The following is a 461373-nucleotide window of genomic DNA, read 5'->3' as shown; positions in this document are numbered from 1 at the left end:
GCAGATGGGCGGTACGGATGGCGACGGAGAATCGTGCGCGAAATGGCGCGTTCAGCGGAGCGACGATGCCGATCGCGCCGCAATAGAGACCCCTCGGCCGACCCTCAAGTTCGCGGATTAGCCGCATCGTTGACGCCTTGGGCGCTCCGGTCACAGATCCACTGGGAAATAAGGCTCTAAACAAGTCGACCAGCTCTAGATCCGCCGGCACCGTCGCGACTACATCGGAGGTCATCTGCCAGACAGTCTGATAGCGTTGTGTTACAAGTAATTTAGGTACTGTCACCGCTTCTGCGATTGTGCCAAGGTCGTTACGCATCAGATCAACAACTATGATGTTCTCCGCACGCTCTTTGGGATCCGAGACCAACTCCGCGGCATAGTTGCGGTCTTCCTCGGGCGTTTGGCCCCGAGGTCGTGTACCTTTCATCGGCCTGGTGAGCACTTGGTCTCCGACCCATTCGAAAAACAGTTCTGGACTGGCGCTGACCACAGCGAAGTCACCGCAGTTCAGATAAGCGCCGTACGGGCAGCGTTGAGCGAGCAGCAGCCGCTTGTAGAACGAGTGCGGACTGCTTCTGACGTGGCCGGAAATTGTCGTGCTGAGGTTGCACTGATAGGTTTCGCCGGCGGCGATCGCCTCCTTTACCCGGTTGAAGGCGAGCAGATATTCATCAACCGACCAATCCAAGCTCCAGTGCGTGGACGCCGAAACGTTGGTTCCGGTGCCGATGCTGACGCCGGCAGGCGGCTGGCCCAGCACGGGATGGCGCGTCAAGCCGAACCACGCCAGCGGCACATCAGCAGGCTGCCGCGAGTTTCCCGTCGATATTGCCGCCGCCAGAACCGGATTCAGGCCTGCGGCGGCTTCATAGGCGAGGAAGCCAAACGCCCACCATCCACGTTGTGTGGCCTCGGTAAGCTGCGCCAGGACATCCGGCACTTGATCGGCGGTAGTGGCCAACAGTTCAGCATCATGCTCTGGAAAGACGATGGATGTTCCGGTGGTGAGATCGTCGAACCGTGCGATGCCGCCAGCCATACCCTGTTCTGAACTGTTGGCGTTCAGAACAGGGTGCTGAGGTTGCGCGAGAGCAAAACGGTCTGGTCGAGCAAGATATGGCGCCGAGCGATCAGAAACGAATCGCCGTGTCGGCGCAGTGTATCCAGGCGGCGCCCAACCCACGAGTCGACCTCTGACCTCAGCCGTGTCCGGTAGACGTGAAAGCAGGACTCTACGTCCAACTCCGCGTCGCGGTCGTCGGTGACGCGGACATTGGTGATCAGGTGCCGTGTACGCGAAGGCGGGTCCTCTGCCCATGCCGACCCGCTGTCGAACTTTCGCTGCCTAAGAACCAGTGTCGCTTTGTCATCGTCGAAGTAGGCGGCCTCTCCGGGCTTGGTGAACTCCTTGTCCAGTTCGCGGCGCAGCCGGGTACGGCGGATCGGCATGAAATAGTGTGTGTCGTCGGTGAACAACGCAACCCACTTCTCAAGCTCGTAGTTGTCCAGCAAGGCAGCTTCGTCGTAGTAGAACTGCTCAATCTGATACTGGCGCAGAGCGACGGTAAGAAGGCCGGCTTGGGCGCTGTCTGCCAGATCAGCGGTCATAGTTGTCACCTGTCGGGTTTATCGTGGGTTTTCTTGCACGCATTGGGGTTGTGGGCTAGGGCTGGCGCACCGAACTAGAGCGAATCAGGCGGCGTGGTCGCCGTTTTCAACGCAGCCCAGTCGAGGCCTTTCATCCATTGAACCCAGCACTGGTAGGTCCAGAGTTGGGCGTGCTCGTTTGAGGTGCCTTCGATCCGGCACAGATCGTGTTCCCTGATCACCTTGCCCTGGCCGAGGTTCATGTTGAGAAGCTGAGGAATTTGTGCGCTACGTTGGCCGCGCACCTGCATCGTTGACTGCGCCCAATTTTCGCCGTCCTCCTGCTCGAACAGACCCGCCGGCCCGAATCCGTGGTTGGTGAACCACAGGCTCATTGCTTGCTGTTGCGGAGAGGCGTCCACGTCTTTGAACGTGTACCACCAGATTTCGGTTTTGTTCGGACTCAGCGGAATTCGCAGCGCGACCTGTGGGCCGCTGGAGGAAATCCACAGATTGGGGAAGATGTTAGGGTGTCCCCCGATCCGCAGGCCTACCGGGCCCAAAAGCTGCTGTGCGCGGGCGCGTTCCCGCCAGGACTGGTCAACAAATGGCGAAACGATGGAGTCGGCGGTTGGTCCGCCGATCCCGTGCCCGTATTCGCCTATGACGGCGATTTCATCGAGGCCGGACGCTGCCGCCGCGGGGATGTCGAGCTGCTCGCCGGCGCTGTCGGTGGCACCGCCGGCTTCTACCCCTTCTGATTGTGCTCCGGTGATAATGCTCATAGCTGACATGTGCGTCACCTGAGCGTGGTAGAAGTCAAAGGTGTTGTCGACGGCGAACTTCCAATTGCAATCGATAACGAACTTCTGGACGCCGGGAACGATCTCCAGATTCCTTGCGGCGATTAAGTCGATTCCGAGACGACCCGTGGGGCCGAGGTAATCCTCCAGCGGGGGCGCGGATTCGTCCATCGTCGCGAAGATGAAGCCGTGGTAGTTCGCCAGTTGGGCCACCCGCCGCAGACCGTGCTTCGACTTGTCGAGATCACCCTTGTAGAAGAGATCCGCGTTGGGCACGCCGACGAGGCTTCCCTCCAGATCGTAAGTCCAGCCGTGATAGGTGCACATGAAAGCCCTGGTGTTGCCTTCCTCGGCGCGGCAGACGGCATTGCCTCGGTGGCTGCAGGTGTTCAGTACCGCCTTGATGCTGCCGTCACGTTGGCGAACCGTCAGCACGTGGTCGCGCCCGACCGGGGTGGCGAAGAAGTCGCCGCGCTTCGGGATTTGGCTCTCGTGGCACAAAAAATTCCACGCGCGCCCGAAGATCAGGTCAAGCTCGCGCTCGAAAATGTCGGCATCGGCAAATATTCGGCGGTTGATGCGGCCCGTTTCCAGGGAGACGAATTCGTCGAGCCCGGGCGGCGCAATCTGTGGGGTCATGGCTCCTCCTTGGCGGCAACAGTGCCACGCAGAAGAAAAAGGCCCCAGGTGTTTGTTCCGCGCCATGGAACTCTCGCTTGGCCAGCGCGCTGGCCGCTACATGTCTGTCAGGGTGTCGTACGGGCGGGCGCCCCGAGCATTCCGTGCATTTCGAAGATCGCGCCAGTAGTGGTGCGAGACTCGTTCGATGCGAGCAGAACATAGGCGGCAACGTAGTCTTCGGGCAGCGGCACATACGGGCGCCCGATCATTTTCGCAAAGCCTGCTTCACCTCCCAGCGAATCGATCACGTTGTGCAGCTTGAGGTCTTGCTGGCCGAGGGCGGCAACACCGCCGAGATCGGTCGACATCGCTCCGGGCGCCACACCATTGACCCGCACTTGACCTTGTAATTCCCATGCCAGTTGGGCAATCAGTCCCCGGATGGCGTGCTTTGATGCGATGTAGAGTGCGCCGCCCCCACCGGCAAAGTACGCGCCGTTCGACAGGGTGAAAATCATGCTGCCCGCTGATTCCAGCAGGGCGTCCACACTGGCCCGTGCGCCCAGCACGAGGCCCTTGACGTTGACCCGAAATAGCTGATCAAAGGCTTCGGACCAGCTTTCCAACTGCACGTCGAGAAACGAGGTGGCGAAATCCCAGACGCCGGCGTTACCGATAAACGTGTCCAGATGTCCGAACGCCGAGATCGTGGCCGCTACGGCTTTGGCGTTGTCGGCGGCTGAACCGACATCGCCGACTGTGACGGCGACGCGGTCACCGAATTCCGCCTCGAGCTGTGCGGCCTTTCCGGGACTTCGCTCGAGCACCCCGACACGGGCGCCCTCGGCGATGAAACGGACCAGCACCGCGCGGCCGAGCCCAGATCCCGCGCCAGTGATTAAGGTGACGTTGTCGGTGAGCTTCGTCATGACCACTAGGATCACACTGCGGAAAGCTCAGCTGTGGTGTGTCGTGCCGCCCGTCGAAACGCTATCTGCCGGCCGAGGCCGCAAGCCGACGTAGGTCGATCGTTTCGTCGGTGAGTTCGGCGGGATTGACGACACGACCTTGTTCGATGAGCTTCATCGCCGCCCGTACGTCGCGAGGGCGGTTGACCGCCACGATGCAGCTGATTCGGCCGTCTCGCAAATAAATTACGCTGAATGACGAGTCGCTCATGTCGCCACGCAGCAGGCGAGTGTCGCTGGCTTTCGGGTGCCCGGCCAACTGAAGATTGAGATGATACTGGTCCGACCAAAACCAGGGCACTTCCTCGTAGCGGGCAGTCCGGCCCAACATCGACCGTGCGGCTGTGAGCGCTTGGTTCTGTGCGGTCTGGAAGTGCTCGAGCCGCACCCGCGATGCTAGCCAGGGGTTGGGATGACGCGCGACTTCGCCGGCGGCGAAGACATTCGGTGCCGAAGTCCGGCAGTAAGCATCGACCACAATTCCGTGATCGGTTTCGATGCCAGCGTCGTCGGCGAGTTCGCTTGCCGCAATGGTGCCAACACCAATTACCACCAAATCGGTATCGAACGCGGTTCCATCGACGGCGATGACCTTTCGCACGTGGCCGTGCTCGCCGCGGATCTCGGCGACCGCGGTTCCGGTTCGCAGGTCGACGCCACAGCTGCGATGGACAGCGGCGTAGAACTGGCCGATGTCGTGGCCGAGCGCGCGCCCGAGCGGCACCTCCGCTGCTTCGAGCATCGTCACCGAACATCCTGCGCTGATGGCCGACGAGGCAAATTCAGCGCCGATGAAGCCGGCCCCGATGATGGTGATGCGCGGTTGCTCGTGGAGTCGCTCGCGGATTGCGAGCGCGTCGTCAAGGGTCCGCAAATAATGCACTCCTTCCAGCCCCGCGCCGGCGACCGGCAAGCGGCGCAGTCGTGAGCCGGTAGTGAGCAAGATGCGGTCTGCGATCAGCGTGGACCCGTCAGCGAACTCCACCCCGCTCCATCGGGGCAGAAGCCGGGAAACTGTTGTGCCCAACCGTAATTCGATGTTCTGATCAGCGTAGTGATCTATCGGATGCAGGTAGGTGGATTCGACCGATCGAACTCCCGCGAGAAGTTCTTTAGACAGCGGTGGTCGTTCATACGGCGGGTGTGGCTCCGTGCCGATCAAAACGATGTTGCCGTCGAACCCCTCATCGCGCAGTGCAAGTGCAGCCCGTCCTCCGGCTAAGTTTGCACCAACGATTGCGTACGTTGTTTTGGGCACCGCGACAGCGTGAAAGCACGACTCCATTCGCGTCGATGCGAGTGTGCCACCGTCCGGAACCAGTGCGCATCTAACCCCTTGGCACAGCGGGTTCACGCCCGTGTTCCTTCTGGCTGAACAGGTGCGTTTGTCATCGCGACACCCACCGATAGTTTCAATCCCGCGACAGGCGGCGTCAATGGTCGCATAACGATGCCGAATGAATCGCGCAAACGCGGGGAAAGGATGCGAACGGCAGTGAGTGATCACACGAGTTCGGTGACGCAAGGGACCGCGCCGAAGCCCCTTGACGGTATACGGGTCGTAGAGTTCGCCACGCTGATCGCAGGCCCATCTGCCGCATCGATGCTGGCCGCGCTCGGGGCTGACGTCATCAAAGTGGAGCCCATCGCGGGGGATCCTGCCCGGGGCCTGGTGGCCACCGCTGCGCCGGACCGTGTGGCGCCGGCCTTTGTTGCCAACAACGTTGGCAAGCGATCGGTGGCGATCGACTTGAAGAGCAGCCAGGGAGCACAGATCGGTCGACGGCTGATCGAGTCGGCTGACGTCGTCATCGACAACTACCGGCGTGGGGTCATGTCGCGGCTGGGCTTGGATCCGGATGAACTTGTGGCACAGAACAACCGCTTGGTGTGGATCACCATCGCGGGGTTCGGCCCGGAGGGCTCCTGGGCGGACCGCCCGGCGGTGGATCAGATCGTGCAGGCAGAGAGCGGCATGATCGGCACAACCGGCACCCAAGATGTCGCAGGCTACAAAACCGGCTATCCGGCAGTCGATCACACTGCTGCCCATATCGTCGTTCAGGCCGTGCTCGCACTGCTGCTGAACCGGCACAAGACCGGCCAGGGACGGCGGCACGTAGTTTCGCTCTACGGGGTCGCCCTAAGCATTCAAACCACACCCATGACTGACTATCTCATCGCCGGAACGATTCCTCAGCGGGCGGGAAACGCCGGTCCGCTCAGTGCTCCTGCGGACTCGTTCCGTGCCGCCGACGGCGAGGTCATGATTGTCGCCTATCAAGAGGCGCACTGGCAGCGTCTCTGTCGCTGTCTCGACATCACGAACCTGCTCGATGACCCGCGCTTCAATACGCCGCTGAGCCGCTTGAGAAATCGGGACGAGCTTCGCGTGGAGATTGAGCGGTCAACGGCTAATCGCAAATCTGACGAACTGGCGGAGCTACTGGACAGCGCGGGAGTGATGGCTTCGCGCATACGTAGCTATCCCGAAGTCGTTGAATCCGAACAGACCCGGATGAACAAACTTGTCGTCGACGTCATCGGTGGTGGTGGCAATCACTATCGGACGATTCGCCAGCCCAATGATGTGTTTGGTAACGATACCCAACGTTATCTGCCGACGCTTGGTCAACACACCCTGGCGGTGTTGAACGAGTTGGGGTTTGACGCCGAGGAGGTCGACCAGCTGCAGCACGCAGGTGTTGTGGGTTGTAAAGAGTCAAGTGCCTCAGCGCCGCCTAACGGGCGTTAGATGGCGCTGGCGAACCGCGACCGACCTCATATGCCTTGCGCGGCAACCAAACTAACGTCAGGACCCGATCATCAGAACACGGATTTGGAGGTAGGAAAATGGTGGTCGGCACCGCGCCGCGGGTAGCAGATGTACTTGACGTTACCTCGTCCGAGGACTACGCGCGATATGGTCATCCCTGGGCATCTTTTGACCTGCTGAGACGGCAGGCTCCGGTGTTCTGGTACGAGAGGCCCGGGTTCGAACCGTTTTGGGCTATCACCCGTCATGACGACATCACGATGATCTCGAAGTCGCCGGAGATTTTTTCCAGCGCCCAGCGCATTCGCATCGAGGACGTCGACGCCGTCGACGCCGAAAACGACTTCCGCGAGGCGCGATCCAAGCAGACCGGGTGCTCGTTCGGGGCCCCGATGAACATGATGTCGATGGATCCGCCGGTGCACCGCAGCGTACGTCGAGTCGCCTCCCAGCACTTCACGCCGCGCGCGGTGGCCCGGCACGGATCGGTGTTTCGGGCATTGGCCGAGCGGTACGCAGAAGATCTGCTGCGCACATTGGTCGACGCCGACGGTCAGCCTCGCAACTTCGTTCGGGAGTTCGCCCAACGTTTGCCGTTGTTCGCAATCTGCTCGCTGGCCGGGGTGCCCGAAGCCGATTGGCCCAGAGTGCTGCACTGGATTGGGGCGCGGGTGGATCCGGCCGAACGTGCCTACGCGATCGGGGATTTGCAGCCCGAGGAAGTTCGGCAGGTCAATCTGCGTGAGTTCGATGAATACTTCCTCGACCTGGTGGCCAGCCGGCGTCGTGAGCCACGAGACGATCTGATCACGGAGCTGGTCAGCGGCCAGATCAATGGCGAGCAGCTCAGCGACCGCGAGCTTCTCGACTATCTTTTATTCTTGATCAGCGCCGGCAATGAGACGACCCGGTCGGCAACCACCATGGGCGTCGAGGCACTCCTGCAGAATCCTGATCAGCTGAACCGGTTCCTCGAGGGCCCCGCCGAGTTGTCGGCTTCCATGGTTGACGAGATCATCCGATGGTCGTCTGTGTTCATCCACTTCAAGCGAACGTGCCTCGAAAAGGTGGAGATTCGCGGCCGCGAAATCCTTCCCGGCGAGACCGTAGCGATGTTTTACCCGTCAGCCAATCGCGACGAGGACGTGTTCGCGGACCCATATACCTTCGACATCACTCGTGCGCCTAACCCGCACTTGGGGTTTGGCCGAGGTGAACACCATTGCCTCGGGGTAAATCTCGCACGCGCCGAGATGCGAGCACTTTTTGAAGCGCTCGCTCCGATCCTTCCCAGTCTTGAGTTGGCTGGACCGCTCGAGCGGGTTCCTAACCGGCTTGACGTCCTGATGGCACGCGACTTGCCCGTTCGACTCAGACAGTCCGCGGGAAGGGGCCTTGATGCATAACGCGGACCAAGAGGTACGTGACGCGTCGGGCCGTCGCCTGGTCGTCGACCGAACGCTGTGCGAGGGACACGCGATCTGCGAGGTCGTCGCACCCCAGCTGTTTGAGGTTGGTGATGACGATCAGACGCACCTCCTGGTGAGCAATCTTGAAAACGATGTCGTCGCCGCCGCCGAAAGTGCGGTTAGCGAATGTCCACGGGGTGCATTGTCCTGGCTGCAGGACACGGAGGCCGTCTCAGAAACCGGATGGTGTTTTGACACCGAGCCATCTGGAGAGGCGCTATGAGTTCGGTTGTGCTTCGCCCTGACGGGACGTCGATTCACTACGAGGTCTTCGGCACCGGAACGCCACTGCTTGCCCTCGCGCCAGGAATCGCGAACAGCAGCATTATGTCTTGGAAAACTGCCTTCTTGGATCCAGTGACAGCGTTCGCCGACGACTACATGGTCGTCGCTATGGATCAACGGTGTGCGGGGCAGAGCACTGGCGGGCTGGCGCCGTTCTCCTATACACAGGCTGCTGCCGACCAAGTCGCGGTGCTCGACGCACTCGGCGTAGACGCTTGCGCAGTTCTCGGTGAATCCTTCGGCTGCACATACGCTTTGCGGTTGGCTACACAATGTCCCGATCGCGTCAAGGCGGTTACATGCGTACGCCCAACGGGGCTTTCCCCAAGCAATTCGATTGGGTCATTCCTGGGCCTGTTTTCTGAGACGATTCGTTACGCAAGAGCGTTCGGTATGGACGCGGTTGTTGACGCCGCAACGGCAGCGGCCCCGTTGGAAGACAATCGTGCCGCCGGGCCGTTCGGGCACCGCGTAGCGACCGATCCAATTCTGCGCGATCAGCTCGCGCAACTACCTGTAGAGCGTTACATCGCGCTGATTGTCCGCTTCGCACAAGCTCTTTGGCCCGAGGGCAACCCATTTTTCAGCGTCAGCACCCAGATGCTGGGCAAATGCGGGGCATCGGTTCTGATTATCCCGGGCCCAGTGGACGAGCGGCACCCCTCGGACCTCACTGACGAGTTATGGCGACTGGTGCCGAATGGCACGCGGCTTCCACCCGGCTGGACGGCCGGTATCGACTCCGCACGCGCCGCCGAGGCGGTCAGGGATTTCTTAAGACTGAACATGGTTCGTTAACACACTCCGCACCACGCGGATGCACTTGACAAGACCTAAGACAAGATGGGCGGAAGATGACAACTACCAATGGTTCGATCGACCAGGGCGTCGAAGATGTGGACGTGGTCGTGATAGGCGCCGGGTTCGCTGGCATGTACATGGCTTACCGGCTACGGGAGTCGGGATTCCGTGTTCACGGATACGAGGCAGGCAGCGACGTCGGCGGAGTGTGGTACTGGAACCGGTACCCGGGCGCGCGTTGTGACTCCGAATCGCTGTACTACTCCTATTCATTCCTCGAAGACATCGAACAGAGCTGGCCGATCCAAGAGAGGTATCCCAAGCAACCGGAGATTCTGAGGTATCTCAACCACGTTGCCGACCGGATCGAGATCCGAAAGCACTTCAGCTTCAATACGCGTGTTGTGTCATTGGTGTTCGACGACGCTGCGAACCAATGGATCGTGACGACTGAATCGGGTGATGTTCAGCGCTGCCGCTGGGTGGTGACCGCAATAGGCTGCCTGTCCAAGCCTATCGAACCCACCTACGTCGGCGAAGAGACATTCGCTGGTCGACTCCTCTACACCAGCCGCTGGCCACACGAACCGGTGGACTTCGGCGGTCAGCGAGTCGGTGTGGTGGGCACCGGTTCGTCGGGAATCCAGATCATCCCTGTGGTCGCCCAGGATGCGGCTCATCTCACAGTTTTCCAAAGAACAGCGCAGTTCACCCTCCCTGCCGCAAATGCTGTCCTACCACCAGATTTCGTATCGATGTGGAAGAAGAATTACAGGGAATGGCGCCGGCGTGGCAGAGAATCGGTTGCCGGTGCACCATCGCCATCGCCCTGCGTGTCAGCCCTCGATGTTTCCGATGAACAGCGAGTGGCTGCCTACGAAGCTTCATGGGAACAGGGCGGATACGTTTTCGCGTCGGGAACGTTCAATGACGTGTTGACCAACGAAGCCGCCAATGAAACAGCTGCGGACTTCGTGCGCTCGAAAATCGATGAAATCGTGCGCGATCGGCAGGTGGCAGATCGTCTCAAGCCCTACGGGTATCCGATTGCGACCAAACGTATTCCACTCGACACCAACTACTATGCGACGTTCAACCGCCCCAACGTCGAACTCGTCGACATCCGGCAGACTCCGATCGAGCGCATCGTTCCGACCGGCGTGCAGACGACCGAGGCATTGCACGAACTCGACATGTTGATCTATGCCACCGGATTTGACGCGATCACCGGGCCGCTATTGGCGATCGACATTCGCGGCCGTGATGGGATCAGACTCGCCGACGACTGGAAGAATGGGCCGCAGACGTATATGGGTCTGTCAATCCCCGGCTTTCCCAACCTTTTCACCATCACCGGCCCCGGCAGCCCTTCGGTGCTGGGGTGCGTACCGGTGACCATCGAGCAAAACGTGGAGTGGATCAGTGACTTCTTGGTCTGGGCTGGCGATCGCGGAGTAACGCGTATCGAGCCATCTCGATCGGCCGCGCAGCAATGGACGGCGCACGTCCAAGACCTCGCCGACAAGACGCTCTATCCCAACACCGCCTCCTGGTACACCGGTGGAAATATCGAGGGGAAGCCGCGGGTCTTTCTGCCATACGTCGGTGGTTACAACGGCTTCCGCAACAAATGCGATGACATTGCCAACCGCGACTATGACGGTTTCGATCTGCGCTCGGACGTTGCCGCACTGTAGTCAGCAGGCCCGGCCGGCAGCTGCTGACCAGCCCACCAGCAAGGAGAACATCATCTATGCCACTTGACGCCGATACTGTAGAGCTGCTATCCCAAATGAAAGCGGCTGGTATAAAGCCTCTTTCGGAGCTTACCGTGACTCAAGCCCGCAACCAGTCCCCAAAGCCACAGCCTGGAGCGGGTCCGGCGATGGAGCAGGTGTACGACCGACGAGTCTTGGTGACCGGAGGATCGGTGCCGCTTCGGATCGTGGTGCCCAACGATGCTCCTTCGGCGGTAATCGTCTTCTACCACGGCGGTGGATGGGTGCTGGGCAGCGTGGACAACTCCGAACTCATCGCGCGCCATCTCGCCGAACGCACCGGCGCCGCGGTGGTCGTCGTTGGCTACCGTCTGGCACCGGAATATCGTTTCCCGACCGCGATCGACGATTCCTACGCCGCGCTATGTTGGGTTGACGACAACATCGACAAGATCGCCGGAAAACGAGTCCCGCTGGTTGTGATGGGCGATAGCTCGGGAGGCAATCTCGCAGCGGTCATGGCACTGAAATCGCGCGACCGAGGCCATCCCCGGCTGGATGCCCAGATCCTGGTTTACCCCATCACCGACTGCGACTTCGAGACAACCTCATACAAAGCCGCCGAAAACCAGCTGCTGGTCAACCGGGATGTGATGATGTGGTTCTGGGATCACTACGCTCCTGACCCCGCTAGCAGGATGCACCCCGATGCATCTCCGGTGCGCGTGGTTAACATGGCCAACTTGCCTCCGGCCGTGGTGATTACGGCCGAATACGATGTGCTGCGTGACGAGGGTGAGGTGTATGCAACCCGTTTGATCAAGGCTGGTATACCCGTCGAGCACATGCGTTTTGAAGGCCAAATGCACAGCTTCGTCACTATGATCGGCCTCCTTCCAGCGAGCACAGCCGCGCTGGACTACATCGCGGCGGCCTTGGAGCGTCAGCTGCCCAATGTGTCTCGGCCCCTGCTGGGCAGCGCGACGTCGACGACATGAATCTTCACTCAGACTGGCGTTCATCCAGCGACGGGAATACTGCGAGGTGCCTATCATGACCGCTACGCTCGGCGACATCTCAGCACGTTTGCCCACGGGACTGCTCATCGGCGACGAATGGGTGACCAATAGCTCCGGCGGAACAATGGACCACGTCAGTCCGGCGACCGGCCTGCTCCAGCGGAAATTTCCCGTCGCCGGGGTCGCTGAGATCGACGACGCCGTAACGGCTGCACAAGTCGGCCTGCAAGCGTTCCGACGGTGGACCGCCACGCAGCGACGAGACGCCTTACATCGCCTATCGGGTCTGGTCGGCGCGCATGCCAACGACTTCACAACCATTGCAGCCCTGGAATGCGGCATGATTCAGCCGATGGCCGCGGCAATGGCTCCTGGACTAAGGGGCTGGTTGGACTATTACGCGGGTTGGGCCGACAAGCTAGACGGTGACGTCGTTGCTGCCGCCGGCGGGTTCGACTACACCCGGTGCGAACCGATTGGCGTGGTCGCATCGATTCTCACCTGGAATGGTCCAATATTATCGCTGGGCTACAAGGTCGCACCGGCGCTGGCCGCTGGATGCGCGATCGTGATCAAGCCACCCGAACTGGCGCCCTTCGGGGCAGCCCTGTTTGGTCGGCTCTGTTTAGAGGCCGGGTTTCCACCCGGAGTGGTGAACGTGGTGCCTGGCGGCCCCGATGCCGGCGACAAGCTGGTACGTGACCCTCGTCTCGACAAAATCAGCTTCACTGGGGGACCCGAGACCGCGCGCAAAATCCAGGCGGCCTGTGCAGAAAGCCTTACGCCCTTGGTTTTAGAACTCGGGGGCAAATCAGCCAACATCGTCTTTGCAGACGCCGACCTTCAACGCGCCGCGACCATCGCGGCAGCCGGCATCGTGCGATTGTCCGGGCAAGTGTGCGTCGCACCCACCCGGTTGTTGGTCCAATCGTCCGTTTACGAGTCCGTCGTCGAACAGGTCAGCGCTATTCTGAATAACACTCAAGTGGGCGATCCTTTCGACCCGGCGACACAGATGGGGCCGGTCATCAGCGAGGGTGCCCGCGACAGGATCATGGGAGTTATTCAACGCACCAAACTCGGCGGCGAAGGTGAGCTTGTTGCCGGCGGGGAACAGGTGCGCGAAGACCTCGGTGGATTCTATGTTTCGCCAACGGCTTTCGCGAATGTCTCAAATAGTAGCCAGCTGGCACAACAGGAAATCTTCGGGCCGGTCTTAGCGATCACGCCGTTTGACTCCGAAGAAGAAGCGGTCGCGTTGGCCAACGACACTGCCTTCGGATTAGCCGCCTATTTGCACACCAACGATGTCTCCCGAGTTCTGCGGGTGGCCGAAGGCCTAGACGTCGGCAACGTCGCAGTAAACGGTGGGGCGGCCATCGCAGCACCCATCGCACCCTTCGGCGGATTCAAGGACAGCGGTTATGGGAAGGAAGGAGGCCGTGCCGGGATAGAGGAATTCCTGCGCGTCAAGAACGTCAACATCAACATCAACAGAGCCGACGTGCCGTGAAGAGTGTTGCGCGGCTGTGCCTTCCAGAGGGGCGGATCGGGATGCCGTGGCGTTTGTGGCGTCGCCGCAGCGGTGTTTGAATCCTTTCCCGTGCGCCAAAGGCATTGCAGCCCCTCATGATTGGCGGCCCGCCGTTCGGCTTGGGCGTCATGATACGCACGGGGCCAGAAGCCACGCCGCGGCTGCTCCTTGACTTACTGGCGAAGTCGGTCCCGCGACAACGACCCGGTCGCTGATCCGGCACGCGCCGCAGACCGCCGCCGGCGCCCTCCGGCGTTATAAGCCCAAAAGTTTCCCTTTGCGACCTCCTTGGGAGCAACCTCCTCGAACTCCGCGTCCTCGGACTCCAAGCCGCCGGACTGGCTCTGCCACCAGCATGATAGGTCGCTTTGTCGGCTCTGCTCGAGGCTTTGTCACGTGGCCGATTTTGATTGCGCGAACTACTAACGCGTCGCCTCGGAGACTTCCCGATCGCCGGCGTCACCGCGTCCGATTTCCCACGGCCAACAGCGAATTGCTTAGCAAGGCGCAATGAGTTCCGCCTGCCGGAATCAGTAGCTAACCCCCTGGCGGGGGTGTCCAACATACTTCTTTCATGGCGGGCTTCGTCGAAACGCATACCCGGCGTGAGCCGGGCGCCGCTCGATGGTCGCTCGTCGACCAGGCGACGGCGGCCGACGATTGGCGACTCGCGAGTGTCCCGAGGCCGAAAGCGATCTTCGCTGCATCACGGCGTACGGTTCAGAAAGTGCTGCGGCCATGTCGGTGACAGAGTCTGCCGTCAACGATCTTGTCGGGCTTCGCAACGCTGTCCGTGACTTTCTTGACCTGCAGCTGGCAGAGAAGGTTTTTGCTCCGCAATGCGATTCGTGGCTGAGCGGCTGGAACGAATCCTTCACCCGTAACCTGGCCGACCAGGGCTGGGTCGGAATGATAATCCCCGCCGGACGCTACGGTGGTGCGGGCCGCAGCTTCATCGAACGCTATGTCGTCACCGAAGAGGTCCTTGCCGTTGGCGCCCCTGTTGCCGCGCACTGGATCGCAGATCGCCAAATCGCGCCGGCGTTGCTGCGCTATGGAACTGAGCGGCAACGGGAAACCCTGCTGCCCAAGATCGCTCGTGGGGAGTTTTTCTTCGCTCTCGGTATGAGTGAGCCCGATGCAGGCTCGGACCTTGCGTCCGTCCAACTGCGGGCTACCCAAGCCGACGGCGGCTGGGTACTGCGTGGAGCAAAGACCTGGACCAGCGGAGCCCACCGGGCTCACGCAATCATGACGCTCGCGCGGACCTCCACGTTGTCTGACGATCGGCGCCAAGGGTTATCACAATTTATCGTGCCGACATCCGCGCCAGGCCTCACCATCCGGCCGATACCCCTTCTCACCGGAGAACACCACTTCAACGAGGTGTTCTTTGATGATGTCTTTGTCCCACAAGAGAACATCCTTGGCGCGCCGGGTGATGGCTGGAAACAAGTCACTTCCGAGCTTGCCTACGAGCGAAGCGGGCCCGAACGGTTCCTATCCACCTATCCGCTGCTAGCGCAGGTGATCGACCACATCGATTGTGCCAACACGGAATCCCACGCGGCAGTGGGCAACGTAATCGCACGACTGGCCGCGCTGCGTGAACTGTCTCAACGGGTCGCCTCAAGGCTTAATGATGGTCAGGATGTGGGAGAGCACGCCGCATTGGTCAAAGACATCGGGACACGATTCGAGCGGGACGTCATCGATTTAGCACGCGCTACGCTTGGTATCGAGCCGGATCTCACCTCGCCGGATGAACGAACACACCTGTTGGCCCAAGCGATCCTGCATGCTCCCGGCTTCAGTATTCGAGGCGGCACCAACGAAATCCTGCGCGGTGTCATCGCACGGAGCTTGGGGCTGCGATGAGCGTGGATATCCAGGACCTTCAGGCTTTATGCCACGACGTATTCGGCACTCACGCCAAGCGCGACCAGGATTCATTGGACTCCAGGATGTTCGACGCTGCACTCTGGGAGGTTCTTACCAACCTGGGGTTGACGTCAGTGGGAATAGCCGAGGCAATGGGCGGAACGGGCGGGAGCCTCGTCGAGGCGGCCGCGATCGTCACCGCGGCGTCGCGGCACGCCGCCCGAATTCCACTGGCCGAGGCTTCGATGCTGGCCGCGTGGCTGTTGAGCAGCAACGGCATTGAGATTCCCAACGGCGTCTTAACCATTGGCGCCGACCAACTTGACGCCACCCGAGTACAACGGGGCTGGTGGCTGCGGGGAAGACTACGACGTGTCGCCTTCGGTCGTGACGCGGACTGGATTTCTGGCTTGGCCAAAACCGCCAGCGGTCCCGCCGTTTTCGTCATTGACGCCCACGGCCTGACCATTACCAGTGGCGCGAACCTGGCCGGAGAGCCCCGTGACGACATCTCCATCGACACGGTCGTTCCCGAGTCGGCGGTAGTAGACGTCGTCGCATCCGTGCACGACGAACTTTTGTATCGTGCGGCCTTGGCGCGAGCGCTGATGATCGCAGGCGCGATGGAGACCGCATTGTCGATGTCAATCGATTACGCCAAGACTCGTAAGCAATTCGGCCGGCCTATCGGCAACTTTCAGTCTGTGCAGAATCATGTGGCGCAGATGGCCGGCGAGACCGCCACTGTCAGTGCGATCACTCATGCGGCTCTGAATGCGTACGACAGCGACGGTATGACACCCCGTGTACGCACGTTGGTGGCTGCCGCCAAGGTACTCACCGTGGCGGCCGGCAGCACCGTGGCCGCCATCGCTCACCAGATCCACGGCGCTATCGGTATGACCTACGAATTCGCCTTGCATGAATACACCTCACGCATCTGGTCATGGTGCGACGAATGGGGAAGCCAGACGATGTGGGCCGGCGAGCTCGGCTCGGCCGCCGCCGCTACTGGCGGGAAGAAACTGTGGGCGTGGCTGGAGGGATCTGCGTGAGTCTTAATGTCAGTCACGGCCAGACGACCCCTGACGGTGTCGTGCGAGACGGCATGCGTATCCAGTGGGACGTGCCGATCGAGATGGATGACGGTGTCGTTTTGCGAGCAGATGTCTTTCGTCCACTGGGCGAGGCGCCGGTGCCGGCACTGCTGACCTACGGGCCCTACGGCAAGGGAATGCGATTCTCCGCGCATCATCCCGAACAGTGGGAACGCCTAGTCGACAAGCGACCCGAAGTGCTGACCGGGTCAACGAACAAATATCAGGCGTGGGAGACCCCGGATCCCGAGCGATGGATACCACAGGGGTATGCATACGTGCGGGTCGATTCGCGTGGTGCGGGCCGCTCGCCTGGTTTTCTCGCACCGCACTCGTTTCGTGAAACCCTCGATGCCGCAGCGTGTGTGGACTGGGCAGGCAGTCAGGCGTGGTGCAGTGGCGAGGTTGGGATGCTCGGCATCTCGTACTACGCGTGCATCAGTTGGCGGGTTGCGGCCCTAGAATCGCCGCCGCGCCACCTTGCTGCCGTCTGCGCGTGGGAGGGGAACGCCGACCCCTACCGCGACGCGTCCAGGCATGGCGGGATTCTGACAACTTGGTCTATGCAGTGGTGGAAGTCGCGGATTCTCACCATGCAGCATGGACTCGGAGAGCGCGGGCCGCGCAACCCCAACAACGGTGAACTGGTCACCGGCGACGAAACGTTGTCGGAAGACGAACTACGCGCGAACCGAATGGTATGGGCCCCGCATAAGAATCCACATGTCCTCGCCGACGCATGGTGGCAATCCAGGGCCATACGGTGGGAGAACGTCCATGTGCCCATTCTGTCGGCCGGCAACTGGGGTGGGGCCGCGTTGCACCTGCGCGGTAATACCGAAGCCTTCATGCGTGCCGCAACGAAGCAGAAGTGGCTAGAGATCCACGGCCATGAACACTGGACCGAGTTCTACAGCGAGTACGGACTCGACATCCAGCGACGGTTCATGGACCACTTCCTCAAGGGGGAATCCGCGGGCTGGAAGGATCAGGCTCCCGTCCTCCTCAATGTGCGCCATGTGGGTGAAAAGTACACGCTGCGTGGGGAATCCGACTGGCCGATTCCCGACACGCAGTGGGCGCGCTCCTATCTGCACGCGTCATCCGGCCGAATAGAGCCGACCCCGCCCCGGACGCAGAGCAATTCGTCATTCGACGCGATGGGGGATGGGATCAGGTTTCTTTCAAGCCCATTGCCGCAGGACACCGAAGTAACGGGACCGATCGCGGTGCGTTTGTACATCAGTTCCACCACGACCGATGCCGACTTGTTCGTCGTGGTGCACGTCTATGACACTGCTGGTGAAGAAATCACGTTCCAAGGTGCAATGGACCCGTACACCTCAATCGGGAAGGGTTGGCTACGCGCCTCACAACGCAAACTTGATGCGACGCTGACCCGTGAGTTCCGGCCGTATCACGCCCACGATGAAAGCCAACCCCTCACGCCAGGAGAAATCTACGGCGTCGATATCGAGGTATGGCCGACAAGCATCGTGATCCCCGCGGGATATCGAATCGGCCTGAGCGTCCTCGGTCGTGATTATCTTCGTCCGGCGGCTGGTTCGGTCGACAGCTACGAGAGCTTCGGTGAGCAAGTCGACAAGTTCGGTTCCGGCGGCATGCTTCATGACGATCCGGACGACCGACCCACGGCGACCTACGCCGGCAAGACCACTGTGCATACGGGGCCCGACCATCCCAGCAGCATTTTGCTGCCCATAATTCCTGCCCGCGACACCGCTGAAAACGTGTGACGCAGCGACCAAAGCCCAATACCACGTCCGCAACAATCCGAGGAGTCGAAATGACCACTGCTGAAGCAGAAAACGCCGCGCCGTCCGTGGCCCCCACCGACCACGTCATCGCGGTGACGTCGGATGCTCATGTCGGTCCGCTGCTCAAAGAACAGTTGCGGGACTACTGTCCGAAAAAGTACTTGGAGCAGTTCGACGAGTTCACCAAGGTCAACGACCAGTTGCCGCACAAAATGGGCGGTCCGGAAAACAAAGAGAACCCGCATTTGTCGCACTTCCGCAATGCGCTGACCACCGGCGGCTGGGATGCGCACGAACGGTTGCGTGACATGAATCGTGACGGTGTGGCCGGCGAGATCGTCTTCCACGGACTTAACGCGGGTCGACAGGATCTCATCCCCTTCAACAGCGCGTTCGGCGCCTACGGCTTTAAGGGCTACGACAATGAACTCGTCGCAGTGGGTAGGCACATCTACAACCGGTGGCTTGCCGACTTCTGCTCGGTCGAGCCGGAAAGACATGCGGGGCTGGCACATGTGCCGATCTGGGACCCCGAAGCCGCGGCCGAGGAGATTGAATGGGCCGCCGAGGCTGGGCTGAAGGGCGTCAACTGGCCGCGTCCGCAAGTAGTCAACCCTGCCTACAACGACCGCGCCTGGGACCGCTTCTATGCCGCAGCCGCCGCGAACGACATGCCCTTGACCACCCACGCCCAAGCGCCGGGCGCCCCGCCTCCCGGGAAGAAACCGAACCAAGGCGACTGGGAGGTGTACATGTTGGAGATTATGGGGGAGGGGACACGATCGGCCCTGCCGCTGTTGCTGTTTGGTGGCGTATTCGACCGCTACCCAAATCTCAAGCTGGTTTACACCGAGGTGGTGGATGACTGGTGGCAGATCTTGATGGCGCGACTGGACGACTTCTACGTGAATTACACGGCGAAGATGGACAGCCTGCCTGAGGTCCTCCGCGTCAACACCGGCCCCTTCGGACCAACAAAGTTAAGCGGGTTGCCAAGCGAGTTGTGCAAGCAGCACGTCTTTATCGGATGGTCCTGCATCGCACCTTTCGAAGCCGAACGTGCGGTCGAGGCTGGGTTCGACACCCAGATCCTTTGGGGCAGTGACTATCCCCATCCCGAAGGATCCTGGCAGTATCCGCGCAGTGATGATGAAGTACCGATGACCCATCTGCACCTGCGGGATTCATTTGCTGGGGTTCCCGCCGAGCGGGCGGCCGGCATGATTGGGCTCAATGCAGCGAAGGCCTACGGGATGGACATCGCCAAACTGCAAAATGTGGCCAACCGCATCAATTCGCTGACATATGAGGAACTCGCCAAGCCATACGAAGGCCCCGTCGAAGATGTTGTAACGCGCTCGGCAAAGTTCTGCTTCCGCAGAAGCGGCCCGTTCGGATAAGTCGGCCGGGCCGACACCGGCCGAATCAGATTTGCTGACCGGAGAAGTCATACCCAACAGCAGCCGCGCGTTACCGAAAGCGGAATTCGAACGGGGAGTTTGTTGATGCCTGAAGGCACATCAGTAGGACCGCCCAAGCCGACACCGACCACGGGCAACACCAATGGCGACCAGCGCACCGCTCTGAGCGCGGCGCTGCAAAACGTCAGCTACGAAGTGCTCCCTTTCACTGGAACCGGCGAACTGGTATCAACTCACCTGCCAACCACAAGTGCAATCACCATCACGACGACTGAGTCGCGACCCGGCGCCACCCTGGAGCTTGCCGAAACCCTACGCGCTGCAGGCTATTCCGTCGCACCACACATTGCTGCGCGGTCTATTCGTGATCACAAACACCTGGCTGACGTCGTGGACCGAATTCACGCCGCCGGCATTGACCGAATCTTTGTCGTGGGTGGGGACCTGCACGAACCGGCAGGCTGCTTTGCCGATGCATTGCAACTCCTGGTTGGGTTGGAAGAGCATAGTCATCAGTTTGTTTCCATCGGTATCGCGGGCTACCCCGAGGGACACGGCTCGATCAGCGATGGGTTGATTGAAAGTGCGCTGATGGATAAGGCGCCCTACGCCAGCGAGATCATCACCCAAATCTGCTTTCATCCCGACACCACAGCGCGGTGGGCTTGCGGTGTGAAACGGAGGGGGATCGGACTGCCAATCCGGGTCGGCATTCCTGGCGCAGTCCCGCGGCGCAAGCTGGCTCGCATCTCGGGCAAACTAGGACTGGGTGCCTCCGCGCGATTTATCAGCAAGCAGCACGGCATGCTTGCGCAGTTCTTTCTACCCGGCGGATACCACCCCAGGCGGTTGGTTGAAGGCCTGACACCAACATTGGCCTCGCCTGCCGCCAACGTCACCGGGTTTCACCTGTTCACCTTCAACGAACTTCAACGCACCGAAGCGTGGCGCAGGGCGTGGCTTGAACGGCTCGCTGTGCCGCAACCGAACAAGGCAAGGGCCGCGAAATGACGGCCGATGGCGCTACTCGTCGGGTGCTAAGCCTGTCGTGTGCCGACGTTCCGGGCATTGTCCACGCAGTCACAGGACTGCTGCTCGACCACGACGCGAACATTGTGGAAAGCCAACAGTTTGGCGATCCCGATAGCGGCCGCTTCTTCATGCGTGTGCAGTTCGCCCGGACAATCCCGGGCGTCTTCGACGACGCAGTGCTGCGTGGAGACCTTGAGGCCGTGGCAGAACGATTTTCCATGAGCTGGCGTCTGGTCGACCCCGACCTAAGGCTTCGCGTCGTTATTATGGCCAGCAAGCTGGCACATTGTCTCAATGATCTGTTGTTCCGGATATCGTTGGGAGAACTGCCTATCGAGGTCGCCGCGGTGGTCTCCAACCATCCGGATCTGCAGCCCCTAGCTGCCCGCCACGGTTTACCGTTCCGCCACATCCCCGTGTCGCACGAGACCAAGCGAGCAGCCGAGGCGGAGCTCCTCACGGTGATCGAGGGGCTGCGCGTCGACACCGTCATACTTGCCCGCTACATGCAAGTGCTCACCGACGACTTGTGCAAGCAACTGGAAGGGCGGGCGATCAACATTCACCACTCGATGCTGCCGAGTTTCAAGGGAGCGCGACCGTACCGCCAAGCACACGACCGCGGGGTCAAGTTGATCGGGGCCACTGCTCATTACGTGACAGCTGATCTCGATGAGGGTCCCATCATCGAGCAGGATGTCGCGAGAGTCGATCATTCGATGTCCGAAGGTGAGTTGATTGCGATCGGTCGCGATCTCGAGTGCCGTGCACTGGCACGAGCCGTCCGATGGCACAGCGAAAACCGCGTTGTGCTCAATGGAACAAGAACAGTCGTCTTCCAATGAACCCTCGGGCATCGTCGTAAGCGAGCCATGAGACCGAAGTGGTCGGAACCGAGCCCCCCAAAAATCCCACAGAGCGGAGAAAACTCAGATGGCCGCCGCCAACCTGCAGCAGCTTCTTGATGAAAACCCTGATATCGTTGGTCTGCTGCGGAACTCGCAAATCGGACGTTTCATCTTCCCCGTCGTCCCATCCGAGTTCACCAACTGGGTGCGCGAGTCGCAGGCCGCTCGGAAGTCCGCTGTTCTCTTCGATCAATCCCATCACATGGTCAATCTCTTCATATCCGGGATAGATGCGTTCAAACTGCTCAACGAGACTGGCGTCAACAGCATGAGTAACTTCGCGGTGGATTCTGCGAAGCAATTCGTCTGCGTTGCCCCCACCGGGGGTGTGGTCGGCGACGGCATCGTATTTCGACTAGCGGAGGACGAGTTTATCTTTGTGGGCCGTGCTCCGGTTGCCAATTGGCTCAACTTTCGAGCGCAGACCGGCGGCTACCACGTCGAAGTTAGGTACGATGAACGCTCGCCCTCACGTCCCTACGGCCAAGCAATACAACGTGATCTGTGGCGCTATCAGATCCAAGGGCCGAACGCGTGGCAGATCATAGAAAAGCTCAACGGGGCCCCTGTCGAACAACAGAAGTTCTTCCGGCTGGGATACCTAAACGTGAACGGCGAACGTGTGCGGTCGCTCCGGCACGGGATGGCCGGGGCACCGGGACTGGAACTGTGGGGCCCCTACGAGTCCCGGGACCGGGTACGTGATGCGATCATGGAAGCTGGCCGTGAATTCGGCCTAGAACCCTGTGGCGCGCGCGCCTATCCGTACGCAACGCTCGAATCAGGCTGGATTCCTTCGCCTTTGCCCGCAATCTACACCGACAGTGAACTGCGCTCCTACCGAGAGTGGCTCCCGGCCACGGGCTATGAGGCGACAGCTTCTCTGGCCGGCAGTTACATTTCGCCCAGCATTGACGCCTACTACCTCAACCCGTGGGAACTCGGGTACGGCAACTTCGTCAAATTCGACCACGAATTCATCGGCCGCGACGCGCTGCAAGCCATCGACCCAAGCGAGCAACGTCGTAAATCGACTCTGGCGTGGAATGCCGATGACGTCGCCGACCTACTCGCTGCCCCTGTTCGCCAAGAGGGGGCCCGCACGCAGTATTTCGACCTTCCGTTGGCGACAACTGGCACGTCCAGCTTCGACTCAGTCCTCGACGCCGATGGCGCGATAGTCGGTGTATCAATGTTCACTGGATACAGCGCCAACGAGCGGCAGGTCTTATCCCTGGCAGTCCTCGATTCCGCGGTCCCTGTGGGCGCCGAAGTGCACGTGGTCTGGGGCGAGCCCGACGACACACGCAAGGTGACGATCGAACCCCACGAGCAGGTGCGTATCCGCGCGGTCGTGAGCCCAACACCTTATTCGCCGGTGGCTCGCGCAACGTACCGATCAGGATGGCGGACTGCTGCTGTGGGCCAACAAGGCTCGAGCCAGCTGGGTGCGAACCGATGAACAGCGCTGTCCGCGATGGCGAGGCCCGGTGATGGGCACCGATAACTCGACGGGCGTCCACCAGACCCAAGCTGCAGCCGCGTTGCGCGTTGTCAAACAAGGGACGGGACAAGAGCTTGGGCTCATTGACGGCGTGGGATCTGCGCGGGCCATCGTGTGGCCAGGAATGGGCGCCCAATATCGCACTATGCATCACATCACGCTGGGCCCGCATGCCAGCACCGTGGACCAGGAACACCCCGGAGAAGCCGTCTACGCCATCCTGGATGGCACCGCGGCGATACGTGATCTTGTGGCCGGCGAGACAGAAACGCTGACCACTGGAGCGATGGTTCACCTAGATGCACACACTCGCTATAGCTTCAGCGCCGGTGAGCACGGAGCAGTCATTCTTGGCGGTCCCTGCCCACCAGACGCGGCCCTGTATTGACCTGACTAACTCGAAATCTTCCGATCAGCCCGAAAAAGGTGGAGTGTCATGGGGTTTAGGATTTTTCATCGCGATCAGCCCAGCCTGTACGCGCCCTTCATCTCCAGCGATGCACGAATGGTGGTGTGGCCCGGCGTTGGCGCAGGCACGGCCAATATGAACTACGTGCGCATGCAGCCTGGAGAGCAAAACGTCCCACATGCCCATAGCGACTCCGAAGACACCATTTACATTTTGGAGGGCTGCGGCACGGTGGAAGACATCAGCAACTCTGCAACCCACTCGTTCGAAGCCGGAGACGTTATCCACGTTCCGGCCGGTGTCCGTCACGCAGTACGCGCCGACCGAGGTCAACAGGTCGTCAGCATCGGAGGTCCGTGTCCACCGGACTGGGAGATGCTGCGCATGCTTGGCGTCAAACGCGACGACTAACCAGTACGACAACTGAGGCTGACGACGCCAGGTGTGGACCACAGGTGGTGCAATGAGAGGAATTTCGGGTGTTTTTCGAATTTGACGAACGGCAGCAACGTCTGCGCAAAGCTAGCCGAAAGTTTCTGGAAGGCTCCAGCCCGATCACACGAGTGCGTGAGTTGTTCGATCATCCCTCCGGTTTCGACCGAGACTCGTGGAACAAGGCGGCATCCCTGGGGTGGTTCGGGATGCTCGTGCCAGAACAGTATGGTGGGTTTACGTTGACGTCCCAACCGCTCGTCGACCTGGTCGTCGTCAGCGAGGAATTGGGTCGTGTGGTTCAACCCGGCCCCTTTGGCCCAACCAATGTCGTGGCCCACGCGATCGCACAATTCGGCACCGACGAGCAAAAAGAGCGATACCTACTCTCGATCGCATCGGGACAAGTCATCGCCACATGGTGCATCGCCGAACCCGGAAGTCGTTGGAGGGCTGAAGATTCAGCCGTCACGGTCGAGGCCACCGGTGACGGGTTCGTTTTGAACGGCACCAAAATTCTCGTGCAAGACGCCGAAGCTGCCGATCTTCTTCTCGTGACCGCGCGGACCACCGCCGGAGCGGTGCAGCTTCTTGTTCCCGCTCGACCTCGGGGCGCCTCCATCTGGCCGCGTAACGGCATCGACCTCACCCGACGTTTGTACGACGTTCATTTCGACAACGTCGTCGTCCCTCAATCGGCCAGGCTGGGCGCACATGTGGGCGCGGCGGATGAACAAGTTGAAGAGCAATTGCGGGTTGCCAAGGTGTTGCAGTGCGCCGAGAGCGTCGGCGGAGCCACACGCCTGGTCGAGTTATGTGTCGCCTACGCCAAGGATCGAGTCCAATTCGGGCGTCCCATCGGATCGTTTCAGGCCATGAAGCACAAGATCGCCGACCTACACGTGGCCGCGGAGTCAGCGGCGGCCGCGACGCACTATGCCGCGCTGGCGGTGGCCGACAAACGGGCGGATGCCGCCGTTGCCGTTGATGTCGCCGAGATCTTCGTCAACGACGCTTATGCCCGGATCGCAAGTGAAGCGATTCAGGTACATGGATGCACCGGCTTCACCTGGGACAGCGACATCCATTTGTACTTGCGGCGCGCGAAATCGAACCAAGCACTCCTCGGTGACGCTGACGCGCACCGTGAACATCTCTGCCACGCCGTCGCTGCTGGCCTCAGTTAACCAATGGAGCTCGTCATCAACGACGTGAAATCGCCTGTTCGCACTACCACAAGGAATCGGAGGATTCACAGTGGATGTTGATGTCGTCGGCGTACCGGCCGAATACGACGAATACCGGGAACAACTCCGGAGTTTCATCGCGGCCAACGCGCCGCAGCTCAAGACGAAACGCCGCAACGGCCACCGCGCCCCGGAATACGCGGAGGATATCGACGCGCTCAAACGCTGGATCGCCGCACTGCACGCTGCCGGCTACCAGCCCGCAGCAAATCGAGACCTAGACGCGTTCAAGCTACGCATTCTGCGCGAGGAGATTGCGGCCAGTGGTTTCCCGAGCGTGCTGGGCAATTCTGCGTTGCTCACGGCGATTGAGCGGTTTGGAACCGCCGACCAACAACGGCGATATCTGCCGCAAATCCACTCTGGTCAGCACGTGCTGTGCCAGCTGTTCAGCGAACCCGAGGCTGGCAGCGACTTGGCTTCGCTTCGCACCCGTGCGGTGAAAAAAGGCGACGTCTACGTGGTGCACGGAACCAAGACGTGGACCAGTTTCGGCCACTGGGCCGACTATGGCCTCCTCTTGGCCAGAACCGACCCCGACGCCGAAAGGCACAGCGGAATAAGCGCTTTCATCATGTCCATGCGGGATCCGGGAGTCCATGTACGGCCGATGCGGATGTGCGTTGGCACGTCTGACTTCAGTGAGGTCGTGATCGACGGCGCAGAAGTGCCGGCCGAGAACCTCATCGGCCCTGAAAACGATGGATGGCGCATAGCGCTTGGCACCCTGTTCGGAGAGCGCACCGCAATCTTCGCCGGCGGTTCCGACCATGCTGCGGGCAAGGCAAATACCGAATCGGGACCACGGGCCACAGTGAGGGAGCTCTTCGAATTAGCCGCGACGACCCTCAGCGGCGGCAAGCCCAAACTCGAGGAATCCGCGTGGCGCTACCGATTAGCAGACCTTTACGCTCAGGCGTCCCTCCAGGTCTACAACAGCTACCGCGTCATGACCCGCGCAGCGCTAAACACGACCACTCCCGCCGATGCGCCAGTCAGCAAGATCATCGGCAGCGAACTGAACCTCAAAATCGCTGAAACGGCGCTGGGTCTGCTCGGCGCCGAATCGCTGCTAGTCGAGGGCGATCCGCTCGCCCACCGCGACGGACACTGGCAAGACTGGTTCCTCTACGCGCGAGCCCTCATGATCGGCGGCGGCACCCTGGAAGTCATGCGCAACATCATTGCCGAGCGCGCCCTCGGGCTACCCAAGTGAGACCCCGCGTCCCGTGGAATCGCGCGACCGCGGTCGTCGTCCCGAACGAGCGTGCCGCAGGTCGAAACCGCGAAGAACAAAACCAGACGCTGGGGATATAAGTTCGCCGTCACACGGATGCTTTGCACTGCCCGCCGTTTGAATACCCCACAGCGAATGATTGGAGGTTGCGCTGATGGCGCTCACGGAAGAGGGACTTATCCACGTCCCAGGATTACTGAGCCGTTGGGTTCGGCTGGGCAGCGGTGCCGCTGCCCATTACATGACAGCAGGTGAGACGGGTCCCGCGGTGGTGTTGTTGCACGGCGGAATGTGGGGGGCATCGGGAACGGCGGCCTGGCCACAGATAGCCCCGTTCCTGGGGGCCAACGGATTTCGCGTCTACTGTCCGGACCTTCCGGGCTTCGGGCTTACCGAACACTACGAAGATGCCTATCTTCCCGACCTCAGCGGCCACGTCGACTTTCTCCATGACTTTGTCACGGCGCTGCGGTTGGAGCGGTTTCACATCGCCGGCAACTCCATGGGCTCCCAGAACACAGTGAATTACGTGACGGCGCATCCCAAGAAGATCCTGAGCTTCGTGCTGATCTCAGGGGGACTAGAGGATCTTGTCTCATTTGAGGAGATCATGCGGAAGCTGCCCCAACCCAAGGACGTCGACCGCAGCATCATCTTTCAGTTCGACGGCACCAACGAGTCGATGCGCAAGATCATGGCCTGGCTGGTCAACGACCCATCCAAGATCTCCGACGATGTCGTGGAAATGCGCACGCTGGCGGCGGCCAAACACATGGACTACTACCGGGAGATGAACAAGCAGTCGGTCTTCAAAAGCCCTGATCCCGACACACAAGCGCGAATGAGCATCAAAGGTCGCTTCGATCGCCTTTCGCTGCCCGGCATCTATCTGTACGGGGCCAGTGACCACGCGATGCCACCGGAGATCGGTGGGCATCCGCAAGAGGATGTGTTGCCGAACGTCCAGTTCTTTTATCCCGAAAACACGGGACATCAAGGCCAGACGGATTCGCCCGAACTGTTCAATCAGATCTTCCTGGAGTTCTTCCGCGACGGCAAAGTCTCGTGGGAGACCGCCCAGGCCGCCGGTATCTCCACTCGCCGACCACCTTTGACTCACCTTGTTTCTGTTCCGGCACCCGACGATGCCTGAGCGGCCCGCTGCCCCGAGGTGGAGCGATCATTGTCAGCCGCGGGCGCGGCGCGGCGCCAGTGAATCGCGGTACTTGCTTTGCCGGAGACCTGGGAAGGGTCTCAGCCGCTCGGCTGGCGCCGAGAATTGCGCCTCCTTCGCAATAGTCGCCGAGGAGGCTGAGGTCACGTGACCGGCTCGGCCGATCCGCTTGTCGTCAAGGTGGCGTTGGAACAGCTTGATGTCGTCGCCGGAAAGTCCGCGGAAAACTTGGGACTTGCGAAGCACCGGACGCAGCGGGCGTTCAACCTCGGTGCCGATATCGTGGTCCTTCCCGAGCTGGCGATCAGCGGCTATGTGGTGGACGCCGAGCTTGCCGCACGTGTCGCCGAGCCGGTGAATGGCCCCAGCATCACGGAGCTCACCCAGATCGCGGCGACACACGGTGGGTTCGTGGTTGTGGGCTTCTGCGAACGAGCCGGTGACGACTTGTTCAATTCGGTTGTGGTGCTTGGAGCCCAGGGCCCGGTCCTGCATTACCGAAAGTTGCATCTCTTCGATCAAGAAAAGGACGTCTTCGCTCCGGGCGACCTGGGACTGCCCATGGCTGAGACACGCTACGGCGTGCTCGCGGTGTGCATCTGTTATGACCTGCGTTTCGTTGAGGTGATGCGCATCCTCGCGCTGCGCGGTGTCGACCTGTTGATCGCACCAGCCGCCTGGGTGGGCGGCTTCGACAAATCCGTACCTGCTGGCGGCGCGACACGCCACGCCGACACACTGTTGGTGCAAGCGAATCTGAACCAGATCGCGGCGGTGGCTGTCTCGCAAGTGGCTGGTGCCTCACACGACGGTCCGGCCACCCTCGGCGGCTCGGTAGCCTGCGACGCCTATGGCGAATTGCTAGCTGGACCACTATCGCGCTCGACGGCGGATTCGGCGATTGCTTCGATTGACCTTGACGCGGTTCGGTCCGCACGAATACGCAGTGACAGGATCCGGCCGCGAGAAGATCGGCGCACCGACGTCTACGGGCTGAGTTACCTTGGGTCGGCGAGATGAAGCCGGCGCCCTTCGAGATGCTGCGACCCACCGAGCTCGACGAGGCGCTGGCGATGCTGGACGACGACCCCGACGAGAGCAAAGTCCTGGCAGGCGGTCAAAGCCTGATCCCGATGATGAACTTTCGCCTGGCACGCCCGGCCCGGCTGATCGACATCAACCGCATCTCATGCCTCAGTGGTGTTGCAACACAGCAAGATTCAGTGGTTATCAAGTCGTGCACTCGCCACGCCGAACTCGAACAAAATGACCTCGGCGGCCCACTCGGGCGACTGCTGGGACAGGCGGCGGCCAAGGTGGGCCATTTCCCGATCCGAACTCGCGGAACGTTCGGCGGATCCATCGCACACTGCGACGCGGCGTCCGAGTGGTGCGTCGTTGCCACACTTCTCGACGCGCAAATGACAGCGCAAAGCGCCCGGCACGGGATTCGTACGATAGCGAGCTCAGACTTCTTCCAAGCGACGTTGACCACGGCGTTACGACCCGACGAGATCCTTACCGACATCGCGTTGCCCGCGCTGGACAACACATACCGCTCCGGGTTTGCGGAATACGCCAAGCGCAAAGGTGATTTCGGCATCATTCTTGCCGCCGGCGCTGTGCAAATCCTCGATGGTGTGGTGACCGACGCCAAATTCTGCATCGGCGGGGTCGGCCCCATTCCGGTGCGTAGCCCAGCCGCCGAGCAGACTTGCATCGGACATCGGTGGTGCGACGATCTTTTGACCGCTGCCGCTGACGCAGCGGCCGCCGAGGTGGACCCCCCAAGCGATACGCACGCGGACGCAGACTATCGGCGGGCACTCGTGCGCGCATTGCTTCCGCGCGCCTTCTCCGACCGCCAGAGTTCGCCGTGACCCATCAGCATCCGCTTCAGCTGTCCGTCAACGGGGATAGCTACCACATCACGGTGGAGGCTCGCACCACCCTGGCCGACGCGCTACGCGACGAATGCCAGTTAACCGGAACGCATCTCGGTTGCGAGCATGGAGTATGCGGAGCTTGCACAATCCTCGTCAACGGCCAGCCGGTGCGTTCTTGCCTGATGTTTGCCGTGCAAGCCGACGGTGCCTCGATCCGGACGGTGGAAGGGCTCGCGGCCGATGAACACACACTTCATCCCGCACAGCTGGCATTCTGGGACGCACATGCGTTGCAATGCGGATTCTGCACGCCCGGATTCCTCTGTCTGTTAGTGGGTTTCCTCGAACAAAACCCCGAAGCCGACGTCGAGCAAATCCGAGATGTCTTGTCGTCGAACCTCTGCCGCTGCACGGGATATCAGAACATCGTCGCGGCCGCATTGACGACCCAGCGGCGGTTGCAAGCCCTCGGTGAGGAGCCCGGCTCGTGATCGGCGATCGTGTCCGCAGGATCGAAGATCCGGTGCTCTTACGCGGCGCGGCGCGATTCGTCGCCGACACGTCGCACGACGGCGAACTACACATGCGAATTGTTCGCTCCCCAATCGCTCATGGCCGGATCCTTAGTATCGATTGCCGCAGAGCACTGCTGCTCGACGGTGTGGTGGCTGCCTGGTCCTATCGGGACATCGCGGACTTGCCGCCGATTCCGTTTCGTCTCACCGCGCTCGATGATCTGATGCCGTATCGCCAGCCGATGCTGGCCCGTAAGATTGTGCGCTACGTCGGGGAGCCGGTCGTGGCAGTTTTCGCGCGTTCACCCTATCTCGCCGAAGATGCAGCCGAACTCGTCGAGCTTGATATCGATCCGCTGCCCGCGCATATCGATGCGGCACTAGGGCCGGTCCCGTGGCTGGACAGCGAACAGGCAACCTGGGCGGCCGACCTTGACCGGGAACTTCCGGCCCAAGACTCAGAGGCCGCCAGCTTCGTCATCGAATACGGTGATGTCGACGCCGCGTTCGCGCGCGCGGCAGACGACCCGGACTACCGCGTATTCGAGCTCACCGCGCGAATCGGCCGGCACACCGGGGTACCACTGGAATGCCGCGGCCTGACCGCGGTCTACGACGCGACCGATCAGAGACTGATCATCGACGGAGCGGCCAAAGTGCCGTATTGGAACCGCGACGTGGTCGCGGCAGTCACCGGATTGTCCCCGTCAGCGGTCGTCATGCGTGAGGGTCACGTCGGTGGCGGGTTCGGTCCCCGTGGCGAGCTGTATCCCGAGGACCTTCTCATCGCCCTCGCTGCGATGCGGCTGCGCGCCCCGATCAAATGGATCGAAGACCGTCAAGAGCACCTGATGGCCACGAACCATTCACGCGGACAACAACATACCCTGCGGGCCCTCGTCCGAACGCGCGATGGCTGGCTCGAGGCCCTCGATGACCGTTTCCTCCTCGACCAGGGAGCCTACGTCCGCACCCACGGCGCCACAGTGGCCTCGCTAACAGCATCGATGCTGCCCGGGCCATATGTCATCCCCAACTTCCGCTCTCGCGCACACGTAAGACTCACCCATAAAACACCAGCGGGAACCTACCGCTCGCCCGGGCGCTACGAGGGCACCTTCGCTCGGGAGCGGCTGATCGACACCGTCGCAGCGGCTTTGGGCATCGATGGCTGCGAAATTCGGCGCCGCAACTTCATTCCCGCACAATCGATGCCGTACCAGCGGCCCATCCAGGCAATGGGCACCGACCTGGTGCACGACTCAGGTGATTATGAATTGCTTCTCCAAAAAGCAACGTCACACTTCGATTTCGAAAGCATCCGAGCCGCTGCCAAAACGCGCCGCGCGGCGGGCGAGGCCGTCGGCTTTGGTCTGGCGTGCTTTGTCGAGAAGAGCGGTATCGGACCAGTCGAGGGTGCGCGAGTCTCGGTCGATACCGCCGGCGGCGTGACGTTATTCTCCGGGGCATCGTCGGTTGGCCAGGGCGTTGACACTGTGTTGGCCCAAATCGTCGGCGACGCTTTGGACATCCCACACCATCAAGTACGGGTCGTCCGAGGACAAACCGATCAATTCGACTACGGCCGAGGTGCTTTCGCTACTCGCCTAGCCGTGATGGCTGGCTCCGCGACCAAGATCGCCAGCGACAACCTGGTGGCAAAGGCCAAGCGGGTTGCCGCGCAGCAGTTCAACGTGAGCGTGGAAGAGGTCGAGCTGGAGGGGGCCCAGGTCAGGGTTACCGCAAAACCCGAACAGGCAATGTCTCTGGCTGCCATAGCCGCCTGCCTGGAGCCAGTCGGCGCCAGCGTCATGAAGGAGACTCCCGGGCTCAGCGCGGACGGCTGGTTCCAAACCGACCATATGACGTACCCGTACGGGTTGCACGCCGCCGTGGTGCAGCTCGACCAGGGCACAGGTGGTGTCGAGGTAGAACGGTTCTTCGTCGCTTACGACGTCGGGCGTGCGCTCAACCCCACCCTCGTCGAGGGCCAAATCGCCGGAGGCGTCGCGCAAGGAATCGGCGGCGCCCTCTACGAGGAGTTTCTCTACACACCCGACGGCACGCCGTTGTGCACCAGCTTTATGGACTATTTGATCCCAACCCTCGAGGTGGTCCCTCCCGTGGAGATCTTGGTGACTGAGGACGCGCCGAGCCCGTTGAACCCGTTGGGGGTCAAGGGTGCGGGGGAGGGCGGTACCACGGCGGTTGCGGCAGCGATCGCCTCTGCTGTTGATGACGCGTTGCAACATGGGGGCGCAATCACATCGGTGCCTATCCAGCCGGCCCTAGTGCTCAAGCATCTCAGCGAACGGCACGTCAGCCCGATCGTCTCGGTCGGTGCATCCAAAACACCCTGAGGTACCGAGCATCAACGATGCGAAACCAACTACGAAACACACAGGAATGGAGCAAAGATGAAAGTCGTTGACCTAACGCATCCGTGGGGCCTGCACACTCCGGGCTGGGTGGGCTATCCCGGCGGGAAGCTGTATTACACCCAGAACTTGCAAACCAACCAGATCGTCTCGCAATTCATCGAGACATCGTTGCATTCCGGCACGCACCTCGATGGTCCGATGCACGGCACCGACGGCGGCCTGGACATGGCGTCGCTACCATTGACTAAACTCATCCACCCGGGCGCCATCGTCGATGTATCGGACCAGGTTAGTGACTGGGAACTCATTGAGCCAGAGCATATTACGTCGAAGGTCGAGGTGAAAAAGGGCGATATTCTGATCATCCACACCGGGTTCATCGACTACTACCAGGGTCGCCCCAAGCAAGACCTTGTACGCTACTTCACGATGCATCCAGGGGGCAGCGCCCGGCTCGCCGCATGGATGGCCGAGATGGAAATTGCATGGTGGGGCATAGACGCCGGCTCCGGCGACCACCCGATGAACACCACCATCCGAAACATGCGCCCCGATTTGCTGCGCAAGTTTGAGGAAAAAGTCGGCATGTCCTACAAAGAGTTCTTGGGGGAATACACCTACCACCACCACATGTCGGGGCGCGAGATCACCTCTGACATCTTCCCCATGCACCACTTGGCGTTTCAGGACGGCTGCATCCACGCCGAAAACGTGGGAGGCGACCTTAAGACGGTCCTTGACCGTCGAGCGATCATTGGAGCGTTCCCGTGGAAGATCGAGGGCGGCGAAGCCTGCCCGTGTCGGATCATGGCCTTCTTCGACTGCGGCGAGGACGAAGTGATCGAAGGCCTCGGTGGCGTGCCGAGCTGAAATCAGCACCTCACCAATAAGATACGGCAAACTATGCAACTAACGAATGAATTCGTGGTCGATACCGGCATCAGCCACGCCTGGGAGATCCTCACTGATATCCAACGGATTGCACCATGTCTACCTGGTGCAACGTTGGAAGGCCGGGACGGTGAGGACTACTTCGCAACCGTAAAAGTCAAGGTGGGCCCGGTCAGTGCCCAATTCCAAGGATCGGCCCGCTTCACGCACAGCGACAGCGCTGCCCATTGCGCCGTGGTCTCGGCCTCAGGTAAAGATCCACGCGGCGCCGCTACGGCGGCTGCTGAGATTCAGTTCCGACTTGAGTCGATCCACCCTCAGCAGACCCGCGTGGTGGTCAACACAGAGTTAGACATCACGGGTCGCATTGCTCAATTCGGCCGCGGAGCGATTGCCGATGTCAGCAACCGTCTACTCGGCCAGTTCGTCGACAACCTCAGCGTCCAAGTCTTGGGGCACAACGACGGTGAGACAGACGGGCTCGGCATTCGAACGGGGGAGCTGTCTGCGGCAACGGCTGGCCGTCGGCGCTCACCGCGAACACCACAGCCTGCATCGCAGGAATCTGCAGCCGCCGAACTAGACGTGATGGCACTGATTTTGCCCGAGATCAAAAAGCGGTACGGCCGGGCAATTCTTGGTGCAGTAGCGGGGTTTGCATTGAGCTGGTTGGTATTCGGACGGCGGGTTAACCGATGAGCGCTCGTCTGCCGCATACTCCGCTCGACCAACTCACCGAGCAGCAACGCGCGATCTACGTACGGATCACTGGGGGCTCCAGATCCACCGGTACTCCCCACTTTCCGCTGACTGCTGAGGACGGCACACTCAATGGACCCTTCGGGATCATGCTGCATGAACCAGAATTGGGTTCCAACCTTGAACGACTCGGCGCGGCAATTCGTTACCGCACGAATCTAAGTCCTCGGGTGCGCGAGATCGCCATACTGCAGGTGGCGCACGCCATGGACAGCGAATTTGAATGGTGGGCTCACGCCAAAGTGGCTAAAGCCGCCGGGCTGACAGAGGCGGAGCTGGACGCGCTGGCAAGCGGTACTCTTGTCGGTGAAGACGATCTGGAGCGCGCATCTGCTGCCTTCTGTCAGATATTGCTCAGGGATCAACACCAGCTAACCAACGACGAATTCGCGACAATGAGCGCGCAACTCAGTCCTGCCTCGATGATCGAACTGACCGTGCTCGTCGGCTACTATCGGACCCTTGCCCAGTTGATGGCTGTGTTTGACATCGGAGTACCACCCATGGCGCCGCCATCTGACATTGGAACAGCTGAACCACCCGCTGAATCTCGGGGGGTCTGATGTGGGGGTTCATCTGGTTGTCCGCGCGGCCCGAACGTGGCGGACGAGTGTGGGCGCCCGGAGGGGGACGTGTGCCACTACCGGGTAGCGGACTCAAGCCTGCTACGTCGTTGTGAGACAACGACTTAGAGCCGCTTTGGGCGGTTCGTTGCGATCTACGACGGAAAGTCCTGCGGTGATTCGTAATTGGGGGCTATAGCCGGCTAACGCCGCTTCGTCATACGCCCGGCACGTGGTACCTCCTCGACGAACCACCCGAGATGCTTCCGTTAACGCCAAGAGGCTGGCATGGCGAGGCGGTTCACGACGAACTAATCAACTACAGCTGGTCGACGTAGGTATGCTCAAAATGTTCTGACATCTCCGCGGCCGTGCGCGTCGCCTGATTGCGTTCGACTTGCTGCGCGAAAAATACGTTGGCGCCCAACATCGCTGCGTCGGCCAGCGAATGCTGCGCGGGGTCCCAGAGTTGGGATCGAATCAACGCCTTGCCGCAATGGAAGTAGACCTGCTCGACGTTGATGACTAATGCCAGTTTCGCGGGACGCGCGTCGACCGCAAAAATCTCAAGCAACTCGGCCTCGTCAGTGACGAACGCCGTGCCGTTGACCCGCAGGGTCTCTCGCAGGCCAGGGACGAAGAAGAGCATCCCGATTGCCGGACGTTCCATAATGTTTCGAAACGAGTCGGCGAGATTATTGCCCGTCCGGTCCGGCAGGGCCATCGTGGCATCGTCGAGAACGCGCACGAACCCCGGCCCGTCCCCGCGAGGGCTGCAATCGGCCCCCAACGAAGACGCCGTGGCGATACAGGCAAAAGGTGAGTGTGCGATGAATCGGCGTGCAGTCAGAGTGAGTTGTGGTGAAATTTTGGTTTGCACGGGTGGTGCCACTGGCCCAAGAGTATCGTGCACCTCCGCCAGGCTGAGCCGTCTGAATCTGTCCGCCGCGCTCGGCACATCACACCTCCAAGTCCAGCTGATCGGATAGTCCGCGCGACACACAAACCAGCATGCGATCGCCCGCTTCGCGTTGAACTGGAGTCAAGACGTCGTCACGATGGTCGGGTTGGCCCGCCAGCACCCGTACCTCGCACGTGCCGCACAGTCCGCTCATACAGCTGCTGGGGACCTTGATGCCGGCCCTGGTCAAACCATTAAGAATTGTCTCATCAGAAGCGATCTCGACGCTTTTACCACTGCGAGTTGCTCGCACGACCAACGGTCGGTCGGCTGATGCACGAGGCCGGGGAGATGCCTTGAAACGTTCAAAATGGATGTCTCGGTCGTGCCATTGCGCTTTACGTGCCGAGGCTTGAATGGCTTCGATCAGGCGACTGGGTCCGCAGCTGTAGAGGACCAGGCCGGTCCGCGCCTGCGGTATCACCCGCTCGAGATCCAGCCGGCGGCCAGCAGTGCTGTCCCAGCATGTGACACGGTCTTCGTAAAGCGCGAGGCGGTCCACAAAAGCCATCGCTGCTCGGCTGCGCCCGGCATAGTGCAGATGCCATGTCGCACCATCGGCGTCAAGCGCGTCGATCATGGGTATGAGCGGCGTGATCCCAATCCCGCCCGCGATCAAGAGATACTCCTGCGCAGTTGCCAGTTGAAAGTGGTTGAGCGGAGGACGAATCGCGACCTGTTGGCCGGGCCGCAAAAAGAGGTGCACATATTCCGAACCCCCGCGGCTCGCCGGATCGCGAAGCACGGCGATCCGATACCACCGCTGGAAGGGATCTGACTCGACGATCGAGTACTGGCGCACTAAACCAATCGGCAGAACAAGATCGAGATGCGCGCCGGGCGACCAATCGGGCAGCGGCGAGCCATCCAGCGCGCCAAGCCGAACAGACACCACCGAGTCCGCCTCGTACCGGAGCTCCAGAACTCGAGCAGCGATCTCAACCACCGATTTCTCCGCCAGGGAGAATTTGCGGTAGTCCACAACGGTGAAGCCGGCATAAGACTGACTTCATTGACTCACTATCGCGGGTTTGCGAGCCAACAGGCCACGCTTGGGTTTCGATCCGCGGAACGCGCGGCTGCGGGCGTCCCGAGGCCTCCTCTACGCTCCCGTGAAGGTCAGTGATGAGCGGCTCAAGGTAGTCCGCTATGTCCAAATCGGTTGCCGCAGACAAATGACAGCCGATTGAGCGCCGATGGGCGCGCGAGTGTGCGCTAAAGAAAGTGATGGAAACGATTCTGTGATGAGGAGCCCTCAGCATTACTTCGATTTGACGGGTCGTTCTGCACTGGTGACGGGCGCCGGCGGTGGGATCGGATCCGCGGTGGCCGTCGCGCTCGCCAGCGCAGGCGCTGCAGTCCTGATCACCGACCTAGATCGAGACGCAGCAGACCAGGTGGCAGAACGGATTTCCTCAGCCGGTGGCATAGCTGATTCGGCGGTTCTCGACGTCGCGGATCGTGAATCCGCGGATGCGGCCGCGGCGAAGGCGGCCAACCTGGCCGGTGGTGACCTGCACATCGTGATTAACAACGCAGGAATCACACGTCCGGCTATGTTCTCTGACCTGACGTCTGAGTCCCTCCGACTCATTCTGAACGTCCATGTGATGGGCGCGTTCAACTGCACTCAGGCGGCGCTGCCCTACATCCCCACTGACGGAAGCGGGCGCATTGTCAATGTCACGTCTGCTGCCGGGCTTGTCGGTAGTCTCGGCCAGGTCAATTACTCGGCGGCCAAGGCTGCCATCATCGGATTCACAAAGTCGCTCGCGCGTGAGCTCGCGGCTCAAAGCATAACGGTCAACGCGATAGCACCGTTGGCTTCAACACCGATGACCGAAACCATTCGCACCAACCCGAAATTTGCGCCGAAAATGGCGTCCCGAATTCCCATGGGACGTTGGGCGGAGCCCTTGGAGATCGCTGGAGCATTTCTATTTATGGCGTCCCCCGCAGCCTCCTACATAACCGGCCAGATCCTGCCTGTCGACGGCGGACTGGTGATGTGACGATGCACCCGCACACGTCACGAAAGCTCTGAACATGCGACGTCTCAGACTTCTTACCTGCAACGCGATCCCAAGAGTAACCACTCCGTTGGTTGGCTTGTGCAAATGCGATCGCGGTGCCGCGGTTGCCAGGCTATTCGAACTCTTCGAGTAGCCGGAAGGACCATCAGATGAAGCGGAATCTTTTCAGCGAAGACCACGGCGCATTCCGTCAGTTGGCTCGCTCGTTCATCGAAAAGGAAGTCGTACCAGCATATCCCGACTGGGAGAAGGCCGGACGCATGCCGCGTGAGGTATTCGAAACGATGGGCTCGCTCGGCATCCTCGGCATGGCTATCCCCGAGGAGTACGGCGGCGCCGGCACGCCCGACTACCGCTACTATGTGGTGCTTCAGGAAGAGGCGGCACGGGCGCTGGTCACGCTGTCCACGGTGCGCACCCAGCTCGAAGTGATTCTGCCGTACTTCCTGCACTACGCAACCGACGAGCAGCGTCAAAGATGGTTCCCGGGACTGGCGAAAGGCACACTGCTGACCGCCATCGCAATGACTGAACCAGGCGCCGGATCCGACCTCGCCGGCTTGCGTACCATCGCGGTCCGCGACGGTAGCGACTGGATTATCAACGGCGCCAAGACGTTCATTACCGGAGGTCTGCAAGCGGATCTTGTGATAGTGGTCGCCCGTACCTCGACCGATCCGGAAAACCGGCGCAAAGGCCTCACCCTATTCGTGGTGGAGGACGGAATGCCGGGCTTCAGCCGCGGCCGGGAGCTCGAGAAGATGGGCTGCAAGGTTCAAGACACCGCCGAACTATCTTTCGTCGACGTCCGGGTCGCAGCGACCAATGTGTTGGGCGAAGAGGGCCAGGCTTTCAGTTACCTCGGGCACAACCTCCCGCAAGAACGGCTTGCGGTCGCCGTGGGTTCCGTAGCGCAGGCCCGCTCGGCGATCGTCGCGGCCATTGACTACACCAAGACCCGCAAAGTCTTTGGCACGCCCGTAGCATCATTCCAAAACACCAAGTTCGAACTCGCCGCGTGCTCGGCTGAGGTCGAGGCCGCCCAGGCAATGCTTGACCAGGCGGTCACGCTGCATGTCGACCGGCAGCTGTCGAGCGCCGACGCTGCGCGAGTCAAGCTGTTCTGCACCGAGATGCAGGCTCGGGTGATCGACCGTTGTCTTCAACTTTTCGGCGGCTACGGGTACATGATGGAATACCCGATCGCCCGGCTCTATACCGATGCCCGAGTGGCTCGCATTTATGCGGGCACCAGCGAGGTTATGAAGTCCATCATTGCTAAGTCGCTCGGCCTGTAGGTGGGCTGGCGCCAATGAGAATGAGAGTTTCGGCGGCGGCCTTGGCAGGCGATCCCGCGTATGGCAGCGGTCAGGGGCCGATAGTCATCGGGTCACGGCCAGGCTCAATAGATCGTAGAGCTCATTACAATCGGTGGCCCTACCATCCGTCCGGGATGGCGTCCACCCCATGACTCACCTCGACGGTCGACGCGAGGCGTGTACCGGCCGAATCGCCGCAGACGAATGGGACTATCCAGACAATCTGGACGCCCGACTGCTGCGAATCGCCGGCGTGTGCCTGCTGGCTGTGATGATGACGATTGTGGACACCACCGTCGTCGCTGTGGCCCAGCACACCTTCATCACCGCGTTCGGCTCCACTCAGGCGGTCGTCGCCTGGACGATGACGGGCTACACCCTTGCGATGGCCACCGTGATCCCTGCGGCCGGCTGGGCGGCCGACCGGTTCGGTACCAAGCGCCTGTTCTTGGCCTCGGTTTTGTCGTTTACTGGGGGCTCGTTGCTGTGCGTGGTGGCGCCAAACATGATGTTGCTCATCGGATTCCGGGTGTTTCAGGGCTTCGGAGGCGGCATGCTGACGCCGCTGGCGTACACCGTCTTGACTCGGGAGGCAGGGGCGAACCGGCTCGGTCGCCTGATCGCGGTGCTGGGTATCCCCATGCTTCTCGGCCCGATCGCCGGGCCCGTGTTGAGCGGCTGGCTGATCGACAACTACGGGTGGCAGTGGATCTTCGTGCTCAACCTGCCGCTCGGCGTGACCGCATTCGTCCTAGCGGCGCTGTTGTTTCCGAAGGACCGTGCGACACGGTCGGAAGCCTTCGACATCATCGGCATGTTGTTGTTGTCGCCTGGCCTGGCGACATTCCTCTATGGCATTTCGACGATCCCGAAGCGAGGTACGGTTACCGACCTCCAGGTGTGGGTGCCGGGCGCAATCGGCCTGGCATTGATCGGTGGGTTCGTTCTGCATGCCCTGTACCGCACGGACCATCCGCTGATCGATCTGCGACTGTTCAAGAATCGAGAAGTCACCGCCGCCAATTCTGCGATTCTGCTTTCTGCGGCTGCGTTTTTTGGCGTTGGGCTGCTCTTGCCCAGCTGTTTGCAACAACTGCTCCACCAAACCCCGCTGCAGTCCGGGGTGCACATCGTGCCTGAGCGGCTCGGCGCTCTGGTCACGATGCCAATTGCCGGAGTCTTCATGGATAAGCGCGGTCCGCGCAGCGTCGTGATGGTCGGCATCACGCTGATCGCCGCCGGGATGAGCATCTTCGGGTACGGAATCGCCACACATGGGGACTACCTGCCAGCCCTGCTGGCAGGGCTGACGATCATGGGTATGGGAATGGGTTGCTCCACAATGCTGCTGTCCGCAGCGGCCGTGCAGGCCCTGGCTCCCGAGCAGATCGCGCGTGGTTCGGCGCTGGTCAACGTCAACCAGCAGGTCGCCATCTCGCTGGGCAGCGCATTGATGTCGGTGATCCTGACCAGCCAGATTAATTACGATGAAAAGCTAGACGCCGCAGGAAAAATTGTGAATCTGCATGAGAATGCCGGCTTCACAAGTGCTTTGACGCACGATCTGTCACATGCGTACACCATGGTGCTCGTCGCGGGGGTCATCTTGCTGGCGTTGACGTACATCCCCGCGGCGTTTCTCCCGAGGAAGGCCGCCGTGGTCGGTACCGGTCTAACGTCCGATATCCGCGATGCCGTTCGGTGATGCAGAACAGTGCTTTGGACCCGATCAGCGCGATGGTGATGCTTATCGACAGTGTGGATCAGCCGGGATGGCTCTTCACGACGACCAACCGGGTAGCTGTTGAACTTGGTAGTGGAACACTATCGCAGGCAACGCCATCCTTGCGTCGTGGCTGACAGTATCGCGATGTCAGTTCGGCGCCGGCCCACTCACATTTCCTAATGTTCCAGCGTTGCCTCGAGTTCCGGAGATTTCCGACGAAAACGGGCGATTGCTCTCCAACGGTTCTCCTGACCGTCGATGAACGAGAATCCGTTCGGTTCAGCAAGAGCCCGCAGTTCTGCCACGCTTAGCCGGTCGGGATCAGGGAACGCCTCCCGGAACACCAATATTCCGTGTGGTTTTACAATGCGAGCAAGAGCTCGTAGGCACCCGGGCTGGTCAGGCACCTCACCGATCACTTCGGCGAGGAACGCAACATCGAACGCATTGTCGGGGAATGGAAAGTCTGCTTCTGCTGTGCCTACATGGAACCCCACGTTCCGGTACCCGGCAGACTCAAGCTTGTCTCGAGCCTTGGCGAGCATTTGGCGTTGGATGTCAAAGAGATCGAGGTGGCCTGTTGTAAGGCGACTGGCTAACTCGACACTAAAGAACCCAGGGCCCGGTCCCACCTCTAGGACGTTCTCTTCTCCGCTGAGTCCGATCGCGTCAATTGTTACTGCGGGGTTTTCCAATGCCCGCCGGATAGGGTTGTCCAACAGGACTGAGGCCCAGTGCGGGTAGGGGAATGCGCCGATCTTCTGGCGCACCCACCGCGGCGCGGCGAGCATCCAGTTGTCTGGCAACGAACTTGCCTCCTTCGTGTCTGGCAGCGTTCAGAAGCGAACGTGTCACGGCGTACTCTCGAAAGTCCGGTCCAGCGCTGTTGTGAGCCTGAACTGGACCTTGGGCATGACATCGGCATGAGCATCCTCTAACGGATGAATACGATTGCGCTGCACCGCTTCCAAAAATGCATACCAACGGTCTAGTTCCAGCCGGAACGGCCTTGTGGTCAGAGTCTTTACCAAATTGCACACGATGTCGAGTTGGCGTTCCGCTCGGCGGCACAGGCTAGGCCAAAGGGCGTCTTACCGTGATCGGTCAATGTCTGTGACGGTTACACGATGTCAAGCAGGTGCGAAGACGCCATCGGCGTAGTCGTGACCTCCACGGGCGACAAGTACATCATCCTGCGCGAGCACATGACGGCCATGAAGGACGATGCCATCCAGGGCAACATCGGTCACTTCGACAACGAGATCGAAATGGCGGTGCTGGAGCGGTCCGGCGCGACCCTGCTCAGCATCAAGCCGCGGGTCGAGCGGTGGACCTTCGGGGTTCCAGCAAGTCGATCATCGTGCTCATCGAAGTATTGCGGTAAAGCTTGTCCCGGCTGACCTTTGCTTAAGACTGTCCGCCTGGGCGACCGGAGTGAACGACTTGACGGTCAGTACTACTGTCGCTCAACAGGTTTCGATATCCGAGATGCAGCGAACGGAGTGCGAGATGCTCAACGTAGCCAGGGGAGGGATGATTCCCTGCGCCCACAGGCCGACGATCGAAGTTGGCACGACATGTTGTACCGCTCTGCGGCACGACTTGCTTGGGGCTCACCGCGGGTCGCTGCAAGGGTGAGCCGTGGGGTTTCCTCAAGCGAAGCCCAGGGATTGCGGGGCCCACGAAATCGTCGGGCCGCATGCCCAGACGGGCCAGCGGTCGCGGAAGAACTCGTTCACAGGGCATTGCTCCTGCAACGGACCGGCAGTGACAAGCCGACCCCAGGCGAAACACAGGCGCACAACCCAAGGTAGGAGACTGGCGATGGGACTACGCACCGACGACGACACATGGGACCTGGCAAGTAGTGTGGGAGCAACGGCAACGATGGTGGCCGCGGGGCGCGCCCGGGCTTCCCGCGCTCAAAGTCCGGTCATCGACGACCCGTTCGCCGAGCCACTGGTGCGTGCAGTGGGAATAGATTTTCTAACCCGTTGGGCCACCGGTGAACTCGAGTCCGCCGACATCGATCTACCTGGACTGCCTTGGGGCTTTGGGCCCATGACTGACATGCTCGCCGCTCGCACTCGATATTTCGATATATTCTGCCGCGATGCGATCGCAGCAGGGATCCGTCAAACTGTGATCTTGGCGTCCGGCCTTGATGCTCGCGCGTACAGATTGTCGTGGCCAGACGGAATGGCGCTATTCGAGATTGATCAACCCGATGTTCTGCAGTTCAAGACAGCCACACTTGCCAAGCTGGGTGCCGTGACACGTGCGAACCTCCGAACAGTCGGTATCGATCTGCGGCAAGATTGGCCGGCGGCGCTTCGGAATGCAGGTTTCGACAGCAGTCGAGCGACGGCGTGGATTGTCGAGGGGTTGCTGGCGTTCATACCGCCGGAAGGTCAAGACAAACTACTCGCCGACATCACGACACTTAGTTCCAAAGGCAGCAGGCTGGCCGCCGAGATCTTCCTAAACTCAGACGACGGCTCAGCGGCTACTACGGCTCTAAAAGCGTTGGGTGCGCGGTGGCGCGAGCGCGGCTTTGAGTTCGAGTTCAGCGGCCTTCACTATCCAGGCCCGCGTAACGACGTCGCCACGTACCTGGGCCAACGAGGCTGGGTTTCAGAGCGCACATCCCCGGCCGAGCTTTTGGCCGACAGCGGGTTTGCAGGACCCGTGGGCGACGACGCCTTTCTCGCTCAGGACTACTACTGCACGTCGGTACTGCCCGTGTAGCTCGGAACTGCCATTCTTCCGGCACCTATGCCTCCCTGGCACCGACCGGCGGTCGCGAGGCCTGCAGAAACTTTTGCGGCTGTTCCGTACGTCGAAACTCATTCCTCGTTAGGCCAGGACCAAGCCTGCGATCGTCAATCGGCAAGCGCACAAGCTGTCGGGCGCGGCCGGTGATTACGGTGCGGGGTATCACCAGCCAGCACGGACATGCCATCGGCGGAAACGTTGTCGCGTGCCCAGCGCCGAAATGCAATGTTGCAGCGGAGAGGTTGAGGATGGTTTCAGTCGATTCGCAGTCCGACTGCAACGAACCACCGCACCTGTCGGCGGGAGCTACAGCAGACGTTCCGAAGTCATCAAGACGCCGATCCGTTGGCCCATGGATCTGTTCGACTAACCACCGGGTTGTCTGAGCGATGATGACACTCGCCAGGCTCGGTTTAGCGACTGAAGGTCGCGTTCGATTCTTTTTGCGGCATCGAACCAAGGCCACCTGAATCTGATGGTCATCTCATCGGGGCCTATGTGTGCGCGGTGTCATACCGAGCTCAGGACCGATGCGCGGTTCTGCGATAGGTGCGGGGCACCGGTTACGTCTGTCGCGGCAGCCGAATTCAAGCAATTGACGGTGCTTTTGGCCGACGTGGTTCATTCAATGGATGTTGCGACCGCTCTCGGAGCGGAACGCCTGCGCGAGATTCTAAGTGAACTATTCGAACGGTGGACTGAAATCATCCGTCGCTATGGCGGGACCGTCGATAAATTCACCGGTGACGGCGTCATGGCCCTGTTCGGAGCGCCGGATGCTCTAGAAGACCACGCTTTTCGGGCTTGCTTGACTGCATTGGCGATACAACGGGCGACAAAATATGTGGCTGCCGAGATCGCGAGTCGTGACGGCGTCGCGCTGCATGTTCGCGTCGGCGTGAACTCAGGGCGGGTGATCGCCGGCGATATAGGTTCCGGCCCACACAATTACACAGCAATCGGTGACCAAGTCGGCCTGGCGCAACGTATGGAGACTGCGGCGCCTCCGGCCGGAGTGATGCTTAGTGCCTCAACAGCGCGACTTGTCGAGCATCGTGTGGTCCTTGGACCCACGGAAATGGTGCTCGTCAAAGGAGCTGTGGATCCGCTACCGGCTCGGCTCTTGATCGGCATTGGTCCTCGTCCTCGGATTGGTCGTCCCGAATCGGCCCTTGTCGGACGCGATTCCGAAGTCGGTGAGCTAACAGCGATGTTGGATGCAGCCATCTGCGGCAGTGGATGTATCGCCGAAGTCGTTGGTGTTGCCGGAATAGGAAAAAGCCGCCTAGTACGAGAGACCGCGAGAATCGCCATGTCTCGCGGAGCCGAAGTATTTGCCACTGTCTGTGAAGCACATACGCGCGAGATCGCATTCCACGCTGCGTCCGTGCTCCTGCGCGCAATTTTTCGCGTCGGCGGTCTCGACGAGGTCTCAGCACGAGCCAAGATTCGCGCCGAATTGCCCACGGAGGAAGCGCAAGACGTCCTTCTGTTGGATGATTTGCTAGGGATACGTGGCGCCGTCGATGAACCAACCGATATCGACCCAGATGCTCGTCGCCGTCGACTGTTACGTCTGTTGACCACGTATACGCTGCAGCGCCAGGAGCCAGCGATGTACGTCATCGAAGATGCCCAATGGATCGACGATGTCAGCGAAGCGATCCTCGCCGACTTGATCGCCGTTCTACGCAGTACCCGGTCGCTCGTGGTGATCACCCATCGGCGGGAATACGTCGGTGCACTGGCGACGATCGCTGGCCTCAGGTCGATCAGCCTACCGCCGCTGGACAATGGGCAATCTTCTGCCCTGATGACCGAGTTGCTTGGTTCGCACGACTCGACCGCCGAACTAGCCGTGCAAATCGCTGAGCGGGCGGCCGGGAACCCCTTTTTCGCCGAGGAGATTGTGCAGGACTTTGCCGAACGCGGTGTCCTCTCAGGCGATTACGGAAACTACGTATGCCTTGTCGACGCCGCGGAAATAAATGTACCCGTCACGGTCGAGGCCACCATTTCGGCCCGTATCGATCGTCTTAGTGCGCCCGCCAAGCGGACATTGAATGCAGCTGCGGTCATAGGTTCCCGGTTTGAAGTCGATCTGCTCGAGAAGGTGCTTGATGACCCTCGCCTAGCGGAGCTGGTGGATGCGGGACTGGTCGAGCGTGTGACGTCAACCGCATCGGACGAATACATGCTCCGCTACCCCCTTATCCGAACGGTGGTCTACGAATCTCAACTGCAATCGCGACGTTCGCAGCTTCATCGTCAAGTGGCCGTGGCTCTTCAAGATCGCGCACCGTCGGTGGCCAATGAGCACGCCGCGCTCATCGCCATGCATTTGGAAGCGGCGAATGATCTGCGCGGCGCTTTCGAATGGTATATGCGCGCGGCGGAGCTGTTGATCTACCGCGATATTCGCGCGGCCAGGCGCAGCTGGCAACATGCGCACGAACTAGCCAACCAATTGCCCACCACTGATGCCGAGCGGACGCGACTGCGGGTACTTCCCTTGACGCTGCTGTGCGCGACTGCGTGGCGCGTTGGCGCCAGCTTCGAAGACGCTGCGTTCGACGAACTTAAGGCGCTGACAGCTGTGACGCACGACTCACGATCATTGGTCACCGCTATGTCTGGCCACCTGATCGCGATGACCTTCCAGACCCGGGTGCCTGAGGCCTCTAGGCTGGCCTCCGACTACGTGAACCTTCTCGAGTCGATAGGCGACGACGTACTCACGGTAGCGTTGTTGCATGGTGCAGTGTTCGCCAAGTGGCAGGCCGGCGAGGCGCTCGAAGCCGAGCGGTTGGCTCAGCGGGTCATCGACTTAGCAAGCGGAAGCCCGGCCATGGGCAACATGCTTGTCGGATCGCCACTGGCCCTGGCGATCGCCGCGCGAGGTGCGGCGCGGTCGAGCTTGGGGCAGCCCGGTTGGAAGGGCGACTTCGACGCCGCTATCGATATGGCACGTGCATTCGACCCGACGTCCCGTGTGCTTACGGTCATGTATAAGACCGTAAGCATCGGCAATGGGCTGCTCCTGCCCGACGAGGCCATCCTGCGTGAGACCGCCGAAATCTTGGAGCTTGCCGAGCGCTCCGGAGACGATCTGACTTTGGCCAACGCGTGCATGGCTCGCGGAATTGTGCTCGTTCATCTCGACGATCCGGCCGAACGACAGCGCGGCTTCAACTTGTTTAACCTTGTGCGCCAGGCGGCTTCACGTGAAAAGGTCACGGTTATGGCAGTGTGGTTTTTCGACATCCTTGCGGCGAGGGAGCAGATCCGCCTCGGCAACCCCGACGAAGCTATCGCGCTCATCTGCCGTGCGGTTGAAGATGAGCTTCGATCGGGAGAGATGGTGTATTTGGGTTTGGCGACAACGGTTTTGGTTGAGGCGCTGCTTTCGCGCAATGCCCCCGGCGATTTGACGGCAGCGAAGGCTGCCGCTGCCAGGCTGGCGGCGGTGCCCACAGACCCTGGCTTCGTGCTGAACGACATCGCACTACTTCGCGCGCGCACGCTTCTAGTGCGGGCCTACGGCACGCCATCGAGGTTCGTTGAAGACGTGTCGCGCTACCACGCCGCCGCCATTGCGTACGGATTCGACGGACACGCCGCGGCCGCGAGCGCAATGATCTAGTGATTGACCGTACTCGCCGCCACAACGAGTAGGCGTCGCGAGCGACGTGAAAGCAAGGGCAGCGGGGCCCGGTCGACAAGCGTGGTCAGTGGGTTATCCGTTTGCGGCTAGCGGGAATGCGTACAGCTGATCCGCCAGGCCTCTGGAGGACGCCAATGATTAATGATCAGAGTTGGAAGGCGCAGCCGGGCGCATTTTTAGGCCACCTTCCTGAGTTAGAACGCATCGATGGGGCGAGGTAGCGGTGTATGCGTGCCAAATTCCCGCTGGTAGTACGTCAATGGCCGTCCAGCCATAGATTCGGCTCGGACCACCGAGCCCATCACGACCACGTGGTCGCCGCCGTCAACTAGGAGTGCGCCGCTGCAGGCAACCCAACCGGCTGCAGCAGAAAGACGGGGCAAATCCCGGTCGAGCGACCACTCGACACCGTCAAACTTGTGCTCGCCCTTGGTGGCAAATGCGAGCGCCGAGCGCGCGGCATCGCTGCTCAAAACGTTGACGCCGAAACACCCTGTAGCACGGATGATTTCCAACAACGTCGATCTCCGGTCCAAACACACAACGATCATCGGTGGCTTCAGCGACAGGGAGCAGAATGCGCTAACCGTGGTCCCATGCGGTCGGCCATCGTCGAGCGCAGTTACCACACTGACCGGCGTGCAGACTGAGGCCATAACCTCCCGTAGACACTGCGCAATTGCGAGTTCGGCCGGAGACGACTCATAGCAATCTTGGGACAGCGGAACGAATCCCGCTGTATCGGTGCGTTCGCTGGTGTCAGCTTCTTTCATGAATACGCCCGATCTGGAACTTCTGCAGTCAATCTGCTTGCAGATCGGCGATTACTCGACATTGCAGACCGCTGTATCCACGAAAACCCGTCCAGCCCGTGAAGATTGAGAAGTCTCTGTCACCGGCAAGGCGAACCAACTCACCTACGTTATTGATGTTCTCGATAATGTATGTACCCCGCTCCTCCGCCTTCTGGTCGGCGATCTTGTGCTCACCCGGTCGGCGGACGCCCGCGGCGTCCAAGCCGATTAAGCTGACCTTAAGTTCGAGCAGCAGATCGATGAGGCCCCAACTCAATTGAGGATGATCTTTGAAGTAGTCTTTCGTGCCATAGCCCGATTTTTCCAGCGCGCCCGTATAGAAGATGACGAAGTCACCTGATCTGATGTCGCGATGGCGCAACACATCTGGGCTGATCTCGACATCTCGTTGGGCGTACGCTGTTGCATCCGCTACCACCCCACGACGGCGATGGAATTCTGCGGGTATCGGTGTTTGCAAGTAGGTGTCGAGGTGGGTTCCGATGTGTCCGTTGGACATGAAGCTGTTCTGATCGGTCGTGGCCTTACCGATGATCGGGTCATCCATGTCGATAGCCAAGGTAAGATCCAGTAGCATCGCGATGCTCCTCTATTGTGTCTCCACGTCCCACTAGATATGGGGGTAGCGGCGCTGTACCAGTGACTTTTCGTACGTGTCCAATTTAGGGTAAGCATCTCGACAGTTGCGGCGGTATCGATCTTGCGAACCGTTGTGTCGACTGCGGGACATGGGATTGATACGCAACGTGCCCCCAGCCGTCAGAGTCACCGTACGAAATGAAACCACGGATACATGAATCGTCTCAGGCGAGGTCCGGGGTAAACCGAAGGGGACTTGGCTCGTGACGTCGAGTGTGATTGTTGGCCGATCTTGTTTCTGCCGAAGGCCCTAGAGATCACCTAAGACGGCTGGGTCGCAAACTGTCCCGGGGTGAGGCCGGTTGCCGATTTGAATGCGTGGATGAAGGCCGAGGAGTTTTCATAGCCCAGGCTGTGAGCGACCCGGGCCACAGCGTGCCCATCACTGAGCAGCCCAATTGCAGTTTGCAATTGGGCCTGGCGCCGATATTCACGGAAGCTCATTCCTGTTTCGGATTCGAAGATTCTGGACAGTGTCCGTCGGCTAGCACCGACATGATGACCCCACGACTCCAGGGTCCGCCTGTCGCCGTCGGTACTGAACAACGCGTCGGCAACGCGTTGCGCGCGAGGGTCTTGCGGCCGCGGCAGCGTGAGAGAACGTCGAGGGGCCGATTCGATCTGGTCGAGCAGTACATCCGTCAGCCGCGACCCGGGCCCGCTGAGCGCATGATCATCCGACAGCTTGGCTACCTCGTCGACAAGCGCCGCAAGGAACTGCCCCAATGCGATGACCAGGCATGATCCGACACCGCTAAGGCGCTCCGGGCTGATGTTCACCGCTCGAAAATGCACGCTGTCTGAAGCGAGGACTTCGTGTGGGACGGTAGCGGGGATAAGCACGCCCGTCCCTGATGGCACCAGCCACATCGTTGTCACCGAACGAACACGCAACATCCCGCGAGTCACACAAATCAGCTGCAGGCGGTCGCTATGGCGGTGCAGCGGAAGTGTCACGGATGCGAGATGTCTTTCGGCTAAGACGATCACGGGTCGCGCAGGCGCGGGAGCGTCCGCCCGCGCCACATGCGTTCCGGCGGTTCTAGTGTTGGCGGCGAAATTCTCCATCATCGATTCGCGGTTCCTTCGGCATCTGACGCTCCCTGGTATTTTATTGCGTTTTCGCGCCGCCGTCCTAACTACGCGTGGCCGGTCAGGCCCGAATGGCGGGTGCGGCCTTGGCTGGCCGTTGGGGTAACCGCCCAATCCCGGCCTGTCGGCGGGTAAGCTAACGGCCGAGATGACCGATCCTCGACTCGCGGCGATTGCGGACGCCCGTTTTCTCACACGTCGGGTCTTCCGTATCGTGGACGACGAGGCTCGCCGACATGGCGTAGACCCGCTTGAGAATCAGTTGTTGGTGCAACTGTTGGGCGCCGCCGCGAGGACGCGAACGGTCTCTGAACTGGCTACTCGGCTCGACGTGCCGCTAAACTTGGTATCGCGGCTTAGCCGGAATCTCGAGGACCGTGGACTCGTCGAGCGCGCCGAGTCACCCAAAGATGCACGTGTGACGCTCGTGCGAGTAACCACGGTCGGCGCGCGGCTTACTCGCAAGATCAGCAACCGGGCACGAATCCGGTTTGCAAGTCTGCATGACGAGATGTCCGAGGAGCGGCGGCTTGCTGCGTTGCTGATCTGGGCCGGCAATTTCGGTGTCGAACTTTCCGTGACGCCAACACCGGGGCAGTTCTCGTCCGCCTAGCTTCTCGTTGCTCCAACGCGCGATGTTTGCTGGGTCTGAATTCATGTCGCGTCCAAACCCGTGTTCAGCAACGGCACTCCGAGGTTCTCTCGGAGCGTCGCTGCCTCGTAGTCGGTGTGAAACATCCCTCGCTGCTGCAATTCCGGGACCAAGAGATCCCGGATCTGTTCCAGCCCAGACGGAAGCATGTCGATCATTAAATTGAAACCGTCAGCGGCACCCGCCCTGTGCCATTCGTCCATGATGTCCGCGATATCTGCGGGCGAGCCGACGACGCGATGATGGCCTCCGCCGTAGCGAAGCAGCAGCTCTCGAACGGTAAGATCTTCTCGCACAGCAAGATTGACTAGAGTGTTCCTAAAGCCCATCGATCCCTTGAACTGATCGTTGGGTATTAGCCTCTGAACGGGGAATTTCTCGTCAAGCACCAACGCTTCGACTGGCGTACCAGTCCTTTGTGCGAGCCTGACGAGTTCTGGGCCGGTACCGACAGCGTCGTCGAGGAGTTTCCGTCGCGCCTCGGCTTCCTGGCGGGTCTCGCCAACATGACAGAGCATGCCCGGCAACACCTTTACCGTTCGTCCGTACTTCGCTGCGCGACGGAGCATATCGGCGCGGAATTCCACCGCATCTTCAAGCAGATGCTGGGCCGTGAAGACCACATCGGCGTACTTGGCTGCTTGCTCACGACCAGGTTCGGAAGAGCCAGCCTGGAAGATTACCGGCCGTCCCTGCGGGGACCGAGGGAATGGCGCAGGGCCTTTTACGCTGAAATGTTCACCGGCGTGGTCGATGGTGTGTGCGCTTTCCGCACGAGCGAAAACGCCCTTGATCTTGTCGCCGACGAGCGCATCGGGATCCCAGCTGTTCCACAATTTGAATGTCACATCGAGGAACTCTTCGGCCCGAGAGTATCGTTCGGCGTGGCTTGGCAATTCCGCCGCGCCGAATTGTTCGGCCGCGGCGGAGTTAAACGTAGCAACCGAGTTCCAACCCGCACGACCGCCGCTGAGATGATCAAGCGTGCCGAACCACCTAGCGAGCAGATACGGATCGCTGAACGTGGTTGACGCTGTGGCCACGAGTCCGATGTGAGATGTCACGCCAGACATTAGGGCTAGCAGCATGATTGGCTCAAGAGCGCTCACCGGACGATCGGTGCCGCTCTCTGCGATCCCAAGGGCATCGGCATAAAACACTGCATGAAGCTTGGCATCCTCTGCGATGCGCGCCATCTCCAGTGGCAATTGCTGCGATACATAGTCTGAAGCAGGTCCGCTACGAGCGGTCCACGCTCCCATGTGCATTCCAAGTCCGTGCATAAGGGCCGCGCACAAGATTAGCCCATTTTCCGATGTCAACATGCATCCTTCCGTCCGTAACGTCAGCGTGAAAATAGTGTACTCAAGTGCACTATGCAGTCAAGTGCTGTAGATGCCCCTTCGCCAGGGTCTGTCGGACGATCACGCGCATTGCGCCATTAGGGCAGTGTGGGCGTGCATCATTGTCAACGCAGATGCTCCGCGCGTGGCACGGCCAGCGTCGCCGACCCGTGCGAAGCCCGCTGCGACATAATGATGTTCGGCGTGCCCCCAGGCTTTTACTGGGCCATTCGACAGGCTGGGGACGAGCGGCCTGGGGCCGTAAACTGATGCCTATCAAGCGTTATGTGGGCTCTTGGCGGCGGACGCCTGGCGCCCGTCACTAGGCTCCGTACCGGCGAACGAATAGCACTAAAACCGCTGAGCAAGTATTTCGCAAAAGTAAGCACCAGCGCTGCGCTTCCACGGATTCGGCGGTCGGCTTCGATTCCGATGGACCATTCTTTCAGGCGGCAGGCGCTGACGTTCTGTACAGCGGAACATCAGCGTTGTTTGGGCACTGGACGACTGCTTGCATTGCCCAAACCAGCCAGCACCCACGGTCTCGGTAAGCCCTTCGAGCTATCGGGTGAGCCATGAAAATCGAGGTAGCGACGTATGCCAGACGATCCTAGACTTCCTCGACCGCGATGTAAGGATTCCGCGACGCAGACGAGATCACGATGACGGGCGTATCGCTGGCGCGGCTGCAGCGCATCGCGGTTCGTCGGCCGTGGGTGTCCAGCACCCGGTCTGCCCAAAAACTGGCCACACCCCTACGGGAATTCGGCCAGTTCTGGGCGATGTCGCTCGATGCGTTGGTTCTAATGTTCCGGCCGCCGTTCGCCTGGCGAGAATTCATCCTGCAGTCCTGGTTCGTCGCACGGGTATCGCTTGTGCCGACTATCATGCTGGCAATCCCATTCACCGTGTTGTCCGTATTCACTTTGAATATCTTGTTTGTGGAATTTGGTGCCGCAGACTTTTCCGGAACCGCGGTCGCGCTGGGCACCGTTACTCAAATCGGACCGCTGGTAACGGTGCTTGTGGTGGCCGGCGTCGGCGCCACCGCCATGTGTGCGGATCTGGGCGCCCGCGCGATCCGGGAGGAACTGGACGCGCTGCGCGTCCTCGGTATCGATCCTGTTCGATCCCTGGTGGTACCACGAGTGCTCGCCGCAGCCCTTGTCGCAATGATGTTGTCCAGCCTGGTGATCCTGACCGGAATCATTGGCGGCTACATCTTTTCGGTGTTCGTCCAACACGTCACCCCAGGCCCATTTGCGGCAGGTCTGACATTGCTCACTGGGTTACCCGAACTCGTCATCGCCACCATTAAGGCGGTGTTTTTCGGCGTATCGGCGGCGCTAATCGCCTGCTACAAAGGTCTATACGTGGGTGGGGGACCGGCGGGCGTGGGCAACGCGGTCAACGAGACCGTCGTCTATTCGTTCATGGCGTTGTTCGTAATCAACGTGATCATCACGGCCGTCGGCGTCAAGGCGACAATGTGAGTACACCCAGCCGGCTTCACCCGCGTGTCCAACGCTTCACAACAGAGGTCGGGCGCGACTGGACCAGAGTGGGCATACAGACCCAGTTCTACGTCAAGACGCTCGCATCGATCGGCGATGCCGTCGCGAACTACCGCACGGAAACAGCCCGGCTCATCGCTCAGATGAGTCTCGGTAGTGGTGCTCTCGCGCTTATCGGGGGCACGACAGTGATCGTCGGCTTCCTAACGATGTCGGCCGGGGCCCTGATTGCTGTCCAAGGCTACAACTCGCTCGCCGGTATCGGTGTCGAAGCCCTCACCGGCTTCACCTCGGCCTACCTCAACGTCCGGGTGATTGCACCGCTGACGGCGGGGATCGGCTTAGCGGCAACCATCGGCGCTGGCACGACAGCACAGCTGGGTGCAATGCGTATCAGCGAAGAGATCGATGCGTTGGAAGTGATGGGGGTCCGGGCGATTGCGTTTCTCGCCTCAAGCCGCGTCGTTGCCGGCATGATTGTGACCATCCCGCTCTATTGCGTCGCGGTAGTCATGTCGTTTGTAGCTGCCCGCGTGGGAACCACGTTGGCCTACGGTCAATCGGTTGGGGTCTACGACCATTATTTCCGAACCTTCCTAAACCCCACCGACCTTGCCTGGTCCTTTCTCGAGGCGCTCGTCATGTCCATCGTGATCATGTTGGTTCACACTTACTACGGCTATGCCGCCTCAGGCGGCCCGGCCGGCGTCGGAGAGGCCGTAGGCCGGGCTGTACGCACGTCGCTGATTGCGGCGGTTTTGGTAATCGTGTTGGTGTCGCTGTCCGTCTATGGCCAGCCCGGCAACTTTCACTTCTCGGGTTAGCCATGGAAGGCACCTCGGGCGGCGGCCGATTTCACCCGGCCTGGTGGACGGCAATCCTTCTCGCGGCACTCGTTCTTGCCCTCCTGCTTACCGCGGCAATGTTCGCCGGATCGTTTCGCTCCTTCGTCCCCGTGTCGGTCACCGCAGACCGCTCCGGGCTGGTGATGGAATCTGGGGCGAAGGTCAGAATGCGCGGCATTGAGGTGGGCCGGGTCAGCCACGTCAATGTCGACCAGCCAGTGCGTCTGCAGCTGGAGATCTATCCCGATCAGATCAAGTACATTCCTAGCAACGTTCAGGCTCAGATCAGAGCGTCTACTGCATTTGGCTCCAAGTACGTCGATCTGGTCTACCCGAGCGAGCCGACTGCGCGGCGCCTGACCACTGGTGCGGTACTACACGCCGAAAACGTCAGCACCGAAGTTAACACAGTGTTCCAGAATCTTGTCGGTGTACTGAAACAGGTTGACCCGCCCAAACTTAATGCCGTGCTCACCGCCTTAGCTGAGGCCGTCCGTGGGAAGGGCGCAGTAATGGGCGAAGCGACTTCCGATGCCGCCCAGGTGATATCGCAGCTCAATGCTCGAAGTGAGATGATCGGCCAAGATTTTCGGTCCACGAGAGGCTTCGCTGACGCCTACGGTGCGGCCGCCAAAGACCTCGTCGCGATAATGCACGACGCGAGCACCACCAGCACCACCATCAGCAACCAGGCCAAAGCGTTGGATGCGTTGCTACTCAGCGCAATTGGCTTTTCCAACGCCGGCATTAACCTATTAGGGCCCAACCGCTCCAACTTAATAGATTCAATCAATCTATTAAAGCCGACAACAAATCTGTTGATGAAGTACAACCCCGAATTCACATGCTTGCTGGTGGGCGCCAAGTGGTACGGCGACCACGCCGTAGCGACCGGCACCAACGGCTATAGCTCCGTCATCGACGCCGGTCTTGGGACGACCGACGAAATGTACAAGTACCCGGACAATTTGCCGATCATCGGGGCCAAAGGCGGCCCGGACGGAAAACCCGGATGCGGCTCACTGCCCGATGCCAGCAAGGACTACCCGGTGCGTTACCTCGTCACGAATACGGGCTGGGGCACTGGGCTCGACCTGCGGCCGAATGTGGGCATCGGACATCCTTGGTGGCTCAATTTCTTCCCGCTGACGCGCGGAACACCCGAACCGCTCAGCGTGCACGGGTTGCGTCCACCTTCAATCGGCCCCAACACCTATCCGGGAGCACCCCCTTACGGCGCGCCACTGTTCAACCCGGACGGGACACCGATATGGGCACCACCGCCGCCAGGAGTGCCCCCGCCACCGGTACCCGGGATCCCGCTTGCACCGCCTCCGTACGGCCCACCGGCACCCGCCCCTGGGCCGCCCACACCCTGAAACATCAGCCACCTGACCGGAATTGAGGAAGATGAGGAACAAAGTGAGCGGGGCGCTCTTGCGCCTCGGCATCTTCGTCCTGGCCTGTTCACTTGGCACGTTCGCACTGCTTGCAGTGTTCGCTCAACTGCGGTTTCAGAATGACGTCTCCTACAACGCCGAGTTCAGCAACATTGGCGGCCTCAAGAAGGGCAACTTCGTTCGCGTCGCCGGCGTTGAAGTCGGCAAGGTCAAAAACATCACACTCAAGCCCAACGCCACTGTGGTGGTGGAGTTCACCACAGACCGCTCCGTCCAACTCACGTTGGGAACTAGGGCCGCTATCCGTTATCAAGACCTGGTGGGTGGGCGATTCCTGCAACTAGAAGAGGGCGCGGGGCCCGCCACCCGCGTCAATCCGGGCCAAACCATTCCGCTCGCCCGGACTAGCCCGCCCCTGGATCTTGACGCACTCATCGGCGGATTTCGGCCGCTATTCCGGGCGCTTAACCCCGATCAGGTCAATGTACTGTCCGGCCAGCTGATCACCGCGCTTCAGGGGCAAGGCAACACCGTCGGCTCATTCTTGGCCGAGGCGGCCACCCTCACGGGCACCTTGGCAAACCGCGACGAATTGATCGGCCAAGTCATCACCAATCTCAGCACGGTTCTGGGTTCACTGAGCAGTCAGAGTAAACAGCTTGATACGGCGGTCGATTCAGTTTCACAACTGATTAGTGCACTTGCGAGTCGAAAAGTCGACATCACCAACGGGGTGGCCTACGGCAACGCCGCCGCGGCGACGACGGCGGATCTACTGGCGCGCGGCCGTCCGGCGTTGCAAGACACTGTGCACCAAACCGGTCGCACGGCTGAAACGGTGATGGCTGACCAGGACTACTTCGACAATCTGCTCGCCACATTGCCCGATGCCTACAAACTCCTTGGGCGCCAAGGTATCTACGGAGATTTCTACAGCTTCTATTCGTGCGAGATCCTGCTCAAGGTCAACGGCAAGGGCGGACAACCGGTATACGTCCAAGTCTCGCGGCAATCGTCGGGGCGGTGCGCACCCAAATGAAATCCTTCTCTGAGCGAAACCCGATTGTTGTCGGCTCTGCAGGTGTGATCGTCCTTGCTACGGCCACGCTGCTAGCGCTGCAATATCGAAATCTGCCGTTCATTAATGCGGGCAAGCAATACTCGGCCTATTTCACCGAAGTCGGCGGGTTGACCACAGACTCATCAGTGCAGGTATCTGGCTTTGACGTTGGCAAGGTATCGAGCATCGAAATCGACGGTGCACAGGTTCTTGTCAAATTCCGCATCGATGACGATGTTGCGCTCGGGGACCGCACGGAAGCAGCGATCAAAGCCAAAACGGCGCTGGGATCAAAGATTCTGGCGGTCAATCCACGCGGGACGGGTCAGCTTTCCGCGCCCATACCAGCCGACAGAACCACACCGCCTTACCAGCTCCCTGACGCTCTAGGTGATCTTGCGCAGACCATCAGCGGCATTGATACCAGCCAGCTTTCGGACTCCTTTGCAACGCTGGCCCAGACGTTTTCTGACACACCACAAAGTTTGAAGACAGCGATGACTGAGGTAGGTCGAATCTCGGACACTATCGACAAGCGCGACAACGAATTACGCGCGCTACTGGCTAACGCCAACAAGGCTACGGCGGTACTCAGCGATCGTAGCAGCCAGATCGTCGAGCTGATTGGCAACACCAACGCGCTGCTTGCTCAACTACGCACCGAAAGTGCCTCGCTAGAGAACATCTCTCGAAACCTTTCGGCCCTTTCGAAGCAGCTGTCAGGTTTCGTGGCCGACAACCGGGGACAGCTGCACGAGGCCCTCGACAAACTCAGCAGTGTGATCGCCATCGTGCAGAAAAACAAGCAGCAGGTGCAGAAGTCGCTGGTGATGATCAACGCTTATGAGATGTCGCTGGGGGAGGCCGCCTCTGCGGGCCCCTTCTTCAAGGCGTACATCGCCAACCTTCCCCCGGGCCAATTTGCTCAGCCATTCATCGATGCCGCCTTCTCCGACTTAGGGCTGGACCCGAACGTGCTGCTCCCGTCACAACGAACCGATCCCCAGATCGGTCAACGTGGTACGCCCCCGCTGCCGTTGCCCTACCCGCGCACAGGACAGGGCGGCGAGCCGAATTTGAAACTGCCCGACGCCATCACCGGCAACCCGGGCGATCATCCTTGTCCGCTGCCCGGCCCAGGGTGTTACCCCTACCGCGAACCCTTACCTGCTCCGCCGCCGGGCGGGCCGCCGCCCGGACCGCCGGCGAGCGTCCCACCGGCCGCGACACCGACGCCAGTTTATCAGCCTGCGCCCGGCGAGGTACCGCCGAGCACCGCTGGACTCAACGGGTCGGGGCAACCGTGACATCGCGCAAGGTCAAGATGGCGCTGGGCACCGTGCTGGTACTGGTCCTGGTGGGGGGTGCCGTAACTATTGTGCGGTCCGTCAGCCAAATGGGTCGGGCCCATATCGTCGGGTACTTCGATAACAGCAACGGGGTCTTCGCCGGCGACGACGTCCGAATCATGGGAGTAGCGGTCGGCAAGATCGAAAAAATTGAACCACAACCACTTCGGGCAAAAATCAGCTTCTGGATCGACGGTAAGTACCGCGTCCCCGCCGACGCCAAAGCCGTCATTTTGTCCCCGTCACTGGTTACAGCACGTGCGATTCAACTGACACCCGCATATGCCGGCGGGCCGGCACTAGGCGATAACGCAGTCATCCCGCAGTCCCGCACTGCTGTTCCCATCGAGTGGGACGACTTCCGTAAACAATTGGAAAAGCTCGCGACCACCCTGCAGCCCACCCAGCCGGGCGGAGCGAGCACACTCGGTTCCCTCATCAACACCGCGGCAGACAACCTGCGCGGTCAGGGACCGACGGTTCGCCAGACGGTGACAAAACTGGCCGAATCACTGTCGATACTGGGAGACCACAGCACCGACATCTTCGCCTCGACCAAACATGTGGCGGCGTTGGTCTCCGCGCTGCAGTCCAGCACCGACTTAATGCGACAGCTCAACACCAATCTGGCCGCTGTCACAACGCTATTGGCGAACGACCCCAACGAGGTCGGCAAGGCGGTCGCCGACCTCAACACCGCACTGACCGACGTACGGGGCTTCATTGCCGACAACAAAGACGCGATTCCCAATGCATCGCAACAACTTAACGCGTTGTCGCGGACGTTGGTGGAAAGCCTTGACGACATCAAGCAGGCTCTGCACGTAACGCCCAATACGTTCAGCAACTTCAGCAACATCTACAAGCCCGACACCGGCGAAGGCGTCGGCGTGCTTGCCGTCAACAACTTCGCCGACCCGATCTCAATGATCTGTGGCGCGATCGAAGCCACGTCGCAGCTCGACGCCCAGCAATCGGCCAAGCTGTGTGTGCAGTATCTGGCTCCCATCATCAAAAACCGCCAGTACAACTTTCCCCCGATCGGAACCACCTTGTATCCATTCCTGGGAATGGCCGGCCCTCGAGCAAGGCCCAACGAATTGACCTACAGCGAGGACTGGATGAAGCCCGACCACGTTCCCAGCGCTCCGCCGGGGCCGGCGGCCGAGGTGGCGGCAACGCCGCCGCCACCAGGCCCCTCCTCACCACCCGGTAACCCCGCGCCCCTCGAGAGCCCCGCACCGGCAAGTGCACCGACGCCAGCTGCGAACCTGTCATCATCTGTCGGGGAGGTAAGAGTCTCGACCGATCCCAACGCTGGCTTGAGCGGCATGATGGCGCAACCGCCAGCTGGAGGTGGGTCATGACCTTTCAGCACCGCCACATCCCGCTGATCATCGGGCTGGCTGTCGTAGTCGCGCTCACCGTTGGCGGCTGCGGCTGGCATGGCGTGAACTCGTTGAGCCTGCCCGGCACCGCCGGCGGCGGACCGGGATCTTACGAAGTGCAGGCCCAGCTGCCCGATGTGACCAATCTCGAACAGAATTCGAGGGTCCGCGTTGGCGACGTTACCGTCGGCAACGTCATCAAAGTCGAAAGGCAAGGCTGGCACGCACTTATCACCATGCGACTCGGCGGAGACGTGCAGCTGCCGGCCAACGCGACAGCCAAAATCGGTCAGACCAGCCTGCTTGGCTCGTTACACGTCGAACTCGCGCCCCCCACTGGCGTACCCGCACAAGGCAAACTTCACAATGGCTCGCTGATCCCATTGTCGGCGGGAAGTAGCTACCCCACCACCGAGCAAACCCTTGCTGCTGTCTCGATGCTGCTCAACGGCGGCGGGATCAGCCAACTTCAAGACATCACCACAGCATTCAGCACCGCATTCGCCGGTCGCGGTCAAGACCTGCGTGTACTCATCGAGCAACTCGAACAGTTCGTTGGTCACCTCAACCACCAGGTTGACGACATCATCGCGGCGACCGAAAGCCTCAACAGCCTGGTGGGTCAGCTCGCCGACCAGAAACCGGTGCTCGACAAGGCGCTGACCACGATCCCACGCGCGCTGACAGTGCTGAAAGACGAACGCAACCCCCTCGGTGACGCCTTTGACCAGCTGGGCAAGTTCAGCGCATTGGCAGCCGATTCCGTGAATAACACCAAGGAAGCGCTGATCGAGGAATTCAAAGATCTGGGGCCAGTGCTGTCTTCCTTGGCCAATGCTGGGCCGGCATTGACCCGCTCGCTCGGTGTCATAGCCACCTATCCCTATCCCAAAGACACGCTGAAAAATTTCCAGCGCGGCGACTCGGCCAATGGCACGTTCATCTTCGATCTGACGTTGAGCCGCTTGGACTCCAGCATCTTCACCGGAACCCGCTTCGAGGGGGCGCTGACGCGGCTGGAGCTGCAGTGGGGCCGCACGCTTGGCCAGACACCCAGCCCTTACACCGCAGCTAATCCAATCGTCGCGCCTTACCACATGAACCAGGTTCGCTGATGCGGCTCAACAGACAGATCCTCATCCAACTCGGGGTGTTCGTGGCAATCGCGATCGCTGGCGCGGCTGTCATGTTGTTCGGTTATGTCGATTTGCCCAGCCGGTATCTGGGCATTGGCCAGTACCGGGTCACCGTCAATCTCCCTGTGTCAGCAGGCCTTTACGTCAACGGCAACGTCACCTACCGCGGAACCGAAGTGGGCCGCATCGAAAGTCTGCACCTGACCTCCGACGGAGTCGCCGCCGTTCTGGCGCTTGACTCGAACGTAGCCATCCCATCGGATCTGGACGCCCACGTCGACAGCCAGTCTGCGTTGGGCGAGCAATACGTCGCGCTGCTTCCCCGCAACGCGACATCGCCCCCCCTGCGCAACGGAGACGTCATTGCCCGTGATCGAACCTCCGTCCCCGTACCCATCGATACCTTGCTCGACACCACTAACCGCGGGTTGCAGGCAATACCAAGAGACCAACTCAAAACAGTCATTGACGAATCCTTTACCGCTCTCGGCGGACTCGGCCCTGAGCTGTCCCGCATCGTCAACGGATCCACCAAATTGGCTATCGATTCTCATGCCAACCTCGACCCGCTGACACAGCTCATCGACAGATCGCCAGCGGTGCTCAATTCGCAGACTGACACCGCTGATTCGATCTCCGAATGGGCCAGCCGCCTTGCCACGGTCACCAAACAACTACACGACAATGACGGCGCCGTTGCACGAATCATCTCGACAGGCGGACCGGCCGCCGACGAGGCCAGAGCGCTAGTGGAACATCTGCAACCGACCCTGCCGGTACTGCTGGCCAATCTAGTCAGCGTGGACCAGGTCGGTATCACCTTCCAACCCAACATCGAACAGATGCTTGTTCTAGCGCCTCTAGGTGTCGCCGAGGGCCAGGGCGAGGTCGTCCCTAACCTCAACGTGCCCGGCTCCTACAACGCGGCGCACAGTTTGGCCGTTGATCTCAACCTCAACCTGCCGCCGCCATGTACCACGGGATTCCTTCCGGCCCAACAACGTCTATCGGTTTCGGTCGAGGACACCCCGGAACGACCCACCGGACAACTCTATTGCCGGATCCCTCAGGATTCCATGTTCGACGTGCGCGGCGTCCGCAACATCCCCTGCGAAACGAAGCCAGGCAAGCGAGCACCCACCGTCAAGATGTGCGAAAGCGATGAGAACTACGTACCGCTTAACGACGGGTTGAACTGGAAGGGCGACCCCAACGCGACCCTATCCGGCCAGGATATCCCGCAACTGCCTCCCGGCTCCCCGCCAGCAGGCGCGCCGGGCACGCCGGCGCCCACGGTGATCCCCTACGATCCGGCAACTGGCACTTATGTCGGCCCAGACGGAAAGGTCTACACCCAATCCGATTTGGCCCATGGCGCGGCGAAACCTAAAACGTGGCAATCCATGCTGACACCAGGGGGAACGTAATGGCCACATGCACCGTCCGCAGCGCCTGTGCGCGTATCAAAAAAGAGCACAAGGCTTTTGACGATCCGAAGACCGCAGCTCGGCTCGACCTGGTGCCAGTCCGTTCGCCGTCGGCAAAAGCCAAGCTGTCGGGAAGCCCGTTGAGTGCCGAAGCGATCCGTCCAGGGCACGAACCGGTCAGTCCCAGGCCCTGGTGAAGGAGCAGACATGTCCATCGACTTGGAAATAGCCGACGACTCGGCGACCGAGATCCCTGACCCCATCGATGATCAGCCGAAGTCCCGTATCGGTGACGACCATCAGGACGACACGGGAGACGATCACGGCGACGCTACCAGTGCCGCACGGGCCTCTCGTGGCGGCAACTATCTCCACGTCGTGCTGGTCATCTGCTTGGCCGCTTTCATCGCTATCGCAGCGCTGTGTGGGTGGCTCGGATTCCAGCTCTACCAATCTCAGCGCGACCAGCAGCAGGTCGAACGCTTCTTGCAGGCGGGGCGACAGGCGGCGCTGAACCTGACCACGATCAGCTTCACCGAGGTTGACGTGGACGTCCAGCGCGTCCTGGACTCGGCCACCGGTGAGTTCCACGACGACTTCCAGAAGCGCTCCCAGCCATTCATCGACCTAGTGAAGCAGACCCGAACGGAGACCAAGGGCAAGGTCACCGCCGCTGGCCTTGAGTCTCAACACGGAAACCAAGCCCGCGTGCTGGTGGCTGTGTCAGTGGACACATCGACGGGCGGTACCCACGAGGAACAAGTGCGGATGTGGCGCATGCACATCGATCTAATGCAAGTCGGCAACGACGTGTTGGTATCCAACGTTGGATTCGAGCCGTGAGGACCTGGGTCATGTTGATGTCGAAGATACGCAAGCTGACCGGTGACGACCCGACCGCGGTCGGCGATGATCCTGACAGCGAGGCGCCAGCGGGTTCGAACGACGTAGTTGATCGCGCAACGGAAAACACTGGTGCACAGGATGGTTCACCTGAAACACAGATGAGCGCCGTAGCGACGCGAGAGGGCAACGATCACCCGGCCGATGAAGCCCCGGTCGCGAGCCAAGGCAGAAAGTGGGCGCGGATCACCGTCTTTGGCGTCTTGCCCGCGCTCGTGCTACTGGCTGCATTGGGAGCAGGATATTTGAAGTGGCATGTAGGTATCGCCCGCGAAGCCCTGCTAGCACGAACACAATCCGTGCAGGCGGCCACTGACGGCACCATCGCCATGCTGTCGTATCGTGCCGACGCCGTCGAAGCCCAACTCCACGCGGCGCGCGAGCGGCTCACCGGGAAATTCCGCGACTCCTACACCTCACTCACCAACGATGTCGTGATCCCCGGCGCCAAACAGAAAGTAATCTCGGTTCAGGCCAAAGTCCCTGCCGCAGCACCAATGTCGACGACGGCCGATCACGCGATCGTGCTGGTCTTCGTCAACCAGACGACCACGGTCGGAGCCGACGCGCCAACGGACACAGCCTCCAGTGTGCGGGTGACACTCGACAAGGTGGGTGCGCGATGGTTGATCAGTGATTTCACTCCGGTATGACCAGAAAGGGGCCTTGATCTCCATGCGAACCCGCAGAACTCTGCTCGGAGTGTCGACCTCAAGCGGTCTCGTAAGCATCCCACGACTCTTAATTGGGTTGCTGGCCTTGGAAATTACGGGCGCAATGCTCAGTTCGCCGGCCAACGCCGACAACAAACGTTTCAACTTTGGTGTCTTCGCCAACGTCTACACTTTGCAGCACCAGGCAGGCTGCACCTCCAACATCAAGGTCAACCCGAAATTACAGTTGGCTGCGCAATGGCACACCGACGACATGATGAACAACCGCACACTCGACGGCGACGGCGGCTCGGATGGCTCAACTCCGCAAGACCGTGCCAATGCGGCAGGCTATCGCGGAACAGCCAGCGAGACCGTCGCAATAAATCCATCGCTGGCGATGAACAACCTCGAAGTCCTCAACAGGTGGTACTACGATCCAGCTGCGTACGCGATCATGTCCAACTGCGCTAACACCGATATGGGCGTGTGGTCAGCAAACAGCCTCGATCGCACTGTAGTGGTAGCGGTGTATGGTCAGCCCGCGGGAAATTGACCGCCGGTATGGTGCGTCACCGACCGAACCGCGCATGAGGACACCCGTATGTGGCGTGAGGCGAACCAATTTGGTGCTGCGTGCCGCATGGCCCACCCCGGTCACCGCCCGAGGTCGGCCGGCCTGTACGCCGATCCGAGCGGCTGTCCGCCCATGGCCGGCAGACGATTTCGCCGCAAGCCGTGTCACAGGCGCCCACCGGCCACACCTGAAGGACGGGCCGTGTCACATCGAATCAGCCTGCGCGCGTGACGATATTGCGCAGACGCCACTGGTAAACGGAAACCCGGATCGATTGGAGGACTATCGTATGGATCCCAACCCCGACTATGACGCTAGCGACGAAATTCAGTATTTCGTCAACGCTTTCGCCTGGATTCTGCGGGGGGTATACCCCCCGCCTGCTTACTCGCCCAGTGAGCCATAGGGACCGTTTGATCCCGCCGGAACAACCGACGAATCATGGAAGGTGATCGCTGCCATGTCGGATCACATTGTTGTCGACATCCGTGATCGCATCGCCACTTTGATGCTCAACGATCCCGACCGTCGCAACTGCGTCACTGCGGAGATCTCGGCCGCCTTACGAAGCACCATTGCGACGGTGGAGACTGATCCCAGCGTGCACGTGGTGATCATTACCGGGGCAGGAAACGCTTTCTGCGCGGGTGCAGATCTCAGCGCGTTAGGGTCAGCGACCGAAACCGGTCTGCGGGCACTGTATGACGGATTTCTCGCGGTCAGCAATTGCCTTCTACCGACGATCGCGGCGGTCAACGGCGCGGCCGTTGGCGCGGGGCTGAATCTAGCGTTGGCGGCCGATGTGAGGATCGCTGGCCCCGCGGCAATGTTCGATCCCCGGTTTCAAGCACTGGGCATCCATCCAGGCGGCGGTATGAGCTGGATGCTTCACCGGGCGGTGGGGCCGCAACTGGCGCGCGCATCTCTGTTGTTCGGCTTGCGTTTTGACGCCGAGGCCGCCGTTCGCCACGGTCTCGCGCTGAGCGTTTCCGATGACCCGGTCGACGCTGCGCGCCAGTTGGCGCGAGGACCGGCGGGGGCCCCACGCGACGTCGTCATTGCCACCAAGGCGTCAATGCGCGCGACCGCCAGCCCGGGGGTCTTGGACACCGACCAACACCGCATCGCCGTCGACACCGAGCTAATTCCGCAAGCCACATCCATAACCTCACCGGAGTTCGCGGAGCGGCTGGCGGCTGCGCGCCGCCGATGACCGTCTGCTCTAACCCCGGCCAAGCTTTCGACGTCGGCTATATGGTGGTCGCCGGCATCAACGGCAGCCCCGGTGAGCTATCGCAAGCCCCTGCCGAGTGCCACTTTGGTGGCACTTTTGCCGTATGGCAACGCTGGTTGCGTCCGGCGGCCACAAATTCCGTGCGGGTTCCGGACAACGGAACCGGAATATCGCGCGGGCGCATCGATATCGACAGTGTCGACAGATGAAGTTTCGTCTCGCGTTGCTTTGTACCGTACTGGTTGCTGTTCTGACGCTGTGCATCTGGAATGCGGCGAGCAGCAAGGCCGATACAACGGAGTACTTTATGGTTCCCTCGGCGGCGATGGGGCGTGACATCCCGGTCGCATTCAAGTCCGGCGGCCCGCATGCGGTATTCCTGCTCGATGCGTTCAATGCTGCCCCAGATGTCAGTAACTGGGTAACGGCCGGCAACGCGGTGAACAGCCTTGCTGGCAAAGGCATCTCAGTCGCCGCTCCCGCCGGGGGCGCTTACAGTCTGTACACCAACTGGGAGCAGGACCCAAGCAAGCAGTGGGAGACTTTTTTGTCCAGTGAACTGCCCGATTGGTTAGCCGCCAATAAGGGCCTCGCACCCACCGGGCACGGCATCGTCGGCGCCGCCCAGGGAGGAACCGCGGCGATGACATTGGCGGAGTTTTACCCCGACCGGTTCCGTTTTGCGGGCTCGTTGTCTGGCTTCCTGTATCCGTCGGAGACTACCTTGAACGGTGCGATCACGGCGGGCATGCAACAGTTCGGCGGCGCGAATACACAGGCAATGTGGGGTGCAGCGCAGCTGGGTCGATGGAAGTGGCACGACCCCATGGTCCACACACAACTTCTGGTAGACAACAACACTCGGCTGTGGGTCTTCAGTCCTGCAACCCTGACATGTAGCGATCCGCCCGCGATGATCGGGTACTGCGACCAGGCACAGGGAAGCAACAGAACCTTCTACCAGCACTACCGTCTACTCGGCGGTAAAAACGGCCACATCGACTTCCCGGCCGGCGGAAACCACGACTGGTCCACGTGGGGCCCACAGCTTGCTGCGATGTCAGATGACATCAGCGCCACAATCAAATAAATGCGCACCGTGTTACACCTACTGCAATCCGAAACCGCATAGGAAGTAAGTAATGAAGTGTTGCAAATCGCTGGTCGCTCTGATCGTTACCGGCGGTGTCATCGGTGCAACCGCGCTAACCCCAGCTCCACGAGCACACGCAGTTCCGGCGCCCGAGGTGGAATATTTGTACAACGTGATGGTGCGGCGCCACTACGGGTTTCCGAGCAATGCCGACGCGCTTAGCTATGGTCACGGGATCTGCGACAAAGTCAGCCGCGACGACAGCTACGGCCAGCTGATGGGCGATGTTAAAGGTGATGTCACTCCCAGCGACGAGTTCGCGGCTAATTACCTTGTGTCCTATGCGGTTAACCTGCTATGTCCCGATCTGATTTGGCAGCTGCGGAACTCCGCGGCGGGCTACCGACCGCCCGGACAGTGACTGCCGGCGCAGTAGCTGTGCCTAGCCCGAATTTTTCACAGCTGTTGCTTGCGGCGGTGTGTAGATAAGCGAAAGCGCCTGTCCTGCAGAGACAGCGCCGCATCCCAATCGTGATCCGGGGTCGGATGATGGACCTCAGCAGGGTCAGGATAATTCCAATCCCTTAGCTGCATAATTCGCCCGTTCGGTCAGGCACAGCCGTCGTGAAGGCATGTTCGGTGTCTTGGAGCCGAATTAGGTATCTTATCCGGATGACAGGGCACCGTCAGCCGGCTCTGATCGTTAACGACGCCCAGCGGGACTACGACACAACCCGGGTGCTGCCTGAAGTGCTCACGTGCGCGACCGCTGCCCCAACCGCGCGCCGCACCCTGAAACGCCCCACATGAACGCCGAAGGGGACTAACGCGAAGGCCGAATCGTGGCCAGTGAGAGCCGTGTGGGTGGCATTTTCGCTGCAGCATGCGTGTTTCAAACGGCTCCAAGCGAACCCGCTAGGGCCAGGCGTGGCGTGCTATCCGGTGTAGCTTCCGGTGATCTATTGAGGTGCTTATGTGGTAGCGTCTCGGGTAGATCAAAATGGAGGTGCGATATGCCGGTCTTGACTGTCTCTGCGGCGCAGCGGCTCGATGATGAGGCAGCGACGCTCTCGATCCGCGAGATCGCCGCACATCTGCAAGAGGCCGTCGGCCAGCGGGTCGCGGCGGCGATGGCGGGCTTGGCTGACGCGAAGCAAATCGGTCGCTACGCGCGCAAGGGCGGCCCGGAACCTCACGGCGCAACCGAGCGCCGGTTACGTGAGGGCTACAAGGTCGTCAGGATGCTCGTCGATGCCTACGACGACAAGACGGCGCGGGCGTGGCTGTTTGGCACCAACACGCGCTTGGACGATCGCGCGCCGATCGAGGTGCTCGGTGCGGCGATCGACACCGCGGAGTTCGCGATGGTCGTACGGGCCGCACGGCAGGTCGCCAGCTTCCAGTCGTGATCGCGGCGCCCGAGCAGGGGCGAACCCTGTGGCGGGTCGGCTATTACGCTGACCCGCTTGGCTTCACTCCGCTGGAGCTGTACCAGTTCAGTCACCGTTTCGACGACGTCTACCGCCGTTTCCGCACGCTCTATTGCGCTGACTCGGCCGAAACGTGTCTCCGCGAGGTGCTAGCCGACTTCCGGCCCAACCTCGGCGCGCTGCGCCGCCATGTCGAGCGTTACGGACCCGAGGCCGCCCAAGACTTCACTGAGAAGCCGGTCACTGCGCAGTGGCGCATACAACACGTCCTCGTTCCCACCGTCCTGAAGCTCGATGGCCCCTTGATCGATCTCATTGACGTGCCCGCACGCCAGGAGATCGAGCATCGCCACGTCGAGCTGCTGCTCGAGCACGACCTGCAGCACCTCGATCTACACGAGATCACCACCGGTCGCCGCGCCATCACGCAGACGATCGCCGCGGACCTTTTTGACCGAGGCGCCGGCGCCGTCCGGTTCCCGTCCCGCCTGGACGGCAATGCTTGCGTCGCACTCTTCGAGGGCCGCGGCACCGCGAGCTTGGCGGGAGACCCCATCGCGCTCACCGACCCGCCGCCCGAACCGCTCCTCAGCGTCACAACGCCGTGGGGCCTAATACTTGAGCCAGCGCCATGAAACTGCTCTCAGATTGGATGCGCGCGCCCATCGGACCGCACGCAAGAAAGTTGCACTGTATCCAGCGGGTCAGTTGCTGCCGATTTGGGTCATCTCATGGGGCCAATATGGGGCCGGCGAGCCAGACCGACTGATCCAACACGCCCGAATGCCGGTCGTGCGTCCGGTCTGACCAGCTGAAACACATTGGTGTTGGCCGCACCACCGCCTGAAAAGCGGAAGGTCGGCGGTTCGATCCCGCCCCTGGCCACCACGATTGACGCTTAGTTCGTTGGGCATTTCAGCTCGGTTGGTGATGGCGCTATCGATGCTGATCCTCAGTCGCGCGGCCGCTTCATTTTCGGCGTCGCCAGGGGCTCCGCCGCTGCCGGCCCGGGCGCTGATCAGGACCCGGCCGCTACAGTGAGCTGAATGTGATCTCGGCCTCGATGTCAACACGCCACCCTGCGATCGCGGTGCCGGACATCGAGCAGAAAACCGCTCAACAGGAGTGCTCGTGGGCGTCCGGACCGGCACAGTGTTGTCAGCCGACGGGACGGTGGTCTCCCACCGAGTGGTCGGCGAAGGCGATACACCGGTCGTTCTGGTGCATGGTGGAATACAAGCCGCACAGAGCTTTCGGCGGCTGGCAGAGATGCTGAGTTCCCGTTACACGGTTTATATTCCCGACCGGCGCGGTCGCCGGCCCGACGTTCCCGCCGGACAGAATTACGGGCTAGCGCGCGAAGGTGAAGACCTCGAAGCGCTAGTGCGCACAGTCGAGGCTCGCCGTGTTTTCGGCTTGAGTTCGGGCGCAGTCATCGCGCTCTACACGGCCATCGAGTACGGGGGGATCGACAGGCTCGCGCTCTACGAGCCGCCGCTGACCATCGACGGCGCCACGCCCGCGGCCTGGTTGCCAACGTTCGAACATGCTCTGGCCACTTCGGGTCCCGCAGCGGCGGTGGCCGCGGTGTTGGAAGGGACGGGAGACCGGTCGCCGCTGAGCTTGTTGCCGACTTGGGCGCTGACCGGCCTGGCGCGAATAGCTCTTACGATGGACGCGAAAACACATGCTCCGGAGGATATTTCGCTTCGTGACCTCGTCCCTACCATGCGACTCGACGGCATCGTCACGAAAGAGTCAGAGGAGCTGGTAAATCCGCGGATCGCGGAGTTGCGTGCGCAGGTGCTCTTGATCGGAGGGTCCAAAAGCGCCTATCAGCTCCATCTCGGGCTTGATGCGCTTTCCAAGCGTTTGCCCGACGCTAAGCGGGTCGAACTTCACGGTGTCGGGCACATTGCGGCTGATAATCGCGGTGCGCCGAAGAAAGTTGCGAAGCTACTAGCCGACTTCTGGTCGAATTAAGCACCTTTCAAGCACTCAGGCGTATTCCGCCAACGCAGGAGATGAAACCCCGACGCGGGCCATCTGGTGTGAGCGGTGCCCCACCGGACGATGAAAGTGGCGATTTCGTTGGCGGGGATGTCGAAGACGTTGATGAACGCGACCGATCGCGGGCGGCATGGCAGCGGCGAACCCTACTGGTCCATCACCCGAGAGCACGTGCACTTAAGGCTGCGGTGCGTACGTCGTCACATCACAAGAACATGCTTTGGCACGCTACTCACGAGTTTCCGGGTGCCTTGAGGGGGAGCTGCAGATACGACGCGCGCTTCCCGCCGGCATGGATGATGTGTGTTCCGTTATTCTCCGGAATATATTCGCGCAGGCCGGGCATCCACGAGCCAAACAGGTTTTGCGCGCTGATGACGAACCGAAGCTGCTCGCCGGGTCGAAACACCAACCCTATTGGCAATAGGTCTATTTCGACATCGACAACTTGGCCGGGGTTCAGTTTCTGCACCCGATCGAAACTGTGGGCAGGGACTTCGTCGGTCGACATCGTCTCGTCTAGATGCCGCATCGACACGCGCAGCCTACCGCTAGAACCCTTGTACCGCAGTATCGATGCTCCCCGCTCGGTGACGTCATGGATCATCGCGCCATGGTTGGGAACAGTGAATTCCTGAAGGGGCGTACCGTGCTCATTCAGCTTCTGGACAAAGACGAAGAGATCCATGTCGTCGGCACCTTTCGCCTCGACCCATAGGCGCGCCTTGGGATAGCCCACCATCGTGGTCTGCTCGTCGAAGCGGACGATGAAAGAGACCAGAGCTGGGCTGGCTTCCGCGTCGTACGCCGCCGTGGTCTCCTGCGAGGGCGCCGCAGTTTTCAGGGTACGTGAGTTTCCGTCGAGGTAGTACTTCGGGTATTCGACACCGTGCGGGGGAAACTGGTCCGCGGGCAGATTGACTTGATCGCCCCCTTCGAGATCGAGGAGGGCGTAGCGGACTCGCGGGGTCTTTTCCCAGCCGTTGTCCTCGCCCATGAGGAAGTGATCGAAGAACCGGCGCAAGTCTTCTCTGTTTGAATGGTCGTAGTAGTCGGGCCACTCCTGACTGTTGTGGATGCGCAACCACTTGTCTTTCGATCCAATCCGCCGCCAGGCACGGAAAGTGCCGGGTGTGTGCAGCGTGTTGGAGTAGCTGGCCACCACGTAGGCCGGCACGGTAATCCGGTCGAATTGCGCGACCTTGTTGAGCCACAGGTCATTGATAAGCGGGTAGCGCTCCGCTTCGGCGAGGATGTCCTCCTTGCGGCCCTTGCCCCAGTAGCTGTTGTCTTGCAGTTGTCTGGCGAACGCGGTATCGGGCATGCCGCCGCGCATCACGAGATCGCGATAAACGTCGCTCACGCCCTCCCATGGGTTGATCGCCGTCAGATGCGGCGGCTGCTCGGCGGCTGTAAACCATTGCGCCACTGCAAGATAGGAAGTCCCGCTCATGGCGACCTTGCCGGTGCACCATTCTTGGGTGGCCAACCACTCGATCAGATCATGGCAGTCCTCGCCTTCTTGGCGATCCCACAGGACGCTGTCACCTTCGGAGTCAGTGACGCCTCGCGGATCAGGGTTGCAAATTGCATAGCCATGAGCGCACCAATACGCCGGGTCGGGCCCTTCGAACTTGTGCAGACCCGACACGGTGCCGTTATCCAACCCAACTAGGCCGAAAACTCCCATCGCCGCGGGCGCGCTGCCCTCGCCCTTGCCGTAGGGGCTCCACGCCACAATGACCGGCACCGTCTCGGTACCCACCGGGCGCAAAACATCGACGTAGATCGTCACACCGTCACGCATGGTGACCGGGATGTCCTTCTCGAGCACGATGTCGACCGGCAAGGTGCCGAACGCAGGCGCGAGCCGAAAGCCAGCCGGTAACGTCCTCGTGCCGGGATCGAACCCGCTGAGCACTCCGTACCGCTCACCCGGCTCCAAAGGATGGGACGGCACGAACACCTTCTCCGCCTTGGCCATATCCATTCCCCCCGCCCTGAAGCATCCGGCTTCTCAAGCATAAAGCTGTTCGGGCATAAAAATCAACGCGTGTTGATATCCCACCGCGGGCGCGGTAGGTTGTGGGTCGTGACGCTGAATAAGAAGCAGGCGCCGACGGCGCGCCGCGGGCGTCGCCCAGGGATCAGTACGACCCGCCAGGCCATCCTCGATGCGGCGCGGACCCGGTTTGCCAGCGACGGCTTCGCCGCGACGACCATTCGGCAAATCGCGGCCGACGCCGAGGTCGACGCCTCGCTGGTGATGCAGTTCTTCGGGTCGAAAAGCCAACTGTTCGCCGAGGTGATGTCGATCTCGCCGAATGCGTTGGCGCGCTTGAGTACCGCCTTCGAAGGGCCCGACGCACAGCTGGGAGAACAAGTGGTCCGCGCGTTCCTTGACGTCTGGGAGGGGTCGCCGCAGGAATCCGAGCCGCTCATAGCGATGTTGCGCGGTGCCATCGTCAACGAGCAGGCGCGTACACAGTTGCGCGAGTTCATCCAGGCAAGGCTGATCGATGGTGCCCGGTCGCGAGCTATCGACGACGCGGTGCTTCGGGCAGGACTTGCATCGTCAATGCTGGTCGGACTCATCATGGGACGGCGCATCGTCGGTGTTCCGGTACTTGCCGGCACCGCCCGCGAAAAGCTCGTCGCGCTCGCCGCGCCCGCGATTCAGAGCGTGCTGACGTCGGAATCGATTCTCGACGCACCGACGGGGGTCGGGAGTGATTGACCGGGACCGCTTGCCCTCTGTCGCCAGCACCTACGCAGAGTCACGCCTGCCATTGATCACCGGCGACGCTGCGCACGAGCCGTCAAATGTGTAACAGCGCTTCGACGTTGTGGTGCGCGATAGCATGCATCTGATTGTCGGAAAGCCCCGCGCCGGTGAGGAATTCGGTGACATTGTCACGTTTGACGTAGGGAAAGTCCTCGGAATAGATGATCCGGTCCGCGCCAAGTTCGGCGACGACGTGGTCGAGCTGATGCTGATTGAACATTCCCGATGGGGTCACCCAGATTTGTTGCCGGTAGTAGTCGCTGATGTTGCGGTCACGGCCGTTGCGTACCAGTGAGAATGTTTCGTCGAGTCGTTCGAGCCAAAACGCCATCACTTCTCCCCAGTGCCCGCTTAGCAGTTTCAGGCCCGGGTGGCGGTCCAACGCGCCGGACAAAATCAGCCGCAGGATGTGGACACCGGCCTCGGCGTGCCAGCCGAATGCGGGCCCGGAGAACATGAGTCCGATGGCGGCGGACCAGTCGCCGGAGTAGTAGGGCCGAGAAATCTGGGGGTGGGGCAGTCCGGGATGCACGTAGATCGGCAGGTCCGCCGCCTCGGCCGCTGCAAGTATTGGATCGAAACGGGTGTCGTCGAGGAAAAGTCCTTCGAATGTCCCGGCGATCAACGCGCCGACGAACCCGAGATCACCGATGCATCGGCGCAATTCCTCGGCTGCCGCAGTGGGATCGTAAAGTGGGAGAGTCGCAAAGCCCCGGAATCGGTCAGAGTGTTGAGAAATTTGTTGTGCCAGATCGTTGTTCACCTGCCGGCACAACTCTACTGACTCTGGGGCGGCCAATGAGCCCGGGCTGCCGTTGCCGTGCGAGACGACTTGAACATCGACGCCGACCGCGTCCATATGCGCCAACCGATGCCCACCGAGCCGAGATGCCGCGTCGCGGTCGTCATTGAACACCGAACCGAACTCGGCGAGGTCTTCGGGCGGCAAGCCGACGGGTGGCCCACTCAACTGTAGGACCCGTTGGGTAACCTCCGGGTGCTCAAAGTGTTCCTCAACGGTGATTATGCGCATCCCGCTAATCCCTTCGACGTTCTAGCGACCGTGCAGCGCTTCCCCCCACTGTCGCGGAATTCCCTCAACGACAAAATCCAATCCGATCGAATCGCAGTGAGTTGTCCATTTGGGGCGGGCCGGACCACGGCAGCTTTGTCGATGCCCGCGACGCCGTTTATCACCTCACCGGACCGGCCGCGCTGCCCGTGGTGTACGTTGCCGCCGCGCCGACCGCAGGGTTGGCATACTCGGTCACCCATCCGCAACCCGGGTGGTGCGTGTTGCCAACCGGCTACGTCGCCCCCGCATGGACTGGAACGTGCCTGGCGGTGGCAGCAGCGCGCGGTAGACCTAGATCCGCCCCCAGATACTCATGCGCGACGGGCCCGGGTTGGGATCCGCGGTTGAAGTGCTGGTACCGGACGAAAAACCCTTACTTGAGCATGCTCCCGGCGTCGACGGTCACCGGAAGACCTGTGATGTAACGGGATTCGTCGGACGCCAGGAACAGCACCGCGTTGCTGATGTCCACCGCCTCGACCCAACCGATCGGCAGCACGTGCATGAACTGCGCGGCGACCTTGAGATCATCCGGGCCGGGATTCTTCAGGTCGGGCCGGAACAGCTTCATCGTTCCTTCGTTCATGAACATCGGCGTGTTCACGTTGGTGGGGTGGACTGAATTCACCCGAATGAAGTGCTCGCCGAGTTCGACGGCGAAGGTGCGCATCAAACCGACCACGCCGTGTTTGGCTGCGATGTAGTGACCGGTGTGCGGGTAGGCCTTGAGCCCGCCGACCGAGCTGGTCAGGATGATCGAGCCGCCTTGGCCCTGGGAAATCAAGTGCGGTACACCGGCTTTGACGGTCTTCCAGACGCCGGAAAGGTTGACGTCGATCATGTCGCGCCAGTCGTCATCACTGGTTTTGTCCAGGGTCTGCCCGCCATTGCCGATTCCGGCGTTGGCGCAGATGATGTCGAGCCGGCCGAGCTGTTCGACGCCGCTGTCCACCGCCGCTTTCAGCGCGTCGTAATCGCGGACGTCGACTTCGGCGGTCACGATGCGGCGGTTGAGGCCCTTGATGAGGTCGGCCGTCTCGGCCAGGTCATCGGGAGTCGACGGCGGGATCTCGCTGCTGCTGCTGCTGATCGGTGTGCAGATGTCGACCGCGATGATGTCGGCACCTTCCTGTGCGAGGCGCACCGCGTGGCTGCGGCCCTGGCCTCGGGCCGCCCCGGTGATGAACGCGACCTTCCCCTCGACTCTTCCGCCCATGATGCACCTCGCCTATACGTTGATTGCCTTTGTTTGTCGATCGATCAGGAAGGGTGGCACCGTTTTGCCGCAGTGTCAACAGACGTGTGTCTGGCCGCGCGGTCGGAGCCCGGGGCGCGGAAGCGGTTCTGCCGCCGTTGCGGCAGCGCCGGCCAGTGCTAGCGGCCGCGCGGGGACGCGGTTGCGGGCGCCGCCAGCAGGCTCAGTTGGCGCTCGACGAACGCGCGCAACTCGTCGTGTCCCTGGGTGACGCCGACGGCACTCTCGTTGCACAGGCTGCGCGCCACCTGCGCGATCAGCATCGAGATCGCCACCGGAGGATATTCCTCGAGATCGACGTCGTTCGCGCGCAGCACCATGGTGACCGCCGCCGTCTCGATGTCACGTACCCGTTCGGCGTAGGCCTTGAGTTCGATGCCAATTGCCTTGCGGTGGTTGGCCAATGCCATGAACTCGGCATTCAGAGCGGTTACCGCCGAGTCGCTGTTCATCGCCCACAGGGCTCGCAGAGGGTCGTCCTCGGCCAGCAGGGCGCGCATGCGTGTGAGCGCGGTCTCGGCACCGGCCCGCAGCACCTCGACGAACAGGTCGTCCATCGTCGGGAAGTAGTAATAGACCAGCGCCTGCTTGACGCCGGCCTCGGCGGCGACCCGCCGCGAGGTGGCCGCGGCATAGCCTTCCTCGCGCATGATGCGGGCGGTGGCTTCGATCAGCTTGCCGCGCGCGCCGGCTTCGGGATTCCTCTTCGTTCGGCGCGCCGCCGCGCGGTTGGGCGCGCTGGATTTGCTTGACCGGTCCGCGCGATCCGTGGTAGGCATACCGCATCCTAGCAATTTGGTCGATCGATCAGTTATCGAGTCGCAAAGAGGGGAAGGGAGGGTGCCGTATGCGTGTCCGGGTGGAACCGCGCCTGTGTGAGGCGCACGCCCTCTGCGTGGAGATCGCCCCCGAGGTTTTCGACCTGGGCGATGACATCGCGACCTGCGATGAAGAACGGGCTGAAGCGTTGCGCCCCAGCGTGGAAGCCGCGGTGGCCGCCTGTCCGCGCCAAGCCATCAGCGTCGTCACAGGCGACGCATCAGCGTGATGCACCGCGCTTTTCGGTGCCAAGAAAAGGGATTGGACTCATGACCGAGCTCGCCAACGTCGACTACTTCACCGACACCGACGTCGCGCAAGACCCCTATGACTACTGGGAGTACCTGCGCAACCAGGGACCAGTGTGCCGCGAACCCCACTACGGGGTCGTGGCCGTGACCGGCTACCAGGAAGTGCAGGCGGCCTTCAAAGACGTCGAGTCCTTTTCCGCGGTCAACGCGATCGGCGGCCCGTTCCCGCCGCTACCGTTCACCCCGGAAGGCGACGACATCAGTGAGCAGATCGAAGCGCATCGCCACGAATTCCCGATCTTCGAGCACATGGTGGTCATGGACCCGCCCGAGCACGAAAAGGCGCGTTCCCTACTCGGGCGGCTCCTGACCCCACGCCGGCTGCAGGAAAACAAGGACTACATCTGGCAATTGTCCGACCGGCAGTTCGACGAGTTCATCGCCAACGGCCACTGCGAATTCCTCAGCGAGTACGCAAAGCCGTTCGCGACGCTGGCGATCGCCGACCTGCTCGGGGTTCCCGAGGAGGACCGCCCGGAGATCCGCCGCAATCTCGGGGCCGGCAATGCGCCGGGCGCCCGGGTGGGCGCGCTGGATCACGAACCGGTGGGCAGCAACCCGTTGCAGTACCTCGACGAGCTGTTCAGCGCCTACATCGACGACCGGCGACAACGGCCCCGCGAAGACGTGCTGACCGGTCTCGCGACCGCAACGTACCCCGATGGCTCGATCCCGCCATTGTTGGAGGTCGTCCGGCCGGCGACATTCTTGTTCGCGGCCGGGCAGGAGACCGTGACCAAACTGCTGAGCTCGTCGGTGCAGATCCTCGGCGATGATCCCGAGCTGCAGGAGCGGCTGCGTTCAGATCGAAGCTTGATCGGCACGTTCATCGAAGAGGCGCTGCGCATGCAGAGCCCGACCAAGGTCGACTTCCGGCTGGCGCGTAAATCCACCACTCTGGGCGGGGTACGCATCCCGGCCGGCACGGTCCTCATGCTCTGTCTGGGCGCGGCCAACCGTGACCCGCGAAAGTTCGACAGTCCCAACGAGTTTCGTGCCGACCGGAAGAACGTCCGCGAACACATCGCCTTCGGTCGGGGCATTCACACCTGCGCGGGCGCGCCGCTGGCGCGGGTGGAAGGACAGATCACCATCAACCGGATCCTCGACCGCACCCGCGATTTCACCATCAGCGATGCCAAGCACGGATCGCCTGGGAACCGTCAGTACCACTACGAGCCGACGTTCCTGCTGCGCGGCCTGACGGAGTTGCACATCGACTTCACGTCGGCCGGCTGACCGCATCAATCCTCCGCCACAAGGCCTTTCACCTGCTGGTAGTAGATGACATTGCCGCCGCCGGCCCAATTCCCTTCAGGGATCTCGTGGATCAACGTCCACACATGAAAGGCCATCGGGCCTTGCGGCTCGATTCCCGCCGCGGCGCAGATAGCGGTGTGCACGTCGGCGGCCGGCTGTTCCTTGCGGTCCCGCGACAGTGCGCCGTCGAACACCGTGAGATCGACCCTGAACCGGGGCGCGCCCGGACCCCGACCGTCCACCGAGAGCGCCTCCGGGTCTAGCGCGTGTAGATACACCCACGTGTTGTCACGCAAAAACGGTGTGTCCGGGGCGCGTTCGGCCCGCAGCAACACGGTGACCAACTCGTCGGCCAGTCGATTCAGCGCGTCCTGGTCCACCGAGCCACGCACGAACGTCACGTCGATCATCGGCATTGCCGCACCTCCTCGTGACTTCCTGCGGTATCGATGGCCCAGCATCGAGGCTAGCCGCTACGGCCGGCCACGGTCGACAGGAACTGCTCGAGATGCGCGAGTGCCGTGGTGTATTCGTGCTCGGGCGGTGTCCCGTATCCGATGACGATTCCGTCCGTGTGGCGGCTTGTGCCGTGCCAGAAGGGGTTCAGCCCGGTGAGGGCGATGTCGCGTCCGTGCGCGACCTTCAACACGTCGGCCTCCGAAATGCGCTCGGGGAGCGCGACAACGGCGTGAAGGCCGGCCGAGATGCCCAACACCGGCATCCCGGGGGCGCAGCGGCCGAGGGCTGCGACGAGGGCATCGCGGCGGTTGCGGTAGCGCCGCCGCATCCGTCTGATGTGCCGGTCGAGCGCACCGGATTCGATCAACTCCGCGAACGTCAGCTGCGCGAGGACGTCGGTTCCACGGTCGGCGCGGCGCTTGGCTTCGACCACCCCGTCGACCAATGCGGCGGGCAGCGCGAGCCAGCCAAGGCGCAGGCCGGGCGCCAGGCTCTTGCTGGCGCTGCCCGCGTAGACGACGTGCTCGGGCGCCAGGCCCTGCAGCGCGCCGACGGGGTGGCGGTCGTAGCGAAATTCCCCGTCGTAGTCGTCCTCGATCAGATACGCGCCTCGGGCGGCGGCGATGTGCGCAAACTCGGTGCGTCGGTCGGCAACGAGCGTTGCACCGAGCGGAGCCTGGTGTGCCGGGGTGAGCACCGCCGCGGCGACGCGTTTGTTGAATCCCTCGGGCCGCGCACCCCCGTGGTCGACGTCGAGGGGCTCGACGGTGAGGCCGCTCGCCACCGCCGTCGCGCGATGGTCGGGCAGGCAGGGATTTTCGAGGGCGACCGATCGGGCCCCGCTCGCGGCCAGCGCGTCACACACCAGACGCAGCCCCTGCGTGAACCCGCTGCAGACGACGATGTGCTCCCCGGTAGTGAGCACGCCGCGCACTCGACCCAGATAGTTGGCCAGCGCCGCGCGCAAGCGCGGTGACCCCCGCGGATCCGCCGGCCCGAGCTCGGCGTGGGGAGTGACCTCGAGGACCCGGCGCAGCGCGCGTAGCCATTCGGCGCGAGGGAACATGCTGAGGTCCGGACGGCCGAGGCGAAAATCGGCCGCGTAGCGGTGGATAACCGGCGCGGGATGGGTCGGCGCCTGAAGGTGCGGGCCGCCCGCCACCTGGGTCGCCGCACCTGGACGGGTGCGGAGGTATCCCTCGGCTCCCAGTTGCGCATAGACCTCGACGACCGTTCCGCGGGCAAGCCCGAGTTGTGTGGCGAGGGCACGCGAGGACGGCAGCACTTCGTCCGCGGCGAGGCGTCCACCCCGGATAGCTTGTCGCAGAGCATCTTCGAGCGCTGCGCGCCGGCCCCGCCCCGGGGGAAGGTCAAGGTGCAGGTCGACTCCGGTATCGCGACTGGTCCAAGAATTCGCCATCGAATTGGACCTTACCGATGGGCCGGTCTGCTGGATAGCGTCGAATAGCGGGCAGTTCGTTGCAAAGGGGAGTCGATGGTTGATGTGGGCACTCGGCGCCTAGATCGCGCAGCGAGTTGGACCGCCGAAGTCAATGCGTTCCAGCGCGCAGCGGAAACGCTGCGGCCATCGGGGCGCCGCCTGGTGGACGACACGTACTCCCGGCGTTTCGTCAGGCACCGCGCGCTGCGCGCCCTGCTGACGCACTGGCGCTCAGCCGACGCCGCGCTTCGGATCTTCGACCGGCTGTGGGGAGGGCTGCACGCCCACATCGCGCTTCGGGTGCGCTACGTCGACGACGCATGTGAGACCGCGATCAGCGCAGGAATCAGCCAACTCGTGCTGCTGGGTGCGGGCTTCGACACCACCAGCCTTCGCCGGGCCGACACCGCGGTGACAATCTTCGAGGTCGACGCGCCGGCCACTCAAGCGGAGAAGCGACCGGTCGTCGAACGGTTGTTGCCACCGCAGCACCACTGCCGAATGCACTGGGTTGCTTGTGATTTGGAACAGAACGCGCTCCGTGAAACGCTGCTCGCCGCCGGCTTCGACCCCACCGCGGCGGCCCTCGTGGTCTGGCTTGGAGTTACTCCCTACCTGACGCGCGGGGCCATCGACGCGACGCTCGCCGACCTCGCCGGACTCTGCGCCCCGGGGAGTCGACTGGTTTTGGACCATATCGCGGCGGGCGTCGTCAGCGCCAGCACGCCGTGGAAAAGCGCGGGCCGGATCACCCGGATGGTAGCCAGGCGCGGCGAACCGTATCGCACCGACTTCACCGAGGCCGACCTGACCGTGACATTGGCAGAGCACGGATTTGAACTACGCGAGCACGTGAGTGTGCCTGCGCTCTTGCGGCGCTACGACCCGTCGCGCGCAAGCCGGCTGTCGGCCGACGACTGGCTCGCCGTCGCGACCGCAGAACGCGGATGAGGCGCGACCCGGCCACGCCCTTACGGCCCAGACAACCTGCAAGGGCCTTTCCACCTGCTGGCAGCAGATGACGTTTCCGCCGCCGGCACTGCCGTTGGCTACCCGAGCACCGGAATGAATAACCTCGAAGACGAGCGCACCGTGTTCAAGCTGGACGTGCCGACGCTGGCATGGCGGAAGTTCATGATCGCCGGTGTCGCTGGGTCCTGGTCGTCGCTGGTGAGCGTCAGGCGGATGCGCTGGCCTTTCTTGAACCGGCGAGCATTGGGCACCAACGGGATTCGATACTCGACATCCTCGCCCAGCGGCACCGCTTGCGGGTTTTTGCAGGGCAACACCGGCGCACCCGGGCGGCTGGCCGCTTCGTCGACCTCGCGCAAGCTGGCGCGCAACCAGCCTGCGGTCACGTCGGTCGCTTCCCCATCAGGCGCCACGTCGTGCAGCGTGGCCATCCACGCGGTATCGATCGCCGTCGCCGAGGCAACCAGCCGCAGCGCGACATCGCCGACCACATCGACATCCTGGCTCAGCGGCGCGCTGGTCCATGCCAACATCGACGGCGGATCGATCTCGCTGGCTTTGATGCGGCCCAGGCCTGATCCCAACACCATGAATTCGCGACCGCCCGGCTCCCCTTCGTCGGCATCCAAAACGCCGTCAGTGCGCAGGGCCAGCTCGCGATGCGGGGCTTGCGAGGGCGGCCAGGAGTCGGCAGTTCGCCACTCGTCGGCGCCCGGCAGGAAGTAGCGGATCGGTGGCCCCTCGGTGATCCCGGTGTCGCGCCCCTTCAGCCAATGGTCGTACCAGGCCAGCGCCTCGGTGTGCATGCTTTCCCATGGCCACGTCAGCCCGAACTCGCCGAGCATGCCCATCCGCACACACCCGTTGCCCGACAGCCGCTTCCAGGTTGCGAACGTCGAAGGCAGGTGTAACGGCACATTCTGCCAATCACACCCCAGGTAGACCGGGATGTCGATTTCCTTGAGCAGTGGCAACAGGTTTCGCTCATCCCACCACTCGTCGCGCGTCGGGTGCTTGACCACCGCCTCCTGCCATAGTTCGTCCCACGGATGGGGATTGTGCGGCAGCCTGAGCAGTTGGCGCAGCATGGTGACCGCCGCCTCGCCGTTCATGGTCTCGAATTTCTTGTGCACCCTCGGGCTCTTGAGCACGCGTCGCGCCAGCCCGATTGGCTTGCTGCGCCACAGCTTGTCGCTGCGGTCGGCAGTCAGGCCCATCATGGCGAGAAACGGTGTGATGAAAGACGAACTCAACAGCCCGTGATGGTTGGCGCCCTCGTACAGGTCGCTGGTCACGGCCAGGGGAAAGATCGCTTTGAGGTGAGGCGGCCGCTCGACAGCCGCCTCGAGTTGGGTCATCGCGAAGTAGCTGATGCCGATCATTCCGACGTTCCCGTCGCACCACGGCTGAGCCGCGATCCACTCCACTAAGTCGTGCACATCCCGGCGCTCCTGCGCGTCGAAGAAGTTGAAGGAACCCTCGGAGCCGCAGGTGCCGCGGAGGTTGGCGATGACGTGCACGTAGCCGCGTGGCACCCAGAAGTCGGTCCTGCCGGCCTCGATGAACCCCGCGGGCGCGCCGAGATCCTGCATCTGCCGCGGATATGGCGAGGCTGCCAGCAGCGCCGGGAAGCGGCCGTCGGCATCGGGCCGGTGAATGTCGGCCAAAAGTGTTGTGCCGTCGCGCATTGCAATCGCGGTGTTGATGTCGGTGCGCGACGCGTACTGCGGCTCGCTGAGATTCCGGTATTCGCGGCCCGTGGTCTGCGGACCGTTGAGCGGTGTCATAGTTTCACGCTACGTTGAGATTAGTCTCAACGCAAGATGAAACTTCGGGTATGGTGAGGCGGTGCCGACACGATCGATCGTCCCGGGTCCGCGCGACGAGCGCGGTGTGCTGGCGGCGCGCATCCTGGCCGCCGCTCGCGACGAATTCGCCGAAAATGGCTGGGCCGGAACGGCAATTCGGGCCGTCGCCCGGACCGCGGACGTCGACCCGGCGCTCATCTACCACTACTTCGGCTCGAAGGAGGGCCTGCTTGATGCCGCCACCACGCCGCCGCAGAAATGGCTCGACTCGGTGGCCGCGACATGGGCGACGCCCAAGGCCGACCTCGGCCGGCAATTGATCCGCACCGTGCTGGACACCTGGACCGATGACGAGGTCGGTCCGATCCTGCGCGCGGTGGTGCTGACCGCCGCCCATGAAGACAAGACCCGGGAGAAGCTGCGGCTGATCGTGGAGCGAGGTCTGATCGGCGGGTCCACCCTGGGGGCCGACGAGGACGAACGACTGCGGCGCAGCGGGCTGATCGCCACCCAGCTGATCGGCTTCGCGCTGTTGCGCTACGTCTGGAAGATGGAGCCGATCGCGTCCATGTCCGAGGACCAGGTGGTGGCGGCGATGGCGCCGAACCTGCAGCGCTATGTCGAGGGCGACATCTCGTAGGAGATAACGCAACTCGGGGTGACCAACTGCGACAATGGCCGAATGCGTTTTTTGCGCCGGGTCCGTGCGCTCGCGATCGTCGCGGGTCTGGTCGCGGTCTCCGGCGTGGGGACCGCCCAGGCCGGCCCCGACGTGCCGCCGGTCAGCGACGCCGCCCGAGCGGCCGGCTTCGTCGACATCCGCACCGTCGTGCCCGACGCGGTGCTCGATCTGCGCTACGCGACGACCAACAATTTCACTCACACGCAGCTGTATCCATCCGATGCCAGATGCCTTGTGCACCAATCGATGGCCCCCGGCCTCGCCGCCGCGGCCGGCGCCCTGCGCCCGCAGGGGCACCTCCTGGTCTTCTGGGACTGCTATCGGCCGCACGACGTCCAGGTCAAGATGTTCAGCCTCGTCCCCAACCCCGCCTGGGTGGCACGTCCGGGCCAGTATGCGCGCAGCCATGAGTCGGGACGCTCGGTCGATGTGACGTTCACGACGACGCAACAGCCATGTTCGTCGGGACAGCACGCGGGTGGGCTTTGTCTCGCCGATATGGGCACCGACTTCGACGACTTCACCCCGCGGGCAACGGCTTTCAACACCCAGGGCATCAGCGCCGACGCGAAGGCGAATCGGTCCGCGCTGCGCAACGCCATGAACTACGGCGGCCTGAAAGTGTATTCGGGCGAATGGTGGCATTTCGACGGTCCGGGAGCCGGTTCCGACCTTCCGATCCTCAACGTCCCCGTCGACTAGCTGTCTCAAATAGCGAGACACATATTTCATCATGTGGCTCGTCGCCGTAAGCTGGCGCCATGAATGACGGGGCCAGTTATACGCACGGGCACCACGAGTCGGTGCTGCGCAGCCACCGGCACCGCACCGCCGAGGATTCGGCGGCGTACCTGCTGGCACACCTGAAGCCGGGCCTGTCGGTGCTGGACGTCGGATGCGGGCCCGGCACCATCACCGCTGACCTCGCCGCGCGCGTCGCACCCGGATCCGTCACCGCCGTCGACCAAGTCGCGGACGTCCTGGGCGCGGCCCGCGCCGAAGCCCAACAACGCAATCTGTCCAACGTCTCGTTCGGCACCGCCGACGTGCACAACCTCGACTTTGCCGACGACACATTCGATGTCGTCCACGCCCACCAGGTGCTGCAGCACGTCGCCGACCCGGTGCGGGCCCTGCGCGAGATGCGGCGAGTGTGCGCGCCGGACGGCATCGTGGCCGTCCGCGACGCCGACTATGCGGGTTTCATCTGGTACCCGCAGCTGCCCGCCCTCGAGTTGTGGCGAGAGCTCTACCAGCGGGTCGCGCGCGCCAACCGCGGCGAACCGGACGCGGGCCGGCGCCTGCTGTCCTGGGCACAGCAGGCGGGATTCGAGGACATCACGCCGTCCGGCAGCCTGTGGTGCTACGCCACAGCCGAGACGCGCGAATGGTGGGGTGGGATGTGGGCCGACCGAATCCTGCATTCCACCGTGGCCCGCGACCTGGTGAGCCTCGACTTGGCCACCCCCGCGCAGCTCGAGGAGATCTCCGCCGCGTGGCGGGAATGGGCCGCCGCCGACGACGGCTGGATCGCCATCCCGCACGGCGAAATCCTTTGCCGCACCTAGGGATCAGTCCAAGAACAGGTCCGGGATGGGCTGCTCGCCGCCGCCGTACCGGGACAGGTCCGCGACCCCGGCGGATCGCAGCAGCGTCGCGTCGATGTGGCACTCGCCGGTGGCTTCCCGGGCCGGTCGGGAGACGATCTCGACGGCGGCGTCGCCCATGATCTCGGGGCTGCGCGACGACGCGGCCAACCGGTCGCCATCGGCCATGTTGGTGACCGCCGCGGTGGCGATGTAGGTCTCCGGCCACAGACAGTTCACGCCGATCCCGTCGTCCGCGAACTCGGCCGCCCAGCCCAGTGACAGCAGCGTCATCCCGTACTTGGACAGCGTGTAGGCCGGGTGGGCGCCCAGCCAACGGGGGTTCATATTGATCGGTGGCGAGATGGTCAGCACGTGCGGGTTGGCCGATTTCTGGAGATGGGGCACGCACGCCTTGGTCAGCAGGAAGGTGCCGCGCAGGTTGATCTCCTGCATCAGGTCGTATTTCTTGGCCGACAGCACGGCCGTCGGGTCGGTCGCGATGGCGCTAGGAGGCTGCTGAATTAGTGGTCTTTGGGGGCGGGGTGCCTCGCGGCGCTTTTTGGCGCTGATGTGACCCTGAGGTCGACACAAGAGATCACCCCGCCGCGGTAAGGGTTGCAGGGCAGTGGCGTGTCGCGCAAGTCTCTGAGTTTAGGTTTAGGCGATGGCCCAGTTGGTTCCAGTGTGGTTGAGGCCCAACGTGATTAACCTGCGCAGGTTGATTGCGGCGACTCGGTGGTGCAGCCAGTGGTCGTTTTTGATGGTTCCGCGGTAGCGCAATCTGCGGTTGCCGCGGGTGAGCCAAGCGATGCTGCGTTCGACCATAGGCCGGTGCTGGTGGTATTCACTGAGCCAGTCGGGGTCGCGGGCGGCTTGGCGGGCAGCGCGCAGCGCGGCGTCGTAGCGGCCGACGAGCAGATTTTTGCCGGCGCGGCTACGGGTGCACCGCGCCCGCAACGGGCAGTCGGTGCAGGCCTTGCCGAAGAAAGCGCGACCGGAACGGCTGATCGGTCGGGTGAGCCCGTTGGGGCAGGTTGCGGTGCGGGCGTCGTGGTCGACAGTGAAATCATCGACGGTGAACCCCCCGGCCAACGCGCGGCGCGCCAGTGGGGGTTTGACCCGGTCGGTGTGGCCGCGTTGGGCCAGTTGGGCGCGGAATTCACCGGAGCCATAAGCCGCATCAGCCAGCACAGTCATCGGCCCAGATTCGTTGGCCAGCAGGGCCAGCCCGACGGCCACTTCGTGGTTGCCCACCCCGGCGGCCTTGGTCAGCGCACAGCCGGTGATGATGCCGGTATCGGGCTCCACCACCACATGCGCCTTGAATCCATCCTGCTGGCGGTGCGGTGATTTGTGCACGTGGCGCGATTCCGGGTCGACCGTGGAGACCACCCGGTCCGGCGCCACGCTCTGGGCGATGCGCCACTGCCCGTCAGTGCCATCCGAGCCCTCGGCCGGTTCGACGTCTTGGCCGGCGATCAGAGCCAGCAGCGCCACCGCGTCGGCGGCGCGTGGCTCCAACGGCTGTCCCGACAACTGGGTGAGCAGCCGCCGCGCGTCGGCGACCAGGGCATCGACCAATGCCTCTCGGGCTGCGGCGTCGTCCCAGATGATGGCCGGTTTACCCGGGTCGCTGTAGTCATGGGCCAAACAGTGGGCTGCGATGACCTCGGTGGCGCTTGGCACCTCACGGCCCACACGACGGATCGCACCGATGAGCTGAGTCACCGTGTCCTGGGTGGCCACCGCGTCATCGAGGACCGTGGAGTCCAAGGCCCGGCGCGTCTTTCCCGACAACGCCCCCGATTGAGCGACCACCGCCTTAACCACCTCGAATATCCGGTTCGGGCGATCTGATTCGGCCAGCCGGCGCCGCCAATAAGTCAGTGTCGTGGAATGAAACGCCGCAGCGGTAACCGGCAGACCGCACGCGGCTTTCCAGCGCAGATCAAACGTGACCGCATCGACGGTCTCGTTATCGGAAAGACCGTGCAGAGCCTGCAACGTGATCACACTGGCCATCACCTCAGCGGGCACACTCGGGCGGCCCCGCCGCGACGGGAAAAGATCGGCGAACAATTCCTCAGGGAACAACTGGCGGCGATGAGCCGCCAGGAAACCAAACACGCTGCCGCCCTTCAGAAGATGACCGGCAACCGACTCCGCATCCAACAACTCACGTTGATCATCAGACCGACCCTGCACCCACCAATCATCCCCAAATACCCCACCACAACCACGCCCGCCACGCGGATTAATTCAGCAGCCTCCTAGCGTTGTTGACGCAGACGTCGATGCCGCCGAACCGCTGCACGGCCGCGTCGACCACGCGCTGCACGTCCTCTTCGCGGCGCACGTCGCCCACGACGGCCAGCGCCTTCCCGCCGGCGGCCTCGACGTCAGCCGCCGCGGTGTGCACCGTCCCGGGCAGGCGCGGATGGGGTGTGTCGGTCTTGGCCAGCAGCACCACGTTGGCGCCTCGGCGAGCCGCGGCGATTCCAATCGCGAGTCCGATGCCGCGGCTCCCGCCGGAGATCACCACCGTGCGATCGGCGAGCTCGTTGTTAGCCATTCGTCTCCTTTGACCTGGTCAAGCGTGTGGTATTGGCATTCTCTTTTTTTGCAAGTACGTTATTCACCGATGGATAATACGGCCCACACTCCCTCCGGCATCCCGCTGCAGCCCGTATATGGGCCGGCGGATAGAGGCGCGGAGCCTCCCCAGCCCGGGGAGTTCCCCTTCACTCGCGGCAACTTCGCGTCGGGCTACCGCGGCAAGCTGTGGACGTTCCGCCAGTATTCGGGGTTCGGCACCGCCGAGGAATCCAATCGTCGTTACCGCTACCTGCTGGATCAGGGCGGGACCGGGCTGTCGGTCGCGCTCGACCTGCCGACGCAGTGCGGCTACGACTCCGACGATCCCGAGTTCGGCGAGGAGGTCGGCCGGGTCGGCGTCGCCGTGGACACCCTGGCCGATTTCGAGATCCTGTTCGACGGCATCCCGCTGGACAAGCTCAGCACCAGCATGACCATCAACGGCACGGCGGCGATCCTGCTGGCGTTCTACGTCGCCGCCGCCGAGAAAAAAGGTATCCCGCGCGCCAAGCTCACCGGGACCATCCAGAACGACATCCTCAAGGAGTACGCCTCGCGCGGCACGTGGATCTGGCCGCCGGAGCCGTCCCTGCGGTTGATCGCGGACACCATCGAGTTCTGCGCCGCCGAGGTGCCCAGGTTCAACGCGATTTCGGTTGCCGGTGCGCATTTCCGCGACGCCGGGGCCAACGCGGTGCAGGAGATGGCGTTCACCCTCGCCGACGGCGTCACCTACTGCGACACCGTGGTGGAGCGCGGCCGCATGACGATCGACCAGTTCGCGCCGCAGATTTCGTTCTTCTTCTATACCCACGGGGACTTCTTCGAAGAAATCGCCAAGTACCGTGCGGGACGGCGGCGTTGGGCGACGATCGTGCGGGAGCGCTACGGGGCGACGAAGGACAAGGCGGCGATGTTCCGCTTCGGCTGCGTCTGTGGCGGGGCGTCGCTGTATGCCCCGCAGGCCCACAACAACATCGTCCGCGTGGCCTATGAGGCCATGGCCGCTGTGTTGGGCGGGGTCCAGTCGATGTTCACGGCGGCCTGGGACGAGCCGTTCGCGCTGCCCACCGAGGAGACCACGACCCTGGCGTTGCGCACCCAGCAGATCCTCGCGCACGAAACCGGCGTGGCCAGTGTGGCCGACCCGCTGGGCGGCTCGTATTTCGTGGAGGCGCTGACCGACGCGACCGAGGAGCGCATCATCGAGATCATGTCCGACCTCGAGCGGCACGGCGGCATGGTCCATGCCATCGAGGACGGTTACCTGCAGGGCCTGATCGCCGACGAGGCGTTCAAGATGCATCAGGACGTCGAAGCGGGCACCCGCCCGGTGGTGGGGGTCAACCGCTTCGTGACCGAGGAACCCGAACACGACGTCGTCACTTACGAGCTCGACGCCGAAGGGCGTGACCTTCAGCTCAAGCGGCTCTCCAAGGTAAAGTCCGAAAGGGATTCGGCCGCAGTACAATCCACCCTTGCCGCCCTGTCGCGTTCCGCGGAAGGAGACGACAACCTGATGCACAAATTGATCGACTGCGCCAACGCCTACTGCACGGTCGGTGAGATGGTCTCCGCGCTCAAAGCGGTGTGGGGCGAGTTCCAGCAGCCGGTGGTGTTCTAAGTGGCCGTTCGCGTTCTGGTTGCCAAACCCGGCTTGGACGGGCACGACCGCGGCGCCAAGATCGTCGCCCGCACCCTGCGCGACGCCGGATTCGAGGTCATCTACACGGGTATCCGTCAGCGCATCGAGGACATCGCCTCGATCGCGGTGCAGGAAGACGTCGCCGTGGTCGGCTTGAGCATCCTCTCCGGCGCGCACCTGGCGCTCACCGCGCGCACCGTCGAGGCGCTGCGCGCCGCCGACGCCGCCGACATCTCCGTCGTCGTCGGCGGAACCATCCCGCACGCCGACGTCCCCAAACTGCTCTCCGCCGGGGCCGCGGCCGTATTCCCCACCGGGACACCGCTGGACAACCTGGTGCGCGATATCCGCGCGCTGACCGGCACGGCGGAATCCACCGAGAACGAACCCGCTTCAGAAAAAGAGGAACAGTGCGCGTCGGAGTAATGATCGGTGCCGAGCGTGGCGACATGGCCCGCAAGGTGCACAAGCTGGCCTCCGATATCGAATGGGCCGAATCCGCAGGGCTGGACACGGCGTGGATGCCGCAGGTGCCCAACGACTTCGACTGCCTGACCATGGTGTCGCTGATGGCCGCGCACAGCTCGCGCATCGAGCTGGGTACCGCGGTGGTGCCCCTGCAGGCCCAGCATCCGATCGCGCTTGCCCGCCAAGCGCTTTCGACACACGCGGTGGCAGGCGGGCGGCTGGCCCTCGGTGTCGGACCGTCGCACCACTGGATCATCCGGGACATGCTCGGCCTGCCGTACGAGAAGCCGGCCGCCTACACCCGCAATTACCTGCAGGTGCTCAACACCGCCGTCGCCGGGCCGGGCCCGGTGGATGTCGAGAACGATTCGTTCACCGTGCACAACCCGCTGGCGATCGGGGCGGATACCCCGATGCCGGTGTTGGTCGCCGCGCTGGGGCCGGTGATGCTGCAGCTCGCCGGTGAACTCGCCGACGGCACCGTGTTGTGGATGGCCGACGAGCGCGCGATCGGTGATCACATCGCGCCGAAGATCACCAAGGCCGCCGCCGACGCCGGGCGGCCCGCCCCGCGGATCGTCGCGGGCATCCCGGTATGCCTATGTGCGCCTTCGCAAGTCGAGGAGGCCAAGGAGCGGGCCAACCGTATCCTGGGTGAGGCCGAGGTGTCACCCAACTACCAGCGCCTGCTCGATCGCGGCGATGCGCGCGACGTCGGCGACCTGTGCGCGGCGGGTGACTCCGAACAGATCCTGGCCCGGATGCGTCGTTTCGCCGATGCCGGCGTGACCGATCTGTCGGTGCGGCTGCTGCCCATCGGCGACAACCGGGACGAGCTGGTCGCGTCCAAGCGTCGTACCCGCGAAATGATCGCCTCGCTCGCCGCGGAATTGCGTTGACTCCCAGCAACACCGGGCCACTGGCGGGGATCCGTATCCTCGAGGTCGGCACCATGCTGGCCGGCCCGTATGCCACCATGTTGCTCGCCGACCTCGGGGCCGAGGTCACCAAGATCGAGCCCGCCGGCGGCGAGATCTCCCGCAGCGTCGGCGCCACGTACTTCGCCAGCCTCAATCGGAACAAGTCCAGCATCTGCCTGGATTTGAATTCGGATGCGGGACAACAGCGCCTGGGCGACCTGGTCGGCGAATCCCACGCGCTGCTGGTGAACTTGAAGCCGTCGGCCATCCGCCGGTTGGGGCTCACCTACGAGCAGCTGCGAGGGCACAACGAGCGGATCGTCTGCGTGGCGATCACCGGCTTCGGCCTGTACGGCGGCGACGACCCCGCGTTCGACTACGTGGTGCAGGCCGGCGTCGGCACCGCGGCGCTGACCGGTGACCCCGACGGTCCGCCGGCGCTGCCCGGCTACTCGTCGGCCGACAACTCCACCGGAATGTCGGCGGCGTTGGGGCTGTTGGCCAAGATCATCTCCGGCACCGGCGGGCAGGTGGACGTGTCGCTGCGCGACGTCATGCTGTCGCAGCTCAACTACCACGCCTCCGCCTACCTCAACAGTGGGGTGGAGCCGCAGCGGCGCCCCCACGGGGCGCACTCGTATTACGTTCCGGCTCAGCTGTTTCCGACCGCGGATGGCCATCTGGCGCTGTTCATCACCCATGACGGGTTCTGGAAGTCGTTCGCCGCGGAGGCAGGCATCGGTGGTTTCGAGACGATGGCCGAGCGGGTAGCCCGCCGCGACGAAGTGCTCGCCGTCGTCACGGCGATGCTGGCGACCGACAGCGCGGCCGGGTGGGAACGCCGGCTGCGCCCGCTCGGGGTTCCGGCCGCGGCCGTCAGGACCCTCCCCGAGGCCCTCGAGGCCACCCCGGAAGTGATTGTGACAGCGGGTGATTTCCGTCTGGTGGGCAGCCCGATTCACGTCTCCGGCTACGAACCCGAGTACCGTCCACCGCCGGAACTGCCGAGCGTCGAGTAGTTGCGCCAGGATCGGCCATTTTCGCGCAACAAGTCGACGTTGGACGCAAAGGCGCTGGCTACGTCTCGCTGGTGAAAGGGGAATTCTCATGGGGCGCATCGGGATCCTGCGACGTTACCTGCGAAAGGCCGGGGTGCGGGCGTGAATGCCTTGCCAACGGTCGAGGATGTTATCGACTCGTACACCGGCCGATCGCACGTGGTGCTGCAATACGGCGCCACCACGAAGCGCCTCGTCGACCAAGCGAAGAAACCGGGCTTCTCGGCGGACAGTTGGAGACCGCTGGCCGAGCTGGTCGCCGTGGGCGAATTCGAGCGGATCGGTGCGTTCAAAGAGGTGATGAAGTGGCCGGACTATGTCGAATTCCTCACCAATTGGGCGACATCGTCGGAGTGGGAGTGTTCTTTCAAGCACATCACCGAGTCCGGCGGCCGCGTGTTTCTCGAACTCGAGGAACGGAGCGAGGTGGGCGAATTCCGTAGCGTGGTCAATTCGCTGACCGTCTATGAGTTCACCGATGATGACCGGATCCGGCACATAGACGTTTATCTCCAGATGACGCCGCCGCCGGCCGAGATGCTCAAAAGTTTTGAGGGAGTGGAACTGCCGCAAGGCTAGTCCGTCCGCCGAACGTCGAGTTATGGCGCCAGAATCGCCGATTTCGCGCAACAAGTCGACGTTCGACGCCAAGGGATATGAGGTGCAACGATGGATCTGCAGCGGGTCGCCGACGAACTCGAAATCACCGCGCTACTCAACAGATACGCCCGGGCCGTTGATGCCAAGGATTGGCAGCTGTACCGCTCGGTCTTCACCGACGACGCGCATATCGACTACTCGTCGGCGGGCGCGGCGGCGGGCCCTCGCGACGAGGTGGCCGCATGGCTGGAGCAGGGCTTCGGCGCGATCCCGATGTCGATGCACTACATCACCAACGTGGAAATCCTGGCGCTGCACGGCGATTCCGCGACGGTGCGCGCCATGTTCTACAACCCCATGCAGTTGCCGGGCATGGCGGAGTTGAGTTACTGCGGCGGCTACTACCACCACGAGCTGACGCGCACCGACGACGGTTGGCGCAGCCGCAGCCTGCGCGAGGAGAACGTGTGGTTCGTCAACCCGCCAACGGGCTGACGATGCCCCGAGCGTCGAGTTGTGGCGCAAAAATCGCCGATTTCGCCCAACAACTCGACGTTCGGCGTCAGGACGTGGCCAGCTGCTTTTCCTGATAACGCCGCGCCCACTCGGCGCGCGACCGGATCGACACATCCACGTCGGTTGCCTTGGCGCGCAGGGCCTTAACGGTCGCCTGCTCTCGGGGCGTGCGGGCGAACGGGTCCCAGCCGAAGAACCGGCAGGCGTTGGCCCAGGTGATCTTGTTGATGTCGGAGTCGTCGGCGCCGGCGGCGTTCAGTTCGGCCAGCACCTGTTCGGGCGCGTCGGGCCAGAAGCAGTCCGAGTGCGGGTAGTCGCACTCCCAGGCGATGATGTCGATGCCGATTTCGTGGCGCAGCTTCAGCGACGTCTTGTCGGTGACATAGCAGGCCAGCGAATGCTCGCGGAAGACGTCGCTGGGCAGCTTGTCGCCGAAGTCGCGGCGTAGCCACTTCTGGTTGGTGTAGTGGCGGTCGCTGCGGTCGAGGTAGAAGGGGATCCAGCCGATACCGCCTTCGGAGAAGGCGAATTTCAGGTCGGGGTAGTTGCGCATCGCCGGGCCCCACAGCAGGTCCTGGGCGCACATCGCCGAGACCTGGGTGGCCAGGATGATCATGTTGTCGATCGGGGCGTCGGGCGCCATGCTGATCGCCCCGAAGCCGGTGCCGATGTGCAGACACATCACCACGTTCTCCTCGGACAACGTGCGAAACACCGGCCCCCAGTAGTCCTCATCGTGGTAGCTCGGAAGTCCTTCCAGATGCGGCAATTCCGGCATGGTGACCGCTCGGCAGCCCTTCGCGGCGACCCTACGGATCTCGGCGCACATGCCCTCTGGAGTCCAGGTCGGCAGGATCGCGATGGGGATGAACCGGTCCGGGTAGGAGCCGGCCCATTCGTCGATGTGCCAGTCGTTGTAGGCCGACACCATCACTAAGGTGACGTCCTCGCGCGTCATGTTGAGGTGCCGGGCCGAAAAGCCGGTGAACGTCGGGAAGCACATCGACGCGAGGATGCCGTTGCGGTTCATGTCACGGACGCGCTCGTGGACGTCGTAGACGCCCGGACGCATCTCGGCGAAGCCGGCGGGGTCGCGGCCCCACTCCTCGGCAGGCCACGACACCACGGCGTTGAGTCCGCTCACGCCCTGTGGCCGGCCCTGGTACATCCACTGGTCGACGCCCTTGTCATCGGTCACGACGATCGGTGCCTCGTCCCGGTACTTGGCGGGCACGTGGCGCAGGAACATGTCCGGCGGTTCGACCACGTGGTCGTCAATGCTCACCAGGATCAGGTCATCGGCCTTCATCAATGGGCTCCTCATGTGTGCGCGACGCGAGCTCGGTCAGCCGCTGCACTCGGTGGTGGTTTCGAGCAGTCGTGGAATCGGCGGCGGGTCCAGCTGCAGGGCGTCGGACATGTGCAGCTGCGGCCCGTTGGCGATCATGTTGTCCAGGATTGCCTGCAGATCGTCGCCTTCGATCTCGTAGATGGCCATGTAGGGGCCGTCGCCGTCGACGGGTCGCAGTCGACGTGCCGAGACGAATCCGTCCAGCGCCACCAGCTCACCCAGGTGCACCTCGTCGTACCAGGTGTTGTACTCGTCTTCCCGGTCGGGCGAGCTGGGCCGACTTTCCACGAGGATGATGCCCTTGGCCATCGCAATCTCTCCTGGCTGCTACTCGTAGCGCACCGTGATCGAGTCCGTATCCGGAACGCCCTGGCACGTCAGAATGTAGCCCTCTTCGACCTCGTCGGGTTCGAGAGCGTCGTTGACCCGCATGGTGGCGTGCCCCTCTTCGAGCTTGGCCATGCACGTCCCGCAGTTGCCGGCCTCGCAACTGAATGGCGGCTCCAGCCCGGCGCGCCGCGCGGTCTCCAGGAGCGTCTCGCCCGGCACCCTGGGCACCGAGACCTTTTTGCGGTCGAGATGAATCGTCACGGTTCCGGCGCCGGAGCCGTTTGTGGCCGGATCTGTCACCCGTGGGGTCTCCTCGATGATCCGGGTGACCGTCACGTAGACCGCCCCCTTCCGTACTTGCATTCTTCAGTATAGAGAATACTATTCTCACGAAGCGATAGCATCTTCTCAAGACTTGTATGGATGTCGGGTCAGCCCGGTCTGTCAGGGAAGGACGGGACGTGATCGAGCCGGCGGCGCTCGTGTTCGAGGAACGGCGATTCAGCGCGCCCGAACTCCACGCGTTGGCCGACGGATGGGCCGCGGCCCTGGCGAAAGACGGCGTCACAGCAGGTCAGCGGGTCGCGGTCATGGCGTCCAACCGGCCGGAGTTCCTCGCCGTGGTGCTCGCGATCTGGCGGCTGGCCGCCACGGCCGTCCTCATCAGCCCGGCCTGGAAACGCGACGAGGTCGACCACGCGCTCGCGCTGACGGGTCCCGCGCACGCCGTCGGCGACCACCCCGTGCTGGGCGGCCTGATGCCGATGCTGCACCTGGACGAGCCCGTCCCACCGGCCGACCTGGCCACCGGTCCTGCGCCGCCGGCTGAGGCCGACGCGGCGCTGGTGTTCAGCTCCGGCACCACCGGCCTGCCCAAGGCCGTCCGCCACACCCACGCCTCGCTGGACGAGGCCGTGCGGCACTGGCGCCACGCGCTGCAACTGACGCACCATGACCGGATCCAAGTTGCCACGCCACCGTCACACATCCTCGGGCTGCTGAACCTGCTGACCGCGTGGGAGACGGGCGCCTGCGTGCGGCTGCACCGCCGGTTCGACATCGACCGGGTGCTGCACCACATCGAAAGTGACCGCATCACAGTGGAAATGGCGGTCGCACCCATCGCGCTCGCCATCGCCTCGCACCCTGGCCTGGAATCCTATGACCTGTCGTCGCTGCGCTACATCATGTGGGGAGCCACACCGGTCAACGCTAACGTCGCGCAGACCGTGACCCGGCGCACCGGCGTGAGCTGGCTTCCGGCCTACGGGACCACGGAATTGCCTGTCATCGCCTGTAATCCGATCGAGGACGCGCGACTCGACACCGTCGGTCGCGCGGTACCCGGTGTGGACCTGCGGGTCGTCTCGCTGGAGACGGGCGAGCCGGTCGGCCCCGGTGAGGTCGGTGAGATTCAGGCCCGGTCGGCGTCGCTCATGGCCGGCTACCTGCCGGCCGAAGCGACCGGCGAGGCGATCCGGGATGGCTGGTATCGGACCGGAGACGTCGGGTGGCTGGACACCGGCGGCTGGCTGCGGATCACCGACCGCCTCAAGGAGATGATCAAAGTCCGCGGCTTCCAGGTCGCCCCCGCCGAGATCGAGACGGTGTTGCACGATCATCCGGCGGTGAAAGACTGTGCGGTGTTCGGGATTCCCGACGGAACCAACGGCGAGGCGATCGTCGCCGCGGTCGCGACGTCCGCGCCCATCGACGCGTCCCAGCTGACCGCCCTGGTGGACGAGAAGTTGGCGTCCTATAAACATCTGGGCCGAGTGGTGTTTGTGCCTGAAATTCCCCGCCTGCCCTCGGGCAAGGTGCTGCGCCGAGTGCTGAAGGAGCGCCATGGATGTACGTCTGACAACTGAACAACAGCAATTGCGCGACGCCGCCGCCAAGCTGGCCGACGATCTGGGACCGGCAACGGTCCAGGATCTCGACGACCAGAACCGAATCACGCGCCTGGACAAGCAGATCGAGTCCACGGGCTGGCGCTCGTTGCGCTCCGATGGGGCCTCGGGCGTCGAAGTGGCCATCGTGGCAGAGGAATTGGGGCGTCGTCTGGTTGACACGCCGTTTCTCGGCCCGGTGCTTGCCGACGATCTCGGCCGTCACATCGGCGAAGACGCCTCGGGGACAACGGTCGCTGTCGACGATCGGGTGATCGACGCTCGCGGCGCGCGGCGTGCGTTAGCGCTCTCGGGCGGCGCGGTCTCGGCCGTCGATGTGCAGGCGTTGACCGATGGCGTCGACCTCACGCGGGCCGAGGCGACGATCGTGGGTTCGCCGGTGGCGCTGGGCGAGGTGTCCCCTGAGGTTGCCGAGCAGTGGCGGGCACTGGCTCTGGTCACGACGACGGCGGACCTGGTCGGCGTCGCGCGCGGCGCGCACGCCGTCGCCTGCGACTACGCCAAGATCCGCGAACAATACGGCAAGCAGATCGGGTCGTACCAGGCCATCGCACATCTGCTGGCCGAAAGCCTTGCGCTGATTGAAGGTTCGGTCAGCGTGTTGCGCCACGCCGCGTGGGCCGTCGACGAGTTGGCACGCCCCGAAGCCATTCGGGCCGCCCAAATCGCCAAGGTCTATTGCGCGCGCGCCACCCGAACCGTCTGTGAGACGGCCATTCAGGTGCACGGCGGCATCGGCAACACCTGGGAATGCGTGGCGCACGTCTACCTGCGCCGCGCCCTGACCTCGACCGAGCTGTGGCCGGTCGCGTTGAAGGAGATCGATCTTGGACTTTCGTGACTCACCCGACGAGGCCGCCTTCCGAGAGCGGCTGCGCACCTGGCTTTCCGCGCACGCCAAGGAGTTCTCCGGCACCGGGGACGAGTATTGGGCGCGCATGGCCGACTGGCATCGCGCCCTGTACGACAACGGCTTTTTCGGCCTGTCCTGGCCCCGCGAGTGGGGCGGGCAGGACCTGGCGCCGGTCTACGACGTCATCGTCGACGAGGAGCTGGTGCGTGCGGGCGCACCGCCGCGGCCCAGCGTCGGCTATCTGGTGTACGGCATCGGCGAGCACGCCAACGACGAGGTGCGCAAGCGCTTCCTGCCCGGCATCATCAACGGCAGCGAGCGGTGGTGCCAGGGCTTCAGCGAGCCGGGCGCCGGTTCGGATCTGGCCTCGCTGACCACCACCGCCCGCCTCGAGGGCGACAAGTACGTGGTGAACGGGCACAAGATCTGGACCAGCTATTCCGACGTGGCCGACTGGTGCCTGCTGCTCGCGCGCACCGATCCCGCGGCCAAGCGTCACCGCGGCCTGTCGGCGTTCGTCCTGGAGATGAAACAGCCTGGCGTGCAACAGCGCCCGCTGCAGATGATCAACGGCGTGACCAACGAATTCGGCCAGGTGTTCTTCGACGATGCCACGGTCCCGGCGGATCGGATGGTCGGTGCTCCCGGGGACGGTTGGGCGGTGGCCATGACCGTCGTCGGGCACGAACGCGAGCCCTCCACACTGGGATACGCCGCCCGCTACGGCAAGCTCGTCCGAGAGTTGTTGTCGCGGAACGACGGTGACGTGCCCGAGGAGCTGGCGTGGGCCGCGGTCCAGTCGGACATGCTGACCCATCACGTGCGGCGGCGGTTGTCCGAACAGCTCGACGGGGTTTCGCACGGCTCGGAAGGCTCGCTGGACAAGCTGCTGATGACCTGGGTGGAACAATCCGTCGGGCACGCCGCCCTGGCCGTCGCGGGCACGCGTGATCCCGATCTGCTCAGCGCCTACCTGTACAGCCGGGCGCAGAGCGTCATGGGCGGGACATCACAAATACAGAAGAACATCATCGCCTCACGAATCTTGGGATTGTAGGAGTGATCGCGAACGCGGGCGAAGCCCGGGTGAAGCGGGTCACGACCATTGAAGGAGGAGTGATCGCGAACGCGGGCGAAGCCCGGGTGAAGCGGGTCACGACCGTTGAAGTAGGAGTGATCGCGAACGCGGGCGAAGCCCGGGTGAAGCGGGTCACGACCATCGAAGGAGTCTGACGTGTACGACATGCCTACCGAAATCGATGTCCAGGCCGACGGCGCGCTGCGCATCATCACCCTCAACCGGCCGGAGTCGCTCAACTCGGTCAACGACAACCTGCACGTCGGGCTCGCGCGGCTGTGGCAGCGGTTGACCGACGACCCCACCGCCCGCGCCGCGGTCATCACCGGCGCCGGCAGGGCATTCTCGGCCGGCGGCGATTTCACCTACCTGGAAGAGCTGGCGAACGACGCCGAGCTGCGCGCGAAGACCATCCGGGACGGGCGCGAGATCGTGCTGGGCATGGCACGGTGCCGAATTCCCGTGGTGGCGGCCGTCAATGGCCCCGCCGTCGGGCTGGGCTGCAGCCTGGTCGCGCTCAGCGACATCGTGTACATCGCCGAGGACGCCTATCTGGCCGACCCGCACGTGCAGGTGGGGCTGGTGGCCGCCGACGGCGGCCCGCTGACCTGGCCGCTGCACATCAGCCTGCTGCTGGCCAAGGAGTTCGCGCTGACCGGAACCCGCATCAAGGCGCCGCGCGCCGTCGAACTCGGACTGGCCAACCACGTGGTGGCCGACCCGGTCTCGGAGGCGATCGCCTGTGCGAAAAAGATTCTGGAACTGCCCCAGCAGGCGGTGGAGAGCACCAAGCGGGTGCTCAACATCCACCTGGAGCGCGCCGTGCTGGCCAGCCTGGACTACGCGCTGTCGGCCGAGAGCCAGTCCTTTGTCACCGAGGACTTCCGGGCCAACGTCGCGAAATTCAACGCGGCCAAGAAAAACTGAGGCTGTCGGCCCGCGGTGGCCTCAGGCGTCGTGGCGGCGCAGGAAGTCACGCATCACCGCGTCGAACTTGTCCGGCTCTTCGATGAACGGCATGTGGGCGCTGGACTCGAACAGCTCGAACCGGGAGCCCGCTATGCGCTGGTGCATCGCAAACATGTGTTCCGGCACGCATTCGTCGTAGCGGCCCGCGAGCAGCATTGTGGGCGAGGAGATTTCGGGCAGGCGCTCGAACACGTCCCAATCCCGGATCGTCCCGACGATGTGAAAATCGCTGGGGCCGAACATCGTCTCGAAGATTTCCGCACCCATGCCTCTGAACGCGTCCTCGAGCTCACGTGGCCAGGGTCGCACCCGGCACAGGTAGGTTTCGTTCCAGGTGCGTATCGCGGCCTGGTATTCGGGCGCATAGGTGGTGCCGGCGGCTTCATGCCGGTCGATGGCCGCCTGGGTGGCCGGATCCAGCTCGGACTTCAAGCGCGCCACCATCTTCGCGAACTCCGGAATGGACGCGATGCTGTTCGAGACGGTGAGGCTGGCGACGCCCGAGGGGGTCGCGTCGAGCATGTACTGCTGGGCCAACATCCCACCCCAGGAATTGCCGAAAAGATGGAAACGGTCCAGCCCCAGGGCCCGCACCACGGCGTCCACCTCGGCCACCGAGCGATCCATCGTCCAAAGCTTGTGGTTTGGCGGGCATTTGGATTTCCCGCAACCCAGCTGATCCCAGAAGATGACTTCGCGTTGCGTGGCCAAGCGCCCCAGCGACCGCAGGTAGCCGTGCGGTAGGCCGGGGCCGCCGTGTATGACGAGCAGCGGCAGACCCGCGCCGCCTCCGGTCCGTTCGAACCACACTTCGCCGCCCGGGACCGCGATCCTTCCCTCAGCCATTTATCCACCATCGCAGACCTGCGCGCTTTCCGCAGGGCCACCGCTCACGCCGGCGGGCGCATCGGTGTAAGCCTGCTGTGCTGTATGAGCGGCGCGGCGTCCCTGGCAGGATCATCACCGTGGCAGCCAGCACGGCCGAGACCCACAGGAGGAACGGCAATGACCAGCGTCGCAAACCCGATTCCACCGCAAGACTTTTCGGGAATCGTCGGGCACCGCTTTATCTACACCTACGCCAACGGATGGCAGTACGAGATGTACGTCAAGAACGCCACCACAATCGACTACCGCATCCACTCCGGGCATGTCGGTGGCCGCTGGGTCAAGGGCCAGGAGGTCAACCTCGTCCAGCTCGACGACGACAGTTTCAAGATCTCCTGGACCGAACCCACCGGAACCTGTGTGGCGGTCAACGTTCTGCCGTCCAAGCGGCGCATCCACGGCGTCATCTTCTTCCCCCAGTGGATCCGCGTGCACGGCGAGCGCACTGTCTGTTACCAGAACGAACACCTTGATGAGATGCGGGCCTACCGAGACCAAGGCCCGACCTACCCGATCTACGAAGTCCCCGAATTCGCCTACATCACCCTGTTCGAATACGTCGGAACCGACGACGAGACCGTCATCGACACCGGCCCCGACCGCCTCCCGCCGGGATGGTCCGACCGCACCAACTGACCGGACTTCGGCCGCTTGTTGCAACGCGTACTCTCGTGTTGAGAGAATAGTATTCTCGTGATTGCGCGGGTGGCTTTCACCGCCGCGCACCCACCGGCCGAACTGGAGAAGACCCGTGCCTGAAGCCGTCATCGTGTCCGCCCTGCGCACCCCCATCGGCACGGCCCGCAAGGGGACCCTGCGCGACACCAGCGCGTTCGATCTGGCGCACCACGTCGTCACCGAAGCGGCAGCGGATCTCGACCCGGCGCAGGTCGACGACGTGATCCTGGGCGAAGGCCTCTACGGCGGCGGTGTGCTGGCGCGCCACGCGGCCCTCACCGCGGGCCTGACCCAGGTGCCCGGCTTGGCCAACAATCGCCACTGCGCGGCGGGCCAGGCGGCCGTGCAGAGCGCGGCGGCGAGCGTGCGCGCGGGAATGGACCAACTCGTCATCGCCGGCGGCGTGAACTCGGCATCCACGTCGCCGCGGTCCCGGATGCAGGTGGACGGCGACTGGGTCGACTGGTTCCCGCCGACCCACCCGGACCGCCCCGACGCGCCCAACATGGACATGTCGATCACCGTCGGCTGGAACGCCGCCGTCAAGGCCGGCGTGACCCGCGAGGAGATGGACGCCTGGGCGCTGCGCTCGCACCGCAACGCCATCGCCGCCATCGACGAAGGCCGCTTCAAAGAGGAGATCGTCCCCATCGACACCCCACACGGGTTGTTCTCGGTCGACGAACACCCGCGACGCGACACCAGCATGGAGAAGCTGGCCGCGCTCAAGCCGCTGCACCCCGAAATCGAGGGCTTTTCCATCACCGCGGGCAACGCCTGCGGCGCCAACGACGGAGCCGCGGCGTTGACGATCGCCAGCGACCGACTCGGGCTGCCGGCGCTGGCCACCATCCGGTCCTGGGCGTCGGTCGGCGTCGACCCGGCGATCACCGGTTTGGCGCCGGTCGAGGCGATCCCGAAAGCTCTTGGCCGCGCTGGCCTTTCGGTCGCAGACGTGAACCTGTTTGAAATCAACGAGGCCTTCGCGGCGATGTGCGTGGCCACCATCAAGCTCCCCGACCTTGACCCCGAAAAGGTCAACGTCAGCGGCAGCGGCTGCTCGCTGGGGCATCCCGTCGCGGCGACCGGAGCCCGGATGCTCGTCACCCTGGTGCACGAATTGCGCCGCCGCGGCGGCGGGATCGGCGTCGCGGCGATGTGCGCGGGCGGCGGGATGGGCTCGGCGACGGTGATCGAGGTCGCGGCTCCATAATGCGTACATGATCATCGCTGAGCTGATCGACCGCGCGCGCAACGGATCTCCCCGCGCGGCGGGACGGCTGCTCAGCCTCGTCGAGGGGGAGCAGCGCGACGAGGTCCTGGCGGCGATCGGGCCCGCGCCCGAGCGCATGGGGCCCGTCATCGGCATCACCGGGCCGCCGGGCGCGGGCAAGTCGACGACGGTCGCCGCCCTGGTCGGCGCCTACCGCGCGCGGGGTTGCCGGGTGGCGGTGCTGGCCGTGGACCCGTCGTCCCCGTTCAGCGGCGGCGCGCTCCTGGGGGATCGCATTCGAATGGCCGCGCATATCAACGACTCCGACGTCCTTATCCGCTCGGTGGCGACCCGGGGCCATCTCGGCGGGCTGGCGGCCGCGGTTCCGGCGGCCATCCGCCTGGTGGGGGCGATCGGCTACGACGTCGTCCTGCTCGAGACCGTCGGGGTGGGGCAGTCCGAGATCGAGATCGCCGCCGTCGCCGACCCGACCGTCGTCATTCTCAATCCCGGTGCGGGCGACGCCGTCCAGGCCGCCAAGGCCGGGGTGCTGGAGGTCGCCGACATCGTGGCGGTCAACAAGGCGGACCGGGACGGCGCCAAGCAGACGGTCCGAGACCTTCGGGCCGAGACCAGCGCCCCGATCGTGTCGTTGATCGCCGCCAAGGGCGAGGGCATCGACGAGCTCATGGGCGTCATCGAGGACCACCGCCGCACCGACAGCCGCGCCCGCCGGCTGGCCCGCGCCCGTGCACAGATCCTGTCGCTGGCCCAGACCCGGCTGCGGACCCAACCTGACCTCGACCGGCTCGCCGAGGCCGTCGTCGACGGCGATCAGGACCCCTACACGGCGGCCGACCGGCTGCTCGCGCCGCGCACACCTCAGGCGGACTGACGACCCGTTTGTCCCCCAATCGGGGGAACGGGCATTCATCACCTTTGCGGACCGATCGGCGGAGGTATGCCGCGCGCGACCGTCCTACGTTGAGCGTCGAGCAGATCGCTTGAGACGGAGGAGGTCCGGCACATGACTCACACAGCTGCGCTGCCGACAGTGTCTGGGCACGACGACCGGCTGGAGCCGTATCGCCGGATGTGGGTCTTGCGGCTGCTCGACATGGCGCTGGAAGAGGCACGCGGCGACGGCCTGGTCGACGAGGCCGTGCGGATGGAATTCGGGCAAGAGGCGGTGGCCGTCGGCACGGCTGCGGCGCTTCGCCCCGGTGACATCGTCAATGCCACCGCGCCGCATATCCGGCACGCCCAGCACGTCGGCCTGGCCCTGCCACTGGGTCCGGTCATCGCCGAGACGATCGGCAAAGCCCGCGGCGCGTCGCGCAAAACCGGCGCTGCCGATTGGAAGCAAGCGCTGGCCAACGAAAGCGTTCTGGGGCAGTCGACCCTGTTCGCCCTCGGCGACGCCAACGCGCAGCGGATGACCGGCGAAGGCAAGGTCACGCTGTGTGTCGTCGGCGGTCGTGACGCGCACTCCGTCGAATTCACCACGGCCGCAAAGATCGCCGTGACCTGGCGGCTGCCGGTGGTGTTCGTCGTGGAGAACATCCGTGGCGGGCCCGATGCGCGCCGCCGCGCTTATGAGACCGACGGGATGCCCATGCTGTCGGTCGACGGGAGGGACGTCGCCGCCGTGAGCGCCTCGGTCGCCGAAGCGGTGCAACGGGCGAGTGCCGGCGGTGGGCCCACCCTCGTCGAGGCGATCACCTACCGGACCAATCACCCCGTGGCGATGGATCCGCTGGTGTTTGCGCGACGGCAGCTGATTGCCGAGGGCGTCGACGCCGACCGGCTCTACGAGGTGGAACGCGGCGCCCGCCACCTGGTGGCCGAGGCGATCGCGTCCGCAAAAGCGTTGGTGGGGGCCGAGGCTGAGCGGGCGCCAAACCCCTGGTCGGCGGCTAGTTGAGCAGACCTTGTCGCATCGCCTCGGCGACCGCGGCCGCGCGATCGCTGACGCCGAGCTTCTCGTAGAGGCGCTGCACATGCGTTTTGACCGTCGACGGGGCCACGTAGAGCTCGCCCGCGATCGTCGGGATGCTTTGACCGCGCGCGATTCGGTTGAGCACCTCGCGCTCTCGCGCACTCAGCACGGGCGCCGACGGTTCCGCGCGCTGGCGGATTTCTGCGGCGAGGCCGCCGACGAGTGCGGGGGCCACGACGTCGCGGCCCTGCGCGCAGTCGAGGACGGCTTTGACGATCTCGCCGCGCGTCGAGTCCTTCAGCACGAACCCGGCGGCCCCCTGCTGCAGCGCCTGATACACGATCGCCGACTCGTCGTGCGCCGAGATCAGCAACACTCGGGTGGCCAAACCCTGGGTTCGCACTGCCGCCGCCACTTGCGCGCCGTCCATGCCCGGCATCCGGTAGTCGAGCAGCGCGACGTCGGGTTCGTGCACCTTGATCAATTCCAGTGCCGCAGAGCCGTCTTCCGCCTCGGCGACGACGTTGACCGAGCCGCTCGACGACAGTGCGCGCACCACGCCCTCACGAAAGAGCGGATGGTCATCGGCGACGACCACCCGCACCGTTTCGGGGGCAGTCGCGCCAACCATGGCCGACAGTGTAGCGGTTTGCCAAGCAACGGCGTTCGCCTTTTCTGTGTCGGCCGATGAGTCATTTTTCAGTTTGCCCCGAGGCGGCGTGCCTCGATGAGTACGGTGATCGGGTGGCAGGGGCCGGTGACGCGGAACTGGAACGGGTGCGCACGATTCATCAATTGCGCTCGTATCGAATCGGCTCGGTGCTTCGGATCGGTGTCGTGGGACTGATGGTCGCGGCCATGATCATCGGCACCGACCGGCACGAGTGGCCGCAAGAAAGCGTGCTGATCGTCCTGTACGCCTGCGTCGCGGCCTGCGCCGCGGCGTTGGCCTTCGCGCCTTTCCGGCGATGGATCGGGATGGGCCGATTGGTCGCGATTGGGCGACTGGAGCCGTTCGCGTTCACCGTCATCGACATCGTCGCACTGACGGTCTTTCAGCTGCTGTCCACCGACGGGGTCTACCCGCTGCTGATCATGGCCATGTTGCCGGTCCTGCTGGGGCTCGATGTCTCTTCGCGCCGCGCGGCGGTGGTGCTCATCTTCTCCATGCTCGGGTTCGCGATCGCCGTGCTGCAAGACCCGGTGATGACGAGCGCGGTCCGATTGCCGGAGGCGGGATTTCGGTTCCTGCTCTATGCGTTCCTGTGCTGCGCGGCCTTCCTGGTGGTGCGGATCGAGGAGCGGCATACGCGCTCGGTGGCCGGGCTGAGCGCCTTACGGGAGGAACTGCTTGCCCAGACGATGACCGCCTCGGACGAGGCGGCGCGCCGGATCTCGGAGTTCATTCACGACGGACCGCTGCAAGACATCCTGGCGGTGCGCCAAGAGCTGGACGAACTGGATACCGCATTCCCGGGCGATGAGCGCATCGTGCGGGCATCGGCCGGACTGCAGCAGGCCTCGGAACGACTGCGGCAGGCCACGTTTGAGCTCCATCCGGCGGTTCTCGAGCAGGTCGGGCTCGGCGCCGCGGTCCAGCAGCTTGCGGAGTTCACCGCCGAGCGCTCGGGCATCGAGATCGCCACGGACATCGACTATTCGGCGCGCAATGCCATCGATCCCGTGGTGTTCGCGATGGTGCGTGAGTTGCTGTCCAACGTCGTGCGACATTCCGCGGCGCGCAACGCGTCGGTCAGGCTCGGGATCACCGATGGGACCTGCGTTTTGCATGTGGTCGACGACGGCGTCGGGTTCAGCCCCGAGACCGTCACGCATCGCCTGGGGGAGGGGCACATCGGCCTGGCGTCACACCGCGCCAGGGTGGAGGCCGCCGGGGGAGCAACGGTCTTTTTCGATGTCCCGGTGGGCACGCACGTCTGCGTCGAAGTGCCGCTGAAGGACTGACGGCGCTCGCACCGTCCGGTGGACCCGCTTCGTCGGTCACACCAGTCACCCGGGCACCAGTTTGGTTGGCATGAAGTGTGTTTGGCTTGCGCTATCGCCGGCGCTAGCACCGACGAGGCTCCCCTATTGATCCTTAGCCGCAATCGCTGATGAGCAGGCGGTAGCCGGCGTCGAGCTGTTGTTGTTCAAGGAGTTCCGCGTGTCGTCGTTGCCATCGTCTCGAGCGCAGGTCGGCTGCGAGCCGGCCCAGCCCGTCGGCCAAGGCGCCTTCATCGGCGTAGGCCAGCATCGAGATGCCGGCGCGGACGGTGGCGTCGAGGTAGGCCTCGGGCCGGCGCCAAAAGGCGGCGCCGAATCCGTCGGTGCAGTCATGCGGTATCGGTACGGTGTGCACCTGCGCGCCGCCCAGCAGCTCCACCAGTCGTTCAATCGGTACGTACAGCGCCTTATTGATGCGAGCGGCGTCGGGCAGATACTCACGCAGCAACCAGAAGTCGTCGATCACTGCTTGATCCCAGGTGAATATCACGATTCGGTGGCGGCTGACCCGGCGCAGCTCGGCGATCCCGGCGGAGAGATCGCCCCAATGATGCACGGTCAACAACGCCATTGCGGCGTCAACGCACTTGTCCCGCAGGGGCAATGCCTCCGCCACGGCCTGGACACACTGCGCCGAGCCGGGAGGGCGCTGGGCGATCATCACCATGCTGGGCTCGATCGCGGCGACGGTCTGGCCCGGCTCGTATGAACCGGTTCCCGCCCCGACGTTGACGACGGTGCCCATCGTGGCGAGCGCGTCGCGCACCTGCGAAGCGATCCGCGGGTCGGGCCGGCGGGTGCTGCGATAGGTAGCACCGATCCGGTCGTAGGCCACCATCAGCTCAGAATGACGCAGGTCGGACCAATTGTGCCAGCATCATTGTGAGTTACGTTCGAATCTCGTACCAAAAAGGATTGGTGTGTAGCGAGGCAAGCTGCCACGCTGGGAGGGCCTTCGAACGAAAGAGCCCCAATGACCGAGCCGTTAAGCATTACGGTGGTTGGCGACTTCGACAGTTCCTATGGTCCTCATATCGCGACCAACAGGGCGATAAGCCACTCAGCGACATTGCTGGGTCTGCACGCCTCGATTACATGGCTGGCAACCGAATCGCTGGAAGCCGACCTCCGGCCGATCGTTGCCGCCGATGCGCTGTGGTGTGCTCCCGGTAGTCCATACCGCAGTTTGCGCGGAGCCCTTGCTGCTTTACGTTTTGGGCGCGAAAACCATGTGCCAACGTTGGGTACCTGTGGCGGATACCAGCACATCGTTCTTGAATTTGCCCGCAATGTCCTCGGCTTCAAAGATGCGGAGCACGCCGAATACGATCCGTACGGATCGGTGTTGTTCATCTCTTCATTGACGTGTTCCCTGGCGGGCCGAACCATGCCGGTCAACCTCCAGCCTGGATCACTGGCTGCGCAGTGCTATGGGAAGCGACGGATTTATGAAAATTACTATTGCAACTTCGGATTGAATGAAACCTATCGACCAGCGCTGGAAGCAGCCGGATTGCGCGTCACCGGAGTCGACGACCACGAGGAAGCTCGCGTCCTGGAGTTAGCGGACCACCCGTACTACATCGCCACGTTGTTCGTTCCGCAGAGTCGCTCCACCGTCGAGGAACCTCATCCGCTCGTGACACAACTGTTGTCCGCGGCCGCCCGTAAACGCGCCGCGCAGCATGGTCAGCGACGAGCTGGGCTACGACGAGCGATCCCCCAGTAACGCCGAGCGTGGGGCTTGTGAACGAACCCGCGGCGGCTTTCGTACCTAGAGCCCACTTTCGGCGCCAAAACGCTATTTAAGGTCGACGGACTTTCCGGTCGCGGCCGCGTGACCCGCACGGTAGCCGAAAACCATTGCCGGACCCAGTGTTCCGCCCGCGCCCCCGTAGGCTCGCCCGGTCACTCCGCCCATCGCGTTGCCGGCGGCGAAAAGCCCCGGTATCGGCTCGCCACCGACGTGCAGGACGCGGGCGTCGTGATCGGTGCGCGGGCCACCCTTGGTGCCCATCGCACCGATGCTCACCGGCACCGCGTAGTACGGGGCGGTGTCGATCGGTCCCAGCGTCTTGCCGGCCTGCGTCGTCGCGCTGTCGTCACCCCAGTAGCCGTCGTAGGCGCTGGAACCACGCCCGAAGTCGGGGTCTTCCCCGTCGGCCACGTGACGGTTCCAGCTCTCGACGGTGCGGGCCAGGCCGCCCGGATCGATACCGGTCTTGGCGGCCAGCTCGGCGAGGTCCGCCGACTCGCAGAACCATTCCGGGACGGACTGTCCCGGCTCGACGCCGAGAAATCCGTAGCGCTGTAGGTGAACCGAATCGAACACCATCCATCCGCGATCGTTGACGTACCCGCCGCGAGGATCCAGGTAATGGAAGGCGCCGGCCATCGAGTTGTAGTCGCAGGCCTCGTTGACGAAGCGCTGCCCCGCGGAGTTGACGATGATGCTGCGCGGTCGCGTTCGTTCCAGACGCACGCTGCGGCTGCGTGGCTTGCCCTCGATGGTGTCGCCCGGGATCTGGACGATCGGCACCCACCACGCCTCGCCCATGTTGGCCAGGTCGGCGCCGTGGGCCATCGCCATGCGCAGCCCGTCGCCGGTGTTGTTGGGTGGCGAGACCGCCCCGTGCATGGGGCCGCGCAGAAAGGCTTGTGCCAGAGCGGGATCCCACTCGAAGCCGCCGGTGCCCAGGATGACACCGCGCCGGGCGCGGACGCTGATCGTGCGCTCCGGCAGGGCGACGCGCACGCCGGTCACCTCTGACCCCTCGGTGATGAGTTCCTCGGCCCTCGCGTTGGTGTGGGGGGTCACCCCGGCGTCCAGCAGACCCTTCAGCAGCCCCGCGATCAGCGCGGTGCCCGCGACGCACAGGTGGCCAGTGCGTTCGTCGATCGCCGCGTGCAGGCGTGCCCTGGTCTCGGCATCGAAACCCACGTTGGACCAGTCGGCCGGGAAAGACGTGATCTGCGTTGCCCATTCGCCCAGTTGGGCCAGATCGAACGGGGCGGCGCTCAGCGATCGGCCGCCTGTCGGTTGTCCGCCCGGCAACTCCGGCCGATAGTCGGGGAAGCCCGTCGCGATCTCGAACTGCAAGCCGCTGTGCGCCTCGATGAAGTCGAGCATCGCCGGGCCAGTGCGCACAAACGTCTCGACCAGCTCGTCGTCCATCGAGCCGAGCGACTGGGCGCGCAGATATTTGAGCGCGTCGGCGGGCGTCAATTCGCCGTCGGGAGAACGGTTATGGGCGGGGATCCACACGATGCCGCCCGACACGGCGGTGGTCCCGCCGACCGTCGCGGCCTTTTCGTAAACCTCCACCGATGCGCCCGCCACGACCGCGGTCAGCGCGGCGGTGAGCCCCGCGCCGCCACTGCCGAGCACGACGACATCGACTTCGTGATCCCATGGCATGGACTGCTATCCCTTCAGTTCAGTGGCTAGCTCAGTAGCTCCGACAGTTGCTTGGCGGCCTTGACGACCGCGTCTTTTCCGCGCATCACCACGTCTTCTCGGTGCGAGATGAGGTTGATGCACGTCGGTGGGGACGGCGCCGGGCGGCGCACCCCCACGGCCAGGCCGTAGGTATTCGGTTCGATCTCTCCGTAGGTCGTCACCCAGCCGCGCTCGCGCGCCCGCGAGACCAGCTCCCGTTCCCCCGGACGCGGAGGCATGCACGCGAGCAAGGCGATCCCAGCGGCGCCGCGGTCGAGCGCGTATCGGCTGCCCTCGTGAAAGGAGAGCTGGTAGGCGACGTGGCTGGGCACGATGACCGCGATCGCCACCTGCTGGTCGCCCTCGGCGATGAGCAGCGAGACCGTCGTGCCGAGATCGTCGGCCAGCGCGCGCAAGGTCGGCAGACTCAGTTGACGCACGTTGCGGTCGAACGACGCGCCGAGCACGGCGAGGCCGGCCGCGGGGCGGTAGCGCCCGTCTTCACCCTTGGCCACCAGCCGAAACTCGGCCAGGGTCGTCAGCAACCGGTAGGCGATCGTGCGGTGTACCCCGACCTGATCGGCGAGCTGCTGCACCGTGAGCCCGGTGGGGGAGTCGGCCACCATCTGCAGCGCGGTGAGACCCCTGGCCAGGGTTTGCGACCCGGTACCGGAACCCGTCACAGCCTTGACAGACCTTCCCGCGAGAGCGAAGCTCTATATATAACGCACATCAGTGTGCGATATTAGCACACGATGTACGTCGAAAACGAGAGATTTCCCCGATCTGGAGGCCGGACAGGACCGTGGCGGAGTTCGAGAGCATATGGAGCGATCTCCAGGGCGTCGCGTTTGAGCAGGGCTACCTCGACGCCGGAGGAATAAGAACCCGCTACCTACGGGCCGGGGACCCGGGCAAGCCGGTGCTGGTGCTGTTGCACGGATCCGGCGGTCACGCCGAGGCTTACGTGCGCAACCTGGCCGCCCACGCGGATCATTTCTGGACCTGGTCGATCGACATGCTGGGCCACGGCTACACCGACAAGCCGGGCCACCCGCTGGAGGTCCACCACTATGTCGAGCACCTGATGGCCGTGCTGCGCACCATCGGTGTGGATCGCGCGTGCATCAGCGGCGAATCCCTCGGCGGGTGGGTGGCCGCGCGCGCCGCCGTCGACCACCCCGACGTGGTCGATCGCCTTGTGCTCAACACCGCCGGCGGCTCGCAGGCCGACCCAGCCGTGATGCAGCGGATCATCACCCTGTCCATGGCGGCCGCCGAGGATCCCACCTGGGAAACGGTGCAGGCGCGAATCAAATGGTTGATGGCCGACAAGTCCCAGGACTATGACGACCTGGTCGCCAGCCGCCAACGCGTCTATCGCCAACCGGGATTCGTCTCCGCCATGCGCGACATCATGGCGTTGCAGGATCCCGAGATTCGGGCACGCAACATCCTCGGGCCGGCCGAGTACGGCTCGATCATCGCCCCGACGCTGGTGCTCTGGACCAGTGACGATCCGACCGCCGATGTCACCGAAGGCCGGCGCATCGCGACGATGATCCCGGGCGCGCGCTTCGAGGTGATGCCCGGCTGCGGTCACTGGCCGCAGTATGAGGACGCCAAGACCTTCAACCGCCTGCATCTCGATTTCCTGCTGGGTCGCTGATGTCGGCTCCGGGGCAAGAGACACCTGACACCGAGACCGACGTCCTCGTCGTCGGCGCGGGCCCGGTCGGTCTGACTCTGGCCAATATCCTTGGCCTGCAAGGGATCCGCACGATGGTGGTCGAAGAGCGGGACACCCTCATCGACTACCCGCGGGGGGTGGGACTCGACGACGAGGCGTTGCGCACGTTCCAGTCGATCGGGCTTGCCGACCGGGTGCTGCCGCATACGGTGCCCAACCAGATCCTGCGCTTCATGGATGCCAAGCGCCGCGTACTCGCCGAAATGGCCCCGCCCGACGCGCGTTTCGGTTGGCCGAAGAGAAATGGGTTCGTACAACCGCTCGTCGATGCCGAGCTGCTGGCCGGCCTGGACCGATTCGAACACGTCGAGGTTCGGTGGGGCAGCCCGATGGCCGGCTGCCAGGAAGACGCTGACGGCGTCACCGTCGAGCTCGGCGGCGGAGCCGAAAACAACGGCGACACAATGCGACTGCGGGCGCGGTACGTCGTCGGCTGCGACGGCGGCCGCAGTATGACCCGCCGCGTGATGGGGGTGTCGTTCGACGGGACGACGTCCTCGACGCGGTGGCTGGTGGTCGACATCGCCAACGACCCGCTCGGGCATCCGAACAGCGAGGTCGGCGCCGACCCCGAGCGCCCCTACGCCTCGATCTCGATCGCCCACGGTATTCGCCGCTTCGAGTTCATGATTCACGCCGACGAGACCGACGAACAGGCCGAAGACCCGGCCTTCCTGCAGCAGATGTTGGCCCGGATGGTGCCCCACCCCGACCGGGTCGACGTGATCCGGCGCCGGGTCTACACGCACCACTCGCGGATCGCCGGCGCGTTCCGCCAGGGTCGGCTGCTGCTGGCCGGCGACGCCGCGCACCTGATGCCGGTGTGGCAGGGGCAGGGCTACAACAGCGGGATTCGCGACGCGGCGAACCTGGGTTGGAAGCTGGCCGCGGTGGTGAGCGGCCGCGCCGACGATAAGCTGCTGGACACCTACGACGTGGAGCGCCGCAAGCACGCGCGCGCGATGATCGACCTGTCCACCATGGTGGGCCGCGTGATCTCACCGACCAACCGGCGGGTGGCCGGCGCGCGTGACCTGCTCGTGCGGTCGGCGTCAATCGTTCCGTCGCTCAAGCGATATGTATTGGAAATGCGCTTCAAGCCGATGCCGCGCTATGAACACGGGGCGGTCGTACACGCCGCGCCCGGCCGCGCCGATTCGCCGGTCGGGACGCTGTTCATCCAGCCCCGGGTCGACACCCGAGACCGACAAGATGTGCTGCTCGACGACGTGCTCGGCACTTGGTTCGCCGTGGTGTGCTGGAACAACAACCCCCGCAAACTCCTCGGCGAGGCCGCATTCGCAAGCTGGAAAGCCTTGGGCGCGCGCTTCTTTGCCCTGCGGCCGGTGACGCAGTTGCACTGGACCGGCCACGACGATCCCGACGTCGTGGTCGTCGGTGATCGGCGCGGTGACCTCAAAGCGTGGTTCGACACCCACTCGGATTCGGTGCTGTTCCTGCGGCCCGACCGATGCATCGCGGGCGCGTGCATCGCTCAGCGCACACCCGACCTGAGCGCCGCGCTCCTTGACGTGCTGACCCTGACGCCGCAAGGGGGTGATTTGCAAAGTGGCACTGGCTCTGTGCTGTATGTCGCACAGCCCGCTCCTGAGTCTTCCGGGGCCGTCGCGGGACCTGCTTGACGATATCGAGGGCGCGATCGCCCAAGCGCGAGGGTTCGTCGAGGATTTCGATCCCGAACTCGTCGTCACCTTTTCCCCGGATCACTACAACGGGTTCTTCTACAAGGTGATGCCGCCGTTCTGTATCGGCATGAGCGCCACCGGAGTCGGGGACTACGGCACCCACGCGGGCCCGCTGGACGTCCCGGAGGACCTCGCCGGCGACTGCGCGAAGGCCATCCTTGACGCTGGTGTCGACATCGCCGTATCGGCCAGCATGGACGTGGATCACGGCACGGTCCAGCCACTCGAAAAGCTGTTCGGCGAGGCCACTTCTCGTCCTGTGATCCCGATCTTCGTGAACGCGATCGGAGTGCCGCTGGGCCCGATGCACCGTTGCCGAGCGCTCGGAGCCGCCGTCGGCGCCTATCTCGCCACCCTGGACAAGCGCGTCCTGGTCCTGGGCTCCGGCGGGCTCTCCCACAGTCCGCCCGTGCCGACGCTGGCGACCGCGGGCCCGCCCGTGCTGGAGCGCATCGTGCACGGGCGGCCGATGACCTCCGAGCAGCGCCAGGCGCGGCAGGCGGCGGTCATCGACGCGGCCAAGAGCTTCGCCGCCGGCGGCAGTGACCTGCAGCCCCTCAACCCCACGTGGGATCACCGATTCCTGGAGATCATCGACGGCGGATGGCTCAGTGAACTCGATCAGTGGTCGAACTCGTTCGTGGCCCACGAGGGCGGCAGCTCCGCGCAAGAGATCCGCACGTGGGTAGCGGCGTTCGCGGCGCTGGAGGCCGCGGGACCCTACGAAACCACGGGACGCTACTACAAACCCGCCCCCGAGCTGATCGCCGGTTTCGCCATCAGAACGGCACTTCCGAAATGACGGACGCAGTGGACGATTTCGATCACGTTGTCGACGTACTCATCGTCGGGTCAGGCGGGGGAGGCATGACGGCCGCCCTGACCGCCCAGGCCGCCGGGCTCGACGCCTTGGTGGTCGAAAAGTCCTCCCATTTCGGGGGTTCGACGGCGTTGTCCGGCGGCGGTATCTGGGTTCCTGGAGCGCCCGCGCAGCGCCGCGAGGGCTACGCCCCCGAAGCCGAGGGCGTGGTCGGGTACCTCAAGCAGATCACCGACGGCCTGGTCAGCGAGGCGCGGATACGGCAATACGTCGAGACTGCGCCGCAGATGCTCCAATTCCTGGAACAACTGTCCGAGTGGTTCGAATTCGTCTGGAAGCCCGGGTATGCCGACTATTACCCGGAGCTGCCCGGGGGCTCCGAACTCGGTAGCACCATCAACGTGCCGCCCATCGACCTGCGCAAGTTGGGCGAGGACGAGCAGCAGCTGCTCCAGCCGCTGGCGCTGGCGCCCAAGGGGATCTGGTTGGGCCCCAAGGAATTGCGCACCTTCTACCGCATCCGTCAGTCCTGGGCCGGCAAGGGCGTGTTGCTCAAGCTGATCGCGCGGATGGTCAGGGCCAGGGTGTTCGGCGAACGGATGGCCGCGATCGGGCAGTCGCTGGCGGCCCGCCTCAGGCTGGCGCTGCGGGAGCGCGGTATCCCGCTGTGGTTGAACTCCCCGATGGTCGAGTTGCTCACCGACGCCGACGGAGCGGTGACCGGGGCGGTGGTGGAAACCGGCGGCAAGTCCCGGCGGATCGGGGCGCGGCTGGGTGTGATCCTGGCGTCCGGCGGGTTCGACCACGATCTCGCCTGGCGCAAGGAGCTGCTACCCGAGGTGGACCAGGACTGGAGTTTCGGCAACCCGGCGGCGATGGGCGACGGTATCCGCGCAGCGCAAAAGGTCGGCGCGGCCACGGACCTGCTCGACGAAGCCTGGTGGTTCCCGGCGATCCAATGGCCGGACGGCCGCATGCAATTCATGCTCAACGAACGGATGATGCCCGCGCAGTTCATCGTCAACGGCGCCGGCAAACGGTTCATCAACGAAGCGGCCCCGTACATGGATTTCGGCCACGCCATGATCGAGGGCCAGAGATCCGGCGTCACGCACATCCCGTGCTGGCTGATCACCGACCACCGGTCGTTCAACCGCTACGTCGTCGGGGGACACCTGCCGATACCGAAGATCCCGTTCGCGCCCGTGCCGACCGGCCGCAAGGTTCCGCCGGCCTGGCTGGAATCGGGCGTGGTGAAGGAGGCGATGACGTGGGAGGAAATGGCGACCAAGATCGGCGTGCCCGCGGGCCAGCTGGCCGAAACCGCCAGCCGCTTCAACGAACTGGCCCGCAACGGCCACGACGACGACTTCAACCGCGGCGACAGCGTGTACGACAACTACTACGGCGATCACACGTTGCCCAACCCGAACTTGTATCCGCTGGGCGATCCGCCGTACTACGCGTTCCGGATCGTCCTCGGGGACCTCGGGACGTCGGGCGGGCTGCGCACCGACGAGCACGCCCGCGTCCTGCGAACCGACGACACCGTGGTACCGGGCCTCTACGCGGTGGGCAACGCCTCCGCACCGGTGATGGGCCGCAGCTATGCCGGTGCCGGTGCGACCATCGGCCCAGCAATGACCTTCGGCTTTGTCGCGGCGAAACACGTTGCGGCACAGGCAGCCAATCAAGCCGTTAATACTCATAGGAGGTAACAATGAAAATCTCGCTGTTCTACGAATTCGCCCTGCCGCGGCCCTGGGCGCCCGACGACGAGCACATCATGATGCAGGACTGCCTCGACGAGGTCGAGGCCGCCGACAAGGCGGGCTTCTCCACCGTGTGGCTGACCGAGCATCACTTCCTCGAGGAGTACTGCCATTCGACGGCGCCGGAGATCTTCCTGGCCGCGGCCAGCCAGCGCACCAAGAACATTCGCCTCGGCTTCGGCATCATGCACCTGCCGCCCGTGGTCAACCACCCCGCCCGCGTCGCCGAACGCATCGCCACGCTCGACCTGCTCTCCAACGGCCGCGTCGAGTTCGGCACCGGCGAATCGTCGTCGGTCGGTGAGCTGGGCGGATTCAACATCGACCCCGCCGACAAACGGGCCCAGTGGGAGGAGGCCCTCGAGGTCTCGATCCGCTGCATGATCGAGGAGCCGTTCACCGGTTTCAACGGCGAGCACGTCCAGATGCCGGCCCGCAACGTCGTGCCCAAGCCGCTGCAAAAGCCGCATCCGCCGGTCTGGGTCGCCTGCACACGGCCTGCCAGCGTGCAGATGGCGGCCCAAAAGGCCATCGGCGCTTTGAGTTTCGCCTACACCGGCCCCGGGCCGCTGACCGAGCGAGTCAATGGCTACTACAAGGAATTCGAAGAGAACGGCGTCCCCGTGACTCCGCGCATCAACCCGAACATCCTCGCGATCGGCGGCGACCTGTCGATGATGGTGGCCAAGACCGACGAGCAGGCGCTGCAGCGACTCGGTCAGGGCGGCGGGTTCTTCTCGTTCGGCATCATGCACTACTACATGACCGGAGTGCACACGCCCGGGCGGACCGGAGTGTGGCAGCGGTATCTCGAAGAGGTCGAAAAGGATCCGACGCTGGCCTACGGGCCGGGCCGGGGCGCAATCGGGTCGCCCGCCACGGTGCGCGAATTCCTGCGCGGCTACGAAGAGAGCGGCGTCGACGAGATCATCCTGCTGCTCAACCCGCGCAGCCACGAGGGCACCATGGAATCCATCGAGCTGATGGGCAAAGAGGTGCTCCCCGAATTCATCGAGCGCGACGCGAAAGCCGTGGCGGAAAAGGCGAAGCGGCTCGAGCCTGTCATCGAGAAGGTGGAGGCGCGCCGGCCGAAATCGACCGCACCACAGTTCGATGAGGATTACTCGTTTGGTGGACTGCCCACCGGCCGCGGCGGTAAGTTCACCGCCAGCGAGATCCCCGAAGCCATGGCGGAGATCAACGAAGGCCGTGTGCAGGCGGCGCAACGGGCGAAGGACCAGCAGAAGTAGAGCCGGAGTTCTACCAGGATTTCGAGGCGAGCCTTGGGAGAGATCGACGAGCTGTGGCGCTACGACGGCCGCCGCGCGGTGGTGACCGGATGCGCCTCGGGTATCGGGGAATACGTGGTGCGTCAGCTCACCGATCTGGGGGCCGACGTCGTCGGGCTGGATAAGCGCCGGCCCGACTTCGGGATCGGCGGTTTCCACGAGATCGACCTGGCCGATCCCGCGTCGATCGATCGCGCGGTGGCATCCATCGACGGGCCAGTCGACGCGCTGTTCAACATCGCCGGGGTCTCCTCGGGTGTGGGCAACCCGCCGTTGATCGTCACGATCAACTTCTTGGGGTTACGCCATCTCACCGAGGCGCTCGTCCCGAAGATGACCGCGGGATCGTCCATCGTCAGCGTGTCCTCGCTCGCGGCGGCCGCCTATCGTGAGCACCTGCGCGAGGTGGCGCCGTTGCTCGACACGGCGACCATGCAGGAGGGGATCGACTGGTGCGATCGACATCGCGAAGCGCTGGGCAACGGCTACCAACTGTCCAAGGAAGCCATCATCCTGTACACCATGCGCAGCGCCACGCCGCTGGGCGGCAGGGGGATCCGTATCAACTGCACCGGGCCGGGGGTCACCGAGACACCGATCCTGGACCAGCTTCGTACGGCATACGGGCAGGGCTTCCTCGACGACATCCCCAAGCCGCTGGGACGCGTGTCCGAACCGGCGGAGCAGGCGGCGGTGCTGCTCTTCCTGAATAGCCGTGCGGCCAGTTATATTTCGGGTGAGGTTGTGTGGGTAGACGGCGGAAACGTGGGCGCCGCGATAGCTCGTGAACTCGAGGAAGGGCGTGCTTCGTGGCCAGTGTGACCGACTTTCGCCGGGCTGCGCGCGATGTCAGCAACTGGGGCCGCTGGGGTGACGACGACGAGGTCGGCACGCTGAACTTCATCACCGAGGAAAAGATCGCCCAGGCCGCAAGCCTGGTCCGGCGCGGCAGGGTCTTTCCACTCGGCGTGGACTTCGGTGCGTCAGGACCGCAGGGCGCCTTCGAATATCGGCACAACCCGGTCCATATCATGACCATCGATGGCGGAGACGCGAAGACGCTGGCCCGGTACGGACCGGGGTGGGCGAGCAACCCAATAGCCCAACAGCTCAGCAGTTACCTGGGTGATGACAATCCGTTCCGCTTCAACGACGACCTGATCATCATGCCGCTACAGGCGGCAAGTCAGTGGGACGCGCTGTCGCACGTCTACTACGACGAGCAGCTCTACAACGGCTTCCGAGCGGATTCGGTGACCAGCATGGGCGCCGTGCATTGCGGAATCGACAAGGTCGACGGCAAGGGCATTACTTCGCGAGGCGTGCTGCTGGATATGGTCCGCCACCGGAATGCGGAAGTCTTTCTCGAGCAGGGGAATCCGATCACACCCGAAGAATTAGACGATGCCGCTCGCGCGCAGGGCGTGCGGATCGAACGCGGTGACATCGTGCTGATCCGGACCGGCTGGTGGACGAGGTTCGCGCAGACCGGGGACAAGACCGAACCCTTCTCCGGACTGGACTGGAGTTGCGCCTCGTGGCTGCACGACCACGAAATCGCCGCGGTCGCGGCGGACAACCTCCAGGTCGAGGACCTGGTCTCGGGAGTAGAGGGAGTGTTCCTGCCCCTGCATCTGCTCTGCCTGCGCGACATGGGAATGATGTTCGGCGAGTACTGGGATCTCACCGCGCTGGCCGAGGACTGCGCCGCCGACGGCGTCTACGAATTCCAGCTCATCGCCCCGCCGCTGAGAGTCGTTGGGGCAGTGGGATCACCGGTCAACCCGATCGCGATCAAATGATGGAATTTCAGCGCAAAACCATGGCGGTGGACGGCCTTTCCACCGGTTACCTGGAAGCCGGCGAGGGCGAGCCGGTGGTGCTCCTGCACGGCGGTGAGTTCGGCGCGAGTGCCGAACTCGGTTGGGAACGCAACATTTCCGCGCTCGCCGCACGCTACCGGGTGCTGGCCCCGGACATCTTGGGGTACGGAAGTTCGGCCAAGGTGATCGACTTCGTCGACGGGCGCGGCATGCGGATCCGGCACGTCGCCCGGTTTTGCGAATTGCTCGGCGTCGGCTCGGCGCACTTCGTCGGCAATTCGATGGGCGCCATCAACCTGCTCACCGACAGCACGTCGGAGACGCCGCTGCTGCCGGTCCGGAGCCTGGTGATCATCTGCGGCGGCGGCGAAATCCAGCAGAACCAGCATTTCGAGGCGCTGCAGAACTATGACGCCACGTTGCCGGCCATGCGCCGCATCGTCGAAGCCCTGTTTTCCGACCCCGCCTATGCCGACGACGAGGACTACGTGCGGCGCCGTCACGAGTCGAGCACCGCGCCGGGGGCATGGGAGGCCATCGCCGCGGCCAGGTTCCGCCGCCCCGGCGCCACGCCGTCCTCCGCCCCGTCCAGCGCGCGGGCCTACGAACGCATCGGCGTGCCAACGCTTGTCGTCGAGGGCGGCGACGACAAGCTCCTGCCCAGCGGCTGGGCGGCCCAGATCGCCAAGCAGATCGACGGAGCCCGTTCGGTGGTGGTCGACGACGCCGGGCACTGCCCGCAGATCGAGCAATCGTCGGTGGTCAACCGGTTGCTGACCGAATTCTTGGGCAGCCTCTGAATCGTCAGAAGACGTAGTCCAGGCGCGTCTCCATCCCGGCGACCTGGTGATAGGTGTTGTGGCAGTGCATCAGCCACGTGCCGGGGTTATCGGCAACGAGAACGGCGGCGAGCTTCTGTTTGGGCAGCACGATGACGGTGTCCTTGCGGGCGCCCGGGCTGCCGTCGGGCTTGATCACCTGGAACGTGTGCCCGTGCAGGTGAATCGGGTGATACATCGTCGTGGTGTTGTCGAAGGTGATGGTGGGCCGCTGGCCCTGTTGCACGCGCAGCGGGCTCGTCTTGCCGAAGGGCTGCCCGTTGATCGTCCAGTTGTACTGCATCATGTTGCCGCCCAGCACGACCGGGAGATTGAGGTTCGGGTCGGGGCGCCCAAGGTTGACCGGTGTTGTGGCGGTGAACATTTCGACGGTGCCCACGCGCTTGGTGAGTTCGCCGGGCTGCAGTTGCGGGTCGGGCGCGCTGCCCGCCCCCGTGGCCAGCAATGCCCGCGCCAGAGCGTTTTTGCCCTCCGCGACGGCGACCAGTGGGAAGACACCGTCCGCGGCGCTCACCAGGACGTCGTAGCGTTCGGCCATGCCGATGAGCAGGGCGTCGACCGCAGCGGGCACCACGGGGTAGCCGTCGGTGTGGGTCACCGTCATCGAATGGCCGGCCAGCGCGACCCGGAAGGTGGTGTCGGAGGCGGCGTTGATGAAGCGGATCCGAATCCGCTGGCCAGGCTTCGCGTTGAACGTCATGGGGGAGGCGGGAATTCGGCCGTTGATCAGGTAGTGGGGGTAGGTGATGTCTCCGGCGTCGCCACCGAGGAGGTCGCTGCTGCCGGCACTTCCCGCCGTGGGCCCGGGCCCGCCGGGCGCCGGGCTCGTCGAAGTCGTCGGGCTGGTCTCGCTCGTACTCGCTTCGCTCGCCGGCGTGGTGGTCGGGGTCGTCTCGGATGTGGCGGGCATGGGCGACTTGTTCGGGTTGCTCAGATCGCCGTAGAGCTGCTGGGGGCTCTTGCCGACGCCGTCGGTCCAATCGTCGAGGACGACAATCCATTCGGCGTCGTAATTGCCCTCGGTCGGGTCGTCGACGATGACCGGCAGGTACAGCCCGGTGTCCTCGTCCAGGCCGGTGTGCGGATGTGCCCAGTAGGTGCCCGAGTTGGGCACGGAGAACCGGTAAGTGAAGTCGTGGCCGGCCGCGATGTTGGGCGTGGCGGGCTCGGCGCCGTCCATGTCGTTGCGCACGGCGATACCGTGCCAATGCACCGACGTCGGATGATCGAGCCGGTTTTTCACCGTCACCACGACTTGGTCACCGATGCTGGCGCGGAGCACCGGACCGGGGATGGAATCGCCGAAGGCCAGCGTGCGGACGACCGGTCCGCCCAGGTCGATCTGCACCTGCTGGGACGTGAGGGTGGCGGTGACGGTCCGGCCGCTGTGCGGCCGGGCGGCCTCGGCCGCATCGACGGCGGCGGCCATCCGGGCACTGCCCGACGGCTCGGGTTTGGTTTGGCTGCACGCCGTCAGCGCCAACCCGCCGGCGATGCCCGCGGCCATGAAACCGCGCCTGGTGAGCCGGGTTCGGTCGAAGGTTACGTCGCTGGTGGGTTGCCCGGGCAATGAATGCTCCTCGTCGTTGCGCAACTACCCACCGTAGAGCGAACGCCGGCGAAAAGTCCGCAACAACTCGACGTTGACCGCCGCGGCGGTCAAACCGCGGCGCCGCCGCCGTCGACGTGCAGGGTCGAGCCGGTGATGAAGCTGGAGCGAGGGGAGCTCAGGAAGAGCACCGCTTCGGCGATCTCGGACGGGAAGGCGGTGCGCCCCAGTGGCAGGGCCCGCCCGAGCTCCTCGTTGACGTCGCCCCATTCCGCCGCCACCCCGGGGGTGCGGGTGGGCCCCGGCGCCACGCTGTTCACCCGCACCCCGGCCCCTCCGAATTCGGCGGCCCAGGTGCGGGTGAGCGATTCCACCGCGGCCTTGGAGGCGCTGTAGCCCGACGCACCGGGAATTCCCTTGAAGGCGGCCATGGTCGTGATGTTGACGATGCTGCCGCGGCCGCGGTTGAGCATTCCCGGGACCAGGCCGGCAACCAGGAAGTACGCGCCGCGCACGTTGGTGTCGAACATCGTCTCGAACGCCGACATCCCCTGCTCCACCGTCAATGCCGACGGAAAGCTGCCGGCGTTGTTGACGATGATGTCGACCTCACCGCACTGCTGCACAAGCGAATTCACCGAATCGATATCGGCCATGTCGGTCTGGATGAACCGTGCCTTCGGGCCGATGACCTCCACCGCGTGCGCTCCCCTGGCCGGATCGCGGCCCGAGACGATGACGGTGGCGCCTTCGCTGGCGAACAGCCGAGCCGATTCCAGTCCAATGCCCGCCGTCCCGCCGGTGATCACCGCGGTGTGGTCCATCAGCTCCATCGGACCGCCTCCTCCAGCCGTTACTCGGCGTTGCTGGGCGCCTGCGAGGCCAGCCAGTCGCCGAACCGGGTGGGGTAGATGGTCACTTCTTCGCCCTCGACGGGAACGATCATGCGCTCGTCGAGGACCGCGCCGTAATACTGCGCATCCGGGTCGGTCACCACGCGGCGGGCATCGCCGGTCGCGGCGAACCGGGTCCGGATGAAGTCGTCCATGCCCTGCTTTTCGGGTCCGGCGATGTTGATCACCCCGTTGACCGGCTCACCGATCGCGGCGCGGGCGACGGCCGTGGCCACATCCGCGGCGGCGATCGGCTGGAACGCCCCATGCGGCGCCCGGACCGTGTCACCCTCGGTCATCGAATCCGCAATGCCCGCAACGAATTCGAAGAACTGAGTGGCCCGCACGATGGTGTAGGGGGCTCCGGATTCCACGATCACCTTTTCCTGAGCGATCTTGGCCCGCATGTAGCCGCTTGCGGCCGCGCGGTCGGCTCCCACGATCGAGAGCGCGACGTGGTGCTGCACGCCCGCGGCCCGCTCCGCCTCGAGGAGGTTGCGGGTGGAGGTGGTGAAGAAGTTCAGCACGTCGTCATCTGCCCACGACGGCGAGTTGGAGACGTCCACCACCGCCTGGACACCGGCGACGGCCTCGGCGACCCCCTCACCGGTCACGGTGTTGACGCCCGTGCTCGGTGACGCCGGGACGGCTTCGTGTCCCTGCTCGGTGAGCAGGGTGACAACCTGTGATCCGATCAACCCACTGCCACCGATTACCAAAACCTTCATGACTACGCCTTTCACGCTTCCCGACGAACTGGCCTCTTCAGCATGGCCCGCGCGCTGGTCCGGGGGAACCCTGGAAAGTCCGTAGTCATGCCGAACTCAGGGGGCCGAACTCCTTGGCCAAGCCGCGCAGTTGCCGGCGGGAGGTGATGCCGAGCTTGGCGAACACCTTGCGCAGGTGCCATTCGACGGTGTGGCTGCTGATGAACAACTGCGCGGCGATCTCGGGGTTGGTCAGGCCCTCACCGGCCAGCCGGGCGATCTGGGCCTCCTGCGCCGTCAGCTCGCCGCCGGAGGCGTTTCCCGTTTTCCCGGACCGCTTGTTCACTTTCTCGCCGGTGGCCAGCAGCTCGCGGTGGGCTCGCGCGGCGAACGCGTCGGCACCCATCCGGGTGAACATCTCGTGGGCGGTACCCAACTGGGAGCGCGCGTCGATCCGGCGGTTGCAACGGCGCAGCCACTCCCCGTAGGACAGGTGCGCGCGGGCCAGCTGGACGGCGATGCGCGTCCGCGCGAGCTTGTCGATCGCCTCGAGGTGGCAGGCCTCCGCGTCGCGGTCGGAGGCCAGCAGCGCCTTGGACCGAAGGTAAACGCCGTCGGCCCAATCTGTTCGGGCGCTGAGCGCCCGGACTTCCAGTTGGCGCAGGGCGTCGCGGGCCGCGTCCTTTTGGCCGCTTCGCGCGGCGGCTTCGACGAGTTCGATCAGGCACCATCCGAACAGGCCCAGGTCCTCGTATTCGCATGCCCTGCGGGCCGCCGCGAAGGCGTCGTCATAGCGGCACAGGCCGTTGTAGAGGACGGCGCCGCAATACCCGGTCAATCCGACGACTCGCCCTTCGCCCCTTGCCATCCCGTCCGCGGCGGCCTGCTCGATCAGGGCGGTCGCGACGTCCTCGTTGCCGCGCCACGCGGCCAACAGGACCGAGTGGTATTTGACCGGGACATAACCGGTGGCGGCCGAGATCGCCTTGGCCTCCTCGATGAGTTGAGACGCCGTCGCGAATTCGCCCGCCTGCACGTGCACTCCGGCGCGGTAGACCAGGGCGTGCGGTAACACGGCGAGTGCGCCCGCGCCGCGCGCGAGCCGAACGGCGTGGGTGGCCAGACGGTGCCATACCTCGTCGTCCCACAGCTCGTGGACGGCGGATTCCTGGACGACGGGGAAGGCTTGCCAGAACCAGTGCAGCACATCGTCGCCCCGCTCGGCTTCGTCCTGGATGCGGGCTAGCGCGTCGCGCAGCGCCGTCACGCTCGGGACTTGCCCGGCCGTGGCCCGCAACGCGATGCCGTCCAGCAGAAGGTCGACCGGACGCGCGGGTTGCGGTCCGGGCGGCGCGGCGCGGGCCGCTTCGGCGACCAGGTGAATGCCGCCGTGCGGGCAGAGCCGGCCGCCGAACATCGCCGCCCCCAAGGCTTCTAGGTACGTTTCGCGGGAATGCGCGTCGTCAAGTCTCTCCAGCCCGCGGGCGGCATCGAGCAAACCGATGGCGGCGTCGGAGACCGTTGGCGCGTCGGCGGCACCGCTGCGGCTTCGGGCGAAGACGATCTGCGCGCGCAACCGGGCGGCACGGGCCTGCTGCAACTCGTCCAGCGACGCGCCCTCGGCGACCGTGATCAGCTCGTCCGCCGCGTCGAAGGCGGCCGCGTCGCGTTTGGCCTGAGCGGCCGCGAGCGCCCGCGTTCCCCGGCGGGACGGCTCGGCGCTCAATTGGGTCGCCCGTTCCAAGAAGGCGGCCGCGGCGGCGACGCCGCCCCGGGCCTGGGCGCGGTCGGCGGAGCGCTCCAGCGCGGCGGCAACGGATTCGTCCGGGCCGTGGGCCGCGATGGCCAGATGCCATGCGCGGCGGTCGGGATCACTTCGCCTGTCGGTCGCCTCGGCCAGCGCGCGATGGATCCGTCGGCGCTCGATCAGGTCCGCCGTGCGGTATGCGGCCGAGCGCACCAGGGGATGCCGGAACCGCACCCGGGTCCCCACGTCGATCAACCCGGCCGCTTCCGCATCGGCCGCCGCGTCCGGCGGAAGGCCCAAATGCTCGGCGGCGCGCAGCAATAGCGCGGCGTCGCCCACCGGTTCCGCGGCGGCGGTCGTCAACAGACGCTGGGTGTGGTCGGGAAGCGAGCGGATCCGCCGCAGGAATGTCTGCTCGATCTGTCCCGTCAGCGGTCGCACGTCCGGGCGCTGGAAGCCGCCCGCCAGCTCCGCGCCGGTCAGGCCCCGGGGCAGCTCCAGCAGAGCCAACGGATTGCCCCGCGTTTCCGCCACGATGCGATCGCGCACCTGGTCGTCCAGCCGGCCGAGGATGACCGAATCCAGCAACGCGCGGGCGTCGCCCGGTTCGAGCCCGCCGAGCGTCAATTCGGGCAGCCCGCTCAGCTCATCGGTGTCCAACGCCACGGCACCGTCGCGCATCGCGAAGACCATCGCCGCCGGCTCGGCGATCAGGCGGCGGGCGACAAACGCCAACGTCTGGGCCGAGATACGGTCAATCCACTGCGCATCGTCGACCAGGACGATCAAGGGCTGCGATTCCGTCGCCGCGCCGATCAAACTGAGCACCGCCAACCCGACCAGGAAGCGCTCCGGTGCCCGTCCGGCGCTTCGCCCGAAGGCGATCTCCAGGGCGTCGCGTTGCGGAGCCGGTAAGCGGTCGGAGAATTCGAGCAGCGGCACGCAGAGTTGCTGCAGCGCGGCGAACGGGAGCTCCATCTCGGACTCCACGCCCGCCACCCGCGCCACGCGAAATCCCGAAGCACGCTCGGAAACGAAGTCCAACAATGCGGTCTTGCCGATGCCCGCTTCCCCCCGCAACACCAGGACCCGGCTTTGGCCGGCGCGGGCGTCCGACACCAGGCGTTCGAGCGCCGCGCATTCCGCGCTCCGGCCGCGCAAAGGTTGCGCCTGCTGAACTTTCACCCACACCGCCGCGTCCGAAGGATTTGCTGTACGACCTTACCGATGGCGCGCGTCGCCGGGGCGACGAGCACCCGGCCCGCGCAGTCTTAAATCAACTGCTTGACTTAACGCTGAGGGCCCCGATTAACTCGTCAGGTGGTTAACGAACTTGATGGCAAGGTCGCCATCGTCACCGGCGGCGCGTCCGGCATTGGCCGGGGCCTCGTGGAGCGGTTTGTGGCCGAGGGCGCACGCGTCGTCATCGCCGACGTCGAGACCGACCGGGGCAAGGCGCTGGCGGCATCGCTGGGCGACAATGCGCTCTTCCAGCCGACGGATGTCTCCGACCTCGAGCAGGTCGGCGCGCTGGTCTCCGCTGCCGTCGCGAAGTTCGGCGGCCTGCACGTGATGGTCAACAACGCCGGAATCTCGAGCCCCCTGCGGAAGTTGCTCGACGACGACCTGACCGATTTCCACAGGGTGATGGGGGTCAACGTGCTGGGCGTCATGGCGGGCACCCGAGATGCCGCGCGGCACATGGCCGAACATGGCGGCGGATCCATTATCAACATCACCTCGATCGGCGGGATCCAGGCCGGCGGCGGCGTGATGATCTACCGCGCGTCCAAGGCGGCGGTCATCCAGTTCACCAAGTCCGCCGCAATCGAGTTGGCGTATCACGAGATTCGGGTCAACGCCATCGCGCCGGGCAGCATCCCCACGCCGATCTTGGGGAAGTCGGCGGCCGGCATGGACCCCGAACAGCTCGAGCGGTTCGAGGCGCGGATTCGCCAGGGGATGCGCGATGACCGCCCGCTGAAGCGCGACGGCACGCCCGATGACGTCGCCGAGGCCGCGCTGTATTTCGCCACCGACCGGTCGCGATACGTCACCGGGACCGTGCTGCCCGTCGACGGCGGAACGGTGGCGGGCAAGGTCATTCGGCCCAAGAAGGGTGGGGGATAGGGCGGGGACGCCCGTCGGCGTCGCGACGGATCAGGCCTTGGTCCGCGAAGGAGGACAGCCAGCCCTCCATCGGCCACCAACCCCAACGCCCATAGAAGATCTCGGCGTTGCGCAGTATGTCCTCGAGGTGGTCGACGGGGGGATCGGCGACCGCATGGTGCTGGTGGAATGCGTGGGCCCCGCCGACCCAGCGCATCGGAACTTGGCGTGCCGCCGCGCATTGCGCGAAGTCCGTGTCCTCTCCGCCGTAGCCGCGGTACCGCTCGCAGAATCCCCCGATCCGCTGCCACGTAGGGACTTTCACCGCGAAAGACAGCGACCAGAACAGCGCATAGTCCGTCGTGGACAGGACAGCGCCGTCCCGCGGCGCGGGCCGAGCACGATGCGGATCGGGATTCGGCCGCACCTCGGAGATCACGTAGCCGCCCGGCCCGGGTGGTGGCAGATACGTGACCGGGCCGTTCAGGATCGCGTCCGCGTGCTCGGATCTGCCTGCGACCCCGTGGTAGCGGTCGAGCAACTCCGCGCCGGGAATGCAATCGACGTCGAGAAAAACCAAGAGCTCGGCGGCATTTCGTATCGCCGCGGCGGCTCCCACGTTGCGTCCCATCGCCACCGGCAGCGGGCGGGCGGCCTCGCACTCAACCACCAGCGCCGGCGCCTTCAGCTCGCTTACCAGGGCGGCGACGGTGGGGTCACCGAGCGCGACCACGATGTGCAGGTCCGGCCGCAGTGTGCTGGTGGCGAGGCCTTCGAGCTGCCGCCGCAGGTGGGCGCCCCTGCCGTGCACGATGGTGATGACGGCGGTGCGCACTACGTGCCTTGCCTGCAACGGCGGGCCGTCGACTCGATGGCTTCGGCGGCACGGTCGGCCGCCCCATCCACTTCCCACCGTCGCCACCGTCGCGGGTCGGTCGCCGCGGTGGCGGTCAGCAGCGCCGGCCACGCCCGTGGGTCGGGCATGCCGTGCGCGACCACCGCAAGCTGGTGGCGCTTGAGCATCCGGGCCGTCGCGTGTTGCTCATCGAAGGGCCGCGGCTGCGGGAGGACCAACGCGGGGCGCCTCGCCGCGGCGACATCAGCAATACAGCTCTGACCCGCGTGGGTGACGACGACATCCGCCCCGCGGATCTCGGGCCACGGATCATCTCTCCACGCACCGACCTTGCCGCCGAGCGTCGTCCATGACCGGACCGAATCCGCTGCGGCACAATCCTGTAGCGAGGTTCCGAAGGCGTCGCCGGCCCCGCCCAATACGACGACGCGCGTCTCCTTCAACGGTCGTGCCGATGACTCGGGCTCGTCGCCGCGACGGTCACGGCCCTCGAAGCGGCTGATGCCACCGACGTAGCTGGTCTTGTCCTCCCATTGCCGCAGCCATGACGGCACACACAACGCGCGCGGCCAGGCCGCCACGATGTGATCGGCGAGGCGATGCACCAGCACATGCGGGGCGTCCACGCGGGTGCCGGGCAACGCCACGACGATCACCGGTACGCCGAGCAACCGGATGAACAGCGCCACTTCCACCGATACGTCGACAACGACGGCCTCGGGCCGCGCGTCGGACACCCACTCCGCGATCTGATTCATTCGGGCGCTCAGCCCGGCGTCGTGGTGGGGCGCCCAGTGCAGCGCGCCGTGTGCGGTGGCCTCGCGTGGCCGCGGTCCCTCGTCGTCACACGGTAGCCTCATGACCGCCGAAAACGGCTGGGGCTCCGGCACATCCAGCGATGTCATGGCGGTCACCGGGCGGCGCATCCGTGCGCAGACGCTCATGGCCCGAGCCAGATGCCCGAACCCGTGGTGGTGAATGTAGTACCCGATCATGTTGCCTGCCCGCGAAGTCGTCGATCATTTCTCGGTACACATTGGTGTAGGCGGTCACCATCGCTTCGGCCGAACACTGGCGAATGGCGTGCTCGCGCACCCGCTTTCGCGGTAGCGCGAGCACCGTGCCTATGGCGTCCGCCATGGCGGCGACGTCACCGGCGACGATGAGTCGCCCCGACGCCGCGCTGATGAGTTCGGGGATGCCACCGAGGGCGAACGCAACGACGGGGGTGCCGCACGACATCGCTTCGGCGACGACAAGCCCGTACGGCTCGTCCCAGCTCGGGGTGACAAGCGCCGCTGCGGCGTGGCTGACCACGTGGGCCAGACGCCGGTGGTCCAGATGGCCCGCATACCGGATGTCGCCCCGAAGGTGGGGCTCGACGTGGCGAACAAAGTACTGCTGGTCGGAGATCGGACCGGCGAGGACCAGCGGTCGGCGCGCCCGTTGGGCCGCGGCGATCGCCAGATGGGGTGCCTTTTCCGGTGTGATCCGACCAAACCACACCAGGGACGGCCCACCCGGGCCGAGGGGCCACTGGCCCGTATGGATGCCGTTGGGAACCACGGTGATATCTCCGGTGAGGCTTCGCCACGCCGCAGCGGTGTGCCGGGAGACCGCCGCAAAGCGGGTGCCCTTCCCGGTGGCGGCACCGATCGCCGACTCGAGCCAGGGCGTCGGCGGCGTGTGCACCGTGGTGAGCATCCGAGTGGACAACGCCGAGGCCATCGCCACCGGAAGGTAATGCAGGCTGTGGTTGTGGATGACGTCGAACTGTTGGCTCCCGGGCCCCGCCAGCCACAACATCAACGACAGGTACGCGTGGTGATCGGCCATGAAATCTGCCGGCGGCATCGACACGTCGTGGCGCGCCGCCTCCGACAGATCCAACGGGCGCACGTCGAGCGTCTGACAGTTCAAACCGGGATCCGAACCCGCCGCGGCGAACAGCGACACCCGATAGCCGCGGGATGCGAGCGCGCCGGTCAGGTGGCAGACGTGCGCTTCGAGCCCCCCGGCGAACGGTTGCCGGATCGGATGGCGGGTCGAGGCGATCAGCGCCACGCGCAGTGGCTCCGTCATCGCAGGACGCTCGCGTAGATGGCACGATGCGCCGCGGCGAGCTCTCGCCTTTCGGCGAGCCGCGCCACCCAGTCGGCCCGGGGGGCGGGGCAGCCGGCGGCCCAACGCGCGTGTGCCCGGTGGATCGCACCGCACAGCGACACGGGATCGAAGCCCCGGTCGCCGAAACCGAAAACGCCGCACGGGCGTTGCTGGCGATAGAAGCCGCAGCTGGGGGCCACCACGGCGGTTCCGAGATCGTAGCTCGCCTCGAGCCAGCCCGAATGGGTGCCGAACCGGTAGGGCAGTACGGAAACCGTCAGCGAAGCGAGGTAGTCCCAGAATTCGTCGTCCGAGAAGTACGGGTGCACCCGGACCTGCACATGCTCGTGGGAGTCGTAGGCCAGCAGCGCCGCGCCGGTCGACGGTGCGAACCAGTGATTGTCGGGATCGAAGATCTCGTCGTGGACGTCGACCTGCAGGATCGCGTCGGGTAGGGACGACACGATCGCCGCGAGCGCGTCCACGACGGGCAACGGGTCCATGTTGGCGCGCAGACTCTTGGCGTGCAGACCGACGACGAATCGCTCGCCGCGGCCGCGGGGCCTCTCGATCCACTCCTTTTCGAGCACGTGGGGGTGCGGCAGCACGCGAGCCCGCCGCCCCCAGTTTCGCCAAATCAGCTGTGCGGCACCGGGCGTCAGCGTTATCAGCTCGTCGGCGGCGGAAATCAGGACGTCCTGTTGCGCGGCGTGGGCCGCGGGTTCCGGGTGATGCGGATTGCGCAGATCATGCACCGTGTACACCAGCGGCTTGTTGTGCTTTTTGAGTTCCTGGACGACGCCGGCCAAATCCTCCGGCGTGATGGCGTCGAACCCGAAGTGGATGTGGAACACGTCGAATCGCGAGTGGTTGTCGCTGACCCAGCCCGGCTCCAACATCAGCGGCGGCCACCAGCCGCCCGGCACGGTGCGGCCATCCGCCGGCACCGGATCATCCAGGAGCACAACGCAATCCGAGTACGGATTGCCAAGGTGGCGGACGTAAACGTGTGACGCCGGCACCGAAGCTACGCGCAACAAATCAGAAGCCCCTTCTCAGAATCTGTAGGGGCAGCCGCGCGTCCTGGCGGCACCGTCCCGTCTGTCGAGAAGCAGAACCGTCCCTGTTGACTGAAGGACGCTGCGAAGCTGCAATACCCGCAACCCGCGGGGCCAAACTCGGGATCCGCGACCGGGCGCCCGCGGCGGGCGCCCGACTGCACGGCCGCCTGTCGATTAAATCAAGCGCTTGACTTAACGGCTTCCGGCGGGTTGACTGGGCCGATGACCACCGTCGGCCGGACCGTGCGCACGGAGCGGGCCAGCTCCACCCAAGAGGCGATCTTGGTGGCGGCCGAGCGGCTCTACGCCGAGCACGGCATGTTCGCGGTGTCCAACCGACAAGTCAGCGAGGCCGCCGGCCAGGGCAACAACGCCGCGGTCGGCTACCACTTCGGCACCAAGGCCGACCTGGTGCGCGCCATCGAGCACAAGCACCGCGGACCCGTCGAGCAGCTCCGCGAGCGGATGGTCGACGAGTTGTTGGCCTCCGCCACCGCCGACGGCCGGGACGCCGAACTGCGCAACTGGGTGGCCTGCCTGGTGCGCCCGCTCACCGATCACCTCGAGGAGCTCGGAAATCCGACGTGGTACGCGCGGTTCGCGGCGCAGGCGATGACCGACCCCGCCTACTACAACATCATCGTCAAGGGCGCGCTCAGCTCGCCCTCGCTGGTTCAGGTCGTGGAGGGCATCAACCGGTGTCTGCCCGAGCTGCCGGCCGAGGTGCACTTCGAACGCAACATCATGGCCCGAAACCTGTTGATGCACACCTGCGCCGACCGTGAACGCGCGCTTGTCGCGGGAACGTTGACGTCCCATCGTTCCTGGCGCGCTGCGGCGTCCGGGCTCATCGACGCGATCGTGGGCCTGTGGCTGGCGCCCGTGACGGCGTACGAGTGAGGGGGTTTGAAGATGAAAGTGACTGTTGACCAAGATGTTTGCGCCTCGTCCGGGAACTGCGTCATGAATGCGCCCGAAGTGTTCGACCAGCGCGATGACGACGGCGTGGTCGTCCTACTCAATCCCAGTCCTACGGCCGACCAGGCCGAAGGTGCGAGGCGGGCGGCGGCCGCCTGTCCCGCCCTGGCCATCCACATCGAGGAATAGAGATGTCAGACATTCTGACGAGTGCCACCACAGAGCAGACCGCCGACATTCCGGACTATCCGATGGCCAGGGAGCCGCGCTGCCCGTTCGCCCCGCCGCCGGACGTCATGGCGCTGGCCGAGTCCCGGCCGCTGTCTCGGGTGCGGATCTGGGATGGCAGTACGCCGTGGCTCATCACCGGCTACGAGCAAGTGCGCGAGCTGTTCTCGGATTCGCGGGTCAGCGTCGACGACCGGGTGCCCGGCTTCCCGCACTGGAACGAAGGCATGTTGTCGACCGTGCACAAGCGGCCCCGGTCGGTGTTCACCTCCGATGGTGAGGAGCACACCCGGTTCCGGCGGATGCTGTCCAAGCCCTTCACGTTCCGGCGGGTGGAGGGTCTGCGCCCGACGATCCAGCAGATCACCGACGACCACATCGACACGATGCTGGCCGGCCCACAGCCCGCGGATGTCGTTGCCGCCATTGCGCTTCCGGTTCCGTCGCTGGTGATCAGCCAATTGCTGGGCGTGCCTTACGAGGACGCCGAGATGTTCCAGCACCACGCCAACGTCGGCCTCGCGCGCTTTGCCGCCGCCGAGGACACCATGAAGGGCGCGATGAGCCTGCACAAGTACCTGGCTCAGCTGGTGGAAGCCAAGATGGAAAACCCTGCGGAAGACGCGGTTTCCGACCTCGCCGAGCGGGTCAAGGCCGGCGAGCTCAGTGTCAAGGAAGCCGCGCAGCTGGGCACCGGATTGCTGATCGCCGGGCACGAGACGACCGCGAACATGATCGGGCTCGGAGTGCTTGCGCTGCTGGAGAATCCGGACCAGGCCGCCGTCATCCGCGATGCCGAGGACCCGAAGATTCTCGCCAACGCGGTGGAGGAATTGCTGCGCTACCTCAGCATCATCCAAAACGGACAGCGCCGCGTCGCCGTGGAAGACATTCATATCGGTGGCGAGACCATTCGTGCCAACGAGGGCATCATCATCGACCTGGCACCGGCCAACTGGGATGCGCAGGCCTTCGCCGAACCCGATCGCCTGTACCTGCATCGCTCGGGAGCCGATCGCAATGTGGCCTTCGGATACGGCCGCCACCAGTGCGTGGGCCAGCAGTTGGCGCGGGCGGAACTGCAGATCGTGTTCCAGACCCTGCTGCGCCGCGTCCCGACGATGGAACTGGCCGTGCCGATCGAAGAAGTCCCGTTCAAGCACGACCGCCTCGCCTACGGCGTCTACGAACTGCCGGTGACCTGGTAGCCCAGCTCGCTGCCTTTGAAAAACTGCCGACAACAGCGGATCCGAATGGAGGGTCAACGATGACGACTCAAGCAAGCACGCTCTACCCGCCCGGAGGCTATGGCGCTCCGAAGGACCGGCGCGGCCACGCCGCCGGCAGCGACGTGGGCCTGCCCGCGGGGACCGTGGTCTTCTCGGCGGACAACCACATCTCGCTCGCCGATGACATCTTCTACCAACGCTTCCCGGAAGACCTGAAGGACAAGGCACCGCGGATCTGGTACGAGGAGGGCGCCTACCAGGTCGGCCGCAAGGGACAGTCGTTCCTGCCGGGTGATTTCAGCGCGGTCCTGATGCAGTACGACGACCTGCCCGGCGCCGCCAGCACCAACATCGAGGCCCGGATTCAGGAATTGCATGACGACGGGGTCGAGAAGGAACTGGCGTTTCCCAACGCGGTGCTGGCGCTGTTCCACTACCCGGACAAGCAACTTCGCGAGCTTGCCTTCCGCATCTACAACGAATACATCGCTGAGTTGCAGGAGCGCTCCGGCGGCCACTTCTACGGTGCGGGCCTGATCAACTGGTGGGACCCTCGGGGGACCCGCAAGACCCTCGAAGAGCTGAAGTCCCTGGGACTCAAGACGTTCCTACTGCCGCTCAACCCGGGCAAGGACGACGAGGGCAACATCATCGACTACGGCAGTACCGCGATGAAACCGGTCTGGGACGAGATCGAGGCCGCCGGCCTGCCGGTGACCCACCACATCGGCGAGACCCCGCCGAAGACCCCGTGTCAGTTCAACAGCGTGGTGGTCGGCATGATGATCAACGTCGACGGCTTCCGCGAGCAGTTCGCCAAGTATCTCTTCACCGGAATTCTCGACGATCATCCCGGGCTGCGGATCGGCTGGTTCGAGGGCGGAATCGCCTGGGTGCCATGGGCTTTGCAGGACGCCGAGCACCTGGTCGCGTCCTATCAGCACATGTTCAACCGGCCGCTGCAGCACGATGTGCGCTACTACTGGGACACCCACATGAGCGCGTCGTTCATGGTCGACCCCCTGGGCCTGCAGCTGATCGACCAGATCGGGGTGGACAGGGTGATGTGGTCCAGCGACTACCCGCACAACGAAAGCACCTATGGCTACTCGGAGAAGTCGTTGAAGGCCGTTGTTGACGCCGTCGGTCCGGCGAACGCGAAGAAGATCGTCAGCGACAACATCACAACGTTCTTGGGCCTGTAGTGAAGACGCTCGCGGACCTGGGCACCAGCAGAGGCAACGGACTGGTGATTCCCGAAACACCCGACCTGGCGCGCCTGCGCCGCGAGACGGGAGCGCGGCTGCGGTCGGCGATGACCGAACGCGGCGTCGACGCGATGATCCTGCTCGGCAACAACGCCGTCGTCTACGCCACCGGCGCCAGTTGGCCGCTGGGCGACGCCGGACTGTCCTATGTCGAGCGCCCGGTGGCCGTGGTGCTCGCCGACGACGAGTGGCCGCACCTGTTCCTCCCGTTCCGGGAGGGGGCCGCACAGGAGTCGGATCTGCCCGCCGACCACCTGCACGGGCCGGTCTATCTCGAATTCGACGAGGGCGTGGCCCATTTCGCGCGGACACTCGCCGAGCTGATCCCGGCCAAATCGGTGGTCGCTGTCGACGAATGCACGGGGGCGATGTCACGCGCCGCGAACGTCCTGTTCCCGAACGGGGCCCCGGTCGACGCCGCGGCCGTCGTCAGCGCGGCCAAGTCGGTCAAGACCCCGGACGAATTGTCGTGCATGCGCACCGCCATCCGGATCACCGACGAGGCCATGGTCGAGGTGCAGAAGCGGCTGGCGCCCGGGATACGCCAGATCGATTTGTCGGCAAGCTTTTTGCGACGCGCCTTCGAGCTGGGCGCCACGGCCAGCATGCTCGAACCGATCTGGCAGGTGATGCCGCCCAGCAAGGCCGAGGGCGTGTGGACCACGCACGGCGACCTGGCGTTGCCGCTGCTGAGCACCGAGCGCGAGCTGGCCGAGGGCGATGTGCTGTGGACCGACGTCAGCATCACCTACCAGGGCTACTGCTCCGACTTCGGACGCACCTGGATCGTCGGGCGGGACCCCTCCCCGCGCCAACAGGCGCAGTTCGACACCTGGTTCGAGATCATGACCGCCGTCCTGGGTGTCGCCAAGGCCGGCGCCACCGCGGCGGACCTCGGCCGGGCCGCGATCAAGGCCAACGGCGGCACCAAGCCCTGGCTGCCGCACTTCTACCTGGGCCACGGCATCGGCGTCAATGCCGCCGAAATGCCGATGATCGGAACGGATCTCGGCCAGGAGTTCGACGAGAATTTCGTCCTCCAATCCGGGATGGTGCTGGTTTTGGAGCCCGTGGTGTGGGAGGACGGCACCGGCGGCTACCGCAGCGAAGAGGTCCTGGTGATCACCGAGGAAGGCTGGATCCGTTTGACCGACTACCCCTATGACCCCTATGGGAACTGAAGTCCTGCCCGACGAGCGCGCGCTGCGCTCGGGGCGTCGCCAGCGGGCGCTCGACCAGATGGCCGCGCACGACCTCGATGTCCTGGTCCTCGGCCGGCAAGCCAATGTCCGTTACGTCACCGGTGCGCCGCAGCTTTGGGTCGCCGGCACCCGGCCGTTCGGTCCGACCTGTGTGGTGGTGCGGGAGACCGGTGCCGTGCACCTTCTCAGCACGTGGGACGAGGGCGTGCCCGACGACATCCCCCACGAGAACCTCTACGGCATCTCGTGGAACCCGGTGAACACCATGTCGGCGCTGCAGCGCATCGACGGCGCGGCCGATGCACAGCGGGTCGGAACCGACGCGCTATCACCGGTTTTCGCGCAGCTGCTGCCGACCGCATTCCCCAACGCCCAGCTGATCGACGGCGAGCTCGCGATGCGGGCCGCACGCCGCGTCAAGACGGCGGAAGAGATCGCCGCGGTGCGGGAGTCCATCGCGGTGGCCGAATCGGCCCTGGCGGCCGCGGTCGCGGAATTGCGGCCCGGGGTGAGCGAACAAGCGCTGGCCGGCGTCGTGTTGGAGGCCTCGGCGGCCGGCGGCGTGAGCACGCCGTCGAATCAAGACGTCGCGTGGGCGACCTCGCGCACGCACCCGTGGCGGCGCGCCGACGGCGGTGACCGTGTTCAAGGCCGCATCCGGGACGGCGATCTGGTGGCGTTCTCCGCGGGAGTCCTGGCCGGCGGGTACGTCGGCGAGGTGGGACGCACCTGGCCGGCCGGCAAGAAGCAGGTTCCCGGCGGCGCCGCGGCCCTCTATCGGCGCTGGGACAGCCTGTGGGACAGGCTGATCGGGGCCTGCCGGCCCGGCGCCGGCGCGGCCGAGCTGATGGCCGCGTACCACGCCGCGGGGGAGCCGGACCCACCGATGCCGGTCGCCCGTGGCCTGGGCATGGGGTTCGACCCACCCGTCGTCTCCAAGCATCTGCCCGCCACCGCGGCCGGCGAACGTCTGGAACCGGGGATGGTGCTCGCCGTGACGGGTTATGTCTGGGAAGAAGGAGTCGGCGCGGTATTCGGGCGAGAAGCGGTCCTGATCACCGCCGACGGTCCGGAAGTGCTCACCGCCAGCCCGTTCTGGCAGCCCTAGCCATGACCGATCCCGCAGAGCCACCGGCCGACGAGATCATCCGGTACGACAAAGACGCCGAGACGCGGATCGCCACGATCACGTTCGACCGCCCGGATTACCTCAACGCGCCGACGATCGCCGCGCGCCTGCGCTACGCGGATCTGTTGCACCGCGCCGGCATTGACGACGACGTCAAGGTCCTGGTGGTCCGCGGAGCCGGCGACGACCTCGGCTCGGGTGCGGACCTGGTCGAGGTGATGCGGGTCCGTGCCGCGGCCGACCAAGGGCCGCGGCTCGCCGAATACCGGATCGGTGCCCAGGAGGTCAGGCACCCGCCGGAGGGCTCGTTTCGCAACGGCGCCACGCTCGGTCAGTGGTATGCCAATCCGAATTCCGGCATCCGCGGCCTGCAGGATTTCAAGAAGATCAGCATCCTCGAAGCCAAGGGCTACTGCTATGGCTGGCACTTCTACCAGGCCGCCGACGCGGACCTGGTGATCGCCAGCGACGACGCCCTGTTCGGGCATCCGTCGTTCCGGTATTACGGCTGGGGTCCCCGCATGTGGTGGTGGGCGCAGACCATGGGCATCCGCAAATTCCAGGAAATGGTGTTCACCGGACGGGCTTTCACCGCCGCCGAGATGTACGACTGCAACTTCCTCAACAGCGTGGTGCCCAGGGACCAACTCGAGGCGGAGGTCGAGAAGTACGCCCTGGCCTGCGCCCGCAACCGCCCCACCGACACCGTCTTCATGCAGAAGGTCTTCTTCGAGATCATGAAGCAGTTCCAGGGCGAGTATCTGGGCAGCATGCTCAGCGGTGTCTTCGAGTCGATGGGCGCCATGGTGCGCCCGGATGTCGGTGACGAACTGACGCTCGCTGACGCCATGGAACAGGGGCTGGGCGATGCGGTCAAAGACAACGACGGCAAGTTTCCCGCCGAGTGGCGCCTGAGCAAGAAAGCCCGCAAAAAAGCCAAAGCGAAGAAAAAGAACTCGTGACGCCATCCCGGGTCGAACCGCCACTGACCGGCTATACGGTGATCGATCTGTCCACCGGCATAGCGGGCGCCTACTGCACCAAGTTGCTCTGCGACGGTGGCGCCGATGTCGTGAAAGTCGAGCCGCCGCAAGGAGATCCGCTGCGCAAATGGTCTGCCTCGGGCGTGCCCATCGCGCCCGGCGACGACGGCGCGTTGTTCGGCTTCCTGGCCGGTGCAAAACACAGCGTCATCGCCGACCCCTCCGACGAGGACGACGCCGAGCTGGTGAACCGGCTCCTGGCCTCCGCGGACGCGGTGGTCTGGTCCGCCGGTTCGAACGTGGCCGAGCACCCGGCCTTCGCGCCGCGCGCCATCCACCGGCGGCACCCGCAGCTGACCGTCACGGCGATCACGCCGTTCGGGCTGGAAGGCCCCTGGCGTGACCGCGCCGCAACGGAATTCACGCTGCAGGCGTGGTCGGGAGGAATCGTCGGGCTCGGCCGCGGCGAGCAGGAACGCCCGCCCGTCTTCGTCGGCGGTCAGGTCGGCGAGTACCTCGCCGGAGCCTACGCGAGCGCGGCCACCCTGGCGTCGCGATGGCGCCGCTTCGACGGCGGGCCAGGGGAACTGCTGGACCTGTCGATGCTCGAGACGCAGATCCTGTGTCTCACCTATTACCCGGTGTCGTACTTCGAGGTGCTCGGGCGGCCGTGGCGGGACATGCGACGGCCGACGATTCCGGGCGTGGCTCAGGCGAAAGACGGACTGGTGGACCTCGGCTGCGGGACCGCGCAGCAGTGGTTCGACTTGTGCGCGATGGTGGGCCACCCGGAGTGGATCGACGAGGAATCGCCGCTGTCGATCACGGAGCAGGCCAACATCCACGCCGAGGAGCTCTTCGACTGGCTGGCCCACACCACGGTCGCCGAAATCCGGGAACTCGCTTCGGCGTTCCGCATTCCCAACGCGCCGGTAGCCAACGGCGCCAACGTCACGTCGTTCGATCAGTTCGTGGAACGCGGTTCGTTCGTCCGCAATCCGCGCGACGGCTACCAGCAGCCGGGTCACCCCTACCGGATGCGGCCGGCGCAGTTGCGCGGACCGCGCCCGGCGCCGCGGTTGGGGGCGCACACCGAGCATTACCGGGCCGCGAACCTCCCCGCCCGGCCTACTCCGACGGGCGTAGCAAAAGCACTGCCACTCAGCGGCATTCGAGTGCTGGACATGACGACATTCTGGGCGGGACCCTGCGCCACGCACTTTCTGGCGATGCTCGGCGCCGAGGTCATCCACGTCGAATCGACGCGACGGCCGGACGGCACGCGGCTGATCGCCGGCGTGCCGGTCACCGAGGAGCAATGGTGGGAGAAGTCGCCGATCTTCGAGGCGCTGAACACCAACAAGAAGGGTCTGACGCTGGACCTGCAGAGCCCGCGCGGCAGGGAGTTGTTGCGCCGGCTCATCGCCACCTGCGACGTCGTCGTGGAAAACTTCACCCCCCGGGTGCTGGACCAGATCGGGCTGGATTTCGCCACCGTTCAATCGATTCGGCCCGACGTGGTGATGGTGCGGATGCCCGGCTTCGGCCTCGAAGGGCCATGGCGTGACAATCCCGCCTTCGCCTACGTCATCGAAGCCGCCTCCGGAGTCAGTTGGCTCACCGGCTACCCGGACCGCACACCCTATGACCCGTATTCGATCGGTGACCCCAATGCCGGTGTGCACGCGGCCAACGCCCTGCTACTGGCGCTGGAGCATCGCCGCCGAACGGGCGAGGGCGTGTTCGTCGAAGCGGCAATGGTCGATGCGGCCCTGAGCATCTCGGCCGAGCAGGTCATCGAGTACTCGGCGTACGGGGCGCTGCTCGAGCGCGCCGGCAACCGTGGACCGGCGGCCGCACCGCAGAACCTCTACCTCAGCGCGGATATCGACGAATTCGGCCGGCTCGACAGCTGGGTCGCCATCGCCGTGGCCACCGACGATCAGTGGGCGAAGCTGTGTCGCGCCATCGGATCACCCTCCTGGGCAACGGATCCCGGGCTGACGACGCACGCCGGCCGCAGTGAGCACCACGATCTGATCGACGAACAACTCGCAGCCTGGTGCCAACGGCGCAGCCGCGACGAGATCGTCGCAACCCTCTGGGACGCCGGAGTGCCGGTGGCCAAGGTCATGCAACCGCATCGTCAAACCGAGCTGGAGCAGTTGGCGTTCCGCGGCTTCTTCGAAGAGGTCGACCACCCGGTCAACGGTCCGGCTAGGCTCAGCACCGTGCCGATGAGATGCTCAGCAGGGCCCGACAAGTTCCACACCGAGCACGCGCCGCTGCTCGGGCAGCACAACCGCGAGCTGCTGGCCGGGCTCGGGTTGTCCGACGCCGAGATCGCCGGCCTGGAATCCGACGGTGTCATCGGCCGCGCGCCGGCGATGCACGGCTGATCGACGATGGCGATCGACCCCTCGAACATCCTGCTGACCGGCCGCGTCGCGGTGGTGACCGGCGGGGGCGCGGGCATCGGCCGCGGCATCGCGGCCGGAATGACGGCTTTCGGCGCTCGGGTGGCGATCTGGGAGCGCGACCCCCAAACCTGCGCACAGGCAGCCGAATCCATCGGCGGCCTGGGGATCGTCACCGATGTCCGAGACGGCGGCCAGGTGGATGCCGCGCTGGAACGCACCATCGCGGAACTGGGCACGCCGACGATCCTGGTGAACAACGCCGGCGGCGTGTTCTCCTCGCCGTTGCTGGAAACGAGCGAAAACGGTTGGGACGCGCTCTATCGCGCCAACCTGCGCCACGTGCTGCTGTGCAGCCAGCGCGTCGCCCGGAAGATGGTGTCCGAGGGCCTGTCCGGCAGCATCGTCTCGCTGACCTCGATCGAGGGCGTGCGCGCGGCGCCGGGCTACGCCGCCTACGCGGCCGCCAAGGCCGGTGTCATCAACTACACCAAGACCGCGGCGCTGGAGTTGGCGCCGCACGGGATCCGGGTCAACGCGATAGCCCCGGACATCACGCTCACCGAGGGGCTCGCGCAGCTCGGCGGCGAGGCCGCGACGAGCGCCATGCGCGACATGGTGCCGCTGGGCCGTCCCGGCCATGTCGACGAAATCGCCAGCGCGGCAGTATTTCTGGCCTCCGACATGGCGGCCTATCTGACCGGCCAGACGCTGCACATCGACGGCGGCACCCAGGCCTCCAGCGGGTGGTATCACGACCCGCGGACCGGCGACTACCGGCTGGGCCCGTCGACCTAGTGCGTCCAGCCCTCGGCGGCCTGTTCGTCGAAGGTCCGGTCGATGCGCTCGAACCTGCGGCGGATGGACGCCCGGGCCGCCGCGTGCGGCAGGATGTACAGCCGGTTGGCCAGGATCGCATCGGCGGTCAGCCGCGCGACATCGTCGGCGCTGACGCTCTCGTCCTGGGTGGGCAACGTCCCGAACGCGCCCTCGGGACTGGCCGACAGCCCGTAGTCCGCGCCCCGGATTCGCTCGGAATTGGAGACCAGCTTGGTTTCCACGACCATCGGGCACAACACCGATACGCCAATGCCATTGGCCTTGACCTCACGCGCCAGTGTCTCGGCGAGTCCGACGACACCGTATTTGGCGACGCCGTACGTCCCCAGACCGGCGTTGGGCACCAACCCGGCGAAGGACGCGGTGAAGGCGATGTGCCCGCCGCTGCCCTGTTCGATCAACCTGGGCACGAAGGCCTCGACGGCATGGATCGATCCCCATAGGTCGATGTCGATCACCCAGCGCCAGTCGTCGTGGTTCATCTGGCCGATCGGCCCCGCGACGACGATGCCGGCATTGCTGAAAACGACGTCGACGCTGCCGAGCAACCGGAAGGCTTCGTCGGCGAGGTGAACCATCTCGTCGAGATTCCGGACGTCGCAGACCACTCCGTGCGCGTCGAAACCCTCGCCGCGCAGCCGGTTCACCGCCTGTTCCAGCGCGGGTTGATCGACGTCGGAGAGCACCAGGCGGGCGCCGCGGTGGGCGAATTCGGTGGCCGTGGCCAGGCCGATGCCGCTGGCACCGCCGGTGACCACGGCCCCGCGGCCGTCGAAGCCAGACAGAAATCCGTCCATGGGACGGAACTCTATTTCAGGCAGCTACCCGCGTCGACCGGCAGGGTCACACCGGTGATGTAGCGCGCCTCGTCCGAGGCGAAGAACAGCACGGCGTTGCTGATGTCGATCGGCTCGACCCACGGGATCGGCAGCGTGTGGAACAGCTGACAGATCGGTGCCATGTCGTCGGGGCCCGGATTCTCCAGGTCCGGCCGGAACATCTTGAACGTGCCCTCGTTGTGCAGCATGGGGGTCTTGACGTGCGTGGGGTGCACGGAGTTGACGCGAATCATGTGCTGTCCCAATTCAACTCCGAAGGCGCGCATGAGCCCGACGACACCGTGTTTGGCCGCGACGTAGTGGCCGGTGTGGGGGTAGGCCTTGAGCCCTCCGACCGAGCTGGTCAGGATGATGGATCCGCCGCGACCGCCGGCCAGAAGATGGGGCACACCGGCTTTCACGGTTTTCCACACCCCGGCCAGGTTGATGTCGATCATCTCGGTCCAGTCTTCTTCGCTGGTCTTGTCCAAAGTCTCTCCGCCGTTGCCGATTCCGGCGTTGGCCACGATGATGTCGAGCCGGCCGAGTTGCTCGACGCCGCTGTCGACCGCCGCCTTGAGCGCGTCGTAATCGCGCACGTCGACTTCGGCCGTGAAGATCCTGCGGTTGTGCCCCTTGACCAGGTCGGCGGTCTCGGCGAGGTCCTCGGGCGTCGACGCCGGGATCGCGGTGTCCAGCACGCCCTCGCGGATGGGCTTGCAGATGTCGACGGCGATGATGTCGGCGCCCTCTTCCGCCAATCGCACCGCATGGCTGCGGCCCTGACCGCGCGCCGCTCCGGTGACCAAGGCGACTTTGCCCTCAACACGTCCGGTCATGGCTACCTCAACTCCTGACTTGATCTGATCGGCTCGCCTGCGCGGAGAACAATCGCGTCCCCGGATCGTGGGTCTTGCCGCTTTTGAACTCTGTCATTCGGCCAACACGGGTGTCAATGGCGAATCCGTTTCGGCTATTTGTGGTTCTAGATATTAGAGAATCTCATTCTCACGGGCAAACGGCGTGCGCTATCTGCTCAGCTCCGGAGTGAGGAAGATTACGGCCCGTGGGGGCGTGCTACGCGACGAAACCGCGCGAGCAGAAGTCCCATACCTCTTCTGCGGTGATGGGGTGGGTCGTCGCGTCGTCGGGGCCGCCGCTGGACTGCGCGATGAACATCACCGTCTGCATGGTCATGGCGGCCACGCGCTTGGGATTGATGGTGTTACGCAGCTTGCCGGCATCGTCGGCGGCTTCCATCAGTTCCGTCAGCAACGCCAGGAGCGGAGCATGTGCGACCTTGACCTCGGCCGGATGCGTCACCAGCAGTCGCGGAGCAAAGTCGGTGAACAGCGGGCGCTTGGCGGTCGGATCCGGGCGCGAGGCCTCGTACAGCAGTTGCACGGCGACCTGCAGCCGCTCCAGCGGATCGGTGTGGCTTTCCGTGGCGGCGCGGATCTGGTCTGCCGAGCGGCTCAGCGCGTCTTCGAACAGCGCCAGCAACAGCTCGTGCTTGCCGTCGAACTGCAGGTAGAAGCTGCGCAGCGACTGGCGGGAGCGGTCGACGACCTCCTGGACGGTAAAGTCGGTGCTGCCCTTTTCGATGATGATGGCCTGGGCGGCGTCGAGGAAGCGCTGAACACGTTGCGCCGCACGCAGTTTCGCCGTCTTGATGGACCGCTCGACAGCGCGTTGCTTCCAGGCCGGCTCTTCGCTGGGACTGGTCACGGCCGACTCAGGTGATTGCCGCGCTGGGAGAACATGGTTGGACTCTACCGGAGAACGCCGTGACATCGCTGCGCTCGACCCCCTCACGGATCACGTGTCGGAGATTGTAACTTTCTTACCACGAGAATACTATTCTCTTAGACGTGTGTATGGAAGCGTAATCGCAAGAGTGAACCGCGCCGCTGGCGGAAAGCGTGATCTACCGGCGGCGCGATTGCGCTCAGGACCATTTCGGGAAGTGCCGTGCAGCTGACGTTTGACGCCGACGTGGAGGCGTTCCGCGCCGAATTCATCGCGTTCCTCGATGAGCATCTGCCTTCCGAGGCCGAGGCACTCGACCGGCCGCGGTCGAGTTCGGACATCCCTACGTGGGCCCGCCGTTGGCAACGCCTGCTGTTCGACAGCGGATGGCTACTGCCCGGCAACCCGCCCGAGTTCGGCGGGCGCAACGCGACGCTGCTGCAGCAATACGTGTACCAAGAAGAGTTGTCACGACGGCGGATCTATCAAAGCTTCAACCCGCAGGGCGTGGGCATCATCGCGGCGTCGTTGTTGACGTTCGGCACCCCCGAACAGAAGCAGCGCTGGGCGGTGCCGATCCTGCGGGCGGAGATCACCGCGTCACTGGGCATGAGCGAACCGGGCGCGGGATCCGACCTCGCGTCGCTGAAAACCCGTGCGGTGCTTGACGGCGACCACTTCGTCGTCAACGGGCAGAAGGTGTGGACATCGGGCGCCCATCACGCCGACGTGCTGTTGACGTTCGTGCGCACCGATCCGGGCGCCCCAAAGCACAAGGGCATCAGCGCGTTACTGATTCCGACCGACACCCCCGGTGTGGTCCGCCGTCCATTCGCGTCGATGGGCGACATCGAAGACGTCGACTTCAACGAGGTCTTCTTCACCGACGCGCGGGTGCCGGCCGAGAACCTGGTGGGGGAGCTCGACGCGGGCTGGCGCGTGGCGACCGGTTCGCTCGGTCACGAACGCGCGATGCTGTGGCTGGATTACGCAGACATGTTGCACGCGCTGACCGTCGAGTCCAGGCCCGCGGGGCCTGTCCAGCGGGATCGCTACGCGACGCTGGTGATGGATTTCTACGCGATGCGACTGCTCGGGTCGGCGACGCTGGCCAAAGCCGCGCGCGGCGAAGAGGACGTGCCGGCCCAGTCGGTGCTCAAACTGCTGGGATCGGAGGCAATGCAACGCGCCTGCGAAGACGCGCTGGGCGCCAAGGGCGGGGAGGGACTGGCGTTGCACGGGGTCACCGCCCCGTTCGCCCCACTCAACCTGGACAGCCACTACGGCGCCTGGTTCGACCGGTACGCGCGCACGTTCGCCGCGACCATCGCCGGCGGCACCTCGGAAATTCAGCGCAACATCATCGCCGAACGCGTGCTGGGGCTCCCGCGGAATTGATCCGCGCGTCAGTGCCTGGCGACGTCCAGCCTGGCGTAATAGCCGATGGCGACGAGACCGACCAGTATCGCGATCACGCCTAAAACCATTCCCGCCAACGCGGTTCGGGGATTGTTCGCCTCCCCGCGGGCGACGCGCCGCCGGGCGACGTCGCCCGTCACCACCGCCGCGATACCGAACGGCACCCCCAGCATCATCCAACACGTGATGAGCCCGACCAGGCCCAGCAGCAGCGAGGCGACGCCGGCCTCGTTGCGCGGTGCGTCGGGGTGACTCATTGCGTCCCATCCTTATGGTGTCGGGACGAGTCTACGTGGACGCCGCCGAGAAGAGGCCCGCCGATCGGCATCGTGCGGGCCGATCCGTCACAGCTGGGCAAGCCGTGGGGCGGATCCTGTTGTCACCAAAGCTCTTCCGGCCTCGCGGGTGAGTTCTCGCGCGCTTCCCAGCAGTCCGTCGAGAATGAGCGAACGCTTGATGTGGTGGTGCAGCGGGTGTTCGGCCGTGAATCCGACACCGCCGAGCACCTGCTGGCAGTGCCGCGCGGCGGTCAGCGCCGCCTGGCCGGCCGCGGCTTTGGCCAGCAGTGCGGCCAGCCCCTCGTCGTCGCACTCGGTGGCCGCCTGCAGCGTCGCCTCGGCGCCCTCGATGGCCACCAGCGTCTCGGCCAGACGGTGTCGGATCGCCTGGAAGGAGCTGATGTGGCGACCGAACTGAACGCGGTCCAGGGCATGTTGACGGGCCAGCGAGAGCATGGCGCGGCTGGTGCCGACCAGCCACCAGCCAAGGGCGCGCCATCCCGCGTGCAGCGCGGCCGACGGCAATGGATCGCCTTGCGGCACAGGGTGTATGGGAAGCAGCTCGTCGATCGCAGTGTCGGACTCGTCGCGACGCTCCCACAGCACCCAGGACCCGCCGGCGAACGGCAGCGGAAGCGCGCCCCCGGGCGCATCACCGGCCGCGCACAGCAGCACATCGTTGAGCACGGGCGCGTGCGAGCCGGTCTCGCCGAGCAGCCTGAAGACCAACGGTATTGCGGCGTCGGGCATTTCCTCGAGCATGTCGCGCCAGCCGAGGTCGGTCAGTGCGGCGTCGAGCTTGGCTCCGGAGGCGGCGCCCATCGTCGTCCGCAGCGAGTCGGCCAGCAGCCGCAGCGATTCGGGGTCTGACTCGGTGTCCGGCGAAGGCGTCACGGTCACTCCTTCCCGAGGTCGAGCAATCGGCGGGCGATGATATTGCGCTGGATCTCGGCGGTACCGCCATAGATCGTCGCCGCGCGCGAGTACAGGTACTCCGAACGCCACGGTGTGTCTTCGAGTTCGAGCTTCCCCGGCAACAGGTCATGGACGGTGTCGTAGAGCCGCTGCTCGGCGGCGGCCAACAACACCTTGTCGATGGAGGTGTCGGGGCCCAGGCGGGCTCCGTCGCGCATCCGGTGCTGGGTGCCGCGCGACCGGCAGCGCAAGGTATGCAGCGCCAGATAGGCTCCGCCCAGGGCCGATTCGTCGGCCGCACCGCTGTCGGAGGCTTCGGCGATCAGGGCGTCGAATCGAGAGTAGAGATAGGCGATTCGCTGCCAGAAGCAGGAGGAACGCTCGTAGGGCAGCAGGTCCATGGCGAGTTTCCAGCCGTCGCCGGGCTTGCCGAGCATCCTGCTCGCCGGGATCACCACGTCGTCGTAGTACACCTCGCAGAATTCGTCGACGCCGTGCATCGTGCGCAGTGGCCGGATGGTGATGCCGGGGGTGTCGAGGTCGACGAAGAAGGCGGTGATGCCGTCGTGGCCGGGCGCGGTGCGGGTGAGCAGGACGCACCGCGACGAGAACTGCGCGAAACTGGTCCACACCTTTTGCCCGTTGACGACCCAGTTGTCGCCCTGCTGGGTCGCGCGGGTGGTGAGCGACGCGAGGTCGCTGCCGGATCCCGGCTCGGAAAAGCCCTGGCACCATTGCTCTTCGCCGCTCAACAGCCGCGGCACCATCTCCGCGGCGAGCTCAGGCGGCGCGTAGTCGATCATGGTGGGTGCGAGCACTTCGAGCATTGAGTACGGCCCGGGCTCGGCCAGGCGACGGCCCACCACTTCTTCGCCGACAACCGCCCGCAGCACCGCCGGCCCGCCCAGCCCGCCGACTTCTTCGGGCCAGCCGTACCGCATCCAATCGGCGTCGTAGAGCGCGCGACTGACCCGGGCGAACTGCTGCATATGTCCCTGCAGCGAGTGGTCGGGCCCGGGTGTCAGATCGTTGTCGTCGAGCCACGCGCGCAGGTCCGCTCGGAACTGCTCGACATTCACCGCACTGTCGATTGGTGGGCTCCTTAGGTCGTCGCCTGGGCCGCCGAGTCACCGGCGGGACGCCCGATGGCGTGCGGGCGCCCGGAATCGTGCACACCGCTGCGGCGGATGAAGGTCATCGCGCGAGTCTTGAGGCGCCACCCGTCGGCGGTCCGCACATAGGTGTCGCGATAGTAACCGATCCGCATGTCATGGCTGGAGTGGTCGATGAAGCACAGCGGTTGGGTCCCGCTGGCCACATCACCGTCGAGATCGACCACCGCGGTTCCGGTGAGAAACAAGCCCTTTGGGGCCGCGGCCACCAGTTCCGGGAACCGGTTCAGGCTGTAGGTTTCGCCGAACGCGCTGTAGGTACCGTCCGGGGTGAAGACCGCGACGAGACCCTCGATGTCTTGCTGGGTGATGGTCACGGCGTAGCGGCCGAGCAGCTGCTGGATCTCGACGAGGTCGTCAGTTCTGGTTGGGCCGCTGTCAGGCTGATTTGTCGACATAGACCTTGCCGCCTTTCATCACGAAGCTGACGTTTCGGGTAACGGTGATGTCTTCCAACGGGTTTCCGGGCACCGCGATGATATCGGCGAGCTGGCCCTGCGCCAGTCGGCCGCGGTCGGTCGAGTTGATGAGCTCGGCCGCGGTGGTGGTGGCCGCGCGCAGCACCGCCAGCGGCGGCATGCCCCAGTCCACCAGCGTGACGAGTTCGTCGGCGTTCTTGCCGTGCGGTATTGCCGGCGCGTCAGTGCCGACCGCGATCTTCACGCCGGCCTCATAGGCGGCCTTGACCGATGTCTTCGCCTTCGGGAACATCTCGGCGGCCTTGTCCTGCAACTCCTTGGGTGCGCGGGACACGTCCATCGCCTCGGCGAGCCTGCGGGTGGTCACCAGGAACCGGTCGTTGTCGACCAGCATCTGGATGGCCTCGTCGTCCATGAGGAAGCCGTGCTCGATGCAGTCGATACCGCACGCGACCGCGTGCTTGACCGCTTCCGCCCCGTGCGTGTGCGCGGCGACGCGTAGCCCGCGCCGGTGTGCTTCGTCAACGATCGCGCGCAGTTCCTCGTCCGAATAGTGTTGTGCACCAGCCTCACCGGTCAGCGACATGACACCGCCGGAAACGCACACCTTGATCAATTCGGCGCCGTGCTTGATCTGGTATCGCACCGCCTTGCGGATCTCGTCGATCCCATTCGCGATGCCCTCTTCGACCGTGAGCTCGAGTGCCCCCGGCATGAATGCGGCGAACATCGTCGGGTCCAGGTGCCCGCCGGTGGGCGTGATGGCGTGGCCCGCCGGGACGATTCGGGGCCCGTCGATCCAGCCCGCGTCAATCGCCTTGCCCAGCGCGACATCCAGCAGGTAGCCGCCGGTCTTGACGAACAGGCCGAGGTTGCGCACGGTGGTGAACCCGGCGTGCAGCGTACGTCGGGCGTTGCCGATCGCGCGCAGCACCCGCGTCGGGGGGTCGTCCTGCACTTGGGAGAGCCCGGGCGTTTCCCCGCGCCCGCCCATCAGGAGGTTCACCTCCATGTCCATCAACCCGGGCAGCAGGATCTGGTCGCCGAGATCGATGAGCTCGCCTTCCGGCTCACCCCCCACACCGACGATCCGGTCGCCCTCGATCCGCACGATGCCGGGCCGAACGATCTCGCCGGCATCGACGTCGAGCAGCCCGGCTGCCTTAAGCGTCAGCACGTGTCAGATCACCGGCTCCCGAAGCACTTCCACCCACGCCGCGCCGCTGTCGGGGACGCGCGGCTGCTTCCATGCCTCGATCGGGAATGACACCATGACCAAGGATTGCATGATGTGCATCAGGGTCTTTGCGTCATCCGGCAGGTCGTTCAGCGGAAACTTGTCGCAGTAGGCGATCACGTCGTTGAGTAACGGGAACGCGGCGTCGTAGAACTCCTGCATCTGTGGCATCGTCGAGGCGAGCCGCTTGGCGTAGCGCTCGGGCTCGGTGGCCAGGTCCCAATCCAAATAGGGCTCGAGGGCGGCGAATTCAGACGGTAGCGCCATTGCGCTGGTACTCCTTGACGTAGTTGGCGGTCGTGTGGTGCAGATGGCGGATCAGGACTTCCTGGTCACACAGCAGGAACTCCTTGACGGCCCGGGTGCCGATCATGGTCTGGGTCGCTTCCAAGGTGTTGGCGTCCTGCAGCGCGTACTCCTTGAACGTCACCGCGGCCAACTCCTGGGCCAGGCGTTCCCGCGCATCGCGCGGCGGGACGAAATACAGCGTGGACTCGAAGATGTGCTTGTCCACCGCGGTCGGCCAGTAGTGGTAGGTCAGGTACCAGCCGGGCTCCCAGATCAGCAGCATGAAGTTCGGGTAGAACAGCCACGAGTCGATGCCCCACTGCGGCACCCGCTTGACGTTGACACCCGAAGGGAGGTCGAGCTTTTCGATGATCTCCGGCTTGTCCCACGGGCCGAACAACCCGCTGCGCAACACCTGGTCCATGGGCTTGACCATGGACATGTCCGGGGGCGGCGACTGACCACCCCACGTCGACTGCAGGCTGTGCGGACCGGCCACCTCGTAATGCAGCGCCTCGTAGCCGAACTTCTGGATTTTGGCAGCTTCTTCCTTGGTGTACTGCCCCTGGTGCAGGATCGGCGCGTGGTAGAACTCGACGAACGCGTCGATGAACAGCTTCCAGTTGCTGCCGACCTCGGCCCGGTAGGAGTAGGCCTCCGTCATCTCGCCGAAGGGGTACCCCTCGATGCTCTTGGCCAGCGGCCCGAGGTAATCGGTGAGCGGCGCCGCGTTGTCGTCGAAGTTGATGAAGATGAAGCCTTCCCACACCTCGCAGCGGACGGGCGCCAGCCCGTAGTCGCCCTTGTCGACGTTGAAGAACTCTTCTTCCTGCTGGATGAAGGTCAGGTCACCATCGAGGTTGTAGCGCCAGGCGTGGTACTTGCAAGTGAACTGCCGGCAGGTGCCTGAGGTCTCCTCGTTGGGAAAGTCGTTCCACACCAGCTTGTTTCCGCGGTGGCGGCAGACGTTGTGATAGGCCCTGACCGACCCGTCCTTGGTCTTGACGATGATCACCGACGTGCCCTTGCCGGCCGACGGCAGTTCTCTGGTGAAGTAGCTGCCGGTGCGGGGGAGCCGGTTGACCCTGCCGACGTTCAGCCACATCCGCCGAAAGACCGCGTCGCGCTCGGCTTCGAAGAACGCGGGATCGATCGAGTCGGTGTAGTCGACCGGATCGGTGCCCAGTTCGGGATAGTTTTCTGTCCAGCTGCCGGCGGCTGGCTTGGGGAAGTGCGGCAACGTTCTTACTCCTCTTATTCGACGTTGGTAGCGGCTGGGGTGGCGTGTTCGGGCTGGATGCCGAAAGTGTTGAAGGCCATGGCCAGCAGGGCGTAGCAGCCGACCGTGAAGACGAAATCCATGCGTTGCTGGTCGGTGAGACGCTCGCCCAGCGCCGCCCACGTGTGGTCGGACAGTTCCGACTTCTCGTCGAGCTCGTCGACCCCGGTGATGACGGCTTGGTCGAACTCGTCGAGGGCCTCCCCACGCTGCACCGCCGCGATCTGGTCCTCGGTGATCCCTTCTTCCTTGGCCATGCGGAAGTGGTGGGACCACTCGTAGGCACATTGCCGGCGGTGGGCCACCCGCAGGATGGCCAGTTCGCGGATGCGTGGCGGCAGCGTGGACGACGTCAGCAGGTGGACATTGAATCGGAGAAAGGCCTTGGCCAGCTTGGGGTGGTGCGCGAGCGTGGACAGCGCGTTGTTGGTGTCCGCTTCACGCATGGCCGAGAGGGCCTGCTGGGTAGCCTCGTCCCACTGATCGGCGGGGAGCGGCTGCAAGCGCATCAGCAGTGTCCTCTCGGTGAAAGAGAATCAGATTCTCATTTGCAACTAACAGAGTGGCACGAAACGTGCGCCCGGTCAATGCCGGCGTGTCGCGCGACCCCGGGTCGGGTCACCGCCTGGCCTGCGCGGCGGTCGGGTTGGTCGCTGTCCTCACTGATCGGGGCGGCGCCGCCGCGCCGCTGCGTCGCGCCAGTCCAACCTCACGGCATTGACGCTCGGCGCCGGCGAATCCGCCGGTTCCTTCGGTCGCTGGTCAGGAGGGTGCGGGCCGGTGCAGCAACCGATGGATGTTGATTCTCGCCTGGCGAGAAGATAGTTTTCATTTTAGTGATCTTGGCACGGGACAGCGATTCGCCGAGGCTGTGATCGATTCGGTGGAACCGACGAAAGGGACGGCCATGAACAAAGAAGACATGATCCTGATCAGCGTCGACGACCACACCGTCGAGCCACCCGACATGTTCAAGAACCACTTGGCGAAGAAGTATCAGGACGACGCGCCGCGGCTGGTCCACAACGCCGACGGTTCGGACATGTGGAAGTTCCGCGACACCGTCATCCCCAACGTCGCGCTGAACGCGGTGGCCGGCCGGCCGAAAGAGGAGTACGGCATCGAGCCGACCGGGCTCGACGAGATCCGTCCGGGTTGTTACAACGTGGACGAGCGCGTCAAGGACATGAACGCCGGCGGCATCCTGGCTTCGATCTGCTTCCCGTCGTTCCCCGGCTTCGCGGGGCGCCTGTTCGCCACCGACGACAATGACTTCTCGATCGCGCTGGTGCAGGCCTACAACGACTGGCACATCGACGAGTGGTGCGGCGCCTACCCGGCGCGGTTCATCCCGATGGCGATACCGGTCATCTGGGACGCCGAGGCGTGCGCCGCCGAGGTGCGCCGGGTGGCCAAGAAGGGTGTGCACGCGCTCACCTTCACCGAGAACCCGGCCGCGATGGGCTATCCCAGCTTCCACGACGAGTACTGGAACCCGCTGTGGAAAGCCTTGGTGGACACCGACATGGTGATGAACGTGCACATCGGTTCCTCGGGGCGGCTGGCCATCACCGCGCCGGATGCGCCGATGGACGTGATGATCACGCTGCAGCCGATGAACATCGTGCAGGCGGCCGCCGACCTGTTGTGGTCGCGGCCGATCAAGGAGTACCCGGACCTCAAGATCGCGTTGTCCGAGGGCGGAACCGGCTGGATTCCGTACTTCCTGGAGCGCGCCGACCGGACCTTCGAGATGCACTCCGCGTGGACGCACCAGGACTTCAAGGGCAAGCTGCCCAGCGAGGTTTTCCGCGATCACTTCCTGACCTGCTTCATCAGCGACAAGGTCGGCGTGGCGCTGCGCAACATGATCGGCATCGACAACATCTGCTGGGAGGCCGACTACCCGCACAGCGACTCGATGTGGCCGGGTGCGCCCGAAGAGCTCTGGGATGTCTTGTCGATCAACAACGTTCCCGACGACGAGATCAACAAGATGACCTACGAGAACGCCATGCGCTGGTACTCGTTCGACCCGTTCACGCACATTTCGCGCGAACAGGCGACCGTTGGTGCGCTGCGCAAGGCCGCCGAGGGGCACGACGTGTCCATCAAGGCCCAGGGCCACGAAAAGGACGGCCGAGGCGGCTCGTCCTTCGCGGATTTCGCGGCCAACGCCAAAGCGCTTAGCGGCAACAAGGACTAAGCCGGGCGAGCAGACGCAGAATCGCATCGTTTGGACGGTATCGTGCGATTCTGCGTCTGCTCGCGCTGAAGAAAGGTGCCACCCGTGGGTGGAATGAACTTTGAGCTGACCGATGACCAGGAATTGATCCGTCGGTCGGTTGCGGAATTGGCGCGCAAGTTCGACGACCAGTACTGGATGGAAAAAGACCAGGCGCACGAATTCCCCACCGAGTTCTACCGCGCCATCGCCGACGGCGGCTGGTTGGGAATGACCATCCCCACCGAATACGGCGGCCACGGCCTGGGAATCACCGAAGCGACCATCCTGCTCGAGGAGGTCGCCAAGTCCGGCGGCGCCATGAACGCGGCCAGCGCGATCCACCTGTCCATCTTCGGCATGCAGCCCGTGGTGGTGCACGGCTCCGATGAACTCAAGGCCCGCACGCTGCCCGCGGTCGCGACCGGTGAGGTGCACGTCTGCTTCGGCGTGACCGAACCCGGTGCGGGGCTTGATACTTCCCGCATCACGACGTTCGCCAAGCGCGACGGCGATCGCTACATCGTCAACGGCCGCAAGGTGTGGATCTCCAAGGCGATGGAATCCGACAAGATCCTGTTGCTGACCCGGACGCAGAGCTATGACGAGGTCACCAAGAAGACCGACGGGATGACGCTGTTCCTCACCGACCTTGACCGGAGCCGGGTGGACATCCGCCCGATCCGCAAGATGGGTCGCAACGCCGTCAGCTCCAACGAACTGTTCATCGACAACCTCGAGGTGCCGGTCGAGGACCGGGTCGGCGAGGAGGGCAAGGGATTTCAGTACATCCTTGACGGCTTGAACCCGGAGCGGATGCTGATCGCCGCCGAGGCGCTCGGCATCGGCCGGGTGGCTCTGGAGAAGGCGGTGAAATACGGTAACGAGCGCGAGGTCTTCGGCCGCCCCATCGGAATGAACCAGGGCCTGCAGTTCCCGCTCGCCGATTCCCTGGCCCGGCTCGATGCCGCCGAGCTGATGTTGCGCAAGGCCACCTGGCTGTATGACAACGGCAAATCCTGTGGGCGCGAGGCCAATACGGCCAAGTACCTGTGCGCCGATGCCGGCTTCACCGCCGCGGACCGGGCGTTGCAAACTCACGGCGGCATGGGTTACGCGGAGGAGTACCACATCACCCGCTACTTCCGTGAAGCCCGGTTGATGAAGATCGCGCCGGTCAGCCAGGAGATGATCTTGAATTTCCTCGGAGCCAACGTTTTGAAGCTGCCGAGGAGCTACTGATGCCGGGCGGGTGCCGCCGGTCGACGGCGGCGTGGTGATGTGACGCACGCTCGACACCGATGACTTCCGCTTTTGGGGCCGACGGCCCGTTGTTGCTGTCGCACGACCATGACGGGGTGCGCACTCTCACGCTGAACCGGCCGCGGCGCAAGAACGCGATCAACCCGGAATTGTGGGTTGCCCTGCGCGACGCACTCGATGCCGCCGGTCGTGATCAGAGCGTGCGCGCACTCGTGCTCACCGGATCCGGGGGCAGCTTCTGCTCGGGGGCCGACATCTCGGTGCCCGAGGACATCCACCCGAAATACAAGTTGCAGCGCCTGACCGACGTCGCGCTGGCCTTGCACGAGCTTTCGATTCCGACGGTCGCCAAGGTGACCGGGGTGGCCGTCGGGGCCGGATGGAATCTCGCGCTGGGTTGTGACTTGGTGGTCGCAACCCCGGAATCGACGTTCTGTCAGATCTTTTCGAAGCGTGGGCTGTCGATCGATCTCGGTGGCTCCTGGCTGCTACCCAAAATCGTTGGCCTGCAACAGGCGAAGCGGCTCGCCTTGCTGGCGGACACGATCGATGCCGAAGAGGCGTGCGCGCTGAACCTGGTGACCTGGGTTGTGTCGGCCGCGGAGATCGACGCCTTCGTCACGGATCTCGCCAACCGGCTCGCGGCCGGGCCGCCGATCGCGTTGGCCCACACCAAAGCGTTGCTGAACGAGGGCGCCGACCGCACCTTGCGTGACGCGCTGGCCAACGAGGCCCGCGCGCAGGGAGTCAACTTCGCCACCGCGGACGCCGCGGCGGCCTATGCCGCTTTCGCCGAACGGCGGGAGCCGTCGTTTACTGGTCGGTGGGCCCTAGCAAAATCCGGCGTGGAACCGGATTCGGGCGAGAAACAATCGGAGTAGAGATATGCGTGAAACAGTCATCGTCGACGCCGTGCGCACCGCCGTCGGCAAGCGCAACGGCGCGCTTTCGGGCATGCACGCCGCCGATCTGTCCGCGGTCGTCCTCAACGAACTCGTGGAACGCACCGGCATCGGCCCCGAGATCATCGACGACGTGGTGTGGGGCTGTGTCTCCCAGGTGGGCGACCAGTCCAGCAACATCGGCCGTTACGCCGTGTTAGCCGCCGGCTGGCCGGAAAGCATTCCCGGCACCACCGTCAACCGCGCCTGCGGTTCCAGCCAGCAGGCGCTGGACTTCGCCGTACAGGCGGTGATGTCGGGCCAGCAGGATGTCGTCGTGGCCGGCGGTGTCGAGGTCATGAGCCGCGTCCCCCTGGGCTCGGCGCGCGCCTCCGGCATGCCTTATGGCCCGAAAGTGCTTGCCCGCTATGACGATTTCTCCTTCAACCAGGGGCTGTCTGCGGAGATGATCGCCAAAAAGTGGGGCTTCTCCCGCACCCGGCTCGACGAGTACAGCGTCGAGTCCCACGAGCGGGCGGCCGCGGCCCAGGACGCCGGCGCGTTCACCGACCAGATTGTGCCGGTGTTCGCCGAAGGGGCCGAGAACAACGTGGTGGCCGCCGACGAGGGCGTTCGGCGCGGAAGCAGCGTGGAAAAGCTGGCCGCGCTCAAGCCCGCCTTCGCCGAGGACGGCGTGATCCACGCCGGCAATTCCTCGCAGATCTCCGACGGGGCCGCCGCGCTACTGGTGACCACCGCCGAGATGGCGGTCGAGCTGGGTTTGACCCCGATCGTGCGGTACGTGGCGGGCGCGGTCACCGGGGCGGATCCGGTGCTCATGCTCACCGGCCCCATTCCGGCGACCGAGAAGGTGCTCAGCAAGGCCGGCGTCGCGCTGTCGGACGTGGGCGTGTTCGAGGTCAACGAGGCCTTCGCGCCCGTCCCGCTGGCGTGGCTGGCGGAAACCGGTACGGACCCCGCCCGGATGAACCCGCTGGGCGGCGCCATCGCGCTGGGCCACCCGCTCGGCGCCTCGGGTGCCGTGCTGATGACCCGCATGGCGCACCACATGCGCGACAACGGGATTCGGTACGGGCTGCAGACCATGTGCGAGGGCGGCGGGACCGCCAACGCGACGCTGGTCGAGCTCGTCGGCTAGCAGCGACCCCACTCACGAAAAGCCACCCCCGGTGACCCTTGTCACAGCGGTCAAACTAACCTACTGTGTGTTCACTAGGTTGGTTCAGCTCACCGATCGCACCAGTCGCTTCAGGGAGTCCGGTTGGCCGTCGCACGGCGTTACGACACGCTTCTCGCCAAGGGCGAGGACCGCAAGCAGCGGATCCTCGACGTCGCCCAGCGCCTCCTGACCCGCAACGGTTGGCGCAGCACGACGCTCGCCCAGATCGCCGGTGAAGCCGGCGTGACCCCGGCGGGGCTGCTGCATCACTTCGAATCGAAGGAGCAGCTGCTGCACGCCGTGCTCGACGCGCGCGACCTCGACGACGACACCCACGCGGACCGGACCGGCGACCTTTTCGACCAGATCACCCAGGTCGCCGACCGGTTCCACCGCGCCCCCGAGCTGGTGGGCACGTTCACGGTGCTGCTGGTGGAGAACATCCTTCCCGAGGCACCGCTGCACGACCGGATGCTGGCCCGCCACCGCGCCGCGACCGACATCGTTGCCGACCTCATCCGTCGCGGTCAGGCCGATGGCCGGTACCGCGACGACATCGACCCCGCCGTCAAGGCAGTGGAAATCCTCGCCTTCGTCCACGGAATGGAAACCACATGGTTGCTCGATCCTTCGATACCGCTACCCGAGGTGTTCAAGCAGTACGCCGAGACACTGGCGCGGGACTTCGCGCCCACGAAGAGACCCGCGACGACATGAGATACCGGCTCGACATCGTCGCCGCCACCGTCATCGACGTGGTGCGATTCGCCGGCGGCTGGATCTTCGACCGGTCGATGGCGGGATGGGACGTCACCGTCCTGGTCGCCGACCACCCCGACGTCCGGCCCCTGCAGATCGTCGGCGCCCGGGTGATCGACCTCGAGGACGCCCTCACGTCGGCGCAATCGCGGCCCCGCCCGCAGGCCCTGGCGGCGGCGGCCGACCTGTTCGGCTGCGACCCGCGGGTGCGCCAGGGCGTGCTGCAGGCCCTCGATCACGGCGTCACCGAGGTGACGCTGTGGGGCGAGAACTGGCCGTCCGAACTCGACGAAAGCGTCGGACTGGTGCAACACCAGCTGAGCATGGCCGCCCAGACGTTCAAGGCGCAGGCCCTGGCGGCCGCGTCGAATGCCGCGGGTGCCCCGCAGCTTCCCGTGGGGCACGTCGAGACCTTTCGGAGCGGTCTTTTGGCGTGGCCGTCGGTCGCCGCCGATCTGGTGCCCGCCAGCTGATTCGGCGTGCCGGGGCCCGCACGACGGCTCGACGTGCCGCCCGTCTCGGCGCGCGGACGGGACCCCGCGTTGACGACCACCGCGCCCTATGGAAATGTAATGCTCATCTGCGAGAGGCACGTTCTCACTAGCCGAGATTCAAGGAGCAGGAGATGACGAAGGAATTCTCCGAGTTGGACTTCTTCCGCGGCAGCGAGCTCATCGCGGACCCGTACCCCTACTACGAGGCGCTGCGCCAGCGGTGCCCCGTCACGCGGGAAAGCCATCACGACGTCACGATGATCACCGGCTGGGACGAGGCGTGCGCGGTGCTCAACGACGCCGAGACGTGGTCGTCGTGCATCTCCGTGACCGGGCCGTTCCCCGGCTTTCCGGTGCCGCTCGAGGGCGACGACGTCACCGAGCTCATCGAGCGGCACCGCGACGAACTGCCCTTCAGCGACCAGCTGCCCACGCTCGACCCGCCGACCCACACCAACCACCGCTCCCTGCTGATGCGGCTGATCACCCCCAAGCGCCTCAAGGAGAACGAGGACGCGATGTGGGCGCTGGCCGACCAGGCGCTCGACGAGTTCCTGGCGCCCGGTCACGGCGAATGGATCAAGGGCTTCGCCGGCCCCTTCACGCTGTTGGTGATCGCCGACCTGCTGGGCGTGCCCATGGAAGACCGCGACAAATTCGTCAAGGGCATCCGCGAGCACTCGGGTGGCGGCGTCGGCGGCACCGGCAAGGAATCGCTGGCCCACAGCCCGCTGGAATTCCTCTACGGCCTGTTCTCCGACTACGTGCGGGACCGTCGCCGCGAGCCCCGCGACGACGTGCTGACCGGCCTGGCGACCGCCACCTTCCCCGACGGCTCGATCCCCGAGGTCGAGGACGTGGCGCGCGTGGCGGCCAACGTCTTCTCGGCGGGCCAGGAGACCACCGTGCGGCTGCTCGGTGCCGCGCTGCAGACGCTGGGGGAGCGGCCCGACGTCCAGGCGCAGTTGCGCAAGGACCGCAGCCTGATCCCCAACTTCATCGAAGAGTCCCTGCGCCACGAGAGCCCGGTCAAGGGCGACTTCCGGATGAACCGGGTGCCGGCCAATGTCGGTGGGGTCGACCTGCCCGCGGGTAGCACCGTGATGATCGTGCAGGCGGCCGCCAACCGCGACCCGCGTCGCTTCGAGGACCCCGCCACGTTCGACCCGGCCCGCAAGAACGCCCGACAGCACATCTCCTTCGGCCGCGGAATTCACAGCTGCCCGGGCGCGCCGCTGGCGCGGGCCGAAACGCGGGTGGCGCTCGAGCGGCTGCTCGACCGCACGACCGACATCAGGATCAACGAGGACAAGCACGGCCCGGCGAATAACCGTCGCTACCAATATGTTCCGACGTATATCCTGCGCGGTCTGACCGAACTGCACCTGGAGTTCACGCTCGCATGAAGGTCTGGGTGGACGATCAGCGGTGCCGCGGTCATGGGATGTGCTTGACGCTGTGTCCCGACGTGTTCAGCCTGACCGACGACGGCTACGCCGAAGCGATAGATTCCGACGTCCCAACGGAATTGGAGGCCGACGCCCGGGAAGCCATCCAGTGTTGTCCCGAGCAGGCGATCAGCGAGAAGTAACTAATCCACAGGCAGGCAAGGAGATTCGGCGTGGCAAAAGGTTATGTCATCCTGACCGAGGCGATCAAGGACCCGGAGGGCATGAAGGCGTACGCCCAGGCGGCCGGATCGGCGATGAGCGGGGCCACCATTCTCGCGGTGGACACCGCGCCCAAAGTCATTGAGGGCGACTGGCACGGCGACCAAACCGTCGTCCTGGAATTCGAATCGGTGGATGCCGCCCGGGCCTGGTACGAATCCGAGGGCTACCAAAAGGCGGCGAAGCTGCGCCAGCAGGCCGCCGACTGCAACGCGGTCATCCTCTCCGGATTCTGATCGCTACTCACCGACGATGGAGATTGCCTGCCGAGGGCATTGACGGACGGCCTCGCGCACGTCCGCCTCGTTCTCCGGGGTGACTTCCTCTTGGTGGACGGTCAGCATGTCGTCGTCGCCGAGCTCGAAGATGTCCGGGTTGATGCCCATGCAGACACCGTTGCTCTCGCAGAGTCCCCAGTCGACTTCGATCTTCTTCGTCATCGTGGCCCCCTTTTAACGAAGCACCTTGACGGGCACGTTCTTCCAGCCCGCCACGTTTTGCATGGTCACCCGTTTGCACCCGGCCAAGTCGACCTCGTAGCGCGGCATGAAGTCGAGCAGCCGCTCCAGCGCGATCCTGCTCTCCAGGCGGGCCAACGCGGCGCCCAGGCAACTGTGGATGCCGTACCCGAGTCCGAGGTGCTGCGCCTCGGTGTGATCGCGCTCGATGTCGAACGTGTCGGCGTTGGTGAAGGCATCCGGGTCGCGGTTGGCCGCGGCTCCGCACAGGAACACGGGTTTGCCCGCCGGAATGACGCCGCCGCTGACGTGGGCCTCTTTGAGGGTGTAGCGGACGTTGTATTGCACCGGCCCCTCGTAGCGCAGGAGTTCTTCGACCGCCCCGGGGATCTTGTCGCGGTCCTCCTGCAGCTTCTGCCACTGGTCGGGGTGATTGGCGAAGATCACCGCGGCGTTGCCCATCAGTTTGGTGACGGTCTCCGCGCCCGCGCCGCCCAGAAGGGTTGCGAACCCGCAGATCTCGATGTCGTCGAGCTTGCGCAGCTGCCCGCCTTCGCCGGGAATCTCGGCGGCGATCAGCCGGCTGATCATGTCGTCCTGCGGCTCCTGGCGCCGTTCCTGGACCAGGCTGAAGTAGTACATCGCCGTGTCGATGTTGGCCTGCACGCCGGCCTCGCTGACCTCGATCTGGCCCGGCTCGTGGTGCAGGCTGGTGTCGATCCAGTGCCGGACCTGCTGGCGGTATTCCTCGGGCACACCGGCCATCCGGGTGATGACCTCCACCGGGAACGGCCCGGAGAAGTCCTGCACGACGTCGAAGTTGTCGGGGTCGACCGCGCCCAGATACTTGTCGATCACCTCGATGATCGTCTCGCGCTGCGATTGGATCGCCCGGGGGGTGAACGCCTTGTTGAGCAGGCTGCGCATGTGGCGGTGCTCTGGTGGGTCCATGAAGATGATCGACTTCTGCTCGGGGGCAATGCCCCGCCGCACCATCGCCAGGTCGCAGCCGCGTGCCGACGAGTACGTCTCGAAGTCTTTGAACGCGGCCGCCACGTCTTCATGGCGGGTCAACGCGTAGAAGTCCTCTTTTTCGTCGTAATACAGGGGCGCGTCCTCGCGCATCCGCCGATAGATGTCGTACGGGTTGTTGAAGTAGTCCTCGGAGTATGGATCGAAGACGACTTTCGCTTTTGTCACTGAATCCTCCTCAGCGGCGAGGTCGGGCTGAAACCTTTACAGCGGAGTCCCCGACTGTAACGCTAACGGTAATACCTTCGTGACGAACCGGAAAGACCAAAACGCTGGCATCTCAAACCATCTTCGCGGTGTCGATCGCCGTGATGACGTCATCCAGCGCGCCCAGGTCGCTACCCAGTTCCGCCGCGACATCGCGCACCACGGCCACGTCCTTGCCGACGAAGTCGCCGATTACCTCGATGAACGACGCGACGGACCCGCCCGCCGCGACGAGGTCCAGCACGCGACTGGTCGCGCTGCCATGGCCCAGGGCGCTCAGCAACGTCGATTCGGGCACGCCGAGGCGTTCGCCCAGCCTGATGGCTTCCGCGAGCAGCCCGATCTGCCCCGCGAAGAGGGCGTTGTTGACCAGTTTCACCTTCTGGCCGGCGCCGGCGGGCCCGACGTGCAGGACCGGATCGCCGTAGCAACCCAGCAGCGGTCGTACCCGGTCCACCGCCGGCTCGGCCCCGCCCACGAACAGGGTGAGCCGGCCGGCCGCGATGTCGTGCGGGCCACCGCTGACCGCGGCGTCGACGACGTCGACGTGATCGGCGCGCGCGGCGATGGCCTCGATGGTGTTGGGGCTGACGGTGGTGTGCACCACCAGTGCCGATCCCGACGGCATGTCCGGTAGCAATCCGCCGTCCAGGCACACGCGGCGCACCTGTTCGTCGGTGAACACGCAGAGCACCACCACGTCGGCGTGCGCGCCGGCGTCGGCGGCCTCCGCGACGACGCGCGCGCCCAGTTGCTCGAGCTCGCGGCGCTTTTCGGCGGTGCGTCCCAGGGCGTGGACGTCGTGACCGGCCGCGACCAGACGACCGACCATGGGGCCACCCATCCGCCCCGCGCCGACGAATCCGACCCTCAACGGGGGTGCTCCATCAGCGTCAGCGCCGCATCGGCCGCCGCGAGCACGGCGCCGCCGTCGGCCCCGGCCTGGTCGGCAAGGTCGACGACCAGCCGGACGTCCTTCTGCAGCAGCCCCCCGGCGACACCGGCCAGCCGATCCAGCCCGCCGATGCCGCCAAGAGCATTGAGCGCAAAGCTGTTTCCACTGCTGCGGGAGACGACCTCGGTGAGACGCTCCGGGGTGACACCCAGCGCGTCCGCCAGCGACAAGGCCGTCGCCGCCGTGGCGAGGTTGGCGGTGAACAGCAAGTTGTTGAGCAGCTTGGTGGTCTGCCCCGAACCCAGCTCGCCGAGATGAACCACCGGATCGGCATAGGTTTCGAAGACCGGGCGGCAGCGTTCGACGGCCTCGGTGTCACCGCCGGCCATCACCAGCAGGCGACCTTCCGCCGCCGCTCCGCCGCCCCCGCTCACCGGCGCATCGACGATCGAAACACCGACCGCCCCAGCCCGCTTCGCCAGTTCTCGGCACGTCTCGGGGTGCACCGTGCTGTGCACCGCGATGATGCCGCCCGGCTTCATCGCCGAGAGCAATCCGCCTTCGCCGCCGGTGAGTTCGTCGATGTCGGCGTCGCCGACGACACAGAGGCAGACCAGGTCACTGGCCGCGGCGAGTTCGGCCGGCGAACCGGCGATCTGTGCCGGGGTGTCGGCGAACGCCTCGAGCGTCGCGGGCCGGCGCGCCCACAGCGTGGTGGCGTAGCCGCCCTCGGCGATGCGCCGCGCCATGGGCCCGCCCTGACTGCCCAACCCGATGAACCCGACGCGCATCAACCGGCCTCCAAATCGGCTTCGTCATCGGCCGACCGTGACACCTCAGTCACGTTCGGGCCCGACGGTGACTGTGCTGTCACGTTCGGCGAGTCGGACGAATCCGACCGGGCCCTCACGCATTCGTCCGCGAACGCCAGAACCGTGGCGTGGTAAGCGGGCGCCGTGTGCCCGAGGCTGATGTTGTGTCCCGCATCGGGTTGCCGATGAACGCTGAACCGCGGTGTCGTGGAGAACAGCTCCGCAATCTCGTCCATCGCCGAAGTGTCGTTCTGCCACACCTTTTCGTGCTCGGCGATGCTGAACCGCACCGGCACGCGTATGGCGGGGGCGAGCGCCGGGAAATCCTGGCGCGCCCAGTTCGACACCATCTGGTCCTCGTAGGACGGGGCGGTGGGGGAGACCGTCGCGCCGTTGAGAACCTCGGGCGGATAAAGGCTTTCGGGCTGCCACAACAGGTCACGCAGTCCCGCGGGACGACGTTCGCGCGTCGCCGTCTTCAGGATGTCGCGGGCCGCGGGGTGATAGTGCCGGCCGGTCCCGGCCAGTTCGATCCCGAGCAGATCCGCGCCGCGCCCGTCGGCCGCCATCCGCATGACGAGTTCGCAGCCGCCCGAATGGCCCATCAGAAACAGCCCGGCGCCGCGCGGCTTCTGCGCGAGGATGCGATCCACCGCCCCGTACGCCAGGTCGACTCGTTGCTCGGGTTGCGCCATCGCCTCCGGATAGGGGGCCGAGCTGCCATAGCCGGGCCGGTCGAGAGCGACGACGGTGAATCCCGCTGCGGCGCCGCTGCGTAACAGTGAGGACGACGGGTGGCCGGGGCAATCGAAGTAGACGGCGGTGGTGCCGCCGCCGTGGATGGCCACGATCACGGCCTTCGGGTCGGCGGCTTCGGCGACAATGGCCGACATCGGCACCCCGTCGACGATGACGAGTCGAGGGCGGGGCTGGGCACTCATGCGCCGCTCCTCCTCATCGCTTCGCTTTGCATCGTCGCCGGCGCGGCGGGACTCACCGGTCCGCTCGCAGCAGGATCACGCCGCTGGGAGTGAGGCCGCCGCTGCTGACGACGCCGACGCGGGCATCCGCGACCTGCCGGTCACCGGCCTCGCCGCGCAGCTGGGCGACGGCCTCATGCAGCAGACCCATGCCGTGGGTGCGGCCGTGCGAAAGCTGGCCGCCGTGTGTGTTGAGCGGAAGCTGGCCGTCGCGGGCAATGTTCTTGCCGCCGTCCAGGAATTCCCTGGCCTCACCGATCCCGCAGAATCCGAGCGCCTCGATCCAGGACAGGCAGTTCATGGTGAACCCGTCATACAGCTCGGCCACGTCCACGTCGGCGGGACGCAGCGAGGTCCGCGTCCAGACGTGCGCCGCCTGGCCCAGTACCTGCGGTTCGTGCGTGAGCGTGCTTTGGTCCCAATCGATTCGCTCGACGATCTGGGTTCCCACGGCCTCCACGAGCACGGGCGGCTTGGCCAGGTCGCGGGCGGCGTCGGCGGCGGAGACGATGACGGCGATCGCGCCGTCGCACGGCACGTCGCAGTCGTAGAGGCCGAAGGGAGTAGTGATCGGCCGCGCGTCGAGGTAGTCCTCCATCGTCATCGGGGAGCGGTAGATCGCGGTCGGGTTGAGTTCGGCGTTGGCTCGCTGGTTCAACGCGATCCAGCCCAGCGTCTCCTTGGTGGTGCCGTAACGCTGAAAATGCCGCTGCGCGTTCATCGCCAGGGTGTGTGCCGCAGAGGTCGCGCCGAATGGCATCTGCCAGCCCGACATTCGGCCCATGGACGGGGCGATCTTGCCCTGCTTCATCAGCTCACCGTGGGTGGCTTCCCACAGCGTCCGGAAGCACAGCACGTGACGCGCCAACCCGCACGCGACGGCGAGCATCGCGGCGATCACCGAGCCACCCGGGCCGAACGTCTCCATGGCGCCGTTGTGCCATGTCGGCCGGATGCCCAACGCGGCCTCCAGGGCGGTGACGCCGCCCTCCCCGAAGCCGCCGACGTTGATCGCGCCGGGGTAGGTGGACAGGCCGTCGATGTCGGCGAACGTCAGGCCGGCGTCGGCGATCGCCGCCTCACAGGCCTGCACGGTCAGCGCCAGCGGCGGCTGCATCAGCCGACGCCCGATGGGCGACATGCCGATTCCGGTGAGGGCGACCTTGTCTTCGAACTTCTCCGTGGTGAGCATGGGCCGGACGTATTCGCCGAAGCGCTCGGGCGCGATCTCGTCGACCGGCAGCCGGCCGGGCTCGGCGCCGGAGACGGGCCGGAACAGCGGAAACCACACGTCCTCGGCCTGCTCGAAGACGACCTCGACCTGTTGGCCGAGTTCGAGCTCGTCGGGATCGCATTCCACGATGTTGGTGGTCAGCCGAACCCGGGGGTCTTCATCGATCGCGACCTGGGCGATCACGTACGGCGCCGGCAAGCCGGGCAGGCTGAACCGGCGGTTGATGGTGAATCCCGCGAGGGTCGCCCTGCCCGAGACGGCCCGGACCCCGACATCCAATGAGCGGCAGTACCGGCATACCGGCGCGGGCGGGTGGATCAGCGATTCGCAGCTCTTGCATTCCTGCAGCCGTAGCTTTCCGTCGGCACCCGAGGTCCAGAAGAACTCGTTCTCGGGCGTGACCAGGGGCAATGGGCGGCCGGGTGCTGCTGACACGTCACCTCCGGTGCGTCGCACGACCAATTCGGTAGGGCCGTTATACGAATCGGAGAATCACGTTATCACTTGCGCGCAGGCACGATCTAGACCGCACGTATCGCACGGGTGCCGTCAGTACGGGACCCAGGTGCCGGTGAAATAGGTACCCCATTGGTGAAAGCCGGCGTTCCACATCGGTTCGTTCGGTGACCACCATGGCCGCGGCGGAGGCGGCGGTGGCACGTCCTGCGCCGCAAACTCCGGCGCGTAGTCCGGCGGAGCGGTGTACCAGTCCGGCAGTGGCGGCGGCGGTTTGCACTCTTCGGTCGTCCGATTCCACGACATGTTGCGATCGCACTCCGCGGAGGCGATCGCCGGAGTCGCGATCACCCCGACCGCCATCGCCGCGACGGCGAGCGCGATGCCGGTGGTCAAACGACGAACAAACCACTGCATGGTGGGCCTCCTGTTGGGGCCTTTCCGACGTTGGCGGGTTTCAGCTTATTGCGTCGGGCGCTATGCTCCAAGCGCGATATCAAGTACTTAACATTCGGAGGCCTGGTTGCTCGTAGCGGAGAAGATCCTGATCACCGGGGCGACGGGCAAGATCGCGTTTCCCATCGCGCGCGCCCTGGTGGCAGCGGGAAACGAGGTGTGGGGCGCCGCGCGCCTGAAAGATGCGACGGCGCGGGGAAAACTCGTCGAGGCCGGCATCAAACCCGTCGCGCTGGACGTCGGCGCCGGCGAGTTCTCCGGTCTCCCCGAGGATTTCAGCTACGTCTTTCACGCGGCGGTCGACCCCGGCGCGGACGACTGGGGCCGCTGCGTCGAAACCAATGCGCAGATGTCGGGCGAATTGCTGTATCACTGCCGCGCCGCCAAGGGCTTCGTGTTGTGCTCGACCGGCTCGATTTACGCGTACCAGGGACAGCGCCCATTGACCGAGGCCGACCCGCCTGGGGTGCCGCTGCGCGCCAACTACAGCTTCTCCAAGGTTGCGGCAGAGGCGGTCTGCACGTGGATCGCCAGGCATTTTCGCATTCCGCTGACCATCATCCGGATCTGTTCGACGTACGGGCCGCAGGGCGGTGCGCCCGCCGACCGCCTCGATGCGATGCTGGCGGGCAAGCCCATTCGACTGCATCCCGACAAGCCGAACAACTACAACCCGATCTATGAGGACGACTACGTGGAACTCGGCATCCGCGCCATGGAAGTGGCCGCGACGCCGCCGGTCGTGGTGAACTGGGCCGGCAGTGAAACGGTCAGCGTCGAGGATTACTGCACGTTCATGGGTGAGCTGATCGGTGTCGAGCCCAACTTCGAATACACGCCCGACGCGCACACGCCGCTGTGGCCGGACGTCACCCACATGCACGAGGTGCTCGGCCGCACGAAGGTGCCGTGGCGCGAGGGCTTCCGCCGCATGATTGCAGCCCGTCATCCCGAAATAGCGCTGCCCCAGCACGATTCGACGCGAGGGTGAGGACGAACGCGATGCATCTACCCGGCACACCCTCGGACGAGGTCCCCGAGGTCCTCGCCACCGGCGACGGCGGGATCACCACCCTGTTCGTGTCCATGGCCACGCGCCACCCCGAGGGCAAGGACGCCGAATACCTGCGCTGGCACACCCTCGACCACCGCCCCGAACAACACCGGCTGGCCGCGGTGCGCGCCTCGTTGCGCCTGGTGTCCACGCCGGCCTGCCGCACCGCACGCGCGCTCACCGAGGGGCCGTTGAACGCGGTCGACCACGTGATGACCTACTTCTTCACCGACGTCGCCGGACTGCACGATTTCAACGAATTGTCCACCGCGCTCGGCAACGCCGGCCGCAAGCTTGCCTTGCTGCCACCCGTGGAGCGCGGCGTGTACGACGTGCAGCACAAGGCGGCGGCGCCCGGGATCAAGGCCGGGTCGGACGTCCTGCCATGGTTGCCCGCGCGGGGCGTGTACCTGTTGGTCGAACGCGGGTCGGCATCGCCGGACCCGCTGCTCGAAGTCGACGGTGTGACCGGTGTCTGGTCCGCACTATCGCGCCGGGTCGACGCCAAACTGGCCAGCGCTCAGGGCAATCAGTCGATCACGTACTGCTTCCTGGCTGACGACCCGGTCGACACCGCGGAGCGGATGCGACCGGTGCTGACCGACCGCTGGGCCGATCACCGCGTCGAACCCTTGTTCGCCGCACCGTTTTTCGCGGTGGTGCCCTATGAATGGGATCGATATGTCCCGTAGACGGCGAGAGTCGAGGGTCGCGTGCGCATCGGCTTGATGGTTGGCTCCGACAAGGAGCGCGCGCGGGCGGACCGGCTGGCCGGGCTGATCGACGACGGGACGGGCGCCGAAAGCGCCGGCTTCGCCGCGTTCTGGATTCCCCAGGTTCCCGGCTACCTCGACGCGATGACCGCCGTGACGCTCATCGGGCAGGCGACCGATCGCATCGAGATCGGGACCGCGGTCGTGCCGATCCAGACGCGCCACCCGATGATCATGGCGCAGCAAGCCTTGACGACGCAGATCGCGTGCGGCGGGCGGTTCACGCTCGGCATCGGTCCGTCGCATCATTGGATCGTCAACGGTCAACTGGGGCTGGCCTACGACCGCCCGGCGCGCCTGATGGGCGACTACCTCGACGTGCTGAACGCGTCCTTCGCGGGACCGGGCAGCGTCGACGTCGACAACGAAAGCTATTGCGTCCATTCGCCGGTGGATGTCACGGACGCCTACGGCGTGCCCATCTTGTTGTCGGCGCTGGGACCGGCGATGCTGCGGCTCGCGGGCGAGCGGGCCGGCGGCACCATCTTGTGGATGGCCGACGAGCGCGCGATCGCGGACCACGTCGTCCCGCGCATCACCTCGGCGGCGACCGGGGCCGGGCGGCAGGCGCCACGAATCGTCGCCGGTGTTCCCGTCGCCCTGTGCTCGGCCAACGAGGTCGGCGATGCCCGCGCGTACGCCAGCGAGGTGCTCGGACACGCGGATTTCTCGCCGAACTACGTGCGGCTGCTGGAACACGGCGACGCCGAGGACGTCGGCGACACCATGGCGGCCGGCGATGAACGGGCCATCCTCGCCCGGTTGTCCCGCTACCGTGACGCGGGCGTGACCGACCTGGCGGCGCGAATTGTGCCGCTGGGCAAGGATGTTGGCGAGCGGGCCGACTCGCGGCGCCGGACCCAGGACTTCCTGTCGTCGCTGTGTCCGGAGTTGTGATCAGCGCGCCGGCAGGCCGAGGACCCGCTGGGCGATGATGTTGCGCTGAATCTCCGACGTGCCACCGGCGATGGTGCCCGCGTAGCTGCTGATGTAGCGGGCGAACCAGCCGGCGGTGAAAAGGTCGGGGGCGTAAGGGTTGTACGGGGCCGTCAGCCCCTTGGCGCGCAACCCGTCGGCGCCGGCAGCGTCCAGCGCGTGCCGCAGCGCGCTCTGCTCGGCCTCCGAACCGAAGACCTTCAGCACCGACAAGGCGGCGACGTCGACGTCGCCGCGGGCCGCGCGCCCCAGCGCCGCCGAACCGAGCAGCCGCAGCGCGTAGTAGTCCATCACAATGGTGGCGTAGTGGTCCGCGTTCAGCTCGTCGGCCGGCCGGTAGTCCTCGAGCAGTTGCTCGAGCCGGTTCGCGAACGCCATCCACATCAGGGTGCGTTCGTGGCCGAGCGACCCGTTGGCCACCCGCCATCCGCCGTTGAGCGGGCCGACCAGGTTGTCCGCGGGCACCCGGACGTCGTTGAAGAACACCTCGTTGAAGTCCAGCTCGTCGGGGTCATAGACCGAGGCGAAGGGGCGGCGCTGAACCCCGGGGGTTTCGGTGGGGATGAGCAGGGCGCTGATCCCCTTGTGCCGCGGCGCATCTGGGTCGGTGCGAACGAAGGTCAGGATGACGTCGGCGTCATGGGCGCCCGACGTCCATACCTTCTGCCCGTTGACCACGAAGTGATCGCCCACCAACTCGGCCTTCGTCCGCAGCCCGGCCAGGTCGGAGCCGGCGCCGGGTTCACTCATTCCCAGTGAGGCGGTCTTGTCGGCCCGCAGAATCGGGACGGCCCAGCGCTGCTTTTGCTCCTCGGTCCCGAAGGACAGCAGCGACGCGGCGATAATGCCGACGCCTTGGGGGTTGAAGCAGTGATAGATCCGGCGCCGCGAGAGTTCGTCGCGGTGCACGAACTGCTGCAGGATGTTGGCGTTGCGGCCGCCGAATTCGGGTGGGTTTCCGGGCAGCAGCCACCCGTGGTCGAACTGGAGCCGCTGCCAGCGGCGCGACCACTCGGGCACATGCGAGGTCGACGAGGGGCGCTCCGCGGCCTGGGCCTCCACCGGCAGATGTTCGTCGAGAAAGGCGACGAATTCCGCGCGGAAGGTTTCAACGTCGGCGTCAAAGGTGAGTTGCATGGTCGCTAAAATTCAGGCCCGCAGAAGTTCAACGGGTGAAACCCCATTCGGCTTCGTTCTCTTCGGTTTTGAGGTTTTCCGCCGGATCCTCGGCATCGGCGAGTGGCGGCTGGGGGGCGCGAGCGGTGCGCTGACCGATTTCGGTGATCGCGTGCACGGGGCAGTCCAGCAGCGCCCGCATGACCGCATCGCGGTCCGCTTCCGCGACCGTGCCATCGCCGATCAGGGATGCATACCCCCAGTCGTCCAGCGAGAAGTATCCCGGCGCGTGTTTGGCGCAGATGCCGAAGCCGTCGCAAATGGTGCGGTCCAGACGGATTTTCATGCGTGCCTCACAGCTTCCGCCTCGTAGGGGCGCTCGGCGTGGAACGCGCCGCGGGCGCAGTCCGCGCACGCGCCATCGACGTGCGCGCCGACTTCGTCCGGGAACTGATCGAGCAGGCTGGCGGCCACGTTGGTGGCGGCATCCAGGGTCGCGCAGGCCCCGCGCCCGCGCAGCACCACCGACCAGCGTCGCAGCCGCTCGACGTCCTCTGGGGTTGCGGCGCCGTCACGCAGGGCACCGGCCGCCGCGGCCATCGCCGCCGTCCCGTTGAAGCACGAGCCGCACTGTCCGGCGTTCTCGCGGTCGAAATAGGCCAGCACCGACGCCGCCACGGCGACGGGGCAGTCGTCCGTGATGACCGAGATCGCGCCGCAGCCCAGCCCGCTGCCGACCCGTCGCATCGTCTCGTGGTCCAGCGTCGTCTCCAGCACAGAGCGGTTGAGCAGGCCGGCGAAGTAGCCGCCCATCAATGCGCCGCGCACTTGGTCGGCCGGAACGCCGTGCACGGCAAGCAATTCGGTGAACGGCAGGCCGTGGGGAAGCTCGTAGAGGACCGGCGGGCGCCCGGCCCCGGTAATGGTGGCCAGGAAGGTACCCGGCGACAGCGGCGTGCCCTGCGCGCGGAACGCCGCCGAGCCATGCCGCTGCAGGTAAGGCAGGTTGGCCAAGGTTTCGACGTTGCTCACCAAGGTCGGCCGGTCGTCGACGCCCGCCTCGAATGGGCGGGGCGGCTTGTCCGTTGGCTTGGCCGGGCCGCCGTTGATCGCGCGGACGGCCGCGGTCTCCTCGCCGGCCACGTAGCCGGCCGGCACGGCCAGCATGGTGATCGGCACGCCGAGCGTGTCGGGGCCCAGCTCGCCCAGCGCGGTCTCGACGCTGTGCGCCGACTCCGCGTCCGACACATAGAGGTAGGCGCGGTCGGCGGCAACAATCGTTGCGGCCAACCGCAGCCCGTCCAAGACCAGGTGCGGACGGTTGCGCAGCAGCCAGCGGTCCTTGATCGACGCCGGTTCTCCCTCTTCGCCGTTCGCGACCACGACGGGGCCCCCGGTGTCCGCCATCAGGCGCCCGTTCTCGCGCACCGTCCGCAGTTTCACCGCAAGCGGGAACGCCGCGCCGCCCCGGCCCACCAGTCCGCCGGCCTCCACCTCGCCCAGCAACGCGTCGGTGTCGGTCAGCGGGTGATAGCCGCCGGCCTGCCGATAGGCGGCCAGGTCTTCCCGGCCCGTCTGCTCGGACAGCAGCCGTGGCGAGCACCCGGCGGGGACGGCGGTGGTGGTTGCGGACTGGGTGGTGTTCAAAGCTGGCCTGCCATCGTCTTAGTTAGGCTTGCACACATGCGAACTGCCGTGGTGCGTGTCAACGTCGACCCGGAAAGCGGGCTCACACCCGCACAACTACGTGACGGCATGGCAGCTCTCCACGAGCTCGCGACCGCGGTGGGCGCCGACGTGGTCAAAAACGACCTCGCCACGATGCCGGTGCGCCGCCGCGAGGTCGAATTGCTCATCGCGGCCGAAGACAGCGCCGCCGCGCAGAACACCGCAATCAATGTGTGCGCCAAAGCTTTCGGCACGACCCCGCGCCCGGGCGTGATCACCTTCGTCAGCCGGGGGACCAACGACGACGCACACGGGGTGCTGTCCGCCTTCGGGCTGACCGGTGACATCGAGCGAACCCCGGGCGACGACGGCTTCGACATCGTGCACGTGACGCTTCGGGAGAAAGACCTCGAACGGATTCCGGAAAGCCGTGTGCACACGGCGCTGGAGGCGTCGCTCAATTGCGAGGTCCACATTCGCACCCGGTAGGAACCACAAAAGACGACGTAGGGACATTACGAGCCCAGGAATTCCAGGATCGCGGGCGCCGCCTGCACCCACGTGTCGAACATGTTGAAATGCTGCACCCTGCCGGCGGCGCGGTCTTCGGACGCGCGCTCCCAGGCGTCCTCGGGCCAGGGCGGATCAATGAGCTTTGACCCCTTGATCAAGCAACTGACCTCCAGCGACGTCCGCTTGGGGTGATCCATGTCGTTCTCGCCGCCGCGAATGATCAAGGTGGGGACCTTGATCCGGTCGAACATCTCATCCTCGACGCCGGGAATCGTCTGCCCCGGCTTGGAAACGAACGCGTTGAGCCAGCGCAGCATCACCTTGAGGAATTCGTCTTTGTCGAAGTCGAGGAACCGCTGCTTGTTGTCCGGGTTCTCCTCGATGCGCTCCCGCCATTCCTGCACCTTCACCACGCCGTCCATGCCGGTGCCGCGCACCGCGAGGATGCTGGGAACGATGTAGAAGGAACCGAGCACGAAGGTGCCGTAGATGCCGCCGACGATGTTCCACACCACGAGCTTGGTGACCATCTCGGGGTAGAGCATCGTGGTGAGCATCGAATCCCTCGCCCCGCCAGAGCCTCCGGCGAGAATGCAGCGCTCGAAGCCCAGGCCGGTCACCAGCTTGTGCAGCGTCTCGGCGCGCATGTGGGACTCGCTCTGCCCGTAGAACTGCACGTCCGAGGCGCCGCAGTTGGGGCGGTCCCACAGCAGCACCCGATAGCCGCCCGCGGCCAGCGCGTCGGCCAGTGGGCGCAGGCCGGGGATCTCCTTGCTGAAACGGCCGCCCGGCGTCAGGGCAATGAGATCGCCCGAGTCACCGAGGATTTCGTAGACGACATTTCCCCCGTTGATCTCGATAGAAGGCACCCGATTCTCCTGTTGTTAGGCCTGTACCAAAACGTCTTTGCCGACGACGCGCACCGGATAGGTGCGGATGCTCCACTCCGGCTTGACCGCGGTGGTGCCGGTCGCCAGCTCGAAACCCCATTGGTGCCACGGGCAGTAGATGTATTCCAGGTCGCGCACCATGACCGAGTCACCGGGCGCGGTCTCGTCGACGATCGTGCGTCCTCGGGCACGTCCCGAACACAGCGGCCCTCCTTGGTGGGGGCAGTAATTCGCGATGGCGTAGAAGGTGCCGTTGACGTTGTAGACACCGACACCGTGACGTCCGATCGGTACCAGTTTGTGTGTGCCCGGCGGGATTTCGTCCACGGTGGCGACTACATGTTCACGGCCCTGGGCGAGACGGGGCTCGGGGCGCCTGGTGGTTGCCCCTTCCTCTTGGGTCGTCAATTCAGAGCACCCGGGTCTGACCCTCGAGAACCGGAACGGTCTCGGGCAGGTGGTAAGTCGCGATGCCGTTCTTGTACATCACCGCGTCGCGCGCGTGCTTGGGCAGGTGCTTGACCAGCCAGCGCGGGTCGTCGAACGTCCAGTGCGGGTAGTCCGAGGAGAAGAGCAGGATCTTCTCGCACTCCATCCACTCCAGCGCGCGGGTCAGCTCGGTCTTGTCCTCGGGGTAGTCCAGCGGTTGGGTGGTGAACTTGATGTGGTCCTTGACGTATTCCGAGGGCTTGCGCTTGATGTCCACCCACGACTTGCGGGCGTCGTAGATCGCATCCATGCGCCACATCAACGGCAGGATCCAGCTGAACGCGTGCTCGACGAACACGATCCGCAGCGTCGGGAACCGATCGAAGACGCCGTCGAAGATCAGGCTCATCACCTGGTTGGCGGCCAGGAGCGAGTAGGTCACCATGAAATCGTGGTTGTAGCTGGGGTACCCCACCGGCGGCATCGGCAGCTCGTCGAAGTGGCTGCGCGACAGGTGACAACTCACCGTGATGTCGTGCTTGGTTGCGGCCGCCCAGATCGGGTCGTACTTGGGATGGCCCCATGACGGCCGCGGCTCGGCCTTGATCAGGATCTGCGCCATGTACGGGTGTCCGGCCCAGCGCTCGATCTCGCGCACCGACTCTTCCGGCTCCTCGATGGCCAGGCAGATCGAACCGCGCCAGCGCTCGTGCCAGTTGTTGTGGCTGTCCAGCCAGTGATTGGCCTGCCAGTCGTTGAGCGCGGCCGACATCGCGTGTTGCGCTTCGGGAATGCGCGCCGGGTACGCCGCCGGTTCCAGGATCGCGATGTCGGAGCCGGCCTCCATGATCAGCTGGCGAAACGCCAAGTCCGGGTCGCTGCAAGGGAACTCGCCGTTGGCGGGGAAGGAGTCCACCCGCATCGCATACGAGTGCGCGTAGTCCGGGGCGTCGTAGTAGATCTGCTCACCCACGTTGCGGGTGAGGAAGTACTTACTGCGCCAGGGCTCGGGGATGTACGGGAGGAGCTCTCCGCGCTTGGGTGCCGGGTGGACGTCCGAGTCGACGCACCGGACGGCGATGCGCTCGGCAGCGGGAAGCCGCTCCTGAGAATGGGTCAAACTCATCTGAAACTCCTCGTCTTTCTCGGTCCGCCCGCGTCCACTTCTACTGTGCGCCCACCCCGGCGGGAATGTCTATGCCGTAGAGCTGCGCGGCGTTTCGCCAGCACAACTTCTCGCGCTGCTCGGCGGACAGGGCGCGGGGCAGCTTCGTGATATCGCCGCACTGCCAGTGCGGATAGCTGGAGCCGAACATCACCATGTCGTCCTTGCCGGTGAAGCCGAACCATTCGCCGGCGAACTCGACGTCGCCGGGGCCGTCGAGGCTGCCCTGGACGAAATACACGTGGCCGGGCAGATAATCGCTGGGGATCCGCGGGGACCACGGCGTCTGCTCCAGGTGCGGCCGGCCGAAGGTGTCCATCCGCCAGATGAACGGCGTCACGAAGTCGGCGGCGCCGTCGCCCCACACGAACTTGAGGCCGTCGAACCGCTCGAAAACCCCCTCGGCGATCATGTTCATCAGGTGATACAGGTAGTTCAGCGCCATGAAGCTGACGTACTGCTCGTAGGTTCGGGTGTTCCCTGATGGCGTCGGCGCAAACGCGATGCCCGACCCCACCTCGATGTGCGCGGCGACGGGCAGGCCGGCGTCGACCGCGGCTTCCCAGATCGGCCAGAACTGCGGTTTGCCATACAGCTCGCGGGACTGCAGCGGGACGCCGATCTGAACCACGCGCGGATGGGAACGCCATCTCTCGATCTCCCGCAACGCGCCGGGGATGTCGTCGGGGTTCACCCGGATGGTGCCGCGGAACCGCTCGCCGAACTCGCTGGACTCGAGCCAGTTCGACACCATCATTTCGTTGTGCGCGGCGTGCAGCGCGCTGCCCAGATGCCGGTCCGGCATGATGCCACGGCCCATCGGATGCAGGACCGCCACGTCGACCCCGCGCTTCGTAAAGAGTTCGGCGGCAACGAAATCCGGATCCGACCCGGGGTACTGCCGGTCCGGCCCCTCGGTGTTGGGCGCGTACTCCCCGCCGGGGGCGCCGTACCAGTCCATCTCGTAATCGGGGAAGCCGCGACTCTTGAACGGCTCCCGCAGGGTCTTCCGCAGCGCCTTGTTGGACGGGAAGAAGATGTGCACGCTCGCGTCGATCAGCGGTGTGCTTGTCCCGTCAGCGTGTGTGATCACGAGAGCCACCCTTCGGCTCCGGCGGCCAACAACGAGCCGTGCGAGGTCATGTGAATAGCCAATCTAACATTTTGCTGAGCGCTCAATCAATAGGTTTTCGGTAAGCGTTCCGTTTAGTCGTTATAGCTGGTAGCGGGCATTTTGCGGGTTACTGAGCAAGTGTCGTTCTTCATTACGGATAATACCATTCTCCGGGTTGTCCAGGGATACGATCCGCGTGGCCCGCGCCGCGCGCACTCCTCACAAACTTGCTGTGGCCCCCGCGCGAGCTAGGCCGGGGACGGGCCCACCGTGACGCCGGCGGCCCTCTCGAGCGGTTTGATCACCGTCGTGAAATCGGAATCGGGCCCCTCGTCGCGGGCGACGGCCTCCCACAGCCGGGCGGTCGCCTCCGCGACCTCGGCGGGCACGCCGAGCGCCTTGGCCTCGTCGAGGTAAAGATGCACATCCTTGACCATCAGGCCGGTGGCAAAGCCGTAGTCGAAGGTGCGCGGCAGGATCGCGCGGGGAAACTTGTCGCGGCTCGCGCTCGTCGCGCCCGACCCCGCGTTGAGCACCTCGATCATCACGCCCGGGTCGAGCCCGGCCTTGACCCCCATGACGACCACTTCGGCCGTCGCGGCCAAGACGTTGGCCGCCAGGATGTTGTTGGCCAGCTTCATCGTCTGCGCCGAACCGGGGGTGTCCCCGACATACACGGGCCGGCCGAGGGCGTCGAGCACCGTTCGGATGGCCTCGAATTCGCCGCGGGGCCCGGACACCATGAGCGCCAGCGTCCCCTTCTCCGCGCCGCCCACACCTCCGCTGACCGGGCTGTCGATCCGCGCGATGTTCCGTTCGGCGAGCAGGCCGTGGATCCGCATCGCCATTTGGCTACCGACCGTGGACAAGTCGACGTAGCGCTTGATCCGTTCGCCCTCGATCACGCCCGCCGGGCCGGTGGCCACCTCCAGCGACACCCCGGGTGTGGGCAGGCTGGCCAGCACCGTGTCGGCGCGATCGGCGACCTCGTGGGGTGACGACGCCGGGCGTGCCCCCAGCGCCACGACGCGCGCGAGTGCGGTGCTGCGCGTGTCGAAGGCGACGACGTCGTGCTTTTCCTGAATGAGGCGGCAGGCCATGGGAAAGCCCATGTTTCCCAACCCGATGAAGCCGATCTCCATGATGCGCCCCTAGTCCCGGTCCAGCTCGGCGAACGCCTCGCGGGCGATGCGAAAGCTGTCGACCGCGGCCGGCACGCCGCCGTAGATGGCCACCTGCAGAAAGATCTCGCGAATCTCCTCGCGGGTGACACCGTTGGTCAGCGCCGCCTTGACGTGCATCCGCAATTCGTTCGGCCGATTGAGCACTGCGATCATCGCGAGGTTGAGCATGCTGCGGGTCTTGCGCGGCAGTTCGTCGCGACCCCACACGGCGCCCCAGCAGTACTCGGTGACGAGATCCTGCAGGGGCCCGGTGAAGTCGTCCGCTCCGGCCAGCGCGCGCTCGACGTAGTCCGCCCCCAGTACCTCGGAGCGGATTTGCAGCCCCCGCTCATAGGTTTCGCGATCCAATGTCTTCCTCCTCCACTCCGGGTGCGGCGGCCGCGGTGGTTGCCGCTGAGCTCGAACTGCCTGAGCGCAGTCTTGCACCGCGCCAAAACCGCGAGGTCTACAGTCGAGGTTCACATGGACCTTCCCGCTCACCTCGTCGTTCCCCACGGAACGTCACCGCGTCCCAATTCGCCTGCGGTGAACAAGAATACGAGCGAAACGAACCTCGACGTGGAGGAGACGCGATGACCGGAGCAAGCGCCGACGTCTGGGAAGTCATGGCGACCGCCCGAACGATCCGGCGCTTCACCGACCAACCGGTGGACGACGCGACCCTGACGCGGTGCCTCGAGGCGGCGCGATGGGCCCCCTCCGGCGCCAATGCCCAGGGCTGGCGTTTCGTGGTGCTGCGGTCGCCCGAGCAGCGCGCCGTGGTGGCCAAGGCCGCCGCCCACGCACTGCAGGTGATCGAGCCGGTCTACGGAATGAGCCGGCCCGCCGACGGCGACAACAGCCGTCGCGCCCGCACCTACCGCGCGACCTACGAATTGCACGACCGCGCCGGTGAATTCACGTCGGTGCTGTTCGCGCAGGCGCACTACCCGACGGCATCGGAACTGCTGCTGGGCGGTTCGATCTTCCCCGCCATGCAGAACTTTCTGCTCGCCGCTCGTGCACAGGGGCTCGGCGCCTGCATGACCAGCTGGGCCTCGTACGGCGGTGAGCAGCTGCTGCGCGATGCCGTCGGTATCCCCGACGGCTGGATGGTCGCCGGGCACATCGTGGTCGGATGGCCCAAGGGCAAACACGGGCCGCTGCGCCGCCGTCCGCTTGCCGAGTTCGTGAACCTCGACCGCTGGGATGGAGCCGCCGACGGGCTGCTGACCAGCGACTAGGTGGCCTCAGCGATCCGGCTCGTCACGCACCGTTCGGTGAACCCATGCCCGGATTCAGAGATTATTACTTCCAGAACCGAGAATGATATTCTCGCCGTGACAGTCACGACGAGAGGCGGCGCGGATGCTGTTGGAGTTCGATGCTGATCAGCGACTGTGGCAGGACACGGTGCGCGATGCCGTCACCAAGCAGTGCCCGCCCTCGCTGGTGCGCAGCGTGGCCGAAGAAGGCGTCGACCCGAGCCCGCTGTGGAAGTCCTATGTGGATCAGGGCTGGACCGAGCTGAACGACCCGGAGAGCACGGTCGAGCTCGCCATCGTTCTCGAAGAGCTGGGCCGCGCCACCGATCCCACACCGTTCCTGGCGACGATGAGCCAGTTCGCGCCGCTGGTGGCGGATCGCTTCGACCCGCACGAGTCGGGCACGGCCGTGTACGGCGGGGTGGTGGCATACCGCGACGCCGAAGGCTGGGTGTTGGACGGCACCGCGCGCGATGTGCTCGACGGCGATCGCGTCGACCGCCTCGCGGTGGTGACCGACGCGGGCGTGTTCATCGCGCCGTCCAGCCAGGTGTCGGCCCGCCGCACGGCGGTCTTCGACCCCGTCCTGCACGTGGCCGACCTGTCGTTCGGCGAGGTCCGGGTCCCCGACACCGCCCGTATCAGCGTGGACGACGAGCGCGCGCACCATATTGCGTTGACGGGCATGGCAATCACCATGGTCGGCGCCTGCCAACGCATCCTCGACCTGGTGCTCGAGCACGTGAGTAGCCGCCAGCAGTTCGGTGTGCCGATCGGCTCGTTCCAGGCCGTGCAGCACAAGGCCGCCGACATGCACGTCGCGGTGCAACGGGCGAGGGCGTTGGCGTACTTCGCGGCATTGACGATCGCGGCGGACGATCCGCGCCGCCGGCTGGCGGCCGCGATGGCCAAGGCGTCGGCGGGGGAGTGCCAGTCGCTGGTCTTCCGTCACGGCTTGCAGCTGCACGGCGCCATGGGATTCACGTGGGAGAACGACCTGCAGTTCGCGCTCAAGCGCGCGAAGGCGGGCGAACTCATGCTGGGCGGCGCGGCGGAGCATCGGGCGCGGATCGCCGAGGAATATCGTGCAGCTGACTTTTGATCCCGACGTCGAGGCGTTCCGGTCCGAGTTTTCGGCCTTCCTCGACGAAAACCTGCCTCCCGCAAGCGAAACGAGCGAGCGCCCGCGGTCGGTGTCGCACATGCCGCAGTGGGCGCGACGTTGGCAACGGCTCCTCTTCGACAACGGCTGGTTGTTGCCGAGCCAGCCACCGGAATACGGTGGCCGCAACGCGACCGTGCTGCAGCAGTTCGTCTACCTGGAGGAACTGAGCCGCCGCCGCATCTATCACAGCTTCAACCCGCAGGGCGTCAATATCGTTGCGGCATCGCTGTTGTCGTTCGGCAGCGATGAGCAGAAACAACGCTGGGCCGTGCCCGTCCTGCGCGCCGAGATGACCGCGTCGCTGGGGATGAGCGAGCCCAGCGCGGGTTCTGACCTGGCGTCGCTACGCACCCGCGCGGTGCTTGACGGCGATCACTTCGTCGTCAACGGGCAGAAGGTGTGGACCTCCGGGGCCCACGACGCCGACTTCTTGTTGACCTTCGTGCGGACGAATCCAGATGCGCCGAAGCACAAGGGAATCAGCGCGCTGGTCATCCCCACCGACACCCCCGGCGTCGTCCGCCGGCCCTTCCCGTCGATCTGCTCGATCGACGATTTGGACTTCAACGAGGTGTTCTTCACCGACGTGCGGGTGCCGGCCGAAAACCTGGTCGGTGAACTCAACCAGGGATGGATGGTGGCCAACGGTTCGTTGGGCCACGAGCGCACCATGATGTGGCTGGGCTTTGCGGACCGTCTCGAGAACATGATCGACGACTTCCACCCCACCACCGATGTCGAGCGCGACCAGTACGCCACGACGATCATGGACCGGCAGGCGCTGCGCCTGCTGGGCTCGGCCGCCCTGGCCCGCACCGCCCGTGGCGAAGACGACGTGGCCGCGATCTCGGTGCTCAAGCTGCTCGGCTCCGAAGCGGAGTTGCGCGGGATGGAACTGGCGCTGACCTCCGCGGGCGCCGATGGGCTAGTCCAGCCCGGCCAGACCGGACCGTATGCGCACATGAATCTCGACCACTACTTCGCCAGCTGGTTTGAGCGCTTCGCCCGCAGCTTCTCGGGGACCATCGCCGGCGGCACGTCGGAAATCCAGCGCAACATCATCGCCCAGCGGGTGCTCGGCCTCCCGCGCGCCTAGCGCGTATCAAAGCGCCTGTCCAGAGAACTTGCTGGGCAACGGGATCCGGACCACGTCCGGAGTTGCCAGCTGGCCGGCAAGCACGGCAACGCGGTGGGGAAGGCCATGTGCTCAGCATGGCGACGGGCCGCCGCGCAGCGTGAAGCCACGGCTTTGAGCGTGAAGCCACGGTGGCAGCCACCGGCTTGGGCTCAAGGGGTGATTGCAACACTTCGTAGTTAGGGGTGTTGATGACGGGTCAGCCTCAGTTGTTGTCGGTGCAGCGCCGGTATTGGGAGTTGATCGCGTCCGGGGTGTCCTCGGAGGACGCCGGGGTTGCGGTCGGCGTGTCGGCGACGTGCGGCGGCAAGTGGTTTCGCAGGTTTGGTGGTGTGAATCCGCGATGGTTAGCCCCTCAGGGGCAGAAACGGCCGCGGTTGTCGGCTGATGAGCGTGAACAGATCATGATCGGCGCCGCTCAGGGCGAATCGATTCGCTCGATGGCAGCCCGGTTGGGCCGGGCCCCGTCGACAGTCATGCGCGAGATCGCCAACAACGGCGTCATGCGGGGGTATGTGGGCCGTTATCGTTCTCGTTACCGCTTCGGAGCCCGCCGAGCGGGCGTGGATGCGAAATCGGGCTATTCGGCGCGGATTGCTCAGCTTCGCAGCGAGCAGCGAGCGCGCCGGCCCAAGATCGGCAAGCTGGGTCGCTGCCCTGCGTTGCGTGATCAGGTGCAAGCGTGGTTGGTCAAGAAGTACAGCCCGGAGCAGATTGCCGGGATGTTGGCCACGACGTATTCCGACCGCCCGGAGATGCAGGTGTCCCACGAAACCATCTACAAGGCGCTCTACGTGCAAGGACGCGGGGAGCTACGCCGCGAGCTGACTAAGTGTTTGCGGACCGGGCGGGCATTGCGCAAGCCACGGGCCAGAGTCGGCGCCCGTAGCGGCTGCGGCCGAATTCCGGGCATGGTCAACATCAGTGAGCGGCCCGCTGAGGCCGCTGACCGCGCGGTGCCCGGGCACTGGGAGGGTGACTTAATCCTGGGCAAAAATCAACACTCTCAGATCGGCACCCTGGTCGAACGTTCCACCGGGTTCGTGCAACTGCTGCACCTGCCCGCCCGTCGCGACCCTGAGACGGTGGCTGATGCGATGATCGCCACCATCAAAACCCTGCCCCAGGCATTGCGGCGCTCGCTGACCTGGGACCAAGGCCACGAAATGTTGCGCCATGCCCGCATCAGTATCGACGCCGGCATCGACATCTACTTTTGCGATCCACACTCACCCTGGCAGCGCGGCAGCAACGAAAACACCAATGGCCTATTGCGCCAATACTTTCCGAAAGGCACCGACTTATCCGTGCACTCGGCCGACTACCTCGCCGAAGTCGCCGCTGAACTCAACGAACGCCCACGCAAACGCTTCGGCTGGGACAGCCCCGCCCAAGTCCTCAACCGGCTACTGTCAAACCCGCCACAAACCACTGTTGCAACCAAACCTTGAAACCACCCGGCGTGTCGCCGCCCTCAGCGCACAGTCAAAGCCGCGGATTCACACTCGATGACGATGCGACCCGGCGACACCTAATGTGTTTTAGACAGGGTCGAATTTGGTGATCAGCCACTTGCCGTTGACCCGGGTGAGGCTCACCAGCACGCTGCTCGACGCCATCGCTGGGTCGGGGTTGTCCTTGCTCGTGGTGCTCTGATCGACCAGCACCAGCACGACTGCCGAATTCGGATGCAACTCCTGGACCGCGGCCCCCAACACTCGAGCGGTGGTCTTCAGTGACTTCTGTTTGGCCGCCGGAGCCACGATCTGCTCGGTGAACTGGTTGTAGTACGACAAGAAGTCGCCGGACAGGTGCGACTTGGCGGTGGCGAAATCTTTGTCGAGAGAGTCGGGCGAGTAGGAGAGCAGCGCGACCGTTCCGTCGGAGGCGGCATTGACGACCGTGGTCGCGACGCTGGCGTCTGTCTGCTTATCGGGCCGGTACTGCTTGAAGTACAGCCACGTCGCCCCACCACCGGAAAGCAGCAGCAGCGCAATCAGAATCGCGGGAACGACTTTCACCCTGCGCCGCGCCGGTGGGGCACTTGTTTCGCTGCCCTCGGTTCGGTCGGCAGACTCGTCGGCGGTGTCGATGCTGGGCTCGTCCTCACTCATGGGATGAACTCCACGTTGGACATCTTGTATTGCCCGCCGTCGTTTTTGACGGTCACCTTGAGCCGCCAATTGCGCGGTTCGTCTTTGGCGCCCGCGGCGTTGGTGATGCGCGACGTCGCCGCGACGAGAACCAACGCGAAATCGCCGTTGATGGATTGCACGGCCGCCGCGTTCACGGTTCCTTTGGTAACCACCTTGGACTGCTCGACGACGGTCGTGAAATCTTTTGCGCGGGCCTGGAAGTCGTCGTGGAACTGGCCGGTCGAGCTGTCGATCACCCGCTGGACGTCCTCCTTGGCCTTATTGCAGTCCATGGAAGTCAAGTTGACGACACCTTGTCTGGCTCCCGCGACGAAGTTCGCGATCCGCTGGCTGCGCTCGTTGACTTCATGGCGGTTCCACATCATGTATCCGCTGGCCGCGACGAAGGCGCAGATGAGCAGGATGACGGCCACTTTCCACGTCACGGACAGCGGCGGCATTCGCAAGCGCCGCCGGCTGCGGGCCGGCTCGGTTTCCGGTTCCGCGTCTTCGGAGGTTTCGTCGGAGACTTCTTCTTTCTCGGTCTCCGCCTCGTCGGCGTCGGTTGCCTCGTCGGTGTCGGCGACGTCGTCGTCGGCCTTCGGCCCGTCGGTGTCGGTTGCTTCCTCGGCGGCCTTCTCCTCGGCGGCCTTGTCCTCGGCGGCCTTTGCCTCGGCCTCTTTTCGGGCTTCGTCCAGCGCTTCGCGCCGGAGCCTGGCGGCGCGGGCGCGGGCGCGCGCCGCTGCGGCAAGCGCTTCGGCTTCGGCTGCTTCGGCCTCGGCTTCCTCGAGCAATGCCCTGGCATCGGCTTTCGACGTGGCCGAATCGCGCGGCGGTTCTTTGGCCTCAGCCATCGTGCTTACCGACTCCTGTACCTCTCACGCGGCTAGAATCGCACGAGCGTGAACGGCCAACTGTTGGTGCCCCCCGGTCCGCCACCGCAACCGGTGTCGAACGTCGAGTCGACCTGACCCGCCAGCGTCACCGCATCCCACGAGTAAACATCATGCGAGGGAAAGAACTGGACCACGCAGCGCACACCATCGGGCACGTCGACGGCCATGGTGTAGCGGCCGTTGGACAGGCGGGCCTCTCCCCGGTAGACCGTCGCCTGCCCGTTGGGCTGCGGAGTCGCGTAGATCTGCAGGCATCCCGGCTGATTAGGGAAGCACGGGTTGATCGACCAAACCCAGAAATGGCCGGGATCCCGGTCCGAGTTCACACTGTAGTTGGAATACAGCATGTCCGCGTGGGCGGTCGGCGCGATGGTCAGCGCGGCCATGGCAACCGCAAGGCTCACTGCGAATCGCTTCACCGTTGCGTCTCCCATCTCTGCACACGCGCTTGCGCCCAAATATAGGGGGCGGTCACGCTGAACAGGCCTACTCGGAAAAATTGCGGCCGTCAACGATTGGTCCGTCCAGGCCTACCTAGTCGATGACCGCGGCTTCCTTGCGTTCGGTGATCGGCCGGGCGAGCTCTTGTTCGTCGCAAATGCGTTGGAGCTTTTCGAGCGTCTCGTCCAGGCCGGCTCCGATCCTGCGGCCGGGCGTGAAGGTCGCCGGCAGCTTACGCATGCCCTGGATGACACCGATAGTCTCGTAATGGACGGTCCCCTCGGGATCGCACTTGTAGTCGGGCATCCGGTCGAGAACCGCGGTCAGCATGGATTTGAACACCGTGCGTGCCACATTCGACCCGATGCATCGGTGGACCCCGAGCCCAAAGCTGAAGTGCCGGTTACCCTTACGGTCGAGGATGATCTCGTCCGGGTCGTGGAACACCGCGGGGTCTCGGTTGGCCATCGCCCACGAAATCCACAGCCGCTCGCCCTCTTTGAACCGGGTGCCGTCGAGTTCGGTGTCTTCGGCGAAGGTCCTGCCGTCCCCGGGTGCCGGGGTGAAGTAGCGCAGGAACTCTTCGGTCGCCGGGTCGAGCAGGGTCTTGCGCTCGTCGCTGAGCAGCTGCCGTTGCTCCGGGTGCTCCGAAAGCCACTCCAGCGAGTGCGCGGTGAGTGCGGTCGTGGTGTCGAAGCCACCGCCGATGACCAACCCGAGGTTGCCGAGGATCTCCAGTTCCGGGGCGGGCTCGCCGTCGATGCGCATCTGGAGCAGACCGTTCACGATTCCTGGCCGCGGATTGGCGCGGATCTCGATCATGTTGTTGACCATGTCGAGTCCCATTTCCCGGTGCATCGCGGTGACCCGCTCGATGTCGGGGGAGTGCTCGGGTGTGTAGACCGCGGCATGCACCGGCTCGCTGTACATGTTCCACTTCTTCAGCGGGATGCCGAGCATGGCCAGGGTGAAGACGGCGGGCACGATGTTGGCGAGGTCGTCGACGAAGTCGATGCTGCCGCCCTCGATCTTCTCGTCGAGGCAGGCGCGCGTCACGTCGTCGATGAACGGCTCCCAGCGCTTGATCGCGGCCGGGGACAGATAAGGGTTGAGCACGGTCCGGTAGGTGCGGTGCTCGGGGTCGTCCATCTCCAGGATGCCGCCGCGGACGGCGCTGACGCGGCTGGCCGTGGGGATCGAAATGCCTTTATAGCCACGGCGTTCGCCGTGGATGTCGTGGTCGTTGGAGACCGCCGGGCAGCGCGCCAGCTCGAAGACCTCGTGGCTGCCGGCCGCCACCCAGTGGCCGCCGTAGGTATCCGTCCAGGCCATGGGGCACTTGGCGTGCATCTCTTCGGTGATGGCCTTGAACTGCGACCGATACTCGGAAGAATGCCGATCGAAGTGGTATCGGTTCTTCTTCCGGTCACCGTCATTGACGACGTCGTCGACACTCAACGCTCTGTCTCCCTCAGTGTTTCGCTTCTACGACTTCGGTGCCGGCTCAGTCTTCGGTGATCATGATGGCCTGCTCCGGACAGGACTGCGCCGCCTCACGAACCTGGTCCTCCCGATCGGCGGGCACCACTTCGTCGATCGCCGACGAGCTGCCGTCGATGTCGCTGAGCTGAAACGAATCCGGAGCGATCATCGCGCACAGGGTATGGCCCTGGCATCGCTGCGAATCCACCCAAACCTTCACGGCTGTCTCCTCTCACCTGATGCTGGTTGCCGGGCACCGTCGACGAATCGCCACCGCTCAGGTGTTGCGACCGCCGTTGACGCCCAAGATCTGACCGGTGATGTAGCCGGCTTCCTCGGACACCAGAAACGCGCACGCCGCGGCGATGTCCTCGGGTGTGCCGATGCGACGGACCGGGGTGCGGGCGATGGTCTCTTCGATGTCGCCGAGGAAGCCGTTCTTCTCGGCGGCGCGCAGCATCGGGGTGTCGATGAAGCCGGGCGGCACGGCGTTGACCGTGATGCCCTTGGGCCCGTATTCGAGTGCCAGCGATTTCGTGAGGCCGTTGACCGCCGACTTGGCCGCCACGTAGTGACTCATGTAGGGCGCGCCGGAATGTGTGCTCGACGAAGAGATATTGACGATGCGTCCCCAGCCGGCCTCGACCATGTCGGGCAGCACCGCCTGGACGGTGTGGAAGACGCCGTTGAGGTTGACGTCGATCACCCGCCGCCAGTCCTCGAAGGTGATGTTGTGGAACTTCTTGAAGCCGTCCAGCCCGGCGGCGTTGACCAGCACCGTCACCGGGCCGAGTTGGGCGCGGATCGCCGAGAGCGCGGCGTCCACTTGCGACCGGTCGGTCACGTCGGCGGTGAAGGTGAATTCGGCGTCCGACGGCCGCAGGTCGATGGTGGCGACGTTCAAGCCGTCGGCGCGTAGGCGCTGCACGACGGCAAGGCCGATGCCGGATCCGCCACCGGTGACCACCGCAGTCTTCATCTTGAGGCCTCTACTCCGACGGGGGCCATTTCAGCCACAAAGAATCTCCCTTACAATTATGAGAACCCTACTCTCCACGCGGAGTGGCGTGCAACACGCCCGCGAAACCGCGTTCGGCCTGCGTCGAGAGGGCCTCGGGGGCAACTTCTGGCCGTTTGCGCCGCTGGTCAGCACCTCGATCTCATTCCTGAGACTTTCTTGAATTATCGAAACTCGAATGTAAGATTCGCCGGGGAAGAGAATGAAATTATCGTGATCGTCACCACACCAGGGGGTACCGGCATGCCTGCCCAGGACACGGCAGAACCCGCCGTTGGGTCCACAGCGACCATCGCGGAAGCCGCGCCTGAGCCGGGCCCGGGGTCAGGCGCAGACCGCCGCCTGTTGATCGACGGCCGCCTCGTCGCCGCCGGCAAGACGTTCGCTTCGATCAATCCCGCGACGGGCGCTGTCATCGGGCACGCGCCGGACGCCGGCGCCGAGGAGGCCGAAGCGGCGATCGCGGCGGCGCGTCGCGCGTTCGACAGCACCGACTGGCCCACCGATGTCGAGTTGCGCATTCGCTGCCTCGACCAGCTGCACCGGGCGCTCGTCGAGCACGCCGACGAGTTGCGTGAGCTCACCATCGCCGAGGTCGGCGCCACCCGCGCGCTGACCCAGGGCGCGCAGCTCGACGAGCCGATCGGCATCGTGCGCTTCTACGCGGACCTGCTGCGCACCTATCAGTTCTCCGAGGACCTCGGGGAACGGGAATCGCGGGGCATGCTGCACCACCGCTGGGTGGAAAAGGAAGCCGCCGGGGTGGTCGGCGCCATCATCGCCTACAACTATCCGAACCAGCTCGCGCTCGCCAAGCTGGCGCCGGCGCTTGCCGCGGGATGCACGGTCGTGCTCAAGGGCGCCCCGGACACGCCGCTGGTCACCTTGGCGCTCGGCGAGCTGATCGCCAACCACACCGACATTCCCGCCGGCGTGGTCAACGTGCTCAGTTCGTCGGATCCCGTGTCCGGGGTCGCGCTGACCACCAGCCCGGACGTCGACGTCACCACCTTCACCGGATCGACCGAGGTCGGGCGCAAGATCATGGCCGCCGCCAGCCAGACCGTCAAGCGCGTCTTTTTGGAGCTGGGCGGCAAGTCGGCGGCGATCATGCTCGACGACGCCGACTTCGCCAACGCGGCGCTGTTCGCAGCCTTCAGCATGGTGACCCACGCCGGCCAGGGGTGCGCGCTCACGTCGCGGCTCCTGGTGCCCCGATCGCACCACGACGAAATCGTCGACCTCATCGCGCAGAACTTCGCCAAGGTGAGCCACGGCGACCCGGCCGACCCCAAGACCTACATGGGCCCGCTGATCAACGAACGGCAGCGGGACAAGGTCGACGGCATGGTCCAGCGCGCCGTCGCCGCCGGGGCAACCCTGGTCACGGGCGGCAAGCGGCTCGATCCCGGCTATTTCTATGCGCCGACGCTGCTCACCAACGTCGATCCCGACAGCGAGATCGCCCAGGACGAGGTCTTCGGGCCGGTGCTCGCGGTGATCGCGTTCGACGATGACGACGATGCGGTGCGCATCGCGAACAACTCGATCTACGGCCTGGCGGGCGCGGTGTTCAGCCGCGACCAGGACCGGGCGCTGGCCGTGGCGCGCCGGATCCGGGCCGGATCGTTTTCGATCAACGGCGGCAACTATTTCGGCGCCGACAGCCCGTTCGGGGGCTTCAAGCAGTCGGGCGTCGGCCGCGAGATGGGGGTGGCCGGGTTGGAGGAGTTCCTGGAGCGCAAGACGTTCGCCGTTCCCGCGGTGCCGACCAAGGGGGCGGGCGCGTGAGGCCGCTGGAGGGCATCCGGGTGCTGGAAGTCGCCATGTACGGGTTCGTCCCGTCGGCGGGCGCGGTGCTCGCCGAATGGGGCGCCGACGTGGTCAAGGTCGAGCACGCGGTGACCGGCGACCCGCAGCGCGGGCTGCGCCAGACCGGGATGTTGCGCGTCGAAGGCGATCCCAACCCCAACATCGAGCACGCCAACCGCGGCAAGCGCAGCATCGGGCTGGACATGTCGGTGCCCGAGGGCAAGGAAGTGCTCTACGAGCTGGCCCGTCGCTCCGACGTGTTCCTGACCAGCTTCCTTCCCGCTCATCGGAACAAGTTCGGCATCGACGTCGACGACATTCGTACGGTCAACCCGAACATCATCTACGCCCGCGGCAGCGCACTCGGCCCGCGCGGCGGCGAGGCGGAGAAGGGTGGCTACGACATGACCGCCTTCTGGTGCCGGGCGGGAACCGCGGCGACCATCACCCCCGCCGGGATGCCGGGGATGATCGCCCCGCCCGGACCCGCCTACGGCGACACCATCTCGGGAACCAACCTCGCCGGCGGCATCGCGGCCGCGCTGCTCAAACGTGAGCGCACCGGCGAACCGTCCGTCGTCGACGTGTCACTGCTGGGCAGTGGGCTGTGGTCGATGGGGCACACCGTCGCGCTGACCAAGCATCTGGGGCAGCGGCTCGAAGCGCCCCCGCCCGGCGTGCACGGCGCGCCCAACAATCCGTTGGTGGGGCTGTACACGACGTCCGACGGCCGCTACATCTCCTTTGTGATGATGCAGCCCACCAAGTTCTGGGCTGACGTGTGCCGCCACGTCGACCTGCCGGAGCTGGCCGACGATCCGCGCTTCGCCACGGTGGAGGAGATTGCCGCCAACACGGCGGAAGCGGTGGAGCTTTTGAGCAAGGCCATCGCAACCCGCACCCTGGCCGAGTGGAGCGAACGCTTCGCGACGCTGTCCGGGCCGTGGGCGCCGGTGCAGGACACCCTGCAAGCCGTCGACGACGCGCAGATCCGCTCGAACGAGTACATGGTGCGAGCGGGTGAGCTCGAATTGGTTGCCAACCCGGTACAGTTCGACGTCGCAGCGCCACAGACCGGACCGGCCCCCGGGTTCGCTGAGCAGACCGACGAAATTCTGATGGAACTCGGACTCGATTGGGACCGCATCATCGAGCTCAAGACGGCCGGCGCCGTCACCTAGGACTGGAGTTTGCCTGATGCCGAACATGTTTGTTGCGACCCACCCGTGCCGCGTCGCCGTTCCGGCGTTGCGGAGTCCGATAACGGTTATGCCTTTTTCGCTCCGCCGGGACGGCGCATGAGTCATAATCTCCGGACGCTTCAAGACGTGGGGCCACCCGTTTTGCAGCGCCGACTCCCGCAGCAGAACGGAGGACTGGCGTGACCGAGGTCGCGGCTGTCGTACCGGATGTCGACTCCGAAATGCGGCCGCCCGCTGCGCATTTCGCCATCGGCGGCACGGCTTCGCGGGCGCCGGTTCTGCCGAATCTACCGCAGGCCTTGCGCCGGAACAAGACTGGCAGTCTCGTAATGCCGAAAGGGTGTTGTTCCCATGGCGAATAAAGGGGCTGACCGCTGGTCACCCGGGATCATGTTGGGGCGCGGCTCCAAGCCGGCACAGGCGATCGGTGGGTTGTTCGCGATGTCGGCGGACGCGGTCAAGTTCTTGTTTCAGCGCCCGTTCCAGTGGCGTGAGTTTCTCGAGCAGTCGTGGTTCATCGCGCGGGTCGCGATTGCGCCGACATTGTTGGTGGCCATCCCGTTCACCGTTCTGGTCAGCTTCACCCTGAACATCTTGCTGCGGGAACTCGGTGCCGCGGACCTTTCCGGCGCGGGCGCGGCGTTCGGTGCCGTCACTCAGATCGGCCCCATGGTGACCGTGTTGATCGTGGCCGGCGCCGGCTCCACGGCGATGTGCGCGGACTTGGGGTCGCGAACCATCCGAGAAGAGATCGACGCGATGGAGGTGCTCGGCATCAATCCGGTGCAGCGCCTGGTGACTCCGCGCATGCTGGCCGCGGGGCTGGTGGCCCTGTTGCTGAACAGTCTGGTCGTCATCATCGGCATCGTCGGTGGCTACGCCTTCTCGGTGTTCATTCAAGACGTCAACCCAGGCGCGTTCGCTGCGGGCATCACCTTGCTCACCGGCGTGCCGGAAGTGATCATTTCTTGCGTCAAGGCAGCGCTTTTCGGCCTTATTGCCGGATTGGTCGCGTGCTATCGCGGGTTGACGATCACCGGCGGTGGCGCCAAGGCCGTCGGCAACGCCGTCAACGAAACCGTGGTGTATGCGTTCATGTCCCTGATGGTCGTCAACGTGGTTGTCACCGCCATCGGCATCCGATTTTCGGCCAAGTAGCGGCCAAGTAGTGACGAAGGAGGTGTAAGGACAGATCGTGATAGCCCTACGCGCTACCTACCCGCGTCTGACGCGGCAGCTTGAGAAGCCCGTCAGCACGTTGAGTCGGATCGGCGATCACACGCTGTTCTACGCCAGGGCGCTGGCCGGGGTGCCGTTCGCGACGGCCCACTACCGCCGCGAGATCATTCGCCTCATTGCCGAAATCAGCATGGGGGCGGGCACATTGGCGATGATCGGCGGCACGCTGGGAATCGTCGGCTTCATGACACTCGCCGCCGGTGGCGTGCTGGCAGTCCAGGGCTATAGCTCGCTGGGCAATATCGGCATCGAGGCGCTGACCGGATTCCTATCGGCGTTCATCAACGTGCGGATTGCCGCGCCGATCGTCGCAGGCATCGGTTTGGCGGCCACGTTCGGCGCCGGCGTGACCGCGCAGCTGGGCGCCATGCGGATCAACGAAGAAATCGACGCCCTGGAATCCATGGCTATCCGGCCGGTTTCGTATCTGGTCAGCACCCGGATCGTCGCCGGGATGCTCGCGGTGACCCCGCTCTATTCCATCGCCGTCATCTTGTCGTTCGTGGCCAGTCAGTTCATCACGGTGTTCATGTTCGGTCAGTCAAGCGGTTTGTATCAGCACTACTTCACCACGTTCCTCAACCCCATCGACTTGTTGTGGTCATTCCTGCAAGCCGTTTTGATGGCGCTGACCGTCTTGTTGATCCATACCTACTTCGGTTACTTTGCCTCCGGCGGCCCGGCCGGCGTCGGCGTCGCGACCGGCAACGCGGTGCGCACCTCGCTGGTCGTGGTGGTATCCGTGACGCTGCTGGTCTCGCTGTCGATCTACGGCTCCAACGGCAACTTCAACTTGTCCGGGTAGGGGAGGAGACCTGACGTGACGGACCGCCTCGGACCCGGCCCTATCGACCGTTCGGAAACAGCCAGCAGCGCAGCGCCTGTCGCGGCGTCACCCGGTGGCAACTTCGGCGCGCAATCGTATGCGCGCCCCCTGGCCGGTTTGGCGACCGTCGCCGTGGTCGCCGTGATCGTCGCCGTTGCCGTTGGCCTGTTTCGGGGCTCTTTCACCGAAACCGTGCCGGTGACCGTGATTTCGCAACGAGCCGGCCTGGTCATGAACCCGGACGCCAAGGTCAAGATGCGCGGCGTGCAGGTGGGCAAGGTCGCCTCGATCGACCCGCTGCCCAACGGCCAAGCGGCCATCCACTTGGCGATGGACCCGTCCCAGTTGCACTTCATCCCCGGCAACGTGCTCGTCGACATCGCGTCCTCGACGGTGTTCGGCGCCAAGTCCGTCCTGCTCGTAGAACCGGCCCAACCCTCGGCGCAGCGGCTACACAGCGGCCAGACGCTGCAGGGCCAGCACGTCATGGTCGAAATCAACACGGTGTTCCAGCAACTGGTGTCGGTCCTGAGCCACATCGATCCGCCCAAGCTCAACGAGTCGCTGGGTGCGCTGGCACAGGCGTTCAGTGGGCGGGGCCCACAGCTTGGCCAATCGCTGAGCGACCTGGATTCCTTTCTCGCCAGGCTGGAGCCGAGCCTGCCCGCTTTCCGGCATGACCTCTCGGTCTTACCGGTGGTGTCCAACGCCTACGCCGACGCGGCGCCCGACCTGATGAAGACCGCCTCGAACGCGACGCGGATCAGCAAGACGATCGTCGACGAGCAACGCAACCTGGATGCGTTGCTGATCAGCGCGATCGGCCTGGCCGACATCGGCAACGACGTCTTGTCGACGAACCGTCAACCGCTGACGGACGTGGTGCATCTGCTGGCACCGACCACGGATCTGACCAATGAGTACGCCCCGGCGCTCAACTGTGCTTTCGCCGGGCTCGTACAGATAACGCACGGGGCGCCGTTGTCGGAACCGAGCATCAACATCTCGGCGAGCCTCACGTGGGGCGCCGAACGTTATCGTTATCCGACGAACCTGCCCAAGGTCGCGGCGACGGGCGGCCCGCAATGTGTGGGCCTGCCGAAGCTGCCGTTCAATACCGCCCCGCCGCAGTTGATTGCCGACATCGGCGCCAACCCGGTGAACTACGGAAACCCGCAGCTGTTGCTCAACTTCGACGGGCTGAAGCAGCTGTTGTACGGGCCGATCGCCGGCCCGCCGCGCAACCCCGCCCAGATCGGACAACAGGGATGAGAACGCGCGCAACGCTCATCAAGTTCGCGACCTTTGCGGTCGTGATGGCGGTGCTGACCGCCTTCCTGTTCTTCATCTTCGGCCAGTACCGGACGGGCGCGACGACCGGGTACTCGGCGGTGTTCAACGACGTGTCGCGGCTGAAACCGGGCGAGTCGGTGCGCGTCGCCGGGATTCGCGTCGGCACCGTCGACAGCGTTTCGTTGCGGCCCGACAAAAAAGTCGTGGTGAAGTTCGATGCCGACCGCAACGTCGTCCTCACCGAGGGCAGCAGGGCGGCGGTCCGCTACCTGAACCTGGTGGGCGACCGCTACCTCGAACTGCTCGATGGTCCGGGCTCGCCCAAACGGCTGCCCGCCGGCGGTCAGATTCCCGTCAGCCGCACCGCGCCCGCGCTTGACCTCGACCTCCTCCTCGGCGGACTGAAACCCGTTACGCAGGGGCTGAATCCGCACGATGTCAACGCGTTGACCGCAGGGCTGCTGCAGGTCTTCCAGGGTCAGGGTGGGACGATCGAGTCGCTATTCACCAAGACGACGTCGTTTTCGAACGCCTTGGCCGACAACGATCAAACCGTGCAGCAGCTGATCGACAACCTCAACACGGTGATCGGCACGATCGCCAAGGACGGCAAACAGTTCTCCGGCGCAATCGATCGCCTCGAGCAGCTTGTCAGCGGGCTGTCGAATGACCGCGACACGATCGGGTCCGCGATTGACGCCCTGGACAAGGGAACCGCCTCGCTGGCGGATCTGCTTGCCGAGGCTCGCCCGCCGCTGTCGGGGACCATCGCTCAGCTGAATCGACTGGCACCCATTCTCGACAACGACAAGGACCGCATCGACACCGCAATTCAGAAGGCGCCCAGGAACTACCGCAAGCTGGTTCGACTCGGCGTGAACGGCGCCACCATCCCGTACTACATCTGCCAGTTCGGGCTCCGCGGTACGGATCTCAACGGCAAGACCGTGCGCGCCAATATCTTCAGGTCAGATGCAGGAAGGTGCACGGAACCCTAATGCTCAAGTATCGCGGAGCCGGGCTGGTCAAAGCCGGACTCATCGGCACCGTCCTGGCGGTGATGGTCATCCTGGTGGGGCTGTCGCCCGACCGATTCGTCGCATGGGCGACGATGGTCAGGTACCAGGCGCTGTTCACCGAAGCCGGGGGCCTTGCGGCGGGCAACCCCGTCATCGTGTCGGGGATGAAGGTCGGCACGGTGTCGGATGTGAAGCTGCGCCATGGCGATGCGCTGGTGACGTTCGCGATGAAGGGCAACGTCCTGCTCGGCTCGGAGACCTCCGCGCACATCCGCACGGGCACGCTGCTGGGCGAGCGGATGCTCGCTGTGGAGTCCGCCGGCAGCGGCACGATGCACCCGATGGCCCTCATCCCCGTCTCGCGCACGTCCTCGCCGTATTCGTTGACCGAAGCGGTCAGCGACCTGACCACCGACACCGCGGGAACCAATACCGCGGCGCTGAATCAGTCGCTGGACACGCTGGCGGCGACGCTGGATCAGATTGCGCCCCAAATGGGCCCGGCCTTCGACGCGCTCACTCGGTTATCGCGCACCCTCAACAGTCGCAACAAGAACCTGGGAGACCTTTTCAAGAGCGCCGGCGACGTCACCGGGGTTCTTTCCGAACGCAGCCAGCAGGTCAACAAGCTCATCCTCAACTCCGACTCCCTGCTCCAAGTCCTGGTGGCGCGGCGTCAAGAGATCGTCGACCTGCTGGCCAACACGTCGGCGGTGGCCAAGCAGCTGACGGCATTGGTGCACGACAACGAAAGCACGTTGGCGCCGACGCTGGAGAGACTGAATTCGGTGACCGCGATGCTGGAAAAGAACCGCGACAACATCGCCAAGTCGCTGGCGGGCCTCAAGAAATTTCAGATCACGGTCGGTGAGGCCATCGCCGGTATGTACGCCTACCAGGCGTTCGCCCCGAACTTCCTTATCCCGCAACTCTTCCAGGAGTTGTTCGACTACCTCTGGGGATTCCGCACCTTCGATACGTCGAAGGGTCCCGGCTTCCCATCGCCGGTGCCTCGGGCGCTGACCCCCTGGCCCTACAACTCCATTCCAATGTGCCCTGGCTGCACGTTGGGCGGACGGGTCGGAGGGTCACAGTGACCTCCTGGACCTCTCGGATCCCGCGCAAGCGGCTCGCGGCCGTGACGGCGGTTGCCTTGGTCGGGCTCCTGCTTGCCGGAGCGGCCGTGGTCGTCCGCAATACGTTCTTCGGGCAGAAGACGATCACGGCGTATTTCACCACCGCCACGGCGATCTATCCCCACGACGAGGTGCGGGTTTCGGGTGTCAAAGTCGGCACCATCAAATCCATTCAGCCGCAGGGCACCCAGGCCAAGATGATCCTCAAGGTCGACCATGACGTGCCGATTCCGGCGGACGCGAAGGCGGTGATCGTCGCCTCGAACCTGGTGTCCGCCCGCTACGTTCAGCTCGCCCCGGCCTATCGAGACAGCGGGCCGGTCATGCGGGACGGCGCGGTCATACCGGTCGAACGGACCGCGGTGCCGGTCGAGTGGGACGAGGTCAAAACCCAGTTGATGCGGCTGGCAACGGATTTGGGACCCAAAAGCGGGGTATCGGGCACATCCGTCGGCCGGTTCATCGACAGCGCCGCCAACGCCCTCGACGGCAACGGCGACAAGCTGCGGCAAACGCTCGGTCAGCTCTCGGGCGTCGGCCGGATCCTCGCCAACGGCAGCGGCAACATCGTCGACATCATCAAAAACCTGCAGACGTTCATCGGCGCGCTACGCGACAGCAACGTGCAGATCGAGCAGTTCAACGGTCGCCTGGCCACGCTCACCAGCGTCGTCAACGACAGCAAATCCGACCTGGACGCGGCGCTGACCGATCTGTCGACGGCGGTCGGCGAGGTACAGCGATTCATCGCCGGCACGCGCAACCAGACCAGCGAACAGATCGCCCGATTGGCCGACGTCACGCAGAACCTGGTCGATCACCACCTGGACCTGGAGAACATCCTGCACGCAGCGCCGAACGCGTTCGGCAACTTCTTCAACGACTACAACGCCGACACCGGAACCATCGTCGGAGGATTCGGGCTCATGAACATGTCGAATCCCACATGGGGCGGTCAGGTTCTGTTATCCGTACCGGGCTGCACGCAAATCGGCGCCATCGGGAACATCACCTCGGTCGAAACGGGCAAGCTCTGCTCCCTGTTCATTGGTCCTGGATTGCGGCAGACCAGCTGGAATAACTCGCCCCTTCCGCTAAACCCGTTCATATCCAAGTCGATTGACCCGGCCAGGGTTCTCTACACCGAACCGCGCCTGGCACCCGGCGGGGAGGGCCCGAAGCCCACGGCACCCGAGATCCCGCCCGCGGTATCGGCCTACACCGGTCTGCCGGGTGACCCGGTGGGACCGCCGGGGGCGGTGCCACCGGCGCGGATACCGGGCGCGGCGATGCCGCTGCCGCCCCCACCGTCGACACCGGCGCCACCACCGCCGGCGCCGAGTGCCTCGGAGATGCTGTTGCCGACAGACGGGCCGCAACAATGATCGCCCGGGCAGCGGCACGGCGGGTGTTCACCGTCGGCTGTTGCGTGGTGTTGACGGCGACGGGATGCGCGTTCCACGGCCTGAATTCACTACCCCTGCCGGGCGCAGTCGGACGCGGGCCGGGGGCCAACATCTACCACGTCGAACTCCCCAATGTCGGTACGATGGAGTCGAATTCGCCGGTGATGATCAACGACGTCGTGGTCGGCAGTGTCGGCACGATGAGGGTGCATGGCTGGCACGCCGACGTCGAGATCTCCGTCAAGCGCGACGTGGTGGTCCCGGCCAATGTGGTGGCCACCGTCGGTCAGACCAGCCTGCTGGGCTCGATGCATGTGGAGCTCAATACCCCGCTGGGCCAGCAGGGCAGCGGACGGCTGCAACCGGGCGCCACCATCCCGCTGAGCCGGTCCTCGGCCTACCCGTCGACCGAGCAGACGCTGTCATCGCTGGGTGCGGTCGTCAACGGCGGTGGACTGGGTCAGATCGGGGAGGTCATCCACAATTTCTCGGCCGCCCTGTCCGGGCACGAGGGTGCGGTGCGTGACCTGATCACCCGCCTGGACACGTTCGTGGGAACTCTGGACGACCAGCAGGACAACATCATTGCCTCCATCCAGGCGCTGAATCGGCTGTCGGCCACCTTCGCCGACCAGCGCGACGTTGTCACCGACGCGCTGCGCAAGATACCGCCGGCGCTCGAGGTGTTGATCAAGGAGCGGCCGCGTCTGACGGCGGCGCTGGATCACCTCCGCGTGTTCAGCAACACCGCCAACCGGCTGGTCAACGACGCCCAGGCCGACCTGGTGAGGAACCTCAAAAACTTGGAGCCGACCATCAAAGCGCTCGCCGACGTCGGACCGGATTTCGGCGCGGCCATCGCGGCGTCGTTCGTGTTCCCGTTCACCCAGAACTTCGTCGACCGAGCCGTCCGTGGCGACTTCTTCAACCTGCATTTCGATTTCGACCTGACGATCCCAAGGCTCAAGAAGGGATTGTTCCTGGGAACCCACTGGGGGCAACTCGATATGCCGGTGCCGCCGGTGCCCGGGGATCCGTATCGCATGAATTACACGCTCGATCCCTTGCATAACCCGCTGAGGCCACCGTGGGTCGATCCCGACGCGTTGCCGTTGCCCCCGCCACCGCCGGGTGCGGTGCCGGGACCGGGGAACTATGGACCTCGTCCGGGGCCTGCTCCGGCTGAGGCGCCGATGCCTGACGCGAATCTGGGTCAAACGCCACCGCCGGCGGAGGCACCTTCGACGGGAGCGGGTGGATAGATGCTGACGCGCTTCGTTCGAATTCAGCTGGGGATTTTTTTGGTCGCCGGGATCATCGGCGTGGTCGCGATGGTGCTCTTCTACATTCAGGCGCCGACCCTGCTCGGCATCGGCCGGATGACGGTGACGCTGGAGTTGCCGGCCACCGGCGGGCTGTACCGGTTTTCCAACGTGACCTACCGCGGTGTTCAGCTCGGCAAGGTCACCGCGGTGGGTTTGACGCCGACGGGCGCGAAAGCGACGCTGTCGCTGAGCACTTCACCAAAAGTCCCCGCGGACCTGACCGCCGAGGTGCTCAGTGTCTCCGCGGTGGGTGAGCAGTACGTGGACCTGCGGCCCAAAACCAATTCGCCGCCCTACCTGCACGACGGCTCGGTAATCTCCGTGCGCGACACCACGATTCCGCAGCCGGTCGCCCCGATGCTCGAGCAGGTCAATGCCATGGTTCAAAGCATCCCGAAGGCCAAACTCGGCCAATTGCTCGACGAGTCCTTCGAGGGCTTCAACGGCACCGGTTACGACCTGGGCTCACTGATCGATTCCTCGAAGACCCTGTCGCGCGACGCCAACGGCGTCGTCGATCGCACCCGGGCCCTCACCGAAGACACCGGGCCGCTGCTGGATACCCAGGCGCACACCACCGACTCGATCAGAACGTGGGCGCGCAGCTTCGCCGGCATCTCGGATGTGTTGGTGAACAACGATTCCCACTTCCGGACCATCCTGGAGAAGGGTCCGGACACCGCGAACGAAGCATCCCGGCTTCTCGAACAGATCAAGCCGACGCTGCCGGTGTTGCTCGCCAACCTGACCACTATCGGGCAGATCGGCATCACCTACCACCCCTCGATCGAGCAGCTGCTGGTGCTGCTGCCCTCGGGGGTCGCAATCGAGCAGGCCGCTACGGGTGAAAACCACCCCGACGGTAGGGCTTACGGCGACTTCGCGGCCACGGTCGACGATCCGCCGATCTGCACCGTCGGCTTCATGCCGCCCAACACCTGGCGATCCCCGGACGACCTCAGCGACATCGACACACCGGACGGGTTGTATTGCAAACTCCCGCAGGATTCGCCGATCGCGGTTCGCGGTGCCCGCAACTATCCCTGCATGGGTCACCCGGGCAAGCGCGCGCCCACCGTCGAAATCTGCAACAGCGACAAGCCGTACATGCCGCTGGCGATGCGCCAACACACCACGGGGCCCTACCCATTGGATCCGAACCTGATTTCCCAGGGCGTCCCGCCCGATGACCGGATTACCGTCAACGACAGGATCTTCGGCCCGGTCGAGGGCACGCCGCTGCCCCCGGGGGCGGTGCCTCGCGGCGACGCGGCGGGGCCGCGGGGAGAAAATCCACCGCCGGGCACGGCGGGGGCAGCTGTGCCCCCCATGCCGTCGTCGGGACCAACGCTGGCGCCGATGACGAGAATGTCGGCTGACATCCCGGCTTTTGCGCCGCTCGATGTCGCTGGCCCGGGCGAGCTTCCGACGCCACCGCCGCCACCACCGGTGCCCGCACTAGCGCCTGCACCGCTGGATCAGGTCGACGGTGGACAGCCCCAGGCCGCGCCAAGCTCGTTCGGCGCCAACACATCTAAGCCCGCGCCCTCGGTCGTGGTGGCGAAGTACGATCCGCACACCGGTCGTTATGTCGGGCCGGACGGAAAGTTGTACCAGCAGTCGGATCTCGTCGCTCAGAAGGCGCCCAAGACGTGGAAGGACATGCTCCCCACCTGAATCCACCCGGAGGCGAAGCGCGGGAACGACGTTATGGCCGCCCGGTCAGGACAGCTGGTCCAGGCGCAACGGCATCGCAACATCAAGCCACTGGTTCTGCCCGCAGGCACCGCTGGGGCCGACCGTCTTGTCCTTGCCCGAGAAGACTCGAGACCCGAGTTGCCATCCGCCGTTGTCGTTTACGGGGTAGAAAAAGTAGGTCTGCACTCCGGTGAACGTGGTGCCGTCTTCACACCGTTCCCAGTTCGGCACTTCGCGTCTCACCTTCCACATCTCCCCATCGTTCATGTACAGGGGGGCGGTCCAGCCCTGGTCGCTCGTCACCTGGCCATGGCATTCCTGGGTTGAGTCGCACGTGGAAGTGATGGTCCATACCTGGTAGACCGTCGGCTCACCCTTGTACTGATCGTTGGTCTGGGCATAATCGCCAATGGACGTGGCCCGGAAAGTTCCGTTGATCGCCACGTCTTCTTTGGTTATTGCCCGGGCCGTGGGGGCAGCGCTCAAACCGCCGAATGCAGTGGCGGCCACCAGCGTTGCGGTGGTGAGTGTTTTGACTGAACGCATCAGGTGCTCCTCGAAGCGCGTAATCCGAGAGTGCCTGTGGCACCTTTCCGCCGTCGGTTGCGGCGTCCTCGAGCGATGACGTTACACCGCTTCGGTCGGCCCGGTAACGGTTAGGACAAGATCCGCTGGGCTCACCCCGCCGGGTCGAATTTCGAGATCAGCCAGGAACCGTCGACTTTTGTCATCGTGACCAGGATGCTGCTCTGCGTCTTCTCGGGATCTTTCTTTTTCACGCTTGCCGTGGTCTGGTCGATGAAAACCAGCACGGTGGCCGAATTGGGATGCAATTCCGAGACCGCGGCCCGAATCACCTTGGCGCTGGCCGTCAGTTGCCCCTTCTGCGCCGTCGGCGCCACCACCTCCTCGGCGAATTTGCTGTAGTAGGTGAGAAAGTCGCCGGTGAGATGGGACTTCGCGTTGTTGAAATCGCGGTTCAAATGCTCGTACGAATACGACAACGCCGCCGTGGCACCATCCGACGCCGCCTGGATTGCCCGGCGCGCCGCCGCGTCGTCGACCTGCTGATCGGGCCGATACAGAAAGAAGTACACGCCGGCAGCGACTCCCACCGCGGCAATGACCAACGTTGTCGCGACCATCGAACGCCACCGTGCCAAATACCGGTGCGCGCGACGCCGAAACGCTGCCAGCCGACCCGAGCGTGCCGGACCCTCGCCGGCAGGTGAAGTCTCCGCGTCGTCAACCGGCTTGGCGGTGCCGTTCGGCGACGAGCCATGTTCCTCGGTCATCGCAAGAAATCAACTTTCGACATCTTGAGTTGGCCGTCGTCGCGGTCCATGTTGACGCTGAGCCGAAACAAGGCCGGTGGCGGTTTGGCGTTATCCGGTCCGGTGGGAATGGTTTTCGCCGCCACCAGCACGACGCCGGAATTGTCGCTCAGCGACTCGACGGCGACGGCTTCGATGGTGACCTTGGTGCCGACCTTCGTTTCCTGGGCCTTGTTGACGATCAGGGGCGACAGCACCGATAGCTGGTTCTTCTGGTCGCCCGTCGAGGCATCGATCGAGCGCTGAACATCCTCCCGGGCATGATCGGGGTCAATCGACATCAGTGCCGTGACCCCTTGCCGGGCGGCCGCACTGAACTCCGCGGCGAGGTGGTGGTTATGCACCGCGATGCGGTGCTGCCACAGCATGTAGCCGCTCGCGGCGAGCGACGTGGAGGCGAGCACGATGCCGACGCCGGCGGCTATCGTTTTCCGCCCTGGGCGCCGGAGCCACCCCGGACGTCGAAGCCGCCCCAACCGCAGCCGTTTCCGGGCCCACTTGGCGGGGCGCTGCTCGGCATCTTCGGTGTCGTCCGCGCCCGCGGTTTCGGTTGCCCCGCGCAGCTTCAGCAGGCGTGCCAGGGCCGCCTCGGCGCGCGCTTCGGCCTTGGCAACTTCGTCTTCTACGTCCGATTCTGAGGGGGCCGCTACGTCGTCGCTGTCGGCCCCTGCGCCCGACTGTGGTGCGTCAGGATCGACTGCGTCCCTCGGGTCATTACGATCGTCGACGTTAGGTCCCTCCGGGTCGTGCACGGAGAAGCAGCTTATCACTGGAACCTGGGCTCAACGCCGTCGCCGGACGGCCGCCTTCGTGGCTCTTACGTGCGGAAATGCGCGCTGGCAGGGGGACGGGGCTTCCATGCGTTCGGGAGGGCCCGGCGCCACCACCGTTCGGTAATGGAGATCTTCTCCAACCAGGAGAATTTTCTTTTCAGGTGTGGCAGAGTAATCGGGTGCGATCAATCGTGCCTCTGGTTGCCGCGTTGCTGGGCGCCGGTGTGGTGGCGGCGCCGCCAGCCTCGGCAGGACCGACCGTCTGCGACTACCCCGCCTGCACCCCGGGCATCATGCCCCATCAGGTTCTCGGCGCGCCGTGTGACAACACCACCTACTACGCCTTCGGTGTCGCCGACGGCTACGTCTCCTTCGCCTCGGAACCCGGACGGTTGATGTTCTGCGGGTCGCCAAGGCGATACCAGCCTCGATGGTTCCGCTCCCCGCCCATGGCTGGGGTCAAGGAAGAAAACGCCGACTGCACGAACTATCTGAACTATGTCGCGCAGGCGCCCGATGGCCTGTTCCTGATCTGTATTGCTCACGACGGCATATCGAGCTGGGTCCGCGCCGACACGTAGCTTCGTCAGTCGCGGGTCTGCCGAGGCAGACCCAGCAGTCGGCGGCTCAGATCGGTAACCCGGTCGAGCAGTGTGTCGTCGTCGATGTCGGCGACCAGCGGATGCATGACCGCGGTGCTCAGCGCGCCGGAGAACATCGCCGCCTCGATCCGGCCGTCGAGGCCCGCATCGCTCAGTAGCACCCGGTACAGGCGGTCCATGAAAAGCTGAAACGGCTTGTGCTCGGCCAGCAGCCGGACGACGACGGGGTCGAATTGCAGCGTGCGCACCAACCGGCGGTCGCGAACGGCCATCTCAATGACGCCCACCAGCAAGGCATCTCGTGCTTGAGGGCCGTCGTCGTAGGCTTCGGCCGCCTCGAGCGCGGGCGCGAGGCGGCCGAGTTCGCGCTCGGTCACGGCGATGACGATCTGCTCTTTGGTGCGGAACTGATGGTAGACAGCAGCTTTCGTGATGCCGACGGCGTCGGCGATCATCTGCAGCGACGTACCGCTGACCCCGTGGGTGGCGATCAGGTCCAAGGCGGCGTCGAGCACGCGCGTCCGGGCCGCGCTGTGCGCGATCAGCCAGAATTGCTCTCCGGCGACCGGCTGGCGTGCTGTTCCCACGCACCGAGACTAGACGACGCTATTGACCGAGGCTAGCCGATCGGCTAGCTTCGCTCACGAGCCGAGCTCGTGCGGTGATCTCGTGCGGGGAAGGAGTATCGATGTCCGACGTCGGACGAAACGATGCAGGCGGTCGCCAGCCTGCGCGCACCGCGCCCCGGCGGACGGACGGCGAGGTGATCCTGCTCTGGACGTTGCCGGTGGCGCTGATCCTGTGGATCGCCTCCTTTTTCCTGTTTCCCGGCTTCAACCCGCCGATGTCGCCCACCATGCCGGCGGACCAGGTTGCCGCGTTCTATCGCGATCCGGCCCACCTCCCAGAGATCCGCTACAGCATGATCCTGTTCAACTGGTTCGGCGTGTGCCTGGTCCCGATCCTGGCCCTGATCGTGCTGCAGATCCGCCGCATGGCACATCGGACGCCGATCTTCTCGTACGCGATGCTGGGTTGCGCGGCCGGCGGTCCGACGCTGTTTCTCGTCGCCAACGTCTGCTGGTTACTGGCCGCTTTTCGCCCGGAACGCAGCCCGGCGCTGACCCAGCTGCTCAACGACCTGGGCTGGATGACCTTCACCATCCTCGTCCCGTTCCTGATCGGCCAAAGCGTAATCCTGGCCTTGGCAATCTATTTCGACGATCAGCCGCGTCCGGTATTCCGCCACTGGGTGGCCCACTTCAATCTCGTGGTGGCGGCCGCGCTGGTTCCCGCCGCTTTCGTCGGCGTGTCGTTGACCGGCCCGCTGGCCTGGGACGGGCTCTTGTCCTTCTGGGTCAAAAACGTGGCGATCGCCGTCTGGATCGTCGTGACGGGCGTGGTGTTGGGGCAAGCCGTCTACCGGGAGCGCGCCGAGAACGCCAGGCGCGCAGAGGAACTGGTCGGCGCATGAGCGCGGTGATCACACCGCCGCCCGTTCCGGCCACGCCGCCCGCCGGACCGCTGCACCAGCGATTCGCCTGGCACCTGCGCCACAACCCCAAACGCGAACTCTGGTTGGCGTGGTGGACGCTCGTGGTGTTCTACAACATCTTCTTTCCGATGTTCTTCATCGTGGCCCAAGTCCAGCCGCCGCCGCAGCCCACCTGGGATCTGGCGACGCAAGCCCATTGGTTCTCGGAGCGCCACCTCGGCATACCGTTTGGCTTCGGCGTCATCTTCGCCATCAGCGGCATGATCGCGATCAACAACGCCCTCATCGCGTATTCCATGCGGCGCATGTCCGTCAGTCCCGCGTTCGGCTACAGCTATCTGATCATCTACTCGCTCAGCGCGGTTCCCGGCATGCTGCTGCTCAACATCGCGCTCATCGTGGGGACGCTGCGACCCGAGCGAGACCCCGAAGCGCTGGGCTGGCTCTACGACTTCGCGTTCCTGTCTTTCGACGGGACCATGGGGGTGTTCCTGATCGGATCGCTGATCTGGATGGTCGCGATCCTGCTCGACAGGAATCGCGTGTTCCCCAAGTGGTTCGGCTATCTCAACCTGTGCAACGCACTGACCGAGGTCGTCGTGGCTCCGTGCTGGATCTTTCGGCGGGGCATCTTGGCCTGGAACGGCCAGATCGCCTGGTGGCTGGACATGGTGGTGTTCGGCATCTACCAGGTCACGTTCATCGTCATGCTGTTCCAGATGATCCGGCGCGAAGACTTCGGCACCGGGCCGCTGCCCGACCGTCCCCGCAAGGAGGCGGCCACACGATGACGGACCTCGCCGATTCGAACAAGCGCGCCGTGCCGGGCCAGCCGGACATGTGGGCCTTCGTGCTGTTCGAAACGCTGGTCTTCACAGCGTATTTCGGGTTCTACTTGTTCTACCGCGCCCACAATCCCGAGCTCTTCTTGCACTCGCAGGCGCAGCTGGATTTGCGGATCGGGGTCTTCAACACGCTCGTCTTGTTGCTGAGCTCCTGGTCGGTGGCGCGCTGCGTTCAGTCGGCCCGGGCCGGCGCCTACCGGGCGGCGCTCAAGGACGTGTACATCACGGCCGCCTTCGCCGCAATGTTCCTCTTTTTCAAGGTGTTGGAGTGGGCCCGGCTGGTCGGCATCGGGCACGGGTTCGACAGCGACGACTTCTTCACCTATTACTTCTTTCTCACCGGCATCCACTTCGTGCACCTGCTGATCGGCTTCGTCGCGCTCGGCGTCATCGTCTACCAAATCCGCAGGGCGGCGCGAAAAGCGCAGGGGCCCGTCCAAGCCCAGCAACTCGTCGAAACCTGCGCTACCTATTGGCACACCGTTGATTTCCTGTGGGTGCTCATCTTTGCGCTGCTGTACGTGGTGAGGTGATCGCAATCAAATTCAACAAGCGGCTGATGTTCGTATGGCTCGTCCTCTCGGCGCTGACGCTGGCCTACCTATGGATAGATCACTCCGCCGGCGGATTGCTGAAGTCCAGCGCGGTGGTGACGTCGAGCGTCATCGTGATCGCACTCATCAAGGTGCGCATCATTTTTCGCGAGTTCATGGAGGTGCGAAACGCTCCGGTCCTGCTGTGCCGACTCACCGATGCGTGGGTGGCGCTGGTCGGCGCCGTCTTGCTCGGCTGTTACTTCGTCGGCATGCAGGTCTGACTCAGGCCACGGGTGCGACGGCGTCGGCGGTCGTGAACGTCAGGTGCAGCTCGCTCAGACCCCGCAGGATGTACGTCGGCTCGTAGGTGTAACGACGCTCGGTGGCCGGCCCGTGGTGGGCCTCGTTGATTTCGATGTGCGGCATGCGATCCAGGATCCGCTCGATCGACACGCGTCCCTCGACGCGGGCCAGGGGGCCACCGGGGCAGGAGTGCACGCCGCGCGCGAACGCCATGTGTTCGCGGACGTTCTTGCGGCGCAGGTCGAACTCGTGCGGGTTGTCGAATCGGCGCGGGTCGCGGTTGGCGGCGCCCGGCAGGATCATGACCACGGTGCCGGCGGGGATGTCGACTCCGCCGATGCTGGTCGACTTGCGGGCCAGGCGTGAGTCGCTCTTCACCGGGCTGTCCATCCGCAGCGACTCCTCGATGAAGCCCGGAATCAGGCTGCGGTCCTCACGCAGCTGCTGCTGGATGTCCGGCCGATCGCCGAGCACCTGCAGGGCGGCACTGAGCAGTTTGGCCGTGGTTTCCTGGCCGGCGGCGAAGAGGAACGTCGCCGAGCGGACGACCTCGATCACCGGGGGCGTCGAGCCGTCCGGGTACTTCGCTTCGGCGAGGAAGGTCAGGACGTCGCCGCGCGGCTCGCGACGCCGATCCTCGATGTAGTGACAGAACTTGTCGTCGAGCCACTCCAACGGGTTGATGCCGACCGACTCGTGGTCCAGGGCGCCCACCCGCGCGCCAGGACGATCGGCACCCAACACGGTGCGGAACTCCTTGTGGTCCTCCTCCGGCACACCGAGCAGGTCCGCGATCACCAAGGTGGCGAACGGCTTTGAGTATTCGGCGATGAACTCGCACTCACCGAGGCCGAGGAACTCGTCGAGCTGACGGTCGGCGAGGCGCCACATGAACTCCTCGTTCTGCTTGAGTCGGCTCGGGGTCAGCAGCTTGGCGAGCACCGACCGGGCCTTGGTGTGGTCCGGCGGATCCATGGTGACCATGTGCTCGAACATCGGGAACGAACTGCGGTGCGCGTCGATCTGTGCGCTGATGTCGTCGCCTTCGGGGGTGAACGGCAGCGGAGGGAACGGCCCGCCGAGCGCGACGATGTTCGAGAACGTCTCGGGATCCTTGTAGACCTCGCAGGCTTCGTCGTAGCCGGTGATCGCAACGACGCCGTAGTGCGGCAGCCGCAGCACTGGGTTCTGGCTGCGCAGATAGTCGAAGTAAGGGTGCGGATCTGGGACCAGAGACGGATCGGTGAAGAAGTCGATCGACTCGAAGGTGCTCATCGGATTGCGTCTCCCTGGGCTGGGTTTACCGGTGGTATCGGCGGCAAGCGGTACCGCCGCGGTGAATTCGAAATCGGAAATGTGCTGAGCACCTGCTTAGCATGGCGGTAATGTCAGGGTCAAGATCGAGGGTGCCGCGCCACGATACGATCCGTGTGGTCGGCACGGGATGGCACACAGTACGGAGCAGGGACATGACATCTGCCCGCAGGATCGGGGCGCCGGACGCGAAAAATCGCGGGTTGTTGCTCGACGCCGCCGAGCAATTGATGCTCGAAGAGGGCTATGCCGCGGTGACCTCGCGCCGCCTCGCGAACAAGGCGGGGCTGAAGCCTCAGCTCGTGCACTACTACTTCCGCACCATGGAGGAGTTGTTCCTCGAGGTCTTCCGCCGCCGCGCCGAGGAAGCGCTCGACGTGCATGCGCGACTGCTGCAATCGCCGCAGCCGCTGTGGGCGTTGTGGCGGTTCGGCACCGACCCCGCGTTCACCCGGATCTCCATGGAATTCATGGCGCTGGCAAACCACCGCAAGGAGATGCGTGCCGAAATCGCCTATTACGCCCAGCGCCTCCGCGAGGACCAGCGCCAGGCGGTGACGGCCGCGTTGGAGCGGTACGGGGAAGTCAGGGAAGACATGCCGCCGGTGGTGTGGACGGTCCTGATGAGCAGCCTGTCGTGGTTCCTGGTGCTCGAGCAGGCGGTGGGCATTCATGGTGGCCACGCCGAAACCGTGGCACTGGTCGAAAGTTATCTGCGTCGCCTGGAAGGCGAACCGCGCCCCATGGAAGATATCCCGCAAACCTGGGTGGTTCACCAATGCCGCAGCGAGCAGAGCACACCCTTGGGACCGTCCTTGGATACGACGACAGCGCCGTCGACCGCCAAGTCGCAGTGAAGGTTTGGCGTTCCGGGTTCGGTACCGGTGCTTGCCACGACCATCGCATACACGTCGGGTTTTGACAGGTCCAGCTCGTAACTCCACGGCTTGCCCGGTGCGAGGTCGACGTCGACGTGCGGCGTGAACGAGTAAGGGTTGTGGCTGTAGTCGGCGAAAATGGCCGGCTCATGGTCCAGGTAATAGATGCTGGTGTAGATCGGGTTCTGCGTGGAGACCGTGTACTTGACGTGGTGCATGACGAGGTCGTCGGCATGTGCCCGGCCGCTTCCCGCCAGCACACCCGCTGCGACCAAGAGGGAAGCCGACGACAGGACCGACCCGACGCGCATCGCCGTCCTCACTTTGATCGTCATGACGCTCCTCCGGCCGCCGGGCGAGGTTTGCTGTTGCGGGTCATGACCCGTTCCGCAGCCTGCCAGTGCGGGTCGGCAACCCATAACCGTGCAAAGGATGCTATCGCCTCCTCGGGGGAAACTCCGCGGATCACCCGCTTTATCTCGGTCGCCGGGAGGCGGGCGAGCGACCGCGCCACAGAACGCCACCCCTCGTCGGGCGAGTCGAAGACGGCGCGAGGCAACACCTTGTCCACCAGGCCGAGTCGCTCGGCGTCCGCCGCGCTCAGCGCGGTTCCCGAGCCGGCCAACAAGAGTGCCTTGCTCTTTCCGACCAGCGCGGCCAACCGCTCGGCCCCGCCCCACGCGGGCATGATCTCGAGCTGCACCTGGTTGAAGGCGATCTTGATGTCGTCGGCGGCCACCCGGATGTCGGCGGCGACGGCGACCTCGGCACCCCCACCGAAGGCATGACCGTTGAGCGCGGCGACGACGGGAGCGGGGAAGTCCGCCAACTGATCGCAGATGGACCGCATGCGCCGGGCCATCGCCGCCGCGTCTTCTTCGGTCCGCAGCGCGCTCAGTTCCTTGAGGTCACCGCCGGAGACGAAAGCGTGCTCTCCGGCGCCCTTGATCACCAGCGCCTGGGCGCCCGCCGCCGCATCGAGCGCCTTCTCCAGCTGGTCCATGGTGTCCAGGCCGATCGCGTTGCGCGCGTGCGGACGGTCGATGGTGACCACCGCCAGCCCGTCGTCGATCTCCAGGTCCACCATGCGTCATCGCTCCTCGACACCAACCCGATATTGGCATTCTCTTTTCGCGAGAATAACATCATCGCTGCAGGCAAAAGAATTTTCGCTGGGAGGATGGAGGTGACTCGGTGCGGAACCGAACAGTGGCCGCCGGCGCGGTCCTCACCGCTGCCTTGCTCGGGGCATGCACTTCGCATCCACCGACCCACATCTCCAGCACGGCATCAGTGACCGTGAACGGTCACGATCGAACCTTCCACATCGTCAAGTGTGGTCAGGTGCAGTGGACTCGGATGATCGACATCGGCAGCGAATTCTCCGGCGCCAAGGTCGTCGTCGACGAGAACGCGCAGCCGGCGACGACCCAGTCCGTGCGCATCCGGAACGTGGGTGGGTTCAGCGGGATGTACTCGCAGGGCGGCGACGGCAACGCCGACATGAGCATGACCGGCGACAAATTCACCGTCAGCGGCACCGCCAACGGCTACCAGACCGACAAACCCAGTGAACCCGCCACCGCCACGTTCAAAATCGTCGTGACGTGCTGACATCGCGCCGAACCGGGCTCGGCGGGGCCCACACGTTGCGGTTGGGCACCTGTAGAGAATAGTATTCTCACAAATCAAGAAGGAGGATTCCATGGGCCAGTTGTCCCACAAGGTGGACGTTCCGTTCCCGATCTTCGACGCGGATAACCACCTCTACGAGCCGCCGGAGGCGCTGACCAAGTTCCTGCCTAAGGAATACAAGGACTACGTCCAGTACGTGCAGGTCAACGGTCGCATCAAGATCGCCATCCGCGGCCAGATCAGCAACTACATTCCCAACCCGACCTTCGAGGTCGTCGCCCGGCCGGGCGCCTGGGAGGAGTACTTCAAGTACGGCAACCCGGACGGCAAGAGCAAGCGCGAGCTGTTCGGCGAGCCGATGCGCGCCATCCCGGCGTTCTTCGAGCCCGGCCCGCGCCTGGAGACGATGAACGAGCTGGGCCTGGACAAGACGCTGATGTTCCCGACGTTGGCCAGCCTCCTTGAGGAGCGTCTGCGTGACGACCCGGTCGCCATCCACGTCCTGGTGCACGCGCTGAACCAGTGGCTGGACGAGGTCTGGGGCTTCAACTACCAGAACCGCATCTTCACCACACCCGTCATCACGTTGCCGATCGTCGAGAAGGCGATTGAGGAGCTGGAGTGGGCGGTCAAGCGTGGCGCCCGCGCCATCCTCATCCGCCCGGCTCCGGTCCCCGGCTTCCGTGGTCCGCGGTCGTTCGCGGTGCCCGAGTTCGACCCGTTCTGGGAGCGGGTCGTCGAGCACGACGTGCTGGTCGGCATGCACTCGTCCGACAGCGGCTACTCCCGGTACACCTCCGAGTGGGACGGCGCCGACCAGGAGATGCTGCCGTTCCAGACCAACGCGATGGGCATCCTCAACGAGTGGCGGCCGATCCAGGACTCGGTGGGGTCGTGGGTGATTCACGGCGCGCTCTACCGGCATCCCAAGCTGAAGGTCGCGATCGTCGAGGCCGGCTCCAAGTGGATGACCCCGCTGCTGGACGGCCTGGCGGAGGTCTTCCGCAAGGCCCCGGAGGCGTTCCCGAGCGACCCGGTCGAGATGGTCAAGAGCCGGATTCACGTCAGCCCGTTCTTCGAGGACGGCATCGACGATCTGGTCAACCTGGTCGGTGTGGACCAGGTGCTCTACGGGTCGGACTGGCCGCACCCGGAGGGGCTGGCTGAGCCGACCTATTACATCGAGGCGCTGTCGCACCTGTCCACTGAAGACCAGGCAAAGATCATGGGCGGCAACCTCGGTCGACTCGTCACGGTGTGAGCCCCGGTCGGCGACGATGCAGAGCGCGCAGCGCGATGAGGAGGAGCTGACCAATCGAGCCCCGGTCGGCGACGATGCAGAGCGCGCAGCGCGATGAGGAGGAGCTGACCAATCGAGCCTGAGTGGCGGACCATCCCCGAGATGGTCTTGAGCGCGGCGGACCGCTTCGGCGACGCGGAAGCAGTCGTCGACGGTCCGCTGCGCCTCACCTTCACCGAAGTCGTCGAGCGGATACGCTGTGCCGCGGGCGCTTTCGCGGAACTTGGCATCGACAAGGGCGACCGGGTCGCGATCTGGGCGCCCAACTCGGCCGAGTGGATCATCGCGGCGTTCGGGTTGCTCACGGCAGGCGGCGTGCTCGTCCCGGTCAACACCCGGTTCAAGACCGAGGAAGCCGGCGACATCATCGTCCGCAGCAAGGTGAAGGCCGTCCTGGTCCAAAAGGGCTTTCTGGACCAGGATTACACCGCGCCGACCGGGACACCGGTCATCGATCTGAAGTCCGACTTCTTGTCCAGCGGTTCGCCCTTCGAGCGGCCGGTCAGCGGCACCGACATCTCCGACATCATCTTCACCTCGGGCACAACGGGCCGCCCCAAGGGGGCGATGCTGAACCACGGCCAAACGCTGCGGATGTACGAGGAGTGGGCGTCGCTTGCGGATCTGCGCGAGGGCGATCGCTACCTGCAGATCAACCCGTACTTCCACACGTTCGGCCTGAAGGCGGGGCTGGTGACGTCCTTTCTGCGCGGCGCGACGATGCTGCCGGTCGCGGTCTTCGACATCGACACCGTGGTGGAACTCATTGAACGCGAACGCATCACGATGCTTCCGGGGCCGCCGACGCTGTACCACTCATTGCTGAGCGTCGGCGACAAGTCCAAGCTGTCGACGCTGCGGGCGGCGGTGACCGGCGCCGCCGACATCCCGGTCGAACTCGTCCGTCGCATCCACGGCGAACTGCCGTTCGAGACGTTGATGACCGGCTACGGACTCACCGAGGCCGGTAACGTGACGCTGTCGCGGCCCGGGGATTCCTTCGAGGATGTCGCCACCACCGCCGGCCTGCCCTGCGACGGAGTCGAGGTGCGCATCGCCGACGACGGCGAAGTGGTGGTCCGCGGCTACGGCGTCATGCAGGGCTACCTCGACGACCCGGCCGCCACGGCCCAGGCGATCGACGCCGAGGGGTGGCTGCACACCGGGGACCTGGGAAGTTTCGACCACGCCGGGCGGCTGCGCATCGTCGGCCGCAAGAAGGACATGTTCATCGTCGGCGGCTTCAACGCCTATCCCGCCGAGATCGAAGGTTTCCTGCTCAACCACCCCGCCGTCGCGCAGGCCGCCGTCATCGGTATCCCCGACGAACGGATGGGCCAGGTGGGCAAGGCGTTCGTGGTCCGCAAGGGCGAGGTCAGCGCCGACGAATTGATCGGCTGGTGCCGCGACCGCATGGCCGGGTTCAAGGTGCCGCGCGCGGTACAGTTCCTTGATTCACTCCCACTCAACGCGACGGGGAAAGTGATGAAGGACCAACTTCGATGAATAACGGCGATATTCATTCGATGGTGATCGCGTCGGACTACCGCGTCCCCGATCCGTCGCGAGTATGGCCGCTGCTGGAACGCAACAAGGCGGCCCTGGCCGACATCGGCGCGCACCACGTGCTCGTCTACACCTCGACCCACGACTACGGCCGGGTCCTGGTGATGATCGGGGTCCACAGCCGTGAGCCGATCGTCGAGCTGCTGCGCTCGCGGGTCTTCTTCGATTGGTTCGACGAAGCCGGTGTCGACGACATCCCCGCGGTGTTCGCCGGCGAGATCATCGACCGGTTCATCGCCCAGCCGCCGCAAACCCCGGCAGCGCCGGGCGTCGTGGTGGCCGCCATCGCGTCCGTCAACGACGTGAACCTGCTGACCTCCGAAGTCAGCACGGCGATCGACAGGTTCACCACGGCCGGCATCCGAAAGACCTGGGTGTTCCAGGCTTTCGACGACGACCACGAGGTGCTGATCCTGCAGGAGTTCCCCGACGAAGAACGCGCGCGGGAGTGGATCGACCACCCGGACGCCGCGGCGCAGTGGATGTCGGGAGCGGGCATCGGCGCCTACCCCCCGCTGTTCGTCGGCCGGTTTTCCGACATGATGCGCATCGAGGCGGACTGAGGTTCGCCGGTGTTCGTGTGCCTGTGTAACGGGGTCACCAGCCAGACCGTGACCGAGGCCGTCGAGTGCGGGGCGTCGACCACCAACGAAGTCGCCCAGGCGTGCGGAGCGGGCACCGACTGCGGTCGCTGCCGGCGGACGGTGCAAGCCATCCTGCGATCATCGTCCCCGGAGCGGACGCCGAATCCGCGCTAGAACTTCAGCGGCGCGGACTGCCGTCCGGTGACGTCGGTTGCACGAGTTCGACCAGCAGGTGGGGAATCTCGAGCCGCGGCAGCACCACCTCGACGAAAACCATGCGGTCTTTGTGTTCGGCGGCGGCGGTCAGCGCGTCGTCGAGCTCCCCGTAGGTCTGGACCCGGAACGCCAGGTGGTCGGTGACGCCCAGCGCGTGCGGGACGTCCGTCCACTTCCAACTGACGATGTCGTTGTAGGGCGCCGTCTCGCCGTGGATGGCGCGCTCGACGGTGTAGCCGTCGTTGTTGACCACCACGATGACGGGGGAGAGCCCCTCGCGTGAGAAGGTGCCGAGCTCCTGGACGGTCAGTTGCGCGGCGCCGTCCCCGATCAGCAACACCGTGCGGCGGTCGGGATGCGCGACGGCGGCCCCCAGCGCGGCGGGCAACGTGTAACCGATTGAGCCCCAAAGAGGTTGGCCGATGAAGGTGACACCGTGCGGCAGCCGGTGATCGGCCATGCCGTAGAAGGAGGTCCCCTGGTCGGCCAGCACCACGTTGCCCGGTGTGAGGGCCCGGCAAAGCCGATCCCACAGCATTTTTTGGGTCAGGGGTTGATCGCGGGGCGGGGGCGGCGGGAGCGGTGCGGCCGGCGGCGACGCCACCGGTGGCGACGCGGTCCCGCGACGGGCCAGGATGGTGGCCAGCGCCTCGAGCGCGGCGCCCATCTCCAACGGCGCGAAGACTTCTCCGGCGACGCTGCTTTGGTATTGCCCGACGTCGATGGTCCGGGCCGGGTCTATCCGCTGGCTGAAGAAGCCGCTCACCATGTCGGTGAACACCACCCCGGCGGTGACCAGCACGGGTGCCTCTTCGATCGCGGTGCGCACCGCCGGCGCGCTGGCCGATCCCGCGTAGATCCCCAGGAAATTCGGTGAGCTCTCGTCGAGCAGGCTCTTCCCCCACATCAGCGTGGCGTGCGGCACGACGTCCGCGGCCAACAACGCCTCGAGTTCTTTGATCGCCTGCAGGCGGTGGACCAGCAGGTCGGCGAGGACGGTCAACCGGTGGCCGCCGATGAGCTCGGTCGCGGCCTCGACGAACATCGCCAGCGCGCGCGGGCTGGTGCCGCCGCTGTAGCGGGGCAGCGGAGCTTCGGGCGGCTCGGTGGGGAAGCGGGCCACGTCGGTGGACAGCAGGATGTATCCGGGTCGCTTCTGCTCGCGCACCTCGCACAGCACCCGGTCGATCTCCCGGCGGGCCGTTGCGGGCATGAGATTGGCCTGGGCGCAGGTGATTTCGCGGCTGACCCGGAAGAAGTGTTCGAAGTCCCCGTCGCCGAGGGAGTGGTGCAGCGCCCGGCGGGTGCCCTGCGCGTCCTTGGACGGGCCGCCGACGATGTGCACGACGGGCACCTGCTCGGCGTAACTGCCCGCGATCGCGTTGGCCGCGGACAGCTCACCGACGCCGAATGTCGTTACCAACGCCGACATTCCGCGCAGCCGTCCATACCCGTCGGCGGCGTAGCCGGCGTTCAGCTCGTTGGCGTTGCCGACCCAGCGCAGGCTGGGGTGGGCGATGATGTGGTCGAGGAACTCCAGGTTGTAATCACCGGGAACGCCGAAGATCTCGGACACGCCGAGTTCGGCGAGACGGTCCAACAGGTAGTCACCGACGGTGTAAGCGGGATCGGTCGCGGCATCAGTCACAGGCACGACGGTACGCTCGGCCGAATCCATTCCGGGCGGGACGCCGGGCCAGTATCGTGCGGGCCATGGCACTCAAAGAATCCCGCGACATCGTGATCGAAGCCAGTCCCGAGGAGATTCTGGACGTCATCGCCGATTTCGAATCGATGCCCGAATGGTCGGAACCGCACCAGAGCGCGGAGGTCCTCGAGACCGGCGACGACGGGCGGCCCCGCCAAGTCAGGATGAGGGTCAAGGTCGCCGGGATCACCGACGAACAGGTGGTCGCCTACACCTGGGCGGACAACGCCGTGAGTTGGACGCTGGTGAGTTCCTCGCAGCAGAAGGCGCAGGACGGGAAGTACACCCTGATACCGCAGGGCGACAAGACCCTGGTGAAGTTCGAGCTGCTGGCGGACCCGAACGTGCCGCTGCCCGGCTTCGTGCTGAAGCGTGCCGTGAAGGGGACGATCGACTCCGCCACCAAGGCCCTGCGCGAGCGGGTGCTCACGGTCAAGAAGGGCAAGTAGTCACGGTGGGCGGCGGCCCGCTGGCCGGGGTGCGGGTCATCGAACTCGGCGGCATCGGACCGGGGCCGCACGCGGGAATGCTGCTGGCGGACCTGGGCGCCGACGTGGTGCGGGTGCGGCGGCCGTCGGGCGGCCTCGAAATGCCGGCCGAGGGCCGGGACTTGTTGCATCGCGGCAAGCGGATCATCGACCTCGACGTCAAGACGCAACCGCAGGCCCTGCTCGAGCTGGCCGCCAAGGCCGACGTGTTGCTGGACTGCTTTCGCCCCGGCACGTGCGAGCGGCTCGGAATCGGTCCCGACGACTGCGCGGCGGCCAATCCGCGCCTGATCTTCGCGCGGATCACCGGCTGGGGGCAGGACGGGCCGCTGGCGCGCACGGCGGGTCACGACATCAACTACCTGTCGCAGACCGGCGCGCTCTCGGCGCTCGGCTACGCCGACCGTCCGCCGATTCCGCCGCTGAACCTGGTCGCCGACTTCGGTGGCGGCTCGATGCTGGTGGTGTTCGGCATCGCCGTCGCCCTCTACGAACGGGAACGGTCGGGCAAGGGTCAGGTCATCGACGCGGCGATGGTCGACGGGGTGAGTCTGTTGGCCCAGATGATGTGGACGATGAAGTCCACTGGCGCACTGCGCGACCGACGCCAATCCTTCCTGCTCGACGGCGGCGCCCCGTTCTACGGTTGCTACGAGACCGCCGACGGCGGATACGTGGCCGTCGGCGCCATCGAGCCGCAATTCTTCGCGGCGTTGCTCGCCGGGCTCGGCCTGTCACCCGAGTACGTGCCCGGCCAGCTCGACAAGGATTCCTACCCACGGATGCGCGAGATCTTCACGAAACGGTTCGCGAGCCGAACCCGCGACGAATGGGCGCGCACGTTCGCCGGCACCGATGCGTGCGTCACCCCGGTACTGACATGGACCGAAGCCGCGACCGACGACCACCTGCGGACGCGGTCCACCGTCATCACCGCCCACGGCGTCGACCAGGCCGCACCCGCCCCGCGCTTTTCGCGAACACCCACCGGGCCGGTCGAGCGACCCCCGGCGGCGACGACACCGCTTGACGAAATCAACTGGTAGGCCATCGATTACGACGAACCGATCCATGCCCGGGCCGGCGTTGCTAAATTTGATCCCAGTGGCCGTAAAAGCATCACGCGAATTTGTCGTCAACGCGCCGCCAGAAGTGGTCATGGAGGCGCTGACAGATGTCGGCGTCCTCTCGTCCTGGTCACCGCTGCACAAGAACATCGAAGTGATCGACCGGTATCCCGACGGCCGGCCCCACCACGTCAAGACCACCATCAAGATCCTGGGGCTCGTCGACAAGGAGATCCTGGAATATCACTGGGGCCCGGACTGGGTCTGCTACGACGCCAAAGGAACCTCCCAGCAGCACGGTCAGCACGTCGAATACAACCTCAAACCCGAAGGCGTCGGCCAGACCCGAGTGCGTTTCGACATCACCGTCGAACCGGGCCGGCCCATGCCCGCGTTCATCGTCCGGCGGGCCAGCGAAAGCGCCCTCGACGGGGCGGAAAAGGGATTGCGCGAAATGGTGATGCGCGGCACCCGTCCCGCCGAGCCCGAATAGCCGGCGTCTGTGGTTTTCGGCCCTCGCCGGCCGCGGCGCTGTAGTTAACTTGTTAGCAGTGGCTGTACAAGCATCGTCGGAAATCGTGATCGATGCGCCTCCGGAGGTCATCATGGAGGCGCTCGCCGATATGGACGCGGTGCCGTCATGGTCGTCGGTGCACAAGCGGGTCGAGGTCATCGACAAGCACCCCGACGGGCGACCGCACCACGTGAAGGTCACGATCGCGGTGACCGGCATCCACGACACCGAACTGCTCGAATACCACTGGGGGCCCGACTGGATGGTGTGGGACGCCCACAAGACGGCCCAGCAACACGGCCAGCACGGGGAGTACAACCTGAGCCGGCTGGGCGACGACCGGACCAGGGTGCGGTTCACCATCACCGTCGAACCGTGGGCCCCGCTGCCGGAGTTCTGGGTCGCGCGGGCCCGCAAGAAGATCCTGCACTCCGCGCTGGAGGGCCTGCGCAAGCGGGTGATGGGGCCTCGGGGCTTCGGCCCGGCTAGGTAGCGTCGCGCAGTGCGGCCAGTCGCTTGATCGCCTCATCGAGCGTGTCGTCGCGTTTACAGAAGGTGAAGCGCACCAAGTGATTCCACACGTCGGCCGGCCCGCGTGCCGTGCCCGGGTCGCAGAAGGCCGACATCGGGATGGCGGCGACCCCCACCTTTTCGGGTAGCGCCGCGCAGAACGCGGCGCTGTCGTCGTAGCCCAGCGGGCGGGGATCGGCGCACAAGAAGTACGTGCCGGCGCTGTCGTGCACCTCGAACCCGACGTCGATCAGCCCGGCGGCCAGCCGATCGCGCCTGGCCTGCAACGTGGCGCGCAGGTCGTCCACCCAGGCGCCCTCCTGCTCGAGCGCCAAGGCCACGGCCGGCTGGAACGGCGCGCCGCCGACATAGCTCAGATACTGTTTGGCCGCGCGCATCCCGGCGATGAGTTGCGCTGGGCCGCAAGCCCATCCGATCTTCCAGCCGGTGCAGTTGAACATCTTGGCCGCGCTGGAGATCGTGATGGTCCGCTCGGCCATGCCGTCGAAGCCGGCCAGCGGCACGTGTTGGCGCCCGTCGAACACCAGGTGTTCGTACACCTCATCGGTGATCACCAACAGGTCGGCCGCGACGGCGATCTCGGCGATGGTGGCCAGCTCGGCCGCGCTGAGCACCGTGCCGGTCGGATTGTGCGGCGAGTTGACGATCAGCGCGCGGGTCCGTGGCGTCACCGCCCGGCGCAGCGCGTCGGCGTCCAGGGCGAAGCCGCGACCGTGGGGGACCAGCGGCACGGCGACCCGCCGCGCGGAGGCCATCGCCACCACGGGCGAGTAGGAGTCGTAGAACGGCTCGATGAGCAGGACCTCCGAGCCGGGTTCGATCAGGCCGATCACCGCCGAGGCGATGGCCTCGGTCGCCCCGACCGTCACCAGCACCTCGGTGTCGGGGTCGTACTCGATGCCGTACTGGCGGTGGCGCTGGGCGGCGATCGCGTGTCGCAGCGGCGCGATGCCGATCCCCGGCGGGTACTGGTTGACGCCGTCGGCGATGGCCTCCTGGGCGGCCTTCAGCATGGCCGGCGGCCCGTCCTCGTCGGGAAACCCCTGGCCGAGGTTCACCGCTCCGATCCGCGTGGCCAGCGCCGACATCTCGGCGAACACCGTGGTCGCGTACGGGCGCAGTCGCGAGACCGTCATGGTCGTCGAGCTTAACTTCCTGCGCCCAGCGTGACTGCACCGTCACGTTCGGCGCCGAACGTGACTGTCGCGTCACGCTCGAGGCTCTGACCAGCGCCAACCTGCTCAACCAACAGGTTGGCCGGGCCTGCTGTTAGGGTGGTGCGGGACCTAGTCTTGAAGACGGGATTCGAACCCTATTCGCGAACAAGGAAGTCGTCATGTCCGAAGAAGCTTTCATTTATGAGGCCATCCGCACACCGCGGGGCAAGCAGCGCAACGGCTCGCTCAACGAGGTGAAGCCGCTCAACCTGGTCGTGGGCCTGGTCGACGAGCTGCGCCGGCGCTACCCCGACCTGGACGAGAACCTGATCAGCGACATGATCCTCGGCGTCGTGTCCCCGGTCGGCGACCAGGGCGGCGACATCGCCCGCACCGCGGTGCTGGCCGCGGGCCTGCCCGAGACCACCGGGGGTGTGCAGCTCAACCGGTTCTGCGCCTCCGGTCTGGAGGCCGTCAACACCGCCGCTCAGAAGGTTCGTTCCGGCTGGGACGACCTGGTGCTGGCCGGCGGCGTCGAGTCGATGAGCCGCGTCCCGATGGGCTCCGACGGCGGCGCCTGGGCGACCGACCCCGAGACCAACTACCAGATCGGCTTCGTGCCGCAGGGCATCGGCGCCGACCTGATCGCCACCATCGAGGGCTTCTCCCGCGACGACGTCGACGCCTACGCGCTGCGCAGCCAGCAGAAGGCCGCCGCGGCGTGGTCGGGCGGCTACTTCGCCAAGTCGGTCGTGCCGGTGCGCGACCAGAACGGCCTGGTCATCCTCGACCACGACGAGCACATGCGGCCCGACACCACGCTCGAGGGCCTGGGCAAACTCAAGACCGCGTTCGACGGCATCGGCGAGATGGGCGGCTTCGACGACGTCGCGCTCACCAAGTACCACTGGGTCGAAAAGATCAACCACGTCCACACCGGTGGCAACAGCTCGGGCATCGTCGACGGCGCCGCGCTGGTGCTGGTCGGTTCGGAGGCCGCCGGCAAGTCGCAGGGCCTGACGCCGCGGGCCCGCATCGTGGCCACGGCGACCAGCGGCTCGGACCCGGTCATCATGCTGACCGGCCCGACGCCCGCCACGCGCAAGGTGCTCGACCGCGCGGGCCTGACGATCGACGACATCGACCTGTTCGAACTCAACGAGGCGTTCGCGTCGGTGGTGCTGAAGTTCCAGAAGGACCTCAACATTCCCGACGAGAAGCTCAACGTCAACGGCGGCGCCATCGCGATGGGCCACCCGCTGGGCGCCACCGGCGCCATGATCACCGGCACCATGGTCGACGAGCTCGAGCGCCGCAACGCGCGTCGCGCCCTGATCACGCTGTGCATCGGCGGCGGCATGGGTGTCGCCACCATCATCGAGAGGGTTTAAGACCATGGCAGAGAACACCATTGCGTGGGATAAGGACGCCGACGGCATCGTCACCCTGACGCTTGACGACCCCACCGGGTCGGCCAACGTGATGAACGAGCACTACAGCGAGTCCATGCACAACGCCGTCGAACGCCTTGCCGCCGAGAAGGATTCGATCACCGGCGTGGTGATCACCAGCGCGAAGAAGACCTTCTTCGCCGGTGGTGACCTGAAGGGCATGATCAACCTCGGCCCCGAGAACGCCGGCGAGGCGTTCGACACCGTCGAGTCGGTCAAGCGCGACCTGCGTGCGCTGGAGACCCTGGGCAAGCCGGTGGTGGCCGCCATCAACGGCGCCGCACTGGGCGGCGGCCTGGAGATCGCGCTGGCCTGCCACCACCGGATCGCCGCCGACGTGAAGGGCAGCGTCCTGGGTCTGCCCGAGGTGACGCTGGGCCTGCTGCCGGGCGGCGGCGGGGTGACCCGCACCGTGCGGATGTTCGGCATCCAGAAGGCATTCATGGAGGTGTTGAGCCAGGGCACCCGCTTCAAGCCGGCCAAGGCCAAGGAGATCGGCCTGGTCGACGAGCTCGTCGGCTCGGTCGACGAACTGGTGCCCGCCGCCAAGGCGTGGATCAAGGCCAACCCCGATTCGCACGAACAGCCCTGGGACAAAAAGGGTTACAAGATGCCCGGCGGCACCCCGTCCAGCCCCGCGCTGGCCGGCATCCTGCCGTCGTTCCCGGCGCTGCTCAAGAAGCAACTCAAGGGCGCCCCGATGCCGGCGCCGCGGGCCATCCTGGACGCGGCCGTCGAGGGCGCGCAGGTGGACTTCGACACGGCCAGCCGCATCGAAAGCCGTTACTTCACCCAGCTGGTCACCGGCCAGGTCGCCAAGAACATGATCCAGGCGTTCTTTTTCGACCTGCAGCACATCAACGGCGGCGGTTCGCGCCCCGACGGCATCGAGCCGGTCAAGATCAACAAGATCGGTGTGCTGGGCGCGGGCATGATGGGCGCCGGCATCGCCTACGTGTCGGCCAAGGCCGGCTTCGACGTGGTGCTCAAGGACGTCGATATCGAGGCCGCCCAGAAGGGCAAGGGTTACTCGGAAAAGCTTGAGGCCAAGGCACTTCAGCGTGGCAAGACCACCGAGGAGAAGAGCAAGGCGCTGCTGGACCGCATCACGCCGACTGCCGACCCCGCCGACCTGGCGGGCGTCGACTTCGTGATCGAGGCGGTGTTCGAGAACCAGGAGCTCAAGCACAAGGTGTTCCAGGAGATCGAGGACATCGTCGAACCCAACGCGCTGCTCGGGTCGAACACCTCAACCCTGCCGATCACCGGTCTGGCGACCGGCGTCAAGCGGCAGGAGGACTTCATCGGAATCCACTTCTTCTCGCCGGTCGACAAGATGCCGCTGGTGGAAATCATCAAGGGCGAGAAGACTTCCGACGAGGCCCTGGCCCGGGTGTTCGACTACACGCTGGCGATCGGCAAGACGCCGATCGTGGTCAACGACAGCCGCGGGTTTTTCACCAGCCGCGTGATCGGCACGTTCGTGAACGAGGCGCTGGCGATGCTCGGCGAGGGCGTGGCCCCGGCCAGCATCGAGCACGCCGGTTCGCAGGCCGGCTACCCGGCGCCGCCGCTGCAGCTGTCCGACGAGCTCAACCTGGAGCTGATGCACAAGATCGCCGCGGCCACCCGCAAGGGCGTCGAGGACGCGGGCGGCACCTACGAGCCGCACCCGGCCGAGGCCGTCGTCGACAAGATGATCGAAATCGGACGGCCCAGCCGCTTGAAGGGCGCCGGCTTCTACGAGTACGTGGACGGCAAGCGGACCCGCCTGTGGCCCGGCCTGCAGGAGACGTTCAAGTCGGGCAGCGCGGAGATTCCGTTGCAGGACATGATCGATCGCATGCTGTTCGCCGAGGCGCTCGAGACGCAGAAGTGTCTGGACGAGGGCGTGCTGACCTCGACCGCCGACGCCAACATCGGCTCGATCATGGGCATCGGCTTCCCGCCGTACACCGGTGGTAGCGCGCAGTTCATCGTCGGTTACTCCGGTGCCGGCGGCACGGGCAAGGATGCGTTCGTGGCCCGCGCCAAGGAACTGGCGGCCAAGTACGGCGAGCGGTTCCTGCCGCCGAAGTCACTGAGTTAAGTCCTGCCACGAGCGGACGTAAAAACCCTCGCACGCACGGCGTGTCGGGGGTTTTTACGTCTGCTCGCCGGTCAGGTGCGCCGTTGGAACAGGTAGTACCGAGCCGGGGTCTTCTCGGCGCGGTCCAGTTCGCGTTCCGCGCCCGCGGACAGCAACGTCCAGTTGGGAGTGAAGCGCCGTTCCATCTCGGCGTGGTCGATGCCGCGCACCCCGACGCGGCCGCCGGGCACGAACGCGATGATGAGCAGCCGGGCATGCGGGGCCGCCACGGCGCTGACCTCGCGGACGTAGGCGTCGCGATCCGCGTCGCTCATGTTGTGCAGGCAGGCGTTGTCGACGATCAGCTCGAAGTTCGCGCCGATCCCGGCCCGGCTCAGCTGGGTGACGTCGGCCTGGACGAAGTCGACGGCCGCGCCGGCCTTGGCGGCCTTGGCCCGCGCCCGCTCCAGGGGTTTGGCCACGAAATCCACCGCGGTGACGCGCCAGCCGTGCTGAGCGAGGTAGATCGAGCAGTCACCGGTACCGCATCCGAGTTCGAGGGCGGACCCGGCGGCAAGCGCGGCCGTGTCGCCGGTTCCCTCGACCAGGTCCCGCACACTGCGGGCCAGCGGGTGACCGTCCCATGGGGTGAAACCGATGCGGTAGAAGATCCGAAACAGCATCTGTTTGGAAGCCATAGCTCACCCTATGCCGCGCGGCGGATCACCTGCTATCGGCAGGCGGCGGCGATTCGGCGCCATTCCTCGCGCGGGAAGGCTCTCGGATCGGCCCGCAACACCTGGACGCAGACGTGATCGGCTCCGGCGGAACGATGTTCGGCGACCCTGCCCATGATGGCGTCTTCGTCACCCCAGGCGATGATCGCGTTGAACAGTCGATCGCTCACCTGCGCCACATCGTCTTCGGAGAAGCCGCTGCGCAGCAGGTTGTTCGCGTAGTTGGGCAACGCCAAATAGGACCGCAGCCACTCGGTTCCGATCTGACGCGCCTCGTCGGCGCTGTCGGTCAGGATGACCGTCTGCTCCGGCAGGAGCAGGGGGCCCTGGCCCAAAGTCGAACGGGCAGAAGCGGTGTGGTCGGGGGTAACCAGGTAGGGGTGGGCGCCCGCGGCGCGGCTCGCGGACAGCTTCAGCATCTTCGGTCCGAGCGCGGCAAGAACCCGGCGCCCGGTGGGAACCGGCCGCGGCGCGGCATCCAACCCGTCCAGGAACGACGCCGTGGCCGCGAGCGGTTTGCGGTAGCGTCCGGGCTGGCCGGCGTCGATCAGCGGTGCGTGGCTGACGCCGATTCCGAGCAGGAAGCGGTCGCCGTGCTCCGCGGTGAGCGCCGCATAGGATTCGGCGACGTCGCCGGGCCCATGCATCCATAGATTCAGGATGCCGGTGGCGATCACGGTCCGCTTGGTCGCGGCGAGCAGATGACCGACCGAGTCGAACACCGGCCCACCGACGTCGGGAATCCACAGCGCAGGGAAGCCGAGTTCATCGAGTTCGGCTGCGGCGTCGGCGGATTCGGCCGGGTCGCCGTAGCGCAGTTGACTGCTCCAGATCCCAACACCGGTCAGTTCCATCTGAGGCCTTCCCTTCGTGGCACGCGCGCGGCCGCTCGGGTCCGCGGCCTACTGGACATGCTGTCAGACGTCGCTTCCGGCGTAGTCGGGGACCGGCATCGAGTCGTGCATGCGGACGCCCTTGGTGTTCAGCTTGGCCAGCGACCGGGACAGCGACCCCGGCATCGCCGAGATCAGTTGGGCTCCACGGGTTAACGCCCAGACTCCGGCGCGGGAACCGGGGATGATGCCCTTGGCCGCGCCGCGGGCGAAGGACCGGCTGCGATGCACCGGTTCGCGCATCTGCAGTTCGTAGGCGGCGAAGGCGCGCAGGTGGTCGCCGTCGGCGCGGGCGAGTTCTCCGGCGAGCACGTAGGCGCCGAGGACGGCGAGGCTGGTGCTGCCGCCCACCGCCGGCCCGGGGCAGTATCCGGCATCGCCGACCAGGGTGACGCGGCGGCGCGACCACCTGTCCGTGCGGAGCTGGGTGATGGAGTCGAAGTAGAAGGTGGGCGTGCGCTCGATTTCGGCCAGCCAGCCGTCCACCTGGTCATGCATCCCGGTGAAAGCGTCGCGCAGTAACTCCTTCTGCCGCAACACATCGCGGTGGTCGTAGTCGGGTTCTTCCCGGCGGCGAAACAGAAACACCACCCGCGCGTCGTCCAGGTGGTCCGCCGTGTAGATACCGGCGAAGCGGCCGACGCCGATGTGGCCGACCATCTCGCCGGCCCGCACCAGCGCCTTGGGCGCCGACAGCACCGACAGGTATCCCCCGAGGAAGCGCGTCAGGCCGGCTTCCTCGCCGAAGGTCAGGCGCCGAACGTTGGAGTGCAGGCCGTCGGCGCCGACGATGACGTCGAAGGTGCGTGCCTCGGAGCGCTCGAACGCCACGGTGCCGTCGTGCTCGATCTCGGTTATCGAGTCGCCGAACAGGTACTCGACGTCGTCGCGGGCGGCGTCGTAGTAGATCTCGCTGAGGTCGTCGCGCATGATCTCCACGTGCCGGTCGGAGCTGGCGGCGTAGATCTTGGTGAGCTCGATGTCGGTGGCCCGCGGCCGGCCTTCTCGGTACAGCGCCAGGCGGGTGGTTCCGGTGGCCAGGGCCTCGATGCGGGGCAGGACGCCCATCTTCGCCGAGATCTCCATCGCCGGACGGAACAAGTCGACGGCGTGGCCGCCGGTTTTGCGCAGCGTCGGGGCGCGCTCGACGACGGTGACGTCGAAGCCGTAGCGGGACAGCCAGTACGCCAGCACCGGGCCGGCGACACTGGCGCCGGAAATGAGTATCCGCACGATCCACCTCCCGCACTTACTTAACGTTCGGTAAGCATAGCATTCCCACTTACCGATCGGTAAGTCAGATAAACTCGGGCGGGTGAGCAGGCCCCGGTCAGACACGCGCGAGCGGATTCAGGAGGTCGCTCGCGAGCTGTTTTTGCAGCGCGGCGTGCAGCGCACCAGCCTGCAGGACATCGCCAACCAGCTGGGCATCACCAAACCCGCGCTGTACTACCACTTTCCGTCACGCGAGGACCTGGTGCGCAGCATCCTGGTGCCGCTGATCGACGAGGGCGAGCGGTTCGTCGCCGACCACGAGAGCCGCGGCGCCGTCGATGTTCGCGAGTTGTTGGAGGGCTATTTCGATTTCCACTACCGGCACCGCCGGGACCTGGTGCTGTTGCTGACCGAGTTGTCGACGCTGATCGACCTGGACCTCATCGACACCGTGCTGGCGTGGCGAGAGCGGTTGGCGCGGCTGGTGTTCGGTGAGACGCCGACGCTCGCACAGTCCACCCGCGCGGTCGTCGCGTTCGGCGGCTTGCAGGACTGCTGCGTGCAGTTCGTCGACGCGCCGCAGGAGGAACTGCGCGAGAAGTCGGTCGCGGCCGCGTTCGACGCGCTGAATGGCTGAATAGTGGCGGGGCTAAAGTCCGTTGGTATGCGCTTCGGTCTCTTCATTCCGCAAGGCTGGCGGATGGATCTGGTCGGCATCGAACCCGACAAACACTGGGCGGTGATGCGCGATCTGGCCGATCACGCGGACCGCGGCCGGTGGGACTCGTTGTGGGTCTACGACCACTTCCACACCGTCCCGGTGCCCACCGGGGAAGCCACCCACGAGGCATGGTCGCTCATGTCCGCGTACGCGGCCACCACGTCGCGCATCAAGCTCGGCCAGATGTGCACGGCCATGAGCTACCGCAACCCGGTCTACCTCGCCAAGGTGGCCGCGACGGCCGACATCATCTCCGGTGGCCGGATTCAGATGGGGATCGGCGGCGGCTGGTACGAACATGAATGGCGCGCTTACGGTTACGGATTCCCGTCGGCGGGCGTCCGGTTGGGTCGCCTCGACGAAGGCGTCCAGATCATGCGCGACGCCTGGCGCGACGGCAAGGTCAGCTTCGACGGCAAGCACTACCAGGTGGACGGCGCGATCGTCGCCCCTAAGCCACTGCAGGACAACGGGATTCCGCTGTGGATCGCCGGCGGCGGCGAGAAGGTGACCTTGCGTATCGCCGCCCGGTACGCGCAGTACACCAACTTCACGCCCGAGCCGGCCGCGTTCGCCCACAAGTCGCAGGTGCTGGCCGGGCACTGCCGCGAAGTGGGCACCGACTTCGACGCCATCGTGCGTTCGGTCAACGTCAACGCCGTCGTCGGCCCGTCGGAGGCCGACGTCAAAGACCGGCTGCAACGGGTCCGCGGCCGCATGGCCGATTACGTCGGGGAGGCCGCCGCGGACGCGATGATCGCCGGCACCAGCGGGCCGGACTCGGCCACCGGCACGCCGGAACAGGTCGTCGAGCGTCTGACCAAGCTCCGAGATCTCGGATGCGACTACGCCATCTGCTATTTCCCCGAGGCCGCCTACGACCGTTCCGGCATCGAGCTGTTCGAAGGAGAGGTCATTCCCGCACTGAGCTAGCGGCAGCGCAGCCCGACCAGCATCAGTGCGGCGCCGAGGAACGCGGTGACGGTGCGGACATGGTTCCATGCCGTCCACGTGGAGAAGTACGTCTGCCATTCGCGCGCGGCGTCGGCGGCCGACAGCCCCACCGGGTCTACGCCGTCGAGACGGTTGTTCAGCGGCACGTTGAACACCACCGTGATGATCGCGGCGAGGATCGCGAAAACCGCTCCCGCCAACAGCCACCAGCTGCCGGGTTGGCGCAACTGCGTCACCGCGACGACGCCGACCGCCAAGGCGAGGATCGCCGCACCAAAATACGCGAGCAGAAACGCGGGACTGGAATTCGCTGCGACGTTGATACCGCGCATCGCGGCAATCGCCTCGCGCGAATCGATGCCATTCAGGCCGCGCATCACGAATGTGGAGAACACGTACATCATTCCGCCGGCGGCGGCGCCGACGATCGTGGCGATGGAGGTCAGGATGACAACCGGACTTGCGTTCATGGCCTGAAGTCAACCGCGGGCCGGCTGAGACCATCCATCGCTATCCGTCCCGATTACATATGCGCCCGTCTACGATCCGGTTGTGGACGCCGTGGTGGGATTGCTCGACGGCGTTCGGGCGCGCGGGGCATTTGTGTTGCGCATGATGATGGACCCGCCGTGGTCGCTGCGCATCCAGGACGACGCGCCGCTGGCGATCATCTGCCAGACGCATGGCAGCGCCGTCATCGTCGGCGACGACAGCGGCACCGATTGGCTACGTCCCGGGGACATTGCGCTCACCCGCGGCACCCAGCATTACGTCTTCGCGGACGACCCGGGGACCGCCCCGATGGCGGTGATCCATCCGGGTCAACGGTGCACCACGCAGACCGGGGACGACTTGCACTTCGAAATGTCGTTGGGCGTGCGGACGTGGGGTAACAGTCCCTCGGGTGCGTCCCGCTCCATCGTCTGCGCGTACGAGGGACGCAGCGAGGTCAGCGCCCGGTTGCTCGACGCGCTGCCCGCCGTGCTGGTGTTGCGCGCGGACGAATGGGACAGTCCGCTGGTTCCGCTGTTGGCCAGCGAGGCCGGCCGTGGCGGCCCCGGCCAAGAGGCGTATCTGGATCGGCTGCTCGACTTGCTGCTCATCGGGGTGCTGCGCATCTGGTTCGACAACGACGTCAACGCGCCCGCCGGGTGGCACGCCGAACACGACGCGGTGGTGGGGCCGGCCTTGAAGCTGATCTACAGCAACCCCGCGCACCCCTGGACCGTCGCGAATCTCGCTGCGGCAGTTGGCGCGTCACGCGCAGCGTTCGCCCGCCGGTTCACCGAGCAGGTGGGCGAGCCGCCGATCGCTTTCCTCACCGGTTGGCGGCTTGCGTTGGCCGCCGATCTGCTGCGGTCCAGCCAGGCGACCATCGCCGCCGTCGCCCGAGAGGTCGGCTACGCCACCCCGTTCGCGTTGAGTACCGCCTTCAAACGCGCCTACGGGGTGAGCCCGAATACCCACCGCGCCGGCGCGGGCTGATCGGCCGGCGCGAGCTACACGTCGCTGGTGAGGTACCTGGTCTTGGCCGGGGGCGCGGCCAGCAGCGGGGGAAGCTGCGTCAGCTTGCCCTCGCCCGCGCGGAACGCGCGGTAAGCCTCGTCGTGCTCGACCGTCTCCCAAATTTCGTAAATCAACCAGTGCGCTTCATCGTCTTCGTCGACGAGCACGTCGGTGCGGACGTTCCCGTCGAACGCGCGGGTGTCCTGCAGCGCCCGGCCCATCAGCTCGCGCCCCGCGGCGACCTCGTCGGGCTTGAACCTGAGCTCGAGTATCACGGTGACCGTCATGGCGCCAACATATCTTCCCCGCGCCCGATGCCAGCCCTCGCCCATTGCGCGGAGGCGAGAATGCGGTTTCCAGTTTTCGGAAAGCTGTTATACGGTTCAGTGAGTTCTGTTGGCGGATTGTCGACGTTCCTGGAGGACCCCCCCGATGCAGAAGGCACTTGCTCCCGAGATCTCTACCTGGCCCGATGAGAGCCCGCAGCTCATCGGCAGCCGATGCGGCAGCTGCGAGGCGACCACCTTCCCGGTGCAGCAGTGGTGCCCGCGCTGCAGCGGTGGCGAGATGTCCGACGTGCTGTTGCCCCGGCGCGGAACGCTGGTGGCGTGGACGACCCAGGGCTTTCCCCCTGGAGCCCCTTACATCGGCCCGGCCGGTAAGGACTTCGTGCCCTTCGGAGTGGGACTGGTCCAGCTCGGTGATGTGATCCGCGTCGAAGGCCGCCTGACCGAGAACGACCCGGCCAAGTTGAAGTTCGGCCAGGAAGTCGAACTCACCATGGTGCCGTTCGCCACCGACGACGAGGGCGCCGAAATCATCACCTTCGCGTTCCAGCCCGTCGCCTGAGTCAGGAGGATTGAGATGACCAACGACGTCGCCATCATCGGCGTGGGCCTGCACCCATTCGGCAGGTTCGAAAAGACGGCGATGCAGATGGGCGCCGAGGCCGTCCAGCTCGCGCTCAAAGATGCCGGAGTGGACTGGAAAGACATCCAATTCGGGTTCGGCGGCAGCTACGAGGTCTCCAACCCCGACGCCGTGACCCGCCTGGTCGGCCTGACCGGCATCACGTTCACCAACGTGTTCAACGCCTGCGCCACCGCGGCCAGCGCCATCCAGCAGACCGCCGACACCATCCGATTGGGCAAGTACGACATCGGCATTGCCATCGGCCTCGACAAGCATCCGCGCGGTGCCTTCACCGACGACCCCGCCAAGCTGGCGCTGCCGCAGTGGTACGCCAACAACGGGCAGTTCGTCACCACCAAGTTCTTCGGCATGAAGGCCAACAAGTACATCCACGACCACAACATCTCCCAGGAGACGCTGGCGCGGGTGGCCAACAAGAACTTCCGCAACGGTGCGCTGAACCCGAATGCCTTCCGGCGCAAGGAGATCTCCGTCGAGGAGATCCTCGCCTCGCCCGCGCTGAACTACCCGTTGACGCAGTACATGTTCTGCGCGCCCGACGAGGGGGCGGCCGCGGTCATCATGTGTCGCGCCGACATGGCCGAGAAGTTCACCGACAAGCCGGTCTATGTGCGCGCCTGCGAGATTCGCACCCGGCGCTTCGGCGCCTACGAGGTGCACGCCACGTCGGCGCCGCTGGACGAGGACGCGTCACCGACCGTGTACGCGGCGAAGGCCGCCTACGAGGCGGCCGGCATCGGACCCGAAGACGTCGACGTCGCGCAGTTGCAGGACACCGACGCCGGCGCCGAGGTGATCCACATGGCCGAGACCGGATTGTGCGCGGACGGCGAACAGGAGAAGCTGCTGGCCGACGGCGCCACCGAGATCCACGGCTCGATTCCCGTCAACACCGACGGCGGGCTGATCGCCAACGGCGAGCCGATCGGCGCGTCGGGGCTGCGGCAGATGCACGAACTGGTGCGCCAGTTGCGCGGCGAGGCGGGGGAGCGTCAGGTCCCCGGCGATCCGCGCGTCGGCCTGGCCCAGGTGTACGGCGCGCCCGGCACCGCCTCGGCGACCATCCTGTCTCGGTAGCGCCGCCAGACACAAAAGCCCCCGAAACAACGGAGTTTCGGGGGCTTTTGCGTTCGCTCGCTAGATGGCCGGACCCAGGAGGTCGTCGGCGTCGCGGATGATGTAGCCGTAACCCTGCTCGGCCAGGAAACGCTGCCGGTGGGCGGCGTATTCGGCGTCCAGGCTGTCGCGCGCCACCACGGAATAGAAGATGGCGCCGCCGCCGTCGGCCTTGGGCCGCAGCAACCGGCCCAGCCGCTGCGCCTCTTCCTGGCGCGAGCCGAAGGTTCCCGAAACCTGCACGGCCACCGCGGCTTCCGGCAAGTCGATGGAGAAGTTGGCGACCTTGGACACCACCAGCGTGTTCACCTCGCCGCGGCGGAAGCCGTCGAACAGCTCCTCGCGTTCCTTGGTCCGCGTGGAGCCCTGGATCACCGGGGCGCCCAGCTCGGCGCCCAGCTCGTCGAGCTGATCGAGGTACGCGCCGATCACCAGGGTCTGCTCACCCGGATGCTTCGCCAGAATCGATTTGACCACAGCGATTTTGGTGTGCACCGTCGAGCACAGCTTGTAGCGCTCTTCGGGCTCGGCGGTGGCGTACATCATCCGCTCGTTGTCGGTCATGGTGACCCGCACCTCGACGCACTCCGCCGGCGCGATCCACCCCTGCGCCTCGATGTCCTTCCACGGCGCGTCATAGCGTTTCGGGCCGATCAGGGAGAACACGTCGCCCTCGCGGCCGTCCTCGCGGACCAGCGTGGCGGTCAGCCCCAGGCGCCGCTTGGATTGCAGATCGGCGGTCATCCGAAACACCGGCGCCGGCAACAAGTGGACCTCGTCGTAGATGATCAGCCCCCAGTCGCGGCTGTCGAAGAGCTCGAGGTGGCGGTACTCGCCCTTGGTGCGGCGAGTGATCATCTGGTACGTCGAGATGGTCACCGGCCGAATTTCCTTGCGCTCACCGGAGTATTCGCCGATCTCGTCCTCGGTGAGCGAGGTGCGGGCGATCAGCTCACGCTTCCACTGCCGCGCCGCGACGATGTTGGTGACCAAAATCAGCGTTGTCGCACCGGCTTTCGCCATCGCGGCGGCCCCCACCAACGTCTTGCCGGCGCCGCAGGGAAGCACCACCACGCCGGAGCCACCCGACCAGAACGAGTCGGTGGCCATCTGCTGGTAGTCGCGCAGGTGCCAGCCGTCCTGGGCCAGGCTGATCGGATGCGCCTCGCCGTCGACGTAGCCAGCGAGATCCTCTGCGGGCCAACCGATCTTGAGTAGCATTTGCTTGACCCGGCCGCGCTCGCTGGGGTGAACGATGACCGTGTCGTCGTCGATCCGGGCGCCGAGCATCGGGGCGATCTTCTTGTTGCGCAGCACTTCCTCGAGCACCGCGCGGTCCAGGCTCACCAGCGTCAGGCCGTGCGCCGGGTTTTTCACCAGCTGTAAGCGGCCGTAGCGGGCCATGGTGTCGACGATGTCGACCAGCAGCGGCTGCGGCACCGCGTAGCGAGAGAAGGAGACCAGCGCGTCGACGACCTGTTCGGCGTCGTGCCCGGCGGCGCGGGCGTTCCACAGTGCCAGCGGTGTGATGCGGTAGGTGTGCACGTGCTCGGGTGCGCGTTCCAGCTCGGCGAACGGCGCGATCGCGGCCCGCGCCGCGCCGGCCTGTTCGTGCTCCACCTCGAGCAGCACCGTCTTGTCTGACTGCACGATCAACGGTCCGTCAGACATAGATGGCGCCACTCCTCATCGCTTCGCCCTGCATAAGCTCCGGCATGCCGTCCATTATCGGCCCGAGCCCGACACCACCGACGTGATGCGGTGGATGGCGAAGTCGCGCAGCCTGCCCGATGCCGAATCAAAGGCCACCAGCTGACCGCCCCGGACGGTGATCGGCGACACGACGCGCTGGGTGGCCACGCCGGCCGCGTCTAGATAACCGATCACCAGGGTGTCTTGTTCCCGGGCGGCGCGCTGCAACAGCGTCATGGTGGCCGCCGGATCGACGCGAACGTTGCCGAACGGTGCGCCGGTGACCTTGCGCAGCACCGCGACCACCGCGTGGAGGCTGTCGCTGTTGGGACGGTGCAGCGGGCGATAGGGACGGCGTTGTTGCGGTGTGGCCACCCGGGCGCCCCGGGGCCGGACGTCGACGACGGCGCCGGTCGAGTCTTCGGCCGCCGGAGCGAAGCCCGCGGCTCGCAGCGCGGCGAGCACCTCGCCGATCGGCGCCGGCGACACCGCCACCGTGGGGGCCAGGGCGCGCAACTGCACCTCTTCGGTCGCGGGAGCGGCCACAGCCTGGGCCAGCAGCGCCGGATCCTCGCACCGCACGAACGACGCGGCCATGCCGATCCGCAGCTGCCCGTGCCTGCGCGCGACGTCGTCGATGAGATAGGTAAGCCCTTGGGGCACTGGCGTTTTGGAGTGCTTGGCGAACAGGGTATGCATCCAGTCGCTGGTCTTGCCGACGTCGAGCGCATGCCGGATCGACTGCTCGCTGACGCGGTACACCATCGCCGTGCCCGCCGATTCGACGGTGGCCACGGTGGCGAGTTGCTCGGCCAGGTCGCGCCGCAGCGGACCCGGCACGACAACCGTCAGGTCCGCCTGCACCAGGAAGTGATCGACCGGTTCGGGCAGCGCCCTGGTCATGGCGTCGATCGCGGCCTGCGGATCGTTGTCCTCGTCCAGCAGCGCCCGGCCGGGCGTGCTGATCGCCCCGCGCCCCACCAGCCCCATGGCGTGGCCTTCGGCGAGCAGATCCCCGACGGGCCCCGGCTGTAACCGCTTGGCCCACCGCGGACGCCGCCAGATCAGCGCGGCCGATGCTTCCGCCGCGTCGACGCCGGCCCCGGGCGGGAGCCCGGACAGCATGCCGAGCAACAGGCGGCGATCCAGCGGCGCGGCGGTGGAATACAGGGCATCGGTAAGGGCCCCATAGGGTTTGGCGTCGGGACCGCGCGTGCCGATCAGCGCCGGCCGGCTGGGCAGGTCGAGCCAACTGCTGGCCAACAGGTGCCAACGCTCGGCGGCGGACAGCGCGGCGAACCGATCGGTGGCGACCGTCGGCGCCCAGTACGGTGCCTCGCCGGTGGCCGGTTCGGGGTCGGGCATGCCGCTGGCGATCAGCCCGGCCGCGGCGGCGACTTCGAGGATCAAACCCAGCCGTGACTCGTCGATGCCGGTCACCTTGCTCAGCCGCTTGGCGTCCCGGATTCCCAGGCCCCCGCTGCGCAGCTCGGAAACCGGTGCGGCGGAAAGCGTTTCGAGCAGAACGTCGAGCTCCCGCAGCAGGTCGATGGCGGCTCCGGCGGCCGTCGCGTCGACGTCGTCGGCGGTGGTGGTCGACACCACCGGGTTCGGCGCGGTCAGTTGCATCGGGCCGGGCCGCTCGCCGCGCAGCACCTGTCCCACGTGGCGGGGCAGGATCACGGTCTCGGCGTCGATGCGCCGCAACAGGCCCATGGCCAGCAGCTGGGGCACCGGGCGGTCCGCCGCCGCGCCCGGCGCCGCGTCGCGGGTGCGGCCCATCGGGGAGCCTTCGAGAAGTTTCTCCAGTACCTCGAGCTGCGCCCGGTCGAGGTCGTCGATCAGGGCCGCGATCTGCTCGGCGTCGCGCGAGGTGTCCTCGAGCATGACCTGCCCCGGATGCCACGGCATTCCCGTCCCGGCGTCGGGGGCGACCCGCAGCGCGGTCTCGCCCCAGACCAGGACGCGTTGCCGGAGGTCGTCGACCGCGTCGAGGACGTCGCCTTCGGGGGCGCGATCACCGATCAGCACCAGCAGCTTCGCGGTCGGCACCGGTTCCGCGTCGGCCCGCAGCACCAGCAGCGCGTCGAGCACCGCCAGCCGCAGGAAGTCGAGGTCGTCGGTGGCGGCCTTGATCGACTGGCGGGCCTGGGCTCGGGCCGCCAGTGCGGCGATGCTGCCGGGCGGGGGCTGGGCGAGGTCCGGCCGCAATTCCAGCAGCCGGGTCAGGCGCTCATCGGACAACTCGGCCAGCCACGACCCCAGCGGGATATCCGGGGTGTTGTCGGTCATCGCTGACCAGCGTAAAGCAGGTCGTGGATGCCGAGCAGATCGCGAAGGGGCGGCGCGAACCTACGGTCTTGCGCCACGCGCTCCTGGGTCACCTGTCAGAATGGACCTCGTGGCTGACACTGCTGAGGGCAAAGCTCGCAAAACCAAGTATGTCGACAACGGCTGGCCGACGACGGACCCCGACGACCACGCGGTCAGTGAACTCGTCACCGACCGGACGGGTGCGCTGTCGCCCTTCGGCGAGCTGACGTTCCCGCTGCCCTCCACCGAGCTGCCCTACCTGCACCCGGTCACCGTCGTCAATCGGTAGGTCTTTCCATGGCTAGGGCCTCTGAGGCCTCGAAAGCCTCGGCGACCTGGGCGTCGGGAGAATCCCGCTCGGGTGCGCTGTCACACGTGGACGACCAGGGGGCGGCCCACATGGTCGACGTCAGCGAGAAGGTAGCCACCAAGCGGACCGCCGTCGCCGCGGGCGCCCTGCGCACATCGGCACACGTGGTGGAGCTGATCTCGACCGGGGGCCTGCCCAAGGGCGACGCGCTTGCCACCGCCCGGGTAGCGGGTATCCAAGCGGCGAAGCGCACCAGCGAGCTCATCCCGCTCTGCCATCAGCTGGCGCTGACCGGGGTCGACATCGACTTCGACGTGGCGGAGTCGGACATCGAGATCACCGCGACGGTGCGCAGCACCGACCGCACGGGGGTGGAGATGGAAGCGCTGAGCGCCGTCAGCGTCGCGGCCCTGACGCTCTACGACATGATCAAAGCGGTCGACCCGGCCGCGCGGATCGATGACATTCGAGTCCTGCGCAAGGAAGGCGGCAAAACCGGAATGTGGACGCGGTCATGAGCACCCGATCGGCCCGCGTCATCATCGCCTCGACCCGGGCGTCGGCCGGACAGTACGAAGACCGATGCGGGCCGATCATCACCGAATGGCTGACCCAGCGGGGCTTTTCGGCCGGGGAGCCGGAGGTGGTCGCCGACGGGTCGCCGGTCGGTGATGCGCTGCGCAACGCGATCGATGACGACGTCGACGTCATCCTCACCTCCGGCGGCACCGGCATCTCACCCAGTGACAGCACCCCGGACCAGACCGTGGCCGTCATCGATTACCTCATCCCCGGCCTGGCGGAGGCGATCCGCCAGTCGGGCCTGCCCAAGGTGCCGACGTCGGTGTTGTCCCGCAGCGTGTGCGGGGTGGCCGGACGGACCCTGATCGTCAACCTGCCGGGTTCACCCGGTGGGGTGCGCGACGGGCTCGGGGTGCTCGCCGACGTGCTCGACCACGCGCTCGATCAACTCGCCGGTAAAGACCATCAGCGATGACGCTGGTCGTGCGCGCAGCCATGACCGAGCAGCCGATTCTTCTGGCTGAGCACGAAGAGCTGGTGGGCCATCAGTCGGCGGGGGCCATCGTCGGGTTCGTCGGCATGATCCGCGACCACGACGTGGGGCGCCGGGTGGTGCGGCTGGAGTACTCGGCGCACCCCTCGGCCGCCCAGGTCATGGCCGACGTGGTTGCCGATGTGGCGGCGCAGTCCAGCGGCGTCCGCGCCGTCGCCGCCAGCCACCGCGTCGGTGTGCTGCACATCGGAGAGGCGGCATTGGTCGCGGCCGTCGCCGCCGACCATCGCCAGGCGGCGTTCACCACCTGTGCGCGACTCGTCGACACCATCAAGGCGCGGCTACCGGTGTGGAAGCACCAGTTCTTCGCCGACGGCACCGAGGAGTGGGTGGGCTCGGCCTGACGCCGTAGCCAGCTGAGTCCGGGAGTTGGTGCGCCGTGCCCAACACGCCCCGAACAGGAGGGTTTTCGGGGCGTGCGGGGAATCTGGTGGCGCTAGAGCCTCAGGCGTTGGGCGACGGCTGCGCCAGGGCGTCCAGCGCGTCGTTCCCCTGAACATCCTGTGCCCGAATCGCTTCCCACAGCTGCTGGGTGTAGCTGGCGTCGGAGGCGAGCTCCGGCATGCCGACCGGGACGAAACCGTGGAAGTCCGCGTCCGCTACGGGTACGGGCGGCATCGCGTCGGCGGGCGGGGCGGGGGGCAGATCGGCCGGGGGAGCGGCGTCCGCGGGGGGAGCGGGCGGCAGCTCCTCAGGGGGCGCCGGCAGGTCTGCGGGCGGAGCCTCCGGCGGTGCCGGACGGTCGAAGGAGGCCAGCTGTACTGGAGCGGGCGGCGGGGCGTCCTGCGGCGGAGCGTCGGGCGCCGGGGCGCCGTTGACGCCGGGCGCATCCAGCGGGGCGTCCAGGCCGGCCGGGGCGGGCACCTCGCGCGGGCTGGGACCCGACAGCGGGCCGCCGCAGACGGGCCACGCGCCGCGGCCCTGGGTCGCCAGCACCCGCTCGGCGACGGCGATCTGCTGTTCCTTGGTCGCAAGCTCGGCCGACGGGGCGTATTGGCCGCCACCGTGCGAGGACCACGTGCTGGCGCTGAATTGCACCCCGCCGTGGTAGCCGTTGCCGGTATTGATGGCCCAGTTGCCGCCGGACTCGCAACGGGCTACCTGGTCCCATTCGCCGTCGGTGGCGGCGGCCGCCTGGCCGGCTAGGGCGATGCTGCCGCCACCGAGCACTGCGCCGGTAAAGGCGATCTTGGCGACGTTGACACTGGATGCGGTGGGCTTACGGTGACGTCCGCTCATGCGCGCCGATGTATTCCTCTCTCGTCACGCGCCTGCGAGGTCAGCTGTCGGGTTCGGGTTGGAGAGGCCACCCGGCCGGCGCGGCCGTCGAGGACGACGCCGGCTTCACCCCTAGGGGCCGCGAACGGCCCCAGTCCGATCACGGTGGACCGGTGGGTCCCCCGTCTCCATCCATGAGTTGGTGGCCCCCGCCTATTGGATGGAGCTCGGCGCGATAGGGAGGGGAGGTCCGCCAATCGGGATGGCTGGCGAGCCTTCGGAGACCGTAACGGTTTCTGTTGGTCTCGTCACGTGTCGCGAAACCTGGCGTTTCGCTCTCGGTCATCCGCGAAAACCGCAGCAACACACGGTGTTTGCGCAGGTCATTACACTCGAGATTGGAGCGTGACCGCGCCGTTATCGTTCCGTTATGTGAGATGTTTCACAGTTTCAGCCGCCGGAAAACGGCGGCAAGACATCGATCGTGTCACCGGATCGCAACGCGGTGGTCTCGTCGCGCACGGCAACCCCGTCGCACAGGTACGAGCATCGGCTCAAGACGGTGGCAAGGCGTGATCCGCGCGCGGCCAGCCGCTCGACCAGCTCGCCGACCGTGGTGCCGGGGCGCACCACCAGCGTCTCGGCTTCCACGCCCGCGGCCGCCTGGGCGGCCGCGAAGTAGCGCACCGTCACTCCGATGCCGGTCTCCTGGGCGGGGGACTGCCCCATGGGGCTAGCCACCGATCGCGCTCATCGGGCGGTCGGGCTGGATGAAGTTCGGGTCGTTGATGCCGTGGCCGGCGGGCTTGCCCCACATCGCGGTGCGCCACGCCGCCTCGATCGCCTCGTCGGGTGCGCCGTTGCGCAGCAGCGCCCGAAGGTCCGTCTCTTCCTTGGCGAACAGGCAGCTGCGGATCTGGCCGTCGGCCGTCAACCGGGTGCGGTCACACGTCGAGCAAAACGCGTGCGAGACCGACGCGATGACACCCACCTTGCCGGCCGGCGTGCCGGGGCCCTCGTCGACCAGCCACAGCTCGGCGGGAGCGGATCCCCGCGGCGCCGGGTCCGGTCGCAGCCGGAAATGCGGGCGCAGCGCGGCCAGCACGTCCTCGGCGCTCAACGCCGCGTCGCGCCGCCATTGGTGCCCGGCGTCGAGCGGCATCTGCTCGATGACACGCAACTGGTAGCCGTGCTCGAGGCAGAACCGCAACAGGTCCACCACGTCCTCGCGTCCCGTCGCGGGGTCGAGCACGGCGTTCACCTTCACCGGCGCCAGGCCGGCCTCGTGGGCGGCGGCCAGCCCGGCCAGCACGTCGTCGAGCCGATCACGGCGGGTGATGGCCGCGAAATGCTGCCGATCCACGCTGTCCAGCGAGACGTTGACGCGGTCCAGGCCCGCCCGGGCGAGCCCGGCGGCCCGCCGTGCCAGCCCAACGCCGTTGGTCGTCAGGGAGATCTCGGGGCGGGGCCTTAGCCCGGCCGCCGCGGCGATCACCTCTTCGAGGTGGCGCGCCAGCAACGGCTCACCGCCGGTGAACCGGACGTTGGTGACCCCCAGCCGGGTGACCGCGATGTCCATCAGCCTGGCCAGTTCGCCGGCAGTCAGCAGCTGCTCGCCCGGCAACCAGTCCAAGCCCTCGGCGGGCATGCAGTAGGTGCAGCGCAGGTTGCAGCGATCGGTCAGCGAGATCCGCAGATCCGTGGCGACCCGCCCGTAGGTGTCCACCAATGGGCCCGCGGACGGCGCCGTCCCGGCAACGGCACGCCCGCCGGCCGGGCCGTCAGGGCGGCTCCGCACCGTCGGGAAACCCAACGCCGTCAGGGTCATGCGGCCACCGGCGGCGCGTAATGAACCGGCGAGTCGACGGGAACGATCTCCTTGCCCAGCGGCATCAGCGACACCGGAATCAGTTTGAGATTGGCCAGCGCCAGCGGAATGCCGACGATCGTCAGCGCCATCGTCACCGCACTGACCAGATGACCGATCGCGAGCCAGAGCCCGAACAGCACCACCCAGATGATGTTTCCGATCAAGGCGCCCGACCCCGAGGTCGGCTTGTCGACGATCGTGCGGCCGAACGGCCACAGCGCGTACGAGGCGATGCGCAGCGACGCGAAGCCGAACGGGATGGTGATGATCAGCAGAAAGCTGACGAGCGCCGCGACGAGGTATCCGGCGGCCATCCATAGGCCGCCGAACAGAAGCCAGATGATGTTCAGGATCAGGCGCATATCACCTCCGCGGGTAATACCAAGCGTACCGAGTGACCAATAACGGGGGTGCTCGTTAGGGCCGCATCCGAGTAGGATCAGACTCTTAATACGGCGTCCTGCGCAGGCGGGACGCTTATTGTGTTGCCTATTTCTATTGATCCGTAAGACAAGCAGGTGAGACCAGTGCCGACCGGCAAGGTTAAGTGGTACGACGCTGACAAGGGCTTCGGCTTCCTGTCGCAAGAGGACGGCGAAGACGTCTACGTCCGCTCGTCGGCGCTGCCCGCTGGGGTCGAGGGGCTCAAGGCGGGCCAGCGGGTGGAATTCGGTATCGCTTCGGGACGGCGCGGACCGCAGGCGTTGAGCCTCAAGCTGATTGAGCCGCCGCCCAGCCTGACCAAGGCGCGGCGCGACGCGCCCGCCGAACACAAGCACAACCCCGACGAACTGCACGGCATGGTCGAGGACATGATCACGCTGCTGGAGAGCACCGTGCAGCCCGAGCTGCGCAAGGGTCGCTACCCGGACCGCAAGACCGCGCGCCGGGTGTCCGAGGTCGTCAAGGCCGTGGCGCGGGAGCTCGACGCCTAACGCGCGCAACGCAGCCAATTCGCAGGCGACGGCTCGGTGGCGAGCCGCAGATGGGGTACTCCACACCCCATGACGGTCGTCTAGCAAGGAGGCTGCGATGGCACAGCAAGCGCAGGTCACCGAGGAACAGGCGAGAGCGCTCGCCGAGGAGTCTCGCGAAACAGGTTGGAATAAACCGTCCTTCGCGAAAGAACTATTTCTCGGTCGTTTTCCGCTGGAGCTGATACACCCGTTCCCCACTCCCGCGGAAGCCGACGAGACCCGCACCCGCGCGTTTCTCGACAGCGTGCGCGAATTCCTGGAGACCGTCGATGGCAGCGTCATCGAACGCGACGCCCAAATTCCCGACGAGTACGTGAAGGGTTTGGCCGACCTGGGCTGCTTCGGGATGAAGATTCCCACCGAATACGGCGGCCTGGGGATGTCGCAGGTCGCCTACAACCGGGCGCTGATGATGGTGACGAGCGTTCATCCCAGTCTGGGCGCACTGCTGTCGGCCCATCAATCCATCGGGGTGCCCGAGCCGCTCAAACTCGCCGGGACCCCCGAGCAGAAAAAGAAGTTTTTGCCGCGCTGTGCCGCCGGCGCCATATCGGCGTTTTTGCTGACCGAACCCGACGTCGGCTCCGATCCCGCCCGATTGGCGTCGACGGCGACCCCCATCGACGACGGGCAGGCCTACGAGCTCGACGGCGTGAAGCTGTGGACTACCAACGGCGTGGTCGCCGAACTGCTGGTGATCATGGCGCGGGTGCCGAAGAGCGAAGGGCGCCGCGGCGGCATCAGCGCCTTCGTCGTCGAGGCCGATTCGCCCGGAATCACCGTGGAGCGGCGCAACAAATTCATGGGCCTGCGCGGCATCGAAAACGGCGTGACCCGGCTGCACCGCGTTCGGGTCCCGCGCGAAAACCTGATCGGCTCCGAGGGAGACGGTTTGAAGATCGCGTTGACCACGCTCAACGCCGGACGGTTGTCGATCCCCGCGAGCGCGACGGGCTCGTCGAAGTGGGCGTTGAAGATCGCGCGCGAATGGTCCGGCGAGCGTGTGCAGTGGGGCAAGCCGCTGGCCGAGCACGAAGCGGTGGCCCGCAAGCTCTCGTTCATCGCCGCGACCGTCTATGCGCTCGACGCCGTGCTCGAGCTGTCCGCGCAGATGGCCGACGAAGGGCGCAACGACATCCGGATCGAGGCGGCGCTGGCCAAGCTGTGGTCCAGCGAGATGGCCTGCGTGATCGCCGACGAGGTCATGCAGATCCGGGGCGGGCGGGGCTACGAGACCGCGGAGTCTCTGGCCGCACGCGGCGAACGCGCCGTGCCCGTCGAGCAGGCGTTGCGGGACCTGCGGATCAACCGCATCTTCGAGGGGTCCAGCGAGATCATGAGGTTGCTCATCGCGCGCGAGGCGGTCGACGCGCACCTTGCCGCGGCCGGCGACCTCGCCAAGCCCGACACGGGGTTGCGGCAGAAGGCCGCCGCGGCGGTCGGTGCGAGCGGATTCTATGCAAAGTGGTTGCCGCAGCTGGTGTTCGGTGAAGGACAGCGGCCGCGGGCCTACCACGAGTTCGGTCCGCTGGCGGCGCACCTGCGGTTCATCGAACGCTCCAGCCGCAAGCTCGCACGAAACACCTTCTATGGCATGGCGCGCTGGCAGGCCAAGCTGGAGCAGCGGCAGGGGTTCCTCGGGCGCGTCGTCGACATCGGTGCCGAGCTGTTCGCGATGTCCGCGGCGTGCGTGCACGCGGAGTCGCAACGCGCCGCCGATCCGGTGGTGGGGCAGCAGGCCTACGAGCTGGCCGAGGCGTTCTGCGCCCAGGCGACCCTGCGGGTGGAGGCGCTGTTTCGCGGGTTGTGGGACAACACCGACGCAAGCGATGTGCAGCTGACGCGCAACCTGCTGCAGGGCCGGTACGGCTGGCTCGAGGCCGGGATCATCGATCAGTCCGAGGGCACCGGGCCGTGGATCGCCCACTGGGAAGAGGGTGAGTCGACCGAGGCCAATCTGGCCCGGCGGTTCTCATCCGGCGACCGTTCGGCAACGAGTCCGCGTTGAGCCACGATGGAACACATGGCTTCCTACATCGCCCAAGAAGGCGAGTTCAATCGCGACACCGACTACATCACCACCCGCATCACCGCCGATGGCCGTGACGGCTACCCGGTCGAGCCCGATCGGTACCGGCTCGTCGTGGCGCGCGCGTGCCCGTGGGCCAACCGCGCCATCATCGTCCGCCGGTTGTTGGGCCTCGAAGGCGTTCTCTCCATTGGCTTTTGCGGCCCGACGCACGACGAGCGCAGTTGGACGTTCGATCTCGATCCCGGTGGTGTGGACCCGGTCTTGAAGATCCCGCGGCTGCAGGACGCCTACTTCAAGCGGTTCCCCGATTACCCCAAGGGCATCACGGTTCCCGCGATCGTCGATGTGCCGAGTGGGGCGGTGGTCACCAACGACTTCGCGCAGATGACGTTGGACCTGTCGACGGAGTGGTCGGCCTATCATCGCGACGGCGCTCCCGAGCTCTACCCGGAACGGCTGCGCGCGGAGATCGACGAGGTCAACAAGCGGGTCTACACCGAAATCAACAACGGCGTATACCGGTGCGGCTTCGCCGGCTCGCAGGAGGCCTACGAGTCCGCCTACGACCGGCTGTTCGCCGCGCTGGACTGGGTGAGCGATCGGCTGGGTCGCCAGCGCTATCTGGTGGGCGACACCATCACCGAGGCCGACGTGCGGTTGTTCACCACGTTGGCCCGCTTCGACCCGGTGTATCACGGGCATTTCAAGTGCAATCGCAGCAAATTGAGCGAGATGCCGGTGCTGTGGGCCTACGCGCGCGACCTGTTCCAGACGCCAGGCTTCGGGGACACCGTCGACTTCGTCCAGATCAAGCAGCACTACTACATAGTCCACGCCGATATCAACCCCACCCGCATCGTGCCCAAGGGTCCCGACCTGTCCGGGTGGCTATCGCCGCACGGGCGAGAGAGCTTGGGCGGCAAGCCCTTCGGGGAGGGGACGCCCCCGGGTCCGCCCGTCGAAGGCGAACGGGTACCGCCCGGCCACGGGGCGTGATCCACCCCCTACCGCCGAGCGTGGCCCACCCCCTACCGCCGAGCGTGGAGCACCCCCTCCGCCGAGCGTGGCCCACCCCTACCGCCGAACGTGGAGTTGTGGCGGGAAATCACGGCGTTTTGGCCCAACAAGTCCACGCTCGGCGGCTGAGACCGGGCAACCCGCCGCGACCAAAGCGCCGCGGGCGCGCTCCACGACGACGTACGGCCGGTACCGCAGCATCTCGGCGCTCACCCGGATGATTGACCAGCCCTGGGCTTCGAGTTCTGCCAGGCGATCGATGTCTCGGGCCCGCTGCGCCGGGTCGGTCCAGTGATGCGCGCCGTCGAATTCCACACCGGCCTTCCATTCCTCCCAGCCCATATCGATGCGCGCCAGCACCGCGCCCCATTCGTTGAGCACTTCGATCTGGGTTTGTGGCCGCGGCAATCCGCTGCCTGCGAGTAGTAACCGGGTCCTCGTCTCGTACGGCGATTCAGCGCCCCCGTCGACCATGGTCAGGGCAGTTCGCAACTGCACCAGGCCGCGGGCGCCACGATGGCGGTGGGCCAGCAGTTCGACGTCGGCTGACTTCAAGTCGGTTGCATGCATGAGGGCATCGAGCCGAATCACCGCTGTGGTCAAGCCCTTTCGCCTACCAAGGTCGAACGCCGTGCGCGCCGGCGTGGTCAGGCGCATCCCGTCGCGCGTGCATATTTCGTCGTCGTCCAAGGTGTCGCTGTGCACGATGATGCCCCGTGCTTTGTCGCGGCCGGCACGGTTGAGCTCGGCCGGCAGCCAGTCGTCGATCCACTTGGTGCGGTGTAGCGCCGCCGCGGATAGCCCCGCCAGCGTTGCGGTCCTTCCAGACCACAGCCAGGCGGCGACCGCTCGGGTCACCGGCGTCAACAGTTGTCCACGGCGGATGTAGACGTTGCGATGAACCATCTCGAATTCGGTTCGCAATCGGTGCCGAGTAATGACTCCAGCGGCCAGTGCGTCGGTGCCTCGAAATGGCCAGTCCGGGATTTCCATGGGGACACGGTGCCGGTCGGCACCGACACGTCTGGTCGAACGTGGGGTTGTGGCGGGACTTCGCGGCGTGTCGTCGCAACAAGTCGACGCTGGGCGCGGAGGGTGGCGACGCTGGGCGCGGAGGGTAACGACGCTGGGCGCGGAGGGTGTCGAACGTGGGCGCGGAGGGCGGCGAACGTTCGACGGAAAAGACCTAGAAGACGAGCCGCACAGACCATTCCGCGTGCGGGACATCGCGGAGTTCGCCGGCCGGGTCCACCGCCAAAGTCAGTAACTGCACGACGATCCCGGCGAGGCGACCGCGATGCGGGTCCACCGGCGGAATGGTCACGGCGAGTCGGGTGCCCGGCCGAAAGATGGTGCTGGTGCTGTTCGTTGGATCCTCATACACCTGCACAAGGCGCCACGGCGCCCGATAGATGGCATCGGGCACCGAGAGCTGAATCGGATACCGCTCGCTGACCTGTAGCTCGCCCTGGGCCTGCGGCGTCGCACAGTCTTCGAGGTTGAGCACGTTGCAATAGAGGTAGGGCCCCACCCGGGTCAGGTGTCCATGTGAGTACGCACTGATCTCCGGGCGTTGCGGACCGGAGCGGCCCACCAGCAGCCAGGTGCCGACCCCGACGCCCACACAAAGCAGGGCCATCAGGCAGGCCAGCAACACGGACATGCCGCGGTTGATTCGGGGTTTCACTCGGCGACCACCGCCGGGCTGCCGACACGGCGACGCGCGCCCTCCTGCTCGACCATGATGGGCCTATTACCTCCCAGGCCGGGAATCAGCGAGTTGCCGCGGAAGCTGACGAGCGTCTGCGCCAGGCCCAGGATGAGCAGCGCAGTGACCGCGGTGAAACCGACCCACAGTTCGGTGTACACCAACACACCCACGGCGCCGCCGAGGACCCAGGCCAACTGCAGCGTCGACTCCGAGCGCCCGAACCCCGATGCCCGGGATTCCTCGGGCAGATCGTTCTGCAACGAGGCGTCCAGGGACGCCTTTGCGATCGCGCTGGCCCCCGACGTCACCAGCGTGGCGATCGCGGCCAGCATCAGGTTGCCGGCCACCGAGGCCGCCAATGCGACCGCGCTCACCGCCAGCGTGCAGCGCACCACCAGCACGGCGGGCCGGCCCAGTTTCAGGCGCGCGCTGGTGAAGTTGCCGACGAAGTTGCCGATGCCGGCCGCTGCGCCGATCACCCCGAGTATGGCGACCTGCGCCCACCCGCTAGCGTCATGCGCCTTGGCGACGAATGCCGGATACAAGAACAGAAACCCCACCATGACCTTGATGGTGCAGTTACCCCACAGCGAAGTAATGATGTTGCGGCCCAACGGTTGCCGAAGTGCCCCGCTGACCTCCCGGTGCCAGCTTCGGCGCAGGGGTTCGCTGTCGTGGCGGTAGCTCAAGGTGGCGGGCACCTCCCCGGCGGTCACCTCGACCCAGCGCGGAATCCGCATGGACAGCGACGCCCCGGCGACGGTGACGGCCACGACGACGAACAATGCGCCGGGCAGCTTGAACAGGTGGGTGCAGACGAATTCGACGCCCCCGGCGATGGCGCCCCCGGCGATGGTGCCGCCCAGTAGACCGAACATGGTCAGCCGCGAGTTGACCCGCACCAGGTCGATGGTCGGCGGCATCACCCTGGGCGTCACCGCGCTGCGCAGCACGCTGAACGACTTCGAGAACACCATCATGGCCAGCGCGCACGGGTACAGCACCATCGACGGGTAGCTCCCGCTGGCGCCGTCGTAGTTCAGGATCAGCACCAGCGCCAACGCCGTGCGCAGGGCAAACGACGCGGCGAGCGCGACGCGGCGGCCGTGCTGCAGCCGGTCCAGCGCCGGACCGATGAGGGGCGCGATCACCGCGAACGGCGCGATGGTGATCAGCAGATACAGCGCGACGCGGCCCTTGCTCTCCCCGGTCGCCGCGGCGAAGAACAACGTGTTGGCCAGCGCGACGGCCATCGCGGCGTCGACTGCGAAGTTGGCCACCGTGGGCCACGTCAGCGCCGTCAGGCCGGACTTGTCGGCGCCGTCGGCCGTCGCCGCGCGCTGCACCATCCAATACATCCGCGAACCCATCTCGCGGCTGCGCAGCGCCGCGGCGCGGGTGACGGTGATCCGCTCGCCCGAAGACGGCCCGCGAGGGGGCGCGCTGCTGCCACGGTCCGGCTCCGTCTGCTGGCCCAGCGGGGGCAGATAGCGGTTGGCGCTCGGCATCGGCGGCGGGCGGCGCGTTCGGCGCTGCGCACCGTCGCCGGCGGGGTAGTTGGCCGCGCCCGGATGTTGTGCGGCCACGCCATTAGGGGCCCGGCGGCCTGGCTTGGAGGCCACCCGGCCCGGATCGTGTTGCCGCCGCCCAGACACTCCCCGATTCTCCCCTATGCCGGCGACATGCGTCTGCAGGTAACGGGGCGTGGCTCGTCAACCTAGTATTGGAACCGCAATGCAGACAGAAGACAACGTGACCAGACCCACCGAAGGATCCTCCGTGGCGACCGTGGACGAGTGGCCCGAAGGGCTGGCGGCGGTGCTCACGGGCGCGGCCGACCAGGCCAGGGCGGCTGTTGCGGAGTTCAGCGGACCGGAGATGGTCGGCGACTACCTGGGCGTCGGCTACGAAGACCCCAACACCGCCACCCACCGGTTCCTGGCGCACCTACCCGGCTACCAGGGGTGGCAGTGGGCCGTGGTCGTGGCCGCCTATCCCGGCGCCGATCACGCCACCGTCAGCGAGGTGGTGCTGGTCCCGGGGCCGACGGCTTTGCTGGCGCCGGAATGGGTGCCGTGGGAACACCGGGTGCGCCCCGGGGACCTCAGTCCCGGGGATTTGTTGGCGCCCGCCGCCGACGATCCCCGCCTGGTTCCCGGCTACACCGCCAGCGGCGACCCGCAGGTCGACGAGACCGCCGCCGAGATCGGGCTGGGCCGTCGCTGGGTGATGAGCGGCGAGGGCCGCGCGGCAGCGGCCGAACGCTGGCACACCGGCGATTACGGCCCCGACTCGCCGATGGCACGATCCACCAAGCGCGTTTGCCGCGACTGCGGCTTCTTCCTGCCGCTATCGGGATCCCTCGGCGCGATGTTCGGCGTGTGCGGCAACGAGCTGTCGGCCGACGGGCACATCGTCGACAAGCAGTATGGCTGCGGTGCGCACTCGGACACCCCGGCGCCCGCGGGCACCGGGTCCCCCGCGTACGAGCCCTACGACGATGGCCTGCTGGACGTCACCCAGGCGCCGGTCGAGCCGACCGCGCCGTCCGAGCCGACGGAAGAGACGACCGAGACCACGGAGGAGGCGGCCGAGCCGACGCAGGAGACGTCGGAAGCCCAGCCGGAGTCGGTGATCCGAGCGCCGGAGGCGCAGTCCGAGACCGAGACTGCCGAATCCGAGCAGCAGTCCGCACCCGAGCCCCAGAGCGAGTCGCTGGACTAGCCCTTTTCTGCGGCGGCCTTGATGCGCGCCAGCGAGGCGTTCATGCCGTCGAGCAATTCGTGTTCGAAGTTGTCGGTGCCGCCGAAGAGCGCTTTGACCGACAGGTTCGAAAACGCGGTGACACCGTTTTCGGCGTGGCGGCTCTCGATCACCCGGGTGCCCTCGCCGGCCGGTTCGAGCTCATAGCTCCAGATTGTGTTGTTGGTGTCGACGCGGAACGCGAGTTTGCGGTCCGGGACGATCTCGACCACCGTGCAGGTGGTCGGCCAGAACATCCGGTTGCGGCGGTTGAGGTTCAGGGTGCGCGTGCCCTGACGCAGCGGGCCGAACGGCTTCATCCAGCGGCACTGCGGACTCCACTCCGGCATTCGCCGAAGGTCGGAAATCAATTCCCACACTTTGGCAACCGGTGCGTTGATGTCGACGTGCGCTTGCAATAGCGGGGCTACCATCGCTCCTCCAATGGGTCAGCGAATCATTTTTCGTCGAGGTAGTTTTCGAGTCCGGCCTGGGCGCCGCGGGCGCCGCGGCGTGCCGCCGCGAGTTGGAGCAGGAAAATGGTCGTACCGAGCAGCCCCACGCCCAGACCGGCCAGCGTCACCGGGCGCCAGCTCGTCAGGGCGGGCACCAGGAACGCCGCGGCCGCCGCGGCGACCCAACCCAGCGCCCCGAGCGCGATGAACGCCCACGCGTGCACCAGTACCGCCGGCAGCGGCGGCGGTGCGCGGTGGTGATCAGGTTCGGCGGACATCGCGAATAACATAGCCCGCCGCCGGTCCCCGCCGGGCGCTCACCTACTTGCCGAAACTAAGCGCTTCGATGAAATTCCGCGGCATTTGGCGGAACGAATCAAGAGCCGGTTGGTGTCCCGGTTTCTCAGGCTTGCGTGTAACCTCGCGCCATGCCTGACAGCGATGCGCGGCTCGCCAGCGACCTGTCACTGGCTGTCATGCGGCTGGCCCGCCAGCTGCGGTTCCGCAACCCGTCGTCGCCGGTGTCACTGTCGCAGCTGTCGGCGCTGGCGATGCTGGCCAACGAAGGTCCGATGACGCCGGGCGCCCTGGCGATTCGCGAACGGGTTCGGCCGCCGTCGATGACGCGGGTGATCGCGTCGCTGGCCGAGATGGGTTTGGTGGACCGCGTGCCGCATCCCGTCGACGGCCGGCAGGTGCTCGTCTCGGTGTCCGAATCCGGGGCCGAGTTGGTCAAGGCCAACCGTCGCGCCCGCCAGGAATGGCTGGCCAAGCGGCTGTCGACGTTGGACACCGAGCAGCGCGACATCCTGCGCAGCGCCGCCGATTTGATGTTGGCGCTGGTCGACGAAAGCCCGTGAGCGCCGATGCCGGCAACGTCCAGGACGTCGAGGATCCCGATGACCCGAGGCTCGACGACTTCCGGGACCTGAACAGTGTCGATCGCCGTCCCGACCTGCCGTCGGGCAAGGGGCTGGTGATCGCCGAAGGCGTGCTGGTGGTTCAGCGCATGCTCGCGTCCCGGTTCCACCCGCATGCCCTGCTCGGCACCGACCGCCGGCTCACCGAGCTCAAAGACGACCTCGCCGGCAGCACCGTCCCCTTCTACCGGACGTCCGCCGACGTCATGGCGCGCGTGGTCGGCTTCCACCTCAATCGCGGCGTGCTGGCGGCCGCCCGGCGGGTGGGGGAGCCCAGCGTGGCCGAGGTGATCGCCGGCGCTCGCACCGTCGCCGTGCTCGAAGGGGTCAACGATCACGAGAACCTGGGCTCGATTTTCCGCAACGCGGCCGGGCTCGGCGTCGACGCCGTGGTATTCGGCAGTGGGTGCGCCGACCCGTTGTACCGCCGCGCCGTCCGGGTGTCGATGGGACACGCACTGCTGGTGCCGTATGCGCGCGCAACCTGTTGGCCGGCCGAGCTGATGACGTTGAAGGAGAACGGGTTTCGGCTGCTGGCTATGACCCCGCACGAGTCGGCGTGCCCGCTGGCCGAGGCGATGACGGCCGCGCGGGGCGAACGCGTCGCGGTGCTGGTGGGCGCCGAGGGTCCCGGGCTGACGCCGGCCACCTTGCGGTGCAGCGATGTGCGGGTGCGCGTTCCGATGTCGCGCGGCACCGACTCGCTCAACGTCGCAACCGCGGCTGCGCTGGCGTTCTACGAGCGCTCGGTGACGAAAGGCGGCGATGAACGGTCAGGCTAGGCTTCGGCTGATGAAGGACGAGTCCGTGCCCTGGGCAACGGGTTTGACGGTGGCCGCGTTCGTCGCGGCGGTCACCGCCGCAGCGATCGTCGTGCTCACTCTGGGCTTGGTTCGCGTGCACCTGCTGCTGGCCGTCGGGCTCAACATCGTGGCCGCGGGGGGACTGACGCCGACCCTGTGGGGGTGGCGGCGCACCCCGGTCCTGCGCTGGTTCGTGCTCGGCGCCGGAGTCGGCGTGACGGGAGCGTGGGTCGCGCTTCTCGCCCTGGCGGCCGCGGGCCGCGCCTAGTGGTGATCGCGAGCGCGGCGCAGCCGGGCGAAGCGGGTCGCGCCTAGCGGGCTAGCGCTGCCCTCCCGAGCGCACGCCGAGCAGCACGTCCTCCCACGCCGGGATGACCGGCTTGCCCCGGCGGGTGTGCACGGGTTTTTCTTCCGGCTCCGGGGCCGGCTCCTGCGTGACGTGCGGCTTCGCGGGCTCTTCGAAGTCGACGTGGGCCACCCGCGCCACCGGCCGCAGCGGACGCTCGAAGGTCGGGTCGATCAACGCGCTGGCCGCGTCGTCGATGGCGGTGACGGTCCCGCCGTGGGCGCCGGGCGTGAAGCAGAAATGCGCGAGGTTGTCCGAACGGCCGACCTTCCACGCGAGCTGCACCGTCCACCGGTTGTCTTCGTTGCGCCAGGCGTCCCAGCTGAGTTTGTCGTGATCGAGGCCGCGCGTCACCAAGGCGGTGCTGACGGTCTCCAGCAGGGTCAGCACGGCGGGACCGTCGGCCAGCATGGGATGGGCGGCGGTTGCCAGCTCCGCGGCCCGGAACCGTTCCAACAGCACCGGGTGGGCAAAGCGGCGGATCCGCGACACGTCCGACCCCGACGCCGCGGCGACCTGCTCGACGGACGCGCCGGCGCGGATCTTGGCCTGAATTTCTTTGGGGCTGAGCATGTTGGTGACTTCGATCTCGAGCTGCGGCTGCTCGGGGTGCTGGGCCGCGTCGCGCAGAACGGCCCGCAGGCGGTCGTCGGCCGCCAGCTTGAACTGCTCCGCGGGATCATCGCTCTCGCAGATGACATATTTGCTGTCGGCATCGAGCCCAACCACTTTGAGTTCCCGCATGGCTATCTCCTCGCAGGCTCCGTGCAGATCAGCGACGGACCCGTCACGGCGCACTTTAGTCCAGCAACCGCCCATCATCTGTGCTGACACGCTGGGCGGCGGCGCGCCGATTACCGGCTGTTCAAGGGCGCGCGACTAGAGCCGCTCAACGACCCAGTCGACGCACTCGGTGAGGGCGCTGACGTCGTCGGGATCCACGGCCGGGAACATCCCGACCCGCAGCTGGTTGCGGCCGAGCTTGCGGTAGGGCTCGGTGTCGACGATGCCGTTTGCCCGCAGGACCTTCGCCACGGCCGCGGCGTCGACGTCGTCGGCGAAGTCGATGGTGCCCACCACCTGCGAGCGCAGCTTCGGGTCGCTGACGAACGGGGTGGTGTAGGGCCGCTCCTGTGCCCACGAGTACAGCCGTCCCGAGGAGTCCGCCGTGCGCTTGACGGCCCAGTCCAGCCCGCCGTTGCCCAGCATCCAGTCGACCTGCTCGGCCATCAGCGCCAGGGTGCCGACCGCGGGGGTGTTGTAGGTCTGGTCCTTCAGGCTGTTCTCCACCGCGATGGGCAGCGACAGGAAGTCGGGCACCCAGCGGCCCGAAGCGGCGACGGACTCGACGCGGGCCAGCGCGGCGGGGCTCATGACGGCCAGCCACAGCCCGCCGTCGCTGGCGAAGTTCTTCTGCGGCGAAAAGTAGTAGGCGTCGGTCTCGGCGATGTCGACGGGCAGGCCGCCGGCCCCGGACGTCGCGTCGATGACGACCAGCGCGTCACCGGAGTCGGTGGGTCGGCGCACGGGCACCGCGACCCCGGTCGAGGTCTCGTTGTGGGCCCACGCGATCACGTCCACCGACGGATCGCTCTGGGGTTCGGGGGCGCTGCCCGAATCCGACTTGATGACGACGGGGTCGCCGACGAAGGGGTTCTTGGCCACCGCGGAGGCGAACTTCGAGCTGAATTCCCCATAGGACAGGTGCAGCGAGCGCTTGTCGATCAGGCCGAACGCCGCGGCGTCCCAGAACGCCGTCGCCCCGCCGTTGCCCAGAATGACCTCGTAGCCGTCCGGCACCGAGAACAGCTGAGCGAGCCCCGACCGCAGTCGGCCCACCAGATTCTTGACCGGCGCCTGCCGGTGCGAGGTCCCGAACAGCGGCGCCGCCGTCGTGGTCAGCGCCTGCAGTTGCTCGGGCCGCACCTTGGACGGGCCGCACCCGAAGCGGCCGTCGCGGGGCTTGATGGCGTCGGGAATTTGAAGGGAATCTGCGAGCTGGTCAGCCATGCTCATCAGGGTAGTGAGCCACCCTGGCGGGCCGTTGCGGCGGGCCGACCGTCGGACCGGGCCGTCAACGCAAAACGCCTGCTCGGGGCGCCTCCGACGTTTCCTCCGTTGTGATCCAGGGCATACGAATTCGATGACCACTGGTCAGGTCACAGTGCCTCGGACGGGTCTAGGAAATATCCGGTACCTCCGGTACTGTCTGGACATAGCACGTCCAAATGTAAACCTCATTGAGGAGGCCTAGGTTATGGCTAGGACGCGATTGGTCCGGCGTTGGCGCCGCAACATGGAAGTGCGCGACGACGCTGACTACGTCAACATGCTTGCCACACTGTCCGAGGGGTCGGTGCGGCGCAACTTCAACCCGTACACCGACATCGATTGGGACTCACCGGAATTCGCTGTCACCGAGAACGACCCTCGGTGGATCCTGCCGGAGACCGACCCGCTGGGCCGTCATCCCTGGTACTTGGCGCAGTCCGACGAGCGCAAGATCAAGATCGGGATGTGGCGGCAGGCCAACGTGGCCAAGGTGGGACTGCACTTCGAATCCATCCTGATCCGCGGCCTGATGAACTACACGTTCTGGGTGCCCAACGGCTCGCCCGAATACCGGTACTGCCTGCACGAGTCGGTCGAAGAGTGCAACCACACCATGATGTTCCAGGAGATGGTGAACCGGATCGGCGCCGACGTCCCGGGCATGCCGCGGATGCTCAAGTGGCTGTCGCCGTTGGTTCCGCTGGTGGCGGGGCCGCTGCCGGTGGCGTTCTTCATCGGCGTGCTCGCCGGCGAGGAACCCATCGACCACACACAGAAAAATGTGCTGCGCGAAGGCAAGTCCCTGCACCCGATCATGGAACGGGTGATGGCGATCCACGTCGCCGAGGAAGCGCGCCACATCTCGTTCGCTCACGAGTTCCTGCGCAAGCGGGTGCCGGAATTGACCAAGAGGCAGCGGTTCTGGACCGCGTTGTACCTGCCGCTGACCATGAAGGTGCTCTGCCGCGCGATTGTGGTGCCGCCCAAGGCTTTCTGGCAGGAGTTCGACATCCCGCGCGAGGTCAAGAAGGAACTGTTCTTCCGCTCGCCGGAATCGCGTAAGTGGCTCAGCGACATGTTCGGCGACGTGCGGATGCTGGCCTATGACACCGGCCTGATGGAGACGCGCTCGGCGCGGCTGATGTGGCGGTTGTGCAAGATCAACGGCAAGCCGTCGCGCTACCGCAGCGAGCCGCAGCGCCAGCACCTGGCCTCGGTCCCGGCCGCGTAACGAGTCCGGTCTGTAGGTTTCATGCCGCACGTTATTACCCAGTCGTGCTGCAACGACGGGTCCTGTGTTTTCGCGTGTCCGGTGAATTGCATTCACCCCACGCCGGACGAGCCCGGCTTCGCCACCTCGGAGATGCTCTACATCGATCCGGCGGCCTGCGTGGACTGCGGCGCCTGCGTGAGCGCGTGCCCGGTCGGGGCCATCGCGCCCGACACCCGGTTGGACACCAAGCAGCTGCCCTTCGTCGAAATCAACGCGTCGTTCTACCCGAAACGGCCCGAGGGTGAGAAGCTTCCGCCGACGTCGAAGCTGGCGCCGGTCATCCCGGCCGCCGAAGTGCGGGCGCGCCGCCGGCCGCTGACCGTGGCCATCGTCGGATCGGGTCCGGCGGCGATGTATGCCGCCGACGAGCTACTCACCCAGCACGGCGTGCGCGTCAACGTCTTTGAGAAGTTGCCCACCCCGTACGGGTTGGTGCGGGCCGGGGTGGCGCCCGATCACCAGAACACCAAGCGGGTCACCCGCCTCTTCGAGCGGGTCGCCGGCCACGAGCGCTTCCGCTTCTATCTCAACGTCGAGATCGGCGAACACCTCAGCCATGACGACCTGCTGGCTCACCACCACGCCGTGCTGTACGCCGTGGGTGCGCCCGACGACCGTCGCCTGGACATCGAGGGCATGGGTTTGGCCGGCACCGGGACCGCGACCGAATTGGTGGCCTGGATCAACGGTCATCCCGACTTCGCCGACCTGCCAGTCGATCTCGGCCACGAGCGGGTGGTGATCATCGGCAACGGGAACGTCGCCCTCGACGTCGCCCGGGTGCTCACCGCGGACCCCGACGACCTGGCCCGCACCGACATCGCCGACCACGCCTTGGCGGCGCTGCGCGGCTCGGCGGTGCGTGAGGTGGTGATCGCCGCCCGGCGCGGCCCGGCCCAGTCGGCGTTCACGTTGCCCGAGCTGATCGGGCTCACGGGCAGCTCCGAGGTCGTCCTCAGCGCGGCCGACCACGAACTGGTCGCGGCCGACCTGGCGACGGCGTCGGATCCCTTGACGAAAAACAAGCTGGAAATCCTGAGCACGCTCGGCGACGATTCGGCGCCGGCGGCACGCCCGCGGATCAGGCTGGCATACCGGCTCACCCCGACCCGTGTGCTGGGGGAGCAGCGCGTCTCCGGTCTGGAGTTCTCGGTCACCGGCACCGATGAGGCGCGCCGCCTGAACACGGGCCTGGTGCTGACGTCGATCGGCTACCGCGGCAAGCCGATTCGTGGGCTTCCCTATGACGAATCGTCGGCCGTGGTGCCCAACGACGGCGGGCGCGTCGTCGATCCCGCCTCGCGCGCACCCGTGCCCGGCGCGTACGTCGCGGGCTGGATCAAGCGGGGACCGAGCGGGTTCATCGGGACCAACAAGTCGTGCTCGTTTGAGACCGTGCAGGCCCTGGTGGCCGATTTCAACGCCGGCAAGCTGACCGAACCGGCGGCCAAGCCCGAGGCGCTGGCCGCCCTGGTGCGCTCCCGTCGGCCCGAGGCCGTCGACGCGGCGGGATGGCGTGCCATCGACGCCGCCGAAATCGCGCGCGGCAGCGGTGACGGCCGGCCCCGCAACAAGTTCACCGAGGTCGCCGCGATGCTCGCGGCCGCCGCGACCGCCGAGCCGGCGCCGCCACCGCGACGCCGGCTCTTGGACCGGCTGCTCGGTTAATGCCGATGGCGGCGACCCGCCGCGCCCGGCCGCGGCCGCGCTTGCGATCGCCGCTAGCCGGCGCCCTGCCCGGACATCGCCGCGGTGATCTCTTCCATGCTGACCTCGCGGACCGGCTGCCCCAGCGACCAGTGGTGGCCGAACGGGTCGGCGACCACGCCGTAGCGGTCGCCCCAGAACTGGTCCTCCAACGGGGCCACCACGGTGGCACCGGCGTCCAGCGCCCGCTGGAAGCTGGCGTCGACGTCGGTGACGGTGAGGTGGATCGTCACCGGGGTGCCTCCCAGCGAGGTCGGTGTCATCGACTTGCCGCCACACACCTCCGGGAAGTCGTCGTTGAGCATCACCGTGAAGCCGTTGATGCGCAGCGCGGCGTGCACCAGTTTGCCGTCCGGGCGCGGCACGCGCCCGATCTCCTCGGCCCCAAAAGCGTTGACGTAGAAGTCGATTGCCGCGGCGGCATCGTCGACCACGAGGTGGGGGGACAGTGCGGGTTCGATGTTGATCGCCATCCTGATTCTCCTTGCTGTCGGTTCCGTCGCCTGCCCACCGCGGACAGGCTCACGACGTATGACTGCGTCGGCGACGCAAAGTCATCGCGCGACAGCAACCATTAGATCGCCGGGCACCGACAACCAGGAAGGCCTCAGGCGTTGGTGAGGCTGCGGTCCCAACCCTCGACGGATTCCGGGCTGCGCGGGGCGGGGCCCACGTAGATGGCGGACGGCCGGACCAGCTTGCCCAGCCGCTTCTGCTCGAGGATGTGGGCGCACCACCCGGCGGTGCGTCCGCAGGTGAACATCGCCGGCATCATGTTGGCCGGCACCCGGGCGAAGTCCAGGATGACCGCGGCCCAGAACTCGACGTTGGTCTCGATGGCCCGGTCCGGGCGCCGCTCCCGCAGCTCGGCCAGCGCGGCCTGCTCCAGCGCCACGGCAACCTCGTGGCGCGGTGCGCCCAGCCGCTCGGCGGTGGCGCGCAGCACCCGCGCCCGCGGGTCCTCGGCGCGGTACACCCGGTGCCCGAATCCCATCAGCTTGTCGCCGCTGTCCAAGATCTTCTTCACCAGGCCGCGCGCGTCGCCGGTGCGCTCGACCTCTTCGATCATCGGCAGCACCCGCGCCGGCGCGCCCCCGTGCAGGGGACCGCTCATCGCGCCGATCGCCCCGGACAGCGCCGCCGCCACGTCGGCGCCGGTGGAGGCGATCACGCGCGCGGTGAACGTCGAGGCGTTCATCCCGTGCTCGGCGGCCGAAACCCAGTAGGCGTCAATCGCTTCGACGTGGCGCGGGTCCGGCTCGCCCTGCCAGCGCGTCATGAAACGGGCAGTGACCGTTTCGCATTCGTCGATCACCCGCTGCGGCACCGCGGGCTGATAGATGCCGCGCGCGGACTGGGCAACGTAGGACAGCGCCATGACGGACGCCCGGGCCAGCTGGTTGCGGGCGGTGGCGTCATCGGTGTCCAGCAGCGGCTTGTACCCCCAGATCGGGGCGAGCATCGCCAGGCCGGCCTGCACGTCGACGCGCACGTCGCCGGTGTGGATGGGCAGCGGGAACGGCTCGGCGGGCGGCAGCCCGTGGCCGAACTTTCCGTCGACCAGCAACGCCCACACGTCGCCGAAAGTGACCTGCTGACCCACCAGGTCTTCGATATCGACACCGCGGTAGCGCAGCGCGCCGCCGTCTTTATCCGGCTCGGCGATTTCGGTGGTGAAGGCGACCACGCCTTCGAGGCCGGGGACAAAGTCTTCGGGGACCACAGTCATGCCGAAAATTCTCGCACCCCCCGCTCGGGCCGACGCTACCGGCCGGTAGCAAGCGCCGGTAGCGTTGACGCGATGGCACGACGGGACCCCGAGCCAGGAAAAGAGCACCTGCAAAGAATGCGTGTGGAATACGGATCGGCGGAGAAGGACGGCAGTCCCGATCTCGACGCGGACTGGCTCGGCGATGGTTGGGTTTCGTTGTTGCGCAAATGGATCGACGACGCCGAGCGATCGGGTGTCGCCGAGCCCAACGCGATGGTGCTGGCCACCGTCACCGCCGACGGGCGGCCGGCGAGCCGATCGGTGCTGTGCAAGGGCGTCGACGAGACCGGGATCACCTTTTTCACCAACTATGACTCGGCCAAGGGCGGCGATCTGGCCGCGACGCCGTACGCCGCGGTCACGTTTCCCTGGTACCAGCTCGGCCGCCAGGTCCACGTCCGCGGCCCGGTGAGCAAGGTCACTGCGGAGGCGACCCAGGAGTACTGGTCGAAACGACCGCGCGGATCACAGCTGGGCGCCTGGGCCTCGCATCAGTCGCAACCGATCGCGTCGCGGGCGGCCCTGCTGGGCCAGCTGGAGGAGGTGACCGCGCGCTTCGCCGACCGCGAGCAGGTTCCGGTGCCGCCGGGCTGGGGCGGCTATCTCATCGCGCCCGAGGTGGTCGAGTTCTGGCAGGGACGGGAAAACCGGTTGCATAACCGCATCCGGGTCAGCGGCGATCGCATCGAGCGCCTCCAGCCGTAGCGTGCCCGCGCGGCGGCTAACTTGGCTGGCGATGGACGAAACGGATTCGGTACGTCGGATCTGGACGGCGCTCGGGCTGCCCGGCATCGTCGACGTGCACACGCACTTCATGCCCAAATCCGTGATGGACAAGGTGTGGCGGTACTTCGATGACGCCGGCCCGCTGGTGGGACGGCATTGGCCGATCGCCTACCGCAGCGACGAACAACAGCGACTGCGAACCCTCCGCGGCTTTGGGGTCCGGGCGTTCACGGCGCTGATCTATCCGCACAAGCCGCACATGGCGGCCTGGTTGAACCAGTGGGGCCGATCGTTCGCGGCGACGACGCCCGACTGCCTGCACACCGCGACGCTGTACCCCGAACCCGGCGTCGAGGACTACGTCGGTCAGGCCGTCGCGTCCGGCGCCCGCGTATTCAAGGCCCACATTCAGGTCGGCCGCTACAGCCCCACCGACCCGCTGCTCGACGGCGCCTGGGGCGTCATCGAAGACGCCGCGATCCCCGTGATCATCCACTGTGGCTCGGGTCCCGTCCCCGGCGAACACACCGGCGTCGGGCCCGTCGCGGCACTGCTCGCGCGCCATCCGCACCTGCGGTTGATCATCGCCCACCTGGGCATGCCCGAGTACACGGATTTCCTCGACCTGGCCGAGCGCTACGACGACGTGCGGCTCGACACCACGATGGCGTTCACCCCGTTCGTCGAGGAGGCCATGCCCTTCCCGCCCGCCGAGTACGGACGCCTCCGTGATCTCGCCGACCGCATACTTTTCGGGAGCGACTTTCCCAACATCCCGTACGGCTACGTCGACGCGGTCGAGGTCCTCACCCGGCTGCCCGGCATCGACGATGTGTGGCTGCGAAAGGTGTTACACGACAACGCCGCTCACGTCTTCGGGTTGGCCGGGCCGATGTCCACGGCGGGGTGATGGGCGCCGCTTTCCGGGACAACGGCGGTGCGCCGTACCTGTTGTGGCCCGCGCCACGGCGGATCCGCGCGGCACGCGTCGCCGACGCCGGGCGCGCAGCGGCGGAAGACACGAGCTGCCGGGATCGTCACCGCGCTACCTGATGAAAGCTTAAGGAAGGTTCCCAGACCCGACCCCGGACGGGCGCCTCGTCGCGATAACGACTACCTTCAGCTGTAAGCACCAAGTCAGGGGCAGCCATATCAGCCGGAAGCACGAAGGGGTTCTCGTGGCCGACACCGACGACACCGCCACTCTGAAGTACCCGGGCGGTGAGACCGACCTGGAGATCGTCAGCGCCACCGAAGGCGCCGACGGCATCGCGCTGGGCTCGCTGTTGTCCAAGACCGGCTACACCACGTTCGACAACGGCTTCGTCAACACCGCGTCGTGCAAGAGCTCGATCACCTACATCGACGGCGACGCCGGAATCCTGCGTTACCGCGGCTACCCGATCGAGCAACTGGCCGAGAAGTCGACCTTCATCGAGGTGAGCTACCTCCTGATCTACGGTGAGCTGCCCAGCAAGGAGCAGCTGGCCGAGTTCACCAAGCGGATTCAGCTGCACACCATGCTGCACGAGGACCTGAAGCGGTTCTTCGACGGATTTCCGCGCAACGCCCACCCGATGCCGGTGCTGTCCAGCGCGGTCAACGCGCTCTCGGCGTACTACCCGGATTCCCTCGACCCGACCGACAACGAGCAGGTCGAGTTGTCCACCATCCGGCTGTTGGCCAAGCTGCCGACCATCGCCGCCTACGCATACAAGAAGTCGGTCGGTCAGCCGTTCCTCTACCCGGACAACTCGCTGACCCTGGTGGAGAACTTCCTGCGCATGACGTTCGGCCTACCGGCCGAGCCGTACCAGGCGGACCCCGAGATCATCCGGGCGCTGGACATGCTGCTCATCCTGCACGCCGACCACGAACAGAACTGCTCGACGTCGACGGTGCGGCTGGTCGGGTCGTCGCAGGCGAACCTGTTCACCTCCGTTTCCGGTGGGATCAACGCGCTGTGGGGCCCGCTGCACGGCGGCGCCAACCAGGCGGTCCTCGAGATGCTCGAGCAGATTCGCGAAAGCGACGACAACGTCAGTGAATTCGTCCGCAAGGTGAAGAACCGCGAGGCCGGCGTCAAGCTGATGGGCTTCGGCCACCGCGTCTACAAGAACTACGACCCGCGGGCCCGCATCGTCAAGGAGCAGGCGGACAAGATCCTGGCCAAGCTCGGCGGCGACGACGACCTGCTCAGCATCGCCAAGGAGCTCGAAGAGGCGGCGCTGACCGACGACTACTTCGTCGAACGCAAGCTGTACCCCAACGTCGACTTCTACACCGGCCTGATCTACCGCGCCCTCGGGTTCCCGACCCGGATGTTCACCGTGCTGTTCGCGCTGGGCCGGATGCCCGGCTGGATCGCGCACTGGCGTGAGATGCACGACGAGGGCGACAGCAAGATCGGCCGTCCGCGCCAGATCTACACCGGCTACACCGAGCGCGACTACGCGACGATCGACGCGCGCTAGTTTCCTGCCGAGCAGACGCAGAATCGCCTGCGGGCGGCGGGATTTACGCGATTCTCTGCCTGGTCGCGAGGGAGGCGAGCACTGCCATCGCCGCGTTGTGCCCGCCGATGCCCGACACCGCCCCACCGCGGCGAGCGCCCGAGCCGCACAACATGATTCGTTCGTGAGCGGTGGCCACGCCCCACTGCCTCGCCGGGGTGTCCAGCGGATCGTCGTCATCGGCGAACGGCCACGACAGCCCGCCGTGGAAAATGTTGCCGCCGCTCATGCCGAGGGTGCGCTCGAGATCTGATGTGGTCGTCGTCTCGATGCACGGGCGCCCCTGCGCATCGTGCAGCAGCAGTTCTTGAATCGGTTCGGCCAGAACAGCATTCAGCGATCCCAGCACCTTGTCGGTGAGCCGATCGCGCAGCGCGTCCGGGTCGGCGTCGCCGAACAGCGCGTGCGGGGTGTGCAGGCCGAACACCGTCATCGTCTGGGCGCCCGAGCGGCGCTGGTCATCGGACAGGATGCTGGGATCGGTCAGGGAGTGGCAATACGCTTCGCACGGCAGGGGATTCGGCGGTTGCCCCGCGGCCGCCTGGGTATAGGCCGTATCCAGTTGCGTCCAGGTCTCGTTGACGTGGAACGTGCCGGCGAAGGCCTGGTCGGGTGTGACGCCCCGGTCGCGTAGGCGGGGCAGGCGCCGCAGCACCATGTTCACCTTGACCTGCGCGCCGCCGTCCGCCGGTGGCGGTTCGTCGCCGAGCAGCCCGGCCAGCACGGTGGGCGTGACGCCGGCGAGGACGAACCGGGCCCGGACCCGGCGCTCATGGCCGCCGCTGCGATAGCGCACTTCGCCGCTCGGGTCGAGCGCGTAAACCTCTGCGCCGCTGATAATTTCGGCACCGTGGCCGACGGCGGCCGCGGCCAGGGCGGTGGTCAGCGCGCCCATCCCGCCGATCGGGACGTCCCAGTCCCCGGTGCCGCCGCCGAGCACGTGGTACAGGAAGCAGACGTTCTGCGTCAACGACTCATCGTCGAGGCGCGCGAAGGTGCCGATGAGGGCGTCCGTGGCCATCACCCCGCGAACCAGGTCGTTGCCCACCGCGTCGGTGATGGCCTCGCCGACCGGTTCCTCGATCAGGGCTTCCCAGGCGGCCGCCGCGCGGCGGTCGTTGCTTTCCAGTACGTGGCGGCGGGCCTGCTCGCGGCTGCGCAGCGGTTCGAGCAGCGTCGGCCACAGCCGCTCGGTCACCAGCCGGCAGCGCTGGTAGAAGTCCGCGAAGCCCTGGGCGTCGTCGGCCGCGCCGATGGCGGCGAAGGTGTTACCGGGCGCCCCGATCAGCAGCCCGCTGCGGCCGCCGGTGGCGGGGTCGGGCGTGTACGACGAATAGGGACGCCGGGCCAGCCGAATCCCGGCGCCCAGGTCCTCGACGATGCGGCTCGGTAGCAGGCTGACCAGATAGGAGTAGCGCGACAGCCGGACGCCGACCCCGTCGAAGGGTTGCGCCGAGATCGCGGCCCCGCCGGTCTGTTCCAGCCGTTCCAGCAGGCGCACCCGCAGGCCGGCCCGCGCGAGGTAGGCCGCCGCGACGAGGCCGTTGTGCCCGCCCCCGACGACGGCGACGTCCACCGCGTCGTCGGCGTCCGCGTGGCCGCTCAGCTCAGGTAGCCCTCGACCTCGTCGGGCGGCCGCACCTCCGCCTCGCGCGGGTCGCCGCCGCTCTCGCGGAGCGCCCGGCGCTGCCGCAGCAGATCCCAGCACTGGTCGAGTTCGATCTCCATGCGCCGAAGGCGGTCATGTTCCTCCGACGTGTCGATGTCACCGCGCTGCAGTTGGGCCCGCAGCGCTTTTTCTTCGGCGACCAGTTCGCGGATGTGTGCCAGGGTGTCGTTGTCGGTGGGTTTGCTGCCGTTGGCCATCGCTCCAGTCTGCCCGACTCGGGAGGGGGCGGATAGCCGCCGACGGCCCGCGGCTAACTGGGTCCGGGTAGTCGCAGCACCAGCCGCGCACCGCCCAGCGGGCTGCTTTCCAGCTCGGCAGTCCCGCCGTGCAGCTCGGCCTGCTGGGCTACCAAGGCCAATCCCAGGCCCGACCCGGAATGCGAGGCCGTCGATCCGCGGGAGAACCGCGCGAACACCACCTGGCGCTCGTCCTCCGGGACGCCGCGCCCGTTGTCGTCGATGGCGATCTCCACGCCGGCGCGGGAGCTGACCGCCGACAGCTCGACGCGGGTGGCGCCGCCATGCTTGACGGCATTGGCGATCGCGTTGTCGACCGCGAGGCGCAACCCGGCCGGCAGCCCGACGATGATGCAGGTGGGCGAGGGCACCAGTGAGACGTCGACCCCGGGGTAGACGCGGGTGGCGTCGTGGGCGGCGCGGTCGAGCAGCTCGGTGATGTCGACCGGCACGTGATCGTCGGACGTCGACAGCTCGCCCTGGGCCAGGCGCTCGAGGGCGGTCAGCGTGGCCTCGATGCGCGACTGCGTGCGGATGACGTCGCCCAGCACCTCTTTGCGTTGTTCGTCCGGCATGTCCAGGGTGGAGAGCACTTCGAGGTTGGTGCGCATCGCGGTCAGGGGGGTGCGCAGCTCGTGCGAGGACACGGCGGCGAAGTCGCGCGCAGACGCGAGCGCATCCTTGGTCCGGTCCTGCTCGGTCCAGATGCGCTGCAGCATGCCCCGCATGGCCTCGGCGATCTCGACCGCCTCGGTGGCACCGCGCACCGCCACTTGCGGCCGTTCGTCGGCGTCGATCGAACGGGCTTGCTGGGCCAGGCGTTTGAACGGCCGCACCGCGAAAGCCGCCAGGAGCCAAGCGAACACCGCCGCCGCGCCGATCGACAGCGCACAGATCAGGATCACCCGGCGATGCAGGTTGTTGGTCTGGGCGATCGTGTCGTAGTACGTCGCGCCCACTGCCACCGTCGCCGGCTGCGGCGTGGCGACCTCCAAGGTTCGGACGCGATAGCGCACCCCGTTGATGTAGGTGTCTGCATACCCCACCTCCAGCGGCGGCAGTGTGACGTCCGAGTTGGACTTGACCTGGCCGTCGCGCCGGACGGTGATCACGGTGTCCTGGTCGTGGGGTGCGCGCGGGATGTCGTCGAGGCCCCGGGGCAGGAAGGGGATGGCGAAACCGGCCGCCTCGTCCAGGCGGCGGTCCAGCCGCTCCTTCCAGGCGCTGGTGATGCCGAACCACACGACCGCCCCCGCGATCACCACCACGATCGCGGTGCCGATCGCCGTCGCGACCGCGACCCGGGCCCGTAGCGACGGCGTACGGGTCAGGATCCGGGACAGGAAGTTCATGGCCGCTCGACCGGGTTACTGCATGCGCAGCACGAATCCCACTCCGCGCACGGTGTGCAGCAGCCGGGGCCCGCCGTGGGCCTCGAGCTTGCGGCGCAGGTATCCGATGAAGACGTCGACGACGTTGGTGTCGGCGGCAAAGTCATAGCCCCATACCAGCTCGAGTAGCTGCGCACGGGACAGGACCGCGGTCTTGTGTTCGGCCAGCACCGCCAGCAGGTCGAATTCCCGCTTGGTCAGGTCGACGTCGACGCCGTTGACGCGAGCCCGCCGGCCGGGGATGTCGACTTCCAGCGGTCCCACCGTGATGGTCTCCGACGAGGAGGTGGCGGTGGCGCCGCGGCGGCGCAGCAGCGCTTTGACCCGCGCGACCAGCTCGGCCAGCACGAACGGTTTGACCAGGTAATCGTCGGCGCCGGCCTCCAGGCCCGCCACCCGGTCGTCGACCGAGCTGCGGGCGGAGAGCACGCAGACCGGGACGTCGTTGTCCATGGCGCGCAGCGCGGTGACGACGCTGACCCCGTCCAGCACCGGCATGTTGATGTCGAGCACGATCGCGTCCGGCCGCGTTTCGGTGGCGCTGCGCAACGCCTCGGCGCCGTCGACCGCGGTCGACACCTCGAACCCGGACAGGCGCAGGCCACGTTCCAGCGACGCGAGCACATCGGAGTCGTCGTCGACGACCAAGACCCGAGGTGAGCTAGCTCCTGTGTCCATGCCGCCCATCTTGCCTGATTGCCGCCTATGGATGCGGGAGGCACCACCGTCGCGAGCGTTTCAGGGCAGACCGATGTTGCGGTAGCGCTGCAGCCGGGCGGCCAGCCGCTCGGAGGCGGGTATCCCGCGCAACGCCTGCACCTCGGCGGCGATGGCGCGTGAGAGTCGCCGCGAGAACTCGACGGGCTCGTCGGCGGCATCGGGATGTTCCGCGACGACGACGTCGACGATCCCGGACGCCAACAGGTCGGTCGACCGGATGCCTTGTGCGGCGGCAAGTTCGGCGGCGTGATCGGTGTCGCGGAAGACGATCGCGCTCGCGCCTTCCGGCGGTAGCGGCGCCAGCCAGCCGTGCAGCGCGGCCAACACCCGATCGGCCGGCACCATCGCCAGCGCCGGCCCGCCGCTGCCCTGGCCCAGCAGCACGGAGACCGTCGGGGTGTCCAGGGTCACCAGCTCGGCCAGGCACTGGGCGATCTGCCCGGCGAGCCCGCCCTGTTCGGCGTCGGCCGACAGCGCCGGTCCCGCCGTGTCGATCACCAGCACCAGCGGCAGGCGCAACTCGGCGGCCAGCGCCATGCCGCGCCGGACCTCGCGCAACGACGCGGGGCCCACGGTGCTCGCCCGGCCGCCCGCTATCCGCCGCTGGCCGAGCACCACCACCGGCTGACCGGCGAATCGGGCCAGCGCCAGCAGCGTCGTCGCCGCCTCTCCCCGGCCGGTCCCCGACAACAGCACCTGGTCGGTTGCGCCGTGCCGCAACAGAAGTCCGACGCCCGGCCGGTCCGGACGCCGCGATGCCACCACCGAATCCCACGCCGCGACGTCGGGTGTCGGTTCGGGTGGTGGCCGCGTGGGCAGCGGCCCGGGCGGGTCGGCGATGACGGTCATCGCTCGGTCCAGCGTCGGGCGCAGCTCGTCGAGCGGGATGACGTCGTCGATCACGCCGTGCCGCTGCAGGTTCTCCGCGGTCTGCACGCCCTCGGGGAACGGTTCGCCGTAGAGCAGCTGGTACACGCGAGGTCCGAGGAAGCCGATCAACGCGCCCGGTTCGGCGAGCGTGACGTGGCCCAGCGAGCCCCACGACGCGAAGACCCCACCGGTGGTCGGATTGCGCAGATAGACCAGGTAGGGCAGGTGAGCCCGGGTGTGCAGCCGGACGGCCGCGGCGATCTTCACCATCTGCAGGAACGCGACCGTGCCCTCTTGCATGCGGGTGCCGCCGGAGCTCGGCGAGGCCAGTAGCGGCAGCCCCTCGGCGGTCGCCCGCTGCACCGCCGCGGTGATCCGTTCGGCGGCGGCCACCCCGATCGAGCCACCCAGAAAGCCGAATTCGCAGACCACCACCGCGACCCGGCGCCCGAAGATGCGCCCTTCGCCGGTCAGCACGGATTCGTCCAGGCCCGTCGCGGCGCGGGCATTGGCCAGCTCTCGCGCATAGGCGGCGCTGGCCGGCACGGCGAGCGGCTCGCTGTCCCAGCGGATGAAGGAATTCTCGTCCAGGACCGCGTCGCGTAGTTGACCAGCCGTGATACGACTCACGTGACGAGGCTATATAGGGTGGCTGCCATGATCGGTGTCAGCCAGGCCGAAGCGGTTTTGACCATCGAGTTGCAGCGCCCCGAGCGCCGCAACGCCTTGAACTCCCAGCTCGTCGAGGAGCTGCGCGAGGCCGTGCTGAAGGCGGGCGACGGCTCCACCCGGGCGATCGTGCTGACCGGGCAGGGCACGGTGTTCTGCGCCGGCGCGGACCTGAGCGGTGACGCATTCGCCGCCGACTATCCCGACCGCCTCATCGAGCTGCACAGGGTCTTGGACGCCACCCTCATCCCGGTGATCGGCGCCATCAACGGCCCCGCCATCGGCGCGGGCCTGCAGCTGGCCATGCAATGCGATCTCCGGGTCGTCGTGCCGGACGCCTTCTTCCAATTCCCCACATCGAAATACGGTCTGGCCCTTGACAACTGGAGCATCCGGCGCCTGGCTTCACTGGTCGGTCACGGCCGGGCCCGCGCGATGCTGCTGGCCGCCGAAAAGCTGACGGCCGACGTGGCCCTGCAGACCGGGATGGCCAACCGCATCGGGACGCTGTCCGACGCCCAGGCCTGGGCCGCCGAGATCGCCGGCCTGGCCCCGTTGGCGATCCAGCACGCCAAGCGGGTGCTCAACGACGACGGCGCCATCGAGGAGGCCGACCCGGTGCACAAGGAGCTTTTCGACAAGGCGTGGGGCAGCCAGGACGTCATCGAGGCCCAGGTCGCGCGTATCGAGAAGCGGCCACCGAAGTTCCAGGGGGCCTGACGAGCCATGCGGGGGACGCTACGGCTGATCGCCGGCACGGCGTCGCTGGCGGGCGGGGGTTGGCTGCTGCGCGCGCTGCACGGCGCGCCGGACGCCCTCGGCGCCCACCCCGCATCGATCGCCGCGGCGACCGCGGGGTCCCCGAACTGTCGCGACGGCGTCTTCGTCAACCTCGAGCCCGCCTCGGAAACCAAGATGGACCGCGAGCAACTGCGGCTCATCGCGTGGGAGCTGGTGGGCAACCGGGGTGGAAGCCGGCCGCGCGGGCCGATCCCGCTGACGGCCCCCGGGGTCTTCCGCGCGGATCCGAGCGGGCTGGCCGTCAGCTGGTTCGGCCACTCCACGGCGCTGGTGGAAATCGACGGCTACCGGGTGCTCACCGATCCGGTGTGGAGCGACCGGTGTTCGCCGTCGGACGTCGTCGGGCCGCAGCGGCTGCACCCGCCGCCGATTCAACTCGAGGGGTTGCCCGCCGTCGACGCGGTGGTGATCAGCCACGATCACTACGACCACCTCGACATCGACACGATTCGGGCGTTGGCCCGCACGCAGCGGTCCCCGTTCTTCGTTCCGCTCGGTGTCGGCGCCCACCTTCGCAGGTGGGGGATACCCGAGCACCGCATCGTCGAGCTCGATTGGCACCAGAGCGCGACGGTCGACGAGCTCACCGTGGTGTGCGTGCCGGCGCGGCATTTTTCGGGGCGCTTCCTGGATCGCAACACGACGCTGTGGGCGTCGTGGGTCTTTCGCGGGCCGACCCATCGCGCGTACTTCGGCGGCGACACCGGGTACACGAAGAGCTTCGCCCAGATCGGCGCCGACCACGGACCGTTCGACCTGACCCTGCTGCCCATCGGGGCCTACAACACGGCGTGGCCCGACGTGCACATGAACCCCGAGGAGGCGCTGCGGGCGCACCTGGACGTCACCGACGGGGGGCTGTTGGTGCCGATCCACTGGGGCACCTTCCGGTTGGCCCCGCACCCGTGGGCCGAGCCGGTCGAGCGGCTGCTCGCCGCCGCGGAGCCCGAGCAGGTGAACGTGGCGGTTCCGGTGCCGGGCCAGCGCATTGATCTCGCGGCCCCGGTGAAATCGAACCCGTGGTGGCAGCTCTGATTCCGGAGTCCGGCAACCCCACCGCGTTAGAGTGCGCCATGACCAAACGCGCGGTCGCTGCCATCTCGGTGCTGCTCGGATTGACGGGATGCGGCTCCGCGCAGCCGACCGCCGGGGCCCCGTCCACACTGTCTGACGTCGCGCCCAACCAAGTGGCCGGCGTGGCGATTCCTGCCGGCCGCATCGACGATGCCGTCGCCAAGATCGACGGCCTGGTCGGCGACCTGATGAAGAACACCGGCGTGCCGGGAATGGCGGTCGCCGTCGTCCACGGCGGGAAAGTGTTGTACGCCAAGGGTTTCGGTGTCAAGGATGTGAGCAAGGGCGAGGGGCAAGGAAACAAGGTGGACGCCGACACCGTCTTCCAGCTGGCTTCGGTGTCCAAATCGGTTGGCGCGACGGTGATCGCGCACGAGGTCAGCGATCACGTCGTCACCTGGGACACCCCAGTGGCCGCCAAGTTGCCCTGGTTCACGCTCGGCGATCCCTATGTCAGTAGCCATGTGACCGTCGCCGACGTGTATTCGCATCGCTCCGGGCTGCCCGATCACGCGGGCGACAAACTCGAAGACCTGGGCTACGACCGTCGTCAGACCCTCGAGCGACTCAGGTATCTGCCGCTGGCACCCTTCCGGATCAGCTACGCCTACACCAACTATGGGATCACCGCCGGCGCGGAGGCCGTGGCGGCCGCGGCCGGCAAGTCATGGGAGGACCTGTCCGACGAGGCGCTCTACCGCCCGCTAAAAATGACGTCGACGAGCTCACGCTTCGCCGACTTCCTCGCCCGGCCCAATCACGCGGTCAACCACGTCAAGGTCGCCGGCAAGTGGGAGGCCCGCTTCCAGCGTGATCCCGATCCCCAGTCACCCGCGGGCGGCCTCAGCTCATCGGTCAACGACATGGCCCGTTGGCTGATGATGTTGCTGGGCAACGGGACTCACGACGGGCGGCGGATCGCCGCGCCGGAAGACCTGTTGCCGGCCATCAGTCCGCAGACGGTGTCGACACCCGCGACGACGCCCAAGGCGCGCACCGGGTTCTACGGATACGGTTTCAACGCGTCGGTCGATTCCTCGGGCCGCACCGAATACAGCCATTCCGGCGCTTTCGCTTTGGGGGCGGCGACGAACTTCGTGGTGATGCCCTCGGAAGACGTGGGCATCATCGCGCTGACCAACGGCGCGCCCTACGGCATCCCGGAAACCCTGACCGCCGAATTCATGGACCTCGTCCAATACGGCCAGATCCGCGAGGACTGGGGTCCCTTGTACCAGAAGGCGATCGGCTGGCTGAACAATCCGGTGGGCTCGCTGGTCGGCAAGCAGCCCCCGCCCAAACCCGCCCCGGCCAAGCCGCTTCGCGACTATGCAGGCGTGTACGCCAGCGACTACTGGGGCCCGGCCGTCGTGACCGAACGCGACGGCGCCCTGCACTTGGCGATGGGCCCGAAAAACCACACGGTCGCCCTCACCCATTGGGACGGCGACACCTTCACCTTCCCGCTGACCGACGAAAACGCCCCACCCGGAACGATTTCCAAAGCGGTCTTCTCCAACGACACCCTGAATCTGGAGTACTACGACACCGAGAAGCTGGGGACCTTCGCCCGATGAGCTCCTCACTGATCACCGGCCTGACCGACGCCGAGGTGGCGCAGCGGGTCGCCGACGGCCAGAGCAACGCCGTGCGGAAACGGGCGACGCGCAGCATCACCGATATCGTGCGGGCCAACGTGTTCACCCGGATCAACGCGATCCTGGGAGTGTTGCTGCTGATCGTGCTGGCGACCGGCTCGCTGATCAACGGGATGTTCGGACTGTTGATCATCGCCAACAGCGTCGTCGGCATGGTCCAGGAAATCCGGGCCAAGCAGACGCTGGACAAGCTCGCGATCGTGGGTCAGGCGAAACCCGTGGTGCGCAGGCAATCCGGGACGCGTGCGGTCCCGCCCGAGGAGGTGGTGCTCGACGACATCATCGAGCTCGGGCCCGGCGATCAGGTCGTCGTCGACGGAGAGATCATCGAAGAGGCGAACCTGGAGGTCGACGAGTCACTGCTGACCGGTGAGGCCGACCCGATCGCCAAGGCCGTCGGCGACGCGGTGATGTCGGGCAGTTTCGTCGTTGCGGGCGCCGGCGCCTACCGGGCCACCAAGGTCGGCCCGGACGCCTACGCGGCCAAACTCGCCGAGGAAGCCAGCAAGTTCACGTTGGTGAAATCCGAACTGCGCAACGGCATCAACCGCATCCTGCAGTTCATCACCTACCTTCTGGTGCCGGCCGGCCTGCTGACGATCTACACCCAGCTGTTCACCACGCACGCGGGCTGGCAGGAGTCCGTGCTGCGGACGGTGGGCGCCCTGGTGCCGATGGTGCCCGAAGGGCTGGTGCTGCTGACGTCGGTCGCGTTCGCGGTCGGGGTGGTCCGGCTGGGCCAGCGCCGCTGCCTGGTGCAGGAGCTGCCCGCCATCGAGGGGCTCGCGCGGGTCGACGTGGTCTGCGCCGACAAGACGGGCACCCTGACCGAAAGCGGCATGCGGGTCGCCCGGGTGGACGAGCTCGACGAGGACGCGCACCGCGATCGGATCGGCGACGTGCTGGCGGCGTTGGCCGCCGCCGACCCGCGACCCAACGCGAGCGTGCGCGCGATCGCCGAGACCTATCACGAGTCGCCGGGCTGGACCGCCACGGCGACAGCACCTTTCAAGTCCGCCACCAAGTGGAGCGGGGTGTCCTTCGAAGGGCACGGCGACTGGGTGATGGGGGCGCCCGACGTGTTGCTCGAGCCGGCGTCGGCGGCGGCCGAACAGGCCGAGCGGATCGGGTCGCAGGGCTTGCGGGTCCTGCTGGTGGGCGCCGCCGACGTGGCCGTCGACCACCCCAGCGCACCGGGGGACGTCACCCCGGTCGCGCTGGTGGTGCTCGAACAGAAGGTCCGACCTGACGCCCGCGAGACGCTGGAATACTTTGCCGATCAGGGTGTTTCGGTCAAGGTGTTGTCCGGGGACAACGCCGTTTCTGTCGGCGCCGTCGCCGACAAGCTCGGGTTGCGCGGCGAGACGATGGATGCGCGCCAACTCCCCTCGGACCCCGCGCAATTGGCCGACGCGCTGGACACCCACACCACCTTCGGCCGGGTGCGTCCCGATCAGAAGCGCGCCGTCGTACACGCCCTGCAATCGCGCGGGCACACGGTCGCGATGACCGGCGACGGCGTCAACGACGTCCTGGCCCTCAAGGACGCCGATATCGGCGTCGCGATGGGGGCCGGCAGCCCGGCTTCCCGTGCCGTCGCACAGATCGTCCTGCTGGACAACAGGTTTGCCACGCTACCGTACGTGGTCGGCGAGGGCCGACGCGTGATCGGCAACATCGAGCGGGTCGCCAACCTGTTCCTGACCAAGACGGTGTACTCGGTGCTGCTGGCGTTGTTGGTGGGCATCGAATGCCTGTTTTCCAAAGCGTTGAAAGCCGATCCGTTGCTGTATCCGTTCCAGCCGATCCACGTCACCATCGCGGCGTGGTTCACCATCGGAATACCGTCGTTCATCCTGTCCCTGGCGCCCAACATCGAGCGCGCCGAGCCCGGTTTCGTGCGCCGGGTGCTGAGCTCGGCGCTGCCGTCCGGGCTGATCGTCGGCACCGCGACCTTCGCGTCGTACCTGGCCGCCTACCCTGGCCGGCACGCCGGCTTCCAGCAACAGGATCAGGCGTCGACCGCGGCCCTGATCACCTTGCTCATGACGGCCCTGTGGGTGCTCGCGGTGGTCGCACGGCCCTACCAGTGGTGGCGGGTGGCGCTCGTAATCGTCTCGGGCCTGGCGTATGTGGTGATCTTCAGCCTCCCCCTGGCCCGCAAGCAGTTCCTGCTGGATCCGTCCAATGTCACGGTGACCGCGACCGCGCTGGGGATCGGTCTGCTGGGCGTAGCCGCGGTCGAGGCCATGTGGTGGATCCGCGCCAGGATGCTGGGCGTGCAGCCGCGGCTGTGGCGCTGAGCACAGCGAACTCGGCGCCGGCCGGTTTCACCGGGCAAGTACGATGCCGGAAAAAGGGAGGGCACATGGGATTCCTGGACAAGGCCAAGGATCTGTTGTGGCAGAACGCCGACAAGGTCGAGACGGCCATCGACAAGGCAGGCGAGTTCGTCGACGAAAAGACGCAGGGCAAATACTCCGACACCATTCACCAGGTGCAGGAGCAGGCGAAGAAGGCGGCCGGCGCCGCGGACACGGGCGACCAGCAGAACTGAGCCATGGCCAAGCTTTCCGGATCCATCGATGTCCCGCTGCCGCCCGAGGTGGCCTGGCAGCACGCCTCCGACCTGTCCCGGTACAAGGATTGGCTGACCATCCACCGGGTGTGGCGCAGCGCATTGCCCGACGAGATCGAGAAGGGCTCGGTCGTCGAGTCGATTGTCGAGGTCAAGGGCATGCCCAACCGGATCAAATGGACGGTCGTGCGCTACAAGCCACCCGAGGGCATGACGCTCAACGGCGACGGAGTCGGCGGGGTCAAGGTCAAGCTGATGGCCAAGATCCAGCCCAAAGGGGACGGCTCCCTCGTCAGTTTCGACGTGCACCTCGGTGGCCCCGCACTGTTCGGCCCCATCGGCATGATCGTCGCCGCCGCACTGCGCGGCGATATCGACCAGTCGCTGGAGAACTTCGTGACGGTGTTCACCCGGCCCGATCCGAGCAGCAACGGGCATCGCTGATCGCCCGCCGATGAGTTTTCGCCTCGGGCGCGGTCGATAGTGTGAACCCCCTTTCTTCCGGGGACACATCATCAGGAGGTCACCATGCCTATTCGTGACAGCGCCCCGCTGGGCGCCCCATGCTGGATCGATCTGACCACGTCCGACGTCGCCCGCGCCCAGGATTTCTACGGCACGGTCTTCGGCTGGACGTTCGAATCCGCCGGGCCCGAGTACGGCGGATATGTCAACGCAGCCAAGGGCGGCCACCCCGTCGCCGGGATCATGGCCAACCGGGCCGGGGCCGAGGCGCCGGACCGCTGGGTTACCTATTTCCACACCGCCGACATCCAGACCACGCTGGCCGCGGTGACCGGGGCGGGCGGTTCGGTCTGCATGGCGATGGAGGTGCCCGCCAAGGGCCATATGGGCCTGGCGACCGACCCCGCCGGCGCGACGTTCGGTTTGTGGCAGCCGCTGCAGCACCGCGGTTTCGAGATCATCGGAGCGGCCGGCGCCCCCGTCTGGCATCAGCTGACCACCCGCGACTACGGTGCGGCCCTCGACTTCTACCGCGACGTCCTCGGCTGGCGTACCGAATCCGAGTCCGATACCGACGAATTCCGCTACACCACAGCGTGGTTCGGCGACGAGCAATTGCTCGGCGTGATGGACGGCGCCTCGCTGCTACCCGAGGCCGTCCCGTCGAACTGGGTGACCTTCTTCGGCGCCGAGGACGTCGACAAGACCCTGCGAGTGATCGTCGACAACGGCGGCGCTGTGGTGCGCGACGCCGAGGACACCCCGTATGGACGGCTGGCCGCCGCGACCGATCCGACGGGCGCCCCGTTCAACCTGTCATCGCTGCAGGCCTAGCCGACGAGCGCCGCCACGCTAGGACGACGCTCGGTGCCGCGGACCGGCGGCGGAGTCGGTTAACCTCGCTACCATGACTCGCCGACTGCGCCCCGGTTGGCTGGTGGCGTTTTTCGCCGTGGTGGTTTCGGCCAGCGCGTGGCTGCCGTGGCTGAGGACGGCGGTCAACGGCGGGGGCTGGGCCAACGCCATCGGAGGCGCCCACGGCAACTTGGAACTGCCCCCGGGGTTCGGCGCCGGCCAGCTCATCGTGCTGCTGGCCTCGACCCTGCTGGTGGCCGGCGCAATGATGGGCCGAGGATTGTCGGTGAAGCTCGCTTCGGTTGCGGCGCTGCTGATTTCGCTGTTGATCGTGGCGCTGACGGTGTGGTACTACAAGCTCAACGTCAACCCGCCGGTGTCGGCCGAATACGGCCTCTACGTCGGTGCGGGCGGCGCGGTGTGCGCCGCAGCGTGCTCGATCGTGGCGGTGATCTCGGCGTTGGCCTCGGGACGGCCGCGGCGCTGAGCCCTCACGCCGACGGGAACTCGTGCTTCCCCGAAGCGGCGCTGGTGTCGGGCTCGTTGACGCCGAACACGAAGGGCGCGAATACGATCTCGCGCCCGTCGGGATCCCGATAGGTGATCGCGCCCGTGGCCGCCCAGTACGGGTGCTGGTCGACGGGTTCGACGCCCGCGTCGTGCAGGCGCGCGAGTGCGGCTCGTTGTGCTTGGGGGTTCGGAAAATAAAGACAGAGCTGTTCATGGGGGTCCACCGCGACGTCGTCGGCGGCCTGCACGATCTCCATGGTGAGGTTCCAGCTGGGGAGCCCGAAGATCGCGCCGTTGCTGCCGTAGCTGTCCTCGAACGTCTCGTAGAGCGGCAGGCCGACGAGGTCGCGGTAGAACCGCACCGTTTCCGCGAAGTGCGAGGAGCGGCGCGCGAAGCGGATGCCGCCGATGGGGGCCAACTGCGGCGGCCAGTGCGTCGTGCGGTGGTGCTTGTGCTGGTCGGTGCTCATCACAGTCCGATCGCGTCCGCGGCGGACTCGGCGGTGTCCCAGCGGCGCAGCTCGGAGCCGGGCGCCCAGGTCGAGTGGGTGCCGCTGGAAATCCGTTCCGGCAGTGGGAGTTTGCACACCGGCCCGTCGCCGGGGCGGGTGGCGTCGAACACGAGGCAATACGAGGCGTCGGTATTCATATCGGTGGTGAGCGTGATCAGGTAGCCGTCGTCTTCGCCGGTGCCGCCGACGCGCGGTGCCATCGCGGTCTCGCTGCCGTAGACGCCGTCCCCGAACGAGAACCGCTCCTCGGTTCCGGTGCGCAGGTCGTGTTTGACCAGGCCGTCGAACAGGAACCAACCCGGCTTGCCCGTGGCCGCATAGACGTAGCGGTAGTCGGCGGCCGCGTAGCCGGGGTTGATGGTGCCGAACTCGGTGACGGATTCGAAGAGCCGCTCTTCGCGCACCTCGCCGGTGACCAGGTTGAAACGCCACCGGTGCAGGCGTGCCTGCAGGCGATCCAGGGCTAAGAAGCGGAACAGTTTGTCCCACTTGGTTCCACCGGTATCGAGCGGGGACGGGTCGCCTTCGAAGAAGCCGTCGAGCACGATCTCGTCGCCATCCTCGTAGGCGTTGGTGAAGTGCAGCACGAACGTGGGGTCGGCCTCGAACCAGCGAATGTCCTCGGTCCCGCCGCGGCGCGGGATCACCGCGAACCGCGACGGGATGTCGGGGTGGAAGCGCGGCAGGTGCACGTCGTGCTCGAGCAGCTGAGGATCCCAGAACAACGGGAAATCGTTGAGAATGGCGTAGTTTTCGGTGAACGCCATGTCGTGGGGGAGGCGCGGACCGGGCAGCGGGATGTCGACGTAGTGAGTCAGTTCGTTGCGCTCGTCGACGACACCGTAATGCATGTACGGGTCTTGCTTGCTGTAGTTGAAGAACAGCAGTTCACCGGTTGCGTTGTCTACCTTGGGGTGTGCGGACACGCCCCACGCGGTCGGGAAGCGCCCGTTCCAGGACTCCTTGCCGAGCGTGTCACCCGAATACGGGTCGATTCGGTACAGGTCGCCGCACTGGTAGAAACTGCTCAGCGCGACGCCGCGATGCACGATGACGTCGGTGCTCGACGCGTCCTTCATCCGCGTTCGCGCGCCCCAGCCTTGCGGGCCCTGCGCCAGTTGCACGGGCTCGGCCAGCCCCGGCCACAGCGGCCCGCCGGCCTCGTTCTCGGCCAGGAATCCGTCGGTGCGGATAAAACGGTTGCGGTAGAAGGCCTTTCCGTCGCGGAAGCCGACCACGTGCAGCATGCCGTCGCCGTCGAAGGGGTGATAGGTCTTGAACGCGGGGTGCAGCGGGTTCTCGGTGTTGCGCAGATAGACGCCGTCCAGGTCGCCCGGGATCTCACCCTCGACCGCGGCCAGGTCGTCGGCGTCCCACTCGGTGGTCTGGGGACGCCACGGGCCCGTCCGGTAGGGGTGGTCGTCGTCCTCGGGAAGGGTGGACAGGAACTTGCCGACGATCGCTATATCTTTTGGCAAGTCCATCTCAACCGCCTTTGCTGACAACGAAACTCACGGTGGTGGCGGTGCTGCCGCCGAAATTGAGGGTCCCGAAGGTTTGCGCACCGTCGACCTGATAGTCGCCGGCGGCGCCGCTGACCTGCTTGGCCGCGTCGAGCAGCATCCGCACCCCGGAGGCGCCCACCGGATGCCCGCCACCGATCAACCCGCCGCTGGGATTGATCGGCAGCCTCCCCCCGATCTCGATCTCGCCGTTTTCGATCGCCTTCCATGACTCGCCCGGGCCGGTCAACCCGATGTGGTCGATGGCCAAGTACTCGCTGGGAGTGAAGCAGTCGTGCACCTCGAACCCGTCGATGTCGTCGAGGCCGCGCCCCGCCCGGCGCAGCGCGTCGAGCACCGCCGCCCGCACATGCGGCAACACGTAGAGATCGTCGCCGGCACGGTCCAGTTTCTGCTGCAGCCCCAGCCCGACGGTGCGATGACCCCAGCCCTCGATCCGGCCGATCGGGCGCGCGTCGGGGTGGTTGCGCAGGTAGGCGTCGTTGACGAGCACCAATCCCGCGCCGCCGTCGGTCATTTGGCTGCAGTCGAAGCGTCGCAGCCGGCCCTCGGTGATCGGGTTGGCGTCGTCGTCGTCGGTGATGGGATCGGCGACGGTCCACCCGCGGGTCTGGGCGTTGGGGTTGCGGCGGGCGTTGGCGAAGTTGAGCTGGGCGATGGCCCGCAGGTGCGCGTCGTCCAGTCCGTACCGGCGGTCGTACTCGTCGGCCACCCGGGCGAACATGGACGGCCACAGGTAGCGCGCGTCGGCCCCCTCGTGACCGGTCCATGCCGCGGCCCCCAGATGCTGCGCGGCGGTGTCGCCCGGGACCGTTTTCTCGAGCTCGATGCCCACTACCAGCGCGGTGTCGTAGGCGCCCGACCGCAGATCGGCCATCGCCGCCAGCGCCGCCACGCTGCCGGAAGCGCAGGCGGCTTCGTGGCGCGACGCCGGGGTGTCCCAGAGGCCGTCGCAGACCGTGGCGGGCATCGCCCCGAGGTGGCCCTGCCGGGCGAACATCTCGCCGAAGGCGTTGCCGACGTGCACCACTTCGATGCCGGCCGCGTCCAGCTTGGCCGTTGCCAGCGTCGCGTCGACGACCTCGGCGGTCAGCGCGGCGAAGTCGTGGCCTTCCCTGGTGAGGTTGCGAGCAAAATCGCTTTGGTAACCGCCGAGAATCCACACACCGGAGGAGCGATCCATACGCCGACGGTACTCCCGGGCGGGGCGGTTGTTGAGGGCCTATCGGCGGGCCGGCGCGGGTCCCTGGGCGGTCCAAAGAGGGCGGCCCCGTCGGCTCTCGGGCTGAACCGACGGGACCTAGGCGGGCGCGAAGGCCGGCCGACGCACTCGCCTACTGTTGGATCATTGCCCCCCAGCGGTGCCGACAAACATGCGGCCTCAATCTATTTGACGTCTCGTTGATGCCGGGCCGCCGACGGCGCCGGGTCCGGTTAACGTCGATTCACCTTTTCCGGGTGCGCGCGGGGCACTCGGGCAGGCGGTCGGCCGGAAGTCTGAGCTGCGGCGATGTGGTGGGGTTGCGCCGTCGTGCGGCCAGTCCCACCGCGAAGCGGCCACCCCGCATCGTGGCGTCGCGCGAGGCTGCGGTGTAAGCCGATATGCGCACCCGTCGGCCGTTCGTTTTGCGGCCGTCCCAGCAAAGTAGCCGCGACGTCCACCCCCGGCCGGCGACGACCCCGCGGGGGCAGGCGGCCACTTGTGAGGACGCGACCGGCTCTTGGCGACCGGGTGGAAGGCCCGGGGCGGGCTCACCCCCCGGGGCGGGTCGGTCTGCGGTCCATCGTGACATCTTCCGGGTCGATACCTGACCCAGCCAGTGGCAGCGTTGGCAAAATCAGAAACGCCGATTAGCAGCTTACATATTGCTTCCAGCTAATGCCACGCGAGGGAAGTCGGGGCGGCGACTGCCGCGTTGCGACACGGTCACGGATGCATACCTATCGGTTCATCGTTGGTCACATATGCCCCGCAGATCACTATCGTCACATGAGCCAACTACGGACGTCAGCGCGGTGTCCTACCCCTCGAAAGGTGTTACATGTCGGCGATTCTTCGAAGTGTGTCGCTATCGATGGCGTCGGCGGCCGCTGTCGGATTCGTCCTCGTGGTGGGGCCCGCGCCTACCGCCCACGCCACGCCATGCGGTGCCCCCGAGGCAAACGTCGACCCTCCCGCCGCGCAGCCGGCGATGCCCGCGCCTCAGCCGGTCGTGCAGCCGCCGACCGGGCGCAGGCCCAGTCACACGAATGACCAGGCGCCGCTGCCGAGGCTGGGTCCGCTGATCTCCTCGTTGCTCAAGCCGGCGACGCCGGGGCAGCGCTACTCCGCGCCGGTCCATCCGCGAGCCGAGGGGCCGACGCCGGGACCCGGACCCTCCGCGCCGCTGCAACAGCAAGCCGAGGTCCTGCCTCCGGCTCCCAACCCGCCCGCGGTCCCGCAACTGCCGAACGCCAACCCGCTACGGCCGAACGCCGCCCCGGTGCCGCAGCCGCAACCCGAGCCGGGCCCGCCGCCTCCGTCGATCGCGGGCGCTCCGACGTCCCTCGTCGACTGGGTCACCGGGCCGGACGGCCCCAACAAAACGCTGCAACGGTTCGGCATCTCCGGCACCGACCTCGGGATTGCCTGGGACAACGGCGATCCCGTCAACCGCCAGGTGCTGATGGCCTTCGGTGACACCTTCGGCTACTGCAAGGTGCACGGCCAGCAGTGGCGCTACAACACCCTGTTCCGCAGCAACGATCGCGATCTGTCCAAGGGAATCCACATCGCCGACGGCGTGCCGAACGACAAGTATTCCGGCTCGCCGGTGTGGGCGCCCGGGCTCTCCAAACAGGTCGTCAACACCATCCACAAGGCCGCGCACGAGACGGGAATCATTCCGACCGGGGCGATGTCGATGGGCAGAACCCAGTACATGAGCTACATGTCCATCCGCCAGTGGGGCCGTGACGGCGAATGGACAACGAACTATTCGGCGATCGCGCGGTCCAACGACAACGGCCAGAACTGGGGGATCTTCCCCACCACGATCCGCACGGCGTCCGCGGATGCCATTCCGGGAGCCGGGTTTACGCCTGGAAACGAGAACTTCCAGATGGGCGCGTTCTTGAAGGGCAAGGACGGCTACATCTACCAGTTCGGGACGCCGTCGGGTCGCGGCGGCGCGGCCTTCCTCTCGCGGGTTCCACCGAACCAATTGCCGGACCTGACCAAGTACCAATACTGGAACGGCGACGAGGGCGGTCGTTGGGTCCCGAACAATCCGGGTGCGGCGACGCCGATCTTCCCGGCGCCGGTGGGCGAAATGTCGGCCCAGTACAACAGTTACCTCAAGCAATACCTGGTCCTCTACACCGACGGCGGCAGCAACGACGTCATCGCACGGACCGCGCCGGCGCCGCAGGGGCCGTGGAGTCCCCCGCAACCGCTGGTGTCCTCGTTCCAGATGCCCGGCGGCATCTATGCGCCGATGATCCATCCCTGGTCGTCGGGACGGGACCTGTACTTCAACCTGTCGCTGTGGTCGGCGTACGACGTGATGCTGATGCACACCGTGTTGCCGTAGGAAACGTCGCCGTCGAAGATACGATGGTCTGGTGAGAGGAGGGCGATGATGATCGCCTTGGAGTATCACGACAACTGTTGCGGTCTTGCTGATCCGCTCACTCCTCTCGCCGCGGCCGCGTTACCCGACGACGTGCCTGTCTCATCGGCGGGCGAACTGCGGGAGAGCGGTGACGGCGCGGACGATCACACGGTGTTCGATGGGCACCGCCCGGATTATTGGACCGTGGGCAGGCCGGGGCTCCGAGACATCGAGGTGTGCATCGAGAGCGCCCGCGCGGACGGCGCCATCAGTCTGGGCCTGGTGGTCAACGGTTTGGATTGCAGCGGGCTCCCGATTGACCAGGCGCTTTCGCTCGCAGACGCCCGGGGGGATGCGGGCGTCTGCGGCGTTAGCTGCCGGGGAGGCGGACACCTCAAGGCCAGTTAGTCAGCGGCTGAGGGAATTTCGCGGGGCGAGGTCACGCGGTATCAGCTACGGAGGCAGCGGAATCCACCGCTTGCCATCCGTTGTCCATCCGCACGGCAGGTAGTTCCAGTGCGCCGGCGGATTGGGATCGAAACTCAGGCACTTCGGTGCGTAGAACGAAGGGGCGGGAGGAGGCGGTGGCGGCTGGTCCTCAGCGTGTGCGATCGCCCCGCTGAGCATTAAAGCCCCAACGGCCATCTGTGTGGCGACTAGCTTCCGCATCGCAGGCCCGGCAAGTGCTATGCCCCAACGAAGCGACGGTCGCTACGTTTCTTCCCTTACGCGCACGGTATCGATGGTAGTCCGCATTCCTGCGCTTTGTGGGACTTGATTGCATTTGCTCTGGGCTTTTCGGGGTGCCGCTCTGGTGGGGGTCGTGAGCGGGTTTGCGCAGGTGCGGACGCGCGCCGACCTGCCGGTATGGCGTGAACGCAAACTGGACACGGCCTGACCGGAATAAGTACGATCGTGGTCTGTCATTTATCTGATATGCAAGCAGGAGCACCGCGATGAGATATGTCGATGAGGGTTCGCCGTCATCGACGGCGGTGAGCGCTTGTCCAATCGCCCCGCGCAGTTTTACCCCCTTGGCCGGCCGCCCGCTCGGGCGGATGCGGCTGTGCCTCGCCTCGGTCGCCCGTGAGCAAACACGCCAAGACAGCTGGCGCGCAATTGAAATCATCGCCAATACGCACAACCGCCGCGTCGAGTCCTATCTGCAGCGTCGGCGGCACCGCCCGTGGCGCAACCGGGGTTCCTAGCCTTCGGCTTTGACCGTCATGTCGACGACGGTTGGCGTCGCTTCGTCACGCCGATGATGCGCACACCGGTGTCCAGCTAGCAAGTTCACACCGCGGCAACGTATCTGGTCGCGGCATCGGTACTAGGCATGTCAGCTCTGCCGTGGGATGCATGTTCCCGTCGTTGAATCAGCCTGCGCTACAACGCTAACGGGACATCGCCGGGGCCGCAGCGGATAACCGCTCTCACGATCCGGCCGAGTCGCGCGTCTATAGGGCGCGGTTACAGAAGTTCATCAAATCATTCAGGCGATGCAGCGGTCGACTCACGTCGCCCTCGGGCGTCCCGCAACGAGTTATGAGGTATAGCAATGGATTTCGGAGTGATGCCGCCGGAGGTCAACTCCGGTCGAATGTACTCTGGCCCCGGGGCGGGGCCGATGCTGGCCGCCGCCGCGGCCTGGGACGGACTCGCAGCCCAGTTGCACGCCGCCGCAGCGTCTTACGAGTCGGTGATCTCGAACCTGACCGCCGGGTGGCGCGGTCCTTCATCGAGCATAATGGCCGCCGCGGCGGCGCCGTATGCGGCATGGATGAGTGCGACCGCCGCCCAGGCCGAGCAGACCGCCAGCCAGGCGAGGGCGGCGGTGGTCGCGTACGAGGCGGCGTTCCTCGCGACGGTGCCGCCACCGGTCATCGCGGCCAATCGGGCGCAGTTGATGGCGCTGATCGCGACCAATTTTCTGGGTCAGAACACCCCGGCGATCATGGCCACCGAGGCCCAGTACGCCGAGATGTGGGCCCAGGATGCCGCGGCGATGTACGGCTACGCCGGTGCCTCGGCGGCCGCCGCGCAGGTGACGCCATTCGCCCCGCCGCCGCGTAGCACCAATCCGGCCGGGACCGCGGGACAGGCCGCCGCCGTCGCGCAGGCCACCGGCGGCTCGGTCGCGACGAACACGGAATCGGCTCTCCCGCAACTGATGTCGGCCGTGCCGCAATCGTTGCAGACCCTGACAACGCCTGCCGCCGCCGCCGATCCACCATCGCTGCTGTCAGCATTCGACTCGGCGCTCACGGGCCCGTTGGGTCCGGTGTCATTGTTCGGCATCGGGGGCAGCCCGTATCTGCTGGGCGTCGAAAACTACCTGGTGCCCCAAAACGTGGCGAATGTGAACAGTGCCCGGCAAAGGCTGGACCGGGACCGGTCGGCGCTGGGGCGGTTGGGCGGTGAGGCCAATTCGGGGACGCAAATGGTGAGCTCGCCGAGAGCCGCTGGAACCGGAATGTCGCCGGGCATCGGTCGTGCCGGCGTCGTCGGGCGCTTGTCGGTGCCGCCGGGATGGGCGGCGGCCGCCCCGGAGATCCGGCCGGTCGCCACGGTGATTCCACAAACCGCTTTTGCCGGCGCTCCTTCGGCCCTCGCGGCCGAAGGAGAGGGATCGCTGTTCTCCAGCATGGCCGCGTCGGGTCTGGTCGGGCGCGCCATGGCCGCCACCGGCGGTGGCTCCGCGCGGGCATCGGGCATCGGCGCCGGTTTCGGGCGCGCCGCGACCACGGCCACGATCATCGTCATCAACGCAGACGACCCGCAGGAATAGCACGCACTATTTATCGCGAAGAACAAGGAGTAACAATGGATTTCGGAGCATTTCCGCCGGAGATCAACTCTGGTCGAATGTACGCCGGTGAAGGCGCAGGCTCAATGTTGGCCGCGGCGTCGGCATGGGATGGGTTGGCCGCCCAACTGCACTCTGCGGCGACGTCGTATGAGTCGGTGATCTCGAACTTGACCAGCGGTTGGCAGGGGCCGTCCTCGCTGACCATGGCCGGTGCGGCCGCGCCGTATGCGGCGTGGATGAGCACGACCGCCGCTCAGGCCGAACAGGCCGCCTCGCGAGCCAGAGCGGCCGCGGCGGCGTACGAGGCCGCGTTCACCGCGACGGTGCCCCCGGTGGCGATCGCGGAGAACCGCGGCCGGCTGGCGTCGCTGGTGGCGACGAACCTTCTCGGGCAGAACACCGCCGCGATCGCGGCCACCGAGGCGGAGTACGCACAGATGTGGGCGCAAGACGCCGCCGCGATGTACGGCTACGCCGGATCTTCGGCGATCGCTGCGCAATTGGAGCCCTTCAACGCGCCACCGCAAACCACGAACCCAGCGGGAGGAGCCGGCCAATCAGGCGCGGTCGCCCAAGCCGCCGGTACGGCGCCTGCCAACGCGCAGTCGGCCTTGTCGCAGCTGATGTCGTCGACCCCCCGAACGCTGCAAAGCTTCGCGTCGCCTTCCGCATTGCCGGCGGCCGATCCGTCGTCATTGGCGACATGGTTGAACAACTTGAATTCCACGCCGTTGGCGAAGATCGCCGCGAACATCGAGTTCGTCACCAAAGGCATCCGCCCGGTCAACGACACGTTGCTGAGCCTCAGTTTGGGCCTGGTGGCAACGGCACGGACGTGGGGTGACACCGCCGTCGAACTCGAAGGGCCGCTGTTCGCTTCGCTGGGTTCGAGCACCCCGGCCGTAGGAGCCGTTGGCGCGTCTGCGGTGACCGCAGGTCTCGGCAATGCGGGTCTGGCGGGGGCGTTGTCAGTACCGCCGAGCTGGGCCGTGGCCAGTCCCGCGGTCAAGCTGGCCGCCACCGTGTTGGAGTACACCAGCGCGGGTGCCACGCCGGCGGTCGCGGCCGGCGCCGGTGCCCTCGGTCAGATGGGCTTGGCGGGCCTGGCCGGTGGAGCGCTGGGTGGTGCGGTGCCCCGCGCGGTCGCCGCAAGCCCCACCCGGGGATTGGGCCGCCGCTCGTCGGACAACGACGACAAGACCCCGGACAAACTGAAGACGGTCCTGGCGGAACTGCAGGAGGCGCCGGAGTCTGTTCAGCACTGGCACACCGACAAGGCGCACCTGGAAAGCCTTTTGGATCAGCTGTCGAAGAAGCCGGGTGTCCACGCGGTGCACTTGTCCTCGGCCGACAAGTCCAAGGTCACACCGCCACGGGCAACGTGGGGCTAGTGAGAAGGGGCCTAACTCACCACCGGCTTATCCCGTTGAAGCATTTGCGCGTTGTTGATTGGCCAACGCAGCAAGGCCTAAGCCAAGAAACAGCGCTGCGCCACCCCCGGTAACGATTGCGCCGGCTGGCGGCAAGGTCTGGCGTTGGACGCCGCGGAGTGCTGCAACGATGTCCAGTGCGTCGGTGAGCAGCCCCAGTTGCAACGCCCGGGTGCGCAGCTGCTGTGACGGGTCCGTGACCGCGAGCGCCAGCGTCAGTTCGCGAGACCCGAACAACTGAGTAATGAATGGCTGCTGTCTCGCGGAAGCGAGCCCAAACAGACGCGCCGCCCTCGCCGGTACAGCCCATGCGGCGACACCGGTGGCGAATCGCAGTGCGGCGAATGTGGGGATGAGGGCGCTGTTCGGTGCAGTGGTCATAAGACCATCCTCGTCCTCAACTCCCTCATCTAGGGAGTGTCAAGGATCAGCCGAAGTAGCTGTCAAGCATCAGCCGAAACACCGTCAAGCATCCCGAAAGCGAAACGACACGCATCAACCGACGTCATACAACAAAAGTGCCCCCGGCAGGATTCGAACCTGCGACACCGGCTTTAGGAGAGCCGTGCTCTATCCCCTGAGCTACGAGGGCGGACGGCCTGAGCTTACCGGGCTGGATCAAAACCCGAGGGCCACGGCGTCAGCGCAGTTCGGCGATCACCTTCGAGAAGTTCTCGATGTTGTTGTCCTGCACGGTGAAGGATGAGACACCGTACTTGTCGCGGTACGCGATCAACGTGTCGGCGATTTCGCGGGGGGAACCGCTGAGCACCGAGGGCTGGGACAGGATCTCCTCATCGGACAGGTCCGGCGCGTAGCTGCGGGTCAGCTTCAGGTCCGGCTCGGTCTCGCCGACCCGCGGCATCGCCGTGATCGCCAGATTCAGCTCCAGGGCGTCGAAGCGATCCCCCGCGGCGTTGCGGACGAAATCGACACGTTCGGCGAACGGGTCCTCGACCGCGCGCACCTTGGAGCCGGTCAGGCCGATGATGTCGGCGTTGCGGGCGGCGATGGTCAGCACCCGGTCGCCGTTGCCGGCGATGATGAGCGGCGTCGACGGGTGGTGTTCCTTCAGGTACTTCGTCATGTGTTCGAGGTAGTCGACGCGGGCACCGGCGCTGGGATAGGGGATTTCGGCGGCTTCGAACTCTTCGCGGACGTAGCCGGTGCCCAGCCCGATCTCGAGGCGGCCGTCGCTGAGCAGATCGAGGGCCTGCATGTCCCGGCTGAGCAGGGCCGGCTTGTAGAAGGCGGAGTTGAGCACATACATGCTCAGCTTCAGCGTGGTGGTGACCATCGCGACCGCGGTCAGCGTCGGGAAGGGCGCCGCCGCGCCCAAATGGTCCGGCACACAAAGAATGTCGAAACCGGCGTCTTCAGCCCGCTTGGCCTTGTCGAGCAGCGCCTCGCGGGACTTGAAGAACCGCATGCTCATTCCGAAGCGAAAATCCTTGGCCACCAACAACCTCCGTTTTAGCGATCCGACGACATAGACCAACGACGAGCGGCCTCGGCCAGCCCTTGGATCAGCGCGCTGGTGACCGACGACAAACCGTCATCGCCGGGCAGCGGGCTGCGCGGGCTGATCCCGCGGACCCGCGCCGAGAGCTCCAGCTGGGTTCCGCCCTGACGCACCCGGTTCACCGGGTTCCGCGGGTGCAGCCCGCGCAATTCCGGTGGCACGTCGTCGAGGTCGGTGATCACCTGATAGCCGGTCAGCCGGATGTGGCGGGCCAAATGGGCGGCCAGCTCCCGGTTGCGACCACCGGCCAGCAGCTGTGTGCTGCGCCCGTCGCGGCCATAGCCGTGCAGCGACACCGCGACGTCGACATGGTCGAGGAAGGCGGCCAGCCGTGGCGACTCGGCCGGATCGAACAGGGCCGACGGCAGGTGATGCGGGTAGTGGTCGGGATGACGCACCACATAGACGGACGCACCGGCGGCCTCGGCGGCGCGCTCGGCGATCATGTCGGTCATCTCTTCCAGTCCGCCGCCGTGGATCGCCAAAAATCCGAAACGCGACCGCAATTGGCAGCTCTCGGCCACCCCGGGCTCGCTCAGCAACGCCGAAAACGACTGCGGCCCAGGCCCGCACGCCGCCGACGATTTCGGGCGCGGCCAGCCGGCCGGATCCCAGCGGCGCAAGAACTCGAGCCAGCGTGGGGGCAGCCCGTGCTGCGCGGCACCGTCGATGATGGTGGGCAGGTAACCCGGGCGGGGAGGCCCCGGCGTCACCCGGTGGTCGATGTAGACCCAGGCCGGTGACGGCCCGTCATCGGTGTGCACGGTCAGCCGGTCGCGCCGGTAGCGCACCGGCACACCCTCGGCGCTGTCCAAGGTCGCCAGGTCGCCGTCGGAGATCTGCCAGAGCACCCCATGCACCTGGTTCCCGGCCAGCGGCTCGACGGTGGCCACGCCTCGCTGGTTGATCAGCCAGTCGTGATCGGCGAGGACCGCGGGCCGCGGATCGGCGGCGTCGGGACAGCGGCGCGCCATCTGCCGTACGCATAGGTTCGAGCCGTATGCGAAGTACAGATGACGCAGGGCCGGCATTCAGCCGGTCACCGTCAGCCAGACGAGCACCATGTTAAGCAGACTAATCAATATGCCGACGCCCCAGCCAAGAATCGTCGTGATGCGGTGGTTGGCGTCGTCGCCCATCAGCTCGCGGTTGCTGGTCAGCTTGATCAGAGGCAGCACCGCAAACGGAATGCCGAACGACAGCACCACCTGGGACAGCACCAGCGCGCGGGTGGGGTCGAACCCGACCGCCAGGATCACCAGGGCGGGGCACAGGGTGATCAGGCGGCGCGCCACCATCGGGATCGACCGGTGCAGCAGCCCCTGCATGATCATGGCGCCCGCGTAGGCGCCCACCGACGAGGACGCCAGCCCGGACGCGAGCAGACCGATCGCGAACAGCACCGCGATGGTCGCGCCCAGCGTGTTGTGGATGGCGGAATAGGCGCCCTCGATGGAGGCGCTCACGTTGCGGTCCTGCAGGTTGATCGCGGCGACCAGCAGCATCGCGGCGTTCACCGTGCCCGCCACCGCCATCGCCAGGACGACGTCCCAGCGGGTGATCCGCAGCAGCAGGCGGCGATGCGATCCGTGGTCGGGATGGCCGTGCCGGTCCAGGACCAGGCCCGAATGCATGTACACCGCATGCGGCATGACGGTGGCCCCCAGGATGGCGGCGGCCAGCAGCACACTCTCGGTGCCGCGGAACCTCGGCACCAGGCCGCCCAGCACGTCGTGGGGCGGCGCGGTCTTGACGAAGAAGCTCGCCGCGAACCCGATCGCGATGACCAGCAGCAAGCCGGTGATGACCCGCTCGAAGATGATCTGTCCGCGCCGATCCTGAATGCCCAGCAACAGCAAGGCCACCACGCCGGTGATGAGCCCGCCGACCATCAGCGGCAAGCCGAACAGGATGTGTAGGGCGATGGCCCCGCCGACGACTTCGGCGGCGTCGGTGGCGATCGCCACGAGTTCGGCCTGCGCCCAATACACCAGCCGCAGTGGGCTGCTCATCCGCTTGCCCAGAGCGGCCGGCAACGATCGCCCGGTGACCAGCCCGAGCTTGGCCGACAGGTACTGCACCAGGCCCGCGAGGACGTTGGCCGCGACGATCACCCACAACAGCAGGTAGCCGTACTGTGAGCCGGCGCTGACGTTGGCCGCGACGTTTCCGGGGTCGACGTAGGCGATCGCGGCGACGAACGCGGGCCCGAGCAGATACCAGTTGCCCTTGAGCGAGCCCTGGGTGCGCTGCGCCAACGTGACCTCGATTCACTTCACCGAATAAGAAAGTGAGGTTAGTCGAACATCCCGTCGGGCTGCCCAGCGGCCGCGGTGTTTCGTGCCGTCCAGGCTCAGGCCGGACGGTAGAGCCCCTTGCCGGTGATCAGCGGCAAGTCGAGCGTGGTGACGATTCCCGGATCGGCGGCCACCACCGCGGGAATCGCGTTGACGACTCGCATCGCGGTGGCCACCAGCCCGGCGTGGTTGTGATCGCCCTTGCGGCTGCTCAGGCAGATGTCCATGGCGTACGACGGCTCGCCGGTGACCTCGATGCGGTAGGAGCCACCCTCCTGTGCGGGTTGCGGCCAGTCCGGGCACAGGTCCTCGCGCAGCCGGGTGACGTGTTCGAGGACGACGACGGGATCGCCGTTGACCATGCCGAACACCTCGAAGCGCAGCGCCGCGGCGGTGCCCTTGGCGATATGGCCCGAGGCGATGTCGAAGTCCTCCGGGGCGGGTACGCGCACGTGCGACTGGGTGACCTCGTCGAGCGAAATGCCAAGGCCCGCCGCCATTTGCCGGATCACCGAGCCCCACGCCAGGCTGAGCACACCGGGCTGCAGCAACATGGGAATTTCGTCGAGTGGCTTGCCGAATCCCATGACGTCGAACATGACCGCCGCACTGTCATAGGTGGCGTAGTCGACGATCTCCATGCACCGGATCTGCTGGATGCTCTGGCAGGTGCCGGCCAGCGCCAGGGGCAGCAGGTCGTTGGCGAAGCCCGGGTCGATGCCGTTGACGTAGAGGCTTGAATTGCCTTCGCGCGCTGCGTCTTCCAGCGGCTTGATCAGCTCCTCGGGGATCACCTGCCACGGATACTGCAAGAAGACGGGGCCGCTGCCGACGATATTGATCCCGGCCGCCAGCACGCGCCGGTAATCCTCGAGCGCCTCGGGCAACCGGTTGTCGGCCAGCGCGTTGTACACTGCGCACTGCGGCCCGGTGGCGAGCACGGCGTCCAGGTCGGTGCTGGCGAGCACCCCCGTCGCCTCCGCAAGCCCGGCGAGCTCGGCGGCGTCCTTGCCCGCCTTGGCGTCGGACGACACCCACACGCCTTTCAGGTCGAACTCCGGATTGGTGATGAGCGCGCGCAGCGCGTGGATACCGACGTTGCCGGTGCCCAGTTGGACGACGGGGATGGGCATGACGTGCTCCTTAGCGGTCGTGGGTCACAGGTCCGGGACGGGGATGTCGAGATTGGGGAAGGTGAGGCCGCCGTCGACCTCGAGGGTCTTGCCGGTCAGGAAGTTGCCGGCGGGAGACGCCAGATAGACTGCCGCAGCGGCAATGTCGACCGGATCGCCCAGCCGGCGCATCGGGGTGGCCTTCTCCATCGGAGACCGCAGCTCGTCGTTGGAGGCGACCACGTCCAGCGCCGAGGTGAGGATCGATCCCGGCGCGATCGCGTTGACCCGAATCCGTGGGCACAGGTCCAGGGCGGTCAGCCGGGTGTAGTGGGACAGCGCGGCCTTGGCGGTGCCGTAGGCCGCGAAGCCACGTCCGGCCAGCCGGCCCATGGTCGAGGTGATGTTGATGATGCTGCCGCCGCCGGAGTGCTCGAGCATCAACGGCACCGCAGCCACTGTGAGCGCGTGGGCGGTGCCGACGTTGAAGGTGAAGGCGTCTTTGAGATCCTTCGTCGAGGTCGTCAACAACGTGTTGGGCATGGTTCCCCCGACGTTGTTGACGACGATGTCTAGTTTCCCAAATGCCTCGACGGCCTGGCCGGCCAGCTCGGCGGTGGATTCCGGATGCGCCAGGTCGGCGGCCACGACGTGGGCGCGGCGCCCGGCGGCGCGGACCTGTCCGGCGACGGCCTCTAGTTGGGATTCGGTTCGCGAGGCGATGAGGACGTCGGCGCCTGCCTCGGCGAACGCCAGCGCGATGGCCGCCCCGAGGCCGCGGCCTGCACCGGTGATGACGGCGACTTTGTCGTCGAGACGGAACCTGTCAAGGATCATGGCGGCCTCTCTTCGTTTCGGTGTCAGGCGACACGGTAGCAAGCCGCGGCGGCGCGGATAAGGCATTTCTAGAACAAGTTCTATTTTTCTATCCGGGGCGGGTTCCGATGCGGCGGTCGGGGCGGCGGCCCGGCGCCGGTGACGTTGCGCGCGTTGCCACACCATTTGCCCGTCGTTCACCTTGGTGCGGTTAGCTCGGTGACGCCGATCTTTGTGGTCCTTACCGTGAGGAAGCGACTTGGGACGCAACCGTTTTGGTGCTGTGCTGGGCCTCCTGACAGCCGGTGCGCTGGTGTTGTCGGGATGCGGATTCCACGACAGCACGGCCCGGGGAACCGGGGCGGGCGCGTCGGGCGTGGTCAATTGCGGCGGCAAGCAGGCCCTGACGGCGGCGGGCTCGAGCGCCCAGGCCAACGCGATGACCCGATTCTCCGGCGCCTTCGAGCACGCTTGCCCCGGTCAGACGCTGAATTACACACCCAATGGCTCCGGCGCGGGAATCGGCCAATTCACCGGAAACCAAATCGATTTCGCGGGTTCGGATTCACCGTTGGCCCCGATCGAATACTTCGCGGCGCAGACCCGATGCGGTTCGCCGGCGTGGAATCTGCCCGTGGTCTTCGGCCCGATCGCGATCACCTACAACGTCAGGGGCGTCAGCTCGCTGATCCTCGACGGGCCCACCGCCGCCAAATCTTCAAGGGCGCCATCACCGCCTGGGACGACCCGGCGATCGCAGCGCTGAACCCGGGTACCGCGCTGCCCGCCGAGCCCATCCGTGTCGTGTTCCGCGGCGACGAGTCCGGCACCACCGACAATTTCCAGAAATACCTGGACTCCGCGTCCGACGGCGTGTGGGACAAGGGCATCGGGAAGACGTTCCACGGTGGGGTCGGGCAGGGCGCCGACGGCAACGGCGGTACGTCGGCGGCCGTCCGGGCGACCGAAGGATCGGTCACCTACAACGAATGGTCGTTCGGTCTGGCGCAGAAGCTGACGATGGCCAGGATCGTCACCTCGGCCGGGCCCGAGGCGGTGGGCATCAGCGCCGGATCGGTCGGGAAAACGATCTCCGGTGCCACCCTCACCGGGCAGGGAAACGACTTGGTGGTGGACACCTTCTCGTTCTACAAGCCGACCCGGCCCGGTTCCTACCCGATCGTGTTGGCGACCTACGAGATTGTTTGTTCGAAGTATCCCGACCCGCAGGTCGGCGCGGCCGTAAAGGCGTTCCTGCAAAGCACCATCGGTGCCGGCCAGAATGGCTTGGTGGACAACGGGTATATCCCGGTGCCGGAGTCGTTCAAGTCCCGGCTGTCGGATGCGATCAACGCCATCGCGTGATGTCAGCAACCAGTCGGCGGCCCCTCGGAGGGCCGGGTGGGGCCTTTGCTGACGAACACCGGCCAAGCGACGTCGCGGTGTGCTGCGGCCGACGTCGCGACGGCCCGCCGACGCGTTCAGCGGTGATCGCCGAAAAGTTTGCTCAACGTTCAATTGTTACTGTTACGTTCGTGGCCGCGATACCGGCTGGTCGGCGCGCTACGGTTAACTGACCGGCCGCGATCATGTTTCATCCCTACCGTGAGGAAGCGAATTGAAACTCAACCGATTTGGCGCCGTGCTGAGTGCCTTGAGCGTTACTGCGCTGGCGTTGTCGGGGTGCGGCAGCGACAACAACGGGTCCGGCGCCAGTGGGCCGGCCGGCTCGTCGTCGGGCAAGGTGAATTGTGGCGGGAAGAAGGCCCTCAAGGCCAGCGGGTCGACGGCCCAGGCCAACGCGATGACCCGCTTTGTCAACGCGTTCGAGCAGGCCTGCCCCGGCCAGACGCTGAACTACACGGCCAACGGATCCGGTGCGGGAATCAGCGAATTTAACGGCAACCAAACGGATTTCGGTGGTTCTGACTCGCCGCTGGCGGCCAACGAATACGCCGCCGCGCAGCAGCGGTGCGGTTCGCCGGCCTGGAATCTGCCGGTCGTTTTCGGCCCGATCGCCATCACCTACAACGTGACGGGCCTGAACTCGCTCAGCCTCGACGGCCCCACGGCCGCCAAAATCTTCAACGGCTCGATCACAACGTGGAACGACCCCGCGATTCAGGCCCTCAACCCCGGTGCCACATTGCCCGACGTGCCGATTCACGTCGTCTTCCGCAACGACGAGTCCGGCACCACCGACAATTTCCAGAAATATCTCGACGCCGCCGCGGACGGAGCATGGGGCAAGGGCGCCGGAAAGACCTTCAAGGGCGGCGTCGGTGAGGGAGCCAAGGGCAACGACGGCACGTCGGCGGCGATCAAGGCCACCGAAGGATCCATCACCTATAACGAATGGTCGTTTGCCCAGGCACAGAAACTGAACATGGCCAAGATCATCACCTCGGCCGGCCCGGACGCGGTGTCGATCAGCGCCGAATCGGTGGGCAAGACGATTGCTGGGGCCAAAATCTCCGGCCAGGGCAACGACCTGGTGCTCGACACGCTGTCGTTCTACAAACCCAAGCAGGCCGGTTCCTACCCGATCGTGCTGGCGACCTACGAGATCGTGTGCTCGAAGTACCCCGACTCCGGGGTCGGTGCGGCGGTGAAGGGATTCCTGCAAAGCACCATCGGCGCCGGGCAAAATGGCCTGGCCGACAATGGCTACATTCCGATCCCCGACGCGTTCAAGGCGAGGCTGTCTTCTTCGATCAACGCCATCACATAACCTGAGGTGGTCGTGACACGAGGAACAGCAACCAGCCCGTCGACCGCGGAAAAACCGGCATCAACGGCGCTGAATGCACGCGTGTCGCGGCGGGGCGACCGGATCTTCAAGCTGGTCGCCGCGGCCGCTGGTTCCACGATCGTGGTCGCCATCCTGTTGATCGCGGTGTTCCTGTTGCTGCGCGCCCTGCCGTCGTTGCGCGTCAATCACGCAAACTTCTTCACCAGCGCCGAGTTCAGCACCAGCAACCCCCACAACCTGGCCTTCGGCATCCGTGACCTGCTCATGGTCACGGTGCTCAGTTCGCTCACCGCGCTGGTGCTGTCCGTGCCCATCGCGGTCGGTATCGCCGTGTTCCTCACCCAATACGCGCCGAAGCGGCTGGGGCGCCCGTTCGGCGCGGTGGTGGACCTGCTGGCCGCGGTGCCGTCGATCATCTTCGGGCTCTGGGGAATCTTCGTCCTGGCCCCCCGGCTCGAGCCGGTCGCGGCGTTTCTCAATCGGCACCTCGGATGGTTTTTCCTGTTCAAACAGGGCAACGTGTCGTTAGCCGGCGGCGGCACCATCTTCACCGCCGGCGTCGTGCTCTCGGTGATGATCCTGCCGATCGTCACTTCGGTCTCGCGCGAGGTGTTTCGGCAGACCCCCCACATCCAGATGGAAGCGGCGCAGGCGCTGGGCGCCACCAAGTGGGAGGTGGTGCGGATGACCGTGCTGCCGTTCGGCCGCAGCGGCGTCATCGCCGCCTCGATGCTGGGGTTGGGACGCGCGCTGGGCGAGACCGTGGCGGTGCTGATCATTCTGCGTTCGGCCGCCCGCCCGGGGAATTGGTCGCTGTTCGACGGTGGCTACACGTTTGCCTCCAAGATCGCGTCGGCGGCCGCGGAGTTCAGCGCACCGCTGCCCACCGGGGCGTACATTTCGGCGGGATTCGCCCTGTTCGTGCTGACGTTTATCGTCAACGCGCTGGCCCGCGCGATCGCCGGCGGCAAGGTCAACGGATGACGCGCGCCGCGACGATGCAGGGCGGAGCGATGAGGAGAAGCGGCGCTCATGACGGTTGACGCGCTCGACCGGCCGGTCAAGGCCGAGGTGTTCAGGCCGCTCAGCTTCCGGCGGCGGATCACCAACGGCGCCGCGACGATCTTCTTTCTCACCTCGTTCCTCATCGCGCTGGTGCCGCTGTTCTGGGTGCTGTCGATCGTGGTCGCACGGGGCTGGTACGCCGTGACCCGGTCGGGGTGGTGGACCCATTCGCTGCGCGGCGTGCTGCCCGAACAGTTCCTCGGCGGCGTCTATCACGCGCTGTACGGGACGCTGGTGCAGGCCGGGGTGGCCGCCGTGCTGGCCGTGCCGCTGGGCCTGATGACCGCGGTCTTCCTCGTCGAATACGGTTCTGGCCGCCTGGTGCGGCTGACCACGTTCATGGTCGACGTGCTGGCCGGGGTCCCCTCGATCGTCGCGGCCCTGTTCATCTTCAGCCTCTGGATCGCCACCCTGGGCTTCCAGCAGAGCTCTTTTGCGGTGTCGCTCGCGCTGGTGTTGCTGATGCTGCCGGTGGTGGTGCGCTCCGCCGAGGAAATGCTGCGGCTGGTGCCCGACGACCTGCGCGAGGCCAGCTACGCGCTGGGTGTGCCGAAATGGAAGACCATCGTTTCGATCGTCTTTCCGATCGCGATGCCCGGCATCGTCTCGGGCATCTTGTTGTCCATCGCGCGGGTGATCGGCGAAACCGCGCCGGTGCTGGTGCTGGTCGGCTACAGCAGGTCGATCAACTTCGACATCTTCCACGGCAACATGGCCTCGCTGCCGCTGCTGATCTACACCGAGCTCACCAACCCCGAACACGCCGGATTCCTGCGGATCTGGGGTGCGGCGCTGACGCTCATCATCATGGTCGCCGTGATCAACGTCGTCGCCGCGGCCACCCGATTTCTGGCGACCCGCAAACGCTGACCGAGGCGCGTCGGGTCAGGACTTCGAGGCCGCTTTCTTGGCCGGAGCCTTCTTGGCGGCGGTCTTTTTCGCGGGTGCCTTCTTGGCGGCGGTCTTCTTCGCCGCGCTCTTTTTCGCGGGCGCCTTTTTCTCCGCTGCCTTGCCGTTGCCTCCACCGGAGCGCGCCTTCACGCTGGCCTCCAGCTTGGCCAGCAGATCGGAGACGTCTTCGGTCTCATCCAGCTCCTTGGGCTGCTCCTCGGTGGTAAACGCCTCTCCGCCTTCGAGTTTGGCTTGGACCAGCTCGTGCAGCTGCTCCTGGTAGTCGTCGTGGTAGCGGTCGGGGTTGAACTCCTCGGCCATCGAATCAACCACCTGCCCCGCCATTTTGAGCTCGGCGGGTTTGACCTCAACCTTCTTGTCGAGGATCGGGAAGTCCGGATCACGAATCTCGTCGGGCCACAACAACGTATGGATGACCATCACGTCGCGCTTGCCGAAGTCCTTGACCCGCAACGCCGCCAGCCGGGTCTTGTTGCGCAGCGTGAAGTGCACGATCGCCATCCGGTCCGTCTCCGCAAGCGTCTTGGCCAGCAGCACATAGGATTTCGACGATTTGGAGTCGGGCTCCAAAAAATAGCTGCGGTCGAACAGCATCGGATCCACATCGCTGGCCGGCACGAACTCCAGCACTTCGATCTCGCGGCTGCGTTCCTCGGGCAGCGTGGCGATGTCGTCGTCGGTGATGATGACCATCTGGCCGTCATCGGATTCGTAGGCCCGGGCGATGTCACGGTATTCGACGACTTCGCCGTCCACCTCGCACACGCGCTGGTATCGGATGCGGCCGTTGTCCTTGGCGTGCACCTGGTGAAACTTGATGTCGTGGTCCTGGGTGGCGCTGTACACCTTGACCGGGACGTTCACCAGCCCGAACGCGATGGAACCCTTCCAGATGGAGCGCATGTAAGTCAGTATGCCCACACTGTTCGCTGCCTAACAGCACCCCCGCCGCCGCGCCGCTGTTCAAAAGCCCGCGCCCGTAACGCCACGGCGAGATTGTCCTCGAATTTTCGCCGTGGCGTTACATCCGCGGGCGAAAGGGCCGCGCTCGAAGACACTAGCGGCGCCGGTTTGCTTGGGCCCGCAGCGCGGCGCGATCGGGGAGTTCGGCGCCGGCCCGCGAGACCGTCAGCGCCGACGCCAGGCTGGCGGCTTGTAGTACCGCCGTGAGCGCGTCGAGCCCGACCCGGCTCAGGGCGGCGCGGCGGTCGGCGCCCAACAGACCCAATGCCCACAGCGCATCGAGCAAACCGGCCATGAAGGCGTCGCCGGCACCGACGGTGTCGACCACCCTGGCCGGCGTGGCCTCCACCCGGGCATCGCCGGCTGCGCAGAACGCCACGGCGCCGCGGGCGCCCAGCGTCAGGACGACGATCGCGGGTCCCGACGCCAGCCACCCCCGGGCCGTGCGCTGGGGCTCGCGGTCGGGATCGATCCACTTCAAGTCCTCGTCACTGACCTTGACGATGTCGCTGCGCTCGACCAGGTGTGCGATGCGGGCCTGCGCGGCGTCACCGTCGGGAATCAGCGACGGTCGCACGTTGGGATCGAAGCTCACGGTGGCCGAGACGCGGTAAGCCTCGAGCAGCGCGGCGACCGCCAAGCACCCCGGTTCGCGCACGGCGGCGATCGACCCGGTGTGCACCAGCAGCGGCGGTGCCACCTCGGGCGTACCGGAAAGCCGCCATTGCAGATCGAATGTGTAAGCGGCCGAGCCGTCGTCGGCGATCGTCGCGACCGCGGCCGGCGTGCGTTCGGCCGAGACACTTCCCGGAACGAGTTGCACACCAGAGGATTTCAGGTACGCGGCGATGCGCCGGCCGGGTTCGTCGTCCGCGATATGGGTCAAGAAGTCGACGTGACGACCCAGCCGGGCCAGCCCGACCGCGACGTTGAGCGGGCTGCCGCCGACGTGCTCGACGGCGCCGCGCCGTTCGACCCTGTCGATCAGCGCTTCACCGATGACCAGCGCGCCGCCCATAGACTCAGAGTATGAGTCCGACGGCGGGGCCACGGGTCAAGCTGACCAACGCCGAAAAAGTGCTGTATCCCGCCACCGGAACCACCAAGAGCGACATCTTCGACTACTACACGCGGATCGCCGAGGTGATGATCCCGCACATCGCCGGGCGTCCGGCCACGCGCAAACGCTGGCCCAACGGCGTCGAACAGGAATCCTTCTTCGAGAAGCAACTCGCCGCGTCGGCACCCGACTGGCTGCCGCGCGCCAGCGTGACCCATCGATCCGGAACGACGACCTATCCGATCATCGACGACCCCACCGGCCTGGCCTGGATCGCCCAACAGGCGGCGTTGGAGGTTCACGTTCCGCAGTGGCGGTTCGTCGCCGAGTGGACCCGCAGCCGGGCCGAAGAACTCAAGCCCGGTCCGGCGACGCGATTGGTGTTCGACCTCGACCCCGGCGAAGGCGTGACGATGGCGCAGATGTCCAAGGTGGCGCGCGCCGTGCGCGACCTGATCGCCGGGATCGGGCTGAGAACCTTCCCGCTCACCAGCGGCAGCAAGGGACTGCATCTGTATGCGCCGCTCGACGAGCCGGTGAGCAGCAAAGGCGCCACGGTGTTGGCCAAACGCGTTGCGCAACAGCTGGAAAAGACGATGCCCAAGCTTGTCACGTCGACCATGACCAAGAGCCTGCGGGCGGGGAAGATCTTTTTGGACTGGAGCCAGAACAACGGCTCCAAGACGACCATCGCACCGTATTCCCTGCGCGGACGCGAACATCCCACCGTCGCGGCGCCGCGCACCTGGGACGAACTCGACGACCCGTCGCTGCGCCAGCTGCGGTATGACGAAGTGCTGTCCCGGGTCGCGCGCGACGGCGACCTGCTTGCAGAGCTGGACGAGGACGCTCCGGTGCCGGATCGGTTGACCAAGTACCGCAGCATGCGCGACGCGTCGAAGACCCCCGAGCCGGTTCCGGCGGCGAAACCCGCTGTCGGCCAAGGAAACACCTTCGTCATCCAGGAACACCACGCGCGACGCCTGCACTACGACTTCCGGCTGGAGCGCGACGGCGTGCTGGTGTCCTGGGCGGTGCCCAAAAACCTGCCCGAAACCACGTCGGTGAACCACCTGGCGGTCCACACCGAGGACCATCCGCTGGAATACGGCGGGTTCGAAGGCGTCATCCCCAAGGGCGAATACGGCGCGGGCAAGGTGATCATCTGGGACTCCGGAACCTACGACGCCGAAAAGTTCAATGACTCCGCCGAAAAAGGGGAGGTCATCGTCAACCTGCACGGCAGCAAGATCTCCGGACGCTACGCGCTGATTCAAACCAATGGCGACCAGTGGTTGGCACATCGGATGAAGGACCAGAAGGTCTTCGAGTTCGACACCATCGCACCCATGCTGGCCACCCACGGTTCGGTGACGGCCCTGAAGGCAGGTCAGTGGGCGTTCGAGGGCAAATGGGACGGTTACCGGCTTCTGATCGAGGCCGACCACGGTGCCTTTCGGGTGCGGTCGCGACGCGGTCGCGAAGTCACCCAGGAATACCGCGAACTGCGTTGGCTGGCAGACGATCTCGCCGACCATCACGTGGTGCTCGACGGGGAGGCTGTCGTCCTGGACTCCTCCGGGGTGCCCAACTTTCACGAGATGCAAAACCGTGGACGGGGCTCACGGGTCGAATTCTGGGCGTTCGACCTGCTCTACCTCGACGGCCGCTCGTTGCTGCGGGCCCGCTACCGGGATCGGCGAAAACTGCTGGAAATGTTGGCCGCCGGCAGCAGGCTCATCGTCCCCGACCTACTGCCCGGCGACGGCAGGGAGGCGCTGGAGCACTCCGCGGAGCGCGGTTGGGAGGGGGTGATCGCCAAGAAGCGCGACTCCACCTATCAGCCGGGCCGCCGCTCGTCGTCGTGGATCAAGGACAAGCACTGGAACACCCAGGAAGTCGTCATCGGCGGTTGGAAAGCCGGGGAAGGCGGACGCAGCAGCGGCATCGGCTCACTGCTGATGGGTATCCCCACCGCGGGCGGACTGCACTTCGCCGGGCGCGTCGGCACCGGGTTCACCGACCGCGACCTGGCAAACTTGAAGAAGACGCTGGCACCGCTGCACACCGACGAATCCCCCTTTGACCCACCGCTTCCCAGGAGCGAAGCGCGCGGCGTGACGTATGTGCGGCCGGAGCTGGTCGGGGAGGTGCGCTACAGCGAGTGGACCCCGGATGACCGGTTACGCCAATCGAGTTGGCGCGGACTACGACCGGACAAGGAGGCGAGTGAGGTGGTGCGCGAGTGAAATGGGTTACCTATCAAGATGTTTCGGGCGCAGAACGCGTCGGCGTGGTCTCGGGCGACACGATCTATGCGATGCCACCGGGCGTGACGCTGCTCGATCTCGTCGCCCGTGGTTCCGAGGGATTGCGGCAGGCGGGGCAGGATGCGCAGCGATCCCCGGCGGCGGTGGCACCGCTGGCGGGGGTGCGATTGCTGGCGCCGATTCCACGCCCGCCGTCCATCCGTGATTCCCTGTGCTTCCTCGACCACATGCGCAACTGCCAGGCCGCGCTGGGCGCCGGGCGCACCCTCGGCGACTCCTGGTACCGCATACCGGCCTTCTACTTCGCCTGCCCGGCAACCGTTTTGGGTCCGTACGACGACGCCCCCACGGCGCCCGGAAGCGCGTGGCAGGACTTCGAATTGGAGATCGCCGCCGTGATCGGGACCGGAGGCAAAGATCTCACGGTCGAAGAGGCGGAGCAGGCGATCATCGGCTACACCATCTTCAACGACTGGTCCGCCCGCGACCTGCAGCAGATGGAGAGCCAACTGGGGATCGGGCAAGGCAAAGGCAAAGACAGCGGGGTCACGCTGGGCCCGTACCTGGTGACCCCCGACGAGCTCGAACCGTATCGCCACCCCTCCTATCCGGGCAGATTGGACCTGCGGGTCACCGCCCTGGTCAACGACGTCGTCATCGGTTCCGGGTCGACCGCCCAGATGGACTGGACCTTCGGCGAGGTCATCTCCTATGCCTCGCGCGGCGTCACCCTCGCGCCCGGCGACGTCATCGGCTCCGGGACCGTGCCGACCTGCACGCTGGTCGAGCATCTCAATCCGGCGGCCCTGGAATCGTTTCCGGGCTGGCTGCACGACGGCGACATCGTCACGCTCCAGGTCGAAGGGCTGGGGGAGACCCGGCAAACCGTGCGGGCCAGCGGTGCCCCGCACCCGCTGGCGGCGCGGCCGAATTCGGACGCCGCTCCCGCCCCGCCGCGAGTCAACCCGGCCCGCGCGCGGGTGCCCTACACCCGCGGGCTGCACGAGGTCGGCGGCCGGGTGTGGGCCTGGACCCTGCCCGACGGCGGCTACGGATGGAGCAACGCCGGGCTGATCGCCGGCGACGGGGCGTCGCTGCTGGTGGACACCTTGTTCGACCTGGCGTTGACCCGCGAAATGCTCACCGCGATGCGGCCGCTCACCGCGTCCGCGCCGATCACCGACGCGGTGATCACGCACTCCAACGGGGACCACACACACGGCAACCAACTGCTCGATCCCTCGGTGCGGATCATCGCCGCGCGCGGCACCGCCGAGGAAATCGAACATGGGATGGCCCCGGAGATGCTCGCCATGGCGCAGACCGCCAACCTCGGGCCGGTCGCCACGCCGTACACACGAGAACGCTTTGGGCACTTCGACTTCAGCAACATCAAGCTGCGCAATGCGGATCAGACGTTCGATCGCAACCTTGCCGTCGAGGTAGGTGGGCGGCGCATCGATGTGCTGAATCTGGGTCCCGCGCACACCGCCGCCGACTCGGTGGTGCATGTACCGGACGCGGGGGTGTTGTTCGGCGGCGACCTGTTGTTCATCGGCTGCACGCCCATCGTGTGGGCCGGCCCGATCGCCAACTGGGTCGCCGCCTGTGACGCGATGATCGCGCTGGACGCGCCGACGGTGGTACCCGGCCACGGCCCGGTCACCGATCCGGATGGGATCCGTGCTGTGCGTGGCTATCTCATGCATGTCGCCGAACAGGCCGAGGCCGCCTACCACAAGGGGCTGTCGTGGGCGGAGGCCGCCGACACCATTGATCTCGGTGAGTACGCGTCCTGGCTGGACGCCGAGCGCGTCGTCGTCAACGTCTATCAGCGCTACCGCGAACTCGACCCGCAGACACCGCAATTGGAGGTCATGGGCCTGCTCGTGATGCAGGCTGAGTGGCTGGCCAAACGGGCTGTGTGACGCTTCAGGTCCGCACCGCGCGGACGAAGCTGATCGTGGCGGCGGGCGCCTGGTGCTCGGCTTCCCCCAAGTCCGGCAGGCCCGCCGCCGAAAACAGGTCGGAGAGCCGGAATTCGGTGGTCTCCCATCCGTTGGCCCGCAGATACGCGGCCACGTCGGTGTGCTCCCCCGGATAGGTCAACGCGGTGATGTCCAGGTCGAGCCCCTGCCGTCGCCACCCCTCGGCCATGAGCCGGGATTTCTCCAGCGCCTCCGGCGACGTGCCGGCCACGGCCCCGAAATCGGCGGCGAACCGGCTGCCCTCGCTGGACAGCGGAATGATGGCATCCAGCAGCCGCACCTCGGCGTCGGGCGGAAGGAATCCGATCAGCACTCCCTCGGCCAGCCACGCCGTCGGCTTGCTCGGGTCAAAGCCCGACGCCTGCAGGGCCGCCGGCCAATCCTCGCGCAGATCGACACCCACGGTGCGCAGCTCGGCGGTTGGGGCCGCGCCGATCTCGGCCAGCGTGGCGGTCTTGAACGCGATCACCTCCGGCTGATCGATCTCGTACACCGTGGTCCCCGCGGGCCACGGCAGCCGGTAGGCGCGGGAATCCAGCCCCGACGCCACGATCACGACCTGGCGCAGGCCGGCCTGCCCGGCCGCGGCGAAATAGTCGTCGTAAAACAGCGCCCGGGCGGCGAAGGTGTCGACGAACCGCGAAAACCCGACCCCCTCTTCGATGTCGGAGGAATCGAGTTCGCCGGTCGCCAGCTTGGTGAACAGGTCCAGGCCGGCGGCGCGCACCAGCGGCTCGGCGAATTCATCGGTGATGACCGGTTGCGGCCGCCTGGTGGCGGCCGCCCGGGCCGCGGCCACCATGGTGGCGGTGGCGCCCACGCTGTTGGCCAGGTCCCAGGTGTCGCCCTCGCTTCGTGCCATGGCTGCTCCTTCGATGTGTGGCCCAACCACGGTATGCCCGATCGGTCGCCTACGGTCTCGGTATGCCTTCAGTGAACCTGGAAACCCTCGAGGACAACATCGCCTGCATCACCCTGAACCGGCCCGAACGCCTCAACGCGATCGATGGGTCGTTGATCGACGGCGTCGACGACGCGTTGGACGCGCTCAGCGCGGGCGAGTTCAGGGTGGCGATCCTGACGGGTGCCGGGCGGGGATTTTGCGCCGGTGCGGATTTGAGCGGCACCGGGCAGCCGTGGACGCAGAACAAGCCGACCACCCCGGCGTTCAAGGTCACCTACGACACTCAGGTCCGGCTGGCCAACCTGTACACCCGGATCTACGAGCTGGACATCCCGGTGATCGCGGCGGTCAACGGTGTCGCCGTCGGGGGCGGCCTGGCGTTCACGTTGGTCAGCGACATCCGGGTCGCCTCGGATCAGGCCCGGTTCGGTTCGGTGTTCATCAAGGCCGGCTTCTCGTCGATGGACATGGGCACCAGCTACCTGCTGCCGAAGATCGTCGGCGCCGGCGTGGCACGCGAACTCATGCTCACCGGCCGCATCATCGACGCGGCCGAGGCCTATCGCATCAAGCTGGTGCATGAGGTGGTCGCGCCCGACGACCTGATGCCCGCCGCGCTGAGGCTAGCCCGCTCGATCGCCGAGAACAACGCTTATGGCGTGTGGCAGACCAAGATTGGGCTCAATGCCGCGCTGGACGCGCCCAGCCTCCGCCATGCCATCGAGATCGAGAACCGCACCCAGGTCCTCAGCGGTTTCACCAACAACCCGGTTGAGGCCGCCAAGGCTCACCAGGAGAAGCGCGCGCCCAGGTGGGATCCGCTGTGACGAGATAGCGCCCGGCTTGCGCCGCGCTTGCGACCGCCGCTTGCCCGATGGCGGCGGCCCGCTGCGCCCGGCTTGCGACCGCCGCTTGCCCGATGGCGGCGGCCCGCTGCGCCCGGCTTGCGCCGCGCTTGCGACCACCGCTAAAGCTTCGCGATTACGTTCTCGGCGAACATCTCCAGGTTGCGGATCTTGTTCTCCAGCGGCTCGGTGTCCTTGCCCTTGATATAGGGGATGCGGAAACCGACGATGACGTCGGTGACGCCCTTGTCCTCGAGCCGCTTGATGCCGTCGGGGGTGTAGGCGTCGGCGGAGATGACGTGGATCTCGAAAGGCCCGGTCTTGCCGGCTTCTTCGCGGAAACGCTTGAGCTTGGCGAGCAGCTGGTCGAGTTCTTCGGGGTCACCGCCGCCGTGCATCCAGCCGTCCAGGCGGGCCGCGCGCCGCAGCGCCGCGTCGGCGTGACCGCCGATCAGGATCGGGACGGGCTTGGTGGGCGCGGGCGTCATCTTGGTCTTGGGAATGTCGTAGAACTCGCCGTGAAATTCGAAGTACTCACCGGAGGTGAGACCCTGGATGATCTCGATGCATTCGTCCATCCGCTTGCCGCGCTTGGCGAACGGGACTCCCAGCAGTTCGTAGTCCTCGGGCCACGGGCTGGTGCCCACACCGAAACCCACCCGATTGTCGGTCATCGCGGCGAGCGACCCAATTTGCTTGGCCACCAACGCCGGTGGCCGGATGGGCAGCTTGAGGACGAAGAAATTGAACCGCAGCTTCGAGGTGACCGCCCCCAATGCCGATGTCAGCACGAAGGTTTCGATGAACTCCTTACCGTCCAGGAACTCGCGGTTGCCGTCCGGGGTGTAGGGGTACTTCGAGTCGGATTCGAACGGGTAGGCGATGCTGTCGGCGATCGTCATGGCGTCGTAGCCGGCCGCCTCGGCCGCCTTGGCCAGCGGGACGTAGAACCGAAAGTCAGTCATCGCCTCTGCGTAGGTAAACCGCACGTCATCTGCCTTCCTGAAGGGGTCGTCCCACGACATTAGAACGTGTTCTAGTTTCAGCACAACCGCCAGATGGGTGTGGCTAGAACTGGTTGGAACGATTCAGAGCTGGTTCTCGGGGCCGATGACCGCCCACACCGTCTTGCCGGACCCCGTCGGCGTGCTGCCCCACGTGCGGGACAACGCGTCGACGATCGCCAGGCCGGAGACGTCGATGCCCTTCGCTGGAGACGGAAGCCGCACGGCGGGCGTGTTGCTGGCATCGGAGACCGCGATGGTCGCCGTCGTGCCCTGCGCCTCGAGCCGCATCACCGGGACGCCGGCGGTGTGTTCCAGCACGTTCTCCACGAACACGTTGACGACCACCAACGCGACGGGGATGAGCTTGGCCTGCGACCACGTGGTGAGCCACTCGCGGACCAGCCGCCGCGACTCGCGCAGGCTGGTCAGGTCGGCGGGCAGCTGCGCGTCGGCGCGCCGCACGGCACGACGGCCGTTCTGCCCGAGCGACTTCATCGCCGCCTTCTGGCTCGAATACACCGGCATGAAGTGCGCGATCCCGCTGCGCGTAATCGCCTCGCGGGTCGCCCGATTGCTGCAGACGAAGACGATCGGAACGTGGGCCGCGCTGCCGATCTGCCAGTAGGCGCCCATAAAGGTCGACCATGCCGGTTCGGCGTTCAGCTTGAGGCCGGAGACGTCGAGGATGACGGCGGAAGCCGCGTCGGATGTCGCCTTGATGAGGCGGTCGCGCAGTGCGGTGGAATTGGCGGCGTCAAGCACGCCGTCGACGGTCAGAACGGCGATCGAATCATCCGTCCGCGTCGCGACGGCCAGTGAGCTGGCCGACTCAGCCACCGGGCTCATCCCAGCTCGATCGGGACGTCCGGTTTCATTTCCCGCTCCTTGTGTGTTCTGCCGGGCCGACTGCTTGAGTATCCGCCCTCAGCGGCAAAAGTCTAGTTCGCGGCGAGCCCGCTTCGATGCACCGAAAAGCGGCAGGCCGCGATCCCGATCCCCCCGGACTCATGCCGCAGCCCCGCATCGAATGAATCATGCGCCCCCCTCCGTGCCCGTCGCGGCGTCGATCCGCACCGCCCCGCACGCACAATGGAGTTCATTGCCCAACACGCGCTGTTCCACGGGATTACCACATAGGGCTTGCGGCCAAACTTTCTGGTATGGCCTGAAAACAGGTCGTTTCCTGCAGAAATGCGCTGGCCTCCGTCAGCAGCCGCGGTGCCCGTTCACCCAATGCTCAGCGCGTAGGGGGGAGCGCCCACGCCCGCAACCGAGTGCGTGCCCCAGGGTGTCCGTTCGACGATGCGCGCCGGCGCACTGCGCTCACCCACCGTCAGCGTGGCCGTCCGCGCCTGCTTGAGGTCGTCGGACGGCGAACCGAACACGGTTCCCTGCCAGTGGTAGCGACCGTCGATCGGGTCCAGATGGCCGGTGAGCCGAACCCGTACCGGATGACGGCTTCCGGCGATCTCCAGCATGGCGGTGCCGTCGTAGGCGTCGTCGCCGGCCGGCGCGCTGGCCGAAAGGTCGAAGGCGGACGCCGCCGGTGGCGGCTCGATCGGTCGCAGCTGGGCGCGTTCGTTGAAGACATGCTGGCTGCTGGCGCGCACCTCGATGCGGCGGCTGCCGGTGCGCTGCATGAGCTTCAGGCACTCCACGATGTAGCGGGCTTGCGCGTCCGGGTCGGGACCGGTGATGAAGAAGTAGTTGGGGAACCCGCGCACCGCCACCCCGCAGAACGGCTCCATGCCGTCGTGCCAGGCCTCTCGGATGGGCAGCCCTCCCGCGCCGGTCAGCGTCTCGTCGGCGACGGGATCGGCGATCGAGAATCCGGTGCCGTAGACGATGGCGTCGACGCTGTGGTGGACACCATCGCCGGTGCGCACCCCCAACGGGGTCGCCGTCTCGACCGCCGACGAAGCGATCACCACCGACGGCCGCGACGCGCTCGGGCGGGTGTGGCGGCGCAGCCAGCGCGCGACGCGGGTAGACCACAGCGGCACCTCGGTGACCACACGGCGGGGTGCGCGGGCAAAGACGGTGACGGATGCCGCAGCTTCGACCAGCCGGCCGAGGTGGTAGCCGGCAGCGGCATCGGTGCCGATGACCGCGATGCGCTTGCCGGACGGGTCAAACGCCGGCTCCCACGCCGCCGAGTGAAACGACTCGCCGCGAAACTCGTCACGCCCGTCAAGGTGCGGCACCCACGGAACGTAGACGTCTTCACCCGCGGCGACGACGACATCGGCCCGCACGATCTCGCCACCGGCCGTGGTCAACAGCCAAGTGTCGGAGGCGTCGTCGAACCGCGACTGGAGGACGTCCTGGTCGGGCCGGTCGAGCAGGACCAGGTCGGTGAAACCGGCGCCCGACAACGCATCACAGGCGCTCTGACCGCCGACCCCCGCGCCGACAATGGCCGTGTGGCAACGTGATTCGCTGCCGGGACGCGAAGCCGTCACAGAAACCTGCTGCGCTTCCAGCCGCGGCGCGCGAAGCGGCCCATCAGGCCTACCTCGGTGAGAAACGCCGCCAGTGGAGCGAAGCCGGCGACCTGAACGTCACGGCGATGCGGGCTGGTGCGCGCGGTCTTTCGGGCCCGCTGCGGGTCGAGACCCGTTCGAGCATAAGGGACCGGGTTGCTGAACAGATAGTTGAAGAAGTAGCCGCCCAGCCCGTTGATGTTGGCCATGAACCAGCGGTTGAACCGAGGCATTTCGGCGACGCGTTTGCGCGCGCCGTCGCGCGCGAATTGGATGTGACGCGCCTCTTCGGTCACGTGAATGCGCATGAGCCGCTGAATGATTGGCTGCAGCTCGGGGTCGTCCATCATCTGTCGCTGCAGCGAGTCGAAGATCTCCTCGCCGATCAGGGCGGCCACCCACAGCATCGACCCGCGCTGAAACGCCAGCGGAAGCATGTTGATGATCATCCGGTGAAACAGCCGGGGGCGCACCGGTTTTGCGCCGACGCGCTCGATGGCCTTGCCGAACATGACCATGTGACGGGTCTCGTCGCCCAGTTCGGTCAGCTTGTAATGCGTCGAGTTACTGGTCGGGTCTTCGTGCAGGATCGTGCGCAGCAACGACTGGTTGAGCATGTTCTCGAACCAGATCCCGGCCGAGAGGGTGTTGACCAATTCCTGGCGGGAAAGCTCGATCTGCTGTTCGCGGGTCATCTCGTCCCACATCGGGGTGCCGTACAGCGACACCAACCGCGGCGGCAGATAGAACTTGTCCGGGTCGAGCGGAGCGTCCCAGTCGATGTCGACGACGGGCTCATAGGACTTTTTGACCGAGCCCTTCAGCAAGCGCTCGGAGAACTCTTCACGGCTCGGCCCACCTGGCTTCAGCGACGTGGTCATCCCTGGCGTCCCTCCATTGGGTGCTTAGACGGTACCCATGGTACTGGGTACTTCAGGTCCCGACTAGGTCTATTCGGTATCGATTCGGCAATGTGGTTGAGCAGCGACGCGAGTCAGGAGAGTTCATTGGGCCGGCACATCCACGTCATCGGCATTGGCGCCGGCGATCCCGACTATGTGACCGTGCAGGCGATCGAGGCGCTCAACGACACGCAGGTGTTTTTCGCGATGGACAAGGGCGACCAGAAAAGCGACCTGGTGGCGCTGCGCCGCGAGATCTGCGCCCGGTTCATCCGCGAACCGGGCTACCGGTTCGTCGAGTTGGCCGACCCCAGGCGCGCAGATCACGCCGAGTACCGCGACGCCGTCGCGGAGTGGCATGCCGCGCGCGCGCAGATCTGGGCCGACGCCATCTCGGCCGAGCTGGGTCCGCACGGCGTCGGCGCATTCTTGGCCTGGGGCGACCCGTCGCTCTACGACAGCACCCTGCGCATCCTCGACGCTGTTGCCGCGCAGGTCGATTTCACGTTCGACGTGATCCCCGGCATCACCGCCGTCCAGGCGCTGACCGCCCGGCATCGCATCCCGCTCAACGGGGTCGGCGAACCCGTCCTGATCACCACCGGCCGGCAGCTGCGCGCGCACGGATTGGCCGGCGATGCGGTCGTGATGCTCGACGGGGACTGCTCGTTCAACACGTGCCAGCCTAAGACCCGCATCTGGTGGGGCGCCTACCTGGGCACCGACGACGAACTGCTCATCGCCGGCACGGTCGGCGAGGTGGGACCCCGCATCGTTTCGCAGCGGGCCGAGGCGCGCGCCCGGCACGGCTGGATCATGGACACCTATTTGCTCCGACCGGCAGACTGAAACCGTGCCCGAACTGCCCGAGATCGAAGCGCTGGCCGATCATCTACGGCGCAACGCCGTGGGCCTGACGGTCGGCCGCGTCGACATCGCCGCCCTGTCCGTCCTGAAGACCTTCGACCCGCCGATCAGCGCGCTGCACGGCCAGACCGTGGTCGGGGCCGACCGCTGGGGCAAATACCTGGGGCTGCGGACGGACGACCTTTACCTGGTCGCCCACTTGTCCCGGGCGGGCTGGTTGCGGTGGTCCGACAAGCTGGCCGCGGCGCCGCTGCGCCCCGGCAAGGGCCCGATCGCGCTGCGCGTGCACCTGGGCACGCCCGGTGAGGCGCCCGGCTTCGACCTCACCGAGGCCGGCACCCAGAAGCGGGTGGCGGTGTGGCTGGTAAGCGACCCGCAGCAGATCCCACAGATCGCCTCGCTCGGGCCGGACGCGCTGGACCTCGGCCCCGACGACCTGGCCCGCGTTCTGGCGGGCAACACCGGGCGGATCAAAACCGTCATCACCGACCAGAAGGTGATCGCCGGCATCGGCAACGCCTACAGCGACGAGATCTTGCACGTCGCGAAGATCTCGCCGTTCGCCACCGCCGGCAAGCTGTCCGAGAAGCAGCTCGCCGCATTGCACGACGCCATGATCACCGTGCTCACCGACGCGGTGAGCCGCTCCGTCGGCCAGGGCGCGGCCACGCTCAAGGGTGAGAAGCGCTCCGGATTGCGCGTGCACGCCCGCACGGGACTGCCCTGCCCGGTGTGCGGGGACACCGTGCGCGAAGTGTCATTCGCGGACAAGTCTTTTCAATATTGTCCGACGTGTCAGACCGGAGGCAAGGTCCTGGCCGACCGGCGGATGTCGCGTTTGCTGAAGTAGTCGCCCGTCCGGGACTTGACACCTGTCGATATGCTGCCCCGATGACTCGCCAGAAGATCCTCATCACCGGCGCCAGCTCCGGGCTGGGCGCCGGCATGGCGCGCGCCTTCGCCGCCAAGGGCCGCGACCTCGCCCTGTGCGCGCGTCGCACCGACCGGCTCGAGGAGCTCAAAGCCGAGCTGGCGCAGAAGTATCCGGGCGTCACGATCGCCGTCGCCGCGCTGGACGTCAACGACCACGAGGCCGTCCCCAAAGTGTTTGCCGAACTCAGCGACGAGCTGGGCGGCATCGACCGCATCATCGTCAACGCCGGCATCGGCAAGGGCGCCAAACTCGGCTCCGGCAAGCTGTGGGCCAACAAGGCGACCCTCGAGACCAACCTGGTGGCCGCGCTGGTGCAGATCGAGACCGCGCTGGAGATGTTCAACAAGACCGGTTCGGGCCACCTGGTGCTGATTTCGTCGGTGCTCGGCAACAAGGGCGTGCCGGGCGTCAAGGCCGCGTACGCGGCCAGCAAGGCCGGCCTGAGCTCGCTGGGCGAATCGTTGCGCGCCGAATACGCCAAGGGACCCGTCAAGGTGTCGGTCATCGAACCCGGCTACATCGAGTCGGAGATGACGGCCAAGTCGAACAGCACAATGTTGATGGTGGACAACGAAACTGGCGTCAACGCGCTCGTCGCCGCGATGGAGCGGGAGCCCGGGCGGGCGGCGGTGCCGTGGTGGCCGTGGGCGCCGCTGGTGCAGTTGATGCGGGTGCTGCCGCCTCAGCTGACCAAGATGTTCGCCTGAGGACCGATCAGCTGGTCCGGCCTCGTTCGCTGCGGTAGCGGCGGACCAGGGCGTCGGTCGAGCTGTCCGATTGCGGCGCCGGGGAGGCGTCCGCGGTGAGCACCGGCAGCAGGGCTTTGGCCTGAGTTTTGCCCAGCTCCACGCCCCACTGGTCGAACGAGTCGATTCCCCAGATGACGCCCTCGGTGAAAACCTGATGCTCGTAGAGCGCGATCAGCTGGCCCAGCACCGACGGGGTGAGCCGGTCGGCCAGGATCGAGGTCGACGGCCGGTTCCCCGGCATCACCTTGTGCGGCACGATATCGGCGGGCGTGCCTTCGGCGGCGATCTCCTCGGCGGTCTTGCCGAAGGCCAGCACCTGGGTCTGCGCGAAGAAGTTGCTCATCAACAGGTCGTGCATGCTGCCGTCGCCCTCGGCGGTGGGCAGGTCGTCGATGGGTTGGCTGAAACCGATGAAGTCGGCCGGCACCAACCGGGTGCCCTGATGCAGCAACTGATAGAAAGCGTGCTGGCCGTTGGTTCCCGGTTCGCCCCAGAAGATTTCACCGGTGTCGGTGGTGACCGGGCTGCCGTCCGCGCGGGTCGACTTGCCGTTGGACTCCATGGTCAGCTGCTGCAGGTAGGCCGCGAACCGCGCCAAGTCGTTGGAGTACGGCAGCACCGCGCGCGACTGCGCGCCCATGAAGTTGGAATACCACAGGCCGATAAGGCCAAGTAGCACAGGAGCATTGGACTCCAGCGGGGCGGTCTTGAAATGCCGGTCGACGATGTGGAATCCGGACAGGAAGTCCGCGAACGCTTCCCGGCCGATGGCGGCCATCACCGATAGGCCGATCGCCGAATCCACCGAGTAGCGGCCGCCGACCCAATCCCAGAACCCGAACATATTGTCGGTGTTGATCCCGAAGTCGTCGACGAGGCGCTTGTTGGTGGAGACGGCCACAAAGTGCTGGGCCACCGCGGCGTCGCCGAGGGCGTCGGTGACCCAGCGGCGCGCTGCGGTGGCGTTGGTCAGGGTTTCCAGAGTCGAGAACGTCTTCGATGCCACAATGAAAAGCGTTGTGGCGGGGTCCAAGTCGGCCAGGGTGGCGATCAGGTCGGCGGGGTCGACGTTGGAGACGAAGCGCGCCGAGATGCCCGCATCCGCGTAGTGGCGCAGGGCCTGGTAGACCATCACCGGGCCGAGGTCCGATCCGCCGATGCCGATGTTGACCACGGTGCTGATCCGTTTGCCGGTCGCTCCGGTCCATTCACCGCTGCGCAACCGGTCGGTGAAGTCGCCCATCCGGTCCAGCACGGCATGCACGTCCTCGACGACGTTTTGACCGTCGACGGTCAGTTCGGCGTCCCGGGGTAGCCGCAGCGCGGTGTGCAGCACCGCCCGATCCTCCGAGGTGTTGATGTGGACACCGGCGAACATCTGGTCGCGGCGCTGTTCGAGGTTGGCGGTGCGGGCCAGATCGACCAAGAGCCGCAGCGTTTCTCGCGTGATCCGATGCTTGCTGTAGTCGATGTAGAGGTCGCCGACCGAGACGGTCAGCTCGCGGCCGCGATCGGGGTCCTCGTCGAAGAACTGGCGCAGATGGGTGGCGCCGATGCGTTCATGGTGCCTGCGCAGGGCGTCCCACGCCGGGGTGGCGGTGATGTCGGGGAGGGTGTGCAGGGACGTCATTGGCGTCGCTCCTCTTCATCGCTTCGCTCTGCATCGTCGCCGACGCGGGTCATTATGCTTCGACCCTATGGGCTCTGACGTGAAGGAGCCAGGTGTGGGGGCGAGCGCCGGGCTCAGTGACCGAGCCGGCCCCTGCCCAGCCGCAGCAACAGTATCGCCAGGTCCTTGCCGTCGGGGCCGAGCTCGCTGTAGCGCTCGATGACCTTCATCTCGCGGCTGTGGACAAGTCGCGTCCCGCCGGATGCCATCCGGGCCTTGCCGATCGCTTGTGATACCTCGGTGCGCCGTTTGACCGCGGCGAGGATCTCGGCGTCCAGCCGATCGATCTCGAGACGTAGGTCGTCGATGTCGGTGGCCCCTTGGGTCTCCACCGTCTCGATGTTCATCCCTGTTGCCTCCGCGCCTTCGTCGTGATGTGTGGGTTCTGGACTCATGCAGTATCGGGCCTCACTGAAGACGAGCCCCGGGCGCCGAAGGCGGGTCCGGGGCTCTGCGGAAGCAGTTAGACCACGGGCACCGCGGACCGGCACCCGTAGGGAAATCGGCGGCGCCACTCCGGGGTCGAGGAGCGTCGTCGACACTGCACATTGAGCACGAAATGAGTGTGCCATTAAAAACGGTGGGCGCGCAAAAAAACATGTTTAAGCTGCGCTTTTTGGACTTGGGTGCAATTACGGCACCGGCACGAGAACGGGGTCGAAGAATGCGTTCCGACACGCCCATTCTCCGGTGGCCCGCGGGGCGCGATCCAGGCCGGCCGAGCCACTAGCCTGGTTTGATGCCTGGGCGCTTTGTGTCACTGGGCGGCGGTAAGTTTGGACTGACATGAGTGTGCACGCAACAGATACCAAGCCGGCCTCGGAAGCCGATCAACTGCTCGAGGGGCTCAACCCGCAACAGCGCCAGGCGGTGGTGCACGAGGGCTCCCCGCTGCTGATCGTCGCCGGGGCGGGTTCGGGCAAGACCGCGGTGTTGACGCGTCGCATCGCCTACCTGATCGCGGCCCGCGGCGTGGGGGTCGGCCAGGTGCTGGCGATCACCTTCACCAACAAGGCCGCGGCCGAGATGCGGGAGCGGGTGGTGCGGCTGGTCGGTAACCGGGCCCGCGCCATGTGGGTGTCCACCTTTCACTCGACCTGCGTGCGCATCCTGCGCAACCAGGCGTCCCTGATCGAAGGCCTCAACTCCAACTTTTCGATCTACGACGCCGACGATTCGCGGCGGCTGTTGCAGATGATCGGGCGCGACATGGGCCTCGACATCAAGCGCTACTCGCCGCGGCTGTTGGCCAACGCCATCTCCAACCTGAAGAACGAGCTGATCGACCCCGCCGACGCGGTCTCCAAGCTGACCGACGATTCCGACGAGTTGTCGCGCACGGTGGCGAGCGTCTACGGCGAGTATCAGCGCCGGCTGCGGGCGGCGAACGCGCTGGACTTCGACGACCTGATCGGGGAAACCGTGGCGGTGTTGCGGGCTTTCCCGCAGATCGCCCAGCATTACCGGCGGCGGTTCCGGCATGTGCTCGTCGACGAGTACCAGGACACCAACCACGCACAGTACGTGCTGGTGCGGGAACTGGTGGGCCGCGGCGGCACAGAAGCACCGGCATCGTCCGACGATGTGCCGCCCGCCGAGTTGTGCGTGGTCGGCGACGCCGACCAGTCGATCTATGCGTTCCGCGGCGCCACCATCCGCAACATCGAGGACTTCGAACGCGACTACCCCGACGCGACAACCATTCTGCTGGAACAGAATTACCGGTCGACGCAGAACATTTTGTCGGCGGCCAACTCCGTGATCGCCCGCAATTCCGGGCGCCGGGACAAACGCCTGTGGACCGCCGAAGGCGCCGGCGAATTGATCGTCGGCTACGTCGCCGACAACGAGCACGACGAGGCAAGATTCGTCGCCGAGGAGATCGACGCGCTCGCCGACAAGGGCGAGATCACCTACAACGACGTCGCCGTCTTCTATCGCACCAACAACTCGTCGCGGTCGTTGGAAGAGGTCTTCATCCGCGCCGGGATTCCGTACAAAGTCGTTGGGGGAGTGCGGTTTTACGAGCGCAAGGAGATTCGCGACATTGTCGCCTATCTGCGGGTGCTGGACAACCCCGGGGATGCGGTCAGCATGCGGCGCATCCTCAATACCCCGCGACGGGGCATCGGAGATCGCGCCGAGGCCTGCGTGGCGGTGTACGCCGAGAACACCGGGGCCAGCTTCGCCGACGCACTCGTCGCCGCGGCCGAAGGCAAAGTGCCGATGCTGAATTCCCGCGCGGAGAAGGCGATCGCGGGTTTCGTCGAGCTTCTCGACGAGCTGCGCGGCCGCCTGGATGACGATCTCGGGGATCTCGTCGAGTCGGTGCTCGAACGCACCGGGTACCGCAGGGAGCTGGAATCCTCCAGCGATCCCCAGGAACTGGCGCGGTTGGACAACCTCAACGAACTCGTCAGTGTCGCACACGAATTCAGCACCGACCGGGCGAACGCCGACGCGCTGGACGAGTCGCTGCACACGCCCGAAGACGAGGACGTGCCGGATACCGGTGTGCTGGCGGAGTTCTTGGAAAGGGTGTCGCTGGTTTCCGACAGCGACGAAATCCCCGAGGACGGCGCCGGCATGGTCACGCTGATGACCCTGCACACCGCGAAAGGCCTCGAGTTTCCGGTGGTGTTCGTCACCGGGTGGGAGGACGGGATGTTCCCCCACATGCGGTCATTGGACGACCCGACCGAACTGTCCGAGGAGCGGCGGCTGGCCTACGTGGGCATCACCCGGGCCCGCCGGCGGCTGTACCTGAGCAGGGCCATCGTCCGCTCCTCCTGGGGGCAGCCCATGCTCAACCCGGAATCCCGTTTCTTGCGGGAGATTCCGCAAGAACTGATCGATTGGCGCCGCACCGCGCCGGCGCCGTCGTTCAGCGCGCCGGTGAGCGGCGCCGGACGATTCGGCCCGCCGCGCGCGGCGCCCACTCGTTCCGGGATGAGCAAACGACCGCTGCTGGTGCTCGAACCCGGCGACCGGGTGACCCACGACAAGTACGGCCTGGGACGGGTCGAAGAAGTTTCCGGCGTCGGCGAATCGGCGATGTCGCTGATCGACTTCGGCAGCTCGGGACGGGTCAAGCTGATGCACAACCACGCCCCGATCAGCAAGCTCTAATCGGGCGAGAATACAGCGCGTCGAACGTGCACCCTGGGCGAGAAATCGGCGAAATCTTCGCCGCCAGAACACGTTCGGCGAAGGTCAGGCGTCCAGCCAGCGTTTGGTTTGCGGCAGCATCACCAGCACCGCCGTGGAGATCGGCAACAGCGGCAGCAGGTGCACGACCCACGCCACACGGGCGCCGGCGATGAACACGCCGATATAGGTGAGGAAAGCGACGAGCGCGCCGGCCAACAGGAGGTAGCGGCTGACCGGTCGGCGCTGCAGCAGCGCGATCACACCCGTCACCGTGGTGGCGCCGAACACCAGGGCGAGAAACGCCACCGCGATGCAGAACAGGCGATCGGTCCGCCACCAGCCGGCGATCAGATCGGTGGCCACCACCGACGTGGCCCATCCGCTGAGAATGCTGACCGCGCAGGCGGCGACAGCCGTGCAATCGCTGGGTTCCAGGGCCGGCACTCCGGCATAACCCGTCCGTCCCGCACGCGGGCCGCCCCGGGACGTCGGGGTCGGTGGAACGAATTGACTAGTAGGGGAGTCCGGCGTGGTGGGGATCGGTCCGGTCGGCGCGCGGCGGATGATCCGCGTCCGTGAATCGGAGGGAGATGAGGGCTCCGCAGTGGGCTCGGACGGAGGCGGACCGGAAGGTTGTTCGTTCGGCGCGGTCACCTCAACCAGCGTAGTTGCCGACCATAAGGCCACGCTTAGCCAGCCACGGCACCGGATCGATCCGCTCGGTGCCGCCCTGCAGGACCTCGAAATGCAGGTGTGGGCCGGTCGAATTGCCCCGGTTGCCCATGGTGGCGATTTGATCGCCGGCCATCACGCGCTCGCCGACGCTGACGAGGGCGGTGTTGATGTGACCGTAGAGCGTGACCGTGCCGTCGGCGTGCCGCAGCTTGACCAGCATCCCGTAGCCGCCGGCCGGTCCGGCTTCGATGACGACGCCGTCGGACACGGCCAGGATCGGCGTGCCGATCGAGTTGGCCAGGTCGATGCCGGCGTGCAGCACGCCCCACCGGTAACCGAAGTTGGAGGTGAAGATGCCTTTTGTCGGCATTACGTAGAGCGGTTGCTGCAAGCGCGCCTCACGCTCCGCGCGGTCGTTGGCGAAGGCCACACCCCGGGCGAGTTCCTGGTTGTGCAGCGCCGCGGTGGCCGCGGGCTCCACCGCGATCACCTGGGGGCCTCGGACGGTGTTGCTGCCCGACCCGCCGGTGAGCGCGGACGCGTTGGCGGTCAGCACCGCCTCGGTCTTGGGGGTGTCGGCGTGGCTGGTGGCCGTGTGGGCGGCCGCGGCGGCGGCGCCGGCGGCCATCGCCGAGATCAGCAGGCGACCGCGGGCCGCGCTGGTGGGTTGCTTGCGGTGCTGTCCTCCGCGGCGGGCGGCGCCGACGACGTCGGTGGCGCGCGCGTGATCGATGCGGCGCTCGGTGTGGGGCTCGACGGGGACCCGCGGCAACACCTCGGTGGCGGGCGCGGCCAGCCACCGAGGCCTCAGGTCGTCGACCTCGTGGAGGTCGTCGAGCTCCGGCGCCAGCAGGACCTGCGCTTCGTTGTCGAACGTCGAGTCGTTGCTGAAGTCCAGTCCGGCGTGATCGCCGACGTCGTCATAGGAATCGCTGAAATCAAGGTCATCGAAGTCGAAGCCGTCGAGCGGAAGGATCTCCGTGACTTCGGTGCGATGGGGCTCCGTCGACCGGGCGCCTGCGGCGCGACTCACCCTCAAGATGCCTGTTGTTACGGCAGCGGGCGTGGCAAAACGGTGCTGGGGCAACCTGAAATGTCCTCGTATCGTGACCATAACGTTATCTGGACCCTAGGAAGGTATCCGCTGACGCGCGGGACTGGCAACCTCGTCGCACAATCCGGCCGGAATTGTGATTTGGATCACGCGGGCCGTCTATCCATGTCCCGTGAGCTGTGCCACATCGGCGGACGCGGCGGTCAAAGCCATTTCGAGGGTGGATACAGTTCGTCCGTGCGAGTTGCCGGATGCGGCACCGCCCACCAAGAGGCCTAAAAGTTGAGTCGAGCGAAGACAGAGAGTCCATGGACCTTTTCGAGTATCAAGCAAAAGAATTGTTCGCCAAGCACAACGTACCGACTACGCCGGGACGCGTGACCGACACCGCCGAGGGCGCCCGCGAGATCGCCACCGAGATCGGCCGTCCGGTGATGGTCAAGGCGCAGGTGAAGGTCGGCGGGCGCGGCAAGGCCGGCGGCGTCAAGTACGCGGCGACGCCCGACGACGCCTACGAGCACGCCAAGAACATCCTCGGTCTCGACATCAAGGGACACGTCGTCAAGAAGCTGCTGGTCGCCGAGGCCAGCGACATCGCCGAGGAGTACTACATCTCCTTCCTGCTGGACCGCGCCAACCGCACCTACCTGGCCATGTGCTCGGTCGAGGGCGGCATGGAAATCGAGGAGGTCGCCGCGACCAAGCCCGAGCGGCTGGCCAAGGTCCCGGTGGACGCCGTCAAGGGCGTCGACCTGGCGACCGCGCGTTCCATCGCCGAGCAGGGCCACCTGCCCGCCGAGGTGCTGGACGCCGCCGCCGTCACCATCAACAAGCTGTGGGAGGTCTTCGTCGCCGAGGACGCCACGCTGGTCGAGGTCAACCCGCTGGTGCGCGACCCCAAAGACCAAATCCTGGCGCTGGACGGCAAGGTCACCCTCGATGCCAACGCCGACTTCCGTCAGCCCGGCCACGCCGAGTTCGAGGACCGCGACGCCACCGACCCGCTGGAGCTCAAGGCCAAGGAGCACGACCTCAACTACGTCAAGCTGGACGGCTCGGTCGGCATCATCGGAAACGGTGCGGGCCTGGTGATGTCCACGCTGGACGTCGTCGCCTACGCGGGCGAGAAGCACGGCGGGGTCAAGCCGGCCAACTTCCTGGACATCGGTGGTGGCGCGTCGGCCGAGGTGATGGCCGCCGGCCTGGACGTCATCCTGAACGACAAGCAGGTCAAGAGCGTCTTCGTGAACGTGTTCGGTGGCATCACCTCCTGCGACGCCGTCGCCAACGGGATCGTGACCGCGCTGAACATGCTCGGCGACGAGGCGAACAAGCCGCTCGTGGTCCGGCTCGACGGCAACAACGTCGACGAAGGCCGGCGCATCCTGGCCCAAGCCAACCACCCGCTGGTGATCCAGGCCGAGACCATGGACGCCGGTGCCGACAAAGCCGCCGAGCTGGCGAACAAGTAAGGGACCCAAGCCATGTCGATCTTTTTGAACAAAGACTCCAAGGTCATCGTCCAGGGCATCACCGGCGGCGAGGGCACCAAGCACACCGCGCTGATGATGAAGGCCGGCACCCAGGTGGTGGGCGGCGTGAACGCCCGCAAGGCCGGCACCACCGTCTCGCACGTGGACCCGGTCGGCCGGGACGTCGAGCTGCCGGTGTTCGGCACCGTCGCCGAAGCGATGAAGGAAACCGGCGCCAACGTGTCGGTCGTCTTCGTCCCGCCGAAATTCGCCAAGGACGCGATCATCGAGGCCATCGACGCCGAGATCCCGCTGCTGGTCGTCATCACCGAGGGAATTCCGGTGCAGGACAGCGCCTATGCGTGGGCTTACAACGTCGACAAGGGGCAGAAGACCCGCATCATCGGGCCGAACTGCCCCGGCATCATCACCCCGGGCGAGGCGCTGGCCGGCATCACCCCCGCCAACATCAGCGGCCCCGGTCCGGTCGGCCTGGTGTCCAAGTCGGGCACCCTGACCTACCAGATGATGTACGAGCTGCGCGATTTCGGCTTCTCCACCTCGATCGGCATCGGTGGTGACCCGGTGATCGGCACCACGCACATCGACGCCATCGAGGCGTTCGAGAAGGACCCCGACACCAAGGTCATCGTGATGATCGGCGAGATCGGCGGCGACGCCGAGGAGCGCGCCGCCGACTACATCAAGGCGAACGTGTCCAAGCCGGTCGTCGGCTACGTCGCGGGATTCACTGCGCCGGAAGGCAAGACGATGGGCCACGCGGGCGCCATCGTGTCCGGCTCGTCGGGCACCGCGGCCGCCAAGAAGGAAGCGCTGGAGGCCGCTGGCGTCAAGGTCGGCAAGACCCCGTCGGAGACCGCGGCGCTCGCCCGGGAGATCCTGCAGAACCTGTAGGGGGCGTGCCCGGCCGATGCTGCCGCGAGGGCGCCGGATTTGGCCGGGGCCCGGCACACGGTAGATAGTGGGTCTATGAATCTCGACCCGAACACGCCCGTCATCGTCGGCGTGGGGCAGTTCACCGAGCGCATCGAGGACTCCGGCTACCGCGGAATGTCGTCGGTGGAGTTGGCGACGGCAGCGGCGCAGGCCGCACTACATGACACCGGGGCCGACGTCACCGCCGTCGCCGCGGCCATCGACACCGTCGCCGCCCTCCGGCAGTTCGAGATCTCCGGGCGCACCCCCGCGCCGATGGGCAAGTCCAACAACTACCCGCGGTCGGTGGCCCAGCGCATCGGCGCCGCGCCGGCCCGCGCGATCCTCGAGCCCATCGGCGGCCAGGGCCCCCAGCATCTGGTCACCGAGTTCGCCGGTGTCATCGCCTCGGGGGAGGCGCAGGTCGTGATGATCTTCGGCTCCGAAAACACGTCCAGCATCCGGTATTTCGCCGACCGGGATAAGCCGGATCATTCCGACACGGTCGAGGGTTCCCTCGAGGACCGCGGGTTCGGATACGACGGCCTGTTCGACGACTACACCGTCGCGCATGGGCTGATCGGAGCGCCGGCCCAGTACGGACTGCTGGAGAACGCGCGCCGCGCCCGGCTGGGCTTGAGCGTCGCCGACTACCGGCGCGAAATGGGCGAGCTGTTCGCCCCGTTCACCAAGGTGGCGGCGAAGAACCCGTTCGCGTCCTCCCCGGTGGAGCGCAGCGTCGACGAGCTGATCACCGTCACCGAGTCCAACCGGATGATCTGCGATCCCTACCCGCGGCTGCTGGTGGCCCGCGATCAGGTCAATCAGGGCGCCGCCGCGCTGCTGATGTCGGTGGCCGCCGCCCGCCGGCTCGGCGTGCCCGAGGAGCGCTGGGTGTTCCTGCACGGCCACGCCGACATGGTGGACCAGCCACTGCTGGACCGCCTCGACCTGACCTACAACTCGGCCTCGGTGCTGGCGGTCCAGGAAGCGCTCGCCGTGGCCGGGGTCGGCATCGACGACGTCTCGACCTTCGACCTCTACAGCTGCTTCCCGGTGCCGGTGTTCAACTTCTGCGACGGGACTCAGCTGGCCACCGACGATCCGCGGGGGCTCACACTCACCGGCGGCCTGCCGTACTTCGGCGGACCGGGCAACAACTACTCACTGCACGGCATCGCCGAAACGGTCAGCGAAATGCGGGATCTTCCAGGGCAATTCGGCCTGGTCGCCGCCAACGGCGGGATCATGAGCAAGTACTCCGTCGGGGTGTACTCGACCACGCCGGTGAATTGGAAGCCCGACAACAGCGCCGCACTGCGCGCCGAGGTCGCGGCCCGCCCCAAGATGGCGGTGACCATCAAGGCCGACGGTCGCGCGACCATCGAGACCTACACCGTGCGCTACGACTGGCCGGTGCGCACCGGCCTCATCATCGGCCGCCTCGACGACGACGGCAGCCGCTTCCTGGCCCTGAGCGAGGACCCCGATCTGGTCGGGTTACTCAGCGACGGCGAGCCGCTGGGGGCTTCGATCGTGGTCCGGTCGACGGATAAGGACAACCGGGCCACGCTGGCCTGACCGCACCTACACGAGAGCCGCTAGTTTGCCGGCGAGCCGTTCGACGTAGGCGGCGACCTCGGCCTCGGGCTTGTCCGGCAGCCCGAACAGGACCTCGGTCACGCCCAGCTCGCTCCACTTGGCGAGCTTTTCGGGGACGGGCTTGAAGTCCAGTGCCACGATCTGCGGGGCGCCGTCGCGGCCCGCGGCCGCCCAGGTGTCCTGTAGCAGCCTGACCGGTTCGTCGATGTCGAAGTCGCGTGGAGTGGTGATCCAGCCGTCGGCGCTGCGCGCGATCCACTTGAAGTTCTTTTCGGTGCCAGCGGCGCCCACCAGCACCGGGATGTGCGGCTGCACCGGCTTGGGCCAGGCCCAGCTGGGCCCGAACTTGACGAATTCGCCGTCGTAGGAGGCTTCCTCCTCGGTCCACAGCGCCCGCATCGCTTCGAGGTACTCGCGCAGCATGGTGCGCCGGCGCCCGGGCGGCACGTTGTGGTCGGCGAGTTCGTCGGTGTTCCAACCGAATCCGACGCCGAGGCTGACCCGTCCGCCGGAGAGATGGTCAAGGGTGGCAATGCTTTTCGCCAGCGTGATCGGGTCGTGTTCGACCGGCAGCGCCACCGCGGTCGACAGTCGCACCCGCGACGTGACGGCACAGGCGGCGCCCAGGCTCACCCATGGGTCCAGCGTGCGCATGTAGCGGTCGTCGGGCAGCGACGCGTCGCCGGTCGTCGGGTGCGCGGCCTCTCGCTTGATCGGGATATGAGTGTGTTCTGGCACGTAGAAGGTTTGAAAGCCGTGGTCATCGGCAAGCTTCGCGGCCGTCGCCGGAGAGATGCCGCGGTCGCTGGTAAAAAGCACAAGCCCGTAATCCATGCAGAGAATTAGAACGTGTTCTACCTGTGCTGAGCAAGCTCTGGTGATACGGACCGTCTCGCCGGAGGGCCGCCGGGGGCCTCGCCGTCCAAGACAGTGGCGGCGCCACCGGTTCCCGCACGTGCGCTAGCGTGGGTGATCGACCGCGTCGCAATGCGGTGACGCGCCTGCAAGCACAGCGTCGCATCGCCACCGCGGCGCCCGCTCGGCACTTAAAGGCACTGGTAGCAACAGGAGGAGCAATGACCTACTCTCCCGGTAGCCCCGGATACCCACCGCCGCAGTCCGGCGGCACGTATGCAGGCGCCACACCCTCGTTCGCCAAAGAAGACGACGGCAAGAGCAAGCTGCCGCTGTATCTGAACATTGCGGTGGTGGTGCTCGGCTTGGTGGCTTACCTCCTGAACTTCGGGCCCACGTTCACCATCAGCGCCGACCTCGGGCCGGGCATCGGTGGCCGCGCCGGCGATGCCGGTACCGCGGTCGTGGTTGCCCTGCTGGCCGCGCTGCTCGCCGGCCTGAGCCTGCTCCCGAAAGCCAAGAGCTACGTGGGCGTTGTCGCGGTCATCGCGGTGCTGGGAGCGCTGCTGGCTATCACCGAGACGATCAACCTGCCCGCCGGTTTCGCCATCGGCTGGGCGATGTGGCCCCTGGTGGCGGCCATCGTGCTGCAGGCGATCGCCGCGGTCGTCGTCGTGTTGCTGGACTCCGGCGTGATCACGGCGCCGACGCCGCGCCCCAAGTACGACCCCTACTCGCAGTACGGCCAGTACGGGCAATACGGGCAGTACGGCCAGCAGCCCTACTACGGTCAGCCGGGCGGCCAGCAGCACGGCGGCCAGCAGGGATACGGATCGCAATACGGCGGTTATGGCGCCAGCGGTGCGCCGACCCAGGGCGGCGCACCGACCGGCGGTTTCGGCGCCCAGCCTTCGCCGCAGTCGGGCTCGCAGCCGTCCGCGCAGCACCAGGGCTCGTCGACGCCCCCCACCGGCTTCCCCAGCTTCAGCCCGCCGCCGAACGTCGGCGGCGGATCGGACGCCGGTTCACCCACCAACTACTCCGAGCAATCCGGCGGTCAATCCTTCGGCCAGGAGCAGCAGTCGCCGTCCTCACCGTCTGGCCCAGCGCCCGCCTAACCGTGCGCTGTCGCGCCTAGTCGGGGACGTGCCCAAGAGTGACACGGCTAGAGGACAACCGGGCAGCGGGCGCTCGCCAGGCGCGTGACCTCGTCAGGGTCGCGTTCGCCCCGGCCGTGGTGGCGTTGGTCATCATCGCCGCGGTCACGCTCATCCAACTGCTGATCGCCAACAGCGACATGACCGGCGCCCTGGGTGCCATCGCCAGCATGTGGCTCGGCGTGCACCAGGTGCCGATCTCCATCGGTGGCCGCGAACTCGGTGTGATGCCGCTGCTGCCGGTGCTGCTCATGGTCTGGGCCACCGCGCGCAGCACGGCGCGGGCCACCTCGCCGCACTCGTCGTGGCTGGTCGTTCGCTGGGTGGTGGCGTCGGCGCTGGGCGGACCCTTGCTGATGACGGCCATCGCCCTGGCCGTCATCCACGACGCGTCGTCGGTGATCACCGAGCTGCAAACCCCGAGCGCGCTGCGGGCGTTCCTCAGCGTGCTCGTGGTTCACGCAGCCGGCGCGGGAATCGGGGTGTGGTCCCGGGTCGGGCCACGCGCGCTGGCGGTGTCGTCGTTGCCCTATTGGCTGGGCGATTCGCTGCGCGCCGCGTCCGCCGGCCTGCTGGCGTTGCTCGGGCTCTCCGGGTTCGTGACGGCCGGGTCGCTCGTCGTGCACTGGGCGACCATGCAGGAGCTCTACGGCATCACCGATTCGATCTTCGGCGAGTTCAGCCTCACCCTGCTGTCAATGCTGTACGCGCCCAACGTGATTGTGGGCACCGCGGCGGTTGCCGTCGGCTCCAGCGCCCACATCGGTTTCGCGACGTTCAGCTCATTCACCGTGTTCGGTGGCGATATTCCGGCCTTGCCGGTGTTGGCGGCGGTGCCCAGGCCACCGCTGGGGCCGGTATGGGTTGCGCTGCTCATCATCGGTGCGTCGTCGGGCGTGGCGGTGGGACAGCAGTGCGCCCGGCGTGCGCTGCCGCCGGCCGCGGCGATGGTCAAGCTGTTGGTCGCCTCGGCCGCCGGGGCTTTGGTGATGTCGCTGCTCGCGTACGCCGGGAGCGGCCAGCTGGGTAACTTCGGCCATGTCGGCGTCGACCAGGGCGCGTTGCTGCTCGGTGTCTTCTTCTGGTTCACGGTGATCGGCGGGATCACCGTGGTGCTGAGTGGGGGGATCAGGCCCCGGCCCAGGCGGTTGCGGGCCAAACCCGCGTCCGCCGCACTGGCCGAAGAGCCGGCCGATTTCACCGATGTTTTCGACGATCGGGTGGCGGAGGAGGACGTCTTCGAGGGTCCCGCGGATGAGCCGGGGGAGGGTGAGCCGGGGACTCCGGCGGTGGAGGGTGATGCCGCGGAGCGCGAGCCGGGGTCGCCCGCGGCGGAGGGCGATGCCGCGGAGGTCGAGGCGGGGTCTCCCGCAGCGGAGGGCGAGCCGGGACCTACCGCTGCCGAACGCGATCCGGAGCAATAGGTAAATTGCCCACCTCCGAGCGACAAGCCCGGTGGGAAATCGCGGGCGTCGGGCGGTTGTCGCTCGGAGGTGGGCAATTGCCCTATTGGCCAGCTTGATCGTCAAACGCATGCCGCCGCCGTCTGCTCCTCAGCGCGCCCGTGAGGGCGCGCATCGTCGCCCGACTAGGCTCGCCGATGTGGTCGAAGCCCTCCATGTGCCCCCCAACGCGTCGGCGCGGGTAGTGGTACTGGCCTCGGGCACCGGATCGCTGCTGAACTCCCTGATCGCCGCCGCCGTCGCGGACTATCCTGCCCGGATCGTCGCCGTCGGCGCCGACCGCGACTGCCTGGCCACCGAGATCGCCGCGGCCGCGTCCCTGCCCACCTTCACCGTCCGGCTCGGCGACCACCCCGACCGCGACGCCTGGGACACCGCTATCACCGAGGCCACCGCCGCTCACTCGCCCGACCTAGTGGTGTCCGCGGGATTCATGAAAATCCTTGGACCACAATTCCTTTCACGGTTCTACGGACGCGTCATCAACACGCATCCGGCGCTGCTGCCGGCGTTCCCGGGCGCGCATGGGGTGGCCGACGCGTTGGCCTACGGCGTGAAAATCACAGGCTGTACGGTGCACCTGGTGGACGCCGGGACGGACACCGGGCCGATCCTGGCGCAGCAATCCGTTCCCGTGCTCGACGGCGACAACGAAGAGACTTTGCATGAACGCATCAAGGTCACCGAACGCAAGCTGCTCGCGGACGTGGTGGCCGCGATCGCAACCGGCGGGCTGACCCTGGTCGGGAGAAAAGCGACGATCGGATGAAAGGCGACAACGGATGAGCACCGACGACTGGCGGGAGAACGCCAAAAGGCCGATCCGCCGCGCCTTGATCAGCGTGTACGACAAGACCGGGCTCATCGACCTGGCCCGGGGGCTGGCCGCGGCGGGCGTCGAGATCGTCTCCACGGGATCCACCGCGAAGAACATTGCCGAAAAAGGCATTCCGGTGACCCGGGTCGAGGAACTGACCGGGTTCCCCGAAGTGCTCGACGGCCGCGTCAAGACCCTGCACCCGCGCGTGCACGCGGGCCTGCTGGCGGATCTGCGCAAACCCGAGCACGCCGAGGCGCTCGAACAGCTCGGCATCGCGGCCTTCGAACTCGTCGTCGTCAACCTGTACCCGTTCAGCGAGACGGTGGACTCCGGCGCGAGCATCGACGATTGCGTCGAACAGATCGACATCGGGGGACCGTCGATGGTGCGGGCCGCCGCGAAGAACCATCCCAGCGTGGCGGTGATCACCGACCCGCAGGGCTATGACGGCGTGCTGGCCGCGGTCCGGCAGGGCGGGTTTACGCTCGCCGAGCGCAAAAGACTGGCGGCGCTGGCGTTTCAGCACACCGCCGAATACGACATCGCGGTGGCGAGTTGGATGGAGTCGACGCTGGCCCCCGAACATCCAGCGACCGCCTTCCCGAAGTGGCTGGGCCGCAGCTGGCGCCGCTCGGCGATGCTGCGCTACGGCGAGAACCCGCACCAGCAGGCCGCGCTCTACAACGACCCGAGCGCGTGGCCCGGGCTGGCCCAGGCCGAGCAGCTGCACGGAAAAGAGATGTCCTACAACAACTTCACCGACGCGGACGCGGCATGGCGGGCCGCCTTCGACCACGAAGAGACATGCGTGGCAATCATCAAGCACGCCAACCCATGTGGAATCGCGATTTCGTCGGCCTCGGTGGCGGACGCCCACCGCAAGGCCCACGAATGCGATCCGCTGAGCGCATTCGGCGGGGTCATCGCGGCCAACACCGAAGTCAGCGTCGAGATGGCCGAATACGTCAGCACGATTTTCACCGAAGTCATCATCGCGCCCGCCTACGATCCGGCCGCCCTGGACATCCTGACCCGCAAGAAGAACATCCGGGTGCTGGTCGCCTCCGAGCCGCTCACCGGCGGCACCGAACTGCGGCCCGTCAGTGGCGGGCTGTTGGTGCAGCAGCGCGACGAGCTCGACGCCCACGGGGACAACCCGGCGAATTGGACCCTTGCGACGGGGAACCCCGCCGACCCGGAAACGCTGGCGGACCTGGCTTTTGCCTGGCGGGTATGCCGCGCCGTCAAATCGAATGCGATCGTGATCGCCGCCGGTGGCGCCACCATCGGCGTCGGCATGGGTCAGGTGAACCGCGTCGACGCCGCGCGGCTGGCCGTCGAACGCGGCGGGGATCGGGTGCGCGGCGCGGTCGCGGCCTCGGACGCGTTCTTCCCCTTCCCCGACGGACTCGAGACGCTGACCGCTGCCGGGGTGAAGGCCATCGTGCATCCGGGCGGATCGGTGCGCGACGACGAGGTGACCGCGGCCGCGGCCAACGCCGGCATCACGCTGTATCTCACTGGGGCGCGCCACTTCGCCCACTGAAGATCGGCAATTGTCGATCTCAGTCCTTGCTCTATGGTCGCGAATGGAAATAGCATCACTTTGGGTCGGCAATAGCGGGGCGAACACAATTCGAGAGGAATTGATATGCGCGCGAACGCAATACGAACGGCCACAATTTCCGTCGCGATTGCGAGTGTCGCACTCGTCGGCGCAGGATGCTCGGCAAATAAATCGGGTGAAGCCGGCAGTTCAACAACTACAGCCGCTTCGTCGGCCGCAACCTCGAGCTCAGCCGCCGCAGGAACATCGGCAGCAACGACTCCGAGTGCGCCAGGCAGCACGACGCAGATTCCGGGCGCAAACGGCACGCCGTACACCGTTCAGGGACCAATTTTGGCGAAGTACCAGTCCCTGGACGACAAGGCGCGCAAGGACTTAGGGGCCCCGAAGGATAATCAGCAAACGAATCCCGACGGTGGCACCTACCAGCAATTCGATGGCGGCGTCATCGTCAACAAGACGCAGGCCTACGTGGTGTGGGGCTTGATCCGCGACAAGTGGAATGAGCTCGGCGGCTCGCAGGGCAAGCTTGGTTATCCGACCAGTGACGAGGTCGACACCCCCGATGGCATGAAGAAGTCGACTTTCGAGCACGGCACGATCACGTGGAAGCCGGGTGACGCGCAGGCCGTCGTCAGCTACAGCTGAGCGGTGTTCGGGTGCAGCATCGCGCTGCGCTCGGGTCTCCGACCGGGTGCCGGGCAGTCGATCAGCTTGCCCGGCACCCGCGTACTTGGGGGAGGGCATAGTGTCCCATCGGCGGCATCGTCGTAGCGTGGAGTGGTGACGTCACCGAGCAACCTGCCCCGCACCGTCGGCGAACTGCGCGCCGCCGGTCACCGTGAACGGGGAGTCAAGCAGGAAATCCGCGAAAATCTGCTGACCGCACTGGCCGACGGGCCGGACAGCGCAGCCATCTGGCCTGGCATTCTGGGATTCGACGACACCGTCTTGCCCCAGCTCGAGCGGGCTTTGATCGCGGGTCACGACTTCGTGCTACTCGGCGAGCGCGGCCAGGGCAAAACCCGGCTGCTGCGTGCGCTGGTCGGGTTGCTCGATGAGTGGACGCCGGTGATCGCCGGGGCCGAACTGGGGGAGCATCCGTTCTCGCCGATCACGCCGGAGTCGATCCGCAAGGCCGCCACCCTGGGCGACGACCTGCCGGTGGAGTGGAAGCACCGCAGCGAGCGCTACACCGAAAAGCTCGCCACGCCCGACACCAGCGTCGCCGACCTGGTTGGCGACATCGACCCGATCAAGGTCGCCGAGGGCCGCAGCCTGGGGGACCCCGAGACCATCGCCTACGGCCTGATTCCGCGCGCGCACCGCGGCATCGTCGCGGTCAACGAACTGCCCGACCTCGCCGAGCGCATCCAGGTGTCGATGCTCAACGTGATGGAGGAGCGCGACATCCAGGTCCGCGGCTACACGCTGCGCCTGCCGCTGGACGTGTTGGTGGTCGCCAGCGCCAACCCCGAGGACTACACCAACCGCGGGCGCATCATCACCCCGCTCAAGGACCGCTTCGGCGCGGAGATCCGGACCCACTATCCGCTCGAGCTCGACGCGGAAGTCGGGGTGATCGCGCAGGAGGCGCACCTGTCGGCGCAGGTGCCCGACTACCTCATGCAGATCATCGCCCGGTTCGCCCGCTACCTGCGGGAGTCGAATTCCGTCGACCAACGCTCGGGGGTGTCGGCGCGGTTCGCCATCGCCGCCGCCGAGACCGTCGCGGCCGCCGCCCGCCATCGCGGCGCGATCCTGGGGGAGACGGACCCGGTGGCACGGGTGGTCGATCTGGGCACCGTGATCGACGTCCTGCGCGGCAAGCTGGAATTCGAGTCCGGCGAGGAAGGCCGCGAGCAGGCGGTGCTCGAACACCTGCTGCGCCGGGCGACCGCGGACACGGCGTCGCGGGTGCTCGGCGGCATCGACGTCGGTTCACTGGTGTCCGCAGTCGAGGGCGGTTCCGCGGTGACGACGGGCGAGCGGGTGTCGGCAAAGGACGTGCTGGCCGCGGTCCCGAGCCTGCCGGTGGTGGACAAGATCGCGGACAAGCTGGGCGCGCGGTCGGAGGGCGAACGCGCCGCCGCGCTCGAGCTGGCGCTCGAGGCTTTGTATCTGGCCAAGCGCATCGACAAGGTGTCCGAGGAGGGGCAAACCGTCTATGGCTAATAGAGGGCACTCTTCGCGGTACTCGGCGTACACCGGCGGGCCCGACCCGCTGGCGCCGCCGGTGGATCTGCGCGAGGCGCTCGAACAGATCGGCCAGGACGTCATGGCCGGTACCTCGCCGCGACGCGCGCTCTCCGAGCTGCTGCGCCGCGGCACCAAGAACATGCCGGGCGCTGACCGGCTGGCGGCCGAGGCCAACCGACGGCGACGGGAGTTGTTGCGGCGCAACAACTTGGACGGCACGCTGCAGGAGATCAAGAAACTGCTGGACGAGGCGGTGCTGGCCGAACGCAAGGAGCTGGCCCGCGCGCTCGACGACGACGCCCGCTTCGGCGAACTCCAACTGGACGCGCTACCGGCGTCGCCGGCCAAGGCCGTCCAGGAGCTTTCCGAGTACAACTGGCGCAGCGGCGAGGCGCGCCAAAAGTACGACCAGATCAAGGATCTGCTCGGCCGCGAGATGCTCGACCAGCGCTTCGCGGGCATGAAGCAGGCGCTTCAGGGGGCCACCGACGAGGACCGCCAGCGCGTCAACGACATGCTGAACGACCTCAACGACCTGCTGGACAAGCACGCGCGCGGCGAGGACACCCAGGAAGACTTCGAAAACTTCATGGACTCGCACGGCGAGTTCTTCCCGGAGAACCCGCGCAACGTCGACGAGCTGCTGGACTCGCTGGCCAAGCGGGCCGCCGCCGCGCAGCGCTTCCGCAACAGCCTCAGCGCCGAGCAGCGCGCGGAGCTGGATGCCTTGGCGCAGCAGGCATTCGGCTCACCGGCCCTGATGGAGTCGCTGAGTCGGCTCGATGCGCACCTGCAGGCGGCGCGGCCCGGGGAGGACTGGACCGGATCCGAACAGTTCTCCGGTGACAACCCGTTCGGGATGGGTGAGGGCACCCAGGCGTTGTCCGACATCGCCGAGCTCGAGCAACTGGCCGAGCAGCTCTCGCAAAGCTATCCGGGCGCCACCATGGATGACGTCGACCTCGACGCGCTGGCACGCCAGCTCGGCGACGAGGCGGCCGTCGATGCCCGCACGCTCGCCGAATTGGAACGTGCGCTGGTGAATCAGGGCTTCCTGGACCGCGGTTCCGACGGCCAGTGGCGGCTGTCGCCGAAGGCGATGCGCAGGCTCGGCGAGACGGCGCTACGCGATGTGGCGCAACAACTTTCCGGGCGGCGCGGTGAGCGTGATCATCGGCGGGCGGGTGCGGCCGGCGAGCTCACGGGCGCCACCCGGCCCTGGCAGTTCGGTGACACCGAACCGTGGAACATTTCGCGCACGCTGACCAATGCCGTGCTGCGGCAGGCGGGAACGGCCACCCTCGATGGGCCGGACGCGCGGTTGAAGATCTCCGTCGACGACGTCGAGGTCTCCGAGACCGAGACCCGCACGCAGGCCGCGGTCGCGCTGCTGGTCGACACGTCGTTTTCCATGGTGATGGAGAACCGCTGGCTGCCGATGAAGCAGACAGCGCTGGCGCTCAACCACTTGGTGTGCACGCGTTTTCGCTCGGATGCCTTGCAGATCATCGCCTTTGGCCGCTACGCCCGGACGGTGACCGCCGCCGAACTCACCGGCCTGGAAGGTGTCTACGAGCAGGGGACCAACCTGCATCACGCGTTGGCGCTGGCGGGGCGTCATCTGCGCCGCCACCCCAACGCCCAGCCCGTCGTGCTGGTGGTGACCGACGGCGAGCCGACCGCCCACCTGGAGGACTTTGACGGGGATGGCACGACGGTCTTCTTCGACTACCCGCCGCACCCGCGGACCATCGCCCACACCGTGCGCGGCTTCGATGAAATGGCGCGCCTCGGTGCGCAAATCACGATCTTCCGGCTGGGCAGCGATCCCGGCCTGGCGCGGTTCATCGACCAGGTCGCCCGGCGCGTCGAGGGACGCGTCGTGGTGCCCGATCTCGACGGGCTGGGAGCGGCGGTGGTCGGCGACTACCTACGTTCCCGCCGCCGTCGATAGACCATAAAAGGAGAAATCCCGTGAGCAAGGTTCCCACGATCGAACTCAACGACGGTGTCGAGATCCCACAGCTCGGTTTCGGGGTGTTCCAGATCAAGCCCGACGAGACGGCCGCGGCGGTCAAGACGGCGCTCGACATCGGATACCGGCACATCGACACCGCCGAAATGTACGGAAATGAAAAGGAAGTCCGCCAAGGCATCCGCGACGCCGGCCTTGAGCGCGGCGAGGTCTTCATCACCAGCAAGCTCAACAACGGCTTTCACAAGCCCGATGACGCGCGCCGCGCCTTCGACCAAACGCTGAAGGCGCTCGATTCGGACTACGTCGACCTGTTTCTCATCCACTGGCCGCTGCCCACGCTCTACGACGGCGACTTCGTCTCGACGTGGAAGGTCTTCGAAGAGTTCGCGCGGGACGGACGCGCGCGCAGCATCGGCGTGTCGAATTTCCAAGTCGCACATTTGAATCGGCTCGCCGACGAAACCGACACCGTGCCGTCGGTCAACCAGATCGAGGTTCATCCATACTTCGGCAACGACGAGGTGAGGGCGTACGGACGCGAGCACGGCATCGCCACGGAGGCGTGGGCACCCATCGCCCAGGGCAAGGTGCTCGACGATCCGGTGATCAACCGCATCGCCGGGTCCCGCGACAAAACGCCCGCACAGGTCGTGTTGCGTTGGCACATTCAGCGCGGCGACATCGTCTTCCCCAAATCGGTGACACCGGCACGGGTCAAGTCCAACTTCGAGCTGTTCGACTTCGAACTGGACGATTCCGACATGGACGCGATCTCAGCGCTGAACAAGGGTGAGCCGGGACGCAACGGTCCCAACCCTGACACCTTCGACTACGTGCCCCGCTGAGGCTCCGTCGCTGGGAAGCGGCTACCCGCCGCGGGGCCTGCGGGCCTTACGCGCGATCCCGACGGCTCCCCACAGCGAGAAGCCGCGAATGTGGACCGTCGGTGCCCCGGGAGTGCCCTCGCCGTGGACGCCGCGGTCGAAGTTTCCCATGACCCCGCGGCCGTGCACCTCCACGTTGACCTCGGGCGGCAGCAAAATGTTCTGCACGCCCATAATCGACATCGCGTGGATGTCAACCTCGGTCGAGGTGAAGTCGGCGTAGCGCAGATCGACCACCCCGCTGCCCCACAGGGTGAAGGTGGTCAGCTTCTTCGGCACGTTCCATCGGCCGCGCCGCTCGAAGCCACTCATCAACGCCAGCAGTAGCGTCGACGGCGCCGGATTGGGTTTGCCGCCGCGGCGCGGGCTGATCGGCGCGCCGGGCAGATCGGCCCTCAGCCGGTCCAGTTCCTCATACGTCGTCGCGGCATAGGCCCTGGTCAAACGGTCTTCGTAGTCGTTGAGCTGCAGGCGGCCCTGCTCGGCCGCGTACGCCAGCAACTGCGCAGTCTGTATGCGATCGGTATCGGCCGCGCGCGACGGCTGGTCGCGCGTGTCCTCCGCATCCCGTTGCGTTGAGTTGCTCATCACCCACGAGCCTACGACGTCCAGGTTTTGCTGCAAGAGGATTGGCTAAACTGCAACCTTGCATCGGCTCGGGCCGGACCGCCGGCCGATTTGGCCGGACCACTCTTAGACATCTGGCTAACTTGTCGTTGGCTAACTCGTCCAGCGGGGTGGCCGCTTCTCCAGGAACGCCAACATGCCTTCGCGGGCCTCGTCGGACACGAAGAGCCGCGCCGATTCCTCGGCGAGCCGTTCGGCGTCACGGTCGAACCCTTCCAACACAGCGGCCGTCGTCAGCGCCTTGGAAGCCGCGAGCCCCTGCGGTGACCCACGGCCTACATCGGCGACAAGTTTCTCGGCCGCGGCGTCGACGTCCTCGGCGGCCATGGTGATCAGCCCGATTTCCGCCGCCGCGTCGGCGTCGAATGTTTCGCCGGTCAGGTAGTAGCGCGCCGCGGCGCGCGGCGACAGCTTCGGCAGCAGCGTCAACGAGATGATCGCCGGGGCGACGCCGATGCGGGCCTCGGTCAGCGCGAACGTGCTGCGTGGCCCGGCGACCGCGATATCGCAGGCACCCACGAGGCCGAAGCCGCCGGCCCGGACATGGCCGTTGATGGCGGCGATCACCGGCAGCGGCGAGGCGACGATGGCCCGCATCAAAGCGGTCATCTCCCGGGCCCGGGCGACGGCCATGTCATAGGCAGAGGGTGGCGACCCGCTTCGCCCGGCTGCGCCGCCGCCCTCGCTCAGGTCCGCGCCGGCGCAGAAGGTGCCCCCGGCGTGGCCCAGCACCACCGCGCGCACGGCCGGATCCGACGAGGCGTCGCGCAGCCCCTGGCGCAACTGGGCGACCAGCGTGGTCGACAGCGCGTTGCGGTTGTGCGGTGAGTTCAGCGTCAGCCGCGCGTACGGCCCGCCCGTGTCGGCGGGTCCGGCGTATTCGACGAGGGTGTCCATTTAGTAGCTTCGCGGCAGGCCCAGTGACGTCTGCGCGACGAAGTTCAGCACCATCTCGCGGCTAACCGGGGCGATGCGGCCCAGCCGGGCCGAGGTCAGCATGGCGCCCACACCGTATTCCTTGGTGAGCCCGTTGCCGCCCATCGACTGCACGGCCTGGTCCACCGACCGGGTGGCCGCTTCGGCCGCAGCGTATTTGGCCATGTTCGCGGCCTCGGCCGCAGCCATGTCGTTGCCGGAGTCATACAGGGTCGCGGCCTTCTGCATCATCAGCTTGGCGAGTTCGACCTCGATGTGGCACTGCGCCAACGGATGTGACAGCCCTTGGTGCGAGCCGATCGGGGTTCCCCACACCTGGCGGGTCTTGACGTACTCGGCGGCCCGGTCCAGCGCGAACCGCCCCATCCCGACCGAGCTGGCCGCGCCCATGATGCGTTCGGGGTTCAGGCCGGCGAAAAGCTGTGCGATGGCGGCATCTTCGGCGCCGACGAGTGCGTCGCTGGGCAACCGGACGTCGTCGAGGAAGACCTGGAATTGGCGTTCGGGGCTGATCAATTCCATTTCGATGGGCGTGTAGGTGAAGCCGGGCGCATCGGTGGGCACCACGAACAGCGCGGGGCGCAGCTTGCCCGTTTTGGCCTCCTCGGTGCGGGCCACCACGAGCACGGCCTGCGCCTGGTCGATGCCGGAGATGAACACCTTCTGGCCCTTGAGGACCCAGTCGCTGCCGTCGCGGCGGGCCGTGGTGGTGATCTTGTGCGAGTTGGATCCGGCGTCGGGCTCGGTGATGGCGAACGCCATGATCAGTGTCCCGTCGGCGATACCGGGGAGCCAGCGCTTCTTCTGCTCCTCGGTCCCGAACTTGCTGATGATGGTGCCGTTGATGGCGGGCGAGACCACCATGAGTAGCAACGCGCTACCGGCGGCGGCCATCTCCTCCATCACCAGCGACAGCTCGTACATTCCGGCGCCGCCACCGCCGTACTCCTCGGGCAGGTTCACGCCCAGGAAGCCGAGTTTTCCTGCCTCCGACCACAATTCGTCGGTGTGCTCGTGGGCGCGCGCCTTCTTCAGGTAGTACTCGCTGCCGTAGTTGGACGCCCATTCGGCCACCGCCTTGCGCAGGGCCTGACGCTCCTCGTTCTCGATGAAGCTGCTGTCGGTCACTGGGGATCTCCTTCTGATTGCGGCGCTTCGACTCTTGCCAGTACGGCGCCCACTTCGACTTGCTGACCGGTCTTGACGTCGAGTTCGGCGAGAACGCCGTCGACCGGTGCGGTGATGGTGTGTTCCATCTTCATGGCTTCCAACCAGATCAGTGGTTGACCGGCGGTGACGGTGTCGCCGATCGCGGCGCCGAGTCGGATGACGTTGCCGGGCATGGGGGCGACCAGCGATCCCTTTTCGACGGTCGAACCGGGCTCGGGGAAGCGCGGCAGCGCGATCAGGTGCACCGGTCCGCGCGCGGAGTCGACGTAGACGTCGGAATCGCTGGGGTCGTAGCGCCGCACCGAGAAGTGGTGGTCGACGCCGTCCGTCCTCAATACCACTGCTTTCGCCGTGGCCGACACCAATTGCACCGAAGGATCGTCGGGCAGGACCAACCGGGTTCTGTCGAACCGGTATTGAATGCGGTGTTCGTTGCCGTCATCGTCACCGTAGGTCTTGACCTGATAACCCGACCGCAGGTTTCGCCAACCGCTGGGGATGGCGCCCAACACCGGGGCGAGCGCACGGTTGCGCGCGGCGTCGGCGAGGGCGGCGGCGATCGCCGACAGACGAACCGCTGCGGCGTCACCCAGCGGCGCCGATAGTTCGGCCAGGCCGTGCGTGTCGAAAAACGCTGTGTCGGTGGCGCCGTCGAGGAACGCTGGATGCCGTAACACATTCACCAGCAGGTCGCGGTTGGTGCGCAGCCCGTGCACCCGGGCTCGGGTCAGCGCGTCGGCGAGAACCAGCGCCGCCTGGCGGCGTGTCGGGGCGTAGGAGATGACCTTGGCCAGCATCGGGTCGTAGTGGATCGATACCGTGAATCCGTCGGCGATCCCCGAATCCAGCCGGATTCCGGTCCGTTGTCCCAGCGAGCCGAACTCGGCTCGCACGGAGGGCACCTCGAACGCGCGCATAACACCGGCCTGGGGCTGCCACTCGCGTGCGGGATCCTCCGCGTAGAGCCTGGCCTCGATCGAATGACCCTGGGCGGCAGGAGGTTCGGCGTCGAGGCGGGCGCCGTCGGCCACCGCGAGCTGCAGTTCCACCAGGTCGAGCCCGGTCGTCTCTTCGGTGACCGGGTGCTCGACCTGTAGCCGCGTGTTCATCTCCAGGAAGTAGAACTCGCCATCGTCGTCGGCCAGGAACTCCACCGTCCCGGCGCCGGTGTAGCCGATCGCGCCGGCGGCCAGTCGCGCCGCGTCGAACAGCTTGGCGCGCATGCCCGGGGTGCGCTCCACCAGCGGGGAGGGGGCCTCCTCGATGATCTTCTGGTGGCGGCGCTGAATCGAGCACTCGCGTTCCCCGACGGCCCACACCGTGCCGTGGGTGTCGGCCATGACCTGAACCTCGATGTGGTGGCCGGTGGGCAGGTAGCGCTCGCAGAACACCGTCGGATCGCCGAACGCGGACTGCGCTTCGCGGCGCGCTGCCTCGACTTCTGCTGGCAGGGCGGACAATTCGCGCACCACCCGCATGCCCCGCCCGCCCCCGCCCGCGGAGGCCTTGACCAGCACCGGCAGCTGCGCCTGGGTGACCGTGTCGGGATCGAGCTCGTCGAGAACGGGCACGCCGGCGGAGGCCATCAGCTTCTTGGCCTCGATCTTGGAGCCCATCGCCCGCACCGCGTCCACCGGCGGGCCGATCCAGGTCAGTCCGGCGTGCTGGACGGCGGCCGCGAAATCGGCGTTCTCCGAGAGGAAGCCGTAGCCGGGGTGGATCGCGTCGGCACCGGCGGCGCGGGCCGCGGCGATGATGGCCTCGGCGTTGAGATAGTCGTTGGTCTTGGGCAGCCGCACCCGGGCGTCGGCCTCGGCGACGTGCGGCGCGCCGGCGTCCGGGTCGGTGTAGACGGCGCCGGTGCCCAGGCCCAGCCGGCGGCACGTGGCGAACACCCGGCGCGCGATCTCGCCACGGTTGGCAACCAGAACTCGAGTAATCATGGGGCTCACATCCGGAAGACGCCGAAGTTCGACGTCCCCTTGATCGGGCCATTGGCGATGGCGGACAAACAGATTCCCAGCACGGTCCGGGTGTCCCGTGGGTCGATCACCCCGTCGTCGTAGAGCATCCCGGACAACACCAGCGGCAGCGACTCCGCCTCGATCTGGCCCTCGACCGCGGCCCGCATCGCCGCGTCGGCCTCCTCGTCGACCTGCTGGCCGCGGGCTTCCGCGGCCGCGCGGGCCACGATCGACAGCACCCCCGAGAGCTGGGCGCCACCCATCACCGCGGACTTCGACGTCGGCCAGGCGAACAGGAACCGCGGATCGTAGGCACGGCCGCACATGCCGTAGTGGCCCGCGCCGTAGGAGGCGCCGATCAGCAGCGAGATGTGCGGGACGGTCGAATTGGACACGGCATTGATCATCATCGAGCCGTGCTTGATCATCCCGCCCTCCTCGTAGTCCTTGCCCACCATGTAGCCGGTGGTGTTGTGCAGGAACAGCAGTGGCGTGTTGGAGCGGTTGGCCAGCTGGATGAACTGCGTGGCCTTTTGCGACTCCTCGCTGAACAGCACGCCGCGCGCGTTGGCCAGGATCCCGATCGGGTAGCCGTGCAACTGGGCCCAGCCCGTCACCAGTGAGGAGCCGTACAGCGGCTTGAATTCGTCGAATTCGGATCCGTCGACGATCCGGGCGATCACTTCGCGGGGATCGAATGGGATGCGCAGATCCGCGGGGACGATGCCGATGAGCTCCTCGGTGTCGAACAACGGCTCGGTGATCGGCTTGGGCTTCGGGCCTTGCTTGGTCCAATTCAGCCGGGCGACGATGCGGCGGCCGATGCGGATGGCGTCGAGTTCGTCGACCGCGAAGTAGTCGGCCAAACCCGAGATCCGGGCGTGCATTTCGGCGCCGCCCAGCGATTCGTCGTCGGACTCCTCGCCGGTGGCCATCTTCACCAGTGGGGGACCGGCGAGGAACACCTTGGAGCGTTCCTTGATCATCACCACGTGATCGGACATCCCCGGGACGTAGGCGCCGCCCGCGGTGGAGTTACCGAACACCAAAGCGATGGTGGGGATCCCGGCCGCCGAAAGCCTGGTCAGGTCGCGGAACATCCGCCCGCCGGGGATGAAGATCTCCTTCTGGGTGGGCAGGTCGGCGCCGCCGGATTCCACCAGAGAAATCACCGGAAGCCGGTTCTCGAAGGCGATTTGGTTGGCGCGCAGGATCTTCTTCAGGGTCCATGGGTTGCTGGTGCCGCCTTTGACCGTCGGGTCGTTGGCGACGATCATGCATTCGACGCCCTCGACCACGCCGATGCCGGTGACGGTGCTGGCGCCGACCTTGAAGGCGCTGCCCCAGGCGGCCAGCGGGCTGAGCTCCAGGAACGGCGAGTCCGCGTCGACGAGCAACTCGATGCGCTCACGCGCGGTCAGTTTGCCGCGTTCGTGGTGACGCTCAACGTATTTGGGTCCGCCGCCCGCCAGCGCATTGGCCAGCTCGGCGTCGATCTCGTCGAGTTTCGCGATCGCCGCCGACGCGGCCTCGGTGAACTCGGCGTCGTCGTGGTTCAGCGTGGATTGCAGGGTGGTCATTTGGCGCCACTCCTCCTCATCGCTGCGATCATGACTGGAACCCCAGGAGTTTGGCGGACAGTGCGGTCAGGATTTCGGTGGTGCCGCCGCCGATGCCCAGGATCCTCATGTCCCGGTATTGGCGCTCGACCTCGGATTCGGTCATATAACCCATGCCACCGAACAGCTGGACGGCCTGGTTTGCCACCCATTCGCCGGCCTCGACGGCGGTGTTTTTGGCGAAACACACCTGCGGGATCAGATTCGTCTCGCCGGCGAGCTGGCGTTCCACCACGTGGCGCGAGTAGACGCGGGCCACGTCGATGCGGCGGGCCATCTCGGCCAGCGTGTTCTGCACCGACTGCCGCGAGATCAGCGGGCGGCCGAACGTCTCGCGGTCGCGGCACCATTGCACGGTCAGGTCCAGGCACCGCTGGGCGCTCGAATACGCTTGGGCGGCAAGGCCGATTCGCTCGGCGACGAAGGCCTGCGCGATCTGGGCGAACCCGCTGTTCTCGGCGCCGACCAGGTTGGCCGCCGGCACCCGGACGTCGGTGTAGGACAGCTCGGCGGTGTCCGAGGATCGCCAGCCCATCTTGTCCAGCTTGCGGCTCACCTCGAAGCCGGGCGTGCCCTTTTCGACCACCAGCAACGAAACCCCCGCCGCGCCAGGGCCTCCGGTGCGCACCGCGGTGACGACGTAGTCGGCGCGCACGCCGGAGGTGATGTAGGTCTTGGCGCCGTTGACGATGTAGTGTTCACCGTCGCGCTCGGCGGAGGTCCGCAGGTGGCCGACGTCGGAACCGCCGCCCGGTTCGGTGATGGCCAGCGAACCGATCTTCTCGCCCGCCAGCGTCGGCCGGACGAACTCCTCGATGAGCCGCTCGTCGCCGGAGGCGATCATGTGCGGCACCGCGATGCCACAGGTGAACAGCGACGCGAAGACGCCCCCCGGGGCTCCGGCCTGATGCATCTCTTCGCAGATGATCACCGCGTCGGCGCCGTCGCCACCCCCGCCGCCGACCGATTCGGGGAAGCCCGCGCCCAGCAGCCCCGCGGCTCCGGCGCTGCGGTGCAATTCGCGTGGCAGCTCGCCGCTGCGTTCCCACTCGTCGACGTGGGGCAGGATCTCGCGTTCCGCGAAGGAGCGCACCGTCTTTCGCAGCTGCTCACGCTCGGGTGTGGTCCAAAGATTCATGACAACAGACTCTCCGGGATGTCGAGGTGGCGGCCGCGCAGCCATTCGCCCAACCCCTTGGCTTGAGGATCGAATCGGGCCTGGTAGGCGACGCCCTGGCCGAGGATGCCGTCGATGACGAAGTTGACCGCCCGCAGATTCGGCAACACGTGGCGGGTGACATCGAACTCGGCCGCCTCGGGCAGCAGCTCCTTGAGCCGTTCGACGGTCAACGTGTGGGCCAGCCACCGCCATTGCTCGTCGGTGCGGACCCACACACCGACGTTGGCGGAGCCGCCCTTGTCGCCGCTGCGGGCACCGGCGATGCGGCCGAGTGGCGCCCTGCGCAGCGGGCCATCCGGAAGCGGCTCGGGCAGCGGCGGGGGATCGGCCGGAGCCAACACCAAAGTATCGGTGGCGCAGGGGATATCGATGCGCGTCCCGTCGGCGTGCACCGCGACGTGCGGCACCTGGTCGGCGTCGACGTAGCCGGGCGTGAACACGCCGTAGACCTGGCCGTCGCCCGGCGGTGCGGTCACGTGGAAGCCCGGATAGCTGGCTAGCGCCAACTCCACTGCGGCCGAGGAGAATTGGCGTCCGACATTAACGGGATCGGGGTCGCGCACGACACAGTGCAGCAGCGCGCTGGCGGCTTCCTCGGTGTCGGCGTCGGCGTGGTCGGTGCGGGCCAAGGACCACTGCAGTTCGGCGGGCTTGACGGTGAGCGCGGCGTCGAGCTGCCGGCGCACCAACTCCGCCTTGGCCTCGATGTCCAGGCCGGTGAGCACGAACGTCATCGAGTTGCGGAACCCGCCGATGCTGTTCAACGACACCTTGTAGGTGGGCGGCGGGGCCTCGCCGCGCACCCCGCTGATGCGCACCCGGTCCGGACCGTCGGGCGCGAGCTCAACGGTGTCCATCCGGGCGGTGACGTCGGGGTTGGCGTAGCGCGCCCCGGTGATCTCGTAGAGCAGCTGCGCGGTGACGGTGTCGACGCTGACCAAACCGCCGCTGCCCGGGTGCTTGGTGATCACCGAGGATCCGTCGGCATAGACCTCGGCCAGGGGAAAACCGGCGTGGGTGAGGTCGGCGATTTCGGTGAAGAACGCGTAGTTGCCGCCGGTGGCCTGGACCCCGCATTCGATGACGTGGCCGGCGACCACGGCGCCGGCGAGCTGGTCGTAGTCGGTGCGATGCCAGCCGAAATGCGCGGCGGCCGCCCCGACGATCACCGACGCGTCGGTGACCCGGCCGGTGACGACGACGTCGGCGCCGCCGGCCAGGCAGTCGACGATGCCCCAGGCGCCCAGGTAGGCGTTCGCGGTCAGCGGGCTGCCCAGGCCCAGTTCGGCGGCGCGGGGCAACAGGTCGTCGCCTTCCACGTGCGCGATCCGGGCGTCGATACCCAGGCGTTCGGCCAGCGCGCGGATCGCGTCGGCAAGCCCGGCCGGGTTGAGGCCGCCGGCGTTGGCCACGATGCGGACCCCGCGGTCGCGGGCCTCGCCCAGGCAGTCCTCGAGTTGCGTCAGGAAGGTCTTGGCGTAGCCGCGCTCGGGGTGCTTCATCCGGTCCCGGCCCAGGATGAGCATGGTGAGTTCGGCCAGGTAGTCGCCGGTGAGGTAGTCGACCTCGCCACCGGTGAGCATTTCGCGCATGGCCGACAGCCGGTCGCCGTAGAACCCGGAGCAGTTCGCGATCCGGACGCAAGCGCCGGAAGCAGAGGCCATGCCCGTCCTCCATTCAGGGATTCACCGGTGAGACCCAACCAACCAACCGGTAGGTTATCGGGTACCGCGGGTGTCACGTCAAGGATCCCACTTCGGGGCGGGTGCGCCAGGGCCGTGCTAGCGCAGGGTGCGATCCGGGGCGGCGGGCGTCGGTTTTGGCGACGAGCGGACCAGCGACTATCCTGATACCCGATCGTCGCCCGTTCGGCCTCCCGGCCCACGCCGCGCGACATGCCGAACCGCAAGCCACATTGAGGAGTCAGGCCCGACCATGGCCGTACCCAAGCGCAGAATGTCGCGCGCGAACACCCGTAGCCGGCGCGCGCAGTGGAAGGCCGAGAAGACCGAACTCGTCGGTGTCACGGTCGCAGGTCAGCGGCACAAAGTGCCGCGCAGGCTGCTCAAGGCCGCCCGCCTCGGCCTGATCGACCTCGACCGCCGCTGATCTGATGGCGGCGGCCCGCCGCTGACCTGATGGCGGCGGCCCGCTGCGCCCGGCTTCGCCGCACTTGCGACCGCCGCTAGCCCCTCACCGGCGCGCCTCTCAGGTCAGTCTCAGGCGGTGGGACGAAACTAGGGGCCGTGCGAATACTGGTCGTCGACGACGATCGCGCCGTGCGCGAGTCGCTGCGTAGGTCGTTGTCCTTCAACGGCTACTCGGTCGAGTTGGCCCATGACGGGGTCGAAGCTCTCGAACTGATCGCCAGCGATCGCCCCGATGCGCTCGTCCTGGATGTGATGATGCCGAGGCTGGATGGCCTCGAGGTGTGCCGACAGCTCCGCAGCACCGGGGATGACCTGCCGATCTTGGTGCTCACGGCGCGCGATTCGGTCTCCGAGCGGGTCGCCGGCCTGGACGCCGGCGCCGACGACTACCTGCCCAAGCCGTTCGCCCTGGAAGAACTGTTGGCCCGGATGCGTGCTCTGCTGCGCCGGACCAAGCCGGAGGACGAGGCCGAATCGGTGGCGATGAAGTTCTCCGACCTCACCCTGGACCCGGTGACCCGCGAGGTCACCCGCGGGGAGCGCCGGATCAGCCTGACGCGCACCGAATTCGCGTTGCTCGAAATGCTGATCGCCAATCCGCGCCGCGTGCTCACCCGCAGCCGCATCCTCGAGGAGGTATGGGGGTTCGACTTCCCCACCTCGGGCAATGCGCTGGAGGTCTACGTGGGTTACCTGCGCCGCAAAACCGAAGCCGACGGTGAGTCCCGGCTGATCCACACCGTGCGCGGGGTGGGTTACGTCCTGCGGGAGACACCGCCGTGACGATGCAATGCCCACGATGATCAAGTTCCCCCGGCCTCAGCGCCCACCCATGCGCCCACCGCTGCGCGCGACCCCGTCGCTGTCGTTGCGGTGGCGGGTCATGCTGCTGGCGATGTCGATGGTCGCCATGGTCGTGGTGCTGATGGCGTTCGCCGTCTACGCCGTGATTTCGGCCGCGCTCTACAGCGACATCGACAACCAACTGCAAAGCCGGGCCCAGCTGCTGATCGCCAGCGGTTCCCTGGCCGCCGACCCCGGCAAGGCGATCGAAGGCACCGCCTATTCGGACGTCAACGCGATTTTGGTGAACCCGGGCCACGCCATCTACACCGCCCAGCAGCCCGGTCAGACCCTGCCGGTCGGTCCGGCGGAGAAGGCGGTCATCCACGGCGATCTGTTCATGTCGCGGCGCACCGCCGGCGATCAGCGGATCCTCGCCGTCCACCTGCAGAACGGCACCTCGCTGCTGATCTCCAAGAGCCTCAAGCCGACCGAGGCGGTGATGAACAAACTGCGCTGGGTGCTGCTGATCGTCGGCGGGGTCGGGGTGGCCGTCGCCGCGGTCGCGGGCGGCATGGTCACCCGGGCCGGCCTGCGCCCGGTGGGCCGCCTGACCGAAGCGGCCGAACGCGTCGCCCGCACCGACGACCTGCGACCCATCCCCGTGTTCGGCAGCGACGAATTGGCCCGGCTCACCGAGTCGTTCAACCTGATGCTGCGGGCGTTGGCCGAATCGCGGGAACGGCAGGCGCGGCTGGTCACCGACGCCGGGCATGAACTGCGCACCCCGCTGACGTCGCTGCGGACCAACGTCGAGCTGCTGATGGCGTCGATGGAACCCGGAGCGCCGCGGCTACCCGAACAGGAGATGGTCGACCTGCGCGCCGACGTGGTCGCTCAGATCGAGGAATTGTCCACGCTGGTAGGCGATTTGGTGGACCTCACCCGCGACGACGCCGGCCAGGTGGTGCACGAGCCGGTCGACATGTCCGACGTGGTCGACCGCAGCCTGGAGCGAGTCAGGCGGCGCCGCAACGACATTCACTTCGACGTCGACGTGACGCCGTGGCAGATGTACGGCGACGCCGCCGGCCTGTCGCGTGCGGTCCTGAACCTGTTGGACAACGCGGCCAAGTGGAGCCCGCCGGGCGGTCACGTCGGCGTCACCATGCGGCAACTCGACCCGTCGCACGCCGAGCTGGTGGTCGCCGACCACGGCCCCGGGATTCCACCGCAAGAGCGCCGGCTGGTGTTCGAGCGGTTCTATCGTTCGACGACGGCACGGGCCATGCCCGGCTCCGGCCTCGGGCTGGCGATCGTCAAGAAGGTCGTGCTCAACCACGGCGGCTTGCTGCGCGTCGAGGACACCGTCCCGGGCGGCCAGCCCCCGGGTACCTCCTTCTATGTGCTGCTGCCCGGACGGCCACTGCCGCCGGCGACATACTCCGCGACCGAGCCGGAGGCCGGCCAGGTAGACGCCGCGACCGAGGCGGGCGGGCCGGCGGCCGGCGACGAGGCGAACTCTGGGGAATCGGCGAACGTTATCTCAGTGGACTCTCAGTCCGCGCGGGCAAGGTAGGTCTGCGGCTACTGTTGAACCCAGCCGTCGACTTGCCGAAACACTGAGATAGAGGAAGAGCGACTTAGCGACATGACGAATGACCCGAGGTATTCGCCACCGCCGCAGCAGCCGGGATACCCTCCCGCGCCGAATCAGACTGCGTCCGTCCCGAGCCATGCGGGGTCCTCGGGCTATGCCCAGGGGCAGCAGCAGCCGTACAACCAGCAGTTTGACTGGCGCTATCGGTCGCAGCCGTCGCAGACGAGCCAGTTCCGTCCGCCCTACGAACCGTTCGGCAACACCGGCCCTGGCCGGATCCCCGGCACGGGTCCGATGCCCGGCATGCCGCCCGGTATGCCGGCCGCACCGGAACCGCGAAAGCGTTCTCGCGCAGGGCTTTTGACCGCCGGGGCGTTGGCCATCGCGGTGGTGTCGGCCGGTATCGGCGGCGCGGCGGCGACGGCGATCGAGCTCGGCGACCACGCCTCGGGCAACGGCGGCGGGCGGGTCGTGGGGGCGGCGCCCAGCGTCCCGGCCGCGAACATGCCACCGGGCAGCGTCGAACAGGTGGCCTCCAAGGTCGTGCCCAGCGTCGTGATGCTCGAGACCGATATCGGAAGGCAGTCGGAAGAGGGCTCCGGGATCGTCCTGTCGACCGACGGGCTGATCCTCACCAACAACCACGTCGTCGCGGCCGCGGCGGGATCGCCCAAGCCTCCTGCGGGTCTCCCCGGGGCTCCGGTGCCTCCCGTCGCGCCGGGCGGACCCGGCGGACCCACACCGAAAACCACGGTGACCTTCTCCGACGGTCGTACCGCCCCGTTCACGGTGGTCGGCACCGATCCCACCAGCGACATCGCCGTGATTCGCGTGCAGGGCATGTCCGGACTCACGCCCATCTCCCTGGGCTCCTCGTCGGATCTGCACGTCGGTCAGCCGGTGGTGGCGATCGGGTCGCCGCTGGGTCTGTCGGGCACGGTGACCACCGGGATCGTCAGCGCGCTGAACCGGCCGGTGTCCACGACGGGTGAGTCGGGCAACCAAAACACCGTGCTGGACGCCATTCAGACCGATGCCGCGATCAACCCCGGTAATTCCGGCGGCGCGTTGGTCAACATGAGCGGCCAGCTGGTGGGCGTCAACTCGGCGATCGCCACCCTCGGCGGCGAATCGCCGGACGCCCAGAGCGGCTCGATCGGGCTGGGCTTCGCGATCCCGGTCGACCAGGCCAAACGCATCGCCGACGAGTTGATCGCCACGGGCAAGGCGTCGCACGCCTCGCTCGGCGTCCAGGTGACCAGCGACAAGGGCACCCCGGGCGCCAAGGTCGTCGACGTCGTCGCGGGCGGCGCGGCCGCCGCCGCGGGCGTGCCGAAGAACGTGGTCGTCACCAAGGTCGACGACCGCCCGATCAACAGCGCGGACGCGTTGGTGGCCGCGGTGCGCTCCAAGGCGCCCGGCGACAAGATTTCGCTGACGTTCTCCGACCCCGCCGGCGGCGGGAGCCGGACTTTGCCGGTGACTCTCGGGAAGGCGGACCAGTAGTGAGAGTGGACGAACCCTCGGCGACGGGGTTGTCGGAGCTCGGATATACGGTTGCACCCATGGAAACGGGGGCGGAATTGGTAGTTGGCCGGGCTCTGGTCGTGGTGGTCGACGACCGCACCGCGCACGGAGACGAGGACCACAGCGGCCCGTTGGTCACCGAGCTGTTGACCGAGGCGGGATTCGTCGTCGACGGTGTGGTGGCGGTGGCCGCCGACGAGGTCGAGATCCGCAACGCGCTGAACACCGCCGTGATCGGCGGGGTGGATCTGGTCGTCTCGGTCGGCGGCACGGGTGTCACCCCACGCGACGTCACCCCGGAGGCCACCCGCGAGATCCTTGATCGCGAGATTCTCGGTATCGCGGAGGCGATCCGCGGCTCGGGGCTGTCGGCGGGCATCATCGACGCCGGTTTGTCCCGCGGTCTGGCCGGGGTCTCCGGCAGTACGTTGGTGGTCAACCTGGCCGGCTCCCGCTATGCGGTGCGCGACGGAATGGCGACTCTTAATCCGTTGGCGGCCCAGATCATTGGGCAGCTGTCGAGCCTCGAGATCTAAACCCGGGACCCGAAACGGGTCACTTCGATTCGGCCTCCGCGCGGGGCCCGTGCTCCGGCGGGGGCGTGGTCGTCACACCGCCGTGCCTGCCCGACGAGTCGCCGTTGGTTTGCGCGAGTAGGTCGCGGATTTCGGTGAGCAGGACGACCTGCGCGTCGTCGGCCGGCTCGACCTCACCCCGCTTGCGCAGTGTCGTGTACGGCAACACGACCAGGAAGTACACCACCGCGGCGATGATCACGAAGTTGATCGCGGCCGACAGGACGTTGTTCAGGTCGATGGTCTGACCGCCGCCGATGCTGATGCGCAGGATGCCGAGATCAGACTTCTGGTTGACGCCGATCCGGTTGATCAGCGGTTTGATGATGCTGTCGGTGAACTGCGTGACCAATGCGGTGAAGGCAGTACCGATGACCACCGCGGTAGACAGGTCGACGATGTTGCCCCTCGAGAGAAACTCCTTGAACCCTTTGAGCATTGGGACTGGCCTTTCTGCGACTGGACAGAGTTTGCTGCAGGCAAGCGTGGCCTCCCGCGGGCAGGCACTCAGTGCAACGTGAGTGTCACCGTCTGGCCCAGCGCCGAGCCCGCCACCGTGTTCGCCACACGAGCCGGCAGCGCAACCAACACTACGCGGTCGGCATCGGCGGCCTGGAGCTTTTCCTTGGCCGACACGAGGACCACGACGGCGTCGGTCGCCACCACCCTGGGGGCGGCATGGGCGGTTTCCGGCGCCCCGGTCGCCGGCGCCGCCAACACGTCGACCACATCCCCAGCGCGGACGAGGTCGATCAACGCGCCGTCCGCCAGATGCAGCGGCACGATGCGGGCCCCCGGTCCCGCTTTCGACCCGATCGCCGCCTCGGCCAGCCGGTTGCCCAGTAACCGGACGTCGGTGAGCACCTCGCCACGCCTGGCCGGGCCGGCCAGCGTCGAACCCACCACCGCGCCCACGTCGGCCCGAGCCCCGTCGGGAACTGTTGAGGCCAAACGCTTTTCGATTCGGACGTCGGCGGCGGTCAACGCGTTGCCGGGGCGCAGGTCGTGGTCGGCGACCACCACCTGCGTGTAGTCACCGGCGGGATTGGAGCGCAGCGTCGCGATGCCGGCCAGCACGACCAGCCCGCCCGCCGCGACGCGGCGCGCCAGCACGGTGCGGGTCCAGTCCGGTCGCAACCACAGCGACAGCCGGCTCAATACGCTTGGGTTCAGCGATGATTCGCCCACGGGGCAACGGTAGGCGCAACGCGGTGCCCGAGTCGCCGGTCAGCGACGCGCGTGTGGATAACGCTCAGTTGGTGGCCGCGGCGGCGGGGGAGGGTGTGGAGCTGCTGCTCGACTTCTCGCTCGAGGCGGACTTGTCACTGGAACCGGACTTCTCGCTGGAACCCGAGCTCGAACCCGAGTCGCTCGACGAGGAGCCGTTGGTGGAGGCGCTCGACTTCTTGCCGGACTCGCGGCTGTCGGTGCGGTAGAAGCCGCTGCCCTTGAACACCACTCCGACGGAGTTGAAGCGCTTGCGAAGCCGACCGGAGCAGCGTTTGCACGTGGTCAGCGCATCGTCGGTGAAGGCCTGCACGATGTCGAAGCGATCGTCGCACTCGGTGCACTGATAGCTGTAAGTCGGCACGAAAACCTCCGGATGATTGCAAACCTGGTTAGCACTCTAGCGTCTCAAGTGCTAGAACCGCCACGTGACATGTCTCATTCCCGACATGTCAGTGCGAATCGAGGGCGATCAGTCCTCGTTGCGGCGTGAGCGCGTGGGTCATCGGGACGTCGTGCGGACCGGCCGGGATCTCGTCCAGCAATTCCGCGTCGCGGACGAGCGCCACCAGCGGCGCGTGGGGGTCACGGCCGCCCAGCGAGCGGTCGTAGAACCCCCGCCCCCGGCCCAGCCGCACGCCGGCGCGGTCGACGGCCAGCGCCGGCACCAGCACCAGGGCGGCCTCCGCCAGGGCCGCCGCCGGCAGCCACGGCTGCGGGGGCTCGAGCAATCCCCACCGGCCGGTGGTCAGGGTGCCGGGCCGGTATTCGCCCCACGACAGCGGCAGCGGCGTGTTGTCGGCGGTGGTGCGCGCAACCGGCAGCAGCACCCGGCCGGCGCGGCGCAGCAACATGTCCAGCAGCTCAATCGACCCCGGCTCGGTGCCCACCGGCACATAGGCGCAGACCGTGCTGTCGCTGGCCACAATGCTTTCCGGGGCTTCCAACTTTTCCCGCAGCAGGTCCGCCTCGGCGGCCCGAACGTCGTCGGCAACGCGGCGCCGGGCCGCGAGTAGCTGTTCGCGCAACGCGGCCTTGCCCGTGGTTGCCATGCGTCAACCATGACAGCCAGGACTTTGCCCGCGCCACATCGACTCGGCAAAGCGGATGCGGGTTATCGTGTGAACGATGTCATGCCCAAACGTGGTGGTGCCACGCACGGCTGTTGTGCCCGCCGCCGGTCTCGGTACCCGCTTCTTGCCGGCAACCAAAACGGTGCCCAAGGAACTGCTGCCGGTGGTCGATACCCCGGGCATAGAGCTGGTGGCCGCCGAGGCGGCCGAAGCCGGCGCCGAACGGCTGGTGATCATCACCTCCGAGGGCAAGGACGGCGTCGTCGCGCATTTCGTCGAAGACCTCGTACTGGAAAGCACGCTGGAGGAGCGCGGCAAAACCGCAATGCTCGACAAGGTCCGCCGCGCGCCGCGACTGATCAAGGTCGAGTCCGTCGTGCAGAGCGAACCGCTGGGGCTCGGCCACGCGATCGGGTGCGTGGAATCGCGGCTGTCCGACGACGAGGACGCGATCGCGGTGCTGCTGCCCGACGACCTGGTGTTGCCGACCGGCGTGCTGGGCACGATGTCGAAGGTGCGGGCCCACCACGGCGGCACCGTGTTGTGCGCGATCGAGGTCACCCCCGAAGAGATCAGCGCCTACGGCGTTTTCGACGTCGAGCCGGTGCCCGACGATGAGAACCCCGACGTGCTGCGGGTCAAGAGCATGGTCGAGAAGCCCAAGGCCGAGGACGCGCCGTCGCTGTTCGCCGCGGCGGGCCGATATGTGCTCGACCGCGCCATCTTTGACGCGTTGCGCCGCACCGAGCGCGGGGCCGGCGGCGAAGTGCAACTCACCGACGGCATCGCCCTGCTGATCGCGGAGGGCCACCCGGTGCATGTGGTCGTGCACCGCGGATCTCGACACGACTTGGGAAATCCTGGCGGCTACCTCAAGGCTGCGGTTGACTTTGCATTGGATCGTGACGACTACGGCCCGGATTTGCGGCAATGGTTGGTGGCGCGATTGGGCCTGGCCGAGCAGTAGCCCGGCGGTAACCCGGCCGGCGGGCCGCCCGTCAGGCAGCGAGGGCAGAGAGGCGCGCTGTGCGTTCGGTGGAAGAGCAGCAGGCTCGGATCACGGCTGCCGCGGTGGCCCCGCGGCCGATACGTGTGGCGATCGCCGAGGCGCAGGGATTGATGTGCGCCGAGGAGGTGGTGACCGAACGCCCGATGCCCGGTTTCGATCAGGCCGCGATCGACGGCTACGCGGTGCGCAGCGTCGACGTCCTCGGCGTCGGCGAGGTGGGCCACGACAGCCTGCCCGAGCCGATCGACGACTCACCCGAGAGCGACGGGCGCGACGGGCTGGTGCTGCCGGTGATGGGCACCGTCGAGGCAGGTTCGCGCACGCCCAGCCGCTTGCAGCCACGCCAGGCCGTCCGCGTGCAGACCGGGGCCCCGCTGCCCACCCTGGCCGACGCGGTCCTGCCGATGCGGTGGACCGACGGCGGGACGTCGCGCGTGCGGATCTACCGCGGGGCGCCATCGGGCGCCTACGTGCGCCGCGCCGGCGACGACGTCCAGCCCGGTGATGTCGCGGTGCGCGCCGGAACGGTCATCGGCGCGGCCCAGGTCGGGCTGCTGGCCGCGGTCGGCCGCGAACGGGTGCTGGTCCATCCCCGGCCGCGGGTCACGATCATGGCGCTGGGTGGGGAACTGGTCGACATTTCCCGCACCCCGGGGAACGGCCAGGTCTACGACGTCAACTCCTATGCACTGGCGGCCGCGGCCCGCGACGCCGGTGCCGAGGTCAACCGCGTCGGGATCGTCGGCGGCGGCGCCAAGGAGCTTCGCGACATCGTCGAGGGCCAGATCAATCGCGCCGAGGTCATCGTCATCGCCGGGGCCGTCGGCGGTGCGGCGGCCGAAGTGGTGCGTTCGGTGCTCTCCGAGCTCGGCGAGCTCGAGGTCGTCCGGGTCGCGATGCATCCCGGCTCCGTCCAGGGCTTTGGTCAGCTGGGCCGCGAGGGCGTCCCGACGTTCCTGTTGCCGGCCAATCCGGTGAGTGCGCTGGTGGTCTTCGAGGTGATGGTGCGCCCGCTGATCCGGCTATCGCTGGGCAAGCGCCAGCCGATGCGCCGCATCGTGCAGGCCCGCACACTGTCGCCGATCACGTCGGTGGCCGGGCGCAAGGGTTACCTGCGCGGCCAGCTGATGCGCGACCAGGAGAGTGGGGAGTATCTGGTGCAGGCGCTCGGCGGCGCCCCGGGCGCGTCTTCGCACCTGCTGGCCACCCTCGCCGAAGCCAACTGTCTGGTGGTGGTGCCCAGCGGCGCCGAGCAGATTCGCACCGGCGAAATCGTCGACGTCGCCTTCTTGGCTCAGCGCGGCTGAGCGGAACGACTGCGTCCACGGTGAACCTCTTGCGCTCCAATTCCCGTCATCCGGGTTGGCCCATGAGCGTTGGGCCGCTTCGGGTTCCGGCGGGCGTGGTCCGCCTGCGGGCGGTGCGGCTGCGCGATGGCGCGCAGTGGAGCCGGATCCGGCTGAGCGATCGTGCGCATCTGGAGCCGTGGGAGCCCAGCGCCGAGGGTGATTGGACGGTCCGGCATGCCGTGGCCGCGTGGCCGGCGTTGTGCTCCGGCCTGCGGGCGGAGGCGCGCCAGGGACGGATGCTGCCCTACGTCATCGAACTCGACGGGCAGTTCTGCGGCCAGCTGACCATCGGCAACGTCACCCACGGCGCGTTGCGGTCGGCGTGGATCGGCTACTGGGTGCCGCGGTCGGCCACCGGCGGCGGGGTGGCGACCGCGGCGTTGGCCCTGGGGCTCGATCACTGCTTCGGGCCGGTGATGCTGCACCGGGTGGAGGCCACCGTCCGCCCGGAAAACGCCGCGAGCCGGGCCGTGTTGGCAAAGGTGGGGTTCCGCCAGGAGGGCGTGCTGCAGCGCTACCTGGAAGTCGACAAGGCGTGGCGCGACCACCTGTTGATGGCCATCACCGTCGAAGAGGTCACCGGATCGGTGGCATCGGCGCTGGTCCGCGCCGGTAACGCCAGCTGGGTATGACCGCCACCTATAAATTGGGTCGGTCGGCGACGCTCCGACCGTGACCGGATTTTTGCCGATTTGGGACTGGCGCGACACGAGTGACTCATGGTGCTTGTGGGAGGCAAATTACAGGTGTGTAATTGTCCTGGTCGTCATGACCCGGCCGCGTTGGCCACGAATGGGCTTCGCGGGGGATGAGAACCACAGAGAGCAGGTCATCATGCCAAGCATCCCGCAGTCATTGTTGTGGATATCGCTCGTGGTGCTGTGGCTGTTTGTCTTGGTGCCGATGCTCGTCAGCAAACGCGACGCGGTGCGCCGCACCAGCGATGTGGCGTTGGCGACGCGAGTCCTCAACGGCGGGGCCAACTCCCGGCTGATCAAGCGCAGCGGTCCGGCCGCCGGTCACCGCAGCGATCCCGACTGGCAACCGCCGGAAGACTCGGCCGACACCGACCTCGACGAGGAGCACGACCTTGCCGAGAACGACGACGACCGCGAGACGGATGACGACGCCGACACCGACGAGCTGAGCCGCCGGCGCCCGGTGGTGATGAAAATGGCCGTGACCGAGCCCGCCGAGGCCGACGAGCCCGACTACCTCGACGTCGATGTCGTCGAGGATTCGGCCGCACTTCCGGTGGGGGCCAGCGATTCTGCGGCCGAGGACGTCGACGAGGAACCGGCCGAGGACGACGTCGACACCGAGGCCGTCGCCAAGCACGACGACGAGGACCGCTACGAGTACGTCGAGGACTCGTCGGGATTGGAGCCCCCCGCCGAAGACGCCGACGACGACGACGAGGTTCCAGCCCCGATGCCGCGCAGCGCTGCCCGCCGGCGCCGGCTCGACGCCAAGACGGCCGCCGCGGTCAGCGCCCGCAAGTACGCGTTCCGCAAGAAGGTCTTGATGGTGATGGCCCTCGTCCTGATCGGCTCGGCCACCGCGGCGTTCAAGATCTCGCCGAGCGCCTGGTGGGTATGCGGCAGCGCGATCGGCATCACCCTGCTGTACCTGGGCTATCTGCGCCGCCAGACGCGCATCGAGGAGAAGGTGCGCCGCCGCCGGGCGCAGCGGATGGCGCGGGCGCGCCTCGGTGTCGAGAACGCCTACGACCGGGAGTACGACGTGGTCCCGTCGCGGCTGCGCCGCCCGGGCGCGGTGGTGCTGGAAATCGACGACGAGGACCCGGTCTTCGAGCACCTGGACTACGCGATGGCGATGAGGACCTACGGGTGGCCCCGGGACTTGCCGCGCGCCGTCGGCGAGTAGTGCTCGCGTTTCGGCGGTTGGTGCCGCGGCTGGTAGCCTGCTAGCGGTCAGGGGCTATGGCGCAGTTGGTAGCGCGACTCGTTCGCATCGAGTAGGTCAGGGGTTCGATTCCCCTTAGCTCCACAAAGTTTGAGCACGTAACAGCGCATCTCCCGGTTATTTGCATTCACCGAATGGTGTCCGCCGCGCAGCGGGTACGCAGCGGATTCGATCGCGGCACCAAGTATGCGACGCCGCCGTCTCACCTACGAGGGCTCGTCGTCGGCTGGAGAGTCGTCTTTGGTCAGGTGGCGCAGGACTCGTTCGTTGAGGGCGGCGAGCATGTCGAGCTCAGCAGGGGTAAGCAGTTCGATGAAGTTCCGGCGGACGTCCTCCACGTGCCGGGGCGCCGCCTTCTCGATCGCGGCGCGGCCAGCCGGCAACAGGCAGACCATGGTGCTCCGGGCATCGTCGGGGTTGGGCTCACGACAGATCAGCCCGCCCTTCTCCATGCGTCGCACCTGGTGGGAGACACGGCTCTTTTCCCAGCCCAGTGTGTTGCACAGGTCGCGGGCGGGCATGCGGTCCCGGTCGTGCTCCGAGAGCACCGCCAAGATCTGGTAGTCGGCCCCCGACAGGCCCATTTCCTGCAGGCCCCGGTTCAGGTGCACGTCGAGCTGATGATGCGCGTGCTGGAACGCCCGCCAGGCGCGGTCTTCACGAGGGTTCAGCCAGTTCGCATCCATTAGCCGCTCATGCTACCGCGATTTGGTTGACGCGTCATCAAACCTGGCTTAAGGTAGACACATCAACCTTTTCGTTCATCTATTCGAGACAGGACTCACCTCATGAGCAGCATCAGCATCATCGGCACCGGGAACATGGCCCGAGCCATCGGCGAGCTGGCGGTAGCCGGTGGCAACACCGTCGAGGTCATCGGCCGCGATCAGTCCAAGGCAGCTGACCTGGCCAACACGCTCGGCCGCAACGCCACGACCGGCGAGTTCGGCGCCGTTCCGGCCGGGGACATCGTCATCGTCGCCCTCTTGTACGCCCATGTCGTTCCGGTCGTCGCCCAATACGGAGACGCCCTCGCTGGCAAGGTCATCGTCGACATCAGCAACCCCTTCAATGCCGCGGCCGACGGGCTGGCCATCCCCGATGGCACCTCGGTCGCGCAGCAAGTTGCCAAGGCCGCGCCGGCCAGCGCCAGCGTGGTGAAGGCGTTCAACACCATCTTCGGCGTTGTCCTGGGCCAGGGCCGGCCGCTCGACGTCTTCCTCGCCGGCGACGACGTGCGCGCCAAGGCGGACGTGGCGGCGTTCATCGAGAGCCTCGACCTGCGCCCGCTGGACGTCGGCGCGTTGCACATGGCGCACTGGCTGGAAGGAATGGGCCTGGTCGTGATGGGCCTCGCCCGCCACGGCGTGGGGAATTTCGACTTTGCCCTCGGCGCCACCGTTCCCGCCTGAGGCGCACCGCCCCGGTCCGAGCCGTGGACGGACCGGGGCGCCGGGAGCCCAAACAATGGTTGATGGATCACCGAAAGGAATCCCAATGAACTTGGTTTCGCACTTCCCATCGTCGGGCCCGCTGTCAGCAGCGCCGTTGGCTTGAGCGCGTTCTGCCGCGGACTCGAGGACCTTGGCTACGACACGCTGTGGGTCGGCGATCGCCTGGTCACGCCCGTCGATATGCACAGCACCTACCCGGGCAAAGAGCAGCCGTACCCGCCCCAGATGACCCGGTACCTCGATCCGGTGCTGCTGTGGACCGTTGCCGCGACGGCGACCAGCCGGGTGCGGCTGAACTCCAGCACGCTCAGCACGTTCTACTACGAGCCGGTGCACCTGGCCCGACTGCTGACCACGCTCGACGTGCTCAGCGACGGCCGTCTTGACGTCGGCGTGGGGGTCGGGTGGATGAAGGACGAACACGACATCGCCCGCGGCGCGGACTGGCACCGGCGCGGGCGGATGCTCGATGATCTGCTGGCGTTTCTGCACCAATGGTGGACGACCACCCCGGTGTCCTGGGAAAGCGAGTTCTTCTCGCTTCCGCCGGTCCATGCCGAACTGCGCCCGGTCCAGGCCGGCGGTCCACCCATCTGGATCGGCGGTGCCAGCGAGGCCGCGATGCGCCGGGTCGGCCGCAGCGGCACCGGCTGGCTCGGGGTCGAGGGGCTGCAGGACGAGGTCACCGACCACCTGTGGTCGATCGCGCGCCGCGCGGCCCAGGACGCCGGCCGCGATCCTGACGCGCTGAAGACGGCCATGCGGATCAACCTCGAACCGGGCACGCCCGTTGACTTCGTTGCCGACAAGCTCGAGCGCCTCGCCGAGTCAGGCGCCGACGAGGCGATCGTGGATGCCTTCGCAATGTTCCCCACCCTTGAGGAGTTGCTTGACTTCGCCGGTCAGGTAATTGCACGCACCACGCGAAAACTTGACGACAAGGTAGCGGTATCACGCGTGATCAACCGGTAGCGCCCTTGCGCAGGTGAAGCCCACGAAAGACGATGCAGCACATTGAAATTCAGACCACGTCCGGCCGGGGCAAAGGGGGCCTGGGTCCAATGCTGCCAGTCCGATTAAGACAGAACTAGGTCAGAGGGGCGCGTGCAGTCGTTTTGACCACCGTCCGGTACACAGTGGTTAATCAGTAGATTCAGCAATAGTTTTCGTTATCGAGGTACAAACCGTCCGGATGCCGCAGCGGTGGTCGAGCTCGCACTCACACCGTGCAGATTCTTGGCTGTCGGGGAGGTCGGTACCGTCGACTGGTCCGGGTACGTGCCGAGCAGCCGGTCGGCGGTTCCGGTGGTGGTGACGGTGAACCAGTAGTGTTCGTTTTTGAAGTGATGCCGTCGATGGTTACGCCAAACCGACCGATACACACTGCTTTTGGGCTTGTAGTCGGTGTGGATAAGGTAATGCGTCCACTCGTAGGCCAGCCCGAGGGCGGTCAAGACGACCAGGTACGTCAGCCCGAGGCCGAGCCGAGGAAAGGCCACGAACGCTACGGCGACGGCCGTCGGGATCACCCAGGGCAACGTCTGCCACGGGATGAAGATGAGCTCGACTTTCCGCGGCTCGCAGTGATGTTCGCGATGTTTGCGCGCCAGCAAGGGGTCCACGACGAAGCGACCGACACTGCGCGGCCGCCAGTGCAGGATGGCGACGTGGATGATCCACTCGAAGACCGGGAAGGCCGCGATCATGAGCGCCGGCAGCACGACGTCGGTGAGCCGCCAGTCACCGACGACGATCCGGGCCGCCAGCGCCCCGGCGAACGTCAGTGCGAGGCCCCAGGGAGAAGGGTGGCGCCAAAACTCCCGGCCCGCCGCGGACAGGGTGAGGTTGCTGCGTACGGGTGTTCTCATTGCTCGTCATCCAGGCTGGATAGGGCGGTGAGCAGGCCGCGGGTGGCCGGCTCGAGGAGTTCGGTCGCGGCACGTTTGGCCCCGACCGGATCGCCGGCGATGATCGCCTGTGCCACTTGGCGGTACAGCTCCGGGCGATTGACCTCGGCGGCCATCACGGTGTCGAGCGCCGGGAGCGCGGGTTCGTAGGTGGCCCGCAGGGTGTTGAACATCAGCCGGAACACGATGGAGTCCGCGGCGTCGACGACGTGGTCCCAGAACGTCAGCGCCGCGCGTTGACGTTCCGTCGGATCCTCTTCGGCGACCAGTGCATCCACGGCGGCCTCGAGCACGCCGGCCGCCTGCGGGCCGCCCCGTTCGGCGGCCAGTTCGGCGACTTTGGGACCGTTGTGCAGCCGGGTCTCCAAAATGCTGCGCACGACCGCCACGTCCAGCTCGTCGCCACGATCCCCACCGCGAAGCAGCAACCGGGGCAACAGGTCCAGGCCCGCGTGACGCTTGTAGTCCCGCACGGTGGTGGCGTCACCCTGCCGAACCTCGACCAGGCCGGCAGCGGTGAGGCGCTTGAGCGCCTCGCGAACCACCGGCCGGGACACACCCAGCACCTCCGCGAGCCTTCGCTCACTGGGCAGCAGCTCCCCGGGCGCGAGTTCGCCACTGAGCACGTCGGACATGATCTGCTCGAAGACGTGGTCGGGTATCGACTGTCGGGTCACGGGGCGCAGGGCCATGCCCCCACCATGCCGGGTCATTGGCCAGACGTCAAGTGGTCAGACCAGTGCGGTATGGGTATTACGCGGTTCGAGGCGCCGCTCGCGCCGCGGAGGCATGCCGTCGGCGAATCTCTGGTGGCCGGCAGCCTCAGCACATAAAGTTGCCCAAGCTACGTAGCACGCCGTCCCCGTCGGGGGTGATCGATGGCTGCCGACACGCTGCCACCCGGTCCTCGAGCACCGGTGGCAGTACAAACTGCTGAATGGATCGCTCGTCCATGGGAGTTCATGGACCGCGCCGCCGCCCGATACGGCGACACGTTCACCATGAAGCTGGTCGGCGAGGGACCGATCGTGATGGTCTCGCATCCCGATGCGGTGCGGCAGATCTTCACCTCGCCTCCCGAATTGGTGCTCGCCGGGGAAGCAAACCGCATCCTGCAGCCCGTGGTGGGCCAGAACTCGGTGCTACTGCTCGACCGCGACGCACACAGAGAACAGCGTCGACTCCTCATGCCCGCGTTTCGCGGCAATCAGTTGCAGAGCTACATGAGCACGATGACCGCCATTGCCCAGGCCGAGATTGCCCGCTGGCCCCGCGGTGTGCCGGTGCGGCTGCATCCCCGGATGCAAGCGTTGACGCTCGAAGTCATCTTGCACCTGGTGTTCGGACTCGAGCGCGGGCAGAGCATGGACCGGTTGCGCCAGGCGCTACAGCGGACGCTCGTTCTCACAACCAACGGCGCGGCGCAATTTTTCCTCTTGCTCGTAGGGCCCCGGAAGATGAGGACTGCGCTCACTCACAAGTTGCTGGCCGACGTAGATCGCCTGCTTCATGAAGAGATCGCCACGCGCCGTCGGCAAGCCGACCTCGATTCTCGCACCGACGTCCTCTCGATGCTGTTGAAGGCCAGGCACGAAGACGGTAATCCGATGAGCGATCAAGAGATTCGCGACGAACTCATCACGTTGCTATTGGCAGGCCACGAAACAACGGCATCGGGACTGGCGTGGGCGGTCGAGCGGATCATCCGTCACCCGGACGCGCATTCGCGCCTTATCGAAGAGGCGCACGCCGACGACGGCCAGAGGTATGTCGATGCCGTGGTGAAGGAGACACTCCGGATGCGGCCCGTGCTCGCCCTGGTGAGCAGACGGCTCACCGAACCCATGGAGGTCGACGGGTTTTCACTGCCCGCCGGCGTCAAGGTCGCGCCCTCGATCTATCTCATGCACCGCCGTCCCGACATCTACCCCGACCCGAAACAGTTTCGTCCCGAGCGGTTTCTCGACAACCGCGCGGGAACGTACACGTGGATTCCATTCGGAGGAGGCGTGCGCCGTTGCCTTGGAGCGACTTTCGCCGAATGCGAGATGCGGATTGTGCTCGGCGCGATGTTCACCACCATGCGGGTGCGCCCCGTCGACGCTAAATCCGAGCCGATACACCGCCGGTCGATCACCCAGGTGCCAGGTCGCGGAACCACCGTAGTGCTCGAATAACTCAGTCAAACGCATGTCCACGAAACCGCCACTCGGCACGCTTCGGCGTGTCGCGGTTTCACCGCCAGCCGGGTCTGAGACCGTTGGACGTACTCGCGGTGGAAGCAAGGGGGCGGCGTGAGTCCGGCTCAGATTTTTTTCGTGTCAGCTCTCGTCGTCATGCTGGTAGTCGGGATCGTGACGATCAAGTTCTCCGGGAAGCTGTTCCGCCCTGAAGCGACCCTGGCGGTTGTGTTGACGGTGGTTACCGTGGCGGGCTGGATCTGGCGGATGCCACGGGGGTGGTTCACGATTTCGCAAATCGCTTGGCGCTACCGGCTGAAGACTTGTCAGGTCCGGGAGGTCGCGGACAAGCTTGGTATGAGGCCCTTCAACCGCGGTGCGCTGGTCCCTCCCGCACAGCGGAAGAAGATGCATCCCGAGCTGATGCGTTTGAAGAAGCGCAAGGCGGTGCGCGAGCCGAGCGTAGCGAAAGGCGCGGGATTGGTCTACGAATCCTCGGCCGCACAGTCTGGTTTCCTGGATGAGGCCGAGCGCATGCAGTTCTCCGGTGAGGAGCTGTTGCGACATCTGCATCCGAGCGTCACCCATTTCGTGTCCGACGCCCAGGACGAGGCGGTATGACGAAATCGGCTGGGGGCCCGTGGTTTTCAGCGGGCCCCGCCTCGGACGAAGCCAGAGGCCGCGGGACTGTTTATGGCAATGACAAGCTGGGGTCACGGGTGGAATCGACGATCTGTCAGCGCGAGTCGCCGGTCGCCGCCTGCGAGCGCCTTGCGAAATCAGTGGCCGATCCGCATCGCGAGGCCGCCGAAACCGTTAGGCGTCGAAGGCAATCGGCGGGGTCGCTGGACCGCTGCGTCCGACGACCGGCGGAAGCGGCCGCGCCATCGTGACACCCCCTCAGTTCCGCTGAGGACGGTGCTCTAAATTCGCTGATGATTCGCGGCGATGGCGCCGCGGGGCCTCAGGGGGAGCTCTACCGATGGTGAGATCCAGGACGACTCTGCGATCCAGGCGCAAACCTGCGCGACGCGTCCGCAAGACCAGTCCATCGCCGTTCGCGCCGGAGTGGACACCGCCCCCGGCGACCTACGGCGTGGGCGTGCGACACAACGTCGCCGTGCCGATGAGCGACGGCGTCGAACTGCGCGCCGACATCCACTACCCGACGGTGCCCGGGACGGGGCAGGCCGCCGAAGGCCCGTTTCCCGTCTTGCTGTCGATCACGCCCTACGGCAAGAAAGCCCCGCCACCGGCCGCACAAATCGGCGGCGGCGCGGCGCCCTACCTCATCAAGCGCGGCTACATCGAGGTGATGGTCGACGTCCGCGGCACCGGTTCGTCGGGCGGTTCGTTCGAGATGTGCGGCGACCGGCAGACGCAGGACGGCGTGGAGTTGGTGCAGTGGGCGACCACGCTGCCCAACGCCAACGGCCGCGTCGGCATGGTGGGGCTGTCCTACCTGGCGATCAACCAACTCTTCACCGCGGCCGCCGTCGGCCCGGACTCGCCCCTGAAGGCGATTTTCCCGGTGATGGCGGCCCGCGATTTCTATCGCGACGCCGCCACCATGGGCGGTGTGCCGCACCTGCACGCGGTCCGCGGATACGGGTCGGTCTACACGCTGCTCAACGTGGTCAATCCGACTCTGGAGTGGCTCGCCCGCGGCGGTCACGAGCGGCCGCGTTCGGGCGGTCTCGCCGCGGTTCGCCAGCGCGGACGCGATCAGCGGCGCTACTTCCGGCCACTGATCGCCGAGGTTGTCGCCGGCGGCGAGACAGCCTATGACGGCCCGTTTTGGGACGCGATGAGTCCGGGGCTGGTCCTGTCCAAGATCGCCGCCAACGGCGTCGCGACCTTCCTCGTCGGCGGATGGCACGACGCGTTTCAGCGCGGCGCGCCCCTGAACTACGCCGCGCTGCAGAACGCGGCCGCCGGCCGGCCCGACGACGCACCGATGGAACCCGGCCAACCCGTCTCGGACCGGATCCGATTGATGATGGGCCCGTGGTATCACGTGTCGGACCACGGCGGGCTGCACCTTCAGGCGCTGCAGTTGCGCTGGTTCGAGCACTGGCTCAAAGACGATGCGCGCGCAGCGATTGCGGGGAAGCCGCTGACGTTCCAGGCGATCGGAAGCTCGAACTGGTATCGCGCCGACGACTATCCGCTCGCCGAGGCGACGCCCACTCGTTTCTACCTGTCCGACGCGGGCCGGCTGAGTTCGGATGCCTCGCCCCACACCACTGTTGCGCCGCTGACCTATGTCCCGCGCGGACCCCTGTCGGGCCGCAGCCTGGAGCAGTGGTCGCTGGGGCTGAGCAGCTTTCTGTTCTCCCAGCGCGGCCGCACCATCCGCTACGACCAGGACAACCGCCGCCTGCAGCGCGGCGCGCTGTCCTACACCACCGAGCCATTCGGCCAGGCGAAGCTGGTGGCCGGACCGATCGCGCTGACCATCCACGCGACGGCCACCACCACCGAGACGGTGTGGGTCGCCCACCTCGACGCCGTCGCCCCCGACGGTGCCAGCCGTCCGCTGTCCCAGGGCGCGCTACTCGGTTCGCACCGGAAGCTGGATCCCGACCGCACCTGGTACCTGCCCGACGGCACCGTTCTGCGCCCGCAGCACCTCAGCACCCGAGCGGCCGCGCAGCCCGTCGTGCCCGGGGAGCTCACCCGCTACGACATCGAAATCTTTCCGACGGCCGCGCTGATCGCCGCGGGCCACCGGCTGCGCCTGACGATCACCACCTATGACTTTCCGCATCTGGTGCCCAGCAAGCCGGCTCGCCGGGCCTTGGCCGGCGGGCGCTACCAATTGCATCAGGGCGGGCCGACACCGTCGCACCTCCTTGTTTCGTTGGCAGACCCGGACGCCGTGAGCTGAACCAGGCGTCGAAACCCCTGACGGCGTTGGCGTAGTCGCAGGACATCGCGGGTACTGGTCCTCTGAACCCGATGACGGAAGAGGATCCCATGGCGCACCCCGACCGCGACGCAGGCGACGACTTGCTGCAGGAACTCCTGTGGACCTATGGGCCGTGCGGGCAGGAGGACGAGGTCCGCGCCGTCATCGCCCGGGAGCTGCAACCCCTCGTCGACGACATGTGGACCGACGACGCCGGAAACCTGATCGGCTACGTCGCCGCCAATGCGTCGGCCAAAAACACCGGGGCGCCCGACCACCGCCAGCGGACTCAGGCTATCCCCGGCACCGCGACCCGGGTGATGGCGCACATGGACGAGCTGTCGATGATCGTCAAACGCGTGGAATCCGACGGCACGCTGCATTTGACGCAGCTGGGAACGATGTACCCGGGCAACTTCGGACTCGGACCGGTCGCGGTGCTCGGCGACAACGAAACCCTCACCGCCGTACTGGCTCTCGGCTCCGAGCACACCACCCAGGAAAGCTCGCGGATCTGGGAGACCAAGCCCGACAAGGGCGACCGGGCACTGGACTGGCATCACGTGTACGTCTTCACCGGCCGAAGCACCGAGGAGCTGGCCGCGGCGGGAGTGCACGCCGGCACCCGGGTGTGCGTCGACCGCAGCAAGCGATCCGTGGTCGAGATCGGAGACTACGTCGGCGCCTACTTCCTCGACGACCGCGCCGCGGTGACCGCGCTGCTGAACGCCGCCCGCCTATTGCGCGAGCGCAACCAACGCCCGGCCGACGACGTCTACCTCGTCTTCACCACCAACGAGGAGATCGGCGGGGTGGGGGGCACCTACGCCAGCGCGACCCTGCCCGGCCACCTCACGCTCGCCCTGGAAGTCGGCCCCACCGAAGTCGAATACAACACCACGGTCAGCGGCGGCCCGATCATCGGCTACAGCGACGCGTTGTGCATTTACGACAAGGAAGTCGCCGACCGGCTGCTGAAAATCGCCACCGACCAGGGGTTGTCCCCACAGCCGGCCGCGCTGGGCGCATTCGAATCCGACGCGTCGCACGCCAAGGCCACCGGGCAGGCCGCGCGCGCCGGCCTGCTGTGCCTGCCCACGCTGAGCACCCACGGCTATGAGGTCATCGCGCGCCGCGCGATCGACGACATGGCCGCCATCATCGTCGATTTCGTGCTGCAGCCAAGCCCGCAGATCGCCTGAGCCGGGCCGGGAGCAGTCGGGCGAAAACCCGACAATCGCGCTGGTCAGCCTGTTAGTCTGGCGGCGCTTCCGGACGCAGAACGATGGGGTTGGCACGTGGCACGCTTGGTCTCGCAGCTGGGCGATCCGCTCGACAGAGAATCCCCATGACACGGCCACGAATTCGCGCGCGAGCGCCGCTGCGGATCTCCTTCGCCGGCGGCGGCACCGACGTGCCCCCGTTCCCGACGACCGAAGGCGGCTGTGTCCTGTCGGCGACCATCGACCGCTACGCCCAGGGATCGCTCGCCCCGCGCACCGACCGCCGGGTCAGCATCGAGTCGGTGGACTTCAAGACCACGCACGAGATGACGCTGGACAGCGAGATTCTCTACGACGGCAGCCTCGATCTGATCAAGGCCGCGGTGCGCCGGTTCGGCCGCGACGGCACGGACGGCTACGACCTGGTGCTGCGCTCCAGCGCCCCGCCAGGATCGGGGCTGGGCTCGTCGTCGACGATGATGGTCGCGCTCACCGGCCTGCTCGCCGAGCACTACCGGGTGCCCATGGGCGAATACGAGACGGCCCAACTGGCGTGTGCCATCGAACGCGACGACCTGGGCATCGCGGGCGGCATGCAGGACATGTACGCCGCGACGTTCGGCGGCTTCAACTTCATCGAGTTCACCGACCGCGTGATCGTCAATCCGCTGCGAATCCGCGACGAGACCGCCTTCGAGCTCGAGCTCAGCCTGCTGCTGTGCTACACGGGCATCACCCGCGACTCGGCGCGGGTGATCGAGGACCAAACCCGCCGCGCCACAACGGGTTCGGATGACACGCTGGAGGGCCTGCGGGCCCAGAAGGACTTGGCGGTCGCGATGAAGGCGGCGTTGCTGACAGGCAAGCTGAACGACTTCGGTGCGCTGCTGGGCGAAGCGTGGACCCAGAAGAAACGCATGTCGCCCTACATCACCAACGAGCGCATCGACGACCTCTACGAGCTGGCCCTGAAAAACGGGGCGCTGGGCGGCAAGCTCACCGGGGCCGGCGGTGGGGGATACATCCTGTTGTTCTGTGACTTCGCCAAGAAGCACCGGCTCATCGAAGCGCTCGAGGGCGCGGAGGCCAACGTCACCGAATTCGCGTTCGAGAGCAAGGGATTGACGACATGGCTGGCATGACCGGCTCGGACGCGGTCTCGCCGAGCGTGGAGCTGGTTCAGCAGCGCTTGGCCGAAACGATCGCGGTCAAGCAACAGATGCAGCAGGGCGATGTCGCCGCGCAGACCGTCGAGGTCGCGCGCGCGATCATCGACTCGCTGCGCGCCGGGGGCAAGGTGATCTTCTTCGGCAACGGGGGATCGGCGCAAGACGCCGGGCACCTGGCGGCAGAACTCATGGGCCGCTTTGCCTTTGACCGTCCCGGTCTGGCGGCGATCAGCCTGCCCGACGCGACGGCCGCCATCACGGCGATCTCCAACGACTACTCCTACGACGAGGTGTTCGCCCGCCAGGTTCTCGCCACCGGGCGCCCCGGGGACGTGGTGATCGGGCTGACCACGTCGGGCAACTCTCCCAACGTCGTTCGCGCGCTCGAGGTCGCCGGCCAGGCGGGAATGACGACCGTCACGCTCACGGGCGCACTCGGCGGCAAGGTGGCCGATGTGGCGAAAATCTGCATCCGGGTTCCCAGCGACGACACGGCCCGGGTTCAGGAGGCATGCCTGCACCTGGGCCATTCCATTTGCGAAATGGTCGAGGCGGCACTGTTTCCCGGGCCGTCCTGACATCGACGATGGCCGCAGCCGATCTGCGCGACGTGCGCACCGTCTTTCTGGACCGAGACGGCACCATCAACGTCAAGGCCGCCGAGGGTGAGTACATCCGGTCACCCGCGGAACTGGTGCTGCTACCGGGCGCCGCCGCGGCGCTGGCCGCCCTGAACGCCGCGGGACTGCGGACCGTACTGGTGACCAACCAGCGGTGGCTCTCCGAACCCGCTTCCGATCCAACACATTTCACTGCCGTCCAGAACCGCCTGCAACAACTGCTCGCGGACGACGGCGCCCGGATCGACGCCGCCTACCATTGCCCGCACGCCGCGAACAGTTGCGACTGCCGCAAACCCGGCACCGGCATGTTGGTGCGCGCCGCGGCCGAACACGGCATCGATCTGACCGCATCCGTGATGATTGGCGACAGCGACATCGACATGAGGGCGGGTCGGGCGGCGGGAGCGGCGACCATCCTGCTCCGCTCCGGCGGCGAGGCGTCCCCCGACGCCGACATCGTGGTGGACGACCTTGCCGCCGCGGTCGAGCTCATCCTGGCCGCCCGGGCCGCGCACTAGTTTCGGCTCATTAGACGCCGGCATCCTTGCCGCGGCCGCTACCTGCTCATAACCTGGGCAACATCCGACCGCGTCCAGGAGGCTCGGGCCTGGCGCACCAGACGACGGCAAGCAGGCGGGGCAGGTCATGGCACCATCGCGACGTGCACAGCGGTGTCGCGATGCTGCGGGCGGCGGTCGGTAGCGGTGGCCGGACTGACCGGCGCCCGGGTGGACGAGCTGGCGACGATGGACATCTTCAAGGGATGTCCCCCCGAAGACCTTGCGCCGTTGGCGGGCCGCCTGCAGCCGCTGCGCGCCGCGGCCGGCGAGGTGCTGATGCGCCAGGGGGAGCAAGCCGTCTCGTTCCTGCTGATCTCCTCGGGTACCGCCGAGATCAAACACGTCGGTGACGACGGCGTGGTGATCGTCGAGCATGCGTCCCCTGGCATGATCGTCGGCGAGATCGCCCTGCTGCGCGACATTCCCCGGACCGCGACGGTCAGCGCCGCCGAACCGCTGACCGGATGGGTCGGTGACACCAGATCCTTCGCCAGCATGGTGCACATCCCGGGCATCACGCCGCGGCTGTTGCGCACCGCGCGCCAGCGGCTCGCCGCGTTCATCACGCCGATCCCGATTCGCGTGCGCGACGGCACGCTCCTGTTGCTGCGCCCGGTGCTGCCCGGCGACAGCGAGCGCACCGTGCACGGACACATCTACTTCTCCGGCGACACGCTGTATCGGCGCTTCATGACCCCGCGTCTTCCCACGCCTGCGTTGATGCACTACCTGTCGGAGGTCGACTACGTCGACCACTTCGTGTGGGTGGTCACCGACGGCAGCGACCCGGTGGCCGACGCGCGCTTCGTGCGCGACGAAAACGACCCGACGGTCGCCGAGATCGCGTTCACCGTCGCCGACGCCTATCAGGGCCGGGGCATCGGCACCTATTTGATCAGCGCACTGTCCATCGCCGCCGATGTCGACGGCGTCGAAAGGTTCTCCGCGCGAATGCTTTCCGACAATGGGCCGATGCGCGCGATCATGGACCGCTACGGTGCGGTGTGGCAGCGTGAAGACATCGGCGTGATCACCACCGTGATCGACGTGCCGCACCCGCGTCACCTGCCGTTCGGCCCCGACGAGGCCGAGCAGATCAGGCGCGTGGCCCGGCAGGTGATCGAGGCGGTCGGCTGAGACCGGCGCTGGCGTGGGGGCGCCGCTATGGCGGCGTCCTGTGCTATCAACTCCTCATGCGGCCGTTCGGGATTGGCCCGGCGGTGACTGCCGCGCTCACGTTGGCCGTCGCCGGGTGCGCTCATCAACCCGCGCCCAAACCGCCGGCGGTTCCGGCGAAATCGCCGCCGAGCAACACCGCCGCCGTCAACCCCGCCAACATCAAACGGATCATTCGCGACATGCCGCCCGGTTACGAGGTGAGCACCGCAATCCCCAGCGCCGCCTCGCCGAGGGTGATCTGGGGCCTGGGCGATGACCCACACCCCAAGCCCGCCAAATGCGGGACGCTCGCCGACCCCGGGAACGGGCGCGACCAATCGGCGCAGGGCGTGTCGGGCTCGGGGAGCGGCGGCATCGTCAACGCGGTGGTGGTGGCTTTGCCGGGACCGGTGGATTTCCCGGAGGACCTGCTCACCGCGTGCGCCCACTGGTCGGAGACCGCCGGGAACACCGTGGCACACGTCCACCTCACCGATGCACCGCACGTCGACGGTGTCCAAACCATCGGCATGGTCGCCGACGTCAAGTCATCGGTCGAGTCGGGCACCGAAATAGATTCCCGCGTCTACACATTCACCGCGTATCTGGGCGACTTTTACGCGTTCACCACGCTGACCACCGATCCAGGTTCAGCGCTTCCGGTCCTGCCACCGCGATTCGCCGCGGATCTGCTCGCCAAAACGGTGTCCACGTTGCGCAGCTGAACTATCCGCTTGGGTAGATTGGCCACGATGTCCAAGATGTTGCTCGCGCTCGCGGCCGCCTGCGTCCTGGCCGGGTGCTCATCGGCCACTCCCGAGGCGAAGGTCGACATCAACAAGGTCGTCGACGTCAAGTCCAGCTTCGGACCCGATTTCAAGGTCAGCGACATCAGCGAACGGGGAATCGATCCCAAGCTGCTGGCCGGCCGAAAGCTGCCCGACGGATTGACGTTCGACCCGGCGAACTGCGCGAAAGTGGCGGCCGGGCCGGACATGCCGGCGGACCTGCAGGGCAACATGTCCGCGGTCACCGCCGAGGGCCGCGGCAACCGGTTCGTGGTGATCGCGCTGGAGACCTCAAAAGCGTTGCCCCTCAACGATCCCGGAAAAGACTGCCAAAAGGTGACCTTCGCCGGCCCGCAGCTGCGCGGCGGCGTCCAGGTGGTCGAGGCGCCGCGGATCGACAGCACCCGCACGCTCGGCGTGCATCGCGTCATGCAGGCGCTGACCCCGGGCGGTCCACGCACGGGCGAGTTGTTCGACTATTCGGCCTCGTTCGGCGACTACCAGGTGATCGTCATCGCCAACCCGCTGGTGATTCCCGATCAGCCCGTCGCGCCGGTCGACACCCAACGCGCGCGCGACCTGCTCGTCAAAGCGGTGGCGTCGGTGCGTGCCTAGACGGCTTGACGGCGGCGGCCCCTGCGCTTGCGACCGCCGCTGGGCTTGATGGCGGCGGCCCGCTGCGCCCGGCTTCGCCGCGCTTGCGACCGCCACGGCCGCGCTTGCGACCGCCGCTGGGCTTGACGGCGGCGGCCGGCTGCGCCCGGCTTATGTCGATAGTGGCGACCCGCTTCGCCCGGCTTCGCCGCGCTCGCGATCGCCACGGCCGCGCTTGCGACCGCCGCTGGGCTTGATGGCGGCGGCCCGCTGCGCCCGGCTTATGTCGATAGTGGCGACCCGCTTCGCCCGGCTTCGCCGCGCTCGCGATCGCCACGGCCGCGCTTGCGACCGCCGCTAGCGCACGCCGCGCGGCCGGAACTGGATGCTCACCCGAGGACCGACCGGTGCCGCCGTCTTGGGCACGGCGTGCTCCCACGTCCGCTGGCATGACCCGCCCATCACCAGCAGATCCCCGTGCGCCTGCGGCAGCCGCAGCGACGGGCCGCCGCCGCGGCGCCGCATCGCGAACGCGCGGGTGGCGCCCAGGCTGACGATCGCCACCATGGTGTCCTCGGAACTGCTCCGGCCGATCGTGTCGCCGTGCCAGGCCACGCTGTCGGAGCCGTCGCGGTAGCAGCACAGCCCCACGGTGGTGAACGGCTCACCGAGCTCGCCGGCGTAGATGTCGTTGAGCCGCCGCCGCAGCCGGGTCAGCATCGGGTGCGGCGGATCGTCGACCGTGAGGTCGTGGAAGCTGACCAGCCGAGGGACGTCGACCACCCGGTCGTACATCTGGCGGCGCTCCTCGCGCCACGGCACCGTCGACAACAAGGCGTCCAGCAGGTCGTCCGCGTCGGTCAGCCAGCCGGCGCGGATTTCGATGAACGCGCCGTCACCGAGCTGTCGGCGCTCGGTGTGCTGGAACAGGGAGCCTTGAACCGCAACCTCCACGCGACCCAGTTTATCGCACATTCGTTCGATGGCGGTGGGCCGCGCGGCGGGCGTGTGACGCGACCGTCCGGCCCCCGACGCCGCTACGGTTGAGTCGTGGGTGAGGTTGAGCTGGGCACCAAGTCCGAGGTCGGCGCGCTGCGCACGGTCATCGTGCACCGCCCGGGCGCCGAGTTGCTCCGCCTCAACCCGCGCAATGTCGACCAGCTGCTGTTCGATGGCCTCCCGTGGGTCGCCCGCGCGCAGGACGAGCACGACCAGTTCGCCGAGGTGCTGCGTTCCCGCGGGGTCGAAGTGCTGTTGCTGTCGGACCTGCTCACCGAGGCGCTGACGCACAGCGGGGCCGCGCGGATGCAGGGCGTGGCGGCCGCCGTGGACGCGCGGAGACTCGGAGTGCCACTGGCGCAAGAGCTTTCGGCGTACCTGCGGGGACTGGAGCCCGCCCGCCTGGCGCAGGTCCTGATGGCGGGCATGACGTTCAACGAGTTGCCCGCGGACACCCGCACCGACGTGTCGCTGGTGCTGCGCATGCACCACGGCGGCGATTTCGTCATCGAACCGCTGCCCAACCTGGTGTTCACCCGGGACTCGTCGATCTGGATCGGCCCGCGGGTGGTGATCCCGACGCTGGCGCTGCGGGCCCGGGTCCGTGAGGCGTCGTTGACCGATCTCATCTATGCCCATCACCCGCGGTTCACCGGGGTGCGGCGCGCCTACGAGTCGCGTACTGCGCCCGTCGAGGGTGGTGACGTGCTGCTGCTCGCGCCCGGCGTGGTCGCGGTCGGGGTGGGGGAGCGCACCACCCCCGCCGGCGCGGAAGCGTTGGCCCGCAGCCTGTTTGACGACGATCTCGCGCACACGGTGCTCGCGGTGCCGATTGCGCAGCGGCGCGCGCAGATGCATCTGGACACGGTGTGCACGATGGTCGACACGGACACGGTGGTGATGTACGCCAACATCGTCGACACGTTGTCGGCGTTCACCATCCAGCGCACCCCCGACGGGGTCGCCATCAGCGACGAGGTCCCCTTCCTGGAGGGCGCGGCCAAGGCGATGGAGATCGACAAGCTGCGGGTGATCGACACCGGGCTCGACCCCGTCATCGCCGAACGCGAGCAGTGGGACGACGGCAACAACACGCTGGCGCTGGCACCCGGCGTCGTCGTCGCCTATGAACGCAACGTGCAGACCAACATTCGCCTGCAGGAGGCCGGCATCGAAGTGCTGACCATCGCGGGATCCGAATTGGGCACCGGCCGCGGCGGCCCCCGCTGCATGTCGTGCCCCGTCAGCCGCGACGCGGTCTGACAACGCCGCGAAACTGTAAGTCCCAATGCATTTCCCGAGTGACGCCGCCGCTGGTTGCGGTCTCGCGGGAAAGAATCAGCGCCAGCTGGGCAGCCAGATCTCCATGTTCCACGTCTGCTGCGAAATCGGCAGACCGGTGAGCACCGGGAACAGCCAGGCGAAGTTGGTCACCACCAACGCCACATAGGCGCAGACGGCGATCAACCCCAGCGTGCGTCGCTCCGAGTTCACCCCGGGCCCCCGGGCGGGCGCCCCCGGGGTGTAGAGGATGTCGCCGCAAATCAGCGCGATGGCCATCACCAAAAACGGCGCCATCGTCGCCGCGTAGAAGAAGTACATCTGCCGATCGATGTTGGCGAACCACGGCAGCCAGCCCGCGCAATAGCCCACCAGCACAGCGGCGTAACGCCAATCGCGGCGCACCAGCATGCGCCACAGCGCGAAAATCAACACCGGCACCGCCACCCACCACATGGCCGGCGTACCCACCAGCATCTCGGCCTTGACGCAGGACTGCGCGCCACAGCCCGGCACATTCTGCTCGTCGATCGCATAGAGCACCGGCCGCAACGACATCGGCCAGCTCCACGGTTTCGATTCCCACGGGTGATAGTTGCCCGCCGCATTCGTCAGGCTCGCGTGGAATTGAAAAGCCTTGGCCGAGTAGTGCCACAGCGACCGGATCGCATCGGGTAACGGGATCAACGAATGCGGGCCGATCGTCTGGCCCACCTCGTGCCGATCGATGGCCGTCTCGGAGGCGAACCACGGGGCGTAGCTGGCCAGATACACCAGCACCGGAATCAGGCCCAGCGCATAGCCGGTGGGGATGAGGTCGCGTCGCAGCGTCCCCATCCAGGGCCGGTCGACCTGGTACTGGCGGCGCGCGGCCACGTCGAACGCCAGCGACATCACGCCGAAAAACACCACGAAGTACAGGCCCGACCACTTTGTGCCGCATGCCAATCCGAGCAGCACCCCGGCGCCGAAGCGCCACCACCGCACACCCAGGCGTGGGCCCCACACCGTGTCGGCATTGCGGCCCTGCAGCAGCGCGACGTGCATTCGTTGCCGCACCTCGTCGCGGTCGACGATCAACGCGCCGAACGCGGCGACCACGAAAAACGTCAGGATGCCGTCGAGCAGCGCGGTCCGCGAGGCGACGAAGCTGACGCCGTCGCAGATGACCAGCACCCCGGCGATCGCGCCGACCAGCGTCGACCGGCTGATCCGCCGGACGATCCGCATCACCAGCGCCACCATGACCACGCCGAGCAATGCGCCGGTGAACCGCCAGCCGACGCCGCTGTAGCCGAAGATCGCCTCGCCGATCGCGATGAGCTGCTTGCCCACCGGCGGGTGGACAACCAGACCGAACCCCGGATTGTCCTCCACCCCGTGGTTGTGCAGCGCCTGCCAAGCCTGCGGGGCGTAGTGCTTCTCGTCGAAGACCGGCGTGCCGGCATCGGTGGGCGAGCCCAGGTTCAGGAAGCGGGTCACCGCGGCCGCCACGGTGATCACGCCGGTCACCACCCAGCCGCGGACGTGATCGGTCGGACCGAAATCGGCCACCGGAACCCGCGGGCCCGGGCTGACGACCGGGACCACGCGCTCCTTTTCGACACCCTGGGCGTTCAAGGGGGATTCGCGGGGCGGGGCAGTCATCGGTGTCGATCGTAGGCTGTCGACCATGACCACCGGCCGCCTGTTGCTGGGCGCGACCCCCTTGGGTCAGCCCTCGGACGCCTCGCCCCGCCTCCTCGACGCGCTGGCCACGGCCGACGTGGTGGCCGCCGAGGACACCCGCAGGGTCCGGACGTTGGCCACCGCCCTCGAGGTGAAGATCACCGGCCGGGTGATCAGCATGTTCGACCGGGTCGAGGCCACCCGGGTGGACCCGGTGCTCGAGGCGATCAGGGCGGGCGCGACCGTGCTGGTGGTCAGCGACGCCGGGATGCCGCTGATCAACGACCCCGGCTTCCGGCTGGTGACGGCGTGCGTGGAAGCCGGCCTGCCGGTGGGATGCCTGCCGGGACCCTCGGCGGTGACCACCGCGCTGGCCGTGTCCGGCCTGCCGGCGGACAAATTCTGCTTCGAGGGGTTCGCGCCGCGCAAGAAGGCGGCCCGACGCACCTGGCTGGATTCGCTGGCCGACGAGCGACGCACCTGCGTGTTCTTCGAGTCGCCGCGCCGGTTGCCCGCCTGTTTGCAGGACGCGGTCGAGCGGCTCGGCGGCGCGCGGCGGGCCGCAGTCTGCCGGGAACTGACCAAGGTGCACGAAGAGGTGGTGCGCGGATCGCTCGACGAGCTGGCGAATTGGGCGGCCGACGGTGTGCTCGGCGAGATCACCGTGGTGCTGGCCGGCGCGACGCCGCGCGCCGACCTGCCGTCGCTGGTCGTCGAGGTCGAGGAGCTGGTCGCGGGCGGTGCTCGCGTCAAGGACGCCTGCGGCGAGGTGGCGGCAGCGTATCCCGAGGTGCGGTCCCGCCAGCTCTACGACGCGGTGCTGCGGGCTCGCCGCGTCTAGCGGCGGTGGCGGTCGCAAGCGCGGCGAAGCCGGGCGCAGCGGGCCGCCGCCATCAGGACAAGCCGGCGGGGCTGGCGGCCGCGATCGACGGCAGCCCTACGATGGGCGAGGCCTTGTGCAGGCATTCGGCCCACTCGGCGTCGGGGTCGGAATCGGCGGTGATCCCGCCACCCACACCCAGCACGGCCCCTCCCGCGGCGTCGAATTCGACGGTGCGGATCGCGACGTTGAGTTCGCAGCCGGCTACGGGGGAGGCCAATCCGATTGTTCCGCAATAGATTCCGCGGCGGTGCGGTTCCCATTGCGAGAGCAGTTGGCGGGCACGGTGTTTGGGTGTCCCGGTGACCGAGGCCGGCGGGAAGGTGGCGTCCAGCAGCGCCGACGTCGGCAACTCGACCGGAACCTGGGCGGCCACCGTGGACACCAGGTGCCACACGCCCGGCGCGCGCCGCACCACCAACAGCTCCGGCACCGTCACCGAACCGACGACCGCCACGCGGCCGAGATCGTTGCGGACCAGGTCGACGATCATGATGTTTTCGGCCACCTCCTTGGGCGAGGCGCGCAGCGCCGACGGCCAGGCGTCCAGCGGCAAGGTGCCCTTGATCGGGCTGGACATGACGGCCGTCCCGCGCCGGCGTAGGAAGAGCTCCGGCGACAGCGACGCCACCGCGCCCCACGCACCCGCGACGTAGGCCGCCCGGGCCGGGGAGGTGCGGGCGACGCCATCGACGAAGAAGTCCAGCGGGAAACCGGCGACCGTGCCGGTGAATTGGGTGCACACGCACGCCTGGTAGACCTCGCCGGCGCGGATGGCTTCCAGGCAGGCGAGCACCCCGTCGCGGTGCGCGGACCGGTCGGCGATGCCCCAGTCGATCCGGCCCTCGCGCGGCGGTGGCGCAGGCGCGGCCAGCGCGGCGGCGAGCCAGCCCGGCATCGGCGCGCCGGAGAGGCTTTCGTACCACCAGTGCCCGTCGCGGTCGCGGCGCAGCACGCAGTCCGTCCAGCCGCCCGCGGCCTCGGGGATCCGGTTCGGGTGCGCGTCGGCGCCGGGGTCGGGGTACGACAGGTACCCGATCCACCCGCCGCCCACCGCGTGCGGCTCGGGAGTCCGCGGGGCGTCGACGGCGAACACGCCGTCGACAGCCACCGGCCCCAGCGACACGCTCGGCGCGATCACCGCCAGGGCCCCGAACCACTCGCCGGTCAGCGCGGCCGGGGGCGGGAGACCCAACCGGGTCGTGGCGTCACCGAGGGCGCGCAGCACCTGGGGTGCGGCGCCGAGATCGCCGAGCCGGTCGATGCGCACCGACCCAGTGTGCCGCTCAGCCGCGGCTGATGTCGCGAGCGGTGGCCAGCGCCGCCAGTTTGCGCGGGTTGCGCATGACGTAGAAGTTGGTGATCTTGTCGTCGGCGATCTCCACGGTGATCACCCCTTCGAGCTGGTCGCCCAGGTAGAGCAGCACTGCCGGCGCGCCGTTGCAGGTCACCGTCTCCACCCGCAGCGCGGCCATCTCCGCGGCCCTGCGCATCAGCCCGGCGATCGCCCGGGCCACCTTGTCGGCGCCGACCACCGACCGTCGGGCGGCGCTCACCACGCCGCCGCTGTCGGCCGTCCACGTGGCGTCCGGGGCCAGCATGGTCATCAGCGCTTCCACGTCGCCCCCCGCCGCCGCGGCCAGGAACTGCGCGGTGATCTCCGCGGTGCGCTCCGGGTCGGCCGCCTCGAACCGCTTGCGCCGGGCCCGCACGTGTTCACGGGCCCGGTGCGCCACCTGTCGCACCGTGGGCGCCGGCTTGCCCACCGCCTGGGCGATCTCGCCGTAGTCGAAGCCGAACACCTCGCGCAGCACGAACACGGCCCGCTCGTCGGGGCTCAGCGTCTCCAGCAGGACCAGCATCGCCATCGAAATCGACTCTGCGAGAACGACATCCGCGGACGGGTCCTGGTCTTCGAGGAGCAGCGGCTCGGGCAGCCACGGGCCCACGTACTCCTCGCGCCGGCGGGCGTCGGCCCGCAGCGCGTTGAGCGCCTGCCGGGTGACCAGCTGGGCCAGGTAGGACTTGGTGTCGCGCACCGTCGCCAGGTCGACGGCCGACCACCGCAGATAACTGTCCTGCAGCACGTCGTCGGCCTCGGTCGCCGAGCCCAGCATCTCGTAGGCGATGGTGAACAGCAGCGGCCGCAGCAGGGTGAAGCGTTCGGCGTGCTCGCTGCCGATCGGTGCCCGTGTCATCGCAGCGCGACCCGCTCGCCGGTCGGTGACTGCGCGGGACGCTTGCCGCCCTTGAGCCAGAAATACGAACCGGGTTTGGCGGCCTCGCGGCGGATCGCCCACAGCGTGGCCTTGCAGATCGTCTCCTTGAGCGAAGCCGCCGCCCGGCCACCGAGGTACAGGTTCACCGGGGTGTCGTCGGTGCGTGCCAGCTGGAAGGTGGCGTGCGCGCGACCGAGGCTGATGCATTGTCCGACGAACGCCTGGCTCAGCGCCGCGGGCGCGTCCCCGGCGATGCGGCTGAGCACGGTGTTGGCGGCCTGGGCGCCCATGGGTCCGGCGGCCTGGCAACTCATCCGCAACGGCTGACCGGACGGCGCGGCTGCGTCACCGGCGGCGACGATGCGGTCGTCGTCGATGCTGGTCAGCGTTTCGTCGGTGAGCAGCCGGCCCATCGGGTCGGTGCGCAGCCCGCTGCGCGCGGCCAGATCGGGCACGGTGAATCCGGCCGTCCACACGGTGGCCGCGCTGGGCAACACGGTGCCGTCGTTGAGCACCACCTCATCCCAGCGCACCTCGGCCACGGCGACGGATTCCAGCACGGTGACACCGAGGCGGCGCAGCCGCTTGGCCACCGAGCGCCGGCCCCGCTTGCTCAGCGACGGGCCGAGAACGGGGTCGCAGACCAGGGTGACCGGCCGTCGTCGCTCGGCGAGCTCGGAGGCCATCTCGATGCCCGTGAGCCCACCGCCGACCACGGTGACGGGTGCGGGCAGCGGCAGGTCGGTGAGCGCGTAGTGCAGTCGCTGCGCGCTTTCCAGGTCGGCGACCGAGTGGGCGAACTCGGCGAAGCCCGGCACCGTCGAAGGCGTCGCGCCGGTGCTGCCGACGGCGTAGATCAGGTAGTCGTAGTCCAGCTCGAAGCCGGAGCCCAGCAGCAGGCGCCGGCCCGGCGCGTCGATGCCTTCGACCGTGTCGACGATCAGCTCTATCCCGTCGCCGAGCAGCGTCGCGTAATCGGCGGTCGCGGCGCCGGTGTCGGCGACCAGCTGATGCAACCGGATGCGCTCCACGAAGACCGGCCGGGGGTTCACCAGCGTGATGTCGATGTCCGGGCGCTGCCGTAAATGGTTGGCCGCGAGCGTCCCGGCGTATCCGCCGCCGACAACGACGACATGAGTTCTCTGAGGCGCCACCTCGGTCATGGCTATCTCCTACCTGTTCGTGAGGACCTGTGCCCTTGAGACACCGCAGACCGGCCGAGCGTGACATCGACACCGCTATTGTGACCCGTCTCACTGCGCGCCGGCGGTCGGAAGGGTGCCGTCAACGGACCGCCCCCCCGCTGAGCTGCGGCGGAGCGTCGCCGGAACGCGCGTGATACGCTGCGCTACGCCAATTCGTGGCCCGCCCCGGTCGGATACACGCACCAGACAAACCGCGAAATATGGGGCCACTTGCACGCGCCATCGGTGTGTATTGGGAGAAGCAACCTTGACGACGACCATCTGCGCGAGCGGCCGCGGGCCCTCGCCGTCGGACGTGTCGTCGGGTGCGATCTGACGCGGTGACGATGTTGTGGTCATGGAGGACGCGCGCGCTTGCCGCTGTCGTGTGCGCGGCGCTGGTGTTGAGCGCGTGCGGTGGTAAAAGCGACCCCGGGCCGCTGTCCGCGATGGTCAGCCCGGCCATCCCACCCAGCGCGCAGGAGATCCCGAACCCGCTGCGCGGCCAGTACGAGGAAATGCTGAATCCGCTTTTTCCGCAAGGCAATTCGGCGCAGCAGCGGTACTCTTCCTGGCCCGCGTCGTATGACGCCAGCCTGCGTGTCTCGTGGCGGCAGTTGCAGCCGGTCGATCCGCGCACCCTGCCCCCCGACGCGCCCGACGACCGCAAGTTCGATTTCAGCGCGATCGACGACGCGCTGAACAAGCTCGGGGCCCGGAACATGCGCCTGACCCTTGGCGTATTCGTCTACAAATCCTGTTGCAACGACGCCTCTTCCGACAACACGAACATCGCGATCCCGGACTGGGTGCGGCCCTACGCCGCCAGTTATCCCGCGCCGGCGAAGAGTTCGGCCGCGGGGGTCACCCAGGTGGTGCCGAATTTCAACGACCCCGACTACCTCAACGGGATCAGTCAACTGCTGGCCGCCCTCGGCCGTCGCTATGACGGCGACGAGCGACTCAGCGTGTTCGAGTTCTCCGGTTACGGCGACTTCGGCGAGAACCACGTCGCGTATCTGCGCGATTCGCTGAGCGCGCCGGGGCCCGCGCCGGACGACAGCGTGGCAAAGCTGGGCTATTACAGCCAGTTCCGCGACCAGAGCATCACTAAGGCCTCCATCGCGCAGTTGGTCGCGGCGAACACGAATGCCTTCCCGCACACGCAGTTGGTGGTGGCCCCCCAGAATCCGGAGATCGTCCGCGAATTGTTCGCCGACGACGTGACGAAGAAACTGGCCGCGCCCGTCGGCATCCGCGCGGACTGCCTGGGGGTGCAGGCGCCGTTGCCGGAATGGGCCGACGCCAGCGACTCGCACTACGTGCGCTCCAACGATGCCGTCGTCAACGCGATCAAGCAGCGGCTCACCTCGGCCCTGGTGATCAGCCAGTGGTGCCGGTTGCCCAGCGGCGCCGACCCCCGGTCGTACTACGAGAAGGGGCTGCACGACGTCATCAGGTACCACGTGTCGATGACCTCGAGTGCCGACTTCCCCGACCGGGATGCTGCCTCGGCGATGGATCCCAAGCTGTTTTTGCTGTGGGGCAAGGCCAATACCTCCGCGGGATACCGGTACTCGGTCGAGGCGCAGCCGGGATCGCAGTCGATCCAGGGCAAGGTGGCGACGATCTCGGTGGCCTGGACCAACTACGGTTCGGCGGCGGCCACCGAGCACTGGGAGCCCGGTTACAAGCTGGTCGACTTCTCGGGGGCGGTGGTTCGCAGCCTGCCGGCGACGGTGAACCTGGCGAAGCTGGTCCATGACGAGACCAGCCAATCGCGCGAGGAGCCGGTTCCCGAATCGTCGAGCGAGTCGGTCCACGTCGACGTGACGGGCCTGGCGCCCGGCCACTACACGCTGCGGGCGTCCGTCGAATGGCGGCAACACAAGCCGGGCGCCTCGCACGTCGTCAATTACGCATCCATGGCCCTGGCCCGGGACGGCCGCGACGGCTCAGGGCTGTACCCGATTGCCACGCTTGACATCCCGAGCGACTCGGCCTCGGCAAACGGCCAGTGACATCGTCCGGCCGCGGCGCTGCTTCGTTGGCTGCGAGCTTTTCATAACCCCGGATGGGCGGGGCCGTGCGTGATACCGTTCTCGGACATATTTTGACTTCGGGACCCAGACGGGATAGTGCCCCGTATCGGAGGATTCCGTGCCGCGCAGCCTGAACCTGGTGGTCACCTCCGTCGCCACCGCGCTGATGGAGGCCACGGCGCCCACCGCGACCTCGGTCAGCGAAAAGGTACTCGCGCGGCTCGTCGAGCAGTTCGATGTGGACGCCAGCTTCCTGCGCCACCACGACAACGATGCCGCGGCGTCGACGTTGGTCGCCGAATGGCCGAGACGAACCGACAGCCCGGATCCGGATCTGGTGGCGGCGTTGCAGTTGGACGGCGTCGAGTCGGTGCTCGCCCAGTGTGAGCGCGACCGCAAGCCGGTGGTGACCCGTCCGGATCGGTCCGCCGGGTGGGTCCGCCGCGCGCTGAGGCCGGGCAAGGCGACGGCGTCGCCGTCGGTGGCGGCCGCGCCGCTGATGTCCAGCGACGCGTGCACCGGCGTGCTCGGCTTCGTGAAGTTCGGCGCCCGCAGGTGGAAGCAGGAGGAGATCAACACGCTCGAGGCGGTCGCCGCGCTGTTTGCCCAGCTTCAAGCGCGCATCGTCGCCGAAGAGCGGCTCCGCTACCTCGCCGAGCACGACGACCTGACCGGTGTGTACAACCGGCGGGCGCTGGTCGCGCACCTGTCCGGACGCCTCGCGCCCGGCAGCCCCGGACCCGTCGCGGTGTTCTACCTCGATCTCGACCGGCTCAAGCCGATCAACGACTACCTCGGCCACAGCGCGGGCGACTGGTTCATCCGGGTCTTCGCTCAGCGCATCGAGGAGTGCGCGGGAACGCCGAGCATGATCGCCCGGCTCGGCGGCGACGAGTTCGTCGTCATCCCGGACGAGCCGATGTCGCCGGAGGTCGCCGAGGCGTTCGCGCGTCGCCTGTCGACGATGCTGTGCGATCGCCTGACCATCGGTGGCCACGTGATCAGCCGTACCGTCAGCATCGGGCTGGCGGTGGGCACGCCCGGGGCGGACAACTGCGCCGATCTGCTCCGCCGGGCGGACGAGGCGGTGCTGACGGCCAAGCGTGCCGGCGGCAATCAGACGGCGGTGTCCACCGACGACATGTCGCTCAAGCGGGCCTTCCGCAACGACATCGAGTTGCACCTGCAGGGCGACATCGACAGCGAAGGTCTGCTCCTGCATTACCTGCCCGAGGTCGACTTGTGGACCGGGGCCATCGTGGGCGCGGAGGCCCTGGTGCGCTGGCGGCACCCGGTCTGGGGTCTGCTGCTGCCCGACTCGTTCATCGGCGTGGCCGAATCCACCAACCTCGCCGCGGAGCTGGGCGGGTGGGTGATGCGCAGCGCCTGCGCCGAGTTCAGCCAGTGGCGCGCCCATGGGGTCGGGCACGGCGCCATGCTGCGCATCAACGTGTCGCCCATCCAGCTGATCAGTCGTGGCTTCGTCGAAGGCGTCGCCGACACGATCGGCGAGTTCGGAATCGATGCCGCATCGGTGTGCCTCGAGATCACCGAACGCGCCGTGGTGCACGACATCGACACCACGCGAAAAACCTTGTCGGAGCTCAAGGAAGTCGGCGTGCAGGTCGCCATCGACGACTTCGGCACCGGCTATGCCGTCCTGTCCCACCTCAAATCCCTGCCGGTCGACATGCTCAAGATCGACGCCGGGTTCGTGCGCGATGTCGGCACCGACGCCGGCGACCTGGCCATCGTCCGCGCCATCATCGGGCTCGCCGAGGCGTTCGGGCTGGAAGTGGTCGCCGAAGGCGTCGAAACCCCCGCTGCCGCACTGACTTTGATGCAACACGGCTGCCACCGCGCGCAAGGCTTCCTGCTGTCGCGTCCCCTGCCCGGCGACGCGATGGAAGCGCTGCTGTCCGCGCGCTGGATGCCGATGCCGTTTCTCGCCGACCGCGAGTCATCGTCGCTGGGCTCGACGTAGCGGCGACGATCGCGGAGGCCGCTCAGCCTTCGGTGGGCAAGAAGACGAAGTTGTTGACGTAGGTGCCGTGGGCGGCCCAGCCGTCCTCCCGCCTGCCGACGTTGGCCGGGTCCTGATGCTGTGCCGGATCGAACTCGGCGATGGGCCGACGAGCGCCACCGAAATCGAAGTGACCCGCGTAACCGAGACCGGCCAGCAACGCCGTGATCTCGGCGACGGCGTCGGGGTGATGGCGTTCCTCGGCTTCCACCACGATCGCCGGCCGATTGCGGGTGAGCGTCTGCGTGGCGCCCCGTAACACTGCGAGTTCGTGGCCCTCGACGTCGATCTTGATCAGGCCGATGTCGTCAAGATGCAGGTCGTCGAGCCGCTTGACCGGCACGTCGATGCGGCGAATGTCATCCCCATTGACGTCGGTGAGTTCGTTGTCGGTGTCGATTGTGCTTCGGCCCGGCTCGGATTCGACCACCCGCATCGCGATCGTGCCGGGTCGGTCGGACAGCGCCACCGCCTCCACCCGGACGGGGGCGCCGACGGCGGCGAACATCGCTGCCAGATCGCGGGCCTGCGCCGGCCGGGGCTCGAACGCGGTCACCGAGCGCGACGACGCCGCCATCGCAATCGTGAATTCGCCGAGGTCCGCTCCGATGTCCAGGGAGATCCGGTTCGGATCGCACAATGACGCCACCAGCTGGATGTCCGCGCGGCTCTGCCCCAAGCGGTGCAGGATTCGAAACTTCCGCCGCCAGAACAGGCGCGGTGCGAGTTTTTTTGCCGCCGGCGCGAGCCACGTTTTGGCCGAGCGTGCGACCGACATCTGCTGTGACTCCTGTCCGATTTGCGGAGCCCCAGCTTAGTCGACGCGGCGATTTGACAATGGCCAAAGCGCGCCGGGAGGCCCCGCCAAGCCGGCGGGCTTTTCACCGGGCGCCCCGATTTCAGCCATCTGTCACGGGCCCGGGCTGTACCCTGTTGTCACCCTTGATATCCCGCGCATGTGACTAGTCGCGACCGCCAGAGAGGTAGCAGTAGATGCATTTGTCGGACACGGTTTAGCGCGAGCAATCATGGTCCGGACAATTAGGAACATTCTCCTTGTCGTCACCGTGTGCGTGACGTTGGTGCTCGACGGATGTGACGGACGCAGCGACCTTGATCCGCTCGCCCTGATCAGCAGTCCGGCCATACCGTTGTCCGTGCAGGACGTGCCGAACCCCCTGCGCGGCCAGTACGAAGATCTCCTGCAACCGCTGTTCCCGCAGGGCAATCCGGCGCAGCGGCGCTACCCGGCGTGGCCGGCGTCCTACGACGCCAGTTTGCGTGTCCCCTGGCGCCAGTTGCAGCCCACCGACCCGAGCACACTGCCGCCGGACGCTCCCGACGATCGCAAATTCGATTTCAGCGTGATCGATGACGCCCTGACGAAATTGGCCGGTCGAAACATGCGCCTGACGCTTCGCGTGGTCGCCTACAACTCGTGTTGCGACACCGTCTATCCGAACAACACCAACATCGCGATGCCCGACTGGATGCGCGCCGCGGCCACCAACTACTCCGGTCCGCAACGATATTGGTGGATGCCCGGCGTCACGCAGGTCGTTCCGGACTGGAATGATCCGAACTACCTGAACGCATTCGGCCAGCTGTTGGCCGCGTTGGGCCGCCGTTACGACGGCGACGAACGGCTGAGCGTCTTCGAATTCTCCGGCTACGGCGATTTCAGCGAGAACCACATCTCGTATCTGCGTGACACACTCGGCGCGCCGGGCCCCGCACCCGACGAGAGCGTCGCGAAGCTGGGGTATTACAGCCAATTTCGCGACCAGAACATCACCGCCGAGTCCATTCGTCAGCTGGTCGCGGCGACCGTAAACGCTTTTCCCCACACGCAATTGGTGACAACCGCACTGAACCCGGAGATCGTGCGCCAGTTGATCGCCGACGACGTGACGAAGAAACTGTCCGCGCCGGTGGGCATCCGCGCGGACTGCCTGGGCGTGCAGGATCCGCTGCCCGCGTGGGCGGAAAGGGATGGTTCCCACTATGTGCAGTCCAAGGACCCGCTGGTCGGAGCGCTGAGGAACCGGCTGGCGTCGGCGCCGATGATCACCGAATGGTGCCAGCTGCCCGAGAAAACCGATCCGCGGACCTACTACGAAAAAGGCCTGCAGGACGTCGTCAAGTACCACGTGTCGATGACATCGAGTTTCAACTTCCCGGCTGTGGATTCGTCGACACCGATGGACGCGGCGCTGTACTTGCTGTGGGCGCGGGCAAACGTCGTCGCAGGCTACCGGTATTCGGTGGAGGCGCGGCAGGAATCGCAATCGGTGAAAGACGGCAAGGCGACCCTGGCCGTCGCGTGGACCAATTACGGCGCGGCCGCCGCGACCGAAAACTGGGTCCCGGGCTACCGGCTCGTCGATTTCTCGGGGGCCGTGGTCCGCACGCTTCCCGCGACCGTGGCGCTGAAAACCCTGGTCCAAAGCCCATCCGGGGACGGCTCCAGCAAGGAGCCGTTGCCGGCGTCGACGACGGAGTCCATTCACATCGACTTGGCGGGCTTGGCGCCAGGGCACTACACGTTGTGCGCCTCGGTCGATTGGCAACAGCACAAGCCGGGCGCGAACCACGTGGTGAACTATCCGCCCATGCGGCTCGCGCGCGACGGGCGCGACGGCACCGGATGCTATCCGATCGCGACGCTGAATCTGTCCCGCGACGCGTTGACTCACGCCGCGTGACGATGACTGCGGGCGCCGCGTCGCCAATTACGCGGTAAATCAACCGGGGCAGCGGGACCGCGATTCCGCCAATGCCCGCCTGATGATGCTGCATAATCTGCAGTGGTATGCGCGGCTGGTGGGGCAAAACCGCAGAGTTTTCTTCCCGCCGAAGGCTTTTAGAAAGGTTAATAGCCGATGGATTTCCGTACCTTCGTCCGGATTCTCGGCGCGCACTGGAAACTCGCCTTGACCGCGCTGCTGGCGTGTACCGTCGGCGCCGCGTTCGTGACCGCATTGCAGACCAAGCACTACCAGTCGTCGGCCACGGTCCTCATCTCGTTTTCCGGTGCGACCGACCTCAACGAGGTGTACAGCGGCACGCAGGCCGCCCAGGAACGGCTGTCGTCGTACGCGCAAATCGCCGGTGGACACATCGTGGCCGAGCGCGCCATCCGCCAGCTCCAACTTCCCATGCGCGCCGATGATCTGCTGAGCCAAACCCAAGTCAAATACACCCCGAAATCGGTGCTGTTCACGATCAGCGTCAAAGACACCGACCCGGCGCGCGCCGCCGCGCTGGCGGGCGCCATGGCCGGTCAGTTCAGCGCGATGCTGCCGACGCTTGCCCCGAACCCGGCGTCGAACGGTGTGGCCGCGCCGGTCACCGCGGGACCGCGACCCGAGGCGGTCGAGACGACGCCGCCGCCGTCGGGTCAACCGTCCGACGTGCCGGCATCGGCGGGACCGACGGGCAAGCCGTGGCCCTTGGCGCGGGCGACGATGGTCGAGCCGCCCCGCGTTCCGAAGATTCCGGTGTCGCCGGTGCCGCTGCGAAACATGGCGATCGGGTTCATCGCCGGTCTGCTGTTGGCCATCGCGGTGGCGCTGACCCGCGAGGCCGGCGACCGCACCGTGCGCACCCGCGCCAAGCTGGAGGAACTCTCGGGCCTGCCGACCTTGGCGGAGCTGCCGGGAAAGCGCGGCGGGACTCCGCGGTTCGGCACCGACACCGCATTCGACGACGCGGTGCGCGGCATGCGCACCCGGCTGCTCAGGGCGATGGGACCCAACGCCCGGCAGGTGTTGGTGGCCGGTCCGTTCGGTGGCGAGGGAACGACGACGACGGCGATGAACCTGGCGCTCGCGCTCGCCGAGATGGGCGAAGACGCGTTGCTGGTCGAGGGCGACAGCCGCCGGCACGTGATCGCCGGTCTGCTCAGGGTCGAATCGGGGGAGGGGCTGGCCAACGCGCTCGCCAACCCCGCCGCGGCCGCCCAGGTGGTGAAGCCGACGCCGATTTCGAAGCTGCACATCCTCGCGTCGCGGTCCGCACGGCGCGAGAGTCTGCCCCCCAGCGCGTACCTGCCGGAAGTGATCGACCGAGTGGTGCAGGAATTGTCCTCACGGTTTGACCGCATCGTCATCGACGGCCCGCCGGTGCTGGCGACCGCCGACACCGGCCTGCTGGCCGGTGCCGTACCCGCCACCGTGCTGGTGGTTCGCGCGAAGCGCACGACCGCGGACGAACTCAAGGACGCGTTGACCGCCCTGCGCGCCGCCGGCGCACAGGTGGTCGGCACGGTGTTGACCGACGCCCGCCAGTCGCTGCACATCAGGGCCGCCGACCGCGCCTACCGGTCAAAGGTCAGCAGGCCGGCGTGATCCCGTACCTGCGGGCCCGTCACCGCCTGGCCGTGGATGGCGCCCTGCTGGCGATCTTCGTGTTCGGATGCTTCGCGTTCGGCGTGCTGTCGGTGCGCCGAACCACCGAGGGTGTGCTGCTGACCGCCGCGTTGTTCTGCGTGGTCGTGTACTGGGTGAAACCCGAAGGGATGGTGGGGGTCACGCTGTTCGGTGCGTTCGCGGCACTGCCGGAAGGCTTACACGTGGGGAAAGTCTTTGGCCCGCTGACGATTTACGCGTACCACCTGGCGGCCATCCTCGCGATCTGCTACCTGATCCCCACCGCGAAACCGCGGTCGTCCGACTTCGTGCTGCCGGGGATCCTGGTGGTGGCGGTGCTGTGTTCCACGGCCACCGGATTCGCCACGGGAAACCCCGACCTCACGGTGACCCGCGAAGCGACCACCATGATCGAAATGGCGATCGGCTTCGTCCTTGCGATGTTCGTCGTCTACAGCGGACACGTCCGATGGTCGATCCGGGTGATGATCGTGATCCTGTGGTTTTCGGCGGCGATGGCGATCATCAGCTCGCTGTACGCCATCCGGTTGGCCGGTCGGGCGGAAAGCCTGGAGGGGACGACGGGTGCCGGTCAGGCCGTGCGCATCATCCTGTCCACCCAGACGCCGGCCACCGCGGTGCTGAGCGCACTGGTCGCCGCCCCGATCGTGGGCCGGGTCCGACCCATGGCTTATCTCGTGTTGGGCGTTCCCGCGCTGAGCATTTCGCTGCTGTCCTTCTCCCGCAACACGCTGATCTCCATGGGGGTGGCGGCCGCGGTCGCACTGTTGGGCAGCCTGAGTTGGGCGGCCGTGCGGCGGGCGGTCGTGGCCGCGACGGTCGGCCTGGCCGTCGTCGCGGTGGCGGTGCCCGGGTCGCTGTTTTTGCTGCAGCGTTCGAAGACCGGGGCGTGGCTGGCCGATCAGTACGTCGCGTTCAATCAGCGGGTGCTGGGCGGGGTTACGTCGAGCGCGCTCGCGGTGGACGATTCGGCGCTGGAGCGACTGCGGGAAATCAATCTCCTCAAGGAGACCATCGCCCAGGCCCCGTTCTTCGGGCACGGCCTGGGCTACGTGTACCAGCCGCCGACCGGCGACGACGAATTCCATCGGTACCTCTATCCCGCCTACTCCCACAACTTCTACCTGTGGTGGCTGGCCAAGGCCGGCGCGGTGGGCATGGCCGCGTTCGTGCTGTTCGCGCTCACGCCGGTGATCCTCGCGCTGCGGTGCGCCCCGGCGCCCGCGAAAATCAGTGCGGCCGTCGCCGCGGGCCTGTTGGCGATATCCGCCGTGTGGCCGTTGCCGGAGATGCCGATGGACGCCTTGGGCTTGGGCATGGCGCTGGGGGCGGCGATGGGCTACGCCGGCTTGCGGCGCCGGGGCGCGGAGGGCAGCCGGACCGACGACAATCCGGCGCCGGCCGCCACGCCCGACCCGCCCCTCGATGCCACGGTTGGCGCGGTCACTTTCCCGTAGACGAGCCAGGCCGACATGATCTCAGTGACACACGTGGGGCCCGACATGTACAGCATCGGCGGGACGCAGTCCGTGATCCGGGTCTTGCGCGACAACAAGATCGGCGCCGACGACATCCGGGTCCTGTCGACCTGGAACGGGGACCGCCATCTGAGGAACCTGTTTCTCACCGCATGCGCGGGGATGTCACTGGCCCGGTCCCCTCGAGGCACCATCGTGCACTTCCATATCTCCAACGGCGGGGCCTGGTTGCGCGAAGGACCGTTGATCCGCTTGGCCAGGGCCAAGGGTTTCCGGGTGATCGTCACCCTCCATGGCCCCGACTTTCCCGAGTTCGCCAGGTCGCGCCCCCGCTTCGTGGGCGCGACGTTGAAGCGGGCGGACCATGTGATCCTGTTGTCGGAGGAAGCGCGCGCCGCGGTCGCCGAGGTGGCGCCGACGGTGCGGACCGCCATGGTGCCGAACCCGATCGTGGTCGACCGTGGTGCGCCCGGTGCGGCCTCCACGCCACCCGTGGCGCTGTTCGCGGGCACCGTTGGGCTTCGCAAAGGTGTCGACAGACTTGTGGCGGCCTGGCGGCTTCTTCTCGCCGAGGGCATCGAAGGCCGTTGTCGGATAATCGGTCCCATCGACGACTATGCCCCGCCGGAGACGGAGCGGCTGACCGTCGAAGGTCCGATGCACCCCGACGCGGTCCGTGGGCTGCTCCGCTCGGTCCGGGTGGTGGTGCTCCCGTCGTCTGCGGAGGGCATGCCGATGATCCTGACCGAAGCCCTGGCCGGCGCGCGCCCGTTCGTGGCGACGCCCGTCGGCGGGACGGCGGAGATCGCCCCCGACCCGGGCATGCTGGTCCCGGTCGGCGATGTGCCCGCGTTGGCCAACGCGATCGGCCGGTACCTGCGCGACCCCGAGCTGGCCGAGCGTGACGGGCTGAGGGGTCAAGCGCACGTCGCGGCGACACGGAGCCCCGACGTCATCGACGCCGAACTCCGCCGCATCTACCTGGGCTGCGACATTGCGACGGGTTGAACTTCAGGGACCGCAATTGGCGGTCAGCGCAATCGGTTTCGGATGCGGCGCACTAATGCAGTCGCCGTCGAAGAAGGAACGGATGGCCGTGCTCGCCGGCGCCATGGACAGCGGCATCACCCACTTCGACACCGCGCGGATGTACGGGCTGGGAATGGCCGAGGCTGAGCTCGGGGCCTTTTTGCGCACGGTCGACCGCGACAGCGTGACCATCGCCACCAAGTTCGGCATCGATGTCGGCGGCGCGGCGCGGCGGCTCGGCCGATTCCAGGCCCCGGCCCGGGCGCTGCTGAAAAAGGCTCCCGCGCTGCGCCGTATCGTCAAGCGGCAGCAGGCGCCGTCGGCGGGCGGCCGGGTGTACGACGCGGCCGTCGCGACACGCAGCCTCGACGAGAGCCTGGCGGCGCTCGGCGTCGACCATGTCGACATCCTCTTCGTCCACGCGCCGAGGCCTCAGGACACCGTTGCGAGCGACGAACTGCGCGAATTCTTTGAGCGGGCGCGCCAACAGGGAAAGATTCGCGCCTGGGGCGTCTCGCAGGACGAGCGGCTCGAGCTGGACTTCGTCCGCGCATTCGGGCCGCGGGCAGTCAGCCAACTCCGCAGCGACTTGCTCGATCCTTCGCCGAGACCGGCCGATATCGCATTCGGCGTACTCGAGCGGCCGCACCGCAAGCTCTCGGGCGCCTTGCTTGCCGACCCCGGAATGGCAAGCCGCTGGCGCGAAGCCCTGCAGGCCGACCCCCTGGCCCCCGGCGCGCTGGCCCGGCTGATCCTCGCCTCGTCGGTCACCGCAACGGGCTGCCGCGCAATCCTTTACAGCACCACCAGGCCGCAGCGGGTCACCGAAGCCGCCGACGCGGTCTCGTCGCCACCCGACACAGAGACCGTGGCGCGGTTCCTCGCTCTCGTCAAGGAGTTCCGACAGGGTGCGGCCGCGTGATTCGCGACATGGCGGACTTCGCCCACGGCATGACGATCGAAACGGATGTGGTGGTCGTCGGGGCCGGCCCGATCGGCATCGCGACCGCGCTGGAACTCGCCGGGTCGGGCGTGCAGGTGGTCCTCGTCGAAAGCGGCCTCGAACGCAACGACCGTGCGGCCCAAGCGCTGTCGAGGTTCGATTCCCGGCACGACGACTACTTCCATTCGCGTAGCGAGCTGACGGTCCGCCGGCAGGTCGGTGGAACCTCGGCGCTCTGGGGGGGACGCTGCCTCGAGTTCGACCCCATCGATTTCGAGGACCGGCCCATTACCGCGCAGGCGCCGTGGCCCATCGGATACGACGACGTCGAGCCCTACCTTCAGCGGGCCTGCGACTGGGCGGTATGCGGTCGGGCGGCGTTCAATGCGCGCGAGATCCCCGAGATCGCGGAGCGCGACTTGGTCGCGGGGCTCCCCGACGGCGACGTGCGCACGACCGGCCTCGAGCGCTGGGCGCTACCAACCCGTTTCGGGCGCCGCTACCGGGCGGCGTTGCGAGACGCTCCCCATCTCACGCTGTGGACCGGCCTCACCTGCACCGAGATCGTGACGACGGCGGCCGGCGACACCGTCGACCGCCTGGTCGTCAAGTCCTTGAACGGCGGTGCGGGGCGAGTGGTTGCGACGGACTACGTCATCGCGACCGGGGGTTTGGAGGCCACCCGCCTGCTGCTGGCGTCGGATCGCCATCACCCCGGGGGGCTGGGGAACGCGGGCGGGCACCTGGGGCACTGGTACATGGCGCACGTCGAGGCCCGGGTCGCGCGCGTGCAATTCACCACGGATGAGGTCATCCACGGATACGAGCGGGACGGGGAGGGGGTGTATGTTCGCCGGCGCTTCACCTTCGACCCGCAGCTGTTGCGCCAGAACGAAATGCCGAACGCCGCAATCTTCTTGGTGAATCCGCCGATCAGCGACCCGAGTCACGGAAGCGGGATCCTGTCCGGGGTGTACCTGACACTGATCTCGCCGATCGGACGATTCCTGCTCGCGGAGGCGATCCGTGAGGCCCACACCAAGACCGACGGTTCGCCACGAATCCTTGCGCATCTGGGCAACGTCGTGCGAGACCTGTTCGGTTCCCTCCGGTTCGCCGTCGCCTTCTGCTACGCACGGTTCCTCCGCCGGGGCCGCAAGGCGCCCGGGTTCTTCGTGAAGAGCGCCGACAATCGCTACCTGCTGCAGTACCACGGCGAGCACCTTCCGCGCTGGGAGAGCCGGGTCGAGCTGACCGACGAACGAGACGCCCTCGGCATGAGGAGGATTCGCACCAGCATGCACTTCTCCGACGCCGATTACGCAAGCGTGCGCAAGGCCATCGCCGCCATCGATGACCACCTTCGCCGCCACGGCGTGGGATACGTGGAGTGGCTGACCGACGATGTCGAGGCCGCGGTACGTGCGTACATGAAGAAGCGGACCGGTTACCACCAGGCGGGAACCACCCGGATGTCGACATCGCCGGAAGGCGGCGTCGTAGATCCACACCTGCAAGTCCATGGGGTTCGCGGACTCTACGTCGCGAGCACGTCGGTGTTGCCGACATCGAGCCAGGCCAACCCGACGCTTGTCGGGATCGCGCTGGGCGTGCGGCTCGCGGAGCGTCTGGCGAAAGCCCGAATCACCTGCTCGTCAACGGATTCGAGCTAACCGGGGTCCGGGGATCACGTCGGGACCTGCCACAGCTCGTCGATCAGCGACTTCGTCTGCCGAATGTTCGCGCGGCTGGATGCGCCGAAGACGATCGAATGGATCTGCGGCTGACCGCAGACGTAATCGATGGCCTCGCGGGGCGGGATCGCGCCCGAGGCGAGCACCGACATCGCGATCAGACGGCAGCGGCGCTCGCGGATTGTCCTCTCGTAGAGCTCGATTCCGCCACACATCCGGAAGCCGATCTTGTTGAAATTGGCGCACACGATCGGATTCTCGATTCCCTGGCCGTCGAGGGCGTCGAGCAGGCGCGGGAGATTCATGGTGATGAACCCCGGTTCGGCACCGTACTTGAGCCTGACGTGGTCGGAGAAAAACCGGAACCCCTCGTCCATGCCCAGGCCGAGAAGCAAGTCGGTGACGACGTTTTGAATGAAGATGACGGGCGTGGACAGTCCGGTGAACATCTTCATCTCGGCGTCGACCAATAGCTGCATGATCGGCTCGATGTCCTTGCCCGCGAGGGCGACACCGCCCTTGAACATCGACTTGACGGCCCCATCGTCGGGCAGGAACCTGCGCAGCGCCTCGAGCATCCCGAACTCGGTCACGGCGTTGGCGTACTTGTGCGCGTACGGCATGCACGGGTAGAAGACGTAGTCGGGGTAGCGGGTCCGGTTGGCGCGGAAATGATCGCAGATTTCGCCGACCCGGTCGTGCGTCGTGCACACGAACGTGCGGATGCCTTCCTGGTACGCGGCGTCCAGCGTCCCCAGCACGGGCGGTAGGTGCTGAAACCGTATCGCCTGGGCGCGCGCTTTCTCCTCGGACATGTGGTTGACGCCGAAGAACTGGTTGTCGCCGAACAGCACACGGTCCATGGTCACGATGCCCTCGGGGACGTGAGTTTCCTGATGCGCGCGACGATCTCGCGGCGCCGCGAGCCGCGCGGGGAGCCATTCGCGGCCGCCTGAGGCAGGGGTGACGCGCCGGCTCCAGCGCCGGTGATCATGTCGACCACACGATCGACGTCGAGCGCCGAGCGAAAAGTGTTCTCGCCGTTCACCCGGTTGTTCTTGATGCTCTGCGCGAAATAGTCGATCTGCGCCGAATACTCTTCACCCCGAAGGTAATACCAGACCTCGTCGGTGAGATCGGTCGTGTACCGGATCGTCCATCCCGCCCCCAGGTCGGGGACCCCGGGGTGCGTCTCGCGGAGATAGATCTGGCATTCCTGCCGATCGGCGACGACGCGGCCGTTGGTTCCCCACACCGAAACCTTCGTCGACATCTTGCGAAAGCTCTCGTCGCTCCAGTTCACGCACAGCTGGCCGCTGGCGCCGTTGCCGTAGCGCATCGTGCAGTAGACCTCGTCGTCGACGTCGCGCGAGAAGACGCTGTGGCGGACGACTCCGTCGACCGCAAGGGGCACGCCGGCGATGAAGTTCATCAAATCGATGGCGTGGCAGGCGTAGTCGTAGAGGGCGCCACCGCCTTCGGCTTTGACGCCGCGCCACGTGCTTCCCTTCTGTCGAAGGACGACGGGGCCGTATGCCTCGGCACGCACGTGGTGTACCTGCCCGAGAGCCCCCGCCGCGACGATTCGTGCCGCCTCTTGGAAGGCGCCGATGAAGCGGCAGTGATAGCCGACCTGCGTGACGAGCCGATTACTCTCGGCGAGCGTCACCAGGCGCTCGCCGTCGCGGACATCGAGGACGAACGGTTTCTCGCAGAAGACGTGTGTGCCTCGGGCAAGGGCCTTTTCGACCATCGGCGCGTGCATCCGCGACGGAACGGCGACGACAACCGCGTCGGCCTTCGTCTGCGCCAGCATCCGATCGAAATCGTCGTAGCAGTCCAGACCGGTGTATTTGGCCAGGATGTCGCGCAGATAGCCGGCGGAGTCACACACGCCGACCACGTCGAGGTCTGGGTGCGTGCGAAGTATTGCGAGGTGCGAAAGACCCATCTTGCCCAGGCCGACTATGGCCGTTCGAATCATGGTCCGCGCCTCTACTCACTCCGAGTGCCGCATCGGCAACGTGTACGGCCCGCCAACAAGGTGGACGTTAGCATCCGGTCAACGCATCATCGCGAAATCCGCTCGATCTGTTTGCCGTCGCAACCCGGGGACGGCCACGATGGGAGTTAGTCTTTGACATCGGGATCGCCGCGCCGCCAGAAGATCGGCGCGCCTCAACCGAGGGGAGACATGGGTCGGCTGCTCCTCATCGCGTCCTCCGGTGGGCACATCTACGAGATGTTCTGCCTGCGCGAGTTCTGGCAGGACAAGGATCGGTTTTGGGTGAGTTTCGGGACCGCCGACGCCCGTTACCTGTTGCGCGACGAGCGCGAGGTGTACTGGGCCGCGCACCCGACGGTCCGTAACGTGCCCAACCTGCTGCGCAATCTGGTGCTGGCCCTACGCCTTTTGATCCGCCACCGCCCCGCCATGATCTTGACGACCGGATCGGGCGTGGCCGCACCCTTCCTGTGGCTGGCCTGGCTGCTGCGGATTCCCACCGTGTTCGTCGAATCCATCACCCGCATCACCGAACTCTCGCTCACCGCCCGCATGGTGAAGCCGTTCGCCTCCCGCTTTCTGGTGCAGTGGCCCGAGTTGGCCGACCGGATTCCCCGCACCGAGTATCACGGGAGGATCGTGTGATCTTCGTGATCATGGGGATGGAGGTCCATCCCTTCGACCGGCTGGCGCGCGCGGTGGACGAGCTGGCGCGCACCGACGCGGTGGGGGAGGACTTTTTCGTACAGCTCGGAACCTGCAAATTCGAGCCGCGCCACGCCGCGTTCGAGCGCTTCCTGTCCTTCGGGGACGTCTGCACGCACATCCGGCGGGCCTCCGTCGCAGTGACCCACGCGGGCGCCGGATCGACGCTGCTGTGCGTCGAGCAAGGGAAACATCCCGTGCTGGTGCCGCGTCGCTCGTCGCGCGGGGAGCACGTCGATGAGCACCAGCTGCCGTTCGCCGAGAAGATGGCGGGTGCCGGGCTGGCGACCGTGGCCCGGGAAACAGAGGAGCTCCCGGCGGCCATCGCGGCGACGCGGTCCCGATCGGCGCCACCCGATACGCTGGGCCGGGCCCGCGAACTCACCGGGTGGCTGGAGACGTTCTGGCGGGGCCTGGCCTGAGCCTCCCGTCACCGCCGGCGATCCAGCACCTGGGCGATGACGTCCAAAATGCGCACGGCGACAAGGTCAACCGCGCATCGGTGCGCGTAGTGGCGCGCCGCTTCGGCCCCCAGGCGGGCCGCGGTCACCGGATCGGCCAGGAGGTCGAAAGCGGCGGCGAGCCCGGCGACGTCGTCGACCCCGATCGGGGGCAAACCCGCCGGCTGGTATTCGGGCAATGCGCCGGCGGTCGACACGATCGGCATGACGCCCAGCTGCATCGAGAGCGACTGCACGCCACTCTGTGAGGCGCGCCGATAGTGGGCGAGCGACCCTTTGGCGGCGGCCAGCGTGGGGATGACATCGGCGTAGCGGAAGCTGCCGTTGCGCCAGAGCGTGTGTTTGGGCAGGGCTTCGGCGTCCAGCGGCCCGTCGCCGACGAGCACCAGGTTGTCGCCTCGCCAGCCGCCGCCGATCACATGCCGCTGCCAGGCCGCCAGCACGACATCGACGTTCTTGTACGGGTTGAGCCGGCCGAACATGACGAAATCGCGGCGCCGTTCGGGCCCCACGAACGGCGGAACGCGGTCGAGATCGAGGTCGCTGGCCAACGGCACGACATGCACCGGCGTACCGGCGACATCGCGGCGCGCGGACACCGCGGCCGCGACATAGTCGCTGTAGGTGATGGTGGCGGCCGAGCGCGCGGCCCAGCGGTCGAACACGGCGCGCTCGTAGGCCGGGGTCAGTTCGTCGGGGTCGTGCGGCCGATCGTCGTGTACCACCTGAATGCGGGGGGCTCGCCCGGCCAACGCGATCCAGCGCGGATCCCGGACCAGTTCGGCGATCACGATGTCGGGCCGGAAGCGGCGGACGCGGCGCCAGGCCTTCAGGGTCGGCAGCCAGGTCGCGGCCGTGCGAAAGCGCGGGTCGAGCACCAACTCGTAATCGCGCGCGGCGTCCGATTCCGGATGCTGATCGGAGGTGACCAACAGCACGTCGGCACCGTGGCGCAGCAGCGCTTCGGCTTGCACCCGCACCGCCGGTCGCGTCCACGGCGAAAGCCACAGCACCCGAGGCGAATTCACAGCACAGCCCCGATCGCGCCCAGGTAGGCGTCGGCCATCGCCTCCACCGTGTAGTGCTTGCGCATGCGCTCATAGCCGCGTCGTCCGACCGACGGCAGCGCGTCGGGCTCCGCCATGATCTGGGCCAAGTGTTCTCGCCACCCCAACGCGGAGACGGGCTCGACCAGGAACCCCGCCCCTCCGAAATCCAACATTTCCGGGACAGCACAAATCGCCGACGCCGCGACCGGCACCGCCCTGGCCATCGCCTCGAGGATCACCACCGGGAAGGCCTCGGAGCGGCTGGGAACACACAGCAGGTCCGCGTCGGCCAGCGCGGGGCCCGGCCCGGCCGACCATCCCCGCCACTGGACGCGATCCCCCAACCCGGCGGGTGTGCGTGCCTGCAGCCTCTCTCGATCGGGCCCGTCGCCGAAAATCGACAATCGCCAGGGCATCTCAGCGAGGCCGCTCAGCGCCTCGATCAGCAGATGCGGGTTCTTGTGCTCGACGATGCGTGAGAGCATGACCAGGTGCAGCGGTCGGCCGGCGCCGCGATGCCGGGGGCTCGGCTCCCCGAGGTCGGCGACGCCGTTGGGCGCGACGAAGTACCGTCCCCGGAGCCGGTGCTGTTTGGTCAGCATGTCCCAATGGCGTTGTGCCAAAACGATGAATCCGTCCGCGCGGCGCATCGCCGCGGCCAGTGGCCGCGAGTAGATCGGCCGGTCCTCCTCGGGAGGGACGTGCGGTGCGACCAGCCATCGACGGCTCCGGCCGGCGGCGCGCCACAACGTGCCGAAGCCCACCTCGGTATTGGTGTCGCCGGTGATCAGCACCGCCGGGCCCTCGGTCATGTCGACCATCGGCGCCCACCACGGCTGGCGGATCACCCGCACCGTGTCCGGAATTTCGGCGATCAGCGGGCCGAACCGCTGCACGCAGACGACAGTGACCGCGTAGCCGCGGCGGTCCAATTCCGTTGCCAAGAGCGCCTTTTGCCGCTCGGCGCCCCCGTAGACCAGGCGGTTGGTGGCGATGACTATCGACGGCAGGCCGGTTTGCCGGCGCGCGCGTTTGCCCCGCCGTAGCCGCTGCAGGGCGGCTGTGCCGGCCAGGTACACGTCCGCGTGGTGGACGCTGTTGTGATGTTCGAGCAACAGCGCGGTGTTGGTTCGCGCCAGGTCCCGGTCGCGGCGCTGTCGGGGGCCGTCGTCGCTCACCGGGTCGCGACGCTCGACGCCGAGCTCGTCGGCGAGCAGGATGCGCCAGCCGGCGGCGCGGGCCCGGGCCTGCCAGTCGGCCACCTCGCCGTAGCCGAAGTACTCCTCGTCGAAGGGGCCGATGGTGTTCCAGGCCGCGCGGCTGATCACCAGGCAGATCGGAGCCAAATCGCCGTCGATGCTTCGCGATTCGGGAGGCTGGTGAGAGTACCGCCGTGCGGGCGTCGTGCGACGGTGCGGGCCGGCGCGCCCGCCCGCCGCGCGCAGCTCGCGGCTGACGGTGTGGCGGCGGGCGGCGACGTCCCACGGCGCCCGGTCCGGCGCGGCGGCGTCGCGTGCGAGCGGCGAAACCGCCGCCACCCTGGGCTGACCAAGTAACTCGCGGGTCCGGTTCAGCGGCCCCAGCAGGTGGGCATGGGGGTCCAGCAGCAGGAGGTCTGTATCGGCGGGCATGTGCTCCACCAGCGTGTTGCAGGCCGCGGCGAAACCGACGTTCGCCTGGCCCGAAAACCACCGGACCGCAGGATATTTCGCGGCGAGTTCCGCATGCCCCGAGCCGCTGCGGTCGTAGACGTGAACCGGCAGCTCGGGTAGATGCTCGGCGACGCTGTCGAGGCAGACCTCGAGCGACTCGTGGCCGCGTTGGCTCACGATCAGCACGGCCAGCGAGCGCGTGGGCGGCAGGCCGGCGGTGTCGCCGACTGGGCGCTTCAGATATGCCCGGTCCGTTTCACGGGTCATGCCGTCAGCTGCTCTTCGCGCAGCGTGGCCCGCAGAGAGGTCAGGGTCGACCAGGTGATCGGGCCGAAGGTCGCGCTGGTGGCCAGGTAGGCGACGGCTGCGGCGGACAGTACCAGGATTACGTGGTGACCCGAAAGCAGCAGTGTCACAACCACGCTCGCCCCCGTCGGAATCAGCAAGCGCAGCACGAACGGCACGGGCGTGCGGTAACCGCAGCGTCGGCGCAGCCACCAGCTCGAGATCGTCATGTTGAACAGTTCCGTGCACACCAGCGCCACACCGGGGCCGACGGCGCCGAACCGCCCGGCCAGGGCGAGGTTGAGCGCGACGTTGAGCGCGAGGGTCGCCACCGTCAGCCACAGCAGGACCTGTTGATGATGGGAAGCCACCAACCCCTGGCCCAGGGTGCCACCGACGAACCGCAGGGCCGCGGCGACGAACAGCAACGCCAGTGTGGGCGTCCCGCGTTCGATGAACGCGCTCTTGCCGAACAACCCGATCAGCGGTCCGGCCAGCAGCACGCCCACAACGGCGATCGGAACCGCAACGAAGTACATCAATTCGACGCTGCGGCGCAGAAAACGGGCGAACGCCGCCACGTCGCGCGAGAACAGCTCGGTGGCCGTCGCCAGCGTCGACTTGTGGAAGATCAGCGAAACCACGATCGTGTTGAACGAGATCGTCAGGGCCAGCCCGTACACGCCCACCTCGGAGTGGGTGCTCAGCAGGGACAGGATCACGCCGTCGGCGCGGCAGTACAGGAGCCCGACGATCATAAATCCGATCAGCGGCAAGCTTTCCCGTAACAGGTCGGCGGCTTCCCGCGGGGCGAACAGCGGCCGTACCGAGATGTGCCGCATCGCGGCGGCGCCCTGGATCAGTAGCTGCACGGCCGGTGGGATCAGCTGTGCGACCGCGAACCAGATGACGTCCGAGTGCGCCGCGACCAGCCAGGCGACCATGGCCAGCGTGCTCACCCGGGCGGCGACGTCGGAGATGGCCACCGCGGAGAACCGGACGGTGGCAAGGAATACCGGTTCGAACCGTGTCGTCATGGTCTGCAGCAGCAGCCCGCCCGCCAGCACGACGAGCATCACCCGCACCTGGGTGTCGTGATAGATGAGCAGCCCCGACCCGGCCGCCAGCACCGCGAGGGGACCGCAGTAGAGAAGGGCCAGGCCGCTGTTGATGCGCACCAGGCGTTCGAGTTCGCCACGCCCGGAGGTCACCCGCCGCACGATGACGGTGGCGATGCCCAGATCGGCGAAGCTGGTCCACATCGCGACGAACGCCACCGCGATGGTGAGCTGGCCGTAGCGTCCGGGACCCAGATAGCGGGCGGTCATCGCCACCGAAACTACGGACGCGAGCATCCCCAGCGCCCGGCAGATCAGCTGGATCGAGAACGCGTGAGCCATCCGCGCGAGCGGCACCGTGGGCACCACCGCGGCGGGTGCCGTTGGCTCGGTCATGGCTCGCGAGCCTAGTAGGCTCCGTGGCTTGTCAGGACCGCTTTCACCGTCTTGGCGACGATCATCAGATCACCCGACATCGACCAGTTGTCGACGTAGGACAGATCCAGGCGCACCGACTCTTCCCAGGACAGGTCCGACCGGCCGCTCACCTGCCACAGCCCGCTGACGCCCGGCTTCACCAGCAAGCGCCTCTTGACCTCGCCGTCGTAGTTGTCGACTTCGCGGCGCAACGGGGGCCGGGGCCCGACGACGCTCATGTCCCCCTTGAGGACGTTGATGAATTGCGGGAGCTCATCGATGCTGTACCGGCGGAGAATTCTGCCGATGGGGGTGACCCGGGGGTCCTGGCGCATCTTGAACAGCATGCCGCCGGCGCCCTCGTTGACGGCGAGCAGGTGCTCGAGTTGAGTGTCCGCACCGTCGACCATCGTGCGGAACTTCAGCATCGTAAAGGGCTTTCCGTCGGTGCCGATGCGTTCCGACGGGTAGAAGACGGGGCCCTTGCTGGTCAGCTTGATGGCGATGGCAGCGGCGACCAGCACCGGTGCTGTGGCGACCAGCGCCGCCAGCGAGAACACGAAGTCGAAGGCCTGCTTCTGAAAGCGGTGCGCCCCTTCGTATTGCGGCTTGTCGACGTGCAGCAGCGGCAGCCCGCCGGTCAGGCGCAGGGTCAACCGCGCCTCGGTGACGTCCATGACGCCGGGCGACACCACCAGGTCGACGTCCAGGGTCTCCAGCTGCCACAGCAGCTCCCTGATCCCGTGCATCCCAAAGTGATCCGTTTGGGTCACCGCGACGGTGTCCGCGCCGCAGCTGCCGATCGCCGTCGCCACCTGGGTTTGGTCGCCCAGGATCGGGACCTGACGGCCGCCGATCGTCAGGGTGTTGCCGCGCGCCGGCCCGTAACCGGGGATGCAGACGCCGACCACGACGCACCCGGCCACCGGGTTACGGTCCAGTTCGTGTGCGAGGTGCGTGACCGATTGCCGGTCTCCGATCGCCAAGACGCGGGTCTGGCACTCACCCTGGACGCGCTTGTGGCAGATGTGCTTTCGCCACACGCTGCGGCTGGCCAGCAATCCCACGGTGCCGACGGGAAGCGCGATCGCCAGATAGCCGCGGGCCAGATCGACCTTGGCGAGCAACGTCACCATGGCGATGATCCCGAACGTCCAGAAGGAGGCGGTGCCGATCCGGCGGTACTCCTCGATCCCCGCGCCGATGATTCGCGTTGAGCGCGTTTGGAATATCGCGAGGGCCGACAGCCACAGCGCCGCGAACAGGAAGGAGAACAGCGTCATGGTCGGGTCCGAGTAACCCGAGGTGTTCGCGATCTCCCCGAAGCGGACGTACTGGGCGAGCATCACCGACGCGAAGACGATCACCGAGTCACTGATGCGCAGACCCTGCGAGTAGCGGTCCTGCCAGCGCTGTGCGGTATTCGCAGCAGCCGGAGCCGCGGCGGGGGCGATCACGGGCGGGCCCGCGGCCTCGCTGCGGTGCGACGCCGTCGTGCCCGCCGGCCAGGCCTTGAGCTGCCGCCAGCTGGGCGCCACGACATCCACTGTGTTGGGAACGATCACCGACTGACGCATGATGCCACCTGTTCGACTGGTGCCAATCTGGATTTGCGCGAGGGCCAGCTCGCGTCTTGCTCGGAGATGACGGTGACCGGTATCGGCCATGAGATTCCGAATTCGGGGTCGTCCCAGCGGATCCCCTGCTCGTCGGCCATCGCGTACTGGCCGCTGACGTGAAAGGTGACCTCGGTGTCGTCGACCTGCGTCTGGAAGCCATAAGCGACATACGGGGGCAAGAACAGCGTGCGTTGGTCGTCGGCGCTCAACTGCACCATCACGTGGTCGCCGTAGGTCAGCGAGTCGGGGCGGACGTCGACCGCGACGGCGGCGATGGCACCGCGCGTGCAACGGACCAGTTTCGCCTCGGCGTGCGGCGGCACCCGGCGGTACAGGCCACGCACGGTGCCGCGGGTGTAGTTGAAGTAGATATTCGTCTGCGCGACTTCGAAATCCAGCCCATGGTTGGCGAAGTCACGGGCGGAGAACGAACGTGAGGAGAACCCGCGATGGTCGTGGTTGAGTTCGAAGTCGATGATTGTCACCCCGGCGACCTTGGTGGGCGTGTACTTCACTTACCGCTCCTTCTCCTGCACCGGGCCTTTTAAAAAAACCTGTCCGCTCATGGCATGGCCTACGCGTATCCGGCGGACAGCGGGCGTGTCATCACGGTCGGGATCACGCCGTAACGTGGCCCGAGGTTCTTGCCCGAGGCGGCGGCGAGACGGGGCAGCGAGCCCATGACGCTGGGCGGCACGTTGGCGCCGGCGAGGTTGATCGCGGGTAGCGCCGACACGGCGCTGTGGGCGGCGGGAATCACGCTGGTCCAGCTCGCCGGCACCGCCAACGGACCCAGCATGGCCGCCTTGCCGAGGCTGCCGAAGATGCCGGATCCGAGCGATCCGATCGATCCGAGCGCTCCGGCACCCGAACTGGCCGCACTCGCGGCCCCCGAGGCAGCGGCCATGACGCCGTCGCCGGCGGCTTTTGCCAAGCCCTGCGCGGTCTGGGCTATGCCGAGGATGGAGGACATGCCGTAGAGGGGGGTCGCCGCCGCCGAGAATGCGCTGGGGATGGCGCCGGGGATGCCCGACGCGAGGCCGGTCATGATCGACGAATTGGCCGCATCGCCTGCGCCGGCCCCAGCGCCGGTAATGGCATCCCCGGCGCCAGAACTGGTATCGGTGACGACGTCGCTGAGGAGGGTGGTCCCGGTTTTCATCGGCGAGGACAGCTGGTGCAGCGAGTTGGGCACCTTGGACACCACATTCGCCAGGTTCGCCTGCTCCGTCTCCGAGGTGGCCTTCCCGACCGCGGCGGCCTGCTGGGCCACCCCACTCTCGTTCGTCACGTTCGGCGCCGGGGTGAACGGTGTCACCTCGCACGCGGCCGCCGAACCCGCGGCGTACGCATACATCGCCGCGGCGTCCTGCGCCCACATCTCGCCGTATTCGGCCTCGGTGGCCGCGATGGCGGCGGTGTTCTGCCCGAAGAAGTTGGTCGCAACCAGCGTCGCGAGCTGCGCCCGGTTGGCCGCGACCGCGGGCGGCGGGACGGTCATCGCGAAGGCGGCCTCGAAAACCTCCACGGCGAGTCTGGCTTGACCGGCCGTCTCCGCGGCTCGCGCTCCGGCGCCGGCCATCCACGCCATGTATGGCGCGTACGCCGACGCCATGGTCAGCGACGACGGGCCCAGCCAGCGTCCGGTGGTCAACCCGGCGATCACCGAGCGGTAGCAACTCGCCGCGGCGTGCAGTTCGGCGGCCAAAGCGTCCCAGGCCACCGCCGCGGCCATCAGCGAGAAGGGGCCGGGACCGGCGTACATCCGCGCGGAATTGACCTCCGGGGGAAGCGCTCCGAAATCGATCACTTGACGGCCTTCCCGTCAGCGGATCGCGTCGCGGATCCGGCGAAAGCGCTCACGTCGCATGCCTCGAGACCAATAAAGCCGCCAAGTTCATACCCCAAGTATGGAAATAGGCCCGTTCGAGGGCTACGGGTCATTGGCCCCTCGCTAAAGGCCGTTAGTCCCCGGTCGCGCACGCTTTTGGGGCCCAGGGCCGACGAGGGCGTGCGCGCGGCGTCCATGCCCCCTCCCACCACGCGGCCCGAATAAGGCGTGGTGAGAGGGGACATGTGCGTTCTCCTTCGTGCGATACGGACGGTCGAGGCGGTCCGCGGGTCAAATCAGACTGACGTACGCACAATAGCGTATAAAACATACTATAGGTTTGACAACACGCTGTGACATAAACCTCAAGTATTTACAGGAGCGTCAACCGGGACAGCCGTATGACTGCTAACCTCAGAAGTGGGCTAGAAATCTTGAGCGGCGTGTTCGCTCTCAATCTGTGAAGAACCGAGGTGTGTGTGCCCTGCTTGAGCAAGGCGTCGGTCGACGCAAGGGTGGGCGATGCCGCCCGCGGCGTCAGCCTCGATGCCACGGCTTGCCGCACGGTCCCGGCCGCCAAGAACTGATTTCTCGATTGCGATGACGACACATTCGACTGACGGACGCGCCGACGCGACCCGGCAACAGATTCTGCGGGCCGCGTCGCACCAGTTCGCCCGTAGGCCCTACCACGACGTCGGGCTCGACGACATTCTCGCCGAGGCCGAACTGACCAAGGGCGCAATGTATTTCCACTTCAAGTCGAAGCACGCGCTGGCGGTCGCGATCATCGAAAGCCAGGTCGAGGACGGCGCGGCCGGCGTGCGTGACCTGCTGACGCGCGGGCTCTCGGGCCTCGAGACGCTCATCGACTTCTCGTATCTGATCGCCATCCGGGACATCAAGATTGACCTCGTCAGGTCGGGACTGAACCTGATGGAGTCGGTCGGCCTGCCCGACGGGATGCAGGAAAAGTTGTTCGACCGCTGGATCAAAAACCTGGGCAAAGTCGCCGAGCAGGCCATGGCCGAGGGCGACATCAATGAACAATGCGACCCGCAGGACATCGGCCGCATGATGGTGTCCCTGCACATGGGACTGCGAAAGACCAGCAACCTGGACGACCCGGAACGGTTCCTGGGCGACTTGGAAAAGTGCTGGTCCTTGCTGCTCACCGGGATACTTCAACCGGACCGAATCGACTACTTCCGCCAATTCCTCAGGCGGCGTGCGACGCTCGCCATCAACACCAGTTCCACCGATGACGACGCGCAGTAAAAGCGACGGGCGAGCGATCTGCGGATCCGACGAGACTGCAAAGGTACAGCGGTAATGCCGCGCCAGGTTCGGTCTGAAGCCACTCGGCAAAAAATCCTCGACGCCGCGATCGAAGTGTTCGGCGAGGTCGGGTATGCGGCCGCCGGGTGGAGCACGATCATCGAGCGGACGGGCATGACCAAAGGCGCCCTCTATCACCACTTTGATTCGAAAGAATCGTTGGCCTCGAACATCATCGAGGAAGGGTCCGACGCGATCCTCAGCGCGTACCGAAATGTCTGCAAGTCGTCGTCGCCGGGGCTGGAAAACATTGTGCACGGCTCATTCACGATCGTCGACGTGTTGGGCTCCGACAAAATGGCCCGGGCGGCCGCGCAATTGGCCACGGCATTAAGCGGATTCAACGGTGCCGCCTCGCGCTTCTACGCCAACTTGGTGCTGGAGACGGCCCAGGAGGCGCGCCGCGCGGCCAAGGAAGGCGACCTTCGGAGCGACATCGACCCCGACGTGCTCAGCGCGTCGATCGTGGGCGCCATATCCGGGACGCGGTTGATCGCGACCGCGATATCCAGCCACGGCAGGATCGGGGACGTCACCGGTGACCCCTTCGCGCGGTTGCATCAGCTATGGGAACTCCTGCTGCCCGGCGTTGTCGCGGAAGCGTCGCTGCCCTACTTCCAGCAATTTCTGCGCCGCGAAGTGATGCGCCATACCGCCGCCGACGCTTCGGACGACGACGCCGCCGGGGAAACCGAAGCCGATTAGCTTTCGGTGAGAGCCGTTGCGGGACACGTTTTCGCGTTCGCCGCAACGGCGTTTCCGTTATTGGGGTTGAAGCGCTTTCAACAATGCATACTGTTCCGGTGATGTTCCGGAAAGCTCTCGGCCGTGCAATTGCACTCGCCGGTGTCGTCGGTTTCCTGGTGATAAATGCTCCGGCGGCGTCGTGGGGTACGCCCGCCGATCCGGTCACCGCGACGGACTCGACGACGACGCTGACGCTGGCGGACCTCGGGTCTTCCTCCACCCTGGAGTTCTGGGGCCTGACCAACAACGTGCCGCTGACTCTGCCGGTGCTGCACGGGCTGACCCCGACAGCTCTGAACGCGACCGTCGAACTGCCGATCAATCTGCGGTCGGGGTTGATCACCGTGACGCAAGGCGATCGCACCATCGCTCGGGTGAACCTACCGACCACCGATCAAGCCCCGATCGTCATTCCGCTCACCGGAGCGGAGGTCATCGACAACTTTCTGAGCGTGACGGTGCGTACGTACCTGGTGCCGCTGGACGGATTTTGCTTGTACCCGGAAAGCCCGCTTCGGCTCGCCAACGGAACGGTCACCTACACCGGGGCCGAGCTGCCGCCCACCACCGTGGCTCATTTCTTGCCGCCGGTGCTGCGAAAGCTGACCATCTATCTGCCGCAATCGCCGTCAACTGCCGAGTCCGACACGGCAATCCGACTGGCCACCTCCACGGCGTCGCATTACGGCAAACAGGCTCCCGAGATCGTCGTGGTTCCGCTACAGGAAGGACAGGCGGCGCCGCCGACGCCGCCGGCGCCGCTGGAACGCCAGGTCGTCGTCAAAGAGGGCCCGGATAACGGCCTTTCGCTGCAGGGCGCGACCGGTGTGCCGTGGCTTCTCGTCTCCGGGCCGCTGGGCCAAACGGACGAATCGAACACGGCCGTGCTGTTCAGCGACCTGTCGGAGCTGGCGTTTTCCTCAAGGGCCGCGGTGGAATCGCTGAAGCCCAAGGTGCAACTACCCGCAGACACCGCCACGCTCCGCGAACTGGGGCGCCCCTTCATCAACGCGACTTCCCTGCAACCGCGGGTGTCGATCGGAGTGGACCAGACCCGATTTGGCAGGTCGATCCGCGGGGTGCGCGTGCATCTGCTGGGTTCCTATACGCCGACGCCGAACAACATCGCCGGCCGGATTGCCGTCACGATCGGTCCCGAGACCATCGATCACTGGCCCACCGATGGGCAGGGCAGCATCGACCGCTGGATCGACGTGCCGGATCGGCTGCTGCAGCGCTACACCAACATCGAATTGGTGCTCGACGTCGCGAGCAACGTCGGGCATTGCGGCGACTTTTACACCGCCGGGCCGGGCAACCAGTTATTGACGTTGAACATCAACGGCGACAGCACCATTCAGAGCAGTGGCGCCGCGCCGCCGACCCCGGACGGCCTTCAGTCGGTGCCGCAGACACTGATGCCCCGCGTGCAGGTGGGCATCGCGGAGCACTCGTTGATCGACACGGTGCGCGCGCTCGACATCCTGGTGGGTCTGCAGCGAATGAGCGCGTTACCGATCGACACCACCGTCACCGGCGTCAAGCAAGCGGTGGATTCCTCGAATCCCGCACTGCTGATTTCCGCCGACGGCTGGAATCAGTCCGACGTGACGCTCCCCGTGGCCGCCGGGCCCAGCGGGCCGATCACCGTCAACGCCGTCGGGTCCGGCGACAAGCCCACCAAGCTCACGCTGGACCCGATGCTGCGATTCGCCTCTCTCCAAACGGTTTTCAACCGCGGGCGCACACTGCTGATCGCGACGTCCAACGGGGCGCCCGGACAGCTTGACGAGCTGATCCGGTGGCTCAAGGGCGACGACAACAAGCACTGGCAGCGACTCAAAGGCGTTGCGGTGGTGTCTGTACCCGGACAAGAACCGGTGACCGTCGATCATCCGCCATTGCCGGCCGGCGCGGCCGCCGCGGGATCCGGAAGCCATTCGGATCTCGACTGGCTATGGTGGTTCGGCGCGGGTTGGGTCGCCGTGGCCATCGTCGGGGCAGGGGTGATCCTGTGGCGCGTCAGGCGCGAATCATGGCGGCGCCGATAGTGTTTGACTCCGCTTGCGCGCCGATAGCGATTGACTCCGCTTCGCGCCGCTGAGGGCACCCGCTAGCGCGCTTCCTCCCAGAGCTGCTCGGTCAGGTCCTGGAACGCGGCGAGGGCGAACTGGTCATCCACCCGTCGCACCGCGGACTTGCTCATCATGGCGCGCACGACCGAGCCGTCCTTGTGTGCCAGCTCGACGACCATGTTCGCGAGAGCATGGACGGTCGCCAGCAGCGATTCCGACGCCGGGGCCTGATGGAAGATCTGTTCGAACCGCAGCGACAGCGTTTCCTCCGGCTCGTAACCCATCATGTCGGCAAACGCGGTGTTGGCGAACAAAATACTGCCGTCGTCGCCGATGGCCAGCACCGGAACCGGGATCCGCTCCAGCACCACCAGTGCGGGCAGCTCCTTCAAGGTCGTCATCGGCGATTGGCTCTGTTGCCGGTTCTGGCGTCGTTCCACAGCCCGATTATGGGCTATAGCAGAGGATATGTTGGGGGCTTTCCCCGAAAGGGATTCGGCGGCGTGGTTGAAGTCGCTTGATCCGCAACCGAATTGTTCGGCTCTTTGAACGCTCACGTCGCCGGGGCGGCGGCGTCGCAGAACCCGCTGATCAGGATGTCGACGCGGGCGCCGTGGTGGTTCGGACGTAGCCGGCCGCTGCGGTCGAGGGTGACCAGCCCGTGCAGGGCCGCCCACAGCACCTCCGTCAGCGTGTCGGCATCCCGGGCGCCCGCGACCATGTCCACCGCGGTGCGCAGCTCGGCGAAGGCCGCCGTCAGCTCGGCGGGGGTTTCCGCGGCGGCGAACGGCAGCGTTGTCGCGCGGGTGAACATCGCATCGAAGAGCGCGGGGTTGTCACGAGCGAACGCGACGAAGGCGTGGGCGACCCGCGCCAGAGCGTCCCGGCCGTCGGTGGCGCCGCGGCGCGCGGTGCGCAGCGCGTCCGCGAGTTCGCCGAATCCCTCGACCGCCACCGATGCGGTGATGTCCTCCATGCCCGAGAAGTGTTTGTAGAGCACCGGCTGGCTGTATTCGATCTCGGCGGACAGCCGCCGGGTGGTGACGGCGTCCCAGCCCTCTTCCTCGGCCAGCTTGCGCGCGGTGGCGGTGATCAGGCGGCGCCGGGCGGCGCGTTCGCGTGCCCGGCGGTCTTCGATGGCCATCCACTCATGCTAGCGCCGATATAGAAGCTAGCGACGCTATTGACACGATCGGCTCATAGGGTTAGCATCGCTAACACCTGCAGACGAGGAGTGCGCATCATGATCGCCACGATGTTCGCGGTCATCGCGGTGCTGGGTACCGCGGTGGTCTACGGCACCGACGTGTTCTGCGCGGTGGTGCAGCGGCCCGCGCTGGCCCGCGTCGACGACCGCGCCATGCTCGCGGTGATGGGCAACATCCATCGCTACGGAGACCGCCGGATGCCGGTGCCCGGGGTCCTCGGCCTGGTGGCTGCGGCGCTCAGCGCGGTATTCGCCGCGGTGTCCGGCCACTGGACGCAAGCCGGTGCCGCCGGCGCCTCCGTCGGCATGCTGCTGGTGTGGCTGTTGCTCTACCTACGAGTGAGCGCGCCGATCAACCACCAACTCATCGCCGCGGTCGATCGGCCCGAGCTGTCGACGAATGTTCGAGCGCTGCAACGTAACTGGGACAAGGCGATCACTACCAGGGCCACCCTGCAGGGCCTGGCGGTCGCCGGATTGTGCCTGGCGCTAGTGATCTGAACTCCGAAGGGATATCGAGACAATGACCATGGGCAAGAACATCGGGCGGCTGTTGATGCGCGCGGCACCAGTGTTGAACAAACCGGTCGCGGCTATGGCGGCCTCGCCGCGCTTCGGCGCCGGCCTCAGGCGCAGCATCACGCTCGTCACCTACACGGGTCGACGTTCCGGGCGCACGTTTTCGATTCCGGTGGCTTACCGCCGCCGCGGCGACGGTATCGAGATCGCCGCCAACATGCCCGAAGCCAAGACGTGGTGGCGCAACTTTGTCGGCGATGGCGCCCCGATGTCGCTGACGCTCGACGGCGCCGAACGGACCGGACATGCGATCGCACACCGGGACGCCAACGGGCGCGTCACCGTCCGCGTTCGCCTCGCCTAGTCGTTCTGGTAGCGGGGGAACACGCCCGTCGGGGGCGGCAGCACCGTGCCGGGAGTCAGCCGCGCGCCGAGGGCGGCAAATGTTCGCTCGTCTTGCGCCTGCCCCAGCAGATCGAGCAGCGTGCCGGCCGATTCGGGCATGACGGGCTGGACCAGCAGCGCCGCGATGCGAACCGCCTCGCAGGTGACGTACAAGACCGTGCGGAACCGCTGCTGATCGGCCTCCGACTCGCTCTTGCGCAAGACCCACGGCTGCTGCGCCGAAAAGTATCTGTTGGCCTCGCCGAGCATCAGCCAGATCGCTTCCAGCGCCAGGTGCATCGCCTGTGATTCGAAGCTGGCCCGCAGCCGCTCCAACAGGCCGTCGGCCGTCGCCAGCAGTTCGGTGTCGGCGGCGGTGAACTCACCGGGTTCGGGCAGCACGCCGCCCAGGTTCTTGGCGATCATCGACAGCGACCGCTGGGCCAGGTTGCCCAGTTCGTTGGCCAGGTCGGTGTTGATCCGGGTGATGATGGCCGCTTCGCTGAAGCTGCCGTCCTGGCCGAACGGGACCTCCCGCAACAGGAAATAGCGCACCTGGTCCACGCCGAACTCCTCGATCAGGGCGACCGGGTCGACGACGTTGCCCACCGACTTGCTCATCTTCTCGCCGCGGTTGAGCAGGAAGCCGTGCGCGAAAACCCTTCGCGGCAACTCGATTCCGGCCGACATCAGAAACGCCGGCCAGTACACGGTGTGAAACCGGATGATGTCCTTACCGATCATGTGCAGGTCGGCCGGCCAGTAGCGGCGGAACATCTCCGAGTCGGTGTCCGGGTAGCCCACCCCGGTCAGGTAGTTGGTCAGCGCGTCGACCCAGACGTACATCACGTGGTCGGGATGCTCGGGCACCTGCACGCCCCAGTCGAACGAGGTGCGCGAGATGGACAGGTCGCGCAAGCCGCCCGCCACGAAACTGACGACCTCGTTGCGGCGCACCTCGGGCGCGATGAAGTCCGGGTTCGCCTCGTAGTGGGCCAGCAGCTTGTCGGCATACGCCGAGAGCCGGAAGAAGTAGGTCTGTTCCTCGGTCCAGGTCACCGGGGCGCCGGTTTCCACCGCCACCCGGGTCCCGTCGTCGAGGAGTCTGGTTTCCGATTCGACGAAAAACCGTTCGTCGCGCACCGAGTACCAGCCCGAGTAGGTGTCCAGGTAGATGTCGCCGGCGGCGGCCATCCGGCGCCAGATCGCTTTGGACGCCTCGTGGTGGTCGGGGTCGGTGGTCCGAATGAAGCGGTCGAAGGAGATGTTCAACCGCTCCTGCAGGCGCTGGAAGACATCCGAGTTGCGCCGGGCCAGCTCGGCCGTGCCGATGCCCTCGGCGGCCGCCGTCTCGACCATCTTGAGGCCGTGCTCGTCGGTGCCGGTCAGAAACCGCACGTCGAACCCGTCGAGCCGCTTGAACCGGGCGATCGCGTCGGCCGCGACGTATTCGTACGCGTGCCCGATGTGCGGATCGCCGTTCGGATAGGTGATTGCGGTGGTGACGTAATACGGCCTCATCGCAGTTCACCCTATTGTGTGCGCGTGAGTTCCAAACGCCAGCCGCCCCCGGCTCCCGAGCCCTTGAGCCCGCTCGTGGATGCGCACACCCACCTCGACGCGTGCGGCGCCACCGACGCCGAGGGGGTGCGGGCCATCGTCGACCGCGCGGCGGCGGTCGGGGTGCGCGCGGTCGTCACCATCGCCGACGACCTGGAGTCGGCGCGCTGGGTCACCCGCGCCGCCGAATGGGACCGGCGGGTTTATGCGGCAACGGCGTTGCACCCGACCCGCGCCGACGCGCTCACCGAGGCCGCCCGCGCCGAGATCGAGCACCTGGTGGCCCACCCCCGGGTGGTGGCGGTCGGCGAGACCGGCATGGACATGTATTGGCCCGGGCGGCTGGACGGCTGTGCCGAGCCCGCCGTGCAGCGGGAGGCCTTCGCCTGGCACATCGATCTGGCGAAGCGGTGCGGCAAACCGCTGATGATCCACAATCGGGAGGCCGACGCCGAGGTGCTCGACGTGCTCGCCGCCGAGGGCGCCCCGGACGTCGTGATCTTCCACTGCTTTTCCTCGGACGCCGCCATGGCGCAGCGCTGCGTGGACGCCGGATGGCTGCTGAGTCTGTCCGGCACCGCCAGCTTCCGCAACGCGCGCGCCCTGCGCGAAGCCGTCCCGTTGATACCGCCGGAGCAGCTGCTGGTCGAAACCGATGCCCCTTTTTTGACACCGCATCCTTACCGAGGCGCGGCCAATGAGCCGTATTGCCTTCCTTATACTGTTCGGGCGATCGCCGAACTGGTGGATCGTCGCCCCGAGGAGCTGGCTCACGTCACGACGAGTAACGCTCGACGGGTGTACGGATTGGCCGCCGATTGAGGCGACTGACCTGGCGATTCTGTTGACACGCCGTGTCGCAGCCGCGCCAGAGTTGCCCAACATTGGCCAGTTCGTTACCGTCTTGTGATCGAACGGTATGGGCCTGCGGGCCCTTAATTTATGACCTGCTGCTAAATGAGTGGTTGCTGAGGGTTGGGTAGCGCGCGTTGAGTGTATTGACAAAACTTCATCAGAATCCTTCGCCGATGTTGCGTCTCGTGGTCGGAGGGCTGCTGGTAGTCCTGGCATTCGCGGGCGGATATGCGATCTCGGTGTGCAAGACGGTGACGTTGACCGTCGACGGTGTCGCCATGCAGGTGAAGACCATGAAGTCGCGGGTCATCGACGTCGTCGAGGAGAACGGCTTCGTCATCGACGACCGTGACGATTTGTACCCCGCCGCCGATGTCGCGGTTCACGACGCCGGCAAGATCGTGCTCCGGCGCAGCCGCCCGTTGCAGATCTCGCTGGACGGCCATGACACCAAGCAGGTGTGGACCACGGCGTCCACCGTCGACGAGGCGCTGGCCCAGTTGGCGATGACCGACACCGCCCCCGCCGCGGCCAACCGCGGTAGCCGCGTCCCGCTGGCCGGGATGGCGCTGCCCGTCGTCAGCGCGAAGACGGTCCGCATCAACGACGGCGGCGCCGTGCGCACGGTACATCTGGCGGCCCCGAACGTCGCCGGCCTGCTCAGCGCCGCCGGCGCGCCGCTGCTCGAGAGCGACCAGGTGGTGCCCGCCGCGACGACGCCGATCGTCGACGGAATGGAAGTCCAGGTGACCCGCAACCGGATCCAGCAGGTCACCGAGCGAATCCCGTTGCCGCCCAACGCGCGCCGGATCGAAGATCCGGAAATGAACATGAGCCGCCAGGTGGTCGAGGACCCGGGCAGCCCCGGCACGCAGGACGTCACCTTCTCGGTGGCCACCGTCAACGGGGTCGAGACCGGCCGCCTGCCGATCGCCAACACGGTGATCACCCCCGCCCGCGAATCGGTGGTGCGAGTCGGCACCAAGCCCGGCACCGAGGTGCCGCCGATCAGCGACGGCTCCATCTGGGATGCGATCGCCGGTTGTGAGGCCGGCGGAAACTGGGCGATCAACACCGGCAACGGGTATTACGGCGGTGTGCAGTTCGACCAGGGCACGTGGGAGCGCAACGGCGGGTTGCGGTTCGCCGCCCGCGCCGACCTCGCCACCCGCGAGGAGCAGATCACCGTCGCCGAGGTGACCCGAGAGCGCCAGGGTTGGGGTGCGTGGCCAGTGTGCAGCGGAAGAGCTGGTGCGCGCTGACCATCCGGCTACTCGGGCGCACGGAGATCAGGCGGCTGGCCAAAGAACTTGAGTTTCGGCCACGGAAATCGCTCGGCCAGAATTTCGTCCACGACGCCAACACGGTGCGCCGAGTGGTGTCGACCTCCGGGATCGGTCGGTCCGACCACGTCCTGGAAGTGGGCCCCGGCCTCGGTTCGTTGACGCTCGCACTGCTGGACCGGGGCGCCCCCGTCACCGCCGTCGAAATCGATCCGGTGCTGGCCGAACGATTGCCGGACACCGTCGCGGAGCACTCGCACAGCGAAATCCAGCGCCTGAGCGTGCTCAACCGCGATATCTTGACCCTTCGCCGTGACGAACTGGACGTCCAGCCGACCGCCGTGGTCGCGAACCTGCCCTACAACGTCGCGGTCCCGGCGCTGTTGCACCTGCTCGCCGAGTTCCCGTCCATTCGGGTCGTGACGGTCATGGTGCAGGCCGAGGTCGCCGAACGCCTTGCCGCCGAACCCGGCGGCAAGGAGTACGGCGTGCCCAGCGTGAAGGTTCGCTTCTTCGGCACGGTTCGCCGTTGCGGCACGGTCTCGCCGACCGTGTTCTGGCCGATTCCCCGCGTCTACTCCGGACTGGTTCGCATCGACCGGTACGCGACCTCGCCGTGGCCCACCGCCGACGCGTTCCGGCGTCAGGTGTTCGAGCTGGTGGACATCGCCTTCGCTCAGCGCCGCAAGACCTGTCGCAACGCGTTCCTGGACTGGGCCGGCTCGGGCAACGAGTCGGCGGATCGGTTGCTGGCTGCCAGCATCGATCCCGCGCGCCGCGGCGAGACGCTCTCCATCGACGACTTCGTGCGGTTGTTGCAGCGCTCCGCCGATCGCTCCCACAGCGCCGCCGCGACGAGCCCCCACACCACCTCGGCCGGCTGAACGCCGAAAGTCCGGGCGCCGCTACGTGGTCGGCCGGTCGCAGCGATAGTCTGCTGCGGTGTCCGCGTCTGACGGCAATACCGCTGCGGCTTGGGTGCCCACCGGGTCGGTCACCGTTCGGGTGCCCGGAAAAGTCAACCTCTACCTGGCGGTCGGTGACCGCCGCGAGGACGGCTATCACGAGCTGACGACGATATTCCAGGCCGTCTCGCTGCTCGACGAGGTGACCGTGCGCAATGCCGACGTGCTCTCGCTCCAGATCGTCGGCGAGGGCGCCGACAAACTGCCCACCGATGAACGCAACCTCGCCTGGCAGGCGGCGGAACTGATGGCCGAACACGTCGGCCGGGCACCGGACGTGTCGATCATGATCGACAAGTCGATACCGGTGGCCGGCGGCATGGCCGGCGGCAGCGCCGACGCGGCGGCGGTGCTGGTCGCCATGAACTCCCTGTGGGAACTCAACGTGCCCCGCCGCGACCTGCGCATGCTCGCCGCGCGGCTGGGCAGCGACGTGCCGTTCGCGCTGCACGGCGGCACCGCGTTGGGCACCGGGCGGGGTGAGGAGCTGGCGACGGTGTTGTCGCGCAACACCTTCCACTGGGTTTTGGCGTTCGCCGACAGCGAGCTGCTCACGCCAGCCGTCTTCACCGAACTGGACCGGCTCCGGGAGGCGGGGGACCCGCCGCGACTGCCCGCGCCCGGGCCGGTGCTGGCAGCCCTGGCCGCCGGCGATGCCGAGCAGCTGGCCCCGCTGCTGGGCAACGAGATGCAGGCGGCCGCGGTCAGCCTGAATCCCGGTCTGCGGCGCACGTTGCGGGCCGGGGTGGACGCCGGCGCGCTGGCGGGCATCGTCTCCGGCTCGGGCCCGACGTGTGCCTTCTTGTGCCCCTCGGCCGCCGCGGCGGTCGACGTCGGCACCGAGGTGTCCGGAGCGGGGGTGTGCCGGACGGTACGGGTCGCCAGCGGGCCGGTGGTCGGGGCGCGGGTGGTCCCCGCGCCCACCGAGGTGTGAATATTTTCCCGTTTTGCGCATTAGTTTTGCGCTTCCCTAAGAGGAGCTTAAGATAATGCGCGGTGACGGGAAGCGTTGAGCAAGATCACTTAATTCCATCGTCCGCCGGGCGCGCCGGCGGGCGATTAATGCATACGGCCCGACAAGGTTTGTCGGGCCTGTTTCACGCTTGCCGGGCGACCGGCCGCCGCCCTGGTGCGGCGGGCGGGGGCGCATCACCGATCCGAGACCTAACCGCCGCCCAACCGTGTTTGCGTGCTTGCGGCGAAGTATTACCCAGCGGGCGGAATATGAGATTTCGGGCGTTGGGACGAGGGCTGGAACCGAGGAGGTTTTTGTGAGCAGGTTTACCGAGAAGATGTACCGCAATGCCCGGTCCGTGACGACGGGCATGGTTACCGGTGAACCCCACGAACCAGTCCGCCACACCTGGGGCGAGGTCCACGAGCGCGCGCGTCGTATCGCGGGTGGCCTGGCCGCCGCGGGCATCGGGCCCGGCGACGCGGTCGGCGTGCTCGCCGGCTTCCCGGTGGAGATCGCGCCGACGGCGCAGGGCCTGTGGATGCGCGGCGCCAGCCTGACCATGCTGCACCAGCCCACACCGCGCACCGACCTGGCCGTGTGGGCCGAGGACACCATGAACGTCATCGGCATGATCGAGGCGAAGGCCGTCGTCGTGTCGGAGCCGTTCCTGGTGGCCATCCCGGTGCTCGAGGAGAAGGGCATCAAGGTCGTCACGGTGGCCGACCTGCTCACGGCGGAGCCGATCGACCCCGTCGAGGTCGGCGAGGACGCGCTGGCGCTGATGCAGCTGACGTCCGGCTCGACCGGTTCCCCCAAGGCGGTGCAGATCACCCACCGCAACATCTACTCCAACGCCGAGGCGATGTTCATCGGCGCCCAGTACGACGTCGACAAGGACGTCATGGTGAGCTGGCTGCCCTGCTTCCACGACATGGGCATGGTCGGCTTCCTCACCATCCCGATGTACTTCGGCGCCGAGCTGGTCAAGGTCACCCCGATGGACTTCCTGCGCGACACGCTGCTGTGGGCCAAGCTCATCGACAAGTACAAGGGCACCATGACCGCGGCGCCCAACTTCGCCTACGCGCTGCTGGCCAAGCGGCTGCGCCGGCAGGCCAAGCCCGGCGATTTCGACCTGTCGACGCTGCGCTTCGCGCTGTCCGGCGCCGAGCCCGTCGAACCCGCCGACGTCGAGGACCTGCTCGATGCCGGCAAGCCGTTCGGCCTGAATGCGTCGGCGATCCTGCCGGCCTACGGCATGGCCGAAACCACGCTGGCCGTGTCGTTCTCGGAGTGCAACGCCGGTCTGGTCGTCGACGAGGTCGATGCCGACCTGCTGGCCGCCCTGCGTCGTGCCGTGCCCGCCACCAAGGGCAACACCCGCAGGCTGGCCACGCTCGGCCCGCTGCTGCAGGATCTCGAGGCGCGCATCATCGACGAGAACGGCGATGTGATGCCGCCCCGCGGGGTCGGCGTGATCGAGCTGCGCGGCGAGTCGCTGACGCCCGGCTACCTGACCATGGGCGGCTTCATCTCGGCCCAGGACGAGAACGGCTGGTATGACACCGGCGACCTCGGCTACCTGACCGAGGAGGGCCACGTGGTGGTGTGCGGCCGCGTCAAGGACGTCATCATCATGGCCGGCCGCAACATCTATCCGACCGACATCGAGCGCGCCGCCTGCCGCGTCGAGGGGGTGCGGCCCGGCTGCGCCGTCGCGGTGCGGCTGGACGCCGGCCACTCCCGCGAGACGTTCGCCGTGGCCGTGGAGTCCAACGCTTTCCAGGACCAGGCCGAGGTGCGTCGCATCGAGCACCAGGTCGCCCGCGAGGTGGTGGCGGAGGTCGACGTGCGGCCGCGCAACGTGGTGGTGCTCGGTCCCGGGACCATTCCGAAGACGCCGTCGGGCAAGTTGCGGCGATCCAACTCGGTCACCCTGGTCACCTAGGGTTTTGCGCTTACCAGGCGTGGACGCGGTTCTGCGCGGGCTCTAACCCCAGTTCGATCAGCAATTCGGTTGCGTCCGCGGCCTGTTCGCAGATCGTGGGGACTTCGGTGCGCTCGGCGGCATTGAAGTTTTCCAGCACGAACGCCGCCGGATCTTTGCGTCCCGGCGGACGGCCGATGCCGATGCGGACCCGCTGAAAGTCCTTGCTGCCCAGGGCGTTAGCCAACGAACGCAGCCCGTTGTGGCCGCCTTCGCCGCCGCCGATCTTGAGCCGGATGCGGCCAAAGTCCAAGTCGAGATCGTCGTGGATGACGATGATGTCGCCCGGCGTCACCGAGTAGAACTTCGCCAGCGGGCCGACCTGGCGGCCGGATTCGTTCATGTAGCAGCGCGGCTTGGCCACCACCACCGAGTGTCCGACGAGGCGGCCGCTGACGATTTCGGCACCGGAACGCTTGTGCGCCTTGAACTTCGAGCCCATCCGTGCCGCGAGCAGGTCGGCGACCATGAACCCGACATTGTGTCGGGTGCGGGCGTAGTTGTCTCCGGGATTGCCCAGGCCGACGACCAGCAACGGCTCGGCCATGTTGCGATCCGCCTACTCGGACTCGGCTTCGGAGGCCTCTTCTTCGCCGGCCTCTTCGGCTTCGCCCTCGGCCGGCGCGGCCTCCTCGGTGACCTCGCCCGCGCCCTCTTCGGCCAGCTCCTCGGCCGTCGGCGCGTTAACCACGTTGACCACAAGCATTTCCGGGTCGGAGATCAGGTTGACACCCTTGGGCAGGGATATCTGTCCGGCGGTGAACTGGGTGCCGGGCTCGGTGTCCTCGACCGACACCGTCAGCTGCTCGGGGATCGACATGGCGTCGGCCTCGACCTCGATGGTGCTGGTTTCCTGGGTCACCAGCGTGCCGGGCGCGGCGTCGCCCTCGATGACGACGCGGACCTCGACGACGACCTTCTCGCCGCGCCGCACGACCAACAGGTCGGCGTGCTGAATGGTGCGGCGGATGGGGTGGATGTCGAGCGACTTGGTCAGCGCCAGCTGCTCCTTGCCCTCGATGTCGAGGGTCAGCACCGCATTGGTGCCGGCGTGCCGCAGCACGGCCGCGAAGTCATGGCCGGGCAGTTCGAGGTGCTGAGGGTCGGCGCCGTGGCCGTAGAGGACGGCCGGGATCTTGCCGTCGCGGCGTGCTCGCCGGGACGCACCCTTGCCGGTCTCGGCGCGCACCGTGACCTTGAGCTGGTTGAGGGTTTTGGCAGCCATCGTGTCGCTCCTGTGTGTGCTCGGTGGTTCGGGGCACGGCCAGGGTCGCGACAGATCGTCGGTCTCCGTCGATAACGGTGCTGGCCAGCCAGCCACCCTCGCCGTGACGCCCGGTCAGGTTAGCGCATGTGCACCTCAGAGGGGAAATTCGGCGCCGGGCGTGGTCTCGGCGCCCGGCGCTAGCCGCGTCCGTGGGCGCGGACGCCACGCTTGTCACTCCTGTCACTCCCGTCGCTCCTCCGGGAGATGTCGCAAGTGCCCACCTCCGAGCGACAAAGGGGCGCCGCGCGGACGGCGAGGCGCGGTTCGGACGGCGAGGCGCGGTGCGGACGGCGAGGCGCGGTGCGGACGGCGAGGCGCGGTGCCGCCGGGGTTGCGCGCCGGCCGACGCCGGGATTGCGCGCCGGGTGCGGTAAGGGTTGCGCGCCGGCCGACGCCGGGATTGCGCGCCGGGCGCGGTAAGGGTTGCGCACCGGGTGTCGCCGGGTCCGCCCGCCGGGTTGCGCGCCGGGCGGCCGCGGTTGTCGCTCGGAGGTGGGCAAAAGGCCCATCCCCTCGGCCAGGGACACCTGGGGCCAGCGTGGCCCATGTGACTTCAGAGGGGGAATTGCGTCTTCGTGAGCTGCTCGGACAGCGCCCACAGCTCGGCGGCCATGGCCGCATCCTTGGCCCGCCGGCTCCGCCCCACCGGTTGGGTGCGGCCCAGATAGCCGAATCGCGGGCCAACGAAGGTGTCGCCGGGCAAATCCTGCGACGCCGCGTACAGAGTCTGCCGCGCGCCGAAATCGGCGTCGGTGGCGACCACCCGGGTCGCGGCCGACATCAGCGCGTCGCCCAACTTGCGGCCCGAGGCGCCCTGCAGGTTGGTGTGCGAGTAGCCGGGATGGACCGCGATCGCGCGCAGCGGGGATCCGGCCGCGGCCAGGCGTCGCTGCAGCTCGCTGGTGAACAGCAGATTGGCGAGCTTGGACTGGCTGTAGGCCAGCCACGGCGAGTACCGGCGCGCCTGCCAGTTCAGGTCGTCGAGCCTGATGCGTCCCGGCCAGTGCGCCATCGACGACACGGTCACCACCCGGTCGCTCAGCTTGGGCAGCAGCAGGTTCGTCAGTGCGAAATGGCCCAGGTGGTTGGTGCCGATCTGGCTCTCGAAGCCGTCGACGGTCAAGGAGAACGGGGCCGCCATGATGCCGGCGTTGTTGATCAGCACGTCGGCGGTGCCCACCCCGTCGGCGAACCGGCGCACCGACGACAGGTCCTGTAGGTCGAGTTCACGCACCTCGACCTGGCCGGCCATGGTCCGGGCGGCGGTCTCGCCCTTGCGGATGTCGCGCACGGCCATGACGATCGTGGCCCCGCGGCGCGCCAGTTCGCGTGCGGTCACGGCGCCCAACCCGCTGTTGGCACCGGTGATGATGACGGTTCGTTCGGCGAACGACGGAAGGTCTGCGGCGGTCCAGTTCGTCATGGCTGAACAGTACCGACATCGAACGCCAGCGGCAGGGTCGTCGGTCCGGTGATGCCGCTGATGGCTTTCCACGGCGCCGGTCCGGTGCGGCGGGGGTTGGGCATGCGTCGGGTGATCACCCGCAGCGCCTCGGTCAATTCGAGGCGCGCGAGGTGGGCGCCGAGGCAAAAGTGCACGCCGCCACCGAAGGTGAGCATCGCCGGCGGGTCTTCACGCGTGATGTCGACGCGGTTGGGCCGGTCGTACACGCTCGCGTCGCGGTTGGCCGCGGCGGTATTGGCGAGCACCAGGGTGCCGGCGGGAATGCACACCCCCGCCAGCTCGACGTCTTCGACGGTTTCCCGGACAGTGCCGAAAACGATTGGGTAGTAACGCATCAGCTCGTGAACCGCGTTGGCGGCCAGCTCGGGGTGCTGGGCGAGCAGCGCCCACTGATCGGGCTGGTCGGCCAACACCTGCACCGCCGCGGCGAGCTGGTTGCGGGTGGTGTCGGTTCCGGCACCGAGCAGCGTCGCGCACAGCATGAGCAGTTCGTCGTGGGTGAGCCGGCCTCCATCGTCTTCGCTCCGGATGAGCTCCGAGATCAGGTCGTCGGACAGCGACGCGCGCCGCCGCGCGATCAACTCCTCGAGGTAGGCGTCGAGTTGATCCCACGCGGCCAGGATCGCCGGGCCGTCTTCGGCGACGTTCCAATCGAAGATCTTCTTGATGTCATCGGTCCAGTCGCTGAACAGGTGCCAATCCTCCGGCGGCGCACCCAGCAACGCGCAGATGACCGGCGTCGGGTAGCGGCGAGCGATGTCGGCGACGACGTCGCAGTGCCCCGCCTCGGCGAGCGGGTCGACCAGGCCGTCGATGATCTCGATGACGAGAGCGCGCAGCCGCTCCGCGCCCCGCGGTGCGAAGGCCTTCGACACCAGGCGGCGCAGCCGGTGATGTGCGGCGCCGTCGAGTCCGAGGATGTTGCTGATGGCCCTGTCCCATAGCGGGCCGGAGGTAACGCCTTGCAGGCCGAGCCCGAGGCCGTGCGCGGTGACGAATCGGCTGTCGCGCAACACCGTCCGGACGAGCTCGTAACTCAACACCTCCGGTCCGTGCGGGCCGACGGCGATCGGTGACAGCTCGCGGGCGTCGTCGATGACGCGGTGCGCCGCGTCGGGATCGGTGAGGTGATCATAGGCAATGACGGGTAGGCCGGCGTCGAAAACGTTCGGGCATCCGCTGATGAGAGTGGTCATGGCAGTCGACTATCCGGCGCCGCGCAGCAAAGACCATCCGCCCTGGCGCGTAGATATACGGCCCGGGGGTCGTAGATCCGCGCGCCGCGCGAAGGCGATCTGCGCGTATTGGCCGATGTTTTGCCTAGTCGGCGGAGGCGATGCTGACTAACATGAGCCAACATGCGGAAATACCGTCGCTAACCTGGGACGATTTGGGCGTGGTCGAGTTGCTGCCGACCGGAACGGTGACGTTGCTGCTGGCCGATGTCGAGGGCTCGACGCGGCTGTGGGAAACGCGGCCCGAGGAGATGACGGCCGCGCTGGTCCAGCTGAACAAGACGGTGAACGAGGCGATCGCCTCGCACGACGGGGTGCGCCCGCTCGAACAGGGTGAGGGCGACAGCTTTGTGGCCGCCTTCGCGCGGGCGTCCGACGCGGTGGCATGTGCGCTGGAGTTGCAGCGGGCCCCGCTGGTCCCGATCCGGCTGCGCATCGGAATCCACACCGGCGAGATCCAGCTGCGCGACGACGCCAACTACGCCGGCCCGACGATCAACCGCACCGCGCGGCTGCGCGACTTGGCGCATGGTGGGCAGACCGTGTTGTCGGGGGTGACCGAATCGCTGGTCGTCGACCGCCTTCCCGAGGACGTCTGGCTGGCCGATCTGGGCAGCCATCCCTTGCGGGACCTCCCGCGTCCCGAACGGGTCGTGCAGGTGTGTCATCCGGACCTGCGCAACGAGTTCCCGCCGCTGCGCGTCCGCACAGCTGTTGTGGCGCAGAACCTTCCCGCCCAGTTGACGAGCTTTGTCGGCCGCCAAGCGCAACTGGGCGAAGTGCGGGACATCGTCACCGCCAACCGGCTGGTGACGCTGACCGGAGCCGGCGGCGCGGGAAAGACCAGGCTGGCCGTCGAAAGCGCCGCACGAGTGGCCGCGGACTTCTCCGATGGGGTCTGGTACGTCGACCTCGCACCGATCACCATCCCGGAAGTGGCGCCGGTGACCGTGGCCCGCACGCTGGGACTGCCCGATCAACCGGGCCGCTCCACCATGGATCTGCTCGTTCGCTTCTTCGGCGACAAGAAGATCTTGCTGCTGCTCGACAACTGTGAGCACCTGCTTGACGCATGCGGCGCGATGGCCATCGAATTGCTGGCGGCCTGCCCACAATTGACGATCCTGGCCACCAGCCGCGAGCCGCTGGGCTTGCCCGGGGAGCTGAGCTGGCGGGTTCCGTCGCTGTCCCTTGCCGACGAGGCCATCGAATTGTTCACCGACCGGGCGCGGCGTGCCCGCCCCGAATTCGTTGTGACAGAGGAAAACCGGGCACTGCTCGAGCAGATCTGCGAGCGTCTGGACGGCATGCCATTGGCGATCGAGCTCGCCGCCGCGCGGGTTCGGGCGCTGTCGTTGCATCAGATCGTGGACAGCCTGCATGACCGGTTCCGGTTGCTCACCGGGGGTGCGCGCACCGCGGTGCGCCGCCAGCAGACGCTGCGAGCCTCGGTGGATTGGTCGCACGCGCTACTGACAGAACCGGAGCAGGTGCTGTTTCGGCGGCTGGCCGCGTTCGCCGGCGGTTTCGACCTGGATGCTGCCCAAGCCGTCGGCGCCGACAGCGATGTCGAAAGCTACCAGCTGCTGGATCAATTGAGCTTGCTGGTCGACAAATCTCTCGTCGTCGCCGACGACACCGCAGACGGGATGCGCTACCGCTTGCTGGAGACGGTGCGCCAGTACGCCCAGGAAAAGCTCGGCGAATCCGGTGAGGCCGACGACGTTCGCACGCGCCACCGCGACTACTACACGGCCAGGGCCATTGACTTTGAGTCACATGGGTTGAGTGGCCTTGAGGCGCTGTTGAATTGGGCGCAAAGCGAAATCGACAACCTGCGAGCCGCCTACAGCTGGAGCCTGGAGAAATCCGAGCCGGAGATTGCGCTGGAGCTGGTGTCCGCGGTACAGCAGGTCTGGATCCGCTGCGGGCGGTTCCGGGAAGGACTGGCGGGGTTCGACGCGCTCTTGACCGACGAAACGCGATCGCACGTCACGCCCGCGGCCTGGGTGCGCGGGGTCGCCTATCACGGTGTTTTGTGCGCGTGGGCGGGGGCCCGCGGGGATGCGGACCGTTCCCGCGAGGCGTTGGCGATCGCTCGTGAGCTCGACGTCCCGGCGTTGCTCGCCCTGGCCCTGGTCGGGCGGGGCGCGTTGGCGCTCTACGAGGTCGACAAACTGGAGTCCTACGTGGACGAGGCCATCGACCTGGTTCGTGCGATCGATGATCGGTGGAGTCTGTGTCAGACTCTTGCCTATCTGGCGGTGACGAATTGCTATGCAGGTGAACCTATTCCGATGCGGGCGGCGGCGGAAGAAGGACGTGAACTTGCCGACGCGCTCGGCGACCGGTTCTTCTCCCGGAACTGTCGGACGTGGTTGGGTCTCGCGCTGTGCATGCAGGGCAATCTCACCGAGGCGCAAGAGGTCCTGCATGCGTTGGCCGAGGAAGCGGAGGCTGCCCGCGATCTTCCGATGACGGTCTTCGGTCAAGTGGGCTATGGACAGGTGCTCGCCTTCCAGGGGCGGGCGGCCACCTTGTTAACCTCGGCGCGATCCGCCTTCAGTGCCGCCGAGGCGATGGGTGGACTCTACGGAGACACCATGTATGCGATGTTTGCGCATGCGGCCCTGATCACCGGCGATGCCGCGGGCGCACGGCAGGCCGCCGAAGAGGCGTGGCGGCATACGGTCCCGGCGCGCGAGCTCTACGCGAGGTGTTTCAATCCGATGGCTGAGGCCGCGCTGGCATGCGGTGACGTCGCCGCCGCCCGCCGTTGGGTCGATGACACCGTCGCGATGGTCCCGGGTTGGCACGAAATGGGTGCGCGAACGGTGCGGGCGCACATCGCGTTAGCCCAGGGCGATCTCGACCAGGCCGAGCGCGACGCACACGAAGCCCTTGTGATCGCCGCCCGCACCCAGGGATATCTGCGGGTGGCCGACGCGTTGGAATGCCTCGTCCGATTGGCGGCCGACGTCGGCGCCCATCCATACGCTGCCCGCCTGCTCGGCGCGTCCGCCGCGATCCGCGAGCGCATGGGTCATGCCCGCTTTGCGTTGTATCGGGAGGGGTACGACTCGGCGGTGGCGGCCATACGAGAGGGATTGGGGCAGAATGCCTTTGACGCCGCTTGGGCGGAAGGGGCCGCGCTGTCCACCGAAGAGGCGATCGCCTACGCGCAACGCGGGCGTGGCGAACGCAAACGCCCGAGCAGCGGCTGGGAATCGCTGACGCCCATGGAGAACGATGTGGTACGTCTGGTCCGTGAAGGCCTGGGCAACAAGGAGATCGGCGCGCGGCTTTTCATCTCGCCGCGCACCGTCCAGACGCACCTCACCCACGTCTACTCGAAGCTCGGCCTGACATCCCGGGTCCAGCTGGTGCAGGAAGCGGGCCGTCGCTCCTGAATTTACTTCGCCGCGACGACGAATCCGCGGATGATCGCGTCGATGTCCGTCGACTCCGCGGCGGCCTGGTTGGCCATGCTGGTGATGGTCAGCTGCACCAGGTAGCGCTTGTGGTCCGGCGGCGGCCCGGTGGGGATGACGATGCGGTTCCAACTGTGTAGCCGCATGCCGTCGAGGTCGTAGCTGCCCTGGATCATCGACGACGGGAAGCCGCTGTACGGCGCGCCCGAGGCGTCCAGCTGCTTGAAGTTCTCGAACAGGTGCGCATCGTCGTTGCCGTGCTTGATGACTTCGGCCGGGTCGAAATCCCCGTTCAGCTGGAAGACCACCAGCCGCGCCGTCGGAAATTTACCGCCCTTGGAGATGATCAAGGTTTGCGGTGTGATGTTGGGACTGGTGAACGGCGCCCAGCCCTGCGGCGTCGGGATCGAGATCGTCAGGCCGGGAACGGATTCCGGTGCCACGGGTTGGCCGGTAACCCCGATGCTTTGCAGATACTGCGACAGGGGGACCGGCTTTGCCGTCGGGGTGGTGGTAGAGGTCGTCGGCGTCTTCGACAAGATCGATTGATAGTCAGGAGCTTTCGGGGCGCACCCGGCGGCCGACACGGCCAGTGCAACTATCGCGGCACCGGCCGCGCAGCTGCCGAACCGATTCACAGAATCTCGCGGACCGCGTCGATCGGGCGGGCAAGCCGAGTGCCCTTCGTCGTGACGACGAAGGGGCGTTCGATCAGGATCGGATGTTCGACCATGGCGTCGAGCAATTGCTCATCGGTCGCGTCGGCGAGATTGAGCTCCTCATACAGCGATTCACGCTTGCGCACCGCCGTACGCACGTCGATGCCGGCGTCGCGGATCATCTTCACCAGCTCGGCACGCGACGGCGGCTTCTTCAGGTACTCGACGACTTCGGGCTCAAGGCCGCTGTCGCGCAACAGGTCCAGCGTCTTGCGGGAGGTGCTGCAGCGGGGGTTGTGGTAGATGACGGTGTCGCCCATTTAGGCGTCCCCGTCGAACAGCCCTGTGACCGAGCCGTTTTCGAACACCGCGCGGATGGTGCTGGCCAGCAGTGGCGCGATGGACAGGACCGTCAGCTGTGGAAAGCGCTTCTCCTCACCGATCGGCAAGGTGTTCGTCACGATCACCTCCCGGGCGCCGCAGCCGGCCAGCCGCTCGGCCGCCGGGTCGGAGAGCACACCGTGCGTCGCGGCGATCACCACGTCGGCCGCGCCGTCGTCGTGCAGCAGCTTGACCGCGCCGGCGATGGTGCCACCCGTGTCGATCATGTCGTCGATCAAGACGCAGGTGCGTCCCGCCACCTCACCGACGACGCGGTTGGACACCACCTGGTTGGGCACCCGCGGGTCGCGGGTCTTGTGGATGAACGCCAGCGGGACACCGCCCAGGGCGTCGGCCCATTTCTCGGCGATGCGCACCCGGCCGGAGTCGGGGGAGACGACCACCATGTTGCCGTCGGGGTAGTTGTCCCGGATGTAGCCGGTGAGCAGGTTCTGCCCGCGCATGTGATCGACGGGCCCGTCGAAGAAGCCCTGGATCTGATCGGTGTGCAGGTCGACGGTCACGATCCGGTCGGCGCCGGCGGTCTTGAGCAGGTCGGCGACCAGGCGCGCCGAGATCGGTTCGCGGCCGCGGTGCTTCTTGTCTTGGCGGGCGTAGGGGTAGAACGGCATGACGGCGGTGATCCGCTTGGCGCTACCTCGCTTGAGCGCGTCGATCATGATGAGCTGTTCCATCAGCCAGTTGTTGACCGGCGCCGGCGCCGACTGCAACACGAAGGCGTCGCACCCGCGGACCGATTCGTGGAACCGGACGAAGATCTCGCCGTTGGCGAACTCGCGCGCGGTCTGCGCGGTGACGTGGACGTCGAGTTCCTTGGCCACCTGCTCGGCCAGCTCGGGGTGCGCCCGACCGGAGAAGAGCATCAAATTTTTGCGGTTATCGGTCCAGTCGTGGCTCACCGTGCTGCCCTTGCCGTTCGGATCCCAATGGAAGTGCCCATCGTACGAAGCGAATCGTACGGAAATGTGGCCGGGTTGCCAGCTACCGACGTCACGATGTCTGTTCGGTTTCTGCGGCGGGCGGCTGGCCGGTGGCCTTTTCGGCGGCCTCGGCCGCTTGCGCGGCGGCGCTGCCGGGGCGCTTGCGGTGCACCCAGCCCTCGATGTTGCGTTGCGGACCTGCGGAGACCGCCAGCGTTCCCGGCGGGACGTCGTTGCGCACCACGGTGCCCGCGCCGGTGTAGGCGCCGTCGCCGACCGTCACCGGAGCCACGAACATGGTGTCCGACCCGGTGCGGACGTGCGAACCGATGGTGGTCCGCCGCTTGGATTCGCCGTCGTAGTTGACGAACACGCTGGACGCGCCGATGTTGCTGTGCTCGCCGATGTCGGCGTCCCCGACATAGGTCAGGTGCGGCACTTTGGAGCCGGTGCCGATGGTGGAGTTCTTGGTCTCGACGAACGCGCCCAGCTTGCCGTCGTCGCCCAGCACGGTGCCGGGCCGCAGGTAGGTGAACGGGCCGACGGTGGCCCCGGCGCCGATGGACGACGAGGTGCCGTGGGTCCGCACCACCGAGGCGCCGTCGCCGACGCTGACGTCGGTCAGGGTGGTGTCCGGCCCGACGACGCAGTGCCCGCCGACCTGGGTGCGGCCCAGCAGCTGAGTCCCGGGGTGGATGACGGTGTCGCGGCCGATCGTCACGTCGACGTCGATCCAGGTGGTGGCCGGGTCGACGATGGTGACGCCGGCCATCTGATGGGCGGCGACGATGCGGCGGTTGAGCTCGGCGCCCAGCTGGGCGAGCTGGACCCGGTTGTTGACGCCGGCCACCAGCGCGCTGTCGTCGACGTGGCGGGCGTGGATCGCCAGGCCGTCGCCGCGCAGGATGGCGATGACGTCGGTCAGATACAGCTCCTGCTGGGCGTTGTTGGAGCTCAACCGGTTCAGCGCCGAGCGCAACGCCGCGATGTCGAAGGCGTAGACACCGGCGTTGACCTCGCGGATCTCGCGCTGGGATTCGGTGGCGTCGGCGTGCTCCACGATCGCCGTGACCTCGTTGTCCTGGGTGCGCAGGATGCGGCCGTAGCCACTGGGGTCGGTCAACGTCGTGGTCAGCACCGTGGCCGCGGCCGGCGCCGCGCTATGGGCGGCGATGAGGTCGGCGAGGGTGTCGGCGTCCAGCAGCGGAGTGTCGCCCGAGGTGACGACGACCACCCCGGCGTAGTCCTCGGGCAGCGCGGACAGGCCGCACAGGACGGCGTCGCCGGTGCCCCGCGGCCGGTCCTGCAGGGCCACGTCGATCGGGCGTCCGAGGGCGTCGGCCCAGTCGGCGACGAGCGGCGCGATGCGCTCGTGATCGTGGCCCAGCACCACGGTCAGGTGCTGCGGCGCCACCTTGGCGATCGCGTGCAGGAGGTGGGACAGCATGCTGCGCCCGCCGATGGTGTGCAGCACCTTCGGGGTGTCCGACCGCATCCGGGTGCCGGGCCCGGCCGCGAGCACCACGACCGCGGTATCACCAGGAGACGACATCAACCCTCCTTTTCGGGTTCGTCCCGCGCGGGCTGCGCGCGGAAGCGCCGACACGCCGTCAAGCGTGTCACCTCATCTGCGGTGAAGGCAAAAAATCGAGCCGCGGGAGACCCGCGCTCGATTCGGAGGAAGCTCCGTCGCCAGGACTCGAACCTGAACTATCTGAACCAAAATCAGAGGTGCTGCCGATTACACCACGACGGATCGCCAAGAAGACTTTAGTCGGCCTAGTCGGATGACGATGCGGGGCGCTTGCGGCCCGAGGAGGAATCCGACAATCCGGGCCTAGTCGGATGACGATGCGGGGCGCTGGTCGGCCACCGAACCGCCCACCGCCCGATACGCTGATTGACGTGGCCGTGCTGGACCCCCAAACGCAAAAGGAACCGGACAAAGAGGTTCGGGCGCCGCGCGCGCGGATGACCGGCACCGAACGCCGCCAACAACTCATCGGCATCGCGCGTTCGCTGTTCGCCGAGCGCGGGTATGAAGGCACCTCGATCGAGGAGATCGCGCTGCGGGCCAACGTGTCCAAGCCGGTCGTCTACGAGCATTTCGGGGGCAAAGAGGGCCTCTATGCCGTCGTCGTCGACCGGGAGATGTCGGCGCTGCTGGACGGCATCACCTCGTCGCTGACCAACAACCGCTCCCGGGTGCGGGTCGAGCGGGTCGCCCTTGCCCTGCTCACCTACGTCGAAGAGCGCACCGACGGCTTCCGGATCATGATCCGCGACTCACCCGCCGCGATCAGCTCGGGCACCTACTCGAGCCTGCTCAACGACGCCGTCAACCAGGTCAGCTCCATCCTGGCCGGTGATTTCTCCCGTCGCGGCCTGGATCCGGGGCTGGCTCCTCTCTACGCCCAGGCGCTGGTGGGCTCGGTGTCGATGACCGCGCAGTGGTGGCTCGACACCCGCGAGCCCAAGAAGGAAGTGGTCGCCGCGCACCTGGTCAACCTCATGTGGAACGGGCTGATCGGGCTGGAGGCCGACCCCCGCCTGCAGGACGAGTAGACCGCGACGGGCTACCCGCAGTCGCGCGCCATCAGGTCGGCGACGGTCTCGCGGCGAACCAGTTCGCGGGCCCGGCCATCCTTGACGGCCACCAGCGACGGCCTGCCGACCATGTTGTAGTTGGACGCCATGCTGTGGTGGTAGGCGCCGGTGCACGCCACGGCCAGCAGGTCGCCGGGGCGCAGATCCGCCGGCAACTCGATGTCGCGGGCGATCTCGTCGCCCGATTCACAGTGCCGGCCGGCCACGGTGACGGTCTGCTTGAGCCCCAGCGGATGCCGGTTGGCCAGCGCGACGGCGTACTGCGCGCCATACAGCGCCACCCGCGGGTTGTCGCTCATGCCGCCGTCGACGGCGACGAAGGTGCGACCGCCGAATTGCGTCTTCACCGAGCGCACCCGATACAGGGTCACGCCGGCGCGGCCGCTGATGGCCCGGCCCGGTTCCACCACGATCTGTGGGCGGGGGAACTGCTCGGCGGCGCAGGCCTCGTCGAGGGCGTCCTCGATCGCCGCGGCCAGCTCGTCGAGGTCCAGCTCGCGATCGCCGGGGACGTACGGGATCGCATGTCCGCCACCGATGTTCAGCTCGGTGAGGATGACGCCGTGCCGGGCCCGGATGTCGGCCATCGCGGCGATCATCCGCCGAATGGCCTCGCCGTACAGGGCGGCGTCGCTGACCTGCGAGCCGATGTGGCAGTGCAGGCCGACCAGGTCGAGGATGGGGTGCGCCAGCACGCGGGCCACGGCGTCGGCGGCGTGGTCGCCGGCGAGCGTGAAGCCGAACTTCTGGTCGCTGACGCCGGTGGTGACGGCGCGGTGCCCGTGGATGTCGATGTCGGGCGTCACCCGGATGAGCACCCGCTGGCGCCGCCGCGCCAGGCCGGCGAGGTAGGCGATCTCCATGCAGGAGTCCAGCACGATGCGCCCCACCCCGGCGCGCACGGCGTCGCGCAGCTCGTCGGGCGATTTCGCGTTGCCGTGCATGACGATGCGGGCCGGGTCGACGCCGCCGGCCAGGGCCGTGGCCAGTTCACCGGCCGAGCAGACGTCGACGCCGAGGCCCTCGTCGCGGGCCCAGCCTGCCACCGCGGTGCTCAGCAGCGACTTGCCGGCGTAGACGACCTCGACCCCGCGCAGGGTCCGGCGATAGCGGCGGGCGCGATGCCGGAAGTCGGCTTCGTCGATCACGTAGGCCGGGGTGTTGAACTCGTCGGCGATATTGGCCAGCGCCACACCGCCGACGCACAGCCTCCCCTCCTCGTCGGGATGGGCGGTGAGGGGCCAGATCGCCGGGTCGAAGCGCGGCGGAGCCGCGTGGCCGAGCGACGGCAGAATGTCCAGCAATGTCATGAATCCAACGTGCGCCCGCGGGCGCACGCGTAGAGCTTTCTTGACGATCCCTTGACGACGCCGAGCCCAATATTGACGCGGATCGGCGTGTCCGGCGGTCCCCCGCCCGGCGACGGCGAGCGCCGCGTCGGCGGGAGGAAGGAGCCGGGCAAGCCGCCCTAGAATGGAATTCATCATGACCGCACCGGGGGCTGCTCGCCCAGAAACCCCGATCGCGGGGCTCGTTGAATTGGCGCTCACCGCGCCGACCTTCCAGCAGCTGATCGACAGCGCGGCCGCGTCGCCGGCCGAATTGCACCTGGTGGGTCCAGCCAGCGCACGGTTGTTTGTGGCCAGCGCGCTGGCGCGGTTGGGTCCTTTGCTGGTAGTCACCGCGACCGGGCGCGAAGCCGACGACCTGACCGCTGAACTGCGCGGCGTCTTCGGCGATGCCGTCGCGGTCTTCCCGTCCTGGGAGACGCTGCCGCACGAGCGGCTCTCGCCCGGCGTCGACACCGTCGGCGCCCGACTGACCGTGCTGCGGCGCCTGGCCCACCCCGACGACGCGCGGCTGGGCCCTCCCCTTCAGGTCGTGGTCACCGCGGCCCGCTCGCTGCTGCAGCCGATGACACCGCAGCTCGGCCTGATCGAGCCGGTCACATTGAGCGTCGGTGCGGAAGTCGAATTCGAGGGCGTGATCGCCCGGCTGGTCGAACTGGCCTACACCCGGGTCGACATGGTGGGCCGGCGCGGCGAGTTCGCCGTGCGCGGCGGGATTCTCGACGTCTTCCCGCCGACGGCCGAGCACCCGGTGCGCATCGAGTTCTGGGGTGACGAGGTCAGCGAGATGCGCATGTTCTCCGTCGCCGATCAGCGTTCGATCCCGGAGATCGAGGTCGACACCCTGATCGCGGTGCCCTGCCGCGAGCTGCTGCTCACGGAGGAGGTGCGGCAACGGGCCGCCGAGCTGTCCGCGCGGCACCCGGCGACCGAGCCCGCGATCACCGGCAGCGTCACCGACATGCTGGCCAAGCTCGCCGAGGGCATCGCGGTCGACGGCATGGAGGCCCTGCTGCCCGTGCTGCGGCCCGGCGAGCACGTGCTGCTGACCGACCAACTGGCGCAGGGCACCCCGATCCTGTTGTGCGACCCCGAGAAGATCCGCACCCGCGCCGCCGACCTGATCAAGACCGGCAGCGAATTCCTCGAAGCCTCGTGGTCGGCGGCCGCCATGGGCACGGACGCCCCCGTCGATGTCGCGCAATTCGGCGGATCGGGATTCGCCGAGCTGGATGACGTGCAGGCCGCGGCCGCCAAAGGCGGGCATCCGTGGTGGACGTTGAGCCAGTTGTCCGACGAGTCGGCCGTCGAGCTGGACATCCGGGCGGCGCCCTCGGCGCGCGGCCATCAGCACGACATCGACGGCATCTTCGCGATGCTGCGCGCGCACGTCACCACCGGCGGCTACGCCGTCGTCGTCGCCCCCGGCGCCGGGACCGCGCATCGCGTCGTGGAGCGGCTGGCCGAATGCGACACCCCCGCCGCCATGCTGGAATCGGGCGCCGCGCCCAAGCTCGGGGTGGTCGGCGTGCTCAAGGGCCCGCTGCACGACGGCGTCATCATCCCCGGCGCCACGCTGGTGGTGATCACCGAGACCGACCTCACGGGCAGCCGGGTCGCCGCCGTCGAGGGCAAGCGCCTGGCGGCCAAGCGGCGCAACACCGTTGACCCGTTGGCGCTGACCGCCGGTGATCTCGTCGTGCACGATCAGCACGGCATCGGCCGGTTCGTGGAGATGGTCGAGCGCACCGTGGGCGGCGCCCGCCGCGAGTACTTGGTGCTCGAATACGCCTCGAGTAAAAGGGGTGGTGGATCCGACAAGCTTTATGTCCCAATGGATTCGCTGGACCAACTGTCGCGGTACGTCGGCGGGCAGGCGCCCGCGCTGAGCAGACTCGGCGGTAGCGACTGGGCCAACACCAAGACCAAGGCGCGCCGCGCGGTGCGCGAGATCGCCGGCGAGCTGGTGTCCCTGTACGCCAAGCGGCAGGCGAGCCCCGGGCACGCGTTCGGCCCGGACACCCCGTGGCAGGCCGAGATGGAAGACGCGTTCGGGTACACCGAGACCGTCGACCAGCTGACCGCGATCACCGAGGTCAAGGGGGACATGGAAAAGCCGATCCCCATGGACCGGGTGATCTGCGGCGACGTGGGCTACGGCAAGACCGAGATCGCGGTGCGGGCGGCGTTCAAGGCGGTCCAGGACGGCAAGCAGGTGGCCGTGCTGGTGCCCACCACGCTGCTGGCAGACCAGCACCTGCAGACTTTCACCGACCGGATGACCGGGTTCCCGGTGACCGTCAAGGGCCTGTCCCGGTTCACCGACCCCGCCGAGTCCAAGGCGGTGATCGAGGGCCTGGCCGACGGGTCGGTGGACGTGGTGATCGGCACGCACCGGCTGTTGCAGACGGGGGTGCGCTGGAAGGACCTCGGCCTCGTCGTCGTCGACGAGGAGCAGCGGTTCGGCGTCGAGCACAAGGAGCACATCAAGTCGCTGCGCACCCACGTCGACGTGCTGACCATGAGCGCCACCCCGATCCCGCGCACGCTGGAGATGAGCCTGGCCGGGATCCGCGAGATGTCGACGATCCTGACCCCGCCCGAGGAGCGCTACCCGGTGCTGACCTACGTCGGCCCGCACGACGACAAGCAGGTCGCGGCCGCCTTGCGCCGCGAGCTGCTGCGCGACGGGCAGGTCTTCTACGTGCACAACCGGGTCAGCTCGATCGACCGGACGGCGGCGAAGATCCGGGAGCTGGTGCCCGAGGCGCGGGTGGTCGTCGCGCACGGTCAGATGCCCGAAGAACGGCTGGAACGCACGGTGCAGGGGTTCTGGAACCGCGAATACGACATCCTGGTGTGCACCACGATCGTGGAGACCGGGCTGGACATCTCCAACGCCAACACGCTGATCGTCGAGCGCGCCGACACCTTCGGCCTCTCGCAGCTGCACCAGCTGCGCGGACGGGTCGGCCGCAGCCGGGAGCGCGGCTACGCCTACTTCCTGTATCCGCCGCATGCGCCGCTGACCGAGACCGCCTACGACCGGCTGGCCACCATCGCGCAGAACAACGAGCTCGGCGCGGGCATGGCGGTCGCGATGAAGGACCTCGAGATCCGCGGCGCCGGAAACGTGTTGGGCGTCGAGCAGTCCGGGCACGTCGCCGGCGTCGGCTTCGACCTGTACGTCCGCCTGGTGGGCGAGGCCGTGGAGGCCTACCGCGCGGCCGCCGACGGCCACACCGTCACGACGGCCGAGGAGCCGAAGGACGTGCGCATCGACCTGCCGGTCGATGCGCACCTGCCGCCGGACTACATCGCCAGCGACCGGCTGCGGCTCGAGGCGTACCGCCGGCTGGCCGCGGCGGCCTCCGACGGCGAGATCGACGCGGTCGTGGAGGAACTCGTCGACCGCTACGGCGCGCTGCCCGAGCCGGCCCTGCGGCTGGTGGCGGTGGCCCGGCTGCGGCTGCTGTGCCGCGCCGCGGGCATCACCGAGGTGTCGGCGCCCTCGGCGACCACCGTGCGGCTCTCGCCGATGACGCTGCCGGATTCTGCGCAGGTGCGGCTCAAGCGGATGTATCCGGCGGCGGGCTACCGCGCCACGACCTCCACCGTGCAGGTTCCCATCCCGCGCTCCGGCGGCGTCGGCGCGCCGCGGCTGCGCGATGTCGAGCTGGTGCAGATGGTGGCCAACCTGGTGACGGCATTGCAGGGCAAGGCGCAGACGGATATTGGTATAACGAGTTCACCTGCGGCGATGACGAGTGAGGGGCGCTAAATGATCCGCGCCGGCGACGATGCAGAGCGCAGCGATGAGGAGGAGCGGCGCCAATGATCGTCGTGTTGTTCGACCCCCGCCGCCCTTCGCTGGTCCCCATCGAAGCCATCGAGCATCTCGCCGGGGAGGTGCAGTACACCGAGGAGATGCCCGTCGCGGTGCCCTGGTCGTTGTCGGCGGCGCGTCCGGTGCACTCCGGTGCGGACGCGCCGGTGCTGCTGTCGTCCGACCCCGACCACCCGGCCGTGACCGCCCGCCTGGCGGCCGGGGCCCGGCTGATCTCGGCGCCCGAGACGCCGCGCGGCGAACGGCTGGTCGACGCCGTGGCCATGATGGACAAACTGCGCACCGCCGGGCCGTGGGAGAGTGAGCAAACCCACGATTCGCTGCGCAGGTTTTTGTTGGAGGAAACCTACGAGCTGCTGGACGCGGTGGGCAGCGGCAACGCCGACCAACTGCGCGACGAGCTCGGCGACGTGCTGCTGCAAGTCCTCTTCCACGCCCGCATCGCCGAGGAGGCGCCGCAGTCCGCCTTCACCATCGATGACGTCGCCGCAGCCCTGATGCGCAAGCTCGGCAACCGGGTCCCGGGAGTGCTTGCCGGGCAATCGATTTCGCTCGAAGAGCAGTTGGCCCAGTGGGAAGAGCGCAAGGCGTCCGAAAAGCCGCGCAAGTCGGTGATGGACGACGTGCACACGGGGCAGCCCGCGCTGGCGCTCGCCCAGAAGGTGATTCAGCGCGCCGGCAAAGCCGGTGTGCCCGCCGACCTGATCCCCGACGAAATCACCTCGATCCGCGTGTCGGCCGATGTCGATGCCGAAAGCGCTCTGCGCACAGCGGTTCTGGACTTCGTCGACACGGTTCGCGGTGCGGAACGGGCGATCGCCACGGCGCGCCGCGGGGGAGACGTCCCCGACGAGTTCGACGTGGTCCCGCTCGGTGAAGTCTCCGAACAGGAGTGGCGCGAGCACTGGCCGACGGATGACTCGGCCCCCAAGGGGGCCGCCACCGACGCCGTTGCCGACGAGGCCTGAGCGCGCGACGACGCCTCGCAGGCGGACGCGCCACGGTTATTTCCCGCCCGCCGTCACCGGAGAGAGCGATCGCCGCGGTGTTTGCCGGATTTGTCCTCGGCGCGTCGGTAATATCGCGGATGAGGTTGCGAATCCCCGTGGTCGGCGTTGGTCTGACCGCGCTAGCCAAGGCGGCCAGCAGCTAATCGGTAATTAGCTGAACCCGGCACGACGCCGGTGCGCCGAGGCCCGACGCGACCGAGCGGTCCCCGAACGCATGGGACGATGGTGTGGCGGAAGTTGGTGCAGGCGAGTTTAGGGGAGCTCAGGAAAGCATGGTGTCGCCGAGGCGTTGGATGCGCGCGGCCGCCGTGATCGGCGCGACCGCGATCGTTCTGGCCTCCAGTTGCACGTGGCAACTCAGCCTGTTCATCCCCGACGGCGTGCCGCCCCCCGCGGGTGACCCGGTGCCGCCGGTGGACACGCACGCCAGCGGTCGGCCCGCGGAACAGTTGCGCGACTGGGCCCAACCACGGTCGGCGGCCTTGGAGATCCCGCTGATCGCGCTCGAGGCCTACGCGTACGCGGCCCGGGTCGCCGAAGTCGAGAACCCGAAGTGCCACATCGCCTGGACCACGCTGGCGGGCATCGGACAGGTCGAGAGCCACCACGGCACCTACCGCGGCGCCACGCTGGCCCCCAACGGGGATGTCAGCCCGCCGATCCGCGGCGTCCGACTCGACGGCAGCGGCGGGACGCTGCGCATCGTCGACACCGACGAGGACCTCACCGACGGCGACGGCGTGACGCGTGCCATGGGGCCGATGCAGTTCATCCCCGAGACGTGGCGGCTCTATGGTGTCGACGCTCACAACGACGGCCGCGTCAGCCCCGACAACATCGACGACGCCGCGCTCGCCGCGGCGGGCTACCTGTGTTGGCGCGGAAAGGATCTCGCGACGCCGCGGGGCTGGATCACCGCGCTGCGGGCCTACAACAATTCCGGGGTCTACGCGCGGGCGGTCCGGGATTGGGCGACCGCTTACGCGAAAGGTCACCCGCTATAGCAGGATGTATCGCTGACCCAGGCCTTACGCGAACAAGGAGAACCCCAGTGCCGATTATCGAGCAGGTCGGGGCCCGCGAGATCCTCGATTCCCGCGGCAACCCGACAGTCGAGGTCGAGATTGCCCTGATCGACGGGACCTTTGCCCGCGCGGCGGTGCCGTCGGGCGCGTCGACGGGCGAGCACGAGGCCGTCGAGTTGCGCGACGGTGGCGAGCGCTATGCCGGCAAGGGTGTGCAGAAGGCCGTGCAGGCGGTGCTGGACGAGATCGGCCCGGCGGTGATCGGCCTCAACGCCGACGATCAGCGGCTGGTCGACCAGGCGCTGCTGGACCTGGACGGCACGCCCGACAAGTCGAGGCTGGGCGGCAACGCGATCCTGGGTGTGTCGCTGGCCGTGGCCAAGGCGGCCGCCGATTCCGCCGAGTTGCCGCTTTTCCGCTACCTCGGCGGCCCGAACGCGCACATCCTGCCGGTGCCGATGATGAACATCCTCAACGGCGGCGCGCACGCCGACACCGCCGTCGACATCCAGGAGTTCATGGTGGCGCCGATCGGTGCGCCCAGCTTCGCCGAGGCGCTGCGCTGGGGCGCCGAGGTGTATCACTCGCTGAAATCGGTGCTCAAGAAGCAGGGCTTGAGCACGGGCCTGGGCGACGAGGGCGGCTTCGCCCCCGACGTGGCGGGCACCACCGCGGCACTGGACCTGATCAGCCGGGCCATCGACTCGGCCGGCTTCAAACTCGGCGCCGACGTGGCGCTGGCCCTCGACGCGGCGGCCACCGAGTTCTTCACCGACGGGACGGGTTACAAATTCGAGGGCAGCACCCGCACCGCGGAGCAGATGACCGAGTTCTACGCCGGGCTGCTCGGGTCTTATCCGCTGGTGTCCATCGAAGACCCACTGTCGGAAGACGATTGGGATGGCTGGGTAGCCCTGACCGCGGCCATCGGTGACCGGCTGCAGATCGTCGGCGACGACATCTTCGTCACCAATCCCGAACGCCTGGAAGAGGGTATCGACAAGGGTGTGGCAAACGCGTTGCTGGTCAAGGTGAATCAGATCGGCACGCTGACCGAGACGCTCGACGCCGTCGCGCTGGCCCATCACAGCGGCTACCGCACGATGATGAGCCATCGCAGCGGCGAGACCGAGGACACCACGATCGCCGACCTGGCGGTGGCGGTCGGCAGCGGGCAGATCAAGACCGGTGCGCCCGCCCGCAGCGAGCGCGTCGCCAAATACAACCAGCTGCTGCGGATCGAGGAGGCGCTCGGCGATGCCGCCCGCTACGCCGGCGATCTCGCCTTCCCGCGGTATACGCCGCCGGAGGCCAAATAGCTTGCCCGGCAAGCCGGATCCGAAGCGGCGTTCCCCGGCATCGCGCCCGGGGAAGGCCGGCGCTTCGGTTCGGCGCCCTCGGTCGGCCAAGCCGTCGTCGAAGCCGTCCGCGCGGACATCGCCCACGGCGAACCACGGCGGCCGCAACGCCACGCAGCAAGAGCATGTCGTCGAACCCATCGCCCGGCAGGCCGCCGAATCGGTTGAGCAGCGCTCCGAGCAACGGCTCGGGTTCACCGCGCGGCGCGCGGCGGTGCTGGCCGCGGTGATCTGCGTGCTGACGCTGACGATCGCCGGACCGGTGCGCACCTATTTCGCGCAGCGCACCGAGATGAATCAGCTGGCCGCCAGCGAGGCGGCGCTGCGCCGTCAGATCGCGGATTTGGAGCAGCGAAAGACCAAACTCGGTGACCCGGCCTACATTGCGGCGCAGGCCCGCGAGCGGCTCGGCTTCGTGAAGCCCGGCGACATCCCGTTCCAGGTTCAGCTTCCCCCGTCGGCGGCCGAGCCGACCCAGCCGGGGGCCCCGTCGGCGAAACCGGTCAACAACGACCCGTGGTACACGTCGCTGTGGCACACCATCGCCGACGCCCCGCACCTGCCGCCGGCCGCGCCGCCTCCCGCGCCGCCGCCCGCCGAAGCCCCGGCCCCGCCGGCCGAACCGGGTCCGTCCGCGCCGAACCCCCCCGGTCCCGGTGGTTGATCGTGCCGACCTGGACGCGGTGGCCCGCCAGCTCGGGCGGGAACCGCGCGGGGTGCTCGAAATCGCCTACCGGTGTCCCTACGGCGAACCCGGCGTGGTGAAGACCGCGCCGAAATTGCCTGACGGAACGCCGTTTCCGACGCTGTACTACCTGACACATCCGGCGCTGACGGCGGCGGCGAGCAGGCTCGAGACGACGGGATTGATGCGCGAGATGACCGAGCGACTGGGCCGCGACGCCGACCTGGCGGCAGCGTACCGGCGCGCGCACGAGTCCTATCTGGCCGAGCGTGACGCGATCGAATCGTTGGGGACGACCTTCACCGGCGGCGGGATGCCCGACCGGGTCAAGTGCTTGCACGTGCTGATTGCGCATTCGCTGGCCAAGGGGCCGGGCGTGAATCCGTTCGGCGACGAGGCGCTGGCGATCCTGGCCGGCGAGCCCGCGATGGCGGGCATTTTGGTGGAGGGCCAATGGTGAACGGCGGGCTCGCGGGAATCGACTGCGGTACCAACTCGATTCGCTTGTTGATCGCCGATGTTGTAGGGCCGGGGCGGCTGCGTGACGTGCATCGGGAGACGCGGATCGTGCGGCTCGGTCAGGGTGTCGACGCGACCGGCGAGTTCGCGGCCGAGGCCATAGCCCGCACCCGGGCGGCGTTAGCGGACTACGCCGCCCTGCTGAAAACGCATGGGGTGGAGCGGGTGCGGATGGTGGCGACCTCGGCGGCCCGCGATGTCGCCAACCGCGACGACTTCTTCGCGATGACGGCCGACGTGTTGGGCGCGGTGCTGCCCGGTGCGGTGGCCGAGGTGATCAGCGGCGCCGAGGAGGCCGAGCTGTCGTTCCGCGGCGCGGTCGGCGAATTGGACGGTGGGGCCGGACCTTTCGTCGTCGTCGACCTCGGTGGGGGCTCCACCGAAATCGTCGTGGGGGGCGAGGCGGTGGCGGCCAGCTACTCGGCCGACATCGGCTGCGTCCGGCTGACCGAGCGTTGCCTGCATTCGGACCCGCCGACGCCCGCGGAAGTGGCGGCGGCCCGGCAGGTGGTGCGCGAGCGGCTCGAGGTCGCGCTGGGCGTGGTGCCCGTCGAGGGCGCGCGGACGTGGGTCGGATTGGCCGGGACGATGACCACGCTGTCCGCGCTGGCGCACGACTTGCCGGCGTATGACTCTGCGGCCATTCATCTTTCACGCGTCGCCGGTGCGGATCTGTTGGCGGTGTGTGAACGGCTGATCGGGATGACGCGCGCCGAGCGCGCGGCGCTGCCGCCGATGCACGCGGGGCGGGCCGACGTGATCGGCGGTGGTGCGATCGTGGTGGAGGAGTTGGCCCGCGAGTTGCGCGCCCGTGCGGGCATCGAGGAGTTGACGGTGAGCGAGCACGACATTTTGGACGGCATCGTGCTGTCGATCGCCGAATAGGCCGGGTTTAGTCACACCCGCCACATGCGCCCCTCCGGAGGAGGACATGTCGATTGCCCACCTCCGAGCGACAACTTTGGCGGTGTCGTACCCCTGTGCGACCGTCCGGGAATGAACCATGCAGTCAAAGGCATCGAGCTGCGTTACGTGCTCACGATGCAGCTGGCCGTTCACGGGCCGGCAACCATCGCCGAACTGATCGAAGCCTTGAACTGGCACCGCTTCTCGGTGCGCGGCAGGCCGTCGAAGGCGATTTCGGACGCGCTGCGATGGGAGATCGGTCGTGGGCGGGTACGGCGACTAGGGCGAGGAAGGTACGGCCCCGGCTACCTGCCGCGCAGCACCGAGCATCGAATCCATCAGCGCGTGCTGGCGTTGCGCGAGGCCGCGGGTTGTCGCTCGGAGGTGGGCAATTGACATGTCCTCCTCCGGAGGGACGCGTGTGGCGGATGGGACTATGTCGACGACCGCGGGCGTCATACCTCGAAGCGATAGCCCATGCCCGACTCGGTCAGCAAATGCTTGGGGTTCGACGGGTCGTCTTCGAGCTTGCGGCGCAGCTGCGCGAGATACACTCGCAGGTAATGGGTTTCGGTGGCATAGGCCGGGCCCCACACCTCCTTGAGTAGCTCCTCGCGGCCGACCAACTTGCCGCGATTGCGCACGAGTACCTCGAGCATTCCCCACTCGGTGGGGGTGAGATGGACCTCGCCGCCGTTCTTGCTGACCTTCTTGGCGGCCAAATCGACGGTGAACGATTCTGTTTCGATCACCGGCTGCTCGACTTCGGATGCTGCGGTGTTGCGGCGGACCGCCGCGCGCAGCCGGGCCAGGAACTCGTCCATCCCAAAGGGTTTGGTGACGTAATCGTCGGCGCCGGCGTCCAGCGCCTCCACTTTGTCCGACGAGTCGGTGCGCGCGGACAACACGATCACCGGTGCGGTGAGCCATCCGCGCAGACCCGCCAGGACGTCGATCCCGGAGATGTCGGGCAGGCCGAGGTCGAGGATCACCACGTCGGGCTTGTGCTCGGCGGCGGCGCGCAGCGCGCCCGCGCCGCTCGACGCGGTGACCACCTCATAGCCCCGCACGGACAGGTTGATGCGCAGCGCGCGCAGTATCTGCGGCTCGTCGTCGATCACCAATACGCGGGTCATGTGCGCCGCTCCTCCTCATCGCTGCGCTCTGCATCGTCGCCGGCGCGCGTCATGTGCGCCGGTCCTCTATCGATTGCGGCGCAGCCATTTCCACGATCACGGTCAGCCCGCCTCCCGGAGTGTCGGTGGCCGTTATGGTCCCGCCCATCGCCTCGACGAAGCCCCGCGCCACCGACATCCCCAGACCGACGCCGGTGGTGTTGTCGTGATCGCCGAGCCGCTGAAACGCTTCGAAGATCTGCTCCTCGGCCCCGTGGGGTATTCCGGGCCCCTCGTCGATGACGTTGATCAGCACCCGATCGCCCACCCGCCCGGCGTTGACCCGGACCAGGCAGTGGGGCGCGTAGCGCAGCGCGTTGTCGATCAGGTTGGCCAGCACGCGCTCCAGCAGCCCGGCGTCGGCCATCACCATGGCGTCGCCCACGTCCACCTTGACGCGGTCGATGGCGGACCGGAAATAGCCGGTGGCGCCCTTGCCGATGCTGACCAGCGCGCGTTGCACGGTTTCCTCGAGGTACACCCGGCTCAGCTCGGGGTGGATCACCCCGGCGGCCAGCCGCGAGGAATCGAGCAGGTTGCCGACCAGCGCGGTGAGTTGGTCGATGGACTCCTCGATCGTCGCCAGCAACTCCGCGGTGTCGGTGGCGGAGAAGGCGACGTCCTCGGCGCGCAGGCTGGACACCGCGACCTTGGCCGCCGCCAGCGGCGTGCGCAGGTCATGGCTGACCGCGGACAGCAGCGAGCGCCGCAGTTCGTCGGCCCGCACGACCGCCTCGGTTCGGCTGGCCTCCTCGGCGAGTTCCCGCTGCCTGATCAAACCGGCCGCCTGCCTGGCCACCGCGCTGAGCACCCGACGGTCCCGCGCCGAGAGCTTTCGGCCCGCCAGCAGCATCCAGAATTCGTCGTCACCGACCTCGATCGCGGTGTCCGCGGAATCGACGGTGACGCAGGGATCCCTGCCCACGCAGGCGACGACGTCGCTCGTGGTGCCGCCGCCGCGCGCTTCCTCGCCGGCCCCGCGCAACATCGCGACCGCGCGCTGGGCGTACGTCTCACGCACCCGTTCGAGCAGCGTTTCGAGGTCGGCGCCGCGCAGCACCGAACCCGCGAACAGGGTCAGCAGCTCGGCCTCCTGCGACGCGCGGCGGGCTTCCCGGGTGCGTTTGGCCGCGAAATCGACCAGCACCGCCACCGCGACCGCGATCAGCAGCAGCACCAATTCGGTGATGGCGCTGTTGGGTTCGGCGATGGTGAAGCTGTGCCGCGGGGCAATCAAAAAGTAGTTCAGCAGCAGCCCGGACAGCATCGCCGAAAGCGCCGCGGGCGCAACGCCTCCGAACAACCCGACCAGCAGCACCCCCACAAAGAACAAGGCGCTCTCGCCGCCGGTGTCCAGGTAGGGATCCAGCGCCGTGACGGTGATCGCGCAGATGATCGACGGCACGATGAGCGCCGCCAGCCACGACGTCACCCGCCGTTCGCGCGGCGCGAGCGAGGCCGTGCGAAATCCGCGCTTGGCCTCCTCGTGGGTGACCAGATGCACGTCGATCTTGCCGGACAGCTCGACGATCCTCGGGCCGATGCCCTCCTCGAACAGGCGCGCCCAGCGCGACCGCCGCGAGGTGCCGATCACCAGCTGCGTGGCGTTCATCTCGCGCGCGAACTCGAGTAGGGCCGTGGGCACGTCGTCGCCGACGACGGTGTGCAGCGAAGCGTCCAGGCTGCTCGCCAGCTCGCGGATCTTGGCCATCCGGGATTCCGACAGGCCGGCCAGGCCGTCGCCGCGGACGACGTGGACCACCATGAGCTCGGCGGTGGACTTCGACGCGATGCGGGACGCCCGTCGCACCAACGTCTCGGATTCGCGTCCACCGGTGACCGCGACGACAACCCGCTCGCGGGCCTCCCACATGTCGGTGATCTTGTTCTCGGCCCGGTATTTTGCCAGCGCCGTATCGACCTGGTCGGCGAGCCACAGCAGCGCCAGTTCCCTTAGCGCGGTGAGGTTTCCGCGACGGAAGTAGTTCGACAGCGCCGCATCGATGCGATCGGGAGCGTAGACATTGCCATGGGACAACCTGCGCCGCAACGCCTCTGGCGTGATATCGATGAGTTCGACCTGCGCGGCCTGCCGCACGATCAGGTCCGGGACGGTCTCCTTCTGCTCGATCCCGGTGATCTGGGCGACGACGTCGTTGAGGCTTTCCAGGTGCTGCACGTTGACCGTGGAGATCACCGTGATCCCGGCGTCGAGCAACTCCTCGACGTCCTGCCATCGCTTGGGGTTCTTGCTGCCCGGCGCGTTGGTGTGCGCGAGTTCGTCGACGAGGACGACCTGCGGGCGGCGCGCCAGCACGGCCGGCACGTCGAGCTCGGGGAAGCGGCCGCCGCGATACTCGATATAGCGCGGCGGAATGATCTCGATGCCCTCAAGCAGCTCAGCGGTTTTCGCACGCCCGTGGGTTTCCACCACGCCCGCCACCAGATCGGTGCCACGCTCCAGCCGCCGATGCGCCTCACCCAGCATCGAATACGTCTTACCCACACCCGGAGCGGCACCGAGGTAGATGCGTAGCTCCCCCCGCCTGGGTTGGCGGCCGTGGAGGTTGACGTCACTCACGCCAACCATCATCCCCCTTGCCGCTAACTCGTGACGGGATACCGGTGGTCGAGTTGCAGGTTGAGTTGCAGCACATCGACGCACGGCTCACCGAAAAACCCCAGCGCGCGGCCGCTCCGGTTCTGCGCCACCACCGCACGGATCTGATCCGGGCTGACACTGCGGGCGTGGGCGACCCGTGCCACTTGGATGTCGGCGTAGGCCGTCGAGATGTTCGGATCGAGGCCGCTGCCGCTGGCGGTGACCGCGTCGGCCGGCACGGCCGGGCTGGCGGGCGCGGCGCCGCGGACGGGTACGGTCTGTCCGATCGAGTAGTCCTCTGCGGTTTGGGCGCATTCGACGCGCACCCCCTGGTAGAGGCTGAGGAACGGCGCCGGCGTCGAGCCGCACGGCTCGTTGACGCTGATAACCCGGGTCGGGTGGACGACGTTTCCACGCGCGTCGCGCGGGCCGATCACCGACAGCACCGCGCCCACGCCGCCGCCGGTGCAGAACGGCCGCGACCCGTCGACACCTTCCAGCCTGCCCACCGCGGCACTGCGCGCACACACCTGCGTCAGCAGGCTCGGCTTGCCGGGCGCGTCGACGATGCTTTCCGGCCCCAGGTTGCTGCCGCCCGACGAGGTCGGGTCGTAGCCGGCGCCCGCCGCCGAGGGTCGGCTCTGGAAGTATTGCGGCAACGGGTTGCCGCCGGAGTCGGTGAAGGACTGGCCGATCAACCTGCTGCCCACCGGCTTACCGTCCGCGGTGAGGATCGACCCCTCGGCGTGCTCCCGCAATCCCGGAAGCTGCGCGACGGCCCAGACGAATAGGGGATAGGCCAGACCGGTGATCGCGGTCAGCACCAGCAGCGCACGCAGTGCCGCCCAGTGCAGGCGGACGAAATTCGTCATATCAGGACATCCCCGGGATGAATTGGACGATCAGGTCGATCGCCTTGATTCCGGCGAACGGGGCGACGATGCCGCCCAGACCGTAGACATACAGGTTGCGGCTCAACAGTTTTGACGCGCTGCTCGGCGTGTACCGCACACCGCGCAGCGAGAGCGGGATCAGCAACACGATGACGATCGCGTTGAAGACGACCGCGGACAGGATCGCCGATTGCGGGCTGTGCAGCCGCATCACGTTGATCAGGTCCAGGCCGGGGAACAGCGCGACGAACATCGCCGGGATGATCGCGAAGTACTTCGCGATGTCGTTGGCGATCGAAAAAGTCGTCAGCGCCCCGCGGGTGATCAGCAGCTGCTTGCCGATCTCCACGATCTCGATGAGCTTGGTGGGATCGGAGTCGAGGTCGACCATGTTGCCGGCCTCTTTGGCGGCCGACGTGCCGGTGTTCATCGCCACACCCACGTCGGCCTGCGCCAACGCGGGCGCGTCGTTGGTGCCGTCGCCGGTCATCGCCACCAGTTTGCCGCCGGCCTGCTCGCGCTTGATCAACGCGAGCTTGTCCTCCGGGGTGGCCTCGGCCAGGAAGTCGTCGACACCGGCCTCGTCGGCAATCGCCTTGGCCGTCAACGGGTTATCGCCGGTGATCATCACCGTCCGGATGCCCATCCGGCGCATCTCGTCGAACCGATCCCGCATGCCCTGCTTGACGACGTCTTTGAGGTGGATGACACCGAGCACCCTCGCGTGCCCGTCGACGCTTTCCCCGACCACCAGCGGCGTGCCGCCACCGGCGGAGACGCCGTCGACGATCTCGCCGAGCTGCGCGGGGACGTTGCCCCCTTGGCCGCGCACCCATTCCGCGACCGAGCTGGCCGCGCCCTTGCGCAGCAGGTGCGCGTCGAGGTCGACGCCCGACATCCGTGTGGTGGCTGAGAAGGCGACCCAGTGGGCCTGTGACAGCTCGCCCGGTGTGCGGGCACGCAATCCGAAGTGCTCCTTGGCGAACACGACAACCGAACGGCCCTCGGGTGTTTCGTCGGCGAGGCTGGACAATTGCGCGGCGTCGGCCAATTGTTCGGGCGACACTCCGTCGAGAGGGATGAAGGCGGCGGCCTGCCGGTTGCCCAGTGTGATGGTGCCCGTCTTGTCCAGCAGCAGGGTGTTGACGTCGCCGGCGGCCTCCACCGCCCGCCCGGACATGGCGAGCACGTTGCGCTGCACCAGCCGGTCCATGCCGGCGATGCCGATGGCCGACAGCAGCGCGCCGATGGTGGTCGGGATCAGGCACACCAGCAGCGACACCATCACGATCCCGGTCACGCCGCCGGCGTCCAGCGCCTGGCTATCCGGGACGCCGGGGTTGTTCGCCTTGGAGTAGATGGCCAGCGGCTGCAAGGTCACGACGGCGAAGACGAAGATGATCGTCAACGCGGCCAGCAGGATGTTCAGCGCGATCTCGTTCGGGGTCTTCTGCCGGTTGGCGCCCTCGACGAGCGCGATCATCCGGTCGATGAAGCTCTCACCGGGCTTCTGGGTGATCTTGACGACGATCCGGTCGCTGAGCACAGTGGTGCCGCCGGTGACCGCCGATCGGTCGCCGCCGGACTCCCGGATCACCGGCGCCGACTCGCCCGTGATGGCCGATTCGTCCACGGAGGCAATGCCTTCCACCACGTCACCGTCGCCGGGGATCGCCTGGCCGGCCTCGACCACGACGATGTCGCCCTGTCGCAGTTGCGCCGCGGCGACCGCTTCCTCGACCGCGGCGCCCCCCGGTACCCAGTCCTTGAGCCGGCGGGCGACGGTTTGCGTTTTGGCTCGGCGCAGCGTTTCGGCCTGGGCCTTGCCCCGGCCCTCGGCAACCGCTTCGGCGAGATTGGCGAACAGCACGGTCAGCCACAACCAGATCACGGCCAGCCAGGCGAACCAGCTCGGCGCGGCGACCGCCAGGACGGTGCTCCAGGCGGCGCCGATTTCGACGATGAACATCACCGGGTTGCGCCACAGGGTGCGGGGGTTGAGTTTTCGCAGCGCGTCCGGGGTCGAGCGCCACAGCATCCTCGGGTCGAGCAGGCCACCCTGCACCCGTTTTCTGCCGGTGGACGCCGCCGGTCGCGTCTGCTCGGCCGGCTGGATCGCGGTGGCGGTCATCAGTGAATCCCTTCGGCCAGGGGCCCGAGCGCGAGCATGGGCAAGAACGTCAGGGCAACGACGATCAACGTGACGCCCGCGACCATGCCCACGAACTGCGGCCGGTGCGTGGGCAAGGTGCCCGCCGAGGCCGGTGTGCTGCCTTGCCGGGCCAGCGATCCGGCCAGCGCCAGCACGAGCACGATGGGCAGGAACCGGCCGATGGCCATGGCCAGGCCGAGAGCGGTGTTGTACCAGTCGGTGTTGGCGCTCAGGCCGGCGAAGGCGGACCCGTTGTTGTTGGCCGCCGAGGTGAACGCGTAGAGGATCTCGGAGAGTCCGTGCGGTCCGCTGTTGAGCATGCCGGCGCGTTGGCCGGGCAACGCCATCGCGATCGCGGTGCCGGTCAGCACGATCAGCGGAGTGACCAGGAAATAGCTTGCGGCGAGCTTGATCTCGCGCGGGGTGATCTTCTTGCCGAGGTATTCCGGGGTCCGTCCGACCATCAGGCCGGCGACGAACACGGTGATCACCGCCAGCACCAGGATGCCGTACAGGCCGGAGCCGGTGCCGCCGGGCGCGACCTCACCCAGCTGCATGTTGAACATCGTGATCATGCCGCCCAGGCTGGTCAGCGAGTCGTGCGCGGAATCGACCGCGCCGGTGGACGTGAGGGTCGTCGCGGCGGCGAACACCCCCGAGTCGGCGACGCCGAAGCGCTGCTCGACCCCCTCCGTCGCCGCGCCGACGGCCGTCGGCACCGTGCCGTGGTGCTGCGTCTGGAACCACAGCATGAAGGTGGTGCTGATCATGTACAGCGTCGCCATCACGGCCGCAATCGCGAAGCCCTGCTTGGTGTTACCCACCATGCGCCCGAACGTGCGGGGCAGTGAGAACCCGATCACCAGGATGAGGAAGATCTCCAGCCAGTTGGTCCAGCCGGTCGGATTCTCAAACGGGTGCGCGGAATTCGCGTTGTAGAAGCCGCCGCCGTTGGTGCCGAGTTCCTTGATGACCTCCTGGCTGGCCACCGGCCCGCCGGTGATCGTCTGCTGGGCGCCGCCGACGGTGGTGACCACCTGGTCGTGCAGGTGGAAGTTCTGGATCGCCCCACCGGCGATCAGCAGGATCGCGCTGACGATGGCGACGGGCAACAGGATCCGCAGCGTCCCGCGCACCAGGTCGACCCAGAAGTTGCCGAGCTCGCCGGTGCGGGTGCGGGCGAACCCGCGCACCAGCGCCACGGCGACCGCCATCCCGACGGCGGCGGACACGAAGTTCTGCACCGCCAGGCCGGCCATCTGCACGAGATGTCCCTGTGTCGTCTCGCCGGAGTAGGCCTGCCAGTTGGTGTTCGTGACAAAGCTGACCGCGGTGTTCCACGCCAGCGAGGGCGTCAGCCTGGTGGCCGGATCATGCAGGTGCAGCGGCAACTTGCCCTGGACGAGTTGGAAGACGAACAAGAACAGAATGCTGATCGACGAGAACGCCAGCACGCTTCGGGCATAGGCCCCCCAGGTCTGTTCCGAGCGCGCGTCGACGCCGATCAGCCGATAGACCATCCGCTCGACAGAAGAATCCTTCTCCGCGGCGTACACGCGAAACATGTAGTCCCCGAAGGGCACGTGGACAACCGCCACCGCCGCGACGAGGACAACGAGGAAAACGATCCCGGCCGTTGTCGTGCTCACTCAGAACCTCTCGGGGAACAGCAGGGCGCTACCCACGTAGAGCGCAACGAGGACGGAAAGCACCAAACCGACCGCGTTTTGGTAGTTCATAGCCGCTCGACCAGCTTCTGAGCCACGCCGAGTGCGGCGAACACCGCCACGGTCAGCACGACGTACACCGCCACGCCCATCTCGTCTCCGTTCCGCGCCAATCACGCGCATACGCAAGGGACTCCGAGTAGCCCCACCGTCGCGCGACAGCCGCGGGCCAACGTCCGATTGAAACTAACCGGGTGGCGTGCGGTGAGGGTGTGTGGTTGACGGTTTCCTAACGGGGCTACCGTGCACCTTTACGGTTTATTAACGCCCCGTGGCGGCCCGTCGATCAGGGGGAGCCGTACCCGGAAAACCGTCTCGTCCTCCGTGGATTCGACGGTGACCGAACCATGATGGGCCTTGACGATCGAACTGACGATCGGCAGGCCCAGTCCGTGGCCCGAGCCGTCGGATCTCGATTTGTCTGCGCGGACGAACCTTTCGAACAGCCTGGGCAGTAGCTCTTCGTCGATGCCGGGCCCGTCGTCGGTGACGGTCAATTCCACGAACGGCGGTTCGGGACCGTCACGGTGGCAGGTGATTCCGGTCGTCACCGTCACCCCGGGCGGTGTGTGCACCCGGGCGTTGCCCAGCAGGTTGCTGACCAACTGGTGCAGCCGGGCGTGGTCGCCCCGCACCCAGACCGGATGGTCGGGCAGGTCTTTGACCCAGTGGTGGGTCAGCGCAGCCACCGTCGCGTCATTGACCGCGTTGTTGGCCACCGCGGCCAGGTCGACGTCCTCGGACTGCAGATCTTGCCCTTCGCCCAGCCGGGAAAGCAGCAGCAACTCGTCGACGAGCAACGCCATCCGCCGGGCCTCGGACTCGATGCGGGCCAGCGCGTATTCGGTGGTCGGCGGCAGCTCCGAACTGTCCTGGCGAGTGAGTTCGGCGTAGCCCTGAATCGCCGCCAAAGGTGTGCGCAGTTCGTGGCTGGCGTCGCTGATGAATTGCCGCATCCGCAAATCGGATTCGACCCGATGCGCCAGCGCGCCATCGACGTTGTCCAGCAAGCGGTTCAGCGTGTGGCCGACGATCCCGACCTCGTTTTGCGGGTCGGTGTCCTGCGGTTGTACCCGGATGCTGATGCGGTGGTCGTCGTCGGCGAGCGGCATGGCGGCGACGTTGGCCGCGATCGCGCCGAGCCGGCGCAGCGGACGAAGCGTGTACCCGACGACCCACCCGGTCAGAGCCGCGGTAAGGGCCAGCGCCCCGGCGGTCAGCGCGATCGTGGTGATCTGCTTGCGCGCGATGATCCGGTCGGCGAGGTTCTGCGACATCCCGACCACGAGCACGTCGGAGCCGTCCACGGTGCTGTCGAGGCGATAAGACCCGAGCCTGCCCAGTATTTCGGTCCGGGGTGGGCCGCCGGACCACGTCTGCCCTTCCAGCGCGCTGATGACGTCGGCCGGCGCGGGTTTCGGTTCGCCCTCGGAGAAGACCGCCGACCCGATCACCACGCCGTTGCGCAGCACGGCGATCAGGTTGCCCGGCGTCTGTCCGGTGAATTCCAGCATCGCCTGTCCGATCGGCGGCGTGCCCGGATGCGTCGAAGTGTGTTCGCCGTTGCGGTATTTCGTGTACTGGTGGCTGAACGCGTCGAGGGACTCGGCGATGTCGGCGTCGCTCATGGCGTTGACATAGCCGCGCAGGCTGAGCACGGAAACGATGCCGACGGTCACCAGCACCACGCTGACCACGGCCAGCACGCCCAACAGGAGCTGGCGGCGCAGCGACGAGGGAAACCACCGGGGAAAGATCCCGGATGTCGCGGCCTTGTCTTCGGTCATTCCGCCGGCCGCAGCATGTACCCCACGCCGCGGACCGTGTGAATCATCGGCTCCCGGCCGGAGTCGATCTTTTTCCTCAAGTACGAGATGTAGAGATCCACGATGCTGGTGCGCCCCGCGAAGTCGTAGTTCCACACCCGGTCCAGGATCTCGGTGCGGCTCAGCGCGCGCCGCGGGTTGCGCATGAGGAAGCGCAGCAACTCGAACTCGGTGGAGGAAAGCGACACCGCGGTGTCACCGCGGGTGACTTCCCGGCTGGCGGTGTCGACCCGCAGGTCGCCGACGATGAGGGTTTCGGCCGTCGGCGTGGGCGGCTGGCCGGAGCGGCGGAGCAACCCGCGCAGCCTAGCGACCAATTCCTCCAGGCTGAACGGTTTGGTCATGTAGTCGTCGGCGCCCGCGGTCAGGCCGGTCACCCGGTCCATGACCGAGTCGCGCGCGGTCAGGAAAAGCGTCGGGGTGTAGACGTCGGATTGGCGCACCCGCTCGAGGATCCGCAACCCGTCGACGTCGGGAAGCATGATGTCGAGGACGAGCACGTCGGGGTTGACCCTCTCGAACTTGGCCATGGCCTCACGCCCGTTGTGGGCGATGTCGACCACCCAGCCCTCGTAGTGCAGGGCCATCTTCACCAGATTGGTCAGCGCCGGCTCGTCGTCGACCAGCAAAACCCTGATCGGTGAGCCATCGGCACGGTTGATCCGCGGCAGCTGCCCCAGGATGGCTTGGCGGGGCCGCTGCGAGCCTGAGTATCCGGCCGTTGCGGTCATATTCCTTCAATTCTGGCCGGTCACACACCGGATTGTCACGGAGTTCATAGAATTCTCAAATGTATGCGCGTCTCCCGACGCTTTCGAAAGGCGCTGTGCCTTGAGGCGTTACGGGCATTCGTCTTCCAAAACGACGGCGCCCGAGCGGGTTTCGTCGAGTGGACTGGAGATGCAAAACGGGGCCGCACACCGGTCGGTGCGCGGCCCCGTTTTCAAGAGACGAGGCGTCAGGCCCAGCTGGACCCGACGGCGCTGTCGGTGCTGGCCATGTTGTTGCCCGCGGACTGAACCTTCTGTCCGTGGGAGTTGGCCTGCTCGTAGATCACCTGGAAGTTGCGACCCAACTGGGTGATGAACTCCTGGCACGCGACCGAACCGGCACCGCCCCAAAAGTCGCCGGCAGCAAGCACATCGCGAATGATGGCCTGGTGCTCGGCCTCCAAGGACGCGGCCTGGGCGCGGATCAGGGCACCGTGGGCGTCTACGTCGCCGAACTGGTAGTTAATGCTCATTACATGGCTCCTTAAAAGTGTTGGGCAGCAGCAGTTCTGGGCTAGCTGCTGAGGATCTGCTGCGAGGCCTGCTCTTGCTGCTCGTAGTTGTTCGCGTCGCGGATCAGCCCGTCACGCACCCCGTGGAGCATGTTGACGATGTTGCGGAAGGCCTGGTTGACCTGGCCCATGGTGTCATACGACGTCGCCTGCGCCTGGCCGCTCCAGCCCGCGCCCGCGATGTTCATCGACGACGCCCACATCTTGCGAGCCTCGTCCTCGACGGTCTGGGCGTGGACCTCGAAACGGCCCGCCATCGCCCGCATCTCGTGCGGGTCGGTCATAAAACGTGTTGCCATGTCGGCTGTCTCCTATCTTGATAGCTTCAGTCGGCCGAAGTCTTAACAATGGAAATTGATGCGGCGGTGGCCGCGGTTCAACTAGATTACGGCCTGCCGGTTAATTGTTCGCCTTAAACGGGCGACATGTACCCCCTTGATTCCCGTATCAGCGTCCCTCCTCAGACGACAACCTGCTTGGGCATGACGATCGGCTTGAAGCCGTACCGGGGTCCGGTGCCGTAGGCGCCGGCGCCCTTGGCCGCCGCCGCCATGCCCGGCATGCCGGGCATCGCGGTGACGCCCTCCGCTTCGGCCGCGGCCGTCCAGCCCGAGCCCTCGAGCGGAGCGGTGGCCGACGCCAACGACGACGCCGGGGCGGCCGCGTTCCAGCCGGCCGGCACCGAGAGACGGCCCACGGTGGAGGCCTCGCCCAGCGCCGCCGATGCGCCCGCGCCCGACACCGAGCCCACCGTCGTGCCGGGCGTGATGGCGGCCGCGCCCGCCGCCGGCGCGACGGAGTCGGCCAGCGAGAACGGAATCGACGGCACCGATCCCAGCGTGTGCCCCAGCGACACCGCGTTCGGGATCGTGGCACACACCCACCACGCCGCGGTGTTGACGGCGCCGTTGGTGGCGTTCAGGAACGACGGGGTGCCCATCAAGTTGTCGATGGACTGCAGCAGGCCGCCACTGCTCGTTGGCGACGTGATGAGCGACGACAGGTCCAGGCCGGCCGCCTGCGACGTACTGTTCGCCGCGTCGAAGGCGACCGCGCCGTTGCCCACGGCCGCGGCTCGCGCCGGGTCGGTGGTCGACGTCAGCGGCGTCACCGGGGTGAGGACCCCGGCCGCCGCCGAGGAGGCCTGATAGGCGGCCATCATGGTGGCGTCTTGCACCCACATCTCGGCGTATTGCGCTTCGGTCGCGGCGATCGCGGCCGAATTGACGCCGAGGAAGTTCGTCGCGACGAGTGTGGCCAGCAACGTGCGATTGGCCGCGATCACCGGCGGGGGCACCGTCGCGGCGAACGCCGCCTCGTAGGCAGCCGCCGACGCGGTGGCCTGCGCGCTCGCCTGCTCGAGGGTGGTCGCCGTCTCCGTCAGGTAGGACACGATGGGCTGGGCGGCGGCCGCCGCCGCGGCCGACCCACCGCCGGTCCACTGTTCGGTGGTCAAAAGCGAGATGATCGACTCCCACTGCGTGGCGGTGGCGCTCACCTCGGCGGCCAGGTTGGCGTACGCCGTCGCGGCGGCCATGAGCGGAGCCGAGCCCGCACCCGCGTACATGAGCGAGGAGGTGATCTCCGGGGGCATCGCTGAAAAGTCAAGAACCATCTGGGTTTCCCGCTCCTTGTCTGTTCGGATTCGATGTCTGACGAGTGGCCGTGATCGCCTAGACGGCCGCCGGTTTCGGCATGACGATCGGCTTGACGCCGTAGCGCGGCGCGCCGAAGCCGGCGCTGTTGCGCCCCATCGCACCCACCCCGGGCATGCCGGGCACCACCGTGCCGGCACCGGTCTGCGGCGCGGCGGCGGTCCAGCCGACGGTCTGCAGCGGCGCGGCGCTCGAGCCGGCCACCGGGGTGGAACCGGCCCAGCTCGGCGGCACCGAGAGCTTGTTGACCATGGTCGCCTGGCCCATCGCGGCGGCGGGCATCGCGCCCACGCCCGCCACGCCGCTCACCCCGGCGCCGGCCGGCGTGGTCGAGGTGGCCAGGTCCGCCGCGGCGGCCGCACCGGCGGCGTCACCGGACGTGTCCAGCAGGCCGCCACCGGCGAGGCCGAGGAGGTTCGACGTGGCCGACGCCCAGTTTCCGAAGCCGATGTTTCCGATGTTGGCGCCGTTGCTCGACAGGCCGAACATGCCGCCGAGGCCGCCGCTGGACTGGCCGTTGAAGCCGAGGAGCCAGGCAAGGATGTCGATCGGGTTGGAACCCGTGGCAGCGCCGGTGCCGGAATCCGCGGCGTCCAAAGCCTGAACGGCGGCCTGGCTGGCGTTGACGGCCTCGGTGTCGCCGTAGCTGTTGGAGCTGATGCCCAGGGTCTGCGAGTACTTCTCCAGCTGCGCCTGCGCCTCGGCGGCGATCGCCTGGTACTGGGTGCCGTACGCCGAGAAGATCGCCGCCTGCTGGGCCGACACCGGGTCGGCGGCGGCGGGCGCGATGACGGTCGTCGCCGACGCGGCGCCCGCGTTTTGCGCCGCCAGGTTGCTGTTGATTCCGGACAGCAACGTCTCCGCGGCTAGCATTTCCTCGGTCTGTGTTGTCAGAAACGACATCTGTTGCTCCTATGCTGAACGAGCCGACCCCCGGTGTGGGTCGCTGTGTGTTCACGTAACGGCCGCTGTGCGTTGGCGTAACGCTAGCGAGCCACAACTCCACATTCCCCACCCAATGAGCTGGGGTTACAGTCGTTTACGGCTTCTTAACGACAAGGGCGGCAGTTTTAACAAGACCCTGTCGGACGACATCGGGACGTCATCTGATCGCGGGCGCGGACAGGGAGAAATCGCGCGCGGCGCGCGGATCCTAATCGATGGACACGGCCCCCGCATGTTGGACGGCTGGCAAATACCGGCCGGGATGCGATGCCCCGCGTTCGGGCTTCACGCGCTAGATTCGCCGCCGGGCCCCCATAGCCCAATTGGCAGAGGCAGCGGACTTAAAATCCGTCAAGTGTCGGTTCGAGTCCGACTGGGGGCACCGCGAAACGCGTCCAAACACGCACGCGCGCCGTATGGACGCCACGCCCGCATCCACCGCCTCGCGGCGCCGGTGCGGGTTTGCGGCTAGTGTCCAGGGATGGATGGACAGCCGTCGGTATTGCTCAGACCAACTATTCGTACGGCTTTCGATCCGGGCTCCCGGCAAGACGTTGACGCACTGCGCAGTGAGCTGGCCAGCGAAGGGCGCAACGTAACCCTGCGAATGCCTGATTCCGGCAAGTTCGCCGTTCAGACGCCGGAATCGGTCAGCGTCTACATCCTCGCCGGCGTGACAACCCAATTCCTGTCCCTGTTGCTGGCCGATATCTCCGACAGCATCAAACGGTGGCTGGTCAGGCGTTTCAACAAGGACGACAAGGCCAGCGCGCAGGCCGTGACGATCTACGTGCACGGCAAGGCCGTCAAAAGCATTCTCGGCAGAAGCGCCGACGACATCGAGGACGTGTCCACGTACCTCGAGGGCTGGGACGCAACGGCGACCCGCCCCTGAACACCCCACTCGCGGTAAGTTGCTCGAGACCGTTGTGCGAGCCGCCACCGCGAAGGAGCCAGCGCGAAGGTGTCCGAGGATCCGCGGGCTGACGGCGTCTCCCGCCAATACGATCGGTGGGAATATCCGCCCCCGGTAACCGATCTCGAGGCGTGGACCAAGAACCATTGGGATTGGTTCGATCCCTTCTATGCGCATCGCGTGTTGTGGCCGAACCGCGCATACAAGCCGGATCTCGACATCCTCATCGCGGGTTGCGGCACGTTCCAGGCGGCCGTTTTCGCCTTCATGAACCGCGCCGCCAGGGTCGTCGCGATCGACGTCAGCCGGTCCGCGTTGGATCACCAGCGGTACCTGAAGGACAAGCATCAGCTGACCAACCTGGAACTGCATTTGCTGGCCATCGAAGAGGTCTCGGCCCTGTCCCGCGACTTCGACCTCATCGTCTCCACCGGCGTCTTGCACCACCTGGCGGATCCGTTGGCCGGGCTCAGCGCGCTCGGTGGATGCCTGCGCAGCGACGGCGCCCTGGGCGTCATGCTCTACGCCAAGTACGGCCGGTTCGGCGTGGAGCTGCTCGAATCGGCGTTTCGCGACCTCGGCCTGTCGCAGGACGACGCGTCGGTTCAGCTGGTCAAGGAGGCGGTTGCGGCGCTGCCGCCCGACCATCCCGTCCGTCCCTACCTGCACGGCGCGCGTGACCTGATGTCCGACGGCGCGCTGGTCGACACCTTCTTGCACGCCCGCCAACGCAGCTACACCGTCGAGGAATGCCTGGAGCTGGTCGCCGCCGCCGGGCTGACGTTCCAGGGCTGGCTGCGCAATTCGCCGTACTACCCCCACGACGGGCTCTTTGCGCAGACGGGTCCGTTTCAGTGGCTGTTGAACCGGTTGCCCGACGCCACGCTGTGGTCGGTGATGGAACGCCTGCAGCCGGCCAATGCCACCCACTTCTTCCTCGCTTGCCGCCCCGAACGTCCGACACGGGACTATGCGATCGACTTCTCGACGGCGTCGTCTCTCGATTACGTCCCCCTGCCGCGGACGGCATGCCTGCTGTCCGGCGACGAGATTCACCTTCCCGGCGCGAAGCTGACACTCACCGCGGCCCAGTTGCCCTTTGTCCGGCGCGTCGACGGGCGGCGCACCATACGGGAAATCGTCGATGCGGTGGCCCAGGGCAGCCGGGAGGACGGCACGCGGGTGCGCGAGTTCGGGCACCAGCTGTTCCAGTCGCTGTGGCGCCTCGATTTCCTGGCGATGGCGCTGCACACGTCGTCGGATTAGCACCCGGTCGACGTGGTTCAGCGTCGGACCAACATTTTGGGCCTGCCCACGCCGGAGCAAACCGTCACTCATACACTGACCCAGCATGGGCATGCTGTTCGGTCTCGCGCCGTGGATCGTGTATTGGGTCCTTGTCGGAAACGTTCCCTTCGCCGCTGCGGTACTGGTCGCGCTGGCGGTCGCCGCCGCCGGCCTGGGCCTGGGCGGCGCGACGGGCAGGCGGTGGCAGTTCTTTGACTTCGCTTCTGTCGCAGCGCTTCTGATCCTCGCCGTGCTGACTTTCACGCTCAGTCAGTCGTTCCTCGAGCGGTGGCTACTGACGCTCAGCAACGCCGGGATCCTGGTGGTGACGCTGGTGGGGATGCTGGTCGGCAAGCCGTTCGTGGCCGAGTTCGCCGCCGCGGAGCACGCGCCCGACGTCGCCAAAACCGAGCTGTTCGGCCGCGTCGTCCAGGTCCTCGGCTGGGTCTGGGTCGCGACGTTCGCCGCCATGACGGTCTCCTCGGCCGTCCCGTCGATCGTGCAACGGCCCGCGGCGAACGCCTCCGCCCTGATCCTGGACACCAAGACCCCGCTGTCCTTCCTCTGCTACTGGATCATCCCCTTCGGGCTGCTGGGCCTGGCCGCGGTGGCCTCGCGGCTGCTGCCCGACCGGATGCTGGCCGGGATCGACGATGTGGCGCGGGAAACCTCCTTCGTCGCCTACGACGAGGCCACCATCGACGAGCTGTACTTCCTCGCCCAGGAACACGCCAACCGAGAGGTGGGCCCGGGCAAGGAGGCCTACGCCGTCAAGGTCGGCGGGATGGGAACCCCGTTGACCGGAGACGAGTCCCGCAAGTCGTGGCCGTCGACGTACAAGGTGCGCGACAAGCGGCACTGAACCCGACAAGGAGTCGTGATGAACGCGCCCAGCCCGACGGAGGGCATCGTGTGGATTCACCACCTGCCCGGATACGGCCGACCATGACCGACTATCCGCAAATGGCCGCCGCCCGGGGCAGGATCGAGCCCGCGCCCCGGCGGGTCCGTGGCTTTCTCGGCGACGCGCTGGTCTTCGACACCACCGCCGCGCGCTACGTGTGGGAGGTCCCCTACTACCCGCAGTACTACATTCCGCTGGCCGACGTCCGCACCGAGTTCCTGCGCGACGAGAACCACGCGCAGACAGTGCAATTCGGCCCGTCGCGGCTGTACTCCCTGGTGGCCGAAGGCCAGACGCATGCGTCCGCCGCGCGGGTATTCGACGCCGACAGCGACAGCCCGCTGGCGGGCACCGTGCGGTTCGAATGGAATCCGTTGCGCTGGTTCGAAGAGGACGAGCCGGTCTACGGTCACCCGCGCAACCCCTATTCGCGTGTCGACGCCCTGCGCTCGCACCGCCATGTCCGGGTGGAGCTCGACGGAATCACCTTGGCGGCCACCAAATCTCCCGTGTTGCTGTTCGAAACAGGCTTGCCCACAAGGTATTACATCGATCCTACCGACGTCGTCTTCGAGCACCTGCAACCCAGCACCACACAGACATTGTGCCCGTACAAGGGAACGACGTCGGGATATTGGTCGGTGCGAGTGGGTGACATCGTGCACGAGGACCTGGCGTGGACCTACCACTATCCGCTGCCCGCGGTCGGTCAGATCGCCGGCCTGATCGCCTTCTACAACGAAAAGGTCGACATCGTCGTCGACGGGGCCCCATTGGCGCGGCCGCAGACGCAGTTCAGCTAGCGGCGGCGGCCGAATCGCGGCGGTGTGATATTCGCCTCGCTGACGGCAAATCCTGAGAATTCCTTACTAAAGCCTCGGTCGAGCGGAAACGCGAATCGTTAGCGGTGTAAGCAAAATCCGCCGGAAGAGGGTTTGCGTGCGTTTCGCTACGGGTAAGCGATTGCGATACAGCGTGATTGGAAGTCTGAGCAGAACCTGAGTGCGCGGAGTGACGTAGCTAACGTCGGGCATTTCGAACTGCTTTAAGGCGATTTTTGGTCAGTAGACTACCGAAAACCAGTCTCGTCAGCGCCTTTCGGTGCTGAAAGCCGGTGGATCCGGAGGCCAAATCGTCGCGTGTGTGCGGCGGCGCCACTTGGCCACCAGGGCCGACGAACACAGCAAAGGCGGTACCAGCGTGAGTGATGCATACGACCCAACGGCGGCCGGGTTCTCGGTCGACGACACCGCGGTGGTTCGAGTCCCGGTGCACCACGGCCCGATCAGCGACATGGACCTCAGCGGCGACGGTCGCCGGCTGCTCGTCACGAATTATGCCCGCGACGCGGTAACGGTCATCGACGCCCACACCCTTCGGGTCTCGAGCACCCTCGCCGGCCTCAGCGAACCGTCCGCCGTCGCCATGAGCAGCGCGGACGCGAACTACGCCTACGTCAGCACCGCCACCGCCGCCTACGACGCCATCGAAGTCATCGACGTCGTCACGAACTGGCGGATCGCCACGCACCCGGTCGCGCACAGCGTGAGCGACCTGACGGTGAGTGCCGACGGAAAGCACCTGTACGCGAGCCGAAACGCCGTTCGCGGCGCCGACGTGACGGTCCTGGACACCACCACGGGCGAACTCGAGGTGATCGAACTGGCCACCGCACCCGGCACGACCACCGCATGCGTGCGGGCCAGCGCCGACGGCCGGCGCCTCTACGTCGGGGTCAACGGGCCGAACGGCGGCAGCCTCGCCGTCGTCGAAACCCGCACCCGATCCGATGGCGGCCGGGTGGGCGGCCGCTCGCGCGTGGTCGGCACGATCGAGCTCGGTCTGCCCGTCCGCGATGTGGCGCTGAGCAGCGACGGCGCCACGGCATACGTCGCCAGTTGCGGCCCGGTCGTGGGCTCGGTGCTCGACGTCATCGACACCCGCGCGAACAAACTCGTCAAGACGCAGAAGATCAACGAGATCACCGGGCCGCTGGCGCGGATGACGCTCAGCCGCGACGGCGAGCGGGCCTACCTGGTCAGCGACGACCGCGTCACGGTGCTGGGCACCCGCGCGCTCGACGTCCTCGGCGAGGTCACGGTGACCAAGAACCCGTCCTGCGTGCTGGAAAGCCCCGACGGCAGCCACCTGTACGTCGCCGACTACTCCGGAGTGCTCACCGCGGCGCGCATCGACTCGGGCCAGGCGCCACACAGCGGCGACGCGGATCACCCGGACGCGACCGCGGGCTGGCTGTTCGATGTGCCCCAGTGGGAGCCGGCGCTGGCCTAGCCGGCTGCACTGCGGGTCGGCGCTGCGCCCGGAGTGTGAATCCTCGCCCTCGAGTGTGAATCCTGGGCCGGGGATCGTCGGCGTGTCGCCGCCCAGCGTTCACGCTCAAATCCCGGGACGCACACTCAACGGCAGTGGGCGCGGGTCGTCGGCAGAGCACGCATACTCAACCGAACGGTCATCCGAAAGGCCCGCCCGCCGAACGGGATCCACGTCGCCGGCGGCCGGCACGGGTGGTTTCTGTCACGATCGCCGAAATCGGGCTTAGGGTGGAAGCGGCCGACGGCCCGTCGCCGTCGGCCCGGAATGCGGGCGCGGCATTTCGCGGCTTGGCACGGACGGTGCCGCGCGGAGAGAGGCGGTACATCGATGGACGGCACGATGCAGGACTATCCGTTGACGATCACCGCGATCATGCGCCATGGCTGCCGTGTTCACGGGGATCGCACCGTCACCACCGCCACCGGGGACGGCTACCGCACGACGAGCTATCGGGAACTGGGCTGCCGGGCCGCCCAGCTGGCGAATGCGTTGCGCCGGCTCGGGGTGACCGGTGACCAGCGGGTCGCGACGTTCATGTGGAACAACTCCGAGCACCTGACGGCGTACCTGGCGGTCCCCTCGATGGGCGCCGTACTGCACACCCTGAACATCCGCCTGTTCCCCGAACAGATCGCCTACGTCGCCAACGAAGCCGAAGACCAGGTGGTGCTGGTCGACGCCTCCCTGATCAACGTGCTCGCCCCGGTGCTGCCCAGCCTCGAGACCGTGCACACCGTGATCGCCGTCGGCGAGGGCGACACCGAACCGCTGCGGGAATCGGGCAAGACCGTGCTGGACTACGCCGACGTCATCGCCGCGGAGCCGACCGAATTCGACTGGCCGCACATCGACGAGAAATCCGCGGCGGCGATGTGCTACACCAGCGGGACCACCGGTAACCCGAAAGGCGTGGTATACAGCCATCGTTCGAGTTACCTGCACACCATGGCGGCGTGCACCACGAACGGCATCGGCGTCGGGGCCGTCGACAGCGTGCTGGCGATCGTGCCGATGTTCCACGCCAACGCCTGGGGCCTGCCGTACGCGGCGCTGATGGCCGGCGCCGACTTGGTGCTGCCGGATCGCCACCTCGACCCGGCATCGGTGGTCGGCATGGTCGAAGATCTGCGCCCCACCGTGACCGGCGCGGTGCCGACGATCTGGAACGCCGTCCTGCACCACCTCGAGGACGACCCCGACCACGACCTGTCGTCGCTGCGGCTGGTGGTCTGCGGCGGCTCGGCCGTCCCGGTCTCGCTGATGCGCACCTTCGAGGAAAAGCACGCCGTGCAGATCCGGCAGCTGTGGGGCATGACGGAGACGTCGCCGCTGGCGACCATGGCCTGGCCACCGCCGGGCACCCCCGAGGACCAGCACTGGGCCTTCCGCGGAACCCAGGGCCAACCGGTCTGCGGGGTGGAGATGCGGATCGTCGACGACGACGGCCAGGTGCTGCCCAACGACGGCGTCGCCGTGGGGGAGGTGGAGGTCCGCGGCCCGTGGATCGCCGGCTCCTACTACCTGGGCCACGACGAGTCGAAGTTCGACTCCGGCTGGCTGCGCACCGGCGACGTGGGCCGCATCGACGGCCGCGGTTACGTCACGCTGACCGACCGGGCTAAAGACGTCATCAAATCCGGCGGGGAATGGATCTCCTCGGTGGAGCTGGAGAACGTCCTCATCGGCCACCCCGAGGTGGTCGAGGCCGCGGTGGTCGGCGTCCCCGACGAACGCTGGGAGGAACGCCCACTCGCGGTGATCGTGGCCAAGGAGGGCGCGTCGGTCAGCCCGGGGCAGCTGCGAAACTTCCTCGCGGACAAGGTCGCTCGGTGGTGGCTGCCCGAACGGTGGACATTCGTCGACGAGATCCCCCGCACCAGCGTCGGCAAGTACGACAAGAAAGCCATTCGCTCGCGCTACGCCGAAGACGGCTACCAGGTGGTCGAAGCCCGCGACTGATCGACGCCGCAACGAGACCGGAAAGGCTTGAGGCAGTGACACATCCACTCGTCGTCGACCAATCCGTCGTCACACCGGTCGCGGTCCACGACGCGTTCGGCCGGACGCTGCCGATGCCACTGCCCACGCTGTTCAACCGCTGGTACGGTCCCTTCCCGCCGATCCGCGACGTGCGCGAGCAGACCGGCGCCTGGGACGCGGCGGGGCAGACCCGCATCGTGCACCTGGCCGGCGGCGCCACCATGCGCGAGGAGCTGACCAGTGTCGACCCGCCGCGCTCGTTCGGCTACCGGCTCTGCGAGGTCACCGGCCCGATGGCGTTGCTGGTCGATCACGTTGTGGGCGAATGGATTTTCACACCGGCGGCCACCGGAACCGAGATCACCTGGCGCTGGGACATCCACCCGAAGTCGCCGCGCACGGCCTGGGCGCTCCCGCTGCTGGGCAGGATGTGGAAGGGCTACGCGCGGCGCGCGCTGGCCAACCTGTCGGCCTTGCTGACGAAGTGAGGCCCGCGAACCGTTACGGTGTGAAGGCATGTGCCGACTCTTTGGCCTGCACGCCGGGACGCACGCGTGCACCGCGACCTTCTGGTTGCTGGACGCGCCGGACAGCCTGTCCGAACAGAGCCGGCGAAACCCGGACGGCACCGGCCTGGGCATCTTCGACGAGCACGCCGCGCCGCACCTCTACAAGGAGCCGATAGCGGCCTGGCAGGACGCCGCCTTCGCGACCGAGGCGCACCGGATGACCGGCACCACCGTCATCGCCCACGTCCGCTACGCCACCACCGGCTCGCTCGACATCCGCAACACCCACCCGTTTATGCAGGACGACCGGATCTTCGCGCACAACGGCGTCCTCGAAGGCCTGGACATCATCGACGAGCGGCTGCGCGAGATCGGCACCGCCGACCTGGTATTGGGCGACACCGACTCCGAGCGCGTGTTCGGCTTGATCACCGGCTCGATCCGGGCCCGCGGCGGCGACATCACCGCGGGGCTCGTCGACGCCATGCGATGGCTCGCCGAGCACGTCCCGATCTACGCGGTCAACGTGCTGCTGAGCACGGCCACCGACATGTGGGCGCTGCGTTACCCGCAAACCCACGAGCTCTACGTCTTGGATCGATCCGACGGTGTGGCATCGCAAGACCCCGAATTCGACTTGCACACCATACGAATTCACGCGCGCTCCGAGCACCTGTGCACGCGGCCGTCGGTGGTGTTCGCCACCGAACGCATGGACGCCGACCCGCGCTGGCGCCTCCTCGAGCCCGGCGAGCTGATTCACGTCGACGCCGGGTTGCGCGTCACCCGCAGCCTGGTGCTGCCCGACCCGCCCAACCAGCTGTTGCGCCGCGAGGACCTGAGCACGCCGGTGGAGGACTCGCAACACGCCCTGCCGAGCACCCGGCGGCTGGTCTGAGGACGTTTGGCAGAGTTGGTGAGCGTGACGAACAAACGCGCCCTGGTGCTGGCGGGCGGCGGGATCGCGGGAATCGCCTGGGAGACAGGTGTTCTGCGGGGCATCGCCGACGAGTCGCCGGCCGCGGCCCGGCTGTTGATCGAATCGGATGTGCTGGTGGGGACGTCGGCGGGCTCGGCCGTCGCCGCGCAGCTCGGCAGCGGCCACACGCTGGACGAGCTGTTCGACCGGCAAGTCTCCGAGTCGTCGGCCGAAATCGACTCCGGCGTCGACGTCGACACCATCACCGAACTGTTCCTGACCGCCCTGGCCGCGCCGTACGAGGAGCCGCTGGACAAGACCCGCCAACAAATGCAGCGGATCGGGGCCGTGGCCCTGGCGACCGAAACCGTTCCCGCGCCGGTGCGCCGCCAGGTGATCGCGCAGCGCCTGCCGTCGCACGAGTGGCCCGAGCGCGCGGTGCGGCTCACCGCCATCGACGTCGCCACCGGAGAACTGACCGTCTTCGACCGCGAATCGGGCGTCGACCTCGTCGATGCCGTGGCGGCCAGCTGCGCGGTGCCCGGGGCGTGGCCGCCGGTGTCGATCGCGGACCGCCACTACATGGACGGCGGGGTGGCCAGCTCGGTCAACCTCGCGGTGGCCGCCGACTGTGACGTCGCGGTGGTGCTGGTGCCCTCGGGCATCGACGCACCGTCGCCGTTCGGCGCCGGGCCCGCCGCCGAGGTCTCATCGTTTCCCGGGGCGGCGTTCGCGGTGTTCGCCGACGCCGATTCGCTGGCCGCCTTCGGGCCCAACGCCTTGGATCCGGGCTGCCGCATCCCCTCGGCCCTGGCCGGGCGCGAGCAGGGTCGCCGCGAAGCCGCGGCCATCGCCCGGTTCCTGGGCTTGTGACGGATTTGGTTGCCGCACACAGCCTTTAGCGATCGATCGCGGGCGGGGCGGCGTCGTCGCGCCCGGCTTCCAGCGAGTCCAGGGCGTCATCCGCGAGCGCTCGGCCGGTGGCGATCACCTCCACCGCCCGGTGAAATTCCAGGGCCCGACACGTCGACCGCGGAACCTCGATGAGCAGGTCGGGCGGGTAGACCGCCAGCGTGTGACGCGCCAGGGCGGCCTGCGCGATGTCGATCGTCCGGTTCATCACCTCGAAGCTGCCCAACTTCGGCACGTCGGACACCGCGGCGGCCAGCTCGCCGGCGACAGCGTCGGCCGGTGACGGCTCTTCGTCGGGGTTGTCCGACCAGTCATCCGGCTCGCCGCCCGGCCCGCCCAGCCTGCTCAGCACCGCCCGGGCGGTCGGCCGGTCGAGCAACGAGCGGGCGGCGGCCGTGTCGAGCAGCGCGGAGGTGCTGCGCAGCATGCGGGTCAACCATTCGGCGGTGGCCCCCGGCTCCGCTTCCCGGGTGGTGATCGCCTCGCTGCCGGACAGGTTCACCGCGATGGTCAGGTCGGCGTTGACGGCCGACAGCGGGGCCATCGGCAGCGGGTCCAGGATGCCGCCGTCGGCCAACAGCCTCCCGTCGACCGCGTGCGGCGCGATCACCCCCGGGATGGCGATCGACGCCCGGATCGCCTCGTCGAGGGGGCCGCGCTGAAACCACACCGACTTTCCCGCCAGCAGGTCGGTCGCCACCGCGGTGTACGGGATCCGCAGGTCTTCGATGGCGACCGGGCCCAGGATGTCGCGCACCGCGTCCAGGATCTTTCCGGCTCGCATCACGCCGGCCGCGCTGATCGACGGGTCCAGCAGCCGCAGGATGGTGCGCTGGGTCAGGGACTTCGCCCACTCGGAGAACTCGTCGAGCCGCCCGGCCGCGTGCAGGCCGCCGACCAGCGCGCCCATCGACGAGCCGGAGACGCCGACGATGTCATAACCGCGTTCGCGCAGCGCCTCGATCACCCCGATGTGCGCGTAGCCGCGGGCGCCACCGCTGCCGAGCGCCAGTGCGACCCGAGTCGGTGCCGAGCGACGCGGAAGTTCGTCAGGCACCCCACCATTTTGCGCGGCGGGGGTCCTCAGCGGGCCGCGCGCGGACTTTTTTCAGCCGTGATCGTAATTACTCCGCGGGGGAGGGCGCCGGCGCGCGGCGCTACCCGCACTCGTCGTTGGCCGCCGCCCGCGCGGCGACGATCACGGCGGCCTGCCGGGCCGGGGTCAGCTTCGACCAGGGGGCGTTCCAGCTGCCCGCCGTGCCCGACGGCGACGCCTGCAGCATGGCCAGATAGGGCTCGAACAGCGACGCGCCGGTCCTGGGCTGGCCATCCATCCACACTTTTGCGGCGTGACAGGCCTGGTAGTACTCCTCCTCGGTCGAGTGTGCGGGGACGTCGACCCTGGTCGTCACGCCGCCGGGGGACACGCCGATGGCGCCCGCCGGCACCGAGCCCGGGCCGCCGGCGCTGTCCGATTGCGGCGCCGACGAGGGGGCCGGTGGGCCGTGCTGGCCGCCCTGCGAGCAGCCCGCGACCGCCGGCAGGACGCCCACTACAAGGGCCGCGGCAACCACCGCGCCCCGCCGCCGGGGTCGACCACCGCGCCAGCGCACGGTCTCAATCTATGCAACACTGGCTGCCGTGATGGAGCGCTTCGGATTTTGCGAGTGTTGTCGGCCGTAACACGCCGCCGCCCGTTCGATCCTCTTTCGCTCTGGAGTTCCCCCCATGACTTTGTCCCTTGCCGGGGCAGCGCCCGTCACCGCCGCGGTCACGCGCCCACGAACCCTCTCGTCCCCGTCCGCGGGCCCGACCCCGCTGCGGGTGCCAGACCTGTTGCACGCGACCGACCAGGCCGCCGACGACGTGCTCAGCGGGCGCTGCGACCACCTGCTGCCCGAGGGCGGCATCCCGGAGTCGCAGCGCTGGTTCACCCGCATCCACGGCGACGAGGAGCTCGACGTCTGGCTGATCAGCTGGGTGCCCGGCCATCCGACCGAGCTGCACGACCACGGCGGGTCGCTGGGTGCGTTGACCGTCGTTTCCGGCTCGCTCAATGAATACCGTTGGGACGGAAGGGCTTTGCGGCGCCGTCGGCTCGACGCCGGCGACCAGGCCGGGTTCCCGTTGGGCTGGGTGCACGACGTTGTCTGGGCGCCGCGGCCGGTCACCGTGCCGGTCACGGGGTTGCCGGGTGCGAGCGCCGGGCCGGCGCAGCCGACCCTGAGCGTGCACGCGTACTCGCCGCCCCTGACCGCCATGTCGTACTACGACATCACCGACCGCAACACGTTGCGCCGGCAACGCACCGAACTGACCGACCAGCCGGAAGGATCGCCGTGAGCCGCATCGACGTCGTCTTGAGGTCCGCCCGGCGCCGGTATCGCCGCCTGCCCGCCACCGAAGTGCCCGACGCGCTGCGGCGCGGCGCGGTGCTCGTCGACATCCGCCCCCAGGCCCAGCGGTTCCGCGAGGGGGAGGTGCCCGGGGCGCTGGTGATCGAACGCAACGTCCTGGAGTGGCGCTGCGACCCCACCAGCGACGCCAAACTGCCCGAAGCCGTCGGCGACGACGTCGAATGGGTGATCCTGTGCTCGGAGGGCTACACGTCCAGCCTGGCTGCGGCCGCGCTGCTGGACATCGGCCTGCACCGCGCCACCGACGTCATCGGCGGGTATCACGCGTTGGCCGGCGCGGGCGTGCTCACCCAGCTGGCCGGCGGTGCGTCCGGCGCCCCGTTGGCCGACGCGGCCGCGGGCGGCCGCCGCTGGATCTAGCCGGCCGCTAGTTAACTGCAACCCCGACGGGTGATTCGGCACTGGGAACGCACGCGGCCGCGGTGACGGTGGTGAGTGCGAGGACCGCCGCAACGACGAGTTTCGCGGCTAGACGTGACATGAGGACTCCGTTCGTCGGCCCCCCGGCGCAGAACTCTAGCGGGCCTACGAGCAAATTTCAATAACGATTGAATTAATCGCTAACCGTCGGCTGATTGCGACGTCGGGTCCAGCCCCAGCTCGTCGGCGGGTGCGGTCAAGAACCGATGCACCGCCGGCCCCACCAACCCGACCACCTCGTCGACCCCGAGCGACGACAGCGGAGGCACCCGCATGACGTAGCGCAGCATTCCGGTGCCGACGAGGTTGGTCGCGGCCAGCGTTGCGCGCAGCCGCGCCTCATCTCCACCGCCCAAAGCGCTGGACACCGCGGTGAGCAGGTAGTCGTGCAGGAATCCGCGAAACGCGTCGTTGGCGTCGCCGTTCGACGTCGCCGACCGCACCATCGACGCCATGCTCGAGGCCGTGTCGGGTTGCTCCCAGATACCCAGGTAGGCGCGCACTACGCGGCAGCCCAGATCGTCGTCGTCGCGTGCGATCTCGGTCGTCAGCAGGTCAGCGGGCAGCACCAGCTTCAGCGATTCGCGAAACAATGCCGCCTTCGAGCCGAAGAGATAGAGAACCATCGAAGGATCAACTCGCGCATCGTCGGCGATCGCGCGCAGCGTCGTCTTGTCGTAGCCATGGGCGGCGAACTGCCGCTTCGCCGCGCGAAGGACCGCGTCGCGCGATACCGGCTCGCCCTGGCGTCTACCGCGCCGCTTCTGAATCCCAGACGGGGACACCGGTTCCCGGCCCACCCGGCTAGCCTTCGGCGTGCAGGAGCGGCCGCAGCCGGGCCGTCTTCTCCGGTGTCCACCCGGGCGGCGACATCACCGCCGCCCAGCCGTCGGCGACGTCGGCGACGTAACGGTGACCGTGCCCGTCGGGGACGTCCACCGCGACGGCCATGTCCGCCGACACCTGAAGGAAGGTGACGACCGGGATCCAGCGCGTCTGCGGCAACACGTCATAGCCGCGCCGCTCCCGCAACCAGTCGGGCTTGCTGAACACCAGGTCCGGGGTCCACCAGGCGATCGGGTCCGAGGCGTGCTGCAGATAGACCACCCGCGGGTGATCCCACGGGTCCTTCGGGCGCGCCAGGTTGCCCGCGCGGGCCACGAAGCGGACGTAGCGGCCGTCGTCGTAGATCGGCAGCCATTCGGGGGACCCGGGGTCGCGTGTCGTGGTGAGGTCGGTCCAGATGGTGTTCTGGAACGTCGGCCCGCTGAACAGGGCGCCGTCGGTGCGGGCGAGCACGTTGTTCAGGCTCATGAACGACGCCTCGCCGCCGAACGAGCCGAGGCTCTCACCGAACACGACCAGCTTGGGGCGTTGGGCTTCCGGCATCTGGCGGATCAGCCGGTCGACGGCCTCGAACAGCGCCTGGCCGGCGTGCCGGGCGTTCTCCTTGTCCACCAAAAACGACAGCCAGCTCGGCAGGAACGAATACTGCATGCTGACGATCGCGGTGTTGCCGTTGTACATGTACTCGAGCGCCGTGGCCTCCGCCTCGTTGATCCAGCCGGTGCCGGTGGTGGTCGCGACCGCGACGACCGCGCGCCGCAGCCCGCCCGTGCGCTGCAGCTCGCGCGCGGCGAGTTCGGCGGTCGCGGTGATGCCGTCGGCGGAGTTCAGCCCCGCATAGGCCCGGATCGGTTCGGTCGCCGGGGCGCCGTTGAATGCGGAAAG

Annotated in this window: 434 protein-coding genes, 4 tRNA genes, 8 pseudogenes and 1 riboswitch (2 of these 447 cut by a window edge); of the genes and pseudogenes, 261 read left to right on the top strand and 185 right to left on the bottom strand. The window is 66.5% G+C overall.

All coding sequences use genetic code 11. The features are described from left to right. The 5 genes from QGN30_RS24535 to QGN30_RS24515 form a co-directional block, all read right to left on the bottom strand. A protein-coding gene (locus tag QGN30_RS24535; RefSeq protein ID WP_248923421.1) for an anthranilate synthase component I family protein crosses the window boundary here: on the bottom strand, positions 1-1042 show its 5' portion. It extends 182 nt beyond the left edge of the window; the window shows 1042 of its 1224 coding nt (coding positions 1-1042); it begins with the start codon at positions 1040-1042; its stop codon lies beyond the left edge, outside the window. Between the two features lie 23 nt (positions 1043-1065). Then, positions 1066-1611, bottom strand: coding sequence for an aromatic-ring-hydroxylating dioxygenase subunit beta (locus QGN30_RS24530; RefSeq protein WP_248923422.1), 546 nt, complete (start codon positions 1609-1611; stop codon positions 1066-1068). Positions 1612-1685: 74 nt separating this feature from the next. Further along, complete coding sequence (locus QGN30_RS24525; RefSeq protein WP_248923423.1) at positions 1686-3032, bottom strand: aromatic ring-hydroxylating oxygenase subunit alpha; 1347 nt, start codon at positions 3030-3032, stop codon at positions 1686-1688. Positions 3033-3139: 107 nt separating this feature from the next. Then, on the bottom strand, positions 3140-3943 hold the full coding sequence (locus QGN30_RS24520; RefSeq protein ID WP_248923424.1) for an SDR family NAD(P)-dependent oxidoreductase: 804 nt from the start codon (positions 3941-3943) through the stop codon (positions 3140-3142). 61 nt (positions 3944-4004) lie between these two features. Continuing rightward, the gene (locus QGN30_RS24515) at positions 4005-5240 is read right to left on the bottom strand and encodes an NAD(P)/FAD-dependent oxidoreductase (RefSeq protein WP_248923425.1); all 1236 of its coding nucleotides are present in this window, start codon (positions 5238-5240) and stop codon (positions 4005-4007) included. Between the two features lie 237 nt (positions 5241-5477). On the opposite strand from QGN30_RS24515, the gene QGN30_RS24510 reads away from it, so the two are divergent. The 26 genes from QGN30_RS24510 to QGN30_RS24385 all read left to right on the top strand — a co-directional run bounded on the left by QGN30_RS24510 (position 5478) and on the right by QGN30_RS24385 (position 34699). Further along, entirely contained in the window at positions 5478-6737 is a 1260-nt protein-coding gene (locus QGN30_RS24510; protein WP_248923426.1) for a CaiB/BaiF CoA transferase family protein, read from the top strand. Positions 6738-6835: 98 nt separating this feature from the next. Then, positions 6836-8164 (top strand): cytochrome P450, encoded by a 1329-nt coding sequence (locus tag QGN30_RS24505; RefSeq protein WP_248923427.1) that lies wholly within the window; start codon positions 6836-6838, stop codon positions 8162-8164. Next, on the top strand, positions 8157-8450 hold the full coding sequence (locus QGN30_RS24500) for a ferredoxin (RefSeq protein ID WP_248923428.1): 294 nt from the start codon (positions 8157-8159) through the stop codon (positions 8448-8450). Before QGN30_RS24505 ends, QGN30_RS24500 begins: the two co-directional genes overlap by 8 nt. Then, a complete protein-coding gene (locus QGN30_RS24495; protein ID WP_248923429.1) occupies positions 8447-9310 on the top strand; it encodes an alpha/beta fold hydrolase in 864 nt (287 codons plus the stop codon). Before QGN30_RS24500 ends, QGN30_RS24495 begins: the two co-directional genes overlap by 4 nt. Positions 9311-9366: 56 nt before the next feature. Continuing rightward, positions 9367-11010, top strand: coding sequence for a flavin-containing monooxygenase (locus QGN30_RS24490; RefSeq protein WP_248923430.1), 1644 nt, complete (start codon positions 9367-9369; stop codon positions 11008-11010). Between the two features lie 218 nt (positions 11011-11228). Beyond that, positions 11229-12029: an alpha/beta hydrolase gene (locus QGN30_RS24485; RefSeq protein ID WP_326565919.1), complete on the top strand. Its 801-nt coding sequence runs from the start codon at positions 11229-11231 to the stop codon at positions 12027-12029. A gap of 55 nt (positions 12030-12084) precedes the next feature. Then, entirely contained in the window at positions 12085-13563 is a 1479-nt protein-coding gene (locus QGN30_RS24480; RefSeq protein ID WP_248923432.1) for an aldehyde dehydrogenase family protein, read from the top strand. A 759-nt stretch (positions 13564-14322) separates the two neighbouring features. Beyond that, entirely contained in the window at positions 14323-15462 is a 1140-nt protein-coding gene (locus tag QGN30_RS24475; protein ID WP_248923433.1) for an acyl-CoA dehydrogenase family protein, read from the top strand. Beyond that, on the top strand, positions 15459-16520 hold the full coding sequence (locus QGN30_RS24470; protein WP_248923434.1) for an acyl-CoA dehydrogenase family protein: 1062 nt from the start codon (positions 15459-15461) through the stop codon (positions 16518-16520). The genes QGN30_RS24475 and QGN30_RS24470 overlap by 4 nt, the downstream gene beginning before the upstream one ends. Then, a complete protein-coding gene (locus tag QGN30_RS24465) occupies positions 16499-18319 on the top strand; it encodes a CocE/NonD family hydrolase (protein ID WP_248923435.1) in 1821 nt (606 codons plus the stop codon). Before QGN30_RS24470 ends, QGN30_RS24465 begins: the two co-directional genes overlap by 22 nt. A gap of 50 nt (positions 18320-18369) precedes the next feature. After that, positions 18370-19740 (top strand): amidohydrolase family protein, encoded by a 1371-nt coding sequence (locus QGN30_RS24460; protein WP_248923436.1) that lies wholly within the window; start codon positions 18370-18372, stop codon positions 19738-19740. Between the two features lie 105 nt (positions 19741-19845). Then, positions 19846-20772 (top strand): methylenetetrahydrofolate reductase, encoded by a 927-nt coding sequence (locus QGN30_RS24455; RefSeq protein ID WP_248923437.1) that lies wholly within the window; start codon positions 19846-19848, stop codon positions 20770-20772. Continuing rightward, positions 20769-21638 (top strand): formyltetrahydrofolate deformylase, encoded by an 870-nt coding sequence (gene purU, locus QGN30_RS24450; RefSeq protein WP_248923438.1) that lies wholly within the window; start codon positions 20769-20771, stop codon positions 21636-21638. Before QGN30_RS24455 ends, purU begins: the two co-directional genes overlap by 4 nt. An 88-nt stretch (positions 21639-21726) precedes the next feature. After that, complete coding sequence (ligM, locus tag QGN30_RS24445; protein WP_248923439.1) at positions 21727-23163, top strand: vanillate/3-O-methylgallate O-demethylase; 1437 nt, start codon at positions 21727-21729, stop codon at positions 23161-23163. A 31-nt stretch (positions 23164-23194) separates the two neighbouring features. Beyond that, positions 23195-23593, top strand: a complete 399-nt coding sequence (locus QGN30_RS24440) for a cupin domain-containing protein (RefSeq protein ID WP_248923440.1) — start codon at positions 23195-23197, stop codon at positions 23591-23593. Positions 23594-23641: 48 nt separating this feature from the next. Further along, positions 23642-24025 (top strand): cupin domain-containing protein, encoded by a 384-nt coding sequence (locus QGN30_RS24435; RefSeq protein ID WP_248923441.1) that lies wholly within the window; start codon positions 23642-23644, stop codon positions 24023-24025. A 68-nt stretch (positions 24026-24093) separates the two neighbouring features. Further along, complete coding sequence (locus QGN30_RS24430) at positions 24094-25233, top strand: acyl-CoA dehydrogenase family protein (protein ID WP_248923442.1); 1140 nt, start codon at positions 24094-24096, stop codon at positions 25231-25233. Positions 25234-25303: 70 nt separating this feature from the next. Further along, on the top strand, positions 25304-26509 hold the full coding sequence (locus QGN30_RS24425) for an acyl-CoA dehydrogenase family protein (RefSeq protein WP_248923443.1): 1206 nt from the start codon (positions 25304-25306) through the stop codon (positions 26507-26509). Between the two features lie 175 nt (positions 26510-26684). Further along, complete coding sequence (locus QGN30_RS24420; protein ID WP_248923444.1) at positions 26685-27683, top strand: alpha/beta fold hydrolase; 999 nt, start codon at positions 26685-26687, stop codon at positions 27681-27683. Between the two features lie 168 nt (positions 27684-27851). Continuing rightward, the gene (locus QGN30_RS24415) at positions 27852-28724 is read left to right on the top strand and encodes a nitrilase-related carbon-nitrogen hydrolase (RefSeq protein ID WP_248923445.1); all 873 of its coding nucleotides are present in this window, start codon (positions 27852-27854) and stop codon (positions 28722-28724) included. Next, positions 28721-29584, top strand: coding sequence for an FAD binding domain-containing protein (locus QGN30_RS24410; protein WP_248923446.1), 864 nt, complete (start codon positions 28721-28723; stop codon positions 29582-29584). The genes QGN30_RS24415 and QGN30_RS24410 overlap by 4 nt, the downstream gene beginning before the upstream one ends. Further along, positions 29581-30081, top strand: coding sequence for a (2Fe-2S)-binding protein (locus QGN30_RS24405; protein ID WP_248923447.1), 501 nt, complete (start codon positions 29581-29583; stop codon positions 30079-30081). The genes QGN30_RS24410 and QGN30_RS24405 overlap by 4 nt, the downstream gene beginning before the upstream one ends. Then, entirely contained in the window at positions 30078-32465 is a 2388-nt protein-coding gene (locus QGN30_RS24400; protein WP_248923448.1) for a xanthine dehydrogenase family protein molybdopterin-binding subunit, read from the top strand. Before QGN30_RS24405 ends, QGN30_RS24400 begins: the two co-directional genes overlap by 4 nt. 57 nt (positions 32466-32522) lie before the next feature. After that, entirely contained in the window at positions 32523-33356 is an 834-nt protein-coding gene (locus tag QGN30_RS24395; RefSeq protein WP_248923449.1) for a cyclase family protein, read from the top strand. A gap of 54 nt (positions 33357-33410) precedes the next feature. Beyond that, complete coding sequence (locus QGN30_RS24390) at positions 33411-34076, top strand: SRPBCC family protein (RefSeq protein ID WP_248923450.1); 666 nt, start codon at positions 33411-33413, stop codon at positions 34074-34076. Next, positions 34073-34699: a carboxymuconolactone decarboxylase family protein gene (locus QGN30_RS24385; RefSeq protein ID WP_248923451.1), complete on the top strand. Its 627-nt coding sequence runs from the start codon at positions 34073-34075 to the stop codon at positions 34697-34699. Before QGN30_RS24390 ends, QGN30_RS24385 begins: the two co-directional genes overlap by 4 nt. Positions 34700-35018: 319 nt before the next feature. On the opposite strand, the gene QGN30_RS24380 is transcribed toward QGN30_RS24385, so the two are convergent. Beyond that, entirely contained in the window at positions 35019-35579 is a 561-nt protein-coding gene (locus tag QGN30_RS24380) for an MSMEG_1061 family FMN-dependent PPOX-type flavoprotein (protein ID WP_248923647.1), read from the bottom strand. A gap of 79 nt (positions 35580-35658) precedes the next feature. Further along, a complete protein-coding gene (locus tag QGN30_RS24375) occupies positions 35659-36642 on the bottom strand; it encodes a PDR/VanB family oxidoreductase (RefSeq protein WP_248923452.1) in 984 nt (327 codons plus the stop codon). 262 nt (positions 36643-36904) lie between these two features. Here QGN30_RS24375 and QGN30_RS24370 point away from each other — a divergent pair, with 262 nt between their 5' ends. The 3 genes from QGN30_RS24370 (at position 36905) to QGN30_RS24360 (ending at position 40717) form a co-directional block, all read left to right on the top strand. Continuing rightward, entirely contained in the window at positions 36905-37672 is a 768-nt protein-coding gene (locus QGN30_RS24370; protein WP_248923453.1) for an SDR family NAD(P)-dependent oxidoreductase, read from the top strand. Positions 37673-37842: 170 nt separating this feature from the next. Beyond that, a complete protein-coding gene (locus tag QGN30_RS24365; RefSeq protein WP_248923454.1) occupies positions 37843-38991 on the top strand; it encodes an acyl-CoA dehydrogenase family protein in 1149 nt (382 codons plus the stop codon). Positions 38992-39160: 169 nt separating this feature from the next. Beyond that, positions 39161-40717, top strand: a complete 1557-nt coding sequence (locus tag QGN30_RS24360; protein WP_248923455.1) for a DHA2 family efflux MFS transporter permease subunit — start codon at positions 39161-39163, stop codon at positions 40715-40717. A 197-nt stretch (positions 40718-40914) separates the two neighbouring features. Here the strand turns inward: QGN30_RS24360 and QGN30_RS24355 are convergent, their stop codons facing one another. Further along, entirely contained in the window at positions 40915-41529 is a 615-nt protein-coding gene (locus QGN30_RS24355; protein WP_326567442.1) for a class I SAM-dependent methyltransferase, read from the bottom strand. A gap of 351 nt (positions 41530-41880) precedes the next feature. Here QGN30_RS24355 and QGN30_RS24350 point away from each other — a divergent pair. The 3 genes and pseudogenes from QGN30_RS24350 to QGN30_RS24340 form a co-directional block, all read left to right on the top strand. Then, positions 41881-42110: pseudogene (locus tag QGN30_RS24350) on the top strand (adenosylhomocysteinase); the annotation flags it as partial. 452 nt (positions 42111-42562) lie between these two features. Then, a complete protein-coding gene (locus QGN30_RS24345; RefSeq protein WP_248923457.1) occupies positions 42563-43486 on the top strand; it encodes an SAM-dependent methyltransferase in 924 nt (307 codons plus the stop codon). 502 nt (positions 43487-43988) lie between these two features. Next, the gene (locus QGN30_RS24340; protein ID WP_333901673.1) at positions 43989-47156 is read left to right on the top strand and encodes an ATP-binding protein; all 3168 of its coding nucleotides are present in this window, start codon (positions 43989-43991) and stop codon (positions 47154-47156) included. Between the two features lie 215 nt (positions 47157-47371). Here the strand turns inward: QGN30_RS24340 and QGN30_RS24335 are convergent, their stop codons facing one another. From QGN30_RS24335 to QGN30_RS24325, 3 genes are all read right to left on the bottom strand, one after another. Further along, a complete protein-coding gene (locus tag QGN30_RS24335) occupies positions 47372-47833 on the bottom strand; it encodes a flavin reductase family protein (protein WP_248923648.1) in 462 nt (153 codons plus the stop codon). Between the two features lie 145 nt (positions 47834-47978). After that, a complete protein-coding gene (locus tag QGN30_RS24330) occupies positions 47979-48539 on the bottom strand; it encodes a cyclase family protein (protein WP_248923459.1) in 561 nt (186 codons plus the stop codon). 353 nt (positions 48540-48892) lie between these two features. Further along, on the bottom strand, positions 48893-49702 hold the full coding sequence (locus QGN30_RS24325) for an AraC family transcriptional regulator (RefSeq protein ID WP_248923460.1): 810 nt from the start codon (positions 49700-49702) through the stop codon (positions 48893-48895). A 169-nt stretch (positions 49703-49871) separates the two neighbouring features. On the opposite strand from QGN30_RS24325, the gene QGN30_RS24320 reads away from it, so the two are divergent. Then, the gene (locus QGN30_RS24320; RefSeq protein ID WP_248923461.1) at positions 49872-50336 is read left to right on the top strand and encodes a MarR family winged helix-turn-helix transcriptional regulator; all 465 of its coding nucleotides are present in this window, start codon (positions 49872-49874) and stop codon (positions 50334-50336) included. 41 nt (positions 50337-50377) lie between these two features. On the opposite strand, the gene QGN30_RS24315 is transcribed toward QGN30_RS24320, so the two are convergent. Continuing rightward, positions 50378-51637, bottom strand: coding sequence for an NtaA/DmoA family FMN-dependent monooxygenase (locus QGN30_RS24315; RefSeq protein WP_248923462.1), 1260 nt, complete (start codon positions 51635-51637; stop codon positions 50378-50380). Positions 51638-52500: 863 nt separating this feature from the next. Here QGN30_RS24315 and QGN30_RS24310 point away from each other — a divergent pair. The 18 genes and pseudogenes from QGN30_RS24310 to QGN30_RS24225 all read left to right on the top strand — a co-directional run bounded on the left by QGN30_RS24310 (position 52501) and on the right by QGN30_RS24225 (position 69710). Continuing rightward, positions 52501-53211, top strand: a complete 711-nt coding sequence (locus QGN30_RS24310) for an MlaE family ABC transporter permease (RefSeq protein ID WP_248923649.1) — start codon at positions 52501-52503, stop codon at positions 53209-53211. Continuing rightward, positions 53208-54056, top strand: coding sequence for an ABC transporter permease (locus QGN30_RS24305; protein WP_248923463.1), 849 nt, complete (start codon positions 53208-53210; stop codon positions 54054-54056). Before QGN30_RS24310 ends, QGN30_RS24305 begins: the two co-directional genes overlap by 4 nt. Before the next feature lie 2 nt (positions 54057-54058). Next, positions 54059-55456, top strand: coding sequence for an MCE family protein (locus tag QGN30_RS24300; RefSeq protein WP_248923464.1), 1398 nt, complete (start codon positions 54059-54061; stop codon positions 55454-55456). A gap of 31 nt (positions 55457-55487) precedes the next feature. Continuing rightward, positions 55488-56516, top strand: a complete 1029-nt coding sequence (locus QGN30_RS24295; protein ID WP_248923465.1) for an MCE family protein — start codon at positions 55488-55490, stop codon at positions 56514-56516. Continuing rightward, positions 56513-57844: an MCE family protein gene (locus QGN30_RS24290; RefSeq protein ID WP_248923650.1), complete on the top strand. Its 1332-nt coding sequence runs from the start codon at positions 56513-56515 to the stop codon at positions 57842-57844. Before QGN30_RS24295 ends, QGN30_RS24290 begins: the two co-directional genes overlap by 4 nt. After that, on the top strand, positions 57841-59253 hold the full coding sequence (locus tag QGN30_RS24285; protein WP_248923466.1) for an MCE family protein: 1413 nt from the start codon (positions 57841-57843) through the stop codon (positions 59251-59253). Before QGN30_RS24290 ends, QGN30_RS24285 begins: the two co-directional genes overlap by 4 nt. Further along, the gene (locus QGN30_RS24280) at positions 59250-60389 is read left to right on the top strand and encodes a virulence factor Mce family protein (RefSeq protein WP_283106448.1); all 1140 of its coding nucleotides are present in this window, start codon (positions 59250-59252) and stop codon (positions 60387-60389) included. The genes QGN30_RS24285 and QGN30_RS24280 overlap by 4 nt, the downstream gene beginning before the upstream one ends. Beyond that, a complete protein-coding gene (locus QGN30_RS24275; protein ID WP_248923467.1) occupies positions 60389-61837 on the top strand; it encodes an MCE family protein in 1449 nt (482 codons plus the stop codon). The genes QGN30_RS24280 and QGN30_RS24275 overlap by 1 nt, the downstream gene beginning before the upstream one ends. Before the next feature lie 207 nt (positions 61838-62044). Then, positions 62045-62680 (top strand): hypothetical protein, encoded by a 636-nt coding sequence (locus tag QGN30_RS24270; RefSeq protein ID WP_248923468.1) that lies wholly within the window; start codon positions 62045-62047, stop codon positions 62678-62680. 11 nt (positions 62681-62691) lie between these two features. Continuing rightward, on the top strand, positions 62692-63393 hold the full coding sequence (locus QGN30_RS24265; protein ID WP_248923469.1) for a hypothetical protein: 702 nt from the start codon (positions 62692-62694) through the stop codon (positions 63391-63393). A gap of 124 nt (positions 63394-63517) precedes the next feature. Further along, entirely contained in the window at positions 63518-63949 is a 432-nt protein-coding gene (locus QGN30_RS24260; RefSeq protein WP_248923652.1) for a CAP domain-containing protein, read from the top strand. Positions 63950-64247: 298 nt separating this feature from the next. Next, positions 64248-64376: pseudogene (locus QGN30_RS24255) on the top strand (CAP domain-containing protein); the annotation flags it as partial. Positions 64377-64430: 54 nt separating this feature from the next. Beyond that, the gene (locus QGN30_RS24250) at positions 64431-65183 is read left to right on the top strand and encodes an enoyl-CoA hydratase (protein ID WP_248923470.1); all 753 of its coding nucleotides are present in this window, start codon (positions 64431-64433) and stop codon (positions 65181-65183) included. A 226-nt stretch (positions 65184-65409) separates the two neighbouring features. Then, the gene (locus QGN30_RS24245; protein WP_248923471.1) at positions 65410-66294 is read left to right on the top strand and encodes an alpha/beta hydrolase-fold protein; all 885 of its coding nucleotides are present in this window, start codon (positions 65410-65412) and stop codon (positions 66292-66294) included. Between the two features lie 52 nt (positions 66295-66346). Beyond that, entirely contained in the window at positions 66347-66718 is a 372-nt protein-coding gene (locus QGN30_RS24240; protein WP_416366870.1) for a DUF732 domain-containing protein, read from the top strand. Positions 66719-67310: 592 nt separating this feature from the next. Continuing rightward, entirely contained in the window at positions 67311-67706 is a 396-nt protein-coding gene (locus QGN30_RS24235; protein WP_248923472.1) for an XRE family transcriptional regulator, read from the top strand. Then, on the top strand, positions 67703-68362 hold the full coding sequence (locus QGN30_RS24230; RefSeq protein WP_248923473.1) for an RES family NAD+ phosphorylase: 660 nt from the start codon (positions 67703-67705) through the stop codon (positions 68360-68362). Before QGN30_RS24235 ends, QGN30_RS24230 begins: the two co-directional genes overlap by 4 nt. A 496-nt stretch (positions 68363-68858) precedes the next feature. Beyond that, positions 68859-69710 (top strand): alpha/beta fold hydrolase, encoded by an 852-nt coding sequence (locus tag QGN30_RS24225; RefSeq protein WP_248923474.1) that lies wholly within the window; start codon positions 68859-68861, stop codon positions 69708-69710. A 259-nt stretch (positions 69711-69969) separates the two neighbouring features. On the opposite strand, the gene QGN30_RS24220 is transcribed toward QGN30_RS24225, so the two are convergent. Continuing rightward, a complete protein-coding gene (locus QGN30_RS24220) occupies positions 69970-71721 on the bottom strand; it encodes a CocE/NonD family hydrolase (protein WP_248923475.1) in 1752 nt (583 codons plus the stop codon). A gap of 108 nt (positions 71722-71829) precedes the next feature. Between QGN30_RS24220 and QGN30_RS24215 the strand changes: the two genes are divergently transcribed. Continuing rightward, a complete protein-coding gene (locus QGN30_RS24215; RefSeq protein WP_248923476.1) occupies positions 71830-72474 on the top strand; it encodes a TetR/AcrR family transcriptional regulator in 645 nt (214 codons plus the stop codon). An 82-nt stretch (positions 72475-72556) separates the two neighbouring features. Here QGN30_RS24215 and QGN30_RS24210 read toward each other — a convergent pair whose 3' ends face one another. From QGN30_RS24210 to QGN30_RS24200, 3 genes are all read right to left on the bottom strand, one after another. Beyond that, positions 72557-73555, bottom strand: a complete 999-nt coding sequence (locus QGN30_RS24210; protein WP_067165640.1) for an amidohydrolase family protein — start codon at positions 73553-73555, stop codon at positions 72557-72559. A 415-nt stretch (positions 73556-73970) separates the two neighbouring features. After that, positions 73971-74813, bottom strand: a complete 843-nt coding sequence (locus QGN30_RS24205; RefSeq protein ID WP_248923477.1) for a mycofactocin-coupled SDR family oxidoreductase — start codon at positions 74811-74813, stop codon at positions 73971-73973. Positions 74814-74971: 158 nt separating this feature from the next. Continuing rightward, entirely contained in the window at positions 74972-75526 is a 555-nt protein-coding gene (locus tag QGN30_RS24200) for a TetR/AcrR family transcriptional regulator (RefSeq protein ID WP_120312623.1), read from the bottom strand. Positions 75527-75699: 173 nt separating this feature from the next. On the opposite strand from QGN30_RS24200, the gene QGN30_RS24195 reads away from it, so the two are divergent. Together QGN30_RS24195 and QGN30_RS24190 are read left to right on the top strand one after the other, a co-directional pair. Then, positions 75700-75900: a ferredoxin gene (locus tag QGN30_RS24195; protein ID WP_067165630.1), complete on the top strand. Its 201-nt coding sequence runs from the start codon at positions 75700-75702 to the stop codon at positions 75898-75900. Between the two features lie 40 nt (positions 75901-75940). Then, positions 75941-77221 (top strand): cytochrome P450, encoded by a 1281-nt coding sequence (locus QGN30_RS24190; protein WP_248923478.1) that lies wholly within the window; start codon positions 75941-75943, stop codon positions 77219-77221. Positions 77222-77226: 5 nt separating this feature from the next. Here QGN30_RS24190 and QGN30_RS24185 read toward each other — a convergent pair whose 3' ends face one another. Further along, a complete protein-coding gene (locus tag QGN30_RS24185) occupies positions 77227-77658 on the bottom strand; it encodes a tautomerase family protein (RefSeq protein ID WP_248923479.1) in 432 nt (143 codons plus the stop codon). 50 nt (positions 77659-77708) lie between these two features. Then, positions 77709-79121: a MocR-like pyridoxine biosynthesis transcription factor PdxR gene (gene pdxR / locus QGN30_RS24180; RefSeq protein WP_248923480.1), complete on the bottom strand. Its 1413-nt coding sequence runs from the start codon at positions 79119-79121 to the stop codon at positions 77709-77711. Positions 79122-79205: 84 nt separating this feature from the next. On the opposite strand from pdxR, the gene QGN30_RS24175 reads away from it, so the two are divergent. Next, positions 79206-80093, top strand: a complete 888-nt coding sequence (locus QGN30_RS24175) for a class I SAM-dependent methyltransferase (RefSeq protein ID WP_326567434.1) — start codon at positions 79206-79208, stop codon at positions 80091-80093. A gap of 98 nt (positions 80094-80191) precedes the next feature. Here the strand turns inward: QGN30_RS24175 and QGN30_RS24170 are convergent, their stop codons facing one another. After that, positions 80192-81901: a CocE/NonD family hydrolase gene (locus QGN30_RS24170; RefSeq protein ID WP_248923481.1), complete on the bottom strand. Its 1710-nt coding sequence runs from the start codon at positions 81899-81901 to the stop codon at positions 80192-80194. A gap of 61 nt (positions 81902-81962) precedes the next feature. Between QGN30_RS24170 and QGN30_RS24165 the strand changes: the two genes are divergently transcribed. From QGN30_RS24165 to QGN30_RS24155, 3 genes are read left to right on the top strand one after another with little or no spacing between them, the layout of a single operon-like run. Beyond that, a complete protein-coding gene (locus QGN30_RS24165; RefSeq protein ID WP_145012593.1) occupies positions 81963-82562 on the top strand; it encodes a TetR/AcrR family transcriptional regulator in 600 nt (199 codons plus the stop codon). Positions 82563-82604: 42 nt separating this feature from the next. Continuing rightward, complete coding sequence (locus tag QGN30_RS24160) at positions 82605-83306, top strand: M15 family metallopeptidase (RefSeq protein ID WP_067165676.1); 702 nt, start codon at positions 82605-82607, stop codon at positions 83304-83306. Between the two features lie 59 nt (positions 83307-83365). Continuing rightward, a complete protein-coding gene (locus QGN30_RS24155) occupies positions 83366-84172 on the top strand; it encodes a methyltransferase domain-containing protein (protein WP_145012590.1) in 807 nt (268 codons plus the stop codon). A gap of 3 nt (positions 84173-84175) precedes the next feature. Here QGN30_RS24155 and QGN30_RS24150 read toward each other — a convergent pair. The 3 genes and pseudogenes from QGN30_RS24150 to QGN30_RS24140 all read right to left on the bottom strand — a co-directional run. Next, positions 84176-84700, bottom strand: a pseudogene (locus QGN30_RS24150) (SDR family oxidoreductase); the annotation flags it as partial. Positions 84701-84850: 150 nt separating this feature from the next. Then, the gene (locus tag QGN30_RS24145) at positions 84851-86398 is read right to left on the bottom strand and encodes an IS1182 family transposase (protein WP_248923482.1); all 1548 of its coding nucleotides are present in this window, start codon (positions 86396-86398) and stop codon (positions 84851-84853) included. A gap of 67 nt (positions 86399-86465) precedes the next feature. After that, positions 86466-86765 (bottom strand): annotated as a pseudogene (locus tag QGN30_RS24140) (SDR family NAD(P)-dependent oxidoreductase); the annotation flags it as partial. 69 nt (positions 86766-86834) lie between these two features. Between QGN30_RS24140 and QGN30_RS24135 the strand changes: the two are divergent. The 6 genes from QGN30_RS24135 (at position 86835) to QGN30_RS24110 (ending at position 91974) form a co-directional block, all read left to right on the top strand. Beyond that, complete coding sequence (locus tag QGN30_RS24135; protein WP_083014842.1) at positions 86835-88412, top strand: methylmalonyl-CoA mutase family protein; 1578 nt, start codon at positions 86835-86837, stop codon at positions 88410-88412. Next, the gene (locus tag QGN30_RS24130; RefSeq protein WP_067165601.1) at positions 88413-88859 is read left to right on the top strand and encodes a cobalamin B12-binding domain-containing protein; all 447 of its coding nucleotides are present in this window, start codon (positions 88413-88415) and stop codon (positions 88857-88859) included. Continuing rightward, positions 88844-89800: an LLM class F420-dependent oxidoreductase gene (locus QGN30_RS24125; RefSeq protein ID WP_067165598.1), complete on the top strand. Its 957-nt coding sequence runs from the start codon at positions 88844-88846 to the stop codon at positions 89798-89800. Before QGN30_RS24130 ends, QGN30_RS24125 begins: the two co-directional genes overlap by 16 nt. Beyond that, positions 89797-90840: a CaiB/BaiF CoA transferase family protein gene (locus QGN30_RS24120; protein ID WP_014379134.1), complete on the top strand. Its 1044-nt coding sequence runs from the start codon at positions 89797-89799 to the stop codon at positions 90838-90840. Before QGN30_RS24125 ends, QGN30_RS24120 begins: the two co-directional genes overlap by 4 nt. A gap of 141 nt (positions 90841-90981) precedes the next feature. Continuing rightward, positions 90982-91458 (top strand): hypothetical protein, encoded by a 477-nt coding sequence (locus QGN30_RS24115; RefSeq protein WP_014379135.1) that lies wholly within the window; start codon positions 90982-90984, stop codon positions 91456-91458. A gap of 90 nt (positions 91459-91548) precedes the next feature. Further along, a complete protein-coding gene (locus QGN30_RS24110) occupies positions 91549-91974 on the top strand; it encodes a nuclear transport factor 2 family protein (protein ID WP_009954409.1) in 426 nt (141 codons plus the stop codon). Between the two features lie 67 nt (positions 91975-92041). Here the strand turns inward: QGN30_RS24110 and QGN30_RS24105 are convergent, their stop codons facing one another. Genes QGN30_RS24105 through QGN30_RS24095 form a run of 3 tightly spaced genes read right to left on the bottom strand, consistent with a single transcriptional unit; the run spans position 92042 to position 94012 of the window. Then, positions 92042-93304: an amidohydrolase family protein gene (locus QGN30_RS24105; RefSeq protein WP_009954408.1), complete on the bottom strand. Its 1263-nt coding sequence runs from the start codon at positions 93302-93304 to the stop codon at positions 92042-92044. A 36-nt stretch (positions 93305-93340) separates the two neighbouring features. After that, on the bottom strand, positions 93341-93655 hold the full coding sequence (locus tag QGN30_RS24100) for a DUF4286 family protein (RefSeq protein ID WP_008253567.1): 315 nt from the start codon (positions 93653-93655) through the stop codon (positions 93341-93343). 18 nt (positions 93656-93673) lie between these two features. Continuing rightward, positions 93674-94012 carry a 2Fe-2S iron-sulfur cluster-binding protein gene (locus QGN30_RS24095; RefSeq protein WP_014379137.1) on the bottom strand — a complete coding sequence of 113 codons (339 nt, stop codon included), beginning with the start codon at positions 94010-94012 and terminating at the stop codon, positions 93674-93676. Positions 94013-94137: 125 nt separating this feature from the next. Between QGN30_RS24095 and QGN30_RS24090 the strand changes: the two genes are divergently transcribed. From QGN30_RS24090 to QGN30_RS24070, 5 genes are read left to right on the top strand one after another with little or no spacing between them, the layout of a single operon-like run. Further along, positions 94138-95544: a class I adenylate-forming enzyme family protein gene (locus tag QGN30_RS24090; RefSeq protein WP_326565861.1), complete on the top strand. Its 1407-nt coding sequence runs from the start codon at positions 94138-94140 to the stop codon at positions 95542-95544. Continuing rightward, entirely contained in the window at positions 95522-96427 is a 906-nt protein-coding gene (locus QGN30_RS24085) for an acyl-CoA dehydrogenase family protein (protein ID WP_136244098.1), read from the top strand. The genes QGN30_RS24090 and QGN30_RS24085 overlap by 23 nt, the downstream gene beginning before the upstream one ends. Further along, positions 96414-97496, top strand: a complete 1083-nt coding sequence (locus QGN30_RS24080) for an acyl-CoA dehydrogenase family protein (RefSeq protein ID WP_008253577.1) — start codon at positions 96414-96416, stop codon at positions 97494-97496. Before QGN30_RS24085 ends, QGN30_RS24080 begins: the two co-directional genes overlap by 14 nt. Positions 97497-97498: 2 nt before the next feature. Further along, positions 97499-97672 (top strand): hypothetical protein, encoded by a 174-nt coding sequence (locus tag QGN30_RS24075; RefSeq protein WP_248923488.1) that lies wholly within the window; start codon positions 97499-97501, stop codon positions 97670-97672. A gap of 1 nt (position 97673) precedes the next feature. Continuing rightward, positions 97674-98444 carry an enoyl-CoA hydratase/isomerase family protein gene (locus QGN30_RS24070; RefSeq protein WP_008253578.1) on the top strand — a complete coding sequence of 257 codons (771 nt, stop codon included), beginning with the start codon at positions 97674-97676 and terminating at the stop codon, positions 98442-98444. Positions 98445-98465: 21 nt separating this feature from the next. On the opposite strand, the gene QGN30_RS24065 is transcribed toward QGN30_RS24070, so the two are convergent. Continuing rightward, on the bottom strand, positions 98466-99332 hold the full coding sequence (locus QGN30_RS24065; protein ID WP_248923489.1) for a proline iminopeptidase-family hydrolase: 867 nt from the start codon (positions 99330-99332) through the stop codon (positions 98466-98468). A gap of 159 nt (positions 99333-99491) precedes the next feature. On the opposite strand from QGN30_RS24065, the gene QGN30_RS24060 reads away from it, so the two are divergent. The 4 genes from QGN30_RS24060 to QGN30_RS24045 all read left to right on the top strand — a co-directional run bounded on the left by QGN30_RS24060 (position 99492) and on the right by QGN30_RS24045 (position 103189). Then, positions 99492-100010, top strand: a complete 519-nt coding sequence (locus tag QGN30_RS24060; protein ID WP_014941289.1) for a phenolic acid decarboxylase — start codon at positions 99492-99494, stop codon at positions 100008-100010. Between the two features lie 115 nt (positions 100011-100125). Beyond that, positions 100126-101265 (top strand): thiolase family protein, encoded by a 1140-nt coding sequence (locus QGN30_RS24055; RefSeq protein WP_248923490.1) that lies wholly within the window; start codon positions 100126-100128, stop codon positions 101263-101265. A 7-nt stretch (positions 101266-101272) separates the two neighbouring features. Beyond that, the gene (gene meaB, locus QGN30_RS24050) at positions 101273-102160 is read left to right on the top strand and encodes a methylmalonyl Co-A mutase-associated GTPase MeaB (RefSeq protein ID WP_014941290.1); all 888 of its coding nucleotides are present in this window, start codon (positions 101273-101275) and stop codon (positions 102158-102160) included. A 132-nt stretch (positions 102161-102292) separates the two neighbouring features. After that, entirely contained in the window at positions 102293-103189 is an 897-nt protein-coding gene (locus tag QGN30_RS24045) for a thiamine pyrophosphate-dependent enzyme (protein WP_198420688.1), read from the top strand. Here QGN30_RS24045 and QGN30_RS24040 read toward each other — a convergent pair. Then, positions 103182-103835: a response regulator gene (locus tag QGN30_RS24040; RefSeq protein ID WP_009954400.1), complete on the bottom strand. Its 654-nt coding sequence runs from the start codon at positions 103833-103835 to the stop codon at positions 103182-103184. The two genes, QGN30_RS24045 and QGN30_RS24040, sit on opposite strands and share 8 nt — an antisense overlap. A gap of 113 nt (positions 103836-103948) precedes the next feature. On the opposite strand from QGN30_RS24040, the gene QGN30_RS24035 reads away from it, so the two are divergent. Further along, a complete protein-coding gene (locus QGN30_RS24035; RefSeq protein ID WP_014379142.1) occupies positions 103949-105169 on the top strand; it encodes a sensor histidine kinase in 1221 nt (406 codons plus the stop codon). A gap of 133 nt (positions 105170-105302) precedes the next feature. Here QGN30_RS24035 and QGN30_RS24030 read toward each other — a convergent pair whose 3' ends face one another. Next, entirely contained in the window at positions 105303-106046 is a 744-nt protein-coding gene (locus tag QGN30_RS24030; protein WP_014379143.1) for a class I SAM-dependent methyltransferase, read from the bottom strand. A gap of 135 nt (positions 106047-106181) precedes the next feature. On the opposite strand from QGN30_RS24030, the gene QGN30_RS24025 reads away from it, so the two are divergent. Further along, positions 106182-106937, top strand: coding sequence for a CTP synthase C-terminal region-related (seleno)protein (locus QGN30_RS24025; protein WP_014710968.1), 756 nt, complete (start codon positions 106182-106184; stop codon positions 106935-106937). 72 nt (positions 106938-107009) lie between these two features. Here QGN30_RS24025 and QGN30_RS24020 read toward each other — a convergent pair whose 3' ends face one another. Continuing rightward, complete coding sequence (locus tag QGN30_RS24020) at positions 107010-108626, bottom strand: FAD-dependent oxidoreductase (protein ID WP_326565850.1); 1617 nt, start codon at positions 108624-108626, stop codon at positions 107010-107012. A gap of 26 nt (positions 108627-108652) precedes the next feature. Then, positions 108653-109330, bottom strand: a complete 678-nt coding sequence (locus QGN30_RS24015; RefSeq protein ID WP_067165535.1) for an IclR family transcriptional regulator — start codon at positions 109328-109330, stop codon at positions 108653-108655. 122 nt (positions 109331-109452) lie between these two features. Between QGN30_RS24015 and QGN30_RS24010 the strand changes: the two genes are divergently transcribed. Genes QGN30_RS24010 through QGN30_RS23975 form a run of 8 tightly spaced genes read left to right on the top strand, consistent with a single transcriptional unit; the run spans position 109453 to position 118607 of the window. Further along, a complete protein-coding gene (locus QGN30_RS24010) occupies positions 109453-110316 on the top strand; it encodes an alpha/beta fold hydrolase (protein ID WP_067165532.1) in 864 nt (287 codons plus the stop codon). Then, on the top strand, positions 110316-112040 hold the full coding sequence (locus QGN30_RS24005) for a bifunctional 3-(3-hydroxy-phenyl)propionate/3-hydroxycinnamic acid hydroxylase (RefSeq protein ID WP_083014908.1): 1725 nt from the start codon (positions 110316-110318) through the stop codon (positions 112038-112040). Before QGN30_RS24010 ends, QGN30_RS24005 begins: the two co-directional genes overlap by 1 nt. Beyond that, entirely contained in the window at positions 111988-112905 is a 918-nt protein-coding gene (locus QGN30_RS24000; protein WP_067165525.1) for a 3-carboxyethylcatechol 2,3-dioxygenase, read from the top strand. Before QGN30_RS24005 ends, QGN30_RS24000 begins: the two co-directional genes overlap by 53 nt. An 8-nt stretch (positions 112906-112913) precedes the next feature. Continuing rightward, positions 112914-114641: an FAD-binding protein gene (locus QGN30_RS23995; RefSeq protein ID WP_326567431.1), complete on the top strand. Its 1728-nt coding sequence runs from the start codon at positions 112914-112916 to the stop codon at positions 114639-114641. 2 nt (positions 114642-114643) lie between these two features. Further along, positions 114644-115945, top strand: a complete 1302-nt coding sequence (locus tag QGN30_RS23990; RefSeq protein WP_067165517.1) for an LLM class flavin-dependent oxidoreductase — start codon at positions 114644-114646, stop codon at positions 115943-115945. A gap of 33 nt (positions 115946-115978) precedes the next feature. Next, positions 115979-116806 carry a coniferyl-alcohol dehydrogenase gene (locus QGN30_RS23985; protein WP_326565841.1) on the top strand — a complete coding sequence of 276 codons (828 nt, stop codon included), beginning with the start codon at positions 115979-115981 and terminating at the stop codon, positions 116804-116806. Further along, a complete protein-coding gene (locus tag QGN30_RS23980; protein WP_248923493.1) occupies positions 116794-117786 on the top strand; it encodes a cyclase family protein in 993 nt (330 codons plus the stop codon). The genes QGN30_RS23985 and QGN30_RS23980 overlap by 13 nt, the downstream gene beginning before the upstream one ends. Next, on the top strand, positions 117786-118607 hold the full coding sequence (locus QGN30_RS23975; RefSeq protein ID WP_248923656.1) for an alpha/beta fold hydrolase: 822 nt from the start codon (positions 117786-117788) through the stop codon (positions 118605-118607). The genes QGN30_RS23980 and QGN30_RS23975 overlap by 1 nt, the downstream gene beginning before the upstream one ends. Before the next feature lie 4 nt (positions 118608-118611). Here the strand turns inward: QGN30_RS23975 and QGN30_RS23970 are convergent, their stop codons facing one another. The 4 genes from QGN30_RS23970 to QGN30_RS23955 all read right to left on the bottom strand — a co-directional run bounded on the left by QGN30_RS23970 (position 118612) and on the right by QGN30_RS23955 (position 124661). Further along, positions 118612-120153: a multicopper oxidase family protein gene (locus tag QGN30_RS23970; RefSeq protein WP_225330811.1), complete on the bottom strand. Its 1542-nt coding sequence runs from the start codon at positions 120151-120153 to the stop codon at positions 118612-118614. Between the two features lie 152 nt (positions 120154-120305). Beyond that, positions 120306-121028: an SDR family NAD(P)-dependent oxidoreductase gene (locus tag QGN30_RS23965; RefSeq protein ID WP_008253618.1), complete on the bottom strand. Its 723-nt coding sequence runs from the start codon at positions 121026-121028 to the stop codon at positions 120306-120308. Between the two features lie 20 nt (positions 121029-121048). Next, positions 121049-121816 (bottom strand): SDR family oxidoreductase, encoded by a 768-nt coding sequence (locus QGN30_RS23960; RefSeq protein WP_026071471.1) that lies wholly within the window; start codon positions 121814-121816, stop codon positions 121049-121051. A gap of 85 nt (positions 121817-121901) precedes the next feature. Then, complete coding sequence (locus tag QGN30_RS23955; protein ID WP_014383839.1) at positions 121902-124661, bottom strand: helix-turn-helix transcriptional regulator; 2760 nt, start codon at positions 124659-124661, stop codon at positions 121902-121904. 201 nt (positions 124662-124862) lie between these two features. Here QGN30_RS23955 and QGN30_RS23950 point away from each other — a divergent pair, with 201 nt between their 5' ends. Next, positions 124863-125672, top strand: a complete 810-nt coding sequence (locus QGN30_RS23950; protein WP_014379153.1) for an SDR family NAD(P)-dependent oxidoreductase — start codon at positions 124863-124865, stop codon at positions 125670-125672. On the opposite strand, the gene QGN30_RS23945 is transcribed toward QGN30_RS23950, so the two are convergent. The 4 genes from QGN30_RS23945 to QGN30_RS23930 are packed head-to-tail and all read right to left on the bottom strand — an operon-like array spanning position 125644 to position 129632. Further along, on the bottom strand, positions 125644-126486 hold the full coding sequence (locus QGN30_RS23945; protein WP_248923494.1) for a glycosyltransferase family 2 protein: 843 nt from the start codon (positions 126484-126486) through the stop codon (positions 125644-125646). The two genes, QGN30_RS23950 and QGN30_RS23945, sit on opposite strands and share 29 nt — an antisense overlap. Then, entirely contained in the window at positions 126486-127367 is an 882-nt protein-coding gene (locus tag QGN30_RS23940) for a glycosyltransferase (RefSeq protein ID WP_036458256.1), read from the bottom strand. The genes QGN30_RS23945 and QGN30_RS23940 overlap by 1 nt, the downstream gene beginning before the upstream one ends. Next, positions 127351-128589 (bottom strand): glycosyltransferase, encoded by a 1239-nt coding sequence (locus QGN30_RS23935; protein WP_248923495.1) that lies wholly within the window; start codon positions 128587-128589, stop codon positions 127351-127353. Before QGN30_RS23935 ends, QGN30_RS23940 begins: the two co-directional genes overlap by 17 nt. Next, positions 128586-129632 carry a glycosyltransferase family 1 protein gene (locus tag QGN30_RS23930; protein ID WP_248923657.1) on the bottom strand — a complete coding sequence of 349 codons (1047 nt, stop codon included), beginning with the start codon at positions 129630-129632 and terminating at the stop codon, positions 128586-128588. Before QGN30_RS23930 ends, QGN30_RS23935 begins: the two co-directional genes overlap by 4 nt. 261 nt (positions 129633-129893) lie before the next feature. Between QGN30_RS23930 and QGN30_RS23925 the strand changes: the two genes are divergently transcribed. The 9 genes from QGN30_RS23925 to QGN30_RS23885 all read left to right on the top strand — a co-directional run bounded on the left by QGN30_RS23925 (position 129894) and on the right by QGN30_RS23885 (position 139843). Continuing rightward, positions 129894-130571: a TetR family transcriptional regulator gene (locus tag QGN30_RS23925; RefSeq protein ID WP_014383840.1), complete on the top strand. Its 678-nt coding sequence runs from the start codon at positions 129894-129896 to the stop codon at positions 130569-130571. 12 nt (positions 130572-130583) lie between these two features. Next, on the top strand, positions 130584-130778 hold the full coding sequence (locus tag QGN30_RS23920; protein WP_026071472.1) for a ferredoxin: 195 nt from the start codon (positions 130584-130586) through the stop codon (positions 130776-130778). Between the two features lie 2 nt (positions 130779-130780). Continuing rightward, positions 130781-132025, top strand: a complete 1245-nt coding sequence (locus QGN30_RS23915) for a cytochrome P450 (RefSeq protein WP_009952196.1) — start codon at positions 130781-130783, stop codon at positions 132023-132025. A gap of 164 nt (positions 132026-132189) precedes the next feature. After that, positions 132190-133251, top strand: a complete 1062-nt coding sequence (locus tag QGN30_RS23910; RefSeq protein WP_026071473.1) for an amidohydrolase family protein — start codon at positions 132190-132192, stop codon at positions 133249-133251. After that, positions 133251-134495: a M24 family metallopeptidase gene (locus QGN30_RS23905; RefSeq protein ID WP_009952193.1), complete on the top strand. Its 1245-nt coding sequence runs from the start codon at positions 133251-133253 to the stop codon at positions 134493-134495. Before QGN30_RS23910 ends, QGN30_RS23905 begins: the two co-directional genes overlap by 1 nt. After that, positions 134485-135624: a M24 family metallopeptidase gene (locus QGN30_RS23900; protein WP_248923496.1), complete on the top strand. Its 1140-nt coding sequence runs from the start codon at positions 134485-134487 to the stop codon at positions 135622-135624. The genes QGN30_RS23905 and QGN30_RS23900 overlap by 11 nt, the downstream gene beginning before the upstream one ends. A 2-nt stretch (positions 135625-135626) precedes the next feature. Continuing rightward, a complete protein-coding gene (locus tag QGN30_RS23895; protein ID WP_009952191.1) occupies positions 135627-136607 on the top strand; it encodes an enoyl-CoA hydratase/isomerase family protein in 981 nt (326 codons plus the stop codon). Beyond that, positions 136604-139027, top strand: a complete 2424-nt coding sequence (locus tag QGN30_RS23890) for a CaiB/BaiF CoA transferase family protein (RefSeq protein WP_225330781.1) — start codon at positions 136604-136606, stop codon at positions 139025-139027. Before QGN30_RS23895 ends, QGN30_RS23890 begins: the two co-directional genes overlap by 4 nt. A gap of 6 nt (positions 139028-139033) precedes the next feature. Beyond that, positions 139034-139843: an SDR family NAD(P)-dependent oxidoreductase gene (locus QGN30_RS23885; protein ID WP_014941300.1), complete on the top strand. Its 810-nt coding sequence runs from the start codon at positions 139034-139036 to the stop codon at positions 139841-139843. Here the strand turns inward: QGN30_RS23885 and QGN30_RS23880 are convergent. From QGN30_RS23880 to QGN30_RS23870, 3 genes are all read right to left on the bottom strand, one after another. Next, positions 139840-140670 (bottom strand): SDR family NAD(P)-dependent oxidoreductase, encoded by an 831-nt coding sequence (locus QGN30_RS23880; RefSeq protein ID WP_026071475.1) that lies wholly within the window; start codon positions 140668-140670, stop codon positions 139840-139842. The genes QGN30_RS23885 and QGN30_RS23880 overlap by 4 nt on opposite strands. Positions 140671-140693: 23 nt before the next feature. Beyond that, entirely contained in the window at positions 140694-141542 is an 849-nt protein-coding gene (locus QGN30_RS23875) for a mycofactocin-coupled SDR family oxidoreductase (RefSeq protein WP_038535034.1), read from the bottom strand. A gap of 238 nt (positions 141543-141780) precedes the next feature. Then, the gene (locus QGN30_RS23870) at positions 141781-142431 is read right to left on the bottom strand and encodes a TetR/AcrR family transcriptional regulator (protein WP_038535036.1); all 651 of its coding nucleotides are present in this window, start codon (positions 142429-142431) and stop codon (positions 141781-141783) included. Positions 142432-142674: 243 nt separating this feature from the next. On the opposite strand from QGN30_RS23870, the pseudogene QGN30_RS25815 reads away from it, so the two are divergent. Both QGN30_RS25815 and QGN30_RS25810 read left to right on the top strand, forming a co-directional pair. Beyond that, a pseudogene (locus QGN30_RS25815) lies at positions 142675-143280 on the top strand (acyl-CoA dehydrogenase family protein); the annotation flags it as partial. A 12-nt stretch (positions 143281-143292) separates the two neighbouring features. Next, the gene (locus QGN30_RS25810; RefSeq protein ID WP_407665070.1) at positions 143293-143850 is read left to right on the top strand and encodes an acyl-CoA dehydrogenase family protein; all 558 of its coding nucleotides are present in this window, start codon (positions 143293-143295) and stop codon (positions 143848-143850) included. 8 nt (positions 143851-143858) lie between these two features. Here QGN30_RS25810 and QGN30_RS23860 read toward each other — a convergent pair whose 3' ends face one another. From QGN30_RS23860 to QGN30_RS23825, 8 genes are all read right to left on the bottom strand, one after another. Further along, entirely contained in the window at positions 143859-144128 is a 270-nt protein-coding gene (locus QGN30_RS23860) for a DUF4190 domain-containing protein (protein ID WP_008253654.1), read from the bottom strand. Positions 144129-144215: 87 nt separating this feature from the next. Further along, positions 144216-145049, bottom strand: coding sequence for an acyl-CoA dehydrogenase family protein (locus QGN30_RS23855; RefSeq protein WP_038535040.1), 834 nt, complete (start codon positions 145047-145049; stop codon positions 144216-144218). Continuing rightward, complete coding sequence (locus tag QGN30_RS23850; protein ID WP_067165442.1) at positions 145046-146143, bottom strand: acyl-CoA dehydrogenase family protein; 1098 nt, start codon at positions 146141-146143, stop codon at positions 145046-145048. The genes QGN30_RS23855 and QGN30_RS23850 overlap by 4 nt, the downstream gene beginning before the upstream one ends. Positions 146144-146166: 23 nt before the next feature. Then, positions 146167-146634, bottom strand: coding sequence for a nuclear transport factor 2 family protein (locus QGN30_RS23845; protein ID WP_067165438.1), 468 nt, complete (start codon positions 146632-146634; stop codon positions 146167-146169). After that, positions 146615-147832 carry a metal-dependent hydrolase family protein gene (locus tag QGN30_RS23840; protein ID WP_083014983.1) on the bottom strand — a complete coding sequence of 406 codons (1218 nt, stop codon included), beginning with the start codon at positions 147830-147832 and terminating at the stop codon, positions 146615-146617. Before QGN30_RS23840 ends, QGN30_RS23845 begins: the two co-directional genes overlap by 20 nt. A 3-nt stretch (positions 147833-147835) precedes the next feature. After that, the gene (locus tag QGN30_RS23835) at positions 147836-148159 is read right to left on the bottom strand and encodes a hypothetical protein (protein ID WP_095576547.1); all 324 of its coding nucleotides are present in this window, start codon (positions 148157-148159) and stop codon (positions 147836-147838) included. Further along, positions 148143-149420 (bottom strand): aromatic ring-hydroxylating oxygenase subunit alpha, encoded by a 1278-nt coding sequence (locus tag QGN30_RS23830; RefSeq protein ID WP_326565831.1) that lies wholly within the window; start codon positions 149418-149420, stop codon positions 148143-148145. The genes QGN30_RS23835 and QGN30_RS23830 overlap by 17 nt, the downstream gene beginning before the upstream one ends. Positions 149421-149434: 14 nt before the next feature. Then, positions 149435-149968: a carboxymuconolactone decarboxylase family protein gene (locus QGN30_RS23825; RefSeq protein WP_326565829.1), complete on the bottom strand. Its 534-nt coding sequence runs from the start codon at positions 149966-149968 to the stop codon at positions 149435-149437. 398 nt (positions 149969-150366) lie between these two features. On the opposite strand from QGN30_RS23825, the gene QGN30_RS23820 reads away from it, so the two are divergent. The 9 genes from QGN30_RS23820 to QGN30_RS23780 all read left to right on the top strand — a co-directional run bounded on the left by QGN30_RS23820 (position 150367) and on the right by QGN30_RS23780 (position 158166). Further along, entirely contained in the window at positions 150367-151665 is a 1299-nt protein-coding gene (locus QGN30_RS23820) for an amidohydrolase family protein (RefSeq protein ID WP_067165661.1), read from the top strand. Between the two features lie 93 nt (positions 151666-151758). Further along, complete coding sequence (locus QGN30_RS23815) at positions 151759-152925, top strand: acyl-CoA dehydrogenase family protein (protein ID WP_067165421.1); 1167 nt, start codon at positions 151759-151761, stop codon at positions 152923-152925. Positions 152926-152984: 59 nt separating this feature from the next. Continuing rightward, positions 152985-153827 (top strand): enoyl-CoA hydratase/isomerase family protein, encoded by an 843-nt coding sequence (locus QGN30_RS23810; RefSeq protein WP_326565825.1) that lies wholly within the window; start codon positions 152985-152987, stop codon positions 153825-153827. A gap of 4 nt (positions 153828-153831) precedes the next feature. Then, entirely contained in the window at positions 153832-154986 is a 1155-nt protein-coding gene (locus QGN30_RS23805) for a thiolase family protein (protein ID WP_326565823.1), read from the top strand. A 123-nt stretch (positions 154987-155109) separates the two neighbouring features. Beyond that, positions 155110-155724, top strand: coding sequence for a TetR/AcrR family transcriptional regulator (locus QGN30_RS23800; RefSeq protein WP_067165411.1), 615 nt, complete (start codon positions 155110-155112; stop codon positions 155722-155724). After that, positions 155721-156239: a hypothetical protein gene (locus QGN30_RS23795; protein WP_326565819.1), complete on the top strand. Its 519-nt coding sequence runs from the start codon at positions 155721-155723 to the stop codon at positions 156237-156239. Before QGN30_RS23800 ends, QGN30_RS23795 begins: the two co-directional genes overlap by 4 nt. Positions 156240-156391: 152 nt before the next feature. Beyond that, on the top strand, positions 156392-157666 hold the full coding sequence (locus tag QGN30_RS23790) for a cytochrome P450 (protein ID WP_014379176.1): 1275 nt from the start codon (positions 156392-156394) through the stop codon (positions 157664-157666). Next, positions 157663-157851 carry a ferredoxin gene (locus tag QGN30_RS23785; protein ID WP_008253680.1) on the top strand — a complete coding sequence of 63 codons (189 nt, stop codon included), beginning with the start codon at positions 157663-157665 and terminating at the stop codon, positions 157849-157851. The genes QGN30_RS23790 and QGN30_RS23785 overlap by 4 nt, the downstream gene beginning before the upstream one ends. Positions 157852-157932: 81 nt before the next feature. After that, positions 157933-158166, top strand: coding sequence for a DUF1330 domain-containing protein (locus tag QGN30_RS23780; RefSeq protein ID WP_230487555.1), 234 nt, complete (start codon positions 157933-157935; stop codon positions 158164-158166). 3 nt (positions 158167-158169) lie between these two features. On the opposite strand, the gene QGN30_RS23775 is transcribed toward QGN30_RS23780, so the two are convergent. The 7 genes from QGN30_RS23775 to QGN30_RS23745 all read right to left on the bottom strand — a co-directional run bounded on the left by QGN30_RS23775 (position 158170) and on the right by QGN30_RS23745 (position 164421). Next, positions 158170-158370: a ferredoxin gene (locus QGN30_RS23775; protein ID WP_007777398.1), complete on the bottom strand. Its 201-nt coding sequence runs from the start codon at positions 158368-158370 to the stop codon at positions 158170-158172. A gap of 12 nt (positions 158371-158382) precedes the next feature. Next, positions 158383-159588 carry a cytochrome P450 gene (locus tag QGN30_RS23770; RefSeq protein ID WP_009952165.1) on the bottom strand — a complete coding sequence of 402 codons (1206 nt, stop codon included), beginning with the start codon at positions 159586-159588 and terminating at the stop codon, positions 158383-158385. A gap of 112 nt (positions 159589-159700) precedes the next feature. After that, a complete protein-coding gene (locus tag QGN30_RS23765) occupies positions 159701-160459 on the bottom strand; it encodes an NAD(P)-dependent oxidoreductase (RefSeq protein WP_014381827.1) in 759 nt (252 codons plus the stop codon). A gap of 38 nt (positions 160460-160497) precedes the next feature. Continuing rightward, positions 160498-161313, bottom strand: a complete 816-nt coding sequence (locus tag QGN30_RS23760) for an NAD(P)-dependent oxidoreductase (RefSeq protein WP_009952161.1) — start codon at positions 161311-161313, stop codon at positions 160498-160500. Then, a complete protein-coding gene (locus tag QGN30_RS23755; protein WP_248923497.1) occupies positions 161313-162275 on the bottom strand; it encodes an alpha/beta hydrolase in 963 nt (320 codons plus the stop codon). The genes QGN30_RS23760 and QGN30_RS23755 overlap by 1 nt, the downstream gene beginning before the upstream one ends. A 52-nt stretch (positions 162276-162327) precedes the next feature. Continuing rightward, positions 162328-163983 (bottom strand): thiolase C-terminal domain-containing protein, encoded by a 1656-nt coding sequence (locus QGN30_RS23750; protein ID WP_248923498.1) that lies wholly within the window; start codon positions 163981-163983, stop codon positions 162328-162330. A 114-nt stretch (positions 163984-164097) separates the two neighbouring features. Beyond that, the gene (locus tag QGN30_RS23745; protein WP_014383854.1) at positions 164098-164421 is read right to left on the bottom strand and encodes a hypothetical protein; all 324 of its coding nucleotides are present in this window, start codon (positions 164419-164421) and stop codon (positions 164098-164100) included. 106 nt (positions 164422-164527) lie between these two features. Here QGN30_RS23745 and QGN30_RS23740 point away from each other — a divergent pair, with 106 nt between their 5' ends. From QGN30_RS23740 to QGN30_RS23730, 3 genes are read left to right on the top strand one after another with little or no spacing between them, the layout of a single operon-like run. Further along, positions 164528-165451 carry an NAD-dependent epimerase/dehydratase family protein gene (locus QGN30_RS23740; protein ID WP_038535048.1) on the top strand — a complete coding sequence of 308 codons (924 nt, stop codon included), beginning with the start codon at positions 164528-164530 and terminating at the stop codon, positions 165449-165451. 11 nt (positions 165452-165462) lie between these two features. Continuing rightward, positions 165463-166206 (top strand): hypothetical protein, encoded by a 744-nt coding sequence (locus QGN30_RS23735; protein ID WP_014383856.1) that lies wholly within the window; start codon positions 165463-165465, stop codon positions 166204-166206. A gap of 21 nt (positions 166207-166227) precedes the next feature. Continuing rightward, complete coding sequence (locus QGN30_RS23730; protein WP_009952155.1) at positions 166228-167184, top strand: LLM class F420-dependent oxidoreductase; 957 nt, start codon at positions 166228-166230, stop codon at positions 167182-167184. Here QGN30_RS23730 and QGN30_RS23725 read toward each other — a convergent pair whose 3' ends face one another. From QGN30_RS23725 to QGN30_RS23715, 3 genes are read right to left on the bottom strand one after another with little or no spacing between them, the layout of a single operon-like run. Further along, positions 167185-168360, bottom strand: coding sequence for an acyl-CoA dehydrogenase family protein (locus tag QGN30_RS23725; protein ID WP_248923499.1), 1176 nt, complete (start codon positions 168358-168360; stop codon positions 167185-167187). It abuts the gene before it with no gap. 28 nt (positions 168361-168388) lie between these two features. After that, entirely contained in the window at positions 168389-168685 is a 297-nt protein-coding gene (locus QGN30_RS23720) for a ferredoxin (protein WP_008253702.1), read from the bottom strand. Further along, complete coding sequence (locus QGN30_RS23715) at positions 168682-169986, bottom strand: NADH-ubiquinone oxidoreductase-F iron-sulfur binding region domain-containing protein (protein ID WP_042792234.1); 1305 nt, start codon at positions 169984-169986, stop codon at positions 168682-168684. Before QGN30_RS23715 ends, QGN30_RS23720 begins: the two co-directional genes overlap by 4 nt. Positions 169987-170022: 36 nt before the next feature. On the opposite strand from QGN30_RS23715, the gene QGN30_RS23710 reads away from it, so the two are divergent. Then, the gene (locus QGN30_RS23710; protein ID WP_038535053.1) at positions 170023-170496 is read left to right on the top strand and encodes a hypothetical protein; all 474 of its coding nucleotides are present in this window, start codon (positions 170023-170025) and stop codon (positions 170494-170496) included. A 26-nt stretch (positions 170497-170522) separates the two neighbouring features. Here QGN30_RS23710 and QGN30_RS23705 read toward each other — a convergent pair whose 3' ends face one another. The 6 genes from QGN30_RS23705 to QGN30_RS23680 all read right to left on the bottom strand — a co-directional run bounded on the left by QGN30_RS23705 (position 170523) and on the right by QGN30_RS23680 (position 175650). Beyond that, positions 170523-171389 (bottom strand): alpha/beta fold hydrolase, encoded by an 867-nt coding sequence (locus tag QGN30_RS23705; RefSeq protein ID WP_009952150.1) that lies wholly within the window; start codon positions 171387-171389, stop codon positions 170523-170525. A gap of 15 nt (positions 171390-171404) precedes the next feature. Beyond that, a complete protein-coding gene (locus tag QGN30_RS23700; RefSeq protein WP_026071476.1) occupies positions 171405-171818 on the bottom strand; it encodes a Rieske (2Fe-2S) protein in 414 nt (137 codons plus the stop codon). A 1-nt stretch (position 171819) separates the two neighbouring features. After that, a complete protein-coding gene (locus tag QGN30_RS23695; RefSeq protein ID WP_009952148.1) occupies positions 171820-172965 on the bottom strand; it encodes an amidohydrolase family protein in 1146 nt (381 codons plus the stop codon). A 40-nt stretch (positions 172966-173005) separates the two neighbouring features. Continuing rightward, positions 173006-174097: an amidohydrolase family protein gene (locus tag QGN30_RS23690; protein ID WP_014379185.1), complete on the bottom strand. Its 1092-nt coding sequence runs from the start codon at positions 174095-174097 to the stop codon at positions 173006-173008. 269 nt (positions 174098-174366) lie between these two features. Next, the gene (locus QGN30_RS23685) at positions 174367-175260 is read right to left on the bottom strand and encodes an NAD(P)-dependent oxidoreductase (RefSeq protein ID WP_038535058.1); all 894 of its coding nucleotides are present in this window, start codon (positions 175258-175260) and stop codon (positions 174367-174369) included. Between the two features lie 9 nt (positions 175261-175269). Next, entirely contained in the window at positions 175270-175650 is a 381-nt protein-coding gene (locus tag QGN30_RS23680; protein WP_009952143.1) for a carboxymuconolactone decarboxylase family protein, read from the bottom strand. A gap of 224 nt (positions 175651-175874) precedes the next feature. Between QGN30_RS23680 and QGN30_RS23675 the strand changes: the two genes are divergently transcribed. The 4 genes from QGN30_RS23675 to QGN30_RS23660 all read left to right on the top strand — a co-directional run bounded on the left by QGN30_RS23675 (position 175875) and on the right by QGN30_RS23660 (position 180297). Further along, the gene (locus QGN30_RS23675; RefSeq protein ID WP_014383861.1) at positions 175875-176525 is read left to right on the top strand and encodes a nitroreductase family protein; all 651 of its coding nucleotides are present in this window, start codon (positions 175875-175877) and stop codon (positions 176523-176525) included. 124 nt (positions 176526-176649) lie between these two features. Continuing rightward, the gene (locus tag QGN30_RS23670) at positions 176650-177648 is read left to right on the top strand and encodes an acyl-CoA dehydrogenase family protein (RefSeq protein ID WP_248923500.1); all 999 of its coding nucleotides are present in this window, start codon (positions 176650-176652) and stop codon (positions 177646-177648) included. Further along, positions 177632-178807 carry an acyl-CoA dehydrogenase family protein gene (locus QGN30_RS23665; RefSeq protein WP_038535061.1) on the top strand — a complete coding sequence of 392 codons (1176 nt, stop codon included), beginning with the start codon at positions 177632-177634 and terminating at the stop codon, positions 178805-178807. Before QGN30_RS23670 ends, QGN30_RS23665 begins: the two co-directional genes overlap by 17 nt. Positions 178808-179037: 230 nt before the next feature. Continuing rightward, positions 179038-180297, top strand: a complete 1260-nt coding sequence (locus QGN30_RS23660) for an IS30 family transposase (protein ID WP_165576433.1) — start codon at positions 179038-179040, stop codon at positions 180295-180297. A 90-nt stretch (positions 180298-180387) separates the two neighbouring features. Here the strand turns inward: QGN30_RS23660 and QGN30_RS23655 are convergent, their stop codons facing one another. From QGN30_RS23655 to QGN30_RS23630, 6 genes are all read right to left on the bottom strand, one after another. Continuing rightward, positions 180388-180960 (bottom strand): hypothetical protein, encoded by a 573-nt coding sequence (locus tag QGN30_RS23655; RefSeq protein WP_038535063.1) that lies wholly within the window; start codon positions 180958-180960, stop codon positions 180388-180390. Continuing rightward, the gene (locus QGN30_RS23650) at positions 180957-181835 is read right to left on the bottom strand and encodes a hypothetical protein (protein ID WP_038535065.1); all 879 of its coding nucleotides are present in this window, start codon (positions 181833-181835) and stop codon (positions 180957-180959) included. Before QGN30_RS23650 ends, QGN30_RS23655 begins: the two co-directional genes overlap by 4 nt. A 32-nt stretch (positions 181836-181867) precedes the next feature. Beyond that, entirely contained in the window at positions 181868-182311 is a 444-nt protein-coding gene (locus QGN30_RS23645; protein ID WP_172417488.1) for a hypothetical protein, read from the bottom strand. A 100-nt stretch (positions 182312-182411) separates the two neighbouring features. Continuing rightward, on the bottom strand, positions 182412-183776 hold the full coding sequence (locus QGN30_RS23640) for a cytochrome P450 (protein WP_014379197.1): 1365 nt from the start codon (positions 183774-183776) through the stop codon (positions 182412-182414). A gap of 46 nt (positions 183777-183822) precedes the next feature. Beyond that, positions 183823-184020, bottom strand: coding sequence for a ferredoxin (locus QGN30_RS23635; RefSeq protein WP_009951811.1), 198 nt, complete (start codon positions 184018-184020; stop codon positions 183823-183825). A gap of 57 nt (positions 184021-184077) precedes the next feature. Beyond that, positions 184078-184779: an SDR family NAD(P)-dependent oxidoreductase gene (locus QGN30_RS23630; protein ID WP_009951813.1), complete on the bottom strand. Its 702-nt coding sequence runs from the start codon at positions 184777-184779 to the stop codon at positions 184078-184080. Between the two features lie 252 nt (positions 184780-185031). Between QGN30_RS23630 and QGN30_RS23625 the strand changes: the two genes are divergently transcribed. From QGN30_RS23625 to QGN30_RS23580, 10 genes are all read left to right on the top strand, one after another. Beyond that, positions 185032-186609 carry an aldehyde dehydrogenase family protein gene (locus QGN30_RS23625; RefSeq protein ID WP_095562456.1) on the top strand — a complete coding sequence of 526 codons (1578 nt, stop codon included), beginning with the start codon at positions 185032-185034 and terminating at the stop codon, positions 186607-186609. Then, positions 186606-187811 carry a CaiB/BaiF CoA transferase family protein gene (locus QGN30_RS23620; protein WP_009951816.1) on the top strand — a complete coding sequence of 402 codons (1206 nt, stop codon included), beginning with the start codon at positions 186606-186608 and terminating at the stop codon, positions 187809-187811. The genes QGN30_RS23625 and QGN30_RS23620 overlap by 4 nt, the downstream gene beginning before the upstream one ends. Positions 187812-188183: 372 nt before the next feature. Continuing rightward, a complete protein-coding gene (locus QGN30_RS23615; protein ID WP_014381835.1) occupies positions 188184-188990 on the top strand; it encodes an MlaE family ABC transporter permease in 807 nt (268 codons plus the stop codon). Between the two features lie 40 nt (positions 188991-189030). Beyond that, the gene (locus QGN30_RS23610) at positions 189031-189876 is read left to right on the top strand and encodes an MlaE family ABC transporter permease (RefSeq protein WP_026071391.1); all 846 of its coding nucleotides are present in this window, start codon (positions 189031-189033) and stop codon (positions 189874-189876) included. A gap of 129 nt (positions 189877-190005) precedes the next feature. Further along, positions 190006-191169: an MCE family protein gene (locus tag QGN30_RS23605; protein WP_308440615.1), complete on the top strand. Its 1164-nt coding sequence runs from the start codon at positions 190006-190008 to the stop codon at positions 191167-191169. Further along, entirely contained in the window at positions 191166-192188 is a 1023-nt protein-coding gene (locus QGN30_RS23600; protein WP_014379201.1) for an MCE family protein, read from the top strand. Before QGN30_RS23605 ends, QGN30_RS23600 begins: the two co-directional genes overlap by 4 nt. Continuing rightward, positions 192188-193306: an MCE family protein gene (locus tag QGN30_RS23595; RefSeq protein WP_009951821.1), complete on the top strand. Its 1119-nt coding sequence runs from the start codon at positions 192188-192190 to the stop codon at positions 193304-193306. The genes QGN30_RS23600 and QGN30_RS23595 overlap by 1 nt, the downstream gene beginning before the upstream one ends. After that, positions 193303-194730 (top strand): MCE family protein, encoded by a 1428-nt coding sequence (locus tag QGN30_RS23590; RefSeq protein WP_009951822.1) that lies wholly within the window; start codon positions 193303-193305, stop codon positions 194728-194730. The genes QGN30_RS23595 and QGN30_RS23590 overlap by 4 nt, the downstream gene beginning before the upstream one ends. Beyond that, positions 194727-196013, top strand: a complete 1287-nt coding sequence (locus QGN30_RS23585) for an MCE family protein (RefSeq protein WP_014379203.1) — start codon at positions 194727-194729, stop codon at positions 196011-196013. The genes QGN30_RS23590 and QGN30_RS23585 overlap by 4 nt, the downstream gene beginning before the upstream one ends. Continuing rightward, positions 196014-197753 carry an MCE family protein gene (locus QGN30_RS23580; RefSeq protein WP_009951825.1) on the top strand — a complete coding sequence of 580 codons (1740 nt, stop codon included), beginning with the start codon at positions 196014-196016 and terminating at the stop codon, positions 197751-197753. It begins immediately after the preceding gene. A 45-nt stretch (positions 197754-197798) separates the two neighbouring features. Here QGN30_RS23580 and QGN30_RS23575 read toward each other — a convergent pair whose 3' ends face one another. From QGN30_RS23575 to QGN30_RS23565, 3 genes are all read right to left on the bottom strand, one after another. Then, positions 197799-198320, bottom strand: coding sequence for a hypothetical protein (locus QGN30_RS23575; RefSeq protein ID WP_014379205.1), 522 nt, complete (start codon positions 198318-198320; stop codon positions 197799-197801). Between the two features lie 131 nt (positions 198321-198451). Next, positions 198452-199069 carry a hypothetical protein gene (locus tag QGN30_RS23570; RefSeq protein WP_326565805.1) on the bottom strand — a complete coding sequence of 206 codons (618 nt, stop codon included), beginning with the start codon at positions 199067-199069 and terminating at the stop codon, positions 198452-198454. After that, on the bottom strand, positions 199066-199860 hold the full coding sequence (locus tag QGN30_RS23565) for a hypothetical protein (protein ID WP_009951828.1): 795 nt from the start codon (positions 199858-199860) through the stop codon (positions 199066-199068). Before QGN30_RS23565 ends, QGN30_RS23570 begins: the two co-directional genes overlap by 4 nt. Before the next feature lie 212 nt (positions 199861-200072). On the opposite strand from QGN30_RS23565, the gene QGN30_RS23560 reads away from it, so the two are divergent. Then, positions 200073-200462 carry a hypothetical protein gene (locus QGN30_RS23560; protein ID WP_014379207.1) on the top strand — a complete coding sequence of 130 codons (390 nt, stop codon included), beginning with the start codon at positions 200073-200075 and terminating at the stop codon, positions 200460-200462. 5 nt (positions 200463-200467) lie between these two features. On the opposite strand, the gene QGN30_RS23555 is transcribed toward QGN30_RS23560, so the two are convergent. Then, the gene (locus QGN30_RS23555) at positions 200468-201070 is read right to left on the bottom strand and encodes a TetR/AcrR family transcriptional regulator (protein ID WP_009951830.1); all 603 of its coding nucleotides are present in this window, start codon (positions 201068-201070) and stop codon (positions 200468-200470) included. Positions 201071-201171: 101 nt separating this feature from the next. On the opposite strand from QGN30_RS23555, the gene QGN30_RS23550 reads away from it, so the two are divergent. From QGN30_RS23550 to QGN30_RS23535, 4 genes are read left to right on the top strand one after another with little or no spacing between them, the layout of a single operon-like run. Further along, positions 201172-201957 (top strand): hypothetical protein, encoded by a 786-nt coding sequence (locus QGN30_RS23550; RefSeq protein ID WP_038535076.1) that lies wholly within the window; start codon positions 201172-201174, stop codon positions 201955-201957. Beyond that, a complete protein-coding gene (locus QGN30_RS23545; protein WP_009951832.1) occupies positions 201954-202769 on the top strand; it encodes a hypothetical protein in 816 nt (271 codons plus the stop codon). Before QGN30_RS23550 ends, QGN30_RS23545 begins: the two co-directional genes overlap by 4 nt. Next, entirely contained in the window at positions 202766-203356 is a 591-nt protein-coding gene (locus QGN30_RS23540) for a cytochrome c oxidase subunit 3 (protein WP_009951833.1), read from the top strand. Before QGN30_RS23545 ends, QGN30_RS23540 begins: the two co-directional genes overlap by 4 nt. After that, positions 203356-203640, top strand: coding sequence for a cytochrome C oxidase subunit IV family protein (locus QGN30_RS23535; protein WP_029383847.1), 285 nt, complete (start codon positions 203356-203358; stop codon positions 203638-203640). Before QGN30_RS23540 ends, QGN30_RS23535 begins: the two co-directional genes overlap by 1 nt. 1 nt (position 203641) lies before the next feature. Here the strand turns inward: QGN30_RS23535 and QGN30_RS23530 are convergent, their stop codons facing one another. Beyond that, positions 203642-204937, bottom strand: coding sequence for a cytochrome P450 (locus QGN30_RS23530; RefSeq protein WP_009951837.1), 1296 nt, complete (start codon positions 204935-204937; stop codon positions 203642-203644). Between the two features lie 194 nt (positions 204938-205131). On the opposite strand from QGN30_RS23530, the gene QGN30_RS23525 reads away from it, so the two are divergent. Continuing rightward, the gene (locus tag QGN30_RS23525) at positions 205132-205833 is read left to right on the top strand and encodes a TetR/AcrR family transcriptional regulator (protein ID WP_014379211.1); all 702 of its coding nucleotides are present in this window, start codon (positions 205132-205134) and stop codon (positions 205831-205833) included. On the opposite strand, the gene QGN30_RS23520 is transcribed toward QGN30_RS23525, so the two are convergent. Both QGN30_RS23520 and QGN30_RS23515 read right to left on the bottom strand, forming a co-directional pair. Continuing rightward, on the bottom strand, positions 205749-206114 hold the full coding sequence (locus tag QGN30_RS23520; RefSeq protein WP_009951839.1) for a hypothetical protein: 366 nt from the start codon (positions 206112-206114) through the stop codon (positions 205749-205751). The two genes, QGN30_RS23525 and QGN30_RS23520, sit on opposite strands and share 85 nt — an antisense overlap. Before the next feature lie 71 nt (positions 206115-206185). After that, entirely contained in the window at positions 206186-206941 is a 756-nt protein-coding gene (locus QGN30_RS23515) for an enoyl-CoA hydratase/isomerase family protein (RefSeq protein ID WP_009951840.1), read from the bottom strand. A 107-nt stretch (positions 206942-207048) separates the two neighbouring features. Here QGN30_RS23515 and QGN30_RS23510 point away from each other — a divergent pair, with 107 nt between their 5' ends. The 5 genes from QGN30_RS23510 to QGN30_RS23490 all read left to right on the top strand — a co-directional run bounded on the left by QGN30_RS23510 (position 207049) and on the right by QGN30_RS23490 (position 211113). Further along, positions 207049-207468 (top strand): lipoprotein LpqH, encoded by a 420-nt coding sequence (locus QGN30_RS23510; protein ID WP_029383848.1) that lies wholly within the window; start codon positions 207049-207051, stop codon positions 207466-207468. Positions 207469-207559: 91 nt separating this feature from the next. After that, the gene (locus QGN30_RS23505; RefSeq protein WP_225330772.1) at positions 207560-208750 is read left to right on the top strand and encodes an amidohydrolase family protein; all 1191 of its coding nucleotides are present in this window, start codon (positions 207560-207562) and stop codon (positions 208748-208750) included. A gap of 141 nt (positions 208751-208891) precedes the next feature. Beyond that, positions 208892-210295 (top strand): FadD3 family acyl-CoA ligase, encoded by a 1404-nt coding sequence (locus tag QGN30_RS23500; protein WP_225330771.1) that lies wholly within the window; start codon positions 208892-208894, stop codon positions 210293-210295. Further along, positions 210292-210918 (top strand): fatty-acid--CoA ligase, encoded by a 627-nt coding sequence (locus QGN30_RS23495; protein WP_248923502.1) that lies wholly within the window; start codon positions 210292-210294, stop codon positions 210916-210918. Before QGN30_RS23500 ends, QGN30_RS23495 begins: the two co-directional genes overlap by 4 nt. 9 nt (positions 210919-210927) lie before the next feature. Further along, positions 210928-211113: a (2Fe-2S)-binding protein gene (locus QGN30_RS23490; protein ID WP_008253794.1), complete on the top strand. Its 186-nt coding sequence runs from the start codon at positions 210928-210930 to the stop codon at positions 211111-211113. 4 nt (positions 211114-211117) lie between these two features. Here QGN30_RS23490 and QGN30_RS23485 read toward each other — a convergent pair whose 3' ends face one another. Beyond that, entirely contained in the window at positions 211118-212833 is a 1716-nt protein-coding gene (locus QGN30_RS23485) for an alpha-keto acid decarboxylase family protein (RefSeq protein WP_051473017.1), read from the bottom strand. A 35-nt stretch (positions 212834-212868) separates the two neighbouring features. Here QGN30_RS23485 and QGN30_RS23480 point away from each other — a divergent pair, with 35 nt between their 5' ends. The 4 genes from QGN30_RS23480 to QGN30_RS23465 are packed head-to-tail and all read left to right on the top strand — an operon-like array spanning position 212869 to position 215425. Beyond that, positions 212869-213312 (top strand): SRPBCC family protein, encoded by a 444-nt coding sequence (locus QGN30_RS23480; RefSeq protein WP_009951796.1) that lies wholly within the window; start codon positions 212869-212871, stop codon positions 213310-213312. A gap of 5 nt (positions 213313-213317) precedes the next feature. Continuing rightward, the gene (locus QGN30_RS23475) at positions 213318-214397 is read left to right on the top strand and encodes a CaiB/BaiF CoA transferase family protein (protein ID WP_248923503.1); all 1080 of its coding nucleotides are present in this window, start codon (positions 213318-213320) and stop codon (positions 214395-214397) included. 58 nt (positions 214398-214455) lie between these two features. Further along, positions 214456-214911 carry an SRPBCC family protein gene (locus QGN30_RS23470; RefSeq protein WP_014379218.1) on the top strand — a complete coding sequence of 152 codons (456 nt, stop codon included), beginning with the start codon at positions 214456-214458 and terminating at the stop codon, positions 214909-214911. Positions 214912-214969: 58 nt separating this feature from the next. Then, entirely contained in the window at positions 214970-215425 is a 456-nt protein-coding gene (locus QGN30_RS23465) for an SRPBCC family protein (protein ID WP_026071396.1), read from the top strand. Here the strand turns inward: QGN30_RS23465 and QGN30_RS23460 are convergent. After that, entirely contained in the window at positions 215418-216599 is a 1182-nt protein-coding gene (locus QGN30_RS23460) for a pyridoxal phosphate-dependent aminotransferase (RefSeq protein ID WP_009951790.1), read from the bottom strand. The genes QGN30_RS23465 and QGN30_RS23460 overlap by 8 nt on opposite strands. Positions 216600-216799: 200 nt before the next feature. Between QGN30_RS23460 and QGN30_RS23455 the strand changes: the two genes are divergently transcribed. Together QGN30_RS23455 and QGN30_RS23450 are read left to right on the top strand one after the other, a co-directional pair. After that, positions 216800-218011 (top strand): acetyl-CoA C-acetyltransferase, encoded by a 1212-nt coding sequence (locus QGN30_RS23455; protein WP_201407309.1) that lies wholly within the window; start codon positions 216800-216802, stop codon positions 218009-218011. A gap of 4 nt (positions 218012-218015) precedes the next feature. Further along, positions 218016-220160, top strand: a complete 2145-nt coding sequence (locus QGN30_RS23450) for a 3-hydroxyacyl-CoA dehydrogenase NAD-binding domain-containing protein (RefSeq protein ID WP_014379220.1) — start codon at positions 218016-218018, stop codon at positions 220158-220160. Positions 220161-220231: 71 nt separating this feature from the next. Here the strand turns inward: QGN30_RS23450 and QGN30_RS23445 are convergent, their stop codons facing one another. The 3 genes from QGN30_RS23445 to QGN30_RS23435 form a co-directional block, all read right to left on the bottom strand. Further along, positions 220232-220837, bottom strand: coding sequence for a class I SAM-dependent methyltransferase (locus tag QGN30_RS23445; protein ID WP_041787028.1), 606 nt, complete (start codon positions 220835-220837; stop codon positions 220232-220234). A gap of 32 nt (positions 220838-220869) precedes the next feature. Further along, a complete protein-coding gene (locus QGN30_RS23440; protein ID WP_014379222.1) occupies positions 220870-221730 on the bottom strand; it encodes an LLM class F420-dependent oxidoreductase in 861 nt (286 codons plus the stop codon). A gap of 63 nt (positions 221731-221793) precedes the next feature. Beyond that, positions 221794-223002, bottom strand: coding sequence for an FAD-dependent monooxygenase (locus tag QGN30_RS23435; RefSeq protein ID WP_248923504.1), 1209 nt, complete (start codon positions 223000-223002; stop codon positions 221794-221796). Positions 223003-223084: 82 nt separating this feature from the next. Between QGN30_RS23435 and QGN30_RS23430 the strand changes: the two genes are divergently transcribed. Continuing rightward, a complete protein-coding gene (locus QGN30_RS23430; protein WP_248923505.1) occupies positions 223085-223621 on the top strand; it encodes a TetR/AcrR family transcriptional regulator in 537 nt (178 codons plus the stop codon). Positions 223622-223648: 27 nt separating this feature from the next. Beyond that, the gene (locus QGN30_RS23425; RefSeq protein WP_201406287.1) at positions 223649-224638 is read left to right on the top strand and encodes an LLM class F420-dependent oxidoreductase; all 990 of its coding nucleotides are present in this window, start codon (positions 223649-223651) and stop codon (positions 224636-224638) included. Here QGN30_RS23425 and QGN30_RS23420 read toward each other — a convergent pair. Continuing rightward, positions 224635-225129, bottom strand: coding sequence for an anthrone oxygenase family protein (locus tag QGN30_RS23420; protein WP_248923506.1), 495 nt, complete (start codon positions 225127-225129; stop codon positions 224635-224637). The two genes, QGN30_RS23425 and QGN30_RS23420, sit on opposite strands and share 4 nt — an antisense overlap. Before the next feature lie 82 nt (positions 225130-225211). On the opposite strand from QGN30_RS23420, the gene QGN30_RS23415 reads away from it, so the two are divergent. Then, complete coding sequence (locus QGN30_RS23415) at positions 225212-226144, top strand: AraC family transcriptional regulator (RefSeq protein WP_248923507.1); 933 nt, start codon at positions 225212-225214, stop codon at positions 226142-226144. Positions 226145-226158: 14 nt separating this feature from the next. Here the strand turns inward: QGN30_RS23415 and QGN30_RS23410 are convergent, their stop codons facing one another. Next, on the bottom strand, positions 226159-226452 hold the full coding sequence (locus tag QGN30_RS23410) for a putative quinol monooxygenase (protein WP_008253825.1): 294 nt from the start codon (positions 226450-226452) through the stop codon (positions 226159-226161). A gap of 145 nt (positions 226453-226597) precedes the next feature. Here QGN30_RS23410 and QGN30_RS23405 point away from each other — a divergent pair, with 145 nt between their 5' ends. Further along, on the top strand, positions 226598-227014 hold the full coding sequence (locus QGN30_RS23405; protein WP_009951778.1) for a Zn-ribbon domain-containing OB-fold protein: 417 nt from the start codon (positions 226598-226600) through the stop codon (positions 227012-227014). Between the two features lie 15 nt (positions 227015-227029). Continuing rightward, positions 227030-228175 (top strand): thiolase family protein, encoded by a 1146-nt coding sequence (locus tag QGN30_RS23400; protein ID WP_009951777.1) that lies wholly within the window; start codon positions 227030-227032, stop codon positions 228173-228175. A 60-nt stretch (positions 228176-228235) separates the two neighbouring features. Here the strand turns inward: QGN30_RS23400 and QGN30_RS23395 are convergent, their stop codons facing one another. Both QGN30_RS23395 and QGN30_RS23390 read right to left on the bottom strand, forming a co-directional pair. Continuing rightward, positions 228236-229885, bottom strand: a complete 1650-nt coding sequence (locus QGN30_RS23395) for a DNA repair helicase XPB (protein ID WP_014379227.1) — start codon at positions 229883-229885, stop codon at positions 228236-228238. A 54-nt stretch (positions 229886-229939) separates the two neighbouring features. After that, on the bottom strand, positions 229940-232198 hold the full coding sequence (locus tag QGN30_RS23390; RefSeq protein WP_248923508.1) for a helicase-associated domain-containing protein: 2259 nt from the start codon (positions 232196-232198) through the stop codon (positions 229940-229942). 109 nt (positions 232199-232307) lie between these two features. Here QGN30_RS23390 and QGN30_RS23385 point away from each other — a divergent pair, with 109 nt between their 5' ends. Genes QGN30_RS23385 through QGN30_RS23370 form a run of 4 tightly spaced genes read left to right on the top strand, consistent with a single transcriptional unit; the run spans position 232308 to position 233948 of the window. Then, on the top strand, positions 232308-232508 hold the full coding sequence (locus tag QGN30_RS23385; protein WP_008253834.1) for a hypothetical protein: 201 nt from the start codon (positions 232308-232310) through the stop codon (positions 232506-232508). 8 nt (positions 232509-232516) lie between these two features. After that, positions 232517-233047: a cyclic pyranopterin monophosphate synthase MoaC gene (gene moaC / locus QGN30_RS23380; protein ID WP_026071397.1), complete on the top strand. Its 531-nt coding sequence runs from the start codon at positions 232517-232519 to the stop codon at positions 233045-233047. After that, positions 233044-233526, top strand: a complete 483-nt coding sequence (locus QGN30_RS23375) for a MogA/MoaB family molybdenum cofactor biosynthesis protein (protein ID WP_009951770.1) — start codon at positions 233044-233046, stop codon at positions 233524-233526. Before moaC ends, QGN30_RS23375 begins: the two co-directional genes overlap by 4 nt. Continuing rightward, entirely contained in the window at positions 233523-233948 is a 426-nt protein-coding gene (locus tag QGN30_RS23370) for a molybdenum cofactor biosynthesis protein MoaE (protein ID WP_008253842.1), read from the top strand. Before QGN30_RS23375 ends, QGN30_RS23370 begins: the two co-directional genes overlap by 4 nt. A 100-nt stretch (positions 233949-234048) precedes the next feature. Here QGN30_RS23370 and QGN30_RS23365 read toward each other — a convergent pair whose 3' ends face one another. From QGN30_RS23365 to QGN30_RS23350, 4 genes are all read right to left on the bottom strand, one after another. After that, complete coding sequence (locus QGN30_RS23365; protein WP_248923509.1) at positions 234049-234843, bottom strand: transglycosylase family protein; 795 nt, start codon at positions 234841-234843, stop codon at positions 234049-234051. Positions 234844-234856: 13 nt separating this feature from the next. Further along, a riboswitch (cyclic di-AMP (ydaO/yuaA leader) is annotated at positions 234857-235040 on the bottom strand. 232 nt (positions 235041-235272) lie between these two features. After that, complete coding sequence (locus QGN30_RS23360) at positions 235273-235551, bottom strand: MoaD/ThiS family protein (RefSeq protein WP_009957587.1); 279 nt, start codon at positions 235549-235551, stop codon at positions 235273-235275. A 4-nt stretch (positions 235552-235555) separates the two neighbouring features. Next, positions 235556-236650: a GTP 3',8-cyclase MoaA gene (moaA, locus tag QGN30_RS23355; protein WP_009957586.1), complete on the bottom strand. Its 1095-nt coding sequence runs from the start codon at positions 236648-236650 to the stop codon at positions 235556-235558. Then, positions 236647-237054, bottom strand: coding sequence for a YccF domain-containing protein (locus tag QGN30_RS23350; protein ID WP_009957585.1), 408 nt, complete (start codon positions 237052-237054; stop codon positions 236647-236649). Before QGN30_RS23350 ends, moaA begins: the two co-directional genes overlap by 4 nt. A 165-nt stretch (positions 237055-237219) precedes the next feature. Between QGN30_RS23350 and QGN30_RS23345 the strand changes: the two genes are divergently transcribed. The 3 genes from QGN30_RS23345 (at position 237220) to QGN30_RS23335 (ending at position 240697) form a co-directional block, all read left to right on the top strand. Next, positions 237220-237627 (top strand): cold-shock protein, encoded by a 408-nt coding sequence (locus QGN30_RS23345; protein ID WP_008253852.1) that lies wholly within the window; start codon positions 237220-237222, stop codon positions 237625-237627. Between the two features lie 97 nt (positions 237628-237724). Then, positions 237725-239677, top strand: a complete 1953-nt coding sequence (locus QGN30_RS23340) for an acyl-CoA dehydrogenase family protein (RefSeq protein ID WP_036458238.1) — start codon at positions 237725-237727, stop codon at positions 239675-239677. A gap of 15 nt (positions 239678-239692) precedes the next feature. Beyond that, positions 239693-240697 carry a glutathione S-transferase family protein gene (locus tag QGN30_RS23335; protein ID WP_038538419.1) on the top strand — a complete coding sequence of 335 codons (1005 nt, stop codon included), beginning with the start codon at positions 239693-239695 and terminating at the stop codon, positions 240695-240697. A gap of 78 nt (positions 240698-240775) precedes the next feature. On the opposite strand, the gene QGN30_RS23330 is transcribed toward QGN30_RS23335, so the two are convergent. From QGN30_RS23330 to QGN30_RS23320, 3 genes are all read right to left on the bottom strand, one after another. Beyond that, positions 240776-241711, bottom strand: coding sequence for an endonuclease domain-containing protein (locus QGN30_RS23330; protein ID WP_042792235.1), 936 nt, complete (start codon positions 241709-241711; stop codon positions 240776-240778). Positions 241712-241904: 193 nt separating this feature from the next. Next, entirely contained in the window at positions 241905-242381 is a 477-nt protein-coding gene (locus tag QGN30_RS23325) for a DUF2771 domain-containing protein (protein ID WP_263646175.1), read from the bottom strand. Positions 242382-242401: 20 nt separating this feature from the next. Further along, positions 242402-244051, bottom strand: coding sequence for an MFS transporter (locus tag QGN30_RS23320; RefSeq protein WP_038535098.1), 1650 nt, complete (start codon positions 244049-244051; stop codon positions 242402-242404). 130 nt (positions 244052-244181) lie between these two features. On the opposite strand from QGN30_RS23320, the pseudogene QGN30_RS23315 reads away from it, so the two are divergent. Further along, positions 244182-244964: pseudogene (locus tag QGN30_RS23315) on the top strand (DUF3027 domain-containing protein); the annotation flags it as partial. A 185-nt stretch (positions 244965-245149) separates the two neighbouring features. On the opposite strand, the gene QGN30_RS23310 reads toward QGN30_RS23315, so the two are convergent. Both QGN30_RS23310 and QGN30_RS23305 read right to left on the bottom strand, forming a co-directional pair. Then, a complete protein-coding gene (locus QGN30_RS23310) occupies positions 245150-245605 on the bottom strand; it encodes an SRPBCC family protein (protein ID WP_008253866.1) in 456 nt (151 codons plus the stop codon). A gap of 23 nt (positions 245606-245628) precedes the next feature. Then, entirely contained in the window at positions 245629-245904 is a 276-nt protein-coding gene (locus tag QGN30_RS23305; RefSeq protein WP_008253869.1) for a DUF2530 domain-containing protein, read from the bottom strand. 150 nt (positions 245905-246054) lie between these two features. On the opposite strand from QGN30_RS23305, the gene QGN30_RS23300 reads away from it, so the two are divergent. The 3 genes from QGN30_RS23300 to QGN30_RS23290 are packed head-to-tail and all read left to right on the top strand — an operon-like array spanning position 246055 to position 247617. Then, complete coding sequence (locus QGN30_RS23300) at positions 246055-246486, top strand: MarR family transcriptional regulator (RefSeq protein ID WP_008253872.1); 432 nt, start codon at positions 246055-246057, stop codon at positions 246484-246486. Continuing rightward, positions 246483-247328: a TrmH family RNA methyltransferase gene (locus QGN30_RS23295; RefSeq protein WP_248923510.1), complete on the top strand. Its 846-nt coding sequence runs from the start codon at positions 246483-246485 to the stop codon at positions 247326-247328. Before QGN30_RS23300 ends, QGN30_RS23295 begins: the two co-directional genes overlap by 4 nt. A gap of 10 nt (positions 247329-247338) precedes the next feature. After that, positions 247339-247617 carry a DUF2537 domain-containing protein gene (locus QGN30_RS23290; RefSeq protein ID WP_248923511.1) on the top strand — a complete coding sequence of 93 codons (279 nt, stop codon included), beginning with the start codon at positions 247339-247341 and terminating at the stop codon, positions 247615-247617. A 51-nt stretch (positions 247618-247668) separates the two neighbouring features. Here the strand turns inward: QGN30_RS23290 and sepH are convergent, their stop codons facing one another. Then, entirely contained in the window at positions 247669-248439 is a 771-nt protein-coding gene (sepH, locus tag QGN30_RS23285; protein WP_248923512.1) for a septation protein SepH, read from the bottom strand. Between the two features lie 135 nt (positions 248440-248574). Further along, entirely contained in the window at positions 248575-249705 is a 1131-nt protein-coding gene (gene serC, locus QGN30_RS23280; protein ID WP_085978362.1) for a phosphoserine transaminase, read from the bottom strand. Between the two features lie 247 nt (positions 249706-249952). Here serC and QGN30_RS23275 point away from each other — a divergent pair, with 247 nt between their 5' ends. Beyond that, complete coding sequence (locus QGN30_RS23275) at positions 249953-250978, top strand: AurF N-oxygenase family protein (RefSeq protein ID WP_026071403.1); 1026 nt, start codon at positions 249953-249955, stop codon at positions 250976-250978. Positions 250979-250999: 21 nt separating this feature from the next. Beyond that, positions 251000-252688, top strand: coding sequence for an FAD-dependent oxidoreductase (locus tag QGN30_RS23270; RefSeq protein ID WP_248923513.1), 1689 nt, complete (start codon positions 251000-251002; stop codon positions 252686-252688). A gap of 53 nt (positions 252689-252741) precedes the next feature. On the opposite strand, the gene QGN30_RS23265 is transcribed toward QGN30_RS23270, so the two are convergent. Together QGN30_RS23265 and QGN30_RS23260 are read right to left on the bottom strand one after the other, a co-directional pair. Beyond that, positions 252742-253200: a VOC family protein gene (locus tag QGN30_RS23265; protein ID WP_009957306.1), complete on the bottom strand. Its 459-nt coding sequence runs from the start codon at positions 253198-253200 to the stop codon at positions 252742-252744. Positions 253201-253334: 134 nt separating this feature from the next. Then, entirely contained in the window at positions 253335-254456 is a 1122-nt protein-coding gene (locus QGN30_RS23260) for a citrate synthase 2 (protein WP_008253892.1), read from the bottom strand. A gap of 117 nt (positions 254457-254573) precedes the next feature. On the opposite strand from QGN30_RS23260, the gene pdxH reads away from it, so the two are divergent. The 3 genes from pdxH to QGN30_RS23245 all read left to right on the top strand — a co-directional run bounded on the left by pdxH (position 254574) and on the right by QGN30_RS23245 (position 257698). Further along, entirely contained in the window at positions 254574-255203 is a 630-nt protein-coding gene (gene pdxH / locus QGN30_RS23255) for a pyridoxamine 5'-phosphate oxidase (RefSeq protein ID WP_036397685.1), read from the top strand. Positions 255204-255234: 31 nt separating this feature from the next. Beyond that, positions 255235-256134 (top strand): amidohydrolase family protein, encoded by a 900-nt coding sequence (locus tag QGN30_RS23250; protein WP_095562461.1) that lies wholly within the window; start codon positions 255235-255237, stop codon positions 256132-256134. A 268-nt stretch (positions 256135-256402) separates the two neighbouring features. Next, entirely contained in the window at positions 256403-257698 is a 1296-nt protein-coding gene (locus tag QGN30_RS23245; RefSeq protein ID WP_008253896.1) for a citrate synthase, read from the top strand. Between the two features lie 43 nt (positions 257699-257741). Here QGN30_RS23245 and QGN30_RS23240 read toward each other — a convergent pair whose 3' ends face one another. The 5 genes from QGN30_RS23240 to QGN30_RS23220 are packed head-to-tail and all read right to left on the bottom strand — an operon-like array spanning position 257742 to position 263253. After that, on the bottom strand, positions 257742-259313 hold the full coding sequence (locus QGN30_RS23240) for a phytoene desaturase family protein (RefSeq protein WP_008253897.1): 1572 nt from the start codon (positions 259311-259313) through the stop codon (positions 257742-257744). Positions 259314-259339: 26 nt separating this feature from the next. After that, entirely contained in the window at positions 259340-259603 is a 264-nt protein-coding gene (locus QGN30_RS23235; protein WP_008253898.1) for a DUF2630 family protein, read from the bottom strand. A gap of 53 nt (positions 259604-259656) precedes the next feature. Further along, positions 259657-260994 (bottom strand): sensor histidine kinase, encoded by a 1338-nt coding sequence (locus QGN30_RS23230; RefSeq protein ID WP_008253899.1) that lies wholly within the window; start codon positions 260992-260994, stop codon positions 259657-259659. 15 nt (positions 260995-261009) lie between these two features. Then, positions 261010-261720, bottom strand: a complete 711-nt coding sequence (gene prrA, locus QGN30_RS23225) for a two-component system response regulator PrrA (RefSeq protein WP_008253900.1) — start codon at positions 261718-261720, stop codon at positions 261010-261012. Between the two features lie 51 nt (positions 261721-261771). Next, positions 261772-263253, bottom strand: coding sequence for an acetyl-coenzyme A carboxylase carboxyl transferase subunits beta/alpha (locus QGN30_RS23220; protein ID WP_095762868.1), 1482 nt, complete (start codon positions 263251-263253; stop codon positions 261772-261774). Between the two features lie 27 nt (positions 263254-263280). On the opposite strand from QGN30_RS23220, the gene QGN30_RS23215 reads away from it, so the two are divergent. From QGN30_RS23215 to QGN30_RS23180, 8 genes are all read left to right on the top strand, one after another. Next, positions 263281-264012 carry an enoyl-CoA hydratase gene (locus tag QGN30_RS23215; RefSeq protein WP_095762869.1) on the top strand — a complete coding sequence of 244 codons (732 nt, stop codon included), beginning with the start codon at positions 263281-263283 and terminating at the stop codon, positions 264010-264012. A 6-nt stretch (positions 264013-264018) separates the two neighbouring features. Continuing rightward, positions 264019-265128, top strand: coding sequence for an MBL fold metallo-hydrolase (locus tag QGN30_RS23210; RefSeq protein WP_009957318.1), 1110 nt, complete (start codon positions 264019-264021; stop codon positions 265126-265128). A 38-nt stretch (positions 265129-265166) separates the two neighbouring features. After that, positions 265167-266744, top strand: coding sequence for a serine hydrolase (locus tag QGN30_RS23205; RefSeq protein WP_014381859.1), 1578 nt, complete (start codon positions 265167-265169; stop codon positions 266742-266744). Beyond that, complete coding sequence (locus QGN30_RS23200) at positions 266741-269128, top strand: cation-translocating P-type ATPase (protein WP_095762870.1); 2388 nt, start codon at positions 266741-266743, stop codon at positions 269126-269128. Before QGN30_RS23205 ends, QGN30_RS23200 begins: the two co-directional genes overlap by 4 nt. Before the next feature lie 65 nt (positions 269129-269193). After that, positions 269194-269382 carry an antitoxin gene (locus tag QGN30_RS23195; protein ID WP_008253910.1) on the top strand — a complete coding sequence of 63 codons (189 nt, stop codon included), beginning with the start codon at positions 269194-269196 and terminating at the stop codon, positions 269380-269382. Positions 269383-269385: 3 nt separating this feature from the next. Next, positions 269386-269847 (top strand): type II toxin-antitoxin system Rv0910 family toxin, encoded by a 462-nt coding sequence (locus QGN30_RS23190; protein ID WP_008253911.1) that lies wholly within the window; start codon positions 269386-269388, stop codon positions 269845-269847. An 84-nt stretch (positions 269848-269931) separates the two neighbouring features. Beyond that, the gene (locus QGN30_RS23185; RefSeq protein ID WP_008253913.1) at positions 269932-270702 is read left to right on the top strand and encodes a VOC family protein; all 771 of its coding nucleotides are present in this window, start codon (positions 269932-269934) and stop codon (positions 270700-270702) included. A gap of 73 nt (positions 270703-270775) precedes the next feature. Next, the gene (locus QGN30_RS23180; RefSeq protein WP_008253914.1) at positions 270776-271210 is read left to right on the top strand and encodes a hypothetical protein; all 435 of its coding nucleotides are present in this window, start codon (positions 270776-270778) and stop codon (positions 271208-271210) included. Between the two features lie 4 nt (positions 271211-271214). On the opposite strand, the gene QGN30_RS23175 is transcribed toward QGN30_RS23180, so the two are convergent. The 3 genes from QGN30_RS23175 to QGN30_RS23165 are packed head-to-tail and all read right to left on the bottom strand — an operon-like array spanning position 271215 to position 274451. Beyond that, on the bottom strand, positions 271215-271703 hold the full coding sequence (locus tag QGN30_RS23175; protein WP_008253915.1) for a VOC family protein: 489 nt from the start codon (positions 271701-271703) through the stop codon (positions 271215-271217). Continuing rightward, entirely contained in the window at positions 271703-273229 is a 1527-nt protein-coding gene (locus tag QGN30_RS23170) for a carotenoid oxygenase family protein (protein ID WP_014381862.1), read from the bottom strand. Before QGN30_RS23170 ends, QGN30_RS23175 begins: the two co-directional genes overlap by 1 nt. Before the next feature lies 1 nt (position 273230). Further along, positions 273231-274451, bottom strand: a complete 1221-nt coding sequence (locus tag QGN30_RS23165) for an acetyl-CoA acetyltransferase (protein ID WP_009957327.1) — start codon at positions 274449-274451, stop codon at positions 273231-273233. Between the two features lie 859 nt (positions 274452-275310). On the opposite strand from QGN30_RS23165, the gene QGN30_RS23160 reads away from it, so the two are divergent. Both QGN30_RS23160 and QGN30_RS23155 read left to right on the top strand, forming a co-directional pair. After that, complete coding sequence (locus tag QGN30_RS23160) at positions 275311-276840, top strand: DUF4185 domain-containing protein (protein ID WP_014381863.1); 1530 nt, start codon at positions 275311-275313, stop codon at positions 276838-276840. A gap of 48 nt (positions 276841-276888) precedes the next feature. Next, positions 276889-277269 carry a hypothetical protein gene (locus QGN30_RS23155; RefSeq protein WP_026071406.1) on the top strand — a complete coding sequence of 127 codons (381 nt, stop codon included), beginning with the start codon at positions 276889-276891 and terminating at the stop codon, positions 277267-277269. Positions 277270-277314: 45 nt separating this feature from the next. Here QGN30_RS23155 and QGN30_RS23150 read toward each other — a convergent pair whose 3' ends face one another. Further along, positions 277315-277530: a hypothetical protein gene (locus QGN30_RS23150; protein WP_080587915.1), complete on the bottom strand. Its 216-nt coding sequence runs from the start codon at positions 277528-277530 to the stop codon at positions 277315-277317. An 889-nt stretch (positions 277531-278419) separates the two neighbouring features. Here QGN30_RS23150 and QGN30_RS23145 point away from each other — a divergent pair. Both QGN30_RS23145 and QGN30_RS23140 read left to right on the top strand, forming a co-directional pair. After that, entirely contained in the window at positions 278420-279649 is a 1230-nt protein-coding gene (locus QGN30_RS23145) for a PPE family protein (protein WP_198347157.1), read from the top strand. A gap of 35 nt (positions 279650-279684) precedes the next feature. Further along, positions 279685-281061 carry a PPE family protein gene (locus QGN30_RS23140; RefSeq protein WP_038535118.1) on the top strand — a complete coding sequence of 459 codons (1377 nt, stop codon included), beginning with the start codon at positions 279685-279687 and terminating at the stop codon, positions 281059-281061. Between the two features lie 27 nt (positions 281062-281088). Here QGN30_RS23140 and QGN30_RS23135 read toward each other — a convergent pair whose 3' ends face one another. From QGN30_RS23135 to QGN30_RS23105, 7 genes are all read right to left on the bottom strand, one after another. Further along, positions 281089-281481, bottom strand: a complete 393-nt coding sequence (locus tag QGN30_RS23135; RefSeq protein ID WP_080749690.1) for a hypothetical protein — start codon at positions 281479-281481, stop codon at positions 281089-281091. A gap of 138 nt (positions 281482-281619) precedes the next feature. Beyond that, positions 281620-281692 (bottom strand) — tRNA-Arg (locus tag QGN30_RS23130). Positions 281693-281740: 48 nt separating this feature from the next. Next, positions 281741-282565: an LLM class F420-dependent oxidoreductase gene (locus QGN30_RS23125; protein ID WP_038535120.1), complete on the bottom strand. Its 825-nt coding sequence runs from the start codon at positions 282563-282565 to the stop codon at positions 281741-281743. 8 nt (positions 282566-282573) lie between these two features. After that, positions 282574-283653 carry a poly-gamma-glutamate hydrolase family protein gene (locus QGN30_RS23120; RefSeq protein ID WP_095562466.1) on the bottom strand — a complete coding sequence of 360 codons (1080 nt, stop codon included), beginning with the start codon at positions 283651-283653 and terminating at the stop codon, positions 282574-282576. Beyond that, a complete protein-coding gene (locus QGN30_RS23115) occupies positions 283654-284880 on the bottom strand; it encodes an Nramp family divalent metal transporter (RefSeq protein WP_008253939.1) in 1227 nt (408 codons plus the stop codon). Between the two features lie 95 nt (positions 284881-284975). Beyond that, positions 284976-286052: an NAD(P)H-dependent amine dehydrogenase family protein gene (locus tag QGN30_RS23110; RefSeq protein WP_014383902.1), complete on the bottom strand. Its 1077-nt coding sequence runs from the start codon at positions 286050-286052 to the stop codon at positions 284976-284978. Between the two features lie 24 nt (positions 286053-286076). After that, entirely contained in the window at positions 286077-286868 is a 792-nt protein-coding gene (locus QGN30_RS23105) for an SDR family oxidoreductase (RefSeq protein ID WP_038535125.1), read from the bottom strand. Between the two features lie 238 nt (positions 286869-287106). On the opposite strand from QGN30_RS23105, the pseudogene pstS (QGN30_RS23100) reads away from it, so the two are divergent. From pstS (QGN30_RS23100) to pstA, 4 genes and pseudogenes are all read left to right on the top strand, one after another. Next, positions 287107-288212 (top strand): annotated as a pseudogene (gene pstS, locus QGN30_RS23100) (phosphate ABC transporter substrate-binding protein PstS). A 253-nt stretch (positions 288213-288465) separates the two neighbouring features. Continuing rightward, positions 288466-289578: a phosphate ABC transporter substrate-binding protein PstS gene (gene pstS, locus QGN30_RS23095; RefSeq protein ID WP_038535128.1), complete on the top strand. Its 1113-nt coding sequence runs from the start codon at positions 288466-288468 to the stop codon at positions 289576-289578. A 6-nt stretch (positions 289579-289584) separates the two neighbouring features. Beyond that, entirely contained in the window at positions 289585-290583 is a 999-nt protein-coding gene (gene pstC / locus QGN30_RS23090; RefSeq protein WP_014379265.1) for a phosphate ABC transporter permease subunit PstC, read from the top strand. A gap of 48 nt (positions 290584-290631) precedes the next feature. Then, positions 290632-291534 carry a phosphate ABC transporter permease PstA gene (gene pstA / locus QGN30_RS23085; protein WP_008253952.1) on the top strand — a complete coding sequence of 301 codons (903 nt, stop codon included), beginning with the start codon at positions 290632-290634 and terminating at the stop codon, positions 291532-291534. A gap of 15 nt (positions 291535-291549) precedes the next feature. Here pstA and ku read toward each other — a convergent pair whose 3' ends face one another. Both ku and QGN30_RS23075 read right to left on the bottom strand, forming a co-directional pair. Then, positions 291550-292479, bottom strand: coding sequence for a non-homologous end joining protein Ku (ku, locus tag QGN30_RS23080; RefSeq protein ID WP_014379266.1), 930 nt, complete (start codon positions 292477-292479; stop codon positions 291550-291552). A 154-nt stretch (positions 292480-292633) separates the two neighbouring features. Continuing rightward, entirely contained in the window at positions 292634-293557 is a 924-nt protein-coding gene (locus QGN30_RS23075) for a carbohydrate kinase family protein (protein WP_038535130.1), read from the bottom strand. Positions 293558-293568: 11 nt separating this feature from the next. Here QGN30_RS23075 and QGN30_RS23070 point away from each other — a divergent pair, with 11 nt between their 5' ends. Together QGN30_RS23070 and QGN30_RS23065 are read left to right on the top strand one after the other, a co-directional pair. Further along, a complete protein-coding gene (locus tag QGN30_RS23070) occupies positions 293569-295848 on the top strand; it encodes an ATP-dependent DNA ligase (protein ID WP_009953050.1) in 2280 nt (759 codons plus the stop codon). Continuing rightward, the gene (locus tag QGN30_RS23065) at positions 295845-297797 is read left to right on the top strand and encodes a fumarylacetoacetate hydrolase family protein (protein WP_029384270.1); all 1953 of its coding nucleotides are present in this window, start codon (positions 295845-295847) and stop codon (positions 297795-297797) included. Before QGN30_RS23070 ends, QGN30_RS23065 begins: the two co-directional genes overlap by 4 nt. A 4-nt stretch (positions 297798-297801) precedes the next feature. Here the strand turns inward: QGN30_RS23065 and QGN30_RS23060 are convergent, their stop codons facing one another. Further along, positions 297802-298719: an SAM-dependent methyltransferase gene (locus QGN30_RS23060; RefSeq protein WP_009953053.1), complete on the bottom strand. Its 918-nt coding sequence runs from the start codon at positions 298717-298719 to the stop codon at positions 297802-297804. 62 nt (positions 298720-298781) lie between these two features. Between QGN30_RS23060 and QGN30_RS23055 the strand changes: the two genes are divergently transcribed. Then, complete coding sequence (locus QGN30_RS23055; RefSeq protein WP_416366869.1) at positions 298782-299588, top strand: enoyl-CoA hydratase/isomerase family protein; 807 nt, start codon at positions 298782-298784, stop codon at positions 299586-299588. Between the two features lie 140 nt (positions 299589-299728). Here the strand turns inward: QGN30_RS23055 and QGN30_RS23050 are convergent, their stop codons facing one another. From QGN30_RS23050 to QGN30_RS23035, 4 genes are all read right to left on the bottom strand, one after another. After that, a complete protein-coding gene (locus tag QGN30_RS23050; RefSeq protein ID WP_009953055.1) occupies positions 299729-300595 on the bottom strand; it encodes an LLM class flavin-dependent oxidoreductase in 867 nt (288 codons plus the stop codon). Between the two features lie 99 nt (positions 300596-300694). Next, on the bottom strand, positions 300695-301459 hold the full coding sequence (locus QGN30_RS23045) for an STAS domain-containing protein (RefSeq protein ID WP_008253988.1): 765 nt from the start codon (positions 301457-301459) through the stop codon (positions 300695-300697). Between the two features lie 380 nt (positions 301460-301839). Next, positions 301840-302817: a DUF4873 domain-containing protein gene (locus tag QGN30_RS23040; RefSeq protein WP_225331987.1), complete on the bottom strand. Its 978-nt coding sequence runs from the start codon at positions 302815-302817 to the stop codon at positions 301840-301842. Between the two features lie 254 nt (positions 302818-303071). Continuing rightward, positions 303072-303977 carry an AurF N-oxygenase family protein gene (locus tag QGN30_RS23035; protein ID WP_009953057.1) on the bottom strand — a complete coding sequence of 302 codons (906 nt, stop codon included), beginning with the start codon at positions 303975-303977 and terminating at the stop codon, positions 303072-303074. A gap of 126 nt (positions 303978-304103) precedes the next feature. On the opposite strand from QGN30_RS23035, the gene cobF reads away from it, so the two are divergent. The 4 genes and pseudogenes from cobF (at position 304104) to QGN30_RS23015 (ending at position 306506) form a co-directional block, all read left to right on the top strand. Then, the gene (gene cobF, locus QGN30_RS23030) at positions 304104-304847 is read left to right on the top strand and encodes a precorrin-6A synthase (deacetylating) (protein WP_029384271.1); all 744 of its coding nucleotides are present in this window, start codon (positions 304104-304106) and stop codon (positions 304845-304847) included. A 4-nt stretch (positions 304848-304851) separates the two neighbouring features. Further along, positions 304852-305046 (top strand): annotated as a pseudogene (locus tag QGN30_RS23025) (DNA-formamidopyrimidine glycosylase family protein); the annotation flags it as partial. A 201-nt stretch (positions 305047-305247) separates the two neighbouring features. After that, positions 305248-305715, top strand: a complete 468-nt coding sequence (locus QGN30_RS23020) for a zinc finger domain-containing protein (protein WP_225324821.1) — start codon at positions 305248-305250, stop codon at positions 305713-305715. Between the two features lie 41 nt (positions 305716-305756). Next, the gene (locus QGN30_RS23015; RefSeq protein WP_038535137.1) at positions 305757-306506 is read left to right on the top strand and encodes an SDR family oxidoreductase; all 750 of its coding nucleotides are present in this window, start codon (positions 305757-305759) and stop codon (positions 306504-306506) included. Between the two features lie 7 nt (positions 306507-306513). On the opposite strand, the gene pgi is transcribed toward QGN30_RS23015, so the two are convergent. Next, entirely contained in the window at positions 306514-308178 is a 1665-nt protein-coding gene (gene pgi / locus QGN30_RS23010; RefSeq protein WP_014381885.1) for a glucose-6-phosphate isomerase, read from the bottom strand. Between the two features lie 113 nt (positions 308179-308291). Next, on the bottom strand, positions 308292-308612 hold the full coding sequence (locus tag QGN30_RS23005; RefSeq protein WP_080587981.1) for a chorismate mutase: 321 nt from the start codon (positions 308610-308612) through the stop codon (positions 308292-308294). 391 nt (positions 308613-309003) lie between these two features. Here QGN30_RS23005 and pcrA point away from each other — a divergent pair, with 391 nt between their 5' ends. After that, on the top strand, positions 309004-311346 hold the full coding sequence (gene pcrA / locus QGN30_RS23000; protein WP_008254003.1) for a DNA helicase PcrA: 2343 nt from the start codon (positions 309004-309006) through the stop codon (positions 311344-311346). An 84-nt stretch (positions 311347-311430) separates the two neighbouring features. Here pcrA and QGN30_RS22995 read toward each other — a convergent pair whose 3' ends face one another. Both QGN30_RS22995 and QGN30_RS22990 read right to left on the bottom strand, forming a co-directional pair. Beyond that, positions 311431-312021, bottom strand: a complete 591-nt coding sequence (locus QGN30_RS22995) for a hypothetical protein (protein ID WP_198347158.1) — start codon at positions 312019-312021, stop codon at positions 311431-311433. A gap of 1 nt (position 312022) precedes the next feature. Continuing rightward, positions 312023-313075 (bottom strand): M23 family metallopeptidase, encoded by a 1053-nt coding sequence (locus tag QGN30_RS22990; protein ID WP_038535141.1) that lies wholly within the window; start codon positions 313073-313075, stop codon positions 312023-312025. Between the two features lie 329 nt (positions 313076-313404). Between QGN30_RS22990 and sucC the strand changes: the two genes are divergently transcribed. The 3 genes from sucC to QGN30_RS22975 all read left to right on the top strand — a co-directional run bounded on the left by sucC (position 313405) and on the right by QGN30_RS22975 (position 317085). Further along, positions 313405-314568 carry an ADP-forming succinate--CoA ligase subunit beta gene (gene sucC / locus QGN30_RS22985; RefSeq protein ID WP_009957827.1) on the top strand — a complete coding sequence of 388 codons (1164 nt, stop codon included), beginning with the start codon at positions 313405-313407 and terminating at the stop codon, positions 314566-314568. A 12-nt stretch (positions 314569-314580) separates the two neighbouring features. Beyond that, positions 314581-315483: a succinate--CoA ligase subunit alpha gene (gene sucD, locus QGN30_RS22980; RefSeq protein ID WP_008254012.1), complete on the top strand. Its 903-nt coding sequence runs from the start codon at positions 314581-314583 to the stop codon at positions 315481-315483. A gap of 75 nt (positions 315484-315558) precedes the next feature. Further along, a complete protein-coding gene (locus QGN30_RS22975; RefSeq protein ID WP_014379279.1) occupies positions 315559-317085 on the top strand; it encodes an acetyl-CoA acetyltransferase in 1527 nt (508 codons plus the stop codon). Positions 317086-317091: 6 nt separating this feature from the next. Here QGN30_RS22975 and QGN30_RS22970 read toward each other — a convergent pair whose 3' ends face one another. Beyond that, the gene (locus QGN30_RS22970; RefSeq protein WP_014379280.1) at positions 317092-317940 is read right to left on the bottom strand and encodes an LLM class F420-dependent oxidoreductase; all 849 of its coding nucleotides are present in this window, start codon (positions 317938-317940) and stop codon (positions 317092-317094) included. 242 nt (positions 317941-318182) lie between these two features. Between QGN30_RS22970 and QGN30_RS22965 the strand changes: the two genes are divergently transcribed. The 8 genes from QGN30_RS22965 (at position 318183) to QGN30_RS22930 (ending at position 327990) form a co-directional block, all read left to right on the top strand. Continuing rightward, a complete protein-coding gene (locus QGN30_RS22965; protein WP_008254020.1) occupies positions 318183-319079 on the top strand; it encodes a DUF5336 domain-containing protein in 897 nt (298 codons plus the stop codon). 38 nt (positions 319080-319117) lie between these two features. Next, positions 319118-320542, top strand: coding sequence for a cell division protein PerM (locus tag QGN30_RS22960; RefSeq protein WP_248923514.1), 1425 nt, complete (start codon positions 319118-319120; stop codon positions 320540-320542). A gap of 178 nt (positions 320543-320720) precedes the next feature. Then, positions 320721-321350 (top strand): phosphoribosylglycinamide formyltransferase, encoded by a 630-nt coding sequence (purN, locus tag QGN30_RS22955; RefSeq protein WP_008254024.1) that lies wholly within the window; start codon positions 320721-320723, stop codon positions 321348-321350. A 13-nt stretch (positions 321351-321363) separates the two neighbouring features. Further along, positions 321364-322947 carry a bifunctional phosphoribosylaminoimidazolecarboxamide formyltransferase/IMP cyclohydrolase gene (purH, locus tag QGN30_RS22950; RefSeq protein WP_014381892.1) on the top strand — a complete coding sequence of 528 codons (1584 nt, stop codon included), beginning with the start codon at positions 321364-321366 and terminating at the stop codon, positions 322945-322947. A 105-nt stretch (positions 322948-323052) separates the two neighbouring features. Beyond that, positions 323053-323616, top strand: coding sequence for an LGFP repeat-containing protein (locus tag QGN30_RS22945; RefSeq protein WP_225324779.1), 564 nt, complete (start codon positions 323053-323055; stop codon positions 323614-323616). 132 nt (positions 323617-323748) lie between these two features. Next, positions 323749-325143 carry an ATP-binding protein gene (locus QGN30_RS22940; RefSeq protein ID WP_009957820.1) on the top strand — a complete coding sequence of 465 codons (1395 nt, stop codon included), beginning with the start codon at positions 323749-323751 and terminating at the stop codon, positions 325141-325143. Further along, positions 325136-327121 carry a vWA domain-containing protein gene (locus QGN30_RS22935; protein ID WP_038535145.1) on the top strand — a complete coding sequence of 662 codons (1986 nt, stop codon included), beginning with the start codon at positions 325136-325138 and terminating at the stop codon, positions 327119-327121. Before QGN30_RS22940 ends, QGN30_RS22935 begins: the two co-directional genes overlap by 8 nt. A gap of 20 nt (positions 327122-327141) precedes the next feature. Continuing rightward, on the top strand, positions 327142-327990 hold the full coding sequence (locus QGN30_RS22930; protein WP_038535147.1) for an aldo/keto reductase: 849 nt from the start codon (positions 327142-327144) through the stop codon (positions 327988-327990). A 21-nt stretch (positions 327991-328011) separates the two neighbouring features. Here QGN30_RS22930 and QGN30_RS22925 read toward each other — a convergent pair whose 3' ends face one another. The 7 genes from QGN30_RS22925 to QGN30_RS22895 all read right to left on the bottom strand — a co-directional run bounded on the left by QGN30_RS22925 (position 328012) and on the right by QGN30_RS22895 (position 337189). Then, complete coding sequence (locus QGN30_RS22925) at positions 328012-328617, bottom strand: DUF1707 SHOCT-like domain-containing protein (protein ID WP_036390314.1); 606 nt, start codon at positions 328615-328617, stop codon at positions 328012-328014. A 132-nt stretch (positions 328618-328749) separates the two neighbouring features. Further along, entirely contained in the window at positions 328750-329553 is an 804-nt protein-coding gene (locus tag QGN30_RS22920; RefSeq protein WP_038535149.1) for an enoyl-CoA hydratase family protein, read from the bottom strand. Continuing rightward, positions 329554-330720 (bottom strand): acyl-CoA dehydrogenase family protein, encoded by a 1167-nt coding sequence (locus tag QGN30_RS22915; RefSeq protein ID WP_038535151.1) that lies wholly within the window; start codon positions 330718-330720, stop codon positions 329554-329556. Continuing rightward, positions 330717-332705 (bottom strand): acetyl/propionyl/methylcrotonyl-CoA carboxylase subunit alpha, encoded by a 1989-nt coding sequence (locus tag QGN30_RS22910; RefSeq protein ID WP_038535153.1) that lies wholly within the window; start codon positions 332703-332705, stop codon positions 330717-330719. The genes QGN30_RS22915 and QGN30_RS22910 overlap by 4 nt, the downstream gene beginning before the upstream one ends. 5 nt (positions 332706-332710) lie before the next feature. Continuing rightward, positions 332711-334306, bottom strand: a complete 1596-nt coding sequence (locus QGN30_RS22905; protein WP_009957816.1) for an acyl-CoA carboxylase subunit beta — start codon at positions 334304-334306, stop codon at positions 332711-332713. Positions 334307-334334: 28 nt separating this feature from the next. Further along, positions 334335-335483, bottom strand: a complete 1149-nt coding sequence (locus QGN30_RS22900; RefSeq protein WP_038535155.1) for an acyl-CoA dehydrogenase family protein — start codon at positions 335481-335483, stop codon at positions 334335-334337. Continuing rightward, positions 335480-337189 carry an acyclic terpene utilization AtuA family protein gene (locus QGN30_RS22895; RefSeq protein WP_038535157.1) on the bottom strand — a complete coding sequence of 570 codons (1710 nt, stop codon included), beginning with the start codon at positions 337187-337189 and terminating at the stop codon, positions 335480-335482. The genes QGN30_RS22900 and QGN30_RS22895 overlap by 4 nt, the downstream gene beginning before the upstream one ends. 271 nt (positions 337190-337460) lie before the next feature. On the opposite strand from QGN30_RS22895, the gene rpmF reads away from it, so the two are divergent. The 5 genes from rpmF (at position 337461) to QGN30_RS22870 (ending at position 342121) form a co-directional block, all read left to right on the top strand. Next, a complete protein-coding gene (gene rpmF, locus QGN30_RS22890; RefSeq protein WP_003872812.1) occupies positions 337461-337634 on the top strand; it encodes a 50S ribosomal protein L32 in 174 nt (57 codons plus the stop codon). Positions 337635-337771: 137 nt separating this feature from the next. Then, positions 337772-338458 (top strand): two-component system response regulator MprA, encoded by a 687-nt coding sequence (mprA, locus tag QGN30_RS22885; RefSeq protein ID WP_008254065.1) that lies wholly within the window; start codon positions 337772-337774, stop codon positions 338456-338458. A 16-nt stretch (positions 338459-338474) separates the two neighbouring features. Next, complete coding sequence (locus tag QGN30_RS22880; RefSeq protein ID WP_038538434.1) at positions 338475-340037, top strand: HAMP domain-containing sensor histidine kinase; 1563 nt, start codon at positions 338475-338477, stop codon at positions 340035-340037. A gap of 72 nt (positions 340038-340109) precedes the next feature. Then, positions 340110-341564 (top strand): S1C family serine protease, encoded by a 1455-nt coding sequence (locus tag QGN30_RS22875; protein WP_029385689.1) that lies wholly within the window; start codon positions 340110-340112, stop codon positions 341562-341564. A 59-nt stretch (positions 341565-341623) separates the two neighbouring features. Further along, positions 341624-342121, top strand: coding sequence for a MogA/MoaB family molybdenum cofactor biosynthesis protein (locus tag QGN30_RS22870; protein ID WP_008254072.1), 498 nt, complete (start codon positions 341624-341626; stop codon positions 342119-342121). A gap of 19 nt (positions 342122-342140) precedes the next feature. Here QGN30_RS22870 and mscL read toward each other — a convergent pair whose 3' ends face one another. The 4 genes from mscL to QGN30_RS22850 all read right to left on the bottom strand — a co-directional run bounded on the left by mscL (position 342141) and on the right by QGN30_RS22850 (position 344439). Then, entirely contained in the window at positions 342141-342599 is a 459-nt protein-coding gene (mscL, locus tag QGN30_RS22865; protein WP_042792238.1) for a large-conductance mechanosensitive channel protein MscL, read from the bottom strand. A gap of 68 nt (positions 342600-342667) precedes the next feature. Continuing rightward, positions 342668-343348 carry an SAF domain-containing protein gene (locus QGN30_RS22860; RefSeq protein WP_038535162.1) on the bottom strand — a complete coding sequence of 227 codons (681 nt, stop codon included), beginning with the start codon at positions 343346-343348 and terminating at the stop codon, positions 342668-342670. Positions 343349-343412: 64 nt separating this feature from the next. Further along, entirely contained in the window at positions 343413-343751 is a 339-nt protein-coding gene (locus QGN30_RS22855) for an FmdB family zinc ribbon protein (protein WP_080749691.1), read from the bottom strand. An 88-nt stretch (positions 343752-343839) separates the two neighbouring features. Beyond that, positions 343840-344439, bottom strand: a complete 600-nt coding sequence (locus QGN30_RS22850) for a 5-formyltetrahydrofolate cyclo-ligase (RefSeq protein ID WP_008254092.1) — start codon at positions 344437-344439, stop codon at positions 343840-343842. A gap of 76 nt (positions 344440-344515) precedes the next feature. On the opposite strand from QGN30_RS22850, the gene QGN30_RS22845 reads away from it, so the two are divergent. The 5 genes from QGN30_RS22845 (at position 344516) to QGN30_RS22825 (ending at position 348828) form a co-directional block, all read left to right on the top strand. Further along, positions 344516-345427: a UTP--glucose-1-phosphate uridylyltransferase gene (locus tag QGN30_RS22845; RefSeq protein WP_008254094.1), complete on the top strand. Its 912-nt coding sequence runs from the start codon at positions 344516-344518 to the stop codon at positions 345425-345427. A 59-nt stretch (positions 345428-345486) separates the two neighbouring features. Further along, positions 345487-346776: a molybdotransferase-like divisome protein Glp gene (gene glp, locus QGN30_RS22840; RefSeq protein WP_036458274.1), complete on the top strand. Its 1290-nt coding sequence runs from the start codon at positions 345487-345489 to the stop codon at positions 346774-346776. Positions 346777-346796: 20 nt separating this feature from the next. Then, positions 346797-347450, top strand: a complete 654-nt coding sequence (locus tag QGN30_RS22835) for a GNAT family N-acetyltransferase (RefSeq protein ID WP_179300620.1) — start codon at positions 346797-346799, stop codon at positions 347448-347450. A gap of 202 nt (positions 347451-347652) precedes the next feature. Beyond that, on the top strand, positions 347653-348705 hold the full coding sequence (gene sepX, locus QGN30_RS22830; RefSeq protein ID WP_051012166.1) for a divisome protein SepX/GlpR: 1053 nt from the start codon (positions 347653-347655) through the stop codon (positions 348703-348705). Positions 348706-348755: 50 nt separating this feature from the next. Continuing rightward, positions 348756-348828, top strand: a tRNA-Ala gene (locus tag QGN30_RS22825). Between the two features lie 122 nt (positions 348829-348950). On the opposite strand, the gene QGN30_RS22820 is transcribed toward QGN30_RS22825, so the two are convergent. Further along, positions 348951-349430 (bottom strand): MarR family winged helix-turn-helix transcriptional regulator, encoded by a 480-nt coding sequence (locus QGN30_RS22820; protein WP_008254102.1) that lies wholly within the window; start codon positions 349428-349430, stop codon positions 348951-348953. Positions 349431-349532: 102 nt separating this feature from the next. Here QGN30_RS22820 and QGN30_RS22815 point away from each other — a divergent pair, with 102 nt between their 5' ends. Both QGN30_RS22815 and QGN30_RS22810 read left to right on the top strand, forming a co-directional pair. After that, complete coding sequence (locus tag QGN30_RS22815; RefSeq protein ID WP_248923516.1) at positions 349533-350156, top strand: NADPH-dependent F420 reductase; 624 nt, start codon at positions 349533-349535, stop codon at positions 350154-350156. A gap of 141 nt (positions 350157-350297) precedes the next feature. Further along, positions 350298-351170, top strand: coding sequence for a TIGR03619 family F420-dependent LLM class oxidoreductase (locus QGN30_RS22810; RefSeq protein WP_014381898.1), 873 nt, complete (start codon positions 350298-350300; stop codon positions 351168-351170). 197 nt (positions 351171-351367) lie between these two features. Here the strand turns inward: QGN30_RS22810 and QGN30_RS22805 are convergent, their stop codons facing one another. Further along, positions 351368-352066, bottom strand: coding sequence for a sterol desaturase family protein (locus QGN30_RS22805; protein ID WP_014381899.1), 699 nt, complete (start codon positions 352064-352066; stop codon positions 351368-351370). Then, positions 352063-352797 carry a FadR/GntR family transcriptional regulator gene (locus QGN30_RS22800; RefSeq protein ID WP_014381900.1) on the bottom strand — a complete coding sequence of 245 codons (735 nt, stop codon included), beginning with the start codon at positions 352795-352797 and terminating at the stop codon, positions 352063-352065. The genes QGN30_RS22805 and QGN30_RS22800 overlap by 4 nt, the downstream gene beginning before the upstream one ends. A 186-nt stretch (positions 352798-352983) precedes the next feature. On the opposite strand from QGN30_RS22800, the gene QGN30_RS22795 reads away from it, so the two are divergent. The 10 genes from QGN30_RS22795 (at position 352984) to QGN30_RS22750 (ending at position 363332) form a co-directional block, all read left to right on the top strand. Continuing rightward, on the top strand, positions 352984-354282 hold the full coding sequence (locus QGN30_RS22795) for a cytochrome P450 (protein WP_080588084.1): 1299 nt from the start codon (positions 352984-352986) through the stop codon (positions 354280-354282). A gap of 159 nt (positions 354283-354441) precedes the next feature. Continuing rightward, positions 354442-354906 (top strand): hypothetical protein, encoded by a 465-nt coding sequence (locus QGN30_RS22790; RefSeq protein ID WP_014381902.1) that lies wholly within the window; start codon positions 354442-354444, stop codon positions 354904-354906. A gap of 475 nt (positions 354907-355381) precedes the next feature. Further along, the gene (locus QGN30_RS22785; protein WP_014381905.1) at positions 355382-357175 is read left to right on the top strand and encodes a CocE/NonD family hydrolase; all 1794 of its coding nucleotides are present in this window, start codon (positions 355382-355384) and stop codon (positions 357173-357175) included. A gap of 89 nt (positions 357176-357264) precedes the next feature. Next, positions 357265-358398: a M42 family metallopeptidase gene (locus QGN30_RS22780; RefSeq protein WP_026071414.1), complete on the top strand. Its 1134-nt coding sequence runs from the start codon at positions 357265-357267 to the stop codon at positions 358396-358398. 146 nt (positions 358399-358544) lie between these two features. Continuing rightward, entirely contained in the window at positions 358545-359561 is a 1017-nt protein-coding gene (locus QGN30_RS22775) for a GHMP family kinase ATP-binding protein (RefSeq protein WP_009957791.1), read from the top strand. Further along, a complete protein-coding gene (locus tag QGN30_RS22770; RefSeq protein WP_248923517.1) occupies positions 359549-360166 on the top strand; it encodes a D-sedoheptulose-7-phosphate isomerase in 618 nt (205 codons plus the stop codon). The genes QGN30_RS22775 and QGN30_RS22770 overlap by 13 nt, the downstream gene beginning before the upstream one ends. 8 nt (positions 360167-360174) lie before the next feature. Further along, positions 360175-360729 (top strand): D-glycero-alpha-D-manno-heptose-1,7-bisphosphate 7-phosphatase, encoded by a 555-nt coding sequence (locus QGN30_RS22765; protein WP_009957788.1) that lies wholly within the window; start codon positions 360175-360177, stop codon positions 360727-360729. A 228-nt stretch (positions 360730-360957) separates the two neighbouring features. Continuing rightward, a complete protein-coding gene (locus QGN30_RS22760; RefSeq protein WP_085977618.1) occupies positions 360958-361908 on the top strand; it encodes a GNAT family N-acetyltransferase in 951 nt (316 codons plus the stop codon). A 56-nt stretch (positions 361909-361964) separates the two neighbouring features. Then, positions 361965-362654, top strand: a complete 690-nt coding sequence (locus tag QGN30_RS22755) for a DUF5642 family protein (protein WP_009957786.1) — start codon at positions 361965-361967, stop codon at positions 362652-362654. A 27-nt stretch (positions 362655-362681) separates the two neighbouring features. Then, a complete protein-coding gene (locus tag QGN30_RS22750; protein WP_009957785.1) occupies positions 362682-363332 on the top strand; it encodes a DUF5642 family protein in 651 nt (216 codons plus the stop codon). A 336-nt stretch (positions 363333-363668) separates the two neighbouring features. Here QGN30_RS22750 and QGN30_RS22740 read toward each other — a convergent pair whose 3' ends face one another. Beyond that, positions 363669-364265, bottom strand: a complete 597-nt coding sequence (locus QGN30_RS22740; RefSeq protein WP_009954975.1) for an alpha-ketoglutarate-dependent dioxygenase AlkB — start codon at positions 364263-364265, stop codon at positions 363669-363671. Positions 364266-364361: 96 nt separating this feature from the next. Here QGN30_RS22740 and arcA point away from each other — a divergent pair, with 96 nt between their 5' ends. Next, positions 364362-365573 (top strand): arginine deiminase, encoded by a 1212-nt coding sequence (gene arcA / locus QGN30_RS22735; RefSeq protein WP_009954974.1) that lies wholly within the window; start codon positions 364362-364364, stop codon positions 365571-365573. Positions 365574-365648: 75 nt separating this feature from the next. Here arcA and QGN30_RS22730 read toward each other — a convergent pair whose 3' ends face one another. Continuing rightward, on the bottom strand, positions 365649-367181 hold the full coding sequence (locus QGN30_RS22730) for a dolichyl-phosphate-mannose--protein mannosyltransferase (protein WP_162143688.1): 1533 nt from the start codon (positions 367179-367181) through the stop codon (positions 365649-365651). 82 nt (positions 367182-367263) lie between these two features. Between QGN30_RS22730 and rsmI the strand changes: the two genes are divergently transcribed. Then, positions 367264-368100, top strand: a complete 837-nt coding sequence (rsmI, locus tag QGN30_RS22725) for a 16S rRNA (cytidine(1402)-2'-O)-methyltransferase (protein ID WP_095762889.1) — start codon at positions 367264-367266, stop codon at positions 368098-368100. A 52-nt stretch (positions 368101-368152) separates the two neighbouring features. Here the strand turns inward: rsmI and QGN30_RS22720 are convergent, their stop codons facing one another. From QGN30_RS22720 to QGN30_RS22710, 3 genes are read right to left on the bottom strand one after another with little or no spacing between them, the layout of a single operon-like run. Further along, positions 368153-369409 carry an aminodeoxychorismate synthase component I gene (locus QGN30_RS22720; RefSeq protein WP_095762890.1) on the bottom strand — a complete coding sequence of 419 codons (1257 nt, stop codon included), beginning with the start codon at positions 369407-369409 and terminating at the stop codon, positions 368153-368155. A 16-nt stretch (positions 369410-369425) separates the two neighbouring features. Then, a complete protein-coding gene (locus tag QGN30_RS22715) occupies positions 369426-370337 on the bottom strand; it encodes an RNA polymerase sigma-70 factor (RefSeq protein WP_248923518.1) in 912 nt (303 codons plus the stop codon). Further along, positions 370334-371521: an NAD(P)/FAD-dependent oxidoreductase gene (locus tag QGN30_RS22710; RefSeq protein WP_225345928.1), complete on the bottom strand. Its 1188-nt coding sequence runs from the start codon at positions 371519-371521 to the stop codon at positions 370334-370336. The genes QGN30_RS22715 and QGN30_RS22710 overlap by 4 nt, the downstream gene beginning before the upstream one ends. A 368-nt stretch (positions 371522-371889) precedes the next feature. On the opposite strand from QGN30_RS22710, the gene QGN30_RS22705 reads away from it, so the two are divergent. Then, entirely contained in the window at positions 371890-373563 is a 1674-nt protein-coding gene (locus QGN30_RS22705; RefSeq protein WP_095563005.1) for a hypothetical protein, read from the top strand. Between the two features lie 139 nt (positions 373564-373702). Next, on the top strand, positions 373703-375568 hold the full coding sequence (locus tag QGN30_RS22700; protein WP_014381913.1) for a putative bifunctional diguanylate cyclase/phosphodiesterase: 1866 nt from the start codon (positions 373703-373705) through the stop codon (positions 375566-375568). Positions 375569-375590: 22 nt separating this feature from the next. Here QGN30_RS22700 and QGN30_RS22695 read toward each other — a convergent pair whose 3' ends face one another. Continuing rightward, positions 375591-376385 carry an FkbM family methyltransferase gene (locus QGN30_RS22695; protein ID WP_095562476.1) on the bottom strand — a complete coding sequence of 265 codons (795 nt, stop codon included), beginning with the start codon at positions 376383-376385 and terminating at the stop codon, positions 375591-375593. Between the two features lie 250 nt (positions 376386-376635). Here QGN30_RS22695 and QGN30_RS22690 point away from each other — a divergent pair, with 250 nt between their 5' ends. The 6 genes from QGN30_RS22690 (at position 376636) to QGN30_RS22665 (ending at position 385121) form a co-directional block, all read left to right on the top strand. Beyond that, positions 376636-378312, top strand: coding sequence for a hypothetical protein (locus QGN30_RS22690; RefSeq protein ID WP_225330749.1), 1677 nt, complete (start codon positions 376636-376638; stop codon positions 378310-378312). A gap of 177 nt (positions 378313-378489) precedes the next feature. Then, positions 378490-379956: a polysaccharide biosynthesis tyrosine autokinase gene (locus tag QGN30_RS22685; RefSeq protein WP_009955589.1), complete on the top strand. Its 1467-nt coding sequence runs from the start codon at positions 378490-378492 to the stop codon at positions 379954-379956. Next, on the top strand, positions 379953-381455 hold the full coding sequence (locus tag QGN30_RS22680; protein ID WP_095562478.1) for an O-antigen ligase family protein: 1503 nt from the start codon (positions 379953-379955) through the stop codon (positions 381453-381455). The genes QGN30_RS22685 and QGN30_RS22680 overlap by 4 nt, the downstream gene beginning before the upstream one ends. Before the next feature lie 15 nt (positions 381456-381470). After that, a complete protein-coding gene (locus QGN30_RS22675; RefSeq protein ID WP_095562479.1) occupies positions 381471-382484 on the top strand; it encodes a glycosyltransferase family 4 protein in 1014 nt (337 codons plus the stop codon). Positions 382485-382500: 16 nt separating this feature from the next. Then, a complete protein-coding gene (locus QGN30_RS22670) occupies positions 382501-383427 on the top strand; it encodes an aldo/keto reductase (RefSeq protein ID WP_136245715.1) in 927 nt (308 codons plus the stop codon). An 8-nt stretch (positions 383428-383435) separates the two neighbouring features. Further along, complete coding sequence (locus QGN30_RS22665) at positions 383436-385121, top strand: GMC oxidoreductase (RefSeq protein WP_376713496.1); 1686 nt, start codon at positions 383436-383438, stop codon at positions 385119-385121. A 14-nt stretch (positions 385122-385135) separates the two neighbouring features. Here QGN30_RS22665 and QGN30_RS22660 read toward each other — a convergent pair whose 3' ends face one another. Together QGN30_RS22660 and QGN30_RS22655 are read right to left on the bottom strand one after the other, a co-directional pair. Continuing rightward, the gene (locus QGN30_RS22660) at positions 385136-386011 is read right to left on the bottom strand and encodes a hypothetical protein (RefSeq protein ID WP_014379313.1); all 876 of its coding nucleotides are present in this window, start codon (positions 386009-386011) and stop codon (positions 385136-385138) included. Beyond that, positions 386008-387126, bottom strand: coding sequence for a Gfo/Idh/MocA family protein (locus QGN30_RS22655; protein ID WP_014379314.1), 1119 nt, complete (start codon positions 387124-387126; stop codon positions 386008-386010). Before QGN30_RS22655 ends, QGN30_RS22660 begins: the two co-directional genes overlap by 4 nt. Before the next feature lie 210 nt (positions 387127-387336). Here QGN30_RS22655 and QGN30_RS22650 point away from each other — a divergent pair, with 210 nt between their 5' ends. Further along, positions 387337-387792 (top strand): polysaccharide biosynthesis protein, encoded by a 456-nt coding sequence (locus tag QGN30_RS22650; protein ID WP_008254160.1) that lies wholly within the window; start codon positions 387337-387339, stop codon positions 387790-387792. After that, on the top strand, positions 387789-388274 hold the full coding sequence (locus QGN30_RS22645) for a glycosyltransferase (protein WP_248923519.1): 486 nt from the start codon (positions 387789-387791) through the stop codon (positions 388272-388274). The genes QGN30_RS22650 and QGN30_RS22645 overlap by 4 nt, the downstream gene beginning before the upstream one ends. Positions 388275-388282: 8 nt before the next feature. Here the strand turns inward: QGN30_RS22645 and QGN30_RS22640 are convergent, their stop codons facing one another. The 6 genes from QGN30_RS22640 to QGN30_RS22615 are packed head-to-tail and all read right to left on the bottom strand — an operon-like array spanning position 388283 to position 396203. Then, positions 388283-389326, bottom strand: a complete 1044-nt coding sequence (locus tag QGN30_RS22640; protein ID WP_036458286.1) for a glycosyltransferase family 4 protein — start codon at positions 389324-389326, stop codon at positions 388283-388285. An 11-nt stretch (positions 389327-389337) separates the two neighbouring features. Next, positions 389338-391281 (bottom strand): glycosyltransferase, encoded by a 1944-nt coding sequence (locus tag QGN30_RS22635; RefSeq protein ID WP_095562482.1) that lies wholly within the window; start codon positions 391279-391281, stop codon positions 389338-389340. Then, positions 391278-392753 carry a flippase gene (locus QGN30_RS22630; RefSeq protein ID WP_009954299.1) on the bottom strand — a complete coding sequence of 492 codons (1476 nt, stop codon included), beginning with the start codon at positions 392751-392753 and terminating at the stop codon, positions 391278-391280. Before QGN30_RS22630 ends, QGN30_RS22635 begins: the two co-directional genes overlap by 4 nt. A gap of 11 nt (positions 392754-392764) precedes the next feature. Continuing rightward, positions 392765-394351 (bottom strand): sugar transferase, encoded by a 1587-nt coding sequence (locus tag QGN30_RS22625; protein ID WP_014379318.1) that lies wholly within the window; start codon positions 394349-394351, stop codon positions 392765-392767. Then, on the bottom strand, positions 394336-394908 hold the full coding sequence (locus tag QGN30_RS22620; RefSeq protein ID WP_008254170.1) for a dTDP-4-dehydrorhamnose 3,5-epimerase family protein: 573 nt from the start codon (positions 394906-394908) through the stop codon (positions 394336-394338). The genes QGN30_RS22625 and QGN30_RS22620 overlap by 16 nt, the downstream gene beginning before the upstream one ends. A gap of 59 nt (positions 394909-394967) precedes the next feature. Then, complete coding sequence (locus tag QGN30_RS22615; protein ID WP_014379319.1) at positions 394968-396203, bottom strand: PPE family protein; 1236 nt, start codon at positions 396201-396203, stop codon at positions 394968-394970. A 621-nt stretch (positions 396204-396824) separates the two neighbouring features. Here QGN30_RS22615 and QGN30_RS22610 point away from each other — a divergent pair. From QGN30_RS22610 to QGN30_RS22600, 3 genes are all read left to right on the top strand, one after another. After that, positions 396825-397502, top strand: coding sequence for a TetR/AcrR family transcriptional regulator (locus QGN30_RS22610; RefSeq protein WP_038535196.1), 678 nt, complete (start codon positions 396825-396827; stop codon positions 397500-397502). A 54-nt stretch (positions 397503-397556) separates the two neighbouring features. Beyond that, positions 397557-398267, top strand: a complete 711-nt coding sequence (locus tag QGN30_RS22605) for a TetR/AcrR family transcriptional regulator (RefSeq protein ID WP_009954292.1) — start codon at positions 397557-397559, stop codon at positions 398265-398267. A gap of 83 nt (positions 398268-398350) precedes the next feature. Next, positions 398351-400360 carry a hypothetical protein gene (locus QGN30_RS22600; protein ID WP_225330748.1) on the top strand — a complete coding sequence of 670 codons (2010 nt, stop codon included), beginning with the start codon at positions 398351-398353 and terminating at the stop codon, positions 400358-400360. A gap of 62 nt (positions 400361-400422) precedes the next feature. Here the strand turns inward: QGN30_RS22600 and QGN30_RS22595 are convergent, their stop codons facing one another. Together QGN30_RS22595 and QGN30_RS22590 are read right to left on the bottom strand one after the other, a co-directional pair. Continuing rightward, on the bottom strand, positions 400423-400785 hold the full coding sequence (locus QGN30_RS22595; RefSeq protein WP_008254177.1) for a PAS domain S-box protein: 363 nt from the start codon (positions 400783-400785) through the stop codon (positions 400423-400425). Positions 400786-400937: 152 nt separating this feature from the next. Continuing rightward, positions 400938-401528 (bottom strand): TetR/AcrR family transcriptional regulator, encoded by a 591-nt coding sequence (locus QGN30_RS22590; protein WP_009954289.1) that lies wholly within the window; start codon positions 401526-401528, stop codon positions 400938-400940. Between the two features lie 90 nt (positions 401529-401618). Here QGN30_RS22590 and QGN30_RS22585 point away from each other — a divergent pair, with 90 nt between their 5' ends. Continuing rightward, positions 401619-402092, top strand: coding sequence for a DUF1772 domain-containing protein (locus tag QGN30_RS22585; RefSeq protein ID WP_225330747.1), 474 nt, complete (start codon positions 401619-401621; stop codon positions 402090-402092). Positions 402093-402114: 22 nt separating this feature from the next. After that, the gene (locus QGN30_RS22580) at positions 402115-402474 is read left to right on the top strand and encodes a nitroreductase/quinone reductase family protein (RefSeq protein WP_225330746.1); all 360 of its coding nucleotides are present in this window, start codon (positions 402115-402117) and stop codon (positions 402472-402474) included. Here QGN30_RS22580 and metG read toward each other — a convergent pair. Further along, positions 402471-404015 carry a methionine--tRNA ligase gene (gene metG / locus QGN30_RS22575; RefSeq protein ID WP_225330745.1) on the bottom strand — a complete coding sequence of 515 codons (1545 nt, stop codon included), beginning with the start codon at positions 404013-404015 and terminating at the stop codon, positions 402471-402473. The two genes, QGN30_RS22580 and metG, sit on opposite strands and share 4 nt — an antisense overlap. Before the next feature lie 18 nt (positions 404016-404033). Here metG and QGN30_RS22570 point away from each other — a divergent pair, with 18 nt between their 5' ends. The 5 genes from QGN30_RS22570 (at position 404034) to QGN30_RS22550 (ending at position 410063) form a co-directional block, all read left to right on the top strand. Next, the gene (locus QGN30_RS22570) at positions 404034-404876 is read left to right on the top strand and encodes a TatD family hydrolase (RefSeq protein WP_225330744.1); all 843 of its coding nucleotides are present in this window, start codon (positions 404034-404036) and stop codon (positions 404874-404876) included. Positions 404877-405043: 167 nt separating this feature from the next. Further along, entirely contained in the window at positions 405044-406171 is a 1128-nt protein-coding gene (locus tag QGN30_RS22565) for a resuscitation-promoting factor (protein WP_008254190.1), read from the top strand. Then, the gene (gene rsmA / locus QGN30_RS22560) at positions 406135-407076 is read left to right on the top strand and encodes a 16S rRNA (adenine(1518)-N(6)/adenine(1519)-N(6))-dimethyltransferase RsmA (protein WP_014379327.1); all 942 of its coding nucleotides are present in this window, start codon (positions 406135-406137) and stop codon (positions 407074-407076) included. Before QGN30_RS22565 ends, rsmA begins: the two co-directional genes overlap by 37 nt. A 58-nt stretch (positions 407077-407134) precedes the next feature. Then, positions 407135-408091 (top strand): 4-(cytidine 5'-diphospho)-2-C-methyl-D-erythritol kinase, encoded by a 957-nt coding sequence (locus tag QGN30_RS22555; protein ID WP_044059200.1) that lies wholly within the window; start codon positions 407135-407137, stop codon positions 408089-408091. A gap of 337 nt (positions 408092-408428) precedes the next feature. Beyond that, positions 408429-410063: a fatty acyl-AMP ligase gene (locus tag QGN30_RS22550; protein ID WP_008254197.1), complete on the top strand. Its 1635-nt coding sequence runs from the start codon at positions 408429-408431 to the stop codon at positions 410061-410063. 10 nt (positions 410064-410073) lie between these two features. Here QGN30_RS22550 and pth read toward each other — a convergent pair whose 3' ends face one another. From pth to QGN30_RS22530, 4 genes are all read right to left on the bottom strand, one after another. Beyond that, positions 410074-410649, bottom strand: coding sequence for an aminoacyl-tRNA hydrolase (pth, locus tag QGN30_RS22545; RefSeq protein ID WP_008254198.1), 576 nt, complete (start codon positions 410647-410649; stop codon positions 410074-410076). Between the two features lie 12 nt (positions 410650-410661). Continuing rightward, positions 410662-411327: a 50S ribosomal protein L25/general stress protein Ctc gene (locus tag QGN30_RS22540; RefSeq protein WP_008254200.1), complete on the bottom strand. Its 666-nt coding sequence runs from the start codon at positions 411325-411327 to the stop codon at positions 410662-410664. A gap of 595 nt (positions 411328-411922) precedes the next feature. Continuing rightward, positions 411923-412792 (bottom strand): oxidoreductase, encoded by an 870-nt coding sequence (locus QGN30_RS22535; RefSeq protein ID WP_014379330.1) that lies wholly within the window; start codon positions 412790-412792, stop codon positions 411923-411925. Next, entirely contained in the window at positions 412789-414030 is a 1242-nt protein-coding gene (locus QGN30_RS22530; protein WP_038535202.1) for a cytochrome P450, read from the bottom strand. The genes QGN30_RS22535 and QGN30_RS22530 overlap by 4 nt, the downstream gene beginning before the upstream one ends. Before the next feature lie 140 nt (positions 414031-414170). Between QGN30_RS22530 and QGN30_RS22525 the strand changes: the two genes are divergently transcribed. Beyond that, a complete protein-coding gene (locus QGN30_RS22525; protein WP_051473020.1) occupies positions 414171-417479 on the top strand; it encodes a helix-turn-helix transcriptional regulator in 3309 nt (1102 codons plus the stop codon). Positions 417480-417481: 2 nt separating this feature from the next. On the opposite strand, the gene QGN30_RS22520 is transcribed toward QGN30_RS22525, so the two are convergent. From QGN30_RS22520 to QGN30_RS22500, 5 genes are all read right to left on the bottom strand, one after another. Next, entirely contained in the window at positions 417482-418138 is a 657-nt protein-coding gene (locus QGN30_RS22520; RefSeq protein ID WP_038535204.1) for an LpqN/LpqT family lipoprotein, read from the bottom strand. Continuing rightward, on the bottom strand, positions 418135-418479 hold the full coding sequence (gene arsC / locus QGN30_RS22515; RefSeq protein WP_248923520.1) for an arsenate reductase (glutaredoxin): 345 nt from the start codon (positions 418477-418479) through the stop codon (positions 418135-418137). The genes QGN30_RS22520 and arsC overlap by 4 nt, the downstream gene beginning before the upstream one ends. Further along, a complete protein-coding gene (locus QGN30_RS22510; protein ID WP_008254209.1) occupies positions 418480-419460 on the bottom strand; it encodes a ribose-phosphate diphosphokinase in 981 nt (326 codons plus the stop codon). Positions 419461-419551: 91 nt separating this feature from the next. Beyond that, complete coding sequence (glmU, locus tag QGN30_RS22505; protein WP_038535208.1) at positions 419552-421033, bottom strand: bifunctional UDP-N-acetylglucosamine diphosphorylase/glucosamine-1-phosphate N-acetyltransferase GlmU; 1482 nt, start codon at positions 421031-421033, stop codon at positions 419552-419554. Between the two features lie 132 nt (positions 421034-421165). After that, positions 421166-421237: transfer RNA gene (locus QGN30_RS22500), tRNA-Gln, on the bottom strand. Positions 421238-421452: 215 nt separating this feature from the next. Between QGN30_RS22500 and QGN30_RS22495 the strand changes: the two genes are divergently transcribed. Further along, entirely contained in the window at positions 421453-422046 is a 594-nt protein-coding gene (locus QGN30_RS22495) for a TetR/AcrR family transcriptional regulator (RefSeq protein ID WP_008254212.1), read from the top strand. Positions 422047-422057: 11 nt separating this feature from the next. Here QGN30_RS22495 and lysA read toward each other — a convergent pair whose 3' ends face one another. Then, entirely contained in the window at positions 422058-423398 is a 1341-nt protein-coding gene (gene lysA / locus QGN30_RS22490) for a diaminopimelate decarboxylase (protein WP_038538446.1), read from the bottom strand. A 175-nt stretch (positions 423399-423573) separates the two neighbouring features. On the opposite strand from lysA, the gene mfd reads away from it, so the two are divergent. The 8 genes from mfd to QGN30_RS22450 all read left to right on the top strand — a co-directional run bounded on the left by mfd (position 423574) and on the right by QGN30_RS22450 (position 433183). Continuing rightward, the gene (mfd, locus tag QGN30_RS22485) at positions 423574-427218 is read left to right on the top strand and encodes a transcription-repair coupling factor (protein WP_165576445.1); all 3645 of its coding nucleotides are present in this window, start codon (positions 423574-423576) and stop codon (positions 427216-427218) included. A 53-nt stretch (positions 427219-427271) separates the two neighbouring features. Beyond that, positions 427272-428252, top strand: coding sequence for a nucleoside triphosphate pyrophosphohydrolase (locus tag QGN30_RS22480; protein ID WP_038535213.1), 981 nt, complete (start codon positions 427272-427274; stop codon positions 428250-428252). Between the two features lie 317 nt (positions 428253-428569). Continuing rightward, on the top strand, positions 428570-429298 hold the full coding sequence (locus QGN30_RS22475; RefSeq protein ID WP_008254220.1) for a lytic transglycosylase domain-containing protein: 729 nt from the start codon (positions 428570-428572) through the stop codon (positions 429296-429298). 47 nt (positions 429299-429345) lie between these two features. Continuing rightward, the gene (gene eno / locus QGN30_RS22470; protein ID WP_014379340.1) at positions 429346-430638 is read left to right on the top strand and encodes a phosphopyruvate hydratase; all 1293 of its coding nucleotides are present in this window, start codon (positions 429346-429348) and stop codon (positions 430636-430638) included. 1 nt (position 430639) lies between these two features. Continuing rightward, complete coding sequence (locus QGN30_RS22465) at positions 430640-431341, top strand: FtsB family cell division protein (protein WP_014379341.1); 702 nt, start codon at positions 430640-430642, stop codon at positions 431339-431341. Next, positions 431334-431822 carry a DUF501 domain-containing protein gene (locus tag QGN30_RS22460; protein ID WP_038535217.1) on the top strand — a complete coding sequence of 163 codons (489 nt, stop codon included), beginning with the start codon at positions 431334-431336 and terminating at the stop codon, positions 431820-431822. The genes QGN30_RS22465 and QGN30_RS22460 overlap by 8 nt, the downstream gene beginning before the upstream one ends. Next, complete coding sequence (locus tag QGN30_RS22455) at positions 431816-432766, top strand: Ppx/GppA phosphatase family protein (RefSeq protein WP_041787031.1); 951 nt, start codon at positions 431816-431818, stop codon at positions 432764-432766. The genes QGN30_RS22460 and QGN30_RS22455 overlap by 7 nt, the downstream gene beginning before the upstream one ends. A 111-nt stretch (positions 432767-432877) precedes the next feature. Beyond that, positions 432878-433183 (top strand): hypothetical protein, encoded by a 306-nt coding sequence (locus QGN30_RS22450; RefSeq protein ID WP_014379343.1) that lies wholly within the window; start codon positions 432878-432880, stop codon positions 433181-433183. A 59-nt stretch (positions 433184-433242) separates the two neighbouring features. On the opposite strand, the gene QGN30_RS22445 is transcribed toward QGN30_RS22450, so the two are convergent. From QGN30_RS22445 to QGN30_RS22390, 12 genes are all read right to left on the bottom strand, one after another. Continuing rightward, positions 433243-433923, bottom strand: a complete 681-nt coding sequence (locus tag QGN30_RS22445) for a response regulator (RefSeq protein ID WP_009954135.1) — start codon at positions 433921-433923, stop codon at positions 433243-433245. Between the two features lie 49 nt (positions 433924-433972). Then, a complete protein-coding gene (locus QGN30_RS22440; RefSeq protein ID WP_029384562.1) occupies positions 433973-436555 on the bottom strand; it encodes a sensor histidine kinase in 2583 nt (860 codons plus the stop codon). An 11-nt stretch (positions 436556-436566) separates the two neighbouring features. Further along, positions 436567-437436, bottom strand: coding sequence for a potassium-transporting ATPase subunit C (locus tag QGN30_RS22435; RefSeq protein WP_014379344.1), 870 nt, complete (start codon positions 437434-437436; stop codon positions 436567-436569). A gap of 1 nt (position 437437) precedes the next feature. Then, on the bottom strand, positions 437438-439588 hold the full coding sequence (gene kdpB / locus QGN30_RS22430) for a potassium-transporting ATPase subunit KdpB (protein ID WP_014379345.1): 2151 nt from the start codon (positions 439586-439588) through the stop codon (positions 437438-437440). Next, complete coding sequence (gene kdpA / locus QGN30_RS22425) at positions 439588-441258, bottom strand: potassium-transporting ATPase subunit KdpA (protein ID WP_014379346.1); 1671 nt, start codon at positions 441256-441258, stop codon at positions 439588-439590. The genes kdpB and kdpA overlap by 1 nt, the downstream gene beginning before the upstream one ends. 86 nt (positions 441259-441344) lie before the next feature. Beyond that, on the bottom strand, positions 441345-441428 hold the full coding sequence (locus QGN30_RS22420) for a hypothetical protein (RefSeq protein WP_008254247.1): 84 nt from the start codon (positions 441426-441428) through the stop codon (positions 441345-441347). A 159-nt stretch (positions 441429-441587) separates the two neighbouring features. After that, positions 441588-443123, bottom strand: a complete 1536-nt coding sequence (locus QGN30_RS22415; RefSeq protein WP_014379347.1) for a sensor histidine kinase — start codon at positions 443121-443123, stop codon at positions 441588-441590. Continuing rightward, entirely contained in the window at positions 443120-443893 is a 774-nt protein-coding gene (locus tag QGN30_RS22410; RefSeq protein ID WP_009954125.1) for a response regulator transcription factor, read from the bottom strand. Before QGN30_RS22410 ends, QGN30_RS22415 begins: the two co-directional genes overlap by 4 nt. A gap of 227 nt (positions 443894-444120) precedes the next feature. Continuing rightward, on the bottom strand, positions 444121-444405 hold the full coding sequence (locus tag QGN30_RS22405) for a WXG100 family type VII secretion target (RefSeq protein ID WP_008254256.1): 285 nt from the start codon (positions 444403-444405) through the stop codon (positions 444121-444123). Positions 444406-444446: 41 nt separating this feature from the next. Continuing rightward, entirely contained in the window at positions 444447-444743 is a 297-nt protein-coding gene (locus QGN30_RS22400; RefSeq protein WP_003874404.1) for a WXG100 family type VII secretion target, read from the bottom strand. Positions 444744-444904: 161 nt separating this feature from the next. Further along, on the bottom strand, positions 444905-446059 hold the full coding sequence (locus QGN30_RS22395) for a PPE family protein (RefSeq protein WP_248923521.1): 1155 nt from the start codon (positions 446057-446059) through the stop codon (positions 444905-444907). Between the two features lie 58 nt (positions 446060-446117). Then, the gene (locus tag QGN30_RS22390; RefSeq protein ID WP_008254258.1) at positions 446118-447002 is read right to left on the bottom strand and encodes a PPE family protein, SVP subgroup; all 885 of its coding nucleotides are present in this window, start codon (positions 447000-447002) and stop codon (positions 446118-446120) included. A 350-nt stretch (positions 447003-447352) separates the two neighbouring features. Here QGN30_RS22390 and QGN30_RS22385 point away from each other — a divergent pair. From QGN30_RS22385 to QGN30_RS22340, 10 genes are all read left to right on the top strand, one after another. Next, positions 447353-447426 (top strand) — tRNA-Leu (locus QGN30_RS22385). Positions 447427-447651: 225 nt separating this feature from the next. After that, entirely contained in the window at positions 447652-447939 is a 288-nt protein-coding gene (locus tag QGN30_RS22380) for a hypothetical protein (RefSeq protein ID WP_014381936.1), read from the top strand. Positions 447940-448008: 69 nt separating this feature from the next. Next, positions 448009-449226 carry a class I SAM-dependent methyltransferase gene (locus tag QGN30_RS22375; protein WP_136246019.1) on the top strand — a complete coding sequence of 406 codons (1218 nt, stop codon included), beginning with the start codon at positions 448009-448011 and terminating at the stop codon, positions 449224-449226. A gap of 85 nt (positions 449227-449311) precedes the next feature. After that, on the top strand, positions 449312-450109 hold the full coding sequence (locus QGN30_RS22370) for a hypothetical protein (protein ID WP_136246020.1): 798 nt from the start codon (positions 449312-449314) through the stop codon (positions 450107-450109). Between the two features lie 83 nt (positions 450110-450192). Then, the gene (locus QGN30_RS22365) at positions 450193-450954 is read left to right on the top strand and encodes a DUF427 domain-containing protein (protein ID WP_014379365.1); all 762 of its coding nucleotides are present in this window, start codon (positions 450193-450195) and stop codon (positions 450952-450954) included. A 397-nt stretch (positions 450955-451351) separates the two neighbouring features. Next, positions 451352-452443 carry a YncE family protein gene (locus QGN30_RS22360; protein ID WP_248923522.1) on the top strand — a complete coding sequence of 364 codons (1092 nt, stop codon included), beginning with the start codon at positions 451352-451354 and terminating at the stop codon, positions 452441-452443. Between the two features lie 369 nt (positions 452444-452812). Continuing rightward, entirely contained in the window at positions 452813-454444 is a 1632-nt protein-coding gene (locus QGN30_RS22355; protein ID WP_248923523.1) for a fatty acid--CoA ligase, read from the top strand. 35 nt (positions 454445-454479) lie between these two features. Further along, positions 454480-454953 (top strand): SRPBCC family protein, encoded by a 474-nt coding sequence (locus QGN30_RS22350; protein WP_095562488.1) that lies wholly within the window; start codon positions 454480-454482, stop codon positions 454951-454953. Positions 454954-454981: 28 nt separating this feature from the next. After that, on the top strand, positions 454982-455872 hold the full coding sequence (locus QGN30_RS22345; protein ID WP_020821815.1) for a class II glutamine amidotransferase: 891 nt from the start codon (positions 454982-454984) through the stop codon (positions 455870-455872). Positions 455873-455896: 24 nt separating this feature from the next. After that, positions 455897-456766, top strand: coding sequence for a patatin-like phospholipase family protein (locus tag QGN30_RS22340; RefSeq protein ID WP_038538449.1), 870 nt, complete (start codon positions 455897-455899; stop codon positions 456764-456766). A gap of 25 nt (positions 456767-456791) precedes the next feature. On the opposite strand, the gene QGN30_RS22335 is transcribed toward QGN30_RS22340, so the two are convergent. Then, positions 456792-457862 (bottom strand): patatin-like phospholipase family protein, encoded by a 1071-nt coding sequence (locus QGN30_RS22335; protein ID WP_051473021.1) that lies wholly within the window; start codon positions 457860-457862, stop codon positions 456792-456794. Positions 457863-457962: 100 nt separating this feature from the next. Beyond that, on the bottom strand, positions 457963-458418 hold the full coding sequence (locus QGN30_RS22330) for a lipoprotein LpqV (protein ID WP_416366868.1): 456 nt from the start codon (positions 458416-458418) through the stop codon (positions 457963-457965). Between the two features lie 115 nt (positions 458419-458533). On the opposite strand from QGN30_RS22330, the gene QGN30_RS22325 reads away from it, so the two are divergent. Together QGN30_RS22325 and QGN30_RS22320 are read left to right on the top strand one after the other, a co-directional pair. Beyond that, positions 458534-459148 carry a cysteine dioxygenase gene (locus QGN30_RS22325; protein WP_008254278.1) on the top strand — a complete coding sequence of 205 codons (615 nt, stop codon included), beginning with the start codon at positions 458534-458536 and terminating at the stop codon, positions 459146-459148. Further along, positions 459145-459582, top strand: coding sequence for a rhodanese-like domain-containing protein (locus QGN30_RS22320; protein ID WP_095762924.1), 438 nt, complete (start codon positions 459145-459147; stop codon positions 459580-459582). Before QGN30_RS22325 ends, QGN30_RS22320 begins: the two co-directional genes overlap by 4 nt. Before the next feature lie 200 nt (positions 459583-459782). Here QGN30_RS22320 and QGN30_RS22315 read toward each other — a convergent pair whose 3' ends face one another. Then, positions 459783-460442 (bottom strand): TetR/AcrR family transcriptional regulator, encoded by a 660-nt coding sequence (locus tag QGN30_RS22315; RefSeq protein WP_014381954.1) that lies wholly within the window; start codon positions 460440-460442, stop codon positions 459783-459785. A 4-nt stretch (positions 460443-460446) separates the two neighbouring features. Next, positions 460447-461373 carry the 3' portion of an alpha/beta hydrolase gene (locus QGN30_RS22310; protein WP_014381955.1) on the bottom strand. 846 nt of this gene lie beyond the right edge of the window, so 927 of the gene's 1773 nt are visible here — the last part of the coding sequence; its start codon lies beyond the right edge, outside the window; the stop codon is at positions 460447-460449.

Origin of the sequence: Mycobacterium sp. 3-98 (assembly GCF_035918355.1) — a bacterium.
GTDB classification, from domain to species: domain Bacteria; phylum Actinomycetota; class Actinomycetes; order Mycobacteriales; family Mycobacteriaceae; genus Mycobacterium; species Mycobacterium intracellulare.
Note: the sequence above shows the minus strand (reverse complement) of the source record. Positions and strands in the feature narration are given on the sequence as shown.

Bases quoted from the DNA above. Each gene is read 5' to 3' on its own strand.
- QGN30_RS23900 (WP_248923496.1), top strand. From the start codon at position 134,485: ATGGGAACTGAAGTCCTGCCCGACGAGCGCGCGCTGCGCTCGGGGCGT.
- QGN30_RS22760 (WP_085977618.1), top strand. From the start codon at position 360,958: ATGGACATCTTCAAGGGATGTCCCCCCGAAGACCTTGCGCCGTTGGCG.
- QGN30_RS23260 (WP_008253892.1), bottom strand. From the start codon at position 254,456: ATGACTGTGGTCCCCGAAGACTTTGTCCCCGGCCTCGAAGGCGTGGTC.
- QGN30_RS24240 (WP_416366870.1), top strand. From the start codon at position 66,347: ATGAAGTGTTGCAAATCGCTGGTCGCTCTGATCGTTACCGGCGGTGTC.
- QGN30_RS24135 (WP_083014842.1), top strand. From the start codon at position 86,835: ATGGATAATACGGCCCACACTCCCTCCGGCATCCCGCTGCAGCCCGTA.
- QGN30_RS24320 (WP_248923461.1), top strand. From the start codon at position 49,872: ATGACCGATCCTCGACTCGCGGCGATTGCGGACGCCCGTTTTCTCACA.
- QGN30_RS22880 (WP_038538434.1), top strand. From the start codon at position 338,475: ATGATCAAGTTCCCCCGGCCTCAGCGCCCACCCATGCGCCCACCGCTG.
- QGN30_RS24100 (WP_008253567.1), bottom strand. From the start codon at position 93,655: ATGGCCAAGGGCATCATCCTCGTGGAAAGTCGGCCCAGCTCGCCCGAC.
- QGN30_RS23425 (WP_201406287.1), top strand. From the start codon at position 223,649: ATGCGCTTCGGTCTCTTCATTCCGCAAGGCTGGCGGATGGATCTGGTC.
- QGN30_RS24045 (WP_198420688.1), top strand. From the start codon at position 102,293: ATGACTCACACAGCTGCGCTGCCGACAGTGTCTGGGCACGACGACCGG.
- QGN30_RS23790 (WP_014379176.1), top strand. From the start codon at position 156,392: ATGACGAAGGAATTCTCCGAGTTGGACTTCTTCCGCGGCAGCGAGCTC.
- QGN30_RS23735 (WP_014383856.1), top strand. From the start codon at position 165,463: ATGCATCTACCCGGCACACCCTCGGACGAGGTCCCCGAGGTCCTCGCC.
- pstA (WP_008253952.1), top strand. From the start codon at position 290,632: ATGACGGTTGACGCGCTCGACCGGCCGGTCAAGGCCGAGGTGTTCAGG.
- QGN30_RS24495 (WP_248923429.1), top strand. From the start codon at position 8,447: ATGAGTTCGGTTGTGCTTCGCCCTGACGGGACGTCGATTCACTACGAG.
- QGN30_RS23165 (WP_009957327.1), bottom strand. From the start codon at position 274,451: ATGGATCGCTCCTCCGGTGTGTGGATTCTCGGCGGTTACCAAAGCGAT.
- QGN30_RS23445 (WP_041787028.1), bottom strand. From the start codon at position 220,837: ATGGCTTCCAAACAGATGCTGTTTCGGATCTTCTACCGCATCGGTTTC.
- QGN30_RS22710 (WP_225345928.1), bottom strand. From the start codon at position 371,521: ATGACCGAGGTGGCGCCTCAGAGAACTCATGTCGTCGTTGTCGGCGGC.
- arsC (WP_248923520.1), bottom strand. From the start codon at position 418,479: ATGGGCGACACCGTCATCTACCACAACCCCCGCTGCAGCACCTCCCGC.
- QGN30_RS23330 (WP_042792235.1), bottom strand. From the start codon at position 241,711: ATGGAAATCCCGGACTGGCCATTTCGAGGCACCGACGCACTGGCCGCT.
- QGN30_RS23570 (WP_326565805.1), bottom strand. From the start codon at position 199,069: ATGACCGAGGAACATGGCTCGTCGCCGAACGGCACCGCCAAGCCGGTT.
- QGN30_RS22905 (WP_009957816.1), bottom strand. From the start codon at position 334,306: ATGACCACCCTGCAATCCACGCTGAACCACGACGACGCCGAGTTCACC.
- QGN30_RS23335 (WP_038538419.1), top strand. From the start codon at position 239,693: ATGGCTTCCTACATCGCCCAAGAAGGCGAGTTCAATCGCGACACCGAC.
- QGN30_RS24300 (WP_248923464.1), top strand. From the start codon at position 54,059: ATGGAAGGCACCTCGGGCGGCGGCCGATTTCACCCGGCCTGGTGGACG.
- QGN30_RS23140 (WP_038535118.1), top strand. From the start codon at position 279,685: ATGGATTTCGGAGCATTTCCGCCGGAGATCAACTCTGGTCGAATGTAC.
- QGN30_RS24295 (WP_248923465.1), top strand. From the start codon at position 55,488: ATGAGGAACAAAGTGAGCGGGGCGCTCTTGCGCCTCGGCATCTTCGTC.
- QGN30_RS24250 (WP_248923470.1), top strand. From the start codon at position 64,431: ATGTCGGATCACATTGTTGTCGACATCCGTGATCGCATCGCCACTTTG.
- QGN30_RS23480 (WP_009951796.1), top strand. From the start codon at position 212,869: ATGGCACTCAAAGAATCCCGCGACATCGTGATCGAAGCCAGTCCCGAG.
- QGN30_RS22765 (WP_009957788.1), top strand. From the start codon at position 360,175: ATGGCCGCAGCCGATCTGCGCGACGTGCGCACCGTCTTTCTGGACCGA.
- QGN30_RS24275 (WP_248923467.1), top strand. From the start codon at position 60,389: ATGCGGCTCAACAGACAGATCCTCATCCAACTCGGGGTGTTCGTGGCA.
- QGN30_RS24310 (WP_248923649.1), top strand. From the start codon at position 52,501: ATGTCGCTCGATGCGTTGGTTCTAATGTTCCGGCCGCCGTTCGCCTGG.
- QGN30_RS22625 (WP_014379318.1), bottom strand. From the start codon at position 394,351: ATGCGTCAGTCGGTGATCGTTCCCAACACAGTGGATGTCGTGGCGCCC.
- QGN30_RS22935 (WP_038535145.1), top strand. From the start codon at position 325,136: ATGGCTAATAGAGGGCACTCTTCGCGGTACTCGGCGTACACCGGCGGG.
- QGN30_RS23215 (WP_095762869.1), top strand. From the start codon at position 263,281: ATGATCGGTGTCAGCCAGGCCGAAGCGGTTTTGACCATCGAGTTGCAG.
- QGN30_RS23575 (WP_014379205.1), bottom strand. From the start codon at position 198,320: ATGCGTTCAGTCAAAACACTCACCACCGCAACGCTGGTGGCCGCCACT.
- pdxH (WP_036397685.1), top strand. From the start codon at position 254,574: ATGCGTGTGGAATACGGATCGGCGGAGAAGGACGGCAGTCCCGATCTC.
- QGN30_RS23485 (WP_051473017.1), bottom strand. From the start codon at position 212,833: ATGGATTCGGCCGAGCGTACCGTCGTGCCTGTGACTGATGCCGCGACC.
- QGN30_RS24460 (WP_248923436.1), top strand. From the start codon at position 18,370: ATGACCACTGCTGAAGCAGAAAACGCCGCGCCGTCCGTGGCCCCCACC.
- QGN30_RS23650 (WP_038535065.1), bottom strand. From the start codon at position 181,835: ATGGCTGAGGCCAAAGAACCGCCGCGCGATTCGGCCACGTCGAAAGCC.
- QGN30_RS24440 (WP_248923440.1), top strand. From the start codon at position 23,195: ATGGGCACCGATAACTCGACGGGCGTCCACCAGACCCAAGCTGCAGCC.
- QGN30_RS23500 (WP_225330771.1), top strand. From the start codon at position 208,892: ATGGTCTTGAGCGCGGCGGACCGCTTCGGCGACGCGGAAGCAGTCGTC.
- meaB (WP_014941290.1), top strand. From the start codon at position 101,273: ATGATCATCGCTGAGCTGATCGACCGCGCGCGCAACGGATCTCCCCGC.
- QGN30_RS23725 (WP_248923499.1), bottom strand. From the start codon at position 168,360: ATGCAACTCACCTTTGACGCCGACGTTGAAACCTTCCGCGCGGAATTC.
- rpmF (WP_003872812.1), top strand. From the start codon at position 337,461: ATGGCCGTACCCAAGCGCAGAATGTCGCGCGCGAACACCCGTAGCCGG.
- QGN30_RS23810 (WP_326565825.1), top strand. From the start codon at position 152,985: ATGACTTCCGCTTTTGGGGCCGACGGCCCGTTGTTGCTGTCGCACGAC.
- QGN30_RS23780 (WP_230487555.1), top strand. From the start codon at position 157,933: ATGAAGGCGTACGCCCAGGCGGCCGGATCGGCGATGAGCGGGGCCACC.
- QGN30_RS23270 (WP_248923513.1), top strand. From the start codon at position 251,000: ATGCCGCACGTTATTACCCAGTCGTGCTGCAACGACGGGTCCTGTGTT.
- QGN30_RS22895 (WP_038535157.1), bottom strand. From the start codon at position 337,189: ATGGCCTCTGCTTCCGGCGCTTGCGTCCGGATCGCGAACTGCTCCGGG.
- QGN30_RS23530 (WP_009951837.1), bottom strand. From the start codon at position 204,937: ATGAGCACCTTCGAGTCGATCGACTTCTTCACCGATCCGTCTCTGGTC.
- metG (WP_225330745.1), bottom strand. From the start codon at position 404,015: ATGAGGCCGTATTACGTCACCACCGCAATCACCTATCCGAACGGCGAT.
- ku (WP_014379266.1), bottom strand. From the start codon at position 292,479: ATGCGCTCCATCTGGAAGGGTTCCATCGCGTTCGGGCTGGTGAACGTC.
- QGN30_RS23645 (WP_172417488.1), bottom strand. From the start codon at position 182,311: ATGGGAGACGCAACGGTGAAGCGATTCGCAGTGAGCCTTGCGGTTGCC.
- QGN30_RS22770 (WP_248923517.1), top strand. From the start codon at position 359,549: ATGGCTGGCATGACCGGCTCGGACGCGGTCTCGCCGAGCGTGGAGCTG.
- QGN30_RS22975 (WP_014379279.1), top strand. From the start codon at position 315,559: ATGAATCTCGACCCGAACACGCCCGTCATCGTCGGCGTGGGGCAGTTC.
- QGN30_RS23110 (WP_014383902.1), bottom strand. From the start codon at position 286,052: ATGCCCATCCCCGTCGTCCAACTGGGCACCGGCAACGTCGGTATCCAC.
- QGN30_RS23970 (WP_225330811.1), bottom strand. From the start codon at position 120,153: ATGGCCGCGGGCATCGCCGGCGGGTTGGCGCTGACGGCGTGCAGCCAA.
- mfd (WP_165576445.1), top strand. From the start codon at position 423,574: ATGACCGCACCGGGGGCTGCTCGCCCAGAAACCCCGATCGCGGGGCTC.
- QGN30_RS23455 (WP_201407309.1), top strand. From the start codon at position 216,800: ATGTCCGAAGAAGCTTTCATTTATGAGGCCATCCGCACACCGCGGGGC.
- QGN30_RS23205 (WP_014381859.1), top strand. From the start codon at position 265,167: ATGACCAAACGCGCGGTCGCTGCCATCTCGGTGCTGCTCGGATTGACG.
- QGN30_RS23405 (WP_009951778.1), top strand. From the start codon at position 226,598: ATGCAGAAGGCACTTGCTCCCGAGATCTCTACCTGGCCCGATGAGAGC.
- QGN30_RS23630 (WP_009951813.1), bottom strand. From the start codon at position 184,779: ATGAAGACTGCGGTGGTCACCGGTGGCGGATCCGGCATCGGCCTTGCC.
- QGN30_RS24530 (WP_248923422.1), bottom strand. From the start codon at position 1,611: ATGACCGCTGATCTGGCAGACAGCGCCCAAGCCGGCCTTCTTACCGTC.
- QGN30_RS24085 (WP_136244098.1), top strand. From the start codon at position 95,522: ATGGATGTACGTCTGACAACTGAACAACAGCAATTGCGCGACGCCGCC.
- QGN30_RS24480 (WP_248923432.1), top strand. From the start codon at position 12,085: ATGACCGCTACGCTCGGCGACATCTCAGCACGTTTGCCCACGGGACTG.
- QGN30_RS24190 (WP_248923478.1), top strand. From the start codon at position 75,941: ATGACCGAGCTCGCCAACGTCGACTACTTCACCGACACCGACGTCGCG.
- QGN30_RS24170 (WP_248923481.1), bottom strand. From the start codon at position 81,901: ATGACACCGCTCAACGGTCCGCAGACCACGGGCCGCGAATACCGGAAT.
- QGN30_RS24520 (WP_248923424.1), bottom strand. From the start codon at position 3,943: ATGACGAAGCTCACCGACAACGTCACCTTAATCACTGGCGCGGGATCT.
- QGN30_RS24280 (WP_283106448.1), top strand. From the start codon at position 59,250: ATGACCTTTCAGCACCGCCACATCCCGCTGATCATCGGGCTGGCTGTC.
- QGN30_RS24410 (WP_248923446.1), top strand. From the start codon at position 28,721: ATGAAGCCGGCGCCCTTCGAGATGCTGCGACCCACCGAGCTCGACGAG.
- QGN30_RS22795 (WP_080588084.1), top strand. From the start codon at position 352,984: ATGGCTGCCGACACGCTGCCACCCGGTCCTCGAGCACCGGTGGCAGTA.
- QGN30_RS23155 (WP_026071406.1), top strand. From the start codon at position 276,889: ATGATCGCCTTGGAGTATCACGACAACTGTTGCGGTCTTGCTGATCCG.
- QGN30_RS24245 (WP_248923471.1), top strand. From the start codon at position 65,410: ATGAAGTTTCGTCTCGCGTTGCTTTGTACCGTACTGGTTGCTGTTCTG.
- QGN30_RS23860 (WP_008253654.1), bottom strand. From the start codon at position 144,128: ATGAGTCACCCCGACGCACCGCGCAACGAGGCCGGCGTCGCCTCGCTG.
- QGN30_RS24370 (WP_248923453.1), top strand. From the start codon at position 36,905: ATGAGGAGCCCTCAGCATTACTTCGATTTGACGGGTCGTTCTGCACTG.
- QGN30_RS23360 (WP_009957587.1), bottom strand. From the start codon at position 235,551: ATGGGGCAGTCCCCCGCCCAGGAGACCGGCATCGGAGTGACGGTGCGC.
- QGN30_RS23230 (WP_008253899.1), bottom strand. From the start codon at position 260,994: ATGAACTTCCTGTCCCGGATCCTGACCCGTACGCCGTCGCTACGGGCC.
- QGN30_RS22410 (WP_009954125.1), bottom strand. From the start codon at position 443,893: ATGACCGCAACGGCCGGATACTCAGGCTCGCAGCGGCCCCGCCAAGCC.
- QGN30_RS24365 (WP_248923454.1), top strand. From the start codon at position 37,843: ATGAAGCGGAATCTTTTCAGCGAAGACCACGGCGCATTCCGTCAGTTG.
- QGN30_RS22635 (WP_095562482.1), bottom strand. From the start codon at position 391,281: ATGACCCGTGAAACGGACCGGGCATATCTGAAGCGCCCAGTCGGCGAC.
- QGN30_RS24210 (WP_067165640.1), bottom strand. From the start codon at position 73,555: ATGCGCATAATCACCGTTGAGGAACACTTTGAGCACCCGGAGGTTACC.
- QGN30_RS24110 (WP_009954409.1), top strand. From the start codon at position 91,549: ATGGATCTGCAGCGGGTCGCCGACGAACTCGAAATCACCGCGCTACTC.
- QGN30_RS24505 (WP_248923427.1), top strand. From the start codon at position 6,836: ATGGTGGTCGGCACCGCGCCGCGGGTAGCAGATGTACTTGACGTTACC.
- QGN30_RS22480 (WP_038535213.1), top strand. From the start codon at position 427,272: ATGATCGTCGTGTTGTTCGACCCCCGCCGCCCTTCGCTGGTCCCCATC.
- QGN30_RS24335 (WP_248923648.1), bottom strand. From the start codon at position 47,833: ATGGCCTCAGTCTGCACGCCGGTCAGTGTGGTAACTGCGCTCGACGAT.
- QGN30_RS24330 (WP_248923459.1), bottom strand. From the start codon at position 48,539: ATGGATGACCCGATCATCGGTAAGGCCACGACCGATCAGAACAGCTTC.
- QGN30_RS22815 (WP_248923516.1), top strand. From the start codon at position 349,533: ATGAGCAGCATCAGCATCATCGGCACCGGGAACATGGCCCGAGCCATC.
- QGN30_RS23310 (WP_008253866.1), bottom strand. From the start codon at position 245,605: ATGGTAGCCCCGCTATTGCAAGCGCACGTCGACATCAACGCACCGGTT.
- QGN30_RS23410 (WP_008253825.1), bottom strand. From the start codon at position 226,452: ATGACGGTCACCGTGATACTCGAGCTCAGGTTCAAGCCCGACGAGGTC.
- QGN30_RS23375 (WP_009951770.1), top strand. From the start codon at position 233,044: ATGAGCACCCGATCGGCCCGCGTCATCATCGCCTCGACCCGGGCGTCG.
- lysA (WP_038538446.1), bottom strand. From the start codon at position 423,398: ATGACATTGCTGGACATTCTGCCGTCGCTCGGCCACGCGGCTCCGCCG.
- QGN30_RS25810 (WP_407665070.1), top strand. From the start codon at position 143,293: ATGGGCGACATCGAAGACGTCGACTTCAACGAGGTCTTCTTCACCGAC.
- QGN30_RS23340 (WP_036458238.1), top strand. From the start codon at position 237,725: ATGGCACAGCAAGCGCAGGTCACCGAGGAACAGGCGAGAGCGCTCGCC.
- QGN30_RS24325 (WP_248923460.1), bottom strand. From the start codon at position 49,702: ATGATGGAGAATTTCGCCGCCAACACTAGAACCGCCGGAACGCATGTG.
- QGN30_RS24360 (WP_248923455.1), top strand. From the start codon at position 39,161: ATGACTCACCTCGACGGTCGACGCGAGGCGTGTACCGGCCGAATCGCC.
- QGN30_RS24000 (WP_067165525.1), top strand. From the start codon at position 111,988: ATGTCGCACAGCCCGCTCCTGAGTCTTCCGGGGCCGTCGCGGGACCTG.
- QGN30_RS23505 (WP_225330772.1), top strand. From the start codon at position 207,560: ATGGGCCAGTTGTCCCACAAGGTGGACGTTCCGTTCCCGATCTTCGAC.
- QGN30_RS23420 (WP_248923506.1), bottom strand. From the start codon at position 225,129: ATGAACGCAAGTCCGGTTGTCATCCTGACCTCCATCGCCACGATCGTC.
- QGN30_RS23795 (WP_326565819.1), top strand. From the start codon at position 155,721: ATGAGATACCGGCTCGACATCGTCGCCGCCACCGTCATCGACGTGGTG.
- QGN30_RS23275 (WP_026071403.1), top strand. From the start codon at position 249,953: ATGGCTAGGACGCGATTGGTCCGGCGTTGGCGCCGCAACATGGAAGTG.
- QGN30_RS22870 (WP_008254072.1), top strand. From the start codon at position 341,624: ATGGAAACGGGGGCGGAATTGGTAGTTGGCCGGGCTCTGGTCGTGGTG.
- QGN30_RS23060 (WP_009953053.1), bottom strand. From the start codon at position 298,719: ATGGCACGAAGCGAGGGCGACACCTGGGACCTGGCCAACAGCGTGGGC.
- QGN30_RS24435 (WP_248923441.1), top strand. From the start codon at position 23,642: ATGGGGTTTAGGATTTTTCATCGCGATCAGCCCAGCCTGTACGCGCCC.
- QGN30_RS23105 (WP_038535125.1), bottom strand. From the start codon at position 286,868: ATGATCCTTGACAGGTTCCGTCTCGACGACAAAGTCGCCGTCATCACC.
- QGN30_RS24270 (WP_248923468.1), top strand. From the start codon at position 62,045: ATGTCCATCGACTTGGAAATAGCCGACGACTCGGCGACCGAGATCCCT.
- QGN30_RS23370 (WP_008253842.1), top strand. From the start codon at position 233,523: ATGACGCTGGTCGTGCGCGCAGCCATGACCGAGCAGCCGATTCTTCTG.
- QGN30_RS23845 (WP_067165438.1), bottom strand. From the start codon at position 146,634: ATGTCGACAAATCAGCCTGACAGCGGCCCAACCAGAACTGACGACCTC.
- QGN30_RS22610 (WP_038535196.1), top strand. From the start codon at position 396,825: ATGACGACACATTCGACTGACGGACGCGCCGACGCGACCCGGCAACAG.
- QGN30_RS24205 (WP_248923477.1), bottom strand. From the start codon at position 74,813: ATGGGCGGAAGAGTCGAGGGGAAGGTCGCGTTCATCACCGGGGCGGCC.
- rsmI (WP_095762889.1), top strand. From the start codon at position 367,264: ATGACCACCGGCCGCCTGTTGCTGGGCGCGACCCCCTTGGGTCAGCCC.
- QGN30_RS23540 (WP_009951833.1), top strand. From the start codon at position 202,766: ATGACGGACCTCGCCGATTCGAACAAGCGCGCCGTGCCGGGCCAGCCG.
- QGN30_RS22450 (WP_014379343.1), top strand. From the start codon at position 432,878: ATGAACCATGCAGTCAAAGGCATCGAGCTGCGTTACGTGCTCACGATG.
- QGN30_RS23300 (WP_008253872.1), top strand. From the start codon at position 246,055: ATGCCTGACAGCGATGCGCGGCTCGCCAGCGACCTGTCACTGGCTGTC.
- QGN30_RS24395 (WP_248923449.1), top strand. From the start codon at position 32,523: ATGAAAGTCGTTGACCTAACGCATCCGTGGGGCCTGCACACTCCGGGC.
- QGN30_RS22600 (WP_225330748.1), top strand. From the start codon at position 398,351: ATGCATACTGTTCCGGTGATGTTCCGGAAAGCTCTCGGCCGTGCAATT.
- QGN30_RS23940 (WP_036458256.1), bottom strand. From the start codon at position 127,367: ATGAGGCTACCGTGTGACGACGAGGGACCGCGGCCACGCGAGGCCACC.
- QGN30_RS24005 (WP_083014908.1), top strand. From the start codon at position 110,316: ATGTCGGCTCCGGGGCAAGAGACACCTGACACCGAGACCGACGTCCTC.
- QGN30_RS24025 (WP_014710968.1), top strand. From the start codon at position 106,182: ATGACCGAGCCGTTAAGCATTACGGTGGTTGGCGACTTCGACAGTTCC.
- QGN30_RS23685 (WP_038535058.1), bottom strand. From the start codon at position 175,260: ATGGAGATCGGCTTCATCGGGTTGGGAAACATGGGCTTTCCCATGGCC.
- QGN30_RS24155 (WP_145012590.1), top strand. From the start codon at position 83,366: ATGAATGACGGGGCCAGTTATACGCACGGGCACCACGAGTCGGTGCTG.
- QGN30_RS22495 (WP_008254212.1), top strand. From the start codon at position 421,453: ATGACCGGCACCGAACGCCGCCAACAACTCATCGGCATCGCGCGTTCG.
- QGN30_RS23150 (WP_080587915.1), bottom strand. From the start codon at position 277,530: ATGCGGAAGCTAGTCGCCACACAGATGGCCGTTGGGGCTTTAATGCTC.
- QGN30_RS23550 (WP_038535076.1), top strand. From the start codon at position 201,172: ATGTCCGACGTCGGACGAAACGATGCAGGCGGTCGCCAGCCTGCGCGC.
- QGN30_RS22665 (WP_376713496.1), top strand. From the start codon at position 383,436: ATGGCGGACTTCGCCCACGGCATGACGATCGAAACGGATGTGGTGGTC.
- QGN30_RS22650 (WP_008254160.1), top strand. From the start codon at position 387,337: ATGGGTCGGCTGCTCCTCATCGCGTCCTCCGGTGGGCACATCTACGAG.
- QGN30_RS24475 (WP_248923433.1), top strand. From the start codon at position 14,323: ATGTCGGTGACAGAGTCTGCCGTCAACGATCTTGTCGGGCTTCGCAAC.
- QGN30_RS23765 (WP_014381827.1), bottom strand. From the start codon at position 160,459: ATGGTCGGTCGTCTGGTCGCGGCCGGTCACGACGTCCACGCCCTGGGA.
- QGN30_RS23835 (WP_095576547.1), bottom strand. From the start codon at position 148,159: ATGGCGCTACCGTCTGAATTCGCCGCCCTCGAGCCCTATTTGGATTGG.
- QGN30_RS23895 (WP_009952191.1), top strand. From the start codon at position 135,627: ATGACCGATCCCGCAGAGCCACCGGCCGACGAGATCATCCGGTACGAC.
- QGN30_RS23195 (WP_008253910.1), top strand. From the start codon at position 269,194: ATGGGATTCCTGGACAAGGCCAAGGATCTGTTGTGGCAGAACGCCGAC.
- QGN30_RS22525 (WP_051473020.1), top strand. From the start codon at position 414,171: ATGCTGACTAACATGAGCCAACATGCGGAAATACCGTCGCTAACCTGG.
- purH (WP_014381892.1), top strand. From the start codon at position 321,364: ATGAGCACCGACGACTGGCGGGAGAACGCCAAAAGGCCGATCCGCCGC.
- QGN30_RS23695 (WP_009952148.1), bottom strand. From the start codon at position 172,965: ATGAGTTTGACCCATTCTCAGGAGCGGCTTCCCGCTGCCGAGCGCATC.
- QGN30_RS22755 (WP_009957786.1), top strand. From the start codon at position 361,965: ATGCGGCCGTTCGGGATTGGCCCGGCGGTGACTGCCGCGCTCACGTTG.
- QGN30_RS22925 (WP_036390314.1), bottom strand. From the start codon at position 328,617: ATGAGCAACTCAACGCAACGGGATGCGGAGGACACGCGCGACCAGCCG.
- QGN30_RS22445 (WP_009954135.1), bottom strand. From the start codon at position 433,923: ATGACCCGCGTATTGGTGATCGACGACGAGCCGCAGATACTGCGCGCG.
- QGN30_RS24470 (WP_248923434.1), top strand. From the start codon at position 15,459: ATGAGCGTGGATATCCAGGACCTTCAGGCTTTATGCCACGACGTATTC.
- QGN30_RS24500 (WP_248923428.1), top strand. From the start codon at position 8,157: ATGCATAACGCGGACCAAGAGGTACGTGACGCGTCGGGCCGTCGCCTG.
- QGN30_RS22390 (WP_008254258.1), bottom strand. From the start codon at position 447,002: ATGTCGTTTCTGACAACACAGACCGAGGAAATGCTAGCCGCGGAGACG.
- QGN30_RS22655 (WP_014379314.1), bottom strand. From the start codon at position 387,126: ATGATTCGAACGGCCATAGTCGGCCTGGGCAAGATGGGTCTTTCGCAC.
- QGN30_RS23035 (WP_009953057.1), bottom strand. From the start codon at position 303,977: ATGACCACGTCGCTGAAGCCAGGTGGGCCGAGCCGTGAAGAGTTCTCC.
- QGN30_RS24455 (WP_248923437.1), top strand. From the start codon at position 19,846: ATGCCTGAAGGCACATCAGTAGGACCGCCCAAGCCGACACCGACCACG.
- QGN30_RS24345 (WP_248923457.1), top strand. From the start codon at position 42,563: ATGGGACTACGCACCGACGACGACACATGGGACCTGGCAAGTAGTGTG.
- QGN30_RS23005 (WP_080587981.1), bottom strand. From the start codon at position 308,612: ATGAGTCCAGAACCCACACATCACGACGAAGGCGCGGAGGCAACAGGG.
- QGN30_RS22780 (WP_026071414.1), top strand. From the start codon at position 357,265: ATGGCGCACCCCGACCGCGACGCAGGCGACGACTTGCTGCAGGAACTC.
- QGN30_RS23960 (WP_026071471.1), bottom strand. From the start codon at position 121,816: ATGAAGGTTTTGGTAATCGGTGGCAGTGGGTTGATCGGATCACAGGTT.
- QGN30_RS23400 (WP_009951777.1), top strand. From the start codon at position 227,030: ATGACCAACGACGTCGCCATCATCGGCGTGGGCCTGCACCCATTCGGC.
- QGN30_RS23745 (WP_014383854.1), bottom strand. From the start codon at position 164,421: ATGCAGTGGTTTGTTCGTCGTTTGACCACCGGCATCGCGCTCGCCGTC.
- QGN30_RS22345 (WP_020821815.1), top strand. From the start codon at position 454,982: ATGTGCCGACTCTTTGGCCTGCACGCCGGGACGCACGCGTGCACCGCG.
- QGN30_RS23015 (WP_038535137.1), top strand. From the start codon at position 305,757: ATGACTCGCCAGAAGATCCTCATCACCGGCGCCAGCTCCGGGCTGGGC.
- QGN30_RS24290 (WP_248923650.1), top strand. From the start codon at position 56,513: ATGAAATCCTTCTCTGAGCGAAACCCGATTGTTGTCGGCTCTGCAGGT.
- pcrA (WP_008254003.1), top strand. From the start codon at position 309,004: ATGAGTGTGCACGCAACAGATACCAAGCCGGCCTCGGAAGCCGATCAA.
- QGN30_RS23075 (WP_038535130.1), bottom strand. From the start codon at position 293,557: ATGGGCGGCGCGCTGGTCATCGGTGAAGCGCTGATCGACAGGGTCGAA.
- QGN30_RS22595 (WP_008254177.1), bottom strand. From the start codon at position 400,785: ATGACGACCTTGAAGGAGCTGCCCGCACTGGTGGTGCTGGAGCGGATC.
- QGN30_RS23170 (WP_014381862.1), bottom strand. From the start codon at position 273,229: ATGGACTTGCCAAAAGATATAGCGATCGTCGGCAAGTTCCTGTCCACC.
- QGN30_RS22695 (WP_095562476.1), bottom strand. From the start codon at position 376,385: ATGTCGGTCGCACGCTCGGCCAAAACGTGGCTCGCGCCGGCGGCAAAA.
- QGN30_RS24030 (WP_014379143.1), bottom strand. From the start codon at position 106,046: ATGGTGGCCTACGACCGGATCGGTGCTACCTATCGCAGCACCCGCCGG.
- QGN30_RS22750 (WP_009957785.1), top strand. From the start codon at position 362,682: ATGTCCAAGATGTTGCTCGCGCTCGCGGCCGCCTGCGTCCTGGCCGGG.
- QGN30_RS24260 (WP_248923652.1), top strand. From the start codon at position 63,518: ATGCTCAGTTCGCCGGCCAACGCCGACAACAAACGTTTCAACTTTGGT.
- purU (WP_248923438.1), top strand. From the start codon at position 20,769: ATGACGGCCGATGGCGCTACTCGTCGGGTGCTAAGCCTGTCGTGTGCC.
- QGN30_RS24420 (WP_248923444.1), top strand. From the start codon at position 26,685: ATGGCGCTCACGGAAGAGGGACTTATCCACGTCCCAGGATTACTGAGC.
- QGN30_RS22435 (WP_014379344.1), bottom strand. From the start codon at position 437,436: ATGACGAATTTCGTCCGCCTGCACTGGGCGGCACTGCGTGCGCTGCTG.
- QGN30_RS22690 (WP_225330749.1), top strand. From the start codon at position 376,636: ATGGTCCGGACAATTAGGAACATTCTCCTTGTCGTCACCGTGTGCGTG.
- QGN30_RS24355 (WP_326567442.1), bottom strand. From the start codon at position 41,529: ATGCTCGCCGCGCCGCGGTGGGTGCGCCAGAAGATCGGCGCATTCCCC.
- QGN30_RS24065 (WP_248923489.1), bottom strand. From the start codon at position 99,332: ATGGCTGAGGGAAGGATCGCGGTCCCGGGCGGCGAAGTGTGGTTCGAA.
- QGN30_RS22790 (WP_014381902.1), top strand. From the start codon at position 354,442: ATGCTGGTAGTCGGGATCGTGACGATCAAGTTCTCCGGGAAGCTGTTC.
- QGN30_RS24060 (WP_014941289.1), top strand. From the start codon at position 99,492: ATGACCAGCGTCGCAAACCCGATTCCACCGCAAGACTTTTCGGGAATC.
- QGN30_RS23070 (WP_009953050.1), top strand. From the start codon at position 293,569: ATGAGTCCGACGGCGGGGCCACGGGTCAAGCTGACCAACGCCGAAAAA.
- QGN30_RS23935 (WP_248923495.1), bottom strand. From the start codon at position 128,589: ATGACGGAGCCACTGCGCGTGGCGCTGATCGCCTCGACCCGCCATCCG.
- QGN30_RS23395 (WP_014379227.1), bottom strand. From the start codon at position 229,885: ATGTCTGACGGACCGTTGATCGTGCAGTCAGACAAGACGGTGCTGCTC.
- QGN30_RS23185 (WP_008253913.1), top strand. From the start codon at position 269,932: ATGCCTATTCGTGACAGCGCCCCGCTGGGCGCCCCATGCTGGATCGAT.
- QGN30_RS22405 (WP_008254256.1), bottom strand. From the start codon at position 444,405: ATGAGCATTAACTACCAGTTCGGCGACGTAGACGCCCACGGTGCCCTG.
- mscL (WP_042792238.1), bottom strand. From the start codon at position 342,599: ATGCTCAAAGGGTTCAAGGAGTTTCTCTCGAGGGGCAACATCGTCGAC.
- QGN30_RS22605 (WP_009954292.1), top strand. From the start codon at position 397,557: ATGCCGCGCCAGGTTCGGTCTGAAGCCACTCGGCAAAAAATCCTCGAC.
- QGN30_RS22455 (WP_041787031.1), top strand. From the start codon at position 431,816: ATGGTGAACGGCGGGCTCGCGGGAATCGACTGCGGTACCAACTCGATT.
- QGN30_RS22945 (WP_225324779.1), top strand. From the start codon at position 323,053: ATGCGCGCGAACGCAATACGAACGGCCACAATTTCCGTCGCGATTGCG.
- QGN30_RS22805 (WP_014381899.1), bottom strand. From the start codon at position 352,066: ATGAGAACACCCGTACGCAGCAACCTCACCCTGTCCGCGGCGGGCCGG.
- QGN30_RS22800 (WP_014381900.1), bottom strand. From the start codon at position 352,797: ATGGCCCTGCGCCCCGTGACCCGACAGTCGATACCCGACCACGTCTTC.
- QGN30_RS22440 (WP_029384562.1), bottom strand. From the start codon at position 436,555: ATGATGGTTGGCGTGAGTGACGTCAACCTCCACGGCCGCCAACCCAGG.
- pgi (WP_014381885.1), bottom strand. From the start codon at position 308,178: ATGACGTCCCTGCACACCCTCCCCGACATCACCGCCACCCCGGCGTGG.
- QGN30_RS23655 (WP_038535063.1), bottom strand. From the start codon at position 180,960: ATGAGTGAGGACGAGCCCAGCATCGACACCGCCGACGAGTCTGCCGAC.
- prrA (WP_008253900.1), bottom strand. From the start codon at position 261,720: ATGGGCGGCATGGACACAGGAGCTAGCTCACCTCGGGTCTTGGTCGTC.
- QGN30_RS22965 (WP_008254020.1), top strand. From the start codon at position 318,183: ATGACCTACTCTCCCGGTAGCCCCGGATACCCACCGCCGCAGTCCGGC.
- QGN30_RS22910 (WP_038535153.1), bottom strand. From the start codon at position 332,705: ATGATTACTCGAGTTCTGGTTGCCAACCGTGGCGAGATCGCGCGCCGG.
- QGN30_RS23525 (WP_014379211.1), top strand. From the start codon at position 205,132: ATGACATCTGCCCGCAGGATCGGGGCGCCGGACGCGAAAAATCGCGGG.
- QGN30_RS23755 (WP_248923497.1), bottom strand. From the start codon at position 162,275: ATGAGTGCCCAGCCCCGCCCTCGACTCGTCATCGTCGACGGGGTGCCG.
- QGN30_RS23785 (WP_008253680.1), top strand. From the start codon at position 157,663: ATGAAGGTCTGGGTGGACGATCAGCGGTGCCGCGGTCATGGGATGTGC.
- serC (WP_085978362.1), bottom strand. From the start codon at position 249,705: ATGGCTGACCAGCTCGCAGATTCCCTTCAAATTCCCGACGCCATCAAG.
- QGN30_RS23390 (WP_248923508.1), bottom strand. From the start codon at position 232,198: ATGACCGACAACACCCCGGATATCCCGCTGGGGTCGTGGCTGGCCGAG.
- QGN30_RS22400 (WP_003874404.1), bottom strand. From the start codon at position 444,743: ATGGCAACACGTTTTATGACCGACCCGCACGAGATGCGGGCGATGGCG.
- QGN30_RS23875 (WP_038535034.1), bottom strand. From the start codon at position 141,542: ATGACCGGACGTGTTGAGGGCAAAGTCGCCTTGGTCACCGGAGCGGCG.
- QGN30_RS23675 (WP_014383861.1), top strand. From the start codon at position 175,875: ATGACCGGAGCAAGCGCCGACGTCTGGGAAGTCATGGCGACCGCCCGA.
- QGN30_RS23925 (WP_014383840.1), top strand. From the start codon at position 129,894: ATGACCACCGTCGGCCGGACCGTGCGCACGGAGCGGGCCAGCTCCACC.
- QGN30_RS23820 (WP_067165661.1), top strand. From the start codon at position 150,367: ATGAACAAAGAAGACATGATCCTGATCAGCGTCGACGACCACACCGTC.
- QGN30_RS23045 (WP_008253988.1), bottom strand. From the start codon at position 301,459: ATGAGCCCGGTGGCTGAGTCGGCCAGCTCACTGGCCGTCGCGACGCGG.
- QGN30_RS24220 (WP_248923475.1), bottom strand. From the start codon at position 71,721: ATGGCCAAGGCGGAGAAGGTGTTCGTGCCGTCCCATCCTTTGGAGCCG.
- QGN30_RS22900 (WP_038535155.1), bottom strand. From the start codon at position 335,483: ATGAATCTTTGGACCACACCCGAGCGTGAGCAGCTGCGAAAGACGGTG.
- QGN30_RS23990 (WP_067165517.1), top strand. From the start codon at position 114,644: ATGAAAATCTCGCTGTTCTACGAATTCGCCCTGCCGCGGCCCTGGGCG.
- QGN30_RS22850 (WP_008254092.1), bottom strand. From the start codon at position 344,439: ATGGCAACCACGGGCAAGGCCGCGTTGCGCGAACAGCTACTCGCGGCC.
- sepX (WP_051012166.1), top strand. From the start codon at position 347,653: ATGCCAAGCATCCCGCAGTCATTGTTGTGGATATCGCTCGTGGTGCTG.
- QGN30_RS22325 (WP_008254278.1), top strand. From the start codon at position 458,534: ATGACTTTGTCCCTTGCCGGGGCAGCGCCCGTCACCGCCGCGGTCACG.
- QGN30_RS22630 (WP_009954299.1), bottom strand. From the start codon at position 392,753: ATGACCGAGCCAACGGCACCCGCCGCGGTGGTGCCCACGGTGCCGCTC.
- QGN30_RS22415 (WP_014379347.1), bottom strand. From the start codon at position 443,123: ATGACCGAAGACAAGGCCGCGACATCCGGGATCTTTCCCCGGTGGTTT.
- QGN30_RS23965 (WP_008253618.1), bottom strand. From the start codon at position 121,028: ATGGAGCTGATGGACCACACCGCGGTGATCACCGGCGGGACGGCGGGC.
- QGN30_RS23710 (WP_038535053.1), top strand. From the start codon at position 170,023: ATGCGAACTGCCGTGGTGCGTGTCAACGTCGACCCGGAAAGCGGGCTC.
- QGN30_RS23815 (WP_067165421.1), top strand. From the start codon at position 151,759: ATGAACTTTGAGCTGACCGATGACCAGGAATTGATCCGTCGGTCGGTT.
- QGN30_RS23660 (WP_165576433.1), top strand. From the start codon at position 179,038: ATGACGGGTCAGCCTCAGTTGTTGTCGGTGCAGCGCCGGTATTGGGAG.
- QGN30_RS23350 (WP_009957585.1), bottom strand. From the start codon at position 237,054: ATGCGCCTGATCCTGAACATCATCTGGCTTCTGTTCGGCGGCCTATGG.
- QGN30_RS22875 (WP_029385689.1), top strand. From the start codon at position 340,110: ATGACGAATGACCCGAGGTATTCGCCACCGCCGCAGCAGCCGGGATAC.
- QGN30_RS23250 (WP_095562461.1), top strand. From the start codon at position 255,235: ATGGACGAAACGGATTCGGTACGTCGGATCTGGACGGCGCTCGGGCTG.
- QGN30_RS24195 (WP_067165630.1), top strand. From the start codon at position 75,700: ATGCGTGTCCGGGTGGAACCGCGCCTGTGTGAGGCGCACGCCCTCTGC.
- QGN30_RS22675 (WP_095562479.1), top strand. From the start codon at position 381,471: ATGATCTCAGTGACACACGTGGGGCCCGACATGTACAGCATCGGCGGG.
- QGN30_RS23615 (WP_014381835.1), top strand. From the start codon at position 188,184: ATGGCGAATAAAGGGGCTGACCGCTGGTCACCCGGGATCATGTTGGGG.
- pdxR (WP_248923480.1), bottom strand. From the start codon at position 79,121: ATGGCGAATTCTTGGACCAGTCGCGATACCGGAGTCGACCTGCACCTT.
- QGN30_RS22540 (WP_008254200.1), bottom strand. From the start codon at position 411,327: ATGGCTGCCAAAACCCTCAACCAGCTCAAGGTCACGGTGCGCGCCGAG.
- QGN30_RS24020 (WP_326565850.1), bottom strand. From the start codon at position 108,626: ATGCCATGGGATCACGAAGTCGATGTCGTCGTGCTCGGCAGTGGCGGC.
- QGN30_RS24105 (WP_009954408.1), bottom strand. From the start codon at position 93,304: ATGAAGGCCGATGACCTGATCCTGGTGAGCATTGACGACCACGTGGTC.
- QGN30_RS23190 (WP_008253911.1), top strand. From the start codon at position 269,386: ATGGCCAAGCTTTCCGGATCCATCGATGTCCCGCTGCCGCCCGAGGTG.
- QGN30_RS23915 (WP_009952196.1), top strand. From the start codon at position 130,781: ATGTCAGACATTCTGACGAGTGCCACCACAGAGCAGACCGCCGACATT.
- QGN30_RS22370 (WP_136246020.1), top strand. From the start codon at position 449,312: ATGGGCATGCTGTTCGGTCTCGCGCCGTGGATCGTGTATTGGGTCCTT.
- QGN30_RS22590 (WP_009954289.1), bottom strand. From the start codon at position 401,528: ATGGCCATCGAAGACCGCCGGGCACGCGAACGCGCCGCCCGGCGCCGC.
- QGN30_RS24040 (WP_009954400.1), bottom strand. From the start codon at position 103,835: ATGGTTGGCGCGACTGCCCCCGAAACGGTGCGGGTGGTCGTCGCCGAT.
- QGN30_RS24490 (WP_248923430.1), top strand. From the start codon at position 9,367: ATGACAACTACCAATGGTTCGATCGACCAGGGCGTCGAAGATGTGGAC.
- QGN30_RS24385 (WP_248923451.1), top strand. From the start codon at position 34,073: ATGAGCGCTCGTCTGCCGCATACTCCGCTCGACCAACTCACCGAGCAG.
- QGN30_RS23120 (WP_095562466.1), bottom strand. From the start codon at position 283,653: ATGCCGGCCCTGCGTCATCTGTACTTCGCATACGGCTCGAACCTATGC.
- QGN30_RS23885 (WP_014941300.1), top strand. From the start codon at position 139,034: ATGGCGATCGACCCCTCGAACATCCTGCTGACCGGCCGCGTCGCGGTG.
- ligM (WP_248923439.1), top strand. From the start codon at position 21,727: ATGGCCGCCGCCAACCTGCAGCAGCTTCTTGATGAAAACCCTGATATC.
- QGN30_RS23585 (WP_014379203.1), top strand. From the start codon at position 194,727: ATGATCGCCCGGGCAGCGGCACGGCGGGTGTTCACCGTCGGCTGTTGC.
- QGN30_RS24185 (WP_248923479.1), bottom strand. From the start codon at position 77,658: ATGCCGATGATCGACGTGACGTTCGTGCGTGGCTCGGTGGACCAGGAC.
- QGN30_RS23235 (WP_008253898.1), bottom strand. From the start codon at position 259,603: ATGGCCAACGGCAGCAAACCCACCGACAACGACACCCTGGCACACATC.
- QGN30_RS23450 (WP_014379220.1), top strand. From the start codon at position 218,016: ATGGCAGAGAACACCATTGCGTGGGATAAGGACGCCGACGGCATCGTC.
- sucD (WP_008254012.1), top strand. From the start codon at position 314,581: ATGTCGATCTTTTTGAACAAAGACTCCAAGGTCATCGTCCAGGGCATC.
- QGN30_RS24525 (WP_248923423.1), bottom strand. From the start codon at position 3,032: ATGACCCCACAGATTGCGCCGCCCGGGCTCGACGAATTCGTCTCCCTG.
- QGN30_RS23210 (WP_009957318.1), top strand. From the start codon at position 264,019: ATGCGGGGGACGCTACGGCTGATCGCCGGCACGGCGTCGCTGGCGGGC.
- QGN30_RS22820 (WP_008254102.1), bottom strand. From the start codon at position 349,430: ATGGATGCGAACTGGCTGAACCCTCGTGAAGACCGCGCCTGGCGGGCG.
- QGN30_RS23135 (WP_080749690.1), bottom strand. From the start codon at position 281,481: ATGACCACTGCACCGAACAGCGCCCTCATCCCCACATTCGCCGCACTG.
- moaA (WP_009957586.1), bottom strand. From the start codon at position 236,650: ATGACCCTGACGGCGTTGGGTTTCCCGACGGTGCGGAGCCGCCCTGAC.
- QGN30_RS22395 (WP_248923521.1), bottom strand. From the start codon at position 446,059: ATGGTTCTTGACTTTTCAGCGATGCCCCCGGAGATCACCTCCTCGCTC.
- kdpB (WP_014379345.1), bottom strand. From the start codon at position 439,588: ATGACCGCCACCGCGATCCAGCCGGCCGAGCAGACGCGACCGGCGGCG.
- QGN30_RS23760 (WP_009952161.1), bottom strand. From the start codon at position 161,313: ATGCGCGTCGGGTTCATCGGGTTGGGCAGTCAGGGCGGGCCCATGGCG.
- QGN30_RS22920 (WP_038535149.1), bottom strand. From the start codon at position 329,553: ATGGACACCCTCGTCGAATACGCCGGACCCGCCGACACGGGCGGGCCG.
- QGN30_RS23595 (WP_009951821.1), top strand. From the start codon at position 192,188: ATGCTCAAGTATCGCGGAGCCGGGCTGGTCAAAGCCGGACTCATCGGC.
- glmU (WP_038535208.1), bottom strand. From the start codon at position 421,033: ATGTCGTCTCCTGGTGATACCGCGGTCGTGGTGCTCGCGGCCGGGCCC.
- QGN30_RS23720 (WP_008253702.1), bottom strand. From the start codon at position 168,685: ATGAAAATCCGTCTGGACCGCACCATTTGCGACGGCTTCGGCATCTGC.
- QGN30_RS24340 (WP_333901673.1), top strand. From the start codon at position 43,989: ATGGTCATCTCATCGGGGCCTATGTGTGCGCGGTGTCATACCGAGCTC.
- QGN30_RS23200 (WP_095762870.1), top strand. From the start codon at position 266,741: ATGAGCTCCTCACTGATCACCGGCCTGACCGACGCCGAGGTGGCGCAG.
- sepH (WP_248923512.1), bottom strand. From the start codon at position 248,439: ATGCGGGAACTCAAAGTGGTTGGGCTCGATGCCGACAGCAAATATGTC.
- QGN30_RS22970 (WP_014379280.1), bottom strand. From the start codon at position 317,940: ATGGATTACGGGCTTGTGCTTTTTACCAGCGACCGCGGCATCTCTCCG.
- QGN30_RS23775 (WP_007777398.1), bottom strand. From the start codon at position 158,370: ATGACGAAGAAGATCGAAGTCGACTGGGGACTCTGCGAGAGCAACGGT.
- QGN30_RS23265 (WP_009957306.1), bottom strand. From the start codon at position 253,200: ATGGCGATCAACATCGAACCCGCACTGTCCCCCCACCTCGTGGTCGAC.
- QGN30_RS23160 (WP_014381863.1), top strand. From the start codon at position 275,311: ATGTCGGCGATTCTTCGAAGTGTGTCGCTATCGATGGCGTCGGCGGCC.
- QGN30_RS23175 (WP_008253915.1), bottom strand. From the start codon at position 271,703: ATGAGCACCGACCAGCACAAGCACCACCGCACGACGCACTGGCCGCCG.
- QGN30_RS23055 (WP_416366869.1), top strand. From the start codon at position 298,782: ATGCCTTCAGTGAACCTGGAAACCCTCGAGGACAACATCGCCTGCATC.
- QGN30_RS24160 (WP_067165676.1), top strand. From the start codon at position 82,605: ATGCGTTTTTTGCGCCGGGTCCGTGCGCTCGCGATCGTCGCGGGTCTG.
- QGN30_RS23180 (WP_008253914.1), top strand. From the start codon at position 270,776: ATGACTCGCCGACTGCGCCCCGGTTGGCTGGTGGCGTTTTTCGCCGTG.
- QGN30_RS23825 (WP_326565829.1), bottom strand. From the start codon at position 149,968: ATGCGCTTGCAGCCGCTCCCCGCCGATCAGTGGGACGAGGCTACCCAG.
- QGN30_RS24315 (WP_248923462.1), bottom strand. From the start codon at position 51,637: ATGGGAGCGTGGACCGCTCGTAGCGGACCTGCTTCAGACTATGTATCG.
- QGN30_RS23920 (WP_026071472.1), top strand. From the start codon at position 130,584: ATGAAAGTGACTGTTGACCAAGATGTTTGCGCCTCGTCCGGGAACTGC.
- QGN30_RS23515 (WP_009951840.1), bottom strand. From the start codon at position 206,941: ATGGTGGACCTGGAGATCGACGACGGGCTGGCGGTGGTCACCATCGAC.
- QGN30_RS23145 (WP_198347157.1), top strand. From the start codon at position 278,420: ATGGATTTCGGAGTGATGCCGCCGGAGGTCAACTCCGGTCGAATGTAC.
- QGN30_RS22580 (WP_225330746.1), top strand. From the start codon at position 402,115: ATGACCATGGGCAAGAACATCGGGCGGCTGTTGATGCGCGCGGCACCA.
- QGN30_RS22380 (WP_014381936.1), top strand. From the start codon at position 447,652: ATGCCTGATTCCGGCAAGTTCGCCGTTCAGACGCCGGAATCGGTCAGC.
- QGN30_RS23600 (WP_014379201.1), top strand. From the start codon at position 191,166: ATGAGAACGCGCGCAACGCTCATCAAGTTCGCGACCTTTGCGGTCGTG.
- sucC (WP_009957827.1), top strand. From the start codon at position 313,405: ATGGACCTTTTCGAGTATCAAGCAAAAGAATTGTTCGCCAAGCACAAC.
- QGN30_RS23365 (WP_248923509.1), bottom strand. From the start codon at position 234,843: ATGAGCGGACGTCACCGTAAGCCCACCGCATCCAGTGTCAACGTCGCC.
- QGN30_RS23975 (WP_248923656.1), top strand. From the start codon at position 117,786: ATGGAATTTCAGCGCAAAACCATGGCGGTGGACGGCCTTTCCACCGGT.
- moaC (WP_026071397.1), top strand. From the start codon at position 232,517: ATGGCTAGGGCCTCTGAGGCCTCGAAAGCCTCGGCGACCTGGGCGTCG.
- QGN30_RS22845 (WP_008254094.1), top strand. From the start codon at position 344,516: ATGTCATGCCCAAACGTGGTGGTGCCACGCACGGCTGTTGTGCCCGCC.
- QGN30_RS22420 (WP_008254247.1), bottom strand. From the start codon at position 441,428: ATGGGCGTGGCGGTGTACGTCGTGCTGACCGTGGCGGTGTTCGCCGCA.
- QGN30_RS24265 (WP_248923469.1), top strand. From the start codon at position 62,692: ATGTTGATGTCGAAGATACGCAAGCTGACCGGTGACGACCCGACCGCG.
- QGN30_RS23460 (WP_009951790.1), bottom strand. From the start codon at position 216,599: ATGACGGTCTCGCGACTGCGCCCGTACGCGACCACGGTGTTCGCCGAG.
- QGN30_RS24235 (WP_248923472.1), top strand. From the start codon at position 67,311: ATGCCGGTCTTGACTGTCTCTGCGGCGCAGCGGCTCGATGATGAGGCA.
- QGN30_RS22530 (WP_038535202.1), bottom strand. From the start codon at position 414,030: ATGACCACTCTCATCAGCGGATGCCCGAACGTTTTCGACGCCGGCCTA.
- QGN30_RS23495 (WP_248923502.1), top strand. From the start codon at position 210,292: ATGAATAACGGCGATATTCATTCGATGGTGATCGCGTCGGACTACCGC.
- QGN30_RS23325 (WP_263646175.1), bottom strand. From the start codon at position 242,381: ATGTCCGTGTTGCTGGCCTGCCTGATGGCCCTGCTTTGTGTGGGCGTC.
- QGN30_RS23545 (WP_009951832.1), top strand. From the start codon at position 201,954: ATGAGCGCGGTGATCACACCGCCGCCCGTTCCGGCCACGCCGCCCGCC.
- QGN30_RS23290 (WP_248923511.1), top strand. From the start codon at position 247,339: ATGAAGGACGAGTCCGTGCCCTGGGCAACGGGTTTGACGGTGGCCGCG.
- QGN30_RS22355 (WP_248923523.1), top strand. From the start codon at position 452,813: ATGGACGGCACGATGCAGGACTATCCGTTGACGATCACCGCGATCATG.
- pth (WP_008254198.1), bottom strand. From the start codon at position 410,649: ATGGCCGAGCCGTTGCTGGTCGTCGGCCTGGGCAATCCCGGAGACAAC.
- QGN30_RS22715 (WP_248923518.1), bottom strand. From the start codon at position 370,337: ATGACACGGGCACCGATCGGCAGCGAGCACGCCGAACGCTTCACCCTG.
- QGN30_RS22775 (WP_009957791.1), top strand. From the start codon at position 358,545: ATGACACGGCCACGAATTCGCGCGCGAGCGCCGCTGCGGATCTCCTTC.
- QGN30_RS22365 (WP_014379365.1), top strand. From the start codon at position 450,193: ATGACCGACTATCCGCAAATGGCCGCCGCCCGGGGCAGGATCGAGCCC.
- QGN30_RS23670 (WP_248923500.1), top strand. From the start codon at position 176,650: ATGCTGTTGGAGTTCGATGCTGATCAGCGACTGTGGCAGGACACGGTG.
- QGN30_RS23305 (WP_008253869.1), bottom strand. From the start codon at position 245,904: ATGTCCGCCGAACCTGATCACCACCGCGCACCGCCGCCGCTGCCGGCG.
- QGN30_RS23805 (WP_326565823.1), top strand. From the start codon at position 153,832: ATGCGTGAAACAGTCATCGTCGACGCCGTGCGCACCGCCGTCGGCAAG.
- QGN30_RS22535 (WP_014379330.1), bottom strand. From the start codon at position 412,792: ATGACGAACTGGACCGCCGCAGACCTTCCGTCGTTCGCCGAACGAACC.
- QGN30_RS23440 (WP_014379222.1), bottom strand. From the start codon at position 221,730: ATGGAACTGACCGGTGTTGGGATCTGGAGCAGTCAACTGCGCTACGGC.
- QGN30_RS22685 (WP_009955589.1), top strand. From the start codon at position 378,490: ATGGATTTCCGTACCTTCGTCCGGATTCTCGGCGCGCACTGGAAACTC.
- QGN30_RS22705 (WP_095563005.1), top strand. From the start codon at position 371,890: ATGTTGTGGTCATGGAGGACGCGCGCGCTTGCCGCTGTCGTGTGCGCG.
- QGN30_RS23580 (WP_009951825.1), top strand. From the start codon at position 196,014: ATGCTGACGCGCTTCGTTCGAATTCAGCTGGGGATTTTTTTGGTCGCC.